The sequence below is a fragment of the Nocardia sp. PLKS1-43 genome, assembly GCF_059510335.1.
Genome location: NZ_JCAJZQ010000001.1, coordinates 57672 through 519044 on the forward strand (window position 1 = coordinate 57672; position 461373 = coordinate 519044).

432 protein-coding genes and 9 pseudogenes (2 of these 441 running past the window's edge) are annotated in these 461373 nt (G+C 67.3%); 245 read left to right on the forward strand and 196 right to left on the reverse strand.

Annotated features, from left to right (window positions below; genetic code table 11):
• Positions 1–631, forward strand: partial view of a cytochrome P450 family protein gene (locus AC5WS7_RS00250; RefSeq protein WP_495952267.1) — the 3' portion only. It extends 557 nt beyond the left edge of the window; 631 of the gene's 1188 nt are visible here — the last part of the coding sequence; its start codon lies beyond the left edge, outside the window; it ends in the stop codon at positions 629–631.
• A gap of 47 nt (positions 632–678) precedes the next feature.
• Here the strand turns inward: AC5WS7_RS00250 and AC5WS7_RS00255 are convergent.
• The 3 genes and pseudogenes from AC5WS7_RS00255 to AC5WS7_RS00265 form a co-directional block, all read right to left on the reverse strand.
• Positions 679–906 (reverse strand): annotated as a pseudogene (locus tag AC5WS7_RS00255) (Tn3 family transposase); the annotation flags it as partial.
• Positions 893–1018 (reverse strand): annotated as a pseudogene (locus tag AC5WS7_RS00260) (steroid 3-ketoacyl-CoA thiolase); the annotation flags it as partial. The pseudogenes AC5WS7_RS00255 and AC5WS7_RS00260, both read right to left, overlap by 14 nt.
• 282 nt (positions 1019–1300) lie before the next feature.
• Positions 1301–1735 (reverse strand): hypothetical protein, encoded by a 435-nt coding sequence (locus tag AC5WS7_RS00265; RefSeq protein ID WP_495952268.1) that lies wholly within the window; start codon positions 1733–1735, stop codon positions 1301–1303.
• A 432-nt stretch (positions 1736–2167) separates the two neighbouring features.
• Between AC5WS7_RS00265 and AC5WS7_RS00270 the strand changes: the two genes are divergently transcribed.
• Both AC5WS7_RS00270 and AC5WS7_RS00275 read left to right on the forward strand, forming a co-directional pair.
• A complete protein-coding gene (locus AC5WS7_RS00270) occupies positions 2168–3358 on the forward strand; it encodes a lipase family protein (protein ID WP_495952269.1) in 1191 nt (396 codons plus the stop codon).
• Entirely contained in the window at positions 3349–6342 is a 2994-nt protein-coding gene (locus AC5WS7_RS00275; protein WP_495952270.1) for a caspase family protein, read from the forward strand. The genes AC5WS7_RS00270 and AC5WS7_RS00275 overlap by 10 nt, the downstream gene beginning before the upstream one ends.
• 695 nt (positions 6343–7037) lie before the next feature.
• On the opposite strand, the gene mobF is transcribed toward AC5WS7_RS00275, so the two are convergent.
• The 11 genes from mobF to AC5WS7_RS00330 form a co-directional block, all read right to left on the reverse strand.
• The gene (gene mobF, locus AC5WS7_RS00280) at positions 7038–12593 is read right to left on the reverse strand and encodes a MobF family relaxase (protein ID WP_495952271.1); all 5556 of its coding nucleotides are present in this window, start codon (positions 12591–12593) and stop codon (positions 7038–7040) included.
• A 666-nt stretch (positions 12594–13259) separates the two neighbouring features.
• Positions 13260–14423 carry a hypothetical protein gene (locus tag AC5WS7_RS00285; protein WP_495952272.1) on the reverse strand — a complete coding sequence of 388 codons (1164 nt, stop codon included), beginning with the start codon at positions 14421–14423 and terminating at the stop codon, positions 13260–13262.
• Positions 14424–14718: 295 nt separating this feature from the next.
• Positions 14719–15045 (reverse strand): helix-turn-helix domain-containing protein, encoded by a 327-nt coding sequence (locus AC5WS7_RS00290; RefSeq protein ID WP_495952273.1) that lies wholly within the window; start codon positions 15043–15045, stop codon positions 14719–14721.
• A 23-nt stretch (positions 15046–15068) separates the two neighbouring features.
• Complete coding sequence (locus AC5WS7_RS00295) at positions 15069–16220, reverse strand: tyrosine-type recombinase/integrase (protein WP_495952274.1); 1152 nt, start codon at positions 16218–16220, stop codon at positions 15069–15071.
• A gap of 532 nt (positions 16221–16752) precedes the next feature.
• Positions 16753–18162 carry a hypothetical protein gene (locus AC5WS7_RS00300; RefSeq protein WP_495952275.1) on the reverse strand — a complete coding sequence of 470 codons (1410 nt, stop codon included), beginning with the start codon at positions 18160–18162 and terminating at the stop codon, positions 16753–16755.
• 398 nt (positions 18163–18560) lie between these two features.
• The gene (locus AC5WS7_RS00305; RefSeq protein WP_495952276.1) at positions 18561–19124 is read right to left on the reverse strand and encodes a single-stranded DNA-binding protein; all 564 of its coding nucleotides are present in this window, start codon (positions 19122–19124) and stop codon (positions 18561–18563) included.
• Between the two features lie 141 nt (positions 19125–19265).
• Positions 19266–21047, reverse strand: coding sequence for a ParB/RepB/Spo0J family partition protein (locus tag AC5WS7_RS00310; RefSeq protein ID WP_495952277.1), 1782 nt, complete (start codon positions 21045–21047; stop codon positions 19266–19268).
• A 120-nt stretch (positions 21048–21167) separates the two neighbouring features.
• Positions 21168–21398, reverse strand: coding sequence for a hypothetical protein (locus tag AC5WS7_RS00315; protein ID WP_495952278.1), 231 nt, complete (start codon positions 21396–21398; stop codon positions 21168–21170).
• A 74-nt stretch (positions 21399–21472) separates the two neighbouring features.
• Positions 21473–21994 (reverse strand): hypothetical protein, encoded by a 522-nt coding sequence (locus AC5WS7_RS00320; protein ID WP_495952279.1) that lies wholly within the window; start codon positions 21992–21994, stop codon positions 21473–21475.
• Between the two features lie 293 nt (positions 21995–22287).
• Positions 22288–22458 (reverse strand): hypothetical protein, encoded by a 171-nt coding sequence (locus AC5WS7_RS00325; protein ID WP_495952280.1) that lies wholly within the window; start codon positions 22456–22458, stop codon positions 22288–22290.
• An 18-nt stretch (positions 22459–22476) separates the two neighbouring features.
• Positions 22477–23445 carry a DUF4192 domain-containing protein gene (locus tag AC5WS7_RS00330; RefSeq protein ID WP_495952281.1) on the reverse strand — a complete coding sequence of 323 codons (969 nt, stop codon included), beginning with the start codon at positions 23443–23445 and terminating at the stop codon, positions 22477–22479.
• A 249-nt stretch (positions 23446–23694) separates the two neighbouring features.
• Here AC5WS7_RS00330 and AC5WS7_RS00335 point away from each other — a divergent pair, with 249 nt between their 5' ends.
• The 3 genes from AC5WS7_RS00335 (at position 23695) to AC5WS7_RS00345 (ending at position 26731) form a co-directional block, all read left to right on the forward strand.
• Positions 23695–24366 carry a hypothetical protein gene (locus AC5WS7_RS00335; protein ID WP_495952282.1) on the forward strand — a complete coding sequence of 224 codons (672 nt, stop codon included), beginning with the start codon at positions 23695–23697 and terminating at the stop codon, positions 24364–24366.
• A 599-nt stretch (positions 24367–24965) separates the two neighbouring features.
• Positions 24966–26096, forward strand: a complete 1131-nt coding sequence (locus AC5WS7_RS00340) for a reverse transcriptase/maturase family protein (protein WP_495952283.1) — start codon at positions 24966–24968, stop codon at positions 26094–26096.
• On the forward strand, positions 26081–26731 hold the full coding sequence (locus AC5WS7_RS00345; RefSeq protein WP_495952284.1) for an HNH endonuclease: 651 nt from the start codon (positions 26081–26083) through the stop codon (positions 26729–26731). Before AC5WS7_RS00340 ends, AC5WS7_RS00345 begins: the two co-directional genes overlap by 16 nt.
• Before the next feature lie 273 nt (positions 26732–27004).
• On the opposite strand, the gene AC5WS7_RS00350 is transcribed toward AC5WS7_RS00345, so the two are convergent.
• The 9 genes from AC5WS7_RS00350 to AC5WS7_RS00390 form a co-directional block, all read right to left on the reverse strand.
• On the reverse strand, positions 27005–27721 hold the full coding sequence (locus AC5WS7_RS00350) for a hypothetical protein (protein ID WP_495952285.1): 717 nt from the start codon (positions 27719–27721) through the stop codon (positions 27005–27007).
• 90 nt (positions 27722–27811) lie between these two features.
• Entirely contained in the window at positions 27812–28159 is a 348-nt protein-coding gene (locus AC5WS7_RS00355) for a hypothetical protein (RefSeq protein WP_495952286.1), read from the reverse strand.
• Positions 28160–28580: 421 nt separating this feature from the next.
• Complete coding sequence (locus AC5WS7_RS00360) at positions 28581–29639, reverse strand: hypothetical protein (protein ID WP_495952287.1); 1059 nt, start codon at positions 29637–29639, stop codon at positions 28581–28583.
• A 381-nt stretch (positions 29640–30020) separates the two neighbouring features.
• On the reverse strand, positions 30021–30962 hold the full coding sequence (gene dprA / locus AC5WS7_RS00365; protein ID WP_495952288.1) for a DNA-processing protein DprA: 942 nt from the start codon (positions 30960–30962) through the stop codon (positions 30021–30023).
• Positions 30963–31042: 80 nt separating this feature from the next.
• Positions 31043–31813 carry a hypothetical protein gene (locus AC5WS7_RS00370; RefSeq protein ID WP_495952289.1) on the reverse strand — a complete coding sequence of 257 codons (771 nt, stop codon included), beginning with the start codon at positions 31811–31813 and terminating at the stop codon, positions 31043–31045.
• Entirely contained in the window at positions 31801–32895 is a 1095-nt protein-coding gene (locus AC5WS7_RS00375; RefSeq protein WP_495952290.1) for a hypothetical protein, read from the reverse strand. Before AC5WS7_RS00375 ends, AC5WS7_RS00370 begins: the two co-directional genes overlap by 13 nt.
• Positions 32896–33026: 131 nt before the next feature.
• A complete protein-coding gene (locus tag AC5WS7_RS00380; RefSeq protein ID WP_495952291.1) occupies positions 33027–33797 on the reverse strand; it encodes a class II glutamine amidotransferase in 771 nt (256 codons plus the stop codon).
• Positions 33785–34801 (reverse strand): hypothetical protein, encoded by a 1017-nt coding sequence (locus AC5WS7_RS00385; protein WP_495952292.1) that lies wholly within the window; start codon positions 34799–34801, stop codon positions 33785–33787. The genes AC5WS7_RS00380 and AC5WS7_RS00385 overlap by 13 nt, the downstream gene beginning before the upstream one ends.
• Positions 34802–35105: 304 nt before the next feature.
• Positions 35106–35558, reverse strand: coding sequence for a hypothetical protein (locus AC5WS7_RS00390; protein ID WP_495952293.1), 453 nt, complete (start codon positions 35556–35558; stop codon positions 35106–35108).
• Positions 35559–36071: 513 nt separating this feature from the next.
• Between AC5WS7_RS00390 and AC5WS7_RS00395 the strand changes: the two genes are divergently transcribed.
• Positions 36072–36212, forward strand: coding sequence for a hypothetical protein (locus AC5WS7_RS00395; RefSeq protein ID WP_495952294.1), 141 nt, complete (start codon positions 36072–36074; stop codon positions 36210–36212).
• A gap of 286 nt (positions 36213–36498) precedes the next feature.
• Entirely contained in the window at positions 36499–37077 is a 579-nt protein-coding gene (locus tag AC5WS7_RS00400; RefSeq protein ID WP_495952295.1) for a hypothetical protein, read from the forward strand.
• A gap of 557 nt (positions 37078–37634) precedes the next feature.
• Here AC5WS7_RS00400 and AC5WS7_RS00405 read toward each other — a convergent pair.
• The 9 genes from AC5WS7_RS00405 to AC5WS7_RS00445 all read right to left on the reverse strand — a co-directional run bounded on the left by AC5WS7_RS00405 (position 37635) and on the right by AC5WS7_RS00445 (position 45106).
• Positions 37635–38021 carry a hypothetical protein gene (locus tag AC5WS7_RS00405; RefSeq protein ID WP_495952296.1) on the reverse strand — a complete coding sequence of 129 codons (387 nt, stop codon included), beginning with the start codon at positions 38019–38021 and terminating at the stop codon, positions 37635–37637.
• Between the two features lie 329 nt (positions 38022–38350).
• The gene (locus AC5WS7_RS00410) at positions 38351–38974 is read right to left on the reverse strand and encodes a hypothetical protein (protein ID WP_495952297.1); all 624 of its coding nucleotides are present in this window, start codon (positions 38972–38974) and stop codon (positions 38351–38353) included.
• Entirely contained in the window at positions 38964–39833 is an 870-nt protein-coding gene (locus AC5WS7_RS00415; protein WP_495952298.1) for a DUF2637 domain-containing protein, read from the reverse strand. Before AC5WS7_RS00415 ends, AC5WS7_RS00410 begins: the two co-directional genes overlap by 11 nt.
• A 619-nt stretch (positions 39834–40452) precedes the next feature.
• Complete coding sequence (locus AC5WS7_RS00420) at positions 40453–40875, reverse strand: hypothetical protein (RefSeq protein ID WP_495952299.1); 423 nt, start codon at positions 40873–40875, stop codon at positions 40453–40455.
• Positions 40876–41268: 393 nt separating this feature from the next.
• Positions 41269–41751: an IS3 family transposase gene (locus tag AC5WS7_RS00425; protein ID WP_495952300.1), complete on the reverse strand. Its 483-nt coding sequence runs from the start codon at positions 41749–41751 to the stop codon at positions 41269–41271.
• Entirely contained in the window at positions 41679–42119 is a 441-nt protein-coding gene (locus tag AC5WS7_RS00430) for a transposase (protein WP_495952301.1), read from the reverse strand. The genes AC5WS7_RS00425 and AC5WS7_RS00430 overlap by 73 nt, the downstream gene beginning before the upstream one ends.
• A 502-nt stretch (positions 42120–42621) precedes the next feature.
• Positions 42622–43215: a transposase gene (locus tag AC5WS7_RS00435; RefSeq protein ID WP_495952302.1), complete on the reverse strand. Its 594-nt coding sequence runs from the start codon at positions 43213–43215 to the stop codon at positions 42622–42624.
• Entirely contained in the window at positions 43152–43754 is a 603-nt protein-coding gene (locus AC5WS7_RS00440) for an IS110 family transposase (protein ID WP_495953695.1), read from the reverse strand. The genes AC5WS7_RS00435 and AC5WS7_RS00440 overlap by 64 nt, the downstream gene beginning before the upstream one ends.
• On the reverse strand, positions 43652–45106 hold the full coding sequence (locus AC5WS7_RS00445) for an aldehyde dehydrogenase family protein (RefSeq protein WP_495952303.1): 1455 nt from the start codon (positions 45104–45106) through the stop codon (positions 43652–43654). Before AC5WS7_RS00445 ends, AC5WS7_RS00440 begins: the two co-directional genes overlap by 103 nt.
• A 107-nt stretch (positions 45107–45213) precedes the next feature.
• On the opposite strand from AC5WS7_RS00445, the gene AC5WS7_RS00450 reads away from it, so the two are divergent.
• The 4 genes from AC5WS7_RS00450 (at position 45214) to AC5WS7_RS00465 (ending at position 49973) form a co-directional block, all read left to right on the forward strand.
• Positions 45214–46266, forward strand: coding sequence for a LacI family DNA-binding transcriptional regulator (locus AC5WS7_RS00450; RefSeq protein WP_495952304.1), 1053 nt, complete (start codon positions 45214–45216; stop codon positions 46264–46266).
• A 140-nt stretch (positions 46267–46406) separates the two neighbouring features.
• Complete coding sequence (locus tag AC5WS7_RS00455) at positions 46407–47603, forward strand: CaiB/BaiF CoA transferase family protein (protein WP_495952305.1); 1197 nt, start codon at positions 46407–46409, stop codon at positions 47601–47603.
• A gap of 72 nt (positions 47604–47675) precedes the next feature.
• Positions 47676–48581: an HpcH/HpaI aldolase/citrate lyase family protein gene (locus tag AC5WS7_RS00460; protein ID WP_495952306.1), complete on the forward strand. Its 906-nt coding sequence runs from the start codon at positions 47676–47678 to the stop codon at positions 48579–48581.
• An 18-nt stretch (positions 48582–48599) separates the two neighbouring features.
• The gene (locus AC5WS7_RS00465) at positions 48600–49973 is read left to right on the forward strand and encodes an LLM class flavin-dependent oxidoreductase (RefSeq protein WP_495952307.1); all 1374 of its coding nucleotides are present in this window, start codon (positions 48600–48602) and stop codon (positions 49971–49973) included.
• Positions 49974–50098: 125 nt separating this feature from the next.
• Here AC5WS7_RS00465 and AC5WS7_RS00470 read toward each other — a convergent pair whose 3' ends face one another.
• The 3 genes from AC5WS7_RS00470 to AC5WS7_RS00480 all read right to left on the reverse strand — a co-directional run bounded on the left by AC5WS7_RS00470 (position 50099) and on the right by AC5WS7_RS00480 (position 52276).
• Complete coding sequence (locus tag AC5WS7_RS00470) at positions 50099–51013, reverse strand: NAD(P)-dependent oxidoreductase (RefSeq protein WP_495952308.1); 915 nt, start codon at positions 51011–51013, stop codon at positions 50099–50101.
• A gap of 4 nt (positions 51014–51017) precedes the next feature.
• Positions 51018–51401, reverse strand: a complete 384-nt coding sequence (locus tag AC5WS7_RS00475) for a carboxymuconolactone decarboxylase family protein (RefSeq protein WP_495952309.1) — start codon at positions 51399–51401, stop codon at positions 51018–51020.
• A gap of 203 nt (positions 51402–51604) precedes the next feature.
• Positions 51605–52276: an acyl-CoA-like ligand-binding transcription factor gene (locus tag AC5WS7_RS00480; RefSeq protein WP_495952310.1), complete on the reverse strand. Its 672-nt coding sequence runs from the start codon at positions 52274–52276 to the stop codon at positions 51605–51607.
• Positions 52277–52350: 74 nt separating this feature from the next.
• Between AC5WS7_RS00480 and AC5WS7_RS00485 the strand changes: the two genes are divergently transcribed.
• Together AC5WS7_RS00485 and AC5WS7_RS00490 are read left to right on the forward strand one after the other, a co-directional pair.
• Positions 52351–53658 (forward strand): amidohydrolase family protein, encoded by a 1308-nt coding sequence (locus AC5WS7_RS00485; protein WP_495952311.1) that lies wholly within the window; start codon positions 52351–52353, stop codon positions 53656–53658.
• Between the two features lie 225 nt (positions 53659–53883).
• On the forward strand, positions 53884–55398 hold the full coding sequence (locus AC5WS7_RS00490) for an MFS transporter (protein ID WP_495952312.1): 1515 nt from the start codon (positions 53884–53886) through the stop codon (positions 55396–55398).
• A gap of 178 nt (positions 55399–55576) precedes the next feature.
• On the opposite strand, the gene AC5WS7_RS00495 is transcribed toward AC5WS7_RS00490, so the two are convergent.
• The 3 genes from AC5WS7_RS00495 to AC5WS7_RS00505 form a co-directional block, all read right to left on the reverse strand.
• Complete coding sequence (locus tag AC5WS7_RS00495; RefSeq protein ID WP_495952313.1) at positions 55577–55717, reverse strand: hypothetical protein; 141 nt, start codon at positions 55715–55717, stop codon at positions 55577–55579.
• 74 nt (positions 55718–55791) lie between these two features.
• Positions 55792–56775 (reverse strand): alpha/beta hydrolase, encoded by a 984-nt coding sequence (locus AC5WS7_RS00500; RefSeq protein WP_495952314.1) that lies wholly within the window; start codon positions 56773–56775, stop codon positions 55792–55794.
• 4 nt (positions 56776–56779) lie between these two features.
• Entirely contained in the window at positions 56780–58375 is a 1596-nt protein-coding gene (locus AC5WS7_RS00505; RefSeq protein WP_495952315.1) for an FAD-binding protein, read from the reverse strand.
• A 305-nt stretch (positions 58376–58680) separates the two neighbouring features.
• Between AC5WS7_RS00505 and AC5WS7_RS00510 the strand changes: the two genes are divergently transcribed.
• From AC5WS7_RS00510 to AC5WS7_RS00530, 5 genes are all read left to right on the forward strand, one after another.
• Positions 58681–59682: a VOC family protein gene (locus AC5WS7_RS00510; protein WP_495952316.1), complete on the forward strand. Its 1002-nt coding sequence runs from the start codon at positions 58681–58683 to the stop codon at positions 59680–59682.
• Entirely contained in the window at positions 59679–60551 is an 873-nt protein-coding gene (locus AC5WS7_RS00515) for an alpha/beta fold hydrolase (protein ID WP_495952317.1), read from the forward strand. The genes AC5WS7_RS00510 and AC5WS7_RS00515 overlap by 4 nt, the downstream gene beginning before the upstream one ends.
• A 67-nt stretch (positions 60552–60618) precedes the next feature.
• On the forward strand, positions 60619–61800 hold the full coding sequence (locus tag AC5WS7_RS00520) for an acyl-CoA dehydrogenase family protein (RefSeq protein WP_495952318.1): 1182 nt from the start codon (positions 60619–60621) through the stop codon (positions 61798–61800).
• Positions 61800–62312, forward strand: a complete 513-nt coding sequence (locus tag AC5WS7_RS00525) for a flavin reductase family protein (protein WP_495952319.1) — start codon at positions 61800–61802, stop codon at positions 62310–62312. Before AC5WS7_RS00520 ends, AC5WS7_RS00525 begins: the two co-directional genes overlap by 1 nt.
• A gap of 18 nt (positions 62313–62330) precedes the next feature.
• Positions 62331–63077, forward strand: coding sequence for a hypothetical protein (locus AC5WS7_RS00530; RefSeq protein ID WP_495952320.1), 747 nt, complete (start codon positions 62331–62333; stop codon positions 63075–63077).
• 8 nt (positions 63078–63085) lie between these two features.
• Here the strand turns inward: AC5WS7_RS00530 and AC5WS7_RS00535 are convergent, their stop codons facing one another.
• Positions 63086–63709, reverse strand: a complete 624-nt coding sequence (locus AC5WS7_RS00535; RefSeq protein ID WP_495952321.1) for a TetR/AcrR family transcriptional regulator — start codon at positions 63707–63709, stop codon at positions 63086–63088.
• Positions 63710–63754: 45 nt separating this feature from the next.
• Here AC5WS7_RS00535 and AC5WS7_RS00540 point away from each other — a divergent pair, with 45 nt between their 5' ends.
• A complete protein-coding gene (locus AC5WS7_RS00540) occupies positions 63755–64645 on the forward strand; it encodes an SDR family oxidoreductase (RefSeq protein ID WP_495952322.1) in 891 nt (296 codons plus the stop codon).
• A gap of 22 nt (positions 64646–64667) precedes the next feature.
• Here the strand turns inward: AC5WS7_RS00540 and AC5WS7_RS00545 are convergent, their stop codons facing one another.
• From AC5WS7_RS00545 to AC5WS7_RS00555, 3 genes are read right to left on the reverse strand one after another with little or no spacing between them, the layout of a single operon-like run.
• Complete coding sequence (locus AC5WS7_RS00545) at positions 64668–65438, reverse strand: SDR family NAD(P)-dependent oxidoreductase (RefSeq protein WP_495952323.1); 771 nt, start codon at positions 65436–65438, stop codon at positions 64668–64670.
• 33 nt (positions 65439–65471) lie between these two features.
• On the reverse strand, positions 65472–66242 hold the full coding sequence (locus tag AC5WS7_RS00550; protein WP_495952324.1) for an SDR family NAD(P)-dependent oxidoreductase: 771 nt from the start codon (positions 66240–66242) through the stop codon (positions 65472–65474).
• Between the two features lie 15 nt (positions 66243–66257).
• Complete coding sequence (locus tag AC5WS7_RS00555) at positions 66258–67382, reverse strand: acyl-CoA dehydrogenase family protein (protein ID WP_495952325.1); 1125 nt, start codon at positions 67380–67382, stop codon at positions 66258–66260.
• A 716-nt stretch (positions 67383–68098) separates the two neighbouring features.
• On the opposite strand from AC5WS7_RS00555, the gene AC5WS7_RS00560 reads away from it, so the two are divergent.
• The 5 genes from AC5WS7_RS00560 to AC5WS7_RS00580 all read left to right on the forward strand — a co-directional run bounded on the left by AC5WS7_RS00560 (position 68099) and on the right by AC5WS7_RS00580 (position 74149).
• Complete coding sequence (locus AC5WS7_RS00560; RefSeq protein WP_495953696.1) at positions 68099–68293, forward strand: ferredoxin; 195 nt, start codon at positions 68099–68101, stop codon at positions 68291–68293.
• Positions 68294–68306: 13 nt separating this feature from the next.
• Positions 68307–69656 carry a cytochrome P450 gene (locus AC5WS7_RS00565; RefSeq protein WP_495952326.1) on the forward strand — a complete coding sequence of 450 codons (1350 nt, stop codon included), beginning with the start codon at positions 68307–68309 and terminating at the stop codon, positions 69654–69656.
• A 53-nt stretch (positions 69657–69709) separates the two neighbouring features.
• Positions 69710–70345, forward strand: coding sequence for a TetR/AcrR family transcriptional regulator (locus AC5WS7_RS00570; RefSeq protein WP_495952327.1), 636 nt, complete (start codon positions 69710–69712; stop codon positions 70343–70345).
• 578 nt (positions 70346–70923) lie between these two features.
• Positions 70924–71511: a hotdog domain-containing protein gene (locus tag AC5WS7_RS00575; protein ID WP_495952328.1), complete on the forward strand. Its 588-nt coding sequence runs from the start codon at positions 70924–70926 to the stop codon at positions 71509–71511.
• A gap of 181 nt (positions 71512–71692) precedes the next feature.
• Positions 71693–74149 (forward strand): CaiB/BaiF CoA transferase family protein, encoded by a 2457-nt coding sequence (locus AC5WS7_RS00580; RefSeq protein ID WP_495952329.1) that lies wholly within the window; start codon positions 71693–71695, stop codon positions 74147–74149.
• Between the two features lie 22 nt (positions 74150–74171).
• Here the strand turns inward: AC5WS7_RS00580 and AC5WS7_RS00585 are convergent, their stop codons facing one another.
• Entirely contained in the window at positions 74172–74858 is a 687-nt protein-coding gene (locus tag AC5WS7_RS00585; protein ID WP_495952330.1) for a TetR/AcrR family transcriptional regulator, read from the reverse strand.
• A 252-nt stretch (positions 74859–75110) separates the two neighbouring features.
• Here AC5WS7_RS00585 and AC5WS7_RS00590 point away from each other — a divergent pair, with 252 nt between their 5' ends.
• Genes AC5WS7_RS00590 through AC5WS7_RS00625 form a run of 8 tightly spaced genes read left to right on the forward strand, consistent with a single transcriptional unit; the run spans position 75111 to position 81303 of the window.
• Positions 75111–75929 carry a mycofactocin-coupled SDR family oxidoreductase gene (locus AC5WS7_RS00590; RefSeq protein WP_495952331.1) on the forward strand — a complete coding sequence of 273 codons (819 nt, stop codon included), beginning with the start codon at positions 75111–75113 and terminating at the stop codon, positions 75927–75929.
• A gap of 47 nt (positions 75930–75976) precedes the next feature.
• Positions 75977–77440, forward strand: a complete 1464-nt coding sequence (locus AC5WS7_RS00595; RefSeq protein WP_495952332.1) for an aldehyde dehydrogenase family protein — start codon at positions 75977–75979, stop codon at positions 77438–77440.
• Positions 77441–77455: 15 nt separating this feature from the next.
• Complete coding sequence (locus AC5WS7_RS00600; protein WP_495953697.1) at positions 77456–77878, forward strand: FAS1-like dehydratase domain-containing protein; 423 nt, start codon at positions 77456–77458, stop codon at positions 77876–77878.
• Positions 77875–78279, forward strand: a complete 405-nt coding sequence (locus tag AC5WS7_RS00605; protein ID WP_495952333.1) for a MaoC/PaaZ C-terminal domain-containing protein — start codon at positions 77875–77877, stop codon at positions 78277–78279. Before AC5WS7_RS00600 ends, AC5WS7_RS00605 begins: the two co-directional genes overlap by 4 nt.
• Positions 78280–78294: 15 nt before the next feature.
• The gene (locus tag AC5WS7_RS00610; protein ID WP_495952334.1) at positions 78295–79434 is read left to right on the forward strand and encodes an amidohydrolase family protein; all 1140 of its coding nucleotides are present in this window, start codon (positions 78295–78297) and stop codon (positions 79432–79434) included.
• Entirely contained in the window at positions 79431–80645 is a 1215-nt protein-coding gene (locus tag AC5WS7_RS00615) for a thiolase C-terminal domain-containing protein (protein WP_495952335.1), read from the forward strand. The genes AC5WS7_RS00610 and AC5WS7_RS00615 overlap by 4 nt, the downstream gene beginning before the upstream one ends.
• Positions 80642–81088, forward strand: coding sequence for a Zn-ribbon domain-containing OB-fold protein (locus AC5WS7_RS00620; protein WP_495952336.1), 447 nt, complete (start codon positions 80642–80644; stop codon positions 81086–81088). The genes AC5WS7_RS00615 and AC5WS7_RS00620 overlap by 4 nt, the downstream gene beginning before the upstream one ends.
• A gap of 2 nt (positions 81089–81090) precedes the next feature.
• Positions 81091–81303 (forward strand): hypothetical protein, encoded by a 213-nt coding sequence (locus AC5WS7_RS00625; protein ID WP_495952337.1) that lies wholly within the window; start codon positions 81091–81093, stop codon positions 81301–81303.
• A gap of 13 nt (positions 81304–81316) precedes the next feature.
• Here the strand turns inward: AC5WS7_RS00625 and AC5WS7_RS00630 are convergent, their stop codons facing one another.
• The gene (locus AC5WS7_RS00630) at positions 81317–82825 is read right to left on the reverse strand and encodes an acyl-CoA synthetase (protein WP_495952338.1); all 1509 of its coding nucleotides are present in this window, start codon (positions 82823–82825) and stop codon (positions 81317–81319) included.
• Between the two features lie 291 nt (positions 82826–83116).
• On the opposite strand from AC5WS7_RS00630, the gene AC5WS7_RS00635 reads away from it, so the two are divergent.
• The 5 genes from AC5WS7_RS00635 to AC5WS7_RS00655 all read left to right on the forward strand — a co-directional run bounded on the left by AC5WS7_RS00635 (position 83117) and on the right by AC5WS7_RS00655 (position 88835).
• On the forward strand, positions 83117–84616 hold the full coding sequence (locus AC5WS7_RS00635) for an MFS transporter (protein WP_495952339.1): 1500 nt from the start codon (positions 83117–83119) through the stop codon (positions 84614–84616).
• On the forward strand, positions 84616–84798 hold the full coding sequence (locus tag AC5WS7_RS00640) for a hypothetical protein (RefSeq protein WP_495952340.1): 183 nt from the start codon (positions 84616–84618) through the stop codon (positions 84796–84798). Before AC5WS7_RS00635 ends, AC5WS7_RS00640 begins: the two co-directional genes overlap by 1 nt.
• Before the next feature lie 79 nt (positions 84799–84877).
• On the forward strand, positions 84878–86050 hold the full coding sequence (locus AC5WS7_RS00645; RefSeq protein ID WP_495952341.1) for an acyl-CoA dehydrogenase family protein: 1173 nt from the start codon (positions 84878–84880) through the stop codon (positions 86048–86050).
• Positions 86051–86054: 4 nt separating this feature from the next.
• Positions 86055–87566 (forward strand): class I adenylate-forming enzyme family protein, encoded by a 1512-nt coding sequence (locus AC5WS7_RS00650; RefSeq protein WP_495952342.1) that lies wholly within the window; start codon positions 86055–86057, stop codon positions 87564–87566.
• A gap of 21 nt (positions 87567–87587) precedes the next feature.
• On the forward strand, positions 87588–88835 hold the full coding sequence (locus AC5WS7_RS00655; protein WP_495952343.1) for an FAS1-like dehydratase domain-containing protein: 1248 nt from the start codon (positions 87588–87590) through the stop codon (positions 88833–88835).
• Between the two features lie 33 nt (positions 88836–88868).
• On the opposite strand, the gene AC5WS7_RS00660 is transcribed toward AC5WS7_RS00655, so the two are convergent.
• Positions 88869–90308, reverse strand: a complete 1440-nt coding sequence (locus AC5WS7_RS00660; protein WP_495953698.1) for a FadR/GntR family transcriptional regulator — start codon at positions 90306–90308, stop codon at positions 88869–88871.
• A 292-nt stretch (positions 90309–90600) separates the two neighbouring features.
• Between AC5WS7_RS00660 and AC5WS7_RS00665 the strand changes: the two genes are divergently transcribed.
• A complete protein-coding gene (locus AC5WS7_RS00665) occupies positions 90601–91791 on the forward strand; it encodes an acyl-CoA dehydrogenase family protein (RefSeq protein WP_495952344.1) in 1191 nt (396 codons plus the stop codon).
• Positions 91792–91818: 27 nt separating this feature from the next.
• On the opposite strand, the gene AC5WS7_RS00670 is transcribed toward AC5WS7_RS00665, so the two are convergent.
• The gene (locus tag AC5WS7_RS00670; protein WP_495952345.1) at positions 91819–92349 is read right to left on the reverse strand and encodes a nuclear transport factor 2 family protein; all 531 of its coding nucleotides are present in this window, start codon (positions 92347–92349) and stop codon (positions 91819–91821) included.
• A gap of 510 nt (positions 92350–92859) precedes the next feature.
• Here AC5WS7_RS00670 and AC5WS7_RS00675 point away from each other — a divergent pair.
• From AC5WS7_RS00675 to AC5WS7_RS00685, 3 genes are read left to right on the forward strand one after another with little or no spacing between them, the layout of a single operon-like run.
• Positions 92860–93693, forward strand: a complete 834-nt coding sequence (locus AC5WS7_RS00675; protein ID WP_495952346.1) for an NAD(P)-dependent oxidoreductase — start codon at positions 92860–92862, stop codon at positions 93691–93693.
• Positions 93690–93878: a ferredoxin gene (locus tag AC5WS7_RS00680; protein WP_495952347.1), complete on the forward strand. Its 189-nt coding sequence runs from the start codon at positions 93690–93692 to the stop codon at positions 93876–93878. Before AC5WS7_RS00675 ends, AC5WS7_RS00680 begins: the two co-directional genes overlap by 4 nt.
• A 43-nt stretch (positions 93879–93921) precedes the next feature.
• Positions 93922–94494: a cysteine hydrolase family protein gene (locus AC5WS7_RS00685; protein ID WP_495952348.1), complete on the forward strand. Its 573-nt coding sequence runs from the start codon at positions 93922–93924 to the stop codon at positions 94492–94494.
• A gap of 2 nt (positions 94495–94496) precedes the next feature.
• Here AC5WS7_RS00685 and AC5WS7_RS00690 read toward each other — a convergent pair whose 3' ends face one another.
• Positions 94497–95141: a response regulator transcription factor gene (locus AC5WS7_RS00690; RefSeq protein WP_495952349.1), complete on the reverse strand. Its 645-nt coding sequence runs from the start codon at positions 95139–95141 to the stop codon at positions 94497–94499.
• The gene (locus AC5WS7_RS00695; protein WP_495952350.1) at positions 95129–96304 is read right to left on the reverse strand and encodes a sensor histidine kinase; all 1176 of its coding nucleotides are present in this window, start codon (positions 96302–96304) and stop codon (positions 95129–95131) included. Before AC5WS7_RS00695 ends, AC5WS7_RS00690 begins: the two co-directional genes overlap by 13 nt.
• Before the next feature lie 167 nt (positions 96305–96471).
• On the opposite strand from AC5WS7_RS00695, the gene AC5WS7_RS00700 reads away from it, so the two are divergent.
• Positions 96472–96675 (forward strand): hypothetical protein, encoded by a 204-nt coding sequence (locus AC5WS7_RS00700; protein ID WP_495952351.1) that lies wholly within the window; start codon positions 96472–96474, stop codon positions 96673–96675.
• Between the two features lie 432 nt (positions 96676–97107).
• On the opposite strand, the gene AC5WS7_RS00705 is transcribed toward AC5WS7_RS00700, so the two are convergent.
• A complete protein-coding gene (locus AC5WS7_RS00705) occupies positions 97108–98274 on the reverse strand; it encodes an acyl-CoA dehydrogenase family protein (protein ID WP_495952352.1) in 1167 nt (388 codons plus the stop codon).
• 136 nt (positions 98275–98410) lie between these two features.
• Between AC5WS7_RS00705 and AC5WS7_RS00710 the strand changes: the two genes are divergently transcribed.
• The 8 genes from AC5WS7_RS00710 (at position 98411) to AC5WS7_RS00745 (ending at position 106540) form a co-directional block, all read left to right on the forward strand.
• Positions 98411–100402 carry an alpha-ketoacid dehydrogenase subunit alpha/beta gene (locus AC5WS7_RS00710; protein WP_495952353.1) on the forward strand — a complete coding sequence of 664 codons (1992 nt, stop codon included), beginning with the start codon at positions 98411–98413 and terminating at the stop codon, positions 100400–100402.
• 83 nt (positions 100403–100485) lie between these two features.
• On the forward strand, positions 100486–101145 hold the full coding sequence (locus AC5WS7_RS00715; protein WP_495952354.1) for a TetR-type transcription factor C-terminal domain-containing protein: 660 nt from the start codon (positions 100486–100488) through the stop codon (positions 101143–101145).
• Between the two features lie 114 nt (positions 101146–101259).
• Complete coding sequence (locus AC5WS7_RS00720) at positions 101260–102012, forward strand: SDR family NAD(P)-dependent oxidoreductase (protein ID WP_495952355.1); 753 nt, start codon at positions 101260–101262, stop codon at positions 102010–102012.
• Positions 102013–102111: 99 nt separating this feature from the next.
• Positions 102112–103632 (forward strand): acyl-CoA synthetase, encoded by a 1521-nt coding sequence (locus tag AC5WS7_RS00725; protein ID WP_495952356.1) that lies wholly within the window; start codon positions 102112–102114, stop codon positions 103630–103632.
• A gap of 109 nt (positions 103633–103741) precedes the next feature.
• Entirely contained in the window at positions 103742–104932 is a 1191-nt protein-coding gene (locus tag AC5WS7_RS00730; RefSeq protein ID WP_495952357.1) for an NAD(P)/FAD-dependent oxidoreductase, read from the forward strand.
• 18 nt (positions 104933–104950) lie between these two features.
• Positions 104951–105145 carry a ferredoxin gene (locus tag AC5WS7_RS00735; protein ID WP_495952358.1) on the forward strand — a complete coding sequence of 65 codons (195 nt, stop codon included), beginning with the start codon at positions 104951–104953 and terminating at the stop codon, positions 105143–105145.
• Between the two features lie 67 nt (positions 105146–105212).
• Positions 105213–105578 (forward strand): EthD domain-containing protein, encoded by a 366-nt coding sequence (locus tag AC5WS7_RS00740; RefSeq protein WP_495952359.1) that lies wholly within the window; start codon positions 105213–105215, stop codon positions 105576–105578.
• On the forward strand, positions 105572–106540 hold the full coding sequence (locus AC5WS7_RS00745) for a zinc-binding dehydrogenase (protein WP_495952360.1): 969 nt from the start codon (positions 105572–105574) through the stop codon (positions 106538–106540). Before AC5WS7_RS00740 ends, AC5WS7_RS00745 begins: the two co-directional genes overlap by 7 nt.
• A gap of 69 nt (positions 106541–106609) precedes the next feature.
• On the opposite strand, the gene AC5WS7_RS00750 is transcribed toward AC5WS7_RS00745, so the two are convergent.
• From AC5WS7_RS00750 to AC5WS7_RS00760, 3 genes are all read right to left on the reverse strand, one after another.
• Positions 106610–107347: an SDR family oxidoreductase gene (locus AC5WS7_RS00750; protein WP_495952361.1), complete on the reverse strand. Its 738-nt coding sequence runs from the start codon at positions 107345–107347 to the stop codon at positions 106610–106612.
• Positions 107348–107548: 201 nt separating this feature from the next.
• A complete protein-coding gene (locus AC5WS7_RS00755; RefSeq protein ID WP_495952362.1) occupies positions 107549–107947 on the reverse strand; it encodes a nuclear transport factor 2 family protein in 399 nt (132 codons plus the stop codon).
• Between the two features lie 22 nt (positions 107948–107969).
• Positions 107970–108374 carry a nuclear transport factor 2 family protein gene (locus tag AC5WS7_RS00760; protein ID WP_495952363.1) on the reverse strand — a complete coding sequence of 135 codons (405 nt, stop codon included), beginning with the start codon at positions 108372–108374 and terminating at the stop codon, positions 107970–107972.
• A gap of 103 nt (positions 108375–108477) precedes the next feature.
• Between AC5WS7_RS00760 and AC5WS7_RS00765 the strand changes: the two genes are divergently transcribed.
• The 4 genes from AC5WS7_RS00765 (at position 108478) to AC5WS7_RS00780 (ending at position 111837) form a co-directional block, all read left to right on the forward strand.
• Positions 108478–109515, forward strand: a complete 1038-nt coding sequence (locus AC5WS7_RS00765; RefSeq protein WP_495952364.1) for a cyclase family protein — start codon at positions 108478–108480, stop codon at positions 109513–109515.
• Between the two features lie 97 nt (positions 109516–109612).
• Complete coding sequence (locus tag AC5WS7_RS00770) at positions 109613–110305, forward strand: TetR/AcrR family transcriptional regulator (protein ID WP_495952365.1); 693 nt, start codon at positions 109613–109615, stop codon at positions 110303–110305.
• A 286-nt stretch (positions 110306–110591) separates the two neighbouring features.
• Positions 110592–111479, forward strand: coding sequence for an FAD-dependent oxidoreductase (locus AC5WS7_RS00775; protein ID WP_495952366.1), 888 nt, complete (start codon positions 110592–110594; stop codon positions 111477–111479).
• Entirely contained in the window at positions 111379–111837 is a 459-nt protein-coding gene (locus tag AC5WS7_RS00780; RefSeq protein WP_495953787.1) for an FAD-dependent oxidoreductase, read from the forward strand. The genes AC5WS7_RS00775 and AC5WS7_RS00780 overlap by 101 nt, the downstream gene beginning before the upstream one ends.
• Before the next feature lies 1 nt (position 111838).
• Here the strand turns inward: AC5WS7_RS00780 and AC5WS7_RS00785 are convergent, their stop codons facing one another.
• Together AC5WS7_RS00785 and AC5WS7_RS00790 are read right to left on the reverse strand one after the other, a co-directional pair.
• Complete coding sequence (locus tag AC5WS7_RS00785; protein WP_495952367.1) at positions 111839–112639, reverse strand: enoyl-CoA hydratase/isomerase family protein; 801 nt, start codon at positions 112637–112639, stop codon at positions 111839–111841.
• On the reverse strand, positions 112629–114656 hold the full coding sequence (locus tag AC5WS7_RS00790) for a sensor histidine kinase (RefSeq protein ID WP_495952368.1): 2028 nt from the start codon (positions 114654–114656) through the stop codon (positions 112629–112631). Before AC5WS7_RS00790 ends, AC5WS7_RS00785 begins: the two co-directional genes overlap by 11 nt.
• A gap of 382 nt (positions 114657–115038) precedes the next feature.
• Here AC5WS7_RS00790 and AC5WS7_RS00795 point away from each other — a divergent pair, with 382 nt between their 5' ends.
• Positions 115039–115581: a hypothetical protein gene (locus AC5WS7_RS00795; RefSeq protein ID WP_495952369.1), complete on the forward strand. Its 543-nt coding sequence runs from the start codon at positions 115039–115041 to the stop codon at positions 115579–115581.
• A gap of 13 nt (positions 115582–115594) precedes the next feature.
• The gene (locus tag AC5WS7_RS00800; RefSeq protein ID WP_495952370.1) at positions 115595–116131 is read left to right on the forward strand and encodes a hypothetical protein; all 537 of its coding nucleotides are present in this window, start codon (positions 115595–115597) and stop codon (positions 116129–116131) included.
• A gap of 223 nt (positions 116132–116354) precedes the next feature.
• Here the strand turns inward: AC5WS7_RS00800 and pntB are convergent, their stop codons facing one another.
• Positions 116355–117755, reverse strand: a complete 1401-nt coding sequence (gene pntB, locus AC5WS7_RS00805; protein WP_495952371.1) for a Re/Si-specific NAD(P)(+) transhydrogenase subunit beta — start codon at positions 117753–117755, stop codon at positions 116355–116357.
• A gap of 7 nt (positions 117756–117762) precedes the next feature.
• Positions 117763–119301 (reverse strand): Re/Si-specific NAD(P)(+) transhydrogenase subunit alpha, encoded by a 1539-nt coding sequence (locus tag AC5WS7_RS00810; protein WP_495952372.1) that lies wholly within the window; start codon positions 119299–119301, stop codon positions 117763–117765.
• A 267-nt stretch (positions 119302–119568) separates the two neighbouring features.
• On the opposite strand from AC5WS7_RS00810, the gene AC5WS7_RS00815 reads away from it, so the two are divergent.
• The 4 genes from AC5WS7_RS00815 (at position 119569) to AC5WS7_RS00830 (ending at position 123336) form a co-directional block, all read left to right on the forward strand.
• A complete protein-coding gene (locus AC5WS7_RS00815) occupies positions 119569–120321 on the forward strand; it encodes an SDR family NAD(P)-dependent oxidoreductase (protein ID WP_495952373.1) in 753 nt (250 codons plus the stop codon).
• A gap of 54 nt (positions 120322–120375) precedes the next feature.
• On the forward strand, positions 120376–121194 hold the full coding sequence (locus AC5WS7_RS00820; RefSeq protein WP_495952374.1) for an SDR family NAD(P)-dependent oxidoreductase: 819 nt from the start codon (positions 120376–120378) through the stop codon (positions 121192–121194).
• Positions 121195–121322: 128 nt separating this feature from the next.
• Positions 121323–122366: a zinc-dependent alcohol dehydrogenase gene (locus tag AC5WS7_RS00825; protein ID WP_495952375.1), complete on the forward strand. Its 1044-nt coding sequence runs from the start codon at positions 121323–121325 to the stop codon at positions 122364–122366.
• A 106-nt stretch (positions 122367–122472) separates the two neighbouring features.
• Positions 122473–123336, forward strand: a complete 864-nt coding sequence (locus tag AC5WS7_RS00830) for an SDR family NAD(P)-dependent oxidoreductase (protein WP_495952376.1) — start codon at positions 122473–122475, stop codon at positions 123334–123336.
• A 24-nt stretch (positions 123337–123360) separates the two neighbouring features.
• Here AC5WS7_RS00830 and AC5WS7_RS00835 read toward each other — a convergent pair whose 3' ends face one another.
• Positions 123361–124155 (reverse strand): class II aldolase/adducin family protein, encoded by a 795-nt coding sequence (locus AC5WS7_RS00835; protein WP_495952377.1) that lies wholly within the window; start codon positions 124153–124155, stop codon positions 123361–123363.
• A gap of 99 nt (positions 124156–124254) precedes the next feature.
• Positions 124255–125805, reverse strand: a complete 1551-nt coding sequence (locus tag AC5WS7_RS00840) for a class I adenylate-forming enzyme family protein (RefSeq protein WP_495952378.1) — start codon at positions 125803–125805, stop codon at positions 124255–124257.
• A gap of 244 nt (positions 125806–126049) precedes the next feature.
• Between AC5WS7_RS00840 and AC5WS7_RS00845 the strand changes: the two genes are divergently transcribed.
• Positions 126050–126949, forward strand: coding sequence for an IclR family transcriptional regulator (locus AC5WS7_RS00845; protein ID WP_495952379.1), 900 nt, complete (start codon positions 126050–126052; stop codon positions 126947–126949).
• A gap of 18 nt (positions 126950–126967) precedes the next feature.
• Here the strand turns inward: AC5WS7_RS00845 and hsaA are convergent, their stop codons facing one another.
• On the reverse strand, positions 126968–128128 hold the full coding sequence (hsaA, locus tag AC5WS7_RS00850; RefSeq protein ID WP_495952380.1) for a 3-hydroxy-9,10-secoandrosta-1,3,5(10)-triene-9,17-dione monooxygenase oxygenase subunit: 1161 nt from the start codon (positions 128126–128128) through the stop codon (positions 126968–126970).
• A gap of 238 nt (positions 128129–128366) precedes the next feature.
• Between hsaA and AC5WS7_RS00855 the strand changes: the two genes are divergently transcribed.
• Positions 128367–129530 (forward strand): thiolase family protein, encoded by a 1164-nt coding sequence (locus tag AC5WS7_RS00855; RefSeq protein ID WP_495952381.1) that lies wholly within the window; start codon positions 128367–128369, stop codon positions 129528–129530.
• Positions 129531–129723: 193 nt separating this feature from the next.
• Here the strand turns inward: AC5WS7_RS00855 and AC5WS7_RS00860 are convergent, their stop codons facing one another.
• From AC5WS7_RS00860 to AC5WS7_RS00880, 5 genes are read right to left on the reverse strand one after another with little or no spacing between them, the layout of a single operon-like run.
• Entirely contained in the window at positions 129724–130500 is a 777-nt protein-coding gene (locus tag AC5WS7_RS00860; protein ID WP_495952382.1) for an enoyl-CoA hydratase, read from the reverse strand.
• 46 nt (positions 130501–130546) lie between these two features.
• Positions 130547–131269: an ABC transporter ATP-binding protein gene (locus AC5WS7_RS00865; RefSeq protein ID WP_495952383.1), complete on the reverse strand. Its 723-nt coding sequence runs from the start codon at positions 131267–131269 to the stop codon at positions 130547–130549.
• Positions 131266–132075 carry an ABC transporter ATP-binding protein gene (locus tag AC5WS7_RS00870; RefSeq protein ID WP_495952384.1) on the reverse strand — a complete coding sequence of 270 codons (810 nt, stop codon included), beginning with the start codon at positions 132073–132075 and terminating at the stop codon, positions 131266–131268. The genes AC5WS7_RS00865 and AC5WS7_RS00870 overlap by 4 nt, the downstream gene beginning before the upstream one ends.
• Positions 132072–134048: an ABC transporter permease gene (locus AC5WS7_RS00875; RefSeq protein ID WP_495952385.1), complete on the reverse strand. Its 1977-nt coding sequence runs from the start codon at positions 134046–134048 to the stop codon at positions 132072–132074. The genes AC5WS7_RS00870 and AC5WS7_RS00875 overlap by 4 nt, the downstream gene beginning before the upstream one ends.
• Before the next feature lie 22 nt (positions 134049–134070).
• Entirely contained in the window at positions 134071–135549 is a 1479-nt protein-coding gene (locus AC5WS7_RS00880) for an aldehyde dehydrogenase family protein (RefSeq protein ID WP_495952386.1), read from the reverse strand.
• 265 nt (positions 135550–135814) lie between these two features.
• Here AC5WS7_RS00880 and AC5WS7_RS00885 point away from each other — a divergent pair, with 265 nt between their 5' ends.
• Positions 135815–137314 carry an MFS transporter gene (locus tag AC5WS7_RS00885; RefSeq protein ID WP_495952387.1) on the forward strand — a complete coding sequence of 500 codons (1500 nt, stop codon included), beginning with the start codon at positions 135815–135817 and terminating at the stop codon, positions 137312–137314.
• A gap of 168 nt (positions 137315–137482) precedes the next feature.
• On the opposite strand, the gene AC5WS7_RS00890 is transcribed toward AC5WS7_RS00885, so the two are convergent.
• On the reverse strand, positions 137483–137950 hold the full coding sequence (locus AC5WS7_RS00890; protein WP_495952388.1) for a hypothetical protein: 468 nt from the start codon (positions 137948–137950) through the stop codon (positions 137483–137485).
• 196 nt (positions 137951–138146) lie between these two features.
• Between AC5WS7_RS00890 and AC5WS7_RS00895 the strand changes: the two genes are divergently transcribed.
• Positions 138147–138701, forward strand: coding sequence for a VOC family protein (locus tag AC5WS7_RS00895; RefSeq protein WP_495952389.1), 555 nt, complete (start codon positions 138147–138149; stop codon positions 138699–138701).
• A gap of 200 nt (positions 138702–138901) precedes the next feature.
• Here AC5WS7_RS00895 and AC5WS7_RS00900 read toward each other — a convergent pair whose 3' ends face one another.
• Complete coding sequence (locus AC5WS7_RS00900) at positions 138902–139885, reverse strand: NAD(P)/FAD-dependent oxidoreductase (RefSeq protein WP_495952390.1); 984 nt, start codon at positions 139883–139885, stop codon at positions 138902–138904.
• 313 nt (positions 139886–140198) lie between these two features.
• Here AC5WS7_RS00900 and AC5WS7_RS00905 point away from each other — a divergent pair, with 313 nt between their 5' ends.
• The 3 genes from AC5WS7_RS00905 to AC5WS7_RS00915 are packed head-to-tail and all read left to right on the forward strand — an operon-like array spanning position 140199 to position 143653.
• Entirely contained in the window at positions 140199–140480 is a 282-nt protein-coding gene (locus tag AC5WS7_RS00905; RefSeq protein ID WP_495952391.1) for a ferredoxin, read from the forward strand.
• A gap of 42 nt (positions 140481–140522) precedes the next feature.
• Entirely contained in the window at positions 140523–141977 is a 1455-nt protein-coding gene (locus tag AC5WS7_RS00910; protein ID WP_495952392.1) for an aromatic ring-hydroxylating oxygenase subunit alpha, read from the forward strand.
• 11 nt (positions 141978–141988) lie between these two features.
• Positions 141989–143653 (forward strand): FAD-dependent oxidoreductase, encoded by a 1665-nt coding sequence (locus AC5WS7_RS00915; RefSeq protein ID WP_495952393.1) that lies wholly within the window; start codon positions 141989–141991, stop codon positions 143651–143653.
• A 191-nt stretch (positions 143654–143844) separates the two neighbouring features.
• Here AC5WS7_RS00915 and AC5WS7_RS00920 read toward each other — a convergent pair whose 3' ends face one another.
• Positions 143845–144315: a cupin domain-containing protein gene (locus AC5WS7_RS00920; RefSeq protein ID WP_495952394.1), complete on the reverse strand. Its 471-nt coding sequence runs from the start codon at positions 144313–144315 to the stop codon at positions 143845–143847.
• A gap of 151 nt (positions 144316–144466) precedes the next feature.
• Between AC5WS7_RS00920 and AC5WS7_RS00925 the strand changes: the two genes are divergently transcribed.
• On the forward strand, positions 144467–144937 hold the full coding sequence (locus AC5WS7_RS00925) for a cupin domain-containing protein (RefSeq protein WP_495952395.1): 471 nt from the start codon (positions 144467–144469) through the stop codon (positions 144935–144937).
• 180 nt (positions 144938–145117) lie between these two features.
• On the opposite strand, the gene AC5WS7_RS00930 is transcribed toward AC5WS7_RS00925, so the two are convergent.
• A complete protein-coding gene (locus AC5WS7_RS00930; protein ID WP_495952396.1) occupies positions 145118–146122 on the reverse strand; it encodes an LLM class flavin-dependent oxidoreductase in 1005 nt (334 codons plus the stop codon).
• Positions 146119–146892, reverse strand: a complete 774-nt coding sequence (locus AC5WS7_RS00935) for an enoyl-CoA hydratase/isomerase family protein (RefSeq protein ID WP_495952397.1) — start codon at positions 146890–146892, stop codon at positions 146119–146121. Before AC5WS7_RS00935 ends, AC5WS7_RS00930 begins: the two co-directional genes overlap by 4 nt.
• A gap of 182 nt (positions 146893–147074) precedes the next feature.
• Between AC5WS7_RS00935 and AC5WS7_RS00940 the strand changes: the two genes are divergently transcribed.
• The 3 genes from AC5WS7_RS00940 (at position 147075) to AC5WS7_RS00950 (ending at position 151587) form a co-directional block, all read left to right on the forward strand.
• Positions 147075–148568: a class I adenylate-forming enzyme family protein gene (locus tag AC5WS7_RS00940; protein WP_495952398.1), complete on the forward strand. Its 1494-nt coding sequence runs from the start codon at positions 147075–147077 to the stop codon at positions 148566–148568.
• 19 nt (positions 148569–148587) lie between these two features.
• The gene (locus AC5WS7_RS00945) at positions 148588–150264 is read left to right on the forward strand and encodes a thiolase C-terminal domain-containing protein (protein ID WP_495952399.1); all 1677 of its coding nucleotides are present in this window, start codon (positions 148588–148590) and stop codon (positions 150262–150264) included.
• Between the two features lie 75 nt (positions 150265–150339).
• Entirely contained in the window at positions 150340–151587 is a 1248-nt protein-coding gene (locus AC5WS7_RS00950; protein WP_495952400.1) for an ABC transporter substrate-binding protein, read from the forward strand.
• A gap of 129 nt (positions 151588–151716) precedes the next feature.
• Here AC5WS7_RS00950 and AC5WS7_RS00955 read toward each other — a convergent pair whose 3' ends face one another.
• Positions 151717–153141 carry an amidohydrolase family protein gene (locus AC5WS7_RS00955; protein WP_495952401.1) on the reverse strand — a complete coding sequence of 475 codons (1425 nt, stop codon included), beginning with the start codon at positions 153139–153141 and terminating at the stop codon, positions 151717–151719.
• Between the two features lie 12 nt (positions 153142–153153).
• On the opposite strand from AC5WS7_RS00955, the gene AC5WS7_RS00960 reads away from it, so the two are divergent.
• Positions 153154–153741, forward strand: coding sequence for a TetR/AcrR family transcriptional regulator (locus AC5WS7_RS00960; RefSeq protein WP_495952402.1), 588 nt, complete (start codon positions 153154–153156; stop codon positions 153739–153741).
• Between the two features lie 70 nt (positions 153742–153811).
• Here AC5WS7_RS00960 and AC5WS7_RS00965 read toward each other — a convergent pair whose 3' ends face one another.
• The 6 genes from AC5WS7_RS00965 to AC5WS7_RS00990 form a co-directional block, all read right to left on the reverse strand.
• A complete protein-coding gene (locus AC5WS7_RS00965; protein WP_495952403.1) occupies positions 153812–154645 on the reverse strand; it encodes an SDR family NAD(P)-dependent oxidoreductase in 834 nt (277 codons plus the stop codon).
• Positions 154646–154704: 59 nt separating this feature from the next.
• Entirely contained in the window at positions 154705–155928 is a 1224-nt protein-coding gene (locus tag AC5WS7_RS00970) for a cytochrome P450 (protein WP_495952404.1), read from the reverse strand.
• A gap of 22 nt (positions 155929–155950) precedes the next feature.
• Positions 155951–156145: a ferredoxin gene (locus AC5WS7_RS00975; protein WP_495952405.1), complete on the reverse strand. Its 195-nt coding sequence runs from the start codon at positions 156143–156145 to the stop codon at positions 155951–155953.
• 28 nt (positions 156146–156173) lie between these two features.
• A complete protein-coding gene (locus tag AC5WS7_RS00980) occupies positions 156174–157358 on the reverse strand; it encodes an NAD(P)/FAD-dependent oxidoreductase (protein WP_495952406.1) in 1185 nt (394 codons plus the stop codon).
• 499 nt (positions 157359–157857) lie between these two features.
• Entirely contained in the window at positions 157858–158592 is a 735-nt protein-coding gene (locus tag AC5WS7_RS00985) for an SDR family NAD(P)-dependent oxidoreductase (protein WP_495953699.1), read from the reverse strand.
• A gap of 5 nt (positions 158593–158597) precedes the next feature.
• Positions 158598–159917, reverse strand: coding sequence for an acyl-CoA dehydrogenase family protein (locus AC5WS7_RS00990; protein WP_495952407.1), 1320 nt, complete (start codon positions 159915–159917; stop codon positions 158598–158600).
• A gap of 211 nt (positions 159918–160128) precedes the next feature.
• Between AC5WS7_RS00990 and AC5WS7_RS00995 the strand changes: the two genes are divergently transcribed.
• From AC5WS7_RS00995 to AC5WS7_RS01005, 3 genes are read left to right on the forward strand one after another with little or no spacing between them, the layout of a single operon-like run.
• Positions 160129–161361 (forward strand): CaiB/BaiF CoA transferase family protein, encoded by a 1233-nt coding sequence (locus tag AC5WS7_RS00995; protein WP_495952408.1) that lies wholly within the window; start codon positions 160129–160131, stop codon positions 161359–161361.
• 42 nt (positions 161362–161403) lie between these two features.
• Positions 161404–162603: a cytochrome P450 gene (locus AC5WS7_RS01000; RefSeq protein WP_495952409.1), complete on the forward strand. Its 1200-nt coding sequence runs from the start codon at positions 161404–161406 to the stop codon at positions 162601–162603.
• Between the two features lie 2 nt (positions 162604–162605).
• Positions 162606–163082 carry a VOC family protein gene (locus AC5WS7_RS01005; RefSeq protein WP_495952410.1) on the forward strand — a complete coding sequence of 159 codons (477 nt, stop codon included), beginning with the start codon at positions 162606–162608 and terminating at the stop codon, positions 163080–163082.
• Positions 163083–163189: 107 nt separating this feature from the next.
• On the opposite strand, the gene AC5WS7_RS01010 is transcribed toward AC5WS7_RS01005, so the two are convergent.
• From AC5WS7_RS01010 to AC5WS7_RS01030, 5 genes are all read right to left on the reverse strand, one after another.
• Complete coding sequence (locus tag AC5WS7_RS01010; protein ID WP_495952411.1) at positions 163190–164053, reverse strand: mycofactocin-coupled SDR family oxidoreductase; 864 nt, start codon at positions 164051–164053, stop codon at positions 163190–163192.
• A 144-nt stretch (positions 164054–164197) separates the two neighbouring features.
• A complete protein-coding gene (locus AC5WS7_RS01015; protein ID WP_495952412.1) occupies positions 164198–165685 on the reverse strand; it encodes a FadR/GntR family transcriptional regulator in 1488 nt (495 codons plus the stop codon).
• Between the two features lie 31 nt (positions 165686–165716).
• Positions 165717–166862, reverse strand: coding sequence for a thiolase family protein (locus tag AC5WS7_RS01020; RefSeq protein WP_495952413.1), 1146 nt, complete (start codon positions 166860–166862; stop codon positions 165717–165719).
• Complete coding sequence (locus AC5WS7_RS01025; protein ID WP_495952414.1) at positions 166859–168049, reverse strand: CaiB/BaiF CoA transferase family protein; 1191 nt, start codon at positions 168047–168049, stop codon at positions 166859–166861. The genes AC5WS7_RS01020 and AC5WS7_RS01025 overlap by 4 nt, the downstream gene beginning before the upstream one ends.
• Before the next feature lie 25 nt (positions 168050–168074).
• The gene (locus AC5WS7_RS01030; RefSeq protein ID WP_495952415.1) at positions 168075–168839 is read right to left on the reverse strand and encodes a crotonase/enoyl-CoA hydratase family protein; all 765 of its coding nucleotides are present in this window, start codon (positions 168837–168839) and stop codon (positions 168075–168077) included.
• A gap of 205 nt (positions 168840–169044) precedes the next feature.
• Here AC5WS7_RS01030 and AC5WS7_RS01035 point away from each other — a divergent pair, with 205 nt between their 5' ends.
• From AC5WS7_RS01035 to AC5WS7_RS01065, 7 genes are all read left to right on the forward strand, one after another.
• A complete protein-coding gene (locus tag AC5WS7_RS01035; protein WP_495952416.1) occupies positions 169045–170193 on the forward strand; it encodes an acyl-CoA dehydrogenase family protein in 1149 nt (382 codons plus the stop codon).
• A gap of 9 nt (positions 170194–170202) precedes the next feature.
• Positions 170203–170970 carry an SDR family NAD(P)-dependent oxidoreductase gene (locus AC5WS7_RS01040; protein WP_495952417.1) on the forward strand — a complete coding sequence of 256 codons (768 nt, stop codon included), beginning with the start codon at positions 170203–170205 and terminating at the stop codon, positions 170968–170970.
• A gap of 14 nt (positions 170971–170984) precedes the next feature.
• A complete protein-coding gene (locus AC5WS7_RS01045; RefSeq protein ID WP_495952418.1) occupies positions 170985–172187 on the forward strand; it encodes an acyl-CoA dehydrogenase family protein in 1203 nt (400 codons plus the stop codon).
• Positions 172187–173164, forward strand: a complete 978-nt coding sequence (locus AC5WS7_RS01050) for an NADPH:quinone oxidoreductase family protein (RefSeq protein ID WP_495952419.1) — start codon at positions 172187–172189, stop codon at positions 173162–173164. Before AC5WS7_RS01045 ends, AC5WS7_RS01050 begins: the two co-directional genes overlap by 1 nt.
• 110 nt (positions 173165–173274) lie before the next feature.
• Positions 173275–174525: a cytochrome P450 gene (locus AC5WS7_RS01055; protein ID WP_495952420.1), complete on the forward strand. Its 1251-nt coding sequence runs from the start codon at positions 173275–173277 to the stop codon at positions 174523–174525.
• Between the two features lie 219 nt (positions 174526–174744).
• Positions 174745–175893, forward strand: a complete 1149-nt coding sequence (locus AC5WS7_RS01060; protein ID WP_495952421.1) for an amidohydrolase family protein — start codon at positions 174745–174747, stop codon at positions 175891–175893.
• Entirely contained in the window at positions 175890–176132 is a 243-nt protein-coding gene (locus tag AC5WS7_RS01065) for a hypothetical protein (protein WP_495952422.1), read from the forward strand. The genes AC5WS7_RS01060 and AC5WS7_RS01065 overlap by 4 nt, the downstream gene beginning before the upstream one ends.
• A gap of 43 nt (positions 176133–176175) precedes the next feature.
• Here the strand turns inward: AC5WS7_RS01065 and AC5WS7_RS01070 are convergent, their stop codons facing one another.
• The 4 genes from AC5WS7_RS01070 to AC5WS7_RS01085 form a co-directional block, all read right to left on the reverse strand.
• Positions 176176–176835, reverse strand: coding sequence for a TetR/AcrR family transcriptional regulator (locus tag AC5WS7_RS01070; RefSeq protein WP_495952423.1), 660 nt, complete (start codon positions 176833–176835; stop codon positions 176176–176178).
• A 123-nt stretch (positions 176836–176958) separates the two neighbouring features.
• Positions 176959–178032, reverse strand: coding sequence for an aldo/keto reductase (locus AC5WS7_RS01075; RefSeq protein ID WP_495952424.1), 1074 nt, complete (start codon positions 178030–178032; stop codon positions 176959–176961).
• Between the two features lie 42 nt (positions 178033–178074).
• Positions 178075–178542 (reverse strand): pyridoxamine 5'-phosphate oxidase family protein, encoded by a 468-nt coding sequence (locus AC5WS7_RS01080; protein ID WP_495952425.1) that lies wholly within the window; start codon positions 178540–178542, stop codon positions 178075–178077.
• A 52-nt stretch (positions 178543–178594) separates the two neighbouring features.
• Positions 178595–178906, reverse strand: a complete 312-nt coding sequence (locus AC5WS7_RS01085) for a hypothetical protein (RefSeq protein WP_495952426.1) — start codon at positions 178904–178906, stop codon at positions 178595–178597.
• A gap of 295 nt (positions 178907–179201) precedes the next feature.
• On the opposite strand from AC5WS7_RS01085, the gene AC5WS7_RS01090 reads away from it, so the two are divergent.
• The 3 genes from AC5WS7_RS01090 to AC5WS7_RS01100 all read left to right on the forward strand — a co-directional run bounded on the left by AC5WS7_RS01090 (position 179202) and on the right by AC5WS7_RS01100 (position 181866).
• Positions 179202–180299 (forward strand): phosphotransferase family protein, encoded by a 1098-nt coding sequence (locus AC5WS7_RS01090; RefSeq protein ID WP_495952427.1) that lies wholly within the window; start codon positions 179202–179204, stop codon positions 180297–180299.
• A gap of 126 nt (positions 180300–180425) precedes the next feature.
• Positions 180426–181271, forward strand: coding sequence for a mycofactocin-coupled SDR family oxidoreductase (locus AC5WS7_RS01095; protein WP_495952428.1), 846 nt, complete (start codon positions 180426–180428; stop codon positions 181269–181271).
• 88 nt (positions 181272–181359) lie between these two features.
• Positions 181360–181866: a DoxX family protein gene (locus AC5WS7_RS01100; protein ID WP_495952429.1), complete on the forward strand. Its 507-nt coding sequence runs from the start codon at positions 181360–181362 to the stop codon at positions 181864–181866.
• A gap of 78 nt (positions 181867–181944) precedes the next feature.
• Here AC5WS7_RS01100 and AC5WS7_RS01105 read toward each other — a convergent pair whose 3' ends face one another.
• Genes AC5WS7_RS01105 through AC5WS7_RS01115 form a run of 3 tightly spaced genes read right to left on the reverse strand, consistent with a single transcriptional unit; the run spans position 181945 to position 184190 of the window.
• Positions 181945–182259 (reverse strand): NIPSNAP family protein, encoded by a 315-nt coding sequence (locus tag AC5WS7_RS01105; protein WP_495952430.1) that lies wholly within the window; start codon positions 182257–182259, stop codon positions 181945–181947.
• Positions 182260–182275: 16 nt separating this feature from the next.
• A complete protein-coding gene (locus AC5WS7_RS01110) occupies positions 182276–183082 on the reverse strand; it encodes an SDR family NAD(P)-dependent oxidoreductase (protein WP_495952431.1) in 807 nt (268 codons plus the stop codon).
• A 31-nt stretch (positions 183083–183113) separates the two neighbouring features.
• Positions 183114–184190 (reverse strand): zinc-binding dehydrogenase, encoded by a 1077-nt coding sequence (locus AC5WS7_RS01115; protein WP_495952432.1) that lies wholly within the window; start codon positions 184188–184190, stop codon positions 183114–183116.
• 221 nt (positions 184191–184411) lie between these two features.
• On the opposite strand from AC5WS7_RS01115, the gene AC5WS7_RS01120 reads away from it, so the two are divergent.
• Positions 184412–185281 (forward strand): mycofactocin-coupled SDR family oxidoreductase, encoded by an 870-nt coding sequence (locus AC5WS7_RS01120; RefSeq protein WP_495952433.1) that lies wholly within the window; start codon positions 184412–184414, stop codon positions 185279–185281.
• 59 nt (positions 185282–185340) lie between these two features.
• Here AC5WS7_RS01120 and AC5WS7_RS01125 read toward each other — a convergent pair whose 3' ends face one another.
• Together AC5WS7_RS01125 and AC5WS7_RS01130 are read right to left on the reverse strand one after the other, a co-directional pair.
• Positions 185341–186378, reverse strand: a complete 1038-nt coding sequence (locus AC5WS7_RS01125; RefSeq protein ID WP_495952434.1) for a dihydrodipicolinate reductase — start codon at positions 186376–186378, stop codon at positions 185341–185343.
• Positions 186375–187346 (reverse strand): TIGR03619 family F420-dependent LLM class oxidoreductase, encoded by a 972-nt coding sequence (locus AC5WS7_RS01130; RefSeq protein ID WP_495952435.1) that lies wholly within the window; start codon positions 187344–187346, stop codon positions 186375–186377. Before AC5WS7_RS01130 ends, AC5WS7_RS01125 begins: the two co-directional genes overlap by 4 nt.
• A 140-nt stretch (positions 187347–187486) precedes the next feature.
• On the opposite strand from AC5WS7_RS01130, the gene AC5WS7_RS01135 reads away from it, so the two are divergent.
• From AC5WS7_RS01135 to AC5WS7_RS01190, 12 genes are all read left to right on the forward strand, one after another.
• Entirely contained in the window at positions 187487–188134 is a 648-nt protein-coding gene (locus tag AC5WS7_RS01135) for a cysteine hydrolase family protein (RefSeq protein ID WP_495952436.1), read from the forward strand.
• A 163-nt stretch (positions 188135–188297) separates the two neighbouring features.
• Entirely contained in the window at positions 188298–189086 is a 789-nt protein-coding gene (locus tag AC5WS7_RS01140; RefSeq protein ID WP_495952437.1) for an SDR family NAD(P)-dependent oxidoreductase, read from the forward strand.
• A gap of 274 nt (positions 189087–189360) precedes the next feature.
• On the forward strand, positions 189361–189717 hold the full coding sequence (locus AC5WS7_RS01145) for a carboxymuconolactone decarboxylase family protein (protein ID WP_495953700.1): 357 nt from the start codon (positions 189361–189363) through the stop codon (positions 189715–189717).
• 35 nt (positions 189718–189752) lie between these two features.
• Entirely contained in the window at positions 189753–190490 is a 738-nt protein-coding gene (locus AC5WS7_RS01150) for an SDR family NAD(P)-dependent oxidoreductase (protein WP_495952438.1), read from the forward strand.
• 61 nt (positions 190491–190551) lie between these two features.
• On the forward strand, positions 190552–191790 hold the full coding sequence (locus tag AC5WS7_RS01155; RefSeq protein WP_495952439.1) for a cytochrome P450: 1239 nt from the start codon (positions 190552–190554) through the stop codon (positions 191788–191790).
• 35 nt (positions 191791–191825) lie between these two features.
• Complete coding sequence (locus AC5WS7_RS01160; protein WP_495952440.1) at positions 191826–192764, forward strand: hypothetical protein; 939 nt, start codon at positions 191826–191828, stop codon at positions 192762–192764.
• On the forward strand, positions 192761–194359 hold the full coding sequence (locus AC5WS7_RS01165; protein WP_495952441.1) for a flavin-containing monooxygenase: 1599 nt from the start codon (positions 192761–192763) through the stop codon (positions 194357–194359). Before AC5WS7_RS01160 ends, AC5WS7_RS01165 begins: the two co-directional genes overlap by 4 nt.
• Positions 194360–194369: 10 nt before the next feature.
• Positions 194370–195311, forward strand: a complete 942-nt coding sequence (locus AC5WS7_RS01170) for an SDR family NAD(P)-dependent oxidoreductase (protein ID WP_495952442.1) — start codon at positions 194370–194372, stop codon at positions 195309–195311.
• Positions 195308–196243 (forward strand): cyclase family protein, encoded by a 936-nt coding sequence (locus tag AC5WS7_RS01175; protein ID WP_495952443.1) that lies wholly within the window; start codon positions 195308–195310, stop codon positions 196241–196243. Before AC5WS7_RS01170 ends, AC5WS7_RS01175 begins: the two co-directional genes overlap by 4 nt.
• A gap of 174 nt (positions 196244–196417) precedes the next feature.
• Positions 196418–198256, forward strand: coding sequence for an ArnT family glycosyltransferase (locus AC5WS7_RS01180; RefSeq protein ID WP_495952444.1), 1839 nt, complete (start codon positions 196418–196420; stop codon positions 198254–198256).
• Positions 198257–198365: 109 nt separating this feature from the next.
• The gene (locus AC5WS7_RS01185; RefSeq protein WP_495952445.1) at positions 198366–199820 is read left to right on the forward strand and encodes a cytochrome P450; all 1455 of its coding nucleotides are present in this window, start codon (positions 198366–198368) and stop codon (positions 199818–199820) included.
• Positions 199817–200002, forward strand: a complete 186-nt coding sequence (locus AC5WS7_RS01190) for a ferredoxin (protein WP_495952446.1) — start codon at positions 199817–199819, stop codon at positions 200000–200002. The genes AC5WS7_RS01185 and AC5WS7_RS01190 overlap by 4 nt, the downstream gene beginning before the upstream one ends.
• A gap of 44 nt (positions 200003–200046) precedes the next feature.
• Here the strand turns inward: AC5WS7_RS01190 and AC5WS7_RS01195 are convergent, their stop codons facing one another.
• Entirely contained in the window at positions 200047–200829 is a 783-nt protein-coding gene (locus AC5WS7_RS01195) for an SDR family NAD(P)-dependent oxidoreductase (RefSeq protein WP_495952447.1), read from the reverse strand.
• A 351-nt stretch (positions 200830–201180) separates the two neighbouring features.
• On the opposite strand from AC5WS7_RS01195, the gene AC5WS7_RS01200 reads away from it, so the two are divergent.
• The 3 genes from AC5WS7_RS01200 (at position 201181) to AC5WS7_RS01210 (ending at position 203322) form a co-directional block, all read left to right on the forward strand.
• A complete protein-coding gene (locus tag AC5WS7_RS01200) occupies positions 201181–201471 on the forward strand; it encodes a DUF1330 domain-containing protein (RefSeq protein WP_495953701.1) in 291 nt (96 codons plus the stop codon).
• A complete protein-coding gene (locus tag AC5WS7_RS01205) occupies positions 201468–202433 on the forward strand; it encodes an LLM class flavin-dependent oxidoreductase (RefSeq protein ID WP_495952448.1) in 966 nt (321 codons plus the stop codon). Before AC5WS7_RS01200 ends, AC5WS7_RS01205 begins: the two co-directional genes overlap by 4 nt.
• A gap of 61 nt (positions 202434–202494) precedes the next feature.
• Positions 202495–203322, forward strand: coding sequence for an SDR family oxidoreductase (locus AC5WS7_RS01210; protein ID WP_495952449.1), 828 nt, complete (start codon positions 202495–202497; stop codon positions 203320–203322).
• A 390-nt stretch (positions 203323–203712) separates the two neighbouring features.
• On the opposite strand, the pseudogene AC5WS7_RS01215 reads toward AC5WS7_RS01210, so the two are convergent.
• From AC5WS7_RS01215 to AC5WS7_RS01225, 3 genes and pseudogenes are all read right to left on the reverse strand, one after another.
• Positions 203713–204498, reverse strand: a pseudogene (locus tag AC5WS7_RS01215) (ISL3 family transposase); the annotation flags it as partial.
• A gap of 108 nt (positions 204499–204606) precedes the next feature.
• A complete protein-coding gene (locus AC5WS7_RS01220; protein ID WP_495952450.1) occupies positions 204607–205338 on the reverse strand; it encodes a transposase in 732 nt (243 codons plus the stop codon).
• Positions 205339–205698: 360 nt separating this feature from the next.
• On the reverse strand, positions 205699–206139 hold the full coding sequence (locus tag AC5WS7_RS01225; protein WP_495952451.1) for a hypothetical protein: 441 nt from the start codon (positions 206137–206139) through the stop codon (positions 205699–205701).
• A gap of 694 nt (positions 206140–206833) precedes the next feature.
• Between AC5WS7_RS01225 and AC5WS7_RS01230 the strand changes: the two genes are divergently transcribed.
• The gene (locus AC5WS7_RS01230; protein ID WP_495952452.1) at positions 206834–207286 is read left to right on the forward strand and encodes a transposase; all 453 of its coding nucleotides are present in this window, start codon (positions 206834–206836) and stop codon (positions 207284–207286) included.
• Here the strand turns inward: AC5WS7_RS01230 and AC5WS7_RS01235 are convergent.
• Positions 207234–207785: a helix-turn-helix domain-containing protein gene (locus AC5WS7_RS01235; protein WP_495952453.1), complete on the reverse strand. Its 552-nt coding sequence runs from the start codon at positions 207783–207785 to the stop codon at positions 207234–207236. The two genes, AC5WS7_RS01230 and AC5WS7_RS01235, sit on opposite strands and share 53 nt — an antisense overlap.
• Between AC5WS7_RS01235 and AC5WS7_RS01240 the strand changes: the two genes are divergently transcribed.
• Positions 207756–209159 carry an alpha/beta hydrolase family protein gene (locus AC5WS7_RS01240; RefSeq protein WP_495952454.1) on the forward strand — a complete coding sequence of 468 codons (1404 nt, stop codon included), beginning with the start codon at positions 207756–207758 and terminating at the stop codon, positions 209157–209159. The two genes, AC5WS7_RS01235 and AC5WS7_RS01240, sit on opposite strands and share 30 nt — an antisense overlap.
• A 35-nt stretch (positions 209160–209194) precedes the next feature.
• Complete coding sequence (locus tag AC5WS7_RS01245) at positions 209195–210532, forward strand: serine hydrolase (RefSeq protein WP_495952455.1); 1338 nt, start codon at positions 209195–209197, stop codon at positions 210530–210532.
• Between the two features lie 112 nt (positions 210533–210644).
• Here AC5WS7_RS01245 and AC5WS7_RS01250 read toward each other — a convergent pair whose 3' ends face one another.
• A complete protein-coding gene (locus AC5WS7_RS01250) occupies positions 210645–211640 on the reverse strand; it encodes a GlxA family transcriptional regulator (protein ID WP_495952456.1) in 996 nt (331 codons plus the stop codon).
• 439 nt (positions 211641–212079) lie between these two features.
• Here AC5WS7_RS01250 and AC5WS7_RS01255 point away from each other — a divergent pair, with 439 nt between their 5' ends.
• Positions 212080–212439, forward strand: a complete 360-nt coding sequence (locus AC5WS7_RS01255) for a hypothetical protein (protein WP_495952457.1) — start codon at positions 212080–212082, stop codon at positions 212437–212439.
• Between the two features lie 133 nt (positions 212440–212572).
• On the opposite strand, the gene AC5WS7_RS01260 is transcribed toward AC5WS7_RS01255, so the two are convergent.
• On the reverse strand, positions 212573–213187 hold the full coding sequence (locus AC5WS7_RS01260; protein ID WP_495952458.1) for a TetR/AcrR family transcriptional regulator: 615 nt from the start codon (positions 213185–213187) through the stop codon (positions 212573–212575).
• Between the two features lie 389 nt (positions 213188–213576).
• Between AC5WS7_RS01260 and AC5WS7_RS01265 the strand changes: the two genes are divergently transcribed.
• The gene (locus tag AC5WS7_RS01265) at positions 213577–216501 is read left to right on the forward strand and encodes a helix-turn-helix transcriptional regulator (RefSeq protein ID WP_495952459.1); all 2925 of its coding nucleotides are present in this window, start codon (positions 213577–213579) and stop codon (positions 216499–216501) included.
• A 99-nt stretch (positions 216502–216600) separates the two neighbouring features.
• On the forward strand, positions 216601–216804 hold the full coding sequence (locus AC5WS7_RS01270) for a hypothetical protein (RefSeq protein ID WP_495952460.1): 204 nt from the start codon (positions 216601–216603) through the stop codon (positions 216802–216804).
• A gap of 71 nt (positions 216805–216875) precedes the next feature.
• Here the strand turns inward: AC5WS7_RS01270 and AC5WS7_RS01275 are convergent, their stop codons facing one another.
• Together AC5WS7_RS01275 and AC5WS7_RS01280 are read right to left on the reverse strand one after the other, a co-directional pair.
• The gene (locus AC5WS7_RS01275; protein WP_495952461.1) at positions 216876–218207 is read right to left on the reverse strand and encodes an alpha/beta hydrolase; all 1332 of its coding nucleotides are present in this window, start codon (positions 218205–218207) and stop codon (positions 216876–216878) included.
• Positions 218208–218295: 88 nt separating this feature from the next.
• Positions 218296–218880: a hypothetical protein gene (locus tag AC5WS7_RS01280; protein WP_495952462.1), complete on the reverse strand. Its 585-nt coding sequence runs from the start codon at positions 218878–218880 to the stop codon at positions 218296–218298.
• A 343-nt stretch (positions 218881–219223) separates the two neighbouring features.
• Here AC5WS7_RS01280 and AC5WS7_RS01285 point away from each other — a divergent pair, with 343 nt between their 5' ends.
• Positions 219224–219994 (forward strand): hypothetical protein, encoded by a 771-nt coding sequence (locus AC5WS7_RS01285; RefSeq protein WP_495952463.1) that lies wholly within the window; start codon positions 219224–219226, stop codon positions 219992–219994.
• A gap of 15 nt (positions 219995–220009) precedes the next feature.
• Positions 220010–221277, forward strand: a protein-coding gene (locus tag AC5WS7_RS01290; protein ID WP_495952464.1) for an IS3 family transposase whose coding sequence is annotated in 2 segments (ribosomal slippage) — positions 220010–220289 and positions 220289–221277 — 1269 coding nt in all. Because the reading frame shifts where the segments join, the coding sequence is not laid out codon by codon here.
• A gap of 310 nt (positions 221278–221587) precedes the next feature.
• On the opposite strand, the gene AC5WS7_RS01295 is transcribed toward AC5WS7_RS01290, so the two are convergent.
• The 3 genes from AC5WS7_RS01295 to AC5WS7_RS01305 form a co-directional block, all read right to left on the reverse strand.
• Entirely contained in the window at positions 221588–222367 is a 780-nt protein-coding gene (locus AC5WS7_RS01295) for an alpha/beta fold hydrolase (protein WP_495952465.1), read from the reverse strand.
• Between the two features lie 519 nt (positions 222368–222886).
• A complete protein-coding gene (locus tag AC5WS7_RS01300; protein WP_495952466.1) occupies positions 222887–223156 on the reverse strand; it encodes a ferredoxin in 270 nt (89 codons plus the stop codon).
• Entirely contained in the window at positions 223153–224301 is a 1149-nt protein-coding gene (locus AC5WS7_RS01305; protein WP_495952467.1) for a 3-ketosteroid-9-alpha-monooxygenase, oxygenase component, read from the reverse strand. Before AC5WS7_RS01305 ends, AC5WS7_RS01300 begins: the two co-directional genes overlap by 4 nt.
• Before the next feature lie 252 nt (positions 224302–224553).
• On the opposite strand from AC5WS7_RS01305, the gene AC5WS7_RS01310 reads away from it, so the two are divergent.
• The 8 genes and pseudogenes from AC5WS7_RS01310 to AC5WS7_RS01345 all read left to right on the forward strand — a co-directional run bounded on the left by AC5WS7_RS01310 (position 224554) and on the right by AC5WS7_RS01345 (position 233957).
• A complete protein-coding gene (locus tag AC5WS7_RS01310) occupies positions 224554–225642 on the forward strand; it encodes a 2Fe-2S iron-sulfur cluster-binding protein (protein WP_495952468.1) in 1089 nt (362 codons plus the stop codon).
• Positions 225643–225797: 155 nt separating this feature from the next.
• On the forward strand, positions 225798–226982 hold the full coding sequence (locus AC5WS7_RS01315; protein WP_495952469.1) for an acyl-CoA dehydrogenase family protein: 1185 nt from the start codon (positions 225798–225800) through the stop codon (positions 226980–226982).
• A 22-nt stretch (positions 226983–227004) separates the two neighbouring features.
• Positions 227005–227916, forward strand: a complete 912-nt coding sequence (locus AC5WS7_RS01320) for a VOC family protein (protein ID WP_495952470.1) — start codon at positions 227005–227007, stop codon at positions 227914–227916.
• Positions 227913–229553, forward strand: a complete 1641-nt coding sequence (locus AC5WS7_RS01325; protein WP_495952471.1) for a flavin-containing monooxygenase — start codon at positions 227913–227915, stop codon at positions 229551–229553. The genes AC5WS7_RS01320 and AC5WS7_RS01325 overlap by 4 nt, the downstream gene beginning before the upstream one ends.
• A 16-nt stretch (positions 229554–229569) precedes the next feature.
• A pseudogene (locus AC5WS7_RS01330) lies at positions 229570–230514 on the forward strand (alpha/beta hydrolase); the annotation flags it as partial.
• Between the two features lie 255 nt (positions 230515–230769).
• Positions 230770–231207: pseudogene (locus AC5WS7_RS01335) on the forward strand (flavin reductase family protein); the annotation flags it as partial.
• Positions 231208–231283: 76 nt separating this feature from the next.
• Positions 231284–232147 carry an alpha/beta fold hydrolase gene (locus tag AC5WS7_RS01340; RefSeq protein ID WP_495952472.1) on the forward strand — a complete coding sequence of 288 codons (864 nt, stop codon included), beginning with the start codon at positions 231284–231286 and terminating at the stop codon, positions 232145–232147.
• Between the two features lie 121 nt (positions 232148–232268).
• Positions 232269–233957, forward strand: a complete 1689-nt coding sequence (locus tag AC5WS7_RS01345; RefSeq protein ID WP_495952473.1) for a 3-ketosteroid-delta-1-dehydrogenase — start codon at positions 232269–232271, stop codon at positions 233955–233957.
• A 53-nt stretch (positions 233958–234010) separates the two neighbouring features.
• On the opposite strand, the gene AC5WS7_RS01350 is transcribed toward AC5WS7_RS01345, so the two are convergent.
• Positions 234011–234628 (reverse strand): TetR/AcrR family transcriptional regulator, encoded by a 618-nt coding sequence (locus tag AC5WS7_RS01350; RefSeq protein WP_495952474.1) that lies wholly within the window; start codon positions 234626–234628, stop codon positions 234011–234013.
• A gap of 266 nt (positions 234629–234894) precedes the next feature.
• Here AC5WS7_RS01350 and AC5WS7_RS01355 point away from each other — a divergent pair, with 266 nt between their 5' ends.
• A complete protein-coding gene (locus AC5WS7_RS01355; RefSeq protein WP_495952475.1) occupies positions 234895–235731 on the forward strand; it encodes an IclR family transcriptional regulator in 837 nt (278 codons plus the stop codon).
• 22 nt (positions 235732–235753) lie between these two features.
• Here the strand turns inward: AC5WS7_RS01355 and AC5WS7_RS01360 are convergent, their stop codons facing one another.
• The 7 genes from AC5WS7_RS01360 to AC5WS7_RS01390 form a co-directional block, all read right to left on the reverse strand.
• The gene (locus AC5WS7_RS01360; RefSeq protein WP_495952476.1) at positions 235754–236584 is read right to left on the reverse strand and encodes a mycofactocin-coupled SDR family oxidoreductase; all 831 of its coding nucleotides are present in this window, start codon (positions 236582–236584) and stop codon (positions 235754–235756) included.
• Positions 236584–237393: a mycofactocin-coupled SDR family oxidoreductase gene (locus AC5WS7_RS01365; RefSeq protein ID WP_495952477.1), complete on the reverse strand. Its 810-nt coding sequence runs from the start codon at positions 237391–237393 to the stop codon at positions 236584–236586. Before AC5WS7_RS01365 ends, AC5WS7_RS01360 begins: the two co-directional genes overlap by 1 nt.
• 112 nt (positions 237394–237505) lie before the next feature.
• A complete protein-coding gene (locus AC5WS7_RS01370) occupies positions 237506–238162 on the reverse strand; it encodes a GNAT family N-acetyltransferase (protein WP_495952478.1) in 657 nt (218 codons plus the stop codon).
• Positions 238159–238542, reverse strand: a complete 384-nt coding sequence (locus tag AC5WS7_RS01375; RefSeq protein WP_495952479.1) for a hypothetical protein — start codon at positions 238540–238542, stop codon at positions 238159–238161. Before AC5WS7_RS01375 ends, AC5WS7_RS01370 begins: the two co-directional genes overlap by 4 nt.
• Positions 238529–238660: a hypothetical protein gene (locus tag AC5WS7_RS01380; RefSeq protein ID WP_495952480.1), complete on the reverse strand. Its 132-nt coding sequence runs from the start codon at positions 238658–238660 to the stop codon at positions 238529–238531. Before AC5WS7_RS01380 ends, AC5WS7_RS01375 begins: the two co-directional genes overlap by 14 nt.
• Positions 238661–238692: 32 nt before the next feature.
• Entirely contained in the window at positions 238693–239859 is a 1167-nt protein-coding gene (locus AC5WS7_RS01385; protein WP_495952481.1) for a cytochrome P450 family protein, read from the reverse strand.
• A gap of 35 nt (positions 239860–239894) precedes the next feature.
• Positions 239895–240668, reverse strand: coding sequence for an IclR family transcriptional regulator (locus AC5WS7_RS01390; protein ID WP_495952482.1), 774 nt, complete (start codon positions 240666–240668; stop codon positions 239895–239897).
• A 47-nt stretch (positions 240669–240715) separates the two neighbouring features.
• On the opposite strand from AC5WS7_RS01390, the gene AC5WS7_RS01395 reads away from it, so the two are divergent.
• The 4 genes from AC5WS7_RS01395 to AC5WS7_RS01410 all read left to right on the forward strand — a co-directional run bounded on the left by AC5WS7_RS01395 (position 240716) and on the right by AC5WS7_RS01410 (position 244551).
• Entirely contained in the window at positions 240716–241507 is a 792-nt protein-coding gene (locus tag AC5WS7_RS01395) for a 2-keto-4-pentenoate hydratase (RefSeq protein WP_495952483.1), read from the forward strand.
• A 28-nt stretch (positions 241508–241535) separates the two neighbouring features.
• A complete protein-coding gene (locus AC5WS7_RS01400; protein ID WP_495952484.1) occupies positions 241536–242483 on the forward strand; it encodes an acetaldehyde dehydrogenase (acetylating) in 948 nt (315 codons plus the stop codon).
• Positions 242480–243529 carry a 4-hydroxy-2-oxovalerate aldolase gene (gene dmpG, locus AC5WS7_RS01405; RefSeq protein ID WP_495952485.1) on the forward strand — a complete coding sequence of 350 codons (1050 nt, stop codon included), beginning with the start codon at positions 242480–242482 and terminating at the stop codon, positions 243527–243529. The genes AC5WS7_RS01400 and dmpG overlap by 4 nt, the downstream gene beginning before the upstream one ends.
• A 275-nt stretch (positions 243530–243804) precedes the next feature.
• Positions 243805–244551 carry an IclR family transcriptional regulator gene (locus AC5WS7_RS01410; RefSeq protein ID WP_495953702.1) on the forward strand — a complete coding sequence of 249 codons (747 nt, stop codon included), beginning with the start codon at positions 243805–243807 and terminating at the stop codon, positions 244549–244551.
• Here AC5WS7_RS01410 and AC5WS7_RS01415 read toward each other — a convergent pair.
• Positions 244514–245701, reverse strand: coding sequence for a multidrug effflux MFS transporter (locus AC5WS7_RS01415; RefSeq protein ID WP_495953703.1), 1188 nt, complete (start codon positions 245699–245701; stop codon positions 244514–244516). The two genes, AC5WS7_RS01410 and AC5WS7_RS01415, sit on opposite strands and share 38 nt — an antisense overlap.
• 61 nt (positions 245702–245762) lie before the next feature.
• Positions 245763–246614, reverse strand: a complete 852-nt coding sequence (locus AC5WS7_RS01420; protein WP_495952486.1) for an alpha/beta fold hydrolase — start codon at positions 246612–246614, stop codon at positions 245763–245765.
• A gap of 103 nt (positions 246615–246717) precedes the next feature.
• Here AC5WS7_RS01420 and AC5WS7_RS01425 point away from each other — a divergent pair, with 103 nt between their 5' ends.
• The 14 genes from AC5WS7_RS01425 to AC5WS7_RS01490 all read left to right on the forward strand — a co-directional run bounded on the left by AC5WS7_RS01425 (position 246718) and on the right by AC5WS7_RS01490 (position 259386).
• Positions 246718–247203 carry an FAS1-like dehydratase domain-containing protein gene (locus AC5WS7_RS01425; protein WP_495952487.1) on the forward strand — a complete coding sequence of 162 codons (486 nt, stop codon included), beginning with the start codon at positions 246718–246720 and terminating at the stop codon, positions 247201–247203.
• Positions 247200–247622, forward strand: a complete 423-nt coding sequence (locus AC5WS7_RS01430) for an HTD2 family dehydratase (protein ID WP_495952488.1) — start codon at positions 247200–247202, stop codon at positions 247620–247622. The genes AC5WS7_RS01425 and AC5WS7_RS01430 overlap by 4 nt, the downstream gene beginning before the upstream one ends.
• 80 nt (positions 247623–247702) lie before the next feature.
• Positions 247703–248992 (forward strand): Rieske 2Fe-2S domain-containing protein, encoded by a 1290-nt coding sequence (locus AC5WS7_RS01435; RefSeq protein ID WP_495952489.1) that lies wholly within the window; start codon positions 247703–247705, stop codon positions 248990–248992.
• A gap of 122 nt (positions 248993–249114) precedes the next feature.
• Positions 249115–250458, forward strand: a complete 1344-nt coding sequence (locus tag AC5WS7_RS01440; protein WP_495952490.1) for a M20 family metallopeptidase — start codon at positions 249115–249117, stop codon at positions 250456–250458.
• Entirely contained in the window at positions 250458–251426 is a 969-nt protein-coding gene (locus tag AC5WS7_RS01445) for a DODA-type extradiol aromatic ring-opening family dioxygenase (RefSeq protein WP_495952491.1), read from the forward strand. Before AC5WS7_RS01440 ends, AC5WS7_RS01445 begins: the two co-directional genes overlap by 1 nt.
• A complete protein-coding gene (locus AC5WS7_RS01450; protein WP_495952492.1) occupies positions 251423–252295 on the forward strand; it encodes an alpha/beta fold hydrolase in 873 nt (290 codons plus the stop codon). The genes AC5WS7_RS01445 and AC5WS7_RS01450 overlap by 4 nt, the downstream gene beginning before the upstream one ends.
• A gap of 315 nt (positions 252296–252610) precedes the next feature.
• Positions 252611–253585, forward strand: coding sequence for an ABC transporter substrate-binding protein (locus tag AC5WS7_RS01455; RefSeq protein WP_495952493.1), 975 nt, complete (start codon positions 252611–252613; stop codon positions 253583–253585).
• Positions 253585–254391: an ABC transporter ATP-binding protein gene (locus tag AC5WS7_RS01460; protein ID WP_495952494.1), complete on the forward strand. Its 807-nt coding sequence runs from the start codon at positions 253585–253587 to the stop codon at positions 254389–254391. Before AC5WS7_RS01455 ends, AC5WS7_RS01460 begins: the two co-directional genes overlap by 1 nt.
• On the forward strand, positions 254388–255224 hold the full coding sequence (locus AC5WS7_RS01465; protein ID WP_495952495.1) for an ABC transporter permease: 837 nt from the start codon (positions 254388–254390) through the stop codon (positions 255222–255224). The genes AC5WS7_RS01460 and AC5WS7_RS01465 overlap by 4 nt, the downstream gene beginning before the upstream one ends.
• 11 nt (positions 255225–255235) lie before the next feature.
• On the forward strand, positions 255236–256021 hold the full coding sequence (locus AC5WS7_RS01470; protein WP_495952496.1) for a class II aldolase/adducin family protein: 786 nt from the start codon (positions 255236–255238) through the stop codon (positions 256019–256021).
• Positions 256022–256173: 152 nt separating this feature from the next.
• Complete coding sequence (locus tag AC5WS7_RS01475; protein WP_495952497.1) at positions 256174–257184, forward strand: NAD(P)/FAD-dependent oxidoreductase; 1011 nt, start codon at positions 256174–256176, stop codon at positions 257182–257184.
• A 4-nt stretch (positions 257185–257188) separates the two neighbouring features.
• Positions 257189–257509, forward strand: coding sequence for a ferredoxin (fdxA, locus tag AC5WS7_RS01480; protein WP_495952498.1), 321 nt, complete (start codon positions 257189–257191; stop codon positions 257507–257509).
• Positions 257509–258348, forward strand: coding sequence for an alpha/beta fold hydrolase (locus AC5WS7_RS01485; protein WP_495952499.1), 840 nt, complete (start codon positions 257509–257511; stop codon positions 258346–258348). Before fdxA ends, AC5WS7_RS01485 begins: the two co-directional genes overlap by 1 nt.
• 222 nt (positions 258349–258570) lie before the next feature.
• A complete protein-coding gene (locus AC5WS7_RS01490; RefSeq protein ID WP_495953704.1) occupies positions 258571–259386 on the forward strand; it encodes an IclR family transcriptional regulator in 816 nt (271 codons plus the stop codon).
• Positions 259387–259460: 74 nt separating this feature from the next.
• Here the strand turns inward: AC5WS7_RS01490 and AC5WS7_RS01495 are convergent, their stop codons facing one another.
• From AC5WS7_RS01495 to AC5WS7_RS01515, 5 genes are all read right to left on the reverse strand, one after another.
• A complete protein-coding gene (locus AC5WS7_RS01495) occupies positions 259461–261005 on the reverse strand; it encodes an AMP-binding protein (RefSeq protein WP_495952500.1) in 1545 nt (514 codons plus the stop codon).
• Complete coding sequence (locus tag AC5WS7_RS01500; protein WP_495952501.1) at positions 261002–261949, reverse strand: quinone oxidoreductase family protein; 948 nt, start codon at positions 261947–261949, stop codon at positions 261002–261004. Before AC5WS7_RS01500 ends, AC5WS7_RS01495 begins: the two co-directional genes overlap by 4 nt.
• 27 nt (positions 261950–261976) lie before the next feature.
• On the reverse strand, positions 261977–264325 hold the full coding sequence (locus AC5WS7_RS01505) for a CaiB/BaiF CoA-transferase family protein (RefSeq protein ID WP_495952502.1): 2349 nt from the start codon (positions 264323–264325) through the stop codon (positions 261977–261979).
• Between the two features lie 90 nt (positions 264326–264415).
• A complete protein-coding gene (locus tag AC5WS7_RS01510; RefSeq protein WP_495952503.1) occupies positions 264416–265387 on the reverse strand; it encodes an ABC transporter substrate-binding protein in 972 nt (323 codons plus the stop codon).
• A gap of 26 nt (positions 265388–265413) precedes the next feature.
• A complete protein-coding gene (locus AC5WS7_RS01515) occupies positions 265414–266205 on the reverse strand; it encodes an enoyl-CoA hydratase/isomerase family protein (protein ID WP_495952504.1) in 792 nt (263 codons plus the stop codon).
• A 240-nt stretch (positions 266206–266445) separates the two neighbouring features.
• Here AC5WS7_RS01515 and AC5WS7_RS01520 point away from each other — a divergent pair, with 240 nt between their 5' ends.
• The 3 genes from AC5WS7_RS01520 (at position 266446) to AC5WS7_RS01530 (ending at position 268051) form a co-directional block, all read left to right on the forward strand.
• Positions 266446–267144 carry a DUF8020 domain-containing protein gene (locus AC5WS7_RS01520; RefSeq protein ID WP_495952505.1) on the forward strand — a complete coding sequence of 233 codons (699 nt, stop codon included), beginning with the start codon at positions 266446–266448 and terminating at the stop codon, positions 267142–267144.
• A 263-nt stretch (positions 267145–267407) separates the two neighbouring features.
• Positions 267408–267563 carry a DUF6131 family protein gene (locus tag AC5WS7_RS01525; protein WP_495952506.1) on the forward strand — a complete coding sequence of 52 codons (156 nt, stop codon included), beginning with the start codon at positions 267408–267410 and terminating at the stop codon, positions 267561–267563.
• 53 nt (positions 267564–267616) lie between these two features.
• Positions 267617–268051: a hypothetical protein gene (locus tag AC5WS7_RS01530; RefSeq protein WP_495952507.1), complete on the forward strand. Its 435-nt coding sequence runs from the start codon at positions 267617–267619 to the stop codon at positions 268049–268051.
• Between the two features lie 18 nt (positions 268052–268069).
• On the opposite strand, the gene AC5WS7_RS01535 is transcribed toward AC5WS7_RS01530, so the two are convergent.
• From AC5WS7_RS01535 to AC5WS7_RS01545, 3 genes are all read right to left on the reverse strand, one after another.
• Entirely contained in the window at positions 268070–268582 is a 513-nt protein-coding gene (locus tag AC5WS7_RS01535) for a hypothetical protein (protein ID WP_495952508.1), read from the reverse strand.
• A 102-nt stretch (positions 268583–268684) separates the two neighbouring features.
• The gene (locus AC5WS7_RS01540; RefSeq protein ID WP_495952509.1) at positions 268685–269458 is read right to left on the reverse strand and encodes an SDR family oxidoreductase; all 774 of its coding nucleotides are present in this window, start codon (positions 269456–269458) and stop codon (positions 268685–268687) included.
• A gap of 173 nt (positions 269459–269631) precedes the next feature.
• Positions 269632–270570, reverse strand: a complete 939-nt coding sequence (locus AC5WS7_RS01545; RefSeq protein ID WP_495952510.1) for a LysR family transcriptional regulator — start codon at positions 270568–270570, stop codon at positions 269632–269634.
• 133 nt (positions 270571–270703) lie between these two features.
• Here AC5WS7_RS01545 and AC5WS7_RS01550 point away from each other — a divergent pair, with 133 nt between their 5' ends.
• Positions 270704–272083: an MFS transporter gene (locus AC5WS7_RS01550; protein ID WP_495952511.1), complete on the forward strand. Its 1380-nt coding sequence runs from the start codon at positions 270704–270706 to the stop codon at positions 272081–272083.
• A 58-nt stretch (positions 272084–272141) separates the two neighbouring features.
• Here the strand turns inward: AC5WS7_RS01550 and AC5WS7_RS01555 are convergent, their stop codons facing one another.
• The gene (locus AC5WS7_RS01555) at positions 272142–273611 is read right to left on the reverse strand and encodes a flavin-containing monooxygenase (protein ID WP_495952512.1); all 1470 of its coding nucleotides are present in this window, start codon (positions 273609–273611) and stop codon (positions 272142–272144) included.
• Positions 273604–274677, reverse strand: coding sequence for an FO synthase (locus AC5WS7_RS01560; protein WP_495952513.1), 1074 nt, complete (start codon positions 274675–274677; stop codon positions 273604–273606). The genes AC5WS7_RS01555 and AC5WS7_RS01560 overlap by 8 nt, the downstream gene beginning before the upstream one ends.
• Positions 274678–274804: 127 nt before the next feature.
• Here AC5WS7_RS01560 and AC5WS7_RS01565 point away from each other — a divergent pair.
• Both AC5WS7_RS01565 and AC5WS7_RS01570 read left to right on the forward strand, forming a co-directional pair.
• A pseudogene (locus AC5WS7_RS01565) lies at positions 274805–275233 on the forward strand (M20/M25/M40 family metallo-hydrolase); the annotation flags it as partial.
• A gap of 500 nt (positions 275234–275733) precedes the next feature.
• On the forward strand, positions 275734–276546 hold the full coding sequence (locus AC5WS7_RS01570) for an SAM-dependent methyltransferase (RefSeq protein WP_495952514.1): 813 nt from the start codon (positions 275734–275736) through the stop codon (positions 276544–276546).
• A 42-nt stretch (positions 276547–276588) separates the two neighbouring features.
• Here the strand turns inward: AC5WS7_RS01570 and AC5WS7_RS01575 are convergent, their stop codons facing one another.
• The gene (locus AC5WS7_RS01575) at positions 276589–277248 is read right to left on the reverse strand and encodes a TetR/AcrR family transcriptional regulator (protein ID WP_495952515.1); all 660 of its coding nucleotides are present in this window, start codon (positions 277246–277248) and stop codon (positions 276589–276591) included.
• Positions 277249–277470: 222 nt separating this feature from the next.
• Positions 277471–279123, reverse strand: coding sequence for an acyl-CoA synthetase (locus tag AC5WS7_RS01580; RefSeq protein ID WP_495952516.1), 1653 nt, complete (start codon positions 279121–279123; stop codon positions 277471–277473).
• A gap of 220 nt (positions 279124–279343) precedes the next feature.
• Between AC5WS7_RS01580 and AC5WS7_RS01585 the strand changes: the two genes are divergently transcribed.
• The 7 genes from AC5WS7_RS01585 to AC5WS7_RS01615 all read left to right on the forward strand — a co-directional run bounded on the left by AC5WS7_RS01585 (position 279344) and on the right by AC5WS7_RS01615 (position 284878).
• On the forward strand, positions 279344–280204 hold the full coding sequence (locus AC5WS7_RS01585; RefSeq protein ID WP_495952517.1) for an oxygenase MpaB family protein: 861 nt from the start codon (positions 279344–279346) through the stop codon (positions 280202–280204).
• Between the two features lie 113 nt (positions 280205–280317).
• Entirely contained in the window at positions 280318–281541 is a 1224-nt protein-coding gene (locus tag AC5WS7_RS01590; RefSeq protein WP_495952518.1) for an oxygenase MpaB family protein, read from the forward strand.
• 159 nt (positions 281542–281700) lie between these two features.
• Positions 281701–282024, forward strand: a complete 324-nt coding sequence (locus AC5WS7_RS01595) for a hypothetical protein (RefSeq protein ID WP_495952519.1) — start codon at positions 281701–281703, stop codon at positions 282022–282024.
• Positions 282021–283004, forward strand: coding sequence for an FAD:protein FMN transferase (locus AC5WS7_RS01600; protein ID WP_495952520.1), 984 nt, complete (start codon positions 282021–282023; stop codon positions 283002–283004). The genes AC5WS7_RS01595 and AC5WS7_RS01600 overlap by 4 nt, the downstream gene beginning before the upstream one ends.
• Entirely contained in the window at positions 283001–283567 is a 567-nt protein-coding gene (locus AC5WS7_RS01605) for a ferric reductase-like transmembrane domain-containing protein (RefSeq protein WP_495952521.1), read from the forward strand. Before AC5WS7_RS01600 ends, AC5WS7_RS01605 begins: the two co-directional genes overlap by 4 nt.
• Positions 283564–284775 carry an NADH-ubiquinone oxidoreductase-F iron-sulfur binding region domain-containing protein gene (locus tag AC5WS7_RS01610; RefSeq protein ID WP_495952522.1) on the forward strand — a complete coding sequence of 404 codons (1212 nt, stop codon included), beginning with the start codon at positions 283564–283566 and terminating at the stop codon, positions 284773–284775. Before AC5WS7_RS01605 ends, AC5WS7_RS01610 begins: the two co-directional genes overlap by 4 nt.
• Positions 284762–284878, forward strand: coding sequence for a hypothetical protein (locus AC5WS7_RS01615; protein WP_495953705.1), 117 nt, complete (start codon positions 284762–284764; stop codon positions 284876–284878). The genes AC5WS7_RS01610 and AC5WS7_RS01615 overlap by 14 nt, the downstream gene beginning before the upstream one ends.
• Before the next feature lie 547 nt (positions 284879–285425).
• Here AC5WS7_RS01615 and AC5WS7_RS01620 read toward each other — a convergent pair.
• Entirely contained in the window at positions 285426–286619 is a 1194-nt protein-coding gene (locus AC5WS7_RS01620; RefSeq protein ID WP_495952523.1) for a DUF5005 domain-containing protein, read from the reverse strand.
• Positions 286620–286822: 203 nt separating this feature from the next.
• Between AC5WS7_RS01620 and AC5WS7_RS01625 the strand changes: the two genes are divergently transcribed.
• Both AC5WS7_RS01625 and AC5WS7_RS01630 read left to right on the forward strand, forming a co-directional pair.
• Positions 286823–287725 carry an alpha/beta fold hydrolase gene (locus tag AC5WS7_RS01625; RefSeq protein ID WP_495952524.1) on the forward strand — a complete coding sequence of 301 codons (903 nt, stop codon included), beginning with the start codon at positions 286823–286825 and terminating at the stop codon, positions 287723–287725.
• A 124-nt stretch (positions 287726–287849) separates the two neighbouring features.
• Positions 287850–288497, forward strand: coding sequence for an arsenate reductase/protein-tyrosine-phosphatase family protein (locus AC5WS7_RS01630; RefSeq protein ID WP_495953706.1), 648 nt, complete (start codon positions 287850–287852; stop codon positions 288495–288497).
• On the opposite strand, the gene AC5WS7_RS01635 is transcribed toward AC5WS7_RS01630, so the two are convergent.
• Positions 288485–288664, reverse strand: coding sequence for a hypothetical protein (locus AC5WS7_RS01635; protein WP_495952525.1), 180 nt, complete (start codon positions 288662–288664; stop codon positions 288485–288487). The two genes, AC5WS7_RS01630 and AC5WS7_RS01635, sit on opposite strands and share 13 nt — an antisense overlap.
• 18 nt (positions 288665–288682) lie before the next feature.
• Between AC5WS7_RS01635 and AC5WS7_RS01640 the strand changes: the two genes are divergently transcribed.
• Genes AC5WS7_RS01640 through AC5WS7_RS01650 form a run of 3 tightly spaced genes read left to right on the forward strand, consistent with a single transcriptional unit; the run spans position 288683 to position 291407 of the window.
• Positions 288683–289342, forward strand: a complete 660-nt coding sequence (locus tag AC5WS7_RS01640; RefSeq protein ID WP_495952526.1) for a hypothetical protein — start codon at positions 288683–288685, stop codon at positions 289340–289342.
• Positions 289342–290172, forward strand: coding sequence for a nucleotidyltransferase domain-containing protein (locus tag AC5WS7_RS01645; RefSeq protein WP_495952527.1), 831 nt, complete (start codon positions 289342–289344; stop codon positions 290170–290172). The genes AC5WS7_RS01640 and AC5WS7_RS01645 overlap by 1 nt, the downstream gene beginning before the upstream one ends.
• Positions 290169–291407 carry an alkaline phosphatase family protein gene (locus AC5WS7_RS01650; protein ID WP_495952528.1) on the forward strand — a complete coding sequence of 413 codons (1239 nt, stop codon included), beginning with the start codon at positions 290169–290171 and terminating at the stop codon, positions 291405–291407. The genes AC5WS7_RS01645 and AC5WS7_RS01650 overlap by 4 nt, the downstream gene beginning before the upstream one ends.
• Here AC5WS7_RS01650 and AC5WS7_RS01655 read toward each other — a convergent pair.
• Together AC5WS7_RS01655 and AC5WS7_RS01660 are read right to left on the reverse strand one after the other, a co-directional pair.
• Positions 291323–292738 (reverse strand): MFS transporter, encoded by a 1416-nt coding sequence (locus AC5WS7_RS01655; RefSeq protein WP_495952529.1) that lies wholly within the window; start codon positions 292736–292738, stop codon positions 291323–291325. The genes AC5WS7_RS01650 and AC5WS7_RS01655 overlap by 85 nt on opposite strands.
• Before the next feature lie 57 nt (positions 292739–292795).
• Positions 292796–293233: a MarR family winged helix-turn-helix transcriptional regulator gene (locus AC5WS7_RS01660; protein WP_495952530.1), complete on the reverse strand. Its 438-nt coding sequence runs from the start codon at positions 293231–293233 to the stop codon at positions 292796–292798.
• A 112-nt stretch (positions 293234–293345) separates the two neighbouring features.
• Between AC5WS7_RS01660 and AC5WS7_RS01665 the strand changes: the two genes are divergently transcribed.
• On the forward strand, positions 293346–294131 hold the full coding sequence (locus AC5WS7_RS01665) for an acyl-CoA thioesterase domain-containing protein (protein ID WP_495952531.1): 786 nt from the start codon (positions 293346–293348) through the stop codon (positions 294129–294131).
• Positions 294132–294197: 66 nt separating this feature from the next.
• Here AC5WS7_RS01665 and AC5WS7_RS01670 read toward each other — a convergent pair whose 3' ends face one another.
• On the reverse strand, positions 294198–294587 hold the full coding sequence (locus tag AC5WS7_RS01670) for a winged helix-turn-helix transcriptional regulator (protein WP_495952532.1): 390 nt from the start codon (positions 294585–294587) through the stop codon (positions 294198–294200).
• Positions 294588–294650: 63 nt separating this feature from the next.
• On the opposite strand from AC5WS7_RS01670, the gene AC5WS7_RS01675 reads away from it, so the two are divergent.
• Positions 294651–295544, forward strand: a complete 894-nt coding sequence (locus AC5WS7_RS01675; protein ID WP_495953707.1) for a haloalkane dehalogenase — start codon at positions 294651–294653, stop codon at positions 295542–295544.
• Positions 295545–296001: 457 nt separating this feature from the next.
• Here the strand turns inward: AC5WS7_RS01675 and AC5WS7_RS01680 are convergent, their stop codons facing one another.
• The 6 genes from AC5WS7_RS01680 to AC5WS7_RS01705 all read right to left on the reverse strand — a co-directional run bounded on the left by AC5WS7_RS01680 (position 296002) and on the right by AC5WS7_RS01705 (position 304195).
• The gene (locus AC5WS7_RS01680; RefSeq protein ID WP_495952533.1) at positions 296002–297618 is read right to left on the reverse strand and encodes a class I adenylate-forming enzyme family protein; all 1617 of its coding nucleotides are present in this window, start codon (positions 297616–297618) and stop codon (positions 296002–296004) included.
• A 286-nt stretch (positions 297619–297904) separates the two neighbouring features.
• Complete coding sequence (locus AC5WS7_RS01685) at positions 297905–300928, reverse strand: alpha-mannosidase (RefSeq protein WP_495952534.1); 3024 nt, start codon at positions 300926–300928, stop codon at positions 297905–297907.
• Between the two features lie 124 nt (positions 300929–301052).
• Positions 301053–301820 carry a hypothetical protein gene (locus tag AC5WS7_RS01690; RefSeq protein WP_495952535.1) on the reverse strand — a complete coding sequence of 256 codons (768 nt, stop codon included), beginning with the start codon at positions 301818–301820 and terminating at the stop codon, positions 301053–301055.
• An 83-nt stretch (positions 301821–301903) separates the two neighbouring features.
• Positions 301904–302794, reverse strand: coding sequence for a hypothetical protein (locus AC5WS7_RS01695; protein ID WP_495953708.1), 891 nt, complete (start codon positions 302792–302794; stop codon positions 301904–301906).
• A 305-nt stretch (positions 302795–303099) separates the two neighbouring features.
• Positions 303100–303306 (reverse strand): DUF397 domain-containing protein, encoded by a 207-nt coding sequence (locus AC5WS7_RS01700; protein WP_495953709.1) that lies wholly within the window; start codon positions 303304–303306, stop codon positions 303100–303102.
• The gene (locus tag AC5WS7_RS01705; protein WP_495952536.1) at positions 303296–304195 is read right to left on the reverse strand and encodes a helix-turn-helix domain-containing protein; all 900 of its coding nucleotides are present in this window, start codon (positions 304193–304195) and stop codon (positions 303296–303298) included. Before AC5WS7_RS01705 ends, AC5WS7_RS01700 begins: the two co-directional genes overlap by 11 nt.
• Before the next feature lie 267 nt (positions 304196–304462).
• On the opposite strand from AC5WS7_RS01705, the gene AC5WS7_RS01710 reads away from it, so the two are divergent.
• The 3 genes from AC5WS7_RS01710 to AC5WS7_RS01720 all read left to right on the forward strand — a co-directional run bounded on the left by AC5WS7_RS01710 (position 304463) and on the right by AC5WS7_RS01720 (position 306561).
• On the forward strand, positions 304463–304645 hold the full coding sequence (locus tag AC5WS7_RS01710; protein WP_495952537.1) for a hypothetical protein: 183 nt from the start codon (positions 304463–304465) through the stop codon (positions 304643–304645).
• A gap of 51 nt (positions 304646–304696) precedes the next feature.
• Positions 304697–304840, forward strand: coding sequence for a hypothetical protein (locus AC5WS7_RS01715; RefSeq protein ID WP_495952538.1), 144 nt, complete (start codon positions 304697–304699; stop codon positions 304838–304840).
• Between the two features lie 497 nt (positions 304841–305337).
• Positions 305338–306561, forward strand: coding sequence for an amidohydrolase (locus tag AC5WS7_RS01720; RefSeq protein ID WP_495952539.1), 1224 nt, complete (start codon positions 305338–305340; stop codon positions 306559–306561).
• A 528-nt stretch (positions 306562–307089) separates the two neighbouring features.
• Here the strand turns inward: AC5WS7_RS01720 and AC5WS7_RS01725 are convergent.
• From AC5WS7_RS01725 to AC5WS7_RS01770, 10 genes are all read right to left on the reverse strand, one after another.
• Positions 307090–308541, reverse strand: a complete 1452-nt coding sequence (locus AC5WS7_RS01725; protein ID WP_495952540.1) for an amidase — start codon at positions 308539–308541, stop codon at positions 307090–307092.
• Between the two features lie 249 nt (positions 308542–308790).
• Positions 308791–310263: an aldehyde dehydrogenase gene (locus AC5WS7_RS01730; RefSeq protein WP_495952541.1), complete on the reverse strand. Its 1473-nt coding sequence runs from the start codon at positions 310261–310263 to the stop codon at positions 308791–308793.
• 162 nt (positions 310264–310425) lie between these two features.
• The gene (locus tag AC5WS7_RS01735) at positions 310426–311670 is read right to left on the reverse strand and encodes a metal-dependent hydrolase family protein (RefSeq protein WP_495952542.1); all 1245 of its coding nucleotides are present in this window, start codon (positions 311668–311670) and stop codon (positions 310426–310428) included.
• Positions 311667–312002, reverse strand: coding sequence for a hypothetical protein (locus AC5WS7_RS01740; protein WP_495952543.1), 336 nt, complete (start codon positions 312000–312002; stop codon positions 311667–311669). Before AC5WS7_RS01740 ends, AC5WS7_RS01735 begins: the two co-directional genes overlap by 4 nt.
• The gene (locus tag AC5WS7_RS01745) at positions 311999–313270 is read right to left on the reverse strand and encodes an aromatic ring-hydroxylating oxygenase subunit alpha (protein ID WP_495952544.1); all 1272 of its coding nucleotides are present in this window, start codon (positions 313268–313270) and stop codon (positions 311999–312001) included. Before AC5WS7_RS01745 ends, AC5WS7_RS01740 begins: the two co-directional genes overlap by 4 nt.
• A 33-nt stretch (positions 313271–313303) precedes the next feature.
• The gene (locus tag AC5WS7_RS01750) at positions 313304–314143 is read right to left on the reverse strand and encodes a TauD/TfdA dioxygenase family protein (RefSeq protein ID WP_495952545.1); all 840 of its coding nucleotides are present in this window, start codon (positions 314141–314143) and stop codon (positions 313304–313306) included.
• 16 nt (positions 314144–314159) lie between these two features.
• The gene (locus AC5WS7_RS01755; protein WP_495952546.1) at positions 314160–314495 is read right to left on the reverse strand and encodes a hypothetical protein; all 336 of its coding nucleotides are present in this window, start codon (positions 314493–314495) and stop codon (positions 314160–314162) included.
• A 5-nt stretch (positions 314496–314500) separates the two neighbouring features.
• A complete protein-coding gene (locus AC5WS7_RS01760) occupies positions 314501–315766 on the reverse strand; it encodes an aromatic ring-hydroxylating oxygenase subunit alpha (protein WP_495953710.1) in 1266 nt (421 codons plus the stop codon).
• A gap of 14 nt (positions 315767–315780) precedes the next feature.
• A complete protein-coding gene (locus AC5WS7_RS01765; RefSeq protein WP_495952547.1) occupies positions 315781–316395 on the reverse strand; it encodes a carboxymuconolactone decarboxylase family protein in 615 nt (204 codons plus the stop codon).
• Positions 316392–317198 carry an SDR family NAD(P)-dependent oxidoreductase gene (locus tag AC5WS7_RS01770; RefSeq protein WP_495952548.1) on the reverse strand — a complete coding sequence of 269 codons (807 nt, stop codon included), beginning with the start codon at positions 317196–317198 and terminating at the stop codon, positions 316392–316394. The genes AC5WS7_RS01765 and AC5WS7_RS01770 overlap by 4 nt, the downstream gene beginning before the upstream one ends.
• Before the next feature lie 323 nt (positions 317199–317521).
• On the opposite strand from AC5WS7_RS01770, the gene AC5WS7_RS01775 reads away from it, so the two are divergent.
• Together AC5WS7_RS01775 and AC5WS7_RS01780 are read left to right on the forward strand one after the other, a co-directional pair.
• Positions 317522–318139, forward strand: a complete 618-nt coding sequence (locus AC5WS7_RS01775) for a TetR/AcrR family transcriptional regulator (protein ID WP_495952549.1) — start codon at positions 317522–317524, stop codon at positions 318137–318139.
• 381 nt (positions 318140–318520) lie between these two features.
• Positions 318521–318934 carry a response regulator gene (locus tag AC5WS7_RS01780; protein WP_495952550.1) on the forward strand — a complete coding sequence of 138 codons (414 nt, stop codon included), beginning with the start codon at positions 318521–318523 and terminating at the stop codon, positions 318932–318934.
• A gap of 26 nt (positions 318935–318960) precedes the next feature.
• On the opposite strand, the gene AC5WS7_RS01785 is transcribed toward AC5WS7_RS01780, so the two are convergent.
• Positions 318961–319575 carry a class I SAM-dependent methyltransferase gene (locus AC5WS7_RS01785; protein ID WP_495952551.1) on the reverse strand — a complete coding sequence of 205 codons (615 nt, stop codon included), beginning with the start codon at positions 319573–319575 and terminating at the stop codon, positions 318961–318963.
• Between the two features lie 72 nt (positions 319576–319647).
• Between AC5WS7_RS01785 and AC5WS7_RS01790 the strand changes: the two genes are divergently transcribed.
• The 3 genes from AC5WS7_RS01790 (at position 319648) to AC5WS7_RS01800 (ending at position 322572) form a co-directional block, all read left to right on the forward strand.
• Entirely contained in the window at positions 319648–320070 is a 423-nt protein-coding gene (locus tag AC5WS7_RS01790) for a MerR family transcriptional regulator (RefSeq protein WP_495952552.1), read from the forward strand.
• A 484-nt stretch (positions 320071–320554) separates the two neighbouring features.
• Complete coding sequence (locus AC5WS7_RS01795; RefSeq protein WP_495952553.1) at positions 320555–320719, forward strand: hypothetical protein; 165 nt, start codon at positions 320555–320557, stop codon at positions 320717–320719.
• A 56-nt stretch (positions 320720–320775) separates the two neighbouring features.
• On the forward strand, positions 320776–322572 hold the full coding sequence (locus tag AC5WS7_RS01800) for a hydroxysqualene dehydroxylase (protein ID WP_495952554.1): 1797 nt from the start codon (positions 320776–320778) through the stop codon (positions 322570–322572).
• Between the two features lie 5 nt (positions 322573–322577).
• Here the strand turns inward: AC5WS7_RS01800 and AC5WS7_RS01805 are convergent, their stop codons facing one another.
• Entirely contained in the window at positions 322578–322991 is a 414-nt protein-coding gene (locus AC5WS7_RS01805; RefSeq protein ID WP_495952555.1) for an oxygenase MpaB family protein, read from the reverse strand.
• A 170-nt stretch (positions 322992–323161) separates the two neighbouring features.
• Between AC5WS7_RS01805 and AC5WS7_RS01810 the strand changes: the two genes are divergently transcribed.
• Positions 323162–323917 carry an SDR family oxidoreductase gene (locus tag AC5WS7_RS01810; protein WP_495952556.1) on the forward strand — a complete coding sequence of 252 codons (756 nt, stop codon included), beginning with the start codon at positions 323162–323164 and terminating at the stop codon, positions 323915–323917.
• A 6-nt stretch (positions 323918–323923) separates the two neighbouring features.
• Here the strand turns inward: AC5WS7_RS01810 and AC5WS7_RS01815 are convergent, their stop codons facing one another.
• From AC5WS7_RS01815 to AC5WS7_RS01825, 3 genes are all read right to left on the reverse strand, one after another.
• Positions 323924–325198: a diguanylate cyclase domain-containing protein gene (locus AC5WS7_RS01815; RefSeq protein WP_495952557.1), complete on the reverse strand. Its 1275-nt coding sequence runs from the start codon at positions 325196–325198 to the stop codon at positions 323924–323926.
• A 133-nt stretch (positions 325199–325331) separates the two neighbouring features.
• Positions 325332–326435: a terpene synthase family protein gene (locus AC5WS7_RS01820; RefSeq protein ID WP_495952558.1), complete on the reverse strand. Its 1104-nt coding sequence runs from the start codon at positions 326433–326435 to the stop codon at positions 325332–325334.
• Positions 326436–326823: 388 nt separating this feature from the next.
• Entirely contained in the window at positions 326824–329208 is a 2385-nt protein-coding gene (locus tag AC5WS7_RS01825) for an enoyl-CoA hydratase-related protein (protein ID WP_495952559.1), read from the reverse strand.
• 223 nt (positions 329209–329431) lie between these two features.
• Here AC5WS7_RS01825 and AC5WS7_RS01830 point away from each other — a divergent pair, with 223 nt between their 5' ends.
• The 7 genes from AC5WS7_RS01830 to AC5WS7_RS01860 all read left to right on the forward strand — a co-directional run bounded on the left by AC5WS7_RS01830 (position 329432) and on the right by AC5WS7_RS01860 (position 336534).
• Positions 329432–330154 (forward strand): hypothetical protein, encoded by a 723-nt coding sequence (locus AC5WS7_RS01830; protein ID WP_495952560.1) that lies wholly within the window; start codon positions 329432–329434, stop codon positions 330152–330154.
• A gap of 589 nt (positions 330155–330743) precedes the next feature.
• Complete coding sequence (locus AC5WS7_RS01835; RefSeq protein ID WP_495952561.1) at positions 330744–331466, forward strand: nucleotidyltransferase domain-containing protein; 723 nt, start codon at positions 330744–330746, stop codon at positions 331464–331466.
• Positions 331467–331842: 376 nt separating this feature from the next.
• Complete coding sequence (locus AC5WS7_RS01840; RefSeq protein WP_495952562.1) at positions 331843–333498, forward strand: purine-cytosine permease family protein; 1656 nt, start codon at positions 331843–331845, stop codon at positions 333496–333498.
• A 157-nt stretch (positions 333499–333655) separates the two neighbouring features.
• Positions 333656–334396 carry a GntR family transcriptional regulator gene (locus AC5WS7_RS01845; RefSeq protein ID WP_495952563.1) on the forward strand — a complete coding sequence of 247 codons (741 nt, stop codon included), beginning with the start codon at positions 333656–333658 and terminating at the stop codon, positions 334394–334396.
• Positions 334393–335814, forward strand: a complete 1422-nt coding sequence (locus AC5WS7_RS01850) for an amidase (RefSeq protein WP_495952564.1) — start codon at positions 334393–334395, stop codon at positions 335812–335814. The genes AC5WS7_RS01845 and AC5WS7_RS01850 overlap by 4 nt, the downstream gene beginning before the upstream one ends.
• A complete protein-coding gene (locus AC5WS7_RS01855; RefSeq protein ID WP_495952565.1) occupies positions 335811–336005 on the forward strand; it encodes a hypothetical protein in 195 nt (64 codons plus the stop codon). The genes AC5WS7_RS01850 and AC5WS7_RS01855 overlap by 4 nt, the downstream gene beginning before the upstream one ends.
• 151 nt (positions 336006–336156) lie before the next feature.
• Positions 336157–336534: a hypothetical protein gene (locus AC5WS7_RS01860; RefSeq protein ID WP_495952566.1), complete on the forward strand. Its 378-nt coding sequence runs from the start codon at positions 336157–336159 to the stop codon at positions 336532–336534.
• A 57-nt stretch (positions 336535–336591) separates the two neighbouring features.
• Here AC5WS7_RS01860 and AC5WS7_RS01865 read toward each other — a convergent pair.
• Together AC5WS7_RS01865 and AC5WS7_RS01870 are read right to left on the reverse strand one after the other, a co-directional pair.
• Positions 336592–337098 (reverse strand): annotated as a pseudogene (locus AC5WS7_RS01865) (dihydrofolate reductase family protein); the annotation flags it as partial.
• Between the two features lie 20 nt (positions 337099–337118).
• Positions 337119–337787, reverse strand: coding sequence for a TetR/AcrR family transcriptional regulator (locus AC5WS7_RS01870; RefSeq protein ID WP_495952567.1), 669 nt, complete (start codon positions 337785–337787; stop codon positions 337119–337121).
• A 248-nt stretch (positions 337788–338035) separates the two neighbouring features.
• Between AC5WS7_RS01870 and AC5WS7_RS01875 the strand changes: the two genes are divergently transcribed.
• The gene (locus AC5WS7_RS01875; RefSeq protein WP_495952568.1) at positions 338036–338569 is read left to right on the forward strand and encodes a multicopper oxidase domain-containing protein; all 534 of its coding nucleotides are present in this window, start codon (positions 338036–338038) and stop codon (positions 338567–338569) included.
• Positions 338570–338828: 259 nt separating this feature from the next.
• Here the strand turns inward: AC5WS7_RS01875 and AC5WS7_RS01880 are convergent, their stop codons facing one another.
• Entirely contained in the window at positions 338829–339509 is a 681-nt protein-coding gene (locus AC5WS7_RS01880) for a phosphate signaling complex PhoU family protein (RefSeq protein ID WP_495952569.1), read from the reverse strand.
• 75 nt (positions 339510–339584) lie between these two features.
• Positions 339585–339851: a hypothetical protein gene (locus AC5WS7_RS01885; RefSeq protein ID WP_495952570.1), complete on the reverse strand. Its 267-nt coding sequence runs from the start codon at positions 339849–339851 to the stop codon at positions 339585–339587.
• Positions 339852–340099: 248 nt separating this feature from the next.
• On the opposite strand from AC5WS7_RS01885, the gene AC5WS7_RS01890 reads away from it, so the two are divergent.
• Positions 340100–341377 (forward strand): oxygenase MpaB family protein, encoded by a 1278-nt coding sequence (locus tag AC5WS7_RS01890; RefSeq protein WP_495952571.1) that lies wholly within the window; start codon positions 340100–340102, stop codon positions 341375–341377.
• A gap of 243 nt (positions 341378–341620) precedes the next feature.
• Here the strand turns inward: AC5WS7_RS01890 and AC5WS7_RS01895 are convergent, their stop codons facing one another.
• Positions 341621–342364, reverse strand: coding sequence for an AraC family transcriptional regulator (locus tag AC5WS7_RS01895; protein WP_495952572.1), 744 nt, complete (start codon positions 342362–342364; stop codon positions 341621–341623).
• A 63-nt stretch (positions 342365–342427) separates the two neighbouring features.
• On the opposite strand from AC5WS7_RS01895, the gene AC5WS7_RS01900 reads away from it, so the two are divergent.
• Positions 342428–342997 (forward strand): TIGR03086 family metal-binding protein, encoded by a 570-nt coding sequence (locus AC5WS7_RS01900; protein ID WP_495952573.1) that lies wholly within the window; start codon positions 342428–342430, stop codon positions 342995–342997.
• A gap of 196 nt (positions 342998–343193) precedes the next feature.
• Here the strand turns inward: AC5WS7_RS01900 and AC5WS7_RS01905 are convergent, their stop codons facing one another.
• Complete coding sequence (locus tag AC5WS7_RS01905; protein WP_495952574.1) at positions 343194–344105, reverse strand: sigma-70 family RNA polymerase sigma factor; 912 nt, start codon at positions 344103–344105, stop codon at positions 343194–343196.
• Positions 344106–344283: 178 nt separating this feature from the next.
• Between AC5WS7_RS01905 and AC5WS7_RS01910 the strand changes: the two genes are divergently transcribed.
• Complete coding sequence (locus tag AC5WS7_RS01910) at positions 344284–344859, forward strand: cupin domain-containing protein (protein WP_495952575.1); 576 nt, start codon at positions 344284–344286, stop codon at positions 344857–344859.
• A gap of 91 nt (positions 344860–344950) precedes the next feature.
• Here the strand turns inward: AC5WS7_RS01910 and AC5WS7_RS01915 are convergent, their stop codons facing one another.
• The 5 genes from AC5WS7_RS01915 to AC5WS7_RS01935 all read right to left on the reverse strand — a co-directional run bounded on the left by AC5WS7_RS01915 (position 344951) and on the right by AC5WS7_RS01935 (position 350524).
• Complete coding sequence (locus AC5WS7_RS01915) at positions 344951–345904, reverse strand: LysR substrate-binding domain-containing protein (RefSeq protein WP_495952576.1); 954 nt, start codon at positions 345902–345904, stop codon at positions 344951–344953.
• Positions 345905–345948: 44 nt separating this feature from the next.
• Complete coding sequence (locus AC5WS7_RS01920; protein WP_495952577.1) at positions 345949–346956, reverse strand: isopenicillin N synthase family dioxygenase; 1008 nt, start codon at positions 346954–346956, stop codon at positions 345949–345951.
• 79 nt (positions 346957–347035) lie between these two features.
• Complete coding sequence (locus AC5WS7_RS01925) at positions 347036–348730, reverse strand: MFS transporter (protein ID WP_495952578.1); 1695 nt, start codon at positions 348728–348730, stop codon at positions 347036–347038.
• On the reverse strand, positions 348727–349176 hold the full coding sequence (locus AC5WS7_RS01930; RefSeq protein ID WP_495952579.1) for a MarR family winged helix-turn-helix transcriptional regulator: 450 nt from the start codon (positions 349174–349176) through the stop codon (positions 348727–348729). Before AC5WS7_RS01930 ends, AC5WS7_RS01925 begins: the two co-directional genes overlap by 4 nt.
• Before the next feature lie 319 nt (positions 349177–349495).
• Complete coding sequence (locus AC5WS7_RS01935; protein WP_495952580.1) at positions 349496–350524, reverse strand: alpha/beta fold hydrolase; 1029 nt, start codon at positions 350522–350524, stop codon at positions 349496–349498.
• Between the two features lie 131 nt (positions 350525–350655).
• Between AC5WS7_RS01935 and AC5WS7_RS01940 the strand changes: the two genes are divergently transcribed.
• A complete protein-coding gene (locus AC5WS7_RS01940) occupies positions 350656–351564 on the forward strand; it encodes a LysR substrate-binding domain-containing protein (protein ID WP_495952581.1) in 909 nt (302 codons plus the stop codon).
• 195 nt (positions 351565–351759) lie between these two features.
• On the opposite strand, the gene AC5WS7_RS01945 is transcribed toward AC5WS7_RS01940, so the two are convergent.
• Positions 351760–352206 carry a nitroreductase family deazaflavin-dependent oxidoreductase gene (locus tag AC5WS7_RS01945; RefSeq protein WP_495952582.1) on the reverse strand — a complete coding sequence of 149 codons (447 nt, stop codon included), beginning with the start codon at positions 352204–352206 and terminating at the stop codon, positions 351760–351762.
• A gap of 132 nt (positions 352207–352338) precedes the next feature.
• Between AC5WS7_RS01945 and AC5WS7_RS01950 the strand changes: the two genes are divergently transcribed.
• The 3 genes from AC5WS7_RS01950 (at position 352339) to AC5WS7_RS01960 (ending at position 355633) form a co-directional block, all read left to right on the forward strand.
• Positions 352339–353028 (forward strand): TetR/AcrR family transcriptional regulator, encoded by a 690-nt coding sequence (locus AC5WS7_RS01950; protein ID WP_495952583.1) that lies wholly within the window; start codon positions 352339–352341, stop codon positions 353026–353028.
• A gap of 282 nt (positions 353029–353310) precedes the next feature.
• Entirely contained in the window at positions 353311–354396 is a 1086-nt protein-coding gene (locus AC5WS7_RS01955) for a protein kinase family protein (RefSeq protein WP_495952584.1), read from the forward strand.
• Between the two features lie 544 nt (positions 354397–354940).
• Positions 354941–355633 (forward strand): carbon-nitrogen hydrolase family protein, encoded by a 693-nt coding sequence (locus tag AC5WS7_RS01960; protein ID WP_495952585.1) that lies wholly within the window; start codon positions 354941–354943, stop codon positions 355631–355633.
• Positions 355634–355717: 84 nt separating this feature from the next.
• On the opposite strand, the gene AC5WS7_RS01965 is transcribed toward AC5WS7_RS01960, so the two are convergent.
• Entirely contained in the window at positions 355718–356476 is a 759-nt protein-coding gene (locus AC5WS7_RS01965; RefSeq protein ID WP_495952586.1) for an SDR family NAD(P)-dependent oxidoreductase, read from the reverse strand.
• Positions 356477–356770: 294 nt separating this feature from the next.
• Positions 356771–358102: an NtaA/DmoA family FMN-dependent monooxygenase gene (locus tag AC5WS7_RS01970; RefSeq protein ID WP_495952587.1), complete on the reverse strand. Its 1332-nt coding sequence runs from the start codon at positions 358100–358102 to the stop codon at positions 356771–356773.
• A gap of 103 nt (positions 358103–358205) precedes the next feature.
• Between AC5WS7_RS01970 and AC5WS7_RS01975 the strand changes: the two genes are divergently transcribed.
• On the forward strand, positions 358206–358691 hold the full coding sequence (locus AC5WS7_RS01975) for an SRPBCC family protein (protein ID WP_495952588.1): 486 nt from the start codon (positions 358206–358208) through the stop codon (positions 358689–358691).
• Between the two features lie 83 nt (positions 358692–358774).
• Here the strand turns inward: AC5WS7_RS01975 and AC5WS7_RS01980 are convergent, their stop codons facing one another.
• Together AC5WS7_RS01980 and AC5WS7_RS01985 are read right to left on the reverse strand one after the other, a co-directional pair.
• Positions 358775–359176 (reverse strand): PPOX class F420-dependent oxidoreductase, encoded by a 402-nt coding sequence (locus AC5WS7_RS01980; RefSeq protein ID WP_495952589.1) that lies wholly within the window; start codon positions 359174–359176, stop codon positions 358775–358777.
• Positions 359177–359416: 240 nt separating this feature from the next.
• Complete coding sequence (locus AC5WS7_RS01985) at positions 359417–360136, reverse strand: AraC family transcriptional regulator (protein ID WP_495952590.1); 720 nt, start codon at positions 360134–360136, stop codon at positions 359417–359419.
• A 114-nt stretch (positions 360137–360250) separates the two neighbouring features.
• Here AC5WS7_RS01985 and AC5WS7_RS01990 point away from each other — a divergent pair, with 114 nt between their 5' ends.
• Positions 360251–361441 (forward strand): M28 family peptidase, encoded by a 1191-nt coding sequence (locus AC5WS7_RS01990; RefSeq protein ID WP_495952591.1) that lies wholly within the window; start codon positions 360251–360253, stop codon positions 361439–361441.
• Between the two features lie 12 nt (positions 361442–361453).
• The gene (locus AC5WS7_RS01995; RefSeq protein ID WP_495952592.1) at positions 361454–362590 is read left to right on the forward strand and encodes a saccharopine dehydrogenase NADP-binding domain-containing protein; all 1137 of its coding nucleotides are present in this window, start codon (positions 361454–361456) and stop codon (positions 362588–362590) included.
• Between the two features lie 156 nt (positions 362591–362746).
• Here the strand turns inward: AC5WS7_RS01995 and AC5WS7_RS02000 are convergent, their stop codons facing one another.
• The gene (locus AC5WS7_RS02000) at positions 362747–363181 is read right to left on the reverse strand and encodes a hypothetical protein (RefSeq protein ID WP_495952593.1); all 435 of its coding nucleotides are present in this window, start codon (positions 363179–363181) and stop codon (positions 362747–362749) included.
• A gap of 56 nt (positions 363182–363237) precedes the next feature.
• Positions 363238–363522 (reverse strand): hypothetical protein, encoded by a 285-nt coding sequence (locus AC5WS7_RS02005; RefSeq protein WP_495953788.1) that lies wholly within the window; start codon positions 363520–363522, stop codon positions 363238–363240.
• Between the two features lie 472 nt (positions 363523–363994).
• On the opposite strand from AC5WS7_RS02005, the gene AC5WS7_RS02010 reads away from it, so the two are divergent.
• The 9 genes from AC5WS7_RS02010 (at position 363995) to AC5WS7_RS02050 (ending at position 371936) form a co-directional block, all read left to right on the forward strand.
• On the forward strand, positions 363995–364969 hold the full coding sequence (locus tag AC5WS7_RS02010; protein WP_495952594.1) for a helix-turn-helix domain-containing protein: 975 nt from the start codon (positions 363995–363997) through the stop codon (positions 364967–364969).
• Positions 364959–365165 (forward strand): DUF397 domain-containing protein, encoded by a 207-nt coding sequence (locus tag AC5WS7_RS02015; protein ID WP_495952595.1) that lies wholly within the window; start codon positions 364959–364961, stop codon positions 365163–365165. The genes AC5WS7_RS02010 and AC5WS7_RS02015 overlap by 11 nt, the downstream gene beginning before the upstream one ends.
• A 694-nt stretch (positions 365166–365859) precedes the next feature.
• Positions 365860–366591 (forward strand): DUF3558 family protein, encoded by a 732-nt coding sequence (locus AC5WS7_RS02020; protein ID WP_495952596.1) that lies wholly within the window; start codon positions 365860–365862, stop codon positions 366589–366591.
• A 26-nt stretch (positions 366592–366617) separates the two neighbouring features.
• The gene (locus AC5WS7_RS02025; protein WP_495952597.1) at positions 366618–366989 is read left to right on the forward strand and encodes a hypothetical protein; all 372 of its coding nucleotides are present in this window, start codon (positions 366618–366620) and stop codon (positions 366987–366989) included.
• Positions 366986–368470 carry a hypothetical protein gene (locus AC5WS7_RS02030; RefSeq protein WP_495952598.1) on the forward strand — a complete coding sequence of 495 codons (1485 nt, stop codon included), beginning with the start codon at positions 366986–366988 and terminating at the stop codon, positions 368468–368470. Before AC5WS7_RS02025 ends, AC5WS7_RS02030 begins: the two co-directional genes overlap by 4 nt.
• Positions 368467–369225 carry an ESX secretion-associated protein EspG gene (locus AC5WS7_RS02035; protein ID WP_495952599.1) on the forward strand — a complete coding sequence of 253 codons (759 nt, stop codon included), beginning with the start codon at positions 368467–368469 and terminating at the stop codon, positions 369223–369225. Before AC5WS7_RS02030 ends, AC5WS7_RS02035 begins: the two co-directional genes overlap by 4 nt.
• A gap of 525 nt (positions 369226–369750) precedes the next feature.
• Positions 369751–370053, forward strand: a complete 303-nt coding sequence (locus AC5WS7_RS02040) for a DUF6317 family protein (protein WP_495952600.1) — start codon at positions 369751–369753, stop codon at positions 370051–370053.
• 21 nt (positions 370054–370074) lie between these two features.
• The gene (locus AC5WS7_RS02045) at positions 370075–371394 is read left to right on the forward strand and encodes a WXG100 family type VII secretion target (protein ID WP_495952601.1); all 1320 of its coding nucleotides are present in this window, start codon (positions 370075–370077) and stop codon (positions 371392–371394) included.
• Positions 371394–371936, forward strand: a complete 543-nt coding sequence (locus AC5WS7_RS02050; RefSeq protein ID WP_495952602.1) for a hypothetical protein — start codon at positions 371394–371396, stop codon at positions 371934–371936. The genes AC5WS7_RS02045 and AC5WS7_RS02050 overlap by 1 nt, the downstream gene beginning before the upstream one ends.
• A gap of 55 nt (positions 371937–371991) precedes the next feature.
• Here AC5WS7_RS02050 and AC5WS7_RS02055 read toward each other — a convergent pair whose 3' ends face one another.
• Positions 371992–374448, reverse strand: a complete 2457-nt coding sequence (locus tag AC5WS7_RS02055) for an FHA domain-containing protein (RefSeq protein ID WP_495952603.1) — start codon at positions 374446–374448, stop codon at positions 371992–371994.
• Positions 374449–374884: 436 nt separating this feature from the next.
• Here AC5WS7_RS02055 and AC5WS7_RS02060 point away from each other — a divergent pair, with 436 nt between their 5' ends.
• Entirely contained in the window at positions 374885–376408 is a 1524-nt protein-coding gene (locus AC5WS7_RS02060; protein ID WP_495952604.1) for an amidase, read from the forward strand.
• 12 nt (positions 376409–376420) lie between these two features.
• On the opposite strand, the gene AC5WS7_RS02065 is transcribed toward AC5WS7_RS02060, so the two are convergent.
• Both AC5WS7_RS02065 and AC5WS7_RS02070 read right to left on the reverse strand, forming a co-directional pair.
• Positions 376421–377962 carry a DUF4139 domain-containing protein gene (locus AC5WS7_RS02065; protein ID WP_495952605.1) on the reverse strand — a complete coding sequence of 514 codons (1542 nt, stop codon included), beginning with the start codon at positions 377960–377962 and terminating at the stop codon, positions 376421–376423.
• A gap of 9 nt (positions 377963–377971) precedes the next feature.
• Positions 377972–378586, reverse strand: coding sequence for a TetR/AcrR family transcriptional regulator (locus AC5WS7_RS02070; RefSeq protein ID WP_495952606.1), 615 nt, complete (start codon positions 378584–378586; stop codon positions 377972–377974).
• A 122-nt stretch (positions 378587–378708) separates the two neighbouring features.
• Between AC5WS7_RS02070 and AC5WS7_RS02075 the strand changes: the two genes are divergently transcribed.
• The 4 genes from AC5WS7_RS02075 to AC5WS7_RS02090 all read left to right on the forward strand — a co-directional run bounded on the left by AC5WS7_RS02075 (position 378709) and on the right by AC5WS7_RS02090 (position 382435).
• Complete coding sequence (locus AC5WS7_RS02075) at positions 378709–379452, forward strand: SDR family oxidoreductase (protein WP_495952607.1); 744 nt, start codon at positions 378709–378711, stop codon at positions 379450–379452.
• 32 nt (positions 379453–379484) lie between these two features.
• Entirely contained in the window at positions 379485–379979 is a 495-nt protein-coding gene (locus AC5WS7_RS02080; RefSeq protein ID WP_495952608.1) for a MarR family winged helix-turn-helix transcriptional regulator, read from the forward strand.
• A gap of 78 nt (positions 379980–380057) precedes the next feature.
• Positions 380058–380900 carry a p-hydroxycinnamoyl CoA hydratase/lyase gene (locus tag AC5WS7_RS02085; protein ID WP_495952609.1) on the forward strand — a complete coding sequence of 281 codons (843 nt, stop codon included), beginning with the start codon at positions 380058–380060 and terminating at the stop codon, positions 380898–380900.
• Positions 380901–380944: 44 nt separating this feature from the next.
• The gene (locus AC5WS7_RS02090) at positions 380945–382435 is read left to right on the forward strand and encodes an acyl-CoA synthetase (RefSeq protein ID WP_495952610.1); all 1491 of its coding nucleotides are present in this window, start codon (positions 380945–380947) and stop codon (positions 382433–382435) included.
• A 227-nt stretch (positions 382436–382662) separates the two neighbouring features.
• Here AC5WS7_RS02090 and AC5WS7_RS02095 read toward each other — a convergent pair whose 3' ends face one another.
• Positions 382663–383463 (reverse strand): SDR family NAD(P)-dependent oxidoreductase, encoded by an 801-nt coding sequence (locus tag AC5WS7_RS02095; RefSeq protein ID WP_495952611.1) that lies wholly within the window; start codon positions 383461–383463, stop codon positions 382663–382665.
• Positions 383460–384224 (reverse strand): SDR family NAD(P)-dependent oxidoreductase, encoded by a 765-nt coding sequence (locus AC5WS7_RS02100; RefSeq protein WP_495952612.1) that lies wholly within the window; start codon positions 384222–384224, stop codon positions 383460–383462. Before AC5WS7_RS02100 ends, AC5WS7_RS02095 begins: the two co-directional genes overlap by 4 nt.
• A 53-nt stretch (positions 384225–384277) precedes the next feature.
• On the opposite strand from AC5WS7_RS02100, the gene AC5WS7_RS02105 reads away from it, so the two are divergent.
• The 7 genes from AC5WS7_RS02105 to AC5WS7_RS02135 all read left to right on the forward strand — a co-directional run bounded on the left by AC5WS7_RS02105 (position 384278) and on the right by AC5WS7_RS02135 (position 390857).
• Positions 384278–385732 carry a class I adenylate-forming enzyme family protein gene (locus AC5WS7_RS02105; RefSeq protein ID WP_495952613.1) on the forward strand — a complete coding sequence of 485 codons (1455 nt, stop codon included), beginning with the start codon at positions 384278–384280 and terminating at the stop codon, positions 385730–385732.
• Positions 385725–386870 carry a thiolase family protein gene (locus AC5WS7_RS02110; protein WP_495952614.1) on the forward strand — a complete coding sequence of 382 codons (1146 nt, stop codon included), beginning with the start codon at positions 385725–385727 and terminating at the stop codon, positions 386868–386870. The genes AC5WS7_RS02105 and AC5WS7_RS02110 overlap by 8 nt, the downstream gene beginning before the upstream one ends.
• A 17-nt stretch (positions 386871–386887) precedes the next feature.
• On the forward strand, positions 386888–387802 hold the full coding sequence (gene meaB / locus AC5WS7_RS02115; protein WP_495952615.1) for a methylmalonyl Co-A mutase-associated GTPase MeaB: 915 nt from the start codon (positions 386888–386890) through the stop codon (positions 387800–387802).
• A gap of 85 nt (positions 387803–387887) precedes the next feature.
• Positions 387888–388304: a Zn-ribbon domain-containing OB-fold protein gene (locus AC5WS7_RS02120; RefSeq protein WP_495952616.1), complete on the forward strand. Its 417-nt coding sequence runs from the start codon at positions 387888–387890 to the stop codon at positions 388302–388304.
• Between the two features lie 11 nt (positions 388305–388315).
• Positions 388316–389458, forward strand: a complete 1143-nt coding sequence (locus tag AC5WS7_RS02125; RefSeq protein WP_495952617.1) for a thiolase family protein — start codon at positions 388316–388318, stop codon at positions 389456–389458.
• A gap of 334 nt (positions 389459–389792) precedes the next feature.
• Positions 389793–390449, forward strand: coding sequence for an NsdA family TPR-like regulatory protein (locus AC5WS7_RS02130; RefSeq protein WP_495953711.1), 657 nt, complete (start codon positions 389793–389795; stop codon positions 390447–390449).
• 12 nt (positions 390450–390461) lie between these two features.
• Positions 390462–390857: a hypothetical protein gene (locus AC5WS7_RS02135; RefSeq protein WP_495952618.1), complete on the forward strand. Its 396-nt coding sequence runs from the start codon at positions 390462–390464 to the stop codon at positions 390855–390857.
• 190 nt (positions 390858–391047) lie between these two features.
• Here the strand turns inward: AC5WS7_RS02135 and AC5WS7_RS02140 are convergent, their stop codons facing one another.
• Positions 391048–391674: a TetR/AcrR family transcriptional regulator C-terminal domain-containing protein gene (locus AC5WS7_RS02140; RefSeq protein WP_495952619.1), complete on the reverse strand. Its 627-nt coding sequence runs from the start codon at positions 391672–391674 to the stop codon at positions 391048–391050.
• 71 nt (positions 391675–391745) lie between these two features.
• Here AC5WS7_RS02140 and AC5WS7_RS02145 point away from each other — a divergent pair, with 71 nt between their 5' ends.
• Both AC5WS7_RS02145 and AC5WS7_RS02150 read left to right on the forward strand, forming a co-directional pair.
• Complete coding sequence (locus AC5WS7_RS02145; RefSeq protein WP_495952620.1) at positions 391746–392309, forward strand: peroxiredoxin-like family protein; 564 nt, start codon at positions 391746–391748, stop codon at positions 392307–392309.
• A complete protein-coding gene (locus AC5WS7_RS02150; RefSeq protein WP_495952621.1) occupies positions 392306–392704 on the forward strand; it encodes a nuclear transport factor 2 family protein in 399 nt (132 codons plus the stop codon). Before AC5WS7_RS02145 ends, AC5WS7_RS02150 begins: the two co-directional genes overlap by 4 nt.
• Before the next feature lie 277 nt (positions 392705–392981).
• Here the strand turns inward: AC5WS7_RS02150 and AC5WS7_RS02155 are convergent, their stop codons facing one another.
• On the reverse strand, positions 392982–393764 hold the full coding sequence (locus AC5WS7_RS02155; RefSeq protein ID WP_495952622.1) for a tyrosine-protein phosphatase: 783 nt from the start codon (positions 393762–393764) through the stop codon (positions 392982–392984).
• 138 nt (positions 393765–393902) lie between these two features.
• Between AC5WS7_RS02155 and AC5WS7_RS02160 the strand changes: the two genes are divergently transcribed.
• Entirely contained in the window at positions 393903–395495 is a 1593-nt protein-coding gene (locus tag AC5WS7_RS02160) for an acyl-CoA synthetase (protein ID WP_495952623.1), read from the forward strand.
• 309 nt (positions 395496–395804) lie between these two features.
• Here the strand turns inward: AC5WS7_RS02160 and AC5WS7_RS02165 are convergent, their stop codons facing one another.
• Positions 395805–396542, reverse strand: coding sequence for an SDR family oxidoreductase (locus tag AC5WS7_RS02165; protein WP_495952624.1), 738 nt, complete (start codon positions 396540–396542; stop codon positions 395805–395807).
• Positions 396543–396690: 148 nt separating this feature from the next.
• Between AC5WS7_RS02165 and AC5WS7_RS02170 the strand changes: the two genes are divergently transcribed.
• Positions 396691–396972 (forward strand): hypothetical protein, encoded by a 282-nt coding sequence (locus AC5WS7_RS02170; protein ID WP_495952625.1) that lies wholly within the window; start codon positions 396691–396693, stop codon positions 396970–396972.
• Positions 396973–397034: 62 nt separating this feature from the next.
• Positions 397035–399230 carry a molybdopterin oxidoreductase family protein gene (locus AC5WS7_RS02175; RefSeq protein ID WP_495952626.1) on the forward strand — a complete coding sequence of 732 codons (2196 nt, stop codon included), beginning with the start codon at positions 397035–397037 and terminating at the stop codon, positions 399228–399230.
• A 10-nt stretch (positions 399231–399240) separates the two neighbouring features.
• On the opposite strand, the gene AC5WS7_RS02180 is transcribed toward AC5WS7_RS02175, so the two are convergent.
• Positions 399241–400020 carry an FAD-dependent oxidoreductase gene (locus AC5WS7_RS02180; protein WP_495952627.1) on the reverse strand — a complete coding sequence of 260 codons (780 nt, stop codon included), beginning with the start codon at positions 400018–400020 and terminating at the stop codon, positions 399241–399243.
• Between the two features lie 260 nt (positions 400021–400280).
• Here AC5WS7_RS02180 and proS point away from each other — a divergent pair, with 260 nt between their 5' ends.
• Positions 400281–401720, forward strand: a complete 1440-nt coding sequence (gene proS / locus AC5WS7_RS02185; protein ID WP_495952628.1) for a proline--tRNA ligase — start codon at positions 400281–400283, stop codon at positions 401718–401720.
• Positions 401721–401745: 25 nt separating this feature from the next.
• Here proS and AC5WS7_RS02190 read toward each other — a convergent pair whose 3' ends face one another.
• A complete protein-coding gene (locus AC5WS7_RS02190; RefSeq protein ID WP_495952629.1) occupies positions 401746–402651 on the reverse strand; it encodes a LysR family transcriptional regulator in 906 nt (301 codons plus the stop codon).
• A gap of 58 nt (positions 402652–402709) precedes the next feature.
• On the opposite strand from AC5WS7_RS02190, the gene AC5WS7_RS02195 reads away from it, so the two are divergent.
• The 14 genes from AC5WS7_RS02195 (at position 402710) to trpB (ending at position 422132) form a co-directional block, all read left to right on the forward strand.
• Complete coding sequence (locus tag AC5WS7_RS02195; protein ID WP_495953712.1) at positions 402710–403855, forward strand: FAD-dependent monooxygenase; 1146 nt, start codon at positions 402710–402712, stop codon at positions 403853–403855.
• Positions 403856–404052: 197 nt separating this feature from the next.
• Positions 404053–404547 (forward strand): DUF6508 domain-containing protein, encoded by a 495-nt coding sequence (locus AC5WS7_RS02200; protein WP_495952630.1) that lies wholly within the window; start codon positions 404053–404055, stop codon positions 404545–404547.
• A gap of 79 nt (positions 404548–404626) precedes the next feature.
• Positions 404627–405667, forward strand: a complete 1041-nt coding sequence (locus AC5WS7_RS02205) for a LysR family transcriptional regulator (protein ID WP_495952631.1) — start codon at positions 404627–404629, stop codon at positions 405665–405667.
• 121 nt (positions 405668–405788) lie between these two features.
• Positions 405789–407501, forward strand: a complete 1713-nt coding sequence (locus AC5WS7_RS02210) for a DUF3556 domain-containing protein (protein ID WP_495952632.1) — start codon at positions 405789–405791, stop codon at positions 407499–407501.
• 197 nt (positions 407502–407698) lie between these two features.
• Positions 407699–409930: a SulP family inorganic anion transporter gene (locus tag AC5WS7_RS02215; protein WP_495952633.1), complete on the forward strand. Its 2232-nt coding sequence runs from the start codon at positions 407699–407701 to the stop codon at positions 409928–409930.
• 219 nt (positions 409931–410149) lie between these two features.
• Entirely contained in the window at positions 410150–412381 is a 2232-nt protein-coding gene (locus AC5WS7_RS02220; protein WP_495952634.1) for a SulP family inorganic anion transporter, read from the forward strand.
• Positions 412382–413187: 806 nt separating this feature from the next.
• On the forward strand, positions 413188–413979 hold the full coding sequence (locus tag AC5WS7_RS02225) for a (2Fe-2S)-binding protein (protein WP_495952635.1): 792 nt from the start codon (positions 413188–413190) through the stop codon (positions 413977–413979).
• A gap of 190 nt (positions 413980–414169) precedes the next feature.
• On the forward strand, positions 414170–416242 hold the full coding sequence (thrS, locus tag AC5WS7_RS02230) for a threonine--tRNA ligase (RefSeq protein ID WP_495952636.1): 2073 nt from the start codon (positions 414170–414172) through the stop codon (positions 416240–416242).
• Between the two features lie 12 nt (positions 416243–416254).
• Complete coding sequence (locus AC5WS7_RS02235) at positions 416255–416836, forward strand: ATP adenylyltransferase (RefSeq protein ID WP_495952637.1); 582 nt, start codon at positions 416255–416257, stop codon at positions 416834–416836.
• A 1-nt stretch (position 416837) separates the two neighbouring features.
• Entirely contained in the window at positions 416838–417530 is a 693-nt protein-coding gene (pgsA, locus tag AC5WS7_RS02240; protein WP_495952638.1) for a phosphatidylinositol phosphate synthase, read from the forward strand.
• A gap of 9 nt (positions 417531–417539) precedes the next feature.
• Positions 417540–418556: a phosphatidylinositol mannoside acyltransferase gene (locus AC5WS7_RS02245; protein WP_495952639.1), complete on the forward strand. Its 1017-nt coding sequence runs from the start codon at positions 417540–417542 to the stop codon at positions 418554–418556.
• Positions 418553–419677, forward strand: coding sequence for a glycosyltransferase family 4 protein (locus tag AC5WS7_RS02250; protein WP_495952640.1), 1125 nt, complete (start codon positions 418553–418555; stop codon positions 419675–419677). The genes AC5WS7_RS02245 and AC5WS7_RS02250 overlap by 4 nt, the downstream gene beginning before the upstream one ends.
• Positions 419677–420720, forward strand: a complete 1044-nt coding sequence (locus AC5WS7_RS02255) for an NUDIX hydrolase (RefSeq protein WP_495953713.1) — start codon at positions 419677–419679, stop codon at positions 420718–420720. The genes AC5WS7_RS02250 and AC5WS7_RS02255 overlap by 1 nt, the downstream gene beginning before the upstream one ends.
• 158 nt (positions 420721–420878) lie before the next feature.
• Entirely contained in the window at positions 420879–422132 is a 1254-nt protein-coding gene (gene trpB / locus AC5WS7_RS02260) for a tryptophan synthase subunit beta (protein ID WP_495953714.1), read from the forward strand.
• On the opposite strand, the gene AC5WS7_RS02265 is transcribed toward trpB, so the two are convergent.
• Both AC5WS7_RS02265 and AC5WS7_RS02270 read right to left on the reverse strand, forming a co-directional pair.
• Positions 422122–422394 (reverse strand): MspA family porin, encoded by a 273-nt coding sequence (locus AC5WS7_RS02265; RefSeq protein ID WP_495953715.1) that lies wholly within the window; start codon positions 422392–422394, stop codon positions 422122–422124. The two genes, trpB and AC5WS7_RS02265, sit on opposite strands and share 11 nt — an antisense overlap.
• Positions 422395–422844: 450 nt before the next feature.
• Positions 422845–423285 (reverse strand): annotated as a pseudogene (locus tag AC5WS7_RS02270) (MspA family porin); the annotation flags it as partial.
• A gap of 441 nt (positions 423286–423726) precedes the next feature.
• Here AC5WS7_RS02270 and pdxS point away from each other — a divergent pair.
• Positions 423727–424629, forward strand: a complete 903-nt coding sequence (gene pdxS / locus AC5WS7_RS02275; RefSeq protein ID WP_495952641.1) for a pyridoxal 5'-phosphate synthase lyase subunit PdxS — start codon at positions 423727–423729, stop codon at positions 424627–424629.
• 178 nt (positions 424630–424807) lie between these two features.
• Positions 424808–425707, forward strand: a complete 900-nt coding sequence (locus AC5WS7_RS02280; protein ID WP_495952642.1) for an LLM class flavin-dependent oxidoreductase — start codon at positions 424808–424810, stop codon at positions 425705–425707.
• 40 nt (positions 425708–425747) lie between these two features.
• On the opposite strand, the gene AC5WS7_RS02285 is transcribed toward AC5WS7_RS02280, so the two are convergent.
• The gene (locus tag AC5WS7_RS02285) at positions 425748–426365 is read right to left on the reverse strand and encodes a nucleoside/nucleotide kinase family protein (RefSeq protein ID WP_495952643.1); all 618 of its coding nucleotides are present in this window, start codon (positions 426363–426365) and stop codon (positions 425748–425750) included.
• A gap of 100 nt (positions 426366–426465) precedes the next feature.
• On the opposite strand from AC5WS7_RS02285, the gene AC5WS7_RS02290 reads away from it, so the two are divergent.
• Positions 426466–427287 carry an acyl-CoA thioesterase gene (locus AC5WS7_RS02290; RefSeq protein ID WP_495952644.1) on the forward strand — a complete coding sequence of 274 codons (822 nt, stop codon included), beginning with the start codon at positions 426466–426468 and terminating at the stop codon, positions 427285–427287.
• 17 nt (positions 427288–427304) lie between these two features.
• Here AC5WS7_RS02290 and AC5WS7_RS02295 read toward each other — a convergent pair whose 3' ends face one another.
• Positions 427305–429110, reverse strand: a complete 1806-nt coding sequence (locus AC5WS7_RS02295; protein ID WP_495952645.1) for an APC family permease — start codon at positions 429108–429110, stop codon at positions 427305–427307.
• 127 nt (positions 429111–429237) lie between these two features.
• Between AC5WS7_RS02295 and pdxT the strand changes: the two genes are divergently transcribed.
• Together pdxT and AC5WS7_RS02305 are read left to right on the forward strand one after the other, a co-directional pair.
• Positions 429238–429858, forward strand: coding sequence for a pyridoxal 5'-phosphate synthase glutaminase subunit PdxT (pdxT, locus tag AC5WS7_RS02300; RefSeq protein ID WP_495953716.1), 621 nt, complete (start codon positions 429238–429240; stop codon positions 429856–429858).
• A 135-nt stretch (positions 429859–429993) separates the two neighbouring features.
• A complete protein-coding gene (locus AC5WS7_RS02305) occupies positions 429994–430746 on the forward strand; it encodes a YebC/PmpR family DNA-binding transcriptional regulator (RefSeq protein ID WP_495952646.1) in 753 nt (250 codons plus the stop codon).
• Between the two features lie 58 nt (positions 430747–430804).
• Here the strand turns inward: AC5WS7_RS02305 and AC5WS7_RS02310 are convergent, their stop codons facing one another.
• Positions 430805–431452 (reverse strand): TMEM175 family protein, encoded by a 648-nt coding sequence (locus AC5WS7_RS02310; RefSeq protein ID WP_495952647.1) that lies wholly within the window; start codon positions 431450–431452, stop codon positions 430805–430807.
• Between the two features lie 390 nt (positions 431453–431842).
• Between AC5WS7_RS02310 and AC5WS7_RS02315 the strand changes: the two genes are divergently transcribed.
• The gene (locus AC5WS7_RS02315; RefSeq protein ID WP_495952648.1) at positions 431843–432478 is read left to right on the forward strand and encodes a hypothetical protein; all 636 of its coding nucleotides are present in this window, start codon (positions 431843–431845) and stop codon (positions 432476–432478) included.
• 75 nt (positions 432479–432553) lie between these two features.
• On the opposite strand, the gene AC5WS7_RS02320 is transcribed toward AC5WS7_RS02315, so the two are convergent.
• Both AC5WS7_RS02320 and AC5WS7_RS02325 read right to left on the reverse strand, forming a co-directional pair.
• Positions 432554–434068: a MutS-related protein gene (locus AC5WS7_RS02320; RefSeq protein WP_495952649.1), complete on the reverse strand. Its 1515-nt coding sequence runs from the start codon at positions 434066–434068 to the stop codon at positions 432554–432556.
• Positions 434065–435582, reverse strand: a complete 1518-nt coding sequence (locus AC5WS7_RS02325) for a MutS-related protein (protein WP_495952650.1) — start codon at positions 435580–435582, stop codon at positions 434065–434067. The genes AC5WS7_RS02320 and AC5WS7_RS02325 overlap by 4 nt, the downstream gene beginning before the upstream one ends.
• A gap of 157 nt (positions 435583–435739) precedes the next feature.
• On the opposite strand from AC5WS7_RS02325, the gene AC5WS7_RS02330 reads away from it, so the two are divergent.
• On the forward strand, positions 435740–436021 hold the full coding sequence (locus AC5WS7_RS02330; RefSeq protein WP_495952651.1) for a hypothetical protein: 282 nt from the start codon (positions 435740–435742) through the stop codon (positions 436019–436021).
• 61 nt (positions 436022–436082) lie between these two features.
• Here AC5WS7_RS02330 and AC5WS7_RS02335 read toward each other — a convergent pair whose 3' ends face one another.
• The 6 genes from AC5WS7_RS02335 to AC5WS7_RS02360 all read right to left on the reverse strand — a co-directional run bounded on the left by AC5WS7_RS02335 (position 436083) and on the right by AC5WS7_RS02360 (position 443150).
• Positions 436083–437486: an alpha/beta hydrolase gene (locus AC5WS7_RS02335; RefSeq protein ID WP_495953717.1), complete on the reverse strand. Its 1404-nt coding sequence runs from the start codon at positions 437484–437486 to the stop codon at positions 436083–436085.
• A 286-nt stretch (positions 437487–437772) separates the two neighbouring features.
• The gene (locus AC5WS7_RS02340) at positions 437773–438885 is read right to left on the reverse strand and encodes an ABC transporter ATP-binding protein (protein WP_495952652.1); all 1113 of its coding nucleotides are present in this window, start codon (positions 438883–438885) and stop codon (positions 437773–437775) included.
• 23 nt (positions 438886–438908) lie between these two features.
• The gene (locus AC5WS7_RS02345; RefSeq protein WP_495952653.1) at positions 438909–439784 is read right to left on the reverse strand and encodes a carbohydrate ABC transporter permease; all 876 of its coding nucleotides are present in this window, start codon (positions 439782–439784) and stop codon (positions 438909–438911) included.
• Positions 439781–440764, reverse strand: a complete 984-nt coding sequence (locus tag AC5WS7_RS02350; RefSeq protein WP_495952654.1) for a carbohydrate ABC transporter permease — start codon at positions 440762–440764, stop codon at positions 439781–439783. The genes AC5WS7_RS02345 and AC5WS7_RS02350 overlap by 4 nt, the downstream gene beginning before the upstream one ends.
• Positions 440764–442152, reverse strand: a complete 1389-nt coding sequence (locus AC5WS7_RS02355; RefSeq protein ID WP_495952655.1) for an ABC transporter substrate-binding protein — start codon at positions 442150–442152, stop codon at positions 440764–440766. Before AC5WS7_RS02355 ends, AC5WS7_RS02350 begins: the two co-directional genes overlap by 1 nt.
• A complete protein-coding gene (locus tag AC5WS7_RS02360; RefSeq protein WP_495952656.1) occupies positions 442149–443150 on the reverse strand; it encodes a sugar-binding transcriptional regulator in 1002 nt (333 codons plus the stop codon). Before AC5WS7_RS02360 ends, AC5WS7_RS02355 begins: the two co-directional genes overlap by 4 nt.
• Positions 443151–443208: 58 nt before the next feature.
• Here AC5WS7_RS02360 and AC5WS7_RS02365 point away from each other — a divergent pair, with 58 nt between their 5' ends.
• Positions 443209–444657, forward strand: coding sequence for a mannitol dehydrogenase family protein (locus tag AC5WS7_RS02365; RefSeq protein ID WP_495952657.1), 1449 nt, complete (start codon positions 443209–443211; stop codon positions 444655–444657).
• Positions 444658–444790: 133 nt separating this feature from the next.
• Positions 444791–445321 carry a hypothetical protein gene (locus AC5WS7_RS02370; RefSeq protein WP_495952658.1) on the forward strand — a complete coding sequence of 177 codons (531 nt, stop codon included), beginning with the start codon at positions 444791–444793 and terminating at the stop codon, positions 445319–445321.
• Positions 445322–445382: 61 nt separating this feature from the next.
• Here AC5WS7_RS02370 and AC5WS7_RS02375 read toward each other — a convergent pair whose 3' ends face one another.
• Entirely contained in the window at positions 445383–445697 is a 315-nt protein-coding gene (locus AC5WS7_RS02375) for a DMT family transporter (protein ID WP_495952659.1), read from the reverse strand.
• 134 nt (positions 445698–445831) lie between these two features.
• Here AC5WS7_RS02375 and AC5WS7_RS02380 point away from each other — a divergent pair.
• The 5 genes and pseudogenes from AC5WS7_RS02380 to ruvB form a co-directional block, all read left to right on the forward strand.
• Positions 445832–446239 (forward strand): annotated as a pseudogene (locus tag AC5WS7_RS02380) (O-acetyl-ADP-ribose deacetylase); the annotation flags it as partial.
• Between the two features lie 74 nt (positions 446240–446313).
• Positions 446314–446778 (forward strand): acyl-CoA thioesterase, encoded by a 465-nt coding sequence (locus AC5WS7_RS02385; protein ID WP_495952660.1) that lies wholly within the window; start codon positions 446314–446316, stop codon positions 446776–446778.
• Positions 446779–446862: 84 nt separating this feature from the next.
• Complete coding sequence (ruvC, locus tag AC5WS7_RS02390; RefSeq protein ID WP_495952661.1) at positions 446863–447432, forward strand: crossover junction endodeoxyribonuclease RuvC; 570 nt, start codon at positions 446863–446865, stop codon at positions 447430–447432.
• On the forward strand, positions 447429–448034 hold the full coding sequence (gene ruvA, locus AC5WS7_RS02395; protein ID WP_495952662.1) for a Holliday junction branch migration protein RuvA: 606 nt from the start codon (positions 447429–447431) through the stop codon (positions 448032–448034). Before ruvC ends, ruvA begins: the two co-directional genes overlap by 4 nt.
• A gap of 6 nt (positions 448035–448040) precedes the next feature.
• The gene (gene ruvB / locus AC5WS7_RS02400) at positions 448041–449123 is read left to right on the forward strand and encodes a Holliday junction branch migration DNA helicase RuvB (RefSeq protein ID WP_495952663.1); all 1083 of its coding nucleotides are present in this window, start codon (positions 448041–448043) and stop codon (positions 449121–449123) included.
• Between the two features lie 68 nt (positions 449124–449191).
• On the opposite strand, the gene AC5WS7_RS02405 is transcribed toward ruvB, so the two are convergent.
• Together AC5WS7_RS02405 and AC5WS7_RS02410 are read right to left on the reverse strand one after the other, a co-directional pair.
• Entirely contained in the window at positions 449192–451147 is a 1956-nt protein-coding gene (locus AC5WS7_RS02405; RefSeq protein ID WP_495952664.1) for a vWA domain-containing protein, read from the reverse strand.
• 28 nt (positions 451148–451175) lie between these two features.
• Entirely contained in the window at positions 451176–452570 is a 1395-nt protein-coding gene (locus AC5WS7_RS02410) for an ATP-binding protein (protein ID WP_495952665.1), read from the reverse strand.
• 406 nt (positions 452571–452976) lie between these two features.
• Between AC5WS7_RS02410 and AC5WS7_RS02415 the strand changes: the two genes are divergently transcribed.
• Positions 452977–453411, forward strand: coding sequence for a DUF1707 SHOCT-like domain-containing protein (locus tag AC5WS7_RS02415; protein WP_495952666.1), 435 nt, complete (start codon positions 452977–452979; stop codon positions 453409–453411).
• Positions 453412–453711: 300 nt separating this feature from the next.
• Positions 453712–454254 carry a DUF8020 domain-containing protein gene (locus AC5WS7_RS02420; protein WP_495952667.1) on the forward strand — a complete coding sequence of 181 codons (543 nt, stop codon included), beginning with the start codon at positions 453712–453714 and terminating at the stop codon, positions 454252–454254.
• 171 nt (positions 454255–454425) lie between these two features.
• Here the strand turns inward: AC5WS7_RS02420 and AC5WS7_RS02425 are convergent, their stop codons facing one another.
• Together AC5WS7_RS02425 and AC5WS7_RS02430 are read right to left on the reverse strand one after the other, a co-directional pair.
• On the reverse strand, positions 454426–455301 hold the full coding sequence (locus AC5WS7_RS02425; RefSeq protein ID WP_495952668.1) for a hypothetical protein: 876 nt from the start codon (positions 455299–455301) through the stop codon (positions 454426–454428).
• 45 nt (positions 455302–455346) lie between these two features.
• Positions 455347–455904, reverse strand: coding sequence for a DivIVA domain-containing protein (locus tag AC5WS7_RS02430; protein ID WP_495952669.1), 558 nt, complete (start codon positions 455902–455904; stop codon positions 455347–455349).
• 161 nt (positions 455905–456065) lie between these two features.
• On the opposite strand from AC5WS7_RS02430, the gene AC5WS7_RS02435 reads away from it, so the two are divergent.
• From AC5WS7_RS02435 to secF, 4 genes are all read left to right on the forward strand, one after another.
• Positions 456066–457547 carry a flavin-containing monooxygenase gene (locus tag AC5WS7_RS02435; RefSeq protein WP_495952670.1) on the forward strand — a complete coding sequence of 494 codons (1482 nt, stop codon included), beginning with the start codon at positions 456066–456068 and terminating at the stop codon, positions 457545–457547.
• A 244-nt stretch (positions 457548–457791) separates the two neighbouring features.
• Positions 457792–458208 (forward strand): preprotein translocase subunit YajC, encoded by a 417-nt coding sequence (gene yajC / locus AC5WS7_RS02440; protein ID WP_495952671.1) that lies wholly within the window; start codon positions 457792–457794, stop codon positions 458206–458208.
• Positions 458209–458344: 136 nt separating this feature from the next.
• Entirely contained in the window at positions 458345–460198 is a 1854-nt protein-coding gene (gene secD / locus AC5WS7_RS02445; protein ID WP_495953718.1) for a protein translocase subunit SecD, read from the forward strand.
• Positions 460198–461373: the 5' portion of a protein translocase subunit SecF gene (gene secF, locus AC5WS7_RS02450; RefSeq protein WP_495952672.1), read on the forward strand. Its footprint extends 39 nt past the window's final position; only the first 1176 of its 1215 coding nucleotides appear in the window; its start codon is at positions 460198–460200; its stop codon lies beyond the right edge, outside the window. Before secD ends, secF begins: the two co-directional genes overlap by 1 nt.

Sequence of the window (461373 nt, forward strand, 5' to 3'; positions counted from 1 at the left end):
TCTGGTGAACCTCAAGCGGGCCACACCGGGCAATGACATCACCTCATCGCTACTCGGGCATCCGTCGCAATTGAACGAGCAGGAGATGGTTCACCAGGTAGCGAGTCACTACGGCGCAGGGATCGAGTTCCAGCAGAACCTGATCACCAATACGCTGCTGCTGATTCTCACCGACGACCGATTCGGCGGCGGCGTTCTCAGCGGGCATCTGTCCACGCGCGATGCCCTGGATCACGTGTTGTTCAACGACCCACCCCTAGCGAACTTCCTCATCACCTACCCTCCTCAGCCCGTCCTACTGGACGAGGTGTGGCTGCCTGCCCATCAACCGATCCTCGTCAGCATCGCGGCATGTAACAACGACCCTACGATCAGGGCGAGCGATAGTTTCGAGGATCACACGGGCAATCGCTCCCACCTCGCATGGGGTATCGGCCAGCACGCCTGCCCCGCGCAGTCGCTGTCGTATCTGATCGCCCAGGACGCCATCGATCAACTGCTCGATGCGTTACCAGATCTGCAGCTTGCGCTGCCGGACGGCGGTGCCCGTTCCTGGCGGCCGGGTCCATTCCACCGGGCTCTGGCGGCTTTACCGGTCATCTTCCCGCCCAGTGTGCCGCTGAGAATCTGAGTCCTGGGATCCGGATAACCACAGTGAGCCTGACGAAACCAGCCCACCGTCAGCCGCGGTCCGGCGTGAGCGAATCGGGATTCCGCCTCGGCCCGCCGCCCGTGCCGGACAAGGGGATGCGGCCCAGGTCTCGGATGCGCGGGGAGAGCTGCGTCCTGAGCAGATTGAACAGCCCGATGTTGACCAGCATGACGCGGTGTATCGGTGGCGTGCTCAGTGGTCGGCAGATCGGTTGCGTTGCTGAGGATTTCGTCGAGCACGTAGTACGGCGGACGCACCGTCGGTTAGTGGCGATGAGTTGCCGGGAGTGATGTGCCACTGCATTGAGGGGAACCGGAGCGCATACTCTTCGCTGTAGAATGAGGACTTCAGTCCCGATAGCGTGTCGGAGGTCGCGGAGGCGGGATAAGGCACCGCGTCTACGGGGATGTTGCGCCATATTCTCCGGGGGTCGCCGGTGTTGCAGCTGCGATCCTCGCTGGTGACGAGACTATTCGGGAAGTGCTTGTTCCGCAACAGGTGTCGTGAAACGTCCAGCCGATCGCGACAGGCATGATGCCGCCCTGGCTGGCGCCCGTAGGGGTCAAGACTGGCTCCCGGCATCCAGAAGTTCAGCAGCGCAGCCGAACTCTTGCCCCGCTGTGACCGGCCGGTGCGGTCTGGGACGGCTCAGAACGGCGGGTCGGACGAGTCGTGGTTGTTGGCTGCGATTGGGGTGGTGGCGGTTTGCTGCATGTCCTCCCGCAGCTCCGCCAAGGTCAGGGCGGTCGCGGCTTCGATCTGGCGGGGTTCGGTTTCGAAAGCATCCTGACTGCTGAACAGCGTCACCTTCCCTTCGGCGCAGACCAGGAAGGTGTCACCGTTGTTGTCCTGCTTGACGACCAAGTAAGGAGCGGCAAACGGTGTGGTCGGCAGTATGCCCACGGTCGGCAGAAACCGCAGGTTTCCGTCCCAGCCGACGGCGGGTGCCGCGTCGGCCAGGGCCAGGATCGCGTGCAGCGACCAGGCGGTGCGGTCGGCGTCGCCGCCGACCCACTCGTGTAGCGGGACCAGTCCATCGAAGAAGTCGATCGGGTCATCGAGCCTGACAACGAAAACAAGCAAACTCGTCGTGTGAAAAGTAAAGTGCTAGAACAACTTCGGCAAACAGATTCGATGGACCTGGATCATGTCGGCGCTGCGGGGATCTCTCCTCGATTTCCTCAACCGCGATGTCGGAGGATCGGGGCAGCTGTGCGGGTGTCCAGCCATCGAGTGAGAAGACCTCGCGTCCACCGAAACGATCAAGCAACTCCGCCATGTGGCAAGCGCGGCTGTACCAGAAGGGGCGTATCGGGTTGTGAGGCAGGTGCTTCGACCCGCATCGCTGTCTAAGTCGGGCGGAGACGACGACCGTGGCTCGTCCCCCAGTCGAGTGCGTGTCAGCCGCAACCGACCGTAGCTGTACAGGAGTACAGTTCGCTTGGGTTACCGTGCGGCCGCGCCACCGCGACAGCGCAGGTGTCGGCGAACAGATGAGCAACAAGGAGTGTAGGGGTGTCGAAAGCCTCACGAGGTGTTCTGTTCGTCCACGGAACCGGCGTTCGGGGTGAAGGCTTCGCCGCGACCTTTCAACGGGTGAAAGGTCAGATCCATCGGGTAGCGCCGGGCACGCTCGTCGAGGGCTGTTTCTGGGGCGAGGCGCATGGGGTCCCGACCAGCGGCATCGGCGCGTCGGTGCCCGGCTACAACCTCAGCGACGGCGGGCAAACCACCCCGGACGCGGAGCGGGCGGTGTGGGCGGTGCTCTACACCGACCCCGGCTACGAGCTGCGCCTGTTCGCGGAGAGCCACCGCAACACCCAACTGAATCTCCCGCCCGGCGCACCCGACCCAACACAAGCACTGCGCCGCGAACTACGCGAGTTCACCGTGCCGCCAGCCGTTGTCGAGACCGCCGAGATGATCGGCGTTGCCAGGTTTCTTGAGCACGCTGTCTCACGCTGGCGCGATTCGACGCAGCTTCGCGCGGCACTCGAACGCCCAGGAGCGGAGATCGAGGCGCTGCGCGAGATCACCGCGCGGGCGCTGGTCGCCTGGATCTTGTGGCTGGCCGACCAGGCCGGGGTCCCCGCACCTGACGGAATCCATCGCGACCGGCTGCTCGAACCGATCCTGACCAGCCTGGGTGCCGACGGGCGTGGAATCGGATCCTGGGCTGTGGCCCGCACAGCGGCCGTGTCGCTGCGCGTGGCGACCGGATTCGGGCAACGACGGCGAGGCAAGCTCACCGATATGGTCGGCCTTTTCGCAGGTGACATCCTGCGCTATCAGGCGCGCGGTGAAGGGTTGCGCAGGTTCATCGCCGACCGAATCGAGCAGGTCGACGTCGACAAGGTCACCGTGCTCGCGCACAGCCTGGGCGGGATAGCCAGCTTCGAATTGCTTGTCCAGCACCATATTCCGAAAGTCGACCGCCTCATCACCGTCGGCTCGCAGGTACCCTACCTCTACGAGCTTAATGCTCTGTCGCAGCTCGACCCTGCTACTCGATTGCCCGCCCATTTCGTGTCGAAATGGCTTAACGTCTATGATCCGGCCGATTTCCTGTCCTATCAGGCGGGACCGGTGTTTGTAGACAGCGCGGTAACTGACCTGCTCGTGGACAACGGCCAGCCGTTCCCGGCCGCGCACAGCGCCTACTGGCAGAACACCATGTGCTGGAAGGAGATCGCGGCGTGGCTGTGAGCCTCACGGCCGACCCTGCACGGACGGACGCGGTCATAATCGGCATCGAAGTCTACCGCGACGACGAGTGGGGGTTGCCCGGACCCGCAGCAGACGCAATGAACTTCGCGTGCTGGCTGGCCGACCGCGGAGTTGCGCCCGAACGGATCCGCATCCACCTCTCGGCGGCGGAGCGACACCGCGAGCAACTCCAACAACAAGCCATCGAAGCCGGTTTGACCATCAGATGGGATGCACACCGCGAGAAGCTACTCGCGGTGTTCACCGACGAGATCGCTGCGGCTTCAGGTGATCTGCTGTGGCTGTACTGGGGCGGACACGGTGTGGCCCACCAGGATCGGCGACTGCTGTACACCGCCGATGCCACGCGCGACGACCAGCGATGCGTGGTGTTCGAAGACATCCAGCGGTACCTGTCGTCCAACCATGTCCTCGGCTTCGACCAGTTGGCGTTTATCGTCGATGCGTGCGCCACCAACGCGAAAGCCTCGATGATGACCTCATCGCCGGCGGTGGCCTGCCTTCCTGAATCCGATACCCACCGCCCCGAAGTCAGGTCCTTCGTTGCTCACGCAGCAGGTCTGGGCCAGCGCGCCGACAACGACTCAGTCCGAGCGACCGGCCGCTTCTCCGAGATCGTGACCCAGTGGCTGGCTCGGACCGATACCGCGCCGTTCCCTCCGGACCTGTCAGCGCTGGTTGTACACGTCCGAGCGAGCTTCGATACCACCGGCGAGCAGCAGCCAGCATTCATCATGATGAGTGACTGGTCCGGGTCCACCGATACCTACCTGGTCGGCCAGCAATACCGTGACATCGTTACTACGGCTTCGCATTTGGGCAGGCAAGGCCGCGCAGCGTTTCTCAAGGCCGCGTTGGCCGCGTCCGACGGTCGCCGCAGGCTGCGGCTAGCAGCTACCGGACTCGATCCGGTCGCGGTCGGACGGAGCCTGGGAGTGGAGCCAGGTTTCCTCTACGAGCTCGATGCGCTGCGTTGCGGACAGCTGAAGGTCGTTGTGGGCGAACTCGGTTCGGGCAAGTCGGAGGTGGCCGAGTCGTGGCTGCGGGAATCGATTCAGCTCGCTATTACCGATCCCCACGCGCCGCTGCCAGTATGGATCTCGATACGAGACTTCCGCGATACCGACACAGTCGATGCGGTCGTGCTGGCGGAGGTCGGTCACGAACGGCTCTACAAGGTGGGTGCCGATGTGGTGATCGACGGCATCGACGAACGAACCGACGCGGCGGCAACGGTGTTTCGCCAGATCACCGAATTTCTCATTAGGTGGCCGCAATCGCGGGTGATCGCCACAAGCCGACCGATCACCGACCACTACGTTCCCACCGTGCCGATCCAGCGGTGGTCCACTGTCGACGGGCTGGCGTTGATCGCGATGGTTACAGCGGTGACCATCGACTATCAGGCCATCGAGAATCGCTGGCCACCTGCGCTTTTGGAAGCGATCCAGCTCCCATTGTTCGCGCTACTGGCCGCACGGCATCTCACCAACCTCGACGGCGTGACAGGTCCAGCCGATCTGATCGACCTCGTCATCGAGGACGTGGTCGAGCGCTACGAACTGCTCGCCGTCGACTATCAGACGCTCGCCGTCGAACTCACCCGAACAGGGCAGCCGGTTGACCTGCGGGACATCTTGCCGCGACTGGCCGCGGTGCAACTGCGCGGTTCGCCGCTGCTCGAACCGGTGAGTGTGCGACGCTACCGGTTCTCGCTGTCCGTATTCGAACAGTGGTTCGCAGCGCAAGCGTTGCTCGACGGCGACGTCGACCTCAACGAGGTTGTCCACGACATGGCGAGCTTCTACCGGTGGCGCTACGTGCTGGCAATCGTGCTCGCGGCCGGATCGCCAACCAAAGCAGATCGTGTCATGGTCGCCTTGACTCGATGGAATCCCGGCGCCGCGGCATGGGTCGTTGGCCAAGCGCTGCGCAACCCATTGCAGCGCACACGTTCGTCGGTCGAATTCACCGGCGACCTCGCACCGCGCTTCCGCAACGCGGTCTCGGCATGGCTGACTGGGCTGGGCCCGTTGAACCAAGGTCTGAGATCGGTCGCCGGACAGGAAATCGAACCCTCGGACCCACTGGCGGACATCACGCTCGCCGTCGACATCCAACCCGAGAACAAGATCCTCACCAGCTACTGGTTGTCGGCAAACCTGACCGACGGGCAACGGCTGCCACCTACCGTGGAGAACCCAGCCGCATACGGCGGTCGGACCTACCTACGGATGCTGCGTATGCCCGCAGTGACAGCGGCGAACTGGGTCTGGGCTCGCGCACAAGACGACCTGTCGAAGCTGCTCGCCGGCTCGTGGGCGCAACTTGCCGTCAGCCAAGCCCCAGTCGGCGGGGTCGTGCACCGTGAATACCTGGCCTCGCTGCCGCTGCGGCAGACCGAAAACGGGATCGAACCCCAGGAACCTTCCGATATCTGGCCAGGCCTCGAGGCATCGGCGACATGGGGCTACTCCGAGCAGCGTATGCATGAGCGGACGCTGGCCGTGCTGAAAGGAGCGATGGACGCCTACCTCGAATTGGTGTCCTCCGGGTTTGCGAAATTCGCTGACACCCTTGGCCATCGCGCGATGATGCCTTTCGAATTCGAAGGCACCATGCACTATCGGTCCGGCGAAATCGCGACCTTCGGTGAGCCAGGCTTCCTGTACTGGCTTCGGCCGATCGGCCGAAGCGGACCGCCTGCGGATAACAGGGTCTGTCTGGCGCTCAACGAAGAGTTCGGCACCTTCAGCGACTTCCGCGACAGCCGCCACTTGATTTTCGAGCGATACGCCGCCGAGAACCCGCAGTTGGAGCCGTTTCTGCAGTTTTCGGTGCACGGTGGAAGTGTCGGCATTTTCGACAGTCGGCCTGCGACACAGATCGCGCTGGGTTGGTTGTGGGACGACCTGCAACGACTTCGCTGGATATCCGGCAACCAACCCGCGTCGTTCTTCTGACACTCGTGATCGTGGTGACGTGACACCTGAGCGTCGGGACGGACCTCGCCCGCCCGCGCCGCTGGAATCGGCGTTCTGTGACGGCATCGTCTGGTGCTGTGGTTCTGACGGGCGCGGCATCGACCCGGAAGACTCAGCCGCGAGCCAGCGACGAGAACGCATCGAGGCGGTGCTTTTCATCCGACGCAGGACCGCGTGGTGGCCTACATCGTCGCGCGTCACCTCGCTGGGCGAGTTGGCATGACCGCCCGGTCCGAGCATCACCCACCGCCGGGGGCGGTCACCCCATGCCCGCCCCCGGCGATGGCTGAACTTCCGAGTCCCCATACAACTTGGGCTGCACCAACCTTCGATTCGGGTGTCGCCCTCCAAAATTCGGGCCGGTCGGATGGGACGATCTGAACTAGCCCACCCATGCGGCTGCCTGCGGCATGGATCACACCAGCTGGCCACTTCCCCTCAGACATTGGATGACCGAGCGGGCCGACCACAGCCAGCTCACTGCTGATAGTCCGCTCCAACAACTGTTGGCCGCCGTCGGGTGCTACGTCCCGGCAAATACAGTCGTGCACAGCGCGTCCGGCTAGTTGAGCGCATCGAGCGCGTCGCGCGCGACCCGAGTTGAGCAGGCACGCCCCAGTCTGCAACCGTTCGCAACTGTCGTGCGGATGCATACGGTCTGCGCCGCCCCGGGTTCACAATCCGCGGTCCTCGTGTCGCGCGGCGGGGTCGAGTGTCCCGTCCATCGCGTTGCTCTGTGTCGGGTCGGTGGCGATATCGGTGCGGTGGTGTTCGCGCGCAATGTGTTCAGCTGCTGCCTGTTCGGGGGTGAGCAGGGTGCGGCGGTGCTGTTCGGCGTGCAGGTCGGCGAGTTCGTTGCGCAGCCAGCCTATGTGCACTGTCGGTTCGGTGTGATCGTGGTCGTCGGGTGTGGCGGGTCCGAACAGGGGGTCTTCGTCGGCGGGCATCGTGAGGCGGTGTTCGGTGTGGGTGATGTGGGCGGTGAGTTCGTGATCGGTGAGCATCTGCACTGGATCGGACACGTCGATCGTGTGCGTGTTGGCGAGTGGTGTGTTGGGGAATGGGTGCTTGGTGACCCAGGTGTGGATGGCGTGGCGGTCGCGGCGGGTGGGTGCATCGCGCCAGTCGCGGCGGAGTTTCGCTTGTGCTTGGGCGGGTGGGTAGGTGTTGGTGATGTGTGTGCAGCGGGCGGGAATGTGATTGGCGGGGTCGTGGTCGGGGATGGCGGGGTGGCCGTCGTCGCGGCATTCGCCGCACAGTCCGTCGTCGCTGCGCCGTCCGTGTGCGGGTGCGGTGTCTGCAGTGGCGCGTTCGATTCCGCAGTGCAGACATCCGTATCCGTGGGTGCGGGGGGCGGCGCTGCGGTCGTAGTCGAGGGTGTATCCGTCGGGTGGTTGCGGGTCGCGAGTGGCTGAGTGGTAGTGGTGGATGACTCCGTGTGGCAGCGGTAGATGGTCGGGGTCGTCGTCGATGGCGCCGCGGGTGTCGAGATAGCTTTGGACGAAGTCTTGACTGGTGTCGGGTGGTCGGGTGGTTGGGCGGGTCCGGTCGGTCGATTCGTGGTGATCGTGGGGCGCGGTGTCGCGTACCGGATTCCGGGAGGTTGGGTGGCGCTGGGAGCTGTCCGCGGGGGCGTAGATGTGTGGATCGGTGTCCGGGATACAGGCGAGGATGAGTTCGCGGTGGTGGGGGTATCTGTCTGCGGCCCACCGTAATCGGGGTTGGGCGACCGGGAAACTGGTCGTGTAGAGGGTGTTCGCGACCTTGTCCAGGATGTCGCGTTCCTCGACGGAGAGTTGCTCGGTGAGGGTTCCGAACCGGGTGGTTGCCTCGGCGATGTGACCGGTGCGGAACAGCTCGCTGACGGTGTGAAGTTGTTCGGGTACCGAGGCATCGGGGTCCGGGTGAGGTGGCTGTGGTGCCGGATCTGTGCGTTGATGGGTGTGCGGAGGGCTGTCGTTCTCGTCCATGTCGGGTCCTGTAGCGGTGGAGGGTTGAGGGGAGGATTCGGGGGTGGTGGGTGGTTGGGGGCGAAGGAGAGCTTCGACGCGCCATGCGAGCGCAGTGGCGAGCCGGTCGGGACGCAGACCAGTGGTGTCTGGCTGCGCGGCGCGCAGGAGTTCGTGGGCGGTGGTGAGCAGATCGGCGGGTGTCCAGTCCGTGCCGGTCGCGCGGTCCACCGCGGCGACCAAACGCGGCCAGACGGGGTCGCGGAGAACGCGGTCGGTGGCCTCGTCGCCGAGCAGCTGGTGCAGGTGATCGGTCCACTCGGGCCGCAGATTCTGTGCTGCCGCGGCGGTGGACAGAGCTGCGGGATCGAGTCCGAGGCGCAGCCACAGCGCGGCGGCGGGCATCTGGTCGGGTAGCGGGCGCTGCGCTGCGGCGTCGGTGAGCAGGGTATCGATGTCCAGGCCAGCGGTTGCGGCGGTGTCGAGGCGTTCGGCCAGCACCGGCCACCAGGGATCGGAAACGATGCGGGCATCGACCCGCTTGGCCAGGCCCGACCACGTCGCGACGGCAGTGTGTAGATCACCGACAGCGTCGGTGACGTGAGCGTCCAGGAGTGCTTGGTGGTCGCGTTCGAGGACCGGGTAGCGCGCTGGGCCGGTCGGGCGCGGGTCGGTGTCGGGGACGTGGTTGGCCGCGCGCCAGACTGCGAGATCGGTGATCAAGCGCGAATTCCCGAGCAGGAGCCGTGCCCACACGGGCGCGGAAGCGGTGTCCCAGGTGTGCGCGTCGTGGGTGATGTGGGTGGCGAGGTCCGCGACGATCCGCGCTCGTGCGCGTAGTTGTTCGGTGACCGTGTCGTCGGGTAGTTCGTGTGGCAGTCCACGAATCCAGGGCAGTGGCCCGGGGCCGGTCGAGTGGTTGCCCGAGGGGTCCAGCCGCCAATCCAGCACGGCAGCCGGGTCGTCGGCGGTGTCGAGTTCACGAGCGTGGATTGCGGTGTGCAGGGCGGTGAGCGGGTCCTGGCCGGACAGGGCGATCGTGGCCAGATGGCCCCGCAGCACCGGGTATGCGGCCGCGCCGGTGAGCCCGGGCCGCAGATGTTCGGCCGCGTCGTCGAGTCGAGTTAGCGCGTCGGTGCCGAGTGTGTGTTCGGCGGCCAGCCCGATCGCGTCGAGGTAGATGTCGACCGCGCGCCCGATTCGCCGGTGCGGATCCAGGGCGTCGCGTAGTTCGGTGAGTGCGGACTGTTGGGTCGCGTCACGGGCAAGGATGCGCAGGAGCACATCCAATTCGGTGCGTGGCATGAGTCCGGGTTCGGTCCAGAAGGATGCTTCGCTGCCGTCGATAGCGGTGGGAACGTACAGGTGGTTGGCGTGCGCGCCACGCGTGAGCGCCACATACAGCTGGTTGCGTGACTCGGCTCCGGTCAGTGCGATGTGGCAGGTATCGACCGTGATGCCTTGGGCGGAATCGATCGTGACCGCATACCCGAGCCGCACATGCGCCCGCACATAGTCCGCGGGCAGGACCGTCGTGCGCCCGAGCCGGCGCCCGGATCGCAGGTGTCTGGCGTGCACACTGCCGTCCGGATGCACCGCGGTGACGATCCACCGGTAGCCGTTGCGCACCCAATCGTGTTCCCCGACACGCAGTCCGGGATCGTTGTGACGGGTGCAGATGATGTCACCGACTGAGGCGAACAGGTCATCGGACAGCCGCGTCTCCAGGCCGATGGGGGTGGTGTCGCGGGCGATGCGGTCGGCGCGGGCGCGTTCGTTCAGGTCGGTGACGATCGCGTGGGTGGGGGCGAGCATGAGCGCATCGCGATCGATGAGGTGGTCCGCGATCCAGCCCGCGTAGGCGTGATCGTGTGCGGTGGCTGGGGCGCCGGAGTGCACGCGTTGGTGGTCCAGGTAGTACGCGAATCCGGCCGGATCCCCTTCGCGCAGGAGCAGGCTCGCGGATCCTTCGGCGGTGTCGGCGAACCGCACCACGTGGCTCAAAGTGGAGGCGCGGGCCGTGTCGGCGGTGTTCGCAGCGCTGCCCGCGGCCTCGATCGCGGGGAGTTGCCGGTCATCACCGACGCACCGGATGACCGCGTCGCGGGCGGTGAGGAACTCGAACAACCGGAGGCGTTTGTCGTCGCCGAGTTTGATGTGCTCGTCCACGATCACCACCGTGTCCTGGCCGATCTGCAGCACCCACTGCGGCACCGACGCGGCAAAACCATTCTCGCGGCGCGGATTCGGTGACGGTGTGTGGGCGTCGATGATGGTCAGCAGCCGGTCCGCGGTTTCGGTGCGCGCACCGGTCGCCGCGGCGAGTTCCGCTGCCGCCGCCGCGGTCGGCGCCAGCCCCAGCACGGTGCCACCCGAGGCGCGCCAGGCGTCCACCAGCACACGCATGGCGGTGGTTTTCCCCGCACCGGCGGGGGCGTTGGTGGTCTCGATCCGCCACGGTGAGCGCGCGAAGGCCCGCACGACCGCGATCTGCCCGGCGTTCAACTGGCGATCCTGGTGGGCCGGATCGGAGTTGTAGGCGTCGATCACGGCGGTGACCAGAGGTTCGGGGACGGTGCGTGCCCCGGTGTGCAGGGACAGGTCGATCAACCGATCGGTGACCTGCAGCCGCCGCGCGGACGTGTACGACTGCGCACCGGACGTGCTGTAAACGCTGGCACCGCTGCGCCGTTGGAACACTGTCGGCACGCGACCCAGCGCGGGTTCCGCGGTGGTGTCGGGGTCCCCGCGTGCGATCGACCGCTCTGGCGCCAGCGCGTGGGCGGTGACCGCTTCGACGGTGGGCGCCCACCTGTCGCGATCCACCAGGCCCCGCAGTCGGCGTTCGGCCTCGGCGCGAATGTGATGCCACTGCCACGTCGACCGCTCACCCGACACCGTCTCCAGGACGTGCTCCGCGACCCGCGCCACAGCATCGGCGTCGAGAACTCGTGGCGGCGTGAGTGGTTGGCGAAACACTCTGGTGAGTGCGGTCGCGAGTGCTTCACGCCCACCCAGCACGGCAAAAGCCTGAGCACGCCAATCCGCGCGTTGCTCGGCCAGGGACCGCAGTATGTGCTTGCGAGGGCGGGTGTCGAGGGTGGCCTGCTCGGCCAATCCGTACATTTCCTTGGGCATCGGCTCACGCCCCACCCGAGCCTGGAACGCGGTAGCCAACTCTCCGAGGCGGGCGGCGATGGCGGCGTCGCGGCGGGACCAGTGCTCGATCAACACCCACGGCACGCCGATGATTTCGCGGATCGGGCGCTTGGCCGGATCGGTTCCGGGACGTTCGGCGAACCCGAGTCCGAGGTCCGCGGTGAGATGGTGTTCGAGCCGGGAGTTGTAGATCTCGCTCACCACCACGGTCAGGCGGTAGATCATCGACGCGTCCAAGGTCCGCCACAGACCATCGAGAGTGCGCACCCGGTTCGCGATCAGCAGGTGCGCGTGCAGATCCGGATCACCGCACCGTGATTCGCGGTGCGTGAACCGGGCTGCGACGATGCCTTCCACATCGACCTGCCGCACACCATTGCGGCCCAACCGGGTGTAGATACCGTGCCGCTCCAGCCAGGCGATCGCGTCGTCCACCGCAGCTTCGTGCGCCGCGGCGATCCGCTCGGCGCTCGCCTTCGGGGCGATGGCCCACAACGCCGACACGGACTTGACCGGCGAGAAAGTGATATCGAAACCGGCGACCGCGGCAGCTTTCGGCCGCGATACACGCGCCACCCAGGACGATAATTCGCGAGCATCCAACGGGACACGCTCGTACTCCTGGGTGAACATCGCGGTCGCGACTTCGGTGCGGATCCGCGCACGAGCGTCATCGGAAATCGCGGCATGAGGATCGTTTCCTTGGCTAATATTGTGTTTGCGAAACGCCTCACCGCACCGTTCCCGGTATTCGTTAACAGTGTCGTAAACGCGGTACGGACGACCTAAGCGAGTCGCTTTTTCCGCTCTATCGCGGGCTGTTTTGGTGGTGGCACCGCGGACGATCTCGCGGTCGAAGACACGGTCTTGGATCGCGTTCGCATCGGGATGCCTCCCCTCGCCGAACAGGGCCTTCATCTGCTCTTCGGTGACCTGCTCACCTGCAGCGATGTCGAGGGCGGCCAGGCCGGTGCCGTGCCAGCGGCCCGGGGATTCCCCATGCGCGGAGTAGTAGTCAGCGAGTGCGTCTGTGCCAAGGTCGGTGGAATCGCCTGCGGCTACCTGACGCAGGTAATACAAGTAACTGTTCCCGGCGAGAATCTTGTGCAGCGTCGCTGTCACATATCCATCAAGCGCTTCCCGGCGCGGTACTATCTAGAGTGATAAGTGATGCTGTTTGCATCAAATTCGGCAAATCCCCTGGTTGTTATCGAAGTGGAACCAGAAAAATGCTTGAAGGGTCGAAGCTATTGGCTCAATTCAGATCTATGCGTCACTCGGTGACCTGATGCGCGGCGGCGCTGGCGTGCTCCTGCCGAGCAGGTGCAAGTTACGGTTGCTGGCCGTTGACGGGGAAGCCGTTGACGAAGAAGCCCCGGTAGCGATTGGGTGCGGCTACCGGGGCTTTTCAGGGTATCGCCCTACTGATCGCTCAGCAGTGACGAGGTAACGGTACTACGGCGAGCCCGCTGGTGCGAACCGGACCGCCGTCCGACGTATCGGCCGATCGTTTCGTCGTGGTGCATTCGGTTCGTCGGTGTCCAGGAGTGCAGCGACTACCGCCGCCGGGCTCTCGAGCCGCTGAGCCTTACCACGTCGCCGCTGTCTGTGAAAGGTCACCTACTCACCTTTCCGTTGACAGGCATTGATCTTTTACCGGCGCAGGTGCTGTATTCGATTTCTGCGTATTCCCTGGTCAGTTCGCTTTGGCGGTGTGCCGGTCATCGTCCCTGCCCGCGAGATCGCGTGACCTGCGGTGGGTCTGGACGCGGGTGAAGGCGGTGTCGGCTATGTCGGTTCTCGGCGCATTGCCGTGTAGAGGCTCCAGTCGCGGGAGGCGAGGGTGGCCCAGCGCACGGCTGTTGTACTGCTGAGTCCGAGGATCTCGGCCAGGACGGGCGTGGGTATTTCGCTGGCGAGCTGGAACAGGGCGGCTTTGCGGGCGTGGTTTGGTGGGATGCCGTGGGCGACGAGTTCGCCGCGGACGTTCTCGGTGACAAGTGGTTTGCCGGGAAGGCGACCAGGGAACAGCCAGTCCGATTCGGTGTAGGTGGCTGGGCCACCGTGCTCGAGGTGGTCGATGACGAGTTGGGCGAGTGGGTCGGGAAGTTCGATGGCGATGGTGTCGAAGGTGACGGTGATCTCGCCGGTCGCGAGCACGGTGACTTGGTCGCGTCGCATCAGCAGGGTCCGTGAGAGGGGTTGAGCGAACAGGAGTATGAACAGTCCGACGATTCGTGTGTAGCGACGGATTGTGCTGTTGTGCAGCAGCTTTTCGACGTGGTCCCAGCGTTGGTCGTGTGCCATCGTCATGTTGGGTGTCGGCCGCTGCGGCTGCGGGATGGCGATTGCGTGTGTGATCGCGGTGCGGGTGGTCCAGTGCAGGAATCCGGAACCCAGCGTGGTGGCACGAGTCGGGTGCTCGACAAGGTAGCGGTCGAGATCAGCCTGTCCGAGGGCGGCGATAGTGAGTTTGTGCTCGTCGAGCCAGGCGAGGAAGCGGACGGCGCTGAGCACTGCGCCGCGCGCGTGCTGGATGGCGCCGCGTGAGAGGTCGCCGCTCGCGTTGAGCAGTCGAAGTCGGCGTAGCAGGTGCCAGCGTGCGAACTGTTGAATCAGGGCGCTATGGCGCTTGGGGATGTCGGCGAGGGTGGTGTCGAGCCAGCGCGTGATCCGGTCGAGGGCGATTTGGTAGGGCGGCAGGACGCCGGTGGCGGTGAGCAGGTCGCGGATATATGTGATGTTGCGGGTCGAGGGCAGATCATCGAATGCGGTATGGGAGATGTCGAGTTCGCCGCGGGCCATGTCGGTGAGGATGTCCGGGCGGCTGGAGGTGCGGTTGAGCCAGTGCAGAGTTGTTCGAGCATTCCTGGCGTTCATCAGCGCGTCGAAGACCGGCCGGAGGCGGTGGTGGACTTCGCCGGTCACCGGATCGTTCAGCAGGTCGGTCAACCGGTTCTCGAGAGTGCACTCACAGCAGTAGGTGCCGTACGGATTTTCCTCGCGACCGCAGCACGGGCATGCGTAGATCGGTTCGTTGCCGGTGCATGACGCGCAGCTCGGCTGGCGTTGATCGTCATAGAAGGCAAGGACTTTCGGTTCCGCGCAGTGAGGACACAGCTTCGGCTTTCGCCGATAACGCAGGTGACAGTTCGGGCAGATCTGTTCATCGAGGACGAGATGACGGCATTGCCGTAGCTGCCCGCAGTGTGCGCAGAGGACCGGGTCGTCGACTTGCGACCTCGGGTCATTCGATGGCTTTCGGCCGGCGGACGGTGGCCCGAATTGGGCGAAGCTCGCCGATACCGAGGGTTTCGCGGCGCGTGCCCGAGGTACCGGTCTTGGCGTGCTCGGTGGTCTCGGTGACGAGTTCGAGCAGGTCGTTGGGCGTGCAGTCGAGAATATCGCACAGGGCGGCGAGAACCTCGACGTTGATGCGTTGCGGAGTCTTGGTGACCAGTCGATAGACGAATGTCCGAGTGAGCGTGATTCCGCGGTCGGCGAGCAGCGGCATCAGCTCGGTCGTCTGGAACATACCGCGTTCGGCCATCAGCTGGCGTAGATTCCAGCGCATCGTGACTCGCCTGTCCGGCATCATCATCCCTTCCGATCTGGCGGATATACCCTGCTCAGGGCGGCGCGCAGGGTCTGCTTCTTGACGTCGTTGCTGACCGAGGCGTAGATCGCGGTGGTCGATGCGTAGGCGTGACCGACTTGTTCCTGCACAAATCGCTCCGGATAGCCGAACTCGATCAAATGCGTTACATACGAGTGGCGCAGGCAGTGCAAGGTTAGTTCTGCGGGCAGGCCGGCTGCTGTTCGAAGCTGGGTGAACCGGATGTCCATGCGCGTGACAGTGATTCGGGTGAGGCGTTCTGTCACCCAGAGCGCAGGATGATCAGCGACGTCGTACAGCGTGCGGCCCTGCTCGACCCACTGCTGCAGCCCGGCGACGATCCAGTCGAATTCGGGCACCACCAGCACCGTGCGCCGCCGTGGCAGCCCGCCACGCCCCTTCCCGAACCGCACATGTACCGAACCGTAGGTGCCCCACTCTCGCACGTGTGGATTCGGCCGCAGGTCCGCGACGTCCAGGCGGCACAGTTCGTTTCGGCGTAACCCGAACGCATAGGCGGTCTTGAGCATCTGCGCATCACGCAGCGCCGCCAGTGCCCCTTTGCGACCCGATCGCGCGATCCGTTCGACGCGCCCGTCGACGAAGTCGAACAGCTGCTCTATCTCGTCGTAGGTGAAAGGTCGACGTGCCGGCAGGCCCTCGTAGTCGTTGAGGTGCGCGATGGTGTTCCATTCGTGGCAGACCTGAGTCGGCACTCGCCCGAACCGGTCGCGGCACTGCCGAATCCATTCGTAACGGGTGTCGGTCAGGTAGTCGCAGAACATCCGCAGCGTGAGGTGGTAGCCGCGGATCGTCGACGGCGCCAACTGTCCGGTCGAGGTCAGCGAGACGGTGAAATCCTCGACATCACCCGGCTGCCAGACCCACGGATACGACCCGGTGAAATCGACGAACCGGCGTATGAAGGTCAGTCTCGGCGTGACAGTCGAATCCGACAGCAGTCGCGACTTCTGCTGGTGCGCCCACCCTTTGAGCATCGCCTCGAACACCGCGGACGGCTCATCAAGGTGTGCGACACCCGGAACGAGCACCAGTCCCGCCGAGCCAGGTACCTCCGCCAACAAACCCTCCCGGTGTGTACTTAGATGCAACAATGTTGCTACACCGTACACGCTGAGGGGTGGGGGTCGAAGAGCAGCAGCAACGCCCCGAACCGAACACGGAAGGATCCGAATACATGACCAGCGCTGCATCTCCGGTGTTGCATCTGACGCAATAAGCAACGCTCTGTGCCTGAATGCAAGAGGTCTGCTTGTCGTAAATGAGTGAGAGAGAGGGGATGTGGGGTAGGAGGGGATGGTTGGTGGCGGTGCAGGGAGTGGGGAGGAGGGAGTGGGGTGGTAGGTGAGTAGGTGAATGGTTGCGGTGGTCATTGGCTGTTGTGGGTGGTGCGGTCGGTGGAATCCCGACCGCACCAGGGCTTCCCGGGCTACCGCGACCCGAGCTGCTGATCTCGGTGGCGATGGTTGACTTCGATGGAGATGAGCGGTCTGCCCCAGGAGATCCAGCCGAGAGCGAGTCCGAGGAGGAAGTAGCGCGAGGTGTCGTGCATGGCGATCTCCCAGTGGGGTTGAAGAGGTGGTGGTGGTCCGGTCCGCCGCGGGAGGGTGCACCGCGGCGGACCGCTGAACGGGGTTCCCGGTGTCAGGCGGCGGTGCGCTGGCGTGGGGGGATGGTGATGAGGCCGAGCCAGACTCGGCATTCGGTGCAGTACCCGTCGAGGTCGTTGACGGGGCGGATGCGGGTGCAGCCGTCGCAGCGGGCGCGGTGCTGTCCGGCTCCGGGCATGGGGCCGCGCGAGCGGGACGGGCGTGTGCTGATCGTGGTCGGTTGCGGCGACGGTTCGGGATCGGTGTCCGTGGCGGCGGCCGGTGCGGGCAGGTATTGGTCGAGGATCTCGATTAGCCAGCGGGGTGCGCGGTGGCGGACCTCGCGCAGGAGGGCGTGGACCGCGCCGGGGTGGGTGTCGGTGAGGAACTGGCAGTAGGTGTGGGCGAGGTCGGCCGCGGTGAACCCGGGCGCGAGTTCGGGTAGGCGCGCGAGGGTGGGGTCGGTGCGGCACATGTCGCACAGGCCGTCGTCGCTGCGGTGTTTCCCGTCACGGATGTGGATGAGTCGCTGGTCGGCGATCGAGCGTTCGATGCCGCAGGACAGGCACCGCCACCCGGTCACCGGGTTCATCGCTTCGTGGTCGTAGTCCAGGGCGTTGCCGTCGTACGGGATCGCCGGGCGGCGGTCTCCGCGCAGGGTGGTGCGGTCGGTGGCGTGGGCGAGGGCGGCCTGTTCGGAGACGGGCCGTTTGCCGGCGAGGGCGATGGCGTGGTGCCGCTGTTCGGCCACGTACTCCACGTACTGGTGATCCCACACCGCGCGGGCCTGCTCGGCGTCGAGGGCATAGGCGGTGCGAGGTGAGGAGGGCTTCTCGGGGCGGGGCAGGAGTCCGCGGGCGTCGCGGCGTTCGTCGGCGGCGTGGGCGTCGGTGATGTCGCGGTGCATCGTGTCGACGTAGAGGTTCTCGCGCATGTAGTCCTGCACGATGGTGGACTCGAACCGCACGACGGGGCGGCGCTTGCCGCGCGCCTGAACCCGGGCAGCGATCCGCTCGGGTGCGAAGCGAGATCTGTCGGTCACGTAGGTCGGGGCGGCGTGCTCGCGTGCGGGGGGATTGCGCCATATCCGGATCGACTGACGCGGCATTTCCGCCGCGGCCAACTGCGCGGTCGGTGCCGGACCAGTGGGGGTGCTGTGGGCTGCCAGCACGGCCGTCCGTGCGGCGCGGTCGCGTTCGTACAGGCGCGGATTGGTCTCGGGGGTCAGGACCGCGAGCCGGTCGCGGTTGTGCGGCTCGTTCTCGTACCGAGCCTCCAACAACTCCATCGCTTTCGCGAACGGGTGCGCGGTGAGGGTACTGACCAACTCGTCGAGGAATATGCGGTCCTCGGGCGTCGCGGAGTCGAGTGCTCGGTGCGCGGCTTCGAGCGCGGCGCGGCGGTCGGTGGAGATCAGGTCGTGTAGGTCGCTGATGGTGTCGAGGAATGCGCTGGTATCGGTCATGTCGAATGTTCCTGTTCTGGTGAGTGATTGCGAAGGCATCCGCCCCGGTGAGCGCGAAGCCCCCGAGACATGCGGGATGACCGGCTGGTCCGTGCGACCAGCCGAGGGCGGTGAGACCAGCTCGCGCCGCGACGCGACGGACGGGAACGCGCCAGGGCGGCGGAGCCGAATTCCCTGCGCTGACAACCCGACCCGACGAAGCAGCAGCTCGACGCGCCGAGGGGGATTCGGTTTCGCCGGGCGCGGGCCCGTTCGGCGCGGCGCGGGGTGAGCTGGTAGCCCTCGGGTGGCTGGTCGCACGGACCAGACGGGCATCCCATCCCCGCTACACATGACTCACCCCGCCTCGATGCCGAAGCACCGAGACGGGGTGAGACAGCAGAACGAGTGCGGGACGGTCAGAACCCGGGATCGTCGTTCAGGTTCACCGAACCCCCGCCCCCGACTCCTGCTCCGGCCAGGGCGGGCTCGGCCGCCCACGGATCATCCATGGCTGTCGTCGCGCTGGCCTTGGCGCGTGCGGTGGTGTCGGCGCGGCCGAAGCCGTTGCCGCTGTTCGCGGTCTGCTGCCGAGAACCGCTGCTGGTGGTGTAGGCGGGGGCATTGCGGGTGACCTTCGCGGTCGCGTACCGCAGCGAGGGGCCCACCTCGTCCACTTCGAGTTCGATGACGGTGCGCTTGTCGCCCTCGCGAGTGGTGTAGGAGCGCTGCTTGAGACGCCCGCTGACGATCACTCGCGCACCGCGAGTCAACGATTCGGCGGCGTTCTCCGCGGGTTGCCGCCACACACTGCACCGCAGGAACAGCGGGTCACCGTCGCGCCACTCGTTGGCGGACCGGTCGAAATACCGTGGTGTGGAGGCGACGGTGAAGTTCACGACTCCATCCCCGCGCGGGGTGAAGGTGAGTTCCGGGTCGGCGGTGAGGTTTCCGATGACGGTGAGTGTGGTGTCCTGAGCCATGAGCAGCGTCCTTCCGATCTCGGGTCCGAGGATGGTGGGGTACGGGTTCGGATTTCGTGAGCACCACGCAATGCGCCGCCGGCCCGTGGGTGAACGGGTCGGCGGCGCACTCGCGGGAGTGGGGAGCGATCCCGGGCGGGGTTAGATGTCCAGGTCGATGTCGCGGTAGTCCAGGAGTCCGGCCGCGGCGCGTTCGACATCGGTCAGAGACCAGCAGACCTCGTCCTCGTCGGGCTTTGTCATCTGCTGGGCGGCGTCGGCCAGGAACGGCAGGTATCGCTGGATGCGTCCAGAGCTATTGCGCCAGAACGATTTGTCGGTCATCGACTCGAACGCGGCCAGCACCAGCGCGAGGGTGATCACCTGCGCGCGCTGCGCGGTGGCAGTCGCGGCGGTGGTGGCGAGTTCGTCACCGAATCCCGGTGCGCCGAGCAACTCTCGTGCCTTGTGCGTCGCTCCGGAGGTGCTGAGGAGATCCGGGTATCGCACCAGCGATTCGGCTACGAACGCCGCGGCCCCGGTCGGGGGTTTGGTTCGTTTGAGCAGCCGGATCAGGAACTCCTCGCGGCGCTCGGCTGCGGCCAGGGCCTGCTTGTTCAACTCGCGTACTCGCCGCCGCTCGAGCCGCGCGAGTTCCCGCTCGGCCGCGGCCGCTGCTGCGGCTTGGCGTGTCCGCTCGGCCGCGGACATCCCCTCGGACGAATCCTGCTGTCCGGAACCGGAATCGGAATCGGTGTCGGGGACTTCGAGGGGCCGGACCCGCAGCCCGGAGCCGGGCAGGTGCGCGGTCGGCAGATAGTAGGACGGGATCCAGCGCTCGCGGTGCTCGATCGTGTCGGCGTGCCGCAGCCCGGCAGCTGGTTCGCTCGTGCTGTCACCGGCGGTGTCCCAATCCACGAGGTCCGGATCGACCAGTTGGCCGGTCTCGCGGTCGACCAGGTCCGCGTCGGGTTCGATATCGACCCACACCGCCCACCGCGCCGCGTCCGCGCGCATCAGGTCCTCGCTGACCGGTTCCCCGGTGTCGGTTTCCATCGTCTCGGCGGGAAGGAACCGCGGCTCGTTGTCTGCGGCGCTGGGTTCGCTGGTCAAGATCCCGAACCCGAATCCCGCGTACAGCAGCGAGGCATGGAGGCGGGCGCGGGTCTCGCGGCGGTCCTGGGCGATCTTGCGGGCGCGGAAGTCGAAGTTGTAGCCCGGAGCGTCGCTCAGGCGCGCGACCGCGTCGGTGTCACCGAGCTGCTCGTACTCGGCGATGACGGCGAGCTGGTCCAGAGTGTGCGTGCCCGCGTCGGCGAGCCCCTTCGCTGTCGGTGACGCCCCGATGGTCGCGGCCTTGCGCACTTGCTGGCGTTTGAGCTGGAGCCCGTCGGCGACCCGGGTGACCGACGCACCGAGGTCGAGCATCAACGCCATCCCGCCGACCCGGTCGGCGTTGGTCATCGGCACTCGCCGGTCGTTGAGATTCATCTGGGTCAGCGTGGTGCGGATCCGGCGCTCGTTCTCGGAGAGCGTCGGGTCCGCGTCGGTGACCCACACCGGCACCAGCTTCGCGCCGACCTCGACCGCTGCCAGGGCGCGCAACTGGCCGTCGATGACATGGTGGGTGCCGTCGGGCTGGCGCTGCACCATGATCGGGTCTTGGACACCGTGTTCGCGGATCGAGGCCAGCAACTTCGGATGCTCGGCGAGATCGAACTGCTTGCGCACATTCTCCGCGATCACCAGCATCGTCGGGGACAGGTACATCGCCCGTGCCTCCGGCGGCGGCTCAACCCCCGAACCCAACTCACCGGTGTCCGCGTCCAGGCCCGGGCCGCTGGCGGGAGCGGGCTCGGTGTCCGGTGCGGCGCCGGTGCCCGCGGTAGTGTCCAGGTCCGGGTCGAGAACGGCGGTGCCGGTGAAGGTTTCGGTCGATGACACAGGATGCCTCCTGGAATTAGACGAACGCCGGGGCCACCCGGGGATCGACGGTGATCCGATCAGGTGGCCCCGCCGTGGTGGGGACGACGATGCGGTAGGGCGGACGCGCCCTGGGCCGGTTCAGGCAGCGGCTCGGCGACGGGTGCGGGTGAGGTTGAGCGGGTGCAGACGCAGCACCCCGGCCTCGTCTTCGGTGTAGGCCCAGTACCGGCCACGCCAGTCCGGATGCTCGGACTGCCACTGTTCGGGTGCGACCGAAGTTTTCAGCTCTGGAACTTCCCCGGCCAACCCGTGGTGAGCGAGCTGGTCGAACTGGGCCCGAGAGAGGGTCGACACGATGGACGCTGGCATGAAACAACCTCCTGGAATTATTCGAAGGCACGAGCGAGACCCGGGATGCGGCCCGGCCCTCGGTGGGAGTTCGGTCAGGGCCACTCGAGCGCGAACACGAGTTCGCGGAAGTTATCGGGCGCAATGTCGGAGACACTGATGTGATCGCGTGCCCATGTCCCGGTGAGCGGATGGTCGGGGACGAAGTCGCCCAGGCCGCGGCCGCACCCCTCTGCGGTGAACGCGACCAGTGGGTGAGTGCGATATCCGAACTCGTTGGCGGGGCTGACGTACTTGTTGATGTAACAGCGTTTGTCGTGGTTGATCACGTATCGGCCGGTTGCGCCGGGGTCGGGCTCGGGCATTGCCGGTGCTGATTCGCAACGGGCGAAGAGGTTCGCTGGTGGTTCCGTGCCCGGCTCGGGAACGGCGTATTCCCCGGCCCACACCAACCTTCTCGGTGTGGACAAGGTCTGTTCCACGGCGAGAGTGAACGAGCTGCCGACGTAGCCGTGTTCGCGGAGTTTCCAGTATGCGTTGTAGCGGTACGGATCGGCGTAGGCCGCGATCTGGTCGCTATCCTCAGCGAGGAACACCGCAAAAAATGCCTGTCCCATTTCTCTGTTGCTTCTTTCCTCGAGTTCCTCGCGGCGATCAGCGCACGTGTTTGTTCGGCGCGGTGAGGAGCGTTACCGGACGGAGACAATGGTCGACATCCGATTGCCCACATGGATCGAGTTCGAGACGAACCCGGTGAGCCCGGCGAGCGCTGTACCGGGGATGCTGTGTGTCGCAGCAGCTTTCATCGAGACCGGACCGATCCTGTAGCAGATCGTGTCGGGCCACGGTCCACAGCACATGCGTGCTGGGGCTGATCACGCACTGCGAGCGAATCGGGCGGAACTGCAGGTCAACGCCACCGGACGGTGTACTCGAGTTCGCGTAAACCCTCGGGAACGATGTCCGAGACGCTGATGCGGTGTCGGGCCCACGAGCCGATGGCCGGATTCGCAGGTAAGTCGCCCAGACCGCGGTCGCAGCCCTGCGCGGTGAGCGCGACCAACGGATGCGCCCGATCCACGAACACTCGTGGGCCGGGTTATTCGATCCGCAATCCGATCTCCGCGGCGGTGGCTTGTCCGGAGCGCAGCAGGCTGCGGATCAGGTCGGTACCACCGCGGCCGGGTAGCAGGCGGGAAAGGTGTTGCGCGAGGCGATGTTCGGGTTCGTCGATGAGGATCGAGGCCACCGCCGCCTCGGCGGTGGCCCAGTCCCCGGCGGCGATCGAGCTCACCGCGGCCAGCGCGGCGGCCTCGGCGCGGTGCCCGGGCGGCAGGGTCTGCCAGGCCAACGTCCACAACCGGTGCGCGGGATCTTCGGCGCTGGTGCCGATGAACCCGTACGCGCAGTCCCGCACCAGCGAGTCGCGCAGACACCCCGCCAGTTCGGCGACCTGCTCCGGGGTCGGCCATTCCCCGGTTGCCACGCCCTGAACCACGGTGAGAACGAACCGGACCCGCTCCTGAACCCAGGACAGATCCGTCCTGTCCGCGCACGGGGCCGGTGGCTGCTGGGCCAGCAGGGCCGCGGTTCGTGCGGCGCGGTCGGGTTCGGGCGCGGTCACCCGCGGCAGCACCGTCGGCGCGGGCTGGGTGTCGGTGTCGTGGTGCAGCAGGCTCCACCACGGGCGGCCCGGCTCGGTAGCCGGGGTGACCCAGGCATCGAGCAGGGGAATGTTCCACACCGCGATCCGCTCGGCGAGCAACTCGGCCAGAGCACGGTAGCGGTGTGCCGGGACCTCGGTGTCGAGGGCGTCGTCGATGACGATCGCGCACAACCCATCCGGCCGGTACCGGGCGCACAGGGAGAATGCGGCGATCGCGACCTGCTGCGCGGCGACACTACCGTCCGGCAGATTCAGATCGATCCGGGCGATATGGCCCGCGCGAACCATCTGCGCAGAAGTGTCGGCGTCGAAGAACAGGATCAGCACCACCGACCGGCGCGGGGCATACGCGAGCCATCGAGGGATCGCCGCGATCAACGCACCAGGATTGTCGATGTACATGGTGAACGAAACTCCTTTCCAGACAAACGAACCCAGCAGTTCCTGAACGCACGGTCGGACCTGGCCGCGTGCCAGGACCGTCCGGTATGTGAGTGGGCACTCAGGCCATCGCCGCTCCGGCGTCGTTGGGTGCATTCGGCAAACCCAGACGACGACAGCGATTGAGGCGAACGCCGTTGGGTGAGATGGGTTCCCCGAGCTGCTGGCTACTCTTTGCATGCTCAGCTCGACGTCCGCCAAACTGTGACCGTGGAGGTGAACGAGGTGTTCGTCGAGACGGTCGAGGATCTGCGTCGGCGATGTGATCTAAGGGCGACCGAGTACGACATGGTGCAGGCGGCAGGCCTGATACGTCGGCTGTTGCTCGACGGAACTTCTTCTCTGTGGGTGCAGGTCAATCGGCACTTCAAGATGAAGCCGACGGTCGAGTGGGCAAACATGCGTGCCATGGTCCGCGCCGACACATCAGAACAGGTGATGGTGGCCGGGCTAGGCCTCGACCCGATGATGGCGAGAGCTCTCATCTCCGTGAACTTCCCCGACGAAGACTCGGATGCGGCAGTAGGCGCGGCAACCCGAACTGGAAACTTCGAGAAGTTCCTGTCGGCCGAGGTGATGGATCAGCATCGACCGGGTCAGGGCCGACGAACTGCAACGGTGAAGGACCTCATTAAGCACTACGCGAACCGCGAAGGCGGTGTTCACTACGACCAGTCGGGCCGAAGCACGAATGAGTTCATCGAGCAGATCAGGCACTTTGCCGATGAAGACCTTCGGATGATGCTCATCGCATGTGGCCGTATCGTCGTTCGCGCGCTTGAGCCCATGGCCGTCGTGCTGACACTCAAGGACAAACCGTGGCCGAGCGGACTAGTCTTCGCACACGAAGATTCGTCTGAGCGGCGACCGGATAAACTTTAGCCATTCGGCAATACCGTGCAGCCGCGAGTGGCCCATTCGCTCCGCGCGCTCAGCGGCATGAGCGGAGTGCGCCGCGAGGCGCTTCGTCGTATCCCCGGCGCAGCCGGGACAGATTGGAGGGAGGTCTGTGGGTCTGATGACTAACCCTGCGCCGAAAGGTTAAGGGGGACAAGAGCATGTCAGGAAACCGGCGGCCGGGTCCAGGTGTCAGGGACGGTGCGTCGGGGGACCCGCGCGATAAGGCGAAAGCTGGATTGCCTGAAGCCCAATCTCCAGACGGTGCAAATGCCCGCCCGTCGGAAACGATGCCTGTGACCGACGCCGTGTCCCGGGCCGGCCCCATCCGCTGGCTGGCCCGCCCTCCGGATGCGGAGCGATGTCCAGTGAGGACATTCAAGGAGATGAGTGGGCCGCCTACGTCGCGCTCGATACGTACGACGAAGACGAACGCGGGATCGCCTACGGGACGCGAGTCCTAGGGCGACGGAGTCGTCGTAGTAGTCGCCGGAGTCACGCCCGGCCACCGAGGACGGGAAAGCCGTCTACAGGGCGAAGGACGACAGGTGATCGGACACCACAGGAACTGGGAGGTATGCGAAATGCAGAGCGCCGCAACGGTGCTGGGTGTCCTCCGTGAGCGCGGCAGCAAGGGGCTGCCGTGCGATGAGTTGTATCGGCAGTTGTTCAACCCGGAGTTGTATCTGGTGGCCTACGGACGCATCTACGCCAACACCGGCGCAATGACGCCCGGGGTCACCGCTGAAACCGTGGATGGTATGTCGCTGAACCGGATTCACCGCATCATCGATGCGGTGCGCCATGAGCGCTACCGGTTCAGTCCCGCGCGGCGGGTCTGGATTCCCAAACGCAATGGGAAACTGCGTCCGCTGGGGCTGCCGACCTGGTCGGATAAATTGCTCGGTGAGGTGATCCGCCTGCTGTTGGAGGCGTATTACGAGCCGCAGTTCTCCGACCGCTCCCACGGGTTCCGCCCCGGCCGGGGTTGTCACACCGCGTTGAGCGAGGTGGCCGACACCTGGACCGGGACAACGTGGTTCGTTGAGGGAGACGTCGCCGACTGCTTCGGCAGTCTCGATCACGACGTCATGATCGAGATCCTGGCCGAGCGGATCGGTGACAACCGGTTTCTGCGGCTGATGCGCAACATGCTGAAGGCCGGATATCTAGAGGAATGGACCTGGAACGCGACCGTGTCGGGCGCACCTCAGGGCGGGGTGGTGTCGCCGATTTTGTGCAACATCTACCTGCACCGGTTGGACGATTATGTCGAACGCACACTCATTCCCGAATATACAAGGGGGACAAGAAGAACCCGGAACGCTGAATACGAGCGGATCCGTCATCGGCTGGCGCGGGCCCGTCGACGCGGGGACCGAGAGATGGTGCGGCAGTGGCGCACTCGGCTGGCTCGCCTGCCCAGTGTCGACTGCCGCGATCCCGGCTACCGTCGACTGCGGTATATCCGCTATGCCGACGACGTTCTGCTCGGATTCGCCGGACCGAGAACCGAGGCCGAGGACATCAAACAGCGGCTGACCAGCTTCCTGCGCACTGACCTGCGTCTGGAGCTGTCGCAGGAGAAAACGCTGATCACGCACGCGCGCACCCGCGCGGCGAAGTTCCTTGGATACGAGATCATCACTCAGACCGGCGCTGGTGGCCGCAGGACTGCCGAAGGCAGTATCGGCTGCGGGTGCCGATCCCGGTGATCAAAGCCTCGTGCGCACCGTATCTGCGGGGCGGCAAACCCGCCGCGCAGCGCTCCCTGCAGAATCTCGACGACTACGGCATCGTCGCAGCATTCGGGGGCATCTATCGGGGCCTGGTCAACTATTACCTGCTTGCCGGAGATGTTCATCGTCTCGAACGGCTGGGCTGGGTGATGCAGACCTCGCTGCTGAAAACGCTTGCAGGAAAGCACAAATCGTCGGTGACCAAGATGGCGGCTCGTCACCGGGCCACTATTGACACCCCGCACGGTCTGCGCACCTGCATGCAGGCAGCCCGCCACCGCAACAACGGCAGGCCCCTGGTCGCGCGGTTCGGAGGTATTCCCCTCACCCGGCGCAAGACCGCGATCCTGACCGATCGCGTCTATACCCGGAACCCCTTGTCGCGCAGGGAGATCATCACCCGGCTCCTGCGCGGCACCTGCGAGCTCTGCGGGCATCACGGCACCGTGGACGTCCACCACGTCGCAAAACTCGCTGACCTCGCACCCAACGGCCCTGACCAACCGTCATGGACCACGGTCATGGCACGAAAGCGACGCAAAACCCTCGTGGTCTGCTCGCCCTGCCACGACCTGATCCACACCAACAACGTCCGGGTCACCACGGAGTAGTCACTGGAGAGCCGGATGCCGGGAAACTGGCACGTCCGGTTCGGCGGGAGGCCGCCCGGAAAAGGACCCGCGCACCGCGGGCACCTCGCTGGACGGCCTACCCAACTATTCGACGTGAAGGCAGCAGCGTGCTTCGTCCGTCTCGGTGCCCGGAGCAACCTGTAATCGGTGACAGCTGCCGCCCACAACGCTGACCGGATGCAATGGTCGACGGTCACGGCCGGTCAACAATTAAGACCTGCTGTCATACCAGGCGAGCTGGCTCGTCCGAACTCACGGCTGCTGCTGCTGCCGCGGGTTGCGGGTTGCGGAGGTGAGGCGATCCAGCGCGATCTGCGCGGCGAGCAGATCCAGCACGGTGCCGCTGCGACCGCTGGTGTCCGGGTCGAGGGTGGCGTCGCGGACCTTGCGGATCGCCAGCAACCGCACTCCGCGCATTCGCACACCGGTGAACGAGGGTGTGTTCTCATCGCCGCGGTGGTGGACGATCTGGTAGTCGTCGCGGTCCAGCCACACCGCGTACCAATCGTCGATGGGTTTACCGGCCCGAACATCTTCGGCGGAGCCGGTTTCCGGTGGCAGCCAGATCCGGCATTCACACGCCGGGTCGTCGCAGCGGGTGAGCTGCGCGGCCGCGGCGCGGGAGCGGTAGTGCGTGATCCGCCCGGCCAGCACCGGGCAGCCGCGCACCGCGTACGAGCAGCATTCGGGGTGCAATCCCGGCTCCGGCGCTACACCCAGCACCCAGTCCTGCGGGCGCAGCACCACCACGACACGTTCACCCAACTGCTTCCCACACACCTGGCATAGGGCGAAGGAGAACACCAGGTGCAGATGGGTGGGGTCGATCGCACCCCAGACCGGATCGCGGCGGTCCTGGTGGCACAGGGTGATGAACGGGATCGTGAGCCCGTTCGCGGCCGGGGCGTCATGCAACCGTGCCAGGATCGGTGGTCGCGCCGAACCCGGCGACGGCACAACAGAAGCCACGATGAGGACCTCCTCGAGAGAAACGACAGCGGGCACACCGCTTCACCCCGTCGCGACGGTGTGGCGGTCGAGTGGAAGGGGCGGCTGGTTTCAGGCGACGGCGGTCTCGATGTCCGAGTCCGCGTACCGGGTTCGTTCATCTGGGTCGTCGCATCGGCAACGGGGGAACCCGCGTCCGCAGTTCTGGCAGAACCCGCAGTAGGCGCAGTGGATGCCGGGGCGTGCGGGGTCGTACTCGCCGCACAACCCGCAGTACGCGTCGTCCTGGACATCGAGTTCGGATTCGTCGTACCAGCGGGTGTCATAAGCCCACCGGTAGCTGGTGTTGGAGTACCAGATTCCCTCGTCACTGATGTGCCCGAGGTGTTCGTTGAAGATGTAGGCGGTGTGCCGGTATGCCGGGTCGAGGGTGAGCAGCACCATTTTGTCGGTGCGCAACCAGGTTTCCAGGCCGCTGCGCCCGACCCAGGAGTCCAGCAGCCCGAACGGCGCACGCGGGAGAAGTCCTCGGCGGCGATCCGGGTGTCCGACCGCGGGTCCCCGCCGACGGGCTGCATCGTGGCGGGCAGAACCCCGTTGTGCGCGAGTACCGTTCGTTCGTCACCGCCGACGAGGAACGGGTGACAGTTGGTGGTGTCGATACGCCCGTGGGTGGCTAGACGGGAATGGAACAACGCCGGAGTCTCGGGGAATCGTGCACGCACAGAAGCGAATTCGTCGATCACCTCGTCCGGGTCGAGGCCGTGGCCGGTGATGATTCGGTCTGCGGCGATGACGGCGTAGCCGTGCCCGTCGGGGTTGACCGCGGCCCCGGCCGTCAGAGTGGCGAGGTTCGGGGTGAGGCCGGGTTTGAAGAAGCTCAGGATGCACATGCCAGGTCCTCCAGTTCGGCCAGCAGCGGCGCATAGTCGGGACGGGTACGCAGCCAGGCGGTGAACGCGCTCCATTCCCAGCCGCGGTGGCGCGCGATGGCGGTGCTGGTGAGGGTGCGGGTGTATTCGACCGATGAGGCGATGAGAGCGAGGGCGGCTTGAACCTGTTGCGGGATCAGGGAACTGGCGAAGATCCGCACCTCGAAGGTGTGCTCGGGCAGGATGTTGATCGCCTGGTAGCGGCCAGAGTTCCCGAGGCCGTATTCGTGGTTGCCCTTGGCGAAATCCACGATGCCGGCCCGGGCGCGGGGCCCGAACGCGGCCCAGTGGTCCGAGGACCGCCGCGCGAGCTGGGTGAGGTGGGATTCGTTGCGGTAGAAGAACTTCATCCACCGATACACATGCACCGGCGAGGCGAACCCGGCGCGGGAGACGTGCACGTGGATCCCGACATCCCCGTCGATGTACGCGCCGCGCTCCTCGAGCTGGGGCAGCAGATCCCACGGGAACAGCTGCATCGCGTACGGGTAGGACATCGGGTGGGTGACCATCTCGAATCCGCGCCGGTGTCCGATCGATCCGTCGTCCTTGAGATAGCCGAGGCGGCCCAGTTTCCTCGCGGCGAGTTCGGCGCAATCCTCGCAATCCGCGCGGGATGTTTTCAGTTCCAGCTCCAAGCCCAGGAACACCGGCCCGGTGCCGTGGAACAGCGGAGTGGGTTTGTAGCCATAGTCGCGGATGTGGTCACTGGCGGGTGCGCAGTCCGAGCAGTAGTCGGAGTATCCAGCCATGAGCTGGTCACAGACAGTGCAGGCGCGGTAGTCGATGGCGCACCGCACGCACACGGTGTTGTTGTTGTCCAGCTCGCGACTGTCTCGGGTCAGGAGCCAGCAGTCATCGCAGCGGGAGTAGTCTGCCGCGCAGCCCTCGCACACCGGCCCGTCTTCGACGGTGTCCTGGACGTCGTTGGTGCAGCGGTGACAGCGCCCGCACTGGGACCAGTCGGTGACGCAGTCTCCGCACAGCACTCCGTCATCGACGGTCATATGCTGCTGGACCGCTGGCCGGGAGCAGCCGTTGCACCACGGAACCTGCGTGCGGGTGGGGCAGAGGCGGTGGTCGGTGGGCGGATCCTCGGGTCGCAGCGCGGTCGGACACGCCGCGCAACGCATAGTGGTCGAGGCAGATGGCATGAGCAATCGCCTTTCGGGACAAGGGGGTACGAACGACAGCGCCCCGGCTTGCCTGCAAGAGCGAACAGGCCGGGGCGCATACCAGGCGACGAGGGAGAATCGGCTCTGACGCGAGCCGTGGGCCCTCAGTCGTGCAGACCGCCGGAACGGGCGTGGTAGGTATCGGGCGGCGGGTCTCGGTGTGGTCGATGGTCTGGATGGCCGGTGGGGTTGAAGCCCGAGACCGGCAGTGATCTAGGCGCATTCACGCACAAGGGCCGCGAGCCCAGCACCGCTCAGCCGGGGATGGTGTCCAGGATCTGCTCGATGGTGGTGGGTGACCAGGCGGGCGCGGCCGGTGCGGATCATGTCGTGACAGCCCGCGGACCCGGCTGAGGTGATCGGGCCGGGGACTGCAGCGACCGGGCGGCCCAGGCGAGTGGCCCAGCCCACGGTGTTACCGGCGCTGCTGCGCAGGCCGGTTTCACAGACCAGTACTCCGGCCGAGAGGGCTGCGAGGATCCGATTCCTTGCCGGGAACTGTGATTTGATCGGCCTGATGCCGGGTGGGTATTCCGAGATCACGAGCCCGGTCTGCGCGATCCGTCCCAGCAGTGGCTCGTGCGCGGACGGGTACGGGCGATCGAGCCCGCCCGCCAGGACCGCAACTGTCGCGGCGTTCTGGGTCAGGGCCGCGGTGTGGGCGGCCGCGTCGATGCCGAACCCGGCGCCGCTCAGGACAGTGCGGCCCCTGCGGGCCAGTGCTTCGGCGAACTCGTGGGTGATGTGCTCGCCGTAGCCGGTTGCGGCGCGGGCCCCGGTGACCGCGATCATGGTGGACGCGAACAGGTCCGGCTGTTCGGGGCCCCGGACCCACAACGCAATCGGAGCGTGTACGTCCGCTCCGAGGTGATCGAGGTCGGTGAGGCGCGCAGGCCAGACTGGATCGTCGCGAGTGAGCAAACGGCCACCCATCAGCGCGGTCCGGAACAGGTCGTTCTCGGCGCGCTCCCAATCCTGCGGGCCGAAGCGGGCATCGACCACCCCGCTCACGATCCGGTCCGCCGCGGCGACCGCACCGTGAAGGTGCACGAGTTCGGCGACCATCCCCGGCGAACAAAGCGCGATGCGGGACAGCAGCGCCCACGCACAACGCCGCTGCCGATCGTGCGCCTCGGTGGTGTCGATCGACTGCACAGTGGTGCTCCTCTCGGTGAACGAAGTGCGCGAGCGATACGCGCACAGCCCGTAGGCGGGCTGCGCGGTAGGAGTGTGAGTCAGGCGGTGAGGTATTCATCGAGGTCGGCGTACCGGTCACGACCGCGCAGGTCGCGGCATTCGCAGTGAGGGAAGGTTCGGAAGCAGGCGGCGCAGAATCCGCAGTACGTGCAGTGCGAGCCGGGTCGTTCGGGGTCGCACTCCCCGCAGTCCAGGCAGTACACCTCGTCCTCGATGCTGTAGTCGCCGCCGTAGATCACGGGCGGGGTGCGGTAGGACAGGTTCGAGTACCAGATCCCCGCATCGGTCCAGTAGCCGGCGCGTTCGTTGAACACGTACGCAGACTGCGGGTAGGCCGGATCGACGGTGAGCAGCACCATCTTGTCGGTTCCGAGCCACCGCTCGAGCAAGCCCCGGCCGGTATCGGAATCCAGCGACCCGAACGGCCGGAGCGGCAGGAAATCCTCGGCGGCGATGCGGGTGTCCGATCGCAGGTCCCCGGGCGCGGGATGCATGCCCTCGGGCAGGATCCCGTTGTGCGCCATCACCGTTCGCTCGTCCCTGCCGACGAAGAACGGGTGACAGTTGTCCGGGGTGATCGTGCCGTGGGTGGCCAGCCGGGAGTGGAACAACGCCGGACCGTCGGGGTGTTCGGCACGCACAGCGGCGAATTCGCTGATCACGGCCGCCGCATCCAGGCTGTGTCCGACCAGGATGCGGTTCTCGGCGATGACTGCGTAGCCGTGGCCGTGCGGGTTGGCCAGCGCCCCGCCGAGCAGGGCGTCGAGGTCGGGTGCCGCGCCGGGGCGCAGGTAGGTCAGGATGCACATGCCAGGTCCTCCAGTTCGGTCAACAGAGGGGCGTAGAGGCCGCGGGTGCGCAGCCAGGCGGTGAACGCGGTCCATTCCCAGCCGCGGTGGCGCGCGATGTCGGCGGTGGTGAGGGTGCGGGTGTATTCGACGGTCGCGTCGACGAACCCGAGCGCGGCCTGAACCTGTTGCGGGCGCAGGGAACTGGCGAAGATCCGCACCTCGTAGGTGTCCTCGGGTACGGCGTTGATCGCCTGGAAACGCCCGAACCCGCGATCGCCCTTGACGATGTCGGCGGTGTGCGAGCGGGCGTGCGGGTCGAAACTGGCCCACGTGGCCGGATCGCGGCGCGCGAGCACGGTGGCGCGAGACTGGTTGCGGTACAAGAACTTGAACCACCGGTACGCGTGCACGGTAGAGGAGAACCCGGCCCGGGACACATGCACATGCAGGCCGACCTCGTGGTCGGTGTACGCGCCCTCATCGGCCAGCGCGGGCAGCAGATCCCACGGGAACCGCTCCAGCGCGTAGGGGTAGTCCATCGGGTGGGTGACCAGTTCGAACCCGCACCCGATCGAGGAATCCTGCTTCAGATACCCCAGGCCGCCGAGCTGCTCGAGGGCCAGATCCACGCACCTGTCCCAGGCCCGCGAAGGGGTCTTGATTTCGAGTTCGAATCCGAGGAACACCGGACCGCGACCGTGGAACCGAGGTGTGGGTTTGTAGAAGTAATCGCGGACCCGGTCATCGGAATCGTCGGTGTGGCCGCAGGATTGGCAGGCAGTGTCCTGTTCGGCGAGCAGGGTGTAGCAGTTGGCGCATTCGTCGTAGAGGGCCGAGCAGTCCTCGCAGACGATGTCGTCGTTGTCGAGGGTGAAGGTAGTCTCGTCGCACCGGTCGCAGCGATCACACAATCGGTAATCTCGGCGGCAGTCCTCGCACACTTCGCTGCCGCTGACGGTGAGGTACACCTCCTCGGCGAGCTCATCGCAGCTCGCGCACACCCGCCACGCCGCGCAGGCGAGGCATAAGCGTGAATCGGGTGGGTCTTCGGGCAGCACGGAAGAACAGGTGCGGCACAGGACCTCAGCGGACACGGGCATGACAGGTCGCTTCCTTCCAAGGGAAATGACGACGACCCCGCATCCGAGGGAAGCGGATCGGGTGCGGGGCCGTGGTCAACAGCACGAACAGGCGGATCAGTGTCCGAGGCGAACCGGAGGATATCCGCGGATCAGACCGGGTTCACCGCAGTCAACGGCCGTGCGAGCGCGTTCGGCCCGGGCAGGGAGCGGTGGCGGGAATGCTGTGCGTAGCAGTCGCAGTCGGCGAAGTCGGCCAGGCACCGGAAGCACCACCCACACCGGCCGCAATACCGGCTACCCGGCTCGGGACCGTGGGCACGGCAGTACCGGCACGGGCCGCACCACGAGATAGGTTGGCGGGCTTGGTATCCGGTGTTGGAGTACCAGATACCCGATTCCCAGATCCCGAGGTGCTCGTTGAACACGTACGAGCGGTGCGCGTAGGCCGGATCGAGGGTCAGGAGCACGAGTTTGCTGCGGCCGAGCCATGATTCCAGGCCCCGGAATCCGCGCCGGGTATCGACAGAACCGAACGGATGCTTGGGCAGGTAGTCCTCGGCGGCGATCCGGGTGTCCGACCGCGGATCATAAGCCCGCGGATGCACCCGTTGGGGAAGGGTTCCGTTGTGCGCCAGCCACGTTCGTTGATCACGGCCCAGCGGGAACGGGTGGCAGTTGTCGAGGGTGACCGCGCCCCGGGTGGCCCACCGGGAATGGAAAACCGCCGGGCCGTGCGGGTGTTCGTCTCGGGCGTACGCGAATTCGGCGATCACCCGATCGGCGTTCATCCCGTGCCCGGTGATGATCCTGGTGCGGGTGAGCACGGCCCAGCCGTGGCCGTCGCGGTTGATGCTCGCGCCGATCGCGAGCGCGGACAGGTCCGGCGCCACACCGCCGGGCAGGAATGTCAGGAGGCACACGCCAGACCCACCTCTCCCAGACGCTGCGCCAAGGCCGTGTAGGTGTCGGTGCGGGCGTGCACCCAGTCGGTGAAACTCGGCCAGTCCCAACCGTGATGGCGCGTGATGTCGTGCGCGGTCAGGCCGCGGGTGTATTCGACCGACGCGGCCACGAACCCCAGGGCGGCACGCACCCGGACCGGGTCCAGGGATCCGGCGAACACCCGCACCTCGAGGGTGTGGCGGGGATGTGGGTTCACCGCCTGGTAGCGGTCCACGTCGTTGCCGTGCGGGTGCCCTTTCGCGGTGTCCTTGATCGCGCCTCGCGCCTGGGTGGAGAATCGCGCGTACCGGGACCGGCGGCCGGCCAGATCGCTGACCGCGGCCTCGTTGCGATACAAGAACGTTGCCCACCGGTAAATGTGTGCGGGAGAAGCGAACCCGGCGCGCGAGGCATGCACATGCAGCCCGACTCGCTGATCGGAGACACACCCTAACTCGGCCAACTCACCCAGCAGCGGCCACGGGAACCCACCCATCGCGAACGGGTAGTCCATCGGGTGGGTGACCAACTCGAATCCCGCGGGTTCGATCGAGGAATCGTTCTTCAGGTACGCCAGCAGGCCGACAGCATCGGAGACCGCAGCCACAGCTTCATGGCGAAGAGGCTGGGGGACAATGACTTCCAGCTCCATACCCAGATACAGCGGTCCGGCGCCGTGGAAGCGCGGATCGGGTTTGTAGCTGTAGTTCCATACCTCCGCACCCGAATGACAGGCATCGCAGACGCTGTAGTCCGGCAGCAGCGTGCCGCACTCCTCACAGCTGGTGAAACTTGCGGCGCAGTGTTCGCAGACGCGGCGTCCGCCGGAGACGTAGCGTGTCGACCCAGCCCACAAGGCACAGACGCTGCACTGGTCGAAGTGCCGGTTCGCGCACACCGCGCACACGGTGACCCCGCCGACCGCGGGAACCTGATTGTCGCTGTAACGGCCGCAGTGCCCGCACACCGCGACCCCGGCCACACACGCACCGCACCAGAATCCGGAATGCGAAGTCGGGACCAGTGCACGGCTCGGTGCCCGACACCGGTCACACCACGACAGACTGGAAAGGCAAGCAGTACAGACAGTTTCGATCTCGGCCGTGTCGTGGCGGACTCCAGGAGTCCGGGATCCGCACATCGCGCACGGCGGTGCCAGGGACACCGAGAGGTAGGGCATGACGATCGCCTCCTGAAGCGGGAGCAGAAACGACGAACGCCGCGACGGGAATCCGTCACGGCGTCAACAACATCGAAAGTCGGCGGCGGTCGCGCCGCGGGAATGGTCAGAAGGAACGAGGTGGCCCGGGAGGAGCGAAGCTCACTGTGTAGGGTCCGGGCGTAGCGGTGATCACCAGCCAGCCGCCCTCGCCGGCGTACTTGCGGATCAAGTCGATCAGGCTGCTGCCTTCGGGGATCGGCTCGGTCAACTCGATGTGCTCGGCGAAGTCGTCACCACCCACTGGGGTCCTACCGAGCGCGGGGCCGGTCCCCGGCCCCCAACCCACCGCATAGACCACGTGTGCGGGCCCGTCCGCATCGGTGCGGTCGGCGAGCTGGCGGGGGAGCCCGTTGCTGCGCAGATAGGTGCTGTTGTGCTTCGCCCAGATCAATGAGGGAACCCCCGGCACACCGTCGTCGAGTTGAGCCAACGAAGGCGAATGCTCCCGCGCGGCGACCGCGTGTTCAGCAATCCCTTGGACCTCGCTCAACGGGAAGAACAAGTCGATCGACGCCATTGCTGTTGACTCCTTGTCGGTTTGGAGGCCCGGCCGAGCGAAGCCCGCACCGGCAATCGGTGCGGGCGCACGTGCGGACCGGCCTGACATGTCCAGCTCGGTGAGGTGGGTGAGCGCGTTCAGTGGCCGGGGTCAGTGAATTGGCAGTCCGGGTCGTGGTGCCCGGTGCAGGTGATGGTGCCCAGCGTGCGGGCCCTGACTGCCAGCCTGCGACGGGGCGTGGTCTCGGCGTCGTCGATCAGCGGGCCGCCGGCGTCTTCGTAGTAGTCGCGCGCGGAGTTGTCGACCGGGAGGGAAACCGACCTTGCGACACATCCGCAGATACAACCCCACACCGGTGCTGTTCAGCGGTGTGGCGAGGCTGGTGGTCATCATCGCCGCGGCTACTTCGGCCGCGGTGCCCGGTCGGGAATCGGCCCCTGCGGCAACACGTTCGAGAAACTCACGCACGTGGCTGCGGTACACGAACTCGGTGGACATCACGCGATGAGTCGGCACACACAGCGTATCGCTGTGCCACAACAGATCCCGCGTCCCGGAGTGACGTCCTTGCGCCTGACGGATCTCATCCTCCATCCACTTGCGCTGAGCCAGAACAGCATTCACCGTGGATTCGATCTGGTCGAACAGATCACGCATGTCACCGAAAAGTGACGGGTGCCGGTCACGGAGGTCTCCTTCTGCGGTACGGAAAACGGGCCCGAGCGCTGGAGCGAATTCGCCCGAGGTGCGGGCGCATCGAGCAGGCAGGAATGATCAATCCCGCCTGCACGTCATGTGTCTGGACACAGAGGTGACCAGGGCCGTCGGTCGGGCGTAGGAGGATGCCGCTGCGTCGTGGGTCGATAGAGCGGTGCGTGCCGTGCGCTCAGGCCGGTGGTGCCGGGTATCGTGGTGGGTGCGAGGGACTGACCGGTTTCACACCTGTCAGGAGTTCGTTATGGACGAAAATCGCCGCCCCCGCCCCGCTCGTATACGTCGTGGTTCGTCACCGGAAATCACTGCGCGTCTGCAACGCTCACGCCGCAGAGCGCTGGACCGTCGAGTCGCTCAGCGTGAGCGAGAGAAGATCGTTACCGCCGCAGTGCGCGACTACATCAACGCATGGCACGCCATCGGGCTGGTGCGACAGCGCCGCGACGCCGACATCGAGGACCTCAAACGCCGGATCGAAGACGTCACTGCTCTTGCCGAACGGGAGATCGCCGGTCACGAACAAGCACAAGCGGCAGCGGCTGCGGTGATCCAAGGTCAAGGCCACACCGACGCCGAGATCGCCGAGCTACTCGAAGTCAGTGCCAAACGTGCACGGCAACTGATCTCCGCATCACGAAGGGAAACAACGAAACCGGTCCGGCCCCAACCGGAGCCAGCCGAGGGCCAGACGAGTACGCGCGCGAAACTCGGATCCGAAGAATCTGCTCGATGGCCGGAGGCCCGCCGTAGAACGGAATCGGGCTCTGGCAGTGAAGAACAAGATAATCCCAGTACCCTGAGAGGCCCGAGCACGGAAAAGTGAAGTGCGGCGGACAGATCAGATCAGCCGGAGGCGGTGCTCATCCGGGCCGCCACGAGCTGGCAACCTCGGGTCGAAAGGATGAGTCCGCACGGCAGGTGCGCAGCAGTGTCGATCCGCGGACGTTCGAAGGTCACCGGCTCGGCCTCTACCGTTTCGACGATTCCGACCACCCGACCTCGAGCATCTTCCGCGACGCCTCGGGGATCTGGTTCGCGACCAGCCCCGCAGTTGACTACTGCTCGGACGGGGCCGGGTTAGCCCAGCTCACCGAGACCTCTCCCGCAAGTCGCGGACTCCATCACCTCAACGGTAACTGGTATTGGTTCTGCTTCGACAGCGGTGGTGAGAAAACAGTACTTCCAGACCGTCCCATCGGGGGGTGACGTTACGGCCGGGGACCCAATTCCGGAGATCGGACATGTCAGTAGGGGCTCGTTGTCGAGGTAGCGGTCCGCGATGGTGGCACCGCCGAGCGTGCCGGCGGCCGCCCACCGATCGGTCTCGTATCCGGCGGAGCCGTCGCGTTTGTCGACTTGGACGGCTACACACTCACGGACTTACGAGCCAACTTGGACCGATTCGCCGAAGCTGTGCTTCGAGAACTGCCAGCGCACAAGGATCGGTAGGACTGCGCTCCACACAGTCACCGTGGATGCCACCACCAGCGCTGGCGCAAGCAGGGGACCGAGTTCGGGTACTCGAGGCCGCCGGGATACGGCCATTCGGGCCAAGTAACCGATCATCCCGAAGAAAAACGTGACCGACGCCACGATCAAGAACAATTTCCACAACACCGACTCAGCGCTGGCCGGGTCGCTGGCATGCACGAGAAGGCCCAGGCAAGACACAATGGTGCAGGCGAGAAACAGATGCCAAACGAGCCGTGGCCGCAGTCGTCGTTTCTCTCCTCGATCGGGAACGTTGCCGGACTGCACCGTACTCATCCCGGAAGCCTAGCCTCGATGGGACACGACACGACCGAGACCGGATATGCCGACGGGTGACGGCAAATCAACCGATACGCCAGGCCCTGATCGAGTATCAACGGTCAGTGCGAATACCGGGTGGATGGTCAGATTGGTTCCGGTGTGGCGGACACGATTCCGGCGGGTCGGTTGCCATGAGGTCTCCGGGTGAATGTTGCTGGTCATCGCGATGGAACGCCTCTCGTATGCGGCATCGATCACGCGGTAGAACGCCTCGGCGGCCTCCGGGCCCACCGCCGACTGCCTGATCGGCGTTGCCGCGGCGTTAGGCGCTCGTTGGTGGGCGTTCAGATGTGGGCGTAGCCGCCAGCGTTCCAGACGGCCCACTGGAATTGGTTCGTGGACAGTGGCTGGTGAGCCGGAATGCGTGGATCCGTGGTGGTGGGCCAGTAGCAGAAACCGCAACGGTGGCAATACATCCCAGCGCTCCACAGCGCATACGCAGAAGGCCGACCTCGGGCGATCAGGCTGTTGCGTCGCACGCGACTGCGCACGACATAGAAGGCCAGAGCTGCTGGGCTCGCAACCGCGAGCACGAACGCTGAACCGAACATCACGCTGGTGATCGTGTCGATGACAGTGGGATGGTTCATGCCGGGGTGGGCGAAAAGGTAACTCGCCATTGTGATTAATACGACGAGGGCAGGAACTGTCATCAGCAGGCCCAGAACCATTGGCCGTACGGTCGAGACCAGCGGTGGCGTGTACCGGGTTGCGGCGGCCAGTTGGGTGGTCTGCGTGCGCTCGATAGAGGTCGTGCCGATCATGGGCACCACACCCGTCGGGCTGAAACCGATGCCGGAATAGTGGTCGGTGCCCGAGACCGTCGATATGCCAGCGGAGGACAGCGCTGGAATGCTCTGTACCCAGTCGGAGCTTCTGCAGGTCGGGCAGGAGATGTCATCGTGCACTAGTGTGTCCCCCGTCGTGTTCGATGTGTGCGCAGTGTGGTCGAACTCCGGTGCAGTCGCCCTCAATCGAACACTCCTCATCGCTGAATGTCGAGTGGCGGAATGACTCGGCAGGAGAGTCGGTCTCGAGAGGGGGTTGGGTTTGCGAGCCTGCATCGTGGTCATCGAGTTGGGCTGCTTGGTCGAGAATCCTGCTGATCGCGGAACGGCTTCGGTTCGACTTGCGGGCGATTTGTGTAGGGGTGAGTCCGTCGTCGTGATGCCAGGTAAGGATCTGAATGATGTCCTCTGGCGCCCGGCGGCGGGCTGGGTCTCGGCTACAGAGCGTCGCCGCAATCCGATCCCACTGTGGCTCAGTGCTTTCCGGTGCGATCGGGGCGTTGCTCGCAACATCGGGCTGCGGCAATGGTTCTCGCGAGGTGGCGTCGCCCCCCTTCTCGTCGCGGGCGGGAGGTGACTGATACGGACGCGCGGCGGGGCCTCGCGTGCGGCTGAGGGCGATGAGCGCAATGGTGGCCTGTGTCATGGAACCTTCGATGATCAGAGGCCACAGCCACGTCTGTTGGCGAGGGATACCTGCCAGTGCGGCGAGTGATCGTAGAGCGGTGAAGGACAGCCAAAAGGCTGCGGCCGCGATGAGCACCGTCATCGACATCGCGATTCGGTGCACAGCTCGGCTCTGCGACTGAGCGCGCAGCAGCACGGTGACGCCGTGTACTGCGGTGAGCAGGGCGATCGGTGGAATGATCGCGACGGGAGCTGCGAGAATGGGCACTGTGTGCGCGTAGATGACCGCGTGCGCAGCATTTCCGGTGATGCTCACCAACGCTGATACGGCGAGCACACTCCAGAAGAACACGTGTGCACCTGATGTCGGTGTGTGCGCGTTGGAGTGCGGAGGGGACGGGTGCGGTGCGCACACGGGCGCGTCGAGCTTCGGAGGGTGTGCGGACATGGTGGTTTCGTCCTAGGGGGATCGGATGGGTGGCCATCTAGAACGCGGCTGAGTAACTTGTTCGTTCGGACGGAATCTGGAGAATCGAGTCGAGTCTCGCGTTGTACTTGGGTCTGGTGCCCGATTCCGAATGCGCTTCGACCGCTCTGCGGTGGCTCGGCTGTCCCTCAGAGGCCAGGCCGTTCGGATCCAGTGCCGACGGGTAACCCCTTCGCGAATACCGCCGTCTTGGCTGAGACGCAGGCATGCCCGCTGTAGTGGTAGTTCGCGTAACCTATTCGCGCCAGCCGCACAGCGGTAGGGACGCGATAGCTGGTCCGTCGACGGCGGAGGATTTCAGTGTGCCAACAGTGTGCCAAGACCCACCAGCACAAGGCGGACTGCACGCCATCGGCTGGACGTCGAGGACCTGCTGAGCTGGACGAATAGGTACCAGCGGGATGATTGACCACGTCTTCCATCTCTCTGACACGGAAGAGGTCACTGGTTCAATCCCAGTATCGCGCACCGAAGAAAAGGCAGATCAGCCCCGGTTTTCACCGGGGCTGACTTTGTTCATTTTTTGATTAACACCGTTCACTGTGCCAACAGTGTGCCAACGGACGGTGAGGTCGTTCTCGTCGCCTCTGAACAGCGCGGATCCTGCGGCTCGCAGGTCGTCGGGGTGGGTTTGGTTGTAGGTTCTGAGTGAGACTGTCGGGTCGTGGCCGTGCCATGCGGCGACGGTTGGTGCCGGGACACCGCGGGCGAGCATCATCGACACCGATGTGTTGCGTAGCCCCTTGAGCATGATGCGGCGCAGTCCGGCGCGTTCGCGCAGGCGTTGGAACTCGTCGCTGTACCACGCGGGCCGGATCGGCGTGCCGTCCTGATGGACGGCGATCAATCGATCGTCGGTCCAGGGGATGCCCAGTGCTTCGCATTCGGCCTTCTGGACGATCTTCAACTCTTGCAACGCTTCTGCGACATCAGCTGATGGTCTCGGCCATCGAACCCGTCCTTGTATGCCAGGCTTGCCCGAGTACCGACGGGCGAGCGAGGAGACGAACAAGCTGTCCCCGTCGGCGAGCCGGTCGTGGATGCAACATGCGGAGCATTCACGAACGCGTTTGCGGCTGCCGACGGCTTGGTGGCGCCGGCCGCACCGGCGGCCTCGCCCGAGAAGAGCGAGGTGAACGTTCCCCCTCCGCCACGACCTTCGTATCTGCGGTGGATCTGACCGCTCAGCCGTAACGGCAAGCCATAGGACGCCGCCCGCCGCACCGAGTCGAGTGTCGGCCAAGGTCGGGTATGGATCAGTTCCTTCTTATAGGTCGCGAACAGCGATTCCGAGACGGCATTATCGAAGCAGAACCGGTGCGGCCAAGCGACCGCCGGATACCGTTCCGACGGCAGTAAGCGTCGAATTACTTTGACGTGTATTGCTCAGGTTCAACCGGTGGTCGCAACACCCGAGGTCACGGAGGGCCCACGTCTTCACATATGTGATGTCGCCGCACCAGCGGCGCCCGGCACCGCCGCCGACTGTGAAGTCGCGGCCGATCAGGTCCGGCGCCCCGACCGGGCTGCTGCCGTGGATCATGGTACGCCGGAACGCCTTCGGATGCCTCCCGCGCAGGCCGGCGGCCCGCATCAACCGCCACACCCGCTTACGCGCCACCCGATGCCCGGCCGCGACCAGCGCCGCATGCACCCGCCGCACACCCGGGTTGCCCCGCAGCTTGTCGTGGATGGCGCGGATCAGCGACATCAGCGCCGCATCCTCGCGGTCCCGGCCCGACACCTCGTGTCCGCGCCAGGCGTAGTACCCCGATCGTGACACACCGAGCTCGCAGCACATGAAGCCGATCGAATTCCCCTGATTCCGCCCAGTCCGCGATCGCGGCGAATTTCACCGCTGGTCTTTCGCGAACCAGGCGCAACTTTTTTTGCGAACGCGACCTGCATCTTCAGCTCCGCGTTCTCCGCACGCAAACGCTCCAACTCGGCCCGCTCCGAGTCGGACAACCCCCGATCCGGAGAATCATCCCCAGGCCCGGATTCCTTTGCCTTCTTCACCCATTTCCTCAACGTCATCTCGTGCACGCCGATATCGCGTGCCACCTCGACCACCGGGCGACCCTCGTACAAAACGAATGCTACCGCCTGCGCCTTGTACTCCTCGGTGAAACTGCGCCGCGTCGGACCCACCTACGAACTCCCGTGCTACCGAGCGACTTTCAACCGCGTGTCCACCGAACCGGGAACGGTCCATTGCGTGAGCCGGCGGTGAGCATGACGGCTTGGCCGTCGCGGACGCGGATCGATCCGTAGACCCAGATCTTGTCCGGACCACGCGAATATTCCAGGGGCGCTTTGATTCGGTGTCCATCGACCGACCAGCCCGGGACGGGTCCGAAGGTGCGGGGCGAGACCGGGCCCAGCTCGTCGGCGCAGACTACCGTGGCCCCGGCCGGTGGCTGCGTGTAGAGACCGACGATGTGGGTTCTTTTGGGACGAAGTACGGGTCCTTGCTCGTCGTCCACGACCGCGGCCGACGAATCCAATCACCCGGAGCATGCCGAGCTCCCGCGAGTTTACGAATCTTCCGCTCCTCCACCACATCCCGTGCAGGACGCGCGACCAGCACCTTCGGCAGAACCCACCCCATCACACCCGAACCAACAAGACGCACAACAAAATACATGATCATTTAGGAACGCAGCACTAGGCGACGAGTACTCCGGTTATACCGGGGTGCCCGTCGACGAGCTAGACGCGTTCGAGCCGAAGTTCGACACCATCCCGGCGGCCGTGCAGTCTGTTCGGTCGCGTGTCGACGGTCGGGGTTGTAGGCGGTTTTGGTGCGCCAGCAGGCCCGGATGATGCGCAGCCAGGCGCGTCCGAGGGTGCGGATCGCGTGCGGGTGGCGTTGCCCGCGAGTGCGGGCCTGGGTGTAGCGCTGCTGGGCCCACGGGGCGGCGCGTCGGCTGTTGTCGATCCAGATGACCAGGGCCAGACGGGCGCGGCGGTTGGTGGCGAAGCGGAACGCGACGGTGTGGGTTTTGCCCGACGCGCGGGTGACCGGGGCGATTCCGGTCTCGGCGGCGAGTTGCTCGAAGCTGGTGGCGCGCTCGAGGGCGGGTCCGACCTCGCCGATGATCTGTGCCAGGTTCAGCGTGCCGACACGCGGCAGATCGGCCAGCAATTGCGCGTATGGGTGGGCGGTGACCGCCTCGGCGATCACCGCGTCCAGGGCGCCGATGCCGGCCTGGATCGAGCGTACGAGTCCGGCTCGAGCACGCACCAGCCCGGCGACGATGGGTTCGCCGAGTCGGCTGGCCGCGACGGGCGCGGACTGCAGCCGGGCCAGCAGTTCGGCACCGCTGCGGCGGCCGCTGTAGCCGCGACGCCGGCAGAACTGCTCGATCTTCGCGGGGTGAGCCCAGTGGCGGCCTGTGGGGTCGGGTAGCGGTCCAGGAAGTCGAGGGCGATCTGCGAATGCAGTTGCGCGAAAACGGTTTTCCCGCCGGGCCAATGCTGATCGAGCAGGGCGGCGAGCTGGTTGACCGCGGCGATGCGCATCTCGAGGTGGTCGCCGCGCTGGCGGGTCAGGGCTTGCAGTTCCAGGGTCTGGGGCAGGGTCGGTACCAGTGGCGGGAGCCGGTGACCATCGGTGCGGGCGTAGTCGGCGAGTTTGTAGCCGTCGCCGGGGTCGCCGTGACAAGACAGGCCGGTCGGGGTCAGATCTGGACCACGACCGTCTTCGTGGCGGTGTAGGAATCGAGTGCTTCCACACCTTTCTCTCGGCCGTACCCGGATTTGCGGAATCCGCCGAAGGGCAATTCGACGCCGCCGCCCGCGCCGTAGGTGTTGATATACACCTGACCGGCCTCCAATTCGGCCGCGATGCGGTGGGCGCGGGACAGGTCGGTGGTCCAGATCGCGCCGAGCAGTGCGTAATCGGTGCCGTTGGCCAAGGCGATCGCCTCCTCGTCGTCGGCGAATGGCATGACGGTCAGGACCGGGCCGAAGATCTCCTCCTGGGCGATCGGAGAATGCGGATCGACCCCGTCGACGAGGGTGGGCATGAAGTACGCTCCGTTCGTGATCCCGCGGGGCTCGGCGATCCGTCCGCCGTAGATAATCTGCTGGGGCGCAACGGATTCCACGTATCCCCGCACTCGCTCCTGCTGTTTGCGCGAGACCAGCGGGCCCAGATCGTGGTCCTGTACCGCGGGACCTATCGTCACGCCCTCGAAGCGAGTCACCAGACGGCTCAGCAGCTCCTGGTGAACGCTCTCGTGCACCAGGACACGGGAGCCCGCCGAACAGGTCTGCCCGGCGTTCTGCAGGATCGCCGAGGCCACGACCTGAGCGGCCTTGTCCAGATCGGCGTCCCCGAAGACGAGCTGCGCCGATTTTCCGCCGAGTTCCAGCACCACCGGCGACACCCGCTCGGCGGCCGCTGCCGCGACGATACTCCCGACCCGGGTCGAGCCGACGAATCCGAGATGGTCCACGCCCGGATGATTGGCCAGTGCGTCACCAGCTTCGGGCCCCAGGCCGGTGACGACGTTCAGCACACCGGGCGCGAATCCGGCCTCGATCGCCAAAGCGGCCACGAACACCGCCGAGCGCGGCGTCTCATCGGCGGGTTTGACCACCGCGCAGTTGCCGGTCGCTATCGCGGGCGCGACACCGCGGGCGAACAGTTGCAGCGGATAGTTCCAGGCGACGATGTGCCCGGTCACCCCGTGCGGCTCGCGCCGGGTGTACACGTGCAGATCGGGCCGCAGCGGAATCGTCAGGCCGTAGTAGGACTCGATGGCCTGGCCATAGAACCGGAAGTACCGAGCGCAGACGCGAACGTCGTTTCGGGCCTGGGACAACGGTTTTCCGGAGTCCTCGCTCTCCAGTCGGGCCAGCGCCTCGAGATTGCGCAGGATCAGGGAACTCAATTCGCACAGCAGCTGCGCTCGATGCTCGGGGGTGGTGCGTCGCCAGGCCGGAAAGGCCCGGCGCGCGGCTCGGACCGCCTCGTCGATCTCCGCCGCGCCCCCGCGCGCGATATCGCCGAGCGGCTCGCCGGTCGAGGGATCGATGTTCGGGTACCAGGCGCTCGACTCGCGCGAGGCGCCGTCGATGAACGACAGGGTGGGAGTCGCGGTGCGATTCGGGGTGGGCGGCTTCGTCATCGGGGAGCTCCTTGATTTCCGGTGCGGGTGGTTGCGGACGGGCATATGCCATGCTGGTGTGACGGAACAGCGCAGTGGGGCGTTGCATTCGGATGCGAGGTTGGACTGTGGGCAAGCGGGCACGCTCCGATTCGGTCGGGGTCGTCGACCTGGCTCGTGAGCTGGGCGTCTCGACGGCCACGGTGTCGCGTGCGCTCAACGGCAGCCCGGCCGTGCGCCCGGAGCAGGCCGAGCGCATCAGATCGCATGCCGCGGCCCGCGGGTATGTTCCGAATCGGCTGGCGAAAGGTCTGTCGGCGTCCCGGAGCCGGGCGTTCGTCGGCTTCGTCGTCCCGTACGTCGACACTCCCGCATACTCCACGGTGGCGGCGGAGTGTGCCCGCCTGCTGTCCACCGGCGGCACGCAGATGATCCTGACCATCACCGAGAACGATCCCGAACGCGAGCTGCGCCAGTTGCGTGAGATGACCGCGAGTCGTGTTGCGGGACTGATCATTTCGCCGAGCGCGGGGATTCTCGAGGAATCCCGGGCCATCCTCGGGACGATGCCGGTCGTCGAACTGCACCGCGCCTGTGGCATCCGCGCGCCGGGTGTGTTCAGCGATGACGAGCAGGCGATGATCGACGCCGTCGGGCATCTCGCCGGGCTCGGGCACAGCGATATCGCCTACCTGGGGACACCGCACGAGCTCTCGCACGGCGCGATCCGGCTGCGGGCGGTGCTGCGGGGGATGGAGCTGGCCGGACTGGATCCGGATCGGATGCCGACGCGGCTGCTCGAACCGACCAGGGAGAACGGGCGGGCGGCGACCGCCGAGCTGCTGGCGCTGCCGAAGCCGCCGACCGCCCTGCTGGTCGGGGGCGGTGCGTTGTCGGTGGGGGCGGCAGAGGTCGTGCGCGCCGGCGGATATCGCGTCCCGGACGAGCTGTCGCTCATCGTGTACGGCGATCCGGAGTGGTTCGCATTGAGCAATCCGTCGCTGACCACGCTTCGGGTGTCCTATGCGGAGCTGGCGCGCACGGCCGCGCGCCTGCTGTCGGAGGCTCTCGACGCCCGCGAATCCGGTGTCGAACTCGCCGCCGATCGGCATCTGATCACGCCGGAGTTCCGCCTGGGCGGTTCCACCGCACCGCCGAGCGGTCATCCCCGGATCTCTTGACTTCATTCAGTTCACTGTTCTCTCGGGTATCGCCACTGTAGATCAGATTACCCGTGCCCTTGACGCTACTTGTGCACTAATGGTGTACTCAATTCGCGATGTAAGCGTTTACATCAATGATCAGCGAGAGGAAGGCCCCCATGTCCGAAGGCCCGCTGTCGGGACTCAGGGTGATCGATGCGGCCACCCTCGCCGCCGGTCCGCTCGTGGCCACCTGGATGGCCGAGTTCGGCGCTGAGGTGATCAAGATCGAGCAACCTGAGGGCGGTGATCCGCTGCGTCAGTGGGGAACGCAGAAGGACGGCATCGGGCTGATGTGGAAGAGCCTGGGGCGCAACAAGAAATCGATCACCCTGAACCTGCGCCACGAGGCGGGCCGCGACATGCTGCGCGCGCTGGCTCGCGAGGCCGATGTGCTGGTGATGAACCTGCGTCCCAGTACGCTCGAGCGCTGGGAACTGGACTACGCCCGGATGAAGGCGGAGAACCCGGGGCTGGTGATGGTGCACGTCACCGGATTCGGCGCCGGCGGCCCCAAGAGCGACCGGCCCGGATTCGGCACCCTGGGCGAGGCGATGAGCGGATTCGCCCATCTCACCGGACATCCCGACGGCCCGCCGACGCTGCCGTCCTTCATGCTCGCCGACGGTGTCGCGGCGCTGACCGCGACCTATGCGGTGATGATGGCGCTGTACCACCGGGACGTTCACGGTGCGGACGGTCAGCTCATCGATGTCAACCTGATCGAACCCCTGGCCCGGCTGATCGAACAGCCGGTGCTGACCTACGACCAAACCGGTTCCGTGACAACGAGAACCGGCAATCGCTGGGATATCAGCGCCCCGCGCAATACCTATCGGACCAAGGACGGGCACTGGCTGGCGATGTCCGGCAGCGCGCCGACCATCGCGATGCGCGCCCTGCGGGCGGTTGGGCGCGCGGATCTGACCACCGATCCGCGTTTCGCCGAGGCACAGCAGCGCCTGGCCAATGCGGCGCAGATCGACAAGATCATGGCGGACTGGATCGCCGAACGAACCCTCGATGAGGCTATGACGGTCTTCGAGGAGGCCGAGGTCGCCGCCGCGCCGGTCTACGACGCGACTCAGCTGCTGGCCGATCCACAGATGCGCGCGCGCGGCGTGTACACCTCACATCCCGATCCGGATCTGGGCGCTATGACGGTGCAGGGGCCGGTACCGCGCTTCTCCGATACCGCCGGGCGGGTCGATCACCTGGGACCGGGGCTGGGCGAGCACAACGAGGAGATCTACCGCGATCTGCTCGGTCTCGACGAGGACCGATACCGCCGACTGAAGGACGACGGCGTCATCTGAGAGTCATTCATCTCCAGAATCGGAGTCCCGTAATCACTTCAACCTCACGACAATCGAAAGGAAGGTGCACTCATGACCGTTCGGGCTCGCCGGTCGGAACTGGCTACTCCCGCAAGTAACGACTGGATGTTCACCAAGGCGATCGAATCCGGCGCGGATCTGGTGTTCCTGGATCTGGAGGATGCGACCCTCCCGTCCGAGCGCGAGGCGGCGCGCGGCAAGGTCGTCAAGGCGCTGCGCGAACTCGATTGGGGCACAACGGTTCGCGCGATCCGGATGAACGGCATCGACACCCGCTGGGCTTACGGGGACATCATCGAGGTCGTCACCGGCGCCCGCGAGGCGCTGGACATCATCATCATCCCGAAGGCTCGTTCGGCCCGGGACGTGTGGTGGGTCGACGTTCTGCTCACCCAGCTCGAGGAACAGCTGGGCCTGACCAAGCGGATCGGTCTCGAGGTGCTCATCGAGGAAACCGAGGGATTGCAGAACGTCGATGAGATCGCCCGCGCGAGTGACCGTTTGGAGGCGATCATCTTCGGCGCCGGTGACTTCTCGGCCTCACAGGGCGCCCGCGTGGACACCAATTTCGATCCGCTGATCGACTTTCCGGGCGACTTCTGGGGGTACGCGCGGGCCCGGGTCGTGGTCGCGGCACGCGCGGCCGGTGTCGACGCGATCGACGCACCGTTCCCCAACTATCAGGACCCGCAAGCCTACGGCGTGGCCTGCGATCGGGCCGGTGCGATGGGTTATGCGGGCAAATGGGCCATCCACCCGAGTCAGGTCGAGATCGCCAATAGGGCGTTCAGCCCCACACCCGAGGAGATCGCGCACGCGCGCGAGGTCGTCGAGGCCTATCACGCGGCCGAAACCTCCGGCCGCGGCGCGAGCGCACTGGACGGAATGCTCGTGGACGCAGCGCATCTGCGGCACGCCGACAACATCACCCGCAGGGCCGACCTGTTCGGACTCTGACCGAAAGGAAAATCTCCCATGACCACATCCGAGCCGCGGCGGCAGATGACCCTGGTCGGGTTCATGCAGGCCGGTAACGTTACCGTCTACTCGGGGTCCTGGCGGTATCCGTCCGCGGATCTGTCGTTCCTGGAACTCGAGTACTACCTGCGCGTCGCGCGAACCCTGGAACAGGGCAAGTTCGATCTCGTCTTCTTCGACGACCGCCTGGCCATGCCCGGCGTCTACGGCGATTCGGTCATCGAGGCGGTGCGTTACGGCGCGCGCCCGATCAAGCTCGATCTGACCGCCATCCTCGGTGGAATCATCGGCGCCACAAGCAGAATCGGGGTGGGGGCCACCTACTCGACCACCTACTATCCGCCGTTCCACGTGGCCCGCACCTTCGCCACCCTGGACCACCTTTCCGGCGGCCGTGCGGCGTGGAATGTGGTCACCTCCGTCAACGACTCCGAGGCGCAGAACTTCGGCGTGGACCAGCACCTCGAGCACGACGAGCGATACGACCGGGCCGAGGAGTTCCTCGAAGCGGTCAGCGCGCTGTGGGACTCCTGGGAGGACGACGCGTTGATCATGGACCAGGAGAAGGGCCTGTTCGCCGACCCGGACAAGGTGCACGAGATCGACCACCACGGCGAGTGGTTCGACGTGCGTGGGCCGCTGACCGTGCCGCGCACACCGCAGGGCAGGCCGACGCTGTTGCAGGCCGGGCAGTCCGGACGCGGGCGCGAATTCGCCGCGCAGTGGGCTGATCTGCTGTTCACCGCGGCGCCCGGAATCGATGTCGCACAACAGCATTACCGCGAGCAGCGGGCGCAGATCGCGGCCGCCGGGCGCGATCCCTCGGAGGTGAAGATCCTGCCGATGGCGTACGTGGTGGTCGGGGAGACCGAGGCCATCGCCGCGGAGAAGGAACAGCTGTTCCTGCACCGGTACGTGCACCCGATGGCGTCGCTGACCCTGCTGTCGGAGGTGCTGAACTACGACTTCTCCGGGCACGACCTCGACGACGTCATCACCCCGGACATCATCGACTCCAGCTCCGGAATCCGGGGCCTGGCGATGGGTGTGCGCCGTCATCTCGGCCGGGAGGACATCACCCTGCGGGATCTCGCGGCACATCGTGCGACCCTGTTGCAGGGGCCGCGATTCGTCGGCACCGCCGAACAGGTCGCGGATCAGATGCAGGAATGGTTCCTCGGCGAGGCATGCGACGGATTCGTCATCGCCGCAACGCATCTGCCCGGCGCGTTCGAGGATTTCGTCCGGCTGGTGGTGCCGGTGCTACAGCGGCGCGGGCTGTTCCGCACCGAGTACGAGGGCAGAACTCTGCGTGATCATCTCGGCCTGCCCCGGGCACAGGCACGCGAACGGGCCCAGGCGCAGCACTGAGCGCCTGAACCGGCCGAGACGCCGACGCGTGCTCACGGTTCCGATCGAGATCGGAACCGTGAGCACACAGGCCGTTCCACTGTGTACGTCGGCAATCGTGCCGAAATGCGTTCGCCGCCAGCGGTTCAGCGCACTCGGTCGGTGACCGAGGGTATGGGGCCGCCGACGATCACCCCGGCCGCATCCTCCACCGGTTTCACCACCGAGGTGAAATCGGACTCCGGGCCTTCACGCTCGACCGTCGTTTCCCACAGCTGCGCAACGGCATCGGCCACTCCCGTCGGCAGCTCCATCGCCCGAGCCTCCTGCAGATACAGCCGGATGTCCTTGACCATCAGGCCGGTGGCGAAGCCGAAGTCGAAGGTGCGGGGCAGGACCGCGCGGGGGAATTTGTCGCGGCTGGCGTGGGTGGCGCCCGAACCGGCATTGAGCACGTCGAGGATGACCTGCGGATCCAGACCGGCCTTCACACCCGTCACCATGACCTCCGCGGTTGCGGCGAGCGTGGTGGCTGCCATGAGGTTGTTGAGCAGCTTCATCGTCTGTGCGGCACCGGGTTTCGAACTCACGAAGATCGGCCGGCCGAGCACCTCGAGCACCGGGGCGACGGCTTCGAACGCATCGCGCGGGCCGGACACCATGACGGCCAGGGTTCCGTTGGCCGCGCCGCTGACCCCGCCGCTGACCGGTGCGTCGAGCGCGGCGATGTTCCGCGCGGCGAGCTGCCGCCGATTGTGTTGCGCGACTGCGCTTCCCACCGTGGAAAGATCGACGAACCGGCGAATTCGGGTACCGGCGACGACGCCGTCTGCGCCGGTGGCCACGTCCGTGGAGGCCTGCAACGAGGGCAGGCTCGCCAGCACCGTCTCCGCCCGGTCGGCCACGTCCCGTGGCGAGGATGCCGCCATCGCGCCGAAAGCTTGTGCCGCGTGGAGGATCTCGTCGCTGGTGTCGTAGACCACCAGTTCGTGGCCCGCGGCGGCCAGTCGGCGGGCCATCGGGAGGCCCATGTTGCCCAGGCCGATGAAACCGATCTCCATACCCTCACGCATCCTGGTCGTACTCGGCGAACGCCTCGCGGGCGATCCGGAAGCTGTCCACGGCCGCTGGAACACCCGCGTAGATCGCGACCTGCATGAAGACCTCCCGGATCTCCTCGCGCGTGACGCCGTTGGTCAGCGCGCCCTTGACGTGGGTGCGCAACTCGTGCGGGCGGTTGAGCGTGGCGATCATCGCGAGATTGAGCATGCTGCGGGTTTTCGGTGCGAGTCCCTCGCGGCCCCATACCGCACCCCAGCAGTACTCGGTGACCAGGTCTTGGAATGGGGCGGAGAATTCGTCGGCGTTACCCGCGGCCGCGGCGACATAGGCCTCGCCGAGCACCGCGGTCCGGATCTCCCGGCCCTTCTCGTACGTCTGTGGATCCATTGCTCACTCCGTTCACGGTGCGACCACCACGGCCTCGACCATACCTCCTGTCCTACAATAAGGGCACTCAATTGGATGATCACGGTCGCGCACGCCGATACGGGTGTGCGTGTACCTCGCCTTCGAGGCCGTAGGGCATGTATGACCGTCCCGCAACGGATCCGCGACGACGCTGGACTTCGTGGCCGGATCCGCGCGGCCGCTCAGGTGTGGTCTGTCGACCGGCGGCCGTGATGGCTCGCCGATGTCCGGCGGCTGCCCGCCCGGCCTGGGCCGGCGGAGTCGTGCCCGGCGGCCAGTGCGTCGAAGCCCGCGTCGAGCAGCTTCGTCAGGTCGAGGGTTCCACCGGAAGCGGCCCAGCGTTCGACCGCGATCGTCAGGCAGCCGACCGCCGCGGCGACCTTGACCGCCATCTCGAGCGGAACCTGGTCCGGTGTCAGGCCGGCGCGTTCGGCCAGGGCCGCGGTGAGGGCCGGCCGCCAGCTGTGCTGTGTTTCCAGATGTCTGCCGAACAGCTCGGGAGTCTGCAGGATGAGCTGGGTGAATGCGAGCGCGCCGGCCGGATCCTGCAGGTAGAAGTCGGCGATGCCGTGCAGGGCGCGGCGCAGCGCGGTCCAGTCGTCCTCCCCGGCCGGCCGGGCGCGCAGGGTCTCGGCGAAATGCGCGGCGTGGGAGTCGAACGCGCTCAACACCGCCTCCTCCTTACTGCCGAAGTAGCGCAGCAGCGTACTGCGGGACACTCCGGCCGCGGCGGCCATGTCGTCCACGGTGACGTTCTGGAATCCGCGATCCCGAGTGATCTCGAAGGCGGCCTGCCCCAAGGCCGCGCGCACGGCGGCGCGGGCGACGAGTCTCGTGCGGGAGGTTCCGACCATGGGCCCGAAGTTACCATTCGAGATTCCATTTCCTAAATGAGTGTCAGGATCTACTCTGACACTGAGTCTCATTCATGAGTCCAAGTCCAAAGAAGCACAACCAGGAGTACCTCGTGGCGGAGTATTTCGTCGTGTCCGGCGACACGCACATCATCGAGCCGGTGGATCTGTTCAAGACCAGATTGCCGAAGAGTATGCGCGAGCGAGCGCTGTGGGAGGAGGAGTTCACCCTCGACGAGCCGATCGTGGAGGGCGGGCACACCGAGTTCAAGAAGCTGCACACCATCGGCTTCGACGGCTGGACCATCTCCAAGTACCGGCAGACCGGCGGCCGGACGCCGGACGGCGATCCGGACAACATCATCCGCGATATGGACCTCGACGGCGTCGACGCCTCGGTGATGTTCCCGAACCTGTCGCTGTTCGTGCTGTTCACCGACGATCACGAACTGTCCATGGCGCACGCCCGGGTGTGGAACGACTATGTCGTCGAGCGCTACCTGCCGTATAAGGACCGCATGTGTCCGACCGCCGCGATCCCGCTGACCGATATTCCCGACGCGGTCGCCGAGATCGAGCGGGTCACTCGGATGGGCATCAAGGCGATTCTGCTGCCCGAGACCCCGCCGGTGCCGTACTGGTCGCGGGACTACGACCCGGTCTGGGCTGCCGCGCAGGCCAACGGTCTGGCAGTGTTCTTTCACGTCGCGACCGGCGGGGTGCATGTCAAGGAGCAGGTCTCCGACACCGCCACCACGGTGCGTGGCCTGATGACCGCGATGAATATGGGTAAGGGCCAGCTGACCGACGACATGGTCGCCGGCCGCACGATGGGCGGCGGTAACACCGCCTCGGCGAGCCCGCAGATGATCATCGCCTCGCTCATCGGCGGCGGCGTGTGCGAGCGGTTCCCGGATCTGCACTTCAACCTCACCGAATTCGGTGCGGGATGGCTGGTTTCGTTCGTCGGGATGATGGACAAGTCCTGGCGCACCGGCATCGGCCAGGACGGTGACTGGTGGCTCGGCTTCTGGGACGACTCGCGCTCGCCCAAGGACCAGCCGGCCATGGGTCGGCTGTTCGCCATCAACGACCGCTGGCCCTATCCACTGAAGCCCAGTGAATACCTGCAGCGGCAAATCCACGTGCAGTTCGCCGACGACCCGGTCGCGGTGCAGGCCCGGCACATCACCGGAATGTCGACGATCATGTGGGGCAACGACTACCCGCACGCGGAGGGCACCTTCCGCGGTAGTCACGACTGCATCGAGTTCAACTTCCGGGGCGTCCCGGACGAGGAGCGCGCGGTCATCCTCGGCGGCACCTTGGCGGATGTCGTCGGTTTCGACAAGAGTGTGAAGAAGGCGCCCGTGAACGCCTGATCGGCGGACATGGTTTCCCGGCCCCGGACGGAGAACTCGTCCGGGGCCGCCCCATGTCCCGCTCAGCGGGATCCTCGCGAGGACAAATCGGACCCGGATCGGGGCTGCCGCAGTTTCCGCTGAGTGGAAGGGGGAGGGGGCAACCTACCGGGCACAAGCTGTGATGTGGCTTACGTTCCGCTGTTGACGTACATGCATCGGAACCCGCTCGAAAGGATTTCGGCAATGGACAACGTGGTCACGCATGGCGAATCACCTGGCAACACCGAGGACGGCTGGACTCCACGCCTGATCATTTCCCTTGTTTCGATGATGCTGCTGCTGGAAGTCCTGGCGGCCAGTTACGCCATGATCTCCATGGCCATCCCGGCGATCTCGAAGCAATTCCACACGACCCAGGGTGCGTGGATGATCACCGCGTTCCTGCTCGTCGGCGCGGTCACCGGACCGCTGCTGGGCAAACTCGCCGATGTCTACGGCAAGCGCAACGTCCTGCTGATCAGCGTCGCCCTTTCCGTTGTCGGTTCGCTCATCTCGGCGGTCGCGCCCTCCTATAGCGTGCTGATCGTCGGCCGGTGCCTGACGGGTTTCCTGGCCTCGGCGATATTCCTGAGCTATTCGCTGATCCGGGATGTCTTCCCGCCCAAGACGATCGCGCTGGCGGTCAGCGTGTGTACCACCGGATTGGGCCTCATCGCCATCGCCACACCGTTCCTGGGCGGCTGGCTGATCGACTCCTCGTTCGGCTGGCGCAGCCTGTTCTGGTTCTTCACGATCACGCTGGCTGTGTTCGGCGTCATGATCCTGCTCAGCACTCCCGAATCCACCCACCGCCTGCGGTCGAAGGTCGACTGGGTGGGTGCGATCCTGCTCGGCGCGGGTATCGCCAGCGTGATGGTCGCCATCAGTTTCGGTCCCACCTGGGGCTGGACCAACTCCTCGACCCTGGCCTATCTCGTCGTCGGGATCGTGCTGCTGGTGGCCTGGCTGATTTCGGCCGCGAAGATCGCCGAACCGCTGATCGACCTGCGGGTGCTGCGCCGTCGTCCGGTCTACCTGACCGGGATCGCGTCCTCGTTCGCCTACGGCGGCAGTGCGCTGCTCACCGTGATGGTGCCGATGCTCATCATGACGCCCAAGACCCTGGGCCTGGGCTACGGATTCGGCGTCAGCGCGAAGGGATTCGGCATTTTCCAGGCGCCCAACAGCATCGCGCTGATCCTCGCCGGCGCGCTGACCGGCTTCCTGATGGGGCGTCGCGTCCGGCCGCGTGTGCTGCTGGCCGTGGGCCTGCTGATCGTCGCGATCGGATTCCTGCTCCTGGCGATGAGCCACGACAACAAGCTGTTGATCATGGTGTTCATGGGCGTCGGGGGTATCGGCCTGGGCTTCGCGTACTCCTCGGTCCCGAACGTCATCATCGAGGCGGTTCCGCCGCAGTTGCTGGCCACCACCTCGAGCGTGGTGAACGCGATGCAGAGCGTCATCTCCTCGATTCTGACCCTGGTGGTGTTCACCACGCTGAACAACTCCTACCTGGCGAAGTTCCCGCCGGAGGTGACCAAGATGATGCAGGGCGCGAGCTTCTACACGAACACCGGCTTCCGGGTCGCCTTCCTGATCGGCATGGTCGGTGCGCTGATCGGTGCGCTGGCCGCGTTCATCATGCCGCGTCGCATCGAGCGCGTCGAGGTGCCTGCCGCCGAGAGTCAGCAGGAGGCTTCGGTGCCCGCGCACTGAGCGTCCGACAGGACCCGCCCCGGCCTGCCGCGTCATTGCCGGTCGACATCACGAGAAATTCGTTGATGCCGGCGGTAGCGGGCCGGGGCGTCGTCGTGCTCGGAGCCGTGCCGAAAATGTTCGGCTTCTTCCTGATCCCAAGTGGGACATGCCAATCGAGCGGCACGCTGGTGGTCCGTCACGTCGGCGGGGACACCGAGGCGACGATCAGGACGGTCGAGATGCATAGTCCTGGGGGGAAGATGCACAGTCCCGCGGGGAAGGCGACGATCGCGTTGGATTCCGAACTGAGGTCGATCACTGTGTCCGGCACGGTCATCGACCCGCCCGGTGAACGACAAAGCGGTCCCGGAGCCAGACCGGCTCCGGGACCGCTTTATCGGTGAATCTTGTTCAGGCTGCGGCGGTTTCCGTATCGGGGATGCCGAGGCCGCGGCGCAGGGCGGCGAGGAAATCGGCGTACATGCGCTTGGTCACCGCCGCATCGCGCACCAGGCCCGAGCCGTGGAACGTTCCGGGGTAGTGATGCGATTCGACGCTCACGCCACATTCGAGCAGGCGATGCGCGTAGCGCAGATCCTCGTCCCGCAGGGGATCGAATTCGCAGGCGCTGATGAACGCCGGAGGCAAGCCCGAGAGGTCCTCGACCCGCGAGGGCGCGGCGTATCCGATGTCCAGTCCCGGATTCGGATCGGACAGGTAGTACTTCCAGCTGAGTTCGGCATTGGGCCGATTCCACATGGGAGTGTCGGTGAACGTCCGCGCCGACACCGTGTCGAGGCGGTCGTCCAGCTCCGGGAACTGCAGAATCTGCACGCACAGCGCCGGACCTTGCAGATCGCGAGCCAGCAGCGCCACCGCCGCGGCCAGGCCGCCGCCCGCGCTCGAGCCGCAGACACCGATCCGGTCCGGATCCACCGACAATGAATCAGCCTGCGCGGCAAGCCATTCCAATGCGGCGTAGCAGTCCAGCAGTCCGGCCGGGAACGGATGCTCGGGCGCCAGCCGGTAATCGACCGATACCACCACCGCGCCGATCTGGGCGGCGATGGCGGCGGCGCCCGCGTGTTCGGAGTTCACATCACCCATGACGAACCCGCCGCCGTGCATGAACAGCACGGCCGGTCTCGGCCCGGTCCGATCGGTGGGTGTGTAGACCCGCACCGGCACGTCCGCGCCGCCGCCGGATCCGGGGATCACGACATCGGCGACCGTCACCGTCGGCGGGTCCTGTGCCTTCGGCATCGAGGCGATGACCGCGGCCATGCCCTCGCGTGCGGCCACTACATCGGTGATGTCGAGCACCGGCAGCGACGGCACCCAGGGCGCGAGCTCCGGGTCGAACGCGTAACCGGGACCGGTGGGGGTCTCACTCATTTGTCTACTCTCCAGCGATGTCGAGAACTGCGCGGTAAGAGAACACGAGACTCGAGCCGATCGGCGTGCCCGCGCCGGGGTAGACCCCGCCGGACATCGCGGCCATGGTGTTACCGGAGGCGTAGAGACCGGGGATGGCCTCGCCGCTGTCGCGCAGCACGCGGGAGTTCTCGTCGGTGACCAGACCGCCCTTGGTGCCGATATCGGACAGCGTGATCGTGGCCACGTAGTAGGGCGGGGTGTCCATCGGCGGCAGCAGCGGGTTCGCCGCGTCGGTGTTCGGGCCGGTGATGTAGTTCATCGGCTGGCCGGCGGGGAAGCCGACGACGTTGGCGTGCAACCCGTCCCAGGGGCCCTCGCCGCGATGGAACTTCTCGTCGAGGCCCTTGGCCGCGGCGTCGTTGTACTCCTCGACCGTCTTGCGCAGGTTCTCGAGCGGGACCCCGATCAGCTCGGCGACCTCTTCGAGGGTGTCGGCCTTGCACAGCGCGCCCGACTCGAACCATTCCGCCCGCGGCGCCAGGGTCGGGTCGCCGCCGAAGCTGTCCCGGTCGAGCTGGCGCTGATCGAACACCCAGTGGGCGGGGAAGTGCGAGATACCGGTTTCCTTGTGCAGGCGCACCATCTCGTGCCCGGCCCGGTCGTAGGGGAGCGACTCGTTCATGAAGCGCTCGCCGGCGGCGTTGACCCAGAAACCGCCGCGCAGGCCGGTGTGGAAGACGGGCTGACCGTTGGGCTGGACGATGCCGGGCACGAACCACGCCTGGTCGAGCAGAGCGGTGTCCGCGCCGATCGCGATGGCCGCCTGCAGCGCGTCGCCGGTGTTGCCGGGCGCGCCGTTGGACCAGTCGCCGTTGTATGGGGCCACGCCGTACTTCTCGCGCAGTTCGCTGTTGCGCTCGAAACCGCCGGCGCCCAGGATCACCCCGCGCGAGGCGCGGATGCGCACCTGTTCACCGCCGCGCACGGCCTCCACGCCGACCACCCGGCCGTCCTCGACGATCAGACCCTGCACCGCGGTCTCGAGCACATAGGAGCCGTTGCCGGTGTTCAGGAACGCGCGCAGCGCGCGGGCGATGAACGCGCGTCCGCCGGTGAGCACCTCGTTGCGCTCGCGGCCGTGGCGTTCGACGTAGATGTTGTCGCGGATCAGCCCGGCGAGTTCACCGAGTTCGGCGGCCGGGATGTCGACCGGGAAGATGGTGCGGCCCTCGTCGGTCGCGCCCGGACGTCCGAAGAAGTAGTCGGGCACCGGACCGTAGTCGAACGGCCCGAACGACGGGTTCGCCTCGAGCTCGTCGACCAGCTGCGGCGCGGTGGCCAGGTAGGCGTCCTGCAGCGCCTCGCGCGAGGGGTCGGCGATGATGTCGCGCAGGTAGGTCCGGGCGGGTTCGACATCGTCGCTCACCCCGGCGCGGCGCAGCGGCGCGCTGCCCGGAAACCACAGGCCCGCACCGGAATACGCCACGGTGCCGCCGATGCGGTCGGTCTTCTCCACGACCAGGGTGCGCAGCCCGCGGGACGCGGCGGCATACGCGCCGACCAACACTCCTCCGGATCCGACGACGATGACGTCGTAGGTTTCCTCGACAGCGGACATGACCATCTCCTTTGATTTTCACGGCTCGGATGCGGCACGGCGGGCTCGGATGCGGCACAGCGGATGGGAACCACACGGCGAACTGCGTCGGCAGTCCGGAATTCGAGAAAGTCTCGCGGGGGCGTGCGCGCCGCCGTGAGCGCGTTTCCGCTCAGCGGGAGAAGATGCCGTTGCGGCGTTGCCGGGCAGCGGAGTTCGCGTCGGCGGCAGCGCCCTTCCGGTGTGTGGAAAGTCCCGGGTGTGGTGTTCTGCGGGTGCCCAGACTTGCGTGCCAGCACGCATTGCCGATTCGAAGGAGAACTCGCATGGCCGGTTCCCGCGACTACGATCCGGGCCCACAGATCGCCCACGCCGCAGGTATCAACCTCGGCACCCCGGATCTCGAGCGCTCGCTGAAGTTCTACCGTGACCTGCTGGGCATGGAGGTCACCGCGCAGTCCGACGGTGTCGCCTACCTGCGTGGCTACCAGGAGCTCACGCACCACTCGCTGGTTCTGACCGAGCAGTCGCAGGCGCAGGTCAACACCTACAGTTTCCGGGTTCGTCGTCCCGAGGACGTGGAGCTGTTCCACCAGCAGCTGACCGAGTCCGATGTCGAGGTTCTCGAGCTGCCTTCGGGGCATGAGACCGGTCGTGGCACCGCGATCCGGTTCCTGATCCCAGGGGGCGAGCACCCGATCGAGCTGTACTACGACATCGACAAGCCGCTCGCGCCCGAAGAGCTGCGTTCGAAGCTGCCGACCAACAGCTCGCGTCGTCGTGGCTGGGGTGTGCGTCGTCTGGATCACCTGAATGTGCAGACCAGCCCGATGACCGTGAACAAGGCCGAGGGCTGGCTGCAGGAGGCGCTGGGCTTCAAGCGTCGCGAGTTCGTCATGGTCCCGAATGCCCCGCAGACGGTGATGGCCTCGTGGCTGTCGGTGACGCACCAGTCGCACGACATCGCGATCGGTATCAGCCCCGATGAGACGAACGGCCGCTTCCATCACGTGGCGTTCAACATCGAGAACTACTCGGACATCTTGCGGATCGCCGACGAGATCAAGGACCTGGACATCGAGTTCGGCGCCGGCCCCGGTAAGCACGGGATCGGCCAGGCGATGTACCTGTACATCCACGACCCGGGCTCGGGCCTGCGCGTGGAGCTGTACTCCGGCGGTTACGACATCATGGATCCGGACTTCGCCGAGATCGAGTGGAAGCTGCCCGAGGTGGAGTACGGCCAGACCTGGTACGGCAACCTGCTCGACGTCGGCCCGGGTGCGAAGTTCCTCGAGACGTCCCCGTCGGCGGGGCTGAAGGTATGACCGCCGCCGAGGAGTACACCTACGAGGCGACTCGGCGCACCATCGACATCGATGGTGTGCAGGTCGCCTACCACGAGGCCGGCGAGGGCGAGCCCCTCGTCCTGCTGCACGGGTCGGGTCTGGGTGTGAGCGCGTGGGCGAATTTCAGCGCGAACCTGCCTGTCTTCGCCAAGCGCTTCCGGGTCGTCATGCCCGATCTCCCCGGATTCGGCGGCACACCGCTGCCGGAGATGAAGGAGATGTACTTCGTCACCGCCGCGAAGTTGATCGCGCGGCTGATGGACGAACTGGGCATCGAGTCCGCGGGCGTCATCGGCAACTCCATGGGCGGCGCGGTCGGCGCCGAACTGGCGGACCTGTATCCGGACCGGGTGCGGCGTTTGGTCAGCATGGGTGGCGCCGGGCTGTCGGTCGCGACGTTCGCGCCCGAACCCAGCGAGGGCTTCAAGCACCTGTTCGGCTTCCTGCGTGAACCCACGCGGGAGAACATGGTCGAATGGCTCGAGGTGATGGTCTACGACCACAGCCTGCTCACCGACGAACTGATCGACCAGCGCATGAGCAACGCGTTCGCTGACGGTGCGATGGACAGGGCCAGAGCGGTTTTCGGTTCGCTGGCGAATCCGGAGCTGCGGGCGACCTACACCCCGCTGTGGACCAAGGCCTCGAGCTTCAAGACCCCGACTCTCATCCTCTGGGGTCGCGACGATCGCATGCTGCCTTACGACGGAGCGCATTTCGCGAACCGGATGGTTCCGGAGATCGAACTGCACACCTTCGCCAACTGTGGGCACTGGGTGCAGATCGAGCGCAAGATCGAATTCGAGCGCATCGCAACCGAATTCCTCACTCGAGACAGCGCGGTGTGAGTTTTGTGTTTCGTGCCCGCCGGACCGGCGGGCATTACAACTATTCAGCATGTGGGAGGTGTGTTGCGTGGCACATGAAGTAGTCGAGCGCATCGAGAAGCTGGGCCCGGAGTTCACCGCCCTGGCGCAGGAGAACGAGACGCTGGGCAAGCTCTCGGACAAGACCGCGGAGCTGATGCGGTCGGCCGGGGTAATCCGCCTGTTGCAGCCCAGGGAGTACGGCGGATATGCCGCGCATCCAAGGGATTTCGCCGAGGCCGTGATGGCCCTGGCCCGGTACGACGGCGCCGCCGGGTGGGTCGCGGGCGTGGTCGGCGTGCATCCGTGGGAACTGGCGCAGATGGATCCCCGTGTGGCACAGGATGTCTGGGGTCAGAACCCGGACACCTGGATCGCCTCGCCGTACATGCCGAACGGCATCGCCGATCCGGTGGACGGCGGCTACACCCTCTCCGGTCGCTGGCCGTTCTCCTCGGGTTCGGACCACTGCGACTGGAATTTTCTGGGCGCGCTGGCCGGTGACGGCAAGGGCAAGCCCGCGCAGCCGCCCGGGGTGCTGCACGTGCTGGTGCCGCGCTCGGACGCGCCGATCATGCCGGATACCTGGGATGTCATCGGCCTGTGCGGGACCGGCAGCAAGGACGTCGTGGTCGAGAACGCGTTCCTGCCCGAGTATCGCACGGTCAATCAGACCGATGTGCAATTCGGCACTGCCGCAGCGCGTTTCGGCCGGACCGAGACGCTGTATCAGCTGCCCTTCACCTCGATGTTCCCGCTCGGCATCACCTCCGCGGTGATCGGCATCTGCGAGGGCGGGCTGGCACTGCACCTGGCACAGCAGCGCGATCGCGTCGCGGTGACCGGTGTGCAGGTCAAGGACGATCCGTATGTGCTGTTCGCCGCCGGCGAGGCCGCCGCGGAGATTCAGGCGTCGCGGATGCAGCTGATCGACGGCATCAGCGCGCTCTACGACAAGATGGAAGCCGGTGTCGAGCTCACCATCGAGGATCGATCCCTGGTGCGGCGCAACCAGGTTCGTTGTGCGTGGCGAGCGGTCGCGGCGCTGGACGAGATCTTCGCCCGCTCCGGCGGCAACGCGCCGCGGCGGGACAATCCGCTGCAGCGGTTCTGGCGCGATGCTCACGTGGGACTGGCGCACATGATCCACGTACCGGGCGTGGCCTACCACGCCAATTCCCTGACGGCGATGGGATTGGAACTGCCGCCCTCGATGCAGGTGCTGATCTGATGATCGAGGGGCGGTACTTCAGGGACGTGCTGGGCCACTTTCCCACCAGCGTCGTCGCGATCACCACCACGGATGCCGATGCGCGCCCGCGGGCGATGGTGGTGGGCACCTTCACCTCCGTCTCCCTCGACCCGCCGCTGGTGTCCTTCCTGGTGGACCGCTCCTCGTCCACGCTGCCCTCGATCCTGGCGGCCGGCCGGTTCTGCGCCGGTGTGCTCGCCGGTGATCAGGAACCGTTGTCCCGCAAGCTGTCCGGGCCCGCTGGCGACCGTTTCGACGGAGTGTCCTGGCGGCCCTCGGAATTGGGGAATCCGATTCTGGACGGGGTGGTGGCATGGGTGGACTGCCTGGTGGAGCGGGACGTGGAACTGGGCGATCACTATCTGATCGTGGGGCGGGTCCACGAACTGCGGGCGGAGTCGATCAAAACTCCGCTGTTGTTCTTCCGCGGTGGTTACGGCGATTACCTCGCCACCGCGACAGTTGTGCTGGACCGGATGGTCGGCTGGTAGATCGAAGGAGATCTATTCGTGAACAGGGACACCTATTTCCGATTGCAGCGCATTTCCGCCTGGGTCGGCTATCTGCTTCTGGTGGCATTCGTCGTCGCCTATGCCATCGGCGGAATTCTCACCCCAATGGATCCGAATCTGGATCCGGAGAAGGTGCGGCAGTTCATCATCGACCACCGGACCGGAATTCTGCTGGCGACCACCATCATGGTGCTGGCCGTACCGTTCGAATATCCGTACGTCGTGGTGACGAGCCTGCAATTGCGGCGGATCGAGGGCGGCTGGGGCATCTTGTCGATGAATCAGCTGCTGACCGGCGTCGTCGCGCCGATCGGCTTCTTCTTCCCCATGGCGATTCTCTCGGCCGCGGCCTGGCGTCCGCAGGCGCATTCGGTCGACACGCTCACGGCGCTGAACGACATCTTCTGGCTGATGCTCGTCGGCAATGCCTGCATCTTCGTTCTGCAGGTGTGGACGATCGGGTACGGGGCGTTGATCGACAAGCGCGAGAAGAGGGTGTTCCCGCGCTGGTACGGCTGGCTCAGTGTGGTGCTGGGGATCCTGCTGATCCCGGGCGCGTTCGTCTTCCTCACCAAATCCGGCCCGTTCGCGTGGAACGGCCTGCTGGCCAACACGCTTCCGACGGCCGCGTATTTCGTGTGGAAGATCGCGACGCCGACGCTGCTGCTGCGGGCGATCAAATCCGAGCGGGCCGAACTCGCCGACGGAACCGCGACCGTGCAGCCGATCGCTCTGGCGAGCTGATACGTCGCTCAGCTGTTCAGCCGTCGCGCCGCGTGATGTCGAGTCCGCGGTGCGGCGGCCGCGGCATGCGTCGGGGAGGTGCGGGTGAAGGCGGCGTCGAAGATGTCCCGGGCATGACGCGCGGTGTCCGCGCGATCCTGCGGGTCGGATTTCGCGATCATGGTCGCGAGCATCGCGACCGCGACCATCGCGTGATCGGTGGAAAGGTGGGTTCCCAGGCTCCCGGCGGACTGCTCCCGCTCGACGATCAGCGCGATCGTGGCGCGGGTCCGATCGCCCAGCAGGGTGACGCGCGGATCATCGCGGTTGGAGTTCATCAGCTCGGTCAGCGCCGCCGAACCCAGTGCCTGTTCGGTCACCCGGTCGAACAGATGCGCGAGGGTGGTTTCCGGTTGTACCGCAAGCGATTCCAGCTCCTGGATACTCGGCTCGAAGACCGCGGCGGCCAGGGCTATCCGGTCGCTGAAATGGCGGTACATACTGCCCTGCCCGACACCGGCCCGGCGTGCGATCTCCTTCATGGGGGCGGTGTAGCCCAACTCGGCGAAGACCTCACGCGCGGCGTCGATGAGGGCCTGCCGATTGGCGGGCCCGGCACTGGGTCCGCGATTTGCTTTCGGAGATTGCGGCATGCGTGTAGCGTAGTACCGGACAGCGGTGTCCGGTATGGAGGTGTCATGAACCACAGCAGCTACGAACTCCAGAACACGACGCTGGGCGTTGTCACGGGTGTCGGCGGCACACTCGGTGCGGCCTGCGCCCGCCAGCTGGTCGATCACGTCGACCGGCTGCTGCTGGTGGACCGGGATTCGCATGCGGCCGCCGCGGCGGCGCGCGAACTCGTGCACGACGCCGGTGTCGCCGCCGAACCGTTCACCCTCGACGTCACCGACGCGGACGGCCCCGAACGGCTGGCCGCGCGAATTCGCCGACTCGGCACCCTGCGCGCGTTCGCACACATGGATTTCTGTACACCGTCGATGGCTACCGCCGATCGGCTGCTCACCGACCTGTCCGCCACCGCCCGGCTCGCCGAAGCGCTGCGGCCGTTGGCCGGCAACGGGACCGCCACCGTGGTGCTCTCGGCCATGTCGCCGATGCTGGACCCGAACGTCCCGGATCCGGCCGCGCTGGCGGTGCTCGACGATCCGCTGGACCCGCGATTCGCGGAGCGGATGCGCGAGGTCCTGGGCGCGACCATCGATATTCCGGCGGCGGCGTCCACCTGGGCCAATCGCGGCATACACCGTTTCGTGCGCCGGGAGTCGGTGCGCCTGGGGGCGGTCGGTGCGCGGATCTGCTCGGTGTCCCAGGGGATCATCGACATGCCATCGATGCAGATGGAGTCCGCGGAGTTCCCGATCATCGATCGAATCGTGCGCACGACGCCGCTGGGGCGGATGGGGCACGCGGAGGAGGTGGCCGCGGTGGTCACGTTCGCGCTGTCCGAGCAGGCGAGTTTCCTGAACGGGATCGATCTGCTGGTCGACGGCGGTGCGTGCGCCGCCGCCGATATCAGCCCGGTCCACACTCCGGCCGCGACGCGGACCGCGGTGCTGGCGGGCTGAAGCCGCCGGGCACGCGAACTCGTCACGCCGAGAGTGCGAAACCGCCTGTGACCCTGAGTGTTTCACCGGTGACGAAGGCGGATTTCGAGGACGCGAGATACAGCAGCGCCTCGACGATGTCGTCCTCGCTGCCTGCGCGCGCCAGAATCTGCTGGCCCAGAACGCGTTTCAGATCGGCCTCGGGGAGCTGCTCGCGGACGGTGTCGGTGAGGATCAGCCCCGGAGCGATCGCGTTGACGCGGATGCCGTCCGGGGCGAACTCGCGAGCGAAGGACATGGTCAGACCGCGCACGGCGAGTTTGGAGACGCCGTAGACGGTGTGGTTGGCGTAGGCGGCCGAGGAAGAGATATTCACGATCGCCGCGCCGGGCCGGCCGGTCATCAGCGGATGCGCGGCCATCGTGCACACCACCGTGCCCAGGACGTTGACGTCGAAGACCCGCCGGACCGTGGGCAGGCCCAGTTCGGTGAACGGCCGGTTGTAGGCCGCGTGCAGTCCGGCATTGTTGACCAGGATGTCCAGCCCGCCGTGGCGCGCGGCGACCGCGTCCATCGCGGCGGCGACGCCGGATTCGTCCGCGACATCGCAGGCCAGTCCGATGACGTCCGCGCCGTTCGCGGACAGTTCCGCGGCGGCCGACGCGGCGGCCTCGCCGTCGATGTCCGCCAGCACGACCCGGGCACCGCGCTGGGACAGGGCCGCGCCGAAGGCCTTGCCGAATCCTCGGCCGCCGCCCGTGATGAAGGCGACCTTGCCCTGGAATTCGCTGTCCTGGAATTCGTTGTCTGCCATGGGATTACTCCACTTACTCTCGTACGTACCGGATCAGCGCGGGCCGAATCGCTGGCCCGCGTCCAGGCGCAGGCACTGACCGTTCAACATGGGGTTGTCGATGACGGCGAGGGCGAGCTTCGCGTACTCATCCGGTCGTCCCAGCCGGTGCGGGAACGCGGCGTCCTTCACCAGCGTGCTCTTGGTCTCGTCCGGAATCTTCTGTGTCGCACCGGTTTCGAACAGGCTGGGCGCGATGGCCACCACACGGATGCCGCGCGAGCCGAGATCGCGAGCCATGGTGAGTGACATCCCCGCGATGGCGGCCTTCGCCGCGGAATACGCGACCTGGCCGATCTGGCCCTCGAACGCGGCGATGGAGGAGGTGTTGATGATGACGCCGCGCTCCCCGGTGTCCTCGGGATCCTCGGGCTCGTTGTTGTTCATGTGCACCGCGGCCAGCCGGCTGATGTTGAAGGTGGCCACGGCGTTGAGGTCCAGGATCCGGCGGAAGGCCGTCAGATCGTGCGGACCCTGCTTGCCGAGGGTGCGCTGCACGCTGCCGCCGCCCGCGGTCGTGACGGAGATATGCAGTCCGCCAAGGGCTTCGACGGCTCCCGCGAGCACTTGCTCGGTGCCCTCGAAATCGGTCACGTCGACCTCGTGGAAGCTGCCGCCGATCGCCGCCGCGATATCGGCTCCCGCCGAGCCCGGCCGATCGAGCACCGCGACGCTCGCCCCGCGGGCGGCCAGCAGTTCCGCGGTGGCCCGGCCCATGCCCGACGCCCCGCCGAACACCACGGCCTTCTTGTCTTTGATCTCCATCGAATCCCTTTCGCGCTACAGAGAGGTCACGACCTGCTGCAGCAATGTGCACAGGCGGTCGCGGTGGACGTCCACATCGCCGTACAACACGCCGTCGGTCTTGGCGCGGCGGATATAGAGGTGCAGGTCGTGTTCCCAGGTGAACCCGATGCCGCCGTGCAGTTGCAGCGCCGTGTCCGCGACGTCGGCGGCCCCGCCGGAGGTGTAGGACGCGGCGACACATGCCGCCCGGGCGCTGTCGTCCGCCCCGGCGTCGGCGGCCATGGCCGCGTAGTAGGTGGCGGCGCGGGAACCGTGTACGAGCAGCGCCATATCGGTGCACCCGTGTTTGACCGCCTGGAAGCTGCCGATCGGCCGGTCGAATTGCACACGGACACCGGTGTATTCGACGGTGAGGTCGAGCATGCGCTGCATGGCGCCCAGGGCGTCGGCGCAACACAGGACGGTCGCGTAGTCGAGCAGGCGTTGCACCTCGTCCGGTCCGCCCGTGAGGCGACGGTCCGCCGGGACGCGCACGTTGTCGAAGCGAACCTCGTAAAACGCGCGGGTCGGATCGAGGGCGTGTTCGCGCCGCACCGCCAGCCCGGGGGAGTGCCGGTCGACCAGGAAGGATCCGGGTACGCCGTCGTCGATCGCAGTGACCAGCAGCCAGCGCGCGCCGCCGGCGTCCTGCACCGCGGTCTTGACGCCGTCGAGGACGACCTCTTCGCTGTCCGTGCGGGCGCTGGTCCGGATTCCATCGAGCGTCCAGGGAGTGTCCCGCTCGCCGAAAGCCCAAGTGGCCCAGCTTGATCCGCTCGCCAGTTCGGTACAGACGGGTTCACGCAGGTGTGCCGGACCGCTCGCGGCCACGGCGGCCCCGACGATCGCGGTCGACAGGAACGGTCCGCGAGCCAGCGCTCGACCGGCCTCCTCGGCGACGAGGGCGAGTTCGATCAACCCCTGGCCCGCGCCGCCGTACTGCTCGGGAAGGGCGAGACCGGGCCAGCCGAGTTCGGCTGCCGATCGCCACAACTCCGGATCCACGTCCTGCTCGCTGTCGAGCAGGCTCCGCACGACGCCGATCGGGGCCCGGTCGGATAGTAGGTCGCGCGAGATCTCACGCAGCATCGCCTGCTCTTCGCTGAGCTCGAAGTTCACCGGTCACCACCTGTGTCCGCAGTAGGTCGTTGTGTAGATGAAGGTATACTGTTTTATCGAGTCAGTCGAGCAGGATCTGCGGTAATGCTGGATATGGTTCCAGTTTGTCGATAAAGAGTGCGATAAATTAGGCCGACATCGTTCCGATGGAATCGCTGCACCGGCGGATCTCGGATCGCGAGCGTCCAGGCCGGGGGCGTGGCTGGTGGACAGCGCGGGAGTGCGTCCGGTCATGGCCGAATCGCGCGGAGGCCGCTGCCGCGATCCGGCGGTGGGATTGAGTGAGTCGGGGCGCAACAGGTTCTGTGCCGGAAGTCGAACAGCCCGTCGGGCATGCCTGCGGCATCCTTCGAGAAGCAAGAGCGGTACGTCGGAGCATCGCAACTCTTGTCCTTTTCATCTCTAAGGCTTTAGAGTCTCATGTACGCCAGATCACATGGGTGACTTGGTTCATGGACTTGCGCGACAGCGAGACGGCCATGAGCCGCGGAGCGCCGACAGGGCATTCGCCGTCCGAACAGTCCTGGCCGGACAGGGTGTTCCGGATGGACTCCGCCGACGCTTGTCCGAGTCGGTGACCACCCGTTGGGAGTGGCATTTCCGGCCCGCCGCCAACGGCCCGTACGCGCGCGGGGTGCCGGTCCGGATGTGTGGTGACCACAAGCCACACACCCGGGGCGCAGCGAATTCATGAAACACGATGAAAGGCAATGGTTGTGGAAGTTCACGTGGACGCCGAGCGCTGTCAGGGGCACACCCTGTGCGCGATGATGGCCCCGAAGGTCTTCGTACTCAGCGATATCGACGGTCATTCGTCGGCGGTGAGCGGAGAAGTTCCCGCCGATCAGGGGGAGAACGTGCGCGAAGCCGTGCACTCCTGCCCTGAACGAGCCATCTCCATCACCGAATAGGTTGAACGGGACAATGACTACCGAGAACGCTACGCACCGCCGGCCGGTCTACCAGTTCGACCGGCACACGCCGCAGTATCGCGAGCAATTCGGCGAGGTGACCGCAGAGATGCAGAACGAATGCCCTGTCGCCTGGTCGGATACCTACGACGGGCACTGGGTTGCCGCGGGCAATCGGGAGGTGTTCGAGCTGGCCCGTTGCCCGTTTGTCTCCAACGACCGGGATCCGGAAGGGGTTCGGCGCGGTTACGCGGGTATTTCCATTCCAGCGCCGAACGCACCGGGGATGGGACGCTCGGGGATTCTGGAGATGGATGGGCCCGAGCAGAAGGATCTGCGAGGCGCGCTGAACCCGTATCTGTCCCCGGCCGCGGTGCAGCGCTGGATTCCGTTCGTGGACGAGGTGGTCCGCGCCGCCATCGACGAGCGAATCGAGACCGGCAGCATCGACTTCGTCGACGAGTTGGCCAATATCGTTCCCGCGGTGCTAACGCTGGGGATGATGGGTATCCCGATCGTCAACTGGACCATCTACAACGAGCCCGCACACGCCTCGGTCTACACTCCGCCGAACTCACCCGATCAGGCTCGCATCCACCAGATGCGCCTGGCTATGCGCGCGGACTTGATGACCAATTATCAGGAGATCAAGGCCAACCCGCGACCGGGTTTGATCGATGCGGTGGCCCGATCGGTCCTGCTGGGGGAACCGATCTCAGACGACGATGCAATGGGTATGCTGGCTCTGCTCATCGGGGGTGGTTTCGATACCACCACCGCGCTGACCGCGCATGCGCTCGAGTGGTTGTCGGAGAACCCGGAGCAGCGTGAATTGCTCAGCCATGAGCGCGATCTCATGCTCGACTCGGCGACCGAGGAGTTCCTGCGTTACTTCACCCCGACGCCCGGTGACGGGCGCACCTTCACCGAAGACTGTGAGGTGGGCGGCACACAGTTCAAAGAAGGTGAGCGGCTGTGGCTTTCGTGGGCCATGGCCAACCGGGATCCGCAGGTGTTCGAGAGCCCGAACGAGATCGATCTGGAACGCCGCGGCAACCGGCACTACAGCTTCGGCCTGGGCGTGCACCGCTGTGTCGGATCGAATATGGCGCGCATGGTGTTCAAGCGGATGCTGGTGGCGGTACTCGATCGGATGCCGGACTATCGCTGCGATCCGGAAGGCGCGGTGCACTACGACACCATCGGTGTCATACAGGGTATGAAGAACCTGCCCGCGACGTTCACGCCGGGACCGCGGCTGGGTCCGGGCCTGGATGAGACTTTGCGGCAACTGCAGCTGATGTGCGACGAGCAGGGCCTGGCTGAACCGATCACCGCGGCCCGGGACCGCGGTGAGAGCTGAGGTGAGACCTTTCTGAAGGCAGCGGGCGGCGGCCTACTAGATTGGCCGGGAGTATGCGCAGGAAACCTGACTCCGTCAGTCGCCGCCGCCAGCTGTGCGATGCGGCGATCGAGCTGTTGGCAGACGAGGGCCCGAAGGGTTTGAGCCATCCCAGGGTCGACCTTCGGGCCGACGTGCCCAAGGGGACCACGTCCTTTTATTTCCGCACCCGGGAGGCGCTGTTACTCGGCCTTGCCGAGCGGTTGGCCGAGCTGGATCTGGCCGATCTGCGATTTGTCGCCTGTCCCGAGTCCGGCGATGCGAACCCTGGGTCGGTTTCCAGACTGGCGGTCGCCGTCACTCGAGCGGTGACAGGGGATGGGTTGATCCGGACCAAGGCGCGGCTGGCGTTGATGCTGCAGGCAGAACGCCGGTCCGCGTTGGCGGAAGTCTTCCAGCGCAACTCGCAGATCTATGCCGAGTTGCGTCGGGAAATCGTCGTGCAGTCGATACCGCCCGGCGAACGGATGGATCCCAGCGTCGTCGCTGATCTGACCTTCGCGGTCTTGAACTTCATCAGCGGCTACTTCACACGGGTTGCCAGCAACGAGTCGACGATACGCAGTGCCGAAGAACTGGACCAGATCCTGACCGGCATTACCAACGGTGTAGCGGCCCGGTCGCAGCGATCGGTGGGCAAGGCCGACTGACGACTACCGGTGCGACTTCGGCAGGGCATCGAAATCTGCTGCAACAGTGGCTCTTTCGGCGAGTAGGCCACTGCCTCTGAACGGTAGTCGGAACACTCTTGATGCGGTGTGTCGCCGACCGGCCGAGACGATTCCGCTCAGCGGGAGAAATCGGGTGTGGTTCTCGCGCAATCCGTCGAGTGTCCAGGGGGAGGGTAGCTCGCTCGCCGACGGCCACGGCGGCCCCGACGATCGCGGTCGACAGGAACGGTCCGCGAGCGACCGCTCGACCGCCGTAGTCGTTGTGTAGATGAAGGTATACTGTTTTGCGGAACCAGTCGAGCTGAATCTGCGGTAACCGCGAGATATAGTGCGAGTATGCCAAGAAAGAGTGCAATAAATAAGGCCGAGGGCGGTTCGGCTGACTCGATCCGCGGCCACCCGCGGCGCATCCGATCCGGGATCGCGGGCGCTCCCGGCTCCGGTCGGGGCCGGTGGATCGCGCGGGGTCGGGTCCGATGACCGCCGAATTGCGCGGTGGGCGCCGTCACGATCCGTCGGTGGGACTGAGCGAGCCTGGGTCGCAACAGGTTCCGCGCGTGGAGTACTGGGCTGAACCGGACCGGAACGGCCCGGCCGGATATGGCGTGATGGTCGCCGAACTGCGCGCGTTCCTGGACCACATCGCGGCGGCGCGGCCCGACGCGGAGACGATCGCGGAGCTGTCCGCGGATTTGCGCGCCTGGCGCGAGCGGCTGGCCCCGACGGCGGTGCCGGAAGTCGACCAGTGCTTCGGGCACGCCTACGACCTGCTGGGGCGCGGGCAGACCATGTCGCCGGCCCTGCGGGTTGTTCGCGCCGATCGCTCGACGGTCGAGGGGACGGTGATCTTCGGCCGGTATTACCTGGGCGGGAACGGTGCGGCGCACGGCGGTGCGATCCCGCTGCTGTTCGACGAGATCATGGGCAGACTGGCCAATACCGCGGGGCGCATCCTGTCCCGCACCGCCTATCTGCACACCGACTACCGGTCGATCACGCCGGTCGGGGTGGAACTGGGCGTGCGGGCATGGTTCGACTCCGAGGAGGGCCGCAAGCGGGTGGTCCGGGCGGAGTTGCGCAACGGCGATGTGCTGTGTGCCGAGGCGCACGGCCTGTTCATCGCACTGAATCCCGGTCAGCCCTGAGTCCGGAGTCCTTGTCGGACTCCGGGGTGTGTGCAATAGTAATTACACTGCATTAGATTTGCTCGATCATCTTGCAGCACAACGACGCCCGGACTGTGAGCGGCGATGCGTTCGCGTGCCGCAGTCCGGGGTGCACAGACCAACTCATCCCTGTGAACAGGCATTATTTCCTGGAGTTCGCATGCCCTCCGAAACCGACGACGCCGCGGCCGGGCCGCTGGCCGGACTGGTTATCGTCGATCTGTCGACCACACTTCCCGGATCTCAGGCTACTCAATTCCTGTCTGACGCCGGTGCTGATGTCATCCTCGTCGAACCGCCCGGCGGTAGCCCGCTGCGGCGGGACGCCGGTTGGCCGGGGCTGCTGCGCGGTAAGCGCAGCATCACCCTGGACCTGAAGGAGCACGCGGGCCGGGAAACCCTGGACGGCCTGCTCGGCCTAGCCGACGTGCTCGTCACCACCATGCGGCCCCGTGCCGCGGATCGGCTCGACCTCACCGCGGACCGGCTGGCCGAACGATTCCCGCGATTGGTCACGGCCATGATCACCGGGTGGGGGCAGCACGGGCCGTGGGCGGACCGTAAGGGTTACGAGGGGCTGATCCTGGCCGAAACCGGTGTGCTGCACTCCAAACGTCAGCTCACCCCGGGTGACGACCCGGCCTATGTGAGCGTGCCGTACGCGTCGTTCGGCGCCGCGCAGGCCGCGATCCAGGGCATTCTCGCCGCACTGGTCGAGCGGTCCGTCAGTGGGCTCGGCCAAGTGGTCGAGGCCGATCTGGTGACCGGTGTGGGCGCCTACGATCCGTACAACTGGTTCTACGAACTGATCCTGGGGCGCTACCCGGAGGCCTTCGAGCCACTCGGCGCTGCCTTCGATGATCAGGGCCGTCCGCAGGCGTACCTGATGTACGCGCTGCTCGCCGCGGCCACAAAGGACGGCGCCTGGTTGCAGTTCGCCCAGACCGCCCCGCGCCTGATGCAGGCCTGGCTCACCGAACTCGGCGTGACCGAGGAGCTGAAAGATCCCAAGTGGGACGGATTTCCGATGCTACCCACGCCCGAGCTGCGCTTCGAGTGGTGGACCAAGATGCTCGACAAGGTCCAGGAACGCACGCTCGCGCAGTGGCAGGAGGTCTTCGAGCGCAACCCCAATCTGTTCGCCGAACAGTTCCGGTCCGCTGACGAGGCGCTGGATCATCCGCAACTGCTGCACGACGGGCGCGTGGTCACTGTCGAGGACCCCGAGCTCGGGCCGGTGCGGCAGCCGTCCACACTCGTGCACGCGCACGGCCGGCCGCTGACAACCCTTCGGCGCGCGCCGTGTCCCGGTGAGCACACCGAAGAGATCTCACGCATGGCCGAAAGCCATGCGCCGCAGACCGATTCGGAATCCCGCACGGCAGCGCCGCGATATCCGCTGGCCGGAATCACCATCCTCGAACTGGGCGCGATGTACGCAGGGCCCTACGGCGCGACACTACTGGCCGACCTCGGGGCGCGGGTGATCAAGGTCGAGCCTCCGGAGGGGGATCTGATCCGCACACTGGTCGCCTTCCCGGAGGCCGGCGGCGCGAAAGTGTTGCAGGGCAAGGAGAGCATCGCCATCGATCTTTCGACACCAGAGGGCAGGCAGGTACTCCGCGATCTGGTGCCGCTGTGTGACGCGGTGCTGCAGACATACCGCGGCGGGGTGGCCGAACGGATGGGGATCGACGAGGCCGCGTTGAAACGGATCAAGCCGGATCTGGTCTATCTGAATGCCCCCGGCTACGGCCTGGACGGCCCGTACGGGAGCAAACCCGCCTACGCCCCGTCCATCGGGGCCGCATCGGGTGTGTCGAAAACCGATGCGCCCATGGTGGATTCGAGTCCCCGGGACCGTGCGGAGCTGCTGTACGGCGCACGGCACAGCTACGTGGGCGGCACGATTCCGGCGGTACAGACCGACGGCATGGCGGCGCTCGGCGTGGCCTCGGCGCTGTTGCTCGGCCTGTGCGCGAAAGGTCGCGGCGTCGAGTTGGACGGCATGGTCACGACCATGCTCGCCACCTCCACCCAGGCGCTGATCGCGCGCAACACCAGCTACGCCGGTCGACCCGACCTCCCACGGGTGGACCGCGAATTCCGCGGCTTGAGCGCCCTCTACCGGCTGTACCGCGCGGCCGACGGCTGGGTCTTCCTCGCCGCGCCCCAGGACGACGAATGGGACGCACTGGTCACCGCGCTCGGCGAGTACGACGAACTCCGCGACGAACGGTTCGGCACCACGCACGCCCGCGAGGTCGAGGACGCGGCGCTGGGCGAGGTGCTGGAAGGGATCTTCCGCACTCGCCCCAAGGCGGTCTGGGAATCGCTACTGACCTCGCATGACGTCGGATGCGCGGTGGTCGCCCAGGAACCGGCCGAACGCCGGATGCAATCCGACGAGTTCTATGCGGCCGGATACGCCGTCGACGCGTACAGCCCGTTCTTCGACGAGCATCGCCGTCTCGCACCTCTGAACCGGTTCTCCCGGTCCGAGTCGAACGTCCGGGGCGGATGTCTGATCGGCGAGCACACCGATGCGCTGCTGGCCGAGATCGGATACGACGCGGAACGCATCTCCGCACTACGCGCTGAACAGATCGTGCACTGAGGCAAAGAGATACGGCTTCCGGTCAGGGCGCGCCGGTCGTGCTCGCGCTGTCCGGAATCAGTGCCAACGTGTGCTCGGACACCGGAGCGGCGAGCATGGCCACCCATCCGTCGACGTAGTTCTCCAGTTGTACGGGGCGGATCGTGCGGCCGCGCCGGGCGTGCTCGCCGAGCAGGTTGAGCACGCTGTTGTAGAGCTGCACCCCGCGCCCACGCCGGAGTTGTTCGGGCACCTGCGCGAGCGCGCTCGGCTCGAGTTCGGTCAGCACGTCGATGCGGGTGTCCTCGAACTCCCTGGGCCAGTATTCCGAATGTGCGGAAGGGCTTTCGCTGAGCCGAGCCAGGAACGGGACGAACATCTCACCGGCCTCGATGCTCTCGAGCAACGGCCGGACGATGACCCAGATGGCCGCGCGGGCCAGGTCCGCCGGCGGGTTCTTGTGTACCTCGGCGAGCAGGGCGGCCCGGCGCGCGTCGATGTTCCGGTAGCGGAAGTCGATCAGCGCGCCCACCAGCCCCGCCTTGGAACCGAAGTGATAGGTGATGACCGAGGTGTTGGACTGACCCGCCTCCACTTGGATCTCACGCAGGGTGACACCGTCGACGCCACGCATGGCGAACAGGCGTTCCGCGGTCTCCATCAGTAGTTCGCGGGTCGCTTCGCCGGTGATGTGGCGGCGGCGTCCGGCCGGTCGGGAGGACACTGACATGCCGTCATTCTTACACGCACTTATTAATGTTATTTCCTTAAAAAGTATGGACAGTTCGACCGGTCGGTGGAATCATCTGAACCGGAAGGATTCTCTCGCCGCTCCAGCGGCGGATTCGTCCGTCTGCCGTAACGCGAAGGCGCACAAGCGAATCGCGCTGCGGCCGGTTCGTCGTGGCCGCGGGCACGGTACCGGCACTCCATACTGCCGCCGAGGATCCGGCGCCATCACAGACAAGTAGAGGAGTACGAGGTGGACAGGAAGGTCGCGTTCATCACGGGTATCGGCCGGGGACAGGGCCGGGCGCACGCGGTCGAACTCGCTTCGCGCGGGTTCGACATCGCCGGCCTGGACATCTGCGCGGATATCGAATCGATGGACTATTCGAACGCGACCGCGGCGGACCTGCGCGAGACCGTGCGGGCCGTGCAGGACGCGGGTGGCGCGATCGTCGCGGAAAAGGGCGATGTGCGCAGCCGCGAGGACTTGCAACGGGTGCTGGATCTCGGCGTCGAGCGCTTCGGGCGCGTCGACGTGCTGATCGCGAACGCCGGAATCATCCGGCTCTCGCCCGGCGGCGACCGGGACCGCACCTGGTCCGATGTCATCGAGGTCAACCTGACCGGCGTCTGGCGCACGATCGAGGTGGTGCTGCCCGCCATCCGGGCCGGGGAGCGCGGCGGGTCGATCGTCATCACGAGTTCGACGGCCGGACTCAAGGGCATGGGCAGTGACAAGGCGGGCGCGCAGGCGTACACCGCCGCGAAGCGGGGGCTGGTCGGGTTGATGCAGGTACTGGCCAATCAATATGCGCCGGAACGTATTCGGGTCAACACGATCCATCCGACCGGGGTCGTGTCGGGGATGACGCAGAACCCGGTGATGGCCGCGCTGCATGCCGAGGCGGCGACGGGGGACAGCAACTCCATCAGTCAGATGCGCAACGCCCTGCCGATCGACATTCTGCAGGCCGAAGACATCGCCAAGGCCGTCGCGTGGCTGGTGTCCGATCAGGCCGCATATCTCACCGGCGTGCAACTCCCGCTCGACGCCGGATTCAGCGTGCGCTGAAAACTGTTGCACCAGAACATGTTCGATTTCCCCGAGAGGCAGAACCCATGACCGCGACCGCCCCCGAAGTTCGCCTACGCTACGGCGATACGGTGCTGGACACCGGATCCGGTGGCAGCTACGAGCATCGCAATCCGTACAGTGGTGAGCTGCAAGCGGTGATTCCGCTGGCCGGCGCGGCCGAGATCGACGGCGCGGTCGAGGCCGCCGCCGCTGCGGCCGAGTCGTGGCGGCGCTGGACCCCGGAGGCCCGCCGCGACGTACTGAACCGATTCGCCGATCTGCTCGCCGAACACCGGCAGCAGTTCGCCGAACTCCAGGCGCTCGACGGCGGCACGCCATTGCAGTTCGGATTGCGCCTGGTGGACAACACGATCACCTGGACGCGCTACTACGCCGGATGGTGCGACAAGCTCGCGGGCCGGCTGATCTCGACGCTCGACACCCGCGGATATTTCTCGTACACCGCGCCGGAACCCTACGGCGTGGTCGGCCTGATCCTGACCTGGAACGGTCCGGTCATCGCCTTGGGGATGAAGGTCATGCCCGCGCTGGCGGCCGGTAACTGCGTGGTGGTCAAGCCCTCGGAGTTCACCCCCTTCGCACCACAACTGTATGCCCAGTTGCTGCGGGAAGCCGGTGTGCCGGAAGGCGTTTGCAGCATTCTGCCCGGCGGGCCCGAAGCGGGCGAGGCCCTGGTGCGCAACCCGAGAGTCGAGAAGGTGAGTTTCACCGGCGGACCGGCGGCAGGCCGCGCGATCATGCACGCCTGCGCCGAACAGCTCAAACCGCTGCTGCTGGAGCTGGGCGGCAAAACCGCCAGTATCGTCTTCCCGGACGCCGGCGACCTGGACGCGGTGGCCGCCCGCGCGGTGCGCGACAGCATCGGGGTCCTGGCCGGGCAGGGCTGCGTGATCCCGACGCGACTGCTGGTGCACGAGGACATCTACGACGAGGTCCTCGAACGCGTCACCGCGGTCGCCGCGACGTACCGGGTCGGCGATCCCCTCGATCCGGATGTTCGGGTCGGTCCCCTGATCAATGCCGCTGCGGTGGAACGGGTCTGCGGGATGTTGGACCGGGCCCGGCGTGATGACGCGGGCCGCTTCCTGCTCGGCGGCGGACGGGTGGGCGGTGATCTGGCCGGAAAGAACTTCGTCGAGCCCACGATCATCGCGGACGCCGATCCACGACACGAGATCTCGCAGGTGGAGATTTTCGGTCCGGTGCTGCTGGTGTACCGGTTCCGGACCGAGGACGAGGCCGTCGAGCTGGCGAACAGCACGCCCTACGGATTGGGCGCGAATATCCAGTCGACGAATCTGATTCGGGTGCACCGCGTCGCCGAGCGGCTGAAGGCCGGCGGGGTCTACGTGAACGGGGCCCGCCAGAATCTGCCGCACACGCCGTTCGGCGGTGTCGGCATCAGCGGATTCGGCCGGGAGGGTGGCCGGGCGGGCATCGACGAATTCTTGCGGTACAAGACCGTGTCGATCATCGAGCCGGACTGAGTCGCCGTGTCCGTCATGCCCGTCGAACGAGGAAAGGTGCGCGAGTACGCCGTCGCGACCGCCGCACCTCCGGAATACCACGACGATCCCAAAGCCTGTGTCCCGCCGACCTTTCTGGCGACCGTGACCTTCTGGTGCGACCTCGGGCACTCGGTGCGCGCCCCCGAGGTCGAGGCGGCGTGTGCCAGTATCGGGATCTCCGCGCACGTGCGGAATTTGTTGTCGCTGGAGCAGGAGTATCTCTTCCACGGGCCGCCGCCCCGGGTGGGTGACACGCTGCGGATCTCCGAACGCCTGCGCGATGTGCGGATCACCCGCGCCCGCAGCGGCCCGATGGTGATCGTGCGTTTCACGGTGTTCTTCGACGATCCGCAAACTGGTGGCCCGCGCGCCGAATGTCGGTACACCTCAGCGTATCTGAGCAAGGAGACCGGATGAGCGAGCCGATACCCGGCGACCGTCTGCCCGAGCGCGAGTTCGGGCCGGTGACCATGACCGACATCGTGCGATACCAGGGAGCGAGCGGCGATATGAACCCGATGCATCACGACGACGAACTGGCTCGCTCGGCCGGATATCCGGCGGCGTTCAGCGTCGGGATGCTCGGCGCGGGTTGGCTGGCCGCCTACTGCACCGAGTACTTCGGCCAGGACAGCGTGCGGCGATTCCGCACCCGGTTTCGCCGGGTGGTGTACCGGGGCGATCGTCTGCTCGCCTCGGCCGGTGTCGTCCGGACATTCGAGCACACGGGTGAGCGGCGCGTGCAACTCTCGCTCGAATTGCGCAGCGGTACAGGTGCACTCGTGATCGAGGGCGACGCGGAATTCGCGCTCACCTAGAAAGGAAATTCCAGCATGTCCAAGATCTGGACCAATTCCGGCGACTCGCATTTTCTCGAGCCCGCTGATCTGTGGGAATCGCGATTGCCCGCACGGCTCGCGGCGCTCACGCCGAAATCCGAGGCCGATCCCGACGGGGAGTACGAAACCGTGCACGTCGACGGCCAGTCCTTCCGCCGCAAACTACCGACCTCCGCGGCGATGGAGTTCCTCGAGGAAAGCCGCAAGGCGCAGGGTATCCGTGATGCGAGGGTTCGTCTGACCGACCTCGACCACGAGGGCGTGTGGGGTGAGGTCATCTTCCCGTCACTGGGCATGTGGGCCTCCACTTTTCGCACCCCGGAGCTGCTGCGGTCCTGTCTTCGCGCCAGCAACGAGTGGGCGCTCGAGGAGATCACCTCGGTGTCGCAACGCTATGTCGTGACCGCGCAGATTCCGACGCTGCGCGTGGAAGATGCTGTGGCGGAACTGGAATGGGCCGCCGCGCACGGTTTCAAGGCGGTATTCCTGCCCACCACACCGCATGCCAGCGCGCCGGACTGGCACCGCACCGAGTGGGAGCCGCTGTGGGACGCGGCCGAACGAGCCCGGATGGTGCTGGCCATCCACATCGGCACCGATCCGGTGGACATGGTCTCCGGCGGGGTCGGCGTGGTGTATCGCGGGCCCGGCGGCGCGGTCATGAATTACGCGGAGTCGACGTTCTCGGGGCAGCGGGCCGCCATGAAACTCGTGGCTTCAGGAGCGCTGGACCGGCATCCAGATCTGAAGGTGCTGATCTCCGAGGGTGGCGCCACCTGGATTCCATTTCTGGGCGACCGCATGCGCGAGGGCTACCGCCAGCACAACCGGTCGGTCCGGCCCAAACTGTCGCGGGATCCGAAGGAGATCCTCATGACGCAGGTGTACGCGTCGTTCCAGCACGACGAAACCGCCGTTGCCGCGTATGAATCCATGGGTTACCACAACGTCATGTTCGGTTCGGACTATCCGCACATGGAGGGCACCTACGGACACACCCAGGACACCTTGAAAACGCTGTTCGACGGTGTCTCCGACGAGGTGCGGCTACGGATCACCCAGGGCGCGTTCTACGAACTGTTCCCGGACGTGCCGCCGGTGCCCGTCGCCGAGACCGGACAGGCGATTCGGTGAGCGCGCAGCAGGCCGGGCTGCGTGATGTAGCGATCGTCGGCGTCGGCGCGACCCCCTACTACCGGCGCGGGGAATCGGCTGACAAGAGCATCACCCGGCTCGCGAGCGAAGCGATCCTGGCGGCCTGCGCGGATGCGGGTCTGTCGGTGCGTGATATCGACGGCTTCGCGTACTACTCCGGAGCGGGCGCGGGATACGGTGACAAGATGGAGTCGGTCGACTTCATGGAGACGCTGGGGATTCCGGAGGTCCGGTTCTCCGCATCGCTGACCTCCGGTGGTGGCGGGTCCGCGGGCGCGATCGGGCTGGCGCGCGCGGCGATCCTCGCCGGCGACGCCTCCGTGGTTGTGACGGTCATGGCGCTACAGCAGCAGAAGCAGCGTCTGGGCACGGTGATAGCGAGCAAGCCGGTATCGCCGGTCGGTTCGTTCCTGCAACCGTTCGGGCTGGCCGGGCCCGGCCACCTGATGTCGGTGCTGGCGCGTCGGCATATGCACGAATTCGGCACTACCAGAAATGCTTTCGCTGAGGTCGCGATCTCCACTCGGGCGAACGCGGTGAACCGGCCCAAGGCCATCCGGCGCACGCCGCTGACCCGGGAGGAGTACTTCGCGGCGCCGATGATCGCGGAACCGTTGTGCCGCTACGATTTCTGCCTGGAGACCGAGGGCGCGGTCGCGGTGCTCACCACCTCCCTGGACCGCGCCCGCGATCTGCGGCAGCCGGCGGTGCCGGTCGTCGCGGTCGCACACGGTGGCCGGCGGGACTGGGGACGGGCCTTCACCTGGTACGGCATGTCCGACGAATCGTTCACCTCTGCGGGCAACAAGCCGATCGCCGAGCGGCTGTACAAGCAGGCCGGTGTGACGCCCTCGGATATCGACGTCGCACTGCTCTACGACCACTTCACCCCCATGGTGCTGATGCAGTTGGAGGACTACGGATTCTGCCCGAAAGGGGAGAGTGGACCGTTCGTCGAGGACGGCAATATCCGGTACTCCGAACGGCGTCGTTCGGGCGCGATCCCGGTCAACCCGCACGGCGGGCAACTGTCGGAGGCGTACGTCATCGGGATGACCCATATCGTCGAAGGAGTCGAGCAGATGCGCGGGACAGCGATCAATCAGGTCGAGGACGCGGAGCTGGCGCTGTGCACCGGCGGCCCGGCGAGCCTGCCGGTCAGCGGTCTGATCCTGGGGCGGGACCGATGAGTGCGGGCCCGAAGGCCGTTGCTCTCCCGGCCGAAATGGTGACAATCGCCACCGATGTCGTGACCGAGCCGTTCTGGCAGGCCGCGCGGGCGCGGCGGCTGGTGGCCGCGCAGTGCGCGGACTGCGGGACCTTTCGGCAGCCGCCGACCCCGTTCTGCCCGGAATGCCTTGCCACCGAGATGGATTGGCCGGAGCTGTCCGGCCGGGCCACCCTGTACAGCTTCGCGGTGGTGCACGGATTTCCCGGACTGCCGGAGGTGACGCTCGTGCCTGCGGTCGTGGAACTGCCCGACGCCCCCGGCATCCGGTTGGTGACCAACGTGATCGACATCGAACCCGGCGACGTACGGATCGGAATGGAGCTGACGGCCGACTTCCACCCGATTTCCGACGGCTGGCTGCTGCCGGTCTTCCGTGCAGCGAAATCCACACAGGGAGAATGAGAATGGCGGAACCGACATACGAGAGTGCCCTCGAGGAGAAGCCGCTCGAATTCCTGGCCGGTATCGCCAACAGCGGAGGATCCTGTGACGGCCAGGCGATCGTCCCGGACGGCGACCACTACCGGTGCTGGTGCTCCTGCGGCCTCTGGACCGTCGAGGCTCCCGACCAGGCCGAGGGCGTTCGGCTGGCGCGGATGCACACCGCGGCACGGTGATTCGGCGGCGCGGCTAAACCGTGTCGCCGGCCAGGCGCCGAATCAGTTCGCGCCGTAGAACTTTGCCGCTCGGCAGGCGTGGTACCGCGTCGAACGATACGGATCTCGGGCATTTGAAATGCCCGAGATTGCTGCGGCAGTGCGCGATCAACTCCTCGGCAAGCCGCGGGCCCCTCGCGCGCGGATCGGCGGGCTGTACGACGGCGTGCACCCGCTGGCCGAATTCCGCGTCCGGCAGACCGATGATCGCGACGTCGGCGACCGCGGGATGCAGGGCCAGCACGTCCTCGATCTCCTGCGGGTAGATGTTCACCCCGCCGGACAGGATCAGATCGGTGCGACGGCCCGACAGGTACAGGTACCCCTCGGCGTCCAGGTGCCCGAGGTCGCCGAGTGTGTTCCACCCCCGATCATTGTGTGCCGCAGCTGTTTCGGACGCATTGTGATGATAGGAGAAGTCGCCGGCGTCGGCGAACCAGACCGTGCCGATCTCGCCCGGTGCGAGTTCGTTGCCGTCTTCGTCGCAGATGTGCACCGTGCCGCGCATCAGCTTGCCGACCGAGCCCCGGTGCGTCAGCCACGCCGGAGTGTCGATCATGCAGAACCCGGTGCCCTCCGAGCCTCCGTAGAACTCCAGTAGTACAGGGCCCAGCCAGTCGATCATCCGTTCCTTGACCTCCACCGGGCATGGTGCGGCGGAGTGCACGACCACGCGCAGGCCGGACACATCGTAGCGCCGGCGAACGGGTTCGGGGAGTTTGAGCATCCGCACGAACATCGTCGGAACGAACTGCGCGTGCGTGACGCGATGTCGGTCGATCAGCCCCAGAGCCTGCTCGGCCTCGAACTTCTCCATGACCACCGCGGTACCGCCGTTGCGAATCGTGCCCATCGTCCACGCGAGCGGCGCGGCGTGATAAAGGGGACCGGGACTCAGATAGACGGTGTCGCGGTCGAAGCCGAAAGCGGCGGCCATCCGGTGATCGATCGGAAGTCCGGTACCGAACGGCATTCCGGATATCCGGGGCAGAATTCCTTTGGGCCGCCCGGTCGTTCCGGACGAGTAGAACATGTAGTAGCCCTCTGCCTCGTCCCGGATCGGCGCGGTGGATGTGCCATCCAGGAGTTCGGTGAGGCTCTGCGCGCCCGCGCCCACTCGCCGCAGATCGGGCTGGTCGCGGCCGATCGCGGCGGCCAGATGTTCGAGACGGAGTGAGTACAGCAGCACCTTCGCACCGCAGTCGCGCACGATGTAGCTCGCCTCGGACTCGGATAAATGCCAGTTCACCGGCGTGTAGAGCAAGCCCGCGCGCTGTGCGGCCCACACGATCGGGAACAGCTCGATCGTGTTGTCGAACAGCGTCGCGATGTGATCTCCGGTGCGGAGTCCGAACTCGCGGAACAGTCGTGCGATCCGGTTCGATTCGGCTTCGAGTTCGCGATACGAGAGCGCTGCCCCCGAATCGCCCATGATGATGGCGGGTTTGTCGCCGAATTCGGCCGCGAGTGTCGTGAGGTGCATCCGGTGCTCCTGCTGAGGTGCGCTGGGGAGATCGAGTGTTTCGGTCAAGAGCCATCACCAGTAGGCGACTGCCTCTGAGCGGTAATCGGAACACTCTTGATGCGGTGTGTCGCCGACCGGCCGAGACGATTCCGCTCAGTGGGAGAAATCGGGTGTGGTTCTCGCGCAAACGTTGTGATGTGCGGCACGCGTCATCCGCATTCGGGCGGGTGGGGCGGCCATCGGCTCGCGGCGCGGCCCGGCGTGCTCCGGATGCGGCGGGACGGTGCGGATTCTCGAAAGGACTCGACGATGAGTGCTGTTGCTGATCCGGGCGAATCGTCCGGCACTCCCGAAACGTGGACTCCGCGGCTGATATTCTCCCTGGTCTCGATCGTGCTGCTGCTGGAAATGCTGACGGTCGGGTACATCATGGTGTCGATCACGCTGCCGGCGGTGTCGGCGCATTTCCGGACCACCCAGGGAGCGTGGGTGCTCACGGTGAACATGCTCGTCGGCGCGGTGCTGGGGCCGTTGCTGGGCAAGCTGGCCGATATGTACGGAAAACGGCGAATCCTGTTGGCATGCATCGGCGTTGCGGTCGTGGGATCCGCCGTCGCCGCAGCCGCACCGAGTTTCGGGCTGATGGTGCTGGGCCGGGGCCTGGCGGGTGCGCTGACCCCGTGTGTATTCCTCGCCTATTCGCTGGTCCGCGACGTCTTCCCGGCCAAGACGGTCGCGCTCGCGGTCAGCGTCGTCACCACCGGTCTGGGCCTGTTCGCGATTCCCGCGCCGTTCCTGACCGGTTGGCTCCTGGACGATTTCGGCTTTCGCGGCGTCTACTGGTGCCTGACGATCGGCACCGCGCTGTTCGGGCTGATGATCATGGTCAGCACCGAGGAGTCGCAGGTGCGGTTGCGAAGCCGGATGGATTTCGCGGGTGCGTTACTGCTCGGCCTCGGCATCGCGGGGGTGCTGGTCGCGGTGAGTTTCGGTCCGGAGTGGGGCTGGACGAACGCGGCGACGCTGACCTACCTGATCGGGGGAGTGGCCCTGTTCATCGCCTGGCTGATCTCGGCGGCCATCGTCCGGGAGCCTTTGCTGAATCTGGACATCCTGCGTGAGCGGTCGATCATCTTCGTCACCATCGGCGCCTCGGCGGCGTACGGCCTGAGCGCGTTGGTGACGGTGCTGCTGCCGATGATCGCGATGACACCCGCCTCGACCGGGCTCGGCTACGGATTCGGTATCAGCGCCAAGGGGTACGCGATCTTCCAACTGCCGCTGGGCGGGATGGTCGTGGCCGGCGGCGCGATCGCCGGGGTGCTGGTGGGCCGGAACATGCGGCCGCGCACGCTCATGATCACCGGTCTGGTGCTGATGGCGGCGGGCTACGTATGCCTGTCGACGCTGTACGACCACGAACCGGCGGTGCTGGTCGCCGCGGCGCTGCTCGGCACCGGGATGGGATTCTCCTATGCGTCGGTGCCGAACCTGCTGATCGAGGTCGTGCCGCCGGAACTGCTCACCAGTACCTCCAGCATCACCAACACCTTTCAGAGTGTGGCCTCGGGTGCGTTGCCGGTGGTGGTGTTCGCGGTACTGAACAACTCCTATCTCGCACCGATTCCCGCGGACCAGCTGCACGGGGCAATCCTGTACACGGGCAAGGGATTTCAGGTCGGTTTCCAGATCGGTGCGGTGGTGGCCGCCGTCGGGGCGCTCGCCGCGGTGCTGCTGCCGCGCACGCTCCGCCGGGTTCGGTCCGAGCAGCAGCCCGCTGTGCGCACGGTCGGCGACGTGGTGACGTGATGGTGGGTCTGATCGTGGCGGCCAATCTGTCGGTCCTGCTGTTCACCCTGGTCTGCCATGCCTACGACCGGCACACCTTCGCGGTGTCCGCACGCAGTCACGACCATGCGTGGCCGGATAGAGTATCCTCTTTATTGACGGCACTGAGAAAACTGCGGCGGAAATGCGGGGAGACTTCATGAAGAGGGTATGTAATTGCACCCGGATGGGAATCGTGGACCGCACTGTGACAGGCCGCTGCCCACGACCGGAGGCGGCGGCATGAGCTCGGTTTTCACCGTCGAGCAGGACGAACTGCGCGCGACGGTACGCCGGTTCCTGGCCGATAAGTCGCCGAGCGCGCAGGTGCGACACTGGATCGATACCGCCGACGGCTACGACCCACAGCTGTGGCATCGGATGGCCACCGAACTAGGGCTGCACGGCCTCGCGCTGCCCGAGAGATTCGGCGGTTCGGGTGGCGGCCCGGTCGAACTGGGCATCGTGCTGGAGGAGATGGGCCGGGCCTTGCTGCCCTCGCCGTACTTCGCCGCGGTCGCACTGGCGGGCCAGGCGCTTCTGGCGTCGAATGATGATGCGGCCCAGGAACGTTGGCTGCCGGGGATCGCGGACGGCTCGGTGATCGCCACGCTGGCCCTCGCCGAGGAATCCGGATCATGGCGGCTCGAGGATGTCGCGACCGTCGCCGCGCCCGGTCCCGCCGACTGGACCCTGTCGGGTACGAAGATGTTCGTCATCGATGGCCACCGCGCCGACCTGCTGCTGGTGGTAGCGCGGACCGAATCGGGTGCGGGCCTGTTCGCGGTCACCGCCGACGCGGCCGGCCTGACCCGCAGCCCCATCGAAACATTCGACGCGACAAGACGTTTGGCGCGGATCGACCTGGACCGCACCCCGGCGCAACGCGTCGGTCCCGACGGTGACGCGACGCACTACCTGCGCGAGGTGCTGGATCTGGCGGTGACCGCACTGGCTGCCGAACAGGTCGGCGCAACCCAGGCGTGCCTGGACGCGGCGGTCGAATACGCCAAGATCCGCGTCCAGTTCGACCGCCCGATCGGCTCGTTCCAGGCGATCAAACACAAGTGCGCGGATCTGCTGCTCGACCTCGAGGCCGCGCGGTCCGCGGCGTATCACGCGGCCGCGGTCGCGGCCAGGGAACCGAGCGAGCTGCCCGCCGCCGCGGCGCTGGCCGCGTCCTGGTGTTCGGCGGCCTTCACCCGGGCCGCCAAGGAGAACATCCAGATCCACGGCGGCATCGGCTACACCTGGGAACACGACGCGCACCTGTATCTCAAGCGCGCCAAGGCATCCGAGCATCTGTTCGGCGCTCCCGCACTGCATCGATCCCGGCTGGCCGAATTGGTCGGCATCGCGGGAGATCCGGAAACGACCACTAGTGCCGAGCGTGACTCGGTTCTGGCGAAAGGCTGATCACGTGGGAATTCGCGAACGCCTGTCCCGGCTCCTGGCCGAGGCGCCCGCCGATGCCGAGGCGATCGAGCGTGATGAGATCTGGTGGACCTGGGGGCAGATGCGGCAGACCGCTCAGGCCGTGACCGACGCACTCGACGCGGCCGGGCTGGGCGAGGGCGCGCGGGTGGGCGTCGTGCTGGAGAACCGGCCCGAACACGTCGCGGTGCTGGCGGCGCTGATCGCCTCGGGCCGCTGCACGGTGACGCTCAGCCCGCTCCAGCCCCCGGCCCGCCTCGCGGCGCATATCGCGCGCTCGCGCCCGCCGGTCGTGATCGCGGGAACCGATGCGCTGGCCGGTTCCGGCGTACTCGACGCCGTCCGCGAGGGTGGCCTGGCCCTGGAGCTGCGCACCGACGGAACGGTGCACCGGGCCGGCGGCACCGCGCGCACCGAAGACGGCGGCACTGCCCCGATCGTGAATCCCGGTGTGGCCGTGGAGATGTTGACCTCCGGCACCACGGGCGCACCGAAGACGGTGAACCTCGGCTTCGATCAGCTCGACCAGGCCCTGATCTCCGGCGGGCAGGTGCCCAAGGCCGACCGCCTGCTGTCCCGCTCGGCCTCGCTGGTTTCCGCGCCGATGGTGCACATCGGCGGCATGTGGCGCGCACTGGGCTGCCTGGCCACCGGTCGGCGCATGATCCTGATGCCCAAATTCGTTCTCGACCAATGGGTTTCGGTCGTGGAACGACACAAGCTGCGCGCCGCGAGCCTGGTGCCCGCGGCCCTGCGGACGGTCCTGGACGCCGGTGTGCCCGCGGAACGGATCGCGAGTCTCGAGGTTGTCACCTCCGGCACCGCGCCGTGCCCGAAAGAGCTGGCGGACAACTTCTTCCGCACCTACGGCATTCCGGTCCTGATGACCTACGGCGCCACCGAATTCGCCGGCGCGGTCGCGGGCTGGACGTTGCCGCTGCACCGGAAGTGGTGGGACAGCAAGGCGGGCAGCGCCGGTCGCGCGCTCGCGGGCGCGGAACTGCGCATCACCGGTGAGGACGGCGCGCAGCTCCCGGAGGGTGAGACCGGCCGGCTCGAGGTCCGCACCGCACAGACCGTGCAGGGCGCGGACAGCTGGGTGCGCACGAGCGATCTGGCCCGGCTGGACGCCGACGGGTTCCTGTGGATCGAGGGCCGCGCCGACGACGCGATCATCCGCGGCGGCTTCAAGGTACAGCCCGAAACCGTGCAACGCGTCCTGGAAAAGCATGCGGCAGTTCGAGAAGCGGCGGTGGTGAGCATGCCCGACGAGCGGCTCGGCCAGGTACCCGTGGCGGCGATCGAGGTTGCTGCCGGGCAGCCCGCGCCCGAGGTGGCCGAACTGATCGCGGTGTGCCGGGCGCAGCTGCTGCCGTACGAGGTGCCCGTTCACATCGTCGTACTGGAGGAATTGCCGCGCACCCCGTCGAGCAAGGTGAGCCGGGTCGAACTGCTCGACATTCTGCGCGACCGCCTCGCCGAACAGATCACGGCGTGAACTTCTCCAGGAGGATCAACGATGACCAGCACCGATAACGCCCGTGCCGGGAAGTTCGGCGTACTGACCGACGAGGCGTTCGAACGATCCCGTTTGCGCCTGGGAGTGCCCAAGCCGCAACCCAATCCGCCGCACAACTACGAGGTGACCTGGGATGGCGTGCGGCACTTCGCCTACGGCTACGGTGACGACAACCCGCTGTACTGCGAGCCGGACCACGCGGCCTCGACCCGCTGGGGTGGGCTGATCGCACCGCCCACCTTCCTCTACACCATGGGCGAGGACGCGGCCCCCAAGCCGGATGCCGAGACCAAGGCGCTGCTCAAGGGCGACCCGTTCGCCGGGCTCGGCTCGTATCAGGCCGTGATGGAGTTCGAGTGGTGGCAACCGCTTCGGCTGGGCGATCGTTGCCGGGTGCTGCAGACCCAGGTCGGAGTCGCGCCAAAGCCGAGCAAATTCGGCGGGCGCACAGCGCATGTCACCCAGGACTACCTGTACGCCAACGGCCGCGGTGAGATGCACGCGGTGCGCCGGGGTACCTGGATCAACGCCGAGCGTCACGCCTCCAAGAAGCGGGCCACCGAGAAGCTCGTGCAGGAGCCCTACACTCCCGACCAACTCGCGGAGATCGACGCCGCCTACGCGGCCGAGACCCGGCGCGGCGCCCAGCCGCGTTACTGGGAGGACGTGCAGGTCGGCGAGGTATTGCAGCCCAGGGTGAAAGGCCCGCTGACCACGACCGATGTGGTGGTGTGGCATCTGGGCTGGGGTATGCAGCTGACGCCGCCCGGCGCATTCAAGATCGCCGCGAACATCCGGCGCAAGGCCCCCGGCCTCTACCCGCCCAACCCGATGAACATCCCCGACACCGTGCAGCGCCTGCACTGGGAGCCCGCCCGGGCCCACGAACTCGGCCTGCCGAACCCGTACGACTACGGCGGTATGCGCGAGACCTGGCTGGTGCACCTGCTCACCGACTGGATCGGCGACGACGGCTGGCTGTGGAAGCTGCGTTGTGAGCACCGCAAGTTCAACTACATGGGCGATACGACCTGGGTGCGCGGCGAGGTCGTCGACAAGCGGAAGGTGGACGGCCGCAACGAGGTTCACCTCGAGGTGCGCTGCGAGAACCAGCGCGGCGAGATCACCACACCGGGCACGGCCGTGGTCCTGCTCCCGAGCCGGGACGCCGCGGTCGAACTGCCCGCGCCCCCGGCCGCCGATCTGGACGGCATGGTGGCGTACGAGCTGGATCGGTTCAGCGTCTGAGGACGCCGCGCAGTGCCTGTGTCACAAGGGGTTTCAGTGCCACCAGGGCGTGAGGGCGTCGAGATGGCGGCGCATGCGATGCCGGGCCATCCCGGTGTCGCCCTGCAGGATCGCCTCCAGGATGCGGCTGTGCGCCTGCTCGACGTCGTCGGCGGCCTGCGCGCCGGGCAGCGGTTGCTCGTGTCCGGCCGCGTGCCGCCGGAACAACTCGGTGAGGATCGCCAGGAACAGCGACAGGACCGGATTGCCCGCCAGCGCGGCCAGTTCGGTGTGGAACCGGTCGGCCTTGCGCGGATCGTCCGGCGGTCCCTCCGAGGGCCAGCGCACCGCCTGGCCGAGCCGTTCGGCCGCCTCGGGATCACCCTCGGCCAGGCGCTCGGTCACCCGGGCGACGACGCCGAGTTCGATGGCGTTGCGCACGGTCTGCAGGTCCGCGGCGGTGACGCCTCGGTACTCCAGATACAGCGCCATCGTGTCCACGCTGGCCTGCGGTTCCGGTTCCGCGACGATCAGCCCGCCGCCCGGTCCGCGGCGCATCCGGGCCACCGAGTGGTACTCCAGCAGCCGCACCGCCTCGCGCAGCACCGCGCGGCTCACGCCGTAGCGCGCCAGAAGATCGGACTCGGAGCCCAGCACCATGCCGACCTGCCAGCCACGCGCGGCGATGTCCTCGTGGACGCGGCCCGCGACGATCTCCGCGAGTTTGGCCCCGGGCCCCTCCACCACCTCGGGTTCGACCACCGCGCCCTTGATCCGGGAGGTGCGCCGCACGCGATGCTTCTCGATCCAGGCGGCCACCGATTCCAGGTGTGCGGTCAGCTCGGTCTGGGCGCGTGCGCCGTCGCCCGCGATCACCGCGTCGGCGACGGCTCGGTGCGCCTCGTGCGCCACGGTCTTGGACTCGGCGACCTCGGCCTTGGAGAGCCTGCGGGAGGTGTGCGCGTAGCGTGCGGTCAGGCGGGTGAGCACGTCGATGAACAACTGCAGCACCGCGTTTCCGGACAGCGTGCCCAGCATGAGATGCAACGGATCCTCGGAGGAGACCCCCGGATCCTCGCGGCGCCCGGCCTCCTCGGCCAGGATCGCGCGCAGCGATTCGATGCTGTCCTCGGTGATCCGGTCCGCCGCCAGGCCCGCTGCGATGGGCTCGAGCAGGAGCCGGGCCTCGAGCAGATCCGCGACGCTGGTGCCGACGTACTCCAGGTAGATGACGATGGCCCGGGTCGCCGGGCCGGCGTCGGGCGCGCAGATGAACAGGCCACCGTTGGGCCCGCGCCGCATCCGGGCGACTTGATGGTGTTCGACCAGCCGCACCGCCTCGCGCAGCACCGATCGGCTCACTCCGAACTGCTCGCGCAGTCCGACTTCAGAACCCAGCGTCTCGCCGACCGGCCAGCCCTGCCGGATGACGGACTCCTCGATGCGGTGCGCGATCTGGGCGGCCAGCTTGCCGCCCCCGGGCTCGGTCTCGATGGCAGTCGCCATGACACTCCTCGGGGTGGGTTTTCGGATCCTCAGTGTAGTCAGCGGTGCGACCGATGCGGGCATGGCGTGCGGTCCAGCGGTGAACGAGTGGGATTACGGGCCACTGTTTCGGCGGACCGGGTCGGTTGTTCGCGGGCGAGCGGGCACGGGTTGAAAGTATACTCTTTCAAACTTTTCATCCCGATCGCCGGGATATTCTCCGGGTATGTCCCGAAATACATGAATATTGAGTGCATTCAATGCGAGCGCTGTGTGGGCTCGAGACGAGGAGTGTGAGGTAATGCGGTTGGAGTCCACGCCGGAGCTGGAGGCGTTCCGGCAGCGGGTGCGCGCATTTGTCGCCGAGCACGCCCCCGGCATCAAAGCGCACGCCGGAGTCCGCGCCCCCGATCCCGAACTTGTTCCGGCCATCCGGGATTGGACCGCGAAGCTGTACGCGGCGGGTCTGCTGGGCATCGACTGGCCCGCGGAATTCGGCGGCCGTCCCGACGCCCACCCGCTCGAATCCTTCGTCGTCGCCGAGGAGATCGCCCGCGCGCGTACCTGGTCACCGATCGGGGCCGCGCCGCTGGCCGCCGCCGCGGTCATCGATTTCGGTAGCGCCGAGCTGCGGGAACGGCTGCTGCCTCGGATTCGCGACTGCCGGGACATCTGGTGCCAGCTGTTCAGCGAACCGGGCGCGGGCTCGGACCTGGCGGCGCTGCGCACCCGAGCTCGCCTCGAGGGGGAGGGCGCGGACGCGGTATTCGTCGTCGACGGGCAGAAGGTGTGGACCACCAACGGTCAGCACGCCGATATGGGCTATCTGCTCGCGCGCACCGATCCCGACGCGCCCAAACATCGCGGGATCACCGCGTTCGCCCTGGATATGCGCACTCCCGGCGTCACCGTTCGGCCGCTGCGCGAGATCACCGGAACCACCGATTTCAACGAGGTCTTCCTGGACGAGGTTCGTATTCCGGTGTCGAATGTGATCGGCCGGGTGAACGAGGGCTGGCGGGCGGCGATGAGCAGCCTGGGCCACGAGCGTTCGGGTGTGGCCGCGCGCGGGGCGGAATTGTTCACCACATTGGACGACCTGCTTCGGCTGGCATCGCAAACCAGTGTGAACGGCGTTGCGGCACTGGAGGATTCCGCGACCCGCCGGACCATCGGGGAACTCGCCACCCGGGTGCACGTGAACGCCGCCATACTCGGACTCACCCAGTCCCGCATGCTGCATCACACCGAGCAGCCCGCCGACGCGCCGCTGGGCAAGATCTTCTTCAGCGAACTCAATCACGATCTGGTCGCCTTCGGCGTCCGGCTGCAGGGCACCGCGGGCCTGCTGAGCGAGGCGGATCCGGCGGCCGTGGCCGGCGGCTGGTGGCAGGACGCGCAGCTGTACTCGCGGGCCTACACGATCGCGGGCGGAGCCAACGAGATCCTGCGCACCCAGGTCGCCGAGCGCGGGCTGGGTTTGCCCCGCTGAGAGGGGCGTTGGCCCGCGCCCGGGCGCTCACGCCGACGTGCCGAACACGAGATAGGACGGATCGGACGAATCCCGCGCACCCCAGGTGGCGGGCCCGGCCGCCCACGCGTCGACGGGGGAGCGCACCTCGCGGAACAGATCCGCGACATAGGTCCGATGGTCGATCGCCCAGACGCCGTCGCGACAAGACCACCGGTCCACGTACCTGCCGCGGTGGAATTGATCGGTGACGTACCCGTCGGCAGGCGAGGTTTGCAACCAGACCGAGACGTAGGTCTCGCTGACCGCGGTCCCGCCCGGCAGATCGACCCGGATCGTCTCATTGCACACGCGATGGGAATGACCGCGGAATCCGGCGTGATAATCCCAGACGAAGTCCAGGAACCCGGCTCCGGTGCCGCGGAATCCGGGCCCGTAGTCGGCGGTCGCGCCGGGATGCCACACGCGCTCGGCCAGCGGCCGGTCCATCCGGTCCAGCCCGCGGCAATAGGAGTGCAGCACCTCGCGGATGGCCTCCTTGGCGAACAGGATCGCGACGGAATCGTCGGGGATGCTCATATGCGTTCTCCTCGCATTCGATATCGGCCGTGACACAACGGCATCGGCGGTGTGCTCAGCGCTAACAGAAACCGCCGCCGCGAGGAGGTCACCCATCCCGGAGACCGGAACCCGCCACATCTGCCACCGCCCGCAGATGGCCCGAAAAGTGCCATGTCGCAGGACTTCCCGCTGGGCGAGATGACGAGCGATGGCCGTCGCGGCCGGTGCTAGAGATGGAATGTTCCGGCGTGAATCCGGCCCGCGGACATCCACTCCGGGAGCGTCCGCACGCGGACCGGACACCGCCACGGTGAGTGCACGGACACAGCATGCCCCGCGCACCGCGGGGGGCGAGCGATGGCGAGGTGGAATTGTGAATCGAGCGCAGCGGCGTGAACGAGAACGTGCCCGGCGTAGACCGGAGTCGCGCGGCGACGCGGCGGCGGCCGCGAGTGGGGCCCAGCGGAGCCGATCACGGGCGCGACCCGTCCGATGGGTGCCGGTGCCGCGTGCCGGTGAGGCGGCGTCGTGAGCCGGACGATCGGATTCGTGGGGGCGGGCCGGATCGGCGAGCCGATGGTGGAGCGGCTGTTGGCGGCCGGACATCGGGTGCGTCTGTATGCGCGCCGGCCGGAGGTTCGCGACCGGCTGGTGACCGCGGGAGCCGAATCCGTCGCGAACGTCCGCGATATCGCGGACGCGGACGTGGTGATCAGCTGCCTGTTCAATGACGATCAGATCGCGGCCGTCCTGCCCGCCGTGGTCGGCGCGATGGCGCCGCAGACGGTTCTGCTCTCGCACACCACCGGCACCCCGGCCACACTGCGCGGCCTGCGCGCCTTCGCCCGCGACAGCGTGCCCGCGATCGTGGACGCGCCGTTCAGCGGCACCGCCGACGCGGTGCGCGCGGGCGAACTGGTGGTCTTCCTGGGCGGCGTGCCCGCGCACGTGTCGATCGCTCGCGAGGTCATCGGCAGCTATGCCGGTTCGATCATCGAAACCGGCGCACTGTGCTCGGCCCTGCATGTGAAACTGATCAACAACCTGTTGTTCGCCGCGATCGCACAGCTGACGCTCAACGCCACGAAAATCGCCGGCGCACAGGGCATCACCGAAGCCGCGATGCTCGACGCGCTCGCCCTCGCCAGCGCCGGAAGTACGGCCGGGCGCTACATCACCGCGCGCGGTGGCTCTGCCCCTTTCACCGCATCGGTCGAGCCCTTCCTGCGCAAGGATGTCGCCGCGGTCCGCGAGGCGCTGGCCGCTTCCGGCGCGGATCTGTCGACACTGCTGTCCGCGGCCTACACCGGGCCGATGCACCTGCGAAACCACACGACTACCGAGAACGGTGCTGTCTCATGAAGATCACCATCGACACCACCAAATGCTCCGGCCACGCGCGCTGCTGGGCGACGTCCCCGGACGTATTCGAACTCGACGACGACGGCTACGCTGTCGCCTACGACGGTGAGGTCCCCGCCGAGCTGGCCACCGCGGCCCGGGAGGGCGCGCTGGCCTGTCCCGAGCGGGCCATTACCGTAGAGTGACCGCCGGATCAGTCTTTTCCCAAGTCCCGCAAAGGAAGTCGCCGTGTCGCTGACCGTACTGGATCCGCATACGGCCCTGATCGTCATCGATCTGCAGAAGGGTGTCGCGGCGCTGCCGCTGGCCCATCCGATCGCCGAGGTCGCGGGCAACGCGGCCCGGCTGGCCGAGGCGTTCCGGGCACGAAAACTGCCCGTGGTCCTGGTTCGGGCCACCGGAATGGCACCGGGCCGGACCGAACGGTCCTTCAGCAGGCCCGACGCGCCGCGCCCGCCGGCTGATGCCGCGGATCTGATCCCGGAGCTGAACCGCCAGGACTCCGACCACGAACTGGTCAAGCAGACCTGGGGCGCGTTCATGAACCCCGAGCTCGACAGCCTGCTGCGAGCCCAGGAAGTCACCCAGGTCGTCGTGATCGGCGTCGCGACGAGTTTCGGCGTCGAATCCACCGCACGCCAGGCCTACGAACACGGCTACCACGTCACCCTCGCCACCGACGCGATGACGGATTTCAGCCAGGAGGCGCACGACCGCAGCGTCACCCTCGTCTTCCCGTCCCTCGGCGAAACCGGCCGCACCGAGGAGATTCTCGCTCTCCTCGAGCGGACGTCCACCTGAATTCAGGCGTTCTCGAGGTAGGCCAGGACCGCCAGCACGCGGCGGTGTCCGCTGTCGGTCGGCGGCAGACCCAGCTTCTGGAAGACGTTGCCGATGTGTTTGCTGACCGCGCGTTCGGTAACCACCAGGGTTGCCGCGATGGTGCTGTTGTCGTGTCCGGCGGCCATCAGTTCGAGCACCTCGCGTTCGCGCGGCGTCAGCGAGTCCAGCGGTGAGTTCTTGCGGCGGGTGAGCAGTTGGCTCACCACCTCCGGATCCAGGGCGGTGCCTCCGGCGGCGACCCGCTCGAGCGCGTCCAGGAATTCGTCGACCCGGCCGACCCGGTCCTTGAGCAGATAGCCGATTCCGGCCGCGCCGCCGCCGAGAAGCTCTATGGCATAAGACTGTTCGACGTACTGCGACAGGACGAGCACCGGGAGGCCCGGCAGTTCGGAGCGGGCGGCGAGTGCGGCGCGCAGCCCTTCGTCCCGGAAGTCGGGCGGCATCCGCACGTCGAGTACCGCGATATCGGGCCGATGTTCGCGCAGCGCGGGCAGGATCTCCGGACCGGTGCCCGCGACGGCCGCCACCTCGTGTCCAGCGGAGGTCAGCAACAACACCACACCCTCGCGCAGCAGCGCGTTGTCCTCGGCGATCACCACACGCACGGCAACTCCACTTCGATCACGGTCGGGCCCCCGGCGGGGCTGGTCAAAGAAAACGTGCCGTCCAGCGCGGCAATGCGGCGGCGCATCCCGGCCAGGCCGGAACCGCCCGGCGTACTGCTGGTATCCGGCGGTTTCTCCTGCACGCCGCCGATACCGTCATCGCGGACCGACACCCGCAATCCGCGCGGCACGTGCGCGATGCTCACCTCGGCATGCTGAGCTCCGCTGTGTTTGGCCGCGTTTGTCAACGCCTCTGCGACAACGAAATACGCGGCCGCCTCGAGCGCCGCGGGTGCGCGTGCGGTATCCAGTGCGCGATCGGAGTCCACGGTGACCTCCAGCCCGCTGTCGGCGGCCAGCGCCCGGACCGCGCCGGGCAGTCCGCGGTCGGTGAGGATGGGCGGATGTATACCGCGCACGATATGGCGTAATTCCGCCAACGCCTGTTCGGTCAGTTGCTGTGCCTGGTCGAGCATGTTGCGCGTGGTGGCCGGGTCCTGTTCGAGGGCGCGTTTGGCCAGGCCGATGCGCATGCCGAGGGAGACCAGCCGCGCCTGGGTGCCGTCGTGCAGATCGCGTTCGATTCGTCGTAGCTCGGCCTCGTGCGCGGCGATCGCACCCGCACGCGTCTGGGTCAGTTCGGCCACTCGCGCCGCCAGCAGCGCTTTGGGCGGGGGCTGGAGCAGCCGCCGTGACCACTCGGCGTCCAGATCGGCCGCACGGCTGATCAACGGCAGCACAACAGCATTGCGCCCCAGGAGTCCACACCACACGCCATCGACCGGGATCCCGGCGATCCACAGCGGAATCACCACGACGGCCAGCAGTCCGTAGACGTAGTACGTCACCATCCATCGCAGGTCCGAGAACGCGGTGGGGTCGTGCCGGACCGCGTGCAGGCTCTCCCGCAGCGAGCCCTCGATCGGCTGATACGCCTCGGGAACCGGGGTTCCGGTCCACACCGCGACCTGCCGCCGTTTTGCTCCGGCGAATCGCCGGACCAGGGTGGCCGTCACCGGCAAGATGCCGATGCCGACGATCGCCACTGCGCCCGCCACTGTGAGCAGCATGATGGTGATGAACAGATAATTGCCGATCGCCAGCCCGGCGGCATCGGCGAGCTGCAGGGTTGCACGCGCTGCCTGTCGCACTGTCTTTCGCATGGAATCAGGCTATGCGAGCGCGCGCCGCAGGCCGGTGAAGTCCGGTACCGGGTGCAGGTGTAGCCCGCTACACCATTGATTCGGGGTTGTGCTCCCTCGTTGCGGAGGCCCGAAGACAGAACTATTCATGGCAGACATTCACCGCCCTCGATAACGAAGGATCCGCCATGAAATCGCTCCTCGCCAAGAAATCCACGCTCTGGTTCCTGTTCCTGTTCAACGCTGCGGTCGCCTTGGCCGTCGGGTTCGCTCCGGTCGCCGAGGCCGTCGGCGCCGCCGGGATCCAGCAGTTCGTCACCTGCGCGGGAATGGGCGCGGTCGCGCTGGGCGCGGGCTCGGCGCTGTGGCTGCGCCGGGGCCGCCCGGCCTGAACTGCCCGAGAACAGGAGTCGATCGTGAGCGTAGCCGCCGGCGTACTGGTCGTCGGGGCTTCGGCCCACAGGACTATCCACTGCGGAAGCCCTGCGGCGCAAGGGGTATCGGGGAGGCATCACCCTTCTCGGAGCGGAACCGCATCTGCCGTATATGCCCAAGCGTCGCGTGTGGTCAGTGCGTCGCGGTCGCGCCCGATGTCTTCGACCAGCGCGACGAGGAAATGCCATGCCCGAGAATATGATTGCTGCAGAGTTGCCGAAATTTCCGGAAGTCCGTCCGGCAGCGTGCCCGTTCGCCCCGCCCGCCGGTCAGCGGGAAGCGGGGAAGCGTGCCGCGATGTCCCGGGTGCTGAACAGCGATTCCTGCCGGTCCGGACCGATGTCGGGTCGGGAACTCGCCGGGCGGTGGGGTGATTCGCGCGCGGCGGATTACGCACGAGCTGGGGCTGTGCGAAGGACGTTGCGCGCGATGACGTTTCGCTGGATCTCGTTGGTGCCCTCACCGATCTCGAGCACCTTGGCGTCGGCGTAGAGGCGGGAGATCTTGGACTCGCGGATGTAGCCGTAGCCGCCGTGGATCTGCACGCTCGCACTGGCGGCTCGGTTGGCCGCCTCGGAGGCGTACAGCTTGGCCATCGCCGCCGCCTGGCCGAACGGTCTGCCGTTGTCGGCCAGCCAGGCGGCCCGGTAGACCAGGGCGCGCGCGGCCTCGACCTCGGTGGCCGTATCGGCGATCATGTGCTGCACCGCCTGGAACGCCGAGAGTGGTTTGCCGAACTGCTCGCGCGCGGCGGCATGTGCGGCCGCCAGGCGCAGCGCTTCCTGCGCGAGTGAAAGTGCCAGTGCCGCAACGCTGATGCGCCCGGCGTCGAGGACATCGAGGAATTGCCGCAACCCGTTGCCCTCCTCGCCGATCAGGTTCTCGGCCGGAATGCGGCAGTTCTGGAAAATCAGTTCGCGGCTGTCCATGGCATGCCAGCCGATCTTCTTCAGCGGCGCGCCCACGGAGTATCCGGGGGTTCCCGTCGGGATGAAGAAGGTGCCGAATCGCTTGGCGCCGTCCTCGTTTCGGCCGGTGACAGCGAGAATCGTCACGCCGAGACTGATTTCGGTGCCCGCATTCGTGATGAACATCTTGGTGCCGTCGATCACCCACTCGTCGCCCTCGCGCCGGGCGGTGGTGCGGATACCGCTCGCGTCGGATCCGGCGGTGGGCTCGGTCAATCCGAACGCGCCGATATGAGTGCCCTGCGCGAGCGGGGTCAGCCACTTGCGCTTCTGTTCGTCGGTGCCGAAGACGGCCAGGGGCAGTGAGGCGATCGTGGAGTGCGCGTTCCAGCAGGCGGCGAAGGACTGATCGGCCGCGCCGATCGCCTCCATGGCGGCGACGTAGGAGATGTATCCGGCCTCGGTGCCGCCGTGCTCCTGCGGTATCAGCAGTCCGGTCAGATCCAGCTCGCCCATCTTCAGGAATACCTCGGCGGGGAATCGCTCTGCCTCCGACCAGGATTCGGCATGCGGCTCGATCTCGGCCGCGGCGAAATCACGGCAGAGCCGCTGTAGCTCGAGCGCCTCGGCGGGTAGGTCTAGATCCATGTCGAGAGTCCGTCCTGTCGGTGGCCGCGTCGGTGGCCCTTTGTTCTTTAGAACAATCGGTATAATATTGACTGTCGGTGCGCCGCGTCAACCGGCGGTGCGCCCCGCGACTCCGTGACCGATTGGCAGAAGAGCTATGACCGCAGCAGCGTTGACCCCACCGGATACGACGAGCCCGGCGGCGTTGTCGGAGATGTACCGCCGGATGTTCCGGATCCGGAGGTTCGAGGAACAGGCCGCGCGCCTGTACGCCGACAGCCGGATCCCCGGATTCCTGCACCTGTCCATCGGGCAGGAGGCATCGGCCGTCGGGGCCTGCTGGCCGCTGGACGACCGCGACGTGGTCACCTCGACCCATCGCGGTCACGGGCACTGCATCGCCAAGGGACTGGACGTCGAGGGCATGTTCGCCGAGCTGATGGGCAAGGAGACCGGAACATGCAAGGGCCGTGGCGGTTCCATGCATATCGCCGATCCTCGCCGGGGCATTTTCGGCGCCAACGGCATCGTGGGCGCGGGCCTGCCGATCGCGGTCGGCGCGGGCACCGCCGCGCAGTTGCGCCGGGCCGGGGGAGTGGTGGTCGCCTTCTTCGGTGACGGCGCGGTCGCGCAGGGCGTCTTCCATGAGGCCGTCAATTTGGCCGCGGTGTGGAATCTGCCGGTGGTGTTCTGGTGTGAGAACAACGGCTACTCCGAGTTCTCGCCGGCCGCGGACCAGCATCGCGCGACCCTGCGCGAGCGCGCGATCGGCTACGGCGTGGAGTTCGAGGCGGTGGACGGCAACGACGTGCTGGCGGTGGCGGAGTTGCAGAACGCGATCGTCGCGCGGGTGCGCGCCGGCGCGGGCCCGATCCTGGTCGAGGCGAGCACCTATCGCTGGCACGGACACTACGAGGGCGACCCCGAGAACTACCGGGACACCGCCGAACTCGACGAATGGAAGCAGCGCGATCCGCTGCTGATCCTGGGCGGGACCATGCGCGCACAGGGGCTGGCCGATCAGCTCACCGCCATCGAGGCGCAGGTCGAGGCCGAGATCGCCGACGCGATCGAAAAGGCAACGGCCGCACCGTATCCGGCTCCCGAGACGGTCGCGGACTACGTCACCTCGACGCGTCCGGAACTGCCCGAACCCGCGGTGCCGGAGACGGGAACCTGGAAGGTCATGCACGCGGTCACCAATGCGCTGACCAAGGAGCTCGAGGACGATCCGTCGGTATTCCTGGCCGGTATCGACGTCGGCAAGGGCGGTAACGTTTTCGCTCTGACTCGTGGTCTGGCACAACGGTTTCCGGATCGCGTGCGGGACACCCCGATCTCCGAGAGCGCCATCATGGGCACCGCGGTCGGCGCGGCCATGGCCGGATTCAAGCCGGTGGTCGAGCTGATGTACTTCGATTTCATCGGCGTGTGCCTGGATCAGCTGATGAACCAGGCCGCGAAGATGCGGTTCATGACCGGCGGCGCGGTGAGCGTCCCGCTGGTGGTGCGCACACAGTTCGCCGCGGGCAAGTCCTCGGGAAGTCAGCATTCGCAGAGCCTCGAGGCTCTGCTGGCGCACATCCCGGGGCTCACGGTGGTCATGCCCTCGACGGTCGCGGACACCTACGGGTTGCTGCGCGCGGCGATCCAGGACCCGAATCCGGTGGTGTTCATCGAGAACCGTCTGCTCTACGGCATGAAGGGCCCGCAGCCGCCGGCCGATCACATCGTCCCGCTGGGCAAGGCGATCGTGCGCCGTCCCGGCACCGATGTGACCGTGGTGTCCTATTCGAAGCAAGTACACGACTGTCTGGCGGTCGCCGAACGCCTTGGCGCGCAAGGACTGTCGGTCGAGGTGATCGACCTGCGCACGATCAGCCCGCTGGATTTCGACACCGTGCTGGCCTCGTTGCGCAAGACCAACCGCCTGGTGGTCGTGCACCAGGCGGTGGGGGAGTTCGGGATCGGGGCCGAGATCGCGGCCCGGGCCGTGCGGGAGGGGTTCTGGCATCTGGACGCGCCGGTGATCCGGGTGACCGCGGGCACCTCGCCCGCGCCGTATACGCCCGTTCTGGAGCAACTCTGGCTGCCGGATCAGGAGCGCATCGAGGCGGCGATCCGGGAGTCCTACGATATGCGGTCCTGACCAGCGATGATATGTTCGACTGAATGGTCAGTACAGTATAGAATCAAACCTTCCACGCGAACCCTGGCGACAGAGAGGATCCGATGCCCCGCCCACCCGGACACGGCCCCGCCTACGAGGTCAAGCGGCAGGAGATCATCGATACCGCCGCGGAGCTCTTCGCGCGGAAGGGCTATTCCGCCACCGGAATTGTGGAACTCGGCGAGAAGGTCGGGCTGGCGAAGGGCGCGCTGTACTACTACATCGGCTCCAAGGAGAATCTGCTCGTCGAAATTCAGGAGCGGGTGCTGAACCCGCTCATCGATGCTGCGGCGCGGATTCTGGAGTCCGACGCTCCGGCGCTGGTGAAACTGCGCCTGCTGTCCGGTGAACTGCTGAGCATGATCTTCGCGCGACTGGACCATATCTGGGTCTACGAGCATGACTATCGCCAGCTGACCGGCAAGAACCGCACACGTATGCTGCAGCGGCGGCAGGCGTTCGAGGCTGTGGTGCGCGCGCTGCTGACCGCCGCCATGGACGAGGGGGCGATCCGCAGGTCCGATCCGACCCTGGCCACGCTGCAATTTCTCAATCTGCACAACCACACCTATCAGTGGGTCAAGCCGGGGCTGAAGTGGGATGCGGAGCTTCTGTCCGCGACCTACTGCGCCACGCTGTTCGGCGGATTCGCCGGGGGCGCTTGCGATTTCGAGGCCGTGGAAGCGGGCGTGGCGGAATATCGCACCGCGCGGGCCGCATAGCGGGTGCGGATTCGCGGCAAGTCTTGACAGGATTGCGGCGTATAGTTTCTTATACCGAGTGTTCGGAATAACGTTCCTGGACATTCGACGCCGATATTCGAAAGAGGGCGGATCATGGGTTCGAGACTCGAGGGTAAGACGATTCTGGTGACCGGGGCCGGGGGAACACTCGGTTCGGCCGTGGCCCGCAGCTGCGTCGCGGAAGGGGCTGCGGCCCTCGTGCTCGCCGACCTGAACGTCGGGGCGATGACGGCGCTCGCGGACGAGATCCGAGCCGGGGGTACGACGGTATCCGTGGAACGGCTGAACGTGACCGACGGCGACGAGTTCGACGCGCTGGTCGCCTCGTCGGTCGAGCGGTACGGCGCACTCGATGCCCTGGTGAACACTGCGGGCATCGTTTCCCCGAATGCGCGCATCCACAACCTGTCCACCGAGGATTTCGAGCGCACCGTCTCGGTCAACCTGACCGGAACCTTTCACGCGATCCGGGCCGTCGCCCGCGCCCTGCGCAAGCGTTCGCCGGTATCGATCGTGAACATCGCCTCGGTCAGCGGCCTGACCGCGTGGTCGTATGCCGCGCCGTACTGTGCGTCCAAGGCGGGCGTGATCCATCTGACCAAGGTGGCCGCGCTGGAATACGCCAAGGAGGGCATCCGGGTGAACGCGGTGTGCCCCGGCACCTTCCCGACGGCCCTGCACGAGACGCTGCCGGCCGAGGCGATGCAGGCTATCGAGGCGAAACATCCCCTGGGTCTGGGCTCGCCGGAGAATCTCACCGGCGCGGTCGTCTATCTCGCCAGCGATGAATCCTCCTGGGTCACAGGGCATTCGCTGGTGGTCGACGGCGGCTACTCGCTGCCGTGACCGCGCGGTGAGATTGCCGGTTGTGAGCTACGCCAGAGTTTATTAGGTTAATCGGTACATAAAACGTCGAGGTTTCTCCTCCTCACAGCAAGGCCGTGCATGTTCAACTTTGCCTCCGTGCTGGATCGCAGCGCGCACCGATACGCCGACAGGGTCGCCCTGTCCGAAGGCGATCGTGAGCTCACCCACGCGGAACTGTCCGTCCGCGTCCAGGCTCTGGCCGTCGCCATGCGGCAGCTCGGCCTGGGCGCGGGCGACATCATCGCGGTACTGCTCTACAACCGCATCGAGTTCGTCGACATCATGCTCGCGGCCAACCGCGTCGGCGCGGCCGTGCTGCCACTGAACTATCGACTGTCCCCGGCGGAGTGGCAGTTCATCCTGGAACACTCCGAGGCGGTCGCGATCCTGACCGAGGCCGAATTCACCGGCAGCGTGGACGATCTGGCGTCGAAGCTCCCCGCGCTGCGGCACAAGCTCAGCGTCGACGCGGCCGGCGGCGGCTGGGTCGGATACGAGAGCCTGCTGACCCCGAACCTCGGTGCGAGCGTTCCGGTCGTGGATGTCGAACCCGATGCGCTGCAACGGCTGATGTACACCTCGGGCACGACGTCGCGGCCCAAGGGCGTGATGATCTCGCACGCGAACCTGATCTGGAAGAACCTCGCGCACATCCTCGAATTCGGCCTCACCGACGCCGACAACACCCTGGTCTGTGGTCCGCTCTACCACGTCGGCGGGATGGATCTGCCGGCCCTGGCCACCCTGCACGCCGGTGGGCGGATGAGCCTGGTGCGCCGCTTCGACGCCGCCGCGGTGATGGCCGCGATCGAGACGCTGCGGCCGACCAACATCTGGCTGGCCCCTTCGATGATGAATGCTCTGCTGCAACTTCCGGACATTCTCGAGCGTGACACCTCCTCGATCCGGTTCATCACCGGCGGTGGCGAGAAGATGCCGATTCCGCTGCTGGATCGGATCGGCCAGGCGTTCCCGCGGGCCTGGTTCGCCGATGCGTACGGACTGACCGAGACGGTGTCCGGCGACACCGTGAACGATCCGGCGCATATGCGCACCAAGGTCGGGTCGGTGGGTCGCCCAGTGGCCCACGTGCGCATCGCCGTACTCGACGACAACGGCGAACCGGTTCCGGCCGGGGAGCTGGGCGAGGTCGCCGTGCGCGGCCCCAAGGTGATGACCGGATACTGGCGCGACCCGGAGGCCACTCGAAAAGCTCTGCGCGAGGGCTGGTTCCACACCGGAGATATCGGCCGGCTGGACGAGGACGGCTACCTCTACATCGAGGACCGCAAGAAGGACATGATCGTCTCGGGCGGTGAGAACATCGCCACTCCCGAGGTGGAGCGGGTGCTGTACGAGCATCCGGACGTGCTGGAGGCGGCCGTGATCGGTATGTCGCACCCGCGCTGGGGCGAGGTGCCCAAGGCGTTCGTGGTGCTGCGCCCGGGAAGTTCGCCCGACGCCGTCGCGCTTCAGGAGTTCTGCCGGGAACGTCTGGCGAAATACAAGGTCCCCGCCGAGATCAGCTATATCGACGCGCTGCCGCGCACGCCGTCGGGGAAGGTCCTCAAGCGCAATCTGCGCGAGACCGACGTTTGAGCGGAGCCGAGCGGCTCGGACGGGCGTCGCTCACATCCAGTTGATTGTACCGACCGATTGTTCTAATATTGCCTGAGGCGCACGCCGCAGAACCAGACAGGAGTCGTCCATGAGTCAATCCGACTGCGCGCACGTGCTGGTAATCGGCGCGTCGGCCGCCGGGCTGTCCACGGTGGAATCGCTGCGGCGCAAGGGATACCAAGGCGAGATCACGGTGCTGGGCGACGAGTGGCATATGCCTTACGATCGCCCGCCGCTGTCCAAGCAGGTGCTCTCGGGCGCCTGGGAGCCGGACAGGGCCCAGCTGCGGTCCGCGGAGGACATCCGGTCCCTGGGGGCGGAATTCCTGCTCGGGGATCCGGCGACGGCATTGGATGTCGAATCCCGGACGGTGTGTACGCATTCCGGGCGCAGCCTGAGCGCGGACGCGATCGTGATCGCCACCGGAGTTCGTCCCCGTACCTTGCCCGGACAGCCGGATCTGGCCGGTGTGCATGTGATGCGCACCGTGGAAGACTCGCTCGCGCTGGGCGCCGCGCTCGGTGAAGGCGTCCGTCTGGTGGTGGTCGGCGAAGGTGTGCTGGGTTCCGAGATCGCCGCTACCGCACGAACTCTCGGTGCCGATGTCACCATCGCAGGCCCACTGTCCGCGCCGATGGCGATGCAGGTCGGCCCGCTCGTCGCGGGCGTGCTCGGCGAGCTGCACACCGAACGGGGTGTGCGCCTGCGACTGGGAACGGGCGTGAGCGGACTCCTGGAACACCAGGGCCGGGTCACCGGCGTGCGGTTGGCGACCGGTGAGGAACTGCCCGCCGATCTGGTGGTCGTCGCGATCGGCGCGATACCCAGCACGCAATGGTTGCAGGACAGTGGGATTCGGCTGGACAACGGTGTGGTGTGCGACGCGCGCTGCCGCGCCGCCGACGGCGTGTACGCGGTCGGCGACGTCGCGCGCTGGGAGCACGAGAAGTTCGGGCTGATCCGGTTGGAGAACCGCACCAATGCCACCGAGCAGGCCGTGGCCGTCGCGGAGAACATCCTCGGTGCGGACAAGCCGTACGTCCCGGTGCCGTACTTCTGGACCGATCAGTTCGACGCGAAACTCCAGGTGCACGGCGTGCTGCGGCCCGATGCGGAGGTGCAGGTCGTGGAGGGCGAGGTGGCCGCGCGCCGTTTCGTCGCGGTGTACCGCACCGATGACCTGGTCACCGGTGTCCTCGGCTGGAATATGCCCAAACAGACCCGGCTGCGCCGACAGGAGATCCTCGACGCGCTGTTCGCCCCCAGTCCGATCAGCTGAATCCGACAGGAGTATGAGATGAAAGTCGTTATCGACGAAGACAAGTGCGTTGCGGCCGGCCAGTGCGTCGCCGCCGCGGCCGACGTGTTCGACCAGCGCGACGAAGACGGCATCGTGGTGCTGTTGAACGAAAACCCGCCCGCGGAACTCGCCGACGATGTTCGGCAGGCGGCGGCGGTATGCCCCGCGCTTGCCATCCGCATCGAAGAGTAGGCGCGCGGAACCGGAACCGGCACAGCGGAATCGACGTTGTGCCGGCGTTCCGGTGAGGGAGTTGACCATGATCAAGATGATCGTGCTGATCAAACGCCGCCCGGATATCAGCGCCGAGGAATTCGGCCGATACTACGAGTACGAGCACGCGCCGCTGGCCGCGCGCCTGCTTCCCGCGCACGTGGCGGCGGCGATCAAGAACTACCGACAGGACCATGCGGTGCGCATCGGCCGTTCGAGCCTCGATCCGGCCTACGACTGCGTGACCGAGTTCGAGTTCGAAGACCTTGCCGGACTGCGGGTCTGGACCGACTGGTACCGAGGCGAGGGCGGCGCGGTCCTGCGCGTCGACGAGGAGAATTTCATGGATGTCGGCGAACGGGTGATCCTCGTGACCGAGGTGCGTCCGACCGAACTGGGTGCGCGATGCTAGCGGCCACGATAACCGATGTGGACGCGGCGGATCCGCTGTCGTGCCTACGCGTGGGCGAGCATCCCGACCCGGTCGCGCCCGAGGGCTGGACCGTCGTGCGGGTGCGCGCGGCATCGCTCAATCACCACGACATCTGGTCGTTGCGGGGCGTCGGAACGCCCAAGGCCGCACCGTTTCCGCGAGTGCTGGGCTGCGATGCCGCGGGCGTGGACGCGGAAGGTCGCGGGGTGATCATCCACGCGCTGATCAACGACCCGGACTGGGCGGGTGAGGAGATCCTCGACCCAGGCGTGACGATCCTGTCGGACCTGGTGGACGGCACTTTCGCCGAACGCGTCGCGGTTCCGCGACGTAATCTCGTCGCCAAACCGGAGTCGCTGAGCTTCGAGCAGGCCGCCTGCCTGCCCACGGCCTGGGTGACCGCATACCGGATGCTGTTCGTGCTCGCTGGTGCGAGCGCGGGCAGTACGGTCCTGGTGCAGGGTTCCGGCGGCGGCGTCGCGACGGCGGCGATCATGCTGGGCAGGGCGGCGGGCGTGCGGGTCTGGGTGACCGGCCGCAGTGCCGAAAAGCGGGCTCGGGCCGTCGAATTGGGTGCGGACCAGGCATTCGAGCCGGGCGTCCGGCTGCCCGAACGCGTCGATGCGGTACTCGAGACGGTGGGCGCGGCGACCTGGGCGCACTCGCTCAAGGCGGTCCGTCCGGGCGGCGCGATCGTGGTGGCCGGGATGACCTCCGGCAGCAATCCGCCGCTGGATCTGGAACGGGTCTACATGGCGAAGCTGCGAATCATCGGGACTACCATGGGCACCCGCGATGATCTGGATCAATTGGTGAAGTTCGTGGCGGACAACGATATTCACCCGCCCATTCATTCGGTTCTGCCGCTGGCCGATGCCCGCGCGGCATTCACATCGATGCTGGGTGGCGAGCTGTTCGGCAAGGTGGTACTTCAGCCCTGATATTCGCCGAATGGGGAAAGTGCCGGGCGAGAACGAAATCTCGCCCGGCACTGTGGCATTGCGGGAACTTCAGATCAGATAACGCCCGCCGTTCACGCTCAACGTCGTCCCGGTGACGTACCCGGCCTCCTCGGAGGCGAGATAGGCCACCGCGTACGCGATGTCCTCCGGACTGCCGGCCCGCTGCATCGGCATCGACGCCGCGACCGCGCCGACGTTGACCGTGGCGCGCGTCAACGGTGTGTCGATGAAACCCGGGGGCACATGGTTGACCGTGATGCCCTTGGTGGCGAATTCCATCGCCAGCGCCCTGGTGAGGCCGATGACCCCGCCCTTGGAGGCGGCGTAGTGGGCCATCCCGGGCGCGCCGGTCTGCGCGGAGGACGAGGAGATGTTGATGATCCGGCCCCATCCCTCGGCGAGCATATCGGACACCAGCTCGCGGGTGACCAGGAACGGTCCCTTGAGATTGATCCGGATCATGCGGTCCCAGGCGTCCTCGCTCATGATCGGAAACGGTTCGGCCGCATTGATTCCCGCGTTGTTGACCAGGATCGTGACGGGCCCGAGTTCGCTCTGGGTCAGCGAGGCGGCATCGGCGACGGCGTCGATATCGGCCGCATCGCCCACCACCGCGACCGCCGTCCCGCCCGCGGCCTGAATGGCCGCGACGGTCTTCTCCGCGCTCTCGGCATCCAGATCCCACACCGCGACCGCGGCGCCCTTCTCCGCGAGTACGGTCGCGATGGCGGCCCCGATACCGCGGCCGCCGCCGGTGACGACGGCATTCCTGCCTCGTAGTGTCATGATCACTCCTTCTCGACGACCGTCGTCGGATCGCGGCGGCTGAACAGCTAAATTTTAGAACAACCGGTCGATACAATCAATGGCGCATGCGGCCGCCGTACAGGTGTGTGGTGCCGGATTTCGAAAGTGGCCTCGCCGGAACAAATTCCGCCGAGGCCACCGCCGGGCGCGGTGGTCCGGCCGGCTATCGAGTCGATACGCTTACATCGTGAGGGACAGCTTCCGGCTGCGGAACAGCCAGGTGTCCCCGTCGCGGACCAGCACATCCTCGTAACGTCCGAGAAGCTGTACGGCCCAGCCGCTCTCGCCGCGCAGCAGGAAGACCAGATTGCTGGTGGCCTCCGCCTCGTCCGCGGTCCAGGATGTGATCACGGTGTTGCCGACAAGGTGCCGCTGCGGTGCGGTCGGGACCATTCCGGCGTAGACCTCCCGGAGCGCGTCGTGGCCCTGGAAGGTGCCCACGCCGTCGATCTCAGTGGTGGCGTCGGGACCGAACGTGGCGACCAGTTCGTCGGTGCGGCCGTTGTCCAGCGCCTGGGTGTACGTGGCGATCGCGGTCTGGACGCCGTGGGTGACGTCGGCGAGGGTGATTTCGCTCATTGATATTCTCCCGGAACGGATCTTATGTTTCGAAGGTGGTCTTGCGGTGCTGGAATCGCCAGACGCCGTCCTGCAGGCGCAGGGTGTCCACGTAGTGGCCGACGAGCTGGACGCCCCAGCCGGTCTCGCCGCGCACGAATAGGGCGGCGTCACTTTCGGCGGTGGCCTCGTCCGCGCTCCACGAGGTCAGGAGCGTGTTGGCCAGCAGGTGGCGGGTCGGCGAGACGATCTGCTCGGCGAAGCCCTTGAACGCCTCGCGGATCGCCGCCTGTCCTTCGAATGGGGGAATGCCGGGCATCTCGAGCACCGCGTCGGCGGTGTACTGCGCCACCACCATCTCGATCCAGCCCGCGTCCTGCGCCTGGGTATGTGCGCCTATGGTCGCACGTACACCGGCCGCGACCTCCGCCGCCGTTGGTTCGCTCATCGATTACTCCTGATTGGTTCATTTCGTTGACCGATCGGTACAATGCAAAATAGCATGGGGACCTCAGTCGATGCGGACTGTTTTGACAGAAGGAGGACCATCCGTGACGAAGCGATGGAAGCAGCGGCCGCCGGGCTCGACCTGGGGTGACTGGGGCGAGGATGATCAGCTGGGGCGGATCAACCTGCTGACCCCGGAAAAAGTGCTGCAGGGCGTTCGCGAGATCGAGCACGGGATCAGTTTCAGTCTGAGCTTGCCGCTGGACTACCCGGGCGGCAGCGCCATGAACCAGCGGCGCTACCCGCCGATCCTGCGGCCCACCGAAGATCTGGCGCACAACCAGGACACGTTCTACAACGTGATCGCCAAGGACAAGATCGATCCGACGTTCATCGATCTGTGGAGTGATGACATGGTGACCTTGTGGCTCCAGTACTCGACCCAGTGGGACGGTCTGGCCCATCAGGGCGCGCTGTTCGACGCGGACGCCGACGGTGTCGCGGAACCGGTGTACTACAACGGATTCCGAGCCGGTGTGGAGATCGTCGGTCCGCAAGAGGACGCCAAGGGTGACGGCAGCGGCAGCATCGCGTACGCCCAGAACCTGGGCCTCGAGCATATGGCCGCGCACGGTGTGCAGGGGCGCGGCGTGCTGGTCGACGTCTCGAGCCTCGGCAAGGACTGGCAGCCGGTCGACCTGAAGATGCTGCAGGGCTTCATGGCCGAGCAGAACGTGGTCGTGGAGCCGGGTGACATGCTCATCTTCCACACCGGCTTCTGCGACCAGATCATGGCCTGGGAGAAGAACCCGGGACCCGAGATCCAGGCGATGTTCCCGTACCTGGACGCCGAGGACGAATCGCTGCTGCAGTGGATCGACGAATCGCAGATCTCGGCACTGATATCGGACAACTACGCCGTGGAAGGCTGGCCCGGGCCCAGCGAGGAGCCGCACACGCTGCTGCCGATCCACCACCTGTGCCTGTTCAAGCTGGGCGTTCCGCTCGGCGAGCTGTGGTGGACCTCGGACCTGGCGAAATGGCTGCGTGAGCACAACCGTAACCGGTTCCTGCTCACCGCGCCGCCGCTGCGGCTGCCCGGAACGATGGGCAGCCCGCTCACGCCGGTGGCGACGGTCTGAACGCTGGTACGAGGGTCGGGTGAGGGCCTGTCCGGGGTGCGTCGGGTATCGGCGCACGCCGGACGGGACGATGAGGGATGGCGAGGGGAACGGGATCATGACGGCAACGCGAACCGAGCGGGGTAAGACCGCGCGCTACTACCGCAAGCGCGAACAGGTGGTGAACGTCGCGGTCGAACTGTTCTCCCGAAATGGTTATGCGAGTACGGGAGTCGCGGATATCGGCGAGGCCGCCGGGCTGGCCCGCGGCGCGCTCTACTACTACATCGGCTCCAAGGAGGCACTGCTCGCCGAGATCCACGACCTGGTCATGGATCCCCTGCTCACCGAGGCGTCCGCGATCGTGCACGCGGACATAGGTTTTCAGGCCCGGCTCCGGTTGCTCTCGGAATCGTTGCTTCGCCAGATCGTGCACCGGCAGGACCACGTCCGGGTGTTCCTGCACGAATATCACGAGCTGCGAGGCGAACACCGGGTCCGGTTCCGGGGAAAGCGCAGATGCTTCGAATCGCAGATTCTGTCGGTGCTCACCGACGGCGAACGTCAAGGCGCACTGCGTGTCCGGGATCTCGAGCTGACGATGCTCACCTTCCTGAATCTGCACAACTACACCTATCAGTGGCTCGACCGCCGCAAGGGCCTGACGGTCGCCGAACTCGCCGGCTTCTACTGTGAGCTGTTCCTGAACGGCATCCTCGCCGAGCCGGTCGATCAGGCCGCGTTCGAGGCCGAACTGGCCCATGGGCGTTCGATCCTCGGCGTGCTTGTGGACAAGGGGCTCGACCACTGAGCGTGGCGGCGGGCACCGGGCTCCGCAGTCGCCGGCCCATGGACCTGCGGATGCCCGGTTTCCGTTCGATGGGATGAGAGCCGTGGGACGATCTCCAGTGTGATAGAGGTCAGGATCACCTAATCAGTGCATGTCGTCGAGGAATCGCGACATATGGCATTCGCGCGGGAGAAGCTGCGGGAGCGGCAGAACCTCTGATCGTCTTTCTCGACAAAGAGGGATTGCTCAATTCCCTGACGCGCTGGATCTATTCGAAGTCCAACCTACTCTGAGCGGTGATGAGCACATGGCCCACGTGATCCTCGGTCACTGCTGCAAGGACGCTTCCTGTGTGCGGGTTTGTCCGCAGAATTGCATCCGGCCACTGCCGGGCACTCCCGAGTTCGAGACCGTCGAGCATTTGTACATCGATCCGGTCGGCTGCATCGACTGTTCGGCATGTGTCGAGGCATGCCCCGCCGACGCGATCAAACCGCTCGAGCTGCTGACCGCCCCCGAACGTCGATATGCTGAGGTCAGCGACGTGTCATTCGATGCTGTACCGCACCGGACGGCGATCGGCCCGGCTCGGCCCGATATCGCGCGAGCCTTCCGGTGGTCGTCCAGGACGCCGCGCATCGCTGTCGTCGGTGCCGGAACGGCCGCGATGTACACGGTCCGGGAGTTGTTGCAACGATCGAGTACCGCGCGGATCACCGTCTTCGAGCGATGCGCCGAGGTCGGCGGGCTGTTGCGTACCGTGGTGTCGCGGGATCACGAGGGTGTGCGGAATATGCTGCGCCTCTTCGATATTCCGTTCGGCGACGGCCGAGTCGAGGTCCGCTGCGATGTTTCGGTGGGGGAGCGGGTGTCGATCGCCGAGCTGCGGCGAAGCTTTGATGCGGTGATACTTGCGCACGGTGCGTCCATACCGCGCGGGTTCGGGTCGCCGGCGCCCGCGGCGCATCAGGCCCTGGACGTGCTGGCGGCGGCGAACGAGGCCGCTGCGCAGGGAGTTTCGGCTCGGCTGATGCAGGGCGCGGACGTTGCCGTCGTCGGGGGCGGCAACGTCGCCCTCGTTCACCGCATCGGCGATGCACGAACTCCCCGAACTGGGCGCCGCGCCGGTCGTGGACGGCGACGCGGAACTCCTTCCGGATCCGTTGCGGCGCTTGCTTTCCGCCCGGGTCGCTGATGACTCCGCCGCCGGTGCGCGGATCACGGTGACCCTGTCCTTCGGGAACGAGGTGGTCGCGTGCCGCCCCACCGGTTCCGGAGTGCGAGTGGTCACCGCGACCGGCCGGGTGTTCGCCGCGGATTCGGTGGTGTGCGCCATGGGTTTCACCGCGGCGGTGCTCGACGGAGTGCCGATGCGCCCGGACGGTGTCGTATCCAACGGCGGCGGACGGGTGGTCTGCCCGGACAGTGGCGCGCCACTGGCCGGGCTGTACGTGGTCGGCTGGGCCAAGCGAGGCGCGAAGGGCGGTCTCGGGGACAACCGCCGATGCGCCGCGGAGACCGTGGACAAGATCGTGGCGGATATGGCCGCCTGAGTCAGCGGCCGTTGAATCGCGCCCTGCGGGGGCCGTCGGTGAGGAAGCTGCGCAGTCCGTGCCGGCCGTCCTCGCTGGCGAAGCAGCGGGTGATCAGGTCGGCCTCGAGGGCCAAGCCCTGCTCGATCGGGAGGTCGATGCCGCCGTCGATGGCCTGTTTGGCGTAGCGCAGCGCGATCGGGCCCCGCGCATACACGAGTGCTCGCTCGCTCGCGACATCGATGACGTCGGCGTCGGGGACCACCTGATCCACCAGGCCGATCTGCAGTGCCTCTCGGGCGGCGACGAAGCGGCCGGACAGGATGAGATCCTTGGCGCGGGACACTCCGACCGTGCGGGAAAGACGTTGGGTGCCACCGGATCCCGGCATGATACCGAGGGTGATCTCAGGTAGCCCGAGGGATGCGCTTTCGCCCGCGATGCGGAAATCCGCGGCGAGCGCGAGCTCGCATCCGCCGCCGAGCGCGTAGCCGCGGATCGCGGCGACGATGATCTGCGGCGCGGTGGCCAGCAGATGAAAGGCGTTCTGCAACACTCGGTTCCGTTGATCGAACGCCTCGGCGCTCAGATCGGCCATTTCCTTCACATCCGCCCCGGCCGCGAAATGCTTCCCGTCGCCGGTGATCACGATTGCGCGGTAGCCGGTGTCCTCGTGCAACGATCGCGCGTGCGCCTCGAGCAGATCCCACATCCGCTGATCCAGGGCGTTCACCGGCGGTCGGTCGATGTGCAGGATGCCCAGGCGCGGCTCGGCCGGATGGGGTTCTATCCGCACCGGGGCGGATGTGCTTTCACTGGTCACCTGGTGCCTCCGATCGGACCGCGCCCGATGATCGGACCGCGCCCGGTTTAGTATACCGATCGGTCGAGGTAATCTGGGTGACGCCCCGGGGGCGATGCGTCCCGGTATCGTGCCGATCGTCCGAAGCGAGCGATGCGGCCGGGACCAGGACGAGTGCGCGGATGCCGCCGTAGTCGGTCTCGTGTAGTTGGACCGACAGTCCGTTGCGTACCGCGAGCCGGGCGACCACGAACAGGCCGAGGCGTGAATCCGTCCCGAGGTCGGTGAGGTCGAAATCCGGTGGCTCCGAGAGCATTCGGTTGTAGGTCTGTAGCGCTTCGCCGGTCATGCCGACACCTCGGTCCTCGACCTGGATCACCAGGCCCTGGCCGGCCAGGCCCGCGGTCAGCTCCACCCGCATGTGCGGGGGAGAGAAGAAGGCGGCGTTGTCGATCAGTTCGGCCAGCAGATGGACGAGATCGGCGACGGCTCCGCCGACCACTCGCGCCTCCGGCATCGCGCCGAGGTGCACCCGCGTGTAATCGACGGCCTCGCTGACCGCGCTGCGGCACAGATCCGGCAGCGCGACGGGCCGGCGCCACTGCCGGGCCGGACGCGCTCCGGCGAGAATGATCATATTCTCGGCGTTGCGGCGGGCGCGGGTCGCCAGATGATCGATCTCGAAGAACGTCCGTAGCAGCGCCGGATCCTCCTGCTGCGCCTCCGCCTCGTCCAGCGCGCCGAGCTGTTTCTGGATCACCAGTTGGAAGCGGCGCGCGATGGCGAGGAACACCCTGCGTACGCCCTCGCGAGTGCGCGCCTCGGTGATCGCGGCCTCGATCGCCGTGGTGTGCGCGCGGTTGAACGCATCGGCCACTTGGCCGATCTCATCCGAGCCGAAATCCAGTCGGGTATCCGGTTTTTCGCCGCTCACGGGTTCGCCGGAGCGCACGGAGCGCATGGCCTCGGGCAAGCTCTCGTCCGCGAGCGTCAGTATCTCCCGTCGCAATCTGTGCAGCCGGCCGCTGAACCGGCTCGCCAGGACCAGGGAGACCAGGAAGGCCAGCAGTGTGATAGCCAGCAGCGCACCACCCGCGAGGAATCCGGTGTGCTCGGTGTGCGCGGCCTTCGACGCGATATCTTGTTCGCCACTGCGGAATTCGGTGTCGAACAGGGTGAGCAGCTGGTTGGCTACCTCGGTCGCGGCATCGCGCCAGACTCTCGGACCGACCGGCAACCGTTGTGCCGCAGCGGTTCCGGTGGATGATGTGAGAACGGCATCGGCCGTGTCGGTGACGGTCCGCCAGGCGGCGCCGTTGGTGATCGCCGCCGCCCGCTGGGCGTCGATGACCCCGCTGGAGACCAGTTTCGCGAATTCCATGCGGTAGTAACCGACCAGATCGCGCAGTTCGCTCGCCAGATTGGGCGGCAGGGCCCGTCCGTTGACGGGCGCGGCGAGCAGAGCACTGCTGCGGGACATCGCCTCCAATGTCCGATACAGGCGCAGCGACCCCTCCAGTTGGGCCGCGCTCGTCGCGTCGGGCGCGAATGCCGCGACGATCTGTTCGGCGTCACGGTCGGTGCCGCCGAGCATATTCGAATAGAACTCGTAGGCCTGCTGCACGCCGATCGTCCGGGCGTCGATCGAGGTGCGGGTGGGCGGCAGTGCGCGCATCGCGCGGAAGAAGTTGGCGAGTTCGGAATTCATGCCCGCGGTCGAGCTTCGGGCGTCCTCGAGGGTGGACGACAGTCCACGCATGAGTTGGTCGACGCTGTTGCGGGCTGCCGCGAGTGCCTGCGGATCGGGTTCGGTAGCGGCCAGGTTCCAGATCGAGAGCATGCGCTCCTGTTCGAGCGCGGCGTTGATCGCCGTATTCGCACCCGCGCTCCCGGCCAGGGATTGTGCGTAATGCTTGGCGTGCTGGGCCTTGCCGATCAGCGTCAGTGCGGTGCCCGCGCCGATGACCGCGAGCGCGATGCTCGGGACGAGCGCGATCAGCATGATGCGGGCACGGATGCCGAGCTTGAACCTCCACACCGCCAGGGCCTTTCCTGCGAGAACAGCGCGGTTCGGCCGCGCTCACCGCTGCTCTCGAGACTAGGAACGAAACGGGGGCGTCATCGGCGTCTTTCCGGTCAATGGGACGAGGGGAGCGTTCCCAGGAGGGCCGCAGGTCGCCGACCGAATTCCCGGTAACCTCGGATCGTCGGCGCAATCGTGCTCTCGGCGTGACGATATGCGGACACCGGCGATCACCGAACCGCTCGATTGCCACGCGATTGCCGCTGAGCGAGACGGGGTCTCGGAGGAGATCACCTCCGCGCCGCACTTTCCGGTCAGTGGGAAACCCTCCGTGAGCGAATGTGTGGGTGGTCACACTTCGGGTCGATCCTTTCGAAACCCGATGAGGGGTGGCTTTATGCACATCAAAACGTCCGCGGCGGACCGCGGAGAATCCAGTTCCCGTCCGAGCGCCGGTATCGCGCGAGCCGGTGTGCTCGCCACGGCCGTCGCCGCCGCGGCGGTAGCCGCCGCCACGGTGGGCGCGACCCCCGCATCCGCCGATGCCGCACAGCCGGCTCCGGCACAGCCCGCGGCGCCCGCCGCACCGGTGGACCCGGCCGCGGAGTACACCAAGGCGTTCAACATGGTCGCCGGTGCGTACGACAACGACAGCACCGCCGGCCGCGTCGCCGGTTCGGTCGCCGGTGCGGCCCTCGGCTGTGGCATCGGCGCGGTGACCGGTGGATCGCTCAGCGCCGTGGTCTCCGCGGGCGCACTGACCCCGCTGGGCGCCCTGGGTGGCTGCGTGATCGGCGCCGGCGCCATCGGCTTCGTCGGTGGCACCATCGGCAGCGCCGTGACCGGCCTTCCGGCTGCGGCCGCGGCCTGGCCCGCGGCGGCAGCCGAGCTGCATTCCAATGGTCTGATCGCCCAGCCGGTGCAGAGCCCGCAATCCTAGAAACGAGCTGTTCATGAACCACAAGACTCAGGTCGCGGCCCTGGCCGCACTGGCCGCCATGGCGGTCGTGAGCGCGGCCGGCACCGCGAGTGCGGCCGCACCGACCGACGATGTCGCCACCGCGCCCGTCAACCCTGTCGAGGTTGCCCAGCCGGTCGATCAGGCTCCCGCGCAGCCCGCGGGCGGCGACTTCAACTCCAACCTGCATGCGGCCTGGGAGGCCGGCAACCAGGCAGCGGGTATCGCCACGGGTCCCGGTGTCCTCGCCGGCTCCGTGCTCGGCTCGGCCATCGGCTGCCCGCTGGGCGCCGTCACCGGTGGCTCGCTCATGGCGATTCCGACTGCCGGAACGCTGAGCATCCCGGCCGCTGTGGCGGGCTGCATATTCGGCACTGCCGCGATGGGCGGTCTGGGCGCGGTGCTGGGCGGTGCGGCGGCTGCCGTTCCGGCCGGTGTGTACGCGGGTGTGACCACCTTCAACGCGCTGCAGGCCAAGTCCGCGGCCGGTGGCGGTGCGCCCGCTCCGGCCCCGGCGCCCGCCAACGGCTGACCTCACAGTCGTTGCGCGACGAGCCCCGCCCCGTCTCCTCATCCGGGCGGGGCTTCGTCGTGTCCGCGGTCGACTTCGAGCTGATGCGATGATCACGGGATTGGCCTGCGCCGCATCATATTCGATGCGGTCACCTCGGGCTGGTCGTCAGCGCGAGCGTCCAGATGGGCTCGGAGCGAAGGGCCCCGAGCCCACCCGAGTCAGCGCGAGTGGGGCGCTCGGTTCAGTGGACGGATTCGCGGTCGAGTGCGCGAACGATGTCCTGGACGCGTTCCTTGGCGTCGCCGAAGAGCATGCGGGTGTTGTCGCGGAAGAACAGTGGGTTCTGCAGGCCCGCGTATCCGGCGGCCATGGAGCGTTTGAACACGATGACGTTGTCGGCCTCCCAGACCCGCAGGACCGGCATTCCGGCGATCGGGCTGCCCGGCTCCTGGGCGGCGGGGTTCACGGTGTCGTTCGCGCCGATGACGAGAACGACTGTGGTGCCGGGGAAGTCGTCGTTGATCTCGTCCATCTCCAGCACGATGTCGTAGGGGACTTTAGCTTCGGCCAGTAGCACGTTCATATGGCCGGGTAGTCGTCCGGCGACAGGGTGGATACCGAACCGCACCTGTACCCCGCGACCGCGCAGTGCTTGGACGAGTTCGGCGACCGGGTACTGGGCTTGGGCCACGGCCATGCCGTAGCCGGGCACGATGACCACCGAGCTCGCACCGTCCAGCAGTTCGGCCGCCTCGGCGACGCTGGTCTCGTGGTACTCGCCGTACTCGGTATCGACGCCGGTGCTCGCTTCGATGCCGAACCCTCCGGCGATCACGGACAGGAACGAGCGGTTCATCGCGGTGCACATGATGTAGGACAGGTACGCGCCCGAGGATCCGACCAGCGCACCGGTGACGATGAGCAGATCATTGTTCAACAGGAACCCCGAAGCCGCTGCGGCCCAACCGGAATAACTGTTGAGCATCGAGACGACCACGGGCATGTCCCCGCCACCGATGGAAGCGACCAGATGCCAGCCCAATACCAGGGCCAGTACGGTCACCGCGATCAGCAGCCCGAGATTCGGCGCGGCGACGAACCACGCGGTCAACGCGGCGAACACCACCAGCGCACCGAGATTCAGGATGTTCTTGCCCGGCAGCATCAGCGGTGCGGATCCGATCCGCGCGGAGAGTTTCAGAAAGGCCACCAGCGAGCCGGTCACGGTGACCGCGCCGATGAAGACGCCGATGAACACCTCCGCATCGTGGATGCGGACCAGGTTGTCCGCGACCGGGCCGGGCCCGAGGTACCCGTTCCAGCCGATCAGCACCGCACCGAGTCCGACGAAGCTGTGCAGCAGCGCGATGAGCTGCGGCATGCCGGTCATCTCGACGCGCGCGGCCCGGGTCAGTCCGGTGAGCGCGCCGAGTGCCACGGCGACGACGAACAGCGCGACGGCCGGCAGGTCGGAGGCGTGCACGATCAGCACGAGGGTGGCCGCGAGTGCGACGGTCATGCCCGTGATGCCGAAACTCGTTCCGCGACGCGCTGTTTCGTGCCTGGACAGGCCTGCGAGACTCGCTATGAACAGCAGGGCGGCGATGATGTACGCGGCGGTGGCCGCGCCGGATATGGTCATGGGCCGATCAGTCCTTCGAGAACATGCCGAGCATGCGTCGGGTCACGGCGAATCCGCCGAAGACGTTGATGGTTGTCACGAGTACGGCGGCGAAGGCCAGGATCCGTACCGCCGTATCGTCGGCGGACAGTTGCAGCATCGCGCCGACCACGACGATGCCGCTGATCGCGTTGGTGACCGACATGAGCGGTGTGTGCAGTGCGTGATGCACCTTGCCGATCACGTAGTAGCCGATCACGATCGCGAGGGTGAGCACGGTGATGTGCTGCGGAAGTGGGCTGGGTGCGGTCGCGACGGCGGCGAACAGTACGAGCACTCCGAGCACGCCGAGGGCATATCTGCTCCGCGTGCCGAAGCGCGGGGTCCGCTCTTGCGCGGGGTCCGCCGCGATCGTCTCGGACGTGGTTCGCGGAGCTGCCGAAACCTTTACCGGCGGTGGCGGCCAGAGCTTTTCGCCGTGATGGGTGACGGTGATACCGCGCTGTACCGGATCGTCGAGGTCGAGTCTGCAGTGGCCGTCCTGGCCCGGGGTCAGTAGTTTCAGCAGGTTGACCAGATTGGTTCCGTACAGCTGAGAGGCCTGTGCGGGCAGTCGGCCGGCGAGGTCGGTATAGCCGATGATCGTCACGCCGCCAGGGGTGGTGATCTTCGCCCCGGCCACCGAACCTTCGACGTTACCGCCCTGCGCCGCAGCCATGTCCACGATGACGCTGCCCGGTCGCATCGCGGCGACATCGGCGGCCGTGATCAGCCCCGGCGCCGCGCGTCCGGGGATGAGGGCCGTGGTGATGACGATGTCCACCTCACGCAGCTGCTCGGCATATATTTCCGCCGCCCGCCGGTCGTAGGCCTCGCTGGTGGCCTTGGCGTAGCCGTCGGCGGAGTCCATCCGCTCGTCGATCTCGACCGGAAGATAGGTGCCGCCGACCGACTCGACCTGCTCGGCGACCTCGGGGCGCGGGTCGGTGGCCCGGACGATCGCGCCCAACCGGCTCGCGGCCCCGATGGCGGCGAGTCCGGCCACACCCGCACCGGCGACCAGGACCTTCGCGGGCGGCACCTTGCCTGCGGCGGTGACCTGGCCGGTGAAGAAGCGGCCGAACTCGTGCGCGGCCTCGACCACGGCCCGGTAGCCCGCGATATTCGCCATCGAGGACAGCACGTCCAGCGATTGCGCCCGGGAGATGCGGGGGACGGCATCCATGGCCAGTGCGGTCACGCATCGCGCGGCCAGGGTGTCCAGCAACTCGGGTTGCTGTGCGGGAGAGAGCAATCCGGCGAGCACGGCCTGGTGGTGCAGCAGCGGGATCTCGTGCTCGGCCGGGGCGAGGACCTTCAGGACGATGTCGCAGTCCCAGGCCGCGTCGGTGCGCACGATCTCCGCGCCGTGATCGGCGTATGCCCCGTCGGAGAAACCCGACCGCGCGCCCGCGCCGGATTCGACCGCGACGTCGTATCCCAGCTTCACCAGCTGTCCCACCGTGGTGGGGGTCGCGGCGACCCGTGTTTCCTCGGCCACCGATTCGGTGACGACTCCGATCCTCATCTGGCCTTCCTTCGCGTTGTCCTCATGCGGCCCGGATCCGCCCCCAGCACCACATCGTCGGGGCCGTCCTCCGGCGCCGTTGCCGGGGCGTGTGCGCGGTGATCGCGCACTGCTGCGGGCGAATCCATCCGGCCGCGAACGGGTCACGTATTTCTGACCGGGACTCAATTTTAGAACAATCGGTCGGTACAATCAATGGGCGGGCTGTGCTAGCTTCGCAGTGATGTACCGACCGGTCCAGTGATCGAATGTGTGCGGAGTGTGGATATGGATATCGGAATTACCGGCTTGGCCGGTCGGCGCGTGGTGATCACCGGCGCGGGCCGGGGACTGGGACGCATCCTGGCATCGGCATTCGACGCCGCTGGTGCGCGACTGGGTTTGGTGGCGCGGTCGGCCGAGGCATTGCGCGAGGTGGCGGATTCGCTGAACGGTGAGCCGCTGGTGTGCCCGGGAGACGTGCGTGCCGACGGATTCAACGAATCGGTCACCGAACGCATGACCGAGCGCTTCGGCGGCGTCGATGTCTGGATCGCCAATGCCGGTGTGTCGCCACAGGTTTCGTCGGTCCAGCGGACCGATCCGCAGGTGTGGCGAGATATCATCGACGTCAATCTGACCGGGGCCTTCCTCGGTGCGCGCGCTGCGGCCGCGGCGATGCAGGAGGGCGGGCGGATCATCGTGACCGGCTCGGTGATCGGGACTCGCCCGCGTGGTGGGCTGGCGGCGTACGCGGCGTCCAAGAGTGGCGCTCATGCGCTCGTGCAGGCCCTCGCACAGGAATTGGGGCCGCGAGCGATCACCGTCAACGCCGTTGCGCTCGGCTGGTTCGACACCGGTGTGGGTGCGCACTGGCATCGTGACGCGGAACGGGAGAGCGATATCGCCGGGCACACCGCGCTCGGCCGGTGGGGCCGGTCCGCCGATCTGCCGGGCGTCTACCTGTTCCTGGCGGGGCCGGGTTCGGCGTACGTCACCGGTACCACGATCACGGTCGACGGCGGGTATTCGTTGATGTAGCCGTATCGAAACGGCGTACGCAGTATCGAAATACGCAGGGCGAGAGGATGTTCGATGGATACCGGACTGGCGGGCAAGGTCGTGGTCGTCACGGGGGCGACGGCCAATATCGGGCGCGGGATCGCACTCGCGTTCGCCGAGGAGGGAGCGAGCGTCGTCGTGGTCGGCCGCGACGAACAGGCGGGTCTGCGCGTGGCCGAGCAGGCCCGCGAACGGGGTGCGGCGGACGTGCTGTGGCACGCCGCCGACGTCACGGACGAGGATCGGGTGCGGGGGATGGCCGATGCGGTCCTGGCCCGGTTCGGGCGGGTCGACGTGCTGGTCAACAATGTCGGCGGCAACGGCGATTTCGGGCCGTTCGTCTCCACGACACCCGCGCAGTGGCGCGCCGATCTCGATATCACCGTGCTCAGTACCCTGCTGTGCACGCATGCGATGCTCCCGCACATGATCGAGCAGGGCAGCGGGCGCATCGTCAACATCGGGTCCATGTCGGCGATCATCGGCGACCCGCTGATGGCGGTCTACTCCGCGGCCAAGGGGGCGGTGCACTCCTTCACCCGGGTACTGGCGCTGGAACTGGGCAAGACGGGCATCACGGTGAACGCGGTGGCCCCCTACGGAACTCGGCCCCGCGACCCGCAGGAGGAGTTCAGCGCGGGCAGCCGGTACAACCCGGACTCCGGATTGTTCGGCAAGGCGTTGCGCGAGCGGCCCGAAGAGCTGCACACGATCGGGCGGCCGACGGCACTGCCCCGTCAGCAGGCGTATTCCGACGAGATCGGCGCTGCCGCAGTCTATCTCGCCTCGGAGCAGGCCGCGTTCGTGACCGGCCAGGTGCTGCAGGTCGATGGCGGGGTCGCACTGGTGTGAGCCGGCGATAGTGTAGGCCGCTACACCATCGGTTCGGGACTGCGCCTCCTCGTCGTCGCACGTCGGAGGGTGAATTGTGGGAAGCGGTCAAACCATCGTCCGTCAGAAAGCAGGCACAGATGTCCTCGATGAAACTCGTTCGGACCGGCGACGTGGACGCGATCCAGGTTGTCGAGGTCGAACGTCCCGTCCCCGGCCCGAACGACGCCCTGGTGAAGATCAGGGCCTGCGGGATCTGCGGCACCGACGTGACCTTCCTGCACATGGGCGGCACGCCCATCGACGCGCTCGGCAATGAACTCGGCGGTGGCGCGTTGCGGTCGCTGCCGCTGGGTCACGAACCGGCCGGTGAGATCGTCGAGGTCGGGGCAGAGGTGACCGAGTTGAAGGCCGGGGACCACGTGGTGGTCAACCCACAGGCCGCGCCCTCGGGCATCATCGGCTGCGGCGGCGCGCTCGGCGGGATGGGTGAATACCTGTTGATCGAGAACGCGGTCGTCGGTAAAAGTGTTGCGGTACTGCCCGATTCGGTGCCCTTCGAGGTGGCCGCACTGAACGAGCCGATGGCGGTGTCGCGGCATTGCGTGAACCGATCCGGGGCCGGTCCGGGCGACAAGGTGGTCGTGTTCGGCGCCGGGCCGATCGGTCTGGGTGCGGTGATCTGGCTGAAGCTGCGCGGGGTTGCGCATGTGGTGGTGGCCGATGTGATCGCCTCGCGACTCGAGACAGCCCTGGCCGTCGGGGCCGACGCGGTCATCGACTCCTCGACCGAGGATGTTCCGGCGCGGCTGCTGGAACTGCACGGACAGGCTCGCAACGCGCTCGGCCAGACGCGTCCCGACACCGACGTCTATATCGATGCCGCGGGTGCGGCCGTAGTGGTGAACACAGCGCTGCGCACTGGTAAGTGGGGCGCCAAGCTCATCGTGGTGGCCATGCACAAGCAGCCCGAGCCGATCGACATCGGCGCGATGTTGCGCAGTGAGATGGTCATCATCGCCTCGCAGGGCTATCCGACCGAGATCTTCGAGGTGACGTCCGAGATCGCCGAGCACGCCGAGCGTTTCGCGAAAATGATCAGCCACCGGGTGCCGTTCTCGGAGGTCGAGCACGCGTTCGAACTCACCCTTACCCCGGGCGCGGCGGAGAAGGTGGTCGTCACCTTCGACTGATCATTCCGCGCGCACGGCTCTGGATGAATAGCGACTGATGCGTATCATTAAAACGTATCCGTGCACGATGTCCGAGCCGTGCTGAAAGTATCTGGGAGACAACATCTTGTCCATCGATTCGAATCGCCCCGTCGCCGTCGTCACCGGTGCCAGCTCCGGGATCGGCAGGTCCACCGCCGGGCTGCTCACCGGGCTCGGCTGGCAGGTGATCGGCGTCGGCCGTGATCCGGGACGTTGCGCCGAGGCCGCCGAACAACTCGGCGCGGCCGCCCGCGCCGGCGGCACCTTCACCATGCTGCGCGGCGACTTCACGCTGATGTCCGAGGTGCGGCGGGTGGCGGGGAAGATCGCCCAACACGCCCCGCGGGTGGACGTGCTGATCAACAACGCCGGGGGCGTGCGCGACCGGCGGATCGTCACCGCGGAGGGAACCGAGGCGACCTTCGCGGCCAACCATCTCGCCCCCGTGCTGTTGACCCGTGAGCTGCTGCCGTTGTTGCGTGCGCGCGCGGCGCGCGGGCCGGCGCGGGTGATCGCGGTGTCCTCCAGCGCGCATCGGATCAGCACGGGACTGGACTGGGGCGATCTCCAGAGCCTGAACGACTTCGACACCACCATGGCCTACGCTCGCGCCAAACTCGCCAATATCCTGTTCAGTCGCGAGCTGACCCGTCGTGAGGGGCCCGAAATCATCGCGCAGGCAATGCATCCCGGCGTCGTCGCGAGCAATTTCGCCTCGCACGGGAATGCGGGAATGCAGGCGCACATGGCCGCGGCCGACACCGTCTCGCCCGACGAACCGGCGCGCACGCTGGTATGGCTGGCCACCGCGGACGAGGGCGGCCGCGCGGGCGGGCGCTACTTCCACAACGAGGCCGAGGAGATACCGGGTGCGGCCGCCCAGGACGATGCCGCCGCGGCCCGGTTGTGGATCGAGAGCGAGAAAGTGCTTGCCGGACTTGGTTTCTAGGACGATGTGCGCGCCCCGGCCGGATCAGTCCCGATAGGTCGAACCGGCCCGGTCCAGCGAGCGCAGCAGCGACGGCCACTCCAGACCCGCCGAGAACGATGCCTGCCACTGCTGGGCGGTCAACTCGACGACCTCCCGCGGCGGGAGTCGCAGCGGCCCGCCGGTGGCCTGCGCGAGCAACTGCGTCTTCGCCGACTTCTCCAGGTAGTACATCTCGACGAATGCCTGCGCCACATCACGCCCGACCGTCAGCGATCCGTGATTGCGCAGTACGAGTGCGGCGTTGTCGCCGAGATCGGCGATGAACCGTCGCCGCTCGTCCGTGGTGAGCGCGATGCCCTCGTAGTCGTGGTAGCCGATGCGATCGTGGAATCGCATGGCGTGCTGGGTCAACGGCAGCAATCCCGCTTCGAGGCAGGACAGCGCCATCTGCGCCTCGGTGTGCAGATGCATGATGCATCCGGCGTCCTCGCGGACCGAGTGGATGCCACCGTGGATCACGAACCCGGCCGCGTTGGGCTGGTACCCGTGCGGGTTCTCACCGACTACGTTTCCGTCCAGGTCGATCTTGATCAGGTTGGATGCGGTGATCTCGTCGAAGGCCAGCCCGAGCGGATTGACCAGAAAGTGGTGGTCCGGGCCCGGGATTCGGGCGGAGATGTGCGTATAGATCAGGTCGTCCCAGCCGAATCTGGCGCAGAGCTGGTACGCCGCCGCCAGATCGCGGCGGATCCGCTGCTCGGCCTCGGTGCGGGGCCCGGTCTCGGCGATCGAGCCGGCTTCCATCCGGAAGCTGTCATAGGTCGTCTCGGTGGCCATCTCGGATCTCCTTTGTTCGTGCGAATCAATGCGTCGCGTACGGTGTGGTCGCCGGTCCCCGTGCTTCGGGGCGAAAGCTCTGTGCCGCAACGGCTCCGGTCAGGATTTGCGCTCCGCGACCTGGAATCGGCGAATCTTCCCGACGCTGGTGCGGGGGATGGAGTCCACCACGTGCCATTCGCGCGGCCGTGCGGCGGGCGGCAGGTTGCTCTGTGCCCAGTCGGTGAGCCGGGCGGCATCGGGTGGGGCGGCCACATCCCGGGCCACCACATAGGCGACCGGTACCTGATCCCGGATCGGGTCGGGCTGCGCGAGGACGACCGCCTCGAGCACCCCGGGCGCCTGGCAGATCACCGCTTCGACCTCGGTCAGGCTGACGTTCTCACCCGCGACCTTGATGACGTCGTCGGCGCGGCCGACGAAACGCAGCGCTCCGGTCGCAGGGTCCGCCGCGACCAGATCTCCGGTGCGGAACCAGCTGGTCCCGTCGGCCAGGTCGGTGAAGCTGCGGGCGTTCACCTCCGGCGCGTCGAGATATCCGGCGAACAGGTCCGCGCCGCGCGTGCCGTGGACCACCAGCATGCCCGGCTCAGCGGGCGCGCGGGGATGACCTGTCTGCGGGTCGACCACGGCGATGCGGCGATTGCCCAGTGCCGATCCGATCACGTCGTGCCGCAACGGGTCACTGGTGTCGCCGGTGACAGCGGCGACGGTTTCGGTCATGCCGTACAGCTGACGTGGTCGACGTCCGATGAGGCCGGCGAAGCGTTCGTAGTGTTCGAGTCCGAGGCTCTGGGCGAACCACACGTGCTCGAGGTGCAGCGGCGGCGCCTGTTCGGGGGTTCGGGCCAGGATCATCCGGATCGGCGCGGCGAACAGGCTGGCGTGGGTCACCTCCAGGTCGTGTGCCTGCTGTACCCAGCCGGACGCCGAGAACGTATGTGTCAGTGCGACACTCGCGCCGACAGTGATCGCCGGGGCGAAACAGTAGTACTGGGCGTTGGCGTGGAAGAGCGGCAAAGTCACCAGCCAGCGGTGCTGTGCTGTCAGGCCGACGGCCTCGGCCATGGTTCGCGCCACCGTCGCGTAGTTCGCCTGGGTGAGTTCGACGCCCTTGGGCTCCGAGGTCGTTCCCGAGGTGAACATGATCGCCAGACGAGCATCGGGAGAGAGATCTTGTGGTGCCGCCGCGACCGGCGCACCGGTCACCAGCGCTCCGCCGGGAGCGAGATCGTCGGCGTTCTCCGCCGCGGCGATGACGATCGGGACCGAATCGCCTGCCCCGGCAGCATATTCCGCTCGCCGCGCGGCGGCGCACACACCGAGCGCCGGCCTTGTGCGCTGGGTCTGGTTGGCGATATCGCGCGAGGCCGAGGCCGGGTCGACGGGGACGAGCCACGCGCCGAGCCGGGCGACGGCGAGCCATATCGCCACGAACGCGGGGCAGTTGCGCAACGCGACGTGGACGGCCGAGCCCTGCCGCACTCCGCCCGCGCGCAGGGTGCCGGCAGTGCGGGCAACGATGTCGTCGAACTCCGCGTAGGTGTACCGCGTCGTGCCGGTGGGGTCGTGGAAGAGCAGGAACGGTGCGGCCCCGTGGGCGGCGACGGTTCGTGACCAATGGTCATGGAAGAGAAGCGAATCTGTCATGGTTCCGGAATCAGTTCCCACTGTTCTTGTCAAGTCGAGATGCCGATTATTCGGGCATAGAAGAGTGTACCTATAGCCGGTCAGGTTGCGTAGATATGGCCACGATGTGCTGGCACAGCGAAAATCGGTATAACAAATATTGGCCCTGGGCATTGCGTCTGGCTAGGCTGTGGCTAGAATCACTCGTAAAGTTTCAGTCTCCGGAATTCGGAGGCGACAGTCTCCGAAGTTAGGAGGCCGTGGCATGACCTCGGTACTCAATGTCGATACCGCTGTGCGGGATCGCGGCACGCTGCCACCCTCGGTCGTCGATCGTATGACCCTGATCATGGAGTCGTTCGGCGACGTCCACACACGCCTCACGCTCGAGGAGATCGCGGGCCGCACCGGACTGCCGCGTTCCACGAGCCATCGAATCCTGGAACGACTGGTCAAACTCGCGTGGCTGGGTCGTCACGGCCGGGTCTACTGCCTGGGCGATCGGGCGCTGGGGCTCGGCGGCCGGGAGGAGGGCCACACCGCGCTGCGGTCCGTCGCCTTCCCGCTGCTGCACGCCCTGGCGATGCGCACGGATATGGTGGTCCATCTGGCCGTGCTCGACGGGACCGATGTGGTCTACGTGGACAAGTTCGGCGGACGGGCCGCCTCGGGCGTGCCGTCCGTGGTCGGGGGTCGCGCGCCCGCCTGGTGTACCGCGGCGGGCAAGGCGATTTTGGCCTGGCTGCCGGCCGAACAGGTCGATTCGCGATTGCAGCACGGACTGCACAAACGCACGACGCGCAGTATCGATGCGCTGGGCGTGCTTCATATGGAGCTCAACCGGATTCGCAATCGGCACGGTCTCGCCTTCGAACGCGGGGAGTGCTTCCCGAACATCGCCTGCGCGGGCATGGCGGTGCGCGGGCCGGACGGGCCGATTGCCGGAGTCTCCCTGGTCGGTGACGCGCAAGCGCCGCTGGAGCGGCTCGCGCCGCTGATGGTCAATACGGTGCACGCTATTTCGGAGAAGATGAGCGCCGGTTCGCGGCAGCAGCATCGGTTGCGGCACGAGTCGGTACTTCCGGTGGGCGCGGCGCGCGGCGTCTCGTCGAACGCGGCGCTGGGACGCCTGGTCGCCATGGGGGAGCGCGGCGAGTGGTTCTAGGCCGCGCGGGTCTTTCGGTCAGACCAGCATGTCGTCGACCGGAAGACCCAGTGCCCCTTGGCCGTACAGCTCCAGTGCCGCGGTGACGTCGTTGGACAGGTGGATACGGCCGGTGTGGGCGTCGCGCCAGGTCCGTTCGATCGGGTTCCCCCGGCGCAGCCCCATCCCGCCCGCGGCGGCGAAGATCGAGTCCACCGAGTTCACCGCGCGTTCGGTGCCGACCGCCTGATCGCGGCGGGTGCGCAGCCGCAGCTGCATCGGGATCTCGACCCGGCGGCGGGCGCAGTCGTGCAGCTCACGCAGGTTTCGGTGCATCTGCAGGATGGCGGCGTCGATCTCCGAGGCGGCGCGCCCAACCGCGACCTGCTGTGCGGTTTCGGGGCCGCCGCTGCCGAAGCTGAGACGACTGTCGCCGCGCACCCGCGCGACGAATGCGTCCAGGCAACCCTCCGCCATCCCGATGATCGGGGCGCTCACGGACGTGCTGTACATCGCCCCGTACGGCATGCGGTAGAGCGGCCCGGTATTGAGTTTCTGCCCCGGTGCGTGCCGCAAGACGACATCGTAATTGCGCAGAGTGCGATAGCTCGGCACGAAGACTCGGTCCGCGTGCAGGCCTCGGCTGCCGGTGCCGCGCAGGCCCACCGCGTCCCAGGTGCCGGTCACGCGACATTCCGACAGTGGGACCAGTGCGGTGGCCAGATCCATCGGCTGACCATTGTCGGCGACCAAGGCTCCGCCCATCAATCCCCAGGAGGCGTGTGCGCTGGCGGTGGCGATACGCCATTGCCCGGTCAGCTCGAATCCGCCCTCGACCGCCACGAATCGTCCGACCGGGGCATAGGAGGAGCAGATCAGGGCGTCCGGTTCCGCGGCCCAGATCTCCCGTTGGGCCCGCTCGTCGAACAGCGCGACGTGCCATGGGCTCACGCCCAGGATGCTGGCCAGCCAGCCGGTGGAACCGCAGGCGGCCGACACCGTGCGCACGGCGTCGTAAAAGTCCACCGGGTCCGATTCCAGACCGCCGGACCACCGCGGCCGCAGCATCCGGAACAAACCGGACTCGACCAGCGCGGCGATGCTCTCGTCCGGGATCGCGCCGTCCGCATCGACCTTGGCGGACCGTTCGACCAACGTGGGCCGCAGGTTACGCACCGCCTCCGCGATCTCACTGTCCATGCGCTCATCGTCCTGTCTGCCGAACGGATATCCAAATCGGTCGCGGGGTTCCGGCCCTGCCTATTTGAGGATGCGCTGTTAGTTATAGCTGTCAAGTATGGGTGTTGACGGACAATCTGCTGGGTTGAGGGCGAAGAAGCTGCTCAATGTCCATCTGCCAGTTGGCGTTCCGTGCGATCGGGACCGTCCGATGTGATCCACACTGTCGCTCTGGACAATATAAGAGTATAACGAATTCATGACTGATGCCGTGATCCTCTCCGCCTGCCGCACCCCGATCGGTACCGCGCGCAAGGGGACCCTGCGCGACACCAGCGCCTTCGACCTGGCCACCCTCGTCGTCGGCGAGGCTGCCCGGCGTAGCGGGCTTCCGGTGGAGACCATCGACGATGTCATCCTGGGTGAAACCCTGGCCGGTGGCGGGGTCATCGCTCGATACGCGGCGCTCGAGGCCGGCCTGACCGACGTGCCCGGGCTCGCACACAACCGGCACTGCGCGTCCGGGCTGGCCAGCGTTGCTACCGCCGCCGCGAGCGTCCGCGCCGGGATGGACCGCGCGGTGATCGCGGGAGGGACGCATTCGTCCTCGACCGCCCCGGTGTCGCGATGGCGGATTCCCGGCACGCAGGAGTGGCAGGATCCCTGGTCTTCGCCTTCGCACATGTCGACGCCCGACGCGCCGCACAACGACATGTCGATACTTGTCGGCTGGAATACCGCGCGGCTGGCGGGCATCTCCCGTGCGGAGATGGACGCCTGGGCGGTGCGATCGCATCAGCGCGCTGTGCGCGCCATCGACGCCGGGCAATTCGCGGAGGAGATAGTGCCCGTCGAGATCGACGGCGGGGCAAAGGTATTCGACACCGACGAACATCCGCGGCGCGACACCAGTGCGGAGAAGATGGCGTCGCTGAAGGTGCTGCATCCCGAGATCGAAGGGTTCTCGATCACCGCGGGCAACTCCAGCGGAGTGAACGACGCCGCCGCCGCGGTGACCGTCGCCGGCAGTGCGGTCGCCGAGGAATACGGACTGACCCCGCTGGCCACCGTGCGCGCGTGGGCGAGCGTCGGCGTGGACCCGGTGCGCACCGGACTGGCCCCGGTCGCCGCGATCCGCAAGGCCCTCGGCCGCGCCGGGCTCGATCTCGCCCAGGTCGACCTGTTCGAAATCAACGAGGCGTTCGCGTCGGTGACCGTGGCCGCGGTGCGCGAGCTGGGGCTGGACCCGGAACGGGTGAATCCCTTCGGCAGCGGATGCAGTCTCGGGCACCCGGTCGCGACCACCGGCACCCGCATGATCGCCACGCTCGCGCACGAGCTGCGCCGTCGCGGCGGTGGCACGGCCGTGGCGGCGATGTGTGCGGGCGGTGGCATGGCGTCGGCGATGGTCCTGACGGCGTGAACAGCTGACGCGGAGGAACCGCGGGGGCTGTTCGACCGCGAAGGCGGCGATGCCCCGCGGACGTCCCGCGGCCTCCGGCAACTCGCCACGGCCGACGCGTTCGAGCCGTGGTCGAGTTCGAGGGGTGTGCGGGCGGTGTTATCGAAGGCGCTTGTCCGGGTGTAGCCGACGGCGGGCCGTCACAGTGCGATCGTCAGCGGCCGCGGAACCGCGGGGGGCGTTTTGCGGCGAAGGCGGCGATGCCCTCGCGGACGTCGGCGGTCTCGAACAACTCGGCTTGAGCTTCGCGTTCGAATTGCAGGGCCGACTCGAGATGAGTCAGGGCCGCCCTGTTGAAGGCGGTTTTGACGTGGGTGTAGGCCGCCGTCGGGCCTGCTGCCAATCGTGTTGTGAGCGAGTCTGTTTCGGTGTCGAAGTCGGCATCCGGCACGACGTGGGAGACCAGGCCCCATTCGGCGGCTTGTGTCGCCGGGATGCGTTCGGCGAGCATGGCCATACGCGCGGCGCGGGCGGGTCCGATGAGGGCGGGGAGCAGGGCTGTGGCGCCGCCGTCGGGCATCAGGCCGACGCGGGTGAAAGCCAGTAGGAAATAAGCGGATTCGCGGGCGACGGTCAGGTCGGCAGCTAGTGCGATGGAGCATCCCACTCCGACGGCGGGGCCGTTGATCGCCGCGATCACCGGCTGAGGCGCCGCGCGTAGTGCGCGGATCAGGCGGTTGGCCGCGTCGATGGTGACGCCCTGTGGGCCGGCGACGGCGGATCTGGACAGGTCCGCGCCCGAGCTGAACGCGCGTCCCGCACCGGTCAGCACGATGACGCGGAGATCCGGATCGGACCCGAAACCTTCTATGGTCGAGGCGGTTTCGTTCAGCAGTTCGGCGGTGAGCGCGTTGAGGCTATCGGCCCGGTTGAACGTCAGTCGTGCGACGGTGTCGGTGCGTTCGACGAGCAGGTGCGGCGGTGTGGTCACGGGGGTCCTCCGGATGCGCTTGTGGTACGCGGAAATCGGCGGCGGGTCACGCCGCGGTGGTATCGCCGAGATAGCGGTGCAGTAGTTCGCTGCCCGCCTCGGCGGCGGGGCCTGCCCAGGCGACCTGTCCGCGCTGCAGGATCAGGCATCGATCGGCAAAATTCAGTGCACGCGTAGCGAATTGCTCGATCATCAGCACCGCGACGCCCGCCTCGCGGGCCCGCTGCAAACTCTCGAACACGACGTCCACCATCTTGGGCGCCAAGCCCAGGGACATCTCGTCGGCGATCACCAGCCGCGAATCGACCATCAGCGCCCTGGCGAGCGAGAGCATTTGTTGTTCGCCGCCGGACAATGTGCCCGCCGCCTGCCCGGACCGCTCACCCAGCACCGGAAAGATCTCCAGCGCACGCTCCAACGCCTCAGCGCGTCGGCGGCGGTCGCCCATGGTCGCCATACGCAGATTCTCCAGGACGGTCAAGCCCGCGAACACGCCTCGCCCCTCGGGCAGATGCACCAATCCCGTCCGGCGAATGTACTCCGGTGTGCGCCCGGCGGTCTCGCGCCCGTCGAGTTCGATACTGCCGCCGGCCGGTGGCACCAGCCCGGACAACGTACGCGCCAGCGTGCTCTTGCCGGCTCCGTTCGGGCCCAGCACTGCCAGCGCGCTGTTCGGCGGCAGCTCGAAGGATACGTTCCGTAGCGCCACCGCGGAACCGTACTGCACGCTGAGTTCGCGGACTTTCAGCAGATCGGGTGTGCTGGTCATGAGATGGTCCTGTCCTGATCGGCCTCGGGCTCCGTGCCGAGATAGGCGGCGCGCACGGCGGGATCCGCGCGGATGTGCGCCGGGTCGCCCACACTGATCTCGACGCCGAAATCGATGACGTGCACCGTATCGCTCAGTCCCAGAACGAGTTCCACATCGTGCTCGACCAACAGCAGCGACACCCCGTGCTCGCGCGCGATGTCGGTGAAAACCATTGCCAGTTCCTCGGTTTCGCGAGTGTCGAGCCCGGAGGACGGTTCGTCGAGCAGCAGAACGGTCGGTCCCAGGGCCAGCGCCCGGCCGACCTCGAGCAGTCTGGCAGTGCCCAGCGGCAATCCCGCGACGGGCTGATGTGCCTGGTCGTTCAGGTGCAACAACTCGAGGATCTCCTCGACCCGCCGATTCTCCGCAGCGGCTGGGGAGCGGAACCCGCCTGCGGTCAGCAGATCGGTCCAGATCCGGCCGCGTGCGTGCCGCAGCCGGTCGGCGAGCACCACGTGTTCGCGGATCGTCAAGCCGGAGAACAGTTCCGGGTGCTGGAATGTGCGAGCCAGGCCGCGCCGGGCCCGGCGCTGCGGACTCGTCCGGGTCACCTCCTGCCCGTCCAGGAACACCGCGCCCGAATTCGGCCGAAGCAATCCGGACAGCACCGCGAACAGCGTGCTCTTACCCGCACCGTTGGGCCCGACCAGTCCGACGATGCCCGCCGCTGGAACCGCCAGATCGATGTCGTTCAGTGCAACCAGGCCGCCGAATCGCACAGTGACGCCGCGAGCTTCGAGGCGAGGCGGTGCTGTCGTCGTCATACGTGCTCTCCTTCCATCGCCGGTGTGTCCGTGCCCGTGGCCGTGGCCGGGACCGGGGCGGCCTCGCGTCGGCCGAACCGGGCGCGCACCGCCCGCAACTGCCGTGCGTGCATGGCTGCGAGTCCGTCGGGGTTGCGGGCGAGCATGACCGCGCCGAGGCCGAACAGGATGACCGGAACCTGCGCCCAGGTCGAGGGCAGGTAGGTCTGGAATACGCTGGGCAGCAAGCCGTATGCCACGCCCGCGACCAGGGCTCCGGTAATCGAGCGCGAGCCGATGGTGACCAGCACCGCCAGCCACACCAGACCGGTGAACGGATTGAACGAATCCGGCAGTGCGGCTTGATAATTGAGCGCCAGCAAGCCGCCGCCGATCGCCGCGATGAATGTCGCCAGCGCCGAGACCAGAACCTTCACCGGGACGATGCTCAACCCCATGGTGCGCGCGCCGCTTTCGCTCGCCCGCACCGCGGTGACCGCCAAGCCCGCGGTGGAGCGTCGCAGATTCAGCACGATCGCGCCGAGGACGAGGAATACAGCGAGGGCGAACAGCGCGAAAACCCGGTCGTCCGTTGCCCACTCGGGCCGCAGCAGGATAACGCCCTGGCCGGAGTTGTAGATGTGGTCCCGCCGGAACACGAGGTTCTGTACGAGCAGGCCGAAGGTGAGAGTCACCAGGGCGACGTAGAGGTTGCCCAGGCGGATGGTCAGAATGCCGATCACGACGCCCACCGGCGTCACGATGATCGCTGCCACCAGCACGGCCAGCAGCGGTGACCACCCGGCCTCGGTGGCCAGTTCGGCCGCCAGCACCGCGCCCAGACCGGCGAATGTAGTCTGGCACAGCCAGATCATGCCGCCTTCGCCGGTGACCATCGTGTACGACAGCAGCGCGATCGCCAATGCGATTCCACCGGCGACCACCCCGCCCCAGAACGGTTCGAGCACCAACGGCAGCGCGGCCACGACGATCAGCGTCACCACCGCGCCGAGCACGGACGACCATCGGGTTCGGTTGCCGCGCAACGTAGCCGGACCCGGTGGTCCCGTGGCGGCGATGTGCACGGCGCGGTCCAGAGCTCCGCCGGTCGCGGTATCGCCCGCTCGGCCGCGCGCCGCGTAGTAGAGCAGGGCCACGAGCATGAACAGGAACGGAATGCTCGGCACGAGTTGTGCGGACAGTGCGCTCTGCGGGTCGACGAAACGCTGCACGACCGTGGTCGCGATACCCATGACCACCGCGGTCGCGACGGCCGCCGGAAGGTTGCGAAGACGTGCGGCCACCACCGCGGCGAAAGCGGCCGCCATCAGCGAGGTCATCCCGTCCACCGTGAGCCCCGAGCTCGGGGCGACCAGTACGCCTGCCAGTCCGGCCAGCAGAGTGCTGCCCGCCCACACGCCGAGCGATACCCGTCTCGGGCTGACGCCCGACATGGCGGTCAGCGCCTCGGAATCGACCAGGGCGCGCACCCGTAACCCGATGTCGGTGTACCGCAGCACGATCGTCCCGAGGACCAGGACGAGGATCAGTGCGAGATAGGTGATCAGCTGATCGAGGTTCACCACGCCGCCCAGCACCGGGAAGGTACGCACCGGTTGCGGCGCCAGACCCGGAGCGGTCGCATTCGACAGCTGTCCGAAGATCAGGTCGACCAGCGGCGGTAGCGCCACCGACAACCCGATCGTCGCGACGATCTTGACCAGCGACGATCGCAATCGCAAGTGGCGGAACAACAGTGCGTAGAGCGCCGCGCCCAGTACCGGACCGAACACGCCGATCGCGATCACCGCGGCGGGCAGGATCGCCCAGCCGTGTTGGACGTGCAGGAAGTAGTAGAAGCGCGCCACCGCATAGGCGAGCGCGCCGAACGCGAAATTGAATACGCCCGCCGATACGTAGGTGACTACCAGTGACGCAGCGGCGATGGCGTAGATCGAGCCGAGGGCGAGCCCGGCCAGGATATAGGACAGCAACGGTGGCTCCTAACGATCCAGCTCAGCGAGCGGCCCAGCTGATGCTCTTGGTCTGCAGGAATTCGTCGAGCCCGAATTCGCCCCACTCCCTGCCCAATCCGCTCTGTTTGTACCCGCCGAACGCGATGCGCGGATTCACCCCGCCGCTGCTGCTGTTGATCGAGACGGCGCCGGTGCGGATCTCGCACGCCATCGAATAGGCCGTCGTGGTATCGGCGCTCCAGACCGCGCCCGCCAGCCCGTAGGGACTGTCGTTGGCGATCCGCACGGCCTCCTGGTCGGTCCGGTATCCGATCACCACGCCGACGGGGCCGAAGAACTCCTCCTGGGCGATGGCCATCGCATTGTCGACGCCGGTGAAGAGGGTCGGTTCCACGAACCAGCCCCGGTCCAGCCCCGCGGGACGGCCTCCGCCGCAGACGATTTCGGCTCCTTCGGCTTCGCCGCGCCGGATCAGCGCCTCCACCTTGTTCCGCTGTGCCTCGGTGATGAGCGGGCCCATGGTGGTGTCCTCGTGCGCCGGATCGCCGACCCGGACCCGGCCCAGCGCGTCCCGGAGCCGCTCGACGAATTCGTCGTGCCGGGATTCGTGCACGATTGTGCGGGTCAACAGCGAACAGCCCTGTCCGGCGTGTGCGGTCATCCCCATGAACGCGGCGCGCACCGCGCCGTCCAGATCGGCATCGGCGCGCACGATGTTCACCGATTTGCCGCCGAGTTCGAGCACGACCTTCTTGATGGAATCTGCGGCCTGACTGTAGACCATCCGGCCGACCGTGTCGGATCCGGTGAAGCTGACGAGGTCGACCATCGGGTTCGTGGTGAGTTCACGGCCCGCTTCGACGTCACCGGTGACGATGTTGAGCACGCCCGGCGGCAGATCCGCGGCCTCGGCGAAATCGGCGAGCAGCAGGGACTCCAGCGGAGTGGCCGGGGCGGGCTTGAGCACCGCTGTGCATCCGGCCGCGAGTGCCGGGATCACCTTCATCATGCTCAGGAAGAACGGGAAATTGTAGGCCGCGATCAGCGCGCAGACGCCGTACGGTTCGCGCCGCAGCACGCCCTGCCCGATGCCGGCGCCGGGGGTGATGGTGGGATCCATCGGACGTTCCCAACCGAATGTCGGCATGACCCGATCGGCCATATCTCGCAAGTGCGCCAAGGGAACCCGAGTCTGCAGCGTCTCGGCCAGGCCGCGCACCGAGCCCGCCTCGGCGATGTTCAGATCGATCAATTCCGGGAGCCGGCGTTCGATCTCGTCGGCCATGCGCAACAGAACCGCGGCGCGTTCGGCGGGCCGCATCCGGGGCCAGGGACCGTCGTCGAATGCTTTGCGGGCGGCCGTGATCGCGCGCCGGACGTCGGCCGGGCTGGATTGCGGTACCTCGGCGATCGTCTCCTCGGTGGCGGGATTGCTGACGACCAGGCGAGTCTCCGACTCGCCGTCGGTGCGGCGTCCGTCGATGTAGAGCTGTGCAGAGAACGAGTAGGCCGCGGTCATATGCCCTCCTGATGCCGAGCGTGTCGTGGTGCCGTACGCCCGGCGGTCCCACTTTAAGTATCCTGAATACTCGCTCGTCGCCGTGAACGCCCTGAATTTCCGCTGAATGGGATGGCGGTTTGTGGTGTAGGACACAGATAGCTTGTTATTCCCGTTACGCATTCACCTCGCCGGGTGGCGGTGATGCGGTTCCTCTCCTAGGCACGGCGCGACTGCCCGGCGCATCCCGCGAGGTCCGGCGTGCTCTGTCCCGAAAGACTCGATCATGAGCCCTGATACGCCCTCCGGCACGTCGTCGCCCGCGGAACATTCCTGGACGCCGCGGCTGATCTTCTCCCTCGCATCCATCGTGCTGTTGCTCGAGATGCTCACCCTCAGCTATCTGATGATCTCGATGTCGCTACCGTCGATCTCCGCGCACTTCCACACCGCGCAGGGTGCCTGGCTACTGACCGTATTCCTGCTGGTGGGCGCGGTATCCAGTCCACTGCTGGGCAAACTCGGCGATCTGTACGGCAAGCGCAAGGTCATGCTCGGCTGCATCGCGGTGTCCGCGGTCGGGTCGCTGCTGTCCGCCATCGCCGTCAATTTCGCGATGATGCTGGTGGGCCGGGCGCTCGCGGGCCTCATCGCCCCATGTGTGTTCCTGGGGTACTCGCTGATCCGGGATGTGTTCCCGCCCAAGACGGTCGGCCTTGCGGTCAGCATTGCCACCAGCGGGCTGGGCCTGATAGCGATCCCGGCGCCCTTCTTCGCCGGATGGTTGATCGATAACTCCGGATTCCGAGGCATTTTCTGGGTTCTCGTCGCCGGATCGGTGCTGTTCGGCATGATGATCGCGGTCAGCACCGAGGAGTCGAGTGTGCGGGTGCGCTCCCGGATCGACGTGCTCGGCGCGGTTCTGCTCGGTGCCGGGATCGGCGGCGTATTCATCGCATTGAGCCTCGGACCGAGCTGGGGCTGGTCCACGACCTCGACCCTGGTGTACCTGTTCGGGGGTCTCGTGCTGATCATCGCGTGGGTCGTGTCGGCGGGAGTGATTCGCGAGCCGCTGCTGGAACTGCGGGTGCTGCGCCGGCGGCCGATCCTGTTGATCACCCTGTCCTCGGCGTGCTGCTACGGATGCGCGACGACGTTGGCTGTGCTGCTGCCGATGATGATCATGACACCCGGCGCGCTCGGTCTCGGCTACGGATTCGGTGTCAGCGCAAAGGGATACGCCCTCTATCAGACGCCGTTCGGGTTGATGGTGGTGGTCGGTGGCGCGGTCGTCGGCATGCTGATGGGCCGCAGGGTTCGCCCGCGGCCGCTGCTGTTGCTCGGAGCGTTGCTGCTGGCCGCTGCCTACGCCCTGGTCGCGTTCGAACACCATGATCGAGTGCTGCTGCTGGTCTTCAGCGCGATGGCCGGCACGGGCACCGGATTCGCCTACGGAGCCACACCCAACCTGCTGATCGAGGCCGTGCCGCCACAGTTGCAGGCCAGTACCGCGAGCGTCGTCAACGTCGCGCAGAGCGTGATGTCCGCGGCCCTGCCGGTGATCGCGTTCGCGGTGCTGAACAACTCCTTCATCGCCCAGCTGCCGGGTGGTTCGCACGGTGCGATCCTGTACACGGAGAAGGGATTCCAGGTTGCCTTCCTGATCGGTGCGGTGGCCGGGTTGATCGGTGCGGTGCTGGCATTGGCGTTGCCGCGCCGGATCCAGCAGATCGCGGTGTCCGATGCGGGTGAGGTCGAGGGGACGGCTCCCGTGGTCGCACACTGACCGGGCAGGGGACCGGCCGCGCGTTCGGCGGTCGGTCCCCGTTTCCCTGTGCGATTCACGTCTGCTGTGTGTCGTGTCCGGGCGCGACTGGCTCACTGCCGAAAGCGTTTCAGGCGATGTGTTCTCGGACGCGTCTCCAGAGCGGGATTGCCGGCATGCCGGTACTGGTCACATTCCGGCCGGTGCGATCCACGGACCGATATCACGGCGAGTGGCGATCCAGCAGGAGACCTGTGCGGTGTACTGGCCGTACGCGGACATTCCGTCGCACGCGATCTTCGCTGCGTCGGTGGGGTCGATGTCCAGGCGCAGCTGGAATTCGATGTGATGTGGTTCGTCGAGCGCGGTGAACCGGGCGGCGAGTTGGGTGTCGATCACCCCGGCCCTGGCCGCCGCGCGGAACGCGTCCGTGGCGGTGCGCGGCGAGCCGTCCAGGAATGCGGCGGCGGTCTGCGTGTTGATCTCGAACGCCAGGTCGTGCAGCAGCGTGAGGATTCGTTCGGCGACCAACCCGATCTGCGGAATACCTTGCAGGCGTGCGCCGTTCACCGGCCCCAGCGATTCGAGCTGTCCGATCGACTTGCGCATCGTATTCAGCTTGTTGGCAACGGATTCCTGCTTCGAGAGCGTGGTCACGGATGCTGTCCTCCGGGTCGGGCCGCTGATAGGGGCGAATGATCCCATCGCGGCAAACGCGCGGCCACCGCGCTTTCCGCAGAACGGGATGGCCGGTGGACGCGGAGGTCCGGTCGATGGATGGTTGGCGGGCACCGGGTTCTCCGGCGGACGAGGGCGATCGGCCGCGTCGCCACCCGGACGGAAAGGATGTTCGATGCGAACACTCAGCGATTTGTTGCGCAATTTCCTGCAACTCGGCTACGTCACCGACGATATCGACGCTGCCGCGGCATATCTCGAATCCACCTTGGGCACGGTGTCGTGTGTCAAGCACTACCGGTCCGAGCTGGGCGGCGGTCTGCCGCCGTCCGCCGGTGGTGAGCCCGGGGGATCTTTCGTCGTGGTGGATGGAAAACCGGCGCAGGAGTGGACGATCGACGTCGCCCTGGTCAACGCGGGACCCACGAACGTGGAGATCATCCGCCCGGTCGGCGGCGCGGTCGACCTGTATCGCGGTGCGGTCCGCGCGGACGTCCCGGCCACCCTGCACCACCTGGGTTTCGTGATAGACGACTTCGACGAGGCCGACGCAGCCGTCGCCGCCGCCGGCAAAACCTGGGCCCAATACGGTCGCAGCGGCGGAATCCGCTTCGGATACCTCGATCTGCGCGCCGAACTAGGCCATTTCGTCGAGGTGATGGAGCTCGACGCGGCCAGCGCGGACGGATTCACTCAGCTCGAGATCGCCTCGAACGCCGGCCGCGACTGATCGGCATCGAGCCCGAAAAAAATCTGCCACCACGAGAAACGCGCGTGGTTTCGAGGCTCGTGCCGAATTTTGTTGCCCGACAGGGCTATCACTCACACCGCGAGTGGCACTCTCCGGTACTGTGAAACGAGCAAGCGCCCGGCTGTCAGGAGCAGCCGGGCGCTTTGTGGGATGGACAACATTTGACTATTGCCTGATCATCAGGTGTGGTCGGTCGAATGGCCCGGGAAGAGTGAAAGCTCGGGATCCAGGGCTACCGCGGCATTGTTGACCGCTGTCGCGACCTCCCCGAAGCCGACCGACATCAGCTTGACCTTGCCGGGGTACGACGTCACGTCGCCGGCCGCGTAGACGCGCTCGAGGGTTGTGCGCATGCGGGTGTCGACCGCGATCGTCCTGCGGTCCAGCTGCATTCCCCATTCGGTCAGCGGGCCGAGGTTGCTGATGAAGCCGAGTGCGGCGACGACCGCGTCGACCTTGTGGATCCGCGGCTGGTCCTCGCCGTCGACTCGGACGTGCGCCTCGCGTACCCGATCGTCTCCGAGCAGGGCGATGACCTGGGCGTCGGTAATGATCTCGGCACCACAGTCGTACATCTCGCGCACGCTCGCCGCGTGCGCCCGGAACTGGCCGCGCCGGTGCACGAGGGTCACCGAGCGGGCGATGGGGGCCAGCGCGAGCGTCCAGTCGACAGCGCTGTCGCCACCGCCGACGACGAGTACATCGCTATCGGCGTAAGCATCCAGTGCCGGAACGAAATAGCTCAGTCCGCGACCGAGGAATTCCTCTCCGGCGGGGAGTGCGCGCGGAGTGAACGTGCCGATGCCGGCGGTCACCACGACCGCGCCCGCGTCGATCACGGTGTCGTCCGACAGGGTGACCTGCGGACGGCCGTCGGGGGCGAAGGTCAGGCCGACCGCCTCCCGGCCGAGCACATACTCGGTGTCGAACGAATCCGCTTGAGCCTTGAGCGCATTCACGATCTCTCGGCCGCGCGAACCGGGAACCGCCGCGATATCGCGGATCTGCTTCTCCGGATACAGTGCGGTGATCTGGCCGCCGCATTCGGGTAGCACGTCGACGAGCACGGTGCGCAGTCCGCGAAATCCCGCACAGTAGGCCCCGTAGAGACCGACCGGCCCGGCGCCGACGATGAGAATGTCGGTGGACATGGTGATGGCCACGGATGCGACCTCCTGAAGTAGGTGAAGGGACAGTACTGCGGCGTGGCGCAGCCTATGACCGGCCCGATCGGGGGCCTGGCGGCTTTCCGCTCGATGGGACGGCCGGATCGCAGGGTTCGCGGCGTCGGATGTGTTCCCGTCCTGCGGGAGGGGACAGGGATGCGCGGCCACCGGTAGCGGAGAGTCGTGTGAGACCCCGATCACGGTGGATCCCCGCTGTGATTCCGGGCGCCGAGTGACCGGCGGCCCGCTACAGCCGGCCCAGAGCTGCCGAGTCCTCGCGGCGTCTCGTCATCTGGAAAGGCATGAATTCATGAGCGACGAAGTAAGAGTTTGGATCGACCAGAAACTCTGCACCGGCGATGGTCTGTGCACCCAGTACGCACCGGACGTATTCCAGTTCGGTGACGACGGGTTGGCCTACGTCAAGCAGTCGGCCGATGCGGATCTGCTCAAATCCGAAGGCGCACAGGCCGATGTGCCGGACAGCCTGCGCCTGGACGTGGTCGACGCCGCGGACGGCTGCCCCGGCAATTGCATTCACGTGGTGCGTCGCGCCGACGGCGTCGAGGTCGCCGGTCCCGACGCGGACTGACAGCCCACAGTCCGCGTATTACTCGTTGAGGAGTTGATTCGAATGTCCGTGGTGCTCGAACCCGGGAAGGCCGGAAAGCTGACCGGGACAACACCCTGGTTCGCGGGAGATGTTGCCCCCGAACAGGTTCCGGAGAAATACCGGCTGGACCGAGCGTTCGTGCCCAAGGCGCGCTATCTCGATCCGGAGTTCCTGCAGCTGGAACTCGACAAACTGTTCACCCGCACCTGGCTGATGGCGTGCCGGCTCGAGGAACTGGGCGGCGTCGGCTCGTATGTGGAATACGAGATCGGCAAGCATTCCATCCTGATCGTGCGCGAGTCGAAGACTTCGGTGCAGGCGTATTTCAACGCGTGCCGGCACCGTGGCACCCGGCTGGCGAAGGACCGCGGCCGCGTCGGCTCGATCATCTGCCCGTTCCACGGGTGGCGCTGGAACCTCGACGGTTCCATCCGGCTGGTGCTGGACCGCGAGGAGTTCGTCCCGCGCTCGGACGACGACCTGGGCCTGGTCAAGGTGCGCACCGAGACCTGGGGCGGATTCGTGTTCATCAACATGGACCCGAACGCCGTGCCGCTGCTCGAGTACCTCGACCCGATCCCGCGGATCTTCGAGCCCTTCCACTACGAGAACATGCGTATCCGGTGGCAGAAGGGCATCATCGTGCCCTGCAACTGGAAGACGGCGCTGGACGGCTTCCTGGAGGCCTATCACGTCGCGGGCACGCACCCGCAGCTGTTCCGCCTCGACAAGTCGAACGACAAACTGTTGTCGATGAAGGAACTCGAGGAGCGGGTCTGGTCGCCGACGACCACCTACGAGCGGCACGCGCACTACTCGAGTCTTGGGCAGAAGAAGAGCGCCACCACCGAGGACAATGCCGCGAAGGACCCGAACGCGCGTCACACCGAAGGGGTGGTCGACCCGCGGGAGGCGTTCGCGCTGAGCGTGCAGTACATCTACGAGGACATGAAGGGCCTCGAGAACGAGCGCAGCTGGCGGGCCGCGGAGAAGCTCAAGACCACCGAACTGCCGGAGGGTTCGACGCCCGGCGATCTGTTCATGCAGATCTACCAGGATCTGGTGGTTTCCGAGGGCTTCGAGTGGAACGACATCAGCCCGCAGCAGTGGGCTGAGGCAGGCACGGCGTGGAACGTCTTCCCCAACACCATTCTCCTGCCCAACCAGGGGTCGTCCTTCATGTACCGCGCCCGGCCCAACGGTGACGACCCCGACAGCTGCCTGTTCGAGGTCTTCGCGCTGGATCAGGTCGCGGTCGCGGACTACGACAAGAAGCACGAGCACACCCCGCAGTTCTTCGATGACTACCGGGACGGCGACCTGGGCCAGGTCTTCAACCAGGACATGGCGAACGCCAAGGAGGTGACCGTCGGCATGCATTCACCCAGCTTCGACGGACATCGCCTGAGCGAGGCGCAGGAGATGACCATCTACAACCACCACCGGGTCGCCGACCGCTTCATCTGGGCGCCCTGAGGGAGGTCGAGATGCCTGCACAACAGCACAACGCCTGGGACGAAGTGTTCGACGTCGTCGTGGTCGGCAGTGGCGGTGGGGCGTTGACCTCCGCGCTGCTGGCCCGGCACGGCGGCGCGAGCGTTCTGGTCGTGGAGAAGGACCGGTACATCGGCGGCACCACCGCGGTGTCCGGCGGCGACATGTGGATTCCGAACAATCGCTTTGTCGCGGACCGGGATTCGCGTGAGGACGCCATCGCGTACGTCCGTCGGTTGTCCGATGGGCGGGAGTCGGATCCGTCGCTGGTCGAGGTCTACGTCGACACCGCGCCCGAGGCACACGAATACCTCGAGGCGCACACCGGGTATCGGTCCGAGCCACACATCCAGCTGGACGACTACTACTCGGTCATCGGCGATCGGATTCCCGGGGTGCGGCCGTTCCCGCGCAGTGTCGCGGTCAAGCCGTATCCGGCCGGCGGGGAACTGGGCGAACTGGCCGAGCTGATCAACAAGGGGCCGTGGGTGCCGCCGTGTGAGGTCAGCTTTCCCGAACAGCGCCGCGGCGAGGTCGGGCCCGAGGAGCTGGCCCAGCGTCAGCGGGAAGGCTGGCGCGCCAAGGGCGGTGGCCTGATCGCGCCGCTGTTCAAGGCACTGCTGGACCTCGACGTGGAAGTGCGGATCAGCACGCCCGCAGTCGAATTGGTGACCGATGCGGATCACGCGGTGATCGGCGTCGTCGTCGAGGGCGAGCAGGGCCGGCGCCGGATCGGTGCGCGCAAGGGCGTCGTGCTGGCCTGCGGTGGTTTCGAATGGAATCCGGAGATGGTCAAGACCTACATCGGATACGAAGTGAAGCCGATGACGCCGTGGTCCAACACCGGCGACGGGCATCTGATGGCGATGGAGGCCGGGGCCAAGCTCGGTTCGATGACGACCTTCTTCAGCTACGGCGTCATCTACGATCCGTGGGAACTGGGTCGTGACGGAAATCCGTTGCCGCAGATGATGATGGGCCTGGGCGCGGGTTCGATCCTGGTGAACAAGCTGGGCGTCCGGTTCATGCACGGCGGGTACACCTACAACGATTTCTCGCATCCCTTCGGCTTCTACGATCAGCGTTATCCGGGTTTCGCCAACAAGCCACCGGCCTGGGCGATCTTCGGCAAGCGGCATTTCGAAGAGGGCGTCATGGGTTCCAAGCCCGGGATCGAGATGAATCTGACCGGGGCCGACGGCCAGGCGCCGCCGGACTGGGTGGCCACGGCCGGATCGATCCGCGAACTGGCCGAGAAGATCGGCGTCGACGCCGACTCGCTCGAGGCCACGGTCCAGCGGTACAACGAATTCGCCGAGAAGGGCCAGGATCCGGACTGGGGCGACCCGTTGCAGACCCACGTCCTCACCGGACCCGAAACCGTCGACCACAAACCGATTCTCGGTCCGCCCTACGGTGCGATCCAGCAGTGGCCGGGGACCCTCGGCACCAACGGCGGCTGCCGCATCGACGCCGACGCCCGGGTGCTGGGCCACAAGGTCCCGATCATCGACGGCCTCTACGCGGCCGGCAACACCTCGGCCGCAGTCCTCGGGGCGACCTACCCCGGCGGCGGAGCGTGCATCGGTTCCAGCGTGACGATGGGCTACCGGGCCGGACGGCATGTAGCTGCCCGCCCCGCCCGCGACATCGGCTGAGCAACACATCGAATTCGGCCCCGTGGCAATCCCATTGCCACGGGGCCGTTCTCATGAGCCGTTGCGAAAAGGAGGGCCGGGGGACCGGCCCTCCTGCTTGGTCTTTCGAGGGAAGGGGCTGAGCGGTTCGCCACGGGCTGAGGGGCTGTTCAGCGGGGGCTGGTGGCGGTGCCGGGGGGTGGTTCGGGGGTTTACTTGTGGACCCAGCCGAAGTCGTGCCAGATGGTTTCCAGTTGGGATACCGGGACCGGCCAGGTTTCGATGTAGGTCACGCCCTCGGGGCCGGCCGTCATCGTGTAGGGGGTGCCCGCACGGCTCAGGAATATTTCGCCCGGCTTGACCGTGACGGTCTGGACGTTGTCCGGATAGCCGAATTCGATGTTGTACTCGCCGGCGAAGACCATCAATATCTCATCGATGTTGTGGTGATGCCGGGGCACGGTGAAGTGCGGGCGCACCCGCAGGGGGTTGCGGTTGAATCGCGGAACGTCGATCGGCTTGGTGGTCACCCACATTCCGCCGTCGAACGTCGCCGCGAAGTCGACCGGTGCGTCGGCCAGCAGTCCGCCGTCTTTCCACTTGTATGTCGGATTGTTCTGCTGGTCCAGGTCCATCGGGACCCAATCCGAATCCGCTACGAGATCGCCGAAAACGAGTGTCACACCGCCGACCGTACGTCCGGGCGGTTGTCGAGCTACCTGGACATTTCCGTTCGCTGGGACATTTGGCGCGGCATCTTGTGGTCCGGGCCACATTGCCGTCCAGTGAGATCCTCTGATGACACAACACCCAGCGATTCGGGAGAGTCTGACTATGGCTACCGCTTTGGGAATCGAATACTTCACCCTGTTGTCCGAAGACGGGTGGATGGACATGCCACTCGATGTCATGCCCACGTACTTCTGGGCCGAGGGCGGGCAGCTCGCCGACGCGCCCGTCGATTTCGCCAAGACTTTCGGCGGCAATATGAAGCTGAACACCAATGTCGACCCGGCGTTCAACTTCAACGGACTGCGTTGCGTCCCAAACTTCGCCGTGCCGCGGCATCATCACAATGTCGACGAGCTGATCGTCGTGTTCCAGGGACAGTTCCACGTCGCCTGGGGCAAGGACGGCGAAGAGGGCAGCCGCACCATCGGTCCCGGCGAATTCTGGATCAGCACCGCCGGAACCCCCTACCTGATGACCGCCGGACCCGAGGGCGTCACCTACATCGAGACCTGGCCCGAGCCGATGGCCAACCTGGAGACCTACTGGCACGACGCCGGCTGGGTCCACCGCTGAGCAGCAGGCCGCGGCGCGGTCTCGTGACGGGCTGATTCTCCTGCCCGCCGGGGCCGCACAGACGAATCATGTCCGGGCACCACGGGATCGAACCGATCTCGATGGTGCCGTCGGCGTTCGAGATGCGGTACTCGCGGGTGTGGCCCATGCTCGCCGCGCGAAGGCCACACCCGGCGGGACTTACGACCTCGGGTGATCCTCGATCAATGCGAGACTGGCGCGAGCGTACGCGGCGCGGCGCTTGCCGCTGACGAGATATGAAGGGGGAGCGAGGTATCCGATGTCGCGCGGCAGGCCGTCGGCGCGCCGAGCGAGCGCGGCGCGGGCATCGGCGGTGGTACCGCAGATCGCGATCTCACCGAGCATCTCATCGGTGACAGCTTCGGCCATGGCCGTCATATCACCGGCCCGGAACGCCGTGCGCAGCCGCTCGACCGGTCCCTGCCAGCCGTGATGTTCGACGAATGGATCGTAGGTCTTGACCGTCAGATAGAACGCGATCATGCGCCGCGCGTCCAGGATCGCGCGCTCGGGTTCCGCGTCGTTCACCGCGGTGATGATCCAGCCGTGCTCCAGCGGAACGCGATCGTTCCCGCCCTCGTGCGCACCGCGCGCGGTCGCGGGCCGCACCACCTCGTTCCACCAGGATCCGGTGAACAGGCCGTGGCCGATGATGCCGTCGCCGACCCGGGCCGCGGTGGCGGCCATACCCGCGTTGAATCCGGCCAGCAGGATCGGAATGTCCAGGCGTCCCAGCACCGGCGCGCGCACATCGGCGTCGATCTCGTAGTACTTACCGGAGTACTGGACCTTCTGCCCGTTCTCCGCGTGCAACCAGGCGCGCACGGCCTGCGCGGTCTCGGCGATGCGGGCCATCGGCTTGTCGGCGGGCACGCCGAACCAGTCCCGGTTGATCCGGAAGGCCGCACTGCCCAGCCCGAGGAACAGGCGGCCGGGGGCCTGCGCGTGCAGCTGACGCATCGCGGTGGCGTGGGCGTAGGGAGTGCGGGCGAAGGCATAGGCGATGGCCGGGCCGACCATGGCCCGCTCGGTGCTCGCGACCATCTCGGCCAGATTCAGATAGGCGTCGTGATCGACGAAATCACCGGTGACGAAGGCTTCGATACCGGCCTGCTCCGCCTCGCGGGCGACCTCGCGTCCCGCCCAGGACATGCCGAATTTCATCGCAGCGTCCACTTCGGCCGGGTGACGGTGGCGCGATCCACCTCGGCCTTGCCGATCGGATTGCCGATCTGACAGTACGACAGCCCGGTGCGCAGCGCGTGAGTGCGGGTGGAGTCCAACGATTCCCAGATTGCGCGGACCGTACCCTGAATGGCGGCAGCCGGTTTGGCCGCGATGATCTGCGCCAGCTCGTGCGCTCGCTGCCAGAGTTGTTCGCGCGGAAGCACTTCGCTGACCATGCCGATCTGCATCGCCCGCTCGGCCGACACCCGTTCGTCCAGGCCCAGCAGCGCGATGCGCAACGTCTCACCCAGCGGGATGCGCCGCGCCAGGCCGATCGGTTCGAGGGCCGCGGTCAGGCCGTAGCTCACGTGCGGGTCGAAGAAGGTCGCGTCCTCGGAGCAGATGATGATGTCGGCCTCGTTCAGCCAGTAGAACGCGCCGCCCGCGGCCATGCCCTGGACCGCGCAGATCACCGGCTTCCAGACCTGATTGAGTTTGGGGGACAGGCGTTCTCCGGGATCGGTCTGCGACCAGACGTTCTGCTCCCGGTCGAAGCCCTGTTTGACGTCCATGCCGGTGCTGAACGCGCGATCACCCGCCGCGCGCAGCACCACGACGTGGATGTCGTCGTCCTCGCGCACCCGCTGCCAGATCTGCGTGAACTCCTCGAGCATCGTCTGGTTGAAGCTGTTCATCGCTTCGGGCCGGTTCAGCGTGATCGTGGCGATGTGCTCGGCCACGTCGAACAGCACGGTTGTCGGGTTCATTGGCGAACTCTCTCGTCGGCAGACTCATTCAGTGTAATAAATTAAGACGACCAGGGGTGGTTCGGCAACGCTCGGCGACCTAGATGGAAGGTGATACCGGCATGGTAGGCGGCCATGACCGGGGCGTCCCGCAGAATGAAAGATCATGCCCGGGGAGTCGAAAGTCGTATACTCTTCTCGGGGTGAATGTCTCTATGTTGCTGGACATGGCCGCCGACGGATTCGGCGACCGGCCGGTGGTGGGCCGCAGCGTGGACGGCCTGACGCCGGTGCGGCTACGCGAACTGGCCGCCGGCGGGGCCCGCCTGATTCGGGACAGTGATGCCGATTCGGTCGTCTACCTCGCCGTCAACGGTCCGGCCTTCCAGGTCGCCCTGTTCGCCGCGGCGCGCGCCGGGGTTCCACTGGTCCCGGCCAATTACCGTCTGGGCGCCGATCAACTCGCCGCACTGCTGGCGAATCATCCACGCGCACTGGGCATCTGTGATCCCGAACAGGCCGACGCGCTGCACAAGGCCGGCCTGAGCACGCGCAGCACGGCGGAATGGCTCGAGCAGACCGCGGCCGCGGGAGATACCGGCGAGGAGCCGGTGGAGACCGACGCCCCGGCCGTGCTCATCTACACCAGCGGCACCACCTCGGCCCCCAAGGGCGTGGTCCTGCGGCACCACAATCTGGTGTCGTACGTCCTGGGCACGGTGGAATTCGCCGGAGCCGAACCGGACGAGGCCGCCCTGATGAGCGTGCCGCCCTATCACATCGCCGCGGTGTCCAATGTGCTGACGAACCTGTTCGCCGGACGTCGCGTACTCACCCTCGAGCAGTTCACCCCCGCGAGCTGGTTGGATCTGGTGCGTTCGGAGGGCGTCACCAACGCCATGGTCGTGCCGACGATGCTCGCCCGGATCATGGACGCCCCCGATCTGCCTCGGTCCGCGCCGTCGCTGCGCACCCTGGCCTACGGCGGCGCGAGCATGCCGAGCCGGGTGATCGAGACCGCGCTGCGGGAATGGCCGCATGTCGACTTCGTCAACGCCTACGGCCTGACCGAGACCTCCTCGACCATCGCGGTACTCGGTCCCGACGATCACCGCGAGGCGATCACGAGCGAGGACCCGGGTGTGCGCGCGCGCCTCGGCTCGGCCGGACGCACGGTGCCCGGAATCGAACTGGAGATCCGGGACGAGTCCGGCGCGATCGTCGAGCCGGGCAGGTCGGGGCGGATCTGGGTTCGGGGCGAACAGGTTTCGGGTGAATACGCCGGACAGGGTAGCTCCACCGACGAGCAGGGCTGGTTCGACACCCGCGATCAGGGGCATCTGGACACCGATGGTTACCTGTTCATCGAGGGCCGCGCCGACGACACGATCATCCGCGGCGCGGAGAACATCGCGCCCGCCGAGATCGAGGATGTGCTGCTGCGGCATCCGGACGTGCTCGACGCGGTCGTGGTCGGGGTGTCGGACGAGGAGTGGGGCCAGCGGATCGAGGCGGTCGTGGTGGCCCGGGAGGGCGCCGAACCGGATGCCGACGGCCTTCGCGCCGATGTGCGAAAAGCCTTGCGCGGCTCCAAGACTCCCGAGCGGATCAGTTTCTGGCCGGAACTCCCGCGCACCGTCACGGGAAAGTTGGTGCGCCGCGACATCGTCGCCGCGTTGAACGCCGAGCGGTCCTAGGGCGCAGGGAGATACGGCCATGACCGAGAACAATCCACCGATCGTCCGCCCGGTCCCGCAGCCCACGATGGCCACCGAGGAATTCTGGGCCTCCGGTGCGGACGGTGTGCTGCGTATCCGGCACTGCCACGAGTGCGGGGCCTACACCCATCCGCCGCTTCCGCTGTGCCGGGTGTGCCACAGCGCCGAGGTGAGCGCGGACGCGGTGTCCGGACGCGGTGTGGTGCTGGGCTTCACCGTCAATCACCAGCAGTGGCTGCCCGCCTTCCCGCCGCCTTACGTGGTCGCGATCGTCGCGCTCGAGGAAGACGACGGCGCGCGCCTGACCACGAACATCGTCAACTGCGAGCCCGGTGACGTGTACGTCGGGATGCCGGTGCGCGTGCTGTTCGAACGAACGGGTCCGGACACCGAGCAGATCTACCTGCCGCTGTTCGAACCCGACCCGGATTGCTTGGGCGAGAAGGCTTCTCTGCCGGAGCCGCGTTCCCTCGAGGGTGCCGTGCGGCCGATGGCCTCGACGTCGAAATTCGAGGACAAGGTTGCGCTGACCGGTGTCGGTCAGTCTCGGGTGGGACGCCGCCTGATGGTGGATCCGGTGGAACTGACCGTCGAGGCGTGCCGGGCGGCCGTCCAGGACGCCGGGCTGAGCATGGACGATGTCGACGGCCTGTCGACGTATCCGGGTCGCAGTGGTCCGCCCGGTATGTCCGAGGGCGGGATCGTGCCCCTGACCGAGGCGCTGCAACTGCATCCCACCTGGATCAACGCCGTCGGCGACACTCCGGGACAGGCCGGGGCGATCATCGCCGCGATGCTGGCGGTGGCCTCCGGGCTGTGCCGTCACGTGCTGTGCTTCCACACTTCCTGGGAGTCGACGAATTCGGCGCTGGTGCGGTCGGGGAAATTGGCCTCGGAGCCGGGCCGGGCCGCCGGGATGATGGCCGAGCGCGCGCCGTTCGGCGCGATGTCCGCGGCGAACTGGATCGCGATGCAGGCCTCGCATTATTTCCATCGTTACGGCGCGGATCGTTCGCTGCTGGGCGCGATCGCGGTCACCAGCCGGGCCGGCGCGGTGCGCAATCCCGAAGCGGTGTACCGGGATCCGCTCACGCTCGACGACTATTTCGACGCGCGGATGGTGTCCACGCCGTTCGGGCTGTACGACTGCGACGTTCCGATGGACGGCGCGGTCGCGGTGATCGTCTCGGCCGTCGACACCATCGCGGACCGTCCGCATCCGGCCGTTCTGGTCGATGCGGTCGGCACCCAGATCCTCGAGCGATTGAGCTGGGATCAGGACACTTTCGCGCACGAGCCGCAGTCGCAGGGCCCGGCCCGGCATCTGTGGACCAGAACATCGTTGAAACACGACGATGTCGACCTTGCTCTGCTCTACGATGGGTTCACTTTCAACGCCGTGTCCTGGCTGGAGGGATTGGGATTCTGTGAGCCGGGCGGCGCGACCGATTTCGTCGACAAAGGGCGGACGATCGCGCTCGACGGACGTCTTCCTCTGAATCCGCACGGCGGTCAGCTCTCGGCCGGCCGGTTGCACGGCTTCGGCCATGTCCGGGAGGCGATCCTGCAGTTGCGCGGCACGGCGGGAGACCGCCAAGTGCGTGATGCGCGGGTCGCCGTGGTGACCAGCGGAGGCGGTGCCCCCGGGGCCGCGCTGCTGTTGCGCGGCGCCTAGTCCGCTTCGCGCCCCCGAAAGATGTCGAGATAGGCCGTCCGGCACTGTCGCCGGGCGAGGAACGGAGGAAATCAGATGCGCAGATTCCGTGCGATCGCCGCAGGACTGTGTTCTGTGGCGCTGCTCGTGTCCGCCTGTGGCGGCGGGGCCGGGGCGAACGACCCCAACGGGCCGCTGAAGATCGGCGTGCTCACCTCTCTCAGCGGCAGCTCGGTCGCGCACTGGGCACAGACCGAGAGCGGGGTGAAGGCGCGCCTGGCCGCGTACAAGGCCGCGGGCGGGAAATGCGCCGCCCGGCAGGTCGACGTCGTCATGGCCGACGATCAATCCACACCCCAGGGTGCGCTGACCGCGACCCAGCGACTCGTACAGCAGGAGAAGGTGTACGCGGTCCTGCCCGCGAGTAGCTTCTTCTTCGGTGCGGGCCAGTACGCGGGGACGCAGGCCCGGACCACCCCCTTCATCGGTGGCGCATTCGACGCGGGCGCACAGTGGGCGAATCCGAAGTTCGAGAACTTGTTCCCGGCCATGTCGAATGACGATTGGAACAGCGCGGCAACGACTTTGGGCGATTACTGGAAGAAGCTCGGCGGCACGAAGGTCGCGGTCGTGGGCTACAACGTGCCCAGTTCCTCCAAGGCCGCCGAGGGGGCGGCGGTATCGGCCGAACATGCCGGGCTGGCGCGCGGCTATGTCAACGAGCGTCTGCAACTGGGCACCACCGATGTCGGCGCGACGGTCCTGGGCATCAAGGACTCCGGCGCCGATGTGCTGTACGCGCCGATCAATCCCGACACCGCCTTCGCCTTGGTGACCGGTCTGCACCAGGCCGGGGTCCAGCTCGAGTCCGTGCTCTTGGCAACGGGTTACGGGTCCGAACTGCTCGACTCCCCGCCCGCGATCGGTCCCGCCCAGGGCGTCGGATTCATGACCTCCTACGCACCGGTCGAACTGAACACCCCCGCGACCAAGGCGTGGGCGGATGCCCTGCAGAAGTACGCGGGCGCCCCCAATGGTATCCCGTCGTTTTCCCAGGCTGTCGGCTGGTTGAGCGCGGATCTGCTGCTGCACGGCCTGGAGAGGGCCGGATGCACCGCGACCCAGAAACAGTTCATCAGCGCCCTGCGCCCGGACAAGACCTGGACGGCCGGTGGATTGTTCACCCAGCCAACCGATTTCGAGGATCCACACGCGTATTCCGTTGGTGGCCCCGGCGATTGCACCTTCATAACCATCCTGCGCGGCACCACCTTCGTGCCGGACCCGAACGGCTCGCCGGTCTGTGGGACGCAGATCCCGGGCGTGACGGTCAACGCCAAGTAAACCGAAGCCGAGTAAACCGAATGCACCCCCGGCGGTGAGACCGCCGGGGGTGCAGTACATCTGCCCCCTACCTCGCCCTGGCCGGGTGTGAGACGCCGGACTGTTGCGTCGCGCACCCCACCGCGAGACTCAGTGGACGAGGATCGGAAGCGCGTCCGGGTGAGTGTCGGGCGCGTGCTTCTTGGAGGAGTCGATGCCGACGATGTCGGCCAGTGTCTTGCCGAGCATCTTCGCGCGGTCCTCGGCCGGCACGTCGAACATCTGCTCTTCGATCACGGCCTGGCTGCCCAGGAACGTGCCCTCGGCGTGCGGGTAGTCGCTACCCCAGTAGATCGTGTCGACGCCGGTGATGTGCCGGGCCTGCACGGCCATCCGGTCGTCGGCGAACTGCACGCGGATGTTGCGCTGGACGTACTCGCTGGGCTTGAGCGGGTGCGGCCACCGGTCGTTGATCTTGAACAGCTGGCCGAACAGCTCTTCCTCGTTGCCGTCGGCATCGGTCACCGTCATCGGCTTGCCGTTCTCGGTGAAACCCATCCACCAGTTGGCGTCCTGGCCCGTGCCGGTGCGCCAGCCCTTGTCCATCATCGACATGAAGTGGGCGAGCCAGCCGGCGTTGTACTCGATCATGTTGAACAGCAGGTTCGGGTGCCGCTCACAGGCGCCGGATCCCACGAGTTCGGAGATGATGCGCATCGGCACCGAACCGCTGGAGTTGCCGCCACCGCCGGTGCGCATGGCGAGGAGCTCGTTGGTCAGCTCCGCGTGCTTGCCCATCGCCATGGCGGTGAGGATGCCCTTGACGTTGTCGCCGGTGATCGAGTTACCGGTCTTGGTGTTCGCGCCGCCTGCGGCGAGGTGGAAGAAGATCGGCAGGCCGGTGGCCTCGGCGGCGGCCCACACCGGCTCGTACGCGTCGTGCCAGTACGGCAGCGGCTGCGGGTGCTCGGGCAGGAACAGACCCTTCAGGCCCATGTTGGCCGCGCGCTCGATCTCCTTGACCGCGTCGCCGATGTCCGTGGTGGGGATCGACGCCAGCGGGACCAGGCGGTTGCTGTACGGCAGGTAGGTCTCGGCGACCCAGTTGTTGTAGACCTTGGTGTGCGCCATCGCGACCTCGTGGTCGTCGGTGTAGGTGACGAACAGCGCGAAGTTGGAGAACAGCACCGTGGCATCGACGCCGTCGCGGTCCAGGTCCCGAATGATCTTGTCCGGCTGCCAATCCGGGATGGAGCCGGTGTGCTGGCGGTAGCGGGACACGGTCCAGCCCTCGTAGCCCGGCGCGTGCACCGTGCGGAAGATCGTGTGACCGCCCGGTACGAGCGGCTCGTCCAGCTCGTATTCGGTCTGCGTCAACGCCCGATCGCGGATGTTCTTCGGGAGACGTTCGGTGAACAGATCGAGCGGCTCGACGACGTGACTGTCGCCGGAGACGATGAATTCCTTGGCCATGTACAGCCCCTTTGATTGCATGTGACGGGTGCCGGATCCTGTGACCCCACGCACATTGCAGCCTACTGTAAATTTGCCGTCGACTGCAATATGCGGTTCCATTAGACTTCGGCCATGGTTGAGAAGAGCCTCCGGGAGCGGACCCGTGCGCGCCGTCGCGCCACCATCGAACGCGCTGCGATGAGGCTGTTCGCCGAGCACGGCTACGACGCGACGACCGTTGCCGACATCGCCGCCGCGGCCGAGGTCTCCCCGCGGACCGTGGCCATCTACTTTCCGACCAAACTCGATCTGGCGCTGGCCTCCGGTGACGCGTCGGCACGTCGGCTCGAGGCGATGCTCGACAAGTCCGGTGACGGTGAGACCGTGATCGAGCTGCTCATCCGCTTCGTCGAGCACGAGCTGTTCGAGGAGTCCGAATCGCTGGCCCTGCGGCGGGCGATGTTCCTGAAAAACCCGCAGCTGGCCAACGTTTCCAGCGATGTCGGCACGCAGACCTATGACGCGATGAAGGTGAAGCTGGCCAAGGAACTCGGCCTGGAGGCCGACGACTTCGTCGTCACCCTGGTGGGCGCGTCGATCACGGGCGTCATACAGGCCCTGCTCGAGGTCGACCCGGCGACACAGGACGTGCCCGCATTGTTCGGTGTCGCGGTCCACCTGCTCGACAGCTGGGTTCAAGGCGCACGCGCGGCGGTGTGAACGCCTTCGCGCCCGGATGCGCGAGATCCGCTCGGCGGCAGCCGCTTTCGATTTCGCGGAGTCGCGGACCCTACACGCCCGCCGTCTCCTCCTGCGCGTCCTTGATCTCGGAGAAGTTGTTCCCCGCGTTACCGGCGATGATGGCGCCGTCGACCGGCAGCACCATGCCCGAGACGTAGGCGGACTTGTCGCTGGCGAGGAACACCGTGGCCTGAGCGATGTCGTTGGCGTTGCCGTCGCGGGTCAGCGGCCGGATGGACCGGATGACCTGACGCATCTGCAGCGTGGCCGCCTCGGCGTCGGCCAGGTCGGTCATGGTGCTGCCCAGGATGTCGGTCGGGATGCCGCCGGGCGCGATGCTGTTGACGCGGACCAGGTGCTCGCCCAGGTCGATCGCGGCACACTTGGTGAAGTGGATGACGCCGGCCTTCGCGGCACGGTAGGTCGCCTGGCTGCGGCCAGCGATGATGCCGCCGATCGAGGTGGTGTTGATGATCGATCCGCCGCCGTTGGCCGCCATGTACTTGGCGGCGTACTTGGTGCCGAGCATGACACCGAGCAGGTCGACCGCCATCACGCGGTGGAACTTGTCCAGCGGGTCGTCCAGGATGCTGCCGTACATGGGGGTCGGAATACCGGCGTTGTTGACCATGATGTGCAGGCCGCCGAACCTCTCCACGGTGAAGTCGACCAGCGCGGCGACCTGGTCCGCGTCCGCGACGTCGGTCTGCTTGAACTCGACCTCGGGGCCGTACTTCGCGGCCGCGGCGGCGCCGACCTCCGCGTTGATGTCGGCGATGACGACCTTGGCGCCCTCGGCCACGAACGTGTCGACCGTCGCGAGGCCGATTCCCTGCGCGCCACCGGTGACGATGGCGACTTTGCGGGCCAGTTCATTCGCCATGATGATGGCTCCTCCATGAGTACGAGAACAAGAAGTGCGTTTCCGCGGGGGGGGGTGACTTACCAGGTAACCGGCAGCGCGTTTACGCCGTAGGCGAAGGCCGCGTCTTTTAACTCGATATCATCGATCTTGGTGGCCAGTTCAAGGGTCGGGATGCGTCGATAAAGCGTGCCGTACACCACTTGCAGCTCGACGCGGGCCAGCTGCTGGCCCACACACTGGTGGATACCGAACCCGAACGCGTGGTGGGCGCGGGCCGAACGGTGCAGGTCCAGCTTCTCGGGCTCCGGGAACACCGACGGGTCCCAGTTGGCGATCGGCAGGGGAACGACGAATCCCTCTCCGGCCTTGACCAGCTGACCGCCGATCTCGACGTCCTCGGTGGCGATGCGGCGCAGGCCGTGCTGGGCGATGGACAGATAGCGCAGCATCTCCTCGACGCCGTTCGCGATCTCCTTCGGGTCCTCGCTGTCGCGGAATATCGCCAGCTGGTCCGGGTGCTCCAGCAGCGCCAGGGTGCCGAGGGCGATCATGTTCGCGCTGGTCTCGAATCCGGCGATGAGCAGTACGACACCCATCTGCGCGGCCTCGTGGACGGTGACCTCGCCGGCCTTCGCCCGTTCGGCCAGATCCGAGATCCAGCCCGCCCCGGGAGAGTCCATGCCGGCGGTGATCAAGCCGGCCAGGTATTCCAGGATCGCCTCGCTGGAGGCGCCGTTCTCCTCGGGTGTGGCCTTGGAATTGACGGCCATGGCCGCGTGCTTCTGGAAGAACTCCTTGTCCTCGTAGGGCACGCCGAGCAGTTCGCAGATCATCAGCGAGGGCAGCGGCAGCGCCAGCGCGGTGACCAGATCGACCGGCTTCGGCCCGGCCAGCATCTTGTCGATCAGGTCGTCGGCGATCTTCTGTATCACCGCGCGCATCGCCTCGACCTTCTTGACCGTGAACGGGAAGGTCATCATCCGGCGGAACCGGGTGTGCTCGGGCGCGTCGCTGTTGAAGATGGTCGGGGGCCGATGGTCGAGCGTTCCGGCCATTCCGGCGTTCTGATGCGGATAACCGGGACGGGTCTCATCGGCGCTGATGTTCGGGTCGGACAGCACCGCGCGCTGTTCGGCGTGGCCGGTGACCAGCCAGTGGACGCTGTCGTCCCAGATCTGCACCCGGGAGATCGGTCCCTCTTGCGCGGCCCGATCGCGCAGCTGCTCGGGCGGGTCGAAGGGGCAGCCGCCGCCGGTTCGTACCACGGGGAATTCGGGGAGGTAGATCGGGGAATCAGACATGATCATGCCTTTCGCGAGCTGGTTATCCCTGGAAGGTGATAGCTAGTGCGGGGCAGACAGCGGCGGCCTCGCGGACTTTGTCGTCCTGGTCCGCGGGCGGATTCGCGTCCAGCAGGATGACGACGCCGTCTTCGTCGCGCTGGTCGAACACCTCGGGCGCGGCGCCGACACAGGTGCCGCAGGCGACGCATTTGTCCTGATCGATGAATACTTTCATGGCAATTCTCCAGAGTGATTGGCTGATATCAGCGGGCTGTGAGGGCGGTCTGCGCGTCCACGACTTCCTGGCGGCGCATCCGGGTCTGCTTGGGCATGTTCCAGCCGACGACGCCGGTGATCCGGCCATCGCGGATGTAGCGGGCGACGAACTTGCGCTCGTCCGGGGAACCGTCGACGAATTCGACCTCGGCGTCCGCCGGCAGGGTGCCGTGGACCTGGATCTTGGCGTCGAACTGGTCGGTCCAGAAGTAGGAGATCGGGGTGTAGGGCTTCTCGGCGCCCAGGATGTTGGCCGCGACGGCGGCCGCCTGCTCGGTGGCGTTGGTGCGATTCTCCATCCGAACCAGCGCGCCCACGTGATCGTGGTGCCAGCGGGCGACATCGCCGACGGCGTAGATGCCGGGGGCGGCCTGGCAGAAGGAGTCGCACACGACCCCGTTGTCCAAGGTCAGGCCGCTGCCGTCGAGCCATTCGGTGGCGGGCGTCGCGCCCACGGCGACCACGACCACGTCGGCGGGCAGTTCCTCGCCGGTGTTCAGGACCACTCCGGCCACGCGGCCGTCCTGGTACTTCAGGTCGGCGACGCCGGTTCCCAGCCGCAGTGCGACGCCGTTCTCGGTATGCAATTCGCCGAGGATGGTCGCGATCCGCGGGCCGAGCTGGCCGGCCATCGGCGCGGCCAGCGGGCCGACGATGGTCACGTCCAGGCCCGCCTGTCGTGCGGTGGCGCCTATCTCGGATCCCAGCACGCCCTCGCCGACGACCACCAGCCGCTTCGAGGTCAGCAGATCCGCACGCAGTGCGAGGGAATCGGACAGGGTGCGCAGCACGTGGACACCCGCACTCGCATCGGCCCTGAACAGGGCGCGAGCGCGCACGCCGGTGGCGATCACGATGGCATCGGCGTGCACCGACGCGCCGGACGCGGTGTGCACGATGTGGCGCTCGGCGTCCAGGCTCACCGCGGGATCATCGAGGATGAAATCGACATTCAGCCCCGACAGGTGATCCTCCGGGCGCAGCCGAGCGCGCTCGGGCTCCCACGCGCCGGCCAGTACCTGCTTGGACAGCGGCGGGCGGTCGTAGGGCATCTCGGGCTCGGCGCCCAGCAGAGTGATGGAACCCTTATATCCATTGCGCCGCAGCGCTTCCGCGGTGGACAGTCCGGCGGCCGAGGCGCCGACAACCAGAACGCTGGCGGGTACCTTCATCGGGGTTCTCCTTCGGATTCGTAGCGTTGAAGTGCTGATGAATACGATTCCTTGTGGGAGGGCCCGGCAACGAGAGAGCGCAGTCCCGAACCGATGGTGTAGCTGACTACACCCTGACCTTGGAGCCTGATGCACGGTGTCCGTGCGGTTAGCGAAACAGCCGGTCTCTACGTGTGGCAGGGGCCGAAAGTAGAAGCAGCTATCTTATAGCTATCGAATATGGGCCGCCGAGAGGCGTATCCAGGTAATTGGAGGTGCGTCGAACACCGCGAATGATGCTGGTGCGCAACACATCCGACAGCTGTGGACTACCGGCGCAAGCTGATGACCTCGGATGTGGTGGAGGTAGTGTCGCCGGGGCCGGAATATCGACATGTGACCGGAAAAAGCTTGCGCCCGATCGGAATTCGGGCGTAAATCGACCTACACCGATCGGGAAGGCGGTGGAATTTCGCCGGTGCCCCGGACTCGGAACCGGTCCCGGTCCGGGGCAACTGGACTAGTACAGGCCGCCGTCCACCCGGATCAGCGATCCGGTGGTGTAGCTGGATGCCGGGCTGGCCAAATACAGTGCGGTGCTGACTATTTCGGCAGGATCGCCTGGGCGTCCCAGCGCACTGCGGGTGATCTCCCGCTTCTCAGGGGCCCATGCCTTGGAGATGTCGGTCAGGAAGGGGCCCGCGGAGATGGTGTTGACCCGTACCTTGGGGCCGTACTCCATGGCGAAAACCGTTGTCAGGGCGTTGAGTGCGGCCTTGGCTCCGGCGTAGGGGCCGAATCTGGGTTGCGGGAACAGGGCGCCGGAGGACGAGATGTTGATGATCGAGCCTCCCTCGCCGTCGGCCATTCGGCGGCCGATCAGGGAGCCCAGGCGGAACGGGCCCTTGAAGTTGACGCTGAGCACCTTGTCGAACAGGTCCTCGGTGGTCTCTTCCGACGAGGGCGCCACCGGTGACATGCCGGCGTTGTTGACCAGGATGTCAACCTTGCCGAACTCGTTGTAGGCGGCGTCGACGAGGCCGTCCATCTCTTCCCAGTGGCCGACGTGCGCGGCCACCGGGAGGGCGCGCCTGCCCAGCTCCCGGATCTCCTTCGCCGCGACCTCGCAGGCGTCGAACTTGCGGCTGGCGATCACCACGTCGGCGCCCGCCTCGGCGAACGCGCGGACCATCTGCCACCCCAGGCCCCGGCTGCCGCCGGTGACGAGGGCGACCTTGCCGGACAGGTCGAACATGTCCGTCACGCGTTCACCCCGCCAGAGAGGCTGTCGTCATTGATGATGTGCGCGTAGCGCTTGCGCGCCGCCTCGAGCTTCGGCGGGATGTGCTCGCTGGGGAACAGTCCCTCGGCGGGCTTGTATTTCTTCAGCAGCTGCTTGGCGACCGTCGTGCGATGCACCTCCGTCGGGCCGTCGGCGAGGGCGAGGTTCGGCGCGGCCATCCACCACTTCGCCAGCGGCAGTTCGTTGGTCGTGCCGAGCGAACCGTGCACGTGCACCGCGCGCTGCAGGATGTCGTGCAGCACCTTGGCCGTGGCGACCTTGGCCATGGCGATCTGCGTGCGGGCGGCGCCGTGCGGCTGGGTGTCGATGACCCAGGCCGCGTTCAACACCAGCAACCGGAACTGCTGCAATTCGATCCAGGAGTCCGCGATGAATTGCTGCACCGCCTGCTTCTCGGCCAGCACGGTGCCCTGGGTGTGGCGGGAGAGCGCGCGTTCACACATCATGTCGAAGGCGCGGGTGCATTTGCCGACCGTGCGCATGGCGTGATGGATGCGTCCGCCGCCCAGCCGCGCCTGCGCTACCTTGAATCCATCACCCGGCCCGCCGAGCATCGCGTCCAGGGGCACCCGGACCTCGTGGTATCGGATGTAGGCGTGGATGCCCTCTTCCAGTTCGTCGCGCTCGTCCATGGTGCCGACGTTGCGCTTGATCTCGATGCCGGGAGTCTCGGCGGGGACGATGAAGATCGACATCCGCCGGTGCGGTGCTGCCTCGGCATCGGTAACGGCCATGACCAGCAGGAACGCGGCGTAGCGGGCGTTGGAGGAGAACCACTTCTCCCCGTCGATGACCCATTCGTCGCCGTCCCGCCAAGCGCGGCAGACGAATTCCTTCGGGTCCGCGCCGCCCTGCGGTTCGGTCATCGAGAAGGTCGAGACGATCTCGCCGTCCAGCAGCGGCTGCAGATAGCGGGTCTTCTGCTCCTGGGTGCCGAACATCGCGAGGATCTCCGCATTGCCGGTATCGGGTGCGGCGGTTCCGAAAACCGTTGGCGCCCAGTAGGAACGGCCCAGAATCTCGTTGAGGTAGGCGAGTTTCACCTGACCGTATCCGGGTCCGCCCAGTTCCGGGCCGAGGTGGCAGGCCCACAGGCCCTGCTCTCGCACCTGCTCCTGCAACGGTTTCAGGATGGCACGCGCCTTCTCGTTGCGAGTGTCGTACGGGTCACCGCCGTGTGGGAACAGCAGGTCGAGGGGTTCGACCTCGGTCCGGACGAACTCGGCGGCCCAGTCCAGTTTGGCCTGGAACTCCGGTTCGATCGAATAATCCAGCATCGGTCCTCCGAGGGGTTCAGCAGTCCGGCCAATCGTTACCAAAAAGTATACTCTTTAACAAGTCCTGTCCTCGTCGTCGGAACCGCACCGCATGCGGTCTTCTGGGATATCCCATTGGATGGGCGGAAAATCCGCGCGCGGTTCATGGCAGGTGAATAATTGCGTGTCCTGTTCAGGATTCAGCGGATCGACCGGCGAAGGAGTTCCCCCGATGCAGAGACCGATGGAAGGCGTGCGCGTGCTCGAGGTCGCGCAGTTCACCTTCGTCCCGGCGGCGGGCGCGGTGCTCGCGGACTGGGGTGCGGATGTCATCAAGGTCGAACACGCCGAACGCGGTGACGGTCAGCGCGGCTTGAGCCGAGTGCTCGGCTACGCGGCGACCAGTGAGGGATCCTCCTTCTTCCCGATCATGGAGGGGCCCAACCGGGGTAAGCGCAGCGTCGGCATCGCGCTGGAGAAGCCTTCCGCACGAAAGGTTTTCGAGGACCTGGTGCGCGGTAGCGACGTCTTCCTCACCAACTTCCTGCCCGAGGCCCGCAAGAAGCTGCGCATCGAACTCGAGGACATCCGGGCGATCAACCCGAACATCATCTACGTGCGGGGCAGCGGATTCGGCCAGCGCGGTGACGAGGCGGACAAGGGCGGCTACGACAGCACCGCCTTCTGGGCGCGCGGTGGCAGCGCCGCCGGGGTGACCCCGCCGGACGCCGACCGGATGATCCGGATGCCCGCGGGCGCATACGGTGACTCGCTCGGCGGGTTGACGATCGCGGGTGGTATCTCCGCCGCACTGTACAAGCGCGCGACGACAGGCGAACCCTCGGTGGTCGACGTCTCGTTGCTCGGCGTCGGCGCCTGGGCCACGCAGTTCACCGTCAACCTCGCCCTGATGAACGGCGGCCCGTTGCCGCCCAACCCGCCGCGCCGCTACGGCTCGGCGACCAATCCGCTCATCGGCGCGTACGGCACCTCCGACGGACGCTGGATCGAGCTGTCCATGTTGCAACCGGGCCGCTACTGGCCGGAGTTCTGCAAGCTGGTCGGCCGCGACGATCTGGTCACCGACGAGCGGTTCGACACCACCGAGAAGATCATGGCCAACGCGCCGGAGGCCGCGGAGATCGTGGCCGAGATCATCGCGGCCCGCCCGTACGCCGAGTGGATCGAGCTGCTGAGCCAGGGCGAGGGCCAGTGGGGGACCGTGCAGAACTCCTGGGAGGTCGGTCAGGACCCGTCGCTGCGGGCCAACGGCCTGATCGCCGGTGTGGTCGACGCCGAGGGTGTCGAGCGCGAATTGGTCTGCAACCCGGTGCAATTCGACCAGACTCCGGCCACCCTGACCCGCGCGCCGCAGTTCGCCGAGCACACCGACGAGGTGTTGCGCGAGACCGGCCTGACCGACGAGGAACTCATCGCGTTGAAGATCGACGGCGCGATCACGTAACGATCGTCCCGCCGCCCGTTCGACCAACCAAGGGGGTCACCTATGACAACCGCAGTCGAGGGCGGGAGCACCTATGAGGGTGTGCCCGCCTACCACTTCGACAATCGCGTCCCCGGCCCGGTCCTGAGCCATCAGCAGCACTGGGATCGAATGGCCGCGAGCCACGACGGATTCCGCAGCACCGTCGCGAATGGATTCTGGGTCGTCACCGACGGGCCGGCGATCCAGCAGGCGTTGCAGGACTGGCGCACCTTCTCGAGCACCTCGGTGACCGCGCTCAATCCGGACCCGGAGTTCCTGTGGATTCCCGAGATGCTGGACCCGCCGCTGCACACCCAGTGGCGGCGGCTGCTCGGCGCGGACTTCTCCCCGAAGACGACCGCGGCTCGCGAGGACGAGGTCCGGCGGATCGCGGTCGAGTTGATCGAGGCGTTGCCCGAGCACGGATCGGTCGACGTGCTGGACGAATTCACCCGCAAGTTCCCCACCAAGGTCTTCATGGGCATGCTCGGGCTGCCCGAGCAGGATCTGGACCGATTCCTGAACTGGGTGCACGAGATCCTGCACCTGACCTACGAGCAGGATCCCGACAGCAGCCGCCAGCTGCGCGCCATCAACGAGGTGTCGGCGTACTTCGAGGAACAGATCAGCGCGCGGCGCGAGAGTCCGGGCGAGGATCTGATCTCCCGCGCCATGACCTGGTCGGTGGGCGACGAGGCGATCAGCGACAGCGATCTGCACGCGCTGTGCCTGCTGCTGTTCCAGGCGGGTTTCGACACGGTCCCGATCACGCTGGGCTGGTCGTACTACCACTTCGCCACGCATCCCGAACAGCGCCGGGCCGTCGTCGCGGACCCCACGCTGATCGGCACCGCGGTCGAGGAGATCCTGCGGGTCTACTCGCCGGTCATCCCGGCCCGGAAAGCCGTGCGCGACACCGAGGTCGGCGGCTGCCCGATCAAATCGGGCGAGATGGTGATGCTGCCCCTGTCGGTGACCAACCGTGATCCGGAGCGGTACGACAACCCCCTCGAGGTGGACCTGGAACGCACCAGGGTCGATCACGTCGCGTTCGGTTCCGGACCGCACCGGTGCCTGGGCTCGCATCTGGCCCGGCTGGAACTCAATGTCGCGGTGCAAGAGTGGCACAGGCGAATTCCCGATTACCGGCTCGCTCCCGGGCAGGACCTTCAGGAGACCGGCAACATGTACGGTCTCACCACATTGCGATTGGAATGGTGACAGTGTCGGCAAACATCTTGAAGGCGGCGGATTTCTATCACACGGGCATCGTGGTGCCGGATCTGGACGCGGCGAAGGCGCGGATGAGCGAGCTGGCCGGGTACCGCTGGACCGTCGACCTCACCGCCGAGGTGCCGGTGCTCGACGCCCACGGGGAGATTCGCACGCTCGGGATGCGGTACGTGTACTCGCTGGACGCTCCGCGCATCGAACTCGTCCAGGAGATTCCGGGGTCGTTCTGGTCGGCGACGCCGAACTCCCACACACATCACCTCGGTTACTTCTGTGACGATGTGGCTGCCACCTCGAAACAGCTGGAGGAGGGCGGATACGCGCGGGAGGTGTCCGACGCGTTCAACGGCGAGACCCCGTCCGTGTTCGCCTTCCACATGTCACCGGACGGTCTGCGGTTCGAGATCGTGGATCGCACCAGGATCCCGGATCTGGCCGAATATCTTCGCGAGCGCACCCCGCAGTGACCTCGCGGTCGTCGTGATCGGGTGCCGACCGCACCCGATCGTAACGAAACCCCCTGTCCCACAGTGCGATCCACTGTGGGACAGGGGGTTCGTCGTGCAGCGGGCGTTCAGAAGACCGGCTGCTGCGGACGCTTCTTCAGGTAGCCGCCCGAATCGACGCGCATCTGCATACCCGTCACCCACTTGGACTCGTCGGATACCAGGAACAGCACCATATCGGCGATATCCTCCGGTTCGACGTACGGATTGCCCATCCCGGTCGTCGCGGGGAAGCTCGGCATGGCGTCCTCGCGGACCGGATGCTCGAGGTCGGGGCGGAACGCCCGGTACATGGCCTCGTTGTGCAACATGTCGGTGTTGACGTTGGCGGGGTGGATGGCGTTGACCCGGATCTTGTGCGGCATCAGCACAGTCCCGAGATCGTGGACGAACGAGGCGACGGTCCGCTTGGCGAAGGAGTAGCCCAGGCCGCCCGGACCGAGTGCGGGGTTGTCGGTGGTGGCGGTGGCCAGTGCCGCGATCGAGCCGGTCGCGATGATCGAACCGCCCTCGGTGAGATGTGGGAGGGCGGCCTGCACAGCGTGCACGACGCCGTTGAAGCCGACAGTGACCACATCGATGAATGCCTGTGTGCCCCGGTCGATTCCGAGTGGCGCGATGGATGCCTGCGCCACGACCGCGTCCAATCGGCCGAGGGTGGTGACGCCGTCGTCCACCGCGGACTTCAGCGCGGCGGGATCGCGAACATCGACGATCCGGGCCACCGCGCGGCGGCCCGCCTTCTCGACCAGGCGGACGGTCTCGTCCAGATCCTCGCGCCGGGCCAGGGGATAGGGATTGGTGTCGATATCCGCGCAGATGTCCACGGCGATGATGTCCGCACCCTCTGCCGCGAGGCGAATCGCGTGGGCGCGACCCTGTCCTCGCGCCGCGCCGGTGATGAACACGACCTTGTCCTGAACTCGCCCCATGGCAGGCTCCTTCCGATCCGAATGCTGCCTTGTGAGCCTAGTGACATCGCCCATGTTCAGTATTCTCAATACGGTTCAGTGGGAGAGTATTCGGCGATAGTTTCGGAAATTTCCGCTGAGTGAGATGCGGTTGAGTCAACTGAATCAATGCCACCAGTGGCTCAGCGCATCGAGATGACGCCGCATCCGGTGACGTGCCAGTCCCGCATCACCGGCCCGGATCGCGTCCAGGATGTGCTGGTGCACCTGCCGCACCTCCTCGGCGGCGCTGTCGCCCGGCAGCATCTGATCGTGAGCGGCCGCGTGCCGCCGGAACAGTTCGGTGATGATCGACCCGAACAGCGAGAGCACGGGATTGCCTGCGGCCGCGGCCAATTCGGCGTGGAACAGATCGGCCTTGCGCGGATTGCCGGTCGGCCCCTCGACCGGCCAGCGGACCGCCGCGGTGAGCCGGTCCGCGGTGTCGTTGTCCTGCGCGGCGCAATGTTCGGTCACACGCGCGACGACGCCCAGCTCGATCGCATTGCGCACCAGACGCAGATCGTCGGCGCTCACGCCCTGGTACTCCAGGAACAGGGCCATCGTATCGATGCTCGCCTGGGGTTCGGGCGAGCAGATGATCAGCCCGCCGCCCGGACCTCGGCGCATCCGGGCCACGGAGTGGTATTCCAGGATGCGGATCGCCTCGCGCAGGACCGCGCGGCTGATCTCGTAGCGGGACAGCAGATCCGCTTCGGACCCGAGCACCATGCCGAGTTGCCAACCGCGCGCGGCGATGTCGTCGTGGATGCGGGCGGCGACGACCTCGGCCAGTTTGGCGCGCGGACCCTCGACGATCTCGGGTTCGATCACCGCTCCCGCGATCCGCGTCCCCCGGCGGACGCGATGCTTGTCGATCCAATCCGACACTCCCGCAAGGTGTCTGCCCAGCAGCGTCTCGGCGCGGGCGCCATCGCCCGCGATCACCGACTCGACCACGGCGCGGTGGTCCCGGTGCGAGTCGCGTTTCGCGGCCAGCATCTCGGTCCGCGAAATGCGCCGGGAGGTGTGTGCGTATCGTCCGGTGAGGCGGGTGAGCACATCGATGAACAGATGCAATGCCGGATTGCCGGACATCTGCCCGAGCAGCGTATGCAGCGGGTCGTCCAGGATGGCGGGTTCGGCCAGCAGGCTCTGCTCGATGTCCAGATGCGCACGCAGCGTGGTGATTCCGTCCTCGCTGATGCGATCGGCGGCGAGGCGGGCCGCGAGCGGTTCGAGCAGCAGCCGCGCCTCCAGCAGATCGTCCACGCCGGTGCCGACGTACTCCAGGTAGATCACGATGGCCCGGGTGGCCGGCCCGGCATCGGGTGCGCACACGAACAGGCCACCGTTCGGGCCGCGCCGCATCCGCGCGACCTGGTGATGTTCGACCAGCCGCACCGCCTCGCGCAGCACCGCCCGGCTCACTCCGAACCGCTCGCGCAGGCCCACCTCCGAGCCGAGCAGCTCACCCACCGGCCAGCCGCGGCGGATGACCGTCTCCTCGAGTTGCCGCGCGACCTGCGCGGCGAGTTTGCCTACGGGCAGGCCGGATTCGACCCCGGACTCGGGGCCGGGGTCAGCGGGGTCGAACTCGACGGCGGTCGACATGTGGGCCCATTCCTCGCGCGAAACCGGTTGTTCAGGACAGCAATTCGAGGATGGTCGCGTTGGCGGTGCCGCCGCCCTCGCACATCGTCTGCAGGCCGTAGCGCAGGCCCTGCCGCCGCATCTGCGCCAGCAACCGGGTCATCAGGATGGCACCCGACGCGCCGAGTGGATGGCCGACGCCGATCGCGCCGCCGAGCGGGTTGACTCGCTCCGGATCGGCCCCGGTTTCCGCCAGCCAGGCCAGGGGAACCGGCGCGAACGCCTCGTTGACCTCGAAAACGCCGATATCGTCGATGCTCAGCCCGGCCCGCCGCAGCACCTTCTCGGTGGCGGGGATCGGTCCGGTGAGCATCATGACCGGGTCGGCGCCGCTGACCGCGCCACTGTGGTATCGCGCGATCGGCGTCAGGCCGAGCTGCGCGGCGCGTTCGGGCGTGGTGATCAGCAGCGCGGCAGCGCCGTCCGCGATCTGCGAGGAGTTACCGGCATGGATGAGACCGTCGGGCTTGAACGACGGCTTCAGCTTGGCGAGTGTCTCCACGGACGTGCCGCGGCGCAGACCCTCGTCGACGGTGAACTTCGTACCCTCGACATCCACCGGGACGACGTGATCGTCGAAGACGCCCGCATCGATCGCGGCGGCGGCCTTGGCATGAGACCGGGAGGAGAACTCATCGAGCTGGGTGCGGCTGAAACCCCAGCGCTCGGAGATCAGTTCCGCGCCGATGCCCTGGCTGAACTCGACGTTGCCGTAGCGCGCCAGCGCCTTCGGGCCGTAGGGCTGGCCGGTGGTGCGGTGCGAGCCGAGCGGGACGCGGGTCATCGTCTCCACGCCGCCCGCGACGACCAGGTCGAGCTGTCCGGCCATGACCGCGTGCGCGGCCTGGTCGATCGCTTGCTGGCTCGACCCGCAGGCCCGGTTGATCGTGACGCCGGGAACATGTTCGGGCCACCCCGCCGCGAGCACCGCGAAACGTCCGATATTGCTGGACTGATCACCGATCTGGGTGACGCATCCCCAGATCACGTCGTCGACGGTGCCCGGATCGATGCCGGTGCGTTCGGCGAGGGCGACGAGCACCTCGGCCGACAGATCGGCGGCGTGCACCGGGCCCAGCGTGCCGTTGCGCTTGCCGATCGGCGTGCGCACGGCCTCGACTATGACGGCTTCTCTCATGAAATCTGTCCTCTCGCTTGCGAATACATCTCGCGGTTGGGGGCCTGGGCGGGGATCGCTGCTCCGCCGGCGATCAGTGTGTCCGCGTTCTCGATTTCCCAGTCTCGCAAGACCTGCGCGGTATCCGCACCGACCTGCGCCGCCGTGGCGCCCGGGGTCGCGGGCGTAGCCGAGAACCGGGGCGCGGCGTTGGGCTGGACGACGCCGTCTCGGGTCAACAGACTGCCGCGGGCGGCCAGATGGGGGTGCCGGGCGGCCTCGGTGAGCCCGAGGACCGGCGCGACGCAGGCGTCGGTGCCCTCGAACAGTTCGGCCCATTCATCCCGGGTCCGCTCGGCGAACCGTTGTGCCAGTTGGGATCTCAGCTTCGGCCAGGTCGAGCGGTCGTGCTGGCGTTCGGGGTCGACGTCGAGGTCGAGCAGTTGGATGAGCTGCCGGTAGAACTTGGCCTCGAGCGCGCCCACGGCCATGTACCGGCCGTCGCTGGTCGCGTAGACGGCGTAGAACGGCCATCCGCCGTCGAGCTGATTGACGCCGCGTTCGTCGGTCCACGCACCGCGGGCCAGTTTGGCAAGCGGGCTCGCCAGCAGATGGGTGGTGCCGTCCACGATGGCCGCGTCCACCACCTGACCCTGACCGGTGCGCTGCGCGGCGTGCAGTGCCGCGAGGATGCCGATCACCAGATAGCAGGAGCCGCCGCCGAAGTCGCCGAGCAGATTCAGCGGAATCTGCGGCGGCCCACCGGCATCGCCGATCGCGCCGAGCGCTCCGGTCAGCGCGATGTAGCCGATATCGTGCCCGGCGGCCATCGCCAGCGGCCCGTCCTGACCCCAGCCCGTCATCCGGCCGTAGACCAGCCGGGGATTACGGGCGAGGCATTCGTGCGGGCCGATGCCGAGGCGTTCGGTGACTCCCGGCCGGAAACCCTCGATCAGCACGTCGGCGCGATCGACCAGCCCCAGCACGGTCGCCGCGCCGTGGGGATGTTTGAGATCGACGACGATCGAACGCTTTCCGCGATTGACCACATCGGCCGGGCCGCCCGCGTCCGCCTCGCTCATTCGCTCGGGGCGGTCGACGCGCACGACCTCCGCGCCGAGATCCGCGAGCAGCATTCCGGCGAACGGTCCGGGACCGATACCGCCGAGTTCGACGATCCGGCATCCCGCGAGGGGACCCGTGGTCATGATCGCGCTCCCGTTCGCCCGGACATCAGCGACCCCGCCAGACCGGCGCGCGCTTCTCGGCGAACGCCGTCGCGCCTTCTTTGGCATCCTCGGAGGCGAACACCGGCGCGGCGATCTCGGCCGACTGCGCCCAGCCCTCCGCGAGCGTCCAGTCGGCGGTCGAACGCGCGATCTGCTTGGTCGCCGCGACGGCCAGCGGACCGTTGGCGCCGACGAGCTGGGCCAGTTCCAACGCACCGGCGAGGGCACCGCCCTCGTCGGTGAGCCGGTTGATCAGGCCGACCTCGGCGGCGCGCTCCGCGGTGATGGGCTCACCGGTCAGCAGCAGTTCCATGGCGATGGCGAACGGGACGCGGCGGGGGAGTTGCAGCGCGGCGCCACCACGGGCGACCAGCGAACGTTTCACCTCGGGGACGCCGAATCGCGCGGTGCGCGAGGCCACCACGAGATCGCAAGCCAGCAGCAGCTCGAAGCCGCCGGCCAGGGCCCAGCCCTCGACCGCGCCGATGAGCGGCTTGCGCGGCGGCGTCTCGGCGATCCCGCACAGCCCGCGGCCCGGGATGGCCGGGCTCTCGCCGCGCAGCCACGCCTTCAGATCCATTCCCGCACTGAACGTTCCGCCCGCGCCGGTCAGCACGCCGACCCACAGTTCGGAGGACTCGTCGAGTTCGTCCACCGCGGCGGCGACCTGGGCGCCGACGGCGCCGTTCAGCGCGTTCTTGACCTCGGGGCGGTTGATCGTGATGACCATGACCGGGCCGCGCCGCTCCAGCAGCACCTCGTCGGACACTGTTCCTCCTTTATGCCGATCCGGTCGGCTAGTGATATTGAGATTCCTGATCGGTATGATCCGGCCACTCTTTGCAGGTGGGTCTTCATAAGTTAGCATCCAATATCGATAAAAGCGTATACTCAATTAAGGTAGGGTGACGGCGGTCCCGCATCTCGGCGCGACGCTCGATCCGGTGACACGCGTCCTGCCGGGAGGAGAATCGATGCGTCGCACGTTGTTCACCCAGGACCACGACGACTTCCGGAGTCTGGTCCGCGACTTCCTGACGCGCCGGGTCGTACCGGAGTACGAGGAATGGCGCAAGGTGGGCCTGGTTCCGCGCGAGTTGTTCACCGCCATGGGCGAACTCGGCATCATCGGCACCTCGGTGCCGGAAGAGTACGGCGGCGGCGGGCAGCGGGACTACCGCTACAACGTCGTCATCCAGGAGGAGACCGCACGGGCCGGGGTGACCCTCGGCGGCCTGCGCACCCATCTGGACGTCGTGGTCCCCTATTTCCTCGGGCTGGCCGACGAGGCCCAGCGCAAGCGGTGGTTGCCGGGAATCGCGTCGGGGGAGCTGTACACGGCCATCGCGATGAGCGAGCCGGGCACGGGCTCGGATCTGGCCGGCATCGCCACCAAGGCGGTGCGCGAGGACGACCATTACATCCTCAACGGCGCGAAGACATTCATCACCGGCGGCTACCACGCCGATCTGATCATCGTCGCCGCCCGGACATCACACGACCCGGACAACCGCCGCGCGGGCATGACCCTGATGGTGGTGGAGAAGGGGATGCCCGGCTTCACCGTGGGTCGCAAGCTCGAGAAGATCGGCCTGCCGACCCAGGACACCGTCGAGCTGTCCTTCGATCAGGTTCGCGTGCCGGTGGAGAACCGGCTCGGCGAGGAGGGCGCGGCGTTCTCCTACCTCGGCCGCAATCTCGCTCAGGAACGACTGGCCATCGCCGTCGGCGCGGTGGCGCAGACTCGCGCGGCGATCGAACTCACCTTGACGTACGTGCGGGACCGGATCGCCTTCGGCAAACCCGTCGCGTCCTTCCAGAACACCAAGTTCGAACTCGCTGCAGTGTCAACGGAACTCGAAGCCGCACAAGCCCTTCTGGACTCGGCCATCGCGGCGCTGATCGCCGGTGAGCTGGACCCGGCCGACGCCGCCAAGACCAAACTGTTCTGCACCGAAGTGCAGGGCCGGGTGATCGACCGGTGCCTGCAGTTGCACGGCGGCTACGGCTACATCCTCGAATCGCCGATCGCGCGGCTGTACGCCGACGCCCGGGTGACCCGCATCTACGGCGGTACCAGCGAGGTTCTCAAGACCATCGTCAGCAAATCCCTCGGACTATAAGGAGTTCGCATGCAAATCGACGGTTCGTCGGCACTGATCACCGGCGGTGCGTCCGGCCTGGGCCTGGCCACTGCACGCCGGATCATCGAGCGTGGCGGCCGGGTCGTCCTGGCCGACATCTCGCAGGAGCAGGGCGAGAAGGCGGTCGCCGAGTTGGGCTCGGTGGCACGGTTCGCGCGCGCGGACGTCACGGACGAGCAGGGTGTGCAGGCCGCGCTCGACCTCGCCGCGGAGCACGGGCCGCTGCGTTTCGTGGTGCACTGCGCGGGCCGCGGCGGCGACCGCACCCGCATCATCGACCGGGATCGCAAGCCCGGCGAGCTGGACACCTTTGCCGAGGTCATCCGCGTCAACCTGGTCGGCACCTACAACGTGCTGCGCCTGGGCGCGGCGGCGCTGGCCGCCAACGAGGTCGTCGACGGCGACCGTGGCGCGATGGTGCTGACCGCGTCGGTGGCCGCGTTCGACGGTCAGATCGGGCAGACCTCCTACACCGCCGCCAAGGCTGGTGTGCACGGGATGACCCTGGTGGCCGCGCGCGACCTGGCCAGCTGGAACATCCGGGTGAACACCATCGCCCCGGGCATCATGGACACCCCCATGCTCGGCCGCCTGCGTTCGGACATCCGCGAGAGCCTCGCGGCCACCGTCCCGCACCCCAAGCGCCTGGGTGAGCCCGACGACTTCGGCCGTCTCGCGGTCGAGATGCTGGAGAACCCCTACCTCAACGGCCAGACGATCCGTCTCGACGGAGCCATCCGCATGGCCCCGCGCTGAGTGGGGACGACGAGATGAATACCGACACCACCGAGACCGACGAGCAGTTCCGGGCCCGGCTGCGCGCCTTCCTCGACGAGCACCGGCCCGGTCGCCGGCCGCGCGCGGCCGATGAGCGCCTGGCCTGGCAGAAGGATTGGCTGGCAACGCTTTTCGACGCCGGATTCGCCGGGCCGAGTTGGCCGCGCAGGTACGGCGGCATGGAGTTGGGTTTCGCTCGTCAGGTGATCTACCAGGAGGAGTACAACCGGGCCCGGGTGCCGGGACCGTTGGGCACCGGGCTGGGCATCGCCGCGCCGACGATCATCAAGTACGGCACCGAGGAGCAGAAGGACCGGTTCCTGCGGCCGATGCTGCGCGGTGACAGCGTCTGGGCGCAGGGGTATTCCGAGCCGGGCGCCGGCTCGGACCTTCCGGCGTTGCGGACCACCGCGCGTCGCGAGGGCGGCGGTCCCGACGATCCGGACGCGTACTACGTGGTCGACGGGCAGAAGGTGTGGAACAGCGCGGCGGATGTCGCGGACATCCTGTTCACCCTGGTCCGCACCGGTCCGCCCGGTTCGCGTCAGGAGGGGATCAGCTATCTGCTGATCGACGCGCATGCCCCGGGCGTCACCGTGCGCCCGCTGCGCGACCTCACCGGTGACGCGCACTTCTGCGAGATCTTCTTCAACGAGGTGCGGGTCCCGGTGGCGAACCGGATCGGGCCCGAGAACGGCGGCTGGCCGCTGGTGCGCACCAGTCTCGGGCACGAGCGCGCGGCCGGGGCGATGAATCAGGCCGCGCTGTACCGGCGGGTGCTGGACGAGTTGATCGAACTCGCCCGCGAATGGGGAGCGCTCGCGGATCCGCTGATCCGGGATCGGTTCGCCGAGTTCGAGATGCGGGTGCGGATCATGCGGTTGACCGGGATGCGCACCATCTCCGACATTCTCGCGAAGGGCGAACCGGGCCCGGCGTCCTCGACCTCGAGGCTGTTCATCGTCACCTTCGAGCAGGAGCTGCACGAGTTCGCGGTGGATCTGCTCGGCTGCTACGGCATTCTGGATCGGCACGATCCGCATGCGGTGCAGCGCGGCCGCTGGGTGTGGGGATTCCTGCGCACCCGGGCCTCGACCATCGGCGCGGGGACTGCCGAAATCCAGCGCAACACGATCGCCGAGCAGGTGCTGGGTCTGCCACGCGACCCGGCGATGCCCAGCACGGGAAGGTCCTGATGAGAGCCGCGTACTGCACGGAATACGGTGCGCCCGACAAGCTTTCGGTCGTCGAACTGGACGATCCGGAGCCCGGCCCGGGTCAGGTCGCGGTGCGGATACACGCCGCGTCGGTGAATTTCCCGGATGTGCTGATGGTGGCGAACCAGTACCAGGTGACGCTGCCGCTGCCGTTCGTCCCGGGCAGCGAATTCGCCGGCGAGGTGTGCGCACTCGGGCCCGGTGTCAGCGATCTGAAGGTCGGTGACCCGGTGGCCGGTTCGGCGATGGGCGGCGCGTTCGCCGAGCGGATCGTGGTGCCGGTCGAGTCGCTGCGTGAGGTGCCGGACGGGCTGGACATGGTGCACGCGGCGGCATTCCACGTCGCCTACGGCACCGCGTACCACTCGCTGGTCACCATCGGCGGGGCGGTGGCGGGCGAAACGGTGGCGGTACTGGGCGCGGCCGGCGGGGTCGGCTCGGCCACCGTCGACGTCGCGACCCGGCTGGGTCTGCGCGTGATCGCGGCCGCGTCCTCACCGGAGCGTCTCGCGATCGCCCGCGATCTCGGCGCTGTGGCCGGAATCGATTACAGCAGTGAGGATCTCAAGACCCGCCTGCGCGAGCTGTCCGACGGCGGCGTCCATCTGGTGATCGATCCGGTGGGCGGCGACTACTCCGAGGCGGCCCTGCGTGCTCTGCGGCACGGCGGACGTTTCGTCACCGTCGGGTACGCGGACGGCAAGATCCCCCGCATCCCGCTGAACCTGGTCCTGCTCAAGGACGCGACCGTGCGCGGCTTCGAGATCCGTCTGCTGCGCCGGGACAACCCCGAGGCGGTCGCCGCGGCCACCCGTGCGCTCTCGGAGATGGTGCGCGGCGGCATGCGCCCGCACGTCTCCGCGGTTCACCCGCTCACCGATGTCTCCGGCGCGCTGACCGCGGTGGCGCAGCGCCGGACCACCGGAAAGGTCGTGCTCGACATGCTCGATCGCTGAGCGTCGTTCGGCGTTTCGGCGTTCGGTGAGAACAACCCATCGGGATGCTCACCCGGCCCGGCGGCCCGGCGTACATCGCCGGGCCGGACGAGCATCGGAACGGAGTTTCGATGTCCTACAACGAATCCGGCGCGCACCTCGACGTCCCGGAGGTGCCGGTTCCAGGCCACGTACCGGCCGAACTCGTCCATCGGGTCGATCACCACAACGATCCGGGCGCCTTCTCGCATCCGTTCGGCTATCTCGATGGGCTGCGGGAGGAATGTCCCATCGCGTACAGCCCGGTCTACGAAGGCTTCTGGGTGGCCACGCGCTGGGAGGATCAGCGGGCGATCCTGCAACAGCCGGAACTGTTCTCGAGCAAGATCATCGGTGTTCCCGGTGCGAAGTGGTACGCGGGCAACGAACTGCTGCCGCTGTCGCTGGACCCGCCCGAGCACACCCGATACCGCGCGTTGATCAATCCGGCGTTCTCGCCGCGGCGGATTGCCGCGCTGGAGCAGACCATCCGTGACCAGTCGTATCAGCTGATCGATGCGATCCTCGACAAGGGCACGGGCACAACGGAATTCATGACCGAATACGCCGAACCGCTGCCGTCGCTGATCTTCACCGCGATGCTCGGGCTGCCGTCTTCGGAGTACCGGCAGTTCGTCGGCTGGGTCGACACGATGCTGCACACCCGTCCGACCGAGGCCGGGGTGAAGACCAGGCAGCAGGCGGGCGAGCAGATCAACGAGTATCTGACGGAGTTGATCGCCGAACGCACCCGAACTCGTCGCGACGACCTGATCAGCGATCTGGTCGACAGCGAGGTCGATGGCGAGTGGCTCAGCCCGGACGAGGTCCGGCGGGTGTGCTTCCTGCTGTTCTCCGCAGGACTGGACACCGTGACCACGGCGCTGGGATGGGCCGTGCGGTATTTCGCCGAACATCCGCCGGTGCGCGCGGAGCTGGTCCGGAATCCGGAGCTGGCCCCGAGCGCGGTGGAGGAGATCCTGCGACTGCATTCCTTCGTGAATCACGCCCGTACCGTCACCCGGGATCTGGAGTTCGGCGGAGTCCGGATGCGGGAAGGCGATCGCATCCTGCTGTACAGCGGAGCCGCGGGACGTGATCCGCGCCAATTCCCGAACCCGCTGGAATTCGACTTCGACCGCAAGCCGAACCGGCACACCGCATTCTCGCTCGGCCCGCACCGCTGCGTCGGATCACATCTGGCGCGTCTGGAACTGACGGTGTCCCTGAATCAGTGGCACGAGCGGATTCCGGACTACCGGATTCCCGACGGCGCCGACGTTCCGATCCACGCGGGCGGTGTCGTGGGCATCGAGCGGCTGCCGCTGGCGGTTTCGGAGTAGTCGGAAAAAGTCTCCTCAATGGTATCGAGGGACGCTCGTCGAGCCGGTATTCACGCCGGATTCCATTGAGCGGGACATTAACAGTGCACGCATTACCTCATCGGTCATAGACTGGACGAGTGCCGGCGTACAGCAGGCCCGAAGTGTGCGTCGAGAGCAGAGCAACGCATCCAAGTGCGGTTGCCCCAGGCGCCGCGATCATCACGAGGGAGCAGACCAATGCCCTTGCAGCCCTATATGAAGCTGCTGTCGACAGACGACCATCTGATCGAACCGCCCAAGCTGTGGACGGACCGACTGCCTGCCAAGTACCGCGAACTCGGTCCGCGGATCGTCGAGCAGGCACGCGGCGAGGGGCAGGCTCCCGCCGAGGTGTGGAAGTACGAGGACCGGATCTACCCGTACATCGGCCTCAACGCGGTCGCGGGTAAGGATTTCGAGGACTTCGGTCTCGAGCCGACGCGCTACGACGAGATGATCCCGGGTTGTTACGACCCGAAGGCCCGGCTGCGGGATATGGATCTGGACGGTGTGTGGGGCGCGCTGTGCTTCCCGTCCTTCCCGCGTTTCTCGGGCACCGTGTTCCTGGAGGGTCAGGACAAGGATCTGGCCCTGCTGTGCGTGCAGGCGTGGAACGATTTCGTCCTCGACGAATGGTGCCCGGCGGGCCCGGCGGGACGCCTGATTCCGCTGAGCATGCTGCCGCTGTGGGACGTCGAGGCCAGCGTGCGCGAGATCTACCGGGTGGCCGCGAAGGGCTCGAAGGCGATCACCTTCCCCGAGTACACCACGCCGCTGGGTCTGCCCTCGGTCTACACCGGGCACTGGGATCCGGTGTTCGCGGCGCTCGAGGAGACCGATATTCCGCTGTGCCTGCACTTCGGCACCTCGGGCAACCCGCCCAAGACCTCGCCGGAAGCGCCGTTCGCGGTGACCATCTCGCTGTTCGCCTGCAACTCCATGTTCGCGGCCGCGGATCTGATCTTCTCCGAGGTGTTCCACAAGTTCCCCAAGCTGAAGGTCGGTTTGTCCGAGGGCGGTATCGGCTGGATGCCGTACCTGATCGAGCGGATGGACAACACCTGGGAGCGGCACCGCTTCTACCAGAACCTGAACCAGGACGTGCGCCCGTCGGAGCTGTTCAAGAAGCACTTCCACGGCTGCTTCATCGACGACCGGTTCGGCGTGGAGGTGCGCCACCACATCGGTGTCGACCGCATCACCTGGGAGTGCGACTACCCGCACTCGGACTCGTACTGGCCCAAGAGCCGGGCCTACGCGGCCGAGGTGCTCGCCGACGTACCCGATGACGAGGTGCACAAGATCGTCGAGCTGAACACTCGTCGGCTGTACAACATTCCGGCATGAGCGCGCCGGTGCCGGGCAGGCGCCCTGTGGGGCGCCTGCCGGAGTCCGAGCGGTCGGACTGGACCGAACAGGACCTGCTGACCCGTGAGGAGGCGCACGGCCGGCTGGTCCAGGAGATCGATCTGGTCCAGACCCGGCTCGGCGATCTGGGGGACGGCGACAAGGCCGAGCGGGAGCTGCTCGAATCCCGGTTGCGCGCATTGCGTAGTGCCGCTTCGGATCTGCTCGGTTCTCAGTAGCGGCCGGCGCCCCGTGGTGACGCGCCGAGCGCGCCGCGGGGCATCAGGCCGACGTGGCGGCCGAATGTTCCCTGACCGCGGCCTCGAGCGCCTCGATGTCGTACTCGCCACCGGAGAAGCCGATGAACAGTGTGCGGCAATACGTTTGGGACAGGTAGCTCGCGGTCCACTGCTGACCGGGTTTGACCCACTGATACGTATGGTTGTGCATATTGAGGAACTGCAACGTCGCCAGGCTCGGATCGGCCTCCCGAAAGACCCCCTCGTCCATGGCGGCCACCAGCAGCGAGCGCACGACTTCCTCGAACTGCCTGCGGCGCTTCAGCATTTTCTCCAGATTGGGCTCGGACAGCTGCCGGTAGTCGTGCTCGTACACCCAGATGTGGTCCAGGCGTTCGAAGATCACGGTCAGCAGTTCTTCGGACAGCAGCCGCAGTTTGATCGTCGGCGCGGCGTCCAGGGCCTGGATCCGGGCCGAGATCTCCAGCAGCGGAGTGAGGACTCGCTCCTGGATTTCGATCAGGAGATTCTCCTTGGAGCCGATGTAGTAGTAGAGGGCTCCCTTGGCCAGGCCCACCGTCTCGCCGATCTCGACGATGCCGGTCGCGGCGTACCCGTTCTTCGCGAACAGCGCCGCGGCGGTGTCGATGATCTCGTCTCGCTTGATCTGGTACTGCGGGCCGTGTCCTGGTGGCCGGGCCACATCATCCCCTCTGGTCGGCGTGCCGATACTCGGGTGCGAGTATACGCAGACTAGAACGGATGGTCGAAATAACGGGCCGCCCGGAGGGGACGGCCGGGCGGCCCGATTTCGCGACTCCGGATCTCAAGTCTGCCGGGACAGGCCGGTCCGCTGATCGGCGGAACGGCGACGCTGCTGCGGTTGCAGGGAGGGGAACCGCAGGTAGTGGTCGATTCCGGGCATATCCGTCCCAGGTGGCACCACCTGGTCGATGGCGTCGAGAACGTCCGGGGTGAGCTGTATGTCCGCGGCCGCCAGCGTGTCGTCCAGATGACGCATGGTCCGCGGTCCGATGATCGTGGACGTGATGGCCGGATGGCTGGAGACGAACGCCAGCGCCAGCTCGGTCGGGGTGAGGCCCGCCTGGCCGGCGATCTCGCGCAACGCGTCCACGGCGTCGAATCGCGCGGGATCGCGGCGTTCGGCCACGGTCGTGACGGTCCGCCCCGACATGAACAGGCCGTCGGGGTCGTAGCGCGACCCGGCCGGAGGTTGTTCGTCGCGTCGATATTTGCCGGTCAGCCAGCCGCCCGCGAGCGGACTCCAGGCGATCACCGACATCCGGTGTCGTTGGCAGGCAGGAAGTATCGAGGTTTCGATCGAACGCGCGAAGATCGAATACTGCGGCTGCTCGCACACGAACCGTTCGCTGTTTCGCCGCACCGCCGCCCACTGCGACTCCACGATCCAGTCCGCGGGAAACGACGACGAGCCCAGATAGAGCACCTTGCCCTGGCGGACCAGATCGCTCAACGCGCTCAGTGTCTCCTCCGGGTCGGTGTCCCAGTCCGGCTTGTGCATCTGGTACAGGTCGATGTAATCGGTACCCAGCCGCCGCAGGCTCGCCTCGACCGCACGGACGATCCAGCGCCGGGAGGAGCCCTGGTCGTTGCGGTCCCCGCTCATGGGGTAGTAGCACTTGGTGGCCAGGACCACTTGCTCACGCCTGGCGCGCACGGCGCGCCCGACGATCTGTTCGCTCTGACCACCGGAGTAGACGTCGGCGGTATCGATGAAGTTGATGCCCGCGTCCAAGGCGCGCTCGACGATCCGGACGCAGTCCTCAGGATCGGTGTCGCCCATCTTCCCGAACGTCATCGCGCCCAGACACTGGCTGCTGACTTCCACACCCGTGGTGCCGAAGCGGCGGTACAACATGATCTCTCCTCGAATCGGCTCTCGATGCCCGCTTCCCGGCGGCTATCCGGTGCGCATCTTCGAGAAGTCCCAGCTGACACGGGTTTCCGGCCGCAAGCGCAACCAGGCATGGCGCCCGTCGTAACGGAGTTCGTTTCCGCCGCTGTACTTCTCGGCGAACAGCCGCTCGGGCACGGTGAGCGCGCCGACGGGCTCACCGGTGCGCGGCGCCTCACCGACCATTTCGAGCGCGCCGCGTAACTCCACTCCGCACAGCGACCGGAAATCCGCGCCGCCGTCGTCGACGATGACACTGACGCGAGGATCCCTGGTGATGTCCGTCCAGCGCTGGCTGCGGGTGATCGAGTACAGCCACAGCGCCTCGCCGTCCCAGACGAACCACAGCGCACTGGTGTGCGGCGCCCCGCCGGGGCCGATACTGGCCACCCGGCAGACGGGGCGGTCCCGCAGGAAGGTGTCGAGTTCAGCGTCCGTCATCGCGATCGAGCGGCCGCGTCGTTGTTCGGGCATAAGCTCTTCCGGGTCGGATGTGGTCGGGGGAGAGGTTGTTCGGTCCGCCGGCCTAATCGGACGCGGGCAGGGGCTTGGCCGACTTGAGCGGCAGCGGGATGCCGTTCACGGCCAGTGTTCCCTGTCCGGCCTTGGTACAGAGCAGTTCCAGCCCGACGCCGTCGTCTGCATAGCGCTTACCCAACTGCGAACCGTCCATCCGAGCCGGGTCGGGGACGCCGACCACGTCGGCAGGTGAGGCTTTCGGGTCGACCATGGCCGCGCCGCCGCAGGTGATCTCCAGATCGCTGTCGGGACAACGCACGACGACGACTGTCGTCGCGTCGACCGTGCTGGTGAGTGTCTGTCCCACGCGTGGCTTCATCGAACTTCCTTCGCGTATCTCGTCGGGTCTTCGGCAGGGCTTAAAAGAGTGTACTGCTACAGCACGATGTTTCTCTGTCTCGAGTTCGCAGTACGGTAATCATCGCGGAATACGGTCGGTACCGTAGCCGGAAATCCCGCGCATCGGGACAGTGCTTGTATTAAGTACTATCTATTATCTACTGTGGCCCGGGCGGCGGCCGAGTCGAGAGGGCTGGTCGCCGATCGGACACGCGCGGGCGTGCCACCGGATGACGGCGGCCGATCCGAAGCGCCGACATCTGAAAGGACCGCAAATGACGGAAGAGACGGCGGCTGTGGACGGCTCGGCGCAGGTCGGGACGTCGAGTTCGGCCTCGGAGGTGACGTCCGCCGTCGATTCCGCTCTGCTGCAGGATCTTCGGGCTCGGGTGACGTACCAGGCCGAGCGCTGGCGTCCCGGTGTGCAGGTCGCGAACATCAGGCCGCTGACCGGTGGCACCTCCAGCCTGACCTTCCTGGTCGATCTGCGCGACGCGGGCGTCGAGACGACCGTTGTCCTCAAGGTGGCCCCGCCGGGCCTGCCGCCCGTGCGCAATCGCGACGTCCTGCGGCAGGCTCGGGTGCAACGCGTCCTGCGCGGCCGGGATCGGCCGCTGGCGCCGACGGTGCTGTTCTCCGACGAGGGACAGCCGCCGCACTCACCCCCGTTCATGGCGATGAATTTCGTTCCGGGCGAATGCCTCGAGCCGATCCTCGCTCCGGCGCATCGCAGACCCGCACCCGATGTGGTGCATGCCCGCTACCTGGACGCCGCTCGACTGCTGGTCGAGTTGCATCGCGTGCGGCCCGAAGCGGTCGGGTTCGCCGACGAGCCGGTGATCACTCTCGGCGACGAGATCGACCGTTGGACAAAGGCATTCGGCACACTACCGGAGGAGATGCGCGGCCAGTACGAGCGCGCCGCGGCCGCCCTGCACGCGAGTATGCCCGAGCCGCTGCCGCCTGCGATCAACCACGGAGACTTCCGGCTCGGAAATACGTTGTGCGAACAGCACCGGCTGTCCGCGATCATCGACTGGGAGATCTGGGCGGTCGGCGACCCGCGGACCGACCTGGCCTGGCTGACCTATTTCACCGACGACGCCGGGCATCCGGCCGCCGAGCCGGGTATGCCCGCCGGAACGCCCACCCGCGCCGAAGTGGTCCTCACCTACGAACAGGCCTCGGGCACAAGCCTTCCCGACCTGGAATGGTTCCACGCGCTGGTGCGTTTCAAGGAATCCGCAGCCACCGGCCTGCTGCTCAAACGAGCGCTCAAACGGGGTGCTTCGCCGACAGGTCCACTCGGCCGCATGCTGCCGGTACTGCCGGCCCTGGTCCAGGAAGCCTTGGACATCCTGGACGCCCGGTAGCCATGGGCGGCCCGAGTGGCGGGCGATCATCCTCGCCGCGGCGGTCGCCGGTTCCATCGATCGAAGTACAGCTCATGCAGCACAACCGGATTCGGCATCGCTGTCCGGACAATCAGGAGGTTCACGATGACCATCGACGTTCCCGCGGCACCCTTGCCCGATAAGCCCAACGGCCACCGATTCGAGAACAACGTGGTCCTGATCACCGGTGCGGCCCGTGGTCAGGGCCGGGCCGAGGCGGTCAGATTCGCCGCCGAGGGCGCGGACATCATCGCCATCGATATCTGCGCGGATCTGCCGACCGCGCCCTACCCGGGCGCCACGCCCGAGGATCTCGAGGAGACCGCGCGCTTGGTCGAGAAGCTGGGGCGGCGGATCTACACGAGCCGCACCGACATCACCGATTACGACGCGTTGTCCGCGGCAGTGGATGCCGGCGTCACCGAACTGGGCCGGTTGGACGTGGTGATCGCCAATGCGGGTATGACGACCGCGGCGCCGGCGTGGGAGATCGACCTCGAGCATTGGCACGCGACTATCGCACACAATCTGCACGGTGCGTTCTACACCGCCAAGACCACCATTCCGCGGATGATCGAACAGGGCACGGGCGGCTCGATCGTCTTCATCAGTTCGGTCGCCGGACTCAAGGCGATGCCGCTGATCGCCGACTACGTGGCGGCCAAACACGGTGTCACCGGTCTGGCGAAGGCGCTGGCGATCGAGCTGGCCCGGTACCGGATTCGCGTGAACTCGGTGCATCCGCACGGGGTGAAGACCGACCTCAAGCCTGGCCTGCCCGCCATGATCGAGAACGACTTCGATTACAACGCACTGCTTCTGGGCAGTCTGCCCGATCAGATGAGCGAGGTCGAGGATATTGCCGCGGCCGTGGCGTGGATCGCCTCCAACGAAGCGAGGCACGTCACCGGAATTCAACTGCCCGTGGATCTCGGTCGCACGAACCGCTGACCTCCGGCAGCGCCGCCGCCGATGATGCGGCTGGCGCGCTGGCTGAATTGCTTTGTGCGCTTATGACAACGACGGAGGGTGAGTCCCGATGGACCCGACCGACATCACAATGCTGCTGCTGCGCCTGATCATCGGCGGAACGATGATCGCGCACGGTGCGAACCACTGGCTCGGTGGCGGGAAGATATCCGGCACTGCTCGGTGGTTCGAGGGCTTGGGCCTGCGGAACGGCGTACTGCAGGCTTGGCTCAGCGTATTCACCGAGATCGGCGCTGGTGTATTTCTGTTGCTCGGGGTGTTCACCGCGTTCGCGGGCGCGGCGATCATCTCGGTGATGTCGGTCGCCGGGTTGCTCGCGCATCGGCGCAACGGCTTCTTCGTCTTCAAGGACGGCTACGAATACGTGCTGGTGATGGCCGTAGCGGCGCTGGCGGTGGCCGCGGTCGGTCCGGGTCGGGTGTCGATCGACCACGCCGCGGGGATCGAAGTCACCGGTTGGAACGGCATGGCCGTCGCCGCGGGGTTGGCCGTGATCTCCACGGCCGCACTGCTTCTCATGTTTTGGCGACCTGAACCTGAACGTACATCGAAATAGCTGCCGAAGGCGGTCGGGACCGGACGGGCAGCCGGAGATGAGCAGGTGGCGGGAATGATCCGCCGCCTGCTCATCTCGTTATTCGGCTGATGGAACCGGGTTCAGGATTCTGGTGAGGATCTTGACGACGCGGCCCGTATTTTCCTCAATGAACGCCGGATAGCCGGGGTGGGCGCGGAACGCCTCGAACGCCCGGGTGCGGTGTTCGAGGCTGTCCCAGCGGATCATCCAGACGAGTGTGCTGTTGGTGTCCGGCCCGATCTCGGTTGTCCATGCGCCCACGATGTCGAAGCCGCTCTCGCGCATGATCTTCAGCCCGACCGTCCGATAACTCTGCAAATAGTCGGCGGATGCGGTGAATGCCATCTGGTATTCACGCAATTCGTAATACATTGTGCTGCATCCCTTCCTAGTGCAAGGCCTCGCCGCCGTTGACCAGCAGCGCCTGCCCGGTGACCACGCTCGACAGCTCGTCCGAGGCGAAGAACAACACGGATTTCGCACATTCGGCGGTAGTGGGAATCCGGCGCTGCGGGATCATCTCGAGTACGGCCTGTTCCTCGGTCGCCCACGACCCCTTGCCCTCCCGCTCGAGCCGTTCGAAGCTCGAGCGCACGCTCGGACCGTCCATATAACCGGGGACATGGGCGTTGACCCGGATGCCGTACTCGGCCACCTCCAGCGCGAGGCCCTGGGTCAGCGTGTACAGCGCGCTTTTCGAGCAGGCGTAGGCGAACATGCCGGTAGGCGGGATTCGCTGCGGCTTGAAGATGATGTGCGCCAGCACGTTCACGATCGAACCGCTGCGCTGTGCCTTCATGTGCGGTAGCACCAGCTGGCACAGCCGCGCCGAGCCCCAGAAGTTCACCTCGAACACACCGCGCCAGGCATCCAGGTCGGCCTCGGCGAGCAGTCCGCGCGGGCTGGCGTTGAACGCGTTGTTGACCAGGCAGTCGACTCTGCCGAACTCCGCAACCGTGGTCCGAACGAGTTCCTCGCACTGCGCCGGGTCCGCGATGTCGGTCCGCACGGCCCGCACCTTGCCGCCCGCATCCTCGATCGAGGCCGCACTCTCGGCCAGACCTTCCTGTGACCGCGCCGCGATGACCACTGTGGCCCCCTCTCGCGCGAGTAGCAGGGCGCTTTCGTGCCCCAGTCCACCGACCTGCCCCGCACCCGAGACGATGGCGACCTTGTCCTGCATGAGACCTGGCATCAGTTGTCCTTCCGAATTTTCGAGACTGGGATCAGGGGATGACGACGGTGCGGATACCGTCGTGAATGTCGAACGACCGCAAGATTTTCTGCGCGTCCAGTTCGATCCGGTGCGTGACCAGCCGGCCGACGTCGAGGCGGCCGGTCTCGGCCAGCCGCACCAGATTCGGCAGCTGACGATCGGCGTTCGCATCGCCCGCCAGTGAGCCGGTGAGCTTCTTGCCGCTACTGACAGCCTCCCAGCCGCCGAGCTCGAGCGTGGAAGAGCTGTCGGGAGCGCCGACCGTCACTACCGTCCCGGCGCGCCGCGTCATCCGGTACGCGCTGGTGATCGTGTCCACCCGGCCGACCGCCTCGAATCCGGCGTCCACGCCGCGGCCGCCGGTCAGCTCCTGCACCTGTGCCACCAGTTCCGGCCCCGGCAGCGAGTCCAGGACGTCCGTCGCGCCGAGTTCCAGTGCGAGCGAGCGTTTTCCGGGAACGGGGTCCACGGCGATGATCCGAGTCGCACCGGCGACCGCGGCCGCCTGGACGATCGACATGCCCACCCCGCCGAGGCCCAGGACGGCGATCTGATCACCGGGCCGGACTCCGGCGGTGTTGAAAACCGCTCCGGCGCCGGTGTTCACCGCGCAACCGATGATGGCGAGTTGTTCGAATGGCAGGTCGGTCCGCACCGGCACCACCGAGAGTTCGTGCAGGACGGTCGTTTCCGCGAATGAGCCCAGCCCGCAGAACAATCCGACGGTGCGATCGTCGTCGAGGGCATAGCGGGGCGTGCTCCACACCTTCAACCCCTCGGTGCACAGGTACGGATACTCGCGCACACACCACCAGCACTGTCCGCAGGAGGGCTTGCTCGCTCCGATCACCTTGTCGCCCGGCCGGACGCGCGTGACCTCCGAACCCACTTCAAGTACCGTGCCCGCCAGTTCGTGGCCCAGGACGAGTGGGAGGTCGAAGGGCATGGTTCCGGCGAGCACGCTGTGATCGCTGTGGCAGATGCCGCTGGCTCCGACCTGCACCACGACATCGTGCGGGCCCGGTGGCAGTGCCCGCAGCTCGCCGACGGTGAATTCGCCGACCTTGTCGGCGTATCCGACTCTCATACCTCGAAGCTCCTTGTGCGGCAGGACGATCGGCGTCGAATCTGGTTCGGCGTCGTGCTCCGGTGGTTGCGATATGACCGCCACGGCAGCGCTGTCCCTGAATAGATGATCCTTTATCTGGGGACAATATGCCAATATTGAGAGAAATGGTCCAGAAGCGACCAATCTACGTATACTGATTTCCGTCGAGATATCGACGTGAACGAGAGGACGGCCTCATCTTGACCGGCACACCGACGCAGAGCCAGGCGCGCGACGAGTTCGAGGGCAAGATCGCCTTCATCACCGGCGGCGGGCGGGGACAGGGCCGATGCCATGCGGTCGCCCTCGCAGCCGCGGGCGCGGACATCGCCATCTGCGATATCGAGGAACAGGATCCGGAGATGCCGGTTCCCACCGGAGCGCCGGGCGATCTGGACACCACACGTAAGCAGGTCGAGGCCCTCGGGCGACGCTGCCTGTCCGCCGTCGCCGACGTCCGGGATCGCGTGGCGCTGAACGGTTTCGTGGATCTGATCATGCGGGAGTTCGGGCGGATCGATATCGCCGTCGCCAATGCGGGGATCTACTCCGCTGCACCGATTCACCAGATGCCAGACCACCAGTTCGACGCGGTCGTGCAGACCAATCTGACCGGCGTATACAACACCATTCGCGCCGTGGCCCCGATCATGGTCGAGCAGCGCTCGGGCCGGATCATTGCCACCGCCTCGGGCGCCGGGCGCCTGGGCCTGCCCAATCTGGCGCACTACAACGCGTCGAAGTGGGGCGTGATCGGGCTGGTCAAGGGGTCGGCGATCGACCTCGGCCCGTACAATATCAGCGTCAACGCGGTCTGTCCGGCGACCATCGACACTCCGATCGTGCGCAACGAGTTCACCCGCCGCCTCTACAACCCCGAACTGGAGAATCCGACCGACGCCGACGTCGACCGGAAGATCCTGAGCGGGGGAAAGGTTCCGATGCCGGTGGCGATGCTGCAGCCGGAGGAGATCACCAACGCGGTGCTGTTCCTCGCCTCCGAGCGGGCGAAATACATCTCCGGCAGCACGATCGACGTGGGCGGCGGATACGCGGCCAGCCACACGTAGGCTGTGCGGTCCGAGCCCTGGGCAGCCCCCGGTCATCACCGGGGGCTGCCCAGGTGAGGTCAGCTGATGGCGGATCGTCCCGTCTCGCTGCCGGTGATCAGTGGCAGGTCGAGCACGCTGCGCGGGCCCGGTTCCGCGGCCACCAGGGCGGGGATGAAATTCACCGCGCGGGCCGCGTTGAGCTGGGCGTTGGCCTCGGCCGAGGGCACTCCCGTGGGCCAACTCATGGTGGCGACCACGGGTGGGGAGGCATCGAAGGTGACGGTCCAGGCGGGGGTGGACTCGTCGCGTCGCCAGTCGTCGCCGAGTCCGTAGACGGCGGTCTGCTCGTTCTTGATCGTCAGGAATACATGGTCGCCGCTGTAGGCGTCCCAGGTCCACCGCACACCGCCGACGGTTCCGGCCTCCACGACCAGCCCGCTGCCCGGAAGGGTGACCGTCTCGGGCGCCAGGCGCGTCTCTCGCGAGCGAGTTCGCAACTCGGAGAACGGAATTCCCAGACCGGTGGCGACCATCCGGGCCGACATGCCCATCAGCCACTCCCACCGATCCGACGGAACGTCGTCGGCCGCGCGGCCGATGCCCAGCCGGTCGTGGATCTGGCTCGCCGACGGATAGTGCGAAACGTGGTTGCGCTGATGCGCGGTGATGTGCCGGACGTCGTTGGTGTAGCCGGACAGGAACAGCGGCAGCACGTCGCTGATCAGGCCCGGGATGTTGCCACCGGCGACCAGGCTGGAAGCTCCACGGCGGCAGGCGGATTCGATCAGTTCCTGCTCGGGCTGCCCGGCCATGAAGTGCCCCCCCAACTGGGCGTAGACATTGATCCCGGACTCCAACAGCCGTGCGATCCGGGCAGGGTCATACCCCTGCGCGCTCCAGATCGCCACGTCCGGTCGCAGCGCGAGGATGTCCTCGAACTCGCCGGTCGCGCGCACACCGATCGGCCCGATGCCCACGATCTCCCCGGCGTCCCGGCCCTGTTTGTCCTCGCTGTGCACCAGGACGCCGACCAGTTCGATATGCGGATGGTTCGCCAGTCGGCGGACGATCTCCGAACCTATTCCGCCGGTGAAACATTGGGCTACGCGGATCATACGGTCTCCTGTTCTGCTGCTGTCGTCATCGACGGCTGGGGGTCGGTGTGCGGGGCGGCGATGACATCCCGCCCGTAGGCGCGCACCGCATCGCATGCGGCCGCGAGGTTCCCGCCCGGGACGCGCACGACGAACCAGGTGGCCCCGGCATCGCCCAGTTCGCCGAGATGGTGTCGATGCTCGTCGGTGGAAAGTGTTGCGCGCCGGGCGAAGTCGGTCTGCGGCGAATGGACCTGAACGTCGACCTGGTCTGTGGCGCGGCCGGCCAGATCCAGCAGTTCGCGCAGTTCGGCAACGGCCGCGGCCAGCTCCTTCGGGGAGCTCAGCGCCGCGGTGCGCGCGGTCTCGGCGAGCCGCTCGCCGAGCAACAGCGGAGCCCAGCCCTGTGCGACCCGCGCGACCCGCCGTCGAGCTTTGCGGCTGTTGCCTCCCACCCAGATCGGCGGATGTGGATGCTGCGTCGGACCGGGAACGCTGACCTGGCCACGGGCGGTGAAGTGCCGCCCTCGCTTTTGATAGGACTCGACCCGCCACAGCTCGCCGAGTACCTCGAGCGCCTCGTCCAACAGCGCCCCCCGTTCGTCGAAATCGACTCCGACAGCGCCGAATTCGGAACGCAGGTAACCTCCGCCCACTCCGATCGTGAGCCGCCCGCCGGAGAGCCGATCCACTGTGGCGATGGTCTTGGCTGTCAGCAGGGGGTTGCGGTAGGGCAGCACCAGCATGTAGGTGAGCAGCCGGATCCGCTGTGTCGCGGCGGCGCAGAAGGCGAGGGCGGCAAGCGGATCCAGGCTCGCGTGTCCACCGCCGGTGAACCATTTCGCGGACGGGGCCGGATGTTCGGTGAAGGCGACCGCATCGAAACCCGCCTCCTCGGCCGCGCGGACGAATCGCGTCATGCCCTCGGGTCCGTACAGTTCCGGATCGCAGTCCCGCTGTCCGACCGGATGTTCGACCGTGAATCGCACCCGCACTCCCAGTGTTCGTTAAAAGAGTATCATAATATACCGGTGTCTACCGATGAGGTTGGATTATTGCAGCACGATAGAGCTGCAATGGTGGCATATTCAATATCCTGTATTGATCCATGTTGTGCGTAGGAGTAGCCATGGGAGTGCGCGGTCTCGATCGCGGCGAGCGGTCGGCCCTGATCATCAACGAATGTCAGAACGCGATGATCAACGGGGAGTTCAGCCAGAACGCGGGCCTGGTCGAGGAGATCCGGGTCAGGAACGTCGTCGCACACATCGCTCAGTTGGCCGGCGCCTGTCGCCGCGCCGGAACGCTGGTCGTGCACTCGACCATCGTGCTGCGACCCGACGGCCTCGGGACGGTGGCGTCATGTCTGCTGCTGGGTGCGCTGGCCAAGCGTGGCAGGTGTGTGGAGGGCTATCCGGATGCCGAGATCCATCCGGATCTCCCACTCGACGACCGCGATTATGTCCTGCGCAGAGTGCACGGGCTCTCGCCGTTCCACGGGACCGAACTCGAATCTGTCCTGCGGCAGCGGGAGGTTCGCACCGTGATCGTCGCGGGAGTGTCCACCAACATCGGCGTTCCGGGGACGTGCCTGGAGGCGGTCAACCGAGGCTTCGGCGTGGTCGTGGCCGAGGACTGCATCGCGGGCAGCTCACGCGAGATCCACGATTTCCAAGTGGCGCATACCCTTCCGCTGCTGGCTACCGTCGCCACGGCCGGCGATATCGCCGCGACATTGCGGATGAGCGAGCCCGAATCGGCGGCTGCCGCGGGTTGACACCGCCGCTCGCCCGGATCCATGATCGGTACGTTCAGTTCAGTTGATCTTCTGCCGCACGGTCCAGCGAAAACTCTGGCCCATTCCGGCTGAACTTTCCGGCTTCGGCCGATTCTTTCGGGGCATCATCCGTGGGGCAGTCACGAAGACCCATGGAGTCTGTATGCGTCTGCACGACAAGGTCGCCGTCATCACCGGCGCGGGTTCGGGTATCGGTAAGGCGATCGCGCACCGGTTCGCCGCGGAGGGGGCGCGTGTGGTCGGCGCCAGCATCAGTGGCAGTGCCGAACGTGTTGCCGCCGACATCGGCGGCGATGCAATAGGAATCAAGGCGGACGTGAGCGACGAGGACGACGTGCGGCGACTGATCGCCACGGCGGAGGATGCCTTCGGCCGCATCGACATCCTGGTGAACAACGCCGGGTTCGGCGGTGGTCTCATGCCATTGCACGAGCAGACCACGCAGAACTGGGACCACGTACACGATGTGAACCTCAAGGGTGTGTTCTTCTGCATGAAGTACGGCGTGCTGTCGATGCGCGGAACCGGCGGCGGTTCCATCGTGAACATCTCTTCGGCGACGGCGCTCGTCGGCTTCAAACACCACTCCGTTTACGGCGCGGCGAAAGCCGGCGTGAACCAACTGACCCGAGCCGCCGCCCTCGACTACGCCGACGATCGGATCCGGGTGAACGCGGTATGCCCCGGCACGATCTGGACCGGTCTGGTCCCGATGGCGCAGGAGTCGCCGGAACCGCCGCCCGGAGTCGCCCGGGTGCCCGGAATTCCGATCGACCGCTGGGGTCTGTCGCATGAGATCGCTTCGGCGGCACTGTTTCTGGCCAGTGACGAAGCCGCCTACATCACGGGCGCGGAGCTGCCGGTCGACGGCGGCTACTCGATCGGCTTCCCAGGGATGGGCGCCGAACATCCGGGCCACGCGACCGACTGAGTCCGTTCCGTCGAATGAGGCGCGGTAGGACCTACGAACAGCCCCGGCAGGCGATGTCGAAAAAAGTATATTGATTGATACCCGGGACCCGCTCGGAGGTGTAGGGTGATCGTAATTAGTCTGACCGATCGGTACAACTTACCGAGACGTTGCTGACGCCAGACGTCGCCGTCCGAATGTGGCGGTGGGCCCGCGATAGGAGTCCTTCACGATGACCGATAACGAACCCCAGGCTACCGGCACCGCCGACACGTATGCCGTCGGGCTCGAGACCATGGCGTCGATCCTGAAGGACGCCTTCGGCAGCACCGTCACCGCGGACGCCCTGCGAGACAGCCTGTTCGCCGACGAGATCGTCGAGATGGGAGTGCCCAACGTCTGGGGCGCGCTGTGGGCTCGTGAGGGGTTGAGCCGGCGCGACCGCAGCCTGGTGACCCTCGGCATCCTGATCGCGCTCGGCGCGGAGGACGAACTCGGCAGCCATGTGCGGATCGGATTGGGCAATGGGCTCACCGAGGACGAGATCGCCGAGGTCATCTATCACGCCAGCGGCTACGCGGGCTTCCCGCGCGCGATGGCCGCCCGGAAGGCGGCCCGTGGTGCGCTGGGGCAGAGCACCAAGCTCGGCTGATTTGAGTGGACTGTATTTATCGAAAGGGAGTCCCAGTGACACTTGAAGGCAGGAATGCGGTCGTGACCGGAGGCGGTCGCGGGATCGGTCGCGCGATCGCGACGGTGCTCGCGGCCCGGGGTGCGGCGGTCGCGGTGTGGGATCTGACCGAGGCCGCCGCCGAGGAGACCGTCGCGCAGATCCGGGAGGCGGGTGGCAAGGCCATCGCCGTCGTCGGTGACGCGGCCGACGGACCGACCATCAAGAGGTCGGCGGCGCAGACCCGCGCGGAACTCGGGCCGGTGACGATTCTGGTGAACAATGCCGGAATCACCAAGTATTCGGCATTCCTGGAACTCACCGAGGAGAACTGGGACCGGATCATCCAGGTGAATCTCAAGGGCCCATTCCTGGTCACCCAGGAACTGCTTCCCGACATGCTCGAGGCGAGCTGGGGACGCGTCATCAACATCTCCTCGTCCTCGGCGCAGACCGGTGGAGAGTCGATTACGCATTACGCCGCGTCCAAGGGCGGCGTCATCGGGTTCACCAAGGCGCTCGCGCTCGAATTCATCGATAAGGGCATCACCGTCAACAACGTCCCGCCCGGGACCGTGGACACCCCGCTGATGCGCGAGGGATTCGATCCGGAGAAGGTCGCCCCCGCGATGCCGATGAAGCGCGTCGGCCAGCCCGAGGACATCGCCTACGCGGTCGCCTATCTCGCCTCCGAGGAAGCGGGTTATGTGACGGGCCAGACGCTGAGCGTCAACGGCGGCCGCTACTTCTTCTGAGAAATTTGCAGGACATATCTCTGGGACCATCCGTGTTCCGGAAAAGAACCGAGGTGACAACATGACCGAAATCGTGACTGACTCCGGACAGTCCGATCAGCTACCGGAATTCCCGGCGCCGAGAGCCGGTAATCCGTTCGAGCCGCCGCCGGGCCTGCTCGTGCTGCACGACCCGGAAAAGCCCATCCAGCGGGTGAAGATCTGGGATGGCACCACGCCGTGGCTGGTCACCAGCCATGCCGCGCAGCGCACGCTGCTCATGGACCCGCGGCTGAGCGCCGGTATCGGCAAGCCCGGATATCCGCACACCACCGAGGCGATGAAGGCCCACGCGGCCGAAATGAAGCCGTCGATCAACAACACCGACGGCGTCGAGCACAATCGCTGGCGCCGGATGCTGACCAACTCGTTCACCCGCAAGCGCATGGAGAAGCAGCGCGAGGCGATCCAGAAGATCACCGACGAGTTGATCGACAAGATGCTGGCCGGTCCGAATCCGACCGAACTCAACGAGGCGCTGTCGCTGCCGCTGCCGTCGCTGATGATCTGCGAACTGCTCGGAGTCCCGTACGAGGACCACGACTTCTTCCAGGAGCACGCGGGAGTCGTCAACGCGGTCAACAAGACTCCCGAGGAGTCGGCCGCCACCAACGCGACGCTGCAGAAGTACATCCGCGGCCTCATCGAGGCCAAGATGGACAACCCGGACGAGGACGTCCTGTCAGATCTGGGCGCGAAGGTCGAAGAGGGCGTGCTGACCCTGGACGAGGCCGCGCCGCTCGGGCATATTCTGCTCGTCGCCGGTCACGACACCAGCGCCAATATGATCACTCTCGGCACCGCGCTGCTGTTGCAGCATCCCGAACAGCTCGAGCAGGTGCGCGAGAATTCGGACGATCCGAAATTCATGGTGAACGCGGTCGAGGAATTGCTGCGATATCTCACCATTCCGCATCTGCTGGCCCGGCGCGCGGTGGCCGAGGACTTCGAATTCGGCGGCGAGACCATTAAAGCGGGCGAGGGCATCATCGCCTCTCTGCCCGCGGCGAACTGGGATGCCGACGCCTTCCCGGAGCCGGGAGTGCTCAACCTGACCCGCACCGCCTCGCACCATCACGCATTCGGATGGGGTCCGCACCAGTGCGTCGGTCAGCAGTTGGCCCGGATCGAATTGCACGTCGTATTCAGCACGCTGTTCCGGCGTATTCCGACGCTGCGGCTGGCGACGAGCGTGGAAGAACTGCGGTTCAAGGAGGACTCGCAGGCCTACGGCATCTACGAGCTTCCGGTCGCCTGGTAGCGACCAGCAGGTTAAGAAGAAAATTGGAGATTTCCATGTCCGATCACGGAGTCCAGGTGACTCGGCTGTACCACCCCAGCCTCCACGTGTCCGACCTGAACGCAGCCGAGGCCTGGTTCGAGCGGGTGTTCGGCCGCAAGAGCCGCCCCATGGCCGAGATGTACAAAGGTATGCCGCCGAGTCCCGGCTATCCGAGGGACTACTGCACGTTCACCCCGATCAACGACGTCCTGTTCGATACGATCGACCCGAAACTCTATGTGCTGGACGGCATTCAGCGGTACGCCACCGTCGAGACGCCGCGCCTGAAGGGTATGGGCTGGTACCTGAAGGACGCCGTGGAGACCTACCGCATCCTGCGGGGTCTCGACATCGCGATGGTCGGCCAGCAGGACCAGATCGCCGACGGCGAGAACCCGCCCTCGGCGCCCGGCTCGCCGATGCCGATCTACTTCACCACGCCCGAATCCGCCGGGCTGCGTTACGAATTCCTGCCGCAGATCCCGTTCCCGCTCGACCACCGGCTGGCCGAGGGCTGGGAACTGCCGCCGGTGTCCGATGACGACCCGCTGGGTATCGAGCTGTGCTCGCACCACACGGTGCTCACCGATCAGCCCGCGCGCGGCCTGAAGGTGGTCGTCGACGGACTGGGCGGCACCGTGATCCACGAGGGCCGCAACGAGGTTCTCGGCGCGAGCAGCACCTACGTGCACCTGGGTGACGCGGTCTACGAATACGCCGTCCCCGATGCGGGCACCGCCGTGCACGCCGACTGGAGTGCCGCCGCGCCCAACGACACCTATCACTCGATCACCTGGAAGGTGGTCGACCTGGACCGGGTCGCCGCCCAGCTGAAGGCGCAGGGTATCGGCATCCGCACCCAGACCGACACGGCGATCGTCGCCGAGCCGGAGAACGCTCTCGGTATTCCGTGGGGCTTCACCACCCAGCTGACCCCCGGAGACCCCCGATGACGAACTCTGCTGTGAACACCGATGTCGACGTGCTCGTGGTCGGTGCCGGTGTGGCCGGTATCGAGCAGCTCTACCGCTCGGTGCAGGCCGGATTCTCCACCAGGTTGCTGGAGGCCGGTGACGGCGTCGGCGGTGTCTGGTACTGGAACCGGTACCCGGGCGCCCGGCTCGACTCGGAGAGCTACACCTACGGTTACCTGTTCTCGAAGGAACTGTACGAGGAATGGGAGTGGCAGGAGCGGTTCGCGGGGCAGCCCGAGAACGAGCGCTACTTCAACTACGTGGTCGACAAGTTCGACCTGCGCAAGCACATCACTTTCGGCGCCCGGGTCAACTCCGCGGTGTTCGACGAGTCCTCCGCGACCTGGCTGGTGCGCGCCGGCGACGGGACCGAGCTGCGCACCCGGTTCCTGATCGCGACCACCGGTGTGCTGTCGATTCCGATCTTCCCGAAGGTGCCCGGCCGCGAGGACTTCAAGGGCGTGCAGCACCACACGGGTCTGTGGCCGGACGAGCCGGTCGACTTCCGCGGCAAGCGCGTCGCGGTGGTCGGCACCGGATCCAGTGGCGTGCAGGTGGTTCCGGCAATCCTCGACGAGGTGGCATCGCTGACGGTCTATCAGCGTTCGGCCAACTGGTGCACCCCGCTGGGCAACGAGCCCATCACCGCGGAGCAGCAGGTCGAGCTGAGGGCCGACTTCGAGAAGTTGCGCGAGACCCTCGACACGTCGCTCAGTGGATTCCTGCACCCGCTCGGTGACACGAACACCTTCGACGTTCCCGAAGAGGAGCGCCGGGCCTTCTACGAGAAGATGTGGGTCAGCCCGGGTTTCTCGAAGCTGATCAGCCACTACAAGGACATGCTGAGCGATAAGGCGGCGAACGACGACTGGTGCGCGTTCATGGCCGACAAGATCCGCAGCATCGTCAAGGATCCGGAGACGGCCGAGAAGCTGATTCCGAAGGATCACGGCTGGGGTGGTAAGCGTCCTCCCTATGTGACCCGCTACTTCGAGGCGTTCAACTCCCCGAAGGTATCCCTGGTCGATGTGAAGGCGAATCCCATGACCCGGGTGACCGAGTCGGGGATCGAGACGACCGACGGGCTGCGGGAATTCGACATCATCGTCTGGGCGTCCGGATTCGACTTCGGCACAGGCGCTTTGAACCGGATGGGCATCCGCGGTCGGGACGGCCTCGCGCTCGAGGAGTACTGGGCCGACGGCCCGCACACCTTCGGCGGTCTGATGGCGCACGGATTCCCGAACTTCTTCTTCCCGGCCGGCCCGCACGGCGCGGCGGGGAACAATCCGCGATACGGCGGGGATCAGGTTCAATTCGTCGCGCAGCTGATCGAATACGCCCGGGAACACGGTCACACCCTGATCGAGGTGCCCGAGGACGTGGAAGACAAGTGGAATCGGATGGTCGCGGAATTGTCCGCCTATTCCTCTTTCGGCGATCACAGCTATTTCTACGGCGCGAATGTCGAGGGCAAGCCGAAGGCTTTCCTGCTGAACCCGGGTGGACGCCCGATACTGTGGGAAATGCTCGGTGGGGTCCGGGAATCCAACTATCAGGGCTTCCTGGGATAAGGGAATGAGCATGGAGAAGTACAGGTTCGACGACCGGGTCGCCGTCGTGACCGGCGCCGGGCGCGGCATCGGGCGGGCGTACGCCCAGCTGCTCGGTTCGCTCGGCGCGAAGGTCGTGGTGAACGACTTCGGCGGCGCGATGGACGGCTCGGGCGCGGACGCCGGTCCCGCTCAGCAGGTCGCCGACGCGATCAACGAGGCCGGTGGCACGGCGGTCGCCGACACCAGCGACATCTCGACCGTCGAGGGCGGAGCGTCCCCGGTGAACACCGCGCTGGAGAAGTTCGGCCGGATCGATGTCGTGGTCAACAACGCGGGCAACGTCCGGTTCGCCGGTTTGCCCGATATCGAGGTGGACATCATGGAGAGCCTGCTCTCGGTGCATGTCAAGGGTGCGTTCAACTCGATTCGCGCGGCGTGGCCGCATATGCTCGAGCAGAATTACGGCCGCATCGTGATCACCAGCTCGATCGGTATGTTCGGGCTGCCGGACAATCTCGCGTATGCGACGGCGAAGGCGGCCGTGCTGGGTATGGCCAAGAGCATGACGCAGTCGGTCGGTGACAAGGACATCAAGGTCAATGTCATTCTGCCGAATGCGATGACGCGGATGGCCGGGGGAGAGTCCGAGGGTATGGACTCGCTCCGGAACGAAGGCCGCCGTACCGGGGACATGATGGACCCGGCGCTGGTGGCGCCGATGGTCGGCTACCTCGCACACGAGGTGTGCGATGTCAGTGGTGAGGCGTATCTGGCGGGCGGCGGGCGGTTCGCCAATCTGTTCGTCGGCGTCACCGAGGGCTATCTGCCGTCGGATCCGTTCGCGACCGACGTGGACGACGTCGTGGCCAATCTGGACCGCATCAAGGATCGTTCCGGCTACTACGTTCCCACCAGTCTGCTGGACTGCGTGGGGCATTACATGGCACATCTCGCAGGAGGCACACAGTGAGTGACGAAAAGGTCTGGCCCCAGCACGAACTCGGCAAGGAACTGAACAACTGGGGTCGGTGGGGTGACGACGATCAGATCGGCACGCTGAACTTCGTCACGCCCGAGAAGCGGGTGCAGGCCGCGCAGCTCGTGCGGACCGGTAAGGCCATCGATCTCGGTATGGCCTTCGACAGCGAAGGGCCGTTCAAGTCGGGCGGCTTCCGCAACAACCCGATCCACGTCATGACGCTGCTGCCCTCGGACACCGAGCAGTCGCCGGACGGCATGATCTCGGCCGACGACATGATCATCACCGGCCTGCAGTCGGCCACCCAGTGGGACGGCCTGGCGCACGTGGGTTACGGCGGCAAGTTCTACAACAACGTCCCGGCCGCCGCGGTGAACAGCTTCACCGGCGCTGCCCGCAATGATTTCCCCCAGGTGGTCGACCGGCTGATCTCGCGCGGCGTGCTGCTGGACATCCCCGCGGTCAAGGGTGTGGACCGCCTGCCCGACTCGTACGGGATCACCGAGGCGGACATCCTCGCCGCGGAGGAGCGCCAGGGCGTGCGCGTCGAGTCCGGCGACATCGTCTGCCTGCGCACCGGTTCCTACAAGTGGTTCCTCGAGGGCGACCGCGAGCGTTTCCTCGGCAACGCGGCCGGCCCCAGCATGGACATGTGCCGGTGGCTGTACGAGCGTGAGGTCGCCGCGCTGGCGGTCGACAACTCCACGGGTGAGTCGTGGCCGTCGCCCGTCGAGGGCGCGGTCATCCCGTTCCACCAGGTCGTCATCCGCGATATGGGCCTGACCCTCGGCGAGATGTTCAATTTCGAGGATCTGCTCGCGGACTGCGAGCAGGACGGCGTGTGGGAGTTCATGCTCTGCGCCACCGGCCTGAAGGTGACCGGTGCGGTCGGCTCGCCGCTTACGCCGATAGCACTGAAATGATCTGCGGGACAGCGTAATTCGCTCCGGCTGAGCGGATTGCGCTGTCCGTGGTCCGCACAGCCGGTTCGCAGCTGCCTCCAATGCCTCGAACAGGTCTATGAACGAGCATGGTTGATGGTCGGTCGCAGCTCGGCCGTCCATTCCCTTCCGGCGCGGACTCCATAGCGCCGCCGCATGCTCGAGGAGACGCTTATCGTGATTGCCGTGGTTCGTGAGCTGGGGCGTCGGGGGCGACTTTCCGCATCCGACGAGGTTCCACGAGATCAGGTGGAGGCGGTGTCGGGCCCGCGGAGGTATCGGGAATACGTTGCGGTGGCCGTGCTGCTGGCGGTGACCGCGGTGCTGTATCTGTGGTCGCTCGGATCGCAGGGCTGGGCCAACGACTTCTACGCCGCCGCCGTGCAAGCGGGTACGCGCAGCGGAAAGGCTTGGCTTTTCGGATCATTGGATGCGGGCAACTCGATCACCGTCGACAAACCGCCCGCATTTCTGTGGGTAATGGTGCTCTCGGCGCGTGTGTTCGGTCTGAATTCCTGGTCGATGCTCGTGCCGCAGGCGTTGACGGGGGTGGGTAGCGTCGCGTTGCTGTATGCGACGGTGCGCCGGCACACCGGCCATTTCGCGGGGCTGTTGGCCGGAGTGCTGCTGGCCGTCTCACCGGTGGCCGCGGTGATCTTCCGCTACAACCATCCTGACGCACTGATGGTGTTGCTGTTGGTCGCGGCCGCGTACTGCACGCTGCGGGCGGTCGAATCCGGCTCGACACGCTGGGTTCTATTGGGCGGGACCGCGATCGGCATCGCCTTCCTGACCAAACTGCTCCAGGCGTTCCTGGTGCTGCCCGCGTTCGGCCTGGTGGTGCTGATCGCCGCGCCGGGGTCGTGGTGGAGACGCGTGGGGCAGGTGCTGGCGGCGGCTGTCGCGGTGGTGGTCTCCGGTGGCTGGTACGTACTGCTGGTGAGCATGTGGCCTGCTTCGGCGCGGCCCTATATCGGTGGTTCCTCGACCAACAGCCTGTTGGAGCTGGCCTTCGGCTACAACGGCATCAGCCGGGTGGTCGACGGCGCAGGCGGAACAGGCGGCGGCACACCGGGAATCACCCGGCTGTTCGGAGCGGATCTCGGAACGCAGGGCTCTTGGTTGCTTCCGGCCGCACTGGTCGGCCTGGTGGCAGGTGTGGTGCTGACCGCGCGCAGGCCGCGCACGGATCTCGTGCGAGCCGGGTTATTGCTGTGGGGTGGCTGGCTGATCGTCACCGGCGCGGTGTTCAGTGTGATGAACGGGATGATCCATCCGTACTACACGGTCGAATTGGCTCCGGCCGCTGCCGCGCTCATCGCGGTGTCGGTCATGCAGCTGTGGCGGCGTCATGCCGAATGGCGAATGCGGGGTGTGCTGGCGGCGCTGCTCGGGATCACCGGCATCTGGGCCTTCGCACTATTGGACCGGACGCCGGACTGGGTGCCGGTATTGCGCTGGCTGATTCTGGTTGGTTCGCTCACTGCCGCAGTGCTTCTCGTGGTCGGTGGAAGGCGGGTCGTGCCGATCGCGGCCTGCGCCGGGCTGGTATTCGGCGTGGCCGGGCCGGCCGCCTACACGCTCGACACGGTCGTCACCCCGCACGGGCAGATGGCCGGTCCGGACATGCACGGCGGCGGTCCCGACTCCGCGGCGCTGACGAACAACACAGCCCTGCTGACACTGCTGCAGAGTACTCGGACGCGTTGGGCGGCAGCGGCTGTCGGATCGATGACGGCTGGTCCACTCGAATTGGCCGGCAACGTCTCGGTCATGCCGATCGGCGGATTCATCGGTGAGGATCCCGCTCCGACGCTCGCGCAGTTTCAGCAGTACGTGGCCGCCCACGAGGTGCGTTATTTCATCGCACCGACCAGTGGTGATCGGCACGGGCCGTCGGCCGGGAGTCCGGCGGCGGCGATCGCGGCCTGGGTCAGCCGACAATTCAGCCCGGTAATCGTGGGCGGTGCGACCGTCTACGACCTGGCCGGGTAGTGCCGTCCGGCAGTTTCATCGGCACCGATGGTTCTGGTCGCGAACGTGTCATCCGGATCATCGGTGTGTAGCACGTCGAGCTTTGCCGAGCCGAGCCGAGCTGAAGAGGATGCTCAATCCGTGCTCGCGGGCCGTCCGTTTGACGCGTCCTGCCACCGATGGGAATATAAGGATCATCAATCTGGACAATGTATTTCGCGTCGGCTGTGGTGGCCGCAGCTCGCGGCGGGACATCGCCGGCCGTGCCGAAAGGAGCCCCGCAGTGGCGGACGAGAGCAAGACGGCCGATTTCTTCCTGGGGACGGAGTTGCTCGCCGACCCGTACCCCTACTTCGACACCTTGCGTGCGCAGTGTCCGGTACAGCGTGAAGAACACCACGGCGTCTACATGGTGACCGGCTACGAGGAGGCGCTCGCCGTGCTGAACGACAGCGAGCGCTTCTCCTCCTGCACCTCGGTGACCGGCCCGTTCCCGGGGTTCCCGGTTCCGCTGCGGGGCGATGACATCAGCGAGCAGATCGAACGGCACCGTGACGAGCTGCCGTTGAGCGATCAGTTGCCGACGTTCGATCCGCCGATGCATACCCAGCATCGGGGTCTGCTGATGCGTCTGATCACGCCCAAGCGGCTCAAGGAGAACGAGGACGCCATGTGGGCGCTCGCCGACCGGGTGCTCGACGAGTATCTGGCCGCCGGCTCGGGAGATTTCATCCGGGATTTCGCCGGGCCGTTCACCCTGTACGTGATCGCCGATCTGCTGGGCGTTCCCGAGGCCGACCAGGCGGAGTTCCTGCATGCGCTGCAACGGGATCCGCATCGGGAGGGTCCCGGCGTCGGCAATGTCGACGGCGAAGCGATGGAGCACAATCCGATCGAATTCCTGTACGAGAAGTTCTCCGCCTATATCGAGGACCGTCGTCGGGAGCCGCGCGAGGATGTCCTGACCAGCATGGCCACCACGGCTTTTCCGGACGGCACGGAGCCGGAGGTGATGGACGTGGTCCGGGTGGCGGCGAACCTGTTCTCCGCGGGCCAGGAGACGACCGTGCGATTGCTGAGCACGGCCTTGCGGCTCATTGCCGAGCGTCCCGATCTGCAGCGCTGGCTCCGTGAAGATCCCAGCCGCACAACGAATTTCCTCGAAGAGGTGCTGCGCACCGAGAGCCCGGTCAAGGGTGACTTCCGGCTCTCGCGGGTGCCGGTCACCGTCGGCGGAGTGGATCTGCCCGCAGGAGCGACGCTGATGGTGGTCAACAGTGCGGCCAATCGCGATCCGCTCCGCTTCGAAGACCCCGCCACATTCGATCCCGAACGCTCGAATGCGCGCTCGCACATCGCTTTCGGCCGCGGCATCCACACCTGCCCGGGTGCGCCGCTGGCCCGCGCCGAGGCGCGAGTGGCCCTGGAGCGGCTGTTCCAACGCACCACCGACATCCGCATCGACGAGCGGGTGCACGGTCCGGCCCACGCGCGTGAATACGAGTACGTCCCGACCTTCGTCCTGCGCGGATTGACCGCGCTGCACCTGGAATTCGATGTGAAGCAAGGAGTGGTTGCCCGATGAAGGTGGAGGTCGACGCGGACCGATGCCGCGGCCACGGTATCTGCCTGACCGTGTGCCCGGAGGTCTTCACGCTGAACGACGACGGATACGCCGAGGCGGACGCGTCGGCGGCCGAAGGGCGCGAGAACGAGGTGCGGGCGGCCGAACAGGCCTGCCCGGAGCGCGCCGTCGTCCTGGGCTGACCCGTACGGGGGTGAATGTCGAATCATTCACCCCCGCAAGGGCTTCAGCCCCGCACGGCCTTCGCCATGGCCGTGAGCGCGGCGCCGCGCGGCATGGACAGCAGCTGATCGAACTGCGCCCGGTAGTGTGCGCTGGGCACGTGAATGGGCTCGCCGCCGCCCAGGTTCTCCAGGGCGGACGAGGCGACATCGTCGGGTGACATCAGATCGTGCAGTGTCGAGGGGTCGATACCCAGCTTGCGCGGGGCCTCGGTGTCGGTCGCTCCGGGGCACAGCGTCAGCACGTCGATGCCCTCCGGGGTCAGCTCACCCCACAGGGCCTCGCCGAGCCCGTTCATATACGCCTTGGTCGCCGAATAGCCCGCGGAGAACGGGCATCCCATCAATCCCTCGACCGAGCTGGTGAACACGATTCCACCGCGTCCGCGCTCCTTCAGCCGGGGGATCAGGCCGTGCGCCAGCTGTGTGGGCGTATGGCAGTTCACGGTCATCATGTCCGCGAGGGTCTGTGCGGGGCCGAGTTCGAACGGACCCTTCACGCTGAAACCCGCGTTGCTGATCAGCAGTCCCACATCCAGGCCGGCGACCGCCTCGACGATCCCGGCCGCAGCGGTCGGATCCGCCAGGTCGGCTTGGTGCACCGTGACCTGGACGCCGTGGTCGGCGTTCAGCTTCCCGGCGAGTTCTTGCAGCCGGTCGACCCGGCGGGCCACCAGCACGAGATCGAGTTTGCGCGCTGCCAACTGGGTCGCGAACGAGCGGCCGATGCCCGAGGAGGCGCCGGTAACCACCGCGACGGGTCCGTAGCGGTGTGCGTAATCGTTCATGTCGGTCCTCAACTGTTCAATGGGTGGGGCTGATTGATGTTCGATGGCTCGCACATCGGCGGCGGGGTGGGCACTGCCCGGCGGGCGGATAGCAATGATGTGCTCTATGCACGCTACATGTAGTATGCACATACTGAAGTGGATCCGACCGTCGCCCGCGCCGCAGGATGCGCGGGCACTCTTAGATCAGTACGCTGATTATTGACGATTGTCGAATCATGTCGCCTATTTTGACTGCATATCTTGTTAGCTCTGGATCTGAGTGACTCGATAACCCAGAATGAGGATTATAAATCTCCGCGTGGTGCGGAGATCTCGCACGAAGGGACAGTTCGAGTGGCCAAGGCATACATGATCGTGACCGAGGATGTGCACGATCAGGAGGGTATGACCGCCTACGAGCAGGCGGCGGGCGCCGCGATGATGGAGGGTGGCGGCACCGTGCTGTCGGTCGACCCGAAGCCGGAGGTCCTCGAGGGCTCCTGGCACGGCACCCGGACGGTCGTGATGGAGTTCGCCTCGGTGGAGGCGGCGCACACCTGGTACGACTCGGAGAGCTACCAGAAGGCCAAGCCGTTGCGGCTCGCCGCGGCCGACTGCAATGCGGTAATCCTGACTGGTTTCGAAATGCCACAGCAGTGAGTCGGCTCGAGCTTTCGTGTGCTCTGCCGCCCGGCCCGGCCTTCGCGGACCTGGCCGTGCTGGCGGAGTCGCTGGGCTATGAGCGGGTGTGGATCAACGATTCGGCGCCGCTGTGGGAGGACGCGTTCGTCCATCTCGCACTGGCGGCCGAGCGAACGAGCCGGATCCGGTTCGGGACCGCGGTCTCGATACCCACCCAGCGTTCGGAGATGGCGATGGCCGCGTCGATCGCGACCATCGCCAGGCTGTCCGAGGGCCGTCTGCGGATCTGCTTCGGGACGGGCTTCACCGCCCGGGTGACGATGGGGCAGCGTCCGATGACGTTGGACGCCCTGGCCCGCTACACCGTCGCGGTCCGTTCGCTGCTTGCCGGGGAGACCGTCGTGCTGGACGGGAAGCCCGCGCGGATGCTGCACTTCGACGGATTGACTGTGGACCGGCCGATCGATGTGCCGTTATGGCTCAGCGTATTCGGCCCGCGTGGTGCGCAGGTGGCGACCGAGGTGGCCGACGGCGTCATCGGGCCGGTGCATCCGTCCCTGCCCACGGCCACGATGGTCTCGGGCACCGTGCTCGAGCCCGGCGAATACCCCGACGATCCGCGCGTGCGTGCAGCGGTCGGGCCGTGCCGGGTGCCCCAGTGGCATTCCGCCTATGCCTACGGCGGCGCCGCCGCGGTGGACGCGATGCCGGGTGGTGCGGCCTGGCGCGCGGAATTGGAATCGCTCGCCCCGCCCGAGGAACGTCATCTGCTGGCCTTCGAGGGGCACCACACGCATCTGGCCGATCGAGATCACGGTCTGCTCGACCATATCGATACGAGCACGATGATCGGCGACCGCGCACGGATCGCCGATGAGTTGGCGGGGCTGGCTGACGTAGGCTTCCGAGAGGTGCTGTACATGCCGACCGGTCCCGATGTCGCCCGCGAGTTGCGCGCCTTCGCCTCGGTCCGGGGCTGAGCAGTCGACCGGCCCGGCCGGACTTTCATCGATCACGCAGTGCAGAGACGAAGGAGACGGTATGACGTTGTTCGATGCGTTCCGATTCGACGGTAAGCGGGTTCTGGTGGTGGGAGGGGCCACCGGAATGGGCGCCGCCGCAGCCGAAGTTGCACTGAGCGCCGGCGCCGAGGTCGTGGTCGCCGCCCACAACGCGCCGGTGACGCTGGCCGGGGTGAAGGTGATTCCGATCGACCTCGCCGACGCCGCCTCGATCGACGCTGCCGTGGACCTCGTCGGCGGTCCCGTGCACGCGGTGCTCGCCGCGTCTGGAGTCGCGGACGGGACGCCGGGCCTGGAACGGATCAACTTCCTGGGCCATCGTCGCCTGATCGAGGGTCTGCTGGCCGCGGATCTGCTGCCGCGAGGTTCCGCGATCGGACTCATCTCCTCCTCCGCGGGCCTGGGATGGGAGTCGAATCTTCTCGCGATTCAGGAGTTCCTGGCGATCGTGGATTTCCATGAGGCGTCTCGGTGGGCGGTCGAGAACAACAACGCGACCTACATGTTCAGCAAGCAGGCGGTCTGCGCCTACGCCGCGGCACAGGCATTACCGCTGCTGCGCAAGGGAATTCGGATCAACGCACTGTGCCCGGGCACCACCGACACCCCCCTGGCCCGGGCGACCCCCCAACGGTGGCTCGAGTTCGGATCCGATTACCGGGCAGCGGCCGGTATCGACCATGCGACACCGCTCGATCAGGCATACCCGCTGCTGTTCCTGTGCAGTGACGCCGCCGCCGGGATCACCGGTATCGCGCTGAACGCCGATTCGGGCTATATCAGCTCCGGTCTGTCCGGATCTTTCCCGGACGCCAGGCAGGCCGTGGGGTACCTGATCGGTCGATGATTTCACCCCTTGGCGGTCGATACTACTCCACTGCTCCTCTCGCCCGGATCACCATATGTGCAGCGAAGCGTGCATATGGTGATCCGGGCGAGGGGAGCAGTCACGCACTCAACGTCGCTGGTCAGGGGTGGGGAGACGCAAAATTATCGTGCAAAAGTCGTACACCGGTGCGCCCACGTTTTGCTCGCCGTTTGCCGCCGCATGTCAACTTACGCAGCGGTTTTGCACAGCGCGTCTCTCGTTGCGCACGAGTTTTGCCTGCTGATTGCGTCCGGTAATCAGCGTTGCCACAACCAAATTCGTGCCGGTATGCAACGGTCCGCCCGCCACGGGATTGATCGGTCGGTCCTCGTTTCGTCCGTGCCAGGATGGGGGTGCGCGAGTACGGCCATGCGCGGCGACGGCTTTCTCCACGACCTGGGCCAGGCCGTGCCATAGGTGCCACCTGTCCGACACTTGGGTTGCCGCAGGTCGTGCACGACGCACGGCCTCGGCATAGGTGGTGGAACCATCCCGCACGACCGTGCTCACCTGCGGATGCTGGGCCAGCCAGGCGGCCAAGGTGTCGGATTTGCGATCGGGCAGGCCATCGATGCGGTCGTGAGAGACCGGGTCGATCACGACCGTGGCGTACCGGTGCCGGCGCAACAGCCCGAACTCGTCCACGCTGACCACCTCGGGAATCGGCCGCTGCGGCAAGGGGATTCCCAGCAGCACCCGCACCGCGGTATGCCGGGACAACCGCACCGACAACTGCTCCAGCAACCGGGTACCGGCCCGTCCCGCCAGTTCCCGCACGACCGATTGCACCTGGCCGGTCAGACGCGCCGTGCGGCGCTGGTAGCGCTCCAGGACACCGGCCATCTGCTCGCGGAAGGTGTTGCGGCAGTTCGTTGTTGGACAGAACAACCGACGGACCTGCACGTTCACCGTCACCGGACGCTCGTCGAGTGGCACGTCGGATACCGTGCGCCAGTGATAGCTGTGCACCCGCGCGGACTCGGCGCCGCAGCCCGGACATGCCGCCGGGTCGTCGGGCGTCCGCGTCCACACCACGACCTGCCTACCCTCATCGACCACATCCTCCACCACCAGCGGCAACAACCCCGAAACCACCACGGCAGCAGGCACATTCACCTCACGCACCGAAACATGATGCCCATACCGCGACGTCACCACCGAAAGTGAGCCAGAGCCGAAGGTGCGACAGAGCCAGATCTCAGACAGTCCCTCTGAAACGCGCCGGACGATGATCGTGAGAGGGGAGTGTCGCTTGCTCCTCTGTCAAGCCTTCATGGTCAGATGGTCGTTGACCATGGCGCGGAAGACGGCGTCGGAGATTCGGCGTTTGAGGACTCGTAACGCCTCCATACCACCGTCGCCGGAGGCTTTGCGGCGTGCGAGTAGTTCTCGGGCGCCGGGATGGCAGCGGGCCTGGGTGAGCGCGATGCGATGGATCGCGGCGTTGAGCTGCCGATTCCCGGTCCGCGACAGCCGGTGGCGTTCATGGTTGGACGACCAGACCGGTAGCGGTGCGGTGCCGTTGTGCCGGGCGTAGGCATCCTTGGATCGGAACCGGTCCACCCCAGCGGTTTCGCCGATGATCTTTGCCGCGGTCGACTCGGCGCAGCCGACGATCGCCAGCAGTGACGGCGCGAGCTTGGTAATGCGGGCGCCGATCTCCGTGGCGAGGTCATCGATCTCGACGGTCAGACGACGGCAATGCTCGACCAGGGTCGCCGCGAGCCGCGCGAGAAGCCCGGTGGCCTGGGCCAGATATGTTGCGTCTCGGTCGAATGCGCTGGTCCGGTCGAGTTTCGCAGGCGGGGCCCATGCTGGGTCGAGCTCGTGCAGGTGCCAGCGCAGCCGGGCGAAGATGCGGGTCCGTTCGGCGACCAGGTGGTCGGATTTGCCGTAGGTGCGGGCCGCGTCGCGGGGGTGAGCCATGAGTTTCGGCGGCACTCGGATCACGCGTTCACCGGCGGCGATCAGATCTCGTTCGAGGCGGCGGGTCATGTGACGGCAGTCCTCGATGGCCCATAGCCGGTCCGGACCACCTTGTGCCTGCGCCCATTTCAACAGTGCGAGGTGGTCGCTGCTGGTGGTGGTGCCGACTGTTCTGGTCGACTTGTGGCGGGGCGAGCTCGTCGGCTGCGGCTGCGGCTGCGGCTGCGGCTGCGGTGTGGGTGCGCTTGTGCGCGTCGATCCCGATGACCATCATTGGTGGGTGTCAGCCCTTTTCAGTTCTGGGTATGGCGCGGATCCTAGCTCAACATCTCGAACCTGAATCCGTCCACGAGCCCCGCCCATCCACGGATTCAGGTTTGGTCGAGGATTCGGTTTAAATGCGGGTGCGGCGTACCGCAACGAATAATGTCAGCGGCAATGACTCCCGATTTGTTCCCACGAACCACCGCCCTGGGCCGGAGGAACTGTGATTGTACCTCCCCAGTTGATGCATTGGCCCGGCGCATTCACGAACACTGGCCCGGCGTAGGTGGTAAACCAGCCTGGGTCTTGATGAATATCCGAGCTGCCTGTGATACTGACATTAGCGGACATCCACCATTTTTGGCCGGGTTGGTCGCGTACTGTCACAACACAATTCGAGCCGTTGTTATAGGTGAGAAATATGGTACCGCCTTGGATGTCGTGGTGGTCGATCACCGAGTAGCCCGAGCCGCATGCACCGTTGTAAGTGGCGGCTGAGGCGGGCCCCGTGCCGAACGCAACCCCGCCAACTGCCAATGCTGCACTGCTCGCCACAGAAACGGCGAGGAATTTCGATTTTCTCATTTTCCTGAACTCCCAGATCATTTTGGCGTGTTCGCGCCCGACAGGATCTGAAGATAGCCCGATTCTTTGCTCCCAAAGATCCGCTATCTGGCTGAACTTCTATTCGCGGAGGGTTCTCGTAGCGGCGTCTCGGTCGGATTGCGGTGTCGGCGATCGCGCGCACGAGTTCGGCGATGCCCGGCCGGTATTTTCGGTCGACCGCCCTCGCGGTCGGACTGCTCTGAGCACTCACCGGGCGCGGGCGCCGTTACTACCGTGGGCAGATGACGGGTGACAAGCTACTGAGAGTGAGCGTCTGAGGACTATGTCGACAGCCATCCAGGGATTGCACACTGCGCCGGATGAGTTCGATTCCGTTGTTCCGGGACAGGCACGGCCGGACACCGACGTGGATCATCGCGTATGGCGGCGACCTGGTGCACTCGCTCTCCGCCGAGCACAGCGGATTCGGGTGTGCCATGGTAGCGACTTCCACCGCGACCGATTCGCCGGTTACGGACTGGAGGTTCTGATCCCCGATGAGGCCGGTCGTTGGTTGGTGCATCGCGTCATCTGGACGAACTGTGCCAGGGCATTATCAGCACCGAGTCCCGCATCGCCTACCAGCAGGTGATCAACGATCTCGTGGCACGGCAAGCCGAGGGGATCTGAGGTTCACCCCGAATGGTGGACACCGAGTTGACAGGATCACCGATCCAGTTGAATGGATGTCTGCATGCCTCCTCGTAAGCGTCGGTCGTTCACGGCCGAGTACAAGGTCGAGGCTGCGCATCGTGTGATCGATTCCGGTCGCACGGTCGCCGAAGTTGCCCGTGAACTGGGCATTCACGAGAGCCTGCTGGGGACGTGGGGCAAAGACGAGCGGCGCAGGATCGCCGTCGCCGAGATCCACGGAGAAAAACCCTTGGATACCGCGGAGCGAGCCGAGCTGGCGCGACTGCGAAGGCAGGTCGCTGAGCAGTACAAAGACATCGCGTTCCTGAAAAAAGGCGTCGGCGTACTTTGCCGCGATGCAGACGAACCGACCCGGTTCGATCTGATGGCCGAGTACGCCGGCCCCGACACTGTCGCCGGAGGATTCGGGCAGTTTCAGGATTGCGGTAACCGTGGGCGGGTCAGGGTAGGCGTTCGGGCGGGCCTTCTGCCGAGGGGAAGAGGATGGGGCTGATCAGGTAGCGGGCGCGTTCGGGGGTGGGTTGGTTGCCCATGCGGGGGATCAGGACCTCGCGCAGGTCGGTGATGAGGGATTCGAGTTCGTCAGGGGCGAGCCAGAGGGCGTGTTGGCGGTAGCCGACGGGGTCGTTTCCCGGGTCGGCGTCGTCGCGGGCCAGGTATGCGTTGAATTCGGCGATCAGGACGGCCATGGCGGTGGCGAAGATGCGGCGGTGGTCATCGATGGTTGCGGTGGCGGCAGTGTCGGCGTCGACGACGGCGCGTTCGGGGCGCAAACGGTAGTGGCGCTCGACCGCGCCGCGGACCCGCCGCTCCTCGGCGACCTCCAGGATTCCCGCGCTGACCAAGACCTCGACGTGGCGGTATACGGATGCTTTCGACAGGTCGGGCAACACGGCGCACAGGTCGGTCGTGGTCAGCGTGCGGTCGCCGCGCAGCGCGTGGACGATCCGGATTCGGGCGGGGTGGGCCAGAAGGAGTTCGAGGGGTTCCACTGGCCAATCGTCGCACAGGCTGCTAACGTTCTCAATATTCGAGAACAGTTGCATTTATGGAGAAAGGTGGAGGTGATGGCGACACTGACCGATCCGACCGAGGTCGCAGAGACTGTGTTGGAAATGCTGCGGGGAGAGCGATTCGACGAGCTCGCGACGCTGTTCGGGCCGGCGTTGGCCGTGGCGGTCTCGGCTGACACCATTCGGGTGGCGTGGGCCGCGGAGACCGCCAAGATCGGTGGGGTGGATGCTGTCGGCCCGGCCGTTCTCGAGCCGCTGGACACCGGGTCGACGCGGGCGAAGGTGCCCGTGACCGGTGGTGTCGGCGGGCTGGTGGTTCGGATGGTGATCGACTCGGCTGGTCTGCTGCAGGGGTTCCGGCTTGCGCCGCCGGAGGATTCGGCGTGGGAACCGCCGCGCTACGCCGTACCGAGGCGGTTCAGCGAGCGGGAGGTGGGCTTGGAGTCCGGGGCGTATGCCGTGCCGGGGACCTTGACCATGCCGAGAGGGCGCGGGGCGAAGCCTGCGGTGGTGCTGGTTTCCTCCGGTGCGATGGATCGGGACGTCACGACGGGGCCGAACAAACCGTTCAAGGATCTCGCGTGGGGGCTGGCGAGCCGCGGGATCGCGGTACTGCGGTTCGACAAGGTCAATTTCGTGCACACCGAGATGAACCATCAACGCGGGTTCACCATGGTCGAAGAGTACGTGCATTCGGCAACGGCGGCGGTGCGGCTGCTGCGGCAGGAGCCGGGAATCGACCCGGGGCGGGTGTATGTGGCCGGGCACAGCGGCGGCGGTAAGGCGGCGCCGCGGATCGCTGCGGTCGAGCCGGCTGTCGCGGGGGTGGTCATCCTGGCAGGCGACACCGTGCCGCTGACGCGTGCCGCGCTTCGCGTCTTCGACTACATCGCGGGTTCGGAGACGGGAGCGGACGTCCGCGATCAGGCGGCGGCGTTGGCGCGAGCTGTCGAGATGACCGAGAGCCCCACACTGTCGCCGGAGACACCGGCGTCCGAGTTGCTGTTCGGGATGCCGGCCTCGTACTGGCTGGACATGCGGGCATACGACCAGGTCGCTACGGCGGCGGCACTGGACAAGCCGATCCTGGTTCTGCAGGGTGGGCGCGACTATCAGGTGACCGTCGCCGATGACCTGCCCGGCTGGCAGCAGGGGCTGGCGGGCCGCGCCGATGTCACCATCCGCATCCACGACGCCGACGACCACATGTTCTACCCGGGCACCGGACGGTCCGTGCCCTCCGACGTCGAGCAGCCGAATCATGTCGACGCGGCAGTCGTCGCCGACATCGCGGAATGGATTGCGCCGGAAAGCAAGCGCGGTCCGCTCGCCCGACTCCTGAACCGCCGCTAGCTGATAGCTGATCGCACACACGAGAAGGCCACCTCATGTCCGAGAACACCACCCACGCCGTCGTCGCCGGCGCTCGACCGAACTCGACCGTGTCCAACTCCCGGCGGTCGCTACATGACAACGCTGTCGTCGGCGTTCATCTCGCGGAGGCTCGACTGCGGTGGATCATCGGCGCGTCCACGTCCGCCCGGCCTGTGCCGGACGAGGAGATCCGCGCCGGATTGAGCGCGGGAATGCTCGAAACCAGCGGCGGCCCAGAAGGATTCACTGCGGTGCTGGCCGCATTGGGTCCGCTCGAACTCGGGGAGATCCGTGCTGTGAGTTCCCACCGGCTACAGGCCGAGGTCAGCGGGCGGCGCACATACCTATTGAGCGTTCGGGTCGATAATGACGGCCTGCTCGAGGATGTGTCGTTGACCGAGCCAGCGGGGCCGCTGCTGAACAGGGAGCAGATCGAGGACCGACTGCCCGAACTGGGTGCGCGGGTGTCGTTCGCGGCGGGGGAGATCGACGCGGCAGGTGAGTTCCGGTTGGTCCTCGGCGCGGAACCCGACATGGTCCGGCCCACCGGATCGGCGTTCAAGTTGTATGTCCTTGCCGCCCTGGCGCAGGCCGTCGCCGACGGCGATGCCCACTGGAACGAACTATTGCCGATCCGGGATGAGTGGAAGAGCTTGCCCTCAGGGGTCATGCAGGACCGTCCGGCCGGTGCGATGGCTCCGCTGGCCGAGTATGCCGACCTGATGATCTCGTTGAGCGACAACAGCGCGACCGATCATCTGCTGCACCGGCTGGGGCGTGACGCGGTGGAGCGGCAGTTGAAGTTACTCGGGCATAGCGTACCGGAGCGGAATCGTCCATTCCTGAGCACCAAGGCGTTCTTCGGTTTCAAGTATGCCCCGGATGCCGACGGCCGAGATCAGTATGTGGAGCTCTCGTATTCGCGCCGTCTGGCACTCGTCGAGGAGCTGGAGCGCTCGGAATTGCCCGTCGCGACGGGGATTTGGCCGGAGCCACGCGGCATCGACCGGATCGAATGGTTCTCCTCCCCCCTCGATATCTGCCGCGCCTACGCGGGACTCGTCCGGTTCGACCGCCCCGAGATCGACCACGCCCTCTCGCTGAAAGACGAAGGGCTCAACCTCGACAGCGCACGCTACCCAACTGTCTGGTACAAAGGCGGCAGCGAGCCGGGCGTCGTCACACTTCATTACCTTGTCCGGACCGCCGAGGGCCGCACGTTGGTTGCGAGCCTGATGGTCTCCGATCCGCACACCACCCTCGATACCGCGGTCGTGTGCCGTGCCGGTCAGGACATCATCCGCAGCGCCTTCGAGCTGATGCGGGACGGTGTTGTCGAGGACGAACACTGACGAGGAGTCCATGGAACGGAACAGGGGCGGCGGGAGACATATGCGTGCGATACCCGTGGGCGGAGCGGCCGGACGGCTGCGTCCCGCCTCGGGGCGCGGTGAGATGAACCGTCTATCTTCCTCCGGGGGTGAGTTCCCAGCCGGTAGCTGAGGCGCGGACGTCCGCGATGGTTCGTCCGCGGCGTCGCCGGAACAGTGCGCGCAGTGTCCCGGCGTTGAGGTAACCGACTTTGGTGGCGATCGTGTCCACTGTCAGGGTGGTCGTGCGCAACAGCCGGGTCGCTTGCTCGAGGCGAATCTCGTCGATGAAATCCCTGGGGGACATGCCCAGCTCGGCCTGCGTCGCGCGTTGCAGGCTGCGAACGTTCACGCCGAGAGTGTGGGCAGCATCGGTGATGGCGAACTGGTCGGTGAGGTGTTGACGCACCCAGCGTTCGAACGCCGCGACGAGTGAGTTTCCTCGGGCGATCACCTCCGGTATCGCGAATTCGATCTGGGTCCTGCGGTCACCGACCATCAGGTATCTGGCGACGAGTTCCGCCAGTGCCGGACTGCTGGGAGTGATCAGTGACAGTGCGAGGTCCAGGTGCGACAATGACGCGCCCGCGGTTGTCACCCTCGTGGTGCGGCACAGTGTGCGGCCTTCGTGGACGTCCACTTTCGGATATCTGCGTCGGAAGGTCGGGCCGAGCCACCAGCTCGTGGTTGCCTCGAGTCCGTCCAACGCCCCGGCTTCAGCTAGAAAGAAGGTCCCGGTGCACGCTGCGGCGAGGTGTGCGCCGTGGCGTCCGGCCGCTGAGATTCTTTCCAGTAGTGGACGATTCGCGGGGGCTGAAACGACGTCGATCAGCCTGCTGACATCGGGGATGCCGACCGCTGGGATGATCACCACATCGATCTCACTGCCCAGATCATCCAATGGTGTAGTCGGCACCAGGTGGCCGTGGCTCGACCGAATGGTGGAGCCGAGCGATGTGGTGCGCACGCGCCACGGCGCAGGTGGGCAGTCCAGCTCGGATAACAAGGCGTTGGCCATATTGAAGGTTTCGAGCACCGCGGTGAATCCGAAGTCGGCAACACCATCGATGACGCACACCGCGACCTCCATGTCGCAAACGGTACCAGATCTGTCCGGTACGACACCGGTGCTTACATTCCTTGTCTTCTATCGTTCTAATACAGCTGATCGCGACATCTCGCCCTTGCGCCGCCGAAAGCCCGGCCGGCGCCGTTGCGAACGCTGCACCACCGATATCGCGGAGGACGCATGCCCCTCATCGAAACAAAGTCGTCCGGCATCGCGATCCCGTCGTTCAGCGGCCCGGACGGTATCCATCTGGAATTGGCAGCTCCGCTGACATAACTCTCGGCACGAGGACACAGGTATGCGAATCCACTGCAGTCGCTGTCGCACAGCCGAATACACGGTCACACTCGCGGCTGCGGGCGCCGGCGCGGTCGGCCTGGAAGCCTGGCCATTATGCGCGACAACGAGATTCGTCGACTGCCTCCTGGTCAGAGTAGGTGCTGAACGTGGGGATGCGGTGTTGATCGGTGCGGCCGCGCAGATCGTGCATCGCATTGCCGCCGACACTCGGGCGGCGATCATCATCGTCGATGGCTTCACCCGGCCCAGGGCAGCCCGCAGGGGCCACCGCCAGCACAGTCGGTCGGTGCTGACCGACACGATGCACATGCTCTCGGAACTGGCCGAACGACTGCAGGAGCGAGGAAATGCCGCGAATCACGTGCCATCCGGTTGGAGCAAGACCTGGGAGGCCGAGTTGCTGGACGATCCCGGGTCGCAATGCGTCATCGAATTGACCCTCGGCGAAGAGCCGGTCATTTGGAGCGCTGCCGACGTCTGGGGATGGAGTTCACGATGCGGCCCACTGTTCCGCCCATAACACCAGGACGCATCGGCCCGAAAATTTTCGAAATGGCCGTACTCGAGTTGACCTGTCCGGGCCACATGGCAAGGCCCCGACGACCGTCGCCAGGATGTCACCTGGTGTTCGGGCGATGGGGCCGACCGTCGAATCAGCCTGCGGTTCCGCCGGCTTCGCCGACGGAGGCGGGCTTGAAACCGTCGAGGAGATGCGCGGCTGTCGCCTTGAACATCCCGAGATCGTCGTACAGGCGGGCTGTGAGCAGCGCACCCTCCAGACAACTGGTGATCATGTGTGCTCGTTCGCGCGCAGATCCAGCGAAGGCAAGGGTTCGTTCCTGCTGTCCCTGCATCAGTACTCCGGAGAGCCACGCATGGTTTCGGTCGAAGAAGTGAACCACCGATTGCTGGATCGGCTCCGATAATGTTCGGTATTCCGCTGCGAGCATGCCGCACAAGCACATTCGCTGATCGCGCAGGACCCCGGCGTACAGGCTCGCATAGTGCTCGAGTCGGGCAGGCGCGTCGCGATCGTCGACCGTCGATAGGGCTTGGAAGAAGTGTTGTTCGTACCGTTGCACGAGGGCCAGGCCCAACTCGGCCTTGCTCGGAAAGTGATAGTGCAGAGCAGGTTTGGAGATCGCCAGGGCCGCGGCGATGTCCGCGTAGCTGAACCCGTTGAACCCACGACTCTGCACGAGTCGTTCAGCGACGTCGAGGATGTGTGCCGAGGTGCCGCGGTCGCCGTTCGGGAGGCGTGGCGTCATGGTCTTCTACCTCTTGACTATCGGGCGGGTACTGGTCAGAATCTGACCTACTGGTAAATCAGTGTACCTCGGGCGGTCTGGTCCGGCAGTGCTCCTGTCCTGCGGAATGTGATGCAGCATAACCGTTTTCGGTTCAACGGCGGGTGTCGTGTATCGCGGTTCGGGTTGTCGGAGATTCGCCATGCGACGAGTTCGAGCAAGGAGGGGGAGTCCGGCAAAGCCAATGGGGCAACGGCTCTCATCGACGGTCTGTGCTGCGCCGGTCTCCGAGCGTGCGGGTGTCGATCGGCTGCTGCTGATCGTCGGCGCAATCCCGGCTACCGCAGCCCAATCCCATATGGCGCTTACGACATCACTCGACCAGCTCGGATCACCAGGCGGCAGGAACAATGCAAGGACTCAGTGAAATCGAATCAACGACTGCACCGGTGGGCGAGTCCGGCGCGGGTGGGCTGCTCGAATCCGCTCGGCACGACGGTCCGCCGCTCAGGTTGATCGGTCGACGTATCGAGCTCGACCGGATGATGGAACGCATCGATAAGGTGGTCGCCGGAGAAGGCGGCATCATACTGATCGAAGGTGAAGCCGGAATTGGCAAGACCGCGCTGCTGGCGGCCGCCATACCGTTGGCATCCGCACGCGGCGTGCGGGTGCTGCGCAGTGAGGCCAAAGTGCTCGAGATGCGCGTCCCGTTCGCGGCGATCGGGCAACTGCGGACCGTGGTCGAGGCGGTGGCACCGCCCTCGGTAGATACCCACCGGGCCCGGGCGGGCCAGGGGGCCGTAGTGGGCGCAATGGCGATCGGGCAGGAGATGGCGACCATTGATGCCGTGCTTGCCGGAGTCGAGCAGTGCTGTGCCACAGGTCCATTCGCGTTCATCATCGACGATGCGCACTGGGCGGATCCGTCGAGCCTGCTGATGCTGCAACGGCTGGGAGAACTCGTCCGCAAGATTCCGCTGCTGATCGTTCTCGCGACCCGGCTGCTGCCCCGTGAACGTGGCCTGTCGGGGCTGCTCACTCGATTCGAGTCGGAGGGCGCGGAACTCGTGCATCTCGGTCCGATGAGCGATTCGGAAGTTTCCGCGCTGGTAGAGCTCTCACTTGGATCGACCGCCGGGCCCCAGCTGTCGGCGGCCGTGTCGAGCGCGGGCGGGAACCCGATGTACGTTACCGAACTGGTGGCGGGACTGATGCAGGCCGGCATGATCGATTCTGGAGAAATCAAAACGGACGCAAGAGTTTTCGCGACGAACGCTTCAGATGATATCCGGCTGCCCGCATCGCTGACCGACGTGATCGTCCGGCGGCTGGACCACCTTCCGGCACGATCACGGCAGATTCTATCGATGGCAGCAGCACTGGGGCACGGCGTCGAGTCGATCGAGCTGTCCGAGGTGCTCGAGGCTCCACTGATAGACGTGTGGAACGTGATCAGTGTGGCAGTGGCGTCGGGAATCCTGGTTCGTTCCGGCGCCGAGCTGATCTTCAAGCATGACTTGATCCGCCAGGTGTTGGCCGACCAGCTTCCGCCCTCCTCGCGAGTGACTCTCCAGCTGCGAGCGGCGCGGGTACTGATGTCGATGGAAGCTCCGGTCGAGCGCATCGCGATGTACCTGCTGAGAGGTGATGGGCCGCTGGACGCGACCGGGGTGGACTGGCTGGTGGACGTCGTGGAGAGGCTGGTGGCGCGTGCTCCGGAGCTGGCAGCCGGACTGCTCGCCCGGGCCATCGAGACTCCGAGAATCGATGTAGCCCGTTACGACGAGTTACGGCTCTGGCAGGTCAGGGCGCTGTTGTGGAGCGGGAACCCTACACGGGCCGAGGCGGTGGCGCGGCATGCGTTGTCGCGGGACACCGCTGTGGTCGGCCGACCGCAGCCCGTCAGCAACCTCCTGCACTGGCTATTGGCCCATGCTTGCTTCGCCCGGGGAAACCTGTCCGAGGCTATCGCGGTCGCGGAGGTCGTACTCGCCCGGCCTGGTCTCACCTCCCTGCAACGAGGGCAATTTCACGGATTTCGCGCCTTGTCATATACCCTGCTCGAGCGCTTCGATTTCGTCGAAGAAGCATCGGCACGGGCGATTTCGACTGGTGATGCCTGCGCAGATCCGGTCGCGTGGGGACTGGGTTCGCTCGCGCTCGGCTCGTTGCGTTTCCACCAGGGATTCCTGGACGAAGCGCAGGAACTAGGCGATAGGCTGGCGCGACATTTCGAATCCAACGGCCGCACGCGGCTATCCCACATCGAGCCCTATTCGCTGAGCGGTCGGTGCCTCACCGAGGCCGACCAGCACGCGGCCGCGGAGAAGATGCTCATGCTGGCCGTCCGGTACTCCGAGAGCACCTCGAGTGTGTATCTCGGCTCGAACCGGTTGGAACTGGCGCGATTACATTTCCTACAGGGCCGCTGGGACGACGCTCTGGCGGATCTGCGCGCCGGCCGGGACGCACCGGATGTCTTCGGCTATGCCGCGGTTGCCGAGTGCTTCGCAGCTCTCGTCGCGGTGCGCCGCGGCACGTTCGTCGGTTCCCTGGAATCGCTACCCGAGCCCGATCCTCGATTGGAGGGACACTGCTGTCGTCATCTGCGCCCATGGGTGCAAGCGCTGATATACGAGTCGCAAGGTGACCCGGCCCGGGCATTGGAGACGCTGGCGGGCCTGTGCGAGGAATTCGCGGACGGAATGGCGTCGGCCACGGTGTATCAGCTGTATCCCGATCTGGTGCGAATAGCGCTCGCGGCTGGGCGGGAGGATGTCGTCAGCAAGGTCGCCGTCGCCACGGATATGTTGGACGCGCGCCATTCCACACTCAGCCGACGCGCCACGGCTGCGCTGTGTCATGGGCTCGCCGAGGGGGAGCCCGTGCTTGTCGCCCAAGCAGTCGAATCGTTCGGGCAGGCGGGTCGCCCCTGGTATCAAGCACAGGCGAACGAAAACCTGGCTATCTTGTGCGCTGGCGACGGTCAAGTGGAACAGGCCCGGTCCGCACTGGACAACGCGATCGGCCTCTACAACGTATTGGGCGCCGAGTGGGATATCGCACGGGCCGAAGCACGCCTGCGAGGATTCGGGATTCGCCGTGGCCGCCGTGGCCGCCGTAACCGGCCCAAGACGGGCTGGCAGGCGTTGACGCCGACGGAGAGGAAGGTTGCCGCGCTGGTTGCACAGGGACTGTCGAACGCCGACATCGCAATCAGGATGTTCCTGTCACCACGCACTGTGCAATCGCACATCTCGAGCATTCTGACGAAACTGAGGCTGCAATCGCGGGTTCAGATAGCGATTGCCGTGACCAGAGAAGCTTCGTGATGCTGCGGCGGCCGACCGTGAAAACTGCCCGGTGAGTCGCCTCGGGCAGCTCCCTGGCCAGCTCGCCGAGGCTCGTCAGGGTGCTGCGCGGTCCTGCCAATGAATCGGACCGCGTGGGGAAACCCGGTGTTGGGCCCGCTCGAGGACCTACCGGCCAGCGCGTTGCTGATGAGCACTCCGAAGGACGAGGGGATCCTGCTCGGAGGCGTCCGCTCGGGCAAACTGCCGCCCGGCCGAGGCACGCTGGTCGCCCGAAGGCGGGGCAACGAGGTGATGCAGGGTACCTACCTGCCCCCGCTGTGAACCGACAGTGGCCACCGCCCCTCTGTCGGACGGGACAGGATGCTTCAGGCATGGCAGGGCGGGGAATTTCGTCAGTGGTTCGTGCCGAGTGCCTGGGCGATCAGTGGCCAGGATCGGGCCAGTTCCTCAGCCCAGTAGGGCCAGGAGTGGGTGCCGGTGGAGCGCAAGTTCACCGTCGCTGGGATCTTCAGTTGCACGAGCCTGTCAGCGAGTGCTTTAGCGCAGATGTAGGCGCCGGCCTCCAGCGCGCCGCCGACGGTGATGTCGTCGGGTAGGTCGGCTTCCCCGGACACGTCGTGTTCACCGGGTATCCCGCTACCTGACGACAGGTAGACCGCAGTGCCACGCAGAGCTTCGGCATGAGTCATGACATCGTGGGCGAGCCAGTCGGGGTTATCGGGCGCGCCGAACATGTTGTCCGCGTTGCCGTGATAGGTTGCCACGATCGCGCGGGCCTGGTCCTGACCGGGCCCGCGGGCAGTGCTGTAGCAACCGCTGTGCGCGGCAACCGCCCGATACAGGCCCGGGTTGCGGACTGTGAGCATCATCGCCGCCTCACCGCCCATCGACACTCCTTCGATGGCATTGCGGCCGTTGCCTTGGAACTGTGCGTCGATCAGCGGGGGCAACTCGCGGGTGAGGAAGGTTTCCCACTTGTTGGTGCCGAGTACCGGGTCGCGGCGTTGCCAGTCGGTGTAGAGGTTGGCCGGTCCTCCCGTAGTCAGCACGACATTGACGTTCTTATCGGCGAAGAACTGCACCGCATGCCCATGCTCGGTCCAGCTACTCTCGTTCTCCGGGGCGCCGCGCCCATCGAGCAGATACAGCGCCGGCCGCGGCCGGTCGCGGCGCAGGGGCAGTAGCACCTGCACCTGCACCACCCGGTGCATGGCCGGTGACCGCACGAAAACCCGCAGCCAACGATCGGTGATCGACTCGATCCTGGTGATGCCCGGCCGGGCAGGAAGACTGGAGCTACTCTCAGCGGGAGCCTGATATCCACTCGAGGAACCTGTGCTTGGACCCGAGGTCGGCGGCGCCGCGGCAGCCACCCCGGCCATCAGCATCAAAACACCCGCCATCGAAGCAACCTCGCCCACGGCCCGCCACCCGCCTACGCGCCGCGCTTCCAGATGCAGTGACGTCGGTCCCCCGCGAACACCATCGGTGTTACTGCGGGCTGTATCCCTTTTGTTGTGGAGTTTTCCGTAAACGATCTGCCGGGCAAGATTTCCAGGATTGCAAGACACATCCTCAGTAGAAACCACGGATGCCCCTTTCTTCGCCCTGGGAAGGAACACGTTACTGATCGACGACGCGATGACGCAATCGCTCCTGGAGATCCGAGATGTGGTATCGGTTTTCGTGAGAGAAATCACCGACAGCACCAGAAAGCCGGCCAAGCCCGGACCTCGGCCTTCTTGTGCGCGGCATAGTTGCCCATCACTAGTAGATGCCCCAGCACCAGGCCGTTCCCGTTCGCGGCGTGCATCAATCTCCGAGAGTTCCCATGACCCACATGTAGGATCCTTGCCCCGACGCAACCAAATCGGCTAGGTCACCATGAATTCGAAGTTGGACCGGAACAGCCGGCGCATGGGCGGGCACCAGAATCTGGGCTTCGATCTTACTTGCTCCGGAGGTATCGGCAGCAACGGACTCGACCGCGAGAGGGGTTCCGCCGCAAAGAAATTCAAGGCCGATCGCTTCGACGTCGGGACCCACGCAAAGCCAAGCGAACAGGTGGTACGCCATGCCCGGCGACAGCCCACCGCCGCTGAGCCGGACACTGGTGCCGTCGTCGCCGAGCGAGATCAGAGGGACCACCTCGCCGGTCCGCCCAAATATTTCCTGATCCCCACCCCCGGTGTTGGAGGACTCACACAGAGGCATGAGCGAACCGCTGCCGAATCGAATACCATCGTCCGACCAATTAAAACTCGCGTGCGGCGGCATGCCATACTTGGCTCCCCAATCGCTGAACATACTCCATCTGGCTCCGCCAGGACGTTCACCTATCAACGGTCGCCAGTGTTCATATGCACGCGTGACTACCTCGATCAGGAATTCCGCCATTCCTCCACCGTAGCGATGGAACGTGCAGTCGTAACGGTGAAATGCGATTACGGGCCACTGGTTCGGATCGTCGCTCTCGGTAAGCCAAAAGAACATGTCGCCACTGTCGGTACCTCCCCACTGCAGAAGTCCCCCCGCTCCGATCAACGCGAACTTCAACCGACGCTATTCGGTGGATGCTATGGAGCCTCCAGACATTCAAGGGATGATGCGGAGGTGGCCTTTCGAGCCTGCCGGTAGCAAACTATCGCAGTTCAGCCACAATGCGATGGGTTGCTGACCAACATTTCCGAGGCATTACTACCCTCGTACAGTGCCGCTCCACCCCAGTCAATACACTGATGTGGCGCATAAAACCGGGCCGGGTGACTGGTGGAATCCGGCCCTTTCCGAGCAATCCACGGCGCCCGACCGCATCGAAGATCTCGGGGCACCTCCCGCGCACCGAGATTCGCGCACGATCCTCACCGACACGTCCATCAAGCCGTCACTGATCGGCATCGTCCTGAGTTCGTGCCAGGTGAACGATTCTCGAGGGCATAGTCGTCTGTTCGGTGGGGCCGGTGGGCGTGATGCCGAACTTGCCGGTTACGAACTGCCAGAACAGTGGAACGGCTTCGCTGGTGGGGCGGACGACCTGATCATCGGGGCTTGTGTTCGGCAGGCACTCGATGAGAACCGTTCCCTCCTGGACGGGAGCGAGGGAGCCGGGGGCGCGGACGATGACTTCCTCGATGGGCGGTTCCGGGATCGGGCGGGGCGTGACAACGAGGTCGTGCATCGATGTGAGCCCTGCGAGGTGTTTGTCGGCGTCGCAGGCGAGCACGCTGTCGGCGATGTCGGTCAGGTGCTGGAACTCGGGGTGGCGGTCGGACATCACTCGACAGCGGCGGGCGATCTCGGTCCAGGGAACATCGTGGAAGGTTCCGGTCCATCCGTGCGCGCTGCTTGTCATCTCTGGAGTATGGCCGAGGACAGCCCGGCGGTGCGCAGCTCGAGGATGTTGCCGTTGGTGCTGTTCGCGCTCGGTCTTGTAGAACTTCGTCTCGAGCCAGTCCAGAGCATTGCTGTCGATCTGAATCGCCCCGGGTTTCGTGCACACTCTCTTTCCTGAGAGGATGGGCGCGAGATGCCATCGAAGTACGACGCTGCGACCAGGGCCAAGGCCATTCGGCTGGTCGCCGATCATCGGGACGACTATCCCAGTGAGTGGGCGGCGATCAAGGCCGTTTCGTCCCGGCTGGGGATGAACGCGGAGACGCTGCGGAACTGGATCCGCCAGGCGGCGGTCGACCGCGGTGAGGCCGACGGGGTTTCCACCGAATCGGCCAGGATCATCCGCGAGCAGAAACGCAAGATCGCCGAGCTCGAGCAGACCATCGAAATCCTCTCTGCCGCAACGTCTTTTTTCGCGCGGGACCAGCACCCGCGACACCGTTAGTGTGTGAGTTCATCGCCGAGCACAAGGCTCGATTCCCGATCGTGGCGATGTGCCGGGCCCTGTCGGCCCACGGTGTCGGCATCGCGCCGCGTACCTTTCACGCATGGGCGAGCCGGGCGCCGTCGAAACGCGGCCTGTGGGACACCACGGTCACCGAGTTCCTCGCCGGGTATTACGAGCCCGACGAGCACGGCCGCCGCACACCGGAGTGCCTGTACGGGGCGGAGAAGATGTGGGCGCACCTGCAGCGTCAAGGCGTCCCGGTCGCGCGGTGCACGATCGAGCGGCTGATGCGTGCCAACGGCTGGCGCGGGGTGACACGGCGCAAGAAGCCGCGCACCACCACCGCTGATCCGGCCGCGAAACGGCCGGAAGATCTGGTGAACCGTCAGTTCCGGGTGCCGGCACCGAATCTGCTGGTCGTGGCCGATTTCACCTACGTGCCGCTGGAGTCGGGGCGGTTCGTGTATACCGCGTTCGTCATCGACGCCTACGCCGGGCGGATCGTGGGCTGGGAATGCTCGGCGAGCAAACAGACCACGTTTGTGGAATCGGCACTGCTGCAGGCTGCCGCTCTGCGAGCACGCGAGCGAAACCCGATGGATGCCAACACGATTCATCACTCCGATGCCGGTTCGCAATACACGTCGATTCGGTTCGGGGAAACGTTGATGCTCTCCGATATTCGGCCATCGGTCGGGTCTGTCGCCGATGCTTTCGATAATGCGTTGGCGGAGACCACCATCGGACTCTACAAGACCGAGGCGGTCCGGGACGATTCACCGTTCCGGACCGGGCCACTGCGGCGGCTGGCCGACGTCGAGCACGTCACGGTCGCGTGTGTGGCCTGGTACAACGAGTCCCGGCTGATGCACCGGCTCGGCCGCAAACCACCGGTCGAGTACGAGGCCGACTACTATGCAAGGCTGCCCCAGCAAGAGGCTGCGGACAGATAACCGGGTGTGCACGAAACCCGGGGGGCTTCAATCTCGCTGCGGCGCAGTGTCTTTGCGAGCAGGTTGGCCGGCCTCCGTCAAGGTTCACTTATCGGATGCTGACGGGGCAGGTCAGTTCCGGTTTTCACCGGGGCTGACCGCGTTTGTGCCCAATGACGCAATCCATCGGCCGCAGGTAGCTTGACCGCGTCGGCTGGAACCCACTGGCGCACAGGTACTTCCCTGTGTTCGTTTCTTACTGGGGAGAGCATGTATTCAGTTCTGCAGTATCCAGCGGCCGGGTTATGTTGATCTGGGCGGAGCCTCTGGGTCAGCTCGAGCGCTCGACGCGCCCGAGCCACTCGGCGAGGAGGGCGCGCAGGAGTTCGGGTTGTTCGTGGGGTAGGGCGTGTCCCGTGTCGTCGAGCACGGCCAGCGAGGCGTGGGGGTAGTGGTCGACGAGGTCGGTGGCGGCGGCGTAACCGACCGTCGAGTCCAGCCGCCCCGCCACGATCACTGTCGGACCCGCGTAAGCCGGTGTGTGGTCGGGGGTGAGCGCCCATCGTTCGCCGATTCGCTGGAGCGCTGCCTGGTCGACGAGCGCGGCGGCCGGGGCGACGTAACGTTCGTACCGTTCGAGCATCTCAGGGGATTGGATCACGAAGTAGCCGCGGAAGGTGTCGTCACCGATCTCACCGGATCCGGCGACGACGCGGTGGTGCGGGACGTTGCGCAGTCCGGGCAACAACGGACAGATGAGCGCCAGGCCGGCGACCTGCGCCGGGCGTCTCGCGGCCATCGCCTGTGCGTAGTACGCGCCCGCCGAGTGACCGATGAGCAGGTGCGCAGTCCCGCCGATGACCTCGTCGGCGAAGTTGAGCAGCGTGTCGAGGACGTCGTCGGCGCTGCGCAGTGTTTCAGGAGCGATTGTCCGGCCCATTCCGGGGAGATCAGGATAGATCCGTCGCAGCCCCGCGACACCGTCGAAAACCAACTCGAAGCAAGCCTCGGCCTCGCGGTGGTCGACGCCGGCTCCGTGGAGTACCAGTACGGGGCGACCGATTCCGTGCTCCACGTAGTGGACTATCACCTGGCCCACTCGGATCTCCATCCCCGCAAGCTACCGCGCAGGGGGCGCCGCGACAACGTGGCTCGACCGGGGCAACCGATGATCCGCCCGCCCTCGAGTGGGAGCTGGTCATACCGAGCACGGCAGGTTCGTGCGTCGAACTCCAGCAGCACATCCCACACGCCGGCCATGCACTCGAGCCAGGATGGAATGACGTTCTGTGCGTCGGTGTCCGGGCATATGGGACGGCCTGCGACCGACGGCCTCGCGGATGGCCGGGATCATGTCGAAATCTGCTGTCGGACAGCAGATTTCAGGTGACCCCGTTCGGGTGGTTTCGGCCGCCGGGTTGACGGAACCGGGGCGTCCGAGCAGCTTCCCCTTGCGTTCGGAGCCGGCGCGTGGACACCGTACCGAGGCGAGTGACTCTGCCGGTGAGGAGGATTCGCTCAGCGCGTGGCGGATCCGGTTGCGCGGCACGACGGCCGCGCGCCGGCCGCTGCTGCGAGCGAAATCGCCTCGGCCCCTGCGTCTTTGATCCCTTGCGAACTCGCGGCGAAGTCAAGCCGGTTGTGCCTGGACGACAGGCAGCCGACCGCGGGCCACGGCCTCGTCGATGGTCTGGGCGAGGCGCGAGCAGCCGGCCAGTGCCGGTCCCGGAATGGGCGAATTCCCGAGTTCGTGGCATGCCGCGCGGGCCGCGGCGTTCCATTGCAGGGTCGTCTGTTCTCGGCTGCTCTTGCGGACGAGTACCGTGGCGGCGCAGGTGTCGCACGAGAGCGGCCGCATCGGGACATCATCCAGGCGGTTGTCGGACCGGAACTCGCTCATGTCGGGGTGCCTGCCGACTTGGCCTGGCGCGCAATGTTTTCCGCTACCTGCTGCTGCCACGCCTCGTGCGGGCGGGTGGTGTCGAGTTCGAATTCGAACCGGTCGACCATCGCGGGCTCGATGTCCGCGACGTCGACGTAGAACTGGTCGTACCAGCGGCGCAGCTGGTAGACCGGGCCGTCCTCCTCGCACAGCAGCGGATTGTCGATCCTGGCCTTGTTCTTCCAGATCTCGACGTCCTGCTCGAACCCGAGCTTGACGAAGTCGCCGAGCGCGATCGCGGCCTGCATGGCCGCCTCGTCCGGAAGGGTCGCGGATTTCTTCACGATGATGCCGTATTGCAGCACGAACGAGTTGGCGTCGATCGGGTAGTGGCAGTTGAGCAGAACGGTCTGCTGATCGCCGTGCTCGAAATGGTAGAGCAGATCGTCGATCATGAACGACGGGCCGTAATACGAAGCGACGGAAGAGGATCCGAGCATCTTCGGCTGGCCCTCGGGAGCGGGGTAGTCCTCGCGCGCCTCGCTCTTGAAGTACTGGGTGGCGACGTGCCCCTCGAAGACGTTCTTGAAATAGGTCGGCAGCGCCCCGTGGATGTAGAAGAAATGCGCCATGTCCACGACATTGTCGATGATTTCCCGGCAATTGGTGTGCACAACCGTGGTGTACCAGTGCCAATCGGTCCATTCGTCGCTACCGGCGCCTTCGATGCGCGGAATGGCGACCTCGTCGGTGGGCGCCCTGCCCTCGGGATCGTGCCAGACGAAGAGCATCCCGTCCTGCTCGAGAGTGGGCCAGGAGCGGGTGCGGGCCAGCGGGGGGACGCGCCGGGCATAGGGGATCTGCTTGCAGCGTCCGTCGCCGCCCCAGCGCCATTCGTGGAAGGGACAGGCGATTTCGTCACCCTCGATGCGGCCCTGGGACAGGTCGCCGCCCAGGTGGCGGCAGTAGGCGTCGAGGATGTTGATCTTGCCGTTGGCCCCGCGGAAGATCACGAGTTTGGTGCCGAATGCGTTGACGGCGTGGGGTTTCGCGTCGGCGTAGTCGCGCACGAGACCCAGGCAGTGCCATCCGCGGGCGAACCGGGTGGGTGCGTCGTCGGCTTCGATCTCGCGAATGTCGGTTTCTGCGAACGGGGATGTCATGGTGCGCTCCTCGGGGGAGAATTTTCGTCTCGGACGGCAGCGGATTGGCCACCCGGCCGCATATGGCGGCGAGCCCGTTTCTAGCAAGCCGGGAAACCCTGAAACGGGACGTATTTCACTGAATGGACGCTGTCGGTCTCCCAATCAGCGAGACGGCCCCCGGATCACCGCGAACGGCGGCCCTAACCTTCCCGGAGCCCGAAACCCGTCCCGGGAATCGCGGGCGTGACTCGAATGCGATCAGGAGGGCGGATGTCCACGGATACGAGTGTCGGCCGCGAGGTCCTCGACGACTCGGCGGCGATCCCCGCGGCCTCGCGCGGCAGTGTCGTGCGGGTCCGCGAGGTCGTCCACGAGACCGCCGACGCGTCCTCGTTCGTCGTGGAGCCCGGCGTGCGGACGGCGGCATCGTTCGAATACCGGGCGGGGCAGTTCCTGACCGTCCGGATTCCCGACGCCGGCACCGGGGCGGCGCGCTGCTATTCGCTGTCGAGTTCGCCGCACAGCGATGCGGCGATGAAGTTCACGGTCAAGCGCGTGGTGGGCGGATACGGCTCGAATTGGCTCTGCGACAACGTTTCCGCCGGAGACGAACTCGAGGTGCTGCCACCGTCCGGCACGTTCACGCCGGACTCCCTCGACGAGCCCGTGACCCTGATCGCCGGCGGCAGCGGGGTGACGCCGGTGATCGCGATCGCGAAGTCGATCCTGTTCGCGGGCAGCGGAGATGTCGTGCTGATCTACGCGAATCGCGACGAGGCGTCGGTCATCTTCGCCGCGGAACTGCGCGCCCTGGAGAGCCGGTTCGGTGACCGCTTCACCGTGATCCACCTGCTGCAATCGTTGCAGGGCTACCCGACCCGCCGGGCGCTGACGATGCTGCTGCGTCCCTTCGTCCAGCGCGCGGTGTACATCTGCGGGCCCGCCCCGTTGATGAGCCTGGCCGAAGAGGCGTGCGCCGAGGTCGGCATCCCGGGCGACCGGATTCACTCGGAACGATTCCTGTCGCTTCGGCGGGATCCGTTCGCGGTCGAGGAGTCGCCGGACGACGGGGACGCTGCCGGCGAGGTCGCGGCCACGGTCCGGGTGAGCATCGATGGAGCCGAACATGTCGTGCCCTGGCGAGCGGCCCGGAAATTGCTCGACGCGCTGCTGGCGGCCGGAATCGAGGCGCCGTACTCCTGCCGGGAAGGAGCTTGCAGCGCGTGCGTGTGCTCGGTGCGGTCGGGACGGATAGCCATGGCGCGCAACGAGATTCTCACCGACGACGATATCGCCGACGGGTACATCCTGGCCTGCCAGGCGGAACCGGTCACCGACGAGGTCGTGATCGAGTACTGATCGCCGGGCCGGAATTCCTTCCCACTCACCAGGAGACCGGTACCGGTTCCGACGCGGGAGTTGCCAAGCTCTATCCGACGCGAGAAGTTCCGTGACGGCAACCGGGACACCCTCTCTCGAAATACCTTTCAGCTCAGAAGGATCAGGAGTTTTCCATGCCGAACCCAGTCCTGGACAACATCGTCGCGATTGCCGACGAGATCCGCGCCGGCGCGCAGGAAGGCGAATCGCTGGGGCGGCTGCCCGATGCGATGGCCGAGAGCCTTCGGCAGGCCGGTCTCATCCGCCTGTTGCAGCGCAAGAAGTACGACGGTTATGAAGCGCACCCTCGCGCGTTCGCCGAGGCGGTCATGCGGACCGCTTCCCTCTACGGTTCGGCGGGCTGGGTCGGCGGAATCGTCGGAGTCCACCCGTGGCAGCTGGCTTTCGCCGATCCGAAGGTCCAGGACGAGATCCTCGGCGAGAACAGCAACACCTGGCAGGCCTCGCCGTACATGCCCGGCGGCATCGCGGTGCCCACCGACGGCGGGTACGTCATGAGCGGCCGCTGGCAGTTCTCCTCCGGAACCGACCACTGCGACTGGATCTTTCTGGGCGCGATGGTCGGCGGCGCCGACGGGAAACCGCTGATGCCGCCGCAGAGCCTGCACGTGATCCTGCCGCGCTCGGACTACCGGATCGTCGCGGACTCCTGGGACGTGGTCGGGCTGCGCGGTACCGGCAGCAAGGACATCATCGTCCAGGACGCGTTCATCCCCGAGTACCGGGTCATGAACGGGGACAAGGTGATCGACGGCACCGCGGCCAAGGAGTACGGCGTCACCGAGACCCTGTACAAGATGCCGTGGTCCACCATGTTCCCGCTGGGCATCACCTCGGCGACCATCGGCATCTGCGAGGGCGTGCTCGCCGCGGGCATCGACTACCAGCGCAACCGAGTGGGCGCCACCGGCACCCTGGTCAAGGACGACCCGTACGTGCTGCACGCGCTCGGTGAGGCCGCCTCGGAGATCGACGCCGCCCGCCAGCAGTTGCTGGCCAACGTCGACCGCATCTACGACCGGGTCGATCGCGGCGAGGAGATCGACTTCGCCACCCGCGCACAGGTTCGCCGCGATCAGGCGCGCGCCGCCTGGCGTGCGGTCCGCGCCGCCGACGAGATCTTCGACCGCGCCGGTGGCAACGCGCTGCGGATGGACAACACGCTGCAGCGGTTCTGGCGTGATGCCCACGCGGGCCTGCACCACGCCATCCACGTCACCAGCACCACCTATCACGCCGCCGCCATGGCCTCACTCGGTGTGGAGGTCCCGCCCGGACCGCTGCGCGTGATGATCTGACCGGCTCGGAGAGGAATACCAAATGACCACCGAAATCAGAGGTCTCGGCTATGTCCGGGTTCTGGCAACCGATATGGAGCGCTGGCGCGAACTGGGCTTCGATGTCCTCGGGTTCGCCCCGGGCTTCGGCGTCGAACCGGACGCCCTGCACTTCCGCATGGACGAGCGGCCCTCGCGCATCACCGTCGAACACGGTGACGTCGATCGTGTGACCGCGGTCGGCTGGGAGGTTCGCGACGGCCTCGCGCTGGACCGGCTGGCGGCCACGCTCGAGGCCGCCGGTGTCGAATATGCCCCGATGACAACGGAATTGGCGGATCGCCGCAAGGTCGAGGCCGGCATCGTGACCAAGGATCCGGGCGGCACACCGCTGGAGTTCTTCCACGGCCCGGTGCTCGAGCACGGCCCCGTGCTGACCAAGTACGGCCAGCGCTTCGTCACCGGCGCGCAGGGCCTGGGCCATGTGGTCATGCCGACCACCAACTTCGACGAATCCTTCGCCTTCTACACCGAAACCCTCGGATTCCTGTCCCGCGGTGCGTTCCGGATGCCGACGCCGCCGGACGCGCCGCCGCAGCGGATCCGGTTCCTCGGGGTGAACGAGCGTCACCACAGCCTGGCGATCATGCCGAGCCTTCAGGGCCGGGATCCGGGGCTGATCCACGTGATGGTCGAGGTCGACGAACTCGACGCGGTCGGTCGCGCCTACGACCAGGTGATGGCGCGCGAGTTCCCGGTGTCCTCGACGCTCGGGCGGCACACCAACGACAAGATGATCTCCTTCTACGTTCGGGTGCCGGGCGGCTGGGATATCGAATACGGCACCGGTGGTGTGCCCGTCGACGAAACCTATTACACCGCAGAGGAAATCACCGCGGACAGCTACTGGGGTCACGAGTGGATGTGGATGCGGGAGATGAAGGAAGCCAAGTGAGGGCCCAGGACAGCCACGTCGATGTGGTCGTCGTCGGTGCCGGGATCGCCGGTCTCTACGCCGTGCACAGGCTCCGCCGGCGCGGTATGCGCGTGCGCGGCTTCGAGAGCGCGTCGGGACTCGGCGGGACCTGGTTCCACAACCGGTACCCCGGGGCCCGCTGCGACGTCGAGAGCATCGACTACTCGTACTCGTTCGACGAGGATCTCCAGCAGGAGTGGACGTGGAGTGAGCGATTCGCGACTCAGGAAGAAATCCTGCGTTACCTCGAACATGTAGCCGACCGCCACGACCTGCGCTCGGCCTACGAGTTCTCGACCCGGGTGAGCGCGGCGGTCTACGACGAGGACACCCGGCAGTGGACCGTCGAGACCGATACCGGCGCGAGCGTGACCGCGCGCTTCTGCGTGCTGGCGACCGGGGTGCTGTCCGCGACCAACATGCCGGACATCCCGGGGCGCGACACCTTCGCGGGCGAGTTGTACCACACCGGCGAGTGGCCGCACGAGCCGGTGGATTTTCGCGGAAAACGCGTGGGCGTCATCGGAACCGGGTCCTCGGGGATCCAGTCCATCCCGATCATCGCCGAGAGCGCGGACCACCTCTTCGTCTTCCAGCGCAGCCCGAACTATTCGATCCCGGCCCGAAACCGTCCGCTGACACCGGAATTCGTCGCCGAGGTCAAGGCCACGTATCCCGAGCGGCGGCGTCTGTCGCGCCTGAGCGGCGGCGGTTCGCCGTATACGCCGCATCCCAAGGGCGCGCTGGAAGTCGATGCCGCCGAACGCATTCGGGTGTTCGACGAGTGGTGGGACCGGGGCGGCGTGCTGTTCGCCAAGGCGTTCCCCGACCAGACCTCCGACCCGGCCGCGAACGCGGCGGCGCGCGAATACGTCGAGGCCGAGATCCGCAAGCTGGTGCGCGATCCCGAGATCGCCGAACAGCTCATCCCGACCGATCACCCGATCGGCACCAAGCGGATCGTCACCGACAGTGGGTATTTCGAGACCTACAACCGCTCGAACGTCACGCTGGTCAACCTGCGCCGCGCGCCGATCACCGAGATCACCGCGCGCGGGGTGCGCACCGCGGAGCACAGCTACGACCTCGACATGCTGGTATTCGCAACGGGATTCGATGCGATGACCGGCGCCCTGTCCCGGATCGACATTCGCGGGCGGGGCGGTCGGGAATTGCGTGCGGAGTGGTCGGCCGGTCCGCGCACCTATCTGGGGCTGGCGGTCGCCGGATTCCCCAATATGTTCATCATTTCCGGGCCCGGTAGTCCGAGCGTGCTCGCGAACATGGTGCTGACCGCGGAGCAGCACGTGGACTGGATCGCGGACTGCCTGGACTTCATGGACGAGCACAACGCGTGCACCATCGAGCCGACCGCGCAAGCGGTTTCGGACTGGGTGGCCGAATGCAACGCGAAGGCGGCCGCCACCTTGTTCCCCGCCGCCGATTCCTGGTATCTCGGCGCGAACATCCCCGGCAAACCCCGCGTCTTCATGCCCTACATCGGCGGATTCGGCGCGTACGGCGCGATCTGCGACGAGGTCGCCGCAGCCGGTTACCAGGGGTTCGAATTCGATTCCGCCGCAGGTCTTTCCGGTGGCGGGCACCATAGACGATGAGATAGGAAGTATCCGAATGGGCGCACAACGCAGGCCCGGCCTGCACCCCGAGGTCGAGGCGATGTTGCGGGTCCTGGATGCCTTCCCGGACGTGACCGGGTACGAGCCCGCCGAATTGCGGGCGCTCATCCGGTCGCGGCGGGGACCGCTGCGCAATACCCCCGCGATGTGGATCTGCGAGGATCGGGTCATCGAGGGGCCGGGCGGGGACCTGGCCCTGCGGATCCTCGTCCCGCATCACGAGCAGCGCGGGCCGGTGCCGGTCGTCGTGTTCGCCCACGGCGGCGGTTTCGTGTTCTGTGACCTGGACAGCCACGACGAACTGTGCCGGGCGATGGCCGAGGCGGTCGGAGCCGTGGTGATCTCGGTCGACTACCGGCTCGCACCGGAACACCCGGGGCCCGCGGCGATGGAAGATGTTTACGCAGCGCTGATCTGGGCGTCCGAACATGCCGCCGAATACGGCGCGGACCCCGGCCGGATCGCGGTCGCCGGCGACAGCGCGGGCGGCAATCTCGCCGCCACCGTGTGCCTGGCCGCCCGGGACCGGGGCGGCCCGCGGATCGCCGCGCAGGTGCTGCTGTATCCGGTGATCGACGACGATTTCGACACCGAGTCGTACCGCCGCTACGGAGTGGGCTACTACAACACCGCGAAGGCCATGCGCTGGTACTGGCAGCAGTACGCCCCGGACGGCACCGACGACCCGTACCTCGTTCCGACCCGGGCGGCCACCCTGGCCGGTCTGCCCCCGGCGGTGATCCTGACCGCGGAACTCGACCCGCCGTGCTCGGCGGGTGACGACTACGCCCGGCGCCTGAGCGCGGCCGGTGTGCCGGTCCTCGCGCACCGGTTCGACGGACTGTTCCACGGCTTTCTGACCTTTCCGGACCTTTCGCTGACCGGCCCTGCGCGACAACGACTCTGGCAGATGATGCGAGAGGTGCTCGCGGGCTCTGTGCCGAGCGGGAGGCCAGGTGCGGAACCCACAGCAGCGCAGCCGGTTTCGCGGCAACCGGAAGTGGGCTCCCTGCGCCGTGGCGACGCCGTCACCAGAACCGCGGGCGCACCGCGGGAGGGCGCCGAAGTCGCTCCGCTCACCGGTATCGACCGGATCAATGGCCTGTCACCCGAAAAGCCCTGCTGCCGAACGCATTTCGCAGAACTTACGAGCTGCCCGAACGAGGCCGAAATGCGCACCGTGCTCGGACATTTCGCCACCGGCGTCGTCGCGATCACCGCCGCCGACTCCGAGACCGGGCAACCGGTGGGTCTGGCCGCCAATTCGTTCACCTCGGTCTCGCTGGATCCGCCGCTGATCGCCTTCTGCGTGGCGGCGACGAGCACCTCGTGGCCGCGGGTCCGTTCGGCGGGCCGCTACGCGATCAGCATCCTGTCCGACGCGCAGGAAGCGGTGTGCCGCCGCCTGGCGACCCGCGGTGTCGACAAGTTCGACGGAATCGATTGGGTGCCTTCGCTGTCCGGTGCTCCGGTGGTCACCGATTGCCTGGCGTGGATCGAGGCCGAACTCGAAGCCGAGTATCCCGCCGGGGATCACACCATCGTCGTGTCGCGGGTGCGTCATCTCTACTCCTCGGACCTCGCGCCGCTGATCTTCTTCCGAGGTCGATACGGCCGCCTCAGCGTCTCGTGAGGACCATCGTCGGAGTGCGTCCGCTGAACGGGAGAGTGTCCGGATCGGGCTCGCAGATGATGGCATCGTCCGGCGCATGAGTACACCAGTCGATTCCACCGCCCCCGAATTGCTCGAACTGCCCACCGAGCACGGAGTGCTGCGTTACCGCGAAAGTGGTGACGGCCCACCGCTTCTGCTGCTGCACGGCTCCGGTCCCGGTGTCACCGGGTGGCGCAATTTCGGAAACAACGTACCGGCCTTCGCCCGCCATTACCGGACGCTGGTGCTGGAATTCCCGGGATTCGGTGTCAGCGACGATTTCGGCGCGGTTCATCCCATGCGGTCCGCGGGCGCCGCGGTCCGCGCGTTTCTCGACGGGCTCGGACTGGACCGGGTGCCGATCGTCGGCAATTCGATGGGCGGTTTCGTCGCGACGGACTTCGCGCTGGCCGCCCCGGAACGGGTGCAGCGCCTGGTCACTGTCGGCGGCATCGGCACCGCGCTGTTCAGTCCGACGCCGGGGGAGGGCATCATCCGGCTCAGCGAATTCGTCGACCATCCCTCCCGCGAGGCGCTGATCGCCTGGTTGCGCTCGATGGTGTTCGACCCCGCGCTGGTCACCGAGGAATTGATCGAGCAGCGCTGGCAGCAGGCCACCGCTCCCGGCGTCATGGAGAATTCGCGCCGGATGTACAGCGGCGCGGCCCTGTCGCGAATGGCCGAGTCGGCGCGCAGCGCCGATATCACCCCGAGTTGGGCCGAACTGCGGCGCATCGATGTTCCGACCCTGGTGACCTGGGGCCGGGACGATCGCGTCAGCCCCGTCGACATGGCGCTGATCGCGATGCGCACCCTGCCCCGCGGCGAGGTGCACATATTCCCGAATTGCGGGCACTGGGTGATGATCGAGCAGAAGGCCGCCTGGGAATCCGCGGTCCTGGCGTTCCTCGGTCGCTGAAAGATGTGGTCCCGGGCCGAAATCGAGCGTCCGCTCATCGGAATCGGCTCTGGGAACGCGGAATTCGCCGCCATACCGTTGCTCGACCGTTGGTCCGTAATCGAAGTGGAGTTCGAGTCCCATGAAGAAGAAAATGCCTCCGCTGGTGCAGGCGCACGACGTGACAGTCGACTTGGTGGTCGTCGGGTCGGGAACCGGTATGGCCGCGGCGCTGGCCGCGCACGAGCTCGGCCTGTCGGCCCTGATCATCGAGAAGACCCCATACGTCGGTGGTTCGATGGCACGCTCGGGCGGCGCGTTCTGGATACCGGGCAGCTCCGTGCTGCCCGAACAGGGCACGCAGGCCATCGCGGACGCCGAGAAGTATCTGCGTTCGGTGGTCGGTGATTCCGCGCCGGCCGATCGCGGGCAGGCGTTCCTCGAACACGGACCCGCGGCCGTGGAGATGCTGCGCCGCACCACGCCGATGCGGTTCTTCTGGGCCGAGGGCTATTCCGACTACCACCCCGAGGAGCCGGGCGGCCGTGCGGCGGGCCGCACCTGCGAATGCCGCCCCTTCGACGCCTCGAAACTGGGCGCAGAGCGGCCGCGCCTACGTCCCGGCGTCATGGCGGCTCCGGTTCCGATGCCGGTGACGGGCGCGGACTACAAATGGATGAACCTGCTGGCGCGCAAGCCCGCCAAGGCGCTCCCGCGCATCTTCGCGCGGGCGGCGCTGGGTTTGGGCGGCATGCTGATCGGCCGCGACTACCTGGCCGGCGGTCAGGCGCTCGCGGCGGGCATGTTCACCGGTGTGCTGCGCGCCGGTATCCCGGTGTGGACCGAGACGAGTCTCGAGCGCCTGCGCTACGCGGACGGTAGTGTCTCGGGAGTCGTTGTGCGCCAAGGTGATCGGGAGGTCACCGTGACCGCGCGCCGGGGCGTCGTCCTGGCCGCGGGCGGATTCGACCACGATATGACGGCGCGTCACGAGTTCCAGTCGGCACGGCTGGGCAGTCACGAGAGCCTGGGGGCGGAGGGCAACACCGGCGACGCCATCCACGCGGCCCGGGAGATCGGCGCCGAGGTCGCGCTGATGGATCAGGCGTGGTGGTTTCCGGCGTTCGCGCCGCTGCCGGGCGCGCAGCCCGCGGTGATGCTCGCCGAGCGGTCGCTGCCCGGCTCGTTCATCGTCGACCAGACCGGACGGCGATTCATCAATGAGGCCACCGATTACATGTCGTTCGGTCAGGCCGTACTCGCCCGCGAACGTGCGGGCGATCCCGTGGAACAGATGTGGCTGGTGTTCGATCAGCGCTACCGCAACGGTTACGTCATGGCGGGCGGCGTCTATCCGCGCCGGCCGATTCCCGAGAGCTGGTACCGGGCCGGAATCGCGCACCGGGCCAACGACATGGCCGAACTGGCCGCGAAGATGAACGTGCCCAGCAGTACGTTCGCCGACACCGCCCGGCGCTTCGACGAACAGGCCGACGCCGGAATCGATCAGCAGTTCGGCCGCGGCGAGAGCGCCTACGACCGCTACTACGGCGACCCGACCGTCGCCCCGAACCCGAATCTGGCGGCGTTGCGCCAGGCTCCCTTCTACGCGGTGCGCATGGTGCTGAGCGACCTGGGCACCTGTGGCGGGGTGGTCGCCGACGGGCACGCTCGGGTCCTGGGTGCCGACGGTGCGGTCATCGAGGGTCTCTACGCGATCGGCAACACTGCCGCCAACGCGTTCGGCGCCTCGTATCCGGGTGCGGGAGCGACGATCGGGCAGGGCATCGTGTATGGCTACATCGCGGCGCGGCACGCGGCCGCGCGGTAACCCGAGCGGGTGCGGCCGAGGAGTTTCGCGGCGGTGAATCCCGTTGGGGCGGACTACTTCTCGGGAAGCCGTTCCAGTCCGCTGAGTGCCATCCCGAAACCGCGGAACTCCAAACGCCCCACCTCGGAGTAATCGCCGGAACCACTGGCATCGACCCAGTGATAGATGGCGTGGCGCATGGTCTGCACCACGAGCCGGGCCGGAAGGTCCCGCAGGAACGGCTCGGTGTCGAGTTCGTAGAAGCGGGCCAGGAACTGCGTGATCCCGTCGGCGAGTCCCTCGCTCCACTCCACGAAGCGCAGGCGGTACTGCGGGGTGTTGACGATCAGCCGCACGAGCTGGCGATCGAAGTCGGGCACCTGCCTGGTGCCGACCTCCAGGGTGAGCGCGTGGGTGAGCACCTCGACCGGATCGGCGTCGTCGGGCGCGTTCTCCAACTCGCCCAGGATGATCGTCTCGCTGCGTCGCAGCAGGGGCATCAGGACGTCTTCCTTGACCGGAAAGTGCCGGTGAAAGGTGCGCGGTGCGATGCCGACGATCTCGCAGATCCGCTCGACCGTCGCCGAGGCGTCGCCCTCGGCGACGAACAGGTCCCGGGCGGTGAGCGCGATGGTCATGCGCAGTTCCTCGGCGCGACGTTCGGTGAGAGTCGGACGCTTCGGTTTCGTCACCCCGGTCTTCCTCTCTGCTGTTGCCCGGTCACCGTCGGCCCGTCGTGCGGGCCGCTGTCCCGCCCGGTCAGCGGGCTTTCGGATTGCACGCCGACGGTATCGAACGGTAGGTGTCAGATTATGACAGGTTACTCCGGACGCGGGCCGGCCGCGCCTCTGCGAACCGGAGTGTGAACCGCTTTACAGCGGCCAGCGCCTGTGTTTACACTCACACCTGTCAGATTATGACAGAAAGACATGATCTGACATATCTTTCGGAGGTCGTAATGGCAATGCCGCAGCTCGAAGAAACCCCCACCGCGATGATCGACCGGGTCGCATCGCTCCTGGAGTCCTTCGTGGGTGAACGACCACTGACACTGGCGGAGGTAGCGCGCCGCTCGCATGTGCCCAGGTCGTCGGCGCATCGCATCCTGCAGCGTCTCGTCGAACTCGGCTGGGTGCAACGCAGGGAGTTCAAATACACGCTCGGCGTCCGGATGTTCGAGCTCGGCGCGCAGTTCCCCCGACGGCACAACGTCCACCGCGCGGCCGTGCCGGTGATGGCCGACCTGCATCGGCGCAGCGGGCTGACCGTGCACCTGAGCATGCTTGTCGGGGTCGAGATCATGCATCTGGACCGCGTGGGGATCTGGCCCTCGGCCGGTGGCCAGTGGAGTGCCGGGGCCCGGCAACCGGTCGCGACCACCGCGGCCGGCCGGGCGATATTGGCGACCCTGCCTCCGGACCAGTGGGCCGAACTCGACTTCGAGGACGCCCCGACCTGCTATTCCATCAAGTCGCGCAACCAACTCGCGCGAGACCTGGATCGGGTGCGTGATCGCGGCGGCGTGGCGCTGGACAGCCAGGGCACCGCGTTGGGGGTCACCGTGGTGGCCGCCCCGATCCCTATCGCGGATGCCGGCGCCGACGAACATTTCGCGCTGTCGCTGTGCGGCCCCACCCAGACGCTCGGTCTGGAGGCCGCGATCGCCGAGGTGCGCAATGCCGCCGCGACCATCTGGCGGGTCGCGGCCGGAGTGCCGCCGCTGCGGCCGCGCTCGGTCGTGGCAACCGGCCATGGCTCGCGCGCGAGCATGCCGCACGCCCACTCCGGCCGGTGAGCGCGCGGCATGAACGGTTGAACTATCCGAGACAGTGCCCAGCGTCCACGGGCAGCGTCACGCCGGTGATGCACCGGGCCTCGTCGGAGGCCAGGAACAGGCTCGCGTTCGCGAGGTCCTCGGGTTCGATGAAGGTCAGCGGAAGCAGGTGCATCGCCCGCACGCCGGCCTCGAACTGCTCGCGGGTCGGGTTCGGCACGCCGGCGAACGTGCGCATGGTGGACGGGTTCTCGATCATCGGGGTGCGCACGATCGCGGGGTGAATCGTGTTGACGCGCACCGCATGTGGCGCCAGCTCGTTCGCCAGCGACCGCATCAGGCCGACCACGCCGTGCTTGGCGCTGGTGTAATGGCCGACCCCGGCCAGCCCGCGCAGCCCCGCGATCGAACTCATCAGCACGAGCGAACCGCCCCGGCCTCCGGCGAGGATCGACGGGATTCCCGCCTTGCAGGTTCGCCATACACCGGTGAGATTCACATCCAGCATCGTCTGCCAGCGCTGTTCGTCGAGTTCGACGGTCGAACCGGTCGAGCTGATACCGGCGGTCGCGCACAGGATATCCAACCGTCCCAGGGCGCCGACCCCCTCGGCCACCGCCGCGTCCAGGGCCCGCTGGTCGCGCACATCGGCCTCGAACGCGCTGATCCGGCGGCCGGCGGCCTCGACCGCGCGGACCGTATCGGCGAGGGTCTGCGCGGCGACCCCGGGAGTGGTCGTGCGCTCGGGCGCCGCGGCCAGGTCGACCGCGATGATGTCGGCGCCCTCCTGCGCGAACCGGATCGCCTGGGCGCGTCCCATCCCTCCGGCCGCGCCCGTGATCAGCGCGACCTTACCTTCGAGTCGTCCCGTCATCATGCGACCTTCTGGGTCAGGCCGGCGTCCACGACCATCTGCAGGCCGGTGACGTACCGGGATTCGTCGCAGGACAGGAACAGCACCGCGTTGCCGATATCGGCCGGTTCCACCCATGGGACCGGCAACAGCGTTCTGGCCGTGAGTAATTCGGCCACATCGTCGGCCGTGGGGTCGTCCAGGTCGGGACGCAGGCGCGCGAAGGTCGCGGGGTTCAGGATCATCGGGGTTGCGATGGAACCCGGATGGACCGTGTTCACCCGAATGGACCGCGCTCCCAGTTCGTTCGCGAGCGTCTTCGCCAGCCCGGTGATCGCGTGCTTGGCCGCCGAGTAGTGCGAGGCCCCCGGCAACGCCTTGATTCCCGCGGTGGAGCTCACGATGATCACCGACCCGCCGCTCGAATTCATCTGCGCGACTCCGGCTTTGACGGTATGCCAGGTCCCGGTGAGGTTGACCTCGATCGACCGGTTCCAGGTGTCGTCGTCGATCTCCCACGACGGTCCCGGGGCGTCGTAGACCCCCGCGTTGGCCAGCACGACATCCAGCGGCCCGAGCTCGCCCGCGCCGTCGCGCACGGCCGCGTCGACCGCGTCGAAGTCCCGGATATCCGCAGTCGCGGTGAATACCCGTCGCCCCAACTCGCGCACCCCATTCGCCGTATCCGCCAGATCGGCCTCCGCCTCCCGTCCGCCCTGATCCAGCAGCACGACATCGGCCCCCTCCTGCGCGAGCCGAACCGCACAGGCTCGCCCCGCCCCCCGCCGCGCCCCCGTGATCAACGCGACCTTCCCGGCCATTCGTGTCATCTCGACTCCCCGGTCCCTCTAGATATCGGCCATCTCATGGGAACGGGACGCTAATGACCCGCACGTCCCCTCCGGCCGTCATCTCCCATGCAGTGGGATGTGTCCGTCCCCGTTACGGCTTGTGTCGGGCTCCGAACAGCGGCAGGCATTCGGTCAGCCCGGTCACTTCCACCGGTACGGTCCGATGCGATTCCCAGCGGATGCGCGTGAGACGTAGCCGCCGCAGTATCGCCGGCTTTCCTCGCACCGCGTGTACCTCGACACCGTCGGGTTCGTATCCGAGTTTGCGCGAGATCCGGTATGACGCCGGGTTGTCCTCGAACGCACCGGAGATCGCCGACTCGGCTCCGAGCTGGGCGAAGGCAAATTCCAGGACTGCGGAACGCATCTGCGTACCTATTCCTCGGCCGTGATGTGTCCTGCCGAGCCATGATCCGGTGTTCACCTCTCGGCAGAGGGCGAAGTGCTTCGCGCCGACCGACTGGGTTCCGACAACCCTTCCGTCTTGCAGCACAACGAGATTCAGGACCCAATCGTCGACTCGCCAGTCGGCGAGACATCGCCAGTGCCACTGCAGCACGCGCTGTGCCCGTTCATCCGGACCCGTATCCGTCCATTCGGCTGTGAACGGCTGTACCGCCGGGTCGTGCACGCCCTCGGCGGCGAGCCCGGCGAGGGCATCCAGGTCTTCCATGGTGGGCATCCGCAGTTCCAATCGCGGTGTGCGCAAACGGAGACCCGCCGGAGGCCAGTATTTCATCGGGCTCATGCCCGCCATCGTGCCTGCCGAATATCCTTCGCGGCCAGCGAATTTGCCGCGTGGTCCGCTGTCGGCCGCACGGTTCCGCAGGGTGACGCTCGAAACCGACCCCACCGGCCGTGTCGTGTCCATGTGCCTGGACGACTCGCGGTGTAGTCGAGTTCGCGCGGTAGCCGCGAGTTCAGCAGTCGCTCCACCGTGCCCCTGCTGATCTCGCCGAGCGGTTCGGGCGGCGCGGTGAGCAGCCCGCGCCGGTGCCCGTCCCGGAACAGACCGTCGAGCCGCTGATAGACGATCGCGTCGACGCGCTGTTCCACATGCCGGCGCAGCGCCGCATCGCCACGGCCGGTGGCGAGTTGCGCCGCGCCGATCCGCTCAGAGCTCGTCACCTGCCGCGAGCAGGAACCGCCGCACCTGCTCGCCGAATCGCATACCTTTCGCGAGTTCGGCTGCCGCGGTCAACCTCTGCTCGATGACTCCGAACTTCCTGTCCAGCACGGCGATCATCAGGGCCGCCGTGCCGCAGGCTGCTCGCGTTGTCAGGCGTCGCCGGTGACAACGAAGAGTTCGGCCAGGGCGTAGGTCATCCAGGAGGCCCGCAGGCGGTATGCCTCTCTCGGGCCGGTAACTCGCAGACGCGGATACTTGCCGAGTACGGCGCGGGCGGCGTGCTCGGCCTGCAGTTCGGCCAGATTCGCACCGAGGCAGTAGTGCCGGCCGCGGCCGAAGACCAGGTCCGGGCGCTCGTGCCCGGCCGGGTCCAGGTGGGCCGAGCGCAGCGAGGCGTATACGGTGTGCCCGCGCGGGATGAGGACGCCGTTGATCTCGATATCGGTGAGCGGGAACCTGCGCACCGCATAGTTCATCGGTGCGGCGGTGCGGATCAGCCGCCGGATCAGCGGCGCGAATTCCTCTGGGCGGTCGAGTATTTCGCGGGCTCGCGCCTGGTGGTGGCGGACCAGTTCGTCCAGGACGAACGCGGTGGCACTGATCGTGTTCTCGAATCCGCCGATGATCGTCAGGAAGGCCAGGCTGACCAGTTCGTCCTCGGTGAGCCGATCCTGCCCGTCCCGGGCCGCGATCCAGGTCGAGAGCAGGTCCCGGCCCGGCCCGCGCCGCTTGTCGGCGATCGCGTCGCAGATCAACCCCGACAGGGTGGTCATCGAGCGGCGCAGCGCGTCGCGCTCGTGCGAGCCGTCGGAGCGCAGCAGCGGTGCGGAGGCTTCGCGGAAGGCGTTCAATTTTTCGCGGGGCAGTCCCAGCAGAGTTCCGGTCACGCGTACCGGCAGCGGTTCGCACAATCCGGTCATGAGATCGATCCGGCCTTCGGCGGGGAGTTCGGCGACCAGTTCGTCCACCGTGCCGGACACGATCTGTTCGTGGAACCGGTGGTGGCGCGGTCCGAATGCCTCGGCGGCGAGCCTGCGCAGGCGGCGATGGGCCTCGCCGTCGAGATTGAGCAGGTTGGCATCGAGCGCGGGCGGCAGGTGGTTTCCGCGAAATCCCATGGTGCTGTCGGCTTTCGCCGCCGAGACGCCCGGATCGGTGAGCAGCCGGGTCACCGCTTCGTAGCCGGTGACGACCCACACGGGCGAACCGTCGGGCAGTTCGGCCCGGTGCACTCCGGGCGCACGGGTTCGCAATTGTTCGTGCAGCGCGTCGATGTCGTGTGTGCTCGCGGCGAACGGAGAACTCCCCAGTGTCATATCTGCCAGCGTGCCAGCTGCGCGGGCATCCGGGTTCAGGAGGATGTCGCGGTGGTATTCGTATGGTCGCCCGGAGTGCGAGAAAGGGTGCGGCCCAGCGCGAGTGCGGCGGTGCGTACGGCGGGCGCGAGCAGTTCGGGCTTGAATCCGGCCGTGGGCACCGACACCGACAGCGCCGCGATCGGCTGTCCGGCGAGCAGAACCGGGGAGGCCAGGCAACAGCCGCCGAGGGCGGCCTCTTCGCGTTCGACGGCGACGCCGGTGCGCCGCACGGCGTCGAGTTCGCGTGCCAGCCGCACCGGGTCGGTGACCGAATTGCGGGTGTAGCTGCGCAACGGCAGGCCGAGCACCTGGGCGCGGATGTCCGGGTGCTCGAGCGCCAGCAGCGCTTTGCCGACCGCGGTGCAGGTCAGCGGGAGCCGTCCGCCGATCTGCGAGGGCAGGGGGAGCGCGGCGTGCCCGTGGATCTTCTCGACGTAGACGGCCTCGCTGCCGTCGCGGATCGCCAGGTGCACGGTCTCACCGGTCACCGCGTAGAGGTCCTGCATGAAAGGTAGTGCCGCCGAACGCAATCGGTACTTCAGCCCGACTCGTTCGCCGAGTTCGAACAGGGCCAGACCGAGTTCGAACTTGCTGCCGGTGCGGGACAGCCAGCCCAGTTCGACCAGCGCGGTCAGCACCCGATGCGTGGTCGAGCGCGGCAGCCCGGTGCGGGCGGCGACCTCGGCCAGCGACAGTCCCGTGCCCCCGGGAAAGGCGTCGAGCACCAGTGCCGAGCGCTGCAGCAACGATAAGTTGTCCCGTTTCATGGGACATATCCTATTCATGCGCGATCGACGGCAATAGCGTGCGTGGCATGACAACGGTGCAGAACGACACGATCGGCGCGGCTGCCGAACGACTCGCGGTGGCGGCGGCGACCGGAACGCCGTGCGCGCCGATTCGCGACCTGATCGGCCCGGACGATCTGGAGGCGGCCTACGCCGTCCAGAAGCGCAATATCGACGCGCGGCTCGCGAGCGGGCGGACCGTGGTCGGTCGCAAGACCGGCCTGACCTCGCCGGCCGTGCAGCGCCAGCTAGGCGTGAATCAGCCCGATTTCGGGGTCCTGCTCGACGATTTCGACTGCACGCACGACGCCAGGGTCGATATCGGCAGGCTGCTGCAACCCAAGATCGAGGCCGAGATCGCCTTCACTCTCGCGGCCGGCATTCCCGACCCGATCACAGCGGCCGAAGCGCCGCGATTCGTGAGCCGGGTGCATGCGGCCTTCGAGATCGTCGACAGCCGAATCGCGAACTGGGACATCAGTTTCGCCGATACCGTCGCCGACAACGCCTCCTCCGGGCTGTACGTGCTCGGCGACTCGCTGCCGGTCGCGCAGGCCCCCGACCTCGCCGCGGTCACCATGACCGCGACGACCGAGGGCGAGCAGGTCTCGACCGGCCGCGGTTCGGACTGTCTGGGCAGCCCCTGGGAGGCACTGGCCTGGCTGGCCAACACCAGCCGCGCCTTCGGATCCCCGCTGCGGGCCGGCGAGATCATCCTGTCCGGTGCGCTGGGGCCGATGGTCGCGGTCGCCCCGGGCGCTACCTATCGCGCCCACATCTCCGGAATCGGTTCCGTCGCAGCATCTTTCACGGAATGACCACCACCTCACCCGAAAGCAGGACAGCATGAGCCGGATCAAGGCCGCGGTCATCGGGTCGGGCAATATCGGCACCGACCTCCTCATCAAACTCCTCCGCGTCGCCGAGCACGTCGAGATCGCCGTGCTGGTCGGCATCGACCCCGACTCGGACGGGCTCGCCCGCGCCCGCAGGCTGGGCATCAGCACCGTCGACAACGGTGTCCAGGGGCTCATCGCGCATCCGGATTTCGACGACATCCGCATCGTCTTCGACTCCACGTCGGCCAAGGCGCACCGGGCCAACGTGGCGGCGTTGCAGCCCTACGACAAGCGCATCATCGACCTCACCCCCGCGGCCATCGGCCCGTTCGTGGTGCCGGCGGTCAACCTGGACGAGCACCGCGACGCCCCGATCGTGAACATGGTGACCTGCGGCGGCCAGGCGACGATTCCGATCGTCGCCGCCGTCGCGGCGGTCGCGCACGTGCACTACGCGGAGATCGTGGCCTCCATCGCCTCGAAATCCGCGGGACCGGGAACCCGGGCGAACATCGACGAATTCACCGAGACCACCTCCGAGGCGATCGTGCGGGTCGGCGGAGCCGACTACGGCAAGGCCATCATCGTGCTCAATCCCGCCGAGCCGCCGCTGATCATGCGCGACACCGTGCTCGCCCTGGTCACCGATCCGGACCAGGCCGCGATCCGAAAGTCCGTGCAGGACATGGTCGCCGCGGTCTCCGCCTACGTGCCGGGGTACCGGCTCAAACAGGACGTGCAGATCACGAAGCTGGACGATGCCGAGTCGGTCGCCACCCTCACCGGCGGCATCGACCGGGGGCCAGGACTGTGGAAGGTGTCGGTCTTCCTCGAGGTCGAGGGCGCCGCGCACTACCTGCCCGCCTACGCCGGCAACCTCGACATCATGACCTCCGCGGCCCTGCAGGTCGCCGAACGGATCGCCGAAAACATGCTCTTGGAGATGGCCCGATGACCGAGACGACCACCCGCCCGAACGTCCTCGACGGCGCACCGCTCTACATCCAGGACGTCACCCTGCGCGACGGCATGCACGCCATGCGGCACCGGATCAGCCCGGAGAACGTAGCGGCGATCGCCGCGGCGCTCGATGCGGCCGGCGTCGACGCCATCGAGGTCACGCACGGCGACGGATTGGCGGGTCACAGCCTCACCTACGGGCCGGGCAGCAACACCGACCGGGAGTGGATCGAGGCTGCCGCGGCGGTGGTGCACCGCGCGAAGCTGACCACGCTGCTGCTGCCCGGCGTCGGCACCGTCGCCGAACTGAAGCAAGCCTTCGAACTCGGGGTGACCTCCGTGCGGGTGGCGACGCACTGCACCGAGGCCGACGTGGCCGCGCAGCACATCGGCACCGCCCGGGAACTAGGCATGGATGTCAGCGGCTTCCTGATGATGTCGCACCTGTCCGAGCCCGCTGAGCTCGCGCGCCAGGCGAAGCTGATGGAATCCTATGGGGCACACTGTGTTTACGTCACCGACTCCGGTGGGCGGCTGACCATGAACGGGGTCCGGGATCGGGTGCGCGCCTACCGTGATCTGCTCGATCCCGGCACCCAGATCGGCATTCACGCGCACCAGAATCTGTCGCTGTCGGTGGCGAACTCGGTGGTCGCGGTCGAGGAGGGGGTGACCCGGGTCGACGCCTCGCTGGCCGGGCACGGGGCCGGTGCGGGCAACTGCCCGATCGAGCCGTTCGTCGCGGTCGCGGACCACTCCGGCTGGAAGCACAACTGCGATCTGTTCGCGCTGCAGGACGCCGCCGACGACATCGTGCGCCCGCTGCAGGACCGCCCGGTCCAGGTCGACCGCGAGACGCTGACCCTCGGTTTCGCGGGTGTGTACTCCAGCTTCCTGCGGCACGCCGAAGCGGCGGCGAAGCAGTACGGGCTGGACACCCGCGAGATCCTGCTGGCCGTCGGCGAGCGCAAACTGGTCGGCGGCCAAGAGGATCTGATCACCGATATCGCACTCGACCTGCTGGCCGCGAAGCAGCGCTAGGGATCCGTGCATCGCTCCCGGATCGGCGTGCCGACATTCCGATAGCGCGGCGACGGCGAGAACGTATAGCCTTGGTGGCCGAACGATCTCGCCGTCCCTGGATCGGCAGGGCGTGTTGGGAATTCGTCAGCAACCTTCGCCGTGGCGACTTCCATGCAGCCTGTACCTGCTTTGTCCGGTGAATTACGCCGTGGTTTGCGTTACCGGCAAACCGGGCGAAAGGTATGGTGTGCAGATCTGGTCCGGAGAGTGGACCGCCCGGGTTCGTGGAGGCGATCGTGCAATCGGTACTGGGTAAGGCGCGCTTGCTGCTGGAGGCGTTCGACGCCGAATCGGGTGAGCTGTCGCTGACCGAACTGTCCCGGCGCAGCGGAGTCGCCAAGGCCACGACGTACCGGCTGGCGACCGCGCTGGTCGAGTGGGGCGTGCTGGAACGATCCGGCACGAGCTACCGGCTGGGCCTGCGATTGTTCGAACTAGGGCAGCTGGTGCCCGCGCAACGGGTGCTGCGCGACGCCGCCCTGCCGTATTTGCAGGACCTGCATGCCGCGACCGGCGCGACCGTGCATCTCGCGATCCGGGACGGCTACGACGTGCTCTACATCGACAAGGTCTCCGGCCACAGCGCGATCGCGATGCCGTCCCGGGTCGCCGGGCGGCTGCCGCTGTACGCGACCGCAACGGGTAAGGCGATGCTGGCGTTCTCGCCGGCCGACGTGGTCAGCCGGATGCTCGAGAACGGGCTGCCCGCCTTCACGCGACGCACGGTGCCCTCGGCCGCGCATCTGCGCCGCCAGCTCGACATGATCCGCCGGAACATGATGGCGGTGGAGGCCGAGGAGATGGCCCTCGGTGTGGTGAGCGCGGCGGTGCCGGTGTTCGGCTCGAATTCGGTGCTGGTCGGGGCGGTCGGGATGTCCACCACCACCGCACGGATGAGACTCGAGCGGATGTCCGGCCCGTTGAAGACCGCCGGGGCCGGAATCAGCCGGACACTGGGCTCTCTCGCGCGCTCGGCGTAGCGCCCCGGATGGGCGGACGCTGTTTGCTCGCCGCGCCGAGGGCCGCGAACCCGAGCCCGGCCGACGCGGTCGTCACGATCGCGACGGCCAGACTGGTATTGCCCAGCAGCCCGACGATCGGTGCGACCACGGCCGCCGCGCCGAACTGCGCGAAGCCGACCATCGCGGCGGCCGCACCCGCGATCGCGCCGTGGCGGGCCAACGCCAGCGCGGGCGCGTTCGGCATCACGAAACCCGTGGCGCCGAGCAGAGCCAGCACCGGCAGGGCGAAGCCGGCGAACCCGCCGGTCGAAGTGGCCGCCAGGACGATGAACGCTCCGCCGACCGCCGTGCTCACCAGCAGCGCGACCAGACTGATCCGCAGCGGCGACCATCGTTTCAGCAGGACGACGTTCAGCTGGGACGCGCCGATCAATACCACCGCGCCCGCGGCGAAGGCGAAACCGTAGGTCCGTGAGGTGAGCCCGAACTGGCCCTGCATCACGAAGGGCGATCCGGCGATGTAGGCCCACAGCACCGACCGGCCCAGGCCGCATACCAGCACGAGTACGAGGAACCGCGGATCGCCGATCAGGGTGCGATATCCGTTGAGCGCCTGGGAGATTCCACGTCCGGTGCGGGCGCCGGGCGGCAGCGTCTCGGAGAGCGCGAAGACGCCCAGCAGCATCATGCCCGCACCGAGCGCGGCCAGTACCAGGAACACTCCCTGCCAGGACACCGCGCCGAGCACCAGCCCGCCGATCGACGGCGCGAGAATCGGCGCGACACCCATCACGAGCATCAACCGGGACAGCACGACCGCCGCGGCGCGACCGGCGTACAGGTCGCGCACGACCGCCATCGCGATCACCCCCGCCGCGGCGGCGCCGAAACCCTGGAGGGCGCGCAGGACTCCCAGCGTTGCGACCGAAGGTGCGAAAAAGCATGCCACCGAGGCGAAGACGTGCACAGCGGTGCCGACGGCCAGCGGCCCGCGCCGCCCGTGGCTGTCCGACAGCGGACCCGCGACGAGCTGACCGATCGCCAGTCCCGCCAGCGTGCCCGTCAGGGTGAGCTGCACGGCGGTGTCGGTCGTGTGGAAATGTGCCGAAATCGTCGGCAGCGCGGGCAGATACATGTCCACGGTGAACGGACCGAGGGCGGTGAGCATGCCCAGGACGAGCACGAGCCGAAGCCGGTCCGCGCCCGCGGGCGGGCGCACCGCGACCGCGTCACGAATGTTGCTGGTCAAGGAACCCGCTCACCACGGAGTAGTAGTCGTACGGCCGTTCTTCCTGGAGGTGATGCGACGCCTTGTCCATCACGTACAGGTGCCCGTGCTCGATCATTCTGGCCAGCATCAGAGGGTAGTCCGGGGTGAGGAAGGCGTCGTGCATTCCCCACGCGAAAAGCACCGGCGCCGTGATCATTCCGAGTTCGGCGGTCAGATCCTGCCAGTCGCCGCGCGGGTTGTCCGACGCCGCGGCCAGAGCCATCTCCTCCGGGTCCAGGCTCTGCTGGTAGCGCATGTCCAGGGTCTCGCGCGGCAGTTTGTCGCCGTCGAACCACTCGAGGCGGGTGATCAGCTGACGCATCTTCTCCCGGGTGGGGCCCTCGCCGCCGTAGTAGACGTCCCGGGCCGTGCGGCCGCGATGACCGTTCTCCGGCAGCGGAGCGAGCGGGCCGTAGAACACCGGCATGCTGCCGGTGATCACCAGCGCGCGCACCCGGTCGGGATACTTGGCCGCGAGGTTGAGCGCGATCGTCCCGCCCCAGGAGTTGCAGACGAAATCGGCGCGGTCGATGGGCAATTCGTCGAGCAGCGCGACGATCTTCGCTGCGTGGAAATCCCACATCGGCCCGCTGATCGTGCACTTCTCCGACCGGCCGTACTGCAGGATGTCGACCAGGATCACCCGGCGGTCACGCGCGAAAAGCGGTGCGACAGGACCGAAGTCGGACCACGCGGTGCATCCGGGGCCGCCGCCGTGCAGGAATATCGTGGGATTTCCGGAGCCGAGGTCGTGATAGTGGAACTTCACTCCCGCCGCGTCGGCGTACAAGCTGTTCGGTGGTTGAGCCATGAGCACACCTGACGTCATTTCGCAGGCGGTGTGAAGGATCGCGGTCCGCTGGGCGGTCCCGGTCTGTGGCCGGGCCCCGGCACGCGCGGTTAGCTTGCGGCGCATGGCATCAGATCTGCGAACGGCCGAGGACCGGGCCCGCGCCCTGCTCGGCGCGGTCGAGCACCGCGATCTCGGCCCGTTGCGAGCTTCCGAGGCGGTGGCGTTCGCGCGCGCGTGCGGCGAACACGATCCGCGGCTGCTGGACCCGGAATCGACCGGCTTCCAGGTGCATCCGCTGTATCTGCCGAGTCTGCTGCGCGGTCCCGATGGCGGCCGCGACGGCGAGTACCGCGCGGACGGCATGTTCCGCGACGAGGTTCCCGGCACCGACGGTCTGGATGTGCGCCTGATGGCCGGTGGGCAGAGCATCGAGTTCCACCGGCAGGCGCCGCTCGGGGATCCGATCACGGTGCGGCGCACGCTCGACGAGGTGGCGCGCAAAGGCCGGCCGGGCTCGGAGTTCCTGCTGCTGACGGTCTCCAAGGTCTTCCGGGCCGCGCGGGCCGGAGCGCTGGCCACCGTCACCGAAAGGTTCATCGTCCGATGACGAATCCGCCCAGCGCCCGTGCCGAGACGGGCCAGCAGATCGGCCCTGTCGTCCTGCGGACCGACCCGGTGCGCCTGCTGCGCTTCGGCGCGGTCACGCACAACGCGCACCGCATCCACTACGAGCCCGAATACGCCGTCCAGGAGGGCCTGGACGCGCCGGTGGTGATGGCCCAGCTGCACGGTGCGCTGTTGTTCCGTGCGGCGGCCGAGTTCGCCGGCGGGCCGGGCGGCGTGGTCTCGGTGGGATGGCGCAACCGCGCACCCGCCTACGTGGGGTGCGAGCTCATCGTGACCGGCGTCGTGCGCGAGATCGCCGACGGCCTGGTCACGCTCGACCTGCGCGAGCACACCGGCGACGGCGTGCTGTGCGCCGAAGGCGAGGCCGCTGTGGCCGGCGATGTGAACCCGGTCTGCTGAGCAAACCGGATCCGTTGGCGTCCGGCCGGGACTCGCCGAATATTCGCTCTATCACCCATCTCGTCTCGAGAGGACTTCACATGACTGGTGTCGAGGCGCCGAAGGCCGCGCAGGAGGTGCCCGAGCGCCCGCGTGCGGCCGGCAGGCAGGACTGGACGGCCTGGCCCAAGTACAACGCGGCCGGCAGCGGCTACCGCGGGTACTGGTATCCCGTCACCTGGTCCAACCACATCACCGCGAACCCGCACAGCTACACGATCTGCGGCGAGAAGCTCGCCCTCATCCGGGACGCGGGCAAGGTGTACGCGCTGCACGACCGCTGCCCGCACCGCGGGGTGCCGCTGTCCGAAGGCGACCAGCAGTTCCCCGGCACGGTCAGCTGCCCCTATCACGGCTGGACCTATCGCCTGACCGACGGCAAGCTCGTCGCGGTCATCACCGACGGTCCGGATTCGAAGATCTGCGGCAAGGTCGAGGTTCAGACGTACGCAGTGGAAGAGCGGCTCGGCCTGGTCTGGGTGTACATCCCGATCACCCGCGAGCCCGCCCCGCCGCTGGACGAGCAGTTGCCACCCGAGCTGGTCGAGAACGAGGGCATCGTCGGCGGCCGCATCCAACCGCGTTCGGGGAACTGGCGTTTCGCGTGTGAGAACGGCTTCGATGAGGGCCACGCGAAGTATCTGCACCGCACCGCGCTGTGGCGGCTGTTCAAGCCGATGCCGACCTGGAACATCACCCGCATCGTTCCCGAGGGCCGGTGGATCTACCGAGTCCAGGACGAGGTGTACTGGGAAGCCGAATTCCCCGGCGTGGGGAAGTGGACCAACAAGCGCTGGTGGAAGAAGAAGCCGGACGAGTCGAAGATCTCGCAGATCGGGAACGTCGGCGCCGGACTGCGGGTGGATCCGGTCATCGCGGCGCAGGATTTCCCGGGCTTCGCGTCCCTGTCCATGCCCGGCGTGCTGCGCATCGCCTACCCCAACTTCATCCACTACGAGTTCTATGTGCCGGTGGACGACGACAATCACCGATATGTCGGCCTGATGGTGAATTTCGTGACCGGTATGCGCAAACTCGGCTTCTACGCCAAGTATCTCGGCGCGATCCGCTGGCTGTTCCACGGCCAGTTCTCCGGGCAGGACGCGTGGATGGTCGAGGTCACCGACGCGCCGCCGGAAAAACTGTACCGGCCCGACGTCTCGCTGACCGCCTGGCGCAATCTCGCCGAGCAGGAGTACGCCGAAAAGCTCACGGCTGCCGTCGAATTCGTCAAGCAGCCGGTGGCGCAGGCGCGTGCGCGCCGGGCATCGGCGAAGCGCGACGGCGCCGATGCGGCGCCCGCCGCGCAGTCCGTCCCGGCCGGCGAATAGGAGAAGCACATGCTCAAGACACTGATCGCGTTCGTCGCGGGCGGCGCGGCCGTCGGCGGCGCGCCCGCCGCATGGCGGTTTCTGCTGCGGCGCAGCAACACCCAGGTACACCAGGTCCGCCGATGACTGTCGCGGAAGCGGACGCGCTGGCCGGGCTGGACACCCGGCGCCGCCGCTGGGTCGAGGCGGCTTGCGCGCGGGTGAACCGGAATCGGTTGCGCGAGTTGGTTTCCGGACTCGTCGACATCGCGAGCCCCACGGGCGACGAGGCGCCGCTGGCCCGGCACATCACCACCACGCTGGCCGCCGCGGACATCGAGGCGCGAACGATGTATCTCGATGACCGCCAAGCCAATTCGTGGGGCCGGGTGCGCGGCGACGGCACCGGGCCGGACCTGCTGCTGTACGCGCCGATCGACACCGTGACCACCGGCGATCCCGGCGAAGACCTGCCGTGGGCCGGTGAATCGCTGCGCGCGGACATGATCGCGCGAGCCGCGGTCGTCCAGGACTACGTCATCGGGTTGGGCGCCTCCAATCCCAAGGGGCACGCCGCCTGCGTGCTGGCCGCGGGGGAGGCGATCCGGGCGGCCGGCGTGCCGCTCACCGGAGATCTGCTGCTGGGGTTCGGGGCGGGCGGCATGCCGACCAATGCCCGTCCCGGCGTGGGTAATCCGCGGCGGAACACCGGCCAGGGCGTCGGCTGCTCATTCCTGCTGGAACAGGGGGTGTGGGCGGATTACGCCCTGATCGCCAAGCCGGGATGGACCGTTTCGTGGGAGGAGGTCGGGCTCGCGTGGTTCGAGATCACGGTGCACGGCAGCCACACCTATGTGGGTTCGCGCCACCGGTTGCCGTACCGGAACCCGGTGGCCCTGGCCGGGGCGGTCGCGGGCCGGCTCGAGGAGTGGTTTCCGCGGTACTCCCGAGCACACCACGACGGGCTCGTCGAACCGCAGGGGATGGTGGCGAACATCCGGGGCGGATGGGAGCGCACCGCGTCGTTCACCCCTGCCCGCGTGCGCATGATGGTCGATCTGCGCCTGAGCCCGCGCACCACGCCGACCGCCGCCAAACGCGAGTTGCTCGCGGCCGTGCGGCGGATCGCCGCCGACCTGGATGCCCAGGTCGACGTGGAGCAGATCCTGGCGATCCCGGGCGAAGGGTCGGATCCGCGGATGTGGCTGTGCCGCAAGGCCATCGAGGCGTGGGAAGCGGCCGAAGGGATTGCGCACCGGGAGTTCCGCGACGCCAGCGGCGCGACCGACGCGAACATCCTGCGCGGCCGCGGAATTCCCACCGTGCGAGTCGGCATGCCGAAGGTCGTGGACGCGCCGTTCGAGGTCGACTTCGCGATGGGCATGAACACGGTCGACCTGCGCGCGGCGGAGAAGCTCACCAAATATCTGATCCGTGTCGCCCTCGACACGGTCACCCGCGACCTCGAGGAAGTAGGGACGGCCTGATGGCGACGATCGTGCTGGGGGTCGGAGCCTCGCACAGCACTCTGATGAACACCCACTGGGAGCAGACCACGCACAAGGCCGAAGCCGAGCGTTTCCGGGACGCGCTGCACACCGCGCGCGAGCGGATCGCGGCCGCCGCGCCCGATGTCGCGCTGATCATCGGCTCCAACCACTTCCGCGGGTTCTGGCTGGACCTCATCCCGGCCTTCACTCTCGGTGTGGGGGAATGTATTTCCAGCGGCGAATCCGGAACTCCGAAGGGGCCGCAGCCGGTCGACGCCGAGTTCGCCCGTCACCTGGCGAACACCGTGATCGAAAGCGGCCGTTTCGATCTGGCGTACTCGGCCCGGCTGCAGATCGATCACGGGCAGTCCCACGCGATCCAGTACCTGCTGGACGGCCTGGAGGTGCCGATCGTGCCGCTCGTGGTGAACGTTTTCGCGCCGCCTCTGCCGACCTTCGGGCGGTGTGCGGAACTCGCCGCCGCGATCCGGGCGGCGATCGCGAGTTTCGCACCGGACAAGCGGGTCGTGGTCATCGCCTCCGGCGGGCTCTCGCACCGGCTGCCCTGGCCGGACTGGCGCGATCCGCACGGCGAGGACGAGGATTTCATGGTCCGGGCGTGGCTGGACGGCCGGGAGAACTGGTCCGATTACGACGTGCGCCGCCGCGAGATCATCCGGGCCGCGCAGGCCGCCATCACGCCCGAATTCGACGATCACCTGCTCGACCTCTTCGCGGCGGGCAAGGCGGCCGAACTCGCCGAGTACACCACGAGCTATATCGAGCAAGCGGCCGGGAACGGGGCGCAGGAGTTGCGCACCTGGCTCATGATGGCCGCGATCCTGAACTACATCCCCGCCGAACGCCTTGCCTACGAGGCGATTCCGGAATGGCTCACCGGAATGGGCGTCGCGGTTCTCGACCCCGCACAATCCGACTCGACCACACGAAGGACACGATCATGACAATCTGGAACGAACTGGCCGGGCTCGACTTCAGCCTGACGCACATCGATGCGAACGGAATCCCCACCCGCGCGCTGCGGGCCGGCGCGGGCGAGGAAGCGGTGGTGTTCCTGCACGGCACCAGCGGGCATCTCGAGGCGTTCGCGCGCAACATCCCGGCGCATGCGCCGCACTACCAATGCCACGCCATCGACATGCTCGGGCACGGCTACACCGGCAAACCGGACTATCCCTACGAGATCCCGCGCTACGTCGAGCACCTCGTCGGCTACCTGGACGCGGTCGGCCTCGAGCGCGCACATCTGGTGGGGGAGTCGCTCGGCGGCTGGGTGGCGGCCTATCTGGCCAGCGAGCTGCCCGAGCGGGTGCTGTCGCTGCAACTGCTCGCCGCGGGCGGCACGGTCGCGAACCCCGCCATCATGGACCGTATCAAGACCTCCACCACGAAAGCGGTGCGCAGCAACGACATTCAACTGACCCGCGAGCGGCTGCGGCTGCTGATGCACGATCCGGCCGACGCCACCGAGGAACTCGTCGAAGTGCGGCATCGGATCTATCATCAGCCCGATTTCGTCGCCAACATCCACAACCTGCTGTCCTTGCAGGAGATGGAGATTCGGCAGCGGAACCTGCTGCGGCCGGACCGGCTCGCCCGCATCCAGGCGCCCACGCTGGTGGTCTGGGGCCACGAGAACCCCTTCGGCGACGTCCCGGAGGCCAAGAAGATGGCCGAGGACATCCCCGGTGCGCGGCTGCAACTCTACCCCGAATGCGGCCACTGGCCCCAGCACGAGCAAGCCGAGCGGTACAACCCGCTGAGCCTGGAATTCCTGGCCGAGGCGTCCGCGAAGGCCAAGGCGTCGGCCTGAGACCGCGGCGGTGCCGATATCGGTGGCCGGTCACGCACCTGATGCGTGACCGGCCACCGCGCGTTTGTGCCCGAGTCCGCACGGGTGAACGATCGACTGCTCGGACCCGGTGAAAAAACTTCGCCACAAATGGAATGTTGCGACGGCGTTTCCCGAATTCGTGCGGTGATCTTGATGAATGTTGCGTCGAAGTAAGGCCGTCGCGCTCGGTCCGTTCGGCGGACCGAGATGATTTTCAGCCCCTGCGCACATGGCTAAGTTGCTTTCCACCGCCGCGGGAATGCGGCCCAGATCACAGAACGAAGGTGTCGGTATATGGCCTGGCGATCTCGATTCCGTAGCGCTGCCCTGGCAGCGGTAGTCCTTGCCACGATGGCCGCCGGTGCGTGCAGCCGCCCGGCCACACACAGCACCGCCGACTCGGCGGGCGGTCCGCTCCGGATCGCGGTGGGCATCGACGCCTCCTACGCGCCGTTCTTCGTCGCCGACCGCGAGGGGCTGTTCAAGCAGGCGGGCCTGGATGTGCAGCTGGTGCAGTTCGGTCGCGGCGGTGAGGCCGTCGACGCCCTGTCGACCGGACAGGTCCAGATCGCGGGCAGCTCGGACACCACCACCATCGCGCAGCTGCGGGAGAATCCGTCGCTGCGGGCGATGTACTCCTACGAGTCCTCCGGCGACTACATCAAGGTGGTGTTGCGCAACGGGCTCGACGCGCCGGCCGCGGGCCAGAAGTTCGGTATCGTTCCCGGCTTGAGCCAGATCTCCACGGAGAAGTATCTCGAAGCGCATGGTGTGCGGCCGGACTCGGTCAAGATGATCACCGCCACCCCGACCGACATGCCCGCGCTGCTGGGCCGTGGCGACATCGACGGATACGTGCTGTGGGAGCCGTGGCCCGCCGCGGCGCTGAGCCAGGGCACCGGACACGTCGTGGCCCGGACCGGCGACTACAACTGGCTCTACCATCACTGGGCGATCACGACCCAGCCGTGGCTGGCCGCGCACGAGGACACCGCGCGCAAGGTCGCCCAGGTTCTGGACAAGGCCACCCAGCGCGTCGAATCCGATCCGCGGGCCGCGGCGGCGGCGACCAGATCCGCGGTGAATGTGGCCGAGGACCAGACCATCACCGCGGTGAAGGAAATCGACTTCGGTATCCACAATCTGACCGCGCAGGACATCGATTCGGCACAGTCGGTGGTCGATTTCTACAAGAAGATCGGCGCGCTGAGCGACCAACCGGACCTGAAGTCGGCGATGCTCACCGACTGGTACAAGAAGAGTGCGTAATGAGTGTGACAGCAATCAACGGCGTCGCCGTCGAAATCGAAAGTCTGGGAATCAGTTTCGGTGCCGCGGATATCGTCTCGGGAATCGACCTGCGGGTGCGGGAGGGGGAATTCGTCTGCCTCCTGGGCCCCAGCGGCTGCGGAAAGTCGACCCTGTTGTCGTCGATGGCGGGCTTCATCGAACCCACGGCGGGACAGATCCGTTGTGACGGTACGGCGGTCAAGGGCGGTAATCCGCACGCGGGCATGGTCTTCCAGAGTTCGGAGGCGCTGTTCGAATGGATGACGGTGAGCCGCAACGTCTCCTACGGACCGCGCATGCACGGGGCGAGCAAGGCCGAACAGGCGCGGATCGCGGCGGAGTACCTGGCCATGGTCGGCCTGCCGCACTCGGGTGAGAAATTCCCGTCGCAGCTCTCGGGCGGTATGCGCCAACGCGTCCAGATCGCCCGCGTGCTGGCCAATCAGCCCTCGCTGGTCCTGATGGACGAGCCGTTCGGCGCCCTGGACGCGCAGACCCGGCAGGTCCTGCAGATCGAATTGGACAAGATCTGGCGGCAGACCGGCTGCACGGTCGTCTTCGTCACGCACGACATCGACGAGGCGCTCACCCTCGCCGACCGCGTGGTGGTCATGTCGGCTGGACCGCGGGCGCGCATCAAGAGCGTCTACCAGGTCGACGCGCCCCGACCGCGCGATCGCGCCCACCCGGACGTGATCGGTCTGTACGAGCAACTGCGCGACGACATCCGCGCCGAGGTCGTCGCGTCGTTGCGGAACCAAGGGATCGAAGAGGACGAGCTATGACCGCCATTGTGCAGAGCCCCGCCGCGCCGGCCGGGAACGCGAATGTCAAACGGACACAGCGCAGATCGCTGTCGGCGGCGGGGCGAGTGACCCGCACCGCGCTGCTGTGGGTGGGCTCGGGGGTGCTGGGCCTGGCGGTGTGGTCCTTCCTCGCCTGGTGGTACGGGCCGACGACCATCGCCTCGCCGGTGCAGGTGTGGTCGGCGGCGGTGGAACTCACTCAGCGCGGCGTGCTGTGGGCGTCCGTATCGGCGTCCGCGCAGCGCATCTTGCTCGGCTGGAGCCTCGGTGTCGTGATCGGCGCCCCGATCGGCATTCTCATGGGGCGCGTCAACGTCGTGCGCCAGCTGCTCGATCCCTACATCGAGTTCTTCCGTTTCATCCCGCCGATCGCCTTCGTGACGCTGGCGGTGGTGTGGTTCGGCATCGGCGAAACGTCCAAGGTGGTGCTGATCTTCTACACCTCGGTATTCATCGTCACGGTGAGCACCATCGCGGCCACGGTGGCGATCAGCGAGAACAAGCTCCAGGCCGCGACGAACCTGGGCGCGAACCGGCTGCAACTGATGAAGACGGTGGTATTGCCCTCGGCGGTCCCCGGCATCATCACCGGCGCCCGGCTGGCGATGGGCAACAGCTTCCTGACCATCGTCTCGGCCGAGATCGTGGCCGCCGACCGCGGCATCGGCTCGATGATCTGGCAGGCCCGCAACTACGGCCGGATCGACTGGACGTTCGTCGGGATCATCGTGCTGGGCATCATGGGGTTCGTCTTCGACCGCGTGCTGCGGTTGCTCTCGGCCAGATTCCTGTCCCGGTACGGCGTCAAATAGAAAGGGCCACAATGGATCAGGCTCGCACCATCACCGAACTGGCCGGGATTCCGGCCCGGCCGGAATCGGGCGACCTCGACCAGGAACGGCGACGCCGCAAGATCGCGGTGATCGGCGGCTACCGCATCCTGTCGCGGTTCGGGCTCGACGAGGGCATTTCCGGGCACATCACCGCACGCGACCCCGAACGCCCCGACACGTTCTGGACCGCGCCCTTCGGCCGGCACTTCGCCATGGTGATGCCCGACGAACTGCTGCACGTGGCCTCGGACGGCACCATCCTGTCCGGCCGGGGCCCGCTGAACCGGGCGGCGTTCGTGATCCACTCGAAGGTGCACGAGGCAAGGCCGGACGTCATCGGCGCGGTGCACGCCCACGGGTTGCAGGGCAAGGCGTTCTCCTCGCTGCACCGCCCGCTGTCCCCGATCACGCAGGACGCCTGCGCGTTCTACGACGACCACTCGATCTACGGGGAGTACCACGGCGTCGCGCTGGACGAGGAGGAGGGCCGGCGCATCGCGCGGTCGCTCGGCGCGAACAAGGCGGTGATCCTGACCAACCACGGACATCTGACGGTCGGCACCTCGGTGGAGAGCGCGGTGTGGTGGTACGTGTCGATGGAACGCTCGATGCAGGCCGAACTGGCCGCCCGCGCGGCCGGGGAACCCGTTGTCCTGCACGACAAGATCGCGGCCCGGACCTACGAGGCGGTGGGCACCGAGCAGGTCGGCTGGTTCGCGTACTCGACCATCATCCAGAAGATCGCGGCGCAGGAGCCGGAACTCTTCGCCGCCTGAGTCGCGATCCGACGTCTGCGTCCGCCGGGCCCGGCGGCCACTTCGTGTGGCGGCCGGGCCCGTTTCGTGCGCCGGACGCGCGATCCGGACGGAGTCTGCTGACCGGACCGAGTTCATTTATCAAGAGCCGCAATCTGATTAGCGTTCTTACTGTGAACGAATCGTCCTTACCCTCGACCGCCACCGAACTCGATGTCGACATCCTTGTCGTCGGCGCCGGCCCGGCGGGACTCTACGGCGCGTACTACGCGGGTTTCCGTGGGCTGCGCGTCGCCGTGGTGGACGCGCTCGCCGAGCCAGGCGGGCAGGTGAGCGCGATGTACCCGGAGAAGTCCATCCTCGACATCGCCGGATTTCCCGCGGTCAAAGGCCGCGAGCTCATCGACGGGCTGCTCGCGCAGGCCGCGCCGTTCGACCCGGTGTATCTGCTCGGGGAGCAGGCGCTGAGCCTGTCCTACGACGCGTCGGGCAATGCGGTGGTCGGGACGAGCAAGGGGCGCACGATCACCGCGGGTGCGGTTGTGATCACCGGCGGCATAGGGACTTTCACCCCGCGGCCCCTGGCGAAAGGGCTCGATTTCCTCGACCGGGGACTGAGTTATTTCGTCCCCGACCTGTCGGTGCACGAGGGCAGGGACGTGGTGATCGTCGGCGGTGGCGACAGCGCGTTCGACTGGGCCGTCCATCTCGAGCCGATCGCCAACTCCGTCACCCTGGTCCATCGCCGCGACAGATTCCGGGCCCACAAGTCGACCGTCGCCAAGGTGCACGACAGCTCGGTGCGGGTACTGGTGAACGCCGATGTCGCGGCCGTGCGCGGCAACGGCTGGATCGCCGAGGTCGACATCGCGCACAAACTCGACCGGTCCACGACCACGCTGCCGGCCCAATCCGTCATCGCCGCACTGGGTTTCACCGCGGATCTGGGTCCGCTGACCGAATGGGAGCTCGACATCGATTCCCGGCACATCGTGGTGAACACCCGGATGGAAACCAACCTCGCGCGCGTGTACGCGGCCGGGGACATCACCGACTATCCCGGGAAGGTCCGGCTCATCGCGGTCGGTTTCGGGGAGGCCGCCACCGCGGTGAACAACGCGGCGGCCGTGCTGGATCCGGACGCGGAGATCTTCCCCGGACATTCCACCGAACAGGAGGACTGAGCACATGGCATTCGTGATAGGCGAGGCCTGCATCGACTACACCGACCGCTCGTGCATGGAGGAATGCCCGGTCGATTGCATCTACGAGGGCGAGCGCAAGCTGTACATCAACCCGAACGAGTGCATCGACTGCGGCGCATGCGAATTGGCGTGCCCGGTCGAAGCGATCACGGTGGACCGCAAGGCCGCGCCGGAATTCAAGGAGGACAACAAGCGGTTCTTCCTGGAGGTGCTGCCGACCCGCAGCGAGCCGCTGGGCAATCCGGGCGGCGCCGCGAAGATCGACGCGATCGGCGTCGACACCCCGATGGTGGCGGCGTACTGATGCACGAGAACATCCGATTCGGTTACGCGCGAACATCTTTCGGTCAGCTGCACTACGCCGAGCAGGGGAGCGGTCCGGTGCTGCTCCTGCTGCACCAGACGCCTCGCTCCTGGGACGAATTCCGGGAATTGATCCCGTTGCTCGCCGGCGAGCACCGCGTGATCGCGATGGACATGGTGGGTTTCGGCGCGAGTGCGAAACTGCCCGCGCCGCAGTCCATCGAGGACTACGCCCGGGGAGCGTGGGAACTGCTCGACGCGCTCGGGGTCGAGCGGGCCGCGGTCCTCGGGCACCACACCGGCGCCGCGGTGGCCCTCGAGCTGGCCGCCACCGACAGCGGACGGATCGCCGCGGTGATGCTGTCGTCCTGTCCATGGACGGACGAGCGCTATCGTGCCGAGCACGCGGACGGAGCCGGTGTGGACCGCGCCCGGCAGAGCGAGGACGGGACGCATCTGCGGACGCTCTGGGATCTGCGCAGGCCGTACTACCCGGAACCGGTCGCGGGGCTACTGGACCGGTTCGTCCGCGACGCCCTCGCCCCCGGCGTCGACCCGGCCGAGGGGCACCGCGCATGCGCCCGCTACCGCATGGAGGACCGGATCGGTTCGGTGACCGTCCCCGTGCTCCTGATCGGCGCGGGCAAGGATCCGTTCTCGATGCCCAATCTGCCCGTGCTGTGCGCCCACCTCGTCGCGGCCCGCTCGGTGCGCAGCGTCGTGATCGAGAACGGCACGGTCGCGCTCATCGAGCGCGAGGCCCCGGCGGTAGCTTCGGTGACGCGAGAGTTCCTGGCATCCGCCGAGGTCACCGCGCCCGATGTAAACACTCCGATGTAAACACTGTGGAACGGGTCCACTGAGCGAACCGTGTGACGTGCATCTCAGCGCATCCGGCCCGTACCGTCACGACATCAGGTGAGCGAACCGCTTCTGGCGTCGACCGCGTCGACGTCTCGCTCGCCCCGACCCACCAGGAGGTACCCCTTGACGACAGCTACTCGAGGATCCGGTGGAGTCGGACCGGTAGTGCCGATCGCGGAAGCCCAGGCCGGGACCGATATGTCCTCGGTGCTCGGTAAAGCCCGGCTGATCCTCGACACGTTCGACAGCGAGTGCGGCGATCTGTCCCTGACCGAGCTGACCCGGCGCAGCGGCGTGGCGAAAGCGTCGGTGCACCGGCTGGCGGGCGAGCTGGTGGAGTGGGGCCTGCTCGAGCGAGCGGGCACCAAATACCGGCTGGGCCTGCGGTTGTTCGAACTCGGTCAGCTCGTGCCTCGGCAGCGGATCCTGCGTGACGCGGCGCTGCCGTACATGGAGGATCTGCTGCTGGCCACCCAGGAGACGGTGCATTTCGCGGTGCGCGACGGGATCGATGTGCTCTACATCGAGAAGATCATCGGCCACCGCGGACTCAACCAGCAGTCCCGGGTGGCGGGCCGGTTGCCGCTGTACTGCACGGCCACCGGCAAGATCATCCTGGCGTTTTCGCCGCAGTCGGTGTTCGACGAGGTCGTCGAGCAGGGATTCACCGCGCTCACCCGCCGCACCACCATGTCGGTCGGCGTGCTGCGCACACAGCTCGAGCGGATGCGCAAGGAACAACTAGCGGTCGAGGTCGAGGAGACCCGGCTCGGGTACATGAGCGTCGCCGTCCCGGTGTTCAGCGGCCCGCGGGTGCTGGCGGGCGCCTTGTCGGTCACCGCGCCCACCGCCCGGCTCAACGTCAGCCGGATCACCGGCGCCCTGCGAACCGCGGGCGTGGGCATCACGCGAACACTGCAGGCGATGCGCTGCACGCATACACCGGGCGAGGCGGCGCCGCGCGAGGGTGCGTGCAGTGCCGCGATGTGCTCCTTCAACGGGTGCGGGCGCTGACTCCGGTCCTCGCGTGAGCCGGAAGTCGCTGCGCCGCAAGGCATCCCAGGTGTCGGGCGGATGCTGGTCCTGGCCTACCGGGGCGGCCGGAATCCGCTGCGCCGCGCGTCCCAGGTGCGCGGCCCGATGCCGTTCGCGCGTAGTTCCTGCTTGCGCACCTTGCCCGTCTCGGTGAGCGGGAGCACCGGCACCAGATCGATGTAGCGGGGGAGCGCGAAGTAGGCCAGATGCTGTTCGGCGAAGCGCAGCAGTGCCGCTGGGTCGATCGCGGTCCGCTCGCGCGGCACGATCGCGGCCATGACCTCGTCCTCGGCGAGTTCGGAGGGCACCGGGAAGACCGCTGCCTGTGCCACGTCCGGATGCCGGGACAGCACCGCTTCCACTTCGGTCGCCGAGATGTTCTCGCCGCGTCGTCGGATCACATCCTTGAGCCGGTCCACGTAGCGGAACCAGCCGTCGGCGTCGCGGACGACCCGATCTCCGGTGCGTAGCCAGCCGCCCTGCGCCGGGACGGCCTCGCCGAGATACCCGGCCGCGAATCCACCCCGACGCAGGCTGCGCACCAGCAGCTCGCCCGGCGCGCCGTCGGCGACGGGACGATCGCCGTCGACGACGGCGGCCTGGTAACCATCCATCACCGTGCCGATGAACCCGTCGCGGCGGCGGCCCGGCGGCGACCCGATGACGAGATTCGTTTCGGTGCTGCCGAATCCGTCGACGAGGTCGATGCCGAAGCGGTTCCGGAACGGCTCGTACAGGTGCGCCGGGGTGGCGGGCGCCAGTGCCCGGGTGACCCGATGGGCCCGCTCGGCAGGTGCGGGCGGCCGGTTCATCAGCATGGCCACCATGGCGCCGAGCAAGTACGTCACGGTCGCGCCGGACTCCTGCACCCGCGCCCAGTAGGCGCTCGCCGAGAACCGTTCTCCCAGTACGAAAGTGCCGCGCCACACCAGCGCCTGGAACAGCGTGCCCAGGGCGTTGGTGTGGAACAGCGGCAGGCAGTTGTACAGCACATCACCGTCACGCAGACCGAGCGAGTGCCCGACTCCCGCACCCCACCACAGGAATTGGGCATGCGGGCAGCGAACGCCCTTGGGCAGACCGGTGGTACCGGAGGTGAACAACACCGCGGCGAGGTCGAGGTCGCCGACCGGTGCCGGAGCAGAGTATGGATCTGCGGCCACCGCACCGCTGCGCGGGGCGGCGTCGGAGCCGGCGATCCAGCACCGGCCCGCATACCCTGTCGCCTCGACCTCTGCGGCGTACCGGGATTCGACGAGTAACCACCGCACCGCCGACTCGGCGAGCGCGTGGCGCAGCCCCCCGCCCCGCAGTGCCACGTTCAACGGGACCGCGGCCGCCCCCAGCCAGGCGCACCCCAGCAGGAGATCGACGAGTTCGAGCCGATTGCCCATCAGCGCGGCGACCCGGTCCCCGGCCCGGACACCTTGTGCGCGAAGCGCTTCCGCCATGGACGACGCCCGGCCCGCGAGTTCGCGATAACTCACCGCGACCGGACCGGCGCGCACGGCGATCCGGTCCCCGCACTGCCCGGCCCGCGAGATGAGCAGCGCGGGAATGGTCATCGCCTCCGGAAGCCCCGGGTCGACCCCGGTCATGGCACGACGACAGCGCGCCCGGCCACCTTGCCCGCGCGCATCAGCCGCAGCGCGTCGGCGATGTCGTCGAGCGCGAACCGCTGCACCGCGAGGTGCACCTCGCCCGCGGCGAGCCTGCCGATCAGTGCGGGAGCGAGTTCGGCCTGCCGAGCACCCTTGCGAATCATGTTGACCGGCAGTATCTTCACATCGCTCAGCAACCAGTTGGGCAGATCGAGGGTCAGTTCGGTGCCGAGCGTGTAGCCGATCAGCGCGGCCCGGCCACCCTGCGCGACGCGCTCGAGCAGCGGCGGCAGGGAATCACCGCCGAGCGTATCGATCAGGACCTCGGCGACGGGCCCGTCGCCGAGTTGTTCGGCCAGCTCGGCTCCGCGCCCGACGACCGGGCGGACTCCGGTGGGCAGCAACTGCACCTGGTCCGGCCGGGGCACGACGCCGATCACCTCGCCCGCGCCGGCGAGCAGGGCGAATTGGGCGGCCATCGAACCGACCGCGCCCGACGCGCCGGACACCATGACCCGTTCCCCGGCGCGAACCTCGGCGACATCGTGTACGGCGACGTACCCGGTGGTGCTCGGCAGGAAGAAGGTCGCCGCCACCTCCGGCGGAAGGTCGGCGTCGAACGGCGTGAACGCCTTGTCCGCCGCGACGAGATACTCTGCCCAGCAACCGTTCTTGGTCAGGCCGATGCCGCCGCCGCGGACGAGTACCCGGGTCCCGGGCTCGAAGGTGTCCGATTCGACGACGGTCGCGGCCCCGTCGGTGCCGCCGATGTGCGGCAGCGGCGGCTTGATGTCGAAAGTTCCGCTCGCGACGGTCATGTCGAGATGGCCGAGCGCCGCGGCGTCGATCCGTACCAGCGTCTGGCCCGCACTCCGGGCGGGGATGTCGATCTCGTCGAGGACGGGTGCCTCACCGAAACTATGCAGCCGGGCGGCGCGCATGGTTCTCCTTCGATAGAAATGGGCGATTCAGGAAAGGACCGATCGTGCACGCAGTTGTGCGATACGGTCCGGCGGGTACCGCAGTACGCCGACGAGCACCGAATCCGTGTCGGCACCCAGAAGCGGTGCGGGATAACGGATTTCGCCGCCCGCGCGATCCAGCCGCACGGGCACGCCTTCGTGCAGGAAGGCGCCCGCACGCGGATGCGTACGCCGCACGTAGAAGCCGCGGGCACGCAGATGGGCATCGGCTTCGACCAGATCCCGGCCGTCCTGCACCAGCCCGGCGGGCACGCCCGCACTCTGCATTGCCTCGGTGACCGCCTGGGCGGGAAGCGTTCTCGTCCACGCGGTGATGGCCGCGGTGATCTCCGGATCGCGCGTCCTGCGGTGCTCAGCGGTACGGAAGTCCTCGGCACCCGCCCATTCGGGACGTTCGATCAGTGCGCACAGGGCGCGCCAGTCGGTCTCGTCGCGAACCGCGATCGCGACCCAGCGATCCGTGCCCAAGCAGCGGAAAATGCCGTGCGGCGCGCAGGTGTCGTCGGTGTTCCCCCTGGGTTCGGGGATCCGGCCGGTTCCGGTCGACCGGATCACCGCCGTGCCCATATGCGCGGCCATCGCCTCGAGCTGCGAGAGGTCCACATGCTGGCCACGGCCGGTGCGGTCCCGATGTTCCAGGGCGGCCAGGGTGGCCGTGGCCGCCTGCAGTCCCGCGACGATATCGCCGTGACCGTAGATGACGCCGACCACGTCATCGGCATCCCAACCGGTCAATGCCGTGAGACCGGTACTGGCGGCGACGATGTCCGCGTACGACACCCAGCCGCTGCGCGGTCCGGTGTGACCCATGCCCGACATCGAGACGTACACGATGTCGGGGCGCAGTTCGCGAAGCCGCTGGTAGCCGAGTCCCAACTTCCTCATCACCGACGAGCTGAAGTTCTCGATCACGACATCGCTGGCGGCGATCAGATCGGCGAGCACCGCCAGGCCCTCGGGCGTGCGTGTGTCGAGTGCGATACTGCGTTTGTTCCGGTTGACGTCATTGAAGTACCCGCTGGTGTCCGGATCGTCGTGCGGGCCGCGGGACAGGTGCATCGCGGGGGAGAAGCGCGTCGGATCGGGGCGGCCGAGCGATTCGACCTTGATGACCTCGGCGCCGTGATCGGCGAGGATCCTGGTGCAGTAGGGGCCGGCCAGGACCCAGGTCAGATCGAGCACCCGGACGCCGTCGAGGCTGCGTCTGCCAGGATCTGGCTCGTGTTTCGGGAACGAGACCGGGGCACAGCGGTTTTCGGGTATCAGCGACTGATCGGCGCCGAGCCGGGGCACGGTGAGTTCGCGGATCCGCCGTCCCTCCGGGAACGCGAAGCCGAAGCCCAGATCGCGAGTCACCTCGCTGCCGGAGACGACGTCCAGGAAGAAGTCGCGGTCGTTCAGCTGCGGATTGAGCAGCAGTTCGGCGGGTCCGTCCACCGCGGCCCACGGCAGTTTGCGCTCCTGCGCGCGGACCGCGAACTCCTCCTTCGGCCATTTCGCCAGAAAGCGTTGCAGCACAGCGAATATGTGATCCTGGTGGATTTTCCGTTCCACCGGATCGCTCCAGCGCGGGTCGTCCAGATCCTCCTGCGCTCCCTCCTCGATCAGCCAGCGCAACGTCTCGTCCCACATCCGGGGACTGCCGCCGAGCCCGCCGCCGAGGAAACCGTCTGCGGCGGTGAACAATCCGTGCGGCACCAGCGGGTGTACCCGCCCCGGGCGGCCGGGCACGCGATCCTCGTGCAGGTACGCCAGTGTGCCGGCTTCCAGGCTCGCCGCGACGCACTCCTGCGCCGAGATGTCGACGAACGGCGCCGGCCCGAAGCGCCGCGCGCGCAGGCCGAGCAGCGCGCCGATTGCCGCGTTGACCCCGGCCAGTTGTTCGGCTTGGGCTTCGGGCAGGCACAGCGGCGGACCGTCGGGCGTACCGACCTGCGCCATCATGCCGCCCATCGCGGCGACAGTGAGATTCGTTGCCGCCCAGGCACTGTGCGGGCCGGACTCGCCGAACGGCGTCACGCGGACGTGTACGAGCGAGTCATGCTTGGACACAAGAGGTTTCGATCGAGCATCGGTGCCGTCGAGCAGGATGTCCGCACTCGCGGCCAGACGCGCGAGCGCGTCCCGATCGTCGTCGGTGTTCGGATCCAGCACGACCGACCGCTTGCCCGCGTGCCAGTGGGCGAACGCGTATCCGCCGAGTTCACCACGGGACCGGTCGCCCGCCGGGGGCTCGACCAGGATCACCTCGTAGCCCAGGCCGACGAGTATCCGCCCCGCGAATCGAGTGAACGGGCTCGACAGTTCCACTACGCGGACAGGCGATTCGGCCACTGGTACTCCATTCCGTACGGTGTGCGAGCCCTCCCGCGGTGCCGCACCGGGCACGACGGCCGGGGCCGGTGAAGGTGGGATGGGACTCTGTTACTGCGCGTTGCGGGTGAACCAGCCGCTGAGCATGACCTGCTGCGGGTCGATCGGCCCGCTCAGCTTTCCCTGACCGCGGAAGAAGTCCACCAATTCCCGGGCCTGCCCGATATCGGCGGAGGTGAAATCGCGTCCCTTGAAATCGATCTGGGTCACCTGGCCGCGCGCGTCGGCGGGATCCATGCGGATGGCCTTGGCCACCGCTCTCGACGCCCGGTCCGGATCCGCCGCGATGATGCCCGCGGCCTGCGAGATCACCCGGAACACCTGTCCGGCGAGTTTCTCGTGGCCGGAGAGCCAGCTCTGTGAGGCCAGCAGCCACTGCGAGTACTTCGCGCCGAAATCGCCTGTCGTCCCGGCGATTCGAGCGTCCGATGCCACCGCGCGCGAGACCCACGGATCGAAGGAGATGAACCCGTCGATATCACCGCGTGCCAGCAGGGCGGGCTGCTCGGGAGGACTGGTCGTCACCAGGGCGATCGACGCCGGATCCAGCCCCACGCTGCGCAGGTAGCGGTCGGTGAAGTACAGCCCGATGCCCGGGAAGACGCCCATCTTCCGGATGGTTTGCGGCGTCACGCCCTTGCGCAGCACCACACGGAAATACCGATCGGAATCCTCGTACACGCCGAGTGCCCGGAGTCCGGGATTTCCGGCCATGACGGTGATCGCGGTGGAGTCCGCGTTGCCGGACAGCTCCGAGGTGCCCGCCACCACGTTCTGCGCGCTTGCCGCGCCGCCCTCGGTCTGGATGACCTGTACCTTCAGCCCGGCCTTGGCGAACATTCCCTCGCTGTCCGCGAGGAAGATCGGTGCATAGGAGGGGTCGACGCCGACCGCGATGCGAACCAGATCGCCCGCGTTGCCGACGGCCTGGGTGGCCGGACGGGTGCACGCGGTGGCGGTGATCGTGACTGCGGCGACCGTGGCCACCACTGCCACCGCGTATCGCCGGAAAACTCTGAGCATGTGGATGATTCCTTCGGATTCGTGGGTCAGCGACCGGTGAAAGTGGGCGGGCGTTTGTCGAGGAACGCCTGTAGCCCCTCCGCGGCGTCGGACGTCCGGATCAGCTCGAGCACCGCGAGGAACTCGAGCTCCAGTGCCTGCTGGAGAGGTAATGAAGATCCTTCGCGCACAACGCGTTTGAGCAGATCGATGGTGCGAGTCGGCTTCACCGCCAGGGCGTGCGCGGTCGAGCGGACGCACTCGTCGAATTCGCCGTCGGGAACCACGCGGTCCACCAATCCGATGCGCAGCGCTTCCGCGGCGGTGAGCCGGGTGCCCTCGATCATGAGCAGTTTCGCCCGGTGCGCACCCAGTAGCCGGGGCAGGCGCTGGCTGCCGCCCGCGCCGGGGAACAGCCCGAGCGAGATTTCCGGAAAGCCGATAGTCGCGGACTCCGTCATCACCCGCATGTCGCATGCCAGCGCGAGTTCGGCTCCACCACCGAGCGCATGGCCGTTGAGGGCGGCCAGGACGGGCTTCGGCGCGGTTTCGAGCATGCGCTGAACCTCGACCCACGGCCGCATCGCGCGCTGGGTGGCCTCGGTGAGTTCGCGCATGACCGCGATGTCTGCGCCCGCCACGAAGAACCTGCCGGTACCGCGCAGCACGATGCACCGCACCTCGGGGTCCTGTACCAGCGGCGCGAGCACCTCCAGGAACTCCGCGATCATCGCGGGATCGAAGGCGTTGGCCGGCGGCCGGTCGATCGTGACGGTCCCGACTCCGTCCGATATCGCCGGTCGCAGGAAGCCGGTGAATTGTTCGATCTTCTCGGGCATCTGGTGCCTACCTCGATATGTGGGAGCGGGAGCGTCGACGAGTGAGTATCGAGCAGTCATCCCGGTTCGGAAACCAATGAGGTCCGCTGAGCAAACCGGAGGCGACGTCGACCAGCCTGCGAAGTCGGCCGGTCAGCTGAGTGGACCGAATGCGTTGACCGCGCGTGAGCCGCTCGGGCACCGTTCCAGCACTTCCTACCCGGAAGTGATGTGGGTCTCACCGAGAGGAAAAACACGAAGATGAGGAAAATCGTCACCGCGACTGCGGGTTTGGTGGCCGCGGTCGGGATAGCCTCCGGTTCCGCCGCCGCTTCGCCCCCGGCGCAGAACGCGGTCGGCTTCACCGCCCACGCCACCGATACCCGGTCCATTGTCACGACCGATGCCGGCTCGATGGTCGTCCAGAATGGTGTGTTCAAGATCGAGGCCGCCAACGGCACCGTGGTTGCCGGCATGCCGCTGAAATTCCGGGTCGACGACTTCGAATTCCCGATCCGGGCCGACATCGCCGGTCGCACCGCGACGCTGACGCCGCAGTTCGATCTGGCGCACGCGATCTACAAGCCGGTCGCCCTGCCGTTCGAGAACACGGCGCCGTGGAAGACCCCGTACGACCGTGAGCAGGCCGCCTGGTCACGCTTGACCAGCACGATCACCATGGGCGCCACGCTGGGCACCCTGGTCGGCGGCCTCGGTGGCGGCGCGCTCGGCTGTGTGCTCGGCGGTATCGCCGGTGCGACCGTGGCCGCGGCGGCGATCGTCGGTCTGTTCGGCGGATTCATTCCCGCGGCGGCTGTGGGCTGTCTCGGCGGCATCGTCGCCGTCGGCGCGCTGGGTACGCTCGCGGGCCAGATCCTGATCACCGCTCCGGTGGCGATCGGGGCCGCGATCCAGTACTTCAGCACCATCAACCAGCCCCTCCCCGGCCCGGCCAAGTAGGGCCCGAGCAGGACACGGGAACACAGGTCGGCCCCGGCTTTCGCCGGGGCCGGCCGCGTTGCCGCCCGATGCGGCAAGCGCTCATCACCGGGGAGAACCGCTTTCGCGCGGGTACCGGCGTACTCGGCTGCTACACCCGTTGACACGGTCGGTGTGCGGTGGTTGAGTGAATTTGCAGCAGTGTAGCCAGCGGATGGTTTTGCTGGCCGTCGGAATTCCATCACACAGGCCGGTCGCTTCATTCGGCGAATCAGGTGTCGATCATGATCATTCTCGGAATCATTCTTCTCGTCGTCGGATTTCTCCTGAAAATCCACATCATCTGGATTCTCGGGATCGTGGCCCTGGTCATCGGCCTGGTGTTGCTGGCCATGGGGTCGATGGGGCGCGCGGTCGGCGGGCGACGGCACTACTTCTGACGCGGTCCCGATATCGGCCGTACGGGCACGCTCAACCGAGTTGAGGAGTCGAGATGGCTACCAGCACGATCGTCATCATCGTCATTGTCGCGGTGGCGGTAATTCTGCTCGTCGCCGGCTTGGTCCGGACAGCCGTGGTGAAACGCAAGGAGCACCGGCGCGCCCAGGCCGCGGACATTCGCGACAAGGCGACCGAACAATCGCGCGAGGTCGGCCGGCGACAAGCTCTCGCCGATGAAACCGCGGCCAAGGCTCGGGCGGCATCGGCCGAGGCCGACGCGAAAGCGGCGCAGGCCGCCAATCTGAGAGAACAGGCGGCCGCGAAACGCAGCGATGCCGCCGCGTCGCACGACGACCTCACGCGGAAATTCGAACAGGCCGACAAGATCGATCCGGACTCCGGTGGCCGCGGTCCGCGATCCGAAGCCGAGCCCGGCCCGGACTCCGGCGCCGAAGCTCGCGGAAAAGACCGGTCCGACGGTCGCTGACCCGCACGGTTCTCGTGCTCAGGGTCGGTGTCCCCACAGCGCGCGATGCGCTCGCGGCCAGAATTCGAAGCCCGCGGTCGCGAGGCCGCCCAGGCCTATGACCACGACCGCCGCGTCGACGCTGGTGCGCCCTTCGCGCGCCCAGTAGACGTCCTCGAGGTCCAGCAGCAGTGCCAGCTCGTCGACGATCAGCGCGGACGCGGCGCCGTACGAGGTGGCCACCACCGGGTGCCGGCGGGCGCGTTCGGTTCCCCGCAAGGCCACCATTCCCACCCCGGCGAGCATCGCGATGCCGATGTTGTAGTGGTGAAAATGCTTGCCCCCCAAGCTGAATCCGCCACCGGTAGGGCCGTGTCCGGCGCGGATCCAATGCGTGAGCGCCCGCGTGGCCCCGAATGTCGCGGTGAACGCCGCCCACGCCCACACCGCCGACCGCTCGCCGGGGCCCAGCGTCTCCGTCCACGCCCGCCGCACCTCGCGGGCCCGATGCTGCGCGGTAGCCAGGGCGGGCGGCGACTCTCGATCGGTCATCACCCCATCGTGGTACCGGCTCGCGATCCGCACTCGTAATTCAGCGAATTTCCAGACAACCGGATGCGTTCGCGCCGTGCGCGTCGCGGCCGGCGCCTCACCTCACCGGGCGCTCCACCCGCCGTCCATGCGATAGCTGGCGCCGGTGACCGACCGGGCCGCATCGGTGCACAGCCAGCCGACCAGGGAGGCGACCTCTTCGGGCTCGATCAGATGTTTCACCGCGGATTCGCTCAGGAAGATCCGCTGCTCGACATCCTGTTCGGGAATGCCGTGCGCCAGGGCCTGTTCGCTGATCTGCCGGTCGACCAGCGGGGTTCGCACGTACGCCGGGTTGACGCAATTGCTGGTCACGCCGTGTTCGGCGGCTTCGAGGGCGGTGACCTTGGACAGACCCTCCAGAGCGTGTTTCGCGGTGACGTAGGCGGATTTGTACGGCGAGGCGCGCAGGCCGTGCACGGAGGAGATGTTGATGATGCGTCCGTAGCCGCGCTCGTACATCCGCGGCAGCGCGGCCCGGATGAGCAGGAAGGGAGCCTCGACCATCAGGGTCAGCATGGTGCGGAATCGCTGCGGCGGGAAGTCGGGAATCGGGTGGACCGTCTGCACGCCGGCGTTGTTGATCAGAATGTCGCAGTCCAGTCGCAGCGATTCGAGTGCCTCGACATCGCAGAGATCGACTTCCCAAGCGGTGCCGCCGATCTCGTCGGCGACCCGCCTCGCGCCCGCGCCGTCGATGTCGGCCACGGTGACCGAGATGTTCGCGGCGGCCAATTCGCGGGCGCAGGCCGCGCCGATCCCACTGGCCGCGCCGGTCACCAGCGCGGAACGCTCGCGAACGGCGCGATCGGCCACAGAACGGGTCGAGTTACTCACGCGGCACTCACTTTCGGCTCGGACGGCGGATCGGGATCGCGGGAACGACGGCCATCGGGTCCGGTTCGATGGACCGGGCCGACGATTTACGATCGAAGAGAGTATTCGTGCACATCGACCGGCGTATCAATGGCCAGTTCCGCACTCGGGGTCTGCATGTACGCAGATTCCGGTCACATACCGCGCGATCGGGCCGCGTTCGAGCCCAGCATCCGGTCCCGCTGTTCGGCGACGGTGCTCCGGAGCGCTTGCAGGACGGCGGAAACCTCCGGTCGGCGCAGGGTTTCGGCGCGAGCGACGAGCCAGTAGGTCAGGCGCACGTCGGCCTGCTCGGGCAGAACCCGGACGAGGTCGGGGTGCCGGTCCGCCATGAAACAGGGCAGCAGCCCGAGCCCGGCTGCGGCCCGGGTCGCCTCGACATGGACGAAAACGTTGGTGGAGGTGACCGATTCGCGCATGGCCGGAGCGAAGCTCGAGGCCAGATCGAGATCGTCGACCTGCAACATCGAGTCGATGAAGTACACCAGCGAGTAGTTCCGCAGATCATCGAGCGTCTGCGGGACGCCGTGTGCCGCAAGGTAATCGCGTGATCCGTAGAGGCCGAGGCAGTAGTCCCCCAGGGGCATGGCCTCGGCGCGCCGCACGTTCGGCCGTCCGACCACGACCTCGATATCGAGTCCGGACCGCTGGATGGACGCCCGGCGGGTGGTGGCGATGATCTCGACGGCGATCTTGGGGTGACGGCGCTGTACCCGTGCGGCCGACGGGGCGGCGATATAGGCGCTGAATCCGTCTGTCGCCGAAAGGCGTACCACCCCTTCCAGAACGCGGTCGCCGTCCGCGTCGGCGGACAGCGACCGGACCGCCGAATCCACCGCTTCCGCTGCGGCGAGCGCCTCGCGGCCCAACTCGGTGAGCTCCCAGCCGCCGGCGCCCCGGGCCAGTACCCGCCCGGCGAGCGTCTGCTCGAGCGCGGCGATCCGGCGCGAGATCGTGGTGTGGTTGAGGCCGAGTTCCTCTGCGGCACTGACGAACCGCCCCGACCGGGCGACCGCCAGCAGCACCAACAGGTCGTCCGCGCTGGGACGCCGACTCGCTGGACCATCCGGCATATGTGCATTATCGCAGAACTGGGCTGCACAACTGGGCATTGCTCCCGGTGAATATCTGCGCCAATACTCATTCGTCACGAAATATGTGTTGGTCGTCACACGGCCGATGGTGCGGTCATGAAGGAGCAGTGCGATGAGGGTACGCAACACGCCGCCGGGCGGTGGCGCCGTGGGCACGGTGGCGAGCGGGCTGCGGCGGGTGGTGGCCGCGTCGATGGCCGGCACCGTCGTGGAGTGGTACGAATTCTTCCTCTACGGCACGGCCGCAACGCTGGTGTTCGGCAAGGTGTTCTTCGCCGCGGGCCGCAGCGATCTGGACGGCGTGCTCGACGCGTTCATCACCTACGCGGTGGGATTCGCGGCGCGGCCCTTGGGCGGCATCGTGTTCGGGCATTACGGCGACAAATTCGGACGCAAGAAACTACTGCAGGTGAGTCTGCTTCTGGTGGGCCTGTCCACCTTCGGGATGGGGTGCCTGCCGACGTTCCACCAGGTCGGGTACTGGGCACCCGCCTTGCTCGTGGCGCTGCGGTTCGTCCAGGGTTTCGCGGTGGGCGGGGAATGGGGCGGAGCGGTGCTGCTGGTGGCCGAGCACAGCCCGAGCCGTAGCCGGGGGTTCTGGGCCAGCTGGCCGCAGGCCGGAGTGCCCGCGGGCAACATGCTCGCGACCGTGGTGCTGCTGGTGCTGACGTCGACCCTGTCCGACGCGGCGTTTCTGAGTTGGGGCTGGCGCGTGGCGTTCTGGCTGTCGGCGCTGATCGTGCTGATCGGCTACTACGTGCGCACGAAGGTCACCGACGCGCCGATTTTCCTTGCGGCACAACAGGAATCCGAACGGGTGAAGGCGGCTTCCTACAGTGTGGCCGAGGTGTTGCGCCGGTATCCGCGCGGGGTGTTCACCGCGATGGGACTGCGGTTCGGCGAGAACGTGATGTACTACCTCGTCGTCACGTTCTCGATCACCTATCTGAAGGTGCACGTCAAGGCCGACACCCAGGTGATCCTGTGGTGGCTGTTGGCCGCGCACGCGGTGCACTTCGTGATCATTCCGCAGGTCGGCCGGCTCAGTGACCGCATCGGCCGGCGCCCGGTCTATCTGATCGGCGCGCTGGCGACGGCCACATGGGGATTCTTCGCCTTCCCGATGATGGACAGCGGCCACGACGCGGTCATCCTGACCGCCATTGTCGTCGGATTGGTGTTCCACGCGTTCATGTACGCCCCGCAGCCGGCGATCATGGCCGAGATGTTCCCCACCCGGATGCGGTATTCCGGTGTGTCACTGGGCTATCAGGTGACCTCGATCGTCGCCGGGTCGCTCGCGCCGATCATCGCGGTCCGCCTGCTGGACAGCTACGGCTCCTCGGTGCCGATCGCCTGGTATCTCGTCGGCGCGGCGGCGATCACCCTGGTGGCTGTCGCGTTCACCCGGGAGACCTACGGCCTCGACCTGGGCGCGATCGACGAGGCGGACGCGTCGCGGCCGGTCGCGGCCGAACGGCAACGCGCCTGACCGCCGGCCGCCCCGCGGCAGCTGGACTCCGCGCTGCGACGGGATCGAGGCCCGCGGCTCAGACCGCCGATGCCCGGTAGGCGGTGATGTCGAACGTCGCGTTCTGCTGGCGGAACGATGTCGCGGAGTCCGGCCACAGCAGGGTGAGGCGGCCGGTGCGCTCGTCGCGGTACCAGTTCGTGCAGCCGCCGCGGGTCCAGACGGTGTCGCGGGCCAACTCGTCGATGAGCCGGGTGGAGGACTGCACCGCCTCGGGAGTGACCTCCAGGACCGTATCGGTGCTCGAGGCCAGATGGTCCAAAGCGCCCAGGACATAATCGATCTGCGTCTCGATGACGTAGATCGCCGAATTGTGTCCCAGTGCGGCGTTCGGGCCGTCCAGGACGTACATGTTCGGGAAACCGTCGACGGTCGTGGAGGCGTGCGCGACCATGCCCTCGCTCCACCGCTCGGCCAGCGGCAGGTCGCCGCGGCCCCGGATCTGCTGCGCGATCGGCAGCTGGGTGGTGTCGAAACCCGTTGCGAACACCAGGATCTCGGGATCGTAGACGTTTCCGCTGGCGGCCTGGACGCCCTCGTCGGTCACCCGCGCCAGCTCGGTCGGCTCCAGCCGGACGTGCTCGAGTTGCAGGGTGGCGTAGTAGTCGTCGGAGAACAGGATTCGCTTGCAGCCGATCTCGTAATCGGGCGTCAGCGACCGCCGCAGCTCCGGGTCGCGCACCTGGCTCGACAGGTGGTCCAGCGCTCGCTGTTGCAGCAGGTCGATCTCGGGATGACGTCGCTTGCGGGCGGGGATGCTGCGTTCGGCCTCGGCGAACAACTCGTCCCGCAATGTCGTGATGGCGGCGGGGTCCGCGGCGAACTGCAGCATCTCCTCGTGGCTGTACAGCCGGTCGCCGCGCGGCAGAACGTAGGGCGCCGATCGTTGGAAGACCACGACCTCGCTGGCCTCGCCCGCCAGCCGCGGCAGGATCTGGATCGCCGATGCGCCGGTGCCCACCAGCCCGACCCGCTTGCCGACCAGCGACACCCGCGGATTCCAGCGCGCGGAATGCCAATGCCTGCCGCGGAATTCACGCAGATCGCGCACCTGCGGAAGCTTCGGTTCGGTGAGCCGCCCGGTGGCCACGACCAGGCTGGCGGCCGAGAAGCCGCCGCGACTGGTGTACACGATCCACCGGCCGTCGGACTCGCGCCAATGCGCTTGGCGCAGGGTGCAATTCAGCAGCAGATGCGGTTCCAGGCCCTCCTGCCGCACGCAGGTACGCAGATATTCGTGAATCTCCGCGCCCTCGGCGAAGATCCGCTTCCAGCGCGGATTCGGCAGGAAGGAGAACGAATACAGATGGGCCGGAATATCGCATGCCACACCGGGATAGCGATTGTCTCGCCAGGTGCCGCCGACGTCGTCGGCCTGCTCGATGATCACGAACGATTCGCGCCCGCGCCGGGCCAGCTGCGCGCCCATGCCGATTCCAGCGAAACCGGCGCCGACGATGAGCACGTCGACGGGGGTGAGTTCAGACATCGGCGTATCCGGTGGTGCGCTGCTTCGCGGTCCGGCCCAGGGCCGCTGCCGCCTGTTCGACCTCGTGCCTGGTCAGGGACAAGCCGGCCTCGGCGAAGGAGTCTGGCGCGAGGCGTCCGTCCAGCAGCAGGCCGCCCAGGTCGTTGGCGCCGCCGCGCAGTAGCGAGATCGCCGCGTCGAATCCGAATTTCGGCCAGGCTGCCTGGATGTTCGCGATGCGGCCGTGCAGCAGCAGGCGTGCCACGGCATGTACCGCGCGGGTCTGCCGCCAGGACGGGCCGGGCAGCGAACCGACGCCGGGCGATACCGGGCCGGGAGTGAAGGGCATCGCGATGAATTCGCTGAAACCGCCGGTGCGGTCCTGGATTTCGGCGACCAGGCGCAGATGGGCGACCTGCTGCGCGGGCGTCTCGATGTGGCCGTAGACCATCGTGGAGGTGGAGAACAGACCCGCCCGATGCGCGGTCTCGATCGCGTCGACCCAGCTGCGCACCGGCAGGTCCGGGGCGCCGAGCAGCCGGGCGCGCACCCCGTCGTCGAGGATGCGCGCGGCCGTGCCGGGCACCGAACCGAGACCGGCGTCGCGGGCCGCGGCCAAGAAATCGGCCAGCGGCATCTCGCGTCGCGCGGCGCCGTCGAGCAGTTCGGGAACGCGCAGCGCGTGCAGATGGATCGGCCCGGCGGCGGCGATGGCGGCGATCAACGCCAGATAGTCGTCATCGCTGTCGGCCGGAAGCGGTCCCTGCATGCAGATCTCGGTCGCGCCGAGCTCGCGCGCCTCGGTCACCAGCGCGGCGAGGCGGGCGCGGGCGGCGGGGCCGGTACCGGCTACCGCGGCGGTGTCCAGATTGCGATTCACCGCATAGGTCAGTACGTCACCGGTGGCCTGGCGGCGCAATTGATCGGCCGTTCGGCACAATTCGTCCAGTTCCGGTCCGTCGGCGCCCAGCAGCGCGATATATCCCTCGTCGGGCAGGGCCGCCGGGGTCTCGGACGCCTCGTCGAGCCACTTGCGCACCAAGCCCGCATCGGGCAAACCGGATCCGGCGACAACAACATCACCCACGAGTTCCAACCATACCGCCGGACGCCGACATGCCTCGGGGCGTAGCCTCCCACGTGCTGCGGTACCGACTCTTCATCCACCGGCTCCACCCGCGGCAAGGACCTCGGTCATGACCAGGAGTGCGACGGTGTTGGACGGTCTCGGGGCGATCGCGGGCCAGGTCGGGGAGTTCTACCGGGATCTGCACAGCCATCCCGAACTCGGTTTCCAGGAGCACCGCACGGCGGGCGAGGCGGCGGCCGCGCTGCGCGCCGGCGGCTACTGGGTCACCGAGGGCATCGGCGGAACCGGCGTCGTCGGGGTACTGCGCAACGGTGCGGGGCCGACGGTCATGCTGCGCGCCGATATGGACGCGCTGCCGGTCACCCAGCGGACCGGACTGCCGTACGCCTCGCGGACCGCCGGCGTGATGCACGCGTGCGGGCACGATGTGCACGTGGCCGCGATGACGGGTTTCGCCCGGCTGATGGCTGCGGCCACCGCGGCCTGGTCGGGCACGCTGGTGGTGCTGTTCCAGCCGTCCGAGGAGAACGGCGCGGGCGTGCGCGAATTTCTTCGGCGACGACGCGCACACCATCGAGTTGCAGACCGCCAGCGCGGATATGAGCGAGCTGCCCAGGGCGTTCGGCGCCCAGTACACCTACTGGGGAATCGGCGGGGCCGACCCCGCCCGGTATGCGCTGGCGAAGTCGAAAGGGACAGTGGCGCAGGATATTCCGGTCAACCATAGTCCCTGCTTCGCGCCCGTGCCGGAACCCGCGCTGGATACCGCGGTGCGTGCGCTCACCGTGGCCGCGCCGGCCTGGCTCGGCCGCGACCGGCGACCGGGCAGCGCAACCGCGTACCGGCCGGTAGCCAGGTGAACTCGTAAGGCGCGCAACCGGTCCGGCCGGAGCGCGGAAACGGTCCGTTCCCGAGCGCGAGGCGAGCGCCGGTTCGCGTAGGCATCGACTCGGGTTCGGTCTGCCGGAATATGTTGGGCTACTTGCCCGCATGGGGTATACCTCCGGTGGGTACAACCGCTTGGTAATGATCCGACCTGACAAGGAGTTCGCCGTGGCCGACGGCCCGATCGACCTGCGCACCGATGTAGCGCATCCCGCCCGGATGTACGATTACTTCCTCGGTGGCAAGGATTTCTACGATGCCGACCGGGCCGCGGCGGAGCAGGCGCTGCAGAATTTCCCGGCGGTCCGGGTGACCGCTCGCACCAATCGCGACTTCATGCGGCACGCCACGCGTTTCCTCGTCGGCCAGGGCGTGCGGCAATTCCTGGATATCGGCACCGGCATCCCGACCGAGCCCAATCTGCATCAGGTCGCCCAGGAGGCCGCTGCGGACGCGCGGGTGGTGTACGTCGACAACGATCCGATCGTGCTGGCGCACGCGCGGGCGCTGCTGGTGAGCAGCGCCGAGGGCCGCACCGCCTACGTCCAGGCCGATGCTGCTGATCCGGCCGCGATCCTGTCCGCCCCCGAGCTGACCGGGACGCTGGATCTGACCCAGCCGGTGGCGGTCTCGTTGATGGCGCTGCTGCACTTCGTGCCGGGCGATGTCTACGAGATCGTCGAGGCGCTGATGGAACCGCTCGCGCCCGGCTCGTATCTCGCGATGTCCCATGTCACAACGGATTTCGACGACGGGCCGGACGATCCGGACGGGATGATGCGGCTGTTGCAGGTCTACATCGACCGTGGTATCCCGGTGCGCCCGCGCAGCCGCGCCGAGGTGTCCCGCTTCTTCGACGGCCTGGAACTGCTCGAGCCCGGCGTCGAGGTGATTCACCGCTGGCGCAACGACGGCATCGAGCACCCGCCGAGCCACGACAAGCAGGTGTCGCTCTGGGGTGCGATCGGCCGCAAGGTCTGAGCGGCGCGATATCGCCACTCTGCGCCGACCCGCGGGTGGCGATCAGTCCCGCGCCTCGAGCATCGGCACCAGGAAGCGCTGGGCCAGGCTGGTGAGCTGGGCGTCGTCGTCCAGGTCCAGGAGCTGACTCGGGATGGCCAGGAACGATGCGCAGACGCGCACCATCAGTTCGGCGACCATATCGGTGTCGACCGCCGCGCCGATATTGCCCGCGCCCTGTTCGCGGCGCAGCTGACCGGCGACGAACTGGCGGACCGCGGCCACGGTGCGGCCCTCGTCGCGCATCAGAATGCTCACCAGCAGATCTGGATCGGTGGCCAGCAGACCGCCGATGAGCGGATTGCTGCGGATCGCCCGCAGCGAGCTGACGAAACCCATCACCACGCGCTCGCTGACGGTGTGCGCTTGCCGGATGTCCAGCAGGAATTGGTCGAAATAGCGCCGGAATTCGCGCAGGATCACCTGTTCGACCAGGGCGTCCTTGGTGGCGAAGCGCCGGTAGACGGTGATCCGCGAGACCTCCGCGCGGCGGGCGACGTCCTCCATGGTCGAACGCTGGATGCCCATCCGGCAGAACTGTTCGTACGCCGAATCCAGTAGGCGCAAACGGATTTCGTCCACCTCGTCGACCTGTTCGAGCGCCTCGATGTAGGCGCGCGCGATCAGCCGCTCCGCGCCCGAGGCCGTTCCCGCGTCTGTCACGATCTCCTCCTACCCGCGCGATCTCCGCACACGATGAATACGACACGAGTGAGACGACAAGATATGTGACGTATGCCGACGGTGCTCGTCGAGTGGTACCGAGATACAACGTTCGATTCAGCGTATCACCCGGTTTGCCCCGCTCGGTGTGCGTGAACACGCGGGAGCGTCGCGGATCGCGGCCGATGGCCGCCCAATCGCGTGCGGAAGCCGAACTCGCGGTCAGCCGATGTCGCGCTGTTCGAGTTCGCGGCGCAGCAGTTTGCCGGTGGCGTTGCGCGGCAGTTCCTCGACGAAGATCACCTCGCGCGGGACCTTGTGCCGGGCCAGGTGGGTCTTGACGTAGGTCATGATCTCCTGTGCGTCGCCGCGAGCGCCGGGGGCGGAGACGACGAAGGCGCGCAGCCGCTTGCCGAAATCGTGATCGTCCACGGCCACGACGGCGGCCTCGAGTACGTCGGCCCGGTCCACGAGCAGATTCTCGACCTCGAGCGGGTAGACGTTCTCCCCGCCGGAGACGATCATATCGTCCTCCCGGCCATCGATGAAAAGCCTCCCGGCGGAATCGAAATGGCCCAGATCGCCGCTGCAGAGCAGGCCGTCGACGATCTCCTTGTGCCTGCCGTCGGTGTAGCCGGAGAAGCTCAGGCCGCTGGAGACGAAGATCGTGCCGACCACACCCGGTTCGGTGACGAGGTTCCGTTGCGCGTCGTAGATGGCGACCCGGCAACCCACCGGCGGACGCCCGACGGTTCCGGGGGCCACACGCATGTCCTCGGGAGTCGCCACGGCGGCCACCGCGACCTCCGTCGAGGCGTAGAGGTTGTACAGCACCGGGCCGAAGATCTGTTCGGTGCGCCGGCTCAGGTCGGGGGACAGCGAGGACCCGGCCGCGAAGACGACGCGCAGGGTGGAGGTGTCGTACCGGCCCAGAACCTCCTCGCCGAGATCGACGATGCGCTGCAACATGGTCGGCACCAGAACCAGTACCGCCGCACCGTATTTCGCGATATCGGCGAGCGTTCGCTCGGCGTCGAAGCGCCGCTGCCGGCAGACGATCGCATTGCCCAGCGCCCAGCCGAGAGTCAGCTGGGACAGGCCGGTGCCGTGGAACGTCGGCGCGGCCATGATCATGACCGAGTCGCGCGGCAGCGGGATCCGATCGAGGAACTGCGCGGACTGCAGTGGCGAAACCTTGTCGCGCGGAGCGCCTTTGGGGGTTCCGGTGGTGCCGCTGGTGAGGATGACGATGCCGCCCGGACGTTTCGGCGCCCGCATCGCGCCGGTGGGATTCGCCCGGATCAGGGCATCGACCGTGGTGAGCTCGGCCGGGGCGGTGTCCGGGTCCTCGACCCAGGTCAGGAACCTGGGGACCGAGGCGGGGACGTCGTCGAGCAGCCCGAGGAATTCCTCGTCGAGCAGGATCGCGCCGACGTTCTCGCGGTCGGCGACCGCGGCCAGTTGCGGACCGCCGAAGCCGGTGTTCATCAACACGATTCGCACACCGAGCTTACCGGCGGCCAGCAGTGACAGCATCATGCCGCGATGGTCGCGGCACAGCAGCGCGGCGACGGTTCCCGGGGCGATGCCGGTCGCGGCCAGGCCCCGGGCCAGCGCGTCGGACTGCTCGTCGAGCTGGTCGAAGGTGAGTGTGCCGCGTTCGTCGATCAGCGCGTCCGATGCGCCGCGGGTGCGCCGGGCGTGCCGCAGTACGGTGACGAACGGGCCGTAGATGTCCGAATCATGTACGGTCCGTATCAGTTCGATCGGGTGCTGGGGCTCGATGACACCGCGCTTGAAAAGCACCGACAGGGCCGCGAACGGTTCCGTGATCGCCTTCGCCGCTGCTCGCACTGAAATCGATGGTGCACTCACTTACCACTCCTGATCGATCGTCGGCATGAGTGAATTCACCTGCTGGATCAGCATATTACTGATGGTTCCGCGTTGTGCGGGTCACAATAGGTGAACAAGAATGATGAGTAACATACAACATCGGCGCCCGAGGTGCGAAGGCCGCCTCGGGCGCATTGTCAGCCGACATCGCCGCTGACATGATGTTGTGAAAAGCATCTCATCGACTCGTGGAGTATCCATGTCCCTCCCTACTCGCTTCCTGCGCCGGCGCGATCCGGCGGACGATGCACCGGCCGGTCGGACCCGCTTCATGGCCGGTCCCGCGGCGCTGCTCGGCGGCCCGGCGAACGTGATCATGCAACTGGGGCTGCCGCCGGTGGGCCGGGGCGTGATCGAGAGCAAGGTCGACAGCGGCCGGTACGATCTGCACCCGCGCAAACGCGGCCGCACGACCCTGACCTACCTGGCCGTGGCGATGCTCGGCACCGAGGAGGATCGCGCGATGTACCGCGCGGCGGTGAACACTGCGCACCGCCAGGTTCGCTCCGATGCGAACAGTCCGGTGTCGTACAACGCTTTCGACCCGGAACTGCAGCTGTGGGTGGCCGCGTGCCTGTACCGCGGCACGGTGGATTCGCTGGTCTTCCTCTACGGCGGCATCGACGACGAATCCGCCGACGAGCTCTATCGCGAGGCCGCGCGGTTCGGCACCACCCTGCAGGTGCGCCCGGAGATGTGGCCGCCGGATCGGGCGGCGTTCGCGCGGTACTGGGATACGCACGTGCGCGCGATGTCCTTCGACGACGAGGTGCGCCGGTATCTGCTCGAGCAGGTCGTGGATCTCGGGCCCTATACGGCTGTCGAACGCGCGCTGTACCGGCGAGCCAACCGGTTCTTCACCACCGGCTATCTGCCGCAACAGTTCCGGGACGAGCTGGGGCTGGACTGGGGGCCGGGCAGGCAGCGCGCGTTCGAACTGGTGATGCGGACGATCGGCGCGGTATTCACCGTCCTGCCCGAGCGCTTCCGGCTGTATCCGTTCGAGACGTATCTGCGCGAGATGCGGGTCCGGCACGCTCAGGGCAAACCGCTCGTCTAGCCGGAAATTCGGGGTCCTCGGCTTGTGATGGCAGACACAGTGTGCTGATATAGAGATACGCAGATGCAGACTTTGTATCTCTGTATCAGTGACTCGACGAAGAGGAACGTGGCATGGATGCACTCGGACTCAACAGACGTGACGCGTTGCGCGTGGGCGGCGGCTTCGTAGGAGCCGCGGGCGCACTCGCGCTCGGGGCGCGAACAGCCAGGGCGCAACCCTGGACCTGGTCGCCCAGCGGGTCGGTGCTCGGCAGTGGCCAGGGCGCGGACCCGATGACGGTGTGGGACGCCGAGGCCGATCCGGTCATCGCCGACGTGATGGATCACGCCGATGTGCACCAGGTCAACAAGCTGCTGGCGACCTGGGTGAAGAACGACCAGCCCATCCCCGCCGAGCTGCCGAAGAATCTGGCCGATTTCATGGAGTACGCGCGGCAGTTGCCGTCGTGGGCCGATCAGGGCAAGCTGGCCAACTCCTTCCAGTTCACCCAGAAGCGCGGCACCTATCTCGGCGTGCTCTACGCGTTCGCCAGCGGCATGATGGCGAACGTCATCCCGCACGAGGCGCTCGCGGTGTACTACTCCCGCGGCGGATCGCACCTGAAGGACCGGATCGCCAAGACCGCCAAGTTCGGTTACGACATCGGGACGGTCAACGCCTACGGCCCCGGCGGCGAGATGATCGCGACCTGCGTCAAGACCAGGATCATCCATGCCGCCGTGCGGCATCTGCTGCCGACCGCGCCGGTCTGGCCCAAGGGGCACACGCCGATCAGCCAGGACGACATGATGGTGACCTGGCACAGCCTGGGCACGACCATCATGCGCGTGCTGACCTCGTGGAAGATTCCGATTCCGGCCGCGGAATCGGAGGGGTACCTGCACAGTTGGCAGTTGGCCGGACATCTGCTGGGCATCCGTGACGAGTACATCCCGGTCTCGTGGGACCAGGCCAACGCGCAGGCCGCGCAGGTTCTGGACCCGATCATCGCGCCGACGCCCGAGGGCAACGCGCTGGCCAACGATCTGCTGAATCTCGGCGCCGACCTGGACCTGACCCTGCTCAGCAGGCCGATCCTGGGCGCGTTCACGCGGTTCATCCTGGGCGACAAGATCGCCGACTGGCTCGATATTCCGCGTGAGCCGGTCTGGGGGCCGTTGCTGCAGTTCAGCTGGGGCCCGTTCCTGGCGGTGCGGGAGGGGATCCTGGGCGTCGTCCCGCCGACCAAGGACGCCTACTGGATGTTCGACGAGTTCCTGCGTCAATTCGTGCTGTGGTATGCGTCCGAGTTGCGGATGCCGCTGAGCATCGAGATTCCGCAGACCAACCGATGACTCCTGACCGTCCGGACCGCTGAGCCGGTTCGGAGGGATTCGAAATACCAAGCAGGGCACGGGTTTCGGCGTCGCCGTCGCCCGGTGCCGTGCACCCCGCCAGTGGCGGCCGCCGGGTCCGCGAGGCTCGGGGCCGAGGCTCTGGAAAAGGACATAGCCATGAACAACAGTCCGAATCTGCGGCGGATCCGTCGGGTCGCGGCGGGTATCTCCGTCGCGGCGAGTCTGGCGGTCGCCGGACTGACCGTCGAAACAGCCTGGGAGGAAGGCGCTTTCCGGCCCACGTCCACCGAGGCGGCCGGCATCTCGCGGGACGCGCGGGTCATCGCTCCCGCGACGATAGAGCTGGCGAATATCGCTGTGCCGCAACAGGTGAAACAGTCCTCGAACGTCGGCGAGCAGACCGCGCCGCCCACCTGGACGCCGACACCGCCGGTGCAGAACACCCATCAGCCGCCGCACTCGAACACGGCCGGGTCATGACCCGCGCGCGGGCGGCCGTCAGCGCATCGACGACGTTGTCCGCCATCGGAACCACCGTCGTGATCGTGTGCACCGACGCCCGCGAACTGGCCTTCGCGACCCGGCTGGTCCGCGCTCGGCTGGACGAACTCGACCGCGCGGCCTCGCGGTTCCGGCCCGATTCCGAACTGTGGCAGATCAATGCGCGCAGTGCGGAATCGGCGCGCACCGGCGAGTGCGCCCGGTTGCGGATTCCGGTCGGCTGGACCCTCGGTTCGTGTCTGCGCGCGGCGATGCACGTCGAGCGAGCGACCGACGGCCTGGTGTGCGCCTCGCTCGGCGCGATGCTGGCCGCATGCGGGTACGACGACGACCTCGATGCGGTCCGCGCTCGCGGCGCGACGGGCGCCCCGGGTCCGGCCGCGATCGATCCGGAGCCCTGTGCGGCGGCGACCTTCGACGAGGAGCGGTGGCAGGTCGTCGTACCGGCAGGGACGATGCTCGATCTCGGGGCGAGCGCCAAGGCGTGGGCGGCCGATGCGCTCGCCGCGGAACTGGCCGCGCGATATTCGGGTGGATTCCTGGTCAACCTGGGTGGTGACATCGCGGTGGCAGGCCCGCCGCCGCCGGGCGGATGGGCTGTGGGAGTGCAGGATTGGGAAGGCGGTGTGCAGCAGGTGGTCCGCTCGACCGGGCAGGCCTTCGCCACCTCCTCGACCCGGCTGCGCACCTGGACCTATCGAGGCAGCGTGCAGCATCACATCATCGACCCGCGCACCGGGCGACCCGCGCGCACCCGGTGGGCCCAGGTGACCTGTGCCGGTCCGGACGCGGTGCAGGCGAACGCGGCCTCGACCGCCGCGATCGTCCTGGACGACCGCGCGCCGCAGTGGCTGACCGAACGTGGCGTGCCGGCAAGGCTTTCCACCGCCGAACACGAGATCGTGACGACGCCGGGGTGGCCGGAACCGGCCGGGCGGGTGCGGCGGCGGGCGTCATGACCAGTCCGTGGCTGTGGTACCTGTCGCGGTCGGCCGGTGTGGTCGCCCTGATCCTGCTCACCCTCGTGGTCCTGCTCGGGATGCTGACCACCGCGCGCCCGCGCCCGCACAGCGCGGCGACGGCCGTGGCGATGGGCGTGCACCGCACGCTGGCGCTCGGCACGGTCGTATTCCTCGCGGTGCACATCCTGACCGCGCTCGTGGACACCTATGTGCATCTGGGCTGGTCGTCCGCGATCGTGCCGTTCACCTCGGGCTATCGTCGCGAGTGGGTAGCGTTGGGCGCCATCGCTTTCGATATCTTCCTCACCCTGAACCTGACCTCGCTGCTGCGGCATCGGTTGCCGGTGCGGGCGTGGCGGGTGGTGCACTATCTGTCCTACGCGATGGCGCCCGTCGCGATCGTGCACGCGCTGACCACGGCGGCTCCCGACAATCCGGTGCTGCTCGGGGTCGCCGCCGCCTGCTCCGCGGCCATGGTCGCGGTGGCGGCATGGCGCTGGCTCGGCCGCAATCCCGACACTCGCCGCCGGGCGGAGATCGCCGCACAGGAGTGGTCATGAGCGCACTGTCCGAACTACTGCTCGAGGCCGGGCTCACCGGGCGCGGTGGCGCGGGATTCGCCACCGGCGCGAAACTCGAACTGGCCGAACGGCACAACGCCGAATTGATCGTCAACGCGTGCGACGGCGAACTCGATTCGGAAAAGGATGCCTGGGTGATCGCCCATCATCTGCCCGAGGTGCTGGAAGGGGCGCGCCATCTCACCCGCAGGCATATCCGGGTTGCGGCGCACCGGGATTCGGACACTCTCGCGGTGTTGCGGGCCGCGCGAGTGGACAGCGTGGTCGTGCCGCGCCGGTACGTCTCGTCGGAGGAGTCGGCGCTGACCCGGCTGGCGTACGGCGGCCCGGCGCGACCGCTCATGCGCTCGGAGCCCATCGCCGCGGGCAGCCGTGACCCGCACGGGCGGCGGTTGCCGCCGACGCTGGTGATGAATGCCGAAACCGTCTGGCGCGTACAGCAGATCATCGAGGACGGCCCGGAGTGGTTCCGCTCGTACGGGACCGAACGGGAGCCGGGGCCGCAGCTGATCACACTCGCCAACGGGGTGGGCTCGCCCGGTGTCCACCCGGTCGAGGCGGGTCTGCCGCTGCACGAGATCTTCGATCGCGCGGGGGGACTCACCGCGCCGCTGCAGGCGGTGTGGGCCGGCGGGCTCGGCGGCGGGTTCCTGTCCGCCGCCGACGCCCAGGACGCGCTGTGGTCGCGAGAACACCTGGCGCGGTATGGGATTCGCCCCGCTGTCGGCACGCTGCGCATCATCGAGGCCGGGCCCGATCCGTGGGCCGAACTGCTGGAAGTTCTGGCCTACGCGGTCGGGGAGTCGGCCGGGCAGTGCGGGCCGTGCATGTTCGGACTGCCCGCGATGCTCGAGGATCTCACCAGCGCCCTGCGCCCGCGCCCGCCGGTCGGCGCGGCCGATCGCCTCGCCCGCAGGCTCGAGCAGGTCGCCGGCCGAGGTGCGTGCGGTTTCCCCGATGGTGTCGCCGGCTTCCTCACCTCGGCGCTAGAGGTGTTCGGCACCGCGTCACAGCCGCCCGGAAGATCGCTGCCCACCACCTCCACAGGACGCCCTCATGTCACCGATGAACCGCCTCCTCGGCACCGCCGCACCCTCGGACTCGAGCACCCTCACCGTCGATCGCATCGCCTGCACCGGACACGGGATATGCGCCCACATCCTGTCCGGCGCTATCGATCTCGATGACTGGGGCTATCCGATCCTCCGCACCGACACCCCGGATCCGGGGCTCGCCGCCGAGGCGATCAAACTCTGCCCGTCCCGCGCGTTGCGCTGGCAGCGGCGATGAAGTCCGCGCCGATCGGCGCGGCAACGCAGTGAACAGATTCCGGCCCACAGCAGGCCGCGAAGACAAGGAGTACAGATGGACATCTGGGTCGCGATTCAGAACATGCTCAACCAATTGGACCTGGGGTCCGCCGGACTCGGCATCGCCACACCGACCTCGACGGGTGCTCGACACCTGGGGTGAATGGACCCGGTTCGGGCCGGACCTCATCTCCGGCCCGAACCCGGGCTCGTCGGCGTCGAATCCTCCTGTGCTGCTGTAGGAATCGCGTCGTCGGACCGCGCGGTGCGCTGCCCATCGGCGAACGAGTCGTTCGAGGGTTCCGGTGACATCGACGAGGAGTCGAGAGGGGGATCGGTGGGCGGCGTCGCCAGCGTTCGGTCCGTGGTGAGCTGCTACGAAGCGGGCGGACGCGGGCCTCGAGCAGTTCGACCATCGTGCGGCCCATGGTATTGCGCGCCTCTCGCGCGTCGTCGGCGCGAGCGATGGTCAAGGCGGCGGCGGTCGGAGCGCCGTGGAGGGCGGTGCCGAGGGCATGCTGCCGATATCACGGGCAGGCCGGGCGCGGGGGTCGATCGGGCCGGGGATGAGTCCGGCCCGCGAGGGCGACGACGACGAAGCGCGGGCGGTAGATGCTCGCGTGGCGGTACACCGCGCTGCCGGGGGCGGTGGTCAGGCTGTTGACGTTGTAGGAGACCACAAGCCTTGTGGGAGTGGAGAATTCGGGATGGAGATGGGGGTTGTAGGCGTAGACGCCGGGGTCGTGATACGAGCCGGAAACGCCCGCCTCCGGCGTGCGGTACAGCGTGCTCGCCGCACCGAAGGGGCCCATCGGTGTCGGCCCGTAGCGTGCGGTGATCCGATTGCCCAGCGCTCCGTCCTGCATGGTGATCAGCTGGTACACCTCCGCGCCGAGCCGGTGTACCGAGAATTCGGCGGAGACCCGGTCGGTGATCCGCGCCGAGTCGGTTTCCGAATCCGACCAGCTGTGCCCGGCCCAGTACGAGAAACGTTGCCGCAGATCGGTTCCCGCGATGCGCGCGACGTGCAGGTATTTGCCGTCCCCGACCTGCTCGATACCGTAGACGTACGTCCACGCGCCTTGCGGCTGAACCCACTGTCCCCACTCGATCGCGCGCGAGCGGGGCCACGGCGTGATCGATGCGAGCCGGCGCGGATTGGCGGGGTCCAGGCGGGCCAGTGCCGAGCCGACGAAGGTGACATCGAGCGCCCCCGGCCCGGCCGAACGCCATTCGGTGAGCGGAACCTGCAGTGCGCCATCGAGATACGTCGCCGCGCCGAGCCAGTACCAGTGCGCCGGATCGGGTGGTGAGAGCAGCGACTCCGGTTGCGCCGCGGTGCCTCCGACGATGGTGGACAGGGCCCCGCGCGCATCACGCAGGACGAGCGAATTGTGCACGAATCCGGCATCGGCGGGACGGGCGGGCGGGGTGATCGGCGGCAGGAACGTATCGGAGAACGCGAACACCTCCCGGCCGCCGGGCAGCGCGGCCGACCAGGTCGAATCCCCGCCGGTCCAGCCGCGTCCCGCGTCGCCGTAGGCCGTGAGGGACTCGTCGAGGCAGGTGAGCGGCCGCGCTCCGACCAGCGTGGGCGCGATATCGGGAGGCGGCCACGACACGAACACACCCAGCCACGCGGCCGTGATGATCAGAACGGCGAGCAGCCGGGCCGCTGTCCCCGTGCGTGGCCGAACCGGTGCGCGTCCGGACCCGGTCATGGGACGCAAGCCCGAGATAACGGGTGGGCGCGATGGAATTCCGTTCGGGTGCGAGGTTGCCAGTGCCCGCCGGCCGAAATTACGGTGTCGGTGAACACAGTTCACTTCCTCCCGAATCGAGGCCGAAGTTTGTCGAAACCAGTGGCGAGACTACGGCTGTGCGGGTTCGCGCGGCACACCGGGGCACGCCCGGCGGTCCAGTCGTGAGCGCGGTGTCCGGGCGGCGGACCTTCGACCTCGATGACGTCCGCATCCATGCGCTCACCTGGGGTGATCCCGGCGCGCCGCTGGCGCTGTGCCTGCACGGCTATCCGGATACCGCGTGGACGTGGCGGCATCTGGCGCCACGGCTGGCGGGCCGGGGATACTACGTCCTGGCACCCTTCACCCGCGGCTACGGGCCCTCCACTATCCCGCGCACCGGCGATCTGTCGGTGGGCGCGCTCGTGGCCGACGCACTGGATCTGGCCGCGCTCGCCGATGCCGAGGACGCGGTCCTGATCGGCCACGACTGGGGTGCGATCACCGCGAACACCATTGCCGCGATGCGTGATTCGCCGTTCCGCCGGATTGTCGCGCTGGCCGTGCCGCCGCTGGGCTGCCTGACTCCCGAACCCGGCCGGCGCACCGCGCAGATTCCGCAGATACTGCTGCAATCGGTGAACAGTTGGTACATCATGGTCAATCAGTTGCCGGTGCTGCCGGAAAAGGTGTTCGACCGGATGGCCGCGTTCCTGTGGCAGACCTGGTCGCCCGGTTACGACGCGAGCGAGGATCTGCGGTACCTGGCCGAATCCGTGCACGACTCGGCGCAGCGCAGCGCGGTGATCGGCTACTATCGGAGTTTCGCTCGGCCGCACCGTCTTTCGGATCGGCATGCCGCCTTCCAGAACTACGTGATGGCTCCGCCGCAACAGCCGACCCTGCAACTGCACGGGCTTTGCGACGGATGTCTGCGACCGCAGTTGTTCGATATGGCCCGCGGCAGGCTGGCGAGCGGCAGCAGGATCGTCCCGGTGTCCGGAGCGGGGCATTTCCTGCATCTGGAACAGCCTGAGGTGGTGGGTGACCTGATTACCGAGTACATCGGCGCCGCGGGAACATAGCAGCCGGAGATACGACCGTTCGTCGCTGGAAGGTTCAACCTGATTCATCGCGAATTCGGTTGCCGGTGCGATCGTGAAGAGCGTGGCCACGCCCGAACGAACCCATGGGGCCGGATACGCTGAAATCACTCCGGCTTACCGGTTACTGGATATCGTGCACAGCACAGCGCTGGCTCGCGCCGAACGACGGCTGTGTTGTGAGTTCACGATCCTGTTCGAGGCCAACACGATTCACGAATATCTCTTCGACTCCTACGCCGAACTCGGCACTCAGGCGTCGGTGAAGCTGTATCTGCCGCTGCTGGCCGAGCGTTTCGCCCGGCAACGGCTGTACGCGCGGGCCCGCGTCGAGGGACGTATCGAACACGCGATTCCGGTGGTGCTGTTCCTGTGCACGTTCAATGCCGGACGCTCGCAGATGGCGCTTGGGTTCTTCGAACGCTATGCGCAGGGCCGCGCGCTGGCCTGGTCGGGCGGGGCGGAGCCGAGCGGCGGACTGAACAAGGCTGCCGTCGCGGCCATGGCCGACGCGGGCATCGACATCTCCCACGAATTCCCCAAGAGCTGGACCGATGAGATCATCCGGGCCGCCGACGTCATCGTGACCATGGGCTGCGGTGATATGTGCCCGCTGGTGCCGGGCATCCGGTACGAGGATTGGATCGTGGACGATCCGGCCGGGCTGACGGTCGCCGAGGTGCTCCCGATTCGCGACGAGATCGGCCGCCGCGTCTGGGATCTGCTGTCCAGCATGGACATTCACGTGGACTGATCCGCGCCGTCACCACCGGATTCGAGTTCGGCGACTCGCTCGTGCAACCGGCTGCGGATCTGATCGGGTGTGTAGGAACGTCGTTTACGCTCGGCCCGCACGATCACCACTCCCGTGGCGGCGACGCCCGCCGCACCCGCCAAACCGAGTACCTTCCACCAGCGCATGTGCCTAGGCTACTGCGTATGGCGGGTAAGAGCATCGACCTGGACCGGGCACTCGAACTCACCGGGACCGGCGATCTGTGGTTGTTCCGGGGACATTCGGCGGCGGACCGGGCGATTCGGATGACCACGAACAGTCCGGTGAATCACGTCGGCATGGTGATCGCGATGGACGATCTCCCGGTGCTGATCTGGCATGCCGAACTCGGAAGATCGTTGCCGGACATGTGGTCCGGCCACCATCAGCGCGGCGCGCAGTTGCACGATCTGCGAGATGCGGTGCTGGTCTGGGTGAATCGGTACGGCCAGCGCGCCTGGCTGCGTCAGCTCGATCGTCCGGTGACGCGCGAGATGGAGGATGCCGCGTTGCGCACGGTGGCCCGCCTGGACGGGCTGCCGTTCCCGTCGACCTCCACGCTGGCCGCGCGCTGGTTCGGCGGCCGGCTGGCCCGGGTCCGGGGCGGAAAGCGCGCGGTGCGGGGCGATTCGGTACCGGGACAGGATCTGCGCAGCGCCTACTGCGCCGAGATCGTCGCCCTGACCTATCAGTCCATGGGCCTGCTGCCCGAGCGACGCGCGAATTGGTATGACCCGGGCCGGTTCTGGAGTGGCGATACGCTGCGGCTGAACCAGGGCTACCACCTCGGCGGCGAAATCCCGATCGACGTTCCGGCGAGCTGATGAGCGGACCTCTCGCCGATCCGGAGTCCGTGCCCGCCGAGGTGCGTGCGTATCTCGCCGAACTCGTGCGGCGAACAGCCGAACTGTGCGGATCTGAGCTGGTGAGCGTGTTCGCCGTGGGGTCGATCGCACTGGGCGACTACCGGCACGGCCGCAGCGATATCGATGTCACCGTTGTGGTGGATCCGGCGTTGCCGGATTCGGCGGTGCGGGCGCTCGCCCATTCGCTCACCGACCTGCCTTGCCCCGCCGCGGGCCTGGAACTGGTCCTGTACGATGCCGATTTCGCCGCTCGGCCCTCCGCCGAGGCGGGATTCCGCCTGAACCTGAACACCGGGCCGCTGCTGCGATATCAGGCGACCTACGAGGCGTCGCGGTCACCGTCGTTCTGGTTCGTGATCGACCGGGCGATCGGATATCAGTCCGGGAGACTGCTGTTCGGCAGGCCGGTGCAAGACGTGCTCGCGCCGCCCGCGCGCGAAGACCAGCTGGCCGCGGTTCTGGAGTCGGTCCGCGACCATTCGCGCGGCGAGGGGCATCTGGCCGACAACCGGGTGTTGAACGGCTGTCGCGCGATCGTGTTCTGCCGGACCGGTCGATGGGTCGCGAAATATATCGCGGGACAACGGGTAAAGGACTCCGAGCCGCATTTCCGGCCGCTCGTCGACCGCGCGCTGCGCAGTTTCGAGCGGCCGCGCTCGGAGGCATTCGAGCTGCCTGCGGACCAGGTGCGCGATTTCCTGGACCGGGTTCGTGAAATCGTCGAACGAATGGCACGCCCGGACGGCGGACGCGGGACCGTCCCGGCGCACGGCGGTGACCCGGCGTGAGCGCGCCTCGGTATCCGGTTGCGGGGCAGGGGAATACGAGCGTCGGCGCGGCCGACCGGGCAGCATGGACGGCGATGCCGCACACACTCGCCGATATCCTGCCGTCCGTCGCCGCGTCCTTCGGCATCGACACCGCAGCCGCGTTGCAGCTGGTCCCGCATCGCGATGTCGTGCTGCTGCTGATCGATGGACTCGGCGCGCAACTGCTTGCGCGGCACCGCGATATCGCGCCCACGCTGGCCGATCACCTCTCCGCGACCCTGACCGCCGGATTTCCCGCGACGACCTCGACCAGTCTCACCAGCCTGGCGATCGGCGCGCCGTGTGCCACGCACGGCGTCATCGGTTACAGCTTCGCGGTGCCGGACGCCGGTGGTCCCCGCCTGCTCAATTCGCTGCGCTGGCGGCTCGATACCGCCACCGGAGCCGACGCCCTGCACACCCACCCGCCCGAGACCGTGCAGCAGCGGCCCAGCCGGCTACAGCAGCTCGCGGCGCACGGCGTCGCGGTGCACTACGTGGTTCCCGGGTATCAGCGTGATTCGGGGCTCACCCGGGCCGCTTTCCGCGCCGCCGGAACGGTGCACCCGGCCGCGACGCTGGACGAGCTGCGGGGCGGAATCCTCGCGGTCGCCGGGCATTCGGGCACCGAATCACGTTTCGCCTACGCGTATTTCGCCGATCTCGACGCGACCGGCCATCTGCACGGCCCCGAATCGGCGCAGTGGCTCGATGTGCTGGGCCGCATCGACGCCTGCGTCGCCGACCTGCTGGGCGAACTCCCGCCGACGTGCTCGCTGCTGATCACCGGCGATCACGGAATGATCCTGGCGGACAACGTGATCGACCTGGACTCGCGCGAGCAGCTGCACCGCGACGTGCGGCTGGTCGGCGGCGAGGCGCGGGTGCGGCACGTCTACCTGGACCGCCCCGCGGCGCTGGCCGACGTACGGGACCGGTGGACCGCTGAATTGTCCACGCACGCACGGGTGGTCGGCCGGGAACAGGCGTTGGACGAACACTGGTTCGGCCCGACGCCGCCCGGCGAGGTCATCGCCGCGCGCATCGGCGATCTGATCGCGGTCGCACAGGGCGGGACCGTGCTGGTGCGTCCGGGATGCGAGCCGATCGAGTCGACGCTGCCGGGACATCACGGGGCCTGGACCGCCGATGAGCAGCTGGTGCCCCTCATCACCACCGCCGGCGCGGTGTCCGGGCGCGTGAGCACGAGCTGACGGGGGACGAACGCGACACCGCGCCGCGAGACCTGAAGGCGCAAACCGCTGCGGCGGGACAGGATTCGCGCGACGACGAGTGCGGCGAGCGCGGAGACCGCACCGCAGGCGAACAGGCCCATCCGGGGTCCGTACCGTTCGGTGACCCAGCCGACGATCGGTCCGCCGATCGGGCTGCCACCGGTGAACACCATCATGTACAGCGACATCACCCGCCCGCGCATCGACGCCTCGGTGGCCAGCTGCACCATCGAATTGCTCGAGGTGTTGAACGTCATCCCGATCAGGCCGACGATCGTCAGGCCCGCGGTGAACACCCAGTACTCCGGCGCGAACGCGGTGACCGCCTCGAGCACGCCGAAGCCGACCGCGGCGAGCACGATCATCCGCAGCCGCGTCCTGGTGCGCCGGGACGCCAGCAGCGCGCCGACCAGTGAACCGGCCGCCAGCGCGGTGTTGAGCAGACCGTATCGCCCGGCGTCGATGTGGAAGATGTTGTACGCGAACCCGGACAGCACGGTCGGGAAGTTGAATCCGAACGTCCCGATGAAACCCACCAGCACGATCGGCCAGATCAGTTCCGGCCGCGCCCGCACGTAGCGCAGGCCCTCGAGCAGTTGGCCCTTCTCTCGCGGCACCCGCGGCATGATGTGCAGTTCGGCCGGGCGCATGAGCAGCAGCCCGCCGATCACGGCCGCGAAGGAGAGGGCGTTGATCGCGAAGGCCCACCCCGAGCCGACCGCGGCGATCACCGCACCGGCCACCGCGGGCCCGATCAACCGGGCGGTCTGGAAGTTGGCCGCGTTGAGGCTGACCGCGTTGCGCAACTGTCCGCGCGAAACCATCTCCGAGACGAAGGTCTGCCGGGTCGGGTTGTCCACCACCGTGACCATGCCCAGCAGCAGGGCCAGCAGGTACACGTGCCATACGTGCACCGTGCCGGTCAGGGTGAGGATCGCCAGGATCGCGGCGAGCAGGCCCATCACGGCCTGGGTGAGAATCAGCAGCCGACGTTTGCGGAAGCGGTCCGCGATCACCCCGCCGTAGAGGCCGAACAGCAGCATCGGCAGGAACTGCATCGCGGTGGTGATGCCGACGGCGAAAGCGCTTCCGGTAAGGCTGAGTACCAGCCAGTCCTGTGCGATGCGCTGCATCCAGGTGCCGGTATTGGAGACCACCTGGCCGAGGAAGAAATAACGGTAATTGCGGACCCGCAGCGAGGTGAACATGCCCACCCGCGAGCGGGCGGGCGGTACGAGTTCGGTGCGGTCCGGATCAGTGGTGCGGGTGTCGTGGGTGAGGTCCTTCTCGTCGCGGTCGCTCGATGTCACGTACTGCCTCTCCGGGTCGCGATGTGCTCGGCTCGCGGCGTCGGAAGAGTTCGGCAGTCACAGCTGCGCGAGACGTTCCAGCACCGGAGCGGCCGAACGCACCAGCGCCCACTCCTCATCCGTGAGCTCGCCGACCAGGTCCGCCAGCCAGGCGTCCCGCAGTCGGCGGCTCTGCTCCAAGATCTCCGCCGCGGGTCCGGTGGCGATGACGAGCACCTGCCGCCGGTCCTGCGGATGTGGTTCGCGCCGGACCAGCCCCTTGTCCTCCAGCAGCGCGATGATCCGGGTCATCGACGGCGGCTGCACGTGCTCCTGGCGGGCCAGCTCGCCCGGGGTAGCCGGGCCGGTGCGGGAAAGAGTTGCGAGCACCTGCATCTCGGTCGAGCTCAGGGAATGTTCGACCCGTTGATGACGCAGGCGGCGAGCGAGCCGCATGACCGCCGCTCGAAGCGTGGTCACCGTGGCGAGATCGCCCTCGGAAGTCCTTCCACCCACGCTTATTAGTTTACCTTATTAGAGCACCTAAGTTGATTCGGGTGGCGGGTGACGGCCGTCTCGGGCACGGTCCGTTCGGGGCGCGGGCCGGCGATACGGGAATATAGGACGCATGAGTGATATGCCCGCCCTGTTCACGATCGACGACGAGGGGCGCTACGTCCCGGAGAAATGGGCGTACGGCCGTTGGGGAGCGGACATGCTGAACGGCCCGGCGATCTGCGCCGCGGCGGCGCGGTCGCTCGAGCGGGCCCACGGTCTGGACGGTTTCATCCCGGCTCGATTCACCATCGATCTGTTCAAGGCGGCCAAGGGACAGCCGCTCGAGGTGCGGACCGAGGTGGTGCGCGCCGGACGCCGCGTCCACGTCGCCGCGGCCACGGTGTTGCAGGGCGATGTCGAGGTCGCCGAGGCGCGGCTGGTGCAGTTGCGTGCCGCCGACGCGCCTCCGGGCGAGGAATGGCATTCGGACGCTTCGTTCGATCCGCCGGCCGACGCGGGCCTGGACTGGTGGCATCGCAGTGACCACGACTGGTCGACGAGCATGGCGGACCATCAGAACTCCGGGCGCAAGAGTCTGTGGATCGTGCCGCTGAACGCGGTCGAGGGTGAGGAGCGCAGTCCGTTCGTGCAGGCGGTGACCGCCGCGGAGTCCACCAGCCTGGCGACCAACTGGGGTTCTCAGGGCGTCGGGTACATCAACGCGGATCTGACCGTCGGGCTCGACCGGCTCCCGGTGGGCGACCGGATCGGCCTGCGCGCCGAGACGCATCTGACGGCCAACGGCCTGTCCGTCGGCACGGCCACGCTGTTCGACTCGACCGGCCCGATCGGCACCGGGATGGTGACCGCGGTGTCGAACGCGGCAGCGCAGATCGACTTCTCCGGCGACAAATAGCTTTCACGGGCCCGCTGACCGGCTGATGGCGGCGGTCCGGGGTCAGCGCCGGACCACTCCCTCGGATCAGGTTCGCCGGTGAGTGGCGCGGTCGCGGGAGTCGTAGTCCTGACGGGCCTGATCGACCTTGTCCAGGTTGACCGACCATTCGGCGAGTGTCGCGAAAACTGGTGCCAGACTGCGTCCGAGCGCGCTGATCTCGTACTCCACCCGGGGTGGGACCTCGGCGTGACAGGTACGCACGACCAGCCCGTCGCGTTCCAGTTGGCGAAGCCGCTGCGTCAGGACCTTGGGTGTGATCGTGGTGATGCGGCGTTCCAGCTCGCTGAACCGTTGTCGCCCGAACTCGTTGAGTGTCCACAGGATCGGCGTGGTCCAGCGGCTGAAGAGGAGATCGACCACCGGAGCGATCGGGCAAGCCAGTTCCGGAGGGACCTGCGATGTGGTCTCGGCCACATGGGCCTCCCTTTCCTCTAGGTACCTACTAGCTCCTGGATAGTAGCGTCGCTCGAACCACGTCTGAATACGGAGAAGCACATGCCTGTCGCACCCGTCCTCGACTCGACGATCTTCTACCGGGAGATCGGCACCGGTGTGCCGCTGATCTTCCTGCACGGCAACCCCACATCCTCGTACCTGTGGCGGCACATCCTGCCGGCCGTCGGCGACCCCGGCCGCAGGCTGGCGCCCGACCTGATCGGGATGGGGAACTCGGGCAAGCCGGATATCGCCTACACCTTCGACGACCACTCCCGATACCTCGACGCCTGGTTCGACGCCCTCGGCCTGGACGATGTCATCCTGATCGGGCACGACTGGGGCGGCGCACTCGCCTTCGACTGGGCCGCCCGCCATCCCGGGCGGGTGCGCGCCATCGCGTTCACCGAGACGATCGTGAAGCCGATGTCCTGGCAGGAATTCCCCGAAGCCGGGCGTGAACTGTTCGAATCCATCAAGACCCCGGGCACCGGCGAGGCGATGATTCTCGACCGGAACATGTTCATCGAGATACTGCCCGGCAGCGTCGCGATCCCCCTCACAGCGGAAGATCTCGACACCTACCGCAAGCCCTACCCGACGCGCGAGAGTCGCGTACCCCTGCTGCGATGGGCGCGTGCCATGCCGCTGGGCGGTGAACCCGCCGACGTCGTGGCCAGAATCGAGCGGTACGACGACTGGCTGGCGACCAGTGCCGAGGTCCCCAAGCTGCTGCTCGCCTTCCAACCTGGCCCCGGATCAATGATGGGACCAGGGCTCAACGCATGGTGCGCCGCCAACATCGCCGGTCTCGAAATCGCCGAAGATGATCTCATCGCCGGCCACCACACCCCGGAAGATCGACCCGAAGCGATCGCCACCGCCATCGCCTCCTGGCTGGACAAGCACAACCTGCGAGCAGATGGCGAAAGATAGCCGCAGCTGTCCATGTCCAAGCAAGGGTCGCTGACCGACTCCCCGGCTCCACCCGATACACGACCCGCCTGAATAAAAACAGCACGGCGACTTCGGGTTTCGCCAGCAGGACGCAGTCGGCTGCCGCGACCAACCGCCGACGGCGGAGGCTCGAAACGAAATAATCACGGCCACAACGATTTACCCGATGCTCCAGGATCAACTCCCGGGGCATCACGGAGCTGGCGCCGGAACCCCGTTGCACTGCACCACTACCACTGGAATCCACTGTGATCGAGTGACCGAGCACCGAGCCGGACAGTCCGCGCACGATCACGAGCATGCGTGCAGCGCAACGGTGGGCTGAGTCTGCCCCCGGGCGTCGTCGCCCGGGGGCAGGCCGTTGTTCACCCTGTCCCGGCCGATTTGTTCGAGGTGGGCGACCTGCAACTGCTGTGCGACAGTGGCTTTCGGTGGGCTAGCCGAGGCGCAGGGCTCGGGACGCGGCGTCCCGGGCCGCTCGGCGGTCGGTTTTGCCGCCGGGGCCCACGTCGAGCTGATCGACCGGAACGACGTACTCGGGGAGGTACTCCGCGCCGACGCCCTCGGCGCGGAGCCCGGTCGCCAGCGTTTCGGTGGTGAGTTCGGCGCCCTCGACGAGAACGACCACCGCGCAGACGCGTTCGCCGAAGATCGGGTCCGGCACGCCGACTACCGCGACATCCGATACCGCCGGGTGGGCGCGCACGAGCCGTTCGATCTCCACGATCGAGATGTTCTTCCCGCCGCGGATGACGAAATCCGCTGTGCGGCCGACTACTCGGACACGGTCGGCGTCGTCGACCTCCACGATATCGCCGAGCAGCATCCAGCCGTCGTCGGTGAACAGCTCCGCGTTCGCGGCCGGATCGTCCCAGTAGCCGGGCGAGACGAGCGGCCCGCGCACCGCCGGCCGGCCGCGGCGCGGGCTGCCCGCGGCGTCGGCGCCGGAGTCGTCGATGATGCGCACGTCCATCGAGGGCAGCAGGTGACCGCAGGTGCGCAGGCGGGTGTCGAGGTCGTCGTCCAGAGTGGTCCGGCTGACCGCGCCGGACTCGTTCGACCCGTAGAATTGCAGAACTCTCGCGCCCGTGCGCTGTTCGAAGGCGAGCGCGTCGTTGTAGGGGACCGGCTCACCGCCGGTGTAGAGCACCCGCAGGCCGGACAGGTCGTGCCCGCCCGCCGCCTCGGAGCGCAGCAGCATCTTGAATTGTGTACTGACGCAACATAATACCGTCGCCCTCTCACGTTCGATCAGCATCGCTGTCTCGGCCGGGTCGAACCTGGCGGTGAGCACGGCCGGGATGCCGAGCAGTGCGGGCAGGAAGTGCGCCGACCACAGTCCGAAGCCGTACGGAGCCGGGACGACCGAGCAGATCACATCTTCGGGGCCGATCCGCCCGCCGGACATCGCTTCCCGGGCGAACGCGACCCAGCGGCGTTCGGTGTGGGTGACCACCTTCGGCAGTCCGGTCGTGCCGGAAGTGGAGTTGAGTATCGTGACGCTCGAACCGGTGAAAGGTTCGGATTCGTGCGCGGTCTCGTCGCCGGCGAGCCGGTGCCGGGTGATGTCGGCCGACTCTTCCTCGAGCACAACGACATTCGCTGGTGTGATGTCGTATTCCCGCAATTCGGCGAGTAATTCCCGCCACGAACGCCCGCGAATCGACTCGACGGTGACCAGCGTCGAGGCTCCCGCCCGGCCCATGACGTGTGCGATCTCGCGCACTCCGGAGCGAATCGCGATCGCCGCCGCGATCCGGTTCGCCCGGTACGCCCCGCACAAGGCGGCATGGATGACGCCGGTGTCCGGCAGCAGCAGGGCCACGGGAGAGTTCGGAACGGTCTGCCGCAGTCGCGTGGCGATGTCCTCGGCGAACCGGTCGTATTCGCGCCACGTCATCGATCGTTCCGCGGTCACGAATGCGATGGCGTCCGGGATCTGCGTTGCCCATGCGCGCACGAGTTCGCTGACGCACAGATCCGCATACAGCTCGGGCGTGCGCGCGAACCCGCCCGGCCGGAGCGAATCCCGCCGTACCTCGCCATCGGCCATCACGATCACCTCACTACGTCAGCGCCGCACCGCCCTCCGGGAGTATTTATCCCGGGGCGCCGCGATCCGTGCGGATGCCGAACGATCACCGCCCAGCACGATACCGCTGCCCTGATCGGCCGCCCGAGACGCACGTCGGCCGATCGGGAGCTGAGTAGTCGCGGCCTGCGACAGCAGGACGCGCCGCCTGTGCCGGATTCGGTGGTCAGGCCACGCTGGAAGCTTCGCAGGGGCGGGCCCTTGTCGGGTGACGTCGGCTCGCGGGCGATCCGGCGTGGCCGTCCGTTCAGCCGGCGCCGTTCGCCGATCGCTGGAAGCGCAGCGTGATCATCTGGAACGGCCTGAGCCGCAGCCGAACTCGGGAGTTCTCTGCGATCGCCGAGGTCTCGTCGGCGACGGGACGCTCGAGCAGATCGCAGATCTGGAATCCCGAGGTATCGAAGCCGGGCGTCACCAGGGCTGCGGCGCGGCCGCCGTGCCCTTCGTACACCCTGAGCACGATATCGCCGCTGCGGTCGTCGGCGAGTTTGACCGCGCTGGTGACGACGGCGTCATTGTCGATGGTGAACAGCGGTGCCACCGGTTCGGCCACACCGCGACGCGGCGTGGTCAGATTGATGCGGTAGCCCTCGCGCACCGCGTCGCCGATCGTCGCGCCGGGAATCAGCCGGTGCGCGAAGCGATGTGGGCCCTGATCGGCCTCGGGATCGGGGAAGCGGGGCGCGCGCAGCAGCGAGGCCCGCACGGTCGTGGTCGTTCCGGAATCGGGCCGGACCGCGCGCGTGACGTCGTGACCGTAGGTGCCGTCGTTGACCAGGGCGACCCCCCAGCCGGGTTCGGCGAAATGGACGAAGCGGTGGTTGCACGCCTCGAATTTCGCGTACTCCCAGCTGGTATTGGTGTGGGTGGGCCGGAACATGTGCCCGAACTGGGTTTCCGAGGCGTAGCGGTCGGCGTGGATGTCCAGGGGGAAGGCCAGTTTCAGGAATTTCTCGGTCTCGTGCCAATCGATGTCGGTCTCGATGTGCAAGGCGCCGTCCCGCAGGGACAGGGTCTGCTCGACGGTGGACGAACCGAACGAACGGCCGATCCGCACCACCGTGCCCACTCTCGAATCCGGCTGTACCGCGACGAAATCCACGTCGGTGAGGTCGGTGACCCGGTTGCGGTGGAACACGTCCACATCCCAGGCGTCCCAGGCGTTGGGCAGATCCGGGTGCAGTTGCAGCAGATTCGCGGCCGCGCCGGGCGGGATCGTCTCGCGCCGGCTCGCCAGATCGTAGACCGAGATCACCAGCCCGCGCACATCCACCTCGACCCGGAGCAAGCCGTCGTTCAGGACGTAACCGCCCTCGGCGCGCTTGGTCACCGCGCACGGCCGGTGCGGTTGCGCCGGGCCCGCCGCCCCGGCCGGGATCGAAAACCATTCGTGCGGAGTGGGATTGAACAGGTTCGGCCCGGCCTCCCGGCCGCCGAGCGTCCACTGCGCTTGTTCGATCAGGGCCGACAGTTCGCGCGACACCTGCGTGTGCGCCGCCTCGGTCTCGCGATGCACCCACGCGATGGACGATCCCGGCAGAACGTCGTGAAATTGGTGCAGCAGCACCGTCTTCCAGATCCGTTCCAGGTCATCGTACGGGTAGGCCGCACCGGCGCGCACCGCCGCGGTGGCGGCCCACAGCTCGGCCTCGCGCAGCAGGTGTTCACTGCGCCGGTTCCCCTGTTTGGTCCCGGCCTGACTGGTCAACGTGCCGCGATGCAGTTCGAGGTACAACTCGCCCACCCACACCGGGGGATCGGCGTATTCGGCCTCGGCGCGGTCGAAGAAGGCGGCGGGCTCGGTCCACACCACCTTCGGTGCGCCCTCGAGATCTCGCATGCGAGCGGCCTTGGCGATCATCTCGCGCGTCGTCCCGCCGCCGCCGTCGCCCCAGCCGGTCGGGGCCAGGGACGTCGACGCGCGGCCCTTCTCCTTGAAATTCCTTGCGGCATGGGCGAGTTCGCGTCCCATCATGGCACAGTTGTAGGTGTCCACCGGCGGGAAATGGGTGAAGATCCGGGTGCCGTCGATTCCCTCCCACGAAAAGGTGTGGTGCGGAAACTGATTCGTCCGGCTCCAGGAGATCTTCTGGGTGAGCAGCCGGGTACATCCGGCCGCGCGGATGATCTGCGGCAGCCCGGCGGCGAACCCGAACGTGTCCGGCAACCACACCTCCCGGCTCTCGATACCGAACTCGTCGAGGAAGAATCGCTTGCCGTACACGAACTGTCGCGCCATCGCCTCCGAGCCCGGCATATTCGTATCCGCCTCGACCCACATGCCGCCGGTCGGCACGAACCGCCCCTGCGCGACGGCCGCGCGCACCTTCTCGTAGACCTCGGGCCGATGCCGGGCCAGCAGGTCGTACTGCGCGGCCTGGGACATCGTGTAGATGAATTCGGGCTCGTCGGCCAGCAGTGCGGACATGTTCGCGGCGGTGCGGGCGATCTTGCGCACCGTCTCGCGCAGCGGCCACAGCCACGCCGTGTCGATATGCGCGTGCCCGACGGCGCAGACGGTATGCGCCGAGGGCACGGCCGGGGCGGCGAGCACCCGGGTCAGGCAGGCGCGGGCCGCGGCGGCGGTGCCGTTCACGTCCTGCAGGTCGATCGCGTCCAATGCCCGTTCGATGGCCTGGACGATGTCGTAGCGCCGGGCCGGATTGTCGGGCATCTCGTGCATCAGCTCGCCGAGCACCTCGAGATCCTGGACCAGCTGCCAGACCTCCTCGTCGAAGATCGCCAGATCCAGCCGCCCCAACCGGTACTGCGGCTCGTCACCGGCGGTGGTCCGGTCACCGAGCGGCGTCGGCCCGGGAAACGGCACGACCGGGTTCGAGGCCGCCTCGACATGCAGCACGACATGCTCCCCGGCCACCGCCCGCGTCGCCACCCGGACCCAGTTGTTCTGCGGGTGCAGCCCTTTCACCGGCGAACCGTCGGGCCGATAGACCAGCCCCTCGCACTGGAATCCCGTCATCCCGGGGTCGAAGCCGAGGTCGATGATCGCCTCGACCGTCCGCCCGGCCCATTCGCCGGGCACCGTCCCTTCGACGGTGAGCCAGCTGGTTCCCCACGGCGCGCCCCACCGCGCGCCGGATTCGATCGGCGTGCGCGGTGCGGCCAGACCCTCGGCGACCAGGACGGGTTCACCGGGCGCCACCCAGATGCTCGCGGTGAGCGGCCTGGACTCCGGATGGATCGCCGGGGCGATCCGTTCGGCGAGGACGCGCGCGAGGCGGCCTTCGATCAGCAGGCGGTCATCGTGCATGGCGCTGGCTCCCATCGGACCGAGGACGTGACGAACCTTGCGCCCTCATTGTCCGGTGAGATGGTGAATTCCCCGTGACGCATGGTGAATTCCGTTGGGTGCCTGCGAGTTCCGAAGGTGCTGCTCAGCCCTGCTGACCGTTGCCGAGTCCGGTGGCCGCGCCGAGTTCGTAACCGACGACCCCGCCGAAGATGCCGACGGGAACAGCGGTGAACACCGCTCCGGCCACACCGCCCACCACCGCGCCGACGCCCGCCCCCGCCAGGGCGCCTCCGATGATTCCCGCCGGCGCGCCCATCCCCAGGGTCGGAACGGCCAGGGCGATACCGCCCGCGACCCCGCCGATGGTCGCGCCGATCGCACCCCCGACGATCGCTCCCGGCACCGCCCCGAGCACCGCTGCCGGGATTGCTCCCACAGCCGTGCCGATGACAGCGCCGGCGGTCCCGCCATTCACGGTCTGCTGGGTGACCCGGTCCGAAAAGTTGCTGTCGACGGGGACCGGGCGCAGCCCGCCGATCCGTACGGATCCGGGCGAGTGCGGATGCTGCCGGTCGATCGCTCGCGCGGGTTCCGCAAGCCGAGTCGCCCGGTGATTGTCGTGGATCGCGTGGTCACCGCTCGGGGGGAGGACCGGCGCGGCGATGCCGTAGTGCACCAGACCGAGGTTCCGCACGATCGCCGGGACTGTCGCGCGCGGGGGTATGGCGTGCTGTACCGCGCTGGTCCAGAGCTGATCGACCGGCGCGGGAGCCGGGAGGCTCGGCTGTGCCGCGGCGTTGCCCGCGGCCCCGGCGCAGCTCACCACGACCGCTACCGGTATCGCGCCGAGGGCGGGCAGCATGGCGCGTCGCCACGCGCTGGGCTTGGAGTGCTTGGACCGACGAGTCATGCGAACACCCTCTCGCTGGAGTCGACTGGGAACAGCTCTGTGGCAATCGGTTTATCGAACACACGCGCCGGGACGACGGCCCGTCAACGGAAGTAGGACGCGTAGTTGCCGAAGGGAACCTGGCCGCTGGGGCTCGCCTTGATGGCGTCGGCGACCTGGGCGGGAATGGGCGCCCAGTGCGCGGGCATCTGGGCGGCCAGGGCCGGGTTCAGGACGTAGATCAGGGCGAAGTTCACGATCCACAGCGGCGGAGCCATCGACATGCCGACCTCGGATCGCACCCCGCCGCTGGTATTGGTCACCAACTGGGACGAACCCGAAAGCTGTTGCGCCACAAAGCCGTAAGCGGCTTGTTTCGAGTAGGCCGAACGATAGAGCGCGCCCAGGCTCCGCTCCGCGCTGTTGTCGCGCAGCCAGGTGCCGACATAACCGCCCGGCGCGATCAGGGTGTTCACCTGCCTGGTCGGCGCGTCGGCGTTGGCCGGGCTCTCCAGCATCCCGGCGGGGTTCACGTACAACCCGTAACTGGCCAGCACCGACGGCGTATTCTTCCCGTTGACCTGCGAATACAGCGGCCGGCCAACGGTATTGGTGAGAATCTGGACGCTGGCGTCGATGACATCGGCCGCCTGGCGGTTGCCGCCGACCCCGCCGCCGGTGCTCAGGTCGTGATACTGCTGCTGGGTCAGCGCGTCGGCCCTGCCGAGGCCGATCTGAGCGGCGATCGCGTCGGCTTGCGCCTGACCGAGCGGTTGATTGAGCTGGTTCCGGCCCGTCATCTGCGTCGGTGCCACCTGCTGGTAGGCGGGCGCCCCGGCGAAGGGCACCGCGAACCCGGTGTCGGCGTTATTCGCCACCGGTTCGCCATCGGCCGTCCGGGTGACCGCCAAGGAGAGCAGACACGTACCGATCACTGCCAGTACCGATATGGTTCCGCGCCGGGCAAACGATCCGGCCCGCCGTTCGGGGGCCATTGACCAGTTGATTTGCATATGTCCACCTCTCGGAGCGTTGTCGGATGAGGTAACACAAGCTTGGGGTAAGTCAAATCTGTGACAGGTGCTGTGTCAAGGCCCGATGGTTTCCGGGAGGTTTGCCGGGCGGTTTCCGGGAGCGGGGGAGGGCAAGTGCGAGCTGTTCGGCGATCAGCGGGTGTGCGCGATCGAAGGAGCGGTTCGGTGCGGGTGGCCTTCGCCGAATGAGGTTGTGGCGGTGCGGCTTACGCGAACGGCCCGGTTCCGACGATGTCGGAACCGGGCCGTTGCGGACGATCAGTTGCTCAAGCTTGGTCGAATGCGCCGTTCTGGACGCCTGCGGTGAATGCTGCCCACTCACCCGGGGTGAAGACCAGCGCTGGGCCGGTCGGGTTCTTGGAGTCACGCACACCGACGCCATCGCGATCCAGGAAAGCGACCTCGACACACTCTTTCCCCGCTTGGCTGCGGCTGCTCTTGAACCACTTCGCCCCGGACAGATCAGCGCTCACGTTGCTCATGCTCCCTCGCTACCCGCCGAAGCAGGCTTCTGCTCGTTGTCTCATCCAAGGCTGCCGCCTCGATACTCTCGTGTCGACGATAGTAGTGCAGGACATCGTCTTCCTTCTCCAAATACATGTCACCGACGACCCCTTCGAGGAAGACCACCGGTGGTTCGACGTGAGTGCCGTTCCGGTCGTGTTCGAAGCTCAGAATCACGTAGGGTGGCATGGATGCCCCATCCGGGAAACCGGCTCCGAAGGGCAGCGCTCGCACGGTCACATTGTCCCGCGTGCTGATGTCGGCGAGATGGCGCAATTGGTCGGCCATGATCGCTCGGCTTCCTGCCACGCGATGCAAAGCGGCTTCACCGATTACGACATCCAACTGGACGGGCTGGGTCTTCCTGGTAACGATTCTCTGCCGCTGCGTCTTGATCTGCACGCGCTGCTCCCACTGCTCAACCGTCTCATCGGGCCAGGCCGCCTGCACCAAAGACCGGTTGTAATCGGCAGTTTGGAGCAGTCCCGGAATGAGATCCGGTTGGTACGTGATGATTTGTGTTGCGGCCGTTTCCAATCCGACGTACACGTCGAAGTTCTTCGGGATGAGATCGCCGTACTGATGCCACCAGGACTTCACATTGGCCTGCTGTGCGAGTCCCTTGAACGCCTCCGCGAGATCCGGTGGGACGTTGTACAAATCGCAGATGGCCTGGATGACCATGTTCTTGATCCGGCCCGTCTCGCCCTTTTCCAGGCGGTTCAGGCTGGTGGCGCCCATCTCGAGCAGCTGGGCCGCCTTGACCTGCGTGTAACCGGCGCGGGTGCGCCAGTCCACGAGGTAACGCCCGAGTTGCCGCCTCGGCAGCGTCGAGCCGATGTTGGGTGCCTCTGGCATGGGGTCTCCGTTTCGGGGATATGAGAATCTCCGGATCGGGGGAATGTTCTCATCCAGTGCGCAATCGCACAGGCGCTTCGGAGAGATTCCTTCGGAGACTCCGTTTCGGCGTGACTGGGGGGTGGCGCGGGTGTGTCATATACCCAGTGCCCGAGGGGATCACGTCGAGCGTCAACTCGCGATCCCTGCGCCCGGTCGGGCGCTGCCCCCGCCGCGTCGGTTCGGGGATTACTCATTGAATACCATGAAATACGAAGGGGTGGAAGCATGTTCAGAATTTCTACGGGTGGCGTGTTGCCTCGGCGAGTCCCCGGCGCCGCCCGGGTGCGGTATGTGATCTGCCCGGCTGCGCGCGACCTGGTACAGGTGGACGAACCCACCTCGGACCTGCTGCTGCGTGTTCGAGATGCGTTGCGCGCGTGGGCATCTACTGATACCGCGGCCGGGTGACGCGCGTTGGCCGAGATACTTCCGCCGACCGATCACACACCTTTGGCGTCGATGTCGATCGAGCTGGCGCATTGGATCATGCAGTGGCACATCGACTGTCCGGTGACGGTCTGCGCGGTCAAGCGGCAGGCGAAGGCGAGATTGATTCAGGCACACCGCATCGTCCCCGCGGATCAACCTCATTTCGGAATGTGAGGCCACCGCGATGAGCCGCGAGGACGACCTGTGGTGCGACTGGTGCGGAGGCCCCAATCAGGTCGTCTACCGATACGACGACCGCGTGTTCTGCAGCTTCGAGTGCGTCCGGCGATACCGCTCGCGACCGGGGGCCACTCCCACCTGGTCGATGCCAAGGAGTCGTTGAGGACCAGCGGCGAGGGTGTTGGAGAACAAGTACCACAAGAGTATTGGAACCACAGAACCTCACTCCCTGGCGGACATCGATCAGCTGATCCGTAGCGGGGCATCGTCGCGAGTGAGCTTGTTCGAATCGGTTCCGTGGCGGTCGCAGAACCGGTCGGGGAGGTGCAGGAGCGGCCGCCCGTCGAGGTCGTCGGGATTCTGGGAGTCACCCGACGAAAAGACACGGTGATATCTGCACGATCGCCTGGGCCGGTACTTTCGGCGGTCGTGGTCGGCGGGTGTCCTGCTCGGTACAGTCGGCGTAACGATCCCGACGGAAGGAGTCCGGAATGGCCGCGTTACCGTGGGACCGCAGTCCGGGACTGCGTGAGCAACTCGCCGATTTCTATCGCGACCTGCATCGGCATCCGGAGTTGTCGTTGCAGGAGTTCCGGACCGCGCAGCGGGTCGCCGAGGCGTTGCGGCCGGCGGGGTTCGAGGTGACCACCGGGGTCGGGGGAACCGGGGTGGTCGGGGTGTTGCGGAACGGTGACGGGCCGGTGGTGCTGTTGCGTGCCGATTTCGACGCGCTGCCGGTCGAGGAGAAGACCGGTCTGCCGTATGCGAGTTCGGTTCGGGCGCAAGATAAATCGGGTGCGGACGTTCCGGTGATGCACGCCTGCGGACACGATATGCACGCCACCTGTCTGATCGGTGCGGCCACGCTGCTGTCGAATTCGGCCGCGGAGTGGTCCGGGACCGTGGTGGCGGTGTTCCAACCGGCCGAGGAATTGGCCTGTGGTGCGCGAAATATGGTGGCGGACGGGCTGTTCGAGCGATTCCCGAAACCGGATGTCGTGCTGGCGCAACACGTCGGCCCGTTACCGGCGGGGATGATCGGCTACGGCACCGGCCCGGTGATGTCCGGCATGGACTCGGTGCAGGTGACGCTGCACGGCCGAGGCGGACACGGATCCCGGCCCGAGGCCGCGATCGACACGGTCCTGATGGCCGCGAACGTGGTGACCCGGTTGCAGGGCATCGTCGCGCGTGAGGTGCCGCCCGCCGAGACCGCGGTGGTGACGGTCGGCCGCCTGCAAGCGGGCACCAAAGACAACATCATCCCGGACAGCGCCGAACTCGGCATCAACATCCGTACCTACGACGAGAAGATCCGAACCGTGGTCCGCTCGGCCATCGAACGCATCGTGCGCGCCGAGGCCGCCGCCTCCGGCGCCGAACGGGAACCGGAATTCGACTGGAACATCAGCGCCCCGGTCCTGGTGAACGACCCGGCCGCGACCGCGACCACGATCGCCGCCCTGACCGACCACTTCGGCGAACACCGCATCCTGCCCATACCCCAGGTCAATGCCAGCGAGGATGCCGGTGTCCTGGGCACCTCCGCGGGCGCACCGAGCGTCTATTGGTTCTGGGGCGGAACAGATCTCGCGGGCCGAGACCTCGATCAGGTCCCGGCCAACCATTCCCCCGAATTCGCCCCGGAAATAGAACCCACCCTCGGCACGGGTGTCGAGGCCTTGGTCGTCGCGGCCCGCACCTGGCTGAACTGACCGCCGGACCGAACTGATACAGATGTGCGGGATCAGAATCAACCTCGAACCACAAGCTCAGGCCCGCTCAGCCGCAGTGGGCCCGGGGACCGGCGAGTTTGATTTCCGCGCCGACCCAGGTCTTTTTCCCGAGATTCGAAGTCTTCGTGGTGACCACACAATCTGTCGAACCGTTGTGAAGGAGATGGATGACTGCGCCCTCGAGGTCTTGGTGGTCTATTTCGTGGTAGTTGCTGCCACGCCTCGGCCGGGGTCGCAACGGCGTTCGCGGGAGCGGCGACAGCTACCGTCCCTGCGAGGAGCGCCGTCGCAGCGAAGGCCGATCCGACCGCTTGCTTGAGTGCGAGCACTATCTTCACCAGCCGTTCTGCGCCAACCGATTCGAGCACCTTGTCCGACTCGGGTCCCGAATACTAGAACGAACTGGTGAAAATGGCTGTGGTTACCACTTTTCGTGGTGAACTCGAATCGCGTTGCGGCTCGGGCTTATCGGAGGCGCGGGCCGAGGACGCGCCTGCGGTCTACCCGTTACCTCGGTGGCTGGAAGCCGCCGAGGTGCTGCTCGAGCAGCTCGGCGAGCCGAATTGTGGTGCGGTCCTCGAACATCGGGCCGATGAGTTGCACGCCGACCGGCAGATTCTCGGGCGACCGGCCCGCGGGTACGGCCGTCGCGGGAAGGCCGGGCATGGTGGCAAGACCGGCCCAGACGAGCTGGTCGAAGTACGGGTACTCGGCCCCGTCGATGTCGAGCCGACGTACCAGCGGATCGGGATTGTGGTCGTGCGGGAACGCCGGAGTCGGCGTGATCGGGCACACCACGGCATCGAACTCGCCGAACAGCTGCCGCCAGCCGTGGCGGTGGATCTCGCGACGGTTGTACACCTCCATCCAATCGCGGTGAGTCAGCACCATTCCGCGCAGCCGCGCCGCGTCGAGGCTCTGGTCGTCCGCGCTCAGCCCGGCCGCGCGGGCGCGCAGCTGCTCGTACGCGTCGATGGGAAATCGTGCCACCGAGCCGGAGACCAGCAGCTTCGTGTACAGAGTCGCGGCTTCGGCCAGGTCGGGCAGCAACGGGCTGTGCCGTTCGACGCGGGCGCCATTGGCGACGAGCGCGTCGGCCACCCGGTTCACGCCCGCGCGGACCGCGGCACTGGTCGCGATCAGCGGATGCTGGTCGAGGACCAGGACCCGGAAGCCGCCGAGTCGGTCGTGCCGCGCGGGTGGCAGCGTAATCTTTTGTGCCACACCGAATGTCAGTGGATCCGGCCCGGCCATCACGTCGAGCAGCAGAGTGAGGTCACCGGCAGTGCGCGCCATCGGGCCGACAACAGCCAGGTCGGCCTCGGTCGGCAAGGCCGGGCCGGGCGGCGGGGTCATTCCGCGCATCGCTGTCAGCCCGAGTGTCGGCTTGTGTGCGTAGACGCCACAGAAATGCGCGGGGGTGCGCAGCGAACCGGCGAGATCGGAGCCGACGGACAGCGCACCGAAGCCGGACGCCAGGGCCGCGGCCGATCCGCCGGAGGATCCGCCGGACGTGCGGGCGTGATCCCACGGATTGTTGGTGGTGCCGTAGAACTCGTTGAAGCTCTGTATATCCTGCAGTCCCAGCGGCACATTCGTCTTCCCGAGCAGCACCGCGCCGGCCGCCTTCAACCGGGACACCTGCACCGCATCCTCGGCCGGTACGAAGTCCCGGTACTGCGGCATACCCCAGGTCGTGGGCAACCCGACCATGTTGTAGGACTCCTTGACCGTCACCGGAACACCCAGCAGCGGCCTATCCTCGCCCCGGCCGCGCGCCTGGTCGGCATGCCGCGCCGCCGCCCGCGCGCGATCGAAGTCCGGCACACAGATCGCGTTGATCACCTCGTCGTCCCGCTCGATCCCAGCGATCGCCGCGTCGGTCAATTCCACCGACGACACTTCACCGGCACGCAACGCGGCCGAAAGTTCTTGTGCCGACCGAAAATTCCATTCCATGAATTCGACGGTAACGGCACTGCGTAAAGGCCATAAAATTCCGATTTCCGCAACGAAAGAATGTGGGGATCCTCCCCGGGAAGGGCATATCGAAGTGTCAACCGCAATAGGCATCGTGATGGCACCGGGGTTGCCGCCGGCGGGACGATCCGGGCAGCGAGAGTCGTCGACAATGCGTTGGCCCGCAACAACTAGCGTCTGGTGGCATCAATACCCGAGCGGGCTGCTCGTGCACACGGTGGTCCTCGGTCAGGAAGGTCGCGGGCGAGTGGGGGTCGTCGGAGCGATGGACACCGAGGTGGTTTCGAGAAAGCCGTCCAGCCCCTCGGGGCCGAATTCGCGGCCGATGCCGCTGGCCTTGACGCCGCCGAACGGCGCGGCGGGATCCATGCTGTAGGCCGCGTTGATTCCCAGTGTGCCGCTGCGGATTCGGTGGGCAACGGCGGTCGCGCGGGTGATGTCGGGTGTCCAGATCGAGCCGGACAGGCCGTATTCGGTCGCGTTGGCGATGCGGATCGCGTCCTCGTCGCCGTCGTGCGCGATGAGCGTCAGCACCGGGCCGAAGATCTCCTCCTGGGCGATGCGCATGGCGTTGTCGGCGTCGGTGAACAGCGTCGGGCGCACGTACCAGCCGCGGTCGATTCCCTCCGGCAGTCCGGGGCCGCCGACGAGCAGCCGCGCGCCTTCCCGGACGCCCTGGTCGATATACCCGCGCACGCGTTGCTGCTGGCGCTGGGAGACCATCGGGCCGATCCTGGTCGCGGGGTCGAACGGGTCGCCCACCGGGAGATTTTCCACGGTGCCGGCCAGCGCGTCGGCGAACTCGCGATACCTGTTGCGCGGCAGCAGGACTCGTGTCTGGGCGACACATGCCTGGCCGCTGTTCATCAAGCCCGCCACGGTCATGCCCTCCGCGACGGTCTGCGGATCGGCGTCGTCCAGGACGACCGCGGCGGATTTGCCGCCGAGTTCGAGGCTCACCCGGCGCAGTGCGGAACCGCACGCGGCGGCGACCTGCCTGCCCGCGGCGGTGGAGCCGGTGAAGGAGACCTTGTCCACGCCCGGATGCGAGACCAGATACCGGCCGATCTCGCGATCACCGGGCAGGATGCTGACCAGACCGGGCGGCAGGCCCAGCCCGGTCAGCAACTCCGCGGTGAAATACGCGTCCAGCGCTGTCTCCGGCGAGGGTTTGAGCACGACGGCGCAGCCGACCAGAAGTGCCGGAACGAGTTTCGCGATGGTCAGGAACATCGGCATATTCCACGGGATGATCGCGGCGACCACTCCGACCGGAGCACGGCGCACCGCGACCTCGCCACCGAACGCGCCCGCGCGGACCTCGCGCCACGGATGCCGGGCCGCGACGTCGGCGAACGCGCCGATCATCGCGCCGGGCAGCCGCGCGTGCGCCGAGCGGGAGAACGTGATCGGCGCGCCCATCTCGCTGCTGATCAGGCGGGCGAGTTCTTCCTGTCGGGGCTGATACCGCGCGGCCAGCTCCCGGATCACCGCGATCCGCTCGCCCGGGGCCAGGCGCGGCCACGGTCCCTCGTCGAACGCCTCGCGCGCGGCCGCCACCGCGCGATCGACGTCGGCACGGGTCGGCGCGGGCACCTCGGCTATGGGCTGTCCGGTGTGTGGGGAGATCACCTCGAATGTGTCACCGCCGGTGGGTGCGACCCACTCGCCGCCGATGAACAGATGTCGATGAGCCGGCACGGCTACCTCCTCGTGAGTCCGAATGCCCGGGCGCGATGCGGATCATGTTGTGCGACAGCAGTTTCGAGCGTGCCCGATCCGCTGCGAACTCCCTCGGCCATCGGGACGCTGTCCTGTCCTGTCCTGTCCTGTCCTGTCCGTGGTAGTGGCGGCGGCGGCGGATCACAGATTCTTGACGATGCGGCCGTCCTTCATCACGAAGCGCACGTCCTGCAGTGTGGTGATGTCGGCGGTGGGATCGCCCGGTACGGCGATGATATCGGCGAGCAGCCCGGCCTCCAGTCGTCCCCGGTCGTCGGCGTCGATGAGTTCGGCGCTGGTGATGGTGGCCGCGCGCAGCGCCTGAGCGGGTGTCATGCCCCGATCCACCAGTGCCCACAACTCTTTGGCGTTGTCGCCGTGCGGGACAGCGGGAGCGTCTGTGCCGCAGGCGATCTTGACTCCCGCCGCGATCGCCTTGCGCAGGGTCTCGCGTGCGCGCGGGAAGACCTCCGCGGCCTTCTTCTGCAGTGCCGGAGCGGCTTTGGAGATGTCCAGCCCCTCGGACAGATAGCTCGTCGGCACCAGGAAGGTGCCGTGCTCGACCATCATCTCGATGGTGTCGTCACTGGCCAGCGATCCGTGCTCGATACAGTCCACACCCGCGCGGATGCAGGCCCGAATTCCCGCGTCGCCGTGCGCGTGTGCGGCGACCCGGATTCCGGCCCGGTGCGCCTCGTCCACGATCGCTTCGAGTTCCTCGTCCGAATACTGTTGCGCGCCCGCGACGGTGCCGTGCGACATCACCCCGCCCGAGGCGGAGATCTTGATCACGCCCGCACCGTATTTGATCTGATAGCGCACGCATTCGCGCACCTGCGGCACACCGTTGGCGCGGCCCTCCTCGAGGCTGACCGGCATGATGTGCGGCGCGAGTCGCTGGAACATCGTGGGATCCAGGTGGCCGCCGGTCGGGGTGATCGCGTGCCCGGCCCCGACGATGCGCGGCCCCTGCACCCAGCCCTGCTCGATGGCGCGGCCCAGGTCGACGTCCAGCAGATAGCCGCCGGACTTGACCATCAGCCCCAGATTGCGGACCGTGGTGAACCCGGCGTGCAGGGTGGTGCGGGCGTTCACGGTGCCGCGCAGCGTGCGGTAGACCGGGTCGTCCTGCACGCCGTGCATCGGATTCGGCAGTCCGGTGGGGGTGTCGGGCCCGCCGATGAGCAGGTTGATCTCCATATCCATCAGACCGGGAAGCAGCGTGAGATCGCCCAGGTCGACCACGCGCGCGCCCGCGGGCTGCCGCGGCGGATCGACCGCTGTGATCGTGGTGCCGTCCACCACGATCGTCGCGGGGGAGTGCACCTTTCCGGTCTCGACGTCGACGCGGCGAGCCGCGCGCAGCACCGTGCTCTGTTCGGTCATGGGATCGGCTCCACCACGCAGTCCAGAGTTGTCGTGCCGCTGTCGGGCACCCACGGCTGGCTCCAAACCTCAACGGGGAAGGACACAGTGATCATCGAGTACAGCAGATACAGCAGGTTCCGCACCTGCTCGGGCAGGTCGTCCAGCCCGAATCGGTCGCAGTAGGCGATCACCGCCTCGGCGCGCGGGGTGATCGCGTCGTAGAACTCCTGCATCTGCGGGACCGTACTGGCCAGGCGTTTGGCGTAGCGTTCGGGTTCGGTTGGCAGGCACCAGGTTTCGGCGAAAGGCTCGAGGTCGGCGAACTCGGGCGGCAACAGTGTTTCGCTCATCGCGCCGCTCCCGCCCGCTCGCGCTCGTAGTCCTGGACCCAGTCGCCGGCCACCTTGTGCAGATGGCGCAGCAGTATCTCCTGATCGTTCAACGGGAACGCGGTCACCGCCCGGGATTCCAGCATCATCTGTGTCGCCTCGAGTGTGCTGCAGTCCTGCAGTCCGTATTCCTTGAACGTCACCGCGGCCATCTCGTGCGCGACTCGATCACGCGTGTTGCGGGACGGCGGGAAATACAGATTGCCCTCGAAGATGTGGGTGTTGTGGGATGTCGGCCAGTAGTGATAGGTCAGATACCAGCCGCCGGACCAGATCAGGATCACGAAGTTGGGCCACAGCTGGAACGAGTCCAAGCCCCACGGATCGCATCCGGCGGGATTGACTCCGGCGGGCAGCGGCCCGAGATCCGGTGTGTCCCAAGGCCCGAACAGCCCGCTGCGGGTGATGTCCTCCATGGGTTTGCGCATCGACGGGTCGAGCTCCCAGGTGACCACGCCCGAGGTGCTGACCAGCCGGTGCGGCCCGTCGAGCTGATAGTGCGGCGCCTGGAAACCGGCCTGCTGCGCGGCGTTGGAGTAGTTGTCCGGCGTCTGCTTACCGTGCAGGACCGGCGCGTGATAGAACTCCTGGAACGCGTCCATGTACAGCTTCCAGTTCGCGGCGACCTCGGAGCGGTAGCCGAACCGCTCGGTGAGCGCGTCGAACGGATACCCCTCGAGCGCTGTGACCATGGGGCCCAGGAACTCTCGCAGTGACTGCCGCGGCTCCGGGGCGAGGTTGACGAAGATGAATCCGGACCACACCTCGCAGTGCACCGGCACCAGCCCGTACTCGCTCCGGTCCAGATCGAAGAATTCCTCGGGCTGCTGAACGAAGTTCAACGCGCCGTCCAGACCGTAACGCCAGCCGTGATATTTGCAGGTGAACTGGCGGCAGGTGCCCGAGACCTCGTCGGCGGGAATGGTGTCCCACACCAGCTTGTTGCCGCGGTGGCGGCAGACGTTGTGGAAGGCGTTGATCCGTCCGTCACGGTCCCGCACGATGATGATCGAGGAATGCGCGGCGTGGATCTCCTTGGTGAAATAGCTGCCGGTGCGCGGAAGCTGTTCGATCCGGCCGACATTGAGCCAGGCGCGCTTGAAGATCGCCTCGCGCTCGAGTTCGAAGAACTCCGGCGAGATCGAGTCCTCGTAGGACATCGGCGCGGTGCCGAGTTCCGGGTAGTGCTCGGTCCAGCTGCCCTCGGCGGGCTTGGGCCAACGGGGCATGGCGTTACTCCTGAGATGTGTTGTGGCGCCGCGTCATCGGATCGGCTCGTCGCCGAGTACGGTGGTGCGCAGCATTTCTCGCGGCGAGCCGGATTCGTACGGTGCCGCGCGGTGGATGACCCCGCGGTTGTCCCAGATCACGGTGTCACCGACCGACCATTCGTGCCGGTAGACGCGTTCGGGCGCGGTGCACCGCCGCAGCAGGTCGTCCAGCAGCGCCCGGCTCTCGTGCGGGTCCATACCCACCACGTGGTCGGCCGACGCGCCCAGAACCATCGAACGGCGGCCGGATCGGTGCGTCCAGATCAGCGGATGCTCGCGGTTCGGGCGACGCCGCCAGGCGGCCAGCTGCTCGGGGGTGGGGTCCGGGGTGACCGGACGCTGTGAGGCCTCGAGCGAGTGCACCACCCGCAGCGCCGCGAGCCGGGTGCGTTCGGACTCGGTGAGATTGTCGAAAGCCTTGTAGGTGGAGGCGAATTCGGTCTCACCGCCGGATGCGGCCACCGCCTTGGCGGTGAGCACGGTCGCTTTCTGCGGGTAGGCGTCGTCCTGGGGCGTGCAGCCGTCGATATGCCAGTCGAACGTCGCGCGCAGATAGTTCGCCGACGAGTTCTTGCTGGTGTCGAGACTGACCCGGTAGATGCCCTGGACCGGGTGGTGTCCGGGTTCGGTGTCGATCTGCCCGAGCCTGCGGCAGAACGCGACCTGGGTTTGCGGGTCGAGGTGCAGGTCGCGCAAGACCAGCACCCCGAACTCCTCGAGGGCGTCGAGCACGGTACCAGCGAGGGTGTCGTCGTCGAGCAGATGAGCCCGCTCGACGCCGGTCACCTGTGCGCCGACCTCCGCGCCGAGCGGCTCGATGGTGATCGTCATGGGAATTCGCCTCGGCTTACGGGGTCGGCTCGGCGACGCGGTGCAACTCCGCGTCGGCGCTGTCGGTGGGCGCGTGCTGCTGGAAGATCTCCACGGCCATGGCGACCATCACCAGCGAATAGATGAGGTACAGCAGGTTCAGCGCGTCATCGGGCAGATCATCCAGGGGATACTTGTCGCAGTGCTCGATCGCCTCCTCCAGGCGCGGCAGGAACGCGTCGTGGAATTTCACCAGATCCGGCATGGGCGTGGACATCCGGCGCCGCCATCGTTCGGATTCGGTGGGCAGGCACCACGCGGGTGCGTACTCTTCGAATTCGGCGAATTCGGGCGGTAGTAGATTTTCGGCCACGGCACTCACGCTCCCGCTGTCTCGCGCTGGTATTCCTCGACCCAGTCGGCGACCGCTTTGTGGAAGTGCCGCACCAGGATTTCCTGATCGTTGACCGGGAAGCCGGTGATTCCGGCGCTGCGATACGCCTGTTCCAGCGCGGTCTGGGTGCCGGTCAGCATGCCCGCGTCCTGCAGGGCGAATTCCTTGAACACCACCGAGGACACCTCGTGCTCCACGCGTTCGCGCACGTTTCTCGCGGGCTGGTAGCACAGCATGCCCTCGAAGCGGTGGGTGTTGTAGGACGTCGGCCAGTAGCGGTAGAGCAGATACCAGCCGCGGTAGATCAGGATCTCGATATTGGGGAAGATCTGGAAGTTGTCGATACCCCACGGCTCCACCCGGCCGGGGTTCAGGCCCGGTGGCATCTCGCCGAGGTCGGGCGATTCCCAGGGGCCGACCAGGCCGCTGCGGGTGATCCGCTCGATCGGGTACATGAATTCCGCGGGCAGCGTCCAGCGGCGCGCGCCGCCGGTGCTGACCATCCGGTGCGGGCCGTCGAGCTGAAAGTGCGCGCACTCGAAGCCTTTTCCGGTGCGCACCGCATTCGGGATCTGCTGCGGATGCAGGCCGGGGACGTGGTAGTACTCCTGGAACGCGTCGGCGAACAGCTTCCAGTTGCTGCGATTATCCGCGGTGAACTCGTACCACTCGGTCATCTGGTCGAATGGGTAGCCGTCCAGGGCGGTCACCATGGGGCCGAGGAACTCTCGTAACGTCCGGCGGGGTTCGTCGGCGAGGTTGATGAAGATGAACCCGTTCCAGACATCGCAGTGCACGCGGACGAGTCCGGAGTTCTTCGGGTCGAGGTCGAAGAATTCCTCCGGCTGCTGCACGAATTCCAGATCCCCGGCCAGCCCGTACCGCCAGCCGTGGTACTTGCAGGTGAATTGCCTGCAGACGCCGGATGATTCGGCACGCGGGTCGTCGGTCCAGACGAGTTTGTTGCCGCGGTGGCGGCAGACGTTGTGGAAGGCGTTGATCGCTCCGTCGCGGTCGCGCACGACGATGACCGACGCCCGGGCGGCGTCGATCTCCTTGGTGAAATAGCTGCCGGTTCGCCGAAGTTGTTCGACCCGGCCGACATTGAGCCAGGCGCGCCCGAAGATCGCCGCGCGCTCGAGTTCGAAGTATTGCGGGGACACCGAATCCTCGAACGAGATCGGCCCGGTGCCCAGGTCGGGGTAGTGCTCGGTCCAGCTGCCCTCCTCGGGCTTTCGCCATTGCCTCACGGTCGCGGTCACGTTTACTCCTCGATGTCGGTGGGTGTGCGCGGCGAGCGCCGGTCCATATCCGAATCCGGTTGCAGGCCAACGCTGTTGAACACCAGTGCCAGGCACAGATACGACCCGGCGACGAACAGGACCTCGATGAGCTGCCGGGCGTCGAAATGCGATGCCAGACCCGCCCAGGTCTCGTCCTCGACGCGGTACCCGTCGAGCAACTGATCGGTCGCGGACAACAGCAACCGCTCGACAGATGACCAGACCGGATCCTCGGGGCCGCGGGCGACCGCCTCGACCTGCGCCGCGGTGAGGCCGCAGTCCAGGGCCAGGCGCGCGTGCTGGGTCCACTCGTAGACCGCGCGGCTGCGCCAGGCCACCCGCAGAATCACCAGTTCGCGATGCCGCGGCTCGATGGCGGGCCGCTCGAGCAGCGCGCCGTTGTAGGCCAGCCACGCCGAGCCGAGTTCGATGTGATGACCCAGAATTCCCAGCACGTTCGGCATCGGGGGCGCGTCGGGCGCGCCGGACAGATAGCGATCCGCGAGACCGACTCGCCCACGCAACATTTCGCGTGCCTCGGCGTCCCACTGGTCGGGCGGCAGCGGGGCCAGTCGCGGAGCGCCGGTCGCGGTCATATGACGGATCCGCCGTTCACGCCCAGGACCTGGCCGGTGATGTATCCGGCCTGTTCGGAGCACAGGAACAGGCAGGCGGCGGCGATATCCTCGCCCGCGCCGAGGTGGCCGACCGGGATCGCCCCGGCCATGGTGGCGTTGTCGGGGAGATGCCCGGCTGCCTGCGATTTGCGGGACATCGGCGTATCGATGCCCGAGGGCGGGATGGTGTTGACGGTGATGCCGTGCGCCGCGTATTCCCGGGCCAGCGCCTTTGTCATCGCGACGACCGCGCCCTTGGACGCGGTGTAGTGCACCATGCCCGGCGAACCGCGCTGGGCGCTGGAGGAGGAGATCGTCACGATCCGGCCCCAGCCGGCGGCGAGCATGTCCGGGATCACCGCCTGCGCGCAGTGGTAGGTGCCGGTCAGATTGACCTCGATGACCCGATTCCAGTCCTTCGGCGTGATCTGCGTGAACGGAGCGAATCCGACCAGTCCCGCGCTGGTGACCAGGATGTCGATCGGTCCGAATTCGGCCCGGACCCGCCGCATCGCGGCGAAAACCGCCTCGCGGTCGGTGACGTCCGCCGGGTGCGCCAGCGCTGTCGCGCCACCGGCCCGGAGCTGCTCGGCGACCTCGTGCGCGGCGGTGCCGTCGATGTCCAGGACCACGGTGCGATACCCATGCGCGGCGAAGGTCTCGCAGATGGACCGGCCCATTCCGGAGGCGCCGCCGGTGACCACGGCGACCCGGCCGCCATTGCGGGCCTGCGCGCCCGGATCGGGCGACCGGCCCTGGTCGGCATGGTTCGCATTGCTCATCGCAGCTCCGTTCGCAGACCGCGCGCACAGGCGGATGGGGCGGGTGATCGGTCGAAGGCCGGGGTCAATGCCACGCGCAGCACCACATTCTCGGATCGCCTCGGAGACCAGCTCCGAGCGTGTTAATCGACTGCCTAATTAGGCGAGTGATTAAGATATACGGCAGGGCTGTCGAAGCTGTCAATAGCGTTCCGGTGGAAGCGCTTGCGGCGCGGGCGCGCGGTTTCGCCGGCCCTACACTGGGCGAACAGCTCGGCCGTTGCCGGGCGTTCGCCGCCGCACCGACGACGACGGCGCGTCGCGCGCCCGCAGGAGGTCATCGAATGAAGCCGGGCACGGGTCCCGAGGACTCCCCGACTCGCGCAGCGCTCCTGGACGCGGCGCAGCAGATCATGCTCGAGGAGGGCTATGCCGCGGTGAGCACCCGCCGGCTCGCGGCTCGGGCCGGCGCCAATCCCGCGCTCGTCTACTACTACTTCGGCACCATGGACAATCTGTTCATCGAGCTGTTCCGCCGCGGCGCCGAACGCAGCTACCAGCGGCAGAGCGAGGCGCTGAACTCCGCGCAGCCGCTGTGGTCGTTGTGGGAGGCGATCCACGACCAATCACACACCGCGCTGACCATGGAATTCGTCGCCCTGGCCAACCATCGCAAGACCATCCGGGCCGAAATCGCCAACTCCTCCAAGCGTTTTCGCGCGCTGCAGCTCGACGAGGTCACCAGGATCCTGGACGGCTACGGCTATCGCTCGGACATCTACACCCCTGCCGCGGTGGTGCTGCTGATGTCCAGCGTCTCCCGGTTCCTGCGGATGGAGGAGGCGTTCGGCGTGGACGCGGGCCACCGCGACGTGACCGCGCTGCTCGAGACGCTGCTGCGCGAACTCGAGGGGGAGCCGCAGCTCGCCGCCGGGGCGGCCGGCCCCGGGAAATCCGGGTGATCCCCGCAGTCATCCGCCGCGTCGCTGGGCAATTCGACGGCAATATGCCTGGCCACATACGCTTCGGTCACGGCCGGGCGCGCTCGTTCCCGGTTGGTCACGGATGTCTCGGCCGGGTGCGGCGGCGCTGGACTCCGGTTAACGACAGGTCGATGAAAGGTCACGAAACGGTCGCAATCGACGTTCCGGGCGAAATTTCTTCGCGCTTTCATTGCTGAACAATTGCTGCCAGGCATAGCGTCGAGGTCCGACGATCGAACAACCGGCATCGTGAGGCACGCGCCGCAGCGAGGTCGATGACGACGCGGAACAGCAGAGGGGTCGGGGGATCCCGCAAGCGAGGACTGTGCCATGAACCGATATCCGCATCCGATGTCCACAGTGCCCAATACTTCCATCCAGGTCGGCGACGAAGACCTCGTGATGGCCAGAGTGCTTGTCGCCGAAGGCAATCCGGCCGCCGCCGAAATGGTCGTCCTGGTTCTCGAACACGCCGGTTATCAATCCCTGCGCACCGTCACCGGCCGCCAGGTGCTCGCCGCGGCACCGCGGTGGCGTCCGGATCTGGTACTGCTGGATCTGGATCTGCCGGACCTGCCCGGCCCGGACGTGTGCCGGCAGTTGCGCGAGATGGTCTCGGCCCCGATCCTGGCGGTATCGACCGAATCCGATCCGGAGGCCGCCGAGCTGGCCATGGCCTGCGGTGCGTCGGATTATGTGCGCAAGCCGTTCCGGACGATGGACCTGCTCGCCCGCATCGAGTCGCGCCTGGCGGGCAATATGCTGCACGGCTGATCCCGCCCGTCACCAGAGGTGCCGGGTCAGGTGCGAGTGCTGCGGACGATCCAGAAATCGTTCCGCCCCACGGTGTTTCGCTCGATGTGCGGCTCCGTGAATCCGGCGCTGCGGCACAGAGCGGCGAACGAGCGCGCCTGCTCCTCGGTCCAGCCGTGCGCCGCCACGCCGGTGGCGCCCACCGGTGACCAGCGCTCGACCGCGACGAACCGGCCGTGCGGGACCAGCACCCGCGCCACCTCGGCCAGGGCCGCCGTGACATCCGGCCAGTGATGCACCGTCGCCACGGCCAGCGCCACGGTGGCCGCTTCGTCCGGTAGCGGCAGTCGCTCCGCGGCACCCTCGGCCCACTGGATCGAGGAGCCGCGCACGAGCAGGCGGGCCAGCCGCAACATCACCGGCGACGGATCGACCCCGGTCACCCGGGCGCCGCGCCGGGCCGCGGCCCGCACCGCCGCACCGGAACCGCATCCGATATCGACGACCCGATCGGATTCGCGCACCTGGGCTGCCGTGATCACCCTGTGGGCGCGCCGCCGCCCGGCGGCGAACATCAACGCGCCCGCCGCGACTCCGGCGAGGCCGGAGAATCCGGGATGGTCGGCGTGGTGGTTGACCGGCAGGGTCTGCGGCTGATTCATCGGACGTCCTTCTCGCGAACGGTTGGTGTCACCACCTTGCAAGTTCAAGCCGACTGGAGGTCAAATGTCGGCATGGACCTGATCCCGATCGGGGAGGCCGCGGCGAAGCTGGGCATGGCGACTTCCGCGCTGCGGTATTACGACGAGCGCGGGCTGGTGCGTCCGGCCGCGCGGCGTGGCGGCAAGCGGATGTACGACCGGGAACAGCTGCGCCGGCTCGCCTTCGTCAAAGTGGCGCAGAGTCTGGGGCTGCCACTGGATGCCGCGGCGGCGGTGCTGGACGCGCCGAGTCCGCAGTGGCGCGAGGCGCTCGAGCGGCAGATCGCCGAACTCGATGCGGCCATCGCGCGGGCTCGCACCGCCCGGACCTTCCTGACGCATGCCGTGCGGTGTCCGTCCGAACATCCCGCCCGCGAATGCCCGACGATGACCGGCGGTCTGGACGAACTGCTCGCCGGCACGCCGGTCACCGAGCTGATGGATGAAAACCGTTGAGCACGTAGAGTTTTCGCGCGCAAGTCGAATTTCGTAGGTCCAGAACCACAGGCCGTGAGTCCGCGGTCTGCTCAGGGGTCCGCGCCGCTGGGGCGGCGGGCATCGCGTGCGCATCGCCGACCTGCGGATGCCCGCCCGCGGACAGGACGTTGTCGGGTGCGCCGCCCGCGGGGCGACCCGAATTCGCCTCGCACTGGCCGACCGAGTGGATGGGCACGCGACGCGCATGCTCCGCTATGGGACGTCGCGGCGGAACAGGTCTCGGCCGACCGGACCGGCATCCGGATCGGCGGCCGGTTTGCGGCCAGGAAGCATCGGCAGCCGGTCGGGCGGGCGATACGGGGCTGTCGGGCCGCCCGGGTCGCCCGGGTTCGGCCTGAAGCGTTGCGCCGGTGTCCCGCCGTCGCGATTTCCCGGACACGACCGGGGCGCACGGCTTACCATCCCAGACATCGGACATAGTGTCCGAGACATAGTGACCGGGGTGAGTTCGATGGTCTCCGCAACCGCAGCCCAGCATGTGGATGTCGCCGGCACCGCTCTCCTCGACGGCGCATCGGCGCTCGCGTGCGGACGGGGCATCCGATCGCGTCCCGCGCCGTTCACGCGGACCTCTCTCGGCTCGTCGGCGCGCATCGCCGCCGGTTGACCCGACCGCTTCGCACTCCCCGCGGCCTCGGGCCGTACCGAACACCGGAGTTTGGCATGAAAGACGATCGCGACCCTTCCGATTCGACAGGCGCGGGCCGCCGCGCCGTGCTGCGCGGCGCGGCCCTGGCGGGAGCCGCCTTGGCCGCCACCGCCGTGGGCGCGCATCCGCCGCGCGCCTCGGCTCGCCCGATCGCGGCGCGGGCGAGTTCGCCGGGGCGTGCGGTGGCGATCTTCGGCGGCGGGATGTCGGGCTTGTCGGCCGCGCACGAACTCGCCGAACGCGGATACCGGGTGACCGTCTACGAGCCGTCCTACCTGGGCGGCAAGGCGCGCAGTATGGGCGTACCCGGCACCGGCCGGGGCGGACGCCTGGACCTGCCCGGCGAACACGGGTTCCGGTTCTTCCCCGGCTGCTATCAGCACATCCCCGACACGATGGCTCGGATCCCGTTTCCGGGCAACCCGAACGGCGTGCGGGACAACCTGATTCGCGTCGAGTCCGCGGTCGTCGGGTTCGAGCACCGGCCGCCGATCTTCTCGCCGGTCGGATTCCGCGGCCTCACCCAGCTCACACCGCGGCTGGTGGAATCTTCTGTGGTATCGGCGTTTTCGTTCATTCCCGCGCTGCCGCCCGTCGAACTGGCCTTCTTCGGCAAACAGGTCGCCATGTGGTTCACCAGTTGCACCGAGCGGCGGTTCGGGCAGTTCGAGTACATCTCGTGGGAGGATATGCTGCAGGCACAGGGCAAATCCGTGGCGTACCGGGAATATCTCGTCGCCGCGCTGACCCGCATCACCGTCGCGGCCAAACCGCACCTGAGTTCCGCGCGCACGATCGGCACCATCGGTCAGGGGCTCGTGCTCGCGGGCACCGGACTGTTCCCGCAATATCAGGGCGGGGCGGACCGCATCCTGAGCGGCCCCACCAACGAGGCGTGGATCGATCCGTGGGTGGGATATCTGCGTTCACTCGGCGTGCGATTCGTGATGGGCGCTCGCGCAACACGTTTGGATGTCGCGGACCGACGGATCACCGGTGTGCGAGTAGCCGGTGGTGGAGTGGACGGCACCGTCACCGCCGATTGGTACGTCTGCGCGATGCCGGTGGACAGGGCGACCGCGCTGCTGAACGGCCCTGTGCTGGACGCGGATCCGTCGCTGGCGGGGATGCGGCAGCTGATGACCGACTGGATGATCGGCATCCAGTTCTATCTGACGCGGCCCACCGAATTGCCCGAGGGGCATATCGCCGCGCTCGGCACGCCCTGGGCGATCACCGCGCTGCGGCAGGCGCCCATGTGGCGAGGGGATTTCGCGGCGAAATACGGTGACGGCCGGATCGTGGAATGTCTCAGCGCCGACATCTCGGACTGGGATTCACCGGGCATCCTGTACGGCAAACCGGCCCGGCAGTGCAGCGCCGACGAGGTGGCGAAAGAGTGCTGGGCGCAACTGAAGACATGGCTGAACACCTCCACCGACTGGCTGCGCGACGAGGATCTGGCGTCCTGGCATCTGGACCCGGGCCTGACCTGGTCCGGCGGCGCCGCCCACAACGAAACACCGTTGCTGGTCAACACGATCGGCTCGTACGACCATCGCCCCGAGGCGCACTGCGCGATCGGGAACCTGTTCTTCGGCGGCGACCACGTGCGCAGTCACATCGACCTGGCGACGATGGAGGGCGCGAACGAATCCGGGCGCGCGGCCGCCAACGCGATCATGGACGCCGCGGGCGATCCCGGCCCGCGCGCCGGGATCTTCCCGATGGTCGAACCGCCCGAATTCGAGCCGTTCAAACTTGTCGACGCGGCCCGCTATCGCGCCGGTTTGCCGCACATCATGGCGTGAGGCGGTCAGGCCCCGCGCTCGCGCGCGATGCCCGCATAGGCGCGGGGCATGTACCGCAACCGGTCCGGCAGCAACGGCCAGGCCCAGTACACGTGGGGGTTGGGGGCGTGATAGCGCTCGCCGCGCGAGTCGATTCCCTCGAGCGGCTTGTGATAATCGCGCACCCGCTCGGCCTGGGCCTGGTTGTCCGCGTCGTAGATCATGCCCGGGATCTGCGGTACCGACCGCACCAGCCGATCCCACGGGTCGTCGAAGAAGTTCGAATGCTGTTGCGGCGCGGCGCCTACCGCCGGATGCATATTCTGCAGAATGCCCGTGCGACCGAGGAACAGCGTGTTGCGCCAGTCGCCCGCGTACTTCCAGGTGAGCGAGCCGGGGCCGATCGGCGCACCGGGAAGGACCGGCTCCTGGGTGGTCACCACGGCGGCCTGGTTGTCCGGATCCGCGGTGATCTCGCGCGTCCGCGGTGGCCGGCCGCAACGGTCGGCGCATCGGCTCCGAGTGGCGCGGGCTCGGGGTAGATTCGTGCCGCCGCCGCCGCACGCCCGTGCCGAGGCGAACCATCCTGCGAACGGAAGGAACGCGGCCGATGCCGGAGCGCAGAAATATTCTGATCACCGGGGCGAGTTCGGGCCTGGGTGCGCAGATGGCCCGCGAATTCGCCGCTCGCGGAAGGAATCTCGCGCTGTGCGCGCGTCGCCTGGATCGGCTCGAACAGTTGCGCGCCGAACTCCTGGCGGCACATCCAGGAATCACCGTGTCGATCGCGCAACTGGACGTCGACGACCACGACCGGGTATTCACGGTGTTCCGCGAATTCGCCGAGGAGTTGGGCGGATTGGACCGAGTCGTGGTCAACGCCGGTCTCGGCAAGGGACAGCCGATCGGGTCCGGGCGGTTCCACGCGAACGCCCAGACCGCCGCCACCAATTTCCTTGCCGCACTGGCGCAGTGCGAGGCGGCGATGGAGATCTTCCGCGCACACGACGCCGGGCACCTGGTGGTCGTGTCCTCGATCAGCGCGATGCGCGGAATGCCCGGCAACCGGACCGCCTATGCCGCGTCCAAGGCGGGTGTCGCCACCCTGGCCGAGGGGATCCGGGCCGATACACTGCGCACCCCGATCGCGGTGACCACGCTGTTTCCTGGATTCATCGACTCCGATATGACCGCCGCGAGCGGTCGCACCCCGTTGCAGGTGTCCACCGAGAAGGGGGTGCGGTCCATGGTTCGCGCGATAGAGCGTGAGGCGGCGTCGGCGAAAGTGCCTGCCTGGCCATGGATTCCGATCGGCGCGGCGCTGCGCTGGCTGCCGCTGCGAGTGGTCGCGGCGATCAGCGGGTAGCCCGGGTCACGGCGGGGGAGTGATGGGGTGGCTGTGCCGCTCGGCGGTCCGGTGCGAGGTGCGCAGGACCGAACGGCCCTTGTGGTTGGCCTTGGCCAGGTACAGCACGGTGTCGGCGGAATCGAGCAGCGATTCCGCGTCGGAGCCGGCCAGCGGGGTGACGATGGCTCCGATGCTCGCGGAGACGTGCAACTGGTGGCCGTCGACGGCGATCGGCTCGACCAGGGCCGACTGCAGGCGGTCGACGATCGTGGTGACCACGCCGTTCTCGGCCGGTGGCGGGATCAGGGCGACGAATTCGTCGCCCCCGATGCGGGCGATGAGGCAGTCCTGCTCGCGCACACTGTCGCCGAAGCGAGCCGCGACCTCGGTGAGCACGCGGTCCCCGGTGCCGTGACCGTACATGTCGTTGATGGGCTTGAATCTGTCCAGGTCCACGAAGCACAGACCCACGTGATCGTCCTCGCGGCTGTCGGTGGAGACGGTTTCGATGCGCTCGAGCAGACTGCGGCGGTTCGGCAGGCCGGTGAGTGGATCGTGCCGGGCCTGCCAGTGCAGTTCCTGCTGTAGTCGATGCCGCTCGGTCACGTCCTCGCCGACGGCGAGCAGATAGTCGCCGTGCTCCTTGGTGCCTCTGACATAGGTGATGGAGAACGCCACCCAGCCCACACTGCCGTCCGAGCGCAGCAGGCGGCGTTCCATCTTGACCGAGCCCTCCCCGGCGGGCACCAGCTTCTCGAAGACCAGAGCGCGGATCTCTGCCCGGTCCTCCGGGTGGGCGAAGTCGTAGACCGAGATTCCGCGGAGCTGTTCGACCGGAACGCCGATCATGTCCGCGAGGCCGCGGTTCGCGTCGACCAGGGTCCCGTCGGTATCGCCGATGGCGATGGCGATATCGGCGCTGTCGAACACCACGCGAAACCGCGCGTTCTGATCCTGCCGGAGTTGCTGCCGGGTCAGGAACATCTGGTGGCCCTGCGTCAGAGCCGCCCCCAGAACGGCGAACCGGACGCCGGCATCGGGGTGGCCGGACTCGTCGGCCAGAGGCTGCAGGGCCTGGACGGTGCGAATCGGGACGGTGGTATCCGCCCAACCCGCCTCGGCCAGTGCCGCGCCGACCGGGGTGCCCGCGGCCGGGTCGAACTCCCGCGCCTCGAGTGCGGACCGGAGGGTATCGAACAACGTGGTCAGGAGGCCGAGGCCCGCCGCGGAATCCACCGGGCCCTCGCCCGTGGCGGACAGTTCCCGCCACCAGGCGGCGACCAGACCATTCGGTTCCATACCCTCCAGCACCCCCTCGATGTCCGGCGACCGATCGGCATACCCCTCACCGTTCGGGCGCAGTCTTACCTCTCACACTAGATCAAAGCCGCGAGAAGCTGTTGTGCGGAATATTTCCGGTTGGGGGGAGCGATCACGCGGCATGGTTCTCGTCGAAGATCGAGACCCCCTTGTATCGCGGGGTGACGTTCTGCCAGGCCCACGTCGCCTGCACACAGCCGTCCAGATCCCGTACGTGCGCGGCCACCGATTCGGCGGCTCGTCGATCGGGGGAGCCGGCGTATCGGTCCAGGATGCGCTCGCGCAGGGTATGGAATTCGGTGAGCCGATCGCGCACGATCGCCGCGGAGCCGTGCACGGCGTCGGCGAGCGTTGCTCCCGGTGTGTTCAACAGCCACACCGGAATCAGATTGAAGTCCGCGCCGTCGGCGATGCACTCCTTCTCGAAGGAGAACATGTCGTTCATCAGTGCGCCGATCTCGGCGGTGAGCTGTTGCAGCCTGCGCAGTTCGGCGGCCGCTTCCTCGTCCGGGATGCGGTGCCAGGGCAGGTAGTCGTCGCGGCCGAACTCGCACATCGCGATCGCCGGATACATGCCCGAGACCTCCGACCGCAGATCGATGTAGTCCGCGACGCTCAGCAATCCGCCACGGGCGTCGGTGTTCTGGTCGCGGATCGCGGTGCGCAGATGTTCGGCCGTCGAGCTGAGGAACCGCTCCAGCCAGACGGGTTCGGCATCGCGGGCCAGCAGCTCCAGGAATTCGGCGGTGGCCACCTCCTCCGGGGTGGGATCCACTGCCGCGCTTCGGGTTTCGAGCATGTCGCGTAATCGTTTCGCGGTGTGCGTGGCACGTGAGCGCTCGGCCTCGGACAGATGCGCGAACTTCTCCCGGCCGACGGTGTCGTTGAGCCAGAACAGGATCGCGTTGAAGATCCCGATGATCGTCATCCGATCGGCGGTAACCGCGTTCGGATGCAGATAGGGCGTCATGCTGTTGTAGTGTGCGCCTCCGGATTCCAGCCAGATCTGATGTTTGCGACAGAAGCGCTCCACCTCGGCGAGCGCGTACTCGCCGAATCTGTTGGGCCGAAAATCCCGGCAGTAGTCCTCGATATCACGATCCGGTGTGCTGAGCAGTGTTCGCAACGACCATCGCTCACCCTGCTCCAGCATCGTGTCGTACTCCGATCGCATTGCGACCAGCGCCGTTTCCACCATCGTCTGTTCATTCACCACGGGATTGCCTCCCCGGCCCATCCGATCCACCGACCACCCCTCGAGATGGCCGGACCGACAGGTGATACACATTCCAGTCGGTGCTTAAAGAGTAAGCAATAAGGACGAATCGAACAGGCTGTCCGATCTTCGTGCTGGTGGGGGGAGTGGAGTGGACCCCGGTCAGCGGTCGCGCAGTCGATCCGGATGTGCCGAGTGTCATAGTGACGATGGGGGACAACTGATCTCGCCCCCGGTGTTCGCGCGCGGATCGGCAAGGTGGCAACCTTGTGGCAATCCGGGTGCTGCTCAGTCGTGACGGGCCGTTGTGCGCCGAGGGTGGTGACACGGTGCGGGCCGCGCTTCGGCCCGCCGGCCGGTCATCGGTCGGCGGGCGTCGGCGGAACGATCATCTGTTGCGCCACTGCGGTTCTCGCCCTTCGTGATACGCGGACATTCCCTCGACCGGATCGCGGTGCGCGACGAGTGCGTCGGCCAGGACGGCGGTGTGCGGTGCGGTGGTTTCGGTATCGGGCAGGGTTTCGGTGCGGGCCAGGAAGGTCAGTGCCGCGCGGGTCGCGACGGGGGAGCGGGCCACGATATCCGCGGCCATCTCCCGGGCCAGGTCCAGGGCCTTGCCCTGCGGTGCGGTGCGGGTGATCAGACCGGCCGCGAGTGCCTCGGCGCTGTCGATGCGGCGTCCGGTCAGGATCATGTCGTAGGCGAGCGCACGGCCGACCAGATGCGGTAGCCGCAGCAGGATTCCGGTGCCCGGCGGCATGCCCAGGGCGGTATCCGGGACGGCGAAGGTCGCGGTCTCGTCCGCGACGCTGAGATGGCAGGCCAGCGCGAGGGCCAGGCCGTCGCCGTCCGCGCGGCCGTTGATCGCGGCGATCACCGGTTTGGCCGGTGTCGCGTCCAGCGGCGAGGCGTCGAATCCGTTGTGCGGCTGGAGCATCAGTTGCAGTGGTGAGCGGATGCCGCGCAGGTCCGCGCCGAGCGAGAACGCCTCGTTTCCCGCGCCGGTGAGTACCGCGACCCACAGGTCGTCGTCGTGGGCGAAGGCGGTGAGAATTTCGCCGAGTTCGCGGTAGGTGTCGCTGTCGAGAGTGTTGCCGTGCTCGGCCCGGTCGATCGTCACCTCGAGCACATGTCCGGAGGTGGTGACCGAGACGGCGCCGTATTCCGGCCGTACGGCTGGATCGCCTTGTGCCAGTGCGATATCCATCGCCTCGCGGCCGGCCGCGACATGGTTGCCCGCAACGCCGGAGCGAACGAACACCCGGTGCCCGATCGGCTGTTCGGCATCGGTCAGCATGCCGGTGGTCTGCTGATCCACGGGCGTGGCGAGGAAGCGGCGGCCGTCGTCCAGCCGACCCACCACTGTGGCGCGTGGGGTTCCGCCGGAACCGTAACGGAGAACGAAACTTTCGATCGTCCCCCAGCCGTCCGGGTGATAGGCGACCCGCACGCTCGGCGCGTCGTTCAGTTCGGCCTGCAGCGCCGTGGTGGGCCGCACGCGCCAGGGGACCGGCGTGGTGGAGTAGACGCCCGTCGAATGTTTGCTCAGCACACCGCCGTTCGCGGACACCAGGCCGTAACTGCCGGGCCGATCGCGCAGTCGCGCAACGGTTTCGGCGATGGCGTGGGTGGTGTAGTTGTTACCGGGACCGCCGAAGAACGGCAATCCGCCGGTGACGGTGAGTCCACGCGGATCGGCCGGATCCAGGCCCAGGCCGTCGCACAGGTTGAACACCGCGATCGGGAAGCAGCTGTACAGGTCCAGGGTGGTCAGCTCGTCGAGGCCGATCGCGGCCATGTCCAGTGCGTGCCGCACCGCCGCGACGGCGGCCGGGCTGCGATCCAGATCGGGACGTACCAGCACATCCCGTTCGGCGAGGTCGGCGTATCCATGCAGGTAGACTCGCCGCGATTGCGGAATCCCGAGCCGGTCGGCGATAGCGGTGGAGGTGACCAGGACCGCGGCGGCCTGGTTGACCTGGTCGCGGGCGACCATGAAACGCGGGTAGATATCGGTGATCAGGCGGTTGCGCTCGTCCACGCGCGTCAGTTCGGCGGCGTCGCGTTCGATCGGTGCCGCCGCATGCGGATTGGTCGCGGCGATCGCGCTGAACCGGCTGAACAGCTCGCCCATCGCCTGCGCGTATTGCGCTCGGGACGCCCCGCTGCGGGCGCGGCGGGCGTTCTCCAGCATCGCGTAGGTGACCGCCGGTTCGACCAGATGGTGGCGTACCGCGTAGAACGGGGTCATGCCCTGGATGCCGTAGCCGCGGTCCTCCAGTGGGCCGCTCTCGGATTCGGTGAAGTCGGGGCGTTCGGCGGGCGGCAGGCTCGCCAGATGCCGGACGGTCGAGATCGTCTCCGCGCCGACGAGTACCGCGGCGCCGCACCGGCCCTCGGCGATCTGTCCGCACAGCTCGTTGAGCAGCTGCTGCGGGCTCTGTCCGCCGGTCGGGCCGAGAATCGCCCGGGCGGGATCGGCGCCGATCCGCCGCGCGATGGCCCGCGGCACGTTGTCGGGCGCGCCGAGCGCGGCGGTGGCATAGGGGCTCGAATCGTCGAATGCGCGCACGGCCGCGACGATGTCGAGCGCGGCGGCGAGCGCGGCCGGATCGGCGGTCGTATCGGCCAGCGCGGCGCGCACGGCGGCCGCGGCCAGATCGGCGGCGGACAGGGCGCGATAGCCGATGTCGCCGCGCCGTTCGGAGGCCTGGCCCACGCCGACGAGCACCGGCGTGTCAGGGGTCACCGAGTCGGGTGAGTTGTCGGGCATGATCGCGGCACTCCTTCCGGCCGGCAGCAGGCGTCATCCCCGCTCGGGACGGGCCTCACACTGCGAGCGGCGGCAGCCGCACCTCGTGGACACTGTTCTGGACATCCGTTTTACACCGTATCGGGACTCTCCGGTAGGTAAGGGGGCCCGTTTCGGATTCGCGCGGGGGTGAATATCCAATCCTGGGGGGCGCGCCGGGCGCTGCGACTGGTTGGATGTACGCGTGTCGAATCCCCTTCGCCCACAAGCGGTTGCCCTCCTTGCCGACCTGTCCACCGACGGCACGGATTCGGGGGTGTGGTCGAAGCTCCGCGAGGAGCTGTACTACCGGCACATCGGGGAGCACGCCTGCGCGGCCCTGCCCGCACTCGCCGCGCTGGCGGACGGGGGTCGCCCGCTGATCAGGCTGCGCGCGATCGAACTCGCGGGGGAACTGCTCGCGCGGGCCGATCCGCACGCCGGGGCCGTTCGTGAGCGGTATGCGCGGGATATCGCGGCGCTTCTGGATCGGGTGCGGGTGGATCTGGCGCAGAAGGCCGCCGATGTGGACCACGAGCCGGACGCCTTCCTCTATCGCGTCCGCAGCATGCTCGCCTTCGAGGGTGAGACCGAATTGTCGCGCAGACTGGGCGGGCTGCTCGGCGGCGAATTCGAGATCAAATGTCCCGAATGCTCGGCGGTGATGTTCGTGGTGCTCGGCACGCACGGCGTCTTCACCTGCTGGGACGACGACTCGCTCAGCGACGACGCCGACGACACGGACCTCGTCCCCGCCGCCCCCGCCGGGCTCACCGGCCTCGCGCACCGCCTGCACACCCTCGCGGTCACCGCCCGCCAGCCCGTGCTCGCCCGGCACCTCACCTACCTGTTCGGCCGAACCACCTGTCCCCGCAACGCCCACGAATTCACCCCGGCCGAGACGATGGCGGGGGTCTCCGGTAGCTAGCTGTGTCTCGAAACGGTTGTGGCACCGGCATGTTCGCGGTTTCGTCGGCCTGGATCGCGGTGCCGACGCGGACCGGAACCACATGTTGCGGCTGTCACCACCGGTCGCGGTGACGATGCTGTCGACCACGAGCCGGCCGAGCGGATCGCTGGTACGCACACATCCGCTGAACGATCCCACGCCGCGACACGGCTCCGACGGGCTGTTCGCCGCGCTCGCGCTCACCGAGGGGAGCGGTGTGCGTGGCAGACCGGGGCGGTGTGGATGGGTGACACCGCCCCGGCTGCTTCTCGGCCGCTGTCGCGCCCGGCGGCGTGAGAGGCGGGTAGCCGCGTCGGGACGAGCCGACGCGTCGGCCGCGCGAGGGAGCTGAGCGCGGCCGAGCGTCGAGATCGTCAGGGCAACAGCGATTTACGAGTGGGCGAGGCGAATTCTGCACCCATTCGCCTCGCCCGCTGCCACGGTAACGTGCCCCGCCCGCCGATTCCAGGCGAACCGGCAGCACTGGGACCATTCACCGACTCCGGCCCCCGGGCCCTGTGAATCCGACAGTCCCACCGCCGATTCCGTTCGATGCCACGATGGCCGGATGCGCATCGACCCCTCCGATATCGCCCGCCGCCTGGTGCTCGACCGATTCCCGCAGGCCCGTGCCGCCTGGCTCGGCGGCAGCACCGCTCTCGGAACCACCACGCCGACTTCGGATCTGGACATCACCGTCCTGCTCCCGGCCCCGCCCGCGCCCTACCGCGAATCGCTGTTGCACAACGGTCGGCCGGTCGAGCTTTTCGTGCAGACCGAGGAATCGATCGCGTATTTCCGCGCGGCGGAGCGGGCCGCCCGGCGTCCGGTCACAGCGCGACTGATCGGGCAGTCCCGCGTCTTGCTGGATGCGGACGGCAGCGGCGAGCGGCTGCGGGAGCATTGCGTGCGAGAACTGTCGGCGGGCCCGGACCCGTTGAGCGACAACGAATTGCGTGCCATGCGCTACGCGGTCACCGATCTGCTCGATGATCTCGCGGGTTCGCGGGAGGATGACGAGCGTCTCGCGATCGGGGTCGCACTGTGGCAGGCGACGGCTCAGCTGTCGCTCGCCGCGAACAGGCACTGGAGCGGCGCCGGGAAATGGCTGCACCGTGAATTGGCGGACTTCGACCGGGTCGGCGGTACGGCCTTCGGGCCGAGGTTGGCCGAGGGAATGCGCATGGTCGCGCTCGGCGACATCGCTCCGATGCAGAGTGTGGTCACCCAGGTGCTGGACCGGGTTGGTGGGCGGCTGTTCGAGGGCTTTCGTGCGAACGGCCCGGTCTGAACAGGGCTTCACCCAGTGCCTGTCTGCTGCCTCGTGGGGGCCGCGCGGGCGGGACCGGATCGCGGAAACGATCAGTCCAGGCATGCAGCACATCCGGTGTGCGGTCGGCGTAATCGGTGACATCGCATCGTTGCCGGAGGTTCGCACTGCCGGTAGCCGGCAACCGTCTCGTGAATCGCCGGATCCGTTGGCTCGTTCCGGTTGTGGCGGCGGATCGGGGGAGTTCGCGGCGTAAGTGCCGGGGGAATTCGGAAAGATGCTGGTCCGTGGGGGAGTGGCGGGGGCGCGGGTGGCGTAACGAGGCGCAACAGAAGTGGATACGGGGTGGAAATACGGGGTTGGGACGGTCGATCCAGCACAGCGAAGGGATCGACCGATGGGCTTCACCGACAACCCCAAAATGGAGGACTACTCCCTGCGGTACACACCGGCCGCATTCCGCAAATGGTCACCGTGGATGGTGTTCCTGTCCTGTTTGGTCGGGATATCCGCGATGGCCGGCTACGCATTGGACGCGGCGTTCGTCGACTCGTTCGGGTTCGGCAACGCTCTGATCGGTTTCGGCCTGGCCGCGGTGGTGACCGTGCCACTGACGATCGTGATCGCGTTCGCCATCGCCCGGGGTCATATCGATATCGACTTACTTACGCGCGGTTCGGGTTTCGGATATCTGGGCTCGACGGTGACCTCACTGGTCTACGCGACCTACACTCTCATCTTCCTCGCCTACGAGGGCGCGATCATGGCCCAGGCGGTGACGGCGCTGACCGGGCTGGACATCCACCTGTCCTATGTCGCGGTGGCGGTGGTGATGATTCCGCTGACCCTCTACGGCATGTCGTTCAGCGCCAAATTCCAGGCGTGGACCTGGCCGCTGTGGATCGCGCTGATCGGGCTCGCCCTGGGCAGCGCGGCCACCGCGCCGGATGCCGGAACGCATATGGTGCATCCGGCCAGCGTGGGCCCGGCCGGTGTGGCCGGGATGTCGGTACTGGCGATCTTCGCCATCGCCGCCGCGCAATTGTCGCTGGCCGCGCAGGTCGGGGAGCAGGGCGACTATCTGCGGCTGATGCCCGATCCGCAGCGCGGCGGGCGGGCCCGCTGGCGACTGGCGGTGTTGTTCGGCGGACCGGGATTCGCGCTGTTCGCGATGGGAATCTTCTTCGCCTCCACACTGCTGGTCGGCTACGCCTCGACCACGCTGAGCCCGGGACAGGTCGGCGTGCCGGTCGATCTGTTCACCACCGTGTACGAGCGGGTCACCGGGAATCACACCAGCGCGCTGATCCTGGCGGGAACTCTGGTGCTGCTGTCCCAGATCAAGATCAACATCATGAACACGTACTCGGGTTCGCTGTCGTGGTCGAACTTCTTCTCCCGGCTGCTGCATCGGCATCCGGGCCGCGCGGCCTGGGTCTTCCTGCAGGTCGGTCTGTCACTGGTACTGATGGAGATCGGCATCTTCGACCACATCGTCGAGGTGCTGGCCTGGTACTCCAACATCGGCATCGCCTGGATCGCGGCCATGGTCGCGGATCTGGTGATCAACAAGCGCTGGCTGAAACTCGTTCCGCCGCAATTGGTCTTCCACCGCGCGCATCTGTACAACGTGAACCCGGTCGGCTTCGGATCCATGGTGATCGCGGGCGCGGTGTCGATGATCGCCTACTACGGCGCGTTCGGGTCCACGGCCGCGGCCCTGTCACCGTTCGTGGCATTGGTTCTGGCACTGGTACTTCCGCCGCTGATCGCCTGGGCGACCAAGGGCCGCTGGTACATCGCGCGGATGTCCGAGTTGCCCGAGCACGACGGCGAACTTGCGTGCTCGGTGTGCGCGGGCAGCTACGACGCGGTCGACATGGCCACCTGTCCGTTCCACGGCGGCACCGTGTGCTCACTGTGCTGCTCGACCGAGGGCGCCTGCCGGGACGCCTGCAAACCCAACGCCTGGCGGCCACCGAAAGGTGCTGTGCCCCTGGGCATGCCAGCGGTCGCAAATACCGCACAACCCGAATTGGAGGTGGCGCGATGACGGGGCCCAGGAGGCGGTCAGCCGGGCAGCGGCGGTGGCGGCATGAGCGGCCGGCCGCGGTTGCCGGAGGGGTGCGGAGATGATCGTGCATACCTGTAACACCCCGGTGACAGAGGGGAGATCGCTCGGCAACGGCGGTTGCTTACCGTCCCGGGGTATGCGGACTGCGGCCGGAGGGCAGCGGGCCCACGATGTGCGTCGGCTGCGGGACATATTGCGAGCCACGGTGCGTGGCGGTGGGTACGAGCGCGGGCAGCTGCCGAGTGAGATCGAGCTGATGACCGCGTACCGGGTGTCGCGGGCGACCGTGCGGGCCGCGCTGGCGCTGCTGCGCACCGAGGGGCTGATCGAACGGACGCAGGGAATCGGCACGCACGCTGTGCTGGAACCGGTGACCACGTCGCTCCCGGAGGCGCACGGTGTCATGAAGCCCGCCATGGGCAGCATGTTCAACCACCGGATGCGCCCGCGCGTGCTGGATCGGTCGATGGTCCCGGCCCCGGGCGCCATCGCCGAACGGCTCGAAATCGCGCCGGGCACACCGTGTCTGCGGCTCGAGTACCTCGCGCTGCACGAGGACGAGCCGCTGGCCCTGGCGACGAATTACGTGCGCTGCCCCGAGGCGATCGCGCTGCGGGACACACCGTTCGTCTCCGACTGGTATCAGCTTCTCGCCGATGCCGGTGTGGCGCTGTCGGATTCGGAATTCGTGATCGACTGCGAACCGGCCGACGCGCCGCTGGCGGCGGCGCTGGGCGTGCGCGAGGGGACGCCCCTGATCTCGATGGAACAGATCATCTACGACCTCGACGGCCGCCCGTTCGACGTCGCCTTCATCCACACCCGCGGGGAACGATTCCGATTCGTTTCGCGCGCCAGCAGTAGGGAACTGAGATGACCGACCTACCACTCACCCTGACCGACGCGGCCGCGGCATTGCGCGCCCGAACCACGACCTCGGTCGCCCTGACCCGCGCCGCGATCGCCGCTGCCGATGAGTTCGACGGCACCGTGGGCGCGTATCTGACCCGGTTCGACGAGTACGCCCTCGAGCGGGCCGCCGAGGCGGACGCCGACCTCGCCGCCGGGCGTGACCGCGGACCGCTGCACGGAATCCCGGTGGGTGTCAAGGATATTCTCGCCATGGCCGAGGGGCCTACGACGGCGCAGAGCCTGGTTCTGGACCGGGCGTGGGGCGCGGGCAAGGACGCGCCGGTCGTCGCGCGGCTGAAGGCGGCCGGTGCGGTGCTGACCGGCAAGACCACCACGATGGAATTCGCCTGCGGTATGCCCGACACCACCAAACCCTTTCCGGTCCCGCGAAATCCGTGGGACCCGGCGACGTGGCCGGGCGGGTCCAGTTCGGGCACCGGGATCGGCGTCGCGACCGGGATGTTCCTGGCCGGGATCGGCACCGACACCGCGGGCAGCATCCGGATCCCCGCCGCGTTCTGCGGTGTCAGCGGATTGATGCCGACCTTCGGGCGGGTGCCCAAATCCGGTTGTGTGCCACTGGGTTACAGCCTCGACCATATCGGGCCGCTGGCCCGCAGCGCACGGGACTGCGCCACCATGCTCGGGGTGATCGCGGGTGCGCACCCCAGCGATCCGGACTGCGTCGAGGCGCCGTTCGCCGTGCCCGAATGGGCCGGGGATCTGAGCGGCGTGCGGATCGGGGTGGTGCGTGAGGGGCACTTCCCCGAGCACGGCGATCCAGCGCTGACGACGACTTTCGATGCGGCCGTGGACGTTCTGGTGCGAGCCGGCGCCGACGTGCGGGAAGTGGTACTGCCCTATCGGCAGGAGATGATCACCGCGGACATGATCACGATGGGGTGCGAGGCGCTTGCCTACCACCGCACCGATCTGGCGCGCCGGTGGGACGATTACTTCCTCGCGACGCGGGCGATGCTGGCGATCGGCGCGCAGGTGTCGGGCGCGGATTACGTTCAGGCGCAACGGGTCCGCAGCGTAGCCCAGGACGCGGTGGGTGCGCTGTTCGACGATGTGGACGTGGTCGTGTGCCCGACCGCGGCGGTCGGTGCGCCCACTTTCGAATCGATCACCGGTCCGGACGGCCAGACCGATGTCGGCGCGCTGTTCAGCCTGATCCACACCCCGTACTGGGATTCGGTCGGCAACCCCGTGCTGGCCGTGCCGATGGGTTTCACCGCAGCCGGCCTGCCGCTGTCGATGCAACTGGCCGGACCGGCCTTCGGCGAGGCGGAGATCCTCCGCGTCGCCGACGTATTCCAGCAGGCCACGCAGTGGCATCTGCGGGCACCCCGACTCGCCACCGAAGGAGCAGCAGCGTGAACGAGATCATGAAAACCCTGCTCGACGCGGCGCAACTGCCCGCGTCCGAGGCCGAAATCGTCTCCTACGCAGCGGGTTACGCCGATCAGCGTGCCGCGGTGGACGCCCTCTACGCGGTGCCGGAGGCGCGGTACGCGGCCCCGGCGCTGCACTTCCGGGCCGCGTCGCGGATCGCGGACTGGGCGAGCTGAGTTCGGAAGGGCCGAACTCCTCCTCTGCAGACTGTTGAATGCGCCGTTAAATGACGGTACATTAAATGGCGGTAAGAGGTGGATCCGGCGGTTGCGAGACCTGATCTGGGCGATCGCGGATCCGAATACGTTGTGCACGTAAGGAGTTCGCATGTCTCGAAATCTCGTCCCGGTGGGTGCGCGGCGCACGCTGTCGCGTGCGGCCGTCGCGCTCGTCATCGTCGCGACACCGGTCACGGTCGCGGCCGCGCCGGCGTTCGCCGCCCCCGCCGCCGGTGTGCCCGTGACCCAGGCCCCCGCGGCCGCCGCACCCGCGGTTCCGTCTGCCGATCCGGTGCACCGGGGCTGGGGTTACCCCGGCTGGGGGCGTCCGGGCTGGGGTCATCACGGGTGGGGTCACGGCTGGGGTTGGAACGAGTGGGGCGGCTGGAATCAGTGGGGCGGCGGCATGTTCTCCCCGTACCCGTACGGTGGCATGTTCGCGCCGTTCGGATACGGCGGCGGCTTGTCCACCGGCAGCGCCATGTGAGACCCGGCGTGCCGAGGCGGGCCGTCGTCGGCGTGGACCGGCGGCGGCCCGCACCCGTCAGCGCCGCCAGAAGAAGTGGTGCACCATACCGCTCGGGCTGGGGATCCGCTCCAGGTGGAAGCGGTCGGTGAGTTCCTCGGGGCTCGCCCACAGCCGCTCGCCGCGGCCGATCTCGATCGGTCCCACCGCGATGTGCATCTGATCGATGAGATCGGCGTCGAGAAATTCCCGCACGGTGGCCACTCCGCCGCCGATGCGCACATCCTTGCCCCCGGCCGCGGCGAACGCCTGTGCCAGCGCTTCTTTCGGCGATGCGTCGAGGAAGTGGAATGTGGTCTCGCCCAGCGTGAACGAGGGCCGCACATGGTGGGTGAGCACGAAAACCGGTGTGTGGAACGGGGGTTCCTCGCCCCACCAGCCCTGCCAGTCGTAGTTCTCCTACGGGCCGCGCTGCGGGCCGAATTTGTTGCGCCCCATGATCTCCGCGCCGATGTTGTTGTGGAAGTCGCGAGCGCAGTAATCGTCCAGCCCGTACCTGCCGCCCGGTTCGGTGCGGTTCGGCCAGTGCGTGACCCACCGCTACCTCACTTCTCCGGCGTCCGTGCCGGAGTGGTGAGCAGATCGATGACCGCCTGCGCTTCCTGGGCGGTGGGAATCGGCAGGCTGTCGCGGCCATGGATCAGGCCGATACCCAGATAGACCATCGCGCCCGCGCGCAGCCGGGCCTGGGCGGTGTCGAAACCGAGTTCCAGCATGGTCTGCTCGACGATGTCGAAGACCTTGCGTTCCAGCGCCTGCACCGCGCCGGCCACCTTGGCGTCGTTGCGCGCCCATTCGCGCACCGTGGCCTCCACGATCCAGGTGCTCGGATCGACCAGCAGTGAGGCCATCTGCTCGATGCGCTGCTCGACGGGGATCGAATCGAGGGCGCCCAGCGCGCGCACGGCATCGCTCTGCACCGCGCTCCAGCGGTCGGCCATCGCCGTCATGAGCTGCTGGATATCGTCGAAATGCCAGTAGAAGCTGCCCTTGGTGACGCCGAGTTCACTGCACAGCCGGGGAATCTTGATGGCGGACACGCCTTCTCGGGCCAGCAGGGCCAGCGCGCCGTCGACCCAGTCGTCGTAGGACAGGCGCGGGCTGCGGCTGCGACCGCTACGCTGGGCCTGTGCCTTCTTCGATCGTCGCGGTCGCGCACCGGATTCCGGTTCGGTCCCGGCGTTCGGTTCCGGGGGATGATCTGCTGCGCTCACGTCTTCGATGCTAGGTCAGCGATCGGGCGGGCCGTCGCGGGAACGGCTCGCGCCGCAGGTGCAGGTGCCGAATTCACGGGTCCCATCTGGGCCCACCATCGAACACCGGGTGGACGAGCCCCTGACCGTCCGGTTCGGCAATCGGATCGACACGCACCCCTTCGCGGCGGATCTGGACACCAGCGTGCAAGGAGTCGCCGAGCGGTACCCGGACCAGCCCGCCGTGTTCGTTCCACCTGCACGGCGGTGTGACTCCGCCGGACAGCGACGGACACCCCGAACGGCTGGTCCTCCCGGGCCAGACGCTCACGCACCGCTTTCCGCTGCGCCAGTACGCGACGAACCTCTGGTATCACGACCACGCGATGGGAATCACCCGCGCCAACGTCCATGCCGGACTGGCCGGGATGGTCCTGCTGCGCGACGGATTCGACACCGGTGCGCCCGGCGATCCGCTCGGGCTGCCCGCGGGCGAGTTCGAGGTCCCGATGGTGTTGCAGGAGAAGCTGTTCACCGCCGACGGGCAGCAGAGCCTGCGCTATCAAGCGGCCAACCCGCAGCCGCCCGTCGGGACGAAGTGGACGCCGCCGGCGCCCACCGCCGAGAAACTCGGCTTCGACCCGGACGCGAGCTTCCCCGCAAGCCCCGTGCCGATCGCCGGAAACACCATGGCCGCAACCCATCCCATGCCCGGCGAGCTGCGGGGCTACGTCTGGCACTGTCACCTGCTCGACCATGAGGACCGCGAAATGATGTTGCGCTACCGGACGGTGCGCGGATGACGGCCGGGGACAGCGCGACAGGTCTGCGCGTCTCGGCCGATGAGGTTCTGCCGACCGCTGTTCCGCGGCGACGCACGCGATTTCAGTTCGCCGCCGACAGGGCAGCCGATCGAACCGGGCCCGTCGCCGCTATGCCGCTCGTCGCCGCGCGGCCTTCACGAATTACCTACTGCGAGCGGCGGATTCGCATCGTCCCGGATCGAGCTGTGTGCCGAGTCGGTGCGCCCGGATTGTCGTCGCGGACCGGAACCGGTTGCCACTACTGCGAATCCGGCTCCGACTCCGAAGGTGTCCAGGTTTCGGCAGTTTCGCCGGTGGCCAGGAAGATCGTGCGCCTGCCCACCTCCACGGCGTTGTCCGCGAAACGTTCGTAATAGCGGCCCAGGAGGGTGAGGTCGACGGCGGCGGTGACGCCGTAATGCCAGCCGGGACTCAGGACCATACCCAGCAATTCCTCGTGCAGGTGGTCCATGGCGTCGTCCTGGGCGTCCAGGGTGGCCGCGGACTCGGGGTTGCCCGATTCCAGCACCCCGGCGGCGCTGGTGGCGATGGTGACCGCCGCCTCACCCATGCGAATGATCAACGGCCGCACCGGATCCGCGACGACGAAGTCCGGATGGCGGCGCCGCGCGCTGACCGCGACGTGACCGGCCAGCGCACCCATCCGCTGGAGATTCCCGGTCAGCTGGATGGCGGTCACGACCTGCCGCAACTCACTGGCCACGGGCGCCTGCAGCGCCAGCAACCGGATCGCTTCCTGTTCGGCCTCCTGCGCCATGCTGTCGACGCCGGCGGCGGTATCGATCGCGGCCTCGGCCAGTTCGATATCCGCTGTCACCAGGGCCTGTGTCGCATCGGCGATCGCGGCCCGATCCCGAAGGCAGATCAGGTTCTGCAGCTGTGCCAGCTGCCGCAGGTTCTCGTGGTAGTCACCGCGCATACCCGATTCAATCGCATGCGGGTCCGCCGCGTGTCACCACCCCGGGCAATAGCGCGTTTCGTATTCGCCTGTGGTTCAGTCGTTGCGGAACTGTTCGGCTCGATCGTGTAGCCGCTGCGAAAAGGTTTCGGTCCACGCCGCGGTCTCCCCGGCCTCCTCGCCGAGCCCGCCGCGCCGCCCGGACAGCGCAGCGCCCTTGGGGCGGGACCGCTGCGCGATCTTGCGGACGTTCCAGGCAAGGTAGTCCGGCACGCTCATCCCGGCGCATACCGCCGCGTCGCAGAGCGAATCCCATTCGAAGCTGTCCACGGTCACTGTCACCGTGACATCTCTGGTCGCCATAACGGACCACCATAGACCCCGAAACCGATCGCGGCGTGCGGCATCATCGAGTTCATCCGGTGTTCGGTTCATCGACCAGCCGGTATTCGCCGAGCGGCTCTCCAGTACATACTCTGGTGTACCGTCCGTACGTACTATAAAGTACGGTCGGCGATTGCGGCGTGGATCGCATTTCTCGGTGCAAGAGATCAGGGAATCAACAAGCGGCACAAGGTGATCGATATGCGAATGAATCCGAGGAGAACCCGATGACGGTGCAGACCCGGACCGCGCGGGCCGGTGAGCCGACGCGCTGCCCGAGCGCCTTCCGCTACTGGGAGGCGCGACGCAACCCGGGCGTGCGGCGGCTCGAACGCATTTTCACCGCGGTCACCGGCAAGGCGCTGTTCCCGACCGACGAACAGGCGCGGGCGTTGTGCGCGGACCTGTTCAGCGGCGACCCGGTCGCCGAACGTTTCGTCGCGGAGGTCATGCACGGCGAGACCGGCGCCGACCGCGGGCGCGAAATGCTCGACCGGGCGCTGCGCACCGGAATCGCCACCGTGCCCGACGCACCCGAGGCCATGCGTGCGCTGTTCGCCGAATTCGAGACCGTACCGGAGTGGGTGCGGCCGGAACTGGTCGAACAGGGCGCGGCGATCTGGCGGCGCTGGGGCACAATGCTTTTCAGCTTCGCCGGGGCCGAAACCCTGGAGATGTACACCGAAGCCGCCGTCGCCACGCCGCTGTCGCTGGCCGGTGGTTACGCCGGTGACAGCGCACTGCGCCGGTTCCTGGAGACCTGCCGGTTCTGGATGGATGTTTCCGAGCCGGGCGGGCTGCTCACCCTCGGCGCCCAGGGCCGGGCGACGGCGCTGAAGGTGCGCATCATGCACGTCTCGGTGCGCGCCCGGGTCGCCGAACACCCCGAATGGCATATCGACAAGTGGGGCCTGCCGATCAGTCAGACCTATCAGCTGCTGACCCTGCTCGGCGGCAGCGTCACGCCCGGACTCGGGTTGTGGGCGTTGGGATATCAGACCACGCCCTCGGAAATCCGTGCGCTGCTGCACTTTCAGAAGTACATGGGCTATCTGCTGGGCGTCCGGGTGTCCTGGTACCCCGAAACGGTGCTCGACTCGCTGCGGGTGCTGGCCATGACGATCGCCTCGCGTTCCTACGATGCCGGGCAGCACGGCGCCGAGTTGATCGAGTCCTATCCGTCCGCCTTCGCGCCCCGCGACGGGCATCGCGGATCGACCCGGCTGCGCGAGATGTACAACTTCCGGATCAATTCGGTGTATTCGGCGATGTACATGGCTCCGGGTACTCGCCGCAAATACCGTATGCCACCGGCATTTCCGTGGATCGCCATCCCGATCGCGCGATTCCCGCTGATCACCGCCATGGAGTTGGCCCGCCGGTGCAGTCCGGCGTTCGCCCGACAGCACGAGAAGCTCATGCTGTGGCACCGGGAGAACTGGTACCGGGCCCAGATGCGGGGCCGCGAGGCGAAATTCGACGCCGGCGGCGCGCTGCGGCGATGAATCCCGCTCTGCACCAGCGAAAGCGATCATGAGCGCCACGGACATCATCGAAGCGCGGAACGGCCAGGCCGCCGGGACGGCGAGCTGACCGCGGGCGACCCGCGCCACAACGCATTACATCCCTCGGCCGGCAAATTGGCCTTCGAGCACTGGGTGTCCGCCTCGATGCCGCTGCGGCCGAGTTCGCGGCCGATGCCGCTGCCCGCGCATCCGCCCCACGGGAGCGCGGCGTGCACATCGGCTCTAATATCGCTGCGCATACCAGGTCGGCGGCTCGCCGAACATGCTCTTGAAGTCGCGGATGAAGTGGCCTTGGTCGGCGTAGCCGAGGTCCGCCGCCAGCGCGGCCCAGTCGATCGCCCCGCCGGTGGCCATGCGTGCGGTCACCTCGTGCAGGCGGTAGCGGCGGATCACCCACTTGGGTCCGATGCCGACGTACTCCGCGAACAGCCGTTGCAGCCCCCGCACGCTCAGTCCCAGCTCGCCGGAGAGGCATTCGACCCTGGTCATGGACTTGTCCCCGGCGATCAGCTCGACCGCGGCCGCCGCCTGCCGCACCCGGGGGTCGTCGTCGGGCAGGTGTTCGAGCAGGAACGCGTCCACGGTCGGCACGTCGAGCGTCGCGGGCAGGTCCATGCCGAACACCTCGGTCGCCGGGACGACGCGGTCGGTGATGGTCGAGACCGAGGCGCCGAGAAACGGGCGGAAGCAACCCGGCCGGAACGTGACGCCGAAGACGTGGCCGCGGCCCTGGAGAACCTTCATCCGGTAGCCGCTGCACACCCCGTTGACGTCCGCGCGGCCGCCGCCGAACGACAAGTGCACATTCGGGTACGGCACGATCTTCTGCCGGTAGGGCTCGGCGTAGTCCCAGCGAGCTTCCCAGTACCGCTCCACCCATGGCGCGAGCGCCGGCGACGGGCCGTGGAACGCGTGGCGCTGATATCTGGTCCACGCACCTCGCAGCTCCCGAACATCCCGTCCCACACCGCGAAGTGTATGTCGCCTTTGTTCAATACCCCGCGGCCCGCGGCGCCTAGCGTCACTGCCATGTCACATTTGTCCAACGCGGCCGAGGCCATGGCCGCGGTCGCCCGCAGCATCACCGACGACCAGCTCGCCAACAAGACTCCGTGTGCGGAGTACGACGTGCGGGCACTGGTCAACCACCTACTGTTCTGGGGCCCGTCGCTCGCCGGCGGCGGCCGCAAGGAGTCCGTTCCGAAGCCGGCGGCGGCCGAGTCCGATCTCGACCTGGCGGCCGGCGACTGGCGCGGACGCCTGCTCGCCCTGCTGGACGACATCACCTCCGCGTGGGCGCCGCCGAGCGCATGGGAGGGCGAGACGACCATGGGCACGCCGCACACGCTGCCCGCGCCCGTCATGGGCGACATGATCGTCGGCGAGCTGGCCGTGCACGGCTGGGACCTGGCGGTCGCGACCGGGCAACGGCTGGAACTGCCCGCCGACCTGCTGGCGCATCTGCACGGCACGATGTCCGCCGGGGTGCGGCAGGGGCGGGAGATGGGCCTGTACGGACCGGAGGTCGCGGTGCCGGCCGGCGCGCCCACCTTGGACCGCATCCTCGGCCTGACCGGCCGTGATCCCGCCTGGGCGTAGTCCGGCGACCGGTGCTCCTCGGCCGGGCACGGCTGGTGTATCCGATCGGAAGTGTTGCGGGACAACAGCTTCAGCGTGCCGGAAGACATTCCGGCACGCTGGTGTGGGGAACTCGGCACCGCGTGGTCGCTGGTACCGGGTGACCAGATCACGCGCATCGATCCGGAGTCGATACACGATGAGAAAGCGTTGGGGCTCAGCGGATTCCGGTGAGTTTGTCCGGGTTGGTGATCGAGTAGATCGCGGCGATCCGGTCGCCTCCGGCATCGGGTTCGACCACGACCGCCGCGAGCGGGCTGTCACCGGAGAAGACCAGGGCGCAGGGATCACCCGCGACCCAGCGGTACCGGATGTCCACCTCGCCGGATGGCAGGTCGGCGGCCACGGCCGCGAAGATCGCCGCCACCGCCTCGCGGCCGTGGACGGGTCGCAGGCTGTGCGCCGGACCGCGGCCGCCGCTGTCGGTCCACAGCGTGACATCGGGTGCGAGTACTTCCAGCAAGGCCGGGAGATCACCGCCGAGGACCGCGTCGGCGAAACGCTCGGTGACCTGTGCGCGCAACCGCGGATCGGCGGGGTGCCGGGGGCCGGGGCTGTGCAGATGGCGGCGGGCGCGGGCCGCGGCCTGCCGCACGGCCGCGGGGGAACGGCCCAGGATCTCGCCGATCTCGTTGTGCGGGAAGCCGAATACGTCGTGCAGGACGAAGACCGCGCGCTCGAGCGGGCTGAGTGACTCCAGGACGACCAGGACCGCGGTGGACAGCGATTCCTTGTGCACGAGGGCGTCGGCGGCATCATGCTCATCGGTCACGATCGGCTCGGGCAGCCACGGGCCGACATAGGTCTCGCGGCGGCGGCTCACCTCCACCCGGCGTGCGAGCGCCTGATTCGCCGCGGCGCGCACCAGGTATGCGCGCGGGTTGCCGATCGGCGGCGCGGCCGGGTCGCGGTGCCGGGCCGCCCACGCGAGCCACACCTCCTGCAGCACGTCCTCGGTGTCCGCGACGCTGCCCAGCATGTTGTAGACCACCGAGAACAGCAGTTCGCGATAGTTCAGGAAGCGTTCGGTCACCTCGTCGTCGGCCCGGTGCGGTGCTCGGTACGTCACGGCATTCCTCTCCTTGTCCGTCCCTACCGCAGAGGTCCGCGCGGTGCGGCGTGTGACGCGAAGTCGGCGATTGTGTCGCACGTCACATTCCCTCCGATGATGTCACGCATCGGGCGCGTGCCGGCTCTGTGGTGGCGATCCGGGAGAACGGCTCCCGGCCGCAGGACGGGAGATACCGATGGACCCGAACGAGCGCGCGTTGCTGGTCCGCCACGACGAGGCCGAAACCCTGGACACCATGGGGGTGCGGCTGTACGCGGACCACGACACGACCGGTGGTGTGCTGAGCGGCAACCGCGCCCACCTCCCCGCGGGCACGGACGGTCCGCCGCCGCACTTCCACACCACCTCTGCGGAACTGTTCTTCATGCTCGGCGGGCGACTGCGGGTACTGGCCGGACAGCAGGTCCTCGATATCGCCGAGGGCGACTTCCTGCTCGTACCCGCCGGAATGACGCACGCGTGGGCGGCCCCGGACGATTCGGCCGCCGATGTCCTGGTGATCTTCACACCGGGCATCGAACGTTTCGACTACTTCCGGCTCGGCGACCGGATCCGCCGAGGCCTGGCCGATCCGGCCGAAATCCTCGCCACCCAGGACAGATTCGACAACCACTTCGTGGACAGCCCGGTCTGGCGGCAGGCCCGCGGCAGCGATACCCGGGCGCTACCGAATGCGTCGGAGCATCGGGCGGACTTCTTGTCCAGCAACGTCTTTCGGCAGACCCCGGCGCAGGCGGGGGATTCCGCATAGATGTTCGGCGATGCTGTGGGTGCTGCTCACCGGCGCGGTGCGACGATCGAGGTTCACCGTGCTCGTCGAACGCCGCCAGCGCCCGGCGACCTCACTGCGCGACATGGTATGCCCGGACTTGTTGCGCGGGAACAGTTTCGCGCAGACGCTCGCCCTCCGTGCGGATCAGGCCGACGAATGCGGCGAGTGCGGAACGGGGTTCGGGGGTCGCGGTGATCGCCAAGCCGATGCGCCGGGCCGGACGGGTTCCGGCGACGCGTCGTACCGCCACATCGGCATGGGAGCCCGAGGCGGCCAGGCAGGGCACGAGCGAGACTCCCATACCCGCTGCGACCATGCCCTGCACGGTCGGGTGGTCCTCGGCTCGGAAGGTGACCGTGGGCACGAATCCGGCACGCCGGCACGCGCCGCGGAAGACGCGGGTGTCGGTACAACGGCCGGTGGCGGAGCTGATGATCCACCGCTCCCGGGCCAGCGCGGTGAGTGGCACGTCCGCTGCCCCGGCATACCGGTGCCGCCGCGGGAGTACTACGTAGAACTCCTCGTCGTACACCGGCATCGAGACAACGTGCGGATATCGCGGACGCTCTCCGGGGACCTGGGTGATCAGCGCCAGATCGGCCTTGCCGTCGCTGATCAGCGCGACGCCGTCGTCGGGATCGGCGGTGACGAATTCCACCGGCACATCGGGGAATTCGGCGCGCAAGCGCATCGCCGCCCGGGACAGGATCATCGTCGTCGCACCGCCGAACGAGGCCACTCGCACCGCGCCCGACCCGCCCGGCGCGAAAGCGGCGACCGCTCGCTCCGCCGCGCCGACCGCGCCCAGGATCGTCCCGGCGTGCGCGAGCAGTTCGGTTCCGGCCGGAGTCGGGCGCGCACCGGTCGGGCCGCGCACCAGCAGGGGCACGCCGAGTTCGCGTTCGAGTGCCGAGACCTGTTGCGAGATAGCCGAAGTGGTGTAACTGAGGGCGGCCGCCGCGGCACTGAGCGAGCCGCGGCGAACCACCTCGTCGAGCACGCGCAGGCGGCGGACGTCGAACATGGGCTCACGCTACGACGCCGGCGTCGGCGTGCCCATCGTTGCGATCAGCGCGAGGATTTCCGGTCCCGGTAGGCCACGGCGGGACCTGCCGGTGTGATGCCGTGGTGCAACGCGGCCACGTCCGGATGTGCGCGGGTGCGGGATTTCCAGGCGTTCTCGCCGTAGCTGTCGAAGATGGGGTTGTCCGGATCGGCTTCCACGCCGCGGGCATGGACGGCCAGCTCCGGCGGCAGGTCCACGATCGGGATCCGCGCGTCCAGGCCCGGATTGAGGAAGTACGGAATCGAGATGCGGTCCGTGCCCGGTTCCGGCGCGAGCACCCGATGCCTGGTCGCGCGCAGATATCCGTTCGTCGCGACCTCGAGCAGTTCGCCGATGTTGACGATGAACGCGCCCGGCAGGGGCGGGACGTCGAGCCAGCGACCGGGTTCGAGTTCCACCTGCAGGCCCCGGGAGTCCGGTTCGACCAGCAGCAGCGTCAGCACGCCGGAATCCTTGTGCGCGCCGACCCCCTGCGGATTGTCCGCATTGCCCGGATAACGCACGACCTTGATCAGCGTGGCCGGGCGATCGGCGAACGCCGCGTCGAACAGATCCTCCTCGGCGCCCAGCGCGACGGCCCAGTGCCGCAGCAGCCGACGTCCGACCGCGGCCAGCGTGGCATCCCAATCCTCGAGTGCCACACGGAACTCCGGCAGCGCAGCGGGCCACAGATTCGGTCCCTGCAACCGCAGGTAACCCTGCGCGCCGGGGATTACCGGACGTTCGGGACCGATATCGACCTGTTCACGCCAATCCACCGAGCCGTTGGTGAGTTCGCCGCCGAGGCGCGAATATCCGCGGAACTGCGGGCTGCGCAACTGGCTGATCTCCTGTTTCGCCTCCTGCGGAAGTGCGAAGAAGCGACGCGCGATCGCGAGCAGGTCATCGATCTGCCGCCGCGGCACCCCGTGGCCGGTCAGGTAGAAGAATCCGGTCTCATGGGTCGCGGCGAGCAGCGCCGCGCGGAACTCCGCGGTGTCGGCGTCGGCCAGATCGAGAACGGGGAGCATAGGCCCACTGTGGCCGATCCGCGCGGCTCGCGCACCCGCCCGCCGGGCCTCGCGCACACGGTTGAAGAAAGTCTTCAGGTCACTCGGCGGTGTGCGGTGTCGCGGGCGGGCGCCCGCGCAGCAGTGAGGCCAGGGCGCTGACCAGCGCCATGATCGCGGCGGTGGTGAACACGATCACCAGACCGTGATGGAACGGCCCGGACAGCAGCTGCGGGAAGAACGTCGTACCGGTCAGCGCGTCCGCATTCGCGGGCGGCAGGCTGTTCAGCACGTCGGGGCCGAGCAGGTGGGCGATCGGGTTGTTGCCGAGGAATGCCGAGAACAGGCTGCTGACCGGCGGGAGCGAGGCGAGGCGATCGGCGGTCGCCGGGGACACCCCGTGCGTTTGCAGTCCGCTGGACAGCGCGTGCGGCAGGCCGGAGGCCAGGCCGCTGATCATCAGGGAGAAGAACACCCCGATCGACAGCGCGGTACCCGAATTCTGCAGGGTGGCACGCATTCCCGAGGCGACACCGCGTCGTCCGGCGGGCACGCTGCTCATGATCGAGGAGGTGTTCGGCGCGGAGAACATGCCCTGGCCGAATCCGCTGGCCAGTATCAGCAGCGCGAACAGCGGGTACGGGAACACCACCGGCAACGCCATCAACCCGAGGAACGAGGCGGCCACGATGAGCAGTCCGACCGTGGCGAACAATCGTGCTCCGTACCGATCGGACAGATAGCCGCACAGCGGTCCCGCGATCAGGAATCCGGCGGTCAGCGGCAGCATGTAGATGCCGGCCCACAGCGGGGTGGATTCGTAGGAGTATCCGTGCAGCGGCAGCCAGATCCCCTGCAACCAGATGATCAGCATGAATTGCAGGCCGCCGCGGGCGATCGAAACCAGCAGGGCGGCAAGGTTTCCCGCCGCGAAGGCGCGAATCCGGAACAACCCGAGCTGGAACATGGGGTGCGCGACCCTGGTCTCGATCACACAGAACGCGGCGAGCAGCAGCACCCCGCCCGCCAATGCCCCGATCACCCAGGGATTGCTCCAGCCGGTGGCGTGTCGCCCGTAGGGCTGGATGCCGTAGGTGATCGCGGCGAGGATGACGCTGGTGCCGACGGTGAACGTCGCGGTACCGGCCCAGTCCACCCGGGCAGGCTGGCGCGCGCCGATCTCGCGCAGACTGCGATAGGACCACACCGTGCCGAGGATGCCGACCGGGACGCTGACCCAGAACACCGCGTGCCAGTCGATCGCGGCGAGCACCCCACCGGCCAGCAGGCCCAGGAACTGACCCGCCAGCGCCGTGATCTGGTTGACGCCCAACGCCATTCCGCGTTGCCGGGCCGGGAAGGCGTCGGTCAGGATGGCCGCGGAATTACCGGTCAGCATCGCGCCGCCGAAGGCCTGCACCATCCGCCACCCGATCAGCCACATCGCGCCGCCGGACCCGTGCATCGGGTCGATCGACAGGGCCAGCGACGCGGCGGAGAAGACCACGAAACCCGCGTTGTAGATGCGCACGCGGCCGAACATGTCGCCGAACCGGCCGAGCGTGACCACCATGACGGCCGAGACCAGCAGATAGCCCAGGATCATCCAGAGCAGATAGCCGATATTGCCCGGGGCCAGCGGATCCAGGCCGATGCCGCGGAAGATCGCGGGCAGCGAGATGATCACGATCGAGGCGTCCAGCGAGGCGATGAGCACGCCGAGGGTGGTGTTCGACAACGCCACCCATTTGTACCGGCCGCCGACGGCGGGGCGCTGTAATTCGGTGGTGCTCATAGACTTTCGGCCAGCCTCTCCAGCAGCGGTACCGCATCGAGCAGCCGGCGGCGTTCGGCCGCGGTGAACTCCGCGGTGAGCGCCTGGCTGATGCGCCGGGTGGATTCGGAGCGGCGGTCGTCCAGGAGGCCGCGACCGGTGGTCGTCAGCGACATCACCACCCGACGGCCGTCCTCGGCGTCGGGGCGGCGAGTGACCAGTCCGCGCTCCTCGAGGGCGGCCAGGGTCGTGCCCATGGCCTGCGGCCGCACCCGTTCCAGCTCGGCCAGCGCGCCCGGTGTCGCGGGCCCCTGCCCGTCCAGCCGGGCCAGTACCGACGCCTCGGAAAGCGTCAGCTCACCCGAAGCGTGCCCCTGCCGCAGCCGCCGGGTGATCCGCCCGACCGCGATCCGCAGCCGAGCGGCCGTACCGCACAGCTCCGCGCCGTTCCCGGCATCCTCATCCATGGATAGTAACAATAGACTTATCAACCTGGAGTGATGAAATATTCCGGCGAAGTCCCTGATTGCGGGTGCGCGTCCACCGCGACACCGGTTACAGCCAAGTCGAATTGGCGTTGTTCGGGGCGGACGCGCTGCCTCGAAGAACGGAGCGGGGAGCCTGCGGGCCGAGCCCCTGCCGGCCGGGGTTCGGTCAGCGCACCGCGTCCGTGTCGACCGGATCGATTGCGGCCGCCGCGCATCGATCGGCGTGAGCTGTCGTGCGCTGCCGCGCAGAACGGGGTGACGCGATCACCCGGCCGCGGAGGCCTTGCGGACGGTGCGGTCAGCGGTGGACGCTCATTCTGGCGACATCGGTTACGGCCGTGGCGAATTCGCGTGGCGCTTCCTGCGGGACGTTGTGTCCGATACCGTCCAGGACGCGGTGGTCGTAGGGCCCGGTGAACAGGGCGCGGTATCCGGCGCCGCTCTTCGCGGGACCGTCGAAATCGCTGCTGATCGTGATGGTGGGGACCGTGATGACCGGTTTGGCGGCCAGGCGGCGCTCATCGTCGTCGTACTGCGGCTCGCCGGGAGCCAGGCCCAGGCGCCAGCGGTAGTTGTGCACCACGATGTCGACGTGGTCCGGGTTGTCGAAGGCGGCGGCGGACAGATCGTAGGTCGCCTCGTCGAAATGCCATGCGGGCGAGGCGATCTGCCAGATCTGCCGGTTGAAGTCCTTGGTGTACCGGCGGTATCCGAGTGCGCCGCGCTCGGTGCTGAAATAGTACTGGTACCACCAGCCGTATTCGGCCTTCGGCGGCAGCGGCTGGGCGTTGGCGGCGACGTCGGTGATGAGGTAACCGCTGACCGCCACCAGGGCCGAGCAGCGCTGCGGCCACAGCGCGGCCACGATATCGGCGGTCCGCGCGCCCCAGTCGTAGCCGCCCAGGATCGCGGACGGAATCTTCAGCGCGTCCATCAGCGCGATGACGTCCCGGGCGACCGCGGCCTGCTGGCCGTTGCGGACGATGTCCTTCGACAGCAAGCGGGTGGAGCCGAAACCGCGCAGATACGGGACGATCACCCGCATACCCTGCGCGGCCAGGATCGCCGAGACATCGGCGTAGGCGTGGATGTCGTAGGGCCAGCCGTGCAGCAGGATCACCGGCGTCCCGTTGGCGGGACCCGCCTCGGCGTAACCGATATCCAGCACTCCCGCGTTCACCTGCTTGATCGGCCCGAGCGCGTGCTGCGGCGCGGCCGGAGGCGTGCCGGTGTGCTGCCGGGCGGGGGATCCGCAGGCGGCCAGGGCGGCCGTGCCCGCCGCGGCGGTGGTGAAACGGGCGAAATCCCTTCGGCTGAAACCGGTCACGGTCGATCTTCCTTCCGAATCGTGCGTGCGTCGTGGTCGGCGCTGCTGAGATCCATCACACCCGCGCAGAGTCATCGAGTCCAACGATTGCTTCAGATCCGACTCATCACTGAAATTGATAGGCTCGAGGGATGGAGTTACGGCAGGTCGAGCACTTCCTCGCGGTCGCGGAGGAGATGAGTTTCTCGCGCGCCACCGAGCGCGCCCATGTGGTCCAGTCGGCGCTGTCGGCCTCGATCGCGAAGCTCGAACGTGAGCTGGGTGTGCGATTGTTCGACCGCACGCGTCAGCAGATCCGGCTCACCGCGGCGGGGGAGCGGTTCCGGGTGCACGCCTACGAGATCGTGCGGGCGACCCGCGCCGCGGCCGAATCGGTCGTCGAATTTCATGGGACATTGTCCGGCACAGTGGATTTCGGATCGCTGATCTCCTACGGGCCGCTGGATGTGGCCGGCGCGCTCGGCGAATTCCACCGCGCGCACCCGTTTGTGCGCCTGCGGTTGCGGCTGAGCCAGGCGGGCGCCTCGGCCTATCTGTCCGCCCTGGTCGAGGGGTCGCTGGATCTGGCTCTGGTCTCCATGCCCAATCGCTTTCCGCCGCAACTGGATCTGCGACTGCTCTTCGAGGAACCGATGGTCTTCGTATGCCGCGGCGACCATCCCCTCGCCGACCGCGCCCGCGTCGACGTGGCCGGACTCGCCGAAGAGGAACTCGTCGGCTTCCCTCCCGAATTCGGCCTGCGCCGGCTGATGGACGAGGCCTTCCACGCCGCCGGAGCCCGCTCGCACACCCGGTACGAGGTCCCCGCCGGATACGCCGCCATCGCCGAACTGGTCGCCAACGGCCTCGGCACCGCGTTCATGCCGCCGTCCGAGGCCCGCCGCTTCCCGGCTCTGCGCCAGATCGACCTTGTCGACCCCGTCCTGTGGCGGGTCTACCTCGCCTCGCCTCCGGCCGGCCAGATGACCCCCGCCACAACACGTTTGGCCGATACCCTGCTGGCTGCCGCTGCTCGCGCCCGCACGAGCGGGGGAGGTTGATCCGCACAGGGAAACGTGTGCACGGTGCGCCGATTATGGTGGCCCGCAACATGTTCCGGTGGTCTCCGGGTGCCGCAGCGGCAGCAGGGCCGCTCCTGCGGCGACAGGTCACCGCCCGCGATACCGGGGCACCCCTCTTCTTCCCCCTCGGCGTGGACCCCGATGACTCACCTGGGCGCTCGCCGCGTGCGGGAATCAGGAGAGTGCGAAAACCGGGAAACCTGGTGCGATCTCGGCCAATTCGGCGTCGGTGGCATCTTTGGTGACGCCCTCGAAGAAGCGCCCGACCTCCCAGCCCCAGCGATCGAGGTATTCGCGCAGCACCGGGATCTTGTCGGCGTCGGGGACCTCGGTGGCGGTGAAGGCCTCGGACTTGCGGCCCAGACGGAGTTCGCCGGTGCCGGCGGCGCGCAGGTTGCGGACCCACTGAGTGTGGCCGCGTGGGGCCACCAGGTAACGGCGGCCGTCGGCGGCGGTGAGGACATTGACCAGGGTGGTGCGCCATTGGCCGCTCTTGCGGCCGCGCACGGCCAGCAGGCGGGAACCGGCGAGGCTGATGCCGAGCTTGGGCAGCAGGTTGAAGAAGCGGTTCATGATCGGGTCCAGGCCGGACGGGCCGATGTAGCGGGTGGTGGCGTCCATGGGGGTTCCTCCGAAAGTTCAAATCGAGAGCGGTGCTCTCTGTCTGTGAACAGTGTGCGCGTTTCGGCGCAATGAGTCAAGAGCGGTGCTCTCGAAACATTTCAGCGCTCCGAGACGTGCCATACTGTCTGCATGAGCGTGCCCAGAACCGCCCGAGCCCGAGCCCGAGCCGAGATCACCCGCGAGATCGCGGATGCCGCGCGCCGCCAACTCGCCGAATCCGGGGCCGCCGCGCTGTCCCTGCGTGCCGTCGCCCGGGAGCTCGGCATGGCTTCCTCGGCGCTCTACCGCTACTTCCCGAGCCGGGACGATCTGCTCACCACGTTGATCGTCGAGGCGTACACCGCCCTGGGCGACGAAGTCGACGAGGCCGTCGCCGCGGCCACGGCCCCGCGTGCGCAGTGGCGTGCCGCGGCAACGGCGGTGCGGCGCTGGGCTATCGCGCATCCGCACGAGTACGCGCTGCTCTACGGCTCACCGGTACCCGGCTACAAAGCTCCCGAGGCCACCATCGCCCCCGGTTCGCGAATTCCCCTCGCAGTGCTCGGTATCGTCGGAAGAGCTTGGGGGAGCGGCACTCTCGCGACTCCCGCCGACGAACTCGGCCCGGCGTTGAGTGCACAGCTCGCGGTGATCGCCGAGCAGCTCACGCCCGGGGTCCCGGAGCCGATCCTGGCACGGGCGGTCATCGCCTGGACCCAGCTGTTCGGAGTCGTCAGCTTCGAGCTGACCGGCCAATACGTCGGCAGCGTCGATCCCGCCGAAGCGTTCTTCGACTATTCGGTCGAGACCATGGCAGACCTGGTCGGCCTGCGCCACTGACCTTCCGGAATGCGTTGCCGCGCGGCACCTCTCGACATGCGGCAGCTCGAGGAAGTAGGTTGGGCTCGTAGTTTCAAGGCTCGCGCTGAACCGGCGGCTGAATGGCTATTCCGCTCGCTCGCAACGAATGTCTCACCCTCGGTAGGGTTTCCTCTGCTCCGGAGGCCGCCGGCACGACCGCGCGGCCATGACCGAATCGAGGTCGGCACCCATATGGAAGCCGCAGCGAATTCCCCTGACGCGGTGACGTCGTGTTCATCTGACGCGACGACGACCCGCGAAATGTCGCGTCCAGCGCGCCTGCACGCCCACAGCGCAGTGTCCACGGCCCTCGCGCTGCAAAGCGATCACGCGTTGTGCGAGCTCGTGGATGCGGCCACGCCGCTGGGCGCCGGTATCGGCGGGAAGTCGGCGCTGCTGGAGGTCGGCGGGACCCCGGTCTTCGTGAAGCGAGTGCCGCTCACCGACCTGGAACGGCAGCCGGAACACGTGCGGTCCACGGCGAACCTGTTCGACCTGCCGCTGTTCTGCCAGTACGGCGTCGGCCTCACCGGCAGCCCAGGTTTCGGGGCCTGGCGCGAGCTCGCCGTGCACATCATGACGACGAACTGGGTGCTCGCCGCCGAATACGCGGGGTTCCCGATGACGTACCACTGGCGGGTGCTGCCGGACACGACGCCGCTGCCGGCCGAGCTCGCCGACATCGACCGCGCCGTCGCCTACTGGGGCGGCCGACCGCAGGTGCGCCGCCGGATCGAGGCCGTGCGGGACGCTTCGGCGAGCATCGCGCTGTTCCTGGAGTACATCCCGCAGACCCTGCACCAGTGGCTGAACACCCGGGTCGAGGCGGGCGACGAGGCCACCGACCTGGCCTGTGCCATGGTGGAGCGGGAACTGGCCGCGGGCGCCACGTTCATGAACAGCCGTGGGCTGCTGCACATCGACGCGCACTTCGAGAACATCCTGACCGACGGTCGACGCCTCTACTTCGCCGACTACGGCCTCTCGCTCTCCGGCGGATTCGATCTCTCACCGCAGGAGTCCGCGTTCGTCGACCGGAACCAGAGCTACGACCACGCCTTCACCTCCACCTACCTGGTGAACTGGCTGCTCACCGCCCTGTACGGGCTCCGGCGGGACGATCGGGAAACACGCGCCACGATGGTGCGCGCCATCGCCGAGGGCGAACCGCCGCAACGCATTCCCGAGGGCGCCGCCGCGCTCCTGACCCGGCACGCGCCGATCGCCGCCGCGATGTCCGAGTTCACGCGCGCGTTCCAGCAGACGAGCCGCAGCACCCCGTATCCGGACGAGGAGATCCGCCGCCTGCTGGACGGTCTGGGCCCTGTGCTCGCTCAGCCCGTGTGACGGAGTGGGCTCGGCGGTATCCCGGTCGACGACCTGGACGCGCCGCCACACCCATGCTCGCGTCTCGATCCGCGAACGAGTATGCACCACAGTATGTTTCGCGCGGCATACCGCCCTGTATACGGCTACTCGATGTGGCGGTTGGGCTCGTTCCCGGTCAGGATCGGGACGGTACCCCATCTGTCCGCGATCACCTTGTACTCGTTCGTCGCCGCACGGCCGAAGTGATGAGCGAATTCCGAGAACCAATGCTGATTCGAACTGTGCGCATGCGGCGTGCGCAGCGAACACACCTGGGACATAACGCCTCAGCTCGCTCGCCACAAGCGTCTTACCTCAGCTGCCACCAGCTGCGCGGGCGTCCGCCGGCTGCCACGCCTGCATTGATTACCTGAGGTGATCTGCGCACGTTTATTTATTTGCCGGGTCGCCGATTCGGAGCGCGGACCTCGCGGCGAGGTGGTCGGTGCGTTGCCTCGGTTGCTGCGCCGGGGCGATCCGGTTACCGTCCTTGCACGTTGGGGAGCTGAGAACGGGAGGTCGGGTGCGGGACGCCTTGCGGATCGCTGTCGCCCAGCCTCGGTGCGCGGGTCATGCGGTAGCCGAGAACGCCGTGGCGCATGCCGAGTTGATCCGGGCGGCCGGGGCGCGGGTTGTGGTGTTTCCGGAAATGTCGCTGACCGGGTACGAGTTGGAGGCCGAAGTCGTTGCGCCGCACGACGATCGGCTGGCCCCCATCGTCGACGCATGTGCGCGGGCCCGGACGATCGCGCTGGTCGGTGCGCCGGTGCCGGGGCCGCATATCGGTGTTCTCGCAGTGGATCGGCGCGGCGCCTCGGTGGCCTACCGGAAGGTGCATCTGCACGACAGCGAATCCGCCCGCTTCAGACCGGGTGAGCCCGCCGTGCTGGAGGTGGACGGTTGGCGGCTGGGCCTGGCCGTTTGCCGGGACACCGGCATCGCCGAACATGCCGAGCGGACTGCCGCGCTCGGGATCGATGGCTACGTCGCCGGTGTCGTGCACAGCGCCGATCAGGTCGGCCTGCACGGCGAACGCGCTCGCCGGGTGGCGGCCGAACAGGGCGTCTGGGTAGCGACCGCCGCGTTCGCTGGTCCGACCGGCGGCGGATTCGACCGCACCTCAGGACATTCCGGCATCTGGTCGGCTACGGGTGCGCTGCTGGCCGAGACCGCTGCCGAGCCCGGCGAGTTCGCCTGCCACACGTTCGATCCGTGAACCGATGTTACCGCCGCGCAGTGGCATTCGCGGGTACCGGGCACGAGTGCGGCGGTGTCCGGCCCGGCGACCGAGTCCGTCCGCTCATCGAGCTTCGGGGTCCAGCGCCAGGACCGAACGACCGCCATCGACCGGAACGGTTGCGCCGTTGATGAATCCACCGTCGGTGGACAGCAGGAACTCGACCGCTGCGGCGACCTCATCGCTCGTCGCGACGCGGCCCAACGGATGCAGTGCGGACATATCGCGTTCGACGGCCGCCGCGGACTCCGGTGTCAGCGAGGACAGGTATTCGGTGTAGCGCTCGGTGAGGACCGACCCCGGCGCTACCGCGTTGACCCGGATCTGGTGGCGGCCGTATTCCACCGCCAGCGCTCTGGTCAGTCCTTCGATCGCTGCCTTGGCGGTGCTGTAGGGCAACGCACCGGGGACAGGCCGAAGTGCCTGGTGCGAGCTGATGTTGACGATCGCGCCGCGGGTGGCGGAGGCCAGGAAACGGCGAACCGCGGTACCGCACCCGACCACGACCGGGCGCAGGTTGGCGTCTACGAGGTCGAGCACTCGGTCCGGGCCGGAGTCGTGCAGTGCGGCGTCGCGGAAGATGGCGGCGTTGTTCACCCACCCGGAAAGGATGCCGATCTGCTGTGCGCGGTCGGCTGCCAGCTCGGTGATCCGTTCGGCGCCCGCGTCTCCCGCCACCACCGTTACCGGTCCTGTTGTCCAGGAAAGATTCTCGGTGTCGCGCTCGACGACCACGACCGCGTGTCCACGCCGGAGCAGTCGGTCCACGATCGCGCGCCCGATTCCGCGTCCACCACCGGTCACCACGTAGGACTGCGTCATATATCCGATGCTAGACAGTCGATCCCGGTCCCGGACCAGGCCGCGCCCCGGCCGGGGCGCCGAGCCGCGACCGGGGGCGCTGTCCCATCGGCCGAAACCGGGCTCGAGGTCTTCGCGGCGAACCCATGAGGTGCGACTCGCCCATCGTCCCGCAGCAGGTCGGCATCGATCGCCGAACGGCCGCCGGTGCGGTGCGAGACGACCTCAGCGGGTTGATCGTCCGCCGCCCGCCCTGGTCGATCCGCACTGCCGCCAATCGAGAACCATTGCCCGCCAACATATTCGGCGATACGGTCAGCGTGATGACCCACGAGTCGCGGCTCGGTCGCGGAATCGTTCTCGCAGTGGGAGATCGGTGGGGGTGGCGGGATAGATGCCGCGGTCGATGAGGCGGGGCACGACCTCGTCGATGAACTCACGGATGGCCGTCGAGCCCGCTGCGAACATGAGATTGAAACCGCCGACGTTGCCGTCGTCGTGCCAGGCCACGAAGTCCTCGACGAGGTCGTCGTAGGAGCCTACGAATTTGCGGTGCGTCGCCCCGCCGCGGCCGACCGCCTGTGCGACGACCTCGCGCACGGTCACCTCGGGGTGCTGCTGTATCCAGGTGTAGAGCCCGACGTAGTTGCCGAAGGTGCTCTTGATCGTCTCCTCGACGTCTTCCGGGCGCGGGAGCAGATGGGTGGGGAACGGTTCGGTGAGGTCGCCGAGCGGGATGTCGAGGCCGAACTGTCCCAGCGCGAACGGTGCGAGGGGCGCCCAGTCGACGTGACTGTCCAGTTCCCGCAGTTTCTCCTGGGCCTCTTTCGCGGTCCGGCCGAGGTAGGGGATGAGACCGGGGACGGCCGGGACCGAACCCGGGGCCCGGCCCTGGTCGATGAGCGCCTTGTCCAGCGCTTCGCGGTAACCCGCGGCGCCGGCGCGGGTGGAGGAGTTGGTGAACACCATATCGGCGTGTTTGGCGGCGACCTCGATGCCCGGTCCCGACCCGCCGGCCTGCGCGATGAGCGGCCGGTGCTGCCGGCTGGGCGCGATGTTGAGCGGTCCGGTGACCTGAAACAGCTTGCCCTGGTGGTCGATCGGTTCGGCGTAGAACCGGGTGCGGCCGTCGGGGTCACGGCGCAATTCCCGGTTGTCCCACAATGCTCGCAGAACCTGGAGGAATTCGTCGGCGCGCTGATAGCGCGCCGCGCGATCCAGATGCCGGCGCAGGCTGTAGTTCTGGGCGAACCGATCGATCACCGAGGTGACCGCGTTGTATCCGGCGCGGCCGTCGGATACCTGGTCGAGCGAGGCCAGCAGCCGGGCCAGGTTGTACGGGTCGTAGAAGGTCGTCGACGCCGTCGCGATCAGGCCGACGTGCTTGGTGCGCTGGGAGATCGCGGTCAGTGCGGTGATGGGCTCGGCCGGTCCGCCGTCGAATGCCGGGGACCCCTGCATGCCGGGGATGTCGCCGACGAACAAGGCGGTGAACAGACCCTCGTCGCCGAACGCGCCGTACTCGAGCAGGCGCTCGAAGATGCTGCGTTCGGGAATGCCTTGCGCCCGTTCGTATTCGTAGGCTCCCTGGTGCAAGTTGAGATCGTTGGCTACCAGGTTCAGACGTAGCTGGCGTTGCATTGCCATGGCGGCTCCTGTCGTGACACACCCAGGGTAAGGGCGTGTTTCGTTCCCCGGAACCGGTCGGCAGCGGTATGTGCCCGGCGGCGCGCACTTGTAGGATCCTCTTGTGTTGGAACGATTCCGAGTACAGCGGGCTGTGGCCGCGCCCGCAGCCGAGATCTTCGCCGTTCTCAGTGATCCGCGCGGGCACGTCGCCATCGACAGTTCGGGCATGCTGATGGCGGCCAGCGGAGAGGTCGTCACCGGGACCGGCGACACCTTCGTCGTGCACATGGACCGCGAAGCTCTCAACGACCGCCCGTTGGGGCTGTACGACGTGACCGTCGAGATAGTCACGTTCGAACCCGATCGGGAGATCGCGTGGACCGTTCACGGTGGAAGAAAGTGGGAACACGTCTACGGCTACGAGTTGGAACCGATCGAGGCAGGCACACTCGTGACGTCCTACTACGACTGGTCGGCGGTCCCTCGGGAGATCAAGGATCGAGTCGGCTTCCCGGTGATCCCGGAAAGCGCACTTCGCGCCACACTCGGCATTCTGGCTCGCACGGTCGCTCCGGGTAAGCCGCGGCCGGAACTGCCTCCGCGGTAACGCAATCGGGGCGGCCCGGCCTGCCTACCGCCGTGCCCGTTCGAAGCGCGCGGCGATGGCGAGCACGGGCGATCGGTGTGAACTCAGGCCTCGGGTGCGGGTTCGACCGCCCGCACCTCGATGGCGGCGTGGACCTTGTCGATGCCGCCTCGCAGAATCGCCTGCGGGACGAAATAGAAGGCGTGGTTCCAATACCGCTTGACGATCTTGTCGAACACCCGCCGCGTCTCGGATGCGGGGAGCATGCGCGCCACCGCCTCGACCGGCTCTCCTTTCACTTTGCCCAGTACTCCGCACTTCTGGATCGTGACGCGCGGAGTGTTGTTGATCCGCTTGGTCTTCCATGATCCGGCGTCGGTGATGATCAGCAGCCTGTCGCCCTCGGGCACACCCCAGACCGGGGTCGGCTTCGGCTTGCCGTCCTTGGTGAACGTGGTCAGCAGCAGATACCGCTCACGGTAGACATCGTCGAAGGTCTGGGCCATGGAGCTGTCACCTTTGCTGGTTCGATCGCGTCCGGATGAGGATTCTTCCGGCAAACTATAAGCGACCACCCGGTCTCCGTCGCGCACAGGTGTTTCGGTACGGCTCACCAACATCGGCGTTGGCCGGCAATATATTCCATTGAGCGCGAATTACCGCGATCCGCAACATGTTCCGGCCAGCCGTCGGTTCCCGGTGGTGCCGGGCCGGCCTCTCGTGTCGATGCGGGACGAGCCCGCTGGTCAGTAGATTTCGTAGTCATATCGAACGCCCGAGGCGAGCAGTGCGGTGGCGGACAGGCCGAACATGCGGTGAAAGTTCTCGCTGAAATGCGACAGTGAGGCGAATCCGGCGTCGACGGCGCAGCGGGTGAGGTCGTGGCCTGCGGCGAAACCTGCTGCCGCGGAGAGCATTCTGGCCCACTGGCGGTACCGGCGGAAGGTTGTTCCGGTCTGCTCGGAGAACATGCGCAGCAGATACGAGGTGGACAGGCCCACGGCGGCGGCGACGTCCGCGGCGTTCGTCTCTGCGGCCGGATTGTCGCGCAGTAGCTGTGCCACCTTGGCGATGCGCGGATCGACGGCATCGGGCGCGGGAAGGCTCGCGTGCTGGAGTACCTGCTCGACATCGAGAACCGTGTCGGTGCATGCGGTGATCAGCTGCTGCTCGTTCCGGTGCTCGAAGCCGAAACCACCGGTGACGCGCGCCATCTCGGGCATCCGGCGTTGGCCGGCCAGGGGGTCGACGAACAGGTACAGCATGCGTCCACGGGGCGCGGGGATCCGGTGCGTGGCCCGGGCCGGGGCATAGGCGCTGCGCGCTCGTACCGTACCGATCTCGCCGGCCCGGAATTCGAACGGCTCGTCCAGGCCGACGGCCAGGCAGCCGATCGAGGTGGAATGCGCGTCGATGGCCAGCCCGGGTCCGACGTATCCCGCGTGCCCGCGTCTGATCCACAACACGGCCCGTTCGGCACCGCACGTTTCTGAAAGCGCATCACCCGCCACTCCTGCCAGGCTAATCGCAGTACCGCGACCGCGGAGACAGCCGCGGCGTCGGAGTGAAGGAGGTGACCGGTGACGGGTGAGGCATTGCGATCGGCGAGCACCGGGCCGGGCGGATCGGCGACTACTCCGGCCGAGGAGATGGCTCGCGATGTGGCGGCGCTCGCGCAACTCGACCGGCGGACCACGCGTCCCGGTGAGCGCAGGTCGGCCGAGCTGCTCGCGGCGCGGTTGACCGAGGCCGGGGCGGTGGACGTGGCGGTGACCGAGTTCCGTGCCCAATCATCCTGGGTCCCGGCCCATCTGGCCCATCTGACCGGGGCGGTGGCGGCGAGTGCGGTTTCGGGGATGTGGGCGCGCTGTGCGTCCGCGGCGGTCGCGGTCTCGTACGAACTCGAGGTCTCGGGCCGCAATCAGTGGCTGCGGCGGCTGCTGCCGGCCGGACGTGGCGTCTCGGTGTCGGCGCGGGTGCCCGCCGTCGGCCGGGCGTATCGCACACTGGTGCTCATCGCCCATCACGACGCGGCGCACAACGGTCTGGTGTGGCATCCGAAGACGGTGGCGCTGAACCGTTTTCGCTCGCAGCGCACGGGGCGCGCCGTGCCGAGTCATATGCCGGTCCTGCTGGCCATGCTCGTTTCGGCGCTGCCGCACGCCAGGCTGCGGCTGGGGGCGCGGTTGGTGCTGGGTGGGGCGGGTCTGGCGATGATCCAGTCGATGTGCAGCCCCACCACACCGGGCGCCAACGACAACGCCACGGGAGTCGCGGCCGCGGTCGAACTAGCGCGGCGTCTGCGGGCGGCGCCGCTGGCCGATACGGAGGTGATCATTCTGTGTCCCGGAGGGGAGGAGGCAGGAAACGTCGGTATGCGGGCGTGGGCACGCCGGCGCGCGCGATTCGAGCCCGATCACACCCTGGCGATCGGCCTCGATTCCCTCGGCAGCGGTGAGCATTTGGTGGTCGCTCGCCGCGAGGGGCTCACCGGCTGGATGGCCGAGCGCGACATCGCCGCCGCCCAGCGCATCGCCGCCCGGGCGGGCATCGACCTGCCTGCGGTGGCCTTCGCGAACGTGTGCGACACGACGATCGCCAAACATGCCGGTATGCGGGCGATCTCGCTGCTGTCCTACGACCGCGGCTGGATTGGCAACCTGCACTTGGCATCCGATGCCGCCGAGGTCGTCGGCTGGAACACCGTCGTGGACGCGGTCGATCTCACCGAGCGCATCGCCCGTGCCTGGGACCGCGGCGAAATCGACTGAGGAGGAACGAGAATGGCACAGCGCGATACCATCGCGATCTACGGCGCGACCGGCTACTCGGGACGCGCGATCGCGAAAGAACTCGTCGCGATGGGGCACCACGTCGTGCTCGCGGGGCGGTCGGCGCCCGCGTTGCGACAGCTCGCGGCCGAACTCGGCGGCGCCGAGCACCGCGCGGTTCAGCTGGACGACAGCACCGGATTGCGGGCGCTGGCATCGCAGGTGCGCACGCTGGTCAATGCCGCGGGACCGTTCGCCCGCACCTGTGCTCCGGTGGCCGCCGCCGCGATCGCGGGTGCGTGCCACTACGTCGATATCAGTGGCGAACAGCAGTCCATCCGGTCGTTGTTCGAGACCTACGGCCCCGCGGCCGCGGCGGCCGGGGTGGCGGTGGTGCCTTCGGCCGCCTTCTACGCGACGCTGGCGGACCTGCTGGTGTCCCTGGCCGCTGCCGGGCTCGAGCGGATCGACGATCTCGACATCGGGTATCACATCGACGGCTGGGTCCCCAGCGGAGCGGCGCTGGAGGCGAGGCTGCGCGGGGTCGCGTTACCGGTGATCGCCTTCGACGACGGATTCTTCGAGCTGACCGGCCAGCCACCGGCTCGCTATTTCGATTTTCCGGCGCCGGTCGGTCGTCGCCGTGTCGTGGCATATCCGCTCCCGGAGGTGCTCACGATTCCCCGCCACCTCCAGGTAGGGCGCATCCGGCCCGCGATGACAGCGGCGACTCTCGTTCCGCCCGTTGCCGAAAGGTTCGTTCCCGAATTGTCGCGACTGTTCTCGTGGGGCCTGCGCTCGCCGCTGTCCGGAATCTTCGAACGGGTCGCGGCCGCGGCCGCCGGAGGAGTACGTACGCGAATCCCCAACGACCCCACAGTTTTTCACATCGCCGTCCGGCTCTCCGGCGGCGCTGTGCACCGCACGGCCACGATGTCGGGGGCGGGCATCTTCGATATCACCGGCCCGATCGCCGCACGCATCGCCGCCCGCACGACCGAGACCGGCTTCACCGCCTCCGGCCCGCTCGCCGCGGCGCAGCTGGTGGACCCGGCGCAATTCCTGGAGGCATTGCGGGAGAATGGGATTCGCTATCGCGTCGAAGAGGGCTCGACGGAGAAGATCTCCCGGTCCTCCGGCAGTGCGTAGAAGACCAGGACGCAACCAGCAACGGGCTCTGCCCACCACCATCCGGCGATGCTGTTGAGAAGCAAGCCGACCAGTACGGCCACTGCCGGTTGTGGGCGTTGTTGTTCCGCGGTTGCCCTTGTTCGAGCAGGGGTGTGGTTGGGTTTGTGCAGCGGGTCAGATGGCTGAGGCCGACTCTGGCCAGGGCGGGGCCGGAGGGTGAGAGCTGTCCACTACCGCACGGATGTACTGTGCCGAGGCGACAGAGCCAGGGTCCAACTGACCGACGGTATCCGGCTGTCCCGAGGTTTCCGGCGGGCAGTACGCGCTGTTTATGCCTTCCTTCAGCCTGATCAGTTCATGTGGTGCTATCCAGGTCTGCTCCGGAACCGTGATCGGGTCGATGACTGCCTCGGTGTATACGCAGGTTGCGGTCCAGTCGATGCGATAGGTCTGGTTGGTGTCGTTGTTGCATTCGAGAAAGGCGTCGCCGCACTCGACGCCGGGCGCGAGGTTCACCACGGGGCCGGCGGCGGCAGGCGGTGCGAGCAGCCCGATGGCCGCGAGGCTTACCGCTGCGATGCCGGCGATACCGGCCGTTCGCTGATTCATTCGCATCGACTCCAAGTCCTGAGGGTGTCGCTTGTGTTCGCCAATGATGCTGTCTCTCACTGGTAATCATCTGATAGCCACCTGGAGAAGGAGTGTGAGTTCGAGCAGGAGTCGAGCGCAACGGGTTGCCGGGACGGTGTCGCGTCCTGCGGATCGGGTGACCCTTGTCGATGTCCTCGGCCATGTAGATGTCCTTCATCGTCGCGAGCGCGCCTGGATGCGCTGATTGCGCGCACGCCGATCACCACCAGCAGGCACAGTTTCTGCTGTTCGAGACGTACTTTGGTGTGGATGCCGTCCACCCACAGATAGACATAATCGGTGCCGATCACCTTGAACATCCGGGACGTATCTTCGCGCCCCGGCGTTGGCGCGCCGAAACAATCAAAACCCTTGGATTACTTGATCATCCGGGAAGGTACTCGTTCCCGGTCACCACAGGTTCTGATCATTGCTCGCGGGGGCGTTGGTTCTCGCCGTGCACAGTGGAACGCTTCCACTGTGCTTCAATTATCGCCACCCGCAACATGTTCCGGCTATGCTCGGGTACCGCAGCGGCGGGCAGGCCGCTGATCTGCCGGTAGTTCGCAGCCGCGAAACCGGGGTGCCGGTGCAGATCGTCTGATTCATTCCTCTCGTTTCCTGGTGCTGTCGGGTGAGTGCTGCCACAGCACACCACCGGCTCCCGATCGGATCCGGTCGAAACGAGAAATCGACCGCGATCGCCGACGACTCCCAGGAAGGGACTCGCTTTCGCGGGCGATTCGACTCCATTCCCCATCCGGCACTACCCGAATTTTCCAGGAGGATTCCGTGACCAGCGCGCAGGACATGACCAGCGGCGAAGAGGCGATGAGCGGCCCCAGTGCGGCAGGCGGCAAGCGCATCACCGAAGACGACGGCCCCTCGTCGACTCTGCCGCGCCGTCAACTCGGAAAGTTCCTGCGGGAGAGCCGCGATGCCATCGGATTCAGCATTGCTCGCGCGGCGAAAGAGGTCGATCTTTCCAGCGCAGCCCTGCAACGTATCGAAACCGGACAGGTTCAGAAAGTAAGCCGGGCGCTTGTCCAAGCGTTATGCGCCATGTACGACGTGAGTCAGGAAGACACCGCTGCGGCAGTCGATCTCGCGGTGCAGGCGCGGGCGAAGAGCTGGCATCACCTCTACGGCGGGATGTTCAGCAATGCGTTCAATATGTACATCGGGTCGGAGTCGGCGGCGCGGCGGTTGACCACTTGCCAGGACCAGTGCATTCCCGGGCTGTTGCAGACTGCGGACTACGCGCGGGCGATCATCAGCGCATCTCCGCAATTCACGACTCGTGAAGATATCGAACGGCGCGTGGAGCTTCGCATCAAGCGCCAAGCGCTCATCACCCGTAGGACGACTCCGGTCGAGTTGGACGCTGTGCTGCACATATCGGTGCTGTACCGGGCGACCGGTGGGGCTCGCACGATGGCGAGGGCGTTGCGCCAACTCGCCGATCTGTCCACGCGTCCCAACATCACAATCCGTATCCAGCCCTACAGTGCCGGTTTGACCTGGGGAATACCCCATAGTTCGTTCGTCATCATGGACTTCGAACGCAACGCCAAAGGTGAAACTGTCGAGCCCCCAGTGGTTTTCATCGAGGGTGGTCCGGCACCGGATGTGTATCTCGAGAAGCCGGACGAGGTCCGACGGTATCGTGAGCTTGTCGCGGCCATCCGGGATACCTGCCTGGATGAGGTACAGAGCAGAAACCTGTTGCGGCAGGTGGCGAAGGAGTATGAGCGCAATGAACGATGATCTGTCCGGAGCCAAGTGGTTCAAGAGTACTCGCAGCGAGAGCGGTGCAAACTGCGTCGAGGTGGCCTGGCTCGAGCGGGGCACAGTCGGCATCCGCGACTCCAAGAACCCGAACGGCCCAGCCCTGACCTTCACCCCGAGCGAGTGGGACGCCTTCATCGCTGCCACCCACACCGGCGACTTCAACCGCCCGTAGCCGCGAGTCGCATTCTCCGACAACGGCTCTGATCCCAACGTGGATCAGAGCCGTTGTCGTTTGCCGACATTGCCGAAGCGGACAATCGGCCGGTCGTAGACGCCGCACCCGGCATCGGCGAATCACATCCGCCCCCGTGTACCGCTACCGAGGAATGCGAGTCGAGCGTGGAGGCGGACCGCCCCACCATCTGGTCATCTCGAACGGCGGCAGCAGAACCGAGAACGGATGACAACCCGCGCGCACAAGCTGACACGCTGCCTACCATGGTTGCGCGGCCGTCCGGGCTATCGTCGTGGCGCGGTGGGCGCAGCTGCGCTGACCAGCTGTGCTGGGCGACCGCGTAATGCCGCCGGAGGTGTGTCGCTGCGGCCGTATCGACGAGCGCGGAGCCTGCCGCATCGACACCGGGGTCGGACACGACATGAAATACGCATTCGATTCCTGCTACCGACATCGGCGGCCGGTAGGCGAATGCCTCGAGCGGATGCGCGATCGCGATTTCTCGACCGACCTGCGAATATCTGTACTGGGACAGTAGGAGGTTCCTGCTTTATGGGGGCGTTCCAATCGGCATACGCTGGATTGCAGCCCCTACTTTGGAACGGTAGGGTCGAGCGCGAGTTACACGGGGGAGGGGAGCCGGACCACCCCGGGAGCGGGACGCCCAAGCGCCGGTGGTGGAAGGGACGAGATGAGCAGCTGGGGGAAGACGATCCGAGGCTCTGTCGCGGCGGGCGCGGTGCGGGTGGTTTCGGGTGGCTCGTCGGCCGGGACCGGGTCGGATGTGCCTGCGGCGCAGGGCTCGTGCGCGCGGGCGGGTTCGCGGCGGTCTCGGGCGTTGCGGTCTGTTCGGGTTGTCGGGGCGGTGTTCGCTGTGGGGGCGGTGGTCGGGGCGACCGGGTGTTCCGGGGGGTCGCATTCCGGTACGGCTGTCAGTAGCGGTACTGCCGCTGCTTCGACGAGCGCGGCCTCTGCCGCGTCGACACCGGCGTCCAATACGGGTTGGAATCCGTGTTCGATACCGGATGCGGACATCGCGGCGGCTGGACTGAACCCGGCGAAGAAACAAACCGATTCCGGATCCCTCGGTACTAAATTTCCTGGCTGGGATATATGTAGCTGGATGAGCGACAGTTGGTATCTGCTGAATGTGCTCTCCACCAATGCACACACTTTCGATGAAATAATTCAAAATACGACGCAGTTTCAGAATCCGCAGCCAGTGAAAGTGGGGGGGCGTGATGCCACACTGTTGCATCAGGTGGACGAGCCACGAGGCTGCACAATTGCTTTCAACATCCCCGGTGACCCCGTCCAGATCGAGGTGAATCCAAAGCTCAGCGCCGATACGATCGGCGACTCTTGCGCTGAGGTCGAGCGTATCGGTGGCGTGTTGGTGAAGGACCTTCCCAACGGGAAGTAGGCGCAGATAAGAGCGGGGAACTGATCATGTCGGAACTGGATACCTGGAAACAGCTTGCCGAGGATGTCTCACAGGGCAATCTGACGTTGAAAATACACCGCGAGGCGTTGGATACAGCTGCAAAGCATCTCCAAGACTACATCGATCACATCGACGGCTTCAGTAACAATATCGACCTCGTCGCCAAGGTCTCCGGTTTCGGTGGTTTCCAGATTGGTGTTGATCTGGCGAAGAAGTTTACCGAGAAAGGCGGCGGCGACGAGTCGATCAAGCAACGGCTGAAGGAACTGCAAGACGAGGCCAAGGCCATCCAGGACACCCTCCGCAAAGCCGCCAAGGCCTACGCCGAAACCGATCAGCAGTTCGCGGACGTGTTGAAAGCGAGCACCCCGTCGTGACTCCTCAGCAACCGGCGAATTATCTGGATCAAGGCAGTGGCGCGTATCTGCGAGCGCAGTTGCAGTCGATGCAGAGCAACGGGATCTACGCGCACATGGTGTCAGCGGACCAGACGCAGGTGTGGGACGCCGATCAGCTGGCATTGCAGCGTAAGATCAATGACCTTGCCAAGGAGTCGAATTCGGGTGTCGATCCCGAAAGCCTTACCGGTGCGGATGAATTCGAACATCTGACGCTGGAACAGATCCGCGATCTCACCGATCAGATCAAACCAACTGTGGTGCAGGCGGTTTCGGAGGCGTGGACGAAGATCGGTCAAAGTCTGGGCGAGGCCACCAAGACTCTCGGTGACGGTCTGAAGGCGACGATCGCCGAGAACTGGCAGGGCCAGGCCGCCGGGCGGGCATCCCAGGCGATAGCGCACTTCGTCGACACCTCCACGAACGTGGGTACGGCCGCGTCGATGGTCGGGATGAAAGTCGCGTTCGCACAACGCGGTAGCGATGAAACCTCGCGGCTGTTGGGACCGGTGCTCGCGGCGGCGGTGCCGACCGCCCCGGCCGTCCAGATTCCCGGAACCTCAGCGGTGCGGACGCCGATTCCGGGTTCGCTGGCCGCGTTGGTCCCGACCATGGCCGGAGTGCAGTCCGCCGAGTCGCAGAAGGAAGAGGCGCGGCAGGCATCCCTCCAGGTGCTGCGCAACGTGTACGCGCCCGCCATGCACGGCGGTGATCAGGGAGTGCCGGTGCTGCCGTCGGTGCAGCAGTCCACGAACCCGACCGGACCGCTCGCCCCGACCTCGATCGCACCCGGCTCGGCGACACCGTCCACGGCGACCGCGCCGAGCGCGACGACACAGCATTCCGACACGACCACGGACCAGCAGCAGCCCAACCCGGCCGACAACACCCAACCGACCTCCACCGATCCCGCCCAGAACTCCGGCAGTCAGGCGACCACGCCCGCCGGCACCGCGGGGGCCGCGGATTCCGCTGCTTCCGCGTCGTCGATCAATCCGAATTCCACCACGACGGCGGGGCTGGGCGGTGGCGCGGGAAGCGGTGGGGGACTGTCGTATTCGGGTTCGGGGGCCGGGGGCGGGCTGGGTGGATCCGACAGCGAAAGCTCGCGTCCGAATGGTCCCGGGTCGAGCGTGCCCGGTAAGTCCGCCTCGGCCACGTCGGCCGGCGCGGCGGTCGGCGCGAGCCGGGCCGGCACGACGAATTCGTCGGGTATGTCGCCGGGAATGCTGGGGCAGGGCAAGGGCGGCAACTCCGAGGACGACAAGGAGCGCAAGTCGTCCGACCTGCTGCGCGGTCAGCACCTCGATGAGTGGATCGGGGACGGACAGCAGGTGCTTCCCGCCTTCGGCGCCATCGGCGCGCAGGCGCCGTCGGCCCAGTCGCCGGAAGATGAGCCAGCACATCGGAGACCGCCTGGGCCGCCGCCGTCGGGCAGGGTTCAGGGAGAGTACCGGTGATCCACTGGCAGTTGACCAGCCGGCAATACGAGGCCGCGTTCTTCGCCATGCGACGCGACCGTCTGCCCTACCCGACCTGGAATGCGCTGTGCGCGCAGGACGAGGCCGACCTCGCTCGTCAGCGCCGCGAGGCGATCGACACCCTGCTGCCCCGCGTGGACGACGACCTGGCGCGACTGTTCCACACCCTGGCCGAACCGCGGATTCGTGTCCACATGCACGGTCGCGTCGGCGGTGACACGTACAACCCGCACACGCAACTTCGCGGGTACGCCGGGTTCGGGGATTCGCTTGCGGCAGTGGCGATTCAGGAGCCCGACCCGGAGCCCGGGCGCAGCGGTGACGTCACCGTCAGCCTGTGCAGCCACCGGCAAGCGCAACTGCTTCTCGCTCGCGTGCTGCCCTCGGACCAGCCCGGCCGCCACCGGCTCGCCGTGCTCAAATCCGACCTCGACATCGAACCCGACTGGAACGGCGGCTGGAACCGCCCACCGACCCCCGGCGAACGCGTCGAACGCTTCTTCTCCCGCCCCCGCGCCGGCTGGGGCGAATTGCTCTGCTACCCAGGCCCTTTCCTCGACAACCGAACCGACGGAGTCCAGGGCTTCCTCTGGATGGACTTCCACCGCGACGGCCGCTACTACGTCCGCGAAGACGCCCACGGCTACACCGCAACTCCCATGACCAACGACGACTTCGCCAACCACATCGCCAGCACCGTCTGGCGAGTCGGTGAACTCCAATCCAGCCGGTGAGGGGCAATCTGGCGGCGTGACTATCCGATTGCCACGCCGACCGCCGATCCAACGAATGAATGAGGGGGGACGAATGCCCAGAGACATTTACAACCTTTACGACGACTGTGACGATTACGACGACGAGGGGGGTCCTCCACGGTCATGGCTGGATGACTCGGTCAGCTCCACGTCTTGGTCTGCCGCACCCTCGGCGCCGCCGGTGCAGGATGGGGCACCCACCCGGCTCGGTGTGGAACTGCCGCCAGTGGTTGTTATCCCAGCCAGGCCACGGCCAAATGGTAATAGTATCCAGGTCGAACTCAGTGCCGAGGTTGATGGCAGTCCCGTGGCGATTGTGTTCTCAACCGTCGGGTTGCTGATAGAACGTCTCGGTCGGCATCAACCGTGGATGATGGTTCCAGCGGGTGGTTTACCGAGCTTGCTCGGCACAGCTGCTATCGCGATCGTGCTCGATCCATCGGAGACGGTGTGCAGGCCACAGTGGACAGCGGAACGGCTACAGGCGTTGGAGGTTTATCGGTCATGAGCGACTTCAGCGTCGTACTCGGTGATCTCACATCGATGGCAAAGACCTTCGATGACGAGTCGAATACGTATCAGGCAATGCTCCCGAAGTTTATGTCGACCGCGCCCGTGGATTCCGGTGACGGCACATTGAACGAAGCCATGAAGAGTGCGGTCGACCTCTTGGAGCTGCTGCATCATCAGATGGTTCGCACGATTCAGACACATGCACAGAAGCTGGCGTACGCGCGAGACTCGTACGAGCATCACGATGCGACAGACCGGCAGCTGTTCGACAAGCTTACGAAGGAGTTGAGTTGAGTGGTCGGAGGGGAGTAACGGATGAGCTGGATCGGCGGAGATCTTGCTGGATTGCAGGGCATGGGCACTTTGATGAAGGGTGCACCAGGCCTCACTGAAGATGTGGTGAAAGCGCTGGGCTCCCAAACGGACAAGATCGTCGGAGACGTGGGGTGGAGTGGAAACGCCGCCGATATGTTCCGCAAAGCCTGGACGGCTACGTCGGTCCAGATGAGTGCCTTGGCTACCGTGACCGGAAACATCGGCCAGACGATAGGAACCCTGGGCGACAAGCTGCAGCAAATCGAAGGCGACCTGTACAACGCCGCGCACGAGGCAAAAAGCAAAGGCGCACAGATCGGCGACGATGGCAAGCCCCTGTCCCTGGTTATCACTGGGAATCCGGATTCTCAGGAAGCCAAGCAAGCCCGCGAAGCTCAACAGAACTATACGGACATATACAACTCGGCTATCCAGATCGCTCAGGGATTTCGCCTGCAGGCTGCCAAATCCATTACGGATACACTAAAAGCCATCCAGCCGACCAAGGGTGAACTTTCAGGAAAAGACAACAGCGACTACGAGAACTGGACGACGAGCGCCGACTATCTACGCGGACTGTATGTCGTCCCGAACGAAAAGAACTCTGCCTGGGCTAAAAAGCTTCCGGACGAGCTGAAAACTACCTCCGCCAGTGTCGATAAAGCGTCAGATGACCTGCGAGCGGCATTTGACAAGTACTATGCCAGCAATAAAACTATGCCGATCGACGATCCGGCGCGGACTAATTTTCTCAGCGCCTTCGGTGACTTCCGTCAGCAGCAGAATGCCCTCGCCGACGCCGAAGCCGGTAAGGGGGAGAAACCTCTGTCAAAGGCATTGAACGTCAAAATTGGTGATGTCGGCAAGCTTTTTCCCGGCCTGGGCGCAGACGCGCCTGAGGGGTTGAAGTTCCTGAAAGATATTCCAGTGGTGGATATTGCGGCATCGGGAGCTGTTGCCGAATTGCAGGCGCAGGATGACATTCAGAAGGGTTGGAGCGCGACTACAGCGCGTGCCCTGGACTATACGGCTGCTGGCGCCGGCCTGGTCGCTGGTGCAGGTGTGGGTGCGGTAGCGTCGACCGTGGGTGCTCCGGTGACGGCGACTGTTGTTGGTGCCGGCATCGTTGTCGTCGGCGTCGGTGATGCCGTTTACGAGGGATTTCACGAAGACTGGGACGAGGATATCGACGACCGCGGATGGGTCGGTGGTGTGACACATGGCCTCGGCCACACTTTCTCCAATACCGGGGGCGACATCGTCGGCATGGGTAAGAGTGTCGCCGATGCGGCAACGAGTCTGTGGCACAAGGTGTTCTGATGCCTAACCACTCTGCCGAAGATGTCGGTCCGACGATCCCGAAGATTCCGGCGTTCGGCACCTCGTGGTTCGATCGCGGTACTCGCTATTGGGTCAGGCGGGTGTTCTTGGCGCTCTTCTGGGGTCTACTGCTGGTCGGCGCTGTCGCTTTTGCGCTGGCATTTGCGATCGGCGTGTCCAGCGGGATGAGCCGCCAAGGGAACATAATTTTCTGGATCGTCGTAGCGGTCGTCATTATCGGTGGCCACATCATCGGGTTCAGAAATATCCGGCGCACCCGAGAGCGGCAGCGTTCCGCCGCGCTGGGTGGGGTTACCGGCGTGGGGATCGGCGCGTCCGCCCTCGGCGGGTCGACTGTAGCCGCGGGGTTGCTCGGGATCGGTTCGATTATCGGGCTCGGTTGGTTCACCGCGCTCTTCTTCTACTCGTTGACGCGGTACGCGAGCCCGTTCGAGGTTCGAGCGGTCGAAGATATGCGGCGTTGGTTTCAGGCGCGTCCCGATATTCCCGACGAGGCACGGCCCAAGCAGTTCAGGCGGTAGAGCGAAATCGGGCGAGGTGGTCGGTTCGAATCCCGTTGCGGGAGTGGGTATTTCGTCAAATTCTGGCGGGGCGCGCGCCGCGCCGGCGTGGGCGCATCTGGTACAGGCGGTACCAGGCCAGGGACAGGAAGATCACCGCGAGAAGGATGACGAATCCGATGTCCATCAGCCAGGTGCCGAGGCTGTGGTTCCACAACGGGTCGGCTGCGCCCTTGTGGGGGGTGAGGGTGTCGAGGTCGATCGTGGCGGCGCCCGCGCCGAAACCCCAGCGGGACGGCGACAGATAGGCCAGCTGTTCCAGGACCGGGGTGCCGGGCAGGCGCACCATCCCGCCGGTGAGCACCAGTTGCGCCATCGACAGGACGATCAGCAGCGGCAGCGTCTTCTCCGAGGTGCTGACGGACACCGATACGAGCAGGCCCAGCGCCAGCGACGCGATGCCCAGCACCGCCATCGCCAGAATCAGTTCCAGATCGACCGGCAGGAATATCCCTGTCGGCGGCATCTTCTGACCGATGGTGCCGATCAAGTACAACACCACCGTCTGCAGGATCGTGATCACGCCCAGCACAAGGAGTTTCGACATCAGGTAGACCCCCGCCGACAGTCCCGCCGCGCGTTCTCTGCGATAGATGGTCTGCTCTTTGACGATCTCGCGTATCGAGTTGCCGGTACCGATGAAGCACGCGCCGAACGCCAGGATCATCAGCTTGGTCGGTGCGTCGGTATTGCTGCCCGGGGCGCCGGCGAAACCCGCCCCGCCCGGCACGGCGGCGATCAGGCCACCGAGCAGCAGCGGCATCACACCCAGCAGCACCAGATAGCTTCGGTCCGAGGCGATGACCGCCAGATAGCGTCGGCACAGTGTGCTGAGCTGGCTGAACTTGGACTGCGACGGGGGCGGCGGCGCCGGCGGCGACTGCACCTCGGCCGGACCGGCACCGTCGGTGAGCCCGCCCGCCACGTAGTGCCCGAAGCGCGGCGTATCCCGGAACTCTCCGGCCCAGTCGCGATTCTCCTCGAGGTCGAACGCCTGGAACACCTCTGCCCAGGACGGCTGCCCGAACTGCTGCAAACCCTCCGCGGGCGGTCCGTAGTAGGCCAGCTTGCCGCCGGGCACCAGGACCAGCAGACGGTCACAGGAATCGAGATTCGCGACGCTGTGCGTGACGACGATGACCGTCCGCCCGTCGTGCGCCAGCTCGGACAGCATCTCCATGACCGTCTTGTCCAGGCCCGGATCGAGGCCGGAGGTCGGCTCGTCGAGGAACAGCAGCGACGGTTTGGTCAGCAACTCCAGTGCGACGCTCACGCGTTTGCGCTGACCGCCCGAGAGCCGTTCGATGCGGGTGTCCGCGTGCCGCGTCAGGCCGAGTTCCTCGAGGACCTCGTCGACCCGCTGCTCCCGCTCCTCGGCGCGGGTGTCACCGGGGAACCGCAGTTCCGCCGCGTAGAGCAGGGCACGTCGCGTCGGCAGCTGGTTGTGCAGGATGTCCTCCTGGGGAACCAGCCCGATCCGGTGCCTGAGCTCGTCGTAATCGGTGTAGAGGTCGCGGCCGTCGTAGCGGACCGTCCCCTCGGTGGCGGGCCGCAAACCGGTGACCGCGCCGAGCAACGTCGATTTGCCCGCGCCACTGGGCCCGATGACGCCGACGAGCGAACGCTGCGGAATGGGGAAGCTCACCTGGTCGAGCAGCACCTTGCCCTCCGGTGTGCGCACGATGAGGTTCTGCACCGAGACCGAGACGTCGCCGGTGTCGACCGACTCGCGCAGTTCGTCGCCGACCAGCCGGTAGGTGGTGTGTCCCATGCCGATCGCGTCGGATTCGGACAGATCCGCGATGTCGACGCGGGAGCCGTTGACGTAGGTGCCGTTGTGGCTGTCGAGGTCGACGACCCGGTACTTGCCCTCGCCGATCTGGCGCACCTCGGCGTGATGGCGCGAGACCATCAGATCGGGCACGACGATGTCGTTGTCGGCGGCGCGGCCGACCCGCAGCGTGCCCGTTATCCGGACGACCGCGCCCGGGTGGGCGGCCGGAGCCGAGGATCGCGAAATCCGGCGCTCGGACGGAAGCAACGTGAACGTCGCCTCGTCGTCGAGGTCGTAGCCGGGGTCCGGGACGATCATGGTGGCTTCGCCGATATCGCCCCCGGCATCGGGGACGGGGCGCGTTTGCGGCGCTTCCACCGAACAGGCCAGTTTCTCGCCGTCCACGGCGTGGCCGAGCTGGAACGTCTCGTCGTGGTCGATGAGCATCCGCTCGACCCGGTGCCCGTCGAAGAAGGTGCCGTTGAGACTGCGCGCGTCCTCGATCTCCCAACCGTCCGAGCCCCGTTCCAGGACGGCATGCAGAGAAGACACGCGCGGATCGTTCAGAACTATATCGGCCGACGGACCGCGGCCGACGTTATATGCGCCTCCGGCTTTGAGACGATAGACGCGTTCTCTCGTCTGCACCACAAGTACCGGTGACTCGGCGAATTCGGTGGAAGACTGATTATCCGCCATAGCTGGAGTATACGACCGTTCGGGCGGACCGGCGGGGCGAATCCTATGCTTCGACGATCAACTCGGTTGGTCGAGGGGATGTGGCTTGACGTGCTGTTTTGCCTGCTCCCGGCGTTGCGGCGACTGCGGTCGATTAAATCGAGTGACGTTTCGGGGACTTTCACATCTTGCCATCCTTCGTCATTTATGTTCACGTCGACTGTTCGATCGGGGTGATGGTGTCACGGGCTGCCGCGCAATATATTTGTAGGTACTCGAATCGGTTCGTGAACACGAAAATTCCCGCCCAAGAAAATCGGCATTACGGCTACCCCCGGACACGTCGCAAGCCGCGGCCAGGCCGCCACGGCGACGCGTCCGGACGCGGCGTCGGCGAAGCGCATGCGGACTATCGTCGACATCTTCGGGACGAAACCCCGCTGGTGAGGAGATGGCGATGCGGTACGAGGAATACCGGGCTCACGATGCGGTCGGGCTCGCCGAGCTGGTCGCTCGTGGCGAGGTGAGTGCGGCCGAATTGCTCGAGCTGGCATTGGATCGCTGCGCACAGGTCGATCCGGCGATCAACGCGATCAGTCTGCTGATGCAGGAGAACGGCCGGCGGCTGGCCGCGCAGGAGCTCTCGGGGCCGTTCGCCGGGGTGCCGTTCCTGATCAAGGACCTGGCACAGGATTACGCCGGGTATCCGACCTCCGCGGGCACCGGGCCGCTACGGTCGGTGCCCGCTCGCGAGCACAGCCTCGTGGTGCGGCGCTGGCTGGACGCGGGCCTGGTGATCTTCGGCAAGACCACCACGCCGGAATTCGGCAGCAAGGGCATCACCGAGACCAGGACATTCGGCGCGACCCGCAATCCGTGGGATACCGAACGCACGCCGGGCGGATCATCGGGCGGGTCGGCCGCGGCGGTCGCCGCGGGCATCGTGCCGGTGGCGGGCGCCAGCGATGGCGGCGGTTCGATTCGCATTCCCGCGGCCTGCACCGGGCTGTTCGGGCTCAAACCCGGGCGCGGGTTGATTCCCGGCGGCCCGGTGTCCGGCGATCCGCTGTTCGGGGCCGTCAGCGAGGGCGTGCTGTCCCGCAGCGTCCGGGATACCGCGGCCATGTTCGACGTACTCACTCCGCCCGATCCCGGTGCGTCCTACCTCGTTCCGCGGTCCGAACGCCCGTACCTCGATGCGGTCACCGATCCCGTGCGCCGCCTGCGGATCGGATTCACGCACGCGTCCCCGCAGGGCACAGCGGTCGATCCCGAGGCGGTCCGCGCGGTCGAGCAGGCCGCGGCGTTGCTGGAGTCGTCGGGGCACATCGTGGAACCCGCCGCACCGGATATCGACGGACAACGTCTGGGCATGGACTTCATGACCGTCTGGACCGCCTGGTGCGCCGCGGAACTCGTCGAGGCGTGTCGCGAGACAGGCGCTTCGACAACAGCTTTCGACATCGACACACAGATGCTCGCGGCGGCCGGCCGGGCGGTGCCGTCCCCGGAACTGCTGCTCGCGCACGTGCGCTGGACCGAATACACCCGTGCCCTGGGCGATTTCCACGAGACCTACGACCTGTTGCTCACCCCCACCGTGGCCGGGCCACCGTTGCGCATCGGTCAGAACCGCACGCCCGCGATCGCCGATACGGTGGTGCCGCCCTTGCTTCGCCTGGGTGCGGGGCGGATCCTGTCCCGCACCGGGGCCTACCGCGATACGGTCGCCGCCAATCTGTCGGCCGTCCCGTTCACCCAGCTGGCGAACGTCACCGGCCGCCCCGCGATGAGCGTGCCGACCCACTGGACCGCGGACGGCCTGCCACTGGGCACGCAATTCGTGGGCCGCCCCGGCAGTGAGTACCTGCTCCTGCAACTCGCCGCCGAAATCGAAACGGCCCAGCCGTGGTTCGACCGCGTCCCGCCCGAATCCGGCCTCGCCGTGCCTTCGGTGGCGGCGGGCCGGACGCGGTGGTGAGGTGCGCCCGGACTATTCGCGCCAGCCCCGGAGTTCGACGCCCTTGGCGGTATCGACCCGGAAGCCCAGTGAGATCTCCGCTGTCGCTTCGGGTTCCAGCGGTAGCCGCCAGGCCAGCTCGCCCAGGTCGGTGCGGTGCTGCGGATCGGGGCGGCAGCTGATGTCCCGGACCACGATGCCCTCGTCGCGCGAGACGGGGATCCGGTCCAGGACGGTCACGGTGGTGGCGCGGCGGCCGAAGTTGCCCACGGTGATGCGGTAGCGGACCTCGCGCCGGGTCGCGCTGCCGATCACCGCCTTTCCGGCGGTGCGGCGCACCAGCTCGCGTTCGGCCCGGATCCGTTCGTCCACACCGAGGTTCAATTCGATCTCCTCGCCGGGGGCCCAGATGTCCAGGGTCGTGGTGCCGACGAACTCCGCGTCGTGGAACACCGAGGCCCGGCCCGGCCGCAGCGTGTGCTCGGAGGTGTTGACCGCGGTGGCCCGCAGATACACCTCCTGGCCCTGCGCCGGTGCGGTGATGTGATCGAGGGTGGCGTCCAGGTCCAGCGTGGCCACTGTGGTGCGATGCGCGGTCGCATCGCTCGGGACGGTGATCCGTTGGCGCGGACGGTAAGTAGTCGCCGCCGCACCGTGTTCGATTGCGGGCGAGGCCGAGTCGGCCATCGATGCGTGTAAAGCCTTGGCGCGGGGCATCATTCCCGGTTCGGGTGGAGCGCCGTACGCCGCCACCGGTTGGGGCGGTCGCACGCGGTCGAGGTACCACGGCTCCGGTTCGGGCAGTCGCGCCGAGATCGCCGGGCGGGCGGTGGACAGGGCGAGTTCGCACGCGGGCCAGTCCTCGCCGGTGTTCTGGGTGATCTCCGCGGACCAGCCGAGCGTGAGTCGTTCCTCGCGCAACCGGATGTCGTAGCTCGAGCTCCAGCGCGCGTCGTCGACCACGTAGGACAGTTCGAGTTCCAGCTCCCCGGCCTCGTGCACATCGAGGGTGACCGCGACCTGCCGGCGATCCGGGGTGCGCTGCTGATGGTGTTCGGCGAGATCGCGTTCCACCGCACGCAACTCCTCCTCCCGGCGTTCGTGCTGCCGGTGCAGCTCGCGCTGCCGGCCGAGCGTCGCGCCGAGCTGCTGTGCGAGTGAATCACTCAGTGCCGCAACCCGATCCGGATCGAGCTCGCCCGCCGCGAGCGCCTTGGCGAATGTGCCGCCGCAGCGGCGGCGCAGGCCGGTGAGCAGTTCGGTCCGGCTGTCCTCGACGGTGCGGGCGTCGGCCAGTTCCGCGAGCCCGGACCGGAGCTGCTCGGCGCGCTGTTCGAGTTCCCGCACAACGGCATCGGGCGAGCGCGGATTGCGCCGCGTCGCCACATCGACGCCGAGGACCGCGGCCGCGCCTCGCCCGCTCACCCGTACCGAATCCGGCACCAGTCCCAGCGGCAGCCCGCCGACCTCCACCACCTGCTCGCCGGTCTCCACGATGACGGTCGTGCGCCGGGTGATCCGCGCCTGTCCGGGATAGACGGTCACCGCCACGATCGGGGCGTCCACCATGCTCATCCCGCGAGGCTACCGTGACCGGCGATCCGGGCACGCGATGCCGGGAAACAGGTTGGCGATCAACGCATCGGCGAAATCGGTGGTCAGGGGTTCGGCGGGGAGTAGCAGGCGGTGGTAGCACGCGCCCCAGAGCTGGTCGACGACGGTCTCGAGGTCGGTGTCCGCACGGATCTGGCCCGCTTCGCGTGCGGCGGTGAGGCGCTGCACGGCCAGGTCGCGGCGGGGGCGGGTGTACTGCTCGGACAGGGCCGACGCCAGGCCCGGATCGCTCTGCGCCGCGCCGATGATCTCGGCGACGACCGAGCCGTTGCGGCGCAGCAGGCCGATGAAGGCGTGCAACTGGGTGGTCAGGTCGCGTCGGATGTCGCCGGTGTCGGGGAAGGCCAGGGTGTCCTGGACGGCGTCGAAATACGCCTCGAACGCCAGCGCGCCCGGTGAGGGCCACCATTTGTAGAGGGTCACCTTGCTGGCTCCGGCGCGGGCGGCGACCTTGTCGAAAGTGACGCTCCGAATGCCTTGGGAGAACAGCAGTTCCGAGGCCGCGGCCAGAGTCGCGCGGCGTACGTCCCGCGCGGGGCGGCGGCCGCGGCCCGGGGGCAGTCGCGGTGGATCCTGTCGTGTCATGGGTTCTCCGACTTCACTCTCCCCGCGTGTCCGGCGGGCGTATCCGACGCACCGAAGTATATGGACAGATTGTTCATATTGCACTAATGTACAAGTTGTTCACATATTCGAGGGAGATGGATATGACCACAGGGCAGGCACCGGCACGGGTCGCGATCGTGACCGGCGGGTCGGGTGGAATCGGCGGTGCGGTCGCGCGGCGGCTGGCGGCGGACGGAACGACGGTCGTGGTGCACTACGCCGGCAGTGCCGCCCGCGCGCGGGAGGTCGTCGAATCGATCACCGCGGCAGGGGGTGTCGCGATCGCGCTGGCCGGCGACGTCGCCGATGCCGGGGAGATGGAGCGGCTGTTCGATACGGTCCAGCAGCGGTTCGGCGGGGTGGACGTGGTGGTCAATACCGCCGGAATCATGCTGCTCGCACCGGTGGCCGAGATGGATCTGGACGCGTTCGACCGGATGCACCGGGTCAACGTGCGCGGCGCCTTCGTGGTCTCCCAGCTGGCGGCGCGCAGGCTGCGGTCCGGCGGTGCGCTGATCAATTTCTCCACCTCGATCACGCGGCTGCAACCACCTGCCTACGCCGCCTATGCGGCGACCAAGGGGGCGGTCGAGGCGATGACGCTGATCCTGGCCCGGGAGCTGCGCGGCCGGGACGTCACGGTGAACGCGGTGGCCCCGGGGCCGACCGCGACCCCGCTCTTCCTGGACGGCAAGAGTGAGGAGCAGATCGATCGGCTCGCCGCCGCGCCGCCGCTCGAGCGGCTGGGCACACCCGAGGACATCGCCGAATCCGTGGCCTTCCTCGCCGGGCCCGGACGCTGGGTGAACGGTCAGGTGGTCTTCGCCAACGGCGGCATCGGCTGAGGGCCGCCGGACCCGATGCGAAGATGACCTTCGTGACCGCAGCCGACGACGATCGTGACGCGCCCGCCCCGCCCTCGACGCTGTATCTGATCAAGCAGCTGGAACTGGCGGTACGGGCGGTCATGGATGACGCGCTGCGCCCACTCGGGCTGACCACGCTGCAGTACACGGCGTTGACGGTGCTCGAGCGGCGCGGCGGGCTGTCCTCGGCGCAGCTGGCGCGCCGGGCATTCCTGCGGCCGCAGACGATGCACGTGATGGTCCGGACCCTGGAGGAGCGCGGGCTGATCAGCCGGGACCGGGATCCGGCCAATCGCCGCGTACTGCTCGCGTCGCTGACCGAGCGGGGACGTGAGCTGCTCGATCGGGCCGCACCGCGTATCGAGCAGATCGAATCCGGTCTGCTCGCCCAGATGAGTCCGCGGCGCGGCGCGGAATTGCGTGCCGCGTTGCGACAGGGCGTGGCCGCGCTGACCGCCGAGGCGGCCGCGCGCGGGGTCTCGGCGACCACTCCCGCGGACGAGTAGCCCGGAACTGTTGACGGCGAACGGATTCGACGGCACCATAGGAGCCAAATCATCAGTAATACTGATAATGGAGCGCCGATGACGACAGCCACCGAGCCCTGGGGCGAAACCGTGCACGTGGAGTTCGAGGAGGGGATCGCCTGGGTCACGCTGAACCGCCCGGACAAACGCAACGCGATGAATCCGGCCCTGAACACCGAGATGTGCCGGGTGCTCGATCATCTGGAGGCCGACCCGCGCTGCCGGGTGCTGGTGCTGACCGGTGCGGGCGAATCCTTCTCCGCCGGAATGGATCTGAAGGAGTACTTCCGCGACGTCGAGGCGACCGGGGATCTCGCGCTGCAGTACCGGGTGCGCCGGGAGAGCAACGAATGGCAGTGGAAACGGCTGGCCTACTTCCCCAAGCCGACCATCGCGATGGTGAACGGCTGGTGCTTCGGCGGGGCTTTCACCCCACTGGTGGCCTGTGATCTGGCGATCGCCGACGAAACCGCGAAATTCGGGCTGTCCGAGGTGAACTGGGGCATTCCGCCGGGCAGCGTGGTGACCAAGGCGCTGGCCGCGACGGTGCCGCAGCGCGACGCGCTCTACTACATCATGACCGGCGAGGCCTTCGACGGTGCGCGGGCCGCGCAGATGCGACTGGTCAACGAGGCGGTTCCGGCCGGGCGGCTGCGCGAGCGGACCAGGGAACTGGCCGCGCGCCTGGCCGGGCTCAATCCCGTTGTGCTGCACGCGGCCAAGGTCGGCTACCGGTTCGCCGCGGAGATGAGCTGGTCGCAGGCCGAGGACTATCTGTACGCCAAACTCGACCAGACCCGTGCCCTCGATGCCGACCACGGCCGGGAGAAGGGCCTGTCCCAGTTCCTGGACGACAAGAGCTACCGCCCCGGGCTCGGCGCGTTCGATCCCGCGAAATAAGCACGGCCACAACCGAAACGGCATCGGACGAGTGAGGACTGATCGTGCGGAATCGGGGACTGGGATCGTGGCCCGCCCGGCGGGCCCGGATGACGCCGGATGCGGTCGCGGTGGTGGGCGCGGGCCGGTCGATTACCTTCGCGCAGTTGTACCGCAGGGTGGCCCGGGTCTGTGCGGAACTGCGGTCGGCGGGTGTTCGCGCGGGTGACCGGATCGCGTATCTGGGCCCGAATCATCCGGCCTATCCGGAACTGCTGTTCGCGGCCGGTGCGGTGGGCGCGATCTTCGTCCCGGTGAACTTCCGCAGTGCCGCGGCCGAAATCGACTACGTCCTCGCTGATTGCGGTGCGCGGGTGCTGTTCCACACCGAGGCGTACCGAGATGTCGTGGCGCAGTTGACCGTCGAGATCCGAACGATCACGGTGGCCACCGGCGGAGTGCTCGTGGACGAGGAGCGCAGCGATGCGCTCGTGCCCGACGAACCCGTGGGCCTGGACGATCCCTGCGTGATCATGTACACCTCGGGAACCACCGGAAGGCCCAAGGGTGCGGTGCTCACGCACGGCAACCTGACCTGGAACTGCCTCAACGTCCTGGTCGAGTCGGATATCGCCGCGGACGAGGTGGCATTGGTGTCCGCGCCGCTGTTCCACGCCGCCGCACTGGGCATGCTGTGCCTGCCCGTACTGCTCAAGGGCGGCTGTGTGGTACTGCTCGAGAAGTTCGATCCCGCAGTGGTTTTCGACGCGATCGAACGTCACCGGGTGACCCGGATGTTCGGTGTGCCCGCCATGTACGACGCGCTGGCCGCGCTGGAGGCCTGGGACACCGCGGATCTGTCCAGTATCCGAGTGCTGCTGTGCGGCGGAGCGCCGGTGCCGCACAACACCATTCGGCGTTATCTGGCGCGCGGGCTGACCTTCGTGCAGGGATACGGGATGACCGAGGCGTCACCGGGTGCGCTGCTGCTGGACCCGGCGCACGCGCGGACGAAGGCCGGATCCGCCGGCGTGCCGTCGTTCTTCAGTGATGTGCGGGTGGTCGGCGACGATGGCGCGCCGGTCGAGGCCGGGGAGCGCGGCGAGGTGGTCGTCAGCGGGCCCAATGTCATGTCCGGCTACTGGAACCGCCCCGCCGACACCGCGGAAGTATTGCGGGAGGGCTGGTTTCACTCCGGTGACGTCGCCACCGTCGACGCGGACGGGTACGTCTACATCGTGGACCGGATGAAGGACGTCATCATCTCCGGTGGGGAGAACATCTATCCGGCCGAGGTGGAGAACGTGCTGACCGCGCATCCGGCGGTGGCGGCGTGCGCGGTGATCGGCGTCCCGGACGAGCGCTGGGGCGAGGTCGGCCGGGCCGTCGTCGTTCTCGCGCAGGGGCAGAGCGTGGCTGCGCAGACGCTGCTGACCTTCGCCCGTGAGCGGCTGGCCGGATACAAGGTGCCCCGCTCGGTCCACTTCGTGGACGAACTACCCCGGGGCGGATCCGGCAAGGTGCTGAAGTCGGTGGTGCGCGACCTCTACGGATGATCTCTCACGAACCGGCTCGGCGGATCGATCCCCGCGGATTCGCGTGATCGGGTGATCCTCCGCGCGCCCGAAGCGCTCGGAGTCGCCCGGCACGCGAAACCCGCGCCCGACTCGACCGAACTGTCCGGCACGCCTGGGAATCTGGTGTGGTGGACAGTTCGGCTCTACAGCGAGGGATCCCGCGGCGGCCGCCGATCCGGAGGTGTGGCGGCCGGCCGCCGCGCCGATCAGCTTTGCGGGACAAGCGATTCCGAACGCTGCACGGTTCCGGTGATGCCGGAGGAATCCTGTCCCGCCAGCAGAACGGCCGCGCGAGCGATCGTCTCCGGAGGTTCGATCATGTTCTCCGGGATCTCCCGGCCACCGCCCGCGGCCTGCCATCCCTCGGTCAGCACGACCCGCGACGGACTCAGACAGTTCACCGCGATGTTGTCGCCTCGGAGATCCGATGCCAGGCCCAGGTAGAGGCGTTCGGCCGCGGCCTTGGACACCCAGTAGGCGTTCGCGCCGCGATCGATCATGTCCACACCGGTGGTGGTGATCGCGACCAGCGATCCGCCCCCGCGCGCCCGCAGATGCGGGATGACGGCCTTGGTCACCAGGAACACCCCGGTCACATTGACATCCAGGCACCGCTGCCAGCGCTGTAACGGCGTCGTCTCGATCGGCCCCATCCACAGCACACCGGCGTTGGCGATCAGGACGTCGATCCCGCCGAACGCGGAAACCGTTGCGCTGACGGCCTTTTCGACCGACTCCTCGCTGGACACGTCACACGGCACCGGCAGTGCCCGCCCGCCCGCGGCCTCGATCCGTGCCGCGACCGCGCCGATCGTGCCGGGCAGGCGGCCCTCGGTCTCCGAGCGCGCGGCGACGGCCACGCACGCTCCGGCCGCCGCGAGGCCCTCGGCGATGGCCGCGCCGATTCCCCGGCTCGCGCCCGCGACGAAAGCCACCTTGCCCGCGAGCGGCCCGCCCGGGCCCCGGCCGTCGCCGGGGCCTCGGGTGCCGGATCGGATGACGCTCACTTCGGCGGGAAGCGCAGCGCGCCGTCGAGCCGGATGGTTTCCCCGTTGAGGTAGTCGTTCTCGATGATCGACTGCGCGAGCTGGGCGTACTCGGTGGAGCGGCCCATCCGCTTGGGGAAGGGCACCTGCGGGCCCCAGTACTGTTCGAGCTGGTCGGCGGCCTTGCCGTAGGCGGGCGTGTTGACCGTGCCCGGGGCGATGGTCACCACGCGGATGCCCAGCGGCGACAGATCGCGGGCGGCGACCAGGGTCATGCCCAGCACGCCACCCTTGGCCGCGGAGTACGGCAACTGCCCGATCTGGCCCTCGTAGCCGGCGATCGATGCGGTGTTCACGATCACGCCGCGTCCGCCCTCCTCGAGCGGTTCGGTCCGGGCGATCGCCGCCGCGGTCAGCCGCAGGACGTTGAAGACCGCGGTGAGATAGAACTCGATGGTGGTGCGGAATCCCTCCAGCGCCAGCGGCGAGCCGTCCTTGCCGACCAGTCGTCCGCCGCTGGCCGGCCCGCCGTGGGTGTCGACCGAAATGCGAAGCGGCCCCAGCGATTCGGCCTCCGCGATGGCCGCGAGCACCGAATCCTCGTCGGTGGCGTCGGTGTGCACGTAACGGATGCCGAGCTCGGTGGCCAGCTCCTTGCCCTTGTCGTCGGCGACGTCGGCGACAACGACTTTCGCTCCGGCCGCGTGTAACCGCCGCACGGTCGCCTCGCCCAGGCCACCGGTGCCGCCGACCACGATCGCCGAGCTTCCACTGATCTGCATGTCGTTACCCTCTCTTGAAATCACTACTCTCTGACTGCGAGAATAATGTTCTCATGAACATCAGCATGATCCTAGACATGGCCGTTTCGGCGGAGACGGAAGCCACGGAACCGGGGCCCCGGCCGGTGATCACGGTCGGGGACCGCTCGATGAGCGCGCGAGAGTTGCGTTCCTACGCCCGGCGGCTCGCGGATCGGGTACGGGACCGCCCCGCGGTGCTCTACCTGGGCTCGAGCCATCTGGCCTATCCGGTAGCGCTGTTCGGCGCGGCCCTGGCCGGGGTGCCGTTCGTCCCGCTCAACTACCGCCTCGGCGAACAGCAGCTCTCGGCGCTGCTGGACAAACATCCCGGTGCGCTGGTCCTGCGCCAGGAGGATCTGGACGCACTGGTCGAGGGTGAACTGCCGGCGCGGGAGTCCGAGGCCGACGCGCCCTGGGACGAGAACGCCGTGGCCGCGATCATCTACACCAGCGGCACCACCTCCGAGCCCAAGGCCGCGCTGCTGCGGCATCGGCACCTGATGGCGTATCTGTTCAACACCATGGAGTTCGGCGGCTCCGAGCCCGGGCACGCCTCGCTGGTGTCGGTGCCGCCCTATCACATCGCGGGCCTGACGAACCTGCTGTCGAATCTGTATTCCGGCCGCCGGGTGGTCTACCTGCCCGCCTTCGACGCCGAGCGCTGGCTGGCCACGGTGCGCGAGGAGAAGATCACTCACGCGATGCTGGTGCCCACCATGCTCGCCCGCATCGTCGCGGCCGTCGACGGGGACGACGCGGCCACTCCCGGACTGGCCAGCCTGGCCTACGGTGGTTCGCGCACCCCGCGTCCGGTACTCGAACGTGCCCTGAAGGTGTTTCCCGACACCGGATTCGTCAATGCCTACGGGCTCACCGAGACCGCCTCCTCGGTGGCGGTGCTCGGTCCCGAGGACCACCGCGAGGCGTTCGCCTCGCAGGATCCGGCCGTGCGGGACCGGCTCGGCTCGGTCGGGCGCGCGCTTCCCGGTATCGAGGTCGAGATCCGCAGTGAGACGGGCGATCCCGTTCCGGCGGGCGAGTCGGGTCTGGTGTTCGTGCGAGGTGAGCAGATCTCCGGGGAGTACGGCGGCCGCAGCGCACTCGACGCCGAGGGCTGGTTCCCGACCCGCGATCTGGGCCGCCTGGACGCCGAGGGCTACCTGTTCATCGAGGGCCGCGCCGATGACACCATCATCCGCGGCGGGGAGAACATCGCACCCGCCGAGATCGAGGACGTCCTGCTGGATCATCCGGACATCCGCGAGGCCGCGGTGATCGGCGTGCCGGACCCGGAGTGGGGGCAGCGCCTGGTGGCCGTGCTGGTCGGCGCGGGCGACCCCGAGGAGATCAAGGGATGGGTGCGCTCGCGGCTGCGCTCGTCCAAGACCCCGGACACCATCGTGTTCCGGGCCGAGCTGCCCAAGACAGAAACCGGAAAACTGGTGCGCCGCACCTTGGTCGCCGAATTGGAGAACACTCATGCCTGAAGCCGTCATCGTGTCCGCGCTGCGCGCCCCGATCGGGACCGCCCGCAAAGGCACCCTGCGCGACACCAACGCGTTCGACCTCGCCAATCATGTGGTGTCCGCCGTCGCCGGGGAGATCGATGCGGACCGCGTCGAGGACGTGATCCTCGGCGAGGGCCGCTACGGCGGCGGCGTCCTCGCGCGGCACGCGGCGATCACCGCCGGGTTGACCCCGGCCTCGGGCATGGCGCTGAACCGGCACTGCGCGGCCGGGATGTCGGCGGTGCAGACCGCCGCGGCGGGGATCCGGGCCGGAATGAACGACCTGGTCATCGCCGGTGGGGTCAATTCCGAGTCGACCGCGCCGCGGGCCCGGTGGAAGGCCGGCGAGGACGAGTGGATCGATCCGTGGGTCTCGCCCTCGCATCCCGAACGTCCCGACGCGCCGACGCTGGACATGTCCATCACCGTCGGCTGGAACACCGCGGTCAAGGCGGGACTCACCCGCGCGGATATGGACGAATGGGCGCTGCGCTCGCATCGCAACGCGATCGCGGCGATCGATCAGGGCCGGTTCAAGGAGGAGATCGTCCCGATCGAGACCCCGCACGGGCTGTTCGAGGTGGACGAGCATCCGCGCCGGGACACCAGCCTGGAGAAGCTGTCCGGATTGAAGGTGCTGCACCCGGAGATCGAGGGATTCAGCATCACCGCGGGTAACGCCTCGGGTTCCAACGACGGTGCCGCGGCCTTGGCGGTGGCCAGCGACAGCCTCGGATTGCCCGCACTGGGCGTCATCCGGTCCTGGGCGTCGGTCGGGGTCGATCCGGCGGTGACCGGCCTGGCTCCGATCGAGGCGATCACCAAAGCCGTTGCCAAGGCGGGTATTTCGCTGTCGGCGGTGAAGCTGTTCGAGATCAACGAGGCGTTCGCCTCGGTCCCGGTGGCGGCGATCCGCGCACTGGATCTGGATCCGGACGCGGTGAACTTCAGCGGCAGCGGCTGCTCGCTCGGACATCCGGTGGCGGCCTCGGGCGCCCGGATGATCGTCACGCTGGTGCACGAATTGCGCCGTCGCGGTGGTGGATTCGGTATCGCGGCGATGTGCGCGGGCGGCGGCATGGGTTCGGCGACGGTGATCGAGGTACCCGCGCCGTGAGGCGGCGGCGGTAGCGTATGCAGACGGTTGCCGAACTCATCGATGCGGCCCGCACGGGATCGTTGCGGGCCGCGGGGCGGCTGCTGAGCCTGGTCGAAAGTGACCGGCGGGCAGAGGTTCTCGCGCAGCTGGGACAGTGCGCGCCGGTGCGGGTGGTCGGCGTGACCGGGCCGCCCGGCGCGGGCAAATCGACCACGATCGCGGCGCTGGTCGCGACCTACCGCGAACGCGGCCTGCGGGTAGCGGTGCTGGCGGTGGACCCCTCCTCGCCGTACAGCGGCGGCGCGCTGCTGGGGGACCGGATCCGGATGGCGCAGCACATCGACGATCCGGGTGTGCTGATCCGCTCGGTAGCCACTCGCGGGCATCTGGGCGGGCTGGCCGCGGCGGTTCCCGCGGCGATCACGCTGCTGGGTGCGCTGGGATACGAGCTGATCCTGCTGGAGACGGTCGGTGTCGGGCAGTCCGAGATCGAGATCGCCGCGGTCGCCGATCCCACCTTGGTGATCCTGAATCCCGGTGCGGGAGACGCGGTTCAGGCGGCAAAGGCGGGTCTGCTGGAGGTCGCGGACATTCTCGTGGTGAACAAGGCCGATCGGGACGGCGCGAAACAGACCGTGCGCGATCTGCGTCAAGAGGTCTCGGTGCCGATTCTGACCGCGGTCGCCGCGCGGAACACCGGAATCGCCGAGTTGGCCGAGGCGATCGACGCGCACCATCGCGCGGATACCGGGATGCGTCGCGGTGCTCGCGCGCGGGCGCAGATCCTGTCGCTGGCGCAGAGCCGGTTGCGCGGCGATCCCGCACTGGACCGGCTCGCGGCCGAGGTCGCCGCCGGAACCTGTGATGTCTACGCCGCGGCGGATCGCCTGCTTTCTCCTCGTGACCGTCCGGATGTTCACAGCAACGGAAATGACGTATACATTAAATGAGAATCAGATTTCCATTCGCGTCGGCGGGCTACTGATCCGCAGGCCCGCACGACGACGCGGATGAACGACAGACGGAGGACGGCACATGGCCAAGGCGCTCGCGCCCGAAGCATCCACGTGGCCCGCGGACAATGCACAGCTCGTCGGCACCCGGTGCGGTGCGTGCAGTGCGGTGACGTGGCCGCGGCAGTCCCGCTGCCCGCGCTGCAGCGGCCCGGACATGTCCGAAGTGCTGCTGCCCACCCGCGGCACGCTGATCGCTTGGACGACACAGGGTTTCGTTCCCAAACTGCCCTACGCGGGCAAGGAGACCGCCGAGACCTTCGAGCCGTTCGGCATCGGCCTGGTCCAGCTGGGCGATCAGGTGCGCGTGGAGACCCGGCTGACCACCGCCGATCCGGACGCATTGAAACCCGGTATGGAGCTCGAGCTGACCTTCGTGCCGCTCTACGTCGACGACAGCGGCGAAGAGGTCGTGACCATCGCATTCCAGCCGGCCTGAAGGAGCCTGACATGAACGACGTTGCCATCATCGGCGTCGGCCTGCACCCGTTCGGCCGGTTCGCCAAAACAGCCATCGAGATGGGGGCCGAGGCGATCCAGCTCGCGCTCACCGACGCGGGCGCCGAATGGAAGGACATCCAGTTCGGCTTCGGCGGAAGTTACGAGGTCAGCAATCCCGACGCGGTCACCCGGCTGGTCGGGCTGACCGGCATTCCGTTCACCAATGTGTTCAATGCCTGTGCCACAGCGGCCAGTTCGATCGAGCAGACCGCCGAGGCGATTCGCTCGGGACGCTACGACATCGGCATCGCGGTCGGCATGGACAAACACCCGCGCGGTGCGTTCACCGACGATCCGGCCAAGCTCGGGCTGCCCGCCTGGTACGCGGAGAACGGGCAGTTCGTCACCACGAAGTTCTTCGGCATCAAGGCCAATCGCTACCTCCAGGATCACGGCATCTCCCAGCGCACCCTGGCCAAAATCGCCGCGAAGAACTTCCGCAACGGCGCGCTGAATCCGAACGCCTTCCGGCGCAAGCCGATTCCGGAGGACGAGATTCTCGAGTCGACGATGCTGAACTATCCGCTCACGCAGTACATGTTCTGCTCGCCCGACGAGGGCGCGGCCGCGGTGATCATGTGCCGCGGCGATCTGGCGCGCAAGTACACCTCGAACCCGATCTACCTGCGCTCCACCGCCATTCGCACGCGACGTTACGGTGCGTACGAGGTGCACAGCACCTGGGCGGCCATCGACGAGGACGTCTCGCCCACGGTGTACGCCTCCCGGGCGGCCTTCGAGGCGGCCGGAATCGGCCCCGAGGACGTCGATGTCATCCAGTTGCAGGACACCGACGCCGGTGCGGAGCTGATCCACATGGCGGAGAACGGGTTCTGCGCCGACGGCGAGCAGGAGAAGCTGCTCGCCGAGGGCGCCACCGAGATCGGCGGCCGCCTCCCGGTGAACACCGACGGCGGCCTCATCGCCAACGGCGAGCCGATCGGCGCGTCGGGCATCCGCCAGGTCTACGAACTGGTCCAGCAGTTGCGCGGCACCGCCGGGGACCGCCAGGTCCCCGGTAACCCCCGTGTCGGCTACGCCCAGGTGTACGGCGCGCCCGGCACGGCCGCCGCGACGGTCCTGAGCCTGTAGTAATCTCCGCGAACCGGCCGGGTGGAGGCGGACGCCGACTCCACCCGGCTATTCGCGTTCCTCGAACTCGCTGCGCTGTACCATGTTTTGACGATGCGACTGCCCGATGTGTTCCGGTGGTGGCCAATTCTGTTGCATCGCAACCGTTTGCGAGTCTGTCGCGCTTCGGTGCCGGCCTCATGCTCGCACCCCGGCTGTCGTGAGAAGATCCGTGTCATCGTGCGCGCACGCTAGCGAGCACGGGTGCACGTTCAAGCCGTGAGCAGCGGCCTATCCGTCGGCGGGTACGAGGGTGGAAATCCGGACGATGAACGGGTAGGTGCCCGGTGTGTCGATGGTTGCCTCCACCAGGCCGAGGTCTGGGTCGCTGGACAACTACGGCACCGGCCCCGAGCGCGCCGAACTGGACTGGCAGCGCGCCACCGACGCCCTCGAGCTGATCCGGATCGCTCAGGACCGGTTCGCGCCCCGATCGACTCCGACAGTGCGAGCCATGCTCTATACGCGGGAGGCGTGGGCGTACAGCAAGCTCGGGCGGCCGTCCGCGTTCCGCCGGGCGTGCGGCAAAGCGTTCGATGAATTCGGCAACTCCGATCCAGCGTCGGATCCGTACTGGATCAACTACTTCGACTCCGCCGAGCTGGCCGGCACCATTGGCGGGCGGTTGCTGGATATCGCGCGCCGGGACTCCACGTTCGCCGATGGGGCGGCCGGCTCGATCGCTCGCGCTATCGGCGCGCGGCGGCCGGAACGGTTGCGCAGCTCGGCTCTCGATCAGCTGGGGATCGTAGAGGCCCGCATGATCGGCGGTGAGTACGAGGAGGCGTGTCGGCTCGGTTTCGACGCGTTGGATACGGTCGGCAAGACCAGTTCCGACCGGGTGCGCAAGAAACTTCAGAAGGTGTACGACCGGACCGGGCAGCTGGCGCAGGTCGGACAGGTCGCGGAACTACGCGACCGCATCCGGCCCATGGTTGGTGCAACGACGTAGAGGAGTCGAGCCGTGCGAATCGGCGTGACCGGGCACATGAACCTCACCGCGGACACCGTGCCGCTGGTGTACGGAGAGATCGTCCGCCAGATCACCGCGACCGGCGACGCCGCCGAGGTGACCGGCGTGAGTTGCATTGCGCGGGGCGCTGATTCGGTGTTCGCCAAGGCTGTGCTCGATATCGGCGGCCGGTTGGAGGTTGTGCTGCCTTCGCGGAACTACCGCGAACGGAAGGTGAAGCCGGACCACGCACCACTGTTCGATGAGCTGCTGCAGCGTGCCGAGCGCGTCCGGGTGATGGACTTCGATGACGCCGGTGTCGACGCGTATGAGGCCGCGAACGAGGTCGTGGTCGGATCGTGTGACCGCCTGTTCGCCGTCTGGGACGGGCGAGGCCGGGGAGCGTAGCGGCACAGGCAGTGTGGTCGCGTTGGCGCGTGAACGCGATGTGCCGGTGACGATCGTGTGGCCGGAGGGTTCAGCGCGCGGCTGAACCCTCCTCGCGGGGCGCAAGCGCGGGCGACGGGCACCACTGCATGACCGGCAACCGGTCCTTAGGTGCCTGGTGTCCGGCCTCGGTGGACTGGTAACGGCGCGTTCAGCGCTGCTCGAGGCGTGCTGCCAGACCTTGTAGGACTATCGCTGTGCCGCCGCGGAATTCGTCCGCGGGGGACATGGTCCGGGCCTGGGCGGCGGTCTCGGCGAGGAGGGGGAATTGCTCGGCGGACGCCCGGGCCAGGGTCTCGGTGCCGGGGCCGATGAGCGAGGCGTAGTGCTCGTTCTGGAGATAACCGAGCAGGAAGCCGACGATCGTGCGCTGGGCGATGACGCGTTCGGGGCCGGTGAATCCGGCATCGGTGAGCACGGTGAGCATGGCCTCGATCCAGCGCAGGCTCGCGGGTGTGGACTGTCGGTGCCGCAGTGTCAGGGGGATCGCGGCGGGATGTGCCGATGCGGCCGCGCGCAGGCGGTCGAGCAGAAGTGTGGCGCGCTCACGCCAGTCCGTGCCCGGGGGTAGTGATACGTCGACCGGATCGAGAATTCGGTTGGCGACCAGGATTTCCAGCTCGTCGCGGTCCGTGACGTAGCGGTACAGCGCCATCGTCGCCATCCGCAGCTCCTTGGCCGCCGCTCGCATGGTCAGGGCGGACAGGCCATCGCGATCGATCACCGCCAGGGCGGCGGCGGCGAGGTCGTCGGTCGTCAGTGAGCGGGGGCGGGGCACGGATTGACAGCGTACGGGATACGCGCATACTGGACGTAAGCGTATGTTGTACGCTTACGAAGGGAGTTTCCATGTCGCTGTCGTCATCGGTGCCCGCTCGCACACTGACAACCATCGCCGGAACCGAGGTCCGCGTCCCGGATCCCGGCCGTCTGGTCCATCTGCAATTCCGCAGGTTCGCCGGATGTCCGGTGTGCAGCCTGCACCTGCGCTCGATCGTGCTGCGCCGCGACGAGATCGCCGCCGCAGGCATTCACGAGGTGGTGGTATTCCATTCCGGCGCAGCGGAATTGCGCGCGCAGACCGCCGCGGTGCCGCTGGACCTGATCGCGGATCCCACCCGTGCGCTGTACCGGGAGTTCGGTGTGGAGTCCGGTGCGCGGGCCCTGCTCGACCCGCGCGGCTGGCCCGCGATCGCGCGTGGTGTCGGTCGCGAGTTGCGGGCGATCCGCCGGCACGAGAAGCCGCCGCCACCGTCGCGTCCGGAAGGCGGCCGTCTCGGCCTGCCCGCCGATTTCCTCATCGCCCCCGACGGTACGGTGCTCGCGGCCAAGCGCGGGGTCCACATCGATGACCAGTGGTCGGTGGACGAGCTGCTCGCGCATGCCGCCCGCACAGCAGGGGTGCCGCGATGACATCCTGCGATGGGGCGGTCGGCATACACGACGACGGCGATCTGACCGAGTTCCTGACCCGCTACCCCGAAGAGATGGCCTTCGGTGATCAGGATCCGGGCCGCGTTCTCGATCGCTGGTTCGCGCCGGGCTTCGTCTTCCGCAACGACGGCGTGGCGCTGGACCGGCAACGCCTGATCGACCACGCCCGCCCGGCGCGTCGCAATGCCCGGGCGATTCATGTCGAGGTGCACTCGAAGATGTTGTCGGGCAATGGAATCGCCGCCCACTACACCCTGACCGCGACGATGCGGACCGCGCACGTCATCGCCACCGAGATCTACCTGGTCGGCAGGCTCGCGCAGGACGCGCGCATCACCGATATCGACCAGTGCACCCGCATTCTGGCCACATGAGCTGTGCCGCCGAGTGTGGTTCCGTGGCTCTGTCGTGCCACCGGATTGCCTGTGCCGCAAGGGGATTGCGGTCCATGGGGCGGCGGCTCGCAGGTCGCCGCGGGCCCGGTCGGTCGTAGGCGCCGGGGCGGTATCGTTCACGCCGGGTCGCACCCGTAGCAGCTGACCGAGGCGGAGTCCTTCGCGGCGCCCGCGCCTCCGGCGGGACCGAGCGTGGGAGCACCGGCGTCATGACGGTTCGCGCTGCCCGGACACGGACCGTTCGAGGGCCGATGCCCTACTCGAGCAGGGCCCCGCGCAGCCGCTCGAGTTCGGCGGGGCCGAAATCCATTCCGTCGGTGAGGAATCGCTCGAAGGTGCCGTAGCTCGACTCGACGGCGGCGAAGGCTTCGCCGATGTAGGACGGGTCCTGGTAGAGCAGCTCGCGCATGGCGGCGGGGTCCTGGACCTCGCCGGATTCGGCGGCGCGGATGAGCCAGGCCTGGTAGGTGGGCCAGACGTAGTCGTTGGTGGCCAGATAGTCGGCCAGGACCTCGTCGTGCGGGACGCCGAGGGCGGTCAGGACGAGCGCGGCCATCCAGCCGGTGCGGTCCTTGCCCGCGGTGCAGTGGAACAGCAGCGGGTCGCGTGCGGGATCGGCGATCAGGCGCAGGGCGCGGCCGAAGATCGCGCGGTACTCCGGTTCGGTGACGAACTGCCGGTTGATCGAGCGCATCACCTCCGCGGCCCGCCCGCCGCCGAGATCCGGTTTACCACTGGAGAATTCGTCGACGACCGGGCCCAGGGTGGCACTGATGTTCCCGCCGGCGATCGGCAGTTCGACGCGCTCGACGCCGGGCGGCAGGCGATCGGGCCCGTGACTCGTGATCTCCCGCTGACTGCGGAAATCGATCACGGTGCGCAGGCCGAACCCGGCCAGGACGTCCACGTCGCCGTCGGTGAGTTTGTGCAGCGCGTCGGCGCGGAACAGACGTCCCGCGGCCAGCCTGCGGCCCTCGGCGGTGACGAATCCGCCGAGATCCCGGACGTTGACCGCGCCCTGCAGTTCGATCAGGCTCATACCCTCACGCTAGCCCGGCAGTCCTGTGCGCGCCGACCGGTATCCGCTCAGCGGGCGGTCGCGCGAAAACCGGGACGAACCGTGCGTGCGGGGACATGATCGAGGGCGAACCATACCCCCGACCCGCAGGACGAGCCGATGACCGACACCGAGTCCGATAACGCACAGGTGCGCCGGGCCCGAGCACACGCGCTCGGCGACATTCCCCGGCGAACCGCACGCCGACTCCCGGACAAACTCGCGCTCATCGACGGCGAGGTGCGTCTGACCTTCGCCGAACTGGACGACCGTATCGATCGCACGGCCGCGGCCCTGCTCGCCGCGGGCCTGGACCGCGGTGAGCGGCTGGCGATCCTGGCGCACAACTGCTGGCAGTATCCGGTACTGGTGTTCGCGGCCGCGCGATTGGGTGTCGCGGTGGTGCCGATCAACTTCATGCTGGGCGCGGGGGAGATCGCCTATATTCTCCGGCACAGCCGGGCCGCCGCGCTCGTCGCCGAGGACGTTCTCCTCGCACCGGCCGAACAGGCGATGGGCGAAGCGGGGACCGAGGTCCGGGTCCGGGCGGTGATCGGCGAGCCCCGCGAGGGGTGGACCGCCATCGCCGACTGGACTGGTCACGAGCGCGCCGAGCTGCCGGATCGGGTGATCGAGGACGACGAGGTGCTGCGGTTGATGTACACCAGCGGCACCGAATCCCGGCCCAAGGGCGCGATGCTGTCCAGCCGCAGCCTGATGTGGCAGTACGTGAGCATCCTCTCCGACGGCGGCATGGACGGCCACGACATCGAACTGCACGCGCTGCCGCTGTACCACTGCGCGCAACTGGACTGCTTCCTCGTCCCGGACATCTACCTGGGCTCGACCAGCATCATCGCCGCCCGGCCCGACCCGGACGAACTGCTGGCCACCATCGAGCGCGAGGGCGTCACGAAACTCTTCGCCCCGCCGACGGTCTGGATCGCCCTGCTGCGCTCACCGCATTTCGACACCACCGATCTGAGCGCCCTGCGCAAGGGGTACTACGGAGCGTCGGCCATGCCCCGGGAGGTCCTGCTCGAGTTGCGGCAGCGCCTGCCCGGCGTGCGGCTGTGGAATTTCTACGGCCAGACGGAGATGGCGCCGATGGCCACCGTGCTGCAACCGGAAGATCAACTGGCACATGCCGGTTCGGCCGGACGCGCCTCGCTCAACACCGAGACCGCGGTGGTCGACGATCAGGACCGTCCGGTGCCGCCGGGAACCATCGGCGAGATCGTGCATCGCAGCCCGCACGCCATGTCGGGATATCTGAACGATCCCGAACGCACCGCGGCGGCGTTCACCGGCGGCTGGTTCCACTCCGGCGATCTGGGCTACCTGGACGAGGACGGCTATCTGTACGTGGTCGACCGCAAGAAGGACATGATCAAGACCGGCGGCGAGAACGTCGCCAGCCGCGAGGTCGAGGAGACGCTCTACAGCCACCCCGATATCGCCGAGGTCGCGGTGTTCGGCGTCCCGCACCCCAAGTGGATCGAGGCCGTCGTCGCGGCGGTCGTGCCTCGCACGGGCGCCGTCCTGGACACCGAGGACGTGATCGCGCACTGCCGGAAACATCTGGCGGGCTACAAGACACCCAAATATGTGGTGGTCGTCGAGGAGCTGCCCAAGAACCCGAGCGGGAAACTCCTCAAACGCCAACTGCGCGAAGTATTCTCGGAGATCGCCGCCGAGGATGTGAGCGCCTGAGCGAACCGGACTCGGCTGCCGGGCAGTCGGGGTATCGGCGGCGTACGCCGAGCGATCTGATCCTGCCCGGCTGCGGGGATGCGGGTCCTCTGGGCGGGGCCATCTCGTAACTCGTTGTCTACGAGCAAGTTGGAGTGTGTTGATGTCGCGTCAACTGGGCCGGAGCCATACTCGGGCCGCGATCCGGACGCCGCCGGGCCGCGCAGGTGCGATCCGGCGCCGCATTCGCCGACCGGTATGGGGCCGGTCGGGCGCGCGCGGAATCATCAGCGGTACAGGCACTTTCGAACCAGCTGGGTGGGGGAGCGGTCAGGAGGCCGAACGAGGACCGGTGGCGGCGATCACCCCGTCGACGGCATCGGCGGCCGGGGTGGGGCCGTCGGTGAGTTCGACGATGACGCGGGAAAGCTCGGGCCGGTGCAGGGCCGCGTCGATGAACGCGGCCACGCCGTCGCGGTGCACGTCGCCGTACTCGATCGCCAGACCGGCTGTGACACAGCCGTTCCCGGGCTCGTCACGCAGCGTGCCCGGCCGCACGATGAGCCAGTCCAGATCGGTGTGGGTCAGGTACACATCCGCGGTCTTCTTCACCCGCATGTAGTGCTCGAAGCCCTCGCTGATCTGCCTGCCGCGCCCGGCGTCGGGGAAGACCGAGACCAGCACGAAGCGCGACACCCCGGCGAGGCGGGCGGCCTGCGCCGCTTTCTCCAGCCCGGCGCCGTCGATCGCGCTGGTCTGGTCCTGCCCGGTGCCGTGCGCGCCCGCGGAGAACACCACCGCGTCGTGCCCGCGGAACTTCTCGGCGAGTTCCTCGACGCTGTCGGCGATCAGATCACCCGCGAGCGGTGCCGCACCGGTTTCGGCGATCGCGGCGGCCTGTTCGGGGCGGCGGTGCATACCGGTCACCTCGTCACCGCGCGCGTGCAGCAGCGCGGCCAGCGGTCGCCCGACGCCGCCGGCGGCGCCGATCTGGAACACCTTCATCGATGTGCCCTCCTTGTCCGGATGATGCGCGAGTGCGGACGGTTCGCACATCAGGCTAGTCACCGCTCAGCGTATTGCGGTTCGTACGGCACATCGCCGAGCGAGAGCGGACGGCGACGCTCTTCCAGTGTCGGCCGTACTGGATCAGTCCCGAACCGGATCGGCAGGTCCGATACCAACGTCGGTTCGGGCGCACATGCCGGAGAATCAGATGAACCACATCGTGCATGCGGCGGAACAGCTTTCACGTATCCGGTATCTCGAGGTGCGTGCCGAATCGCCGGACCGTTTCGACGAGCGGGCGCAGGAGCGCCTGGCCGCCACAATGTGGAGTACCGGCGGCTGCCACAGCCGGTACGTGGCCGAGACCGCGACCGGCCCGGTCGATACCGGCAACTGGCGTGGCTCGATGCGCGGATACCGGCAGCGGACCCGGCGACTGGATCCGGACGATCACCACACGACCCCCGCCGACGCCGAACCGCCCGAATGACCGTATACGGCGGACCGGAAGGCCGGTAGGCTCGGGGCGTGTCCGGCTCGAGAGGAATAGACATGAACACTCGCACCGTCGCACGGCAGTGCAGTCTCTGTGAGGCGCACTGCGGGATTCTGGTCACCGTCGAGGGCGATCGCGTCGCCCGGATCGAGGGCAATCCGGACGACGTACTCTCCCGCGGGTACATCTGCCCGAAAGCGACCGCCATGGGCGGGCTGCACCACGATCCGGACCGCCTGCGCACGCCGGTGCGGCGGGTCGGCGATCGCTTCGAGCCGATCGGCTGGGACGAGGCCTTCGAGGAGATCGGCCGGCGGCTGCGCGCGATCCGCCGCGAACACGGCGCGAGCGCGATCGGGATGTATCTGGGAAACCCTGCGGCACACAGCACTTCGGGGCTGTACGGAATTCTGCTGCGGGTCGCGCTGATGACGCGCAACTTCTATTCCGCGTCGTCGATCGATCAGTTCCCGCAGGAGTTCGCGGCCTGGCAGATGTTCGGCTCCAATGTGCTCATGCCGGTCGCCGACATCGACCGCACCGACCGGCTGGTCATCCTGGGCGCGAATCCGGCGGTGTCCAACGGATCGGTCACCACGATGCCCAATGCCCGCGGGCGCATCAAGGATGTGCGGCAGCGCGGCGGCAAGGTCGTGGTGATCGATCCGCGGCGCACCGAGACCGCGCGCCTGGCCGACGAGCACGTGGCGGTCGTTCCGGGCGGGGATGTGTACCTGCTGCTGGGCATGTTGCACGTGCTGATCGAGGAAAAGCTGTGCGACACCGACGCGGTGCGCGCCCGGTGCACCGGCTGGGACGAACTCGGCGCCCTTGCGGCACAGTGTGATCCGGAATCGGCGGCATCGCGCGCGGGCGTCGACGCGGACGTGATCCGCCGCCTGGCCCGCGAGCACGCCGCCGCGCCGTCGGCGCTGATCTACGCGCGAATCGGGGTGTGCCAGCAGGTGACCGGCACCCTCACGCACTGGCTGGTGAACGCCATCAACGCGGTCACCGGGAATCTGGACCGCCCCGGCGGCCAGATGTTCGCGACCCCGCCCGCCGATGCGGCGCCCTACGCGAAGTACCTGCGGGTGAAACACGGTGCGTGGACCGATCGTTCGGGCCGGTACAAGTCGTTCCGCACCGAACTGCCGGTGGCGGCGCTGGCCGAGGAGATCCTCACCGAGGGCGACGGGCAGATCCGGGCGATGATCACCTACGCCGGGAACCCGGTGCTGTCCACACCGCAGCGCGGAAAGCTCGGCGCGGCACTGGATTCGCTGGAATTCTACGTGGCCGTCGACATGTACGTCACCGAGACCACCCGGCACGCGGACATCATCCTGCCGCCGGTCTCGCCGCTCGAGCGCGCGGATGTGAACCTGCTGTTCCCGGTGTTCAGTGTGCGCAACAACCTGCGCTACGACGCCGCCGTCTTCGAACCGCCGGCCGAGGGGCTGGAGGACTGGGAGATCATGACGCGGCTGATCACCGAGGTGCTGCCGCTGCCCGCGCGCCGGTTCACCGCATCGGCCCTGGACCGAATGTTCGCCCGGCTCAGCCCGATTCGCCTGGCCGGGGCCGCTGTCGCCGCAGGCCCCTACGGCGTGCTGCGGCGTGGACGCAAGGGACTCACGATCGCCAAATTGCGCGCCATGCCCGGCGGTGCGGACCTCGGGCCGCTGCGTCCGCGGCTGGACAAGATCATCGCCACGCGGGACCGGCGGGTGCACCTCGCCCCGCCCGAATTCGTGGCAGTGGCGTGTGCTCAGCTCGAACGCGATCGCGAGGACGGTGCGGACGGCTTCGATCTGCGCCTGATCGGTCGACGTCACCTGCGCAGCAACAACTCCTGGCTGCACAACGTCCCGGCGATGGTGAAGGGGCGCGACCGCTGCACCGCGCTGATGCATCCCACGGACGCCGGTGAGCGCGGCCTGAACAACGGCGAGCAGGTCGCCGTGACCTCGCGCACCGGGTCGATCGTCGTGACGCTCGAGGTCAGCGATGAGATCCGCCGGGGGACAGTCGCGGTGCCGCACGGTTGGGGCCACCGCGAACCCGGCGTCGGCTGGCAGCTGGCGGCGTCGCTCCCCGGTGCGAATGTGAATCTGCTGCACGATCCGGCGCTGGTCGATCCGATCTCGGGTACCGCGGCCGTGAACAACACCTGGGTCAGCATCACGAGCGTGGCCGCGCAGGACGATGCACACAGCGCGGATGCGGCGGTCCCGACGCCGATTGCCTGAACGCGGGACTCTATTCCGTCAGTGCGGCAACTGCTTTCGCCGCGCTCTGGGCCGCGCTCTCCATCGTCGCGGACCAGTCGGTGCGGGTCCAGTCCCCCGCGAGGACCAGATTCGGGACCGACGTGCGCTGGCCGGGACGCAGGCCGTCGGTCCCGACGGTCTGGGAGAAGGTCGCCCTGGGCATCTTGACCACCTGCGCGTGCACGACGCGGGCCGCGGCGGCGGCCGGATAGTGCTCGCGCAACAGTGCCATCTGCTCGGTGACGATCTCGTCGTTGCTCTTGTGGATCTGCTCGTAGGCGCCGCTGGTGGTCAGGCAGTACAGCCAGGCGCCGTCGGGCACGCGCCGGTGCATTCGCTGCCGGTCGAAGACCTCGTCGATGACGCCCGTCCCGCCGATGATCGCCTCCATCGCGGCCCTGGTGCCCAGCGGGCGGTCCAGATAGAGATTGGTGCTGACGATCGGCGTGTAACCCAATTTGTCTGCCGCGGAGTACAATTCGGCACTTTCGGGCAGCTGGTCGAGCAGGCCCCGGATGCGCGAGTTGGGTACCGCGACCACGACACCGTCGGCCGGAACCGCGGCGCCGTCGGCAAGGCGCACGCCGGTAGCCCTGCCGTCCTCGACGACGACCCGGTCGACCACCGCCCGGTACCGCACCTCGACCCCGTACCGCTCGAACACCCGCAGGGCTCCGGTGATGAACAGCGTGTCCAGATCGACCACCGGATAGCCGATGCCGACCGCGCGGCGCTGCCGAATCCCTTGGCGGATACCGGTTGCCAGCACATCGGCGAACACCTTCGCCGACTCCCGGTCCGCCCGCTCGGCCGCGATCCCGAGGGCAAGCCAATCCCACAGTGCCTCGCATGAGTCGAAGATAGATTCGCCTTCTCATTGCAGCAAGAGTGGATGCCGGCGATGACCAACCACGCCGGTGCGGACTCGTGCCACGCACGGACGGGCAACGAGATTGTCGCGCGGACTCGTCGTATCCGCGGACATGCTGATGGCCGAGATCGTGATCGGGGCCGGTAGCCTGGGCGACCATGGCACGGGATGAACGTGGTGTGACCGCACAGAGTGAGGACTTCGCCGCCTGGTACAACGAGGTGGTCTTCAAGGCAGGTCTCGTGGATCGAGGCCCGGCGAAGGGCACCATGGTCATCCGACCGTATGGCTACCGGCTGTGGGAGCAACTACAGGGCGAGCTGGACCGGCGGATCAAGGACACCGGTCACGAGAATGCCTATTTCCCCCTGCTGATTCCGCAGAGTTACCTCAGTCGCGAGGCCGAGCACGTCGAGGGGTTCTCCCCGGAGCTGGCGATCGTCACGCACGCGGGCGGTAAGGAACTGGAAGAACCGCTGGTGGTGCGGCCGACCTCGGAGACCATCATCGGCGAGATGATGGCCAAGTGGATCGGGTCGCACCGGGATCTGCCGCTGCTGCTGAATCAGTGGTCGAATGTGGTCCGCTGGGAGATGCGGCCGCGAATGTTCCTGCGCACCACCGAATTCCTGTGGCAGGAGGGCCACACCGCACATCTGGGTCGCGCGGACGCGCTGCGCGAGACCATGCTCGCGCTGGACATCTACCACGAGGTCGCCCGGGACCTGGCCGCGATGCCGGTGGTGCCCGGGGAGAAGACGCCGGGCGAGCGGTTCGCCGGCGCGGTCGCGACCTACACCATCGAGGGGATGATGCGCGACGGCCGCGCCCTGCAGGCGGGGACCTCGCATTACATGGGCACGAATTTCGCCACGGCCTTCGGGATCCGCTACACCGGTGAGCAGGGGCGAGAAGAGTTGTGCCACACCACGTCCTGGGGGATGAGCACCCGCATGGTCGGCGGCATCGTGATGACCCACGGCGATGACAAGGGCCTGGTGTTCCCGCCCCGCCTCGCGCCGCATCAGGTGGTGATCGTGCCGATCATCCGGGGCGAGGACAGCGAGGTGAGCCAGGCTGCCGAACGCCTGGCCGGTGCGCTGCGCGAGGCGGGTGTGCGCGTCCACGTCGACGCTCGCCCACAGCTCACCCCGGGGTTCAAGTACAACGAGTGGGAGATGCGCGGTGTGCCGATCCGCCTCGAACTCGGCCCGCGCGATCTGGCGAACGGCACCGCGATGATGGTGAAACGTCTTGGCGGAGAAGGTAAGCAGGCCATTGCGCTGGAATCTCTGCCCCGGGAGATGTCCGCGATCCTGACGGAATTCCAGTCCTACCTGCTGGCCCGCGCCACCGCGTTCCGCGACGAGCACACCCGCCTCGTCGACGACTGGGCCGATTTCACCGATGCGGTGTCGACCGGCTGGGCCGTGGCGCTGCACTGCGGCACGCGCGACTGCGAAGAGCGGATCAAATCCGCCACCGCCGCCACCCCGCGCTGCATACCCGCCGACGGCGAACCCGCCACCGGGAACTGTGTGCGGTGCGGTGCCCCATCGGCATACGGGAAACGGGTCATCTTCGGCCGGGCCTACTGATCGGCCTCCGGCCCCGCAGCGGCATTCAGGTATGGCCGGGTACTTCCGCACCGATCGAGGCGGCTGCGGATGCGGCGATGAGGTCGCGCAGCCAGCGGTGGGCCGGGTCGGTGTCGACCCGCGCGTGCCAGGACATCACCGCGCGGATCGGCGGTAGCGGGAAGGGGAGCGGGTGGACCGTCAGGCCGGGACGCGCGGCGCGGCGGGCGAACGAGGCGGGGGCGACCGTGGCCAGGCCGCCCGCGGCCACAGCGCGTAACGCGACGTCGATCGTGGGCACCGAAAGTATTACGCGCCTGGTCAATTCGTGAGTTTCGAGGATGTCGTCGATCGGGTCGCGCAATCGTCCGCGGCGCGACACCACGACATGATCGAGCGCCGCGAATTCCGCGAGGGTCGCGGGTGCGGTCGCGTCGGTGCGGACCAGGGCGAGGTGGTCGGTGGCGACGACCCGGGCGCGCAGATCGGGTTCGCCGGGTTCGTCGGCGGTGAGACGCACGTCGATTCGCCCCGTCCGCAGCTCGTCCGAGTCGGCGCCGGATTCACCCAGGATCCGCAGCCGGACGCCGGGCGCGTTCCGGCGGATGCGGTCGAGCAGGTCCGCTGCCATCGCATTGGCCAGAACGTCGTTGCACTGCACGGTGAAGTCGCGTCGAACGGTGGCGGCATCGAAATCCGTTGGCGGAGTGAGGATCGCATGCGCCTGCTCGACCAGGGCGTGCAACTCGTCGCGGATCTGCTCGGCATAGAGCGTGGGCAGCATGGACCGGCCCGAGCGGACCAGGATCGGATCGCCGGTCACGCGGCGCAGCCGGGCGAGTGTGCGGCTCATCGCCGGTTGGGACAGATGCATGCGATCCGCCGCCGCGCCGACGCTGCGCTCGGCCAGCAGGACGTCCAGGGCGGTGAGCAGATTCAGATCCACATGCATGGGACGCATGCTAAAGATAAAGAGCATGCATTTGCAATCATGTCTCGCCGATCGTTGAATCGATTTCGGCAGCAATGGATATCGGCGAGCGGAACAGACCATGCGAGTAGTGGTTGCGGGCGGCGGACTGGTCGGACTGACGGCGGCGGCCGCGCTCGGCCGGATGGGTCACGAGGTGACCGTCCTGGAACAGGCGTCGCGGATTCGAGCCGCGGGCGCGGGAATCGGGCTGTGGGAGAACGCGCTTCGAGAATTCGATCGGATCGGCGTCGGTGCCCGCACGCGCGCACTGGGACACCGGATCGACGCGTGGTTCTTCGATGCGGCCGGACGTCCCGTGCGCGCGCCGGGATACGGCGATTACGAGCACCGGTTCCTGCTGGTGCCGCGCCCGGAACTGAATGTGCTGCTGGCCGACGCGATCGGGCGGCAACGGATCCGGCTCGGTGATCGGGTCACCGGATTCACCGAGACCGGCGATGGTGTGCGGGTGCTGCTCGAATCGGGCCGGAGCCTCGAGGCGGATCTGCTCGTCGGCGCGGACGGAGTGCACTCGAAAGTGCGGGCCGCGCTGGTGCCCGGCAGCGCAGCGCGGCCGCATCCGGGTCACTACGCCTGGCGCGCGGTGGTTCCCGTGGTCGGCGAGCGCCCCGAGGGCACCGTGCTGACGGTCGGTCGCGACCGCACGCGCGGCGGATACTCCCGCCTGTCGGGCGATCGCACGATGTGGATGGTCAACCAGTTCGACTCCGGAGAGCTGCTGGGAACGCCGCGGGAGCGAGCGCTGGCCCGAGCGCACAACCTCGCCGAGGGCGGCTGGCACGACGAGCTGTTGCGGATGATCGAGGCGACCCCGCAGGAGGCGATCCTGGAGAATCCGATTCTGCTCGTCCCGGCGCTGTCGCACTGGACCGGCCCGCACGTGGTACTGATCGGCGATGCGGCGCACGGACTTTCGCCGCACATCTCCGCCGGGGGCACCCTCGGTGTCGAGGACGTCGGGGTGCTGTGCGCCTGCCTGTCCGCCGACGCGGATCTCCCGAATGCCCTGAGCGAGTACGAGCGACGTCGCCGGGAAAGGTTCGACCGGGTGCGCGCCTTCGCTGCGGAAGTCGAACTCGCCGCCGACGCCGCCGAATTCGCGCAGCGGTACGCGGCGTTCAGTCACTGGATGCTGACCACCGCTCCCGGACGCGACAACTGAGCGCGCCGAATCGAGACCGATCGGTTCACATATCCTGGCCGAATCAGAGCCCGGCGCAACCGATTCGAAAGTGAACCGTTGCCGACCGGCGGCGGCCCGGGGGCGCGGATGCTCGTGCCAGACCGTATCCGAATCAGCCGCCGGGGTGCTCACCCAGGCCGGGAATCGCTTGTGCGGGTGCGCGGTACGGTGGCGTGGTGGATGTTCTCGATGACGCGGCGATCGAATCTCGCCTGCGTGCGACGTCTTCCGATTGCTGGGGCCCCCTGTGGTCGGCGACGGACAAATTGCTGGCCGCGCAAGGCCCGCATTCGGAATGGATCTTCAATTCCGGGCAGCAGCCGTACATCCGCTACAGCGACGAGGTGAACGTTTTATTAACCGCGCTGGAGGGCGCGGGGGTGGTCGTCGAATTTCCCTGGCGGCAATGGGACGGCCTGAGCCGGTACGAGGCCGGCCACGGTCTGGCGGACGCGCCGGTCGCGGAATCGGTTCGCGTCCTGAGCATGATGATCAATTCGGAGCGCTTCGTCACCGGCACCATCGCCCATCTGCTCGACGACGGCACCCTGGCCGTGGCCCTGGAACGGCTGCGGGCCTGGCACGGTGAGCAGCCCGTATCGACTCCGGTGCGTGAGGTTCCCGCCGAGGGGCGACCCCGCAGGCGGTGGCGGCTACTGCGCCGTCCGTGACAACCATCGGTTGTTCCCATGGCTGCGGAGCCCGCGCCACGCTGGTTAGGATGCACAACCCAGCGTAATGGGAGGTGTGGTGACCGATCTCGATCTGGCGGCGGTGCGCGCGTTCGTGACCGTGGTGGACGAGGGACAGTTCGGGCATGCGGCGCGGGTCCTGGGCATCACGCAACAGGGCGTGTCCAAGCGCGTCGCGAAACTGGAGAGTCAGCTCGGGGTGAGCCTGTTCGATCGGCTCGCCTCGGGCAGTGCGCTGACGGCCGCGGGCGCGAAGGCGCTGCCGCATGCCCGCGCCCTGCTCGCGGTGGCCCAGGACACCGTGGCCGCCGCGCGTGCGCAGGTGCGGCCGCTGCGGGTCGCCGTTCAGGGCGAACGACATGTGGCCTCGGTGTCGATGCGGTACTACCTGGACCGCAACCCCGAGGCGGACGTCGAGATCGTCATGTCCACCGCGTTCCGCTCCGGCCGGGACGCGCTGCTGAACGGCCGCGTCGACGCGACGTTCGCGCGTCCGTATGGGGGACCCCGGGCGCTGCCGCCGGGTATCGGCATCGTCGCGGCCCATCTGGAACCCCTGCATCTGCTGGTCGGCCGCAATCATCCGCTGGCCGTGCACGCGACGGTCACGCCGTCGCAGATCGCGGCCTATCCGGTGTGGGTTCCCGGCGCCTCGGTGCCGTCCGAATGGGCCGATTACTACCGGGAGTGGAGTGCGTTCAGCGGCATCGAGGTCGTCACCGGCCGGGTGCCGGGCGGCGCGCCCGAACGCGAGGACGATCGGGAGAAGGGGCGCGGCCCGTTCGGGCTCGACGCGGTGCTGGACCGGCTCGCCGCCTCGGACAGGCTGGCGAGCTTCGCCGGGGACGGTTACCGCTTCCCGTGGCATCCGCACATCCGCCGCCTGCCGATCTTCGATCCCACTCCCGCCTATCCGCATGCGCTGCTGTGGGCGAGCGCCGGTGCGCATCCGGGGATGCCGCCGCTGATCGCGCACGTCCGGGAGAACTACAACGGCGATATCGGCGCGGAGTGCTGGATTCCCGAATCGGACCGGCCGATCTTCCTGGCCTCGCCGTCCGGGCCCGCAGCGGCCGCGGCGGTGCATCGCGCGGGATGACGGCACACTTATCGGGACACATGTCCGGACATGATTGACAGCACACCGCGGGCATGCCACCGTGGCTGGGCCCGGATCGGGTCACGACGACGATCCGGGTGATCTCGGATGGGAGTGTGTGATGGGGTTTCGCGAACCGGATCTGCCGGTCATCGATGTGGCGGAGTGGAGCAAGGGCACACGCAGCGAGCGGATCCGGCCCATGGCGCGGCACTGGGCGGAGGTGGGATTCGGGACGCCCGTCGTATTGCATCTGGCCTATGTCGGGAAGATCCTGCTGTACATTCTGTTCGGCTGGCTGATCGTGTTGTCCACCAAGGGAATCGACGGATTTCTCGACGTCGGCCGATGGTGGTCCGAACCGATCGTGTTCCAGAAGGTCGTGCTCTACACGATGCTGTTCGAGGTGATCGGCCTCGGCTGCGGCTTCGGTCCGCTGAACAACCGCTACTTCCCGCCGATGGGATCGATCCTGTACTGGTTGCGGCCCCGGACCATCCGGCTGCCCCCGTGGCCGCGGATTCCGCTCACCGCCGGGACGACGCGCACCCCGGTGGACATCGCGCTGTACGCGGCGCTGCTGGTGGTCACGGTGGCGGCGCTGTTCTCCGACGGCACCGGGCCGGTACCCGGCCTGGACACCTCCGTCGGGCTGCTGCCGGTCTGGGAGATCGCGCTGATCCTGGCGCTGCTGGCCGTGCTGGGCCTGCGCGACAAGGTCATCTTCCTGGCCGCGCGCGGTGAGGTGTACGGATCGCTGACGCTGGCCTTCCTGCTGGGCCCGGATTCGCTGGTCGCGGCGAAACTGATCTTCCTGGTGATCTGGATGGGCGCCGCGGTGTCGAAACTGAACCGGCACTTCCCGTTCGTGATCTCGACGATGATGTCCAACAATCCGCTGATCCGGCACCGGTCGCTCAAGCGGATGTTCTTCGAGAGGTTCCCGGACGACCTGCGGCCCGGACGCGCCTCGCGGATCGTCGCGCACAGCGCCACCGTCGTGGAGCTGTGCGTTCCGCTGGTGCTGTTCTTCGCGCACGGCGGAGTGCCGACCGCGATCGCGGCCACCGTGATGGTGTGCTTCCACCTCGGCATCCTGACCGCGATTCCGATGGGTGTTCCGCTGGAATGGAACGTCTTCATGATCTTCGGCATGCTCACGCTGTTCGTGGGACACGCCGACCGCGGGCTGACCGGCCTGCGCCACCCCGTGCTGGTGGCACTGCTCTTCGTCGTGGTGGCGGGGACCGTCGTGGCCGGAAATCTGTTCCCGCGCTACATTTCCTTCCTGCCCGGCATGCGGTACTACGCGGGAAACTGGGACACCACCCTGTGGTGCGTGAAGCCGTCGGCCTCGGCCAAGATCGGTGCGAACATCGTCGCCATCGCGAGTATGCCGCAGGCTCAGCTGGAGCGGTTCTACGGTAAGGATCGCGCGCAGATCCCGCTGTATCTCGGCTACGCCTTCCGCGCCATGAACACGCACGGACGGGCGCTGTTCACCCTCGCGCATCGAGCGATGGCCGGGGCGAACGAGGACGACTACACCATCACCGACGGCGAGCGCATCTGCAGTACCGCGGTCGGGTGGAACTTCGGCGACGGACATATGCACAACGAGCAGCTCATCGCGGCGCTACAGGAACGCTGCGGGTTCGAACCGGGCGAGGTGCGGGTCGTGCTGCTCGACGGTCAGCCCATCCACCGCCAGACCCAGCGGTACCGCCTCGTCGACGCCGCCACAGGCGAATTCGAGCGCGGCCACGTCCGGGTCGCCGATATGGTCACCCGCCAGCCGTGGGCCGACGACCTGCCGGTGCACGTGGACGAGTGACACTCGGGCGCAAAATATTTTGCGTATCCTTTGCTGACTCTTTACGATCGTAGTGCTCCGCTGCTGCGGGGTTCTCGCGCGGTCGCGACGCGACACCACGGTGTCCGGGCCGCCTCAGTTCCGCCCTGCTTTTCGATGCCAGTACATGTTCGGCCGATGAACCGATCCGGTTGCTCCCGGTTCGGCGAAGGAGAAATATGTCCACCGACACCGATCCGGCCCGACGGATACCGTTCCCAGGCCTGTCCGAAGTGTTCCGCCACGACTTGCCCGCCTCGATCGTGGTGTTCCTCGTCGCCTTACCGCTATCGATCGGCGTCGCCGTGGCCACGGGGGCGCCCGTGGCCGCCGGACTGCTCGCCGCCGTGATCGGCGGTCTCGTCGCCGGGTTGTGCGGCGGGTCAACGCTGCAGGTCAGCGGCCCGACGGCCAGCCTCACCGTGGTGGTCGCCGAAAGTATCCACCAATTCGGCTGGGCGGCAACCTGTTTCATCACCGCCGGAGCGGGGGTGATGCAAATCCTGTTCGGGCTCAGCCGGATCGGGCGCGGCGCACTGGCGATCGCGCCGGTCGTGGTGCACGCCATGCTCGCCGGCATCGGCATCGTCATCACGCTGCAACAGGTACACGTGCTGCTCGGCGGCCGGTCGCTGAGCTCGTCGTGGGACAGCATCGTGCAGCTGCCGCATCAGCTGGGCTCGGTGCACGGCGGCGATGCGCTGGTCGGTGTGCTGGTGATCGCCATCCTGCTGGGATGGCGGTATCTGCCGTCCGTGATCCGCAAGGTGCCCGCGCCACTGGTCGCGGTGGTGGCCGCGACCGTCGTGGCCCGCTTCGTGCCGACCAGCATCGCGCGAATCTCGTTGCGCGGCCCGCTGTTCGAAGACATCTCCCTGCCCGCGCTGCCGTCCGGCGGCTGGGGCGCGGTGGGCCTGACGATGGTCACGATCGCGCTGATCGCGAGCGTCGAGACACTGCTGTCCGCGGTCGCGGTGACCCGGTTGCGGCCGGGGCGGCGCTGCGATCTGGACCGGGAACTTCTCGGTCAGGGCGTGGCCAATATGGTCTCGGGCCTGGTGGGCGGACTGCCCGTCGCGGCGGTGATCGTGCGCAGCATCACCAATGTCGACGCGGGCGCGCGGACCCGGGCCTCGACGATGCTCAGCGGCGTCTGGGTGCTGATCTTCGCGGTGGCGTTCGTCGATGTGGTGCAACAGATTCCGAAGGCCGCGCTGGCCGGGCTGCTGATCGTCATCGGCATGGGTCTGGTGAAACTGGCCCACATCCGGCTGGCCCGGCGCAGTGGCGACCTGATCGTCTACGCGGTGACCGTACTGGTCGTGGTGTTCTGGAATCTGTTGCTGGGCATGCTGACCGGGCTCGTGCTGGCCTTCGCGCTGCTGCTGTGGCGAGTGGTGCGGGTGGTCGTCGCGGCCGAGCCGGCGGCCGAGGGCGATCGCTGGCTGGTCACCATCGACGGCACCTGCACCTTCCTGGCGCTGCCGCGCTTGACCAGCGAACTCGCGCGGGTACCGGCAGGCGTGCCGGTCACCGTGGAGATGACCGTCGATTTCCTCGACCACGCGGCCTCCGACTCCTTGCACGAATGGGCGCGTGACCACGAGAACACCGGGGGCACCGTGGAATTCGTGGAAATGGGTGCGACCCGCATTGCCGATCTGGCGTCCGGCCCGCCCGCTCGCGGGCATGCCCGCCGCCTGCTGAGCGAGACGCTGGGGCCGTGGCGGCGCACGCCGCTGGTCGACCCGATCGCCGCCGGCATCACCGCTTACCATCGCGGCCACGCCCACGTGATGCGGTCGCACCTGGGCGCGTTGCGCGATGTGCAGGACCCGGATTCGCTGTTCGTGACGTGCTCGGATTCCCGGCTGGTCCCGAACGTGTTCACCAGCAGCGGGCCCGGCGATCTGTTCACCGTTCGCAATATCGGCAATCTGATTCCGGAGGCCGGGCGCGACAGCTCGGTCGAGGCAGCGATCGTCTACGCGCTGGACAAACTCAGGGTGCGGTCGGTGGTGGTGTGCGGGCATTCGGGCTGCGGCGCGATGGACGCGCTGTACCGCGAGAGCGTCACCGGGTCCGGGCTCGACGACTGGCTGGCCCACGGGCGCGGGGCCCTCGAACGGTTCCGGCTCGGCCACCCGGTGGCCGCGGCCGCGGCCACCGCGGGCTTCGGCGAGATCGATCAGCTGGGCATGGTGAACGTCGCGGTGCAGTTGGAAACCCTCGCCGCTCATCCGCTGGTGCGCCGTGCGGTCCGCGACCGCGGCCTGGTGCTGTCGGGGCTGTTCTTCGACATCCCCACCGCCCGCGTCGTCGCGGTCACCGCCGAGGGTATCGGCGAATTCGGCGACCCCGCAACGGATCTCGACCTCGATGTGGGTGAGCCGGTCACCGTGCCGGTCTGACGGGACATCCGGCCGCGGGCGACGCCGGATCGCGCGCCGCCCTGAGGCGCGGCACATCGGGGCGACGCGGCTTGTGCGCAAGAGTTAACTTGGTGGAATTACTTTTCTCAGCCTTTACTAAGGCTTTAACCATAGTCTGACTTCGCTTCCGGCGGTCTGTCGACAACGGTGTCCGCAGTGCGTGGGATGCCTGGAGAACACGCCTGGTGAAGGAGAATGATGTCCACCACCATCGAAGCGCCCCAACGATCTTCCGCGCCACCCGGGCCGGGCCGGTCCGAGCGCATCGCTGCGCTGATCCGTCATGATCTGCCCTCCTCGATCGTGGTATTCCTTGTCGCCCTGCCGCTTTCGCTCGGCATCGCGGTCGCCTCGGGCGCCCCGATCGCCGCCGGCCTGATCGCCGCCGTGGTCGGCGGCATCGTGGTCGGCGTACTGGGCGGAGCGCCGTTGCAGGTGAGCGGCCCGGCCGCTGGGCTGACCGTCGTCGTCGCCGAGAGCATCGAGCAATTCGGCTGGAAGACAACCTGTTTCATCGGCATGGCGGCCGGCCTGCTGCAGATCGTCTTCGGGCTGAGCCGGATCGCTCGCGCCGCGCTGGCCATCGCGCCCGTCGTCGTGCACGCGATGCTGGCGGGGATCGGCGTCACGATCGCTCTGCAACAGGTGCACGTGCTGCTCGGCGGCGCGTCGCACAGTTCGGCCGCGGAGAACATCCGCGAACTGCCCGGACAGCTGCTGCATCTGCAGGGCGACGATTTCGCGGTCGGCCTCGTCGTCATCGCGATCATGCTCGCCTGGCGCTGGGCGCCCCAGCGTCTGCGGATCATTCCCGGCCCGCTGGTCGCGGTTGTCGTGGGAACCCTGCTGTCCCTGGTGATTCCGGGCGATCCCGCGCGGCTGGCCATCGACGGCTCGTTGTTCGACGCCGTCGGCCTGCCGGGCCTGCCGCACGGTGACTGGGCGGCCGTGGCGATGATGGTGCTGACGATCGCGCTGATCGCCAGCGTCGAGAGCCTGCTGTCCGCGGTGGCCACGGACAAGATGCACACGGGTCCGCGGACGAACTTCGATCGCGAGCTGATCGGGCAGGGATCGGCGAATCTGATCTCGGGCCTGCTGGGCGGCCTGCCGGTCACCGGCGTGATCGTGCGCAGCGCGACGAATGTGCGGTCCGGGGCCCGCTCCCGGGCCTCGTCGATCCTGCACGGCGTGTGGCTGCTGATCTTCTCGGTGGCGCTGGTCGGCATCGTCGAGCAGATTCCGAAATCGGTGCTCGCCGGACTGCTGATCGTGGTGGGCGTGCAACTGGTCAAGATCGGTCATATCCGGCTCGCCCGGCGCACCGGTGATCTTGCCGTGTACACGGTGACGATGTTCGCCGTGGTATTCGCCAATCTGCTCGAGGGCGTACTGATCGGCCTCGTGCTGGCGTTCGTGCTGCTGCTGTGGCGCGTGGTGCGGGTGAGCGTGCATGCCGCACCGCTCGGCGAGAACGGCAGATGGCTGGTCGGCGTCGACGGGACCTGCACCTTCCTGGCCCTGCCGAAACTGTCCTCGACCCTGGCGAAGGTGCCCGCGGGGGCGGCGGTGATCGTCGAGCTGAGCGTGGATTTCCTGGACCACGCCGCCTCCGAGGCGTTGCAGGACTGGGCCTGCCAGCACGAAAGTAACGGCGGTACGGTCGAATTCGTGGAATTGGGCACCGCGCGAATGGCCCGGGTGCTGGACGGTCCGCCGCGCCGGGGCAAGGCCCGCGGCCCGCTGGAGGAGGTGCTCGCGCCCTGGCGTGATCGCGGTGCGCACGCCATCACCGCCGGGGTGGCGGCCTACCACCGCGCCCACGCCCACGTGGTCCGTCCGCATCTGGACGAGTTGCGTGACGGGCAGGATCCCGATTCGCTCTTCCTGACCTGCGCCGATTCGCGCATCGTTCCGAACGTGATCACGCACAGCGGTCCGGGTGACCTGTTCACCGTCCGCAATGTCGGCAATCTGATCCCCGCCGGCGGTGCGGACGCGTCCGTGGAGGCCGCGCTCGAGTTCGCGGTGGGCAAACTGGGGGTGCGCACTGTGGTGGTGTGCGGACATTCCGGCTGCGGTGCGATGCAGGCCCTCCTGCGCGAGGACGCGGACCTCAGCGGCGGCCTGGCCGAATGGCTCGCCCACGCCGGTCCGAGCCTGGAGCGCTACCGGGCCGGACATCCGGTCGCGGCCGCGGCGGCCGCCGCGGGCTACGACGAGACCGCGCAGTTGAGCATGGTGAACGTCGCGGTGCAGCTGGAAACCCTCGCCGCCCATCCGCTGGTCCGCCGTGCCGTCCGCGACCGCGGCCTGGTGGTGTCGGGGCTGTACTTCGACATCGCCACCGCCCGGGTCCTGTCGGTGACCACGACCGCAATCGCGGAGATCACCGATATCGATCGGGTGGAGGCCACCGCGAACAGCTGAGCGAGGGAAGGGCGGGATCGTCTGTCCCACAATCTGTTTCGAAGTCACTGAATCAGCTCCGGTGGCCGGCTCTTGTGGGCGACGATCCCCGACCCGGCGCCGCGGTGACCTCCGCGCGCGGAATCCTTCGCGCCCAACCAGCCGTAGCCGGTGCCGTGCAGCATGACCGGGCGGTCGTTGATGCGCCGCAGGTCATTCCAGGAAAGGCCCCATTTCTCGAGGGCCGAGGGTCGGCCGGTCCGAGGGTGCTCGGACGTCAACCAGCCGCGCTCGGGCGGTCTCGGTAGCGGTCCCCTGGACGCATCGGGCCCACCGCGGGCTGCCGCGGTGCCGCAGCGCCGGACGCCCGGGTCGGACGGCGACCGGACGTCTGGCACATCGGGTTCCGCTGCGCCACAGCCGCTTCCGGGGGAGGCCGGAGCACGCGGCGGTGATGGTGCCTGCGCCCGGCCCGCCGGGCGGCGATCGACCCGCGTGCGCGTATCGTCTCGCGAGCGCGGGTCCGCCGTCGCGTCACGGTGCGATTCGGCCACTGAACCGAACCAGCTCCCGAGTGCGGGAGATGCGGGTGAGCACCGAGGCCGGTGTGAAACCGATCGTGCTGGACCGGCGGCGCACGCCTCGAGCGTGCCTGCGGGACAGCGCGTGTCGCGGGGCCTAGGCTTGCCGCGGTTCTGCGACGCGGCGTCGGCCGGATGTGGCGAGCGGCCGGGTCAACGGTCCCGGGCCGGATCTCTCGTCGCCTCGGGCTCGCGGGCGTGCCAGGGTGGTAGGTGGACTATTCGGTGGATCGGAGTCGAACGGACATGGTTGCGGTTTCGTCGGGGACGGTGGTGCCCGGCATCGTGCTGACGCGCCCGGAATGGCTGGCGGAGCGGATCGCCGATATGGGCATCTCGTGGGGGTCCGGCGATACCCGCGTCTCCGGCACGCTGTGGTGGTGTATGGCCGCATCCTCGCTGATCGACCCGGTCGTGGCCGCATATGCGGCCGGGCGGCCGGCGCCGGATGTGGTTCTGGAACAGCTGCTGTGCGAGGTCCGTCCGGACGGCGGCGTGGAGCGGGTGTTCGCGACGCCCCCGGACCCGGCGGGCAACGCGGTCTCGGTCGGCGAACCCGGGACCGGCCGGGCCGGTGAGCAGGCGGCCGGAAATGGTTCGGAGCGGCCGGTCGACGAGGCCGCGGCTACTTCTTCCGATCGGGCTGCCCGGGAACGCGAGAGTCGTCGCACTGCAACAGAACCCGCGCATGCCGACGATCCGGGACGGAACCTGCGGGAGACGTTGGCGCGCATCATCCCGGTGGTCGCCGACGTATCCGGCGCCGGTGTTGCCTCGTTGTGGGCGATCGTCGCCGACGCCATCGGCAATCGGGCCATCGACGCGGGTGACGCCGAGGCCGGTGCCAGGCTGGCTCGCCAGGTCGCGGGGCGCCTGCCCGTGCCGCGGTTCACCGATATCGGCGGGCGGAGGTTCGTCCGCCGGATCTCCTGCTGCCTGGTGTTCGAGGTGCCCAACTGCCAGATGTGCACCAGCTGCCCCAAGCGGCCCGCCGCCGAACGACACGAACTGCTGAGCGCACTTGCCGCACGCGGCTGAGCGCACCGGCCGAGCGCGATCCGGGACGAGGGGCCGGTCCATCGGCGCGTGCGCGGCGGGCTCCCGATAGCATGGTCGCGCCGGGCCGCATCCGCGTACCGGCTGGACCCAGGTCCACTCGCGGGAATTTCCCGCAACCGACACCGAGCGGGCGACCGCCCGCGACGACGACGCCAAGGAGAGCGCAGCCGTGACCATCTCAGCCCGCACAACCCCAGCCGCCCTCGTTCGGGTGCCGGCCGGGACGACGGCGGGCGCCGCGGTGCGCGAGGCGGGTCTGCCGACGAAGGGCCCCGGCACCGTCGTGGTCGTGCGCGATCCGGAGGGCAACCTCAAGGATCTGTCCTGGACTCCGGACGAGGACGTCGAGGTGCGGCCTGTCGCCGCCGATACCGAGGACGGCCGCAGCGTCATCCGGCATTCGGCCGCGCACGTGCTGGCCCAGGCCGTACAACAGGAGTTCCCGGAGGCCAAGCTCGGCATCGGGCCGCCGATCAAGGACGGCTTCTACTACGACTTCCAGGTCGATCGCCCCTTCACCCCCGAGGATCTGGCCAGGCTGGAATCCCGGATGAAGAAGATCGTCAAAGGCGCGCAACGGTTTTCGCGGCGCGTGGTGGAGGTCGAGGACGCCCGCGTCGAACTGGCCGCCGAGCCGTTCAAACTGGAGCTGATCAGCGACAAGTCCGGCATCGACGATCCGGAAATTATGGAAGTCGGCGGCAGTGATCTCGAAAAGAACGAGCTGACCATCTACGACAACCTGGACCCGCGCACCGGCGAGAGGGTCTGGGGAGATCTGTGCCGGGGCCCGCACATCCCGACCACGAAATTCATTCCGGCGTTCAAGCTGACCCGCAGTTCCGCCGCGTACTGGCGGGGTGATCAGTCCCGCGAGGATCTGCAGCGCGTCTACGGCACCGCGTGGGAATCGCAGGAGGCGCTGGACGCGCACCTCGCGCTGCTCGCGGAGGCCGAGAAGCGCGACCACCGCAAACTCGGCCTGGAGCTGGATCTGTTCTCGTTCCCGGACGAGCTGGGGTCGGGGCTGCCGGTGTTCCACCCCAAGGGCGGCATCATCCGCAAGGAGCTCGAGGAGTACTCGCGCCAGCGGCACATCGCCGCGGGCTACGAATTCGTGAACACCCCGCACATCACCAAGGGACATCTGTTCGAGGTCTCCGGCCACCTGGACTGGTACCGGGACGGCATGTTCCCGGCCATGCACCTGGACGCGGAGTACAACGAGGACGGCAGCGTCCGGAAGCCGGGCCAGGACTACTACGTCAAGCCGATGAACTGCCCGATGCATAACCTGATCTTCCGGGCGCGCGGCAGGTCCTATCGCGAGCTGCCGCTGCGGCTGTTCGAATTCGGCTCGGTGTACCGGTACGAGAAGTCCGGCGTGATCCACGGCCTGACCCGGGTCCGCGGGATGACCCAGGACGACGCGCACATCTACTGCACCAAGGAGCAGATGCACGCGGAACTGACCAATACGCTGAACTTCGTGCTCTCGCTGCTGAAGGACTACGGCCTGGACGACTTCTATCTGGAGTTGTCGACCAAGGACCCGCAGAAGTTCGTCGGCTCCGACGAGATCTGGGAGGAGGCCACCGAAACCCTGGAGAAGGTGGCCGGGGCCTCGGGGCTGGAACTGGTGCCCGATCCGGGCGGCGCGGCGTTCTACGGCCCGAAGATCTCGGTGCAGGCCAAGGACGCGCTGGGCCGGACCTGGCAGATGTCGACCATCCAGCTGGACTTCAACCTGCCCGAACGGTTCAACCTGGAATACACCGCCTCCGACGGGACCAAGCAGCGCCCGGTCATGATCCACCGCGCCCTGTTCGGATCCATCGAGCGCTTCTTCGGCGTGCTGACCGAGCACTACGCGGGCGCGTTCCCCGCGTGGCTCTCACCCGTGCAGGCCGTCGGCATCCCGGTGGCGGAAACCTTTGCGCCGCACCTGGATCGGGTGATCGAGCTGTTGCGCGACCAAGGCGTGCGCGCCCAGGTCGACCGCAGTGACGACCGGATGCAGAAGAAGATCTTCAACAACACCGCGCAGAAGATTCCGTTCATGCTGCTGGCCGGCGAACGGGATGTCGCCGCCGACGCGGTGAGCTTCCGCTTCCGCGACGGATCCCAGGTGAACGGCGTTCCGGTGGCCGACGCGGTGGCCACCGTGGTCGACTGGATCGAACGCCGGGAGAACGCCTCACCCACCGCGGACGGTTTCGCGATCCGAACCGGCGAGGCGTGACGAGGCCGCATCATGGATTCGGAACAGATCGTGGATACGGGCGCGGGCGACCCGGACCGGCTGCAGCGGCTGTGGACGCCCTACCGGATGTCGTACATCACCGGTGCGGTCGGGGATCGCGAGGCGCGTGAGCGCGAGACCGAGGAACCGGGCGAGCGGCCCGCGCCCGGACATCCGTTCATCGAGATCCCGAAGATGTCCGATGAGGATGGTTTGGTCATCGCCCGTGGTGAATGGGTTTACGCGGTGTTGAACCTGTATCCCTACAATCCCGGGCACATGATGGTCGTGCCGTATCGGCGCGTGGCCGACCTCGAGGCGCTCACCCTCGAGGAGAGCACCGAGCTGATGGCCTTCACACAACAGGCGATCCGGGTGATGAAGAAGGTGTCCCGGCCCGAGGGCTTCAACGTCGGGCTGAATCTGGGCGGTGTCGCGGGCGGATCGCTCGCGGACCACCTGCATCAGCACATCGTGCCGCGCTGGGGCGGGGACGCCAATTTCATCACCGTCGTCGGCGGGGTGAAGGTGATGCCGCAGTTGCTGCGGGAGACCCGGGCCCTGCTGGCGGGCGCATGGAAGGAAGACGCGTAGCGTGCTGAGCTTCTTCGGTCGTGAGACGTTCGCCAAAGCGACTGCGCCGCTGGGCAAAGCGCTGGTGAGTACCGGGCTCACGCCCGACGCCATGACGTTGATCGGCACCGCGGCATCGATCATCGCCGCGGTGACGCTCTTCCCGCTGGATCACCTCTTCTGGGGCACGATGGTGATCTGGCTTTTCGTCATGTTCGACATGCTCGACGGGGCGATGGCCCGCGCCCGGGGCGGCGGCACGAAGTACGGCGCGGTCCTGGACGCCTCGTGCGACCGGGTGGCCGACGGGGCGATCTTCGGCGCGCTGGCCTGGTGGTCGGTGTACAACCAGCACAGCAGGCACCTGTTCGCCGCGACGCTCGTGGTGCTGGTGACCTCACAGGTGATCTCGTACGTGAAGGCGCGCGCGGAGGCCAGCGGGCTCACCGCCGACGGCGGCCTCATCGAGCGGCCGGACCGGTTGGTGATCGTGCTGGTCGGAGCAGGATTCACCGGAATAGGCCAGTATTTCGGCATCGGCTGGCTGGTCTACGCGGTGTACCTCGCGATGTACGTCCTGGCGGTGCTGAGTGTGGTCACGGTGTTCCAGCGGGTGCTGGCGGTGCGCAATTCCGCGGGAGCGCGCGATCTGCTCGTGTCCAAGGGCGCCGGTGGAACCCAGCCGGGCGGGGCCGAGCCCGGCCCGGCGAAATAGGGGGCCCATATGACGGATCTGAAGTCCGCGCTGACCGACAAGGCGTACGCGGCCGGATGGCGACTGGTGCGGGCCCTGCCCGAGGACACGGCGCGCCGGTGGTTCGACCGCGGCGGCAACTGGGCGGCCAACCGCGCGAACCGGGCCGCGCACCGCACCGGCGACCCGAATCAGTTGCGCCGCAACCTGGCCCGGGTGCTCGGCGTGGCCCCGGCCGCGGTCCCCGACGAGTTGATCCGCGCGAGCATGCGTTCGTACGCCCGGTACTGGCGCGAGGCGTTCCGGCTGCCGAGCATGGATCACGCGGCCGTGGGATCACTGCCTGTCGAGCAGGTGGAGAACCTGCGCGCGGCGCTGGCCCGCGGCCGCGGTGTGGTCCTCGCGCTGCCGCATTCGGGCAACTGGGATATGGCCGGGGTGTGGCTGGTGCAGAACAACGGCACCTTCGCCACGGTGGCCGAGCGGCTCGAACCGGAGTCCCTGTTCGAGCGTTTCGTGGCGTACCGGGAGAGCCTCGGCTTCGAGGTGTTCCCGCTCACCGGAGGTGAGCAGCCGCCGTTCGCGCAGCTCGCGGATCGCCTGCGGCACAACGGGGTGGTGTGCCTGATGGGTGAGCGTGACCTGACCGGTAAGGGCGTTCCGGTGACCATGTTCGGTGAACGCACCTGGCTGCCCGCGGGCGCCGCCAAACTCGCCATCGAGACGGGGGCCGCGCTGATCCCGGTGCACTGCTGGTTCACCACCGACGAGTCCGGCCGCGAGTCCTGGGGTATGAAAACCGAAGCGGCACTGGACACTTCGGGTGGCGTCGCGGCGACCACCCAGGCGCTGGCGGATCGGTTCGCGGCCAATATCGCCGAGCATCCCGCCGACTGGCACATGCTCCAGCCGCTGTGGGAGGCCGACCTCTCCGAGGCCCGGCTGGCCCGCATCGCCGCGGCGCAGGCCGGACGCACCGCGAATCCGGTGCGGCACAGCGAGGTTCGCGCGGCGCAGGACGCGGTACCCGGCGACGGCGCGTCATGAGGATCGGCATGGTCTGCCCGTACTCGTTCGACGTGCCGGGCGGGGTGCAGTCCCATGTCGTGGAGCTGGCGCAGGTGCTGATCGAACGCGGCCACCGGGTCAGCGTGCTCGCCCCGGCCTCCGACGACACGGTGCTGCCGGATTTCGTGGTCTCGGCCGGTAAGGCGGTGGCGATTCCGTACAACGGCTCGGTGGCGCGGCTGTCCTTCGGGCCGACCGCCTACAGCCGGTTGCGCCGCTGGATCGCCGAGGGCGATTTCGACGTGCTGCACATCCACGAGCCCAACGCGCCGAGTCTGTCGATGCTGGCGTTGAAGGTCGCCGAGGGCCCGATCGTGGCGACCTTCCACACCTCGACCACGAAATCCCTTGTGCTGAGCACCTTTCAGGGCGTGCTGCGGCCGTATCACGAGAAGATCAGCGGGCGGATCGCGGTGTCGGAACTGGCCCGCCGCTGGCAGGTGGAGGCGCTGGGCGGGGACGCGGTGGAGATCCCCAACGGCGTGGACGTGCCCGCGTTCGCGCACGCACCGCTGCTGGGCGGCTATCCGCGCGAGGGCGGGACCGTGCTGTTCCTGGGCCGCTACGACGAACCGCGCAAGGGGATGGCGGTACTGCTGGGCGCGCTGCCCGCGCTGGCGCGGCGGCATCCGGGCGTGCAGATCCTGATCGTCGGGCGCGGCGACGAGGAGAGATTGCGCCGCGAGGCCGGTGCGCACGCGGCACATCTGCGGTTCCTCGGCCAGGTCTCGGACGAGGACAAGGCCTCGGCGATGCGCAGTGCGGACGTGTACTGCGCGCCGAATCTCGGCGGCGAGAGTTTCGGCATCGTGCTCGTGGAGGCGATGGCGGCCGGAACCGCGGTCGTGGCAAGCGAATTGGACGCCTTCCGCCGGGTGCTGCGCGACGGCGTCGCGGGACGGCTTGTCCCGGTGGGGAATTCGTCGGCACTGGCCGACGCGCTGAACGAGTTGCTCGGTGACCGGGCTCGCCGGCAGGAACTGATCCGCGCGGCCAACCAGGTCGTGGGGGAATATGATTGGCCGGTCGTGGCCGAACAGATTCTGCGGGTGTACGAGACGGTCACGGTCGGCGACACCCGAGTCAGGACCGCCGGATGATCACCTTCTCCGCCACCACGATTCTCGTCCTCGCGCTGATCGCGGCGTTGATCGTCGCGGCGGGCGTGTGGGCGTACTCGACGGCGAACCGCCTGGACCGGCTGCACGTGCGCGGCGATCAGGCGCGCGACGCGCTCGAGGCGGCGCTGTCCCGGCGCGCGGTGGTGGCCCGGACGGTGGCGATCTCGATGGCCGGACCCGCGGCGGATCCGGCGGTGGCCGAGCGGTCCAAACGTCTTGTCGCCCTTGCGGATCGGGCCGAGCGCGCCGACTGGCGCAGCCGCGAGACCGCGGAGAATCAGCTCGCCGCGGCCCTGTCGGCGCTGGACATCACCCAGTTGCGTCCGCAACTGGTGGCCGAACTGGCCGATGCCGAGGCGCGGGTGCTGATCGCCCGGCGTTTCCACAACGACGCGGTACGCGACACCCTGGCACTGCGCACCCGCCGTCCGGTGCGGCTGCTGCATCTGGGCGGTACAGCCCCGCTGCCGACCTATTTCGAGATCGCCGAACGCGTCACGCCCGCGGCGACCATCGGTCTGGACGTGGACACCGTGCGCACCTCGGCGCGGGTGGTCCTGCTGGACGAACAGGATCGGGTGCTGCTGCTGCGCGGCCACGACCCGCGGACGCCGGATATGCCGTTCTGGTTCACCGTCGGCGGCGGTATCGAGCCGGGGGAGACCCTGCGCACCGCGGCGGTGCGGGAACTGTGGGAGGAGACCGGGTTCGCGCTGGACTCCTCGCTGCTGCGCGGGCCGCTGTGGCGCCGGGTGGCGGTCTTCCCGTTCGACGGTGAGCTGATCCGCTCCGAGGAGTTGTTCTTCGTCGCCCGCGCCAAGAATTTCGCGCCTGCGGCGGCCGATCCCACGACCTGGGAACGACACTGCGTGACCGCCGACAAGTGGTGCACGCCCGAGGATATCGCCGAACTGGATCGCCAGGGCGAGACGGTCTATCCCTTCCATCTGGATCAGCTGCTGCCCGAGGCGGTCGCCGCCTGCTCCGCGATCACCGATCCCGAGGTTCGCTCGATTCGATGAACCGCCCGGGCGGCCGATGTTCGCTCGTGTCGCTCACCGGGGCGGCAACTGCTCACGGAGTGTTAACCAGCCGTGGGGATACGTATTATGTTCGCGCTCACGTGCACAGGACAGTGTGACTGTCGGATTTGTGTCGTTAGTGAGAGTTGGCGGTGGGCATGGTGATTGACCACGAGATTGCGCCAGGATGTCGGCTGGGCGGAGTATTGCCGGACGAGCACGGCCGCTTCGGCCGCTACGGCGGGCGATATGTTCCCGAGGGCCTGATGGCCGCCCTGCTGGATTTGGAACGCACCTATCTGGCCGCGCGAAACGATCCGCACTTCATCGGCGAACTCGACGAACTGCTGCGCGATCGGGTGGGGAGACCGACTCTGCTGCACCGGATTCCGCGGTTCGCCGAAGCGTTGCGGGCCTCCGGTGCGCGGGTCTACCTCAAGCGCGAGGATATGACGCACACCGGTGCGCACAAGATCAACAACGCGATCGGGCAGGCGCTGCTGGCTCGGCGGATGGGTAAACGCCGGATCATTGCCGAGACCGGGGCCGGCCAGCACGGCGTCGCCGTGGCAACCGTGTGCGCGATGCTGGGCCTGAGTTGCGTTGTCTACATGGGTGCGAACGATATGGCGCGACAGGAGTCGAACGTCGTTCGGATGCGACTGCTCGGCGCCGAGGTGCGTCCGGTGTCCGCCGGCGGCCGGGGCCTGAAGGAGGCGGTCAGCGAATCGGTGCGGGACTGGGTGGCGAATCTGGATACCAGTCACTACGTGTTCGGCACCGCGGCCGGGCCCGCGCCCTATCCGTGGATCGTGCGCGAATTCCAGACCGTGATCGGCCGCGAATCGCGCGCGCAGATCCTGAAATCCGAAGGGCGACTACCGGATTACGTGCTGGCCTGCGTCGGCGGCGGAAGTAACGCGGTCGGCATGTTCCATCCGTTCGTGGATGATCCGGGTGTGCGGCTGATCGGAGTGGAGGCCGCCGGACGCGGCGGGAACGAGCACGCGGCGACGTTGAGCTTCGGCCGTCCCGGCGAGGTCGACGGCTCGTACAGCTATCTGTTGCAGGACGAGGACGGCCAGATCAGCCGCACGCACAGCATCGCCGCGGGACTGGATTACCCCGGCGTCGGCCCTGAGCTGAGCCACCTCAAGGACGTCGGCCGGGCAGTATTCGGCACGGCCACCGACGCGCAGGCCCTGCGCGCGCTGCGCACGCTGAGCCGCACCGAGGGGATCCTGCCGTCCCTGGAATCCGCGCACGCTCTGGGCTATCTGCTGGACGCGGCCGAACGCGGGGAGCTGCCGCCGGACTCGGTTGTCCTGGTATGCCTTTCCGGCCGTGGTGACAAGGATCTGCACATCGCCGCGGACGGGCCGGCGACACTCGAATCGGACCTCAGAACGTGAACTTGTTGCCGTAGGCGGTGGTCTGCACGTTGCCCTGCGCCGTGGCGACCGTCGTGGTCACGAACGGAACCGCCTCGACGGGCGAGGCGCACTGCGAGACGTTGAGGGCGGCGTTGGAGAAGGTGAGGTGGTAGGGGAAACGGGTGGTGTTGTCCAGGGTGGCGGTCGAGGTGGTCGCCGTGGTGACCTGGCCGGGTTGGATCGTCGCTTGCAGAACTTCCTGCAGGCCGAGCGTGCCGCCGAAATTGGGTGCGATGCCCACCGTGGCCGAGTTGCTGTTGCTGGGTGTCGTCGTGGTGGGTGTGGTCGTAGTGGGTGTCGTCGTGGTGGGTGTGGTTGTGGTGGGTGTAGTCGTGCTGGCTGGTGTGGTGGTGATGGGCGGTGTGCTGGTACTGGCCGGTGTGGTGGTGATTGGTGGCGGTGTGGTTGTGGGTGGCGGTGTGGTTGTGGGTGCCGCACTGGTGCCGGCCGGTGCGCTGGTGACCGGTGGTGCGGCGATGGTCGGTGGCGTGGCGGCGGCCTGCGTGCCGGTGGGGGCTGGTGTGCCGGTGGCGGCCGGTGTGCTGGGGGTGGGTGAAGGGGCGGGGGCCGTGGATGCTGCGACGGCGGTGCTCGATGGTGTCGCGCTCTGTGATGTGCCGCTGTCGGGGAGGCTCCGCGCGACCCTCGCGGCTCCCACCGGGCTGACCGAGGACGGGGCGTTGATCGTGAGGCTCGGAGAGATGCCGCCGTTGAGGCCCTGCACCGGCTCGATGCCGACACTGACGCCCCCGGCGGTGCTGACGCCGCACCCCAGCAGGAATCCCGCGATGGCGGTGCCGGAGCTTATCGGAGCGCCTGTTGCCGCGACCGAGTAGGTGCCGCTCACCTGGGCGGCGTGGGAGAACGTCATCAGGTAGTTAGGCGTCCGATCACCCGGGGGCGCCGTCCCGATGCGATCGACCGAGGCATGCAGATGTACCCCCGATCCGTCCACATCGGCACTCGTGGTCTGCGCGTTTCCGGGCCAAGCGGCTGTGGCCCACAGGTCGACCGCGAGCACACTTGCTGCGGCGAGGGCGAGGGAGCGTCGCATAGCGGATCCTGTTCTCGAAACGGACGTGCTGAGCTGCGGACTTCCGGAGAGCGAGGTGCTGCCATCAGCGGAGATCATAGGTGACCGGAGCGGTAAATCCCTGGTGGCGACGCGGGCGCGCCCGAGCGGATATCTCGCGCGCACCAGGTGAGGTCTCGAGGTGATCGGAGCTGAATCACTGTGAGATGACTCATGCTCCGATAGTGTCGAGGCGCGGTTTGCCGTTGGCGCACACGGTGAATCGGATGTGTGGAGGTGAGCACTGTGATCATGTCCTATCTGCTGCACGACTTCCTGGTGCCGTACATCGGTGAGGAGGCGGCGACGTACTGGGCGACGCTGCTGGTGATCGATCCGGCGGGGTGATCGCATAGCGGCGCGATAGCGGATTCGGCGTCCGGTGAGCGGGTCGGCAGTCCAGTGGTCTCCGACTGGCTATGAAGTGGCCTGATCGAGCCGCCTAGAATCGTGTCGTTCGATCATGAACGATCCGATTCGCCCATCACACAGGAGTTAGCCGTGACGACGCCCGAAACCGCCCCGACGACCGGTACCGCCCGCGTGAAGCGCGGTATGGCCGAGATGCTCAAGGGTGGGGTGATCATGGACGTGGTCACGCCCGAGCAGGCCAAGATCGCCGAGGATGCCGGTGCGGTGGCCGTGATGGCGCTCGAGCGGGTTCCCGCCGACATCCGCGCCCAGGGCGGCGTGTCCCGGATGAGCGACCCGGACATGATCGACGGCATCATCAACGCGGTCTCGATCCCGGTGATGGCCAAGGCGCGGATCGGTCATTTCGTGGAGGCGCAGATCCTGCAGAGCCTCGGCGTGGACTACATCGACGAGTCCGAGGTGCTGACGCCCGCGGACTACTCGCACCATATCGACAAATGGAACTTCACCGTCCCGTTCGTGTGCGGCGCGACCAACCTCGGCGAGGCGCTGCGCCGAATCACCGAGGGCGCGGCCATGATTCGCTCCAAGGGCGAGGCCGGCACGGGCGATGTCTCCAATGCCACCACCCACATGCGCAAGATCCGCGGCGAGATCCGGCGGCTGAGCGCCCTGCCCGAGGACGAGCTGTACGTGGCGGCCAAGGAGTTGCAGGCCCCCTACGAGCTGGTCCGCGAGATCGCCGAGACCGGCAAGCTGCCGGTGGTGCTGTTCACCGCGGGCGGTATCGCCACCCCCGCCGACGCCGCGATGATGATGCAGCTCGGCGCCGAGGGCGTGTTCGTCGGCTCGGGCATCTTCAAGTCGGGCGATCCGGCCCAGCGCGCGGCGGCCATCGTCAAGGCCACCACCTTCCACGACGACCCGGATGTGCTGGCCAAGATCTCGCGTGGTCTGGGCGAGGCCATGGTCGGCATCAATGTCGAGGAGATCCCGGAGCCGCACCGCCTCGCCGAGCGCGGCTGGTAACTTCCGATCCGATTCGGTTCTTCGCCGAGCCCCGGCCCGTCTGGGCCGGGGCTCTTGTCGTCATACGGGCTGCTCGGCCCCGGTTCGGCAGGTTCGGTTGTCAAACGGAACAATGATCCGTATCGTTAGCGGAGCAAGGTTCCGCTTTATTGCGCGATGCCGAAAGGACCGATCAACGATGCCGCAGACACCTCGCCCGAGCTTCGGGATCATCACCGCTCCCCAGCAGGTGGAGTACCAGGACATCCAGCGAGTGTGGCAGGAGGCGGACGGTATCGAGCAGATCGAGCACGCTTGGTTGTTCGACCACCTCATGCCCATCGGCGGCGATCCGGACGGGCCGATATTCGAGGGCTGGACGCTGCTGTCCGCCCTCGCCGCACAGACCTCCCGGCTGCGTCTGGGACTGTTGGTGACCAGTAACCGATTCCGGCCCCCGGCCGTACTGGCCAAGATCGCCACGACGGTGGACATCGTCTCGGGTGGTCGCCTGGACTTCGGCATCGGCGTCGGCTCGCGGCCCGACATCCCTTGGGCCCGGCGCGAATACGAGGGTCACGGTCTGCCGTACCACGAAACCGCGCACGCCATCGGGAGTTTCGCGGAGGCGTGCACCGTCATCCGGCGGCTGTGGACCGAGGACGAGGCGTTCGACTTCGACGGCCGGTACATCCAATTGTGCGGGGCGCTGGGCAATCCCAAACCGGTGCAGCGCCCGCATCCGCCGATCATGATCGGCGGCCGCGCGGCCTCCACCCTGCGGGTGGCCGCCGAGCACGCCGATCTGTGGAATATCGCCGGCGTCGACATCGCCGACGCCGTGCGGCGCAGTGCCCTGCTGGACCGCTACTGCGCCGAGATCGGCCGGGATCCGGCCGCGATCACCCGCTCGACCATGGTGCCGGTGTCCTACGACGATCCCGGCCGCACCCGGGCCGGGATCGATGCGGCGCTCGAGGCCGGCTTCGGGCACATCATCCTGGGGCTCTCGGACCCCTATCCCGCCGGAGTCGCCCGCTGGATCGCCGACGAGATCATCGGCTCGCGCGCCGAGGCGACCGCGCGGGCGGGCGCGTGATCGGCGCCTTGATCCCGGACCTGCTGGGCTGGAACGGGTTTCATCTGCCGCGTTGCTCCCGGACGCGCAGTGCCGGGCGATCGCGGTGGTCCCAGGCGACCAGGATGTCCGGCTCTTGAGGCGTCTCGCGGCGGTGCCGAAGCAGCGCCGCGACGACGAACGGTTCGGGCTCGGCGCGGCGCAGCGCACCCTCGGACAGACGGAGCTCGACGCTCAGGTCGAACCTCAGCCCACGGCCCAGCAGCATCGGTCCCGCGACCAGGACGATAGTGTCGGGAGCCGCGGAAATCGTTGTGGCGCGGGCAGATCGGTCGGTGTGCTCGTTCCAGAGGGCGGGCAGCCAGCGAGCGTGCTCGCGCAATCCCCGCAGCACTTCGCGGTCGAGGCCCGCGTAGTCGAACCAGGCTGTGCGATAAGACATCTCGTCGCGGCCGAACTCCAGCCGCAAGGACGCCGGACGCACGTAATCGTGCAGTGACACCGTCGCCCCCGCCCGTCCCCGCGTGCGGATGCGCTCGGCGACGGTTTCGGCGAAGCCGAGCGGATCCGCCGCATCGGCCCCGTCCACGGCGACGACCGCGCGACCCGGCAGTTCCAGGATGCGGTCCAGGACGACCTCGACCAGCGCGTCCACGGTGACAGGGGAGAAGCTCGGCACCGGACCATCATGCCGGGCCGCCGGTTTCGCGGAGAGTCGGCCACCGTCGGCGGTTCGCCATCGCTTAGCCTGGGCACGGCAACTCGCGGAAGGACGGATCATGGCGACGATCGAAGAGGCGTTGGAACTCGAGCGGCTCGAGCGGGACATCTTCCGTGGGGCATCGCTCAAGACCCAGTTGCCTCGCACCTTCGGCGGGCAGGTTGCCGGACAGGCGCTGGTGTCGGCGGTGCGCACGGTCGAGCCCGAATTCCAGGTGCATTCGCTGCACGGGTACTTCCTGCGCCCCGGAAATCCGGCCGAGCCGACGGTCTACGAGGTCGAGCGGATCCGGGACGGCCGGTCGTTCTGCACGCGCCGGGTGACCGGAATCCAGGACGGCCAGGCCATCTTCACCATGTCGGCCTCGTTCCACGTCGGCGACACCGGGCCCGAGCATCAGGACGTGATGCCGCAGGTGCCGCTCCCGGATCATCTGCCGGACGCGCAGACCTCGATGAACCCGGAGCACCTCTGGGCCATGCGCGAGTGGGAGCACTGGGACATCCGTCCCATTCCTACCGATCGCATCACCCCGCGCGACGGGCTGATCTCCCAGCAGCAGGTGTGGTTCCGCTACCGCCACCCGCTGCCGGACGATCCGCTGTTGCACGTCTGCACCCTCGCCTACATGAGCGATATGACCTTGCTCGGCTCCTCCAAGGTCACCCATCCGGACGAGCCGACGCAGAACGCGTCGCTCGATCACGCCATGTGGTTCCTGCGGCCCTTCCGCGCCGACGACTGGCTGCTCTACGACCAGAATTCACCGTCGGCCGGGTTCGGGCGCGCGCTCACCGGCGGCCGGATCTTCACCCGGCAGGGCGAACTGGTGGCCGCGGTCGTGCAGGAGGGGCTGATCCGCACCCTTCGCACGGTCTGACCTGGGCCCGGTCCCGCTCAGGCGGGCTGGACGCGCAGGTGGCACACGACCGTGCCGGGGAGGCGGCGCAGCCGGCGTTCCAACTCGTCGCTGCGGTGGCTGGGCAGTACGCGGCCCCATCCGGCGGGCGGGTCCACCTCGGCGATCAGCACGACCTTGCGACGTCCGTCGAAGTTGTCCCGGACGTAGCGCGCCACCGGCGCGCCGACGGTGCAGTCCCCGGCGTCGATGACCTCGAGGCGCACGTCCGGGTGCCACGCCTCCCATGCCTTGGTGAAAGCCGTGGTGTTCTCCCCGGGCAGGCAGACGTGCACCGCGACGATGTCGTGGCCGAGCGACAGCGCCGCGGACAGCGCTTCGCGGCTCAGTTCCGAGACCTGCGACACCGGTACCACGATCACGGTGCCGCCGGCTCGCGGCGGCGCGGGCAGGCATCCGGTCCCACGGCAGCCGTCGATCCGGTTGTACTGCCGGCGAATTCGTTCCATCGCCAGGACCAGCAGCGGCAGCACGAGCACGACGAGCCAGGCGCCGGAGGTGAATTTCATCGCGGTGGTGACGATCGCGGCGACGAGCGTGAGCACCGCGCCGAAACCGTTGAGCGCCAACCGCCATCGCCAGCCGCGCACGCGATCGCCCAGCCAGTGCCGGACCATCCCCGCCTGGGCGATGGTGAAGCCGGCGAAGACGCCGATCGCGAACAGCGGCACCAGCGCGTTCATCGTGCCGTTCGCCGCGATCAGCAGGACAGCGGACGAAATCCCCAGGGCCAGAACGCCGTAGCGGTACACCTGGCGCGGGGTGGCCACCGCGAAACGGTGCGGCAGGCAGTTGTCCTCGGCGAGCAGCTTGGCCAGCGTCGGCAGGCCGCCGTACGAGGTGTTGGCGGCCAGCGCCAGCAGTAGCACGGTCGCGAATTGCACGATGTAGTAGACGATTCCATGCCCGAGCGCGGCGGCGGTCAGCTGGGACAGCACCGTGGTCCCGGTCACCGGGTGGATGGAGAACTTGCCGATCAGCGTCGCGAGGCCGAGCAGCATCACGCCCAGCAGCACGCCGAGGGCGACCTCGGCCCGCTGTGCCTTGCGTACGCGCGGGCGCTCGAAAGCGGGCACCGCGTTCGCGATCGCCTCGACACCGGTCAGCGCGGAGCATCCGCTGGCGAATGCCTTGAGCAACAGCAGGATTCCGATGGTTCGAGCGTCGGTGACCGTCGTCGCCGCGGCACCGGCCGTCGCCGGTTCCGAGCGCAGCAGCCCGGCCGCGATCACCACCAGGATGCCGGCCACGAACACCGCCGTCGGAGCCATGAACGCTCGCGCGCTCTCGCGGATGCCCGCCAGGTTCAAGGCCGTGATGCCCAGCAGGATCGCCAGGCAGATCCACACGGTGTAGGGCAGCAGCATGGGAATCGCCGAGGTGAGCGCGGCGACACCCGCGGCGATGGACACCGCGACATTCAGCACGTAATCCACGATCAGCGAGGCCGCCGCGATGAGCCCGGTCCGATGTCCCAGATGCGCGCGGGCCACGGCATACGCGCCGCCGCCGTCGGGGAAGGCGGCGATCACCTGGCGATAGGAGGCGATCAGCACCGTCAGCAGCACCACGATGGCCGCCGTCACCGGCAGCGTCATCCCCGATCCCGCACTACCGGCAGCGGCCAGCACCAGCACGATGGCCTCGGGGCCGTACGCCACCGAGGCCATCGCGTCCAGGGACAATCCCGCCAGCCCGGTCGCCACGGTCAGGCCGCGCCGGGGCGACGAGGTGGCCGCCGGCCCGCCGGACGTGGGCACGGTATCGGCCAATACGTCAGTCACCTGCGCGAGTGTTCCCCCGCGGGCAGCATTCGACACCCCGCACTTGCGAAGTCTTGACGGCCAGGTGATCAGAACCACATCCGCGCCCGGCCGCTCGGGAACACCGCCGGTCTGCTCGTATGCTCGAATCGTGAAACCGACCATCGGAGTGCTGGCGTTGCAGGGCGACGTGCGCGAGCATTTCCACGCCCTCACCGCCTGCGGCGCCGAACCGGTGAACGTGCGGCGCGAGTCCGAACTCGACGCCGTCGACGGCCTGGTATTGCCCGGCGGCGAATCCACCGCGATCAGCAAATTGCTCGAGGTGTTCGGGCTGCTCGAACCGTTGCGGCAGCGGTTGCGTGACGGCATGCCGGCCTATGGCTCGTGTGCGGGCATGATCCTGCTCGCCGATTCGATCCTGGACACCCGGCCCGATGCCCGGTCGCTGTCCGGTATCGATATGACCGTGCGGCGCAACGCATTCGGTCGTCAGGTGGACTCGTTCGAGACCGATCTGGACTTCGAGGGCATCGAGGGCGACCCGGTGCGCGCGGTGTTCATCCGCGCGCCGTGGGTCGAGCGTGTCGGTGACGGGGTGCGGGTGCTGGCGACGGTACCGTCTGGACCCGCGGCCGGCCGGATCGTCGCGGTGCGCCAGGGCAGCGTGCTGGCGACCTCGTTCCATCCGGAGGTGACCGGCGATCTGCGGGTGCACGGCATGTTCGTGGACATGGTCCGCGAACGCACGGCCGCCCGGCTCGGTTGAACCGCCCGTCCGGGCGCTGCGCACGCTCCGCGCGGGGCGAGGGCGGGCGTCCGGTATGACCTGAGACACCGCGCAGTAGACTGAGACAGTTATCTGCGCGAATCTCGAGCACACCGACGTGAAGGAAGTAGGGGAATGAGCGGCCACTCCAAATGGGCCACCACCAAGCACAAGAAGGCCGTGATCGATGCCAAGCGTGGCAAGATGTTCGCCAAGCTGATCAAGAACATCGAGGTCGCGGCGCGTACGGGTGGTGGGGACCCTGGAGGAAACCCGACTCTGTACGACGCCATCCAGAAGGCGAAGAAGTCCTCGGTCCCGAACGACAACATCGAGCGCGCCCGCAAGCGTGGCAGCGGTGAAGAGGCCGGTGGCGCGGATTGGCAGACCATCACGTACGAGGGTTACGGCCCGAACGGCGTCGCCGTGCTGATCGAATGCCTCACCGACAACCGCAACCGCGCCGCCGGTGAGGTGCGCGTGGCCATGACCCGCAACGGCGGCAATATGGCCGATCCCGGTTCGGTGGCGTACCTGTTCCACCGCAAGGGCGTGATCACGCTGGAGAAGAACGGCCTGAGCGAGGACGACGTCCTGATGGCCGTGCTCGACGCCGGCGCCGAAGAGGTCAACGACCTGGGCGATTCCTTCGAGGTGATCAGCGAGCCCGGTGACCTGGTCGCGGTGCGTACCGCGTTGCAGGAAGCGGAGATCGAATACGATTCGGCCGAATCCGGTTTCCAGCCCTCGGTTTCGGTCGCGGTCGACGCCGAAGGGGCCCGCAAGGTGTTCAAACTCGTCGACGCCCTCGAGGACAGCGACGATGTGCAGAACGTCTACACGAATGTGGACGTCAGCGACGAGGTGCTCGCCGAACTCGACGCGTAATCTCTGCTCGCCCGAAGGCCGCCCGCAGCGAATATTGTAGGCGGCCTTCGGTTTTCGATCAGGATGCGCGGGCCGATCGCACGCGTGCTCGGATGAACGTCTCGAGCGGCCCCGTGACCGCCAGCAACAGCAGTGACCACAGGCCGATTCCGGGCCAGGTCACCGCGATGGCCAGCGCAATCACGGCCGCGATCACCATCGACCAGCGCAGCGCGAGTTCGACCGGTGTGGCGCGATGCGGATCCGACAGCAGATTCGCCCGGTGCAGCAGCAGTTCCTCGACCCGCTGCATCACCATCGTGTAGGTGATGACGCCGAGGTAGATGCCGATTGCCAGCCGGTCCCGGTGGGTGAACTCGTCCAGCACCGTCGCCAGCGGCAGCGCGACGATCCCGAACAGCCAGAACAGATTCGCCCGTATCAGCCGCGGTGTGTAGCCGGTGACGCGCTCGAACAGCTGATGGTGCTCACGCCAGAACACCCCGATCACCGCGAAAGTCACCGCCGCCGCGATCAGCGTAAAGATGTTGTCGGACAAGAACTTCGACGTCGAACTGTGCTCGACCTCCCGGGCGCTGTCCACCAGCGGCAACGCGATCAGCGTAATGGCGATGGCCACCACGGCATCACTGAAGAAAACTATCCGTTCGAGCCCTCGCTCGGTCCTGGGCGGAGTGGTTGCTGGTTCGGTACTCAGGTCGGTCACCGGCCGAGCCTATCGAGTCGGGCGGAGATGAGCGCGGCGGCGAACGCGGTCACTGCGGTGAAGAGCCCGGTCGGCGGTGGAGGACCGCTGCGCGCACAGCGCATGCTCGGGTCGACCGCGCGTCGAGTATCGCGTTAGTGCGGTGTGCCGCACCGCGCGGGTGTGTCCGCTGGTGGGTGCCGGGGAAATCGGTTGGGCGGGTATGCTTTCCGAGATCGAATCCGGTTCAGGGGAGTTGCGGATGGCGAATCCGTATCCGCCGGGGTTCCGCCCGTTCAGTATCCGGCTGCGGCAGGTTCGGGTTGGCCCGGACAGTCGGCTGTCGGGTGGACGCAAGCACCTGCCGGGGTGGTTCCGGCGCAGGGGCCCCAGCGGTCCCCGATCGATCTGGTGGCAGGTATCGCGGCGATCCTCACGGTGGCGGTTCAGCTCCTGCGGTCCTGCCTGAGCGGCAGCGGTCTTATCTGGTTCCACATCCCCGGTACCCACCTGTTGATCGGTAACGGACGCTATGGACTGTTGAGCTGTCAGCTGGCGACCACCATCGGTGCGATCTTGCTGATGACCTCGGGGCATCGCTCGCCAACGGCGCGGACGGTGGCGACGCTCGGTATCGGGGCAATGTTCTGCTTCGGCTCCATCGCGGTGCTCGCGGCGCAACAGGTGTCGGCATGCCCCAACCAGGCGATGGCACAGGGCGCTGTGCCGTACCAGAACGCTGTGCAGGTTCCGATGCAATATCCGGGGATGCCACAGCCCGGGTTGCCGCAGCCGGGGATCGCCCCGGAAACGATTGTGCGGCAACCTGGTTCGCCGCAGCAGCCGGGAATGCCGCAACAAGCGACGCCGTCCGCGCCGATATCTGCGCAGGCAGTGCCTCAACAGGGGATGTCGCCGGGCAACATGCCCTCAGGCGGCAGTGCGCCCGCGGCATCCGGTTCCGGATATCCGGATGGTGTCGGGCAGCAGTTCGGTGCACCGCCCGCGACAGATATTGCGGGACAGGAATATCCGTCGCGGTTCTGAGTTGGATCGATCCCGCCGTGGTTCATCGCCGCTACCGGCCTTGGCGGCATGCCTGGACGGGACATCGCCAGGGGGCTACTCGATCGCGGGGGCGGGTGGCGGGAGTTGCGGTGCGCGGCTGAAGACCTTGCGGAAGATGTCGTCGGCGTGGCTGCCGGGTTCGGGGGAGCCGGGCACGAGGCGGAAGGTGCGGGTGCCGTCGGGTAGACGTTCGGCGCGCAGGAACAGGTCGGTGGGGCGGGCCGCTTCGGCTCGGCGGCAGGCGAATTCGGCGAGGTGGGTGACGAAGAAGATAGTGATGCCGGTGTCCAGGAGGGCATTCAGGAGTGGTTCGGCTATTTGTTCCGCGTCGCGAGCGGCGGTCGAGGCGAAGGTTTCGTTGCACAGCAGGAGTGAATCGGGGGCCATGCGGTCGACGAGATCGCTCATCCGCGCCAGTTCCTCGACCAGTTTGCCGTGTGACATGGTGCGGTCCTCGTCGGCGGCGAAATGAGTGAATATCCCGCCGTGCAGGTCGGTGTCGAAACTCTCTGCGGCGACGAACATCCCGGCGTGCGCCATCAACTGGGCCGCGCCCACCGCGCGCAGGAAGGTGGACTTGCCGCCGTTGTTGGCTCCGGTGACGATGATGAGCGAGCGCCCCTCGGCATCGAGATCGTTGCCGACGACCGGTCGCCCGTCCGCCAGACACATCCCGACATCGCGTAACCCGGTGCTGCGCAAGCGTGGTGCGCCCGGAGGATGCACGGCCGGGAGGCAGACCGGTACGTGATCCCGGGTCAGCCTGCGGTGCAGGGTGACGCAGCCCAGGTAGAACGCGAGCTGGGTACGCAGCTGTGCGAAGAAGTCCTGCACCTGGTCGGCGGCGTCGCTCACCACGTCGGCGATGATCTGCAATGCCGGATTCTGTAGCTGGACAACGGGATCGGACTCGGTCTCCGGATCGTCGATCGCTTCGAAGGTGCGTCCGGTGCGGCGATCGAGACCGAATCGGCGGCGGCGGACCGGGGCGTGCAGGCGTATTCCGGCGATCTTGTTGCCGGGTCCCAGGCTCGCGGTCAAATGCAGGCCGTTCTCGAAATCCATTGCGGCAAGCTGCTGTTCGACCGAGGCGAGATACTGCTCGTCGAGTTCCGCGGCGACCGTCGCGACCAGATCGGCGAATCCGGCGGATTCGAAGGACGAGGCATGGCGCACGCACGCCGCCCGTAGCTCGCGCAGAAAGCCGAGCAGTTCGCGCAGCGGTTCCAGCGCGAGTAGCAGTTTGCCGTTCGGGCGATGTCGCGGACCGACCTGCCAGCGCTTGACTCGCGTTGCCGCCGTGGCGATCCGGTAGATCTCGTGAACCGCCGACGGGTGGGCGCAGCAGTCGGCGAGAACGGCGTGGCGGTACCGGATCACCTCGGGGTCGGCGACGCTCGCGGGCAGGATCGCCCGCACCGCCTCGGCGACTGCCGGATCCTCGCCGTACTCGTCGTCGTGGGCCATCGCCGTGCAGAGGGCGTCCAGACCGAGATCCGCGAGGGTGCGCTGTTCAGTGGTGACGGTCCGCACTGTGACGCCGGGCGGTTGCAGCAGAGCGAGTCTCATCGGTGCATCCTCGCGGTCACCCGGTCGTAGGTCAGCCCGTGGCGGCCGGCGAGTTCGACGGCGTGGAGCTGTCCGCCGGGCGGTCTGCGCTCGATGCGGAATGTGCGCCGGGCGGTATCGTGGTCCGATTCGGTGACCGCGACCATGCTCACCACAGCCGGTGAGAGGCGGGACAATTCCTCGAAGAAGGTCACCCACAGCGCGAGCGCGCCGCGGTCGATGATCCGTCCGAGGATGTCCGCGCCGATCCGGACCGCGTCGGAAGTACTTGTGGAGCTGAAACTCTCGTTCATCACGATGACGCTGTCGGCGGTGACGCGGTCGAGCGTGTCGCGCATCCGGGTGAGTTCGCCGAGCAGCCGGCCGTCCGGATCCCCGGGATCCTCGGCATGTTCGAAATGGGTGAAGATCGCGTCCGGCAGCGGCAAGCGCGCCGCGCGGGCCGGAACCGGGCAGCCGAGCGCGGCGAAATACAGCAGCTGCCCGAACATTCGGGCGTACGTCGTCTTACCACCCTGATTCGGCCCGGTTACCGTGAGTACCCGTTCCGGGCCGGACAAGTGGAAGTCGTTGCATACCAAATCATTTGCGCGGCGTGGTCGGGCCGCGAGTGCGAGATCGAATGCGCCGCAGGCGTACACGTCCTCGCCGGGCGCGGCCGTCTCGGGCAGGCGCAGCGGATGTCCCTGGGCCGCGAGGCCGCGGCCGAATGCGAGATAGACCAGATAGAACTGGATTTCGCGATCGAACCGCAGCACCATCGGATCGAGAAAGTCCGGATGCTCGGTGCGAAACTGCTCGAGCCGCGCGAACGGCCCGGGATGCAGCTGTGCGACCTCCCGCAGGATCTGCTCCTCGGTCTGGTTCATATCGGCCCACTGTGCTCGCGGCCGAGATGCGGACGGCTCGGCACAACCGAAGCGCGCGAACAGCTTCGCGATCGCGGCGCTGTAATCCGCCGCGCCCTCGTCGAAGCCGACCTCGATGGTGCGGCCCACGATCCGCAGGCTGTACCGGACCGTGTCCAATTCCGCGCGAACCTGTCGTATCGCGTCGGCGGTCGCGGTGATCCGTGGGTCGCGCAGGTGCTCGGCGAGCAGGTCGCGCCACTCGCTCAGTCCGCGGGACCGGATCGGCAGGCCGGAGATCTGCTCGGACAGGCGCGTGAGGATCAGCAGGTAGTTCTCCGCGGCGTCCAGATGCCAACGGCGGCGCTGATGTGGCTGCTCAAGGTGAGTGCTCTGCGCGAGTGCACGACGCACCATGCGCATACCGGCTGCGAATTCGTGGAAGGCCGCGCGTAGCGACAGGTCGTCGAGGTCGGCGAATACCTCGCGTCGGTAGGCGACCGTCTCCGGATCGCGAACCGGCCGCAGATACAACGGGCCCAGGTCGTATTCGGTGTCCCCGCGCAGCACGGTGGCGAGCACCTGATCAATATTCAGGTCGGTGAGGGCTGCCCGTTCGACCTCGACCGTGGCCGAATCCGGCCGGATGATGCTGAAATCCTGCACTTCGCCCTCCCCGCGAGCGACTTCGGTGAGCCGGGCGGTGCGCGCGGACCCCTCGCATCGAAGGTTAGGAGCATCACTTACCGGGCGTCAAGTAATGAGGTTCCGCGCGTGATTCGTTCGAGTGGTCGTGTGATCAAATCGGGTCTACCCTGCGCGAGTGGATCGGGATCGGCGCGAAGGTGAGTACCTCGAGTATCTGTGGGGTGAGCGTCACCGCTTCGCCTGGGTGATGCGGCGGTACGGGGGAATGACGCAGGTGGAGGCGGAATTGAGCGCGGTGCGGCGGTATCCGTACGAGCAGGCCGACGCACCGCATCGAGGGCTGATCTTCCACGACGAGGCGTGGCACTGGGCGATGCTGCGGATTCACGGTGAGCGGTACGCGCAGGAGCATCCCGAACTGGCCGCTCCGCCTCCGGAGTATCGCGAAATCGACTGACCGACAACGAAAATCCCGGGGCGAGCCGGACGGCTCACCCCGGGACGTGCTCGCCCGAGCCTCAGGTGCTCGCCGGTACCGGCAGGCCGACCCGCGCGCTCACCCAGGCCAGCGACGAGCTGAACGCGGCCGAGGCGAACTGCCAGGTGTGCCCGCCCCGGGTGGTGTGGATGGTGCAGTCGATGCCGACCTGCTTCCCGGTGGCACACAACTTCTCGGCCGCGCCGACCTCACTCGAGCCTTCGAACGCGTCCTGTCCGCCCTTGCCGATCTGGTCCTCGCTCACCTTCGGCATCTTGAACCCCTTCGGCATGCTGTGCTTACCGTCGCGCTGCGGGGCGGTCAGATCGTCGAACAGACCCGCGATTCCGGTGTAGGGGCCGTGCTTGTCCATCACCGTGACCGGGTCGAAGTGCTCCCACTGCTCGGTGCTGCCGCCGTAGAGACGTTGGATGGTCTGCGCCTTGGTACCCGAGTCGGGCCCGGCGTCCCCGGCGATATCGACGAACGTGTGGAACAGCTCCGGATGCATGACCGTCAGATCCACCGCGCAAGTGCCGCCCATGGACCAGCCGACCACCGCCCAGTGCGCCGGATCGGAGGACGCGGCGAACTTGGATTCCACGTACGGGATGACGTCCTTGGTCAAATGGTCGGCCGCATTGCCGCGCGGCCCGTTGACGCATTCGGTGTCGTTGTTGAAGCTGCCGCTCGAGTCGACGAAGACCAGGATCGGCGCCTGGCCCTTGTTCGCCGCGGTGAACTTGTCGATGTCCGGCATGATCTGCCCGCTGCGCAGCCAGTCACCCGGGGTGTTGAACTCGCCGCCGATCATCATCACCACCGGCAGCGACGGCGGGTTCTTCCCGGCGAACCAGGCCGGCGGCAGGTAGACGTATTCGGTGCGATGTTCGAAGCCGCTGCCGTTGTCCGGGATGTCCACCGGGACGACGACACCGGTCTTCGGATCGGTGCCGCGCATCGCCGCGAGCGCGTCCATGCTGGTCTGGTGCGGCAGCGGTCCGGCGGTGAGCGCGCTCCAGGCCGACTGCACGGTGGGGTAGTAGCCGACCCACTGATTGAGCACCACGCCGGTGCTGGCGATCGCGAAGGGCAGCGCGAGGATGGCCGCCACCCGCTGCCACCAGCGTGCACCCGGCCAGCCGATCACCGCGACGACCAGGGCCGCGACCATCGCGCCCACGCAGATCCACAGCAGTACCGGCGCGGGATCCGAGGCGAGCCCCTGATCGTTCGTATACGCCCACGCGCCCAGCGCACCCGCGACACCGAGTACCACCGCGATCGGAATCCGGATGAGCCACCAGCGCCGGGTGAGCCGGACGATCGCGATGAGCAGCAAGACGATCGCGATGATCTCGATGGTCAGTGGCAACCATCCGTGCAGCAGCGACACCCCGTGGTGGAAGTTCATCTCGCTGGGAACGAGTTTCGCCGACGGCATCCTGGGAGCCGGAGGCGGCGCCACTCCGGCCGGTGTCGGTGTGGGCGTTGTCGTGACGTCCGTCTGCACAGGAAACACGGCCGTAATTCTCGGTGGTCTACCTCGAGGTTTGCTGTGAGCCGGCTACGAGTGGCGTGAACGGACCGGACGCGATCTCCGTTTCGTCCGCGAGTGCGGTCGCCGATACCCTGATCACAGGCCTGATCTGCGTAGACAGGCTCCACACCGCACCGGTCGCAGATTCGCGGGCGACACGGTGCGGGGCGGAGTGTTCGAGCGGATGTGGTCAGTCGCCGATGCGGTCACCGGTTTGGGGGTGGAACAGGTGTACCGCGGCGGGATCGGTGATGTGCAGGGCGACCGATTCGGCGAGACGAGCCGGTGCGCGCTGCGGCGAGCGGGCCACGAAGATGACCGGAGTGCCCTCGAGTCCGGAGATCGGGTCGCCGGGAATGCGGGTGTAGACGTACGATTCGCTGCCCAGTTCCTCGACCAATTCGACGGTGGCGGCGAAACCCGTTCCGTCGCGGCGCAATTCGAGATGCTCGGGGCGGATGCCGAGGGTGACCGATTCCAGTCCGGCCTCGGAAAGGCGCGCCATGCGTTCGCGCGGCAGTTCCACCGTCGTCCCGGCGATGTCGACCCCGCCCGCGGCCAGCGGCACGGTGCACAGATTCATCGAGGGGGAGCCGATGAATCCGGCGACGAAGGCGTTGGCGGGGTGGTCGTAGAGCGTGGCCGGGGTGCTGAACTGCTGTAATTGGCCGTCGCGCAGCACCGCGACCCGATCGCCCATCGTCATCGCCTCCACCTGATCGTGCGTGACGTAGACCGTGGTGGTGCCGAGGCGACGTTGCAGCGCCGCGATCTGGGTGCGGGTCTGCACGCGCAGTTTGGCGTCCAGGTTGCTCAGCGGCTCGTCCATGCAGAACACCCGCGGCTCGCGCACGATGGCGCGGCCCATCGCGACGCGCTGGCGCTGGCCGCCGGAGAGTTTGGCGGGTTTGCGATCCAGATACGGTGTGAGCCCGAGCAATTCGGCGGCCTCGGCGACGCGGCGCTTGCGCTCGCCGAGCGGGACCTTCATCATCTTGAGCGCGAAACCCATGTTCTCGCCGACGGTCTTGTTCGGATACAGCGCGTAGTTCTGGAAGACCATGGCGATATCGCGATCCTTGGACGGGACGCCGACCATGTCCTGACCGTCGATGCGGATGGTGCCGCCGTCGATCTCCTCGAGTCCGGCGAGCATGCGCAGCGCGGTGGACTTGCCCGAGCCCGAGGGCCCGACCAGCACGATGAACTCGCCGTCGGCGATGTCCAGGTCGAGCGAGTCGACCGCGAGCGTCTCGGCGCCCGCGTACACGCACGAGGCCTTGTCGTATTGAATGGTGGCCATTGTCGTTTACCTCACTCGAGCTCTTATTTGATGGCGCCGAAGGACAGCCCGCGCACCAGCTTGTTCTGGGCGAACCAACCGGCCAGGACGACGGGCAGGGCGGCCAGGGTCGCCGCGGCGGACAGCCGGGCCCAGTACAGGCCCTCGCCGGTGATGAATCCGACCAGGAACACCGGCATGGTCTGGGCCTGTACGGCGGTCAGGTTGACCGCGAAGAAGAATTCGTTCCAGGAGAAGATCACGCAGATCAGCGCGGTGGCGGCGATGCCGGGGGAGACCAGGGGCAGGATCACCTCGCGCATCGCGGTCCACAGGCTCGCGCCGTCCATACTGGCCGCCTCGAGCAGCTCGCCCGGGACCTCCAGGAAGAACGAGCGCATCATCCAGACCGCGATCGGCAGATTCATCGCGGTGTAGAGGATGACCAGCGTCCAGATGTTGTCCAGCATGCCCAGGTCGCCGACGATCACGTACAGCGGAATGATCGCGGCCACGATGGGCAGCATCTTGGTGCCGATGAAGAACATCAGCGCGTCGCGGGTGCGCGTGATCGGGCGCAGCGACAGTGCGAACGCCGCCGGAACGCCCAGTACCAGAACCAGAATCGCGGAGACGATGGTGGCGAAGGCGGAGTTGAGCAGGGGCGTGCCGACACCGCTGGAGAACACCGCCGAGAACTGGTCCAGCGTGGGGACGAAGAACAGCTTCGGGGTGTTGGTGTAGGCGTCGGCCTCCTGCTTGAACGCCGTGAGCACCATCCACAGCACCGGGAAGAACATCCCGATACCCACGACCCAGGCCAGCACACCCCAGCCGATACCGGCCCGATTACGGCGGCGGCGCACCGGAACCTGTTGCGCCGCAGATGATGTGGTCGCGGGAGCGGTCGTGGTGGTCATGCCGCTTCCTCCTTGCCGGTGAACGAGGTGAACAGCAGTCGCAGGGCGAACGTCGCCACGACCGTCGTGCCGATGACGGTGACTACGCCCATGGCCGCGGCCTGGCCGATGTCGAAGCCGAGGAAGGCGCGCTGATAGATGTAGAAGGGCAGGTTGGAGCTGGCGATACCGGGCCCGCCCTGCGTCATCATGTACACCGAGTCGAAGGTGTTGACCAGGTAGATCGCGCCGAGCACGGTGCCCAGTTCGATGAAGCGGCGCAGGTGCGGCAGGGTGAGTTCGCGGAACACCTGGAGCGAATTCGCCCCGTCCACCCGCGCGGCCTCGGTGATGTCGCGAGGCATGGACTGCAGGCCCGCGAGGATCAGCAGCATCATGAACGGCGTCCACTGCCAGACCATGTCGGCCATAACCGCGGGTAGCGGGAATTTGCTCACCCAGTCGGTCTGTCCCGCCCCGAACGGTTTCAGCACGAAGTTGACCAGACCGAAAACCGGATCGAGCATCGTGGTCTTCCAGATCAATGCCGCGGCGACCGGCGTGACCAGGAACGGAGTGATCAGCAGGGTACGGACCACACCTCGCCCGAGAAAGGTGCGATCGAGCAGCAGCGCCAGCAGCAGGCCGAGCACCACCGAGACGATCACGGTGCCGACGATCAGGATGATCGTATTGAGCGTGACCGACCAGAACTGGTTGTCCCGGAACACGTCCGCGTAGTTGCCCAGCCCGACGAAGTGCCGCGAACCCGGCCGGACCAGGTTCCAGGACTGCGTCGAGTAGTACAGGGTGAACACGAACGGGATCTGGGTGACCACGATCATGAAGATCAGCGCCGGCAGCAGCGGGCCGCGCTTGCGCCAGCCCTCGGCGCGGGAGACGCTCTGGGCGCGCCGGATGATTTCCGACGGTGGGGTGGCCGCGGGGGCCGTGGTGGCCGACCGGGGTGGTGGGGTGGGGGTATGCATGGACACGGACATCACTGATTCCCTCGATACGACCTGCCGACGGTCTCGGCATACTCCTGGGACTGCTCGAGTGCGGTCTGCACGCTCTCCCGCCCCGCGATCGCCGCGCTGATCTGCTGGCTCACCCGGGTACCCAGATCCTGGAACTCCGGGATGGCCAGGAACTGGATGCCGGTGTACGGAACCGGTTGCACCGTGGGATGTTCCGGATCCACGGTCGACATCGCCTGCAGGGTGACCGGCCCGTACGCCTTGGCGGCCTCCGCGTACTGCGGGATCTGGTAGGTGGAGTTGCGGCTGCCCGGCGGCACATGCGACCAGCCGAGCTTCGCGCCGACGTGCCGGATGTATTCCTTGCTGGTCATCCAGGAGATGAATTTCCATGCGGCGTCGGCATTGTGGCTGGTCTTGGGAATGCCCAGCGACCAGGTGTAGAGCCAGCCGGAGTTCGGCTTCTGCGCGACCGGAGCCAGGACGTAGCCGATCTTGCCGACCACCTTGCTCGCCGAGGGATCCTCGAGCACGCCGACCGCGGAGGTGGCGTCGTACCACATGGCCGTGTCGCCCTGGGACAACTGTGTGGCGCATTCGCTGAAACCGCTTGTCGCCGCGCCGGGTTCGCCGTACTCGCGGACCAGGTCGACGTAGAAGTTCACTGCCTCGCGCACCTGCGGACTGGTGAGCTGGGCATGCCAGTTCTCGTCGAACCAGCGTCCGCCGAAGGTGTTGATCACAGTGTCCAGCGGGGCCAGGGTCTCGCCCCAGCCCGGGTCGCCGCGCAGGCAGATGCCCGAATGCCCGTGCGCCGGATCGTTCAGCTTCGCGGCGAACCGGGCCACCTGATCCCAGGTCGGCTGATCGGGCATGGTCAGGCCGGCCTGCTGGAACAGGTCCTTGCGGTACATCAGGAACGAGGACTCACCGTAGAACGGCACCGAGTACATATCGCCCTTGTAGGACAAGGAGTTTCGCAGCGAGGAGATGAAGTCGGCCGCGTCGTAGCCGGGAGTTTTCGCCTGGTAGGGAGCCAGGTCGGTGAGCCAGCCGTCCGCGGCCCACTGCGGCGTCTCGTAGTTGCTGATCATCACCACGTCGAATTCGCCGCCGCCGGTGGCGACCGAGGAGGTGATCTTGGCGCGCGCCTCGTTCTCCGACAGCGAGACGAATTTGAGCTTGATACCGGGATTGGCGCGCTCGAATTCGCCGGAGAGTTTGATCGCGTCCTGCATCTGTGAATTGGAGACCATCGCGATGGTGACCGTGCGGCCGCCGCCGGAGGTGAACGAGCCAGCACCCGCACAGCCGCTCAGTGCCAGTACCGACGAGAGCGCCAGTGCCGCCAGACCTTTCGCGTGCCGCCTGATGCGGCCGGGGCCGTTCTTGTTCCTGGGCGTTGTCATGGGCCTGCGCCCTCCTTCTTTTCCAGCAGCCACCGCGCGCACTCGATGTCGGTGACCAGGATCGTGGCCAGCCCGCCGCGCAACGCGCCGAGAACGGCCTGGTGTTTGGGCTCGCCTCCGGAGATCAGCACCGTGCAGCCGCAGGCGCGGATCGCGTCGAGGCCTACCGAGACCGTGCGTGCGGCAAGGGATCCGGGGACGTCGGTGCCGTCGGCGCGGAAGAAGCGCCCGCCGATCTCGCCGACCGCGCCGAGGCCGCGCAACTCGTCGAGCAGGGTGGTGTCCAGATAGCTGCCCTCGAACAGGGTGGTAGCGGTGGAGGCCGTGCCGACGCCGAACATCATCACCTCGGCCGTGCGGCCCAGTGCGATGGCACGGCCCAGGACCGAATCCTGTTCCAGCGCGGTGACCGTCGCGGCGTCGGCGTACAGCGGCGCGTGCAGCCGGACCGGGTTGGCCTGCAGTTGGGTGGCGCAGCGGCCGAGGGTGAATTCGACGCCGGTCTGGTAGTCCGAGGAGGTCAGCGAGCCGTCGAGCTGGACGACGGTGGCGCAGCGCGCCGAATGCGGGCCCAATTCGGTTGCCACCGCGATGGTTTCGGGCCCCCAGGTGAATCCGAGGGTGGCCTCCGGGCGCAGCCGGCGCCCGAGCACCGCGACCGCGGCGCGGGCCAGCGGGGCCAGGCTCGCGGGGGAGTCGTCGGGCGCCTCGCCGAGTACGACCGCCTCGGTCAGCCCGAAGGCCGCCTCGAGTTCGCGCTCCAGATCGGTGTGCAGCTGCGCGCGCAGCTCCTCCGGGACGACGATCTCGATCCGCACCAGGCCCTGTGCCCGCGCGCGGGCGATGAGCCGCCCGGCGGTCGGGCGCGAAACGCCCAGTACGGCAGCGATTTCGGCCTGGGTGGCGCCCTCGAAGTGGTAGAGCCGCGCGGCGCGCAGGGCCATCCGGACGTCCTCCGGATTGCTGGGCCGGGATTCGGGGGCCACGATGCTCCTCATCGAATGATCATCTGCTCACGGGGTGATCTATTGCTCGGAACACGGTACCATCGGCCATGTGACGCACACAACACTTTCGCCATCGACCTATGACCGGGACGGATTGACGGCCGGAATCGTGCATTTCGGAGTCGGCGGATTCCACCGTGCGCATCAGGCGATGTATGTCGACCGGCTACTCGCGCGGGGCGGATCGAGGGAGTGGGCCATCTGCGGCGTCGGCGTCCTGCCCGGTGACCGCCGCATGCGCGACGTGCTCACCGCGCAGGACGGGCAGTACACCCTCTCGGTCGTGGGTCCCGACGGGGTCTGGGACACCCGGGTGATCGGCTCGATCATCGACTATCTCTACGCGCCCGACGATCCGGAGGCGGTGCTGGCCGAACTGGCCGATCCGGCGACGCGCATCGTCTCGCTGACGATCACCGAGGGCGGCTACGGAATCGACGCGACCACCGGCGAATTCGACGCCGACGAGCCGTCCGTGGCGGCCGATCTGGAGCCGGGCGCGGTGCCGCGCACGGTGTTCGGCTTCGTGGTCGAGGCGCTCGCGCGGCGGCGGTCGGCGGGCATCGCGCCGTTCACCGTCATGTCCTGCGACAACATCCAGGGCAACGGCCATGTCGCTCGGCGAGTTTTCGGCGCCTTCGCCCGATTGCGGGACCCGGAACTGGGGGACTGGATCGACCGCGAGGTGAGCTTCCCCAATTCGATGGTGGATCGGATCACCCCGGTCACACCGCCGGAGGCGGAGGCCGAAGTGTTGCGCCGCAGCGGAATCGCCGACCGGTGGCCGGTGATCACCGAACCGTTCACGCAATGGGTGCTCGAGGATTCCTTCACTCTCGGCCGGCCGGCCTTCGAAGAGGTCGGGGTGCAGGTGGTCGAGGACGTCACACCCTACGAACTGATGAAGCTGCGACTGCTCAATGCCAGTCACCAGGGGATCGCCTACTTCGGACACCTGTGCGGTTACCGGATGGTCGACGAGGCGGCGCGTGATCCGCTGTTCGACCGATTCCTCATGCGGTACATGGATTTCGAGGCCACCCCGACGTTGCGCCCGGTCCCGGGCGTCGATCTGGACCGGTACAAACGCACGTTGATCGAGCGTTTCGGGAATCCCGCGATCGGTGACACGATCGCCCGGCTGTGCGCCGAATCCTCGGACCGGATTCCGAAGTGGGTGCTGCCGGTCATCCGGGAGCGGCTGGCCGCGGGCGGCGAGATCGACTGCGCCGCGGCCATCGTGGCGAGCTGGGCCCGTTATGCCGAGGGGGTCGACGAGCAGGGCGAGCCGATCGAGGTGGTGGACCGGTTGCGAGATCGGCTGATGCCGCTGGCGCGGCGCCAGCGCGCCGACCCGACCGCATTCCTGTGCGACCGTTCGGTATTCGGCGATCTGATCGACGAGCCGCGATTCGTGCGGCCCTATCTGGCCGCTCTGGAATCGCTGCACACGAAGGGAGCGCGGGCCACGCTGAGCGAACTCGCCGGACCGGCGTGAAATTCGGCAACGGAATGGTCGAAAAAGGTGGGTCGGTGCTGGGCGAGCGAGCATCGAGAGTTACTTTTGAAGGGCTATGAAAACTGCCGCCACCACAATTTCAGGAGCATGGCGCGCGGGCGACGGCACGGCAGTGTCGTTCCGCGACGCCGCCGTCGCATGGGCGCTGGCCGCCCATGGGGTCCTCGCCGAAACCGCCACCGGCTATGGACATTTCGTGACCGTCGAAGAGTTGGCCGAGCGGGTGCAGGAGATGTCGGGCGTGCGAACCGACGCCCCGACCCGAACCTGGATCGACGCGATTCTGCGCAAGGTCGCGCGCCGCTGCCACAGCGCGGGCGAGCCGCCGCTGACCGCATTGTGCGTGCGGGCCAACCACACTGTCGGGGACAGCTACAAATACGTTCTCGAACTCGCCGGGCTGCCGCGGCCGGAGGATATGGAACTGCATGCGGCCTACGCGCGTTGGCAGTGCTACCAGACCTACGGTGCGGACGTTCCTGCCGACGGTGGGGTGCCGCCGCTGACCCCGAAGGTCGCGGCGCGGCGCGGAGCGGTCACCGCGCGTGCGGCCGAGCCGGAGCCCGATCCGGTCGCGGCTCCGGCGGTGTGCCCGCAGTGCTTCATTCAGCTGCCTGCCACCGGAATCTGCCAGTACTGCTGAGGCTTTCGCGGTCCGCGCCGGCGGCCGGCGCGGACCGCGGTACACCCATGGCCGTGTGCGGTCAGTGAAATGTCCTGAGCCCCACCACTCCCGCCACGATCAGCAGCAGGCATACGATGCGGCCCACTGCGGTGGACTCACCCAGCCACAGCATCCCGGCCAGAGCCGTGCCGACCGCGCCGATGCCGACCCAGACCGCGTAACCGGTGCCGACGGGGATCGTGCGCAGCGCGTAGCCGAGTCCGGCCATACTCAGCGCCAGCGCGGCCACGAAGCCCACAGTCGGCCACAGCTTGCTGAATCCTTCGGACTTCTCCAGCGAGATCGCCCACGCGGTCTCCATGAGTCCCGAGACGATCAACAACAACCAGGCCATGCTGGTACCGTATGCGACCGTCCGGTTCCGTCCGGCATCGCTCCGGCCGGACCGGTATGCCCGCCGGCAAACGCGTGCGCGATCGGTCCTGCGGGCGGGCACAATGAGCACATGGGCGAACTCGTTCTGGTGCGGGGCGATATCACCGCAAGGGCGGCCCGGCCATTCTCGCCGAGTGCCGGGAGCTGCGCGCATCCCGCTTCGGCAACGGGCTGCCGACCGGCGCCGCGGTGGCCACCACTGCCGGAAATCTGCCCGCGCGCTGGGTGATTCACACGGTCGGCCCGGTGTGGTCGGCCCGCGACGATCGTTCGGAGCTGTTGGCCTCCTGCTATCGCGAGTCACTGGCCGTCGCCGGCGAACTGGGCGCGGCGACGGTGGCTTTTCCCGCGATATCCACCGGAGTCTTCGGCTGGCCCATGGACGACGGCGCCCGAATCGCGATCGAAACGGTGCGGGCGGCGCGCACGGACGTGCGACGGATCAGCTTCGTACTGTTCGGCGCCGACGCGTACCGGGCGTTCGAGAACGCGCTGGGGTGACCGCGAATTCGAGAACGGGCCGGTCCGGGCGTTCTCGCGGGAAAGATGTCGGTGGTCTCTGATACAGCTGGTCCGTGACGAACTCGCAGGAACCGTTCTCGATCCGGCTCGAGGTCCGGCTGTCCGACCTCGATCCGCAGTTGCATGTCACCGGCTCCGCCTATCAGCAGTATGCCGACCATGCGCGTTTCGAATGTGTGCAGGCGGCGGGCATCTCGGTGGCGGACCTGCTGGCGGCGGGCTTGGGGCCGGTGAATCTGGAGACCACCATCCGGTACCACCGGGAGTTGCGCGCGGGCGACAGTGTGGACGTGACCTGTTCGTGGGTCTGGTCCGACGGCAAGACCTACCGCGTCGAACACGAGCTGACCCGAGCGGACGGTGAATTGTCGGCCACCGTCGGTCATGTCAGCGGCTTGCTGGATCTGCGGGAACGGCGGCTGGTCAGCGATCCCATGCGGCAGTGGGCAGCTCGCGCGAACGATCCGACCCTGCTGTGCCTGCCCGCGCACATGCGGGCGGATGTGCGGACGCGGTAGGGCCATTCGTGTCGGTATCGGGCGGGTTGCGGGTCGTCCTCTAGACTTCGAACAACTGTTCGCGAATCGGGTAGGGGTGCTTACGTGCGGGTGATGGGTGTGGATCCCGGGCTCACCCGGTGCGGTCTGAGCGTTGTGCGGGGCGGGCTCGGGCGGCAGGTGAGCGCGGTGGGCGTGGACGTGGTGCGCACGCCGCCGGAGATGGATCTCGCGCATCGGTTGCTGGCGGTTTCCGATGCCGCCGAGCAGTGGATGGACACCCACCGGCCCGACGCGGTCGCGATCGAGCGGGTGTTCTCCCAGCACAATGTGCGCACCGCGATGGGTACCGCACAGGCGGGCGGCGTGATCGCGCTGGCCGCCGCGCGGCGCGGCATCCCGGTGGCGTTCCACACGCCCAGCCAGGTGAAGGCGGCGGTCACCGGCAACGGGTCCGCGGACAAGGCGCAGGTCACCGCGATGGTGACCAGGATTCTGGGCCTGGCCGCCGCGCCGAAACCGGCCGATGCCGCCGATGCGCTCGCCCTGGCGATCTGTCATTGTTGGCGGGCGCCGATGCAGGAGCGGATGGCCAAGGCCGAGGCCATGGCCGAAGAACAGCGGCGCAGATATGCGGAACGACTTGCCCGGCAACGGAAGGCGGTGAACCGGTGATCGCGTCGGTACGCGGTGAGGTGCTCGAGATCGGCCTCGATCATGCGGTGATCGAGGCCGCCGGGGTCGGCTACCGGCTCAACGCGACACCCGCGACGCTGTCCACCCTCACCCGCGGCGAGGAATCGCGACTGTTCACCGCGATGATCGTGCGCGAGGATTCGATGACGCTGTTCGGCTTCGCCGATACCGAGGCGCGGGATCTGTTCGGTCTGTTGCAGACCGTGTCCGGCGTGGGGCCGCGGCTGGCGATGGCGGTGCTGGCGGTACTCGAACCCGAGGCGTTGCGCAAAGCTCTGGCGGAGAGCAATGTGGCCGCGCTGACTCGCGTCCCCGGTATCGGCAAGCGCGGGGCCGAGCGGATGGTGGTCGAACTGCGGGACAAGGTGAATCTCGTTCCGGTGCAATCGGGTCCGCCCGGTGTCGCACCGGCGCCGGTGGTCACGCCGGTGCGCGATCAGGTGATCGAGGCCCTCGTCGGACTCGGATTCGGAGTCAAACAGGCCGAACCGGCGGTGGATGCCGTCCTGGCCGAGGATCCGGGGTTGGACACCTCCAAGACGCTGCGCGCGGCGCTGGGAATGCTCGGGAAGAACCGGTAACGGCGGATGGGTGAGGAGTTCGAGCAGGAGCAATCTCCGGTCACCGCAAGCTATCTCAACTCCGACGGTGAGGTCGAGGCGAGTCTGCGGCCCAAATCCCTGGACGATTTCATCGGTCAGCCGCGGGTGCGCGAACAGTTGGCGCTGGTGCTGCGCGGTGCGAAATTGCGTGGCGGCACCCCCGATCACGTACTGCTGTCGGGCCCGCCCGGACTGGGTAAGACCAGTATGGCGATGATCATCGCCGGGGAACTCGGGTCGGCATTGCGCATCACCTCCGGTCCGGCGCTCGAACGCGCCGGTGATCTGGCCGCGATGCTGAGCAATCTGGTCGAGGGCGATGTGCTGTTCATCGACGAGATCCATCGCATGGCCCGCCCGGCCGAAGAGATGCTCTATCTGGCGATGGAGGATTTCCGGGTGGACGTGGTGGTCGGCAAGGGCCCCGGGGCGACATCGATTCCCTTGGACATCGCGCCGTTCACCCTCGTCGGCGCGACTACGCGCTCGGGCGCGCTGACCGGTCCGCTGCGCGACCGCTTCGGATTCACCGGACATATGGATTTCTACGAAGCCGATGAGCTGCAACGGATTCTGGAGCGTTCGGCGCACATTCTGGGTGTGCGCCTGGAATCCGATGCCGCGGCGGAGATCGCCGGTCGATCACGCGGCACCCCCCGGATCGCCAACCGCCTGCTGCGCCGGGTGCGTGACTATGCCGAGGTGCGTGCCGACGGCGTGATCACAGTCGAGATCGCCCAGGCCGCCCTGGCCGTGTACGACGTCGACGGTTTGGGCCTGGACCGCCTCGACCGCGCGGTGCTCGGCGCACTGGTTCGCAGCTTCGGCGGTGGCCCGGTGGGCGTTTCGACCCTGGCTGTCGCGGTGGGCGAGGAGGCCGCAACCGTCGAGGAGGTGTGCGAACCCTTCCTGGTCCGCGCCGGAATGGTCGCCCGCACCCCCCGCGGCCGCGTCGCCACCGCGGCCGCCTGGGAACATCTGGGCCTCGTCCCGCCCCCTGATCTCGTCTTCGGCTCGATCGAGGTGCGCGGCCGGGAATCCCACCCAACCCTCGACCTGTTCGAATGACGTTGTGCGCCGGGTGTTCTCGGCGCTGAACCAGTCGTCGTCCGGCCGGTCCGTGGGACACGCGATGATCAGGTTCGGCGGCGGCCGTGCAGGTAGTCGCTGACCACAGCCGCGCCGAGGCCGTCGAGGTCGGGGGCGATGACGCGCCCGCCGGTGCGGCGGGCCACCAGGTCCACGAAGGAGGCCAGGCGGGGTTCGTCGCCGAGCATGAAGACCGTGATGGAGGCGCCGAGTTTGGCCAGGGCGTCGACCTGGGTCATGGTGACGGCCAGGGTTCGGGGCTGGGGTGGCCAGCTGAAGTAGGCCTCGCCGTCGGATTCCAGGTGGGCGGTGGGTTCGCCGTCGGTGACGACCAGCACCACCGGCACCGCGTCGGGGTGCCGGCGCAGATGCCGACCGGCCAGCAGCAGGGCGTGGTGCAGATTGGTGCCCTGCTCCCAAACCCCTTCCAGCGCAGTCAATTCGGCAACATCCACCGAGCCCGCGTGGCGGCCGAAGGTGATCACTTCCAGTGCGTCGGAACGGAATCGGGTGCTGATCAGCTGGTGCAGGGCCAGGGCGGTGCGCTTCATCGGCACCCATCGGCCCTCCTGCACCATCGACCAGGAGGTATCCACGCACAGCGCCACGGCCGCCCGTGAGCGCTGTTCGGTCTCGGCGATCTCGACGTCGGAGACATCCAGGCGCACGGTGCGGCTGGCCGCCGAGGCCGAGCGCAGCACCGCGTTGCGCACGGTCCGCGAGACATCCCAGGGCTCGGTATCGCCGAATCGCCACGCCCGCGACGCGCCCGTCGGCTCGCCCGCCGCGCCCGCCAGAGCGGTGTCCCGCTCGCCGCGCCGCGACCGCAACTGCCCGATGACCGACCGCAGCGCGGTTTCGCCCAAGCGGCGTAATGCCTTGGGCGTCAACCGCAACGACCCGTCCGGCGCCCGCTCGAACAGACCCTGGCGGCGCAGCTCGCGCTCCAGTTCGGCCAGCCGCCGAGCATCGACGCGAGCCTCGTCACCGAGCTGGCGAGTCAGCGCGTCGAGGTCGATATCCTCGAGCCGCGCACCGGGATAGGACTGGCCGAGCTGTTCGGCCAGCGCGTCGAGTTCGGCCAGATCCTGCATGGCTTGGGCACCCTCGCCCATTCCGAGCGGATCCTGTCCGCGGAATCGCTGCGCGGACTCCCAGTCCTCGCCGGGGCGCAGCGCTCGCAGGTTCGCATCCAGCGCGGCGACCTGCGCGGCGACCTCCGGATCGCCGAACGCCTGCCCGATCAGCTCGGACAGTTCGGCACGCTGCTGCTCGGACATCGAGTTGAGCATGCGTTGCGCGGCGGCCGAACGCGCGGCGAGCGCATCGATCAGCTCGTCGGTGTCGCGCGGATTCTCCGGGAAGAATTCGCCGTGTTCGGCCATGAATTCGGCGAACTGCTGTTCGGTGTCCTCGCCGCGGGCGTGTGCGGCGAGCAGATCGTTGAGATCGGACATCATCCGCTTGATGCGCTCGACATCCTGCGGCGTGGTGCTCTGCAGCGCCTGCTTCATGCCCTGGAAACGCGATTCGAGCAGTTCCTGACCGAGCATGTCGCGGATCTTGCGGTAGTTCTCCCGGCCGGTCTCCGAGCGCCAGTCGTACTCGGACAGCTCGCCGACCGCGGCCGCGGTGCTCGGGGGCAGCGCGTCGAGCTGGGCCTCGGCGAAGCGGGCGTCGTCGGACGGGTCGGGGAACAGCGCGCGGCGTTCGGCGTCCAGGGCCTCGTCCAACAGGCGGCGCACCTCCTGCAGCGTGCCGTCGAGCCGGTTGTGCCGGGTGATATCGGCGCGACGCTGCCAGACCCGCCGGGTCAGCTCGTCCAGGCCGCGCATATCGCGCATGCCGCGGCGCAGCAGCTCTTCCATCGCCCGCCGCGGCGAGCTGCCCTCCATCACCTCGCGCCCGATCTGATCCAGGGCGTCGCGCAGATCCAGTGGCGGCGCGAGCGGATCGGGCCCGTCGTGGTACGGGCCGTAGGAATAGCGATCAGGGGCAGTCATGATCTCTCACAAGGGGATTCGACGGCGGTCACGAACCGTAGACCGCCATGCCGTCGTCGGTGTCCTTGGCGACCTGCCGGGCCAGGAACAGCGCCTCGAGCGCGAATTCCACGGCGGCCGCGATCCGGGTCGGCGGTTCGGTGGGGGCGACGCCGAGGCGTTCGGCGACCTCGTGCAGCACCGGCAGCTCGGGCAGTGCGGACAACACATCCTTGCCCGGGACGCGTTCGCCGGTGGTGACCAGATTGCCGTCGCCGACCGCGGTTGCCAGTGGACGCAGATTCACCCCGCCGAGGCGGGCGCGGGCGGTCTCGGAGAACGCGCGGCGCATCAGATGGGTCAGATGTTCCTGTTCGCGGCCTTCCTCACCGGATTCGAACTCGAGCTTGCCGCGCAACACCGCCGGTACCGACTCCAGATCGACGGGGCGCGCGACCGCCGGGCTCTCCCCGGTGATCGCCGAACGGCGCAGGGCGGCCGCGGCCACCGTTTCGGCCGCCGCGACAGCGAAACGAGCCGACACGCCCGAGCGCTGGTCGATCGCGGGCGATTCACGCAATTGACGCACGAACCGGGCCAGCACCTCGATCAGCGGATCGCCCACCTCGGCGACCAGTTCGGCCTCCTGGCGGACCAGATCCACCTCGGACTCCACATCGAGCGGGTAGTGGGTGCGGATCTCCGCGCCGAAGCGGTCCTTGAGCGGGGTGATGATGCGGCCGCGGTTGGTGTAGTCCTCGGGGTTGGCCGTGGCGACCAGCAAAACGTCCAGTGGCAGGCGCAGCGTATAGCCGCGGACCTGGATATCGCGCTCCTCCATCACGTTCAGCAGCGCGACCTGGATGCGCTCGGCCAGATCGGGCAGTTCGTTCACCGCGACGACGCCCCGATGCGCGCGCGGGACGAGGCCGAAGTGAATGGTCTCCGGATCGCCCAGGCTGCGGCCCTCGGCGACCTTCACCGGATCGACATCGCCGATCAGGTCGCCGACCGAGGTGTCGGGGGTGGCCAGTTTCTCGGCATACCGCTCGGAGCGATGCCGCCAGGCCACCGGCAGATCGTCGCCGAGTTCGGCGGCCAGCCGTCGTCCGGCCGGGCTGATCGGATCGAGCGGATGTTCGCCCAGTTCGGCGCCCGCGATGACGGGCGTCCACTCGTCGAGCAGCCCGATGAGCGTGCGCAGCAACCGGGTCTTGCCCTGGCCGCGCTCACCGAGCAGGACGACGTCGTGTCCGGCCAGCAGGGCCCGCTCGAGCTGCGGCAGCACGGTTCGGTCGAAGCCGACGATGCCTGGCCAGGGGTCGCCGCCGGAGCTGAGCAGGGCAAGCAGGTTCTCGCGGATCTCGGACTTCACGCTGCGCGGCAGATATCCGGCGGCACGCAGCTCGCCCGCGGTGGTGGGGAGGTTCTCCGGTGCGGTCACCGTATCGACGCTACGACGATCTTGCGGTCCCGTCGACGCGACCGACCTGCGTTATCGGCCGGAAAACAGATTGACGGGTATGCATCGCCGGATGACAGATCACACCGCGGCCTCGCGATGAACGGGGAAATGCCTGGCCAGCGTCGGTTGCGGAACTTCGTGGCGTGCCGATTCGGCTCTGCGCGAACACCTTCTCGGCCCGATGCGGCGCACAGTGCCGCCGGATATCCGGAAATGCCGGGCGGGCACGGGGATTGCGAGGTTCCGCGATATCCGCACCGATCGTGGCGGACTGCGCCGCCGAGCGCAGCCGCGAATACGTCTCGCGGCGCAGGCGCGCCGGTCCGCGAGCGTTCTACCCTGGTAACAGACTCGATTGTCGGAAATTTTCGGTGAGGCGGTAGCGATGGCCGATTCAGACGCCGCGGGCTTCGGAGTGCCCGCCTCCTCGGGGGCCGTGCGGATCGGAACGGCCGAACGCGAACAGGCGGCCGCATCGCTGGGCGAACATTTCGCGGCCGGGCGGCTCGAGGTCGACGAATACGACGATCGAGTGGCCCGCGCCTACGCCGCGAAGACGACCGCGGACCTCGCGGTGCTGTTCAGCGATCTGCCGCGTCCGATGAATCCGCGGCCACCGCAGCCGCCGCCGCCCCGGCCGGCTCGGCCGCTGCTTCCGGTGCTGGTGATCGCGGTGGTGATACTCGCCGTCGTACTCGCGGCGGAGACCCATTTCGTTCCGCTCTTCGTATTCCCGGTGCTGTTCTTCGTATTCATTCGCGGCCGCAGGGGCTGGGCGCGGCAGTATCCCGGCGGGCCGCGGCGGTATTACCGGAGTTGATCGGTTCGAGCGCCGGGCGGGCTATCCGCCTGGCGCGCAACGGTTTCCCCACTCGCGGCGATTCTGTGATCCAGATCACCGGTATGGGTCTACCTGCTGATATCCCGTGGTAAGGACACTGCGCGCCCGGTTCGGGTGGCGTGCGGCAGCGGTTCCGGGCACTCTCATCCACGGAAACCTTGTCGGGCAATGTGATCCAAAAACAACCGCCCCCGCGAGGCTTCCGCCAGAATGGATCCGGTCGAAGCGTCGGGGGTCGGACGTGTCGGTAGATCACCGACGGATTTGAGGGGAATGCATATGAGAGCCAAGAAGTTCGCTGCTACCGCGCTGCTCGCGATCGGCGCCACCGGCGTCACCGCGGGCGTCGTCCAAGCACAGCCTGTCACTCCCGCTGCCACCGGCATCCAGGGAGCCGATCACGGCGTGCAGTATTCGGTCGCGCCGACCGCGGACCACACCGGTGTGGCCGCGACCGTCGCGGCGGGTCGGTTCGCCCTCGCGCCCGACGCCCGGTCGGTCACGCTCACAAACGCCGCCGGCGCCGTCGTGGCCACGGTTCCGCTGGGCCTGCGGTCCGCCGCCGGTGTCGTCGCCCTCACTCCACGGATCGGGAACGACGGCCGAACCCTCACCCTCACATCGCAATCCGCGTCGTCGAGCGTCGTCAAGTCGATCGACGACGCCACGAACGCGCGCAAGCAGTACAACGCGGGTGTGGGCGCGCTGATCGGCGCCGGTATCGGCGCGGTGATCGGATTCTTCCTCGGCGGCGTCGGTGCCCTCGTGACCATTCCGATCGGCGCGGGCATCGGCGCACTGATCGGTTATTCCACTCCGTAATCCGGACCGCTCGGCCGATATTCACCGGGCGAGTTCTTACCTCGCGCAACGCCGTTCGGGCTCGAGCCCCGGACGGCGTTGCACTGTGTTCAGCCCTGCGAAAACGCATCGAGGCATGCAGTGCGCGGATGTCTCGGCGAACCTTCGAATCTGCTCGACTCAGGCCGAAACTCAGAGCCGGGTATCAGCGTCGGCTCGCGGGAGGCGGGTGGCGGACGCGGCGTCCGGATTCGGCTGCGGAAGCACATCGGGCCGGGGCGGGTGACCCTCGGGGGGACCGGCGAGGTCGGAAGTTCCGGGTTCGCCATGGATTTCGGGGTCGTTCGTGCCGGGTTCCGCGGGGTCCCCGACTGCGGCAACGATGGATTCGGCGGGATCGTGGTCGGTGGGGAATTCGGCTGTGGCCGTTGGTGTTTCATCGGGGATGTCGGCGCCTCGGATTCCGGGAGCGACCGTTTCGGCTTCGCCGGAGGGATTGCCCGTGTCGGCGGAACGTTCGGCCAGGGAGTCGAATTCGATACGGAGACGGTCGATCTCGGCCGCGAGTTCGTCGCGGACCTGTTCTCGTTCGGCCAGGCTGGCCCGCATCCCGTCGAGGGTGTCGTCCATCGCGGCCAGGCGGCGGTCCGCGCCCTCGAGTTGCCAGGCGATGACGGTGCGGCGGTCCACGTCGGCGCTCGCCGCGCCGACCCAATCGATGACGTAGTCCAGCCAATCGGGTTGTTTGGGCATGGGCACGGTCTCGTCCCAACCCTGCCGCAGGGCGGGTTTACCCGAGATCACCCGTTCGCCGACCGTGGGGGCGTGCAGCTGCACCATGCTCAGCTTCCCGGCGCTGGTCACCACCGCGGTCAGGCGATAGCGGCCCGCCAGGTGCATGCGCAGTTCCGCGGTGCCGCGGCCGTCGGCGTCCATCACGCCCAGCCACGGCCCGTACGCGGCGTCGAGGATCGCCTCGATGATGCCGAGCTGCCCGACGCCCCGGCGCAGGCGCGTCGCCCGCTTGCGCAGGTCGTCCGGTGTGGCCGTCATCTGATCCCAGTGCATGCATCACCTTTCCGCTCGGCAGGCCGGATCGGGTGCCCACACTACTCACGATGCGGTGTGCGCACGCTCCTGCTCGGTGAGCGTCCGCACGACGACGTCCAGGAAGGCGTCCACTTCGTCGGCGTAATAGGCCGCCGCACCGGGCTCGGCCGGTCCGAAGTCGATCGCGCGGGCATCCTGGCTGCTCAGACCGGTGGGACCGGCGTGCGCGAGGGTGGTGGCCACGACGTCGAGGAAGGTGTCGACCTGCGCGACCGCGTAGCCGTCGCGTCCGGACGGAGGCGCGGAGAACCGGAGCCGCTGCACATAGCGCGGGCTCAGCCGCGCCGGGCCGGGATGCGGCGTGTCACCGCGGCGCGCGTATTCGAGCTCCACACAGGCCCGGTCCAGATAGTCGTCCACCTGGTCGCGGTCGTACCCGTGGTGTCCGAATGCGGCCGAGGCGAATTCGTGGTCGCGGATCTGCGCGGCGGTGAGCATCGACCGGCCCCGGAACGCCTCCGCGACCCGCTCGCAGAAGGCGTCCACCTCGGCCGCGTCGTAGCCGCGGTCTCCGGCGGCGGTCCTGGCGAAGCGGGCGGTTCGCACGTCCTGGGTCGTCACACCGAACATTCTTACTACGGGCCGGGCGGAATGTAGTGCGGGTCACAATTATTCGCCCGAATCTCGGTGCGCACCGATCGTTGACGGGTCCGCGGGGGCTGTGCCGCGGGCAAATGATGTGTCATTCTGTATCAGATACTTTGCGTAACGGGAGGTTCGTCGTGGCGCCTCGATTCGATGCGATCGTGGTCGGAGCCGGGTTCGGTGGCATGGGTGCGGGCATCGAGCTCGACCGGCTCGGGCTCGGCGATTTCGTGATCCTGGAACGGGAGAGCGATCTGGGCGGGACCTGGCACGTGAACCGGTATCCCGGACTCGCGGTGGATATCGCCTCGGTGACCTACTCGTACTCCTTCGAGCCCAACCCGCACTGGTCACGCCTGTTCGCGCCGGGTGCGGAGCTGAAGCGGTACGCCGAGCACGTGGCGGACAAATACGATCTGCGGCGGCGGATGCGCTTCGACACCGTGGTCTCCGGCGCCCGCTGGGACGCCGAGGAGAGTCAGTGGGTGGTCAGCATCGAGGGCGGCGAACCGCTGACCGCCCGCTATCTGCTCACCGCGACCGGATTCCTGTCCCAGCCGTACACCCCGCCGTTCCCCGGGATCGAAACCTTCGCGGGCAAGATCATCCACACCACCGCCTGGGATCAGGACTACGACCTCGCCGGCCGCCGGGCGGCGATCATCGGCACCGGCGCGACCGCCGTGCAACTGGTACCCGAAGTCGCGCGGGCGGTGACCGAGCTGACGGTATTCCAGCGCACCCCGATCTGGGTGGTGCCGAAAATCGATATGCCGATTCCGCCGGTGGTGCAGAGCATCTTCGATCGGGTGCCGCTGACCCAGCAGGCCGCCCGCCTGGCCAACACCACCGCGCTCGAGGCGCTGATGGTGATCGGCGTCCTGCACTTCCGGCAGGCCAAACTGCTGAACCGGGGCGCCGGTCTGCTCGCGAAGGCCCATCTGCGGGCCCAGGTGCGCGATGCGCGGACCCGCCGCGAACTCACCCCGCACTACGACTTCGGCTGTAAGCGCCCGACGTTCTCGAACGCCTATTTCAAGACGTTCAACGAACCGCACGTACATCTGGAGACGAACTCGATCGAACGCATCGAACCCGGCGGCATCGTCACCGCCGACGGCCGCACGACCGAGATCGACACGTTGATCCTGGCCACCGGGTTCAACCTGTGGGATGTGAACTTCCCGGCCATCGAGATCATCGGCCGCGACGGGGTGGATCTCGGAAAGTTCTGGCGGGACAACAGATTCCAGGCCTACGAGGGCATCACGGTGCCGAAGTTCCCGAACTTCCTGAGCCTGAACAGCCCGTACTCCTACAGCGGCCTGTCGTACTTCACCACCATCGAGGCCCAGATGAAACACATGGGCCGGTTGTTCGGGGAGATGTTCCGGCGCGACGCGCGGGTGTTCGAGGTGACCGAGCGGGCGAACACCGAATTCCTGGACCGGGTGACCGAGAAACTGGGATCCTCGGTGTTCTACGACGGACACTGCTCGACCGCGCGCAGCTATTACTTCAACCAGCACGGCGAGGCGGCGCTGCTGCGCCCGACCAGCACCCTCAACGCCCATCGCGAGGCGGTCAGCTTCCCGCTGGACGATTACCTCTACGCCTGAGTCCGGTTCGCCGCCTTCGGCGCGGCGGGTCGGTGGCCGCGCGGCCCAGTGCTCGCCCGGTGGGGTAGTGTTCGCCCGACCCCGGGGACGGCCGCCCGGTCGCGACGGCGTCGGTGTCGGTACGGGTGCTCGTGACGACCGCCGTGGGCGGTGGCGGCGAGCTGATGGCAGACTGGGGTACTACGCTGGCAGTTCGGCGTCCGCCGGACCGCTTCCACCGACAGACCTAGGACCGACGACAACGATGGCTCAACTGCTGTTTCCCCTGCTGCTGGTAGCCCTGCTGGTGCCGATGTTCCTCGGTGTCCGCCGTCAGAAGCGCGAGGCCGCCAACACTACCGCCATGCAGGAGAACCTGAAGGTCGGCGATCGGGTCACCACCACCTCGGGCCTGTACGGCACCGTGGTCGATCTCGACGAGACGACCATCGATCTGGAGATCGCGGAGGACGTCGTGACCACCTGGCTGCGTGCCGCGGTGCGCGAGGTGCGCATCGAGGACGCGGCGGAGCCGGCCGAGTCCGGGTCGCACGACTCCGAGATCGAGTCGGCCGAGCCGGACGCGCCCGCCGCCGAGGCGCAGCCGCCGCACGACGCTGTCAACGGTGCCACCGCCGAGGAGTCCGTCGAGGACACCAACGCCCGGCTGACCAAGGAATGACCCGCTCGCGTCGTCGCCCGGCCGCACCGGCCGTGTGCGACGGCGCTGCGGCATGTCCGGAGTCGACCGCTCGACCGGCATCGGCCTGCCCACCCTGTCCACTGCCCGGCCCAACACCGTCCAGGAGATAAGAACTGTGCCACCTTCCAAGGGAACGGGGCATCCGCTGCGGCTGCTCGGCGTCTATGCGCTGCTGCTGATCGTGATCTACGGCCTGGTGTTCTTCACCGATGCGAAGACCGCGGCGGCCAAACTCGGCATCGACCTGCAGGGCGGCACCCGCGTCACGCTCAGCGCGCGCACGCCGGACGGCAGCAAGCCGAGCCAGGACAGCCTCAAGCAGGCCCAGCAGATCATCGAATCCCGGGTCAACGGCCTCGGCGTCGCCGGGTCGGAGGTCGTCATCGACGGCGACAACCTGGTCATCACGGTGCCCGGACAGAACGGTCAGCAGGCCAAGTCGCTGGCCACCACCGCCAAGCTCTACATTCGCCCGGTCCTGCAGTCCGGTCAGCAGAACGCCGCGGGCGGGCTGCCCGGCGGGCCCACCGGCAACATCACGCCCGGACTGCCCTTGCCGGGCATGACGCCGCCCGGCACGCAGCAGCCGGGCAACGCGACACCCGCGCCGGCGCCGGGTGCGCAGAAGCCGAGTGCCTCGGCGCCGGGTAACCAGCAGTCCGGCACCGCCAACCACGCCGCGCAGAACCGCGTGTTCCCGGCGGACTACCGGGTGCCCTCGGCGCAGGACCTGGGCCACCAGCAGGCGCCGACCACGCCGCCCGCCACGCCGAAGAAGCCGACGCCCACGACGCCGAAGCCCGCCACTGCGGCCCCGACGACCCCGCCCGCGGCCCCGGCGAACACGTTGAGCCCGGCCGAGCAGACCAAACAGGCCATCGCCAAGGCCAAGGCCCTGCGTCAGAGCACCAACCAGCAGATCCAGCAGCTCGCGCTGGCGACCCTGGATTGCAGCAAACCCGATCCGCTGGCCGGTAACGACGATCCGAATCTGCCGCTGGTCACCTGCGCGACCGATGGCACCGGCACCTACCTGCTGGACAAGAGCCGCATCGACGGCCAGGACATCAAGGACGCCAGCGCCTCGTTCAACCAGCAGCAGTCGCAGTGGTCGGTGGATCTGACCTTCAAGCACTCCGACCCGTGGGCCAAGCTCACCGGTGACTACGTGAACCAGCAGGTCGCGTTCGTCCTGGACTCGAAGGTCGTCAGCGCGCCGGTGGTGCAGCAGGGCCCGCAGGAGGGCGGCACCACCTCGATCACCGGGCACTTCAACGCCACCACCGCCAAGGATCTGGCGAACCAGCTGAAGTACGGTTCGCTGCCGCTGTCCTTCGCCACCTCCGAGGCCGAGACGGTTTCCGCGACGCTGGGCCTGTCCTCGCTGCACGCGGGCCTGATCGCCGGTGCGGTCGGTCTGATCGCGGTGCTGCTGTACTGCCTGCTCTACTACCGGATGCTCGGCTTCCTCGCCGGATTCTCGCTCGTCGCTTCGGGTTTCGCGGTGTACGGGATCATCGTGCTGCTGGGCCGGTGGATCAATTTCACCCTGGATCTGGCCGGCATCGCCGGTCTGATCATCGGTATCGGTATGACCGCGGACTCGTTCGTGGTGTTCTTCGAACGCATCAAGGACGAGATGCGCGAGGGCCGGAGTTTCCGTTCGGCGGTGCCGCGCGGCTGGTCGCGCGCACAGCGGACGAACCTGTCCGGCAAGACGGTCAGCCTGATCGCCTCGGCGGTGCTGTACATCCTGGCCGCCGGCCAGGTGAAGGGCTTCGCCTTCACCCTCGGCCTGACCACCGTGCTCGACGTCATCGTGCTCTACCTGGTCACCTCGCCGCTGATGATGCTGGCCTCGCGCTCGCCGTTCTGGGCCAGGCCCGCGGTGAACGGCCTGGGCGCGGTGGCCCAGTACGCGCGCGAACGCAAGGCGGCCGCCGGCATCCCGGCCGGTAAGGAGGCGTGATGAGCAACCCCAGTTCCGTCATGGAGACCGATACCGTGAACGATCAGGCCGTGACCGCCGCGCCCAAGCACGGATTCTTCGAACGGCTCTACACCGGTACCGGTGGTTTCCGGATCGTCGGGCGACGCCGGATGTACTACCTCGTGGCCGCGGCGCTGATCGTGATCGCGCTGTCGAGCATCGGACTGCGCGGATTCACCCTCGGCATCGACTTCGCCGGTGGTACCCGGATCCAGCTGCCGGCCGTCGCCGGGACCAGTACCTCGCAGGTCACCGATGCCTACGCCAAGGCGCTCGGGCACGACCCGGTCACCGTGCAGAAGGTCGGCTCCGGCGCCGCGGCATCGTACGAGATCCGTTCGGACACACTGGATGCCACGCAGCAGGACAAGGTGCAGAGCGCGCTGTTCGACGCGTTCCACCCGAAGGATTCGACCGGAACGGTCAGTCGCAACGCGATCAGCATCGCGGAGATCAGCTCGACCTGGGGTGGCCAGGTCACCCGCAAGGCGCTCATCGCCCTGGGCGTTTTCGTCCTGCTGACGATGATCTACATCGCGATCCGCTTCGAACGCGATATGTCCATCGCCGCGATCGCCTCGCTGTTCTTCAACCTGATCGTGACCGCGGGCCTGTACTCGATCGTCGGATTCGAGGTGACCCCGGCCGCGGTGATCGGCCTGCTGACCATCCTGGGGTACGTGCTCTACGACAACGTCGTCGTCTTCGACAAGGTCGAGGAGAACACCCGGGGAGTGCTGCACCGCACCAACCGCACCTACGCCGAGTTCGCGAACCTCGCGGCCAACCAGACGTTGATGCGTTCGATCAACACCACCGTCATCGGCATCCTGCCGATCGTCGGCATGCTGGTCATCGCGGTATGGCTGCTGGGTGTCGGCACGCTGAAGGATCTGGCGCTGGTACAGCTCATCGGCATGGTCGTCGGCGCGTACTCCTCGATCTTCTTCGCCGTGCCGCTCCTGGTCTCGATCAAGGAGCGCTGGGGTCCGGTGGCCGCGCACACCCGGAAGGTGCTGAACAAGCGATCCGGCAGGGCGGCGCGGGCGAGCGACGACGACGCGCCGGCGCGTCGCGCGGCGGCCCCGAGCGGTACGCCGCGTCGCCGGGAACCGGTGGGCGAGGGTCCCCGGTCCGCCGCACCGAGACCCGGT

Coding starts and splice junctions, on each gene's coding strand:
- AC5WS7_RS00470 (WP_495952308.1), bottom strand. CDS start 51,013: ATGGAGATCGGTTTCATCGGCCTGGGCAACATGGGCCTCCCGATGGCC.
- AC5WS7_RS01140 (WP_495952437.1), top strand. CDS start 188,298: ATGCGTCTGCACGACAAGGTCGCCGTCATCACCGGCGCGGGTTCGGGT.
- AC5WS7_RS02335 (WP_495953717.1), bottom strand. CDS start 437,486: ATGCCGTCGGCGAAACTCGTTCCCAGCGAGATGAACTTCCACCACGGG.
- AC5WS7_RS02360 (WP_495952656.1), bottom strand. CDS start 443,150: ATGAGGAGCATCGTGGCCCCCGAATCCCGGCCCAGCAATCCGGAGGAC.
- AC5WS7_RS00550 (WP_495952324.1), bottom strand. CDS start 66,242: ATGGAGATCAAAGACAAGAAGGCCGTGGTGTTCGGCGGGGCGTCGGGC.
- AC5WS7_RS02020 (WP_495952596.1), top strand. CDS start 365,860: ATGAGCAGCTGGGGGAAGACGATCCGAGGCTCTGTCGCGGCGGGCGCG.
- AC5WS7_RS01530 (WP_495952507.1), top strand. CDS start 267,617: ATGGCTACCAGCACGATCGTCATCATCGTCATTGTCGCGGTGGCGGTA.
- AC5WS7_RS00705 (WP_495952352.1), bottom strand. CDS start 98,274: ATGGATCTAGACCTACCCGCCGAGGCGCTCGAGCTACAGCGGCTCTGC.
- AC5WS7_RS02280 (WP_495952642.1), top strand. CDS start 424,808: ATGCCGCAGACACCTCGCCCGAGCTTCGGGATCATCACCGCTCCCCAG.
- AC5WS7_RS01080 (WP_495952425.1), bottom strand. CDS start 178,542: ATGCCCGAACAACGACGCGGCCGCTCGATCGCGATGACGGACGCTGAA.
- AC5WS7_RS01360 (WP_495952476.1), bottom strand. CDS start 236,584: ATGACGGGACGACTCGAAGGTAAGGTCGCGCTGATCACGGGCGCGGCC.
- AC5WS7_RS02070 (WP_495952606.1), bottom strand. CDS start 378,586: ATGACACGACAGGATCCACCGCGACTGCCCCCGGGCCGCGGCCGCCGC.
- AC5WS7_RS01200 (WP_495953701.1), top strand. CDS start 201,181: ATGATCGTGACCGAGGATGTGCACGATCAGGAGGGTATGACCGCCTAC.
- AC5WS7_RS00710 (WP_495952353.1), top strand. CDS start 98,411: ATGACCGCAGCAGCGTTGACCCCACCGGATACGACGAGCCCGGCGGCG.
- AC5WS7_RS01045 (WP_495952418.1), top strand. CDS start 170,985: ATGAATACCGACACCACCGAGACCGACGAGCAGTTCCGGGCCCGGCTG.
- AC5WS7_RS00755 (WP_495952362.1), bottom strand. CDS start 107,947: ATGAGCGAAATCACCCTCGCCGACGTCACCCACGGCGTCCAGACCGCG.
- AC5WS7_RS02125 (WP_495952617.1), top strand. CDS start 388,316: ATGAACGACGTTGCCATCATCGGCGTCGGCCTGCACCCGTTCGGCCGG.
- AC5WS7_RS01770 (WP_495952548.1), bottom strand. CDS start 317,198: ATGAGCAATGCGAACCATGCCGACCAGGGCCGGTCGCCCGATCCGGGC.
- AC5WS7_RS00925 (WP_495952395.1), top strand. CDS start 144,467: ATGGCTACCGCTTTGGGAATCGAATACTTCACCCTGTTGTCCGAAGAC.
- AC5WS7_RS01850 (WP_495952564.1), top strand. CDS start 334,393: ATGACCGACCTACCACTCACCCTGACCGACGCGGCCGCGGCATTGCGC.
- AC5WS7_RS01800 (WP_495952554.1), top strand. CDS start 320,776: ATGAAAGACGATCGCGACCCTTCCGATTCGACAGGCGCGGGCCGCCGC.
- AC5WS7_RS01125 (WP_495952434.1), bottom strand. CDS start 186,378: ATGATCCGCGTAGCCCAATGTTTCACCGGCGGAATAGGTTCGGAGATC.
- AC5WS7_RS02345 (WP_495952653.1), bottom strand. CDS start 439,784: ATGACCACCACGACCGCTCCCGCGACCACATCATCTGCGGCGCAACAG.
- AC5WS7_RS00505 (WP_495952315.1), bottom strand. CDS start 58,375: ATGTCCGCTGTCGAGGAAACCTACGACGTCATCGTCGTCGGATCCGGA.
- meaB (WP_495952615.1), top strand. CDS start 386,888: ATGCAGACGGTTGCCGAACTCATCGATGCGGCCCGCACGGGATCGTTG.
- trpB (WP_495953714.1), top strand. CDS start 420,879: ATGGTGATTGACCACGAGATTGCGCCAGGATGTCGGCTGGGCGGAGTA.
- AC5WS7_RS01845 (WP_495952563.1), top strand. CDS start 333,656: ATGCGGACTGCGGCCGGAGGGCAGCGGGCCCACGATGTGCGTCGGCTG.
- AC5WS7_RS00835 (WP_495952377.1), bottom strand. CDS start 124,155: ATGGCCACCGAGACGACCTATGACAGCTTCCGGATGGAAGCCGGCTCG.
- AC5WS7_RS01025 (WP_495952414.1), bottom strand. CDS start 168,049: ATGACCACGGGTCCCCTCGCGGGATGCCGGATCGTCGAACTCGGCGGT.
- proS (WP_495952628.1), top strand. CDS start 400,281: ATGGCACGGGATGAACGTGGTGTGACCGCACAGAGTGAGGACTTCGCC.
- AC5WS7_RS01460 (WP_495952494.1), top strand. CDS start 253,585: ATGAGTGTGACAGCAATCAACGGCGTCGCCGTCGAAATCGAAAGTCTG.
- AC5WS7_RS02065 (WP_495952605.1), bottom strand. CDS start 377,962: ATGAGCATGGTGGACGCCCCGATCGTGGCGGTGACCGTCTATCCCGGA.
- AC5WS7_RS01455 (WP_495952493.1), top strand. CDS start 252,611: ATGGCCTGGCGATCTCGATTCCGTAGCGCTGCCCTGGCAGCGGTAGTC.
- AC5WS7_RS01225 (WP_495952451.1), bottom strand. CDS start 206,139: ATGATCTGGGAGTTCAGGAAAATGAGAAAATCGAAATTCCTCGCCGTT.
- AC5WS7_RS00825 (WP_495952375.1), top strand. CDS start 121,323: ATGAAACTCGTTCGGACCGGCGACGTGGACGCGATCCAGGTTGTCGAG.
- AC5WS7_RS02290 (WP_495952644.1), top strand. CDS start 426,466: ATGGCGACGATCGAAGAGGCGTTGGAACTCGAGCGGCTCGAGCGGGAC.
- AC5WS7_RS01525 (WP_495952506.1), top strand. CDS start 267,408: ATGATCATTCTCGGAATCATTCTTCTCGTCGTCGGATTTCTCCTGAAA.
- AC5WS7_RS01260 (WP_495952458.1), bottom strand. CDS start 213,187: ATGACGCCACGCCTCCCGAACGGCGACCGCGGCACCTCGGCACACATC.
- AC5WS7_RS01620 (WP_495952523.1), bottom strand. CDS start 286,619: ATGACCGGGTCCGGACGCGCACCGGTTCGGCCACGCACGGGGACAGCG.
- AC5WS7_RS01945 (WP_495952582.1), bottom strand. CDS start 352,206: ATGGACGCCACCACCCGCTACATCGGCCCGTCCGGCCTGGACCCGATC.
- AC5WS7_RS01970 (WP_495952587.1), bottom strand. CDS start 358,102: ATGGCAATGCAACGCCAGCTACGTCTGAACCTGGTAGCCAACGATCTC.
- AC5WS7_RS00670 (WP_495952345.1), bottom strand. CDS start 92,349: ATGAGCATCCCCGACGATTCCGTCGCGATCCTGTTCGCCAAGGAGGCC.
- AC5WS7_RS02210 (WP_495952632.1), top strand. CDS start 405,789: ATGGGGTTTCGCGAACCGGATCTGCCGGTCATCGATGTGGCGGAGTGG.
- AC5WS7_RS01685 (WP_495952534.1), bottom strand. CDS start 300,928: ATGCACGATGACCGCCTGCTGATCGAAGGCCGCCTCGCGCGCGTCCTC.
- AC5WS7_RS01585 (WP_495952517.1), top strand. CDS start 279,344: ATGTCCCTCCCTACTCGCTTCCTGCGCCGGCGCGATCCGGCGGACGAT.
- hsaA (WP_495952380.1), bottom strand. CDS start 128,128: ATGGACAGTGAGATCGCGGAGGCGGTGCGTAACCTGCGGCCCACGTTG.
- AC5WS7_RS01465 (WP_495952495.1), top strand. CDS start 254,388: ATGACCGCCATTGTGCAGAGCCCCGCCGCGCCGGCCGGGAACGCGAAT.
- AC5WS7_RS02000 (WP_495952593.1), bottom strand. CDS start 363,181: ATGAATCAGCGAACGGCCGGTATCGCCGGCATCGCAGCGGTAAGCCTC.
- AC5WS7_RS00595 (WP_495952332.1), top strand. CDS start 75,977: ATGACCGCGACCGCCCCCGAAGTTCGCCTACGCTACGGCGATACGGTG.
- AC5WS7_RS00935 (WP_495952397.1), bottom strand. CDS start 146,892: ATGAACCCGACAACCGTGCTGTTCGACGTGGCCGAGCACATCGCCACG.
- AC5WS7_RS01690 (WP_495952535.1), bottom strand. CDS start 301,820: ATGACTCGTCGGTCCAAGCACTCCAAGCCCAGCGCGTGGCGACGCGCC.
- AC5WS7_RS00695 (WP_495952350.1), bottom strand. CDS start 96,304: ATGCGAAAGACAGTGCGACAGGCAGCGCGTGCAACCCTGCAGCTCGCC.
- AC5WS7_RS01400 (WP_495952484.1), top strand. CDS start 241,536: ATGAGCCGGATCAAGGCCGCGGTCATCGGGTCGGGCAATATCGGCACC.
- AC5WS7_RS02060 (WP_495952604.1), top strand. CDS start 374,885: ATGCGGTACGAGGAATACCGGGCTCACGATGCGGTCGGGCTCGCCGAG.
- AC5WS7_RS02145 (WP_495952620.1), top strand. CDS start 391,746: ATGTCGCTGTCGTCATCGGTGCCCGCTCGCACACTGACAACCATCGCC.
- AC5WS7_RS01230 (WP_495952452.1), top strand. CDS start 206,834: ATGCCTCCTCGTAAGCGTCGGTCGTTCACGGCCGAGTACAAGGTCGAG.
- AC5WS7_RS01665 (WP_495952531.1), top strand. CDS start 293,346: ATGAGTGATATGCCCGCCCTGTTCACGATCGACGACGAGGGGCGCTAC.
- AC5WS7_RS01105 (WP_495952430.1), bottom strand. CDS start 182,259: ATGTATTACGAATTGCGTGAATACCAGATGGCATTCACCGCATCCGCC.
- AC5WS7_RS00975 (WP_495952405.1), bottom strand. CDS start 156,145: ATGAAAGTATTCATCGATCAGGACAAATGCGTCGCCTGCGGCACCTGT.
- AC5WS7_RS00390 (WP_495952293.1), bottom strand. CDS start 35,558: ATGGCGTCGATCGACTTGTTCTTCCCGTTGAGCGAGGTCCAAGGGATT.
- AC5WS7_RS00605 (WP_495952333.1), top strand. CDS start 77,875: ATGAGCGAGCCGATACCCGGCGACCGTCTGCCCGAGCGCGAGTTCGGG.
- ruvB (WP_495952663.1), top strand. CDS start 448,041: ATGGGTGAGGAGTTCGAGCAGGAGCAATCTCCGGTCACCGCAAGCTAT.
- AC5WS7_RS01380 (WP_495952480.1), bottom strand. CDS start 238,660: ATGATCGCCGTGCTGGACAGGAAGTTCGGAGTCATCGAGCAGAGGTTG.
- AC5WS7_RS01520 (WP_495952505.1), top strand. CDS start 266,446: ATGAGGAAAATCGTCACCGCGACTGCGGGTTTGGTGGCCGCGGTCGGG.
- AC5WS7_RS01745 (WP_495952544.1), bottom strand. CDS start 313,270: ATGCCCCGTTGGCCCAAGCCCGCCGAGGGCAGCTGGACCGAGCACTAC.
- AC5WS7_RS02420 (WP_495952667.1), top strand. CDS start 453,712: ATGAGAGCCAAGAAGTTCGCTGCTACCGCGCTGCTCGCGATCGGCGCC.
- AC5WS7_RS01735 (WP_495952542.1), bottom strand. CDS start 311,670: ATGACCGAACAGAGCACGGTGCTGCGCGCGGCTCGCCGCGTCGACGTC.
- AC5WS7_RS02005 (WP_495953788.1), bottom strand. CDS start 363,522: ATGTTCAAGGTGATCGGCACCGATTATGTCTATCTGTGGGTGGACGGC.
- AC5WS7_RS02170 (WP_495952625.1), top strand. CDS start 396,691: ATGAACCACATCGTGCATGCGGCGGAACAGCTTTCACGTATCCGGTAT.
- AC5WS7_RS00645 (WP_495952341.1), top strand. CDS start 84,878: ATGAGCTCGGTTTTCACCGTCGAGCAGGACGAACTGCGCGCGACGGTA.
- AC5WS7_RS00545 (WP_495952323.1), bottom strand. CDS start 65,438: ATGGCAGACAACGAATTCCAGGACAGCGAATTCCAGGGCAAGGTCGCC.
- AC5WS7_RS01590 (WP_495952518.1), top strand. CDS start 280,318: ATGGATGCACTCGGACTCAACAGACGTGACGCGTTGCGCGTGGGCGGC.
- AC5WS7_RS01880 (WP_495952569.1), bottom strand. CDS start 339,509: ATGCGCGGTGACTACCACGAGAACCTGCGGCAGCTGGCACAGCTGCAG.
- AC5WS7_RS00320 (WP_495952279.1), bottom strand. CDS start 21,994: ATGGGACAGGCATTTTTTGCGGTGTTCCTCGCTGAGGATAGCGACCAG.
- AC5WS7_RS01180 (WP_495952444.1), top strand. CDS start 196,418: ATGCTCGAGGAGACGCTTATCGTGATTGCCGTGGTTCGTGAGCTGGGG.
- AC5WS7_RS01435 (WP_495952489.1), top strand. CDS start 247,703: ATGACTGGTGTCGAGGCGCCGAAGGCCGCGCAGGAGGTGCCCGAGCGC.
- AC5WS7_RS01930 (WP_495952579.1), bottom strand. CDS start 349,176: ATGGATGAGGATGCCGGGAACGGCGCGGAGCTGTGCGGTACGGCCGCT.
- AC5WS7_RS01060 (WP_495952421.1), top strand. CDS start 174,745: ATGCCCTTGCAGCCCTATATGAAGCTGCTGTCGACAGACGACCATCTG.
- AC5WS7_RS01740 (WP_495952543.1), bottom strand. CDS start 312,002: ATGAGCGAAACACTGTTGCCGCCCGAGTTCGCCGACCTCGAGCCTTTC.
- AC5WS7_RS01420 (WP_495952486.1), bottom strand. CDS start 246,614: ATGGCTCAACCACCGAACAGCTTGTACGCCGACGCGGCGGGAGTGAAG.
- AC5WS7_RS01965 (WP_495952586.1), bottom strand. CDS start 356,476: ATGACGCAGTCCTACGTGGTGACCGGTGGTGGACGCGGAATCGGGCGC.
- AC5WS7_RS01790 (WP_495952552.1), top strand. CDS start 319,648: ATGGACCTGATCCCGATCGGGGAGGCCGCGGCGAAGCTGGGCATGGCG.
- AC5WS7_RS00970 (WP_495952404.1), bottom strand. CDS start 155,928: ATGTCTGATTCCCCGATCTACCTCCCCGAATTCCCCGTGGTACGAACC.
- AC5WS7_RS01370 (WP_495952478.1), bottom strand. CDS start 238,162: ATGAGCCCGATGAAATACTGGCCTCCGGCGGGTCTCCGTTTGCGCACA.
- AC5WS7_RS01705 (WP_495952536.1), bottom strand. CDS start 304,195: ATGCCAGAGGCACCCAACATCGGCTCGACGCTGCCGAGGCGGCAACTC.
- AC5WS7_RS00990 (WP_495952407.1), bottom strand. CDS start 159,917: ATGCTGGATTATTCGATCGAACCGGAGTTCCAGGCCAAACTGGACTGG.
- AC5WS7_RS01955 (WP_495952584.1), top strand. CDS start 353,311: ATGTCGCGTCCAGCGCGCCTGCACGCCCACAGCGCAGTGTCCACGGCC.
- AC5WS7_RS00895 (WP_495952389.1), top strand. CDS start 138,147: ATGCGAACACTCAGCGATTTGTTGCGCAATTTCCTGCAACTCGGCTAC.
- AC5WS7_RS00775 (WP_495952366.1), top strand. CDS start 110,592: ATGGCCCACGTGATCCTCGGTCACTGCTGCAAGGACGCTTCCTGTGTG.
- AC5WS7_RS00740 (WP_495952359.1), top strand. CDS start 105,213: ATGATCAAGATGATCGTGCTGATCAAACGCCGCCCGGATATCAGCGCC.
- AC5WS7_RS01190 (WP_495952446.1), top strand. CDS start 199,817: ATGAAGGTGGAGGTCGACGCGGACCGATGCCGCGGCCACGGTATCTGC.
- AC5WS7_RS01920 (WP_495952577.1), bottom strand. CDS start 346,956: ATGCTCCCCGTTCTCGATCTGGCCGACGCCGACACCGCGGAGTTCCGC.
- AC5WS7_RS00535 (WP_495952321.1), bottom strand. CDS start 63,709: ATGCCGCAATCTCCGAAAGCAAATCGCGGACCCAGTGCCGGGCCCGCC.
- AC5WS7_RS01515 (WP_495952504.1), bottom strand. CDS start 266,205: ATGCCCGAGAAGATCGAACAATTCACCGGCTTCCTGCGACCGGCGATA.
- AC5WS7_RS01280 (WP_495952462.1), bottom strand. CDS start 218,880: ATGGCGGAATTCCTGATCGAGGTAGTCACGCGTGCATATGAACACTGG.
- AC5WS7_RS00315 (WP_495952278.1), bottom strand. CDS start 21,398: ATGCCAGCGTCCATCGTGTCGACCCTCTCTCGGGCCCAGTTCGACCAG.
- AC5WS7_RS01040 (WP_495952417.1), top strand. CDS start 170,203: ATGCAAATCGACGGTTCGTCGGCACTGATCACCGGCGGTGCGTCCGGC.
- AC5WS7_RS02375 (WP_495952659.1), bottom strand. CDS start 445,697: ATGGCCTGGTTGTTGTTGATCGTCTCGGGACTCATGGAGACCGCGTGG.
- AC5WS7_RS01750 (WP_495952545.1), bottom strand. CDS start 314,143: ATGACGATCACCATCGAGCCGCTCGGCGCGGAGGTCGGCGCACAGGTG.
- AC5WS7_RS02190 (WP_495952629.1), bottom strand. CDS start 402,651: ATGCATGTGGATCTGAATCTGCTCACCGCCCTGGACGTCCTGCTGGCC.
- AC5WS7_RS01500 (WP_495952501.1), bottom strand. CDS start 261,949: ATGCGCGCCGCCCGGCTGCATAGTTTCGGTGAGGCACCCGTCCTCGAC.
- AC5WS7_RS00330 (WP_495952281.1), bottom strand. CDS start 23,445: ATGTACATCGACAATCCTGGTGCGTTGATCGCGGCGATCCCTCGATGG.
- AC5WS7_RS01345 (WP_495952473.1), top strand. CDS start 232,269: ATGAAGAAGAAAATGCCTCCGCTGGTGCAGGCGCACGACGTGACAGTC.
- AC5WS7_RS00770 (WP_495952365.1), top strand. CDS start 109,613: ATGACGGCAACGCGAACCGAGCGGGGTAAGACCGCGCGCTACTACCGC.
- AC5WS7_RS02100 (WP_495952612.1), bottom strand. CDS start 384,224: ATGCAGATCAGTGGAAGCTCGGCGATCGTGGTCGGCGGCACCGGTGGC.
- AC5WS7_RS01385 (WP_495952481.1), bottom strand. CDS start 239,859: ATGACACTGGGGAGTTCTCCGTTCGCCGCGAGCACACACGACATCGAC.
- AC5WS7_RS00565 (WP_495952326.1), top strand. CDS start 68,307: ATGACTACCGAGAACGCTACGCACCGCCGGCCGGTCTACCAGTTCGAC.
- AC5WS7_RS01305 (WP_495952467.1), bottom strand. CDS start 224,301: ATGACATCCCCGTTCGCAGAAACCGACATTCGCGAGATCGAAGCCGAC.
- AC5WS7_RS01155 (WP_495952439.1), top strand. CDS start 190,552: ATGACCGAAATCGTGACTGACTCCGGACAGTCCGATCAGCTACCGGAA.
- AC5WS7_RS02085 (WP_495952609.1), top strand. CDS start 380,058: ATGACGACAGCCACCGAGCCCTGGGGCGAAACCGTGCACGTGGAGTTC.
- AC5WS7_RS01810 (WP_495952556.1), top strand. CDS start 323,162: ATGCCGGAGCGCAGAAATATTCTGATCACCGGGGCGAGTTCGGGCCTG.
- AC5WS7_RS02120 (WP_495952616.1), top strand. CDS start 387,888: ATGGCCAAGGCGCTCGCGCCCGAAGCATCCACGTGGCCCGCGGACAAT.
- AC5WS7_RS01425 (WP_495952487.1), top strand. CDS start 246,718: ATGGCATCAGATCTGCGAACGGCCGAGGACCGGGCCCGCGCCCTGCTC.
- AC5WS7_RS01950 (WP_495952583.1), top strand. CDS start 352,339: ATGAGCGTGCCCAGAACCGCCCGAGCCCGAGCCCGAGCCGAGATCACC.
- dmpG (WP_495952485.1), top strand. CDS start 242,480: ATGACCGAGACGACCACCCGCCCGAACGTCCTCGACGGCGCACCGCTC.
- AC5WS7_RS01595 (WP_495952519.1), top strand. CDS start 281,701: ATGAACAACAGTCCGAATCTGCGGCGGATCCGTCGGGTCGCGGCGGGT.
- AC5WS7_RS02405 (WP_495952664.1), bottom strand. CDS start 451,147: ATGACTGCCCCTGATCGCTATTCCTACGGCCCGTACCACGACGGGCCC.
- AC5WS7_RS00340 (WP_495952283.1), top strand. CDS start 24,966: ATGCAGAGCGCCGCAACGGTGCTGGGTGTCCTCCGTGAGCGCGGCAGC.
- AC5WS7_RS01160 (WP_495952440.1), top strand. CDS start 191,826: ATGTCCGATCACGGAGTCCAGGTGACTCGGCTGTACCACCCCAGCCTC.
- AC5WS7_RS01635 (WP_495952525.1), bottom strand. CDS start 288,664: ATGCGCTGGTGGAAGGTACTCGGTTTGGCGGGTGCGGCGGGCGTCGCC.
- AC5WS7_RS01085 (WP_495952426.1), bottom strand. CDS start 178,906: ATGAAGCCACGCGTGGGACAGACACTCACCAGCACGGTCGACGCGACG.
- AC5WS7_RS01135 (WP_495952436.1), top strand. CDS start 187,487: ATGGGAGTGCGCGGTCTCGATCGCGGCGAGCGGTCGGCCCTGATCATC.
- AC5WS7_RS00485 (WP_495952311.1), top strand. CDS start 52,351: ATGAGTCCAAGTCCAAAGAAGCACAACCAGGAGTACCTCGTGGCGGAG.
- AC5WS7_RS01890 (WP_495952571.1), top strand. CDS start 340,100: ATGACGGTGCAGACCCGGACCGCGCGGGCCGGTGAGCCGACGCGCTGC.
- AC5WS7_RS00370 (WP_495952289.1), bottom strand. CDS start 31,813: ATGTGCATCCTGACCTACCTGCGCCCCGGCGCGGCACCCGACCTCGAC.
- AC5WS7_RS00845 (WP_495952379.1), top strand. CDS start 126,050: ATGACCTCGGTACTCAATGTCGATACCGCTGTGCGGGATCGCGGCACG.
- AC5WS7_RS01490 (WP_495953704.1), top strand. CDS start 258,571: ATGTCCTCGGTGCTCGGTAAAGCCCGGCTGATCCTCGACACGTTCGAC.
- AC5WS7_RS01270 (WP_495952460.1), top strand. CDS start 216,601: ATGAATCGGACCGCGTGGGGAAACCCGGTGTTGGGCCCGCTCGAGGAC.
- AC5WS7_RS01365 (WP_495952477.1), bottom strand. CDS start 237,393: ATGACACGAATGGCCGGGAAGGTCGCGTTGATCACGGGGGCGCGGCGG.
- AC5WS7_RS02040 (WP_495952600.1), top strand. CDS start 369,751: ATGAGCGACTTCAGCGTCGTACTCGGTGATCTCACATCGATGGCAAAG.
- AC5WS7_RS02215 (WP_495952633.1), top strand. CDS start 407,699: ATGTCCACCGACACCGATCCGGCCCGACGGATACCGTTCCCAGGCCTG.
- AC5WS7_RS00950 (WP_495952400.1), top strand. CDS start 150,340: ATGCGCAGATTCCGTGCGATCGCCGCAGGACTGTGTTCTGTGGCGCTG.
- AC5WS7_RS00610 (WP_495952334.1), top strand. CDS start 78,295: ATGTCCAAGATCTGGACCAATTCCGGCGACTCGCATTTTCTCGAGCCC.
- AC5WS7_RS01885 (WP_495952570.1), bottom strand. CDS start 339,851: ATGGCGACCAGAGATGTCACGGTGACAGTGACCGTGGACAGCTTCGAA.
- AC5WS7_RS02105 (WP_495952613.1), top strand. CDS start 384,278: ATGAACATCAGCATGATCCTAGACATGGCCGTTTCGGCGGAGACGGAA.
- AC5WS7_RS00460 (WP_495952306.1), top strand. CDS start 47,676: ATGACCGTTCGGGCTCGCCGGTCGGAACTGGCTACTCCCGCAAGTAAC.
- AC5WS7_RS02245 (WP_495952639.1), top strand. CDS start 417,540: ATGACGGATCTGAAGTCCGCGCTGACCGACAAGGCGTACGCGGCCGGA.
- AC5WS7_RS01720 (WP_495952539.1), top strand. CDS start 305,338: ATGGCCGCGTTACCGTGGGACCGCAGTCCGGGACTGCGTGAGCAACTC.
- AC5WS7_RS00960 (WP_495952402.1), top strand. CDS start 153,154: ATGGTTGAGAAGAGCCTCCGGGAGCGGACCCGTGCGCGCCGTCGCGCC.
- AC5WS7_RS00745 (WP_495952360.1), top strand. CDS start 105,572: ATGCTAGCGGCCACGATAACCGATGTGGACGCGGCGGATCCGCTGTCG.
- AC5WS7_RS02305 (WP_495952646.1), top strand. CDS start 429,994: ATGAGCGGCCACTCCAAATGGGCCACCACCAAGCACAAGAAGGCCGTG.
- AC5WS7_RS00580 (WP_495952329.1), top strand. CDS start 71,693: ATGCCCTCCGAAACCGACGACGCCGCGGCCGGGCCGCTGGCCGGACTG.
- AC5WS7_RS01765 (WP_495952547.1), bottom strand. CDS start 316,395: ATGACCGCGACCGGCGCTCCGCGACTGGCCCCGCTGCCGCCCGACCAG.
- AC5WS7_RS00865 (WP_495952383.1), bottom strand. CDS start 131,269: ATGACCAGCACACCCGATCTGCTGAAAGTCCGCGAACTCAGCGTGCAG.
- AC5WS7_RS00375 (WP_495952290.1), bottom strand. CDS start 32,895: ATGCCCGTGTCCGCTGAGGTCCTGTGCCGCACCTGTTCTTCCGTGCTG.
- AC5WS7_RS01390 (WP_495952482.1), bottom strand. CDS start 240,668: ATGAAACGGGACAACTTATCGTTGCTGCAGCGCTCGGCACTGGTGCTC.
- AC5WS7_RS00360 (WP_495952287.1), bottom strand. CDS start 29,639: ATGACCGTCGATGACGGAGTGCTGTGCGGAGACTGCGTCACCGACTGG.
- AC5WS7_RS00570 (WP_495952327.1), top strand. CDS start 69,710: ATGCGCAGGAAACCTGACTCCGTCAGTCGCCGCCGCCAGCTGTGCGAT.
- AC5WS7_RS00625 (WP_495952337.1), top strand. CDS start 81,091: ATGGCGGAACCGACATACGAGAGTGCCCTCGAGGAGAAGCCGCTCGAA.
- AC5WS7_RS02175 (WP_495952626.1), top strand. CDS start 397,035: ATGAACACTCGCACCGTCGCACGGCAGTGCAGTCTCTGTGAGGCGCAC.
- AC5WS7_RS02415 (WP_495952666.1), top strand. CDS start 452,977: ATGGCCGATTCAGACGCCGCGGGCTTCGGAGTGCCCGCCTCCTCGGGG.
- AC5WS7_RS00965 (WP_495952403.1), bottom strand. CDS start 154,645: ATGGCGAATGAACTGGCCCGCAAAGTCGCCATCGTCACCGGTGGCGCG.
- AC5WS7_RS01310 (WP_495952468.1), top strand. CDS start 224,554: ATGTCCACGGATACGAGTGTCGGCCGCGAGGTCCTCGACGACTCGGCG.
- AC5WS7_RS01510 (WP_495952503.1), bottom strand. CDS start 265,387: ATGCTCAGAGTTTTCCGGCGATACGCGGTGGCAGTGGTGGCCACGGTC.
- AC5WS7_RS00995 (WP_495952408.1), top strand. CDS start 160,129: ATGCAGAGACCGATGGAAGGCGTGCGCGTGCTCGAGGTCGCGCAGTTC.
- AC5WS7_RS02110 (WP_495952614.1), top strand. CDS start 385,725: ATGCCTGAAGCCGTCATCGTGTCCGCGCTGCGCGCCCCGATCGGGACC.
- AC5WS7_RS01775 (WP_495952549.1), top strand. CDS start 317,522: ATGAAGCCGGGCACGGGTCCCGAGGACTCCCCGACTCGCGCAGCGCTC.
- AC5WS7_RS01210 (WP_495952449.1), top strand. CDS start 202,495: ATGACGTTGTTCGATGCGTTCCGATTCGACGGTAAGCGGGTTCTGGTG.
- AC5WS7_RS02075 (WP_495952607.1), top strand. CDS start 378,709: ATGACCACAGGGCAGGCACCGGCACGGGTCGCGATCGTGACCGGCGGG.
- AC5WS7_RS01100 (WP_495952429.1), top strand. CDS start 181,360: ATGGACCCGACCGACATCACAATGCTGCTGCTGCGCCTGATCATCGGC.
- AC5WS7_RS01550 (WP_495952511.1), top strand. CDS start 270,704: ATGAGGGTACGCAACACGCCGCCGGGCGGTGGCGCCGTGGGCACGGTG.
- fdxA (WP_495952498.1), top strand. CDS start 257,189: ATGGCATTCGTGATAGGCGAGGCCTGCATCGACTACACCGACCGCTCG.
- AC5WS7_RS01315 (WP_495952469.1), top strand. CDS start 225,798: ATGCCGAACCCAGTCCTGGACAACATCGTCGCGATTGCCGACGAGATC.
- AC5WS7_RS00635 (WP_495952339.1), top strand. CDS start 83,117: ATGAGTGCTGTTGCTGATCCGGGCGAATCGTCCGGCACTCCCGAAACG.
- AC5WS7_RS01000 (WP_495952409.1), top strand. CDS start 161,404: ATGACAACCGCAGTCGAGGGCGGGAGCACCTATGAGGGTGTGCCCGCC.
- AC5WS7_RS01065 (WP_495952422.1), top strand. CDS start 175,890: ATGAGCGCGCCGGTGCCGGGCAGGCGCCCTGTGGGGCGCCTGCCGGAG.
- AC5WS7_RS01170 (WP_495952442.1), top strand. CDS start 194,370: ATGGAGAAGTACAGGTTCGACGACCGGGTCGCCGTCGTGACCGGCGCC.
- AC5WS7_RS00905 (WP_495952391.1), top strand. CDS start 140,199: ATGAGCGACGAAGTAAGAGTTTGGATCGACCAGAAACTCTGCACCGGC.
- AC5WS7_RS00915 (WP_495952393.1), top strand. CDS start 141,989: ATGCCTGCACAACAGCACAACGCCTGGGACGAAGTGTTCGACGTCGTC.
- AC5WS7_RS02320 (WP_495952649.1), bottom strand. CDS start 434,068: ATGAGACTCGCTCTGCTGCAACCGCCCGGCGTCACAGTGCGGACCGTC.
- AC5WS7_RS02015 (WP_495952595.1), top strand. CDS start 364,959: ATGAACGATGATCTGTCCGGAGCCAAGTGGTTCAAGAGTACTCGCAGC.
- AC5WS7_RS00445 (WP_495952303.1), bottom strand. CDS start 45,106: ATGACGAAGCCGCCCACCCCGAATCGCACCGCGACTCCCACCCTGTCG.
- AC5WS7_RS01015 (WP_495952412.1), bottom strand. CDS start 165,685: ATGTCGACCGCCGTCGAGTTCGACCCCGCTGACCCCGGCCCCGAGTCC.
- AC5WS7_RS01055 (WP_495952420.1), top strand. CDS start 173,275: ATGTCCTACAACGAATCCGGCGCGCACCTCGACGTCCCGGAGGTGCCG.
- AC5WS7_RS00405 (WP_495952296.1), bottom strand. CDS start 38,021: ATGAGTACGGTGCAGTCCGGCAACGTTCCCGATCGAGGAGAGAAACGA.
- AC5WS7_RS00725 (WP_495952356.1), top strand. CDS start 102,112: ATGTTCAACTTTGCCTCCGTGCTGGATCGCAGCGCGCACCGATACGCC.
- AC5WS7_RS00480 (WP_495952310.1), bottom strand. CDS start 52,276: ATGGTCGGAACCTCCCGCACGAGACTCGTCGCCCGCGCCGCCGTGCGC.
- AC5WS7_RS00490 (WP_495952312.1), top strand. CDS start 53,884: ATGGACAACGTGGTCACGCATGGCGAATCACCTGGCAACACCGAGGAC.
- AC5WS7_RS01415 (WP_495953703.1), bottom strand. CDS start 245,701: ATGCTCACCGCCCTCGGTCCGTTCACCGTGGACATGTATCTGCCCGCG.
- AC5WS7_RS00855 (WP_495952381.1), top strand. CDS start 128,367: ATGACTGATGCCGTGATCCTCTCCGCCTGCCGCACCCCGATCGGTACC.
- AC5WS7_RS00700 (WP_495952351.1), top strand. CDS start 96,472: ATGAAATCGCTCCTCGCCAAGAAATCCACGCTCTGGTTCCTGTTCCTG.
- AC5WS7_RS02155 (WP_495952622.1), bottom strand. CDS start 393,764: ATGAGCCTGATCGAACTGCAGGGCGCGGTCAACGTCCGGGATCTCGGC.
- AC5WS7_RS00885 (WP_495952387.1), top strand. CDS start 135,815: ATGAGCCCTGATACGCCCTCCGGCACGTCGTCGCCCGCGGAACATTCC.
- AC5WS7_RS01610 (WP_495952522.1), top strand. CDS start 283,564: ATGAGCGCACTGTCCGAACTACTGCTCGAGGCCGGGCTCACCGGGCGC.
- AC5WS7_RS01075 (WP_495952424.1), bottom strand. CDS start 178,032: ATGTTGTACCGCCGCTTCGGCACCACGGGTGTGGAAGTCAGCAGCCAG.
- AC5WS7_RS00980 (WP_495952406.1), bottom strand. CDS start 157,358: ATGAAGGTACCCGCCAGCGTTCTGGTTGTCGGCGCCTCGGCCGCCGGA.
- AC5WS7_RS00720 (WP_495952355.1), top strand. CDS start 101,260: ATGGGTTCGAGACTCGAGGGTAAGACGATTCTGGTGACCGGGGCCGGG.
- AC5WS7_RS02055 (WP_495952603.1), bottom strand. CDS start 374,448: ATGGCGGATAATCAGTCTTCCACCGAATTCGCCGAGTCACCGGTACTT.
- AC5WS7_RS00800 (WP_495952370.1), top strand. CDS start 115,595: ATGAACCACAAGACTCAGGTCGCGGCCCTGGCCGCACTGGCCGCCATG.
- AC5WS7_RS01980 (WP_495952589.1), bottom strand. CDS start 359,176: ATGGCCCAGACCTTCGACGATGTCTACCGTGAGCGGTATCTGCTGCTG.
- AC5WS7_RS01545 (WP_495952510.1), bottom strand. CDS start 270,570: ATGCCGGATGGTCCAGCGAGTCGGCGTCCCAGCGCGGACGACCTGTTG.
- AC5WS7_RS01925 (WP_495952578.1), bottom strand. CDS start 348,730: ATGAGCACCACCGAATTACAGCGCCCCGCCGTCGGCGGCCGGTACAAA.
- AC5WS7_RS01245 (WP_495952455.1), top strand. CDS start 209,195: ATGTCCGAGAACACCACCCACGCCGTCGTCGCCGGCGCTCGACCGAAC.
- AC5WS7_RS00780 (WP_495953787.1), top strand. CDS start 111,379: ATGCACGAACTCCCCGAACTGGGCGCCGCGCCGGTCGTGGACGGCGAC.
- AC5WS7_RS01020 (WP_495952413.1), bottom strand. CDS start 166,862: ATGAGAGAAGCCGTCATAGTCGAGGCCGTGCGCACGCCGATCGGCAAG.
- AC5WS7_RS00300 (WP_495952275.1), bottom strand. CDS start 18,162: ATGACCGATACCAGCGCATTCCTCGACACCATCAGCGACCTACACGAC.
- AC5WS7_RS01300 (WP_495952466.1), bottom strand. CDS start 223,156: ATGAGCGAGTTCCGGTCCGACAACCGCCTGGATGATGTCCCGATGCGG.
- AC5WS7_RS00620 (WP_495952336.1), top strand. CDS start 80,642: ATGAGTGCGGGCCCGAAGGCCGTTGCTCTCCCGGCCGAAATGGTGACA.
- AC5WS7_RS01645 (WP_495952527.1), top strand. CDS start 289,342: ATGAGCGGACCTCTCGCCGATCCGGAGTCCGTGCCCGCCGAGGTGCGT.
- AC5WS7_RS01680 (WP_495952533.1), bottom strand. CDS start 297,618: ATGGCCGATGGCGAGGTACGGCGGGATTCGCTCCGGCCGGGCGGGTTC.
- AC5WS7_RS00465 (WP_495952307.1), top strand. CDS start 48,600: ATGACCACATCCGAGCCGCGGCGGCAGATGACCCTGGTCGGGTTCATG.
- AC5WS7_RS02250 (WP_495952640.1), top strand. CDS start 418,553: ATGAGGATCGGCATGGTCTGCCCGTACTCGTTCGACGTGCCGGGCGGG.
- AC5WS7_RS01600 (WP_495952520.1), top strand. CDS start 282,021: ATGACCCGCGCGCGGGCGGCCGTCAGCGCATCGACGACGTTGTCCGCC.
- AC5WS7_RS01535 (WP_495952508.1), bottom strand. CDS start 268,582: ATGACCGATCGAGAGTCGCCGCCCGCCCTGGCTACCGCGCAGCATCGG.
- AC5WS7_RS00510 (WP_495952316.1), top strand. CDS start 58,681: ATGGCCGGTTCCCGCGACTACGATCCGGGCCCACAGATCGCCCACGCC.
- AC5WS7_RS02425 (WP_495952668.1), bottom strand. CDS start 455,301: ATGCACTGGGATCAGATGACGGCCACACCGGACGACCTGCGCAAGCGG.
- AC5WS7_RS01430 (WP_495952488.1), top strand. CDS start 247,200: ATGACGAATCCGCCCAGCGCCCGTGCCGAGACGGGCCAGCAGATCGGC.
- AC5WS7_RS01450 (WP_495952492.1), top strand. CDS start 251,423: ATGACAATCTGGAACGAACTGGCCGGGCTCGACTTCAGCCTGACGCAC.
- AC5WS7_RS00630 (WP_495952338.1), bottom strand. CDS start 82,825: ATGCACCTCACGACACTCGCGGCCGAATTCGGCGACAAACCCGCCATC.
- AC5WS7_RS01355 (WP_495952475.1), top strand. CDS start 234,895: ATGGCAATGCCGCAGCTCGAAGAAACCCCCACCGCGATGATCGACCGG.
- AC5WS7_RS00665 (WP_495952344.1), top strand. CDS start 90,601: ATGCGGTTGGAGTCCACGCCGGAGCTGGAGGCGTTCCGGCAGCGGGTG.
- AC5WS7_RS01090 (WP_495952427.1), top strand. CDS start 179,202: ATGACGGAAGAGACGGCGGCTGTGGACGGCTCGGCGCAGGTCGGGACG.
- AC5WS7_RS01915 (WP_495952576.1), bottom strand. CDS start 345,904: ATGTTCGACGTCCGCCGCCTGCGCGTGCTCGACGAGGTGGTTCGCCGC.
- AC5WS7_RS01815 (WP_495952557.1), bottom strand. CDS start 325,198: ATGGAACCGAATGGTCTGGTCGCCGCCTGGTGGCGGGAACTGTCCGCC.
- AC5WS7_RS01825 (WP_495952559.1), bottom strand. CDS start 329,208: ATGCCCGACAACTCACCCGACTCGGTGACCCCTGACACGCCGGTGCTC.
- AC5WS7_RS00910 (WP_495952392.1), top strand. CDS start 140,523: ATGTCCGTGGTGCTCGAACCCGGGAAGGCCGGAAAGCTGACCGGGACA.
- AC5WS7_RS02130 (WP_495953711.1), top strand. CDS start 389,793: ATGGTTGCCTCCACCAGGCCGAGGTCTGGGTCGCTGGACAACTACGGC.
- AC5WS7_RS00715 (WP_495952354.1), top strand. CDS start 100,486: ATGCCCCGCCCACCCGGACACGGCCCCGCCTACGAGGTCAAGCGGCAG.
- AC5WS7_RS01265 (WP_495952459.1), top strand. CDS start 213,577: ATGCAAGGACTCAGTGAAATCGAATCAACGACTGCACCGGTGGGCGAG.
- AC5WS7_RS00475 (WP_495952309.1), bottom strand. CDS start 51,401: ATGGATCCACAGACGTACGAGAAGGGCCGGGAGATCCGGACCGCGGTG.
- AC5WS7_RS02340 (WP_495952652.1), bottom strand. CDS start 438,885: ATGGCCACCATTCAATACGACAAGGCCTCGTGCGTGTACGCGGGCGCC.
- AC5WS7_RS00290 (WP_495952273.1), bottom strand. CDS start 15,045: ATGCGCTGGAATCTACGCCAGCTGATGGCCGAACGCGGTATGTTCCAG.
- AC5WS7_RS01470 (WP_495952496.1), top strand. CDS start 255,236: ATGGATCAGGCTCGCACCATCACCGAACTGGCCGGGATTCCGGCCCGG.
- AC5WS7_RS00400 (WP_495952295.1), top strand. CDS start 36,499: ATGGACGAAAATCGCCGCCCCCGCCCCGCTCGTATACGTCGTGGTTCG.
- AC5WS7_RS01725 (WP_495952540.1), bottom strand. CDS start 308,541: ATGGAATGGAATTTTCGGTCGGCACAAGAACTTTCGGCCGCGTTGCGT.
- AC5WS7_RS02045 (WP_495952601.1), top strand. CDS start 370,075: ATGAGCTGGATCGGCGGAGATCTTGCTGGATTGCAGGGCATGGGCACT.
- AC5WS7_RS01195 (WP_495952447.1), bottom strand. CDS start 200,829: ATGAACGATTACGCACACCGCTACGGACCCGTCGCGGTGGTTACCGGC.
- AC5WS7_RS01555 (WP_495952512.1), bottom strand. CDS start 273,611: ATGTCTGAACTCACCCCCGTCGACGTGCTCATCGTCGGCGCCGGTTTC.
- AC5WS7_RS00870 (WP_495952384.1), bottom strand. CDS start 132,075: ATGACGACGACAGCACCGCCTCGCCTCGAAGCTCGCGGCGTCACTGTG.
- AC5WS7_RS01320 (WP_495952470.1), top strand. CDS start 227,005: ATGACCACCGAAATCAGAGGTCTCGGCTATGTCCGGGTTCTGGCAACC.
- AC5WS7_RS01340 (WP_495952472.1), top strand. CDS start 231,284: ATGAGTACACCAGTCGATTCCACCGCCCCCGAATTGCTCGAACTGCCC.
- AC5WS7_RS01835 (WP_495952561.1), top strand. CDS start 330,744: ATGCGCATCGACCCCTCCGATATCGCCCGCCGCCTGGTGCTCGACCGA.
- AC5WS7_RS02225 (WP_495952635.1), top strand. CDS start 413,188: ATGGTTGCGGTTTCGTCGGGGACGGTGGTGCCCGGCATCGTGCTGACG.
- AC5WS7_RS02050 (WP_495952602.1), top strand. CDS start 371,394: ATGCCTAACCACTCTGCCGAAGATGTCGGTCCGACGATCCCGAAGATT.
- AC5WS7_RS01910 (WP_495952575.1), top strand. CDS start 344,284: ATGGACCCGAACGAGCGCGCGTTGCTGGTCCGCCACGACGAGGCCGAA.
- AC5WS7_RS00735 (WP_495952358.1), top strand. CDS start 104,951: ATGAAAGTCGTTATCGACGAAGACAAGTGCGTTGCGGCCGGCCAGTGC.
- AC5WS7_RS01710 (WP_495952537.1), top strand. CDS start 304,463: ATGTTCAGAATTTCTACGGGTGGCGTGTTGCCTCGGCGAGTCCCCGGC.
- AC5WS7_RS02235 (WP_495952637.1), top strand. CDS start 416,255: ATGGATTCGGAACAGATCGTGGATACGGGCGCGGGCGACCCGGACCGG.
- AC5WS7_RS00500 (WP_495952314.1), bottom strand. CDS start 56,775: ATGAGTGAGACCCCCACCGGTCCCGGTTACGCGTTCGACCCGGAGCTC.
- AC5WS7_RS00930 (WP_495952396.1), bottom strand. CDS start 146,122: ATGAAATTCGGCATGTCCTGGGCGGGACGCGAGGTCGCCCGCGAGGCG.
- AC5WS7_RS00730 (WP_495952357.1), top strand. CDS start 103,742: ATGAGTCAATCCGACTGCGCGCACGTGCTGGTAATCGGCGCGTCGGCC.
- AC5WS7_RS00750 (WP_495952361.1), bottom strand. CDS start 107,347: ATGACACTACGAGGCAGGAATGCCGTCGTCACCGGCGGCGGCCGCGGT.
- AC5WS7_RS02220 (WP_495952634.1), top strand. CDS start 410,150: ATGTCCACCACCATCGAAGCGCCCCAACGATCTTCCGCGCCACCCGGG.
- AC5WS7_RS01900 (WP_495952573.1), top strand. CDS start 342,428: ATGTCACATTTGTCCAACGCGGCCGAGGCCATGGCCGCGGTCGCCCGC.
- AC5WS7_RS02160 (WP_495952623.1), top strand. CDS start 393,903: ATGACCGACACCGAGTCCGATAACGCACAGGTGCGCCGGGCCCGAGCA.
- AC5WS7_RS01605 (WP_495952521.1), top strand. CDS start 283,001: ATGACCAGTCCGTGGCTGTGGTACCTGTCGCGGTCGGCCGGTGTGGTC.
- AC5WS7_RS01220 (WP_495952450.1), bottom strand. CDS start 205,338: ATGACCCGCCGCCTCGAACGAGATCTGATCGCCGCCGGTGAACGCGTG.
- AC5WS7_RS01495 (WP_495952500.1), bottom strand. CDS start 261,005: ATGACCGGGGTCGACCCGGGGCTTCCGGAGGCGATGACCATTCCCGCG.
- AC5WS7_RS00810 (WP_495952372.1), bottom strand. CDS start 119,301: ATGAGGATCGGAGTCGTCACCGAATCGGTGGCCGAGGAAACACGGGTC.
- AC5WS7_RS00795 (WP_495952369.1), top strand. CDS start 115,039: ATGCACATCAAAACGTCCGCGGCGGACCGCGGAGAATCCAGTTCCCGT.
- AC5WS7_RS01145 (WP_495953700.1), top strand. CDS start 189,361: ATGGCGTCGATCCTGAAGGACGCCTTCGGCAGCACCGTCACCGCGGAC.
- AC5WS7_RS00305 (WP_495952276.1), bottom strand. CDS start 19,124: ATGGCTCAGGACACCACACTCACCGTCATCGGAAACCTCACCGCCGAC.
- AC5WS7_RS01165 (WP_495952441.1), top strand. CDS start 192,761: ATGACGAACTCTGCTGTGAACACCGATGTCGACGTGCTCGTGGTCGGT.
- AC5WS7_RS00455 (WP_495952305.1), top strand. CDS start 46,407: ATGTCCGAAGGCCCGCTGTCGGGACTCAGGGTGATCGATGCGGCCACC.
- AC5WS7_RS01785 (WP_495952551.1), bottom strand. CDS start 319,575: ATGAATCAGCCGCAGACCCTGCCGGTCAACCACCACGCCGACCATCCC.
- AC5WS7_RS01095 (WP_495952428.1), top strand. CDS start 180,426: ATGACCATCGACGTTCCCGCGGCACCCTTGCCCGATAAGCCCAACGGC.
- AC5WS7_RS01050 (WP_495952419.1), top strand. CDS start 172,187: ATGAGAGCCGCGTACTGCACGGAATACGGTGCGCCCGACAAGCTTTCG.
- AC5WS7_RS02350 (WP_495952654.1), bottom strand. CDS start 440,764: ATGTCCGTGTCCATGCATACCCCCACCCCACCACCCCGGTCGGCCACC.
- AC5WS7_RS00820 (WP_495952374.1), top strand. CDS start 120,376: ATGGATACCGGACTGGCGGGCAAGGTCGTGGTCGTCACGGGGGCGACG.
- AC5WS7_RS01640 (WP_495952526.1), top strand. CDS start 288,683: ATGGCGGGTAAGAGCATCGACCTGGACCGGGCACTCGAACTCACCGGG.
- AC5WS7_RS00515 (WP_495952317.1), top strand. CDS start 59,679: ATGACCGCCGCCGAGGAGTACACCTACGAGGCGACTCGGCGCACCATC.
- AC5WS7_RS00840 (WP_495952378.1), bottom strand. CDS start 125,805: ATGACAGATTCGCTTCTCTTCCATGACCATTGGTCACGAACCGTCGCC.
- AC5WS7_RS00655 (WP_495952343.1), top strand. CDS start 87,588: ATGACCAGCACCGATAACGCCCGTGCCGGGAAGTTCGGCGTACTGACC.
- AC5WS7_RS00815 (WP_495952373.1), top strand. CDS start 119,569: ATGGATATCGGAATTACCGGCTTGGCCGGTCGGCGCGTGGTGATCACC.
- AC5WS7_RS01695 (WP_495953708.1), bottom strand. CDS start 302,794: ATGGCCCCCGAACGGCGGGCCGGATCGTTTGCCCGGCGCGGAACCATA.
- AC5WS7_RS01445 (WP_495952491.1), top strand. CDS start 250,458: ATGGCGACGATCGTGCTGGGGGTCGGAGCCTCGCACAGCACTCTGATG.
- AC5WS7_RS01485 (WP_495952499.1), top strand. CDS start 257,509: ATGCACGAGAACATCCGATTCGGTTACGCGCGAACATCTTTCGGTCAG.
- AC5WS7_RS00585 (WP_495952330.1), bottom strand. CDS start 74,858: ATGTCAGTGTCCTCCCGACCGGCCGGACGCCGCCGCCACATCACCGGC.
- AC5WS7_RS01995 (WP_495952592.1), top strand. CDS start 361,454: ATGGCACAGCGCGATACCATCGCGATCTACGGCGCGACCGGCTACTCG.
- AC5WS7_RS02355 (WP_495952655.1), bottom strand. CDS start 442,152: ATGACAACGCCCAGGAACAAGAACGGCCCCGGCCGCATCAGGCGGCAC.
- AC5WS7_RS00985 (WP_495953699.1), bottom strand. CDS start 158,592: ATGTTCGACCTGTCCGGCAAGGTCGCCCTCGTCACCGGCGGCAGCCGG.
- yajC (WP_495952671.1), top strand. CDS start 457,792: ATGGCTCAACTGCTGTTTCCCCTGCTGCTGGTAGCCCTGCTGGTGCCG.
- AC5WS7_RS01010 (WP_495952411.1), bottom strand. CDS start 164,053: ATGGGGCGAGTTCAGGACAAGGTCGTGTTCATCACCGGCGCGGCGCGA.
- AC5WS7_RS00760 (WP_495952363.1), bottom strand. CDS start 108,374: ATGAGCGAACCAACGGCGGCGGAGGTCGCGGCCGGTGTACGTGCGACC.
- AC5WS7_RS00495 (WP_495952313.1), bottom strand. CDS start 55,717: ATGACCGTGCCGGACACAGTGATCGACCTCAGTTCGGAATCCAACGCG.
- AC5WS7_RS00955 (WP_495952401.1), bottom strand. CDS start 153,141: ATGGAACCGCATATTGCAGTCGACGGCAAATTTACAGTAGGCTGCAAT.
- AC5WS7_RS00540 (WP_495952322.1), top strand. CDS start 63,755: ATGAACCACAGCAGCTACGAACTCCAGAACACGACGCTGGGCGTTGTC.
- AC5WS7_RS01035 (WP_495952416.1), top strand. CDS start 169,045: ATGCGTCGCACGTTGTTCACCCAGGACCACGACGACTTCCGGAGTCTG.
- AC5WS7_RS00880 (WP_495952386.1), bottom strand. CDS start 135,549: ATGACCGCGGCCTACTCGTTCTCTGCACAGCTCTACATCGACGGACGC.
- AC5WS7_RS01940 (WP_495952581.1), top strand. CDS start 350,656: ATGGAGTTACGGCAGGTCGAGCACTTCCTCGCGGTCGCGGAGGAGATG.
- AC5WS7_RS01395 (WP_495952483.1), top strand. CDS start 240,716: ATGACAACGGTGCAGAACGACACGATCGGCGCGGCTGCCGAACGACTC.
- AC5WS7_RS01860 (WP_495952566.1), top strand. CDS start 336,157: ATGTCTCGAAATCTCGTCCCGGTGGGTGCGCGGCGCACGCTGTCGCGT.
- AC5WS7_RS01250 (WP_495952456.1), bottom strand. CDS start 211,640: ATGGAGGTCGCGGTGTGCGTCATCGATGGTGTTGCCGACTTCGGATTC.
- AC5WS7_RS01115 (WP_495952432.1), bottom strand. CDS start 184,190: ATGAGAGTCGGATACGCCGACAAGGTCGGCGAATTCACCGTCGGCGAG.
- AC5WS7_RS01440 (WP_495952490.1), top strand. CDS start 249,115: ATGACTGTCGCGGAAGCGGACGCGCTGGCCGGGCTGGACACCCGGCGC.
- AC5WS7_RS01840 (WP_495952562.1), top strand. CDS start 331,843: ATGGGCTTCACCGACAACCCCAAAATGGAGGACTACTCCCTGCGGTAC.
- AC5WS7_RS00600 (WP_495953697.1), top strand. CDS start 77,456: ATGCCCGTCGAACGAGGAAAGGTGCGCGAGTACGCCGTCGCGACCGCC.
- AC5WS7_RS02150 (WP_495952621.1), top strand. CDS start 392,306: ATGACATCCTGCGATGGGGCGGTCGGCATACACGACGACGGCGATCTG.
- AC5WS7_RS00640 (WP_495952340.1), top strand. CDS start 84,616: ATGGTGGGTCTGATCGTGGCGGCCAATCTGTCGGTCCTGCTGTTCACC.
- AC5WS7_RS00945 (WP_495952399.1), top strand. CDS start 148,588: ATGACCGAGAACAATCCACCGATCGTCCGCCCGGTCCCGCAGCCCACG.
- AC5WS7_RS00680 (WP_495952347.1), top strand. CDS start 93,690: ATGAAGATCACCATCGACACCACCAAATGCTCCGGCCACGCGCGCTGC.
- AC5WS7_RS01110 (WP_495952431.1), bottom strand. CDS start 183,082: ATGCCAGGTCTCATGCAGGACAAGGTCGCCATCGTCTCGGGTGCGGGG.
- AC5WS7_RS02025 (WP_495952597.1), top strand. CDS start 366,618: ATGTCGGAACTGGATACCTGGAAACAGCTTGCCGAGGATGTCTCACAG.
- AC5WS7_RS00525 (WP_495952319.1), top strand. CDS start 61,800: ATGATCGAGGGGCGGTACTTCAGGGACGTGCTGGGCCACTTTCCCACC.
- AC5WS7_RS01715 (WP_495952538.1), top strand. CDS start 304,697: ATGTCGATCGAGCTGGCGCATTGGATCATGCAGTGGCACATCGACTGT.
- pntB (WP_495952371.1), bottom strand. CDS start 117,755: ATGACCATATCCGGCGCGGCCACCGCCGCGTACATCATCGCCGCCCTG.
- AC5WS7_RS01295 (WP_495952465.1), bottom strand. CDS start 222,367: ATGGAGATCCGAGTGGGCCAGGTGATAGTCCACTACGTGGAGCACGGA.
- AC5WS7_RS01185 (WP_495952445.1), top strand. CDS start 198,366: ATGCTCAATCCGTGCTCGCGGGCCGTCCGTTTGACGCGTCCTGCCACC.